Raw genomic sequence first — 458,817 nt, 5'->3', positions numbered from 1 at the left:
GACGTAGGCGGTGGGGTTTGGGGCTGGGGAAAGTCCGAGCGGGTCGAGGGTGAAGTAACGGGCGGTTTCGGGGTCGTAGTGGCGAAAGTAGTTGTAGTGGAGGCCTGTTTCGGGGTCGTAGTACTGGCCAGGGAAGCGTAGGGGCGTGTAGGCGGCGCTGTTGGCGGCCCACGCCGTCGTTCCCCACAGGGTGCTGCGGGTGCGCCAAGCGATGTCGCCGTGTTCGTCGATGAGTTCGCTCGGGGTGCCGACGAGGTCGGTGACGATGGCGAAGAAGCGGGAGTCGATCTCGTCCTGGGGTGCGTCGGCCGCGGTGATGCGCTCTGTTTGGGTGAGGGGGCGCAGGCCCTGGTGGTCCCAGGTGAGGGTGACCGGGTTGGGGAGGTCTGCGGACGTAGTGGTCTGTTCGCAGAGGGTGGTGCCATCCCAGGTGAAGTCGACGCGTTCCACGCCCGTTTCGCCGTCCGCCGTCATGCGAAGCTTCGCCGTGCGGCGGCCCAGCGGGTCATAGGTGTAGCGCCAGCGGGTGCCGTCGGGGGGCACCACTGACGTCAGGCGGTTCTCGGTGTCCCATTCGTAGCGCCAGGTGTCGGGTTTACGGGACAGGCGGGTCTTCTGACGGAGGGTGATGCGGCCGAGGGCGTCGTGTTCGTAGCGGACGTTGCCGGCGCGGGTGATGCTGGTGCCTGTGTAGGCGCGGGGGCCGACTGCCTCCTGGCCGGGATGGTTGGCCGGCCAGCTCGCCTGTGTCTGGTTGCCCGCCTCGTCGTACGCGTATCGCTCTGTCCACCCCGCCGCATGTACCGCCGTCACCCGGCCCGCCGCGTCCAGGTCGAAGCGGCGGGCGCCGGTGAGCTGGTCGTCGATGCCGATCAGGTTGCCGTCGGCTCGGTAGGTGTACGCCCGGTGTTGGACTGTGCGGCCTTCGGCACCCGTCACCGACAGGGCGGTGAGGCGGCCCAGCGCGTCGAAGGTGTGCTCCAGGGCGATCGTTCCACCGATATGGCGGGACAACTCGCGGCCTGCCTCGTCGTAGGTGAAGTCGATGGTGCGGCCTGAGGCCACCATGCCGGTGCGGCGGCCTGCGGCGTCGTACGTCCAGGTGGTGGTCGCCCCCGTGGGGGTTGTGCGGCCGGTGCGGCGGCCCAGTTCGTCGTAGGTGTACGTCAGGGTGCGGCCGTTGACTGTCTCCGAGTGCAGCCGGCCGTAGCGGTCGCGGAGAAGGGTGAGGGTGGTGCCGTCGGAGCCTGTTGCCTGCGCCAGCTGGTCGGTAAAGTCGTAGGCGTAGGTCGTGATCTGGCCTGCCGCATCCTTGCGAGTCACCTGGCCCAGTTCATTGCGCTCGAAGGACACCACCTCGCCAAGAACGTTTCTGCGCGAAGTGAGACGACTTGCAGGGTCGTATGCGTAGGTCAGGATGCGGTCGTCGAAGTCCGTCTCCACCACTAGGCGGCCCGCCGCGTCGTACTCGTACGTCCACGTCAGGCCCTGTGGGTTGGTGACCTTCGTCAGGCGCAGTTCGCTGTCGTGGTCGAACTCGTAGCGGACCCCGTCCGGGCCCGTGCGGGCCGTCAGCAGGTCGAAGTGGGTGTACTCGAAGCGGGAGACGCCGCCGATCGGGTCGGTGTGGCTGGTGCAGTTGCCCTCGCCGTCGTACGTCCAGGACTCGGAGGTGCCGTCTGCGGTCGTACGGCGGGTCAAGTGGCCCTCGATCGACCATTCCAGCAGCGTCGTTGCGCCGGTGGGGTCCGTGATCGCGGTCGGGCGGCCGAGGGCGTTCCGCTCGTAGCGGGTGGTCGCGCCCAGCGGGTTCGTGATCTCCAGCGGGAGGCCTGCGCGGTCGCAGACGATCCTTGTCGTGTTGCCGAGCGGGTCGGTTACGGAGGTGAGGTGGCCGGCCCCCGTGTAGGTGAAGTGGGTTGTCTGACCCGCCGGGTCCGTCACCGAGGTGCGGTTGCCGCGCTCGTCGTAGGCCTGTCGGAATACCGTGCCGTCCGGGTTGACCACCTTGACCGGTAGACCGAGTTCGTTGTACTCCGCCCTCGCCTCGCGGCCGTCAGGGCGGACGACCGAAGTCAGGTTGCCCTCTTCGTCGTAGCGGAGCGTCGTCGTGTGGCCCAGCGGGTCCGTCTGGAACAGCAGGCGGTTGTAGCGGTCGCGTTGGTAGTGCGTGGTCGCACCGAGGGAGTCGGTCTCCGCGATCACCTGCCAGACGTCGTTGACGAGGTAGCGGCGGGAGTGGCCCTCACCCGTCGTCGCTGTTGTGGTCCGGAGACCGGTTCCCGGGTCCGGGTCCCCGTAGGACAGACGCAGGGCCATGTGTCCCGCCGAGCCGCCCTCGGCTATGCAGCGGTCCCGGTCGTCGTACTCGTACGTGTAGCTGCGGTCGTTCGAGTCCGTCCAAGAGGTCATCCGGCCCGCCTCGTCATACGTGAAGCGGAGTGGGAGGCCGGAGGAGTTGTAGACCTCCGTGAGGTTGCCGTCCGTGTAGCCGTAACGCTTCAGCTCCTCGCCGGTTGCGGCCAGGTGGAAGGCCGTGATGTGGCCGGAGTCCGTGGTGACGTGTACAGCCTGCCCGCTGCTCGCGACGACCGTGATCGGCGTACCCTCCGCGTCGTACTCGAAGGTGATCCAGTTGCCGTTGCGGTCGTCTATCTGCTCCAGCACCGCCAGGTCTTCGCCTCGGTCGGCGAAGTGCCAGGTGCGGTGTGTGCCGGGGTCCGTGATCGTGTAGCCGTCGGCCACGCGGTCGAGCGGCCAGCGGGGGCCGTGGCTGGGGAGGGTGGGCAGGCCGGGGGCCGGGTGCGGGTACGCCAGGAGCAGGCCGTCCTCCGTGACGAAGACGACTCCCTCGGCGTCGATCTCCAGGCGCTGGTCAAGGGTGGAGGACCAGGACGGGCCGAACCAGCGCCCCAGGTGGTAGCCGGACTCCACTCGCCGCTTGAGGATCAGGGGCAGTACACCGGGGAGCGCGACGTCCGTCTGCGGCAGGTACATCTTGCCAGTGGCGAGGTTGATCGGGTCGGTGCCCTTGCTTACCGTGCTGTTCTGCTCGTGGGAGGTCGCCGGCGGGTCTTCGTTCACGGTCTGCCGGGCAGAGTTCCCGGTCTCTGCCCCGGCCCCCGCCTGTCCCTCGTGCTTCGCAGCTGCTTTTGCCGCGTCCTCTGCTGCGGCTCTCTCCCCAGCCGCAGCCCGCACCCCGTTGACCTCCGCCCCCACCCCGTCGGTCAGCAGCACCTGAGGAGCGAACCGCCCGCCGAACTCGGCCGGATCCTTGAGGAAGTCGCCCAAGTTCTGCTTCAGCGTCCGTTCCGGATGCGTGGCGCTGGAGACCAGACCGGCCAGCGTCATCGCCTGGTGCTTCAGGGCCTCGGCGGGGTGGGCCAGGTTGTACGGGTTCAGTGGGTTGGCGCTGAGGGCCATGCTCACCAGACCTGTGGTGCCCTTGATGGCGCCGGCGCCGAAGTGGACCGCCTCGGTGTTGAAGGCGTCGAAGCCGTCGGCCGCGTCCACCTTGAGCCGGGTCAGCGGAGGTGGTTCGGCGGGGGCGTGGGCGAGGGCCGTGTCGACGGCCTTGGCGGCGGTGTCGGCAGCGGTGTTGCGCTGCTTGCGGGCCTCGTTCAGGATCTCGTCGGCCCGTTTGCGGTCGGCGGTGCCGGGGTCGTCGAACTTGCCGGGGTCCGGGCCCGGGTCCTTGTCGCCCGAAGCGACAGCGGACTTGTAGGCGTCGGAGCGCTTGTCATACGCGGCCTTCGCCTTCGCGGAGGCTTCCGTGCCCGCCTTGTACAGGTCGATCGCGTCCTTGGCCTGCTTCTGCGCCCAGGTGACCGTCTCCGCGTACGTCTCCAGGGCCGCGGCGGCCTTGGAGCAGGCATCCGCCGCATGCAGCCACTTCACCGGATGCATCGCGAACTTCTTGCGGAACGCCTCGGCCGCCTCGCCCTGCCACTGCGAGGAGTCCAGTTTCCGCATGCCCTGGCCGACGTGGTCGAAGGCCTTGTGGAAGTCCTTCAGGTGTTTGGCGGTGGCCTGGATGTCCGTCGCGTTTCCGTGGACCAGGTCGGTCGGGTCGTCGGTCTCGCCGAGTTGTTTCTCGCCGGGGGTGGCGCCCAGGGCGGATGCGGCCCTGTCGCCGTAGTGCTCGACCTTGTCCGCCCAGTCGTGGGCGCCGGCCTTGTCCAGGCTCGCACCGATGAGGTCGGTGCCCTTGTCGATGCCCTCTCCGACGAACTTCTTGCCGGAGTCGATGACGTGCCCGGCGCCACCGAGGAGGTCGTTGGTCAGGTCACCGAGCCCCATCAGCCCTCACCGCCCTGCTCGGCCGCACGGGCGCGTTCCTCGGGGGACGGGCCCCACATGTCGTCCAGCATGCGGTTGTAGTCGTCGCTGTTTCCGGTCGCTTGGTTGATGTTGTCCATGGTCACGCCCGGCGGCAGGCCCAGTGATCCGGTCATGACGTCGCGTCCGGAGTCCTTGAAGCTCTGCTTGCTCGTCTCCCACGCGTCCGAGAAGGACTCCGCGCTGTAGTCGGGGTGGGTCAGGGCGTCGGCGTCACTCCGCCTCAGCTCGTCCCAGCTCATCTTCGTCACGTCGTCCTCGGACGCGTACGGGTTGCCCACCACCGAGTTGTAGCCGACCTTCAGCGCGCCGCCGACGTACTGGTCCGTCTCGTAGAGCGTGCCCGCCGACAGGCCCACGTCCTCCGCGAAGGTGTTGCCCTCCGTCACCAGGGCGCGCACACCCCATTCCCAACGCTCGCAGAAGGACTTGAACTTCGACGTCAGGCCATCGTGGCCGAGTTGGAGTCCGGACAGTTCCAGGTTCGAGAAGCCACGGCCCACCCCGGCCAGACTGTCCACGCCCAACTCGCGTAGTTCGGCGAGCGTCTGCGTGATGCCCTTCGCTATCTCGTCCAGCCCGGCAGCCCTGATGTCCTTGCCGCCCCCACCCCCGCTCACTGCGGTGCCTCCCCGTTCCTCACGTCTACGGCCGCCGAGTCCGGCACGATCCCCGCCACCGGAGGGAACAGCACCCCTTCGTCCCCGCTGGCCGAGTCCAGAGCCACCCCGCACGGCACCCCGACGGCCGGAACCCCTGCATCCAGCAACCTGGCGCCCAGCACCCGCTGGTACGCCCACTCCCGGTCCCCTTCACCCCGCGCGATCGCGAATCGCGCCAGCGTCGACTCGTTCGAGAAGGCCAGGATCCAGCGGATGCCGCCGTGGTCTGCGGTCAGTGGAACCGAGGACTCGTCGAGGGGGACCAGCACGGCCGTACGGCGGAACTCGCCCAGTACGGAAGCGAACTCACGGCGCCTGCGCGCGACGTCCTCTGCCTGGGAGGGAGCGGGAGCCCCATGAGATACGTCCGCGTCGGCCGGCTCCGCGTACTCTGCCAGCGGCGACCTGCGTATCGGCCCCGACGAGTCGGCGCCACCCCCGTGATCAGCCATGTCCGGGATCATCACATCGGTCCGTTGCCGAACGCAACGCGGTACTCAGCACACGGGAGGGCCTTTGGCTGAATCTGTCCATCGGCAGAGAGGCGCACACGACGACGCCCGGACCCCACACCGGGGCCCGGGCGTCCTCACACCGAGACGACAGAGATGACAGAGACGACAGCGACGATCGAGACGCTCATGTCACGGCATCCCGTGCACATGCGCCCCCACCGACCCCGACCACGCGTTCCCCGAAGCCGCGTCCCAGTTCGTCGACCAGGTCATGGCGCCCCGCAGATCGGGGTACGTCTTCGACGGCTTGAAGGAACCGCAGCCCGTGCCCTTGGCCAGGCAGTCCAGCGCGTTGTTCACCACGGAGGGCGACACGTACCCGCTGCCCGCCGCGCTCGTCGAGGCCGGCAGGCCCAGGCCCACCTGGGACGGGGACAGGCCGCCCTCCAGCTGGATGCAGGCCAGGGCCGTGAGGAAGTCCACCGAGCCCTGCGAGTACACCTTGCCGTCGCAGCCCAGCATGGAACCGCTGTTGTAGTACTGCATGTTGACGACCGTGAGGATGTCCTTCACGTTCAGCGCCGTCTGGAAGTAGGAGTTCGACGTCGACTGCATGTCGATCGTCTGCGGAGCCATCGTGATGATCAGGGACGAGCCCGCCTTCGCCGACAGGGCGCGCAGCGCCTGCGTCATGTACGTCGCGTTCAGGCCGTTCTCCAGGTCGATGTCCACCCCGTCGAAGCCGTACGTCTGCATCAACGAGTACACCGAGTTCGCGAAGTTGGTCGCCGAGGTCGAGTCGCTCACCGACACCGTGCCGTTCTGGCCGCCGATGGAGACGATGACCTTCTTGCCGGCCGCCTGCTTGGCCTTGATGTCCGCCTTGAACTGGTCGACCGTGTACCCGCCGAGGCCGGCCGAGTCCAGGTTGAAGGACACCGCGCCCGGGGTCGAGGTCGCGTCCGCGAAGGCCACCGCGATGATGTCGTACGCGGAGGGGACGTCGGAGAGCTTCTGGACCGTCGCGCCGTTGTTGAAGTTCTGCCAGTAGCCCGTCACGGCGTGCTTGGGGAGACTCCCTCCGCCTCCGCCGCTGCTCCCGGAAGTCGTCGTGCCCGTCACCGCCGTCGACTTCGCCGACTCACCCGCCGAGTTGGTCGCCGTGACCTGGAAGGAGTACGACGTCGACGCCGACAGGCCGGTCACGGTCGACGACGTGCCCGTCACCGCCGTCACCTTCGTGCCGTTGCGGTAGACGTTGTAGCCCGTCGCGCCCGACACCGCGGACCACGACAGCGACACCGAGGAGGACGTCGTACCGGAGACCGAGAGGCCGGTAGGGGCGGCGGGGACCGTCGGCGCCGGGTCGCCGCCACCGCCCCCGTCCGGGCCGTAGACCGAGACGTCGTCCGCGTAGTACGCGGCCTGCCCGTACCAGCCGTGTGTGTACACCGTGACCGATGTTGTCGACGCGCCCGTCGTGAACGTCGTCGACAGCTGCTTCCAGGAGGACGAGTCGGGGGTCCAGGTCGACACGTCCGTCGTGCCCGTGCCCGTCACGCCCAGGTAGGAGTAGCCGCCCTGCACCCATGCGCTCAATGTGTACGTGGAGTTGGGCTTCACCGCCACCGACTGGGTGCACTGGGCGTTGTCCTGCCCGGCCGGGGTCGCCTTCAGGGCCGAGGCGCCGGCGTGGACCGGGGAGGAGACCGTCGTGCCGCTGGACGCCGTGCACGTCCAGTTGGTCAGGCCCGACTCGAAGCCGGCGTTCTTGACGTTGTTGACGTCCGCCGCGGACGCGGGGGTGGCGGCGAGGCCCGCCACCGAGAGGGCTAGGGAGGTGGCGGCGGACCACATCGCGATCCGTCGTCTGCGTCTGGGCATGCCTGGTGCGCGGTCCACTGGGGCCTCCGGTGGGGAGTCTGCGGGGAGAGAGGGGTGAGGGACGGTGGCCACCGCTGGCCTACAAGTTGGTCCAGACCAATTGCGCTGTCAAGAGGTCCAGACCAAAATCACCCCTGGTCCGATGCTCAACCTGTCCGGTTTTGGCGGGACTTGTGCCCAGAGAGTTCCACACGAGCTACACAAACGCTGTTCTCCGGTCATTGGGGCGTGGATACAGTGCTCAGGTAGTCACGCAATGAAGTCGTCCTGGCGCATTGGAGTTACACCGGTGGGCCGAAGGGTGTGAAGAAGCGGGGAGCTGCGCGTGCCAACTGTCATTGCCGTGACCAGTGCCGACATGGCACTGCCGGCGCAGGACGAACGGACCATGCCCGCCGTCGTGCTGCGCGACCTCGACCAGCGCCCGCTCGACCACGCCCTCACCGAACTCCACGCCCTGACCGAGCAGTACGGGTATGTCGTGGTCGTGTGCTCCCAGGCCGTTCCGGAGCCTGTGATACGGCGGCTGTACACCCTGCGGTCGTTGCTGGAGAGCGACCGCATCGCCCTGTTCCGGCCCGAGCTTCCCCCGCTCGGTACGGCCGTGCTGGCCAGGCAGTTGCGGCAGCTGGCCTCCTGTGATCTCAGTCCGGGTGTGCTGGCCTCGGCCGGGCGGCTGCTCACTCATTACATCCACGCCGGTGCCGTGCTCGGATCGGTCGCGCGGCTGGACAGGGTGCCCGTCGGGCTCAAGGCGCACGCCAAGTCGTGGGTGCCGGGCAGCCAGTTCGCCGTCGTCGCCCATCCCGAGCCGCAGCTCGTCAAGGTCGCCCCCGGCGCCACGCTCAAGGGGCCCGAGTTCAGTACGTGGATGCTCGTCGCCAAGGGGCAGTTGCAGACGGACTGGATCGCCGGACTGGCGGAAGCGTGGAGTCCGCACGGGCTGCGCGAGACCCCGCTTCCCGCCGAGTCCCCGCGGTGGTGGGGGACCGGGCGGATGGTCGAGTTCTGCAGCTATCTCGCCGATCTGTCGGTCCTGTACCAACTGGTCACCTCGGTCCGGCAGTCCAGGTGTCACTGGTGCGGCCTCGACGTCATAGGCGACCTTTGCGTGTTCTGCTCCGCCACCCCGCCCGTCCACGAACCCCCGGCTCCCCGCGCCCTGGAGCAACGCACGCCCGCCTGACCCGCACCGACGTCACTCACCCTCCCGCTCGACCGATTCCCCCAATGAGGTTGCACGGTTCATGAACTCCCGTCAGCGCCGCGGCGTGATACTCCTGATCCTGTCGGTCCTGTGCGCCCTCGGCGCGTTCGCCGGCGTGCTCTCCGTCGTCGACGACGTGCAGTCCAAGGTCGGACCCGAGGTCAGCGCCTACCGGGTCAGGTCCGATGTGCAGCCGTACACCGCGCTGAACACGGGCCAGTTCGAGAAGATCAAGATGCCGAAGCGGTGGCTGTCCGGCAACGCCGTCACCGATCTGCGGCAGATCCAGGGCAAGATCGCCGTCACCACGCTGCGCGCCGGGTCCCTGCTGCAGACCGACATGATCGTCGACCAGCCCGCCCTCCAGCCGGGCCAGCAGGAGGTCGCCATCATGATCGACGCGGCCACGGGTGTGGCGGGGAAGATCACGCCGGGGTCGCGCGTCAACGTGTACGCCACCTTCGAGGGAAAGAAGGACGGCGACCCCGACCAGTCGAAGATCATCGTCACCAACGCCCGGGTCCTCGACGTCGGCCACATCACCGCCCTCGATCCCGACAGCAGCAAGAACCAGCAGCAGCCCACCGAGGCCGTCCCCATCACCTTCGCGCTGTCCACCCTCGATGCCCAGCGCATCACCTACGCCGAGTCCTTCGCCCAGCGGGTAAGGCTCGCTCTGGTGGCACCCGGCAGCGAGACCAGCGTCCCGGACAAGGACCGCACCTACGAACTCGCGACGGACAAGTGAGAGGCGGCCCGCATGCCCACCAGGATCCTTCCGGCCGGTGCGGACCCGGACGCCGTCCGCTCCCTCACCACCCTGCTCAGCCAGCTCCCCGACGCCGAACCGCAGCCGCCCGTCGGTGACTCCACCCAGCTGGTCGACACCCTCGCCCGCCTCGCCGCCGAGTCGGTGGACGAGCTGCCCGAGGTGGTCGTCGTACACGAGCGGATCGGCCCGGTTCCGGCTCTGGAGCTGATCCGCGAGGTCGCGCTCCGCTTTCCCGCCGTCGGCGTCATACTCGTCACCACCGACACGAGCCCCGGCCTGTTCGCCGCCGCCATGGACTCCGGCGCCCGCGGCCTGGTCGCGCTCCCGCTGTCGTACGAGGAACTCGCCAGCCGCGTCCAGGCCGTCGCCCAGTGGTCGACGGGGGTACGGCGCCATCTCGGCCACGGTGCCTCCGACGTCCTCGGCGGTGTCGGCGGCGCGGTCGTCACGGTCAGCGGCGCCAAGGGAGGCGTCGGCGCGACCCTGACCGCGATCCAGCTCGCGCTCGCCGCCCAGGCCTCCGGCCGGTCCACCGCCCTGGTCGACCTCGACCTGCAGACCGGCGACATCGCCTCCTACCTGGACGTCCAGTTCCGCCGCTCGGTCGTGGACCTCGCCGCCATCAGCGACATCACCCCGCGCGTCCTCGCCGACGCCGTCTTCCGCCATGACACCGGCCTCGCCCTGCTGCTCGCCCCCGGCGAGGGCGAGCGCGGCGAGGAGGTCACCGACCGGGCCGCCCGCCTGATCGTCGGCGTCCTGCGCTCCCGGTACGAGGTCGTCGTGGTGGACTGCGGCGCCCAGCTCGGCGCGGCGAGCGCGGTGGCCGTGGAGATGGCCGACACCGCGCTGCTGGTGACCACGCCCGACGTGGTCGCCGTACGGGCCGCCAAGCGGACCGTGCGCATGTGGGACCGGCTGCAGATCCGCAAGGCCGAGGAGACGACGGTGGTCGTCAACCGGCATACGCGGAGTACGGAGATCCAGCCGGTGCTGGTCCAGCGGATCACCGGTACGGCGGTGGCGCGTACCGCCGTACCCGCCAACTTCAAGGAGCTGCAGGGGGTCGTCGACGCCGGGCGGCTGCACGAGCTGGACAGCAGGAGCACGGTGAAGCAGGCCCTGTGGAGCCTCGCCGGGGAACTGGGGCTGGCGAAGGCGCCCGAAGGGTCCCATCGCGGGGGCGGCCGCGGGGCGGTCGGCTTCCGGCGGCGGAAGGAGTGAGGCGTGCGCAGACGGCCGGGAGGCGATCGGGGGCAGGTCAGCATCGAGTTCCTCGGGATGACTCCGCTGATCATCCTGACGCTGGTGCTCATGTGGCAGTGCGTGCTCGTGGGGTACGCGTACACGCTCGCGGGGAATGCTGCGGACGAGGGTGTGCGGGCGGGTACGGCGGCGCACCGGGGCGGTGAGCGGCAGGCCGCGTGCGAGGCGGCCGGGCTGAAGCACCTGTCGGGGGCGTGGAAGGGGGGCGCGTCGGTGACCTGCAGTCCGTCCGGCTATGTCACGGCCGATGTCCACGTCAAGGTGCCCGTCCTCTTCCCGGGCTCGATCGACTTCCCCGTCACGGTGCACGGCCACGCCGGTGCCGTGGAGGAGGTGAAGGACTGAGATGTCGTACCGCCGTCGTCGCCGCGATGCGGGCCAGGTCGCCATCGAGTACCTCGGGTTCGTCCCGGTCCTGCTGATCGTCGGGCTGGCCGGCATCCAGATCGGGGCGGTCGCCTACGCCGCCGAGCAGGCCGGTACGGCGGCCCGGGCGGGGGCGCGGGCCGCGTCGCTGGGGCAGTCGGCTCAACAGGCGTGCGCGCAGGCGGTCAGCGGCGGGCTCACGGTGACCTGCGGCGAGAGCGGGGGAGGGGACGACTCGGTCACCGTCACCGCGTCCGTCGACATCCCCCAGATCGTCCCCGGCTGGCACTTCGACCCCGCCGAGAAGTCCGCCACCATGCCCCGCGACCACTGACCGAGGAGAAGCGAACCCATGAGCCTGCGGGCACGCATCAACACTCCGGAGGAGCACGGCAGCCGGGGCGAGGACGGGCATCTGGTCGCCTCCTACCGGGCCAAGCTGCTGGAGGAGATCGACCTCGCGGAGATGAGTTCGCTGGCCGCCGCCGAGCGCAGGGCCCGCCTGGAGCGGGTGCTCGGGCACATCATCAGCCGCGAGGGCCCGGTGCTGTCGACGGTGGAGCGCTCCCAGCTGATCCGCCGCGTGGTGGACGAGGCGCTGGGCCTCGGCATCCTGGAACCGCTCCTCGAAGACGCGTCGATCACCGAGATCATGGTCAACGGCCCGGACGCGATCTTCGTGGAACGCGGCGGCCGGGTGGAGCAGCTGCCGCTGCGCTTCGTCTCCGCCGACCAGTTGATGCAGACCATCGAGCGGATCGTGTCGACGGTCAACCGACGGGTGGACGAGTCGAACCCGATGGTGGACGCCCGCCTCCCCTCCGGCGAGCGCGTCAACGTCATCATCCCGCCGCTGTCGCTGACCGGCCCGATCCTCACCATCCGCCGCTTCCCGCGCTCCTTCACCCTCCAGGAGCTGATCGGCTTCGGCTCGCTCGACGAGCACATGGTGTTCCTGCTGGCCGGACTGGTGCAGGCCAAGTTCAACATCATCGTCTCGGGGGCGACGGGCACCGGGAAGACCACCCTGCTGAACGCGCTCTCGGGTCTGATCCCGGCCCATGAACGCATCATCACCATCGAGGACTCGGCCGAACTCCAGCTCCAGCAGACCCATGTGGTCCGGCTGGAGTCGCGGCCGCCGAACGTCGAGGGCAAGGGCCAGGTCACCATCCGCGACCTGGTCCGCAACTCGCTGCGCATGCGGCCCGACCGGATCGTGGTCGGCGAGGTCCGCGGCGGCGAGTCCCTCGACATGCTCCAGGCCATGTCCACGGGCCACGACGGCTCCCTGGCCACGGTCCACGCCAACAGCGCCGAGGACGCGCTCACCCGGCTGCAGACCCTCGCCTCCATGTCCGACGTCGAGGTGCCCTTCGTGGCCCTGCACGACCAGATCAACAGCGCCGTCGATGTCCTCGTCCAGCTCACCCGGTTCGCCGACGGCGCCCGCCGCATCACCGAGATCGCCCTGCTCGACAGCCACGGCGGCGAGCCGTACCGGCTGGCGACCGCGGCCCGCTTCCACGCCCGGCCCATGACCCACGACGGCCGCGTGTACGGCAGCTTCGAGTACTTCCCGCTGCCACGCCGTACCGCCGACCGCCTCTACATGGCGGGCCAACCCATCCCGCAGGCCTTCGGCGTCGCCCACTCCGCGGATCAGCTCGCCACCCGAGAAGCCAGGTAGGCCCATGGAACTCCCCACCCTCGTCCAGCTCACCACCGGTGTCGCCCTGCTGACCTGCGTCCTGGCCGTCGTCGGCGTGCACACCTACGCGGCCGGCCGGGCCCAACGGGCCGAGCTGGTCCAGCGGTTGTCCCACACGGGCCAGGCCCCGGCCACCGGACGCCGGCGCCGCTTCCGCAACCTGGACCGCCGCCTGCGCCGTACGGCACTGGGCCGCAGACTGGAGCTGAAGCTGGCGGCCACCGGCCTGGACGTCACCCCGGGCGAGTTCTTCGCCTACATGCTCGCCGCGGTCGCCGCCCTCTGGCTGATCGGCCAGGCCACCCTGGCCCCCTTCTTCGGCCCGCTCGCGGGACTGCTGGGCATCTGGGCGGCGCTCCAGTTCCTCAACTGGCAGCGCCAGAAACGCATCGAGCGCTTCATCAACCAACTCCCCGAACTGGCCCGCATCCTGGCCAACGCCACCCAGGCGGGCCTGGCCCTGCGCACCGCGATCGGCATGGCGGCCGAGGAACTGGAGGCCCCGGCCGGGGAGGAACTGGCCAAGGTGTCGGACCAGTTGGCGATCGGCCACTCCCTGGACGACGCGCTCGGCGAACTGGCCGACCGCCTCCCCTCCCGCGAGTTGGTCGTACTCGTCACGACGCTGGTCCTCTCCAACCGGGCGGGAGGCCAGGTGGTGTCGGCACTCCGGAACCTCACCGAGACCCTGGAGGAACGCAAGGAGACCCGACGCGAGATCCGCACCCAGCTCTCCCAGGTGACCATGACGTCGTACGCCGTCCCCGTCCTCGGCATCGGCGCCCTGTTCCTGATGAACGGGGTCAAGGACGGCGCCCTGGAGCGGATGACCGGCTCACCGGTCGGCCAGGCCTGCGTGATCATCGCGTTCGCGATGTACGCCGTCGGCTTCGTCCTCATCCGCCGCATGAGCCGGATTGACGTGTGAGGGGGCTGGCCTGATGGTGGGAATACTGCTCGCACTGCTGATGGGCCTCGGTGTCTGGGGCGTCTTCGCCGGCATCCGGATGTACCGCGCGGAGGCCAAACTCCCCGGTGACCTGGCGCTCGCCCTGGAGGTCGGCGCCACCCGCACCGGCGCGGTCGACTCCGTGATCGACCGCATGGGCATGCGCTACGCCCCCGCGGTGCTGCGCCTGATGGGCCCCCGCCTGGTCGCCAAGTACCGCCGCAGGATCGACCTCGCGGGCAACCCCGGCGGCCTGACCATCGACCGCTACGCGGCCCGCCGCGCGGTGTACGGCGCCCTCGGCGGCGTCGGCTTCCTGGTGTTCCTGCTCCGCGGCCAGTGGTTCGTGGCCCTGCTCCTTCTCCTCTTCGGGGCGTTCTGGACGGAGGTCGGCATCTGGTCGGCGATCCGGGTCCGCAAGGACGTCATCGAGCGGACGCTGCCGGACTTCCTGGACGTGCTGGCGGTGGTGGTGAGCGCCGGGCTGGGCTTCCGACAGGCCCTGGACCGGGTGGCTTCACGGTACGAGGGCCCCTGGGCGGACGAACTCCGCATCACCCTCCGCCAGATGGACCTCGGCATGAGCCGCCGCCAGGCCTTCGCGGAGCTTCGGCGCAGGAACGACTCCGAGCAGGTGGCCATGTTCGTCACGGCTCTGCAGCAGGGGGAGGAACTGGGCGCCCCGATCGTCGACACCCTCGTCTCCCTGGCCAAGGACATGCGCCGCACCGACGCCCAGAACGCCCGCCGCAAGGCCGCGCGCGCGGTACCCAAGGCCACGCTGATGATCACCACGTTCATGGTCCCGGCGACGATGCTCCTGCTCGGCGCGGGCCTGCTGCTGGGCTCGGGCGTGGACTTCGGCTCGCTCACGGGGAAGTGAGCGGCGGTGACGACGATGGGAGCGATGGGGCCGGGGAGGCGGTTGTCCCTTCGGGGGGTGGGGAGGGGGTGGCTCGCGTTTCTGGGGCACCTCCGGCCGAGACGGCCGTCGGTGATGTTCCGGACGTCTCGCATGGAGGCTCCGGCCCCCGAACCCTCCGAGAAGATCCAGATACGGGCCCTGCAGGCGATGTGCCGCCAGGTCTTCGGCTTCCGGCTGGCGATGATCGTCCTGGCGGCCCCCGCGGCCCTCCTCAACGCGGCCCCGGGCCTGGGCGTCCGCCTGGTCGGGGCGGCCGTGGTCGTCACCTTCATGGTGTCGTACGTCCTCTTCCGCGACTGGGAGCGCTTCGGCCCCCTCCTCCTGCGGCACCCCAGCCTGCTCGCGGCCGACACCCTCTTCGGCTCCCTCCTCCTGGTCTCGGCGGGCCCGGACACCACCCTCGCCTACGTCAGCGTCTGCACCCCGCTGCTCGCGGGCCTGGTCTACAGCTGGCGGGGCGCGGCCTGCTTCGCGTCCCTGCAGTCGCTGATCCTGCTCCTGGTCCACGCCACCCTGAAGCCCGGCGGCCAGGCGGGCGTGGCGGAGTCCCTCCTGCTGCCCGGCCTGTGCGTCATCGCCGGCGCGATGGGCTCGACCCTGCGCAACCTGATGCTCCGCTTCGGCGCGGCCACCCAGGCCCTCACGGCGGCCCAGGCCCGCCTGGCGGCGACGGAGGCGGTACACGCGGAACGGGCCCGACTGGCCCGAGAGATGCACGACTCGGTGGCCAAGACCCTGTACGGGGTAGCCCTCGCAGCCGACGGCCTGGCGACGACGGCATCGGCGGAGACCCCCGACCCGGCCCGCATCCGGCAGCAGGCGGAACTGGTGTCCCGGTCGGCGCGGAGGGCGGCGGCGGAGTCGAGGGAACTACTGACGGACCTGCGCCAGGAGGAGGCCTCGGGCGGGTCGAGGGACCTCTGGACCGAACTGATCGCGCGCACGGTCGACTTCACTACTCGCACGGGACTAAGGGTGGTGTGGCGTGAGACGGGCTCGGTCCCTGTGCCATCCGTCCCGCCACCCGTCGCCCGCGACCTCCTCGCCATCGCCACGGAGGCGCTGGAGAACGCCCACCGCCACGCGTCGGCGACCCAGGTGGAACTGACCGCGGGCGTTGAGGGTGACCTGCTCCGCTTGACGGTCTACGACGACGGCCGGGGCCTGCCCCCCGGCACCACCCTCGAACACCTCCGCCACTCCGGCCATTTCGGCCTGCTCGGCATGGTGGAGCGCGCGGCTTCGGCAGGGGCGCGGATCCGCATCGGGCGGGGGGACCACGAGCGGGGCACTCAGGTCGTCGTGGACCTGCCGCTGCGTGCCCTGACGTCCGATCTCCCCATCCAGGAAACCTGAGAGGAGGCACCCGATGCAGCACCGGAACCCACCCGGCCAGGACTTCCCGGCGCCCACCGTCACGGCCCCCCTGCGCCTCGTGGTGGCCGACGACAACCCCGTGATCCGTGCGGGCCTCACCGCCCTCCTCTCCGACCGCGAGGACACCACGGTGGTCGGCGAGGCGGCGGACGGCCGCGAGGCGTACGAGGCGGCGCTGCGGCACCGGCCCGACGTCATCCTCCTCGACGTCCGCATGCCCGGAGTCGACGGAATCTCGGCGTTGCCCCACCTGGTCCGGCTGGCCCCCGTCATGATGCTCACCTACAGCCATGAGACGGAGACCGTGCAGGAGGCCTTGCGGCTGGGAGCAGGGGGATATCTGGTGCACGGGGAGTTCACGGCGGAGCAACTGGTGAGGGCGGTACGGGATGTGCGGGAGGGGCGGCCGCATGTGACTCCAGGGGCGGCGAAGGCGTTACTGGCTCACCTTCAGTCGAGTGCACCTGCACACGCGGAACCTGAACTATTAAGTCTTCTCGGCGGAATTCCACCGCAAAACCTTTCGCAACTGCAATCCGATGTGGGACAGTCGTTTCGGTCGCGGTTCCAACTGAGTGCCAGGGAGGCGGAGATCATGGACCTCATCGCGTCCGGCATGACCAACCAGCAGATCGCCGCGGCCTGCTTCATCAGCGAGAAGACGGTCAAGAACCACATCAACCGCATCTTCGCCAAGCTCCACAGCACGAGCAGGTCGCAGGCGGCCGCGAAGTGGTTGGGGGTGGCGTGAGGTGGATTGGGTCCGGGGTTGGGTCCGGGGGCCCTCTCGTGGGTGCTCTGTCCCCACGTACGTTCTCCGGATCGGAGGCGAACCCGGAGGGGACCACCATGAGCAACTGGTTCAACACCACCGTCGCGTATCTGCAGGCCCGAGTTGCTCGCAGCGACAAGGGACAGACGGCGGTGGAGTACCTCGGCATCATCGCGGTGGTGGTGGCGATCGTGTTGGCGATCACGGGTACGAGCATCGGCCAGTCGATCTACGACGCGATCACGACGAAGATCGCCGAAGTCACCGGCGGCTGATCCGCCCCGGCCGATATCGCGACGCAGGGCAGGCCTTCCCCATCTACATCACGGTGGTGGCAGGCCTGCTCTTTCTTGCGTTGGCCTACCTCGCCGTCGGCCAGGCCGCGGTCAATCGGGGCGGTGCCCAGACCGCGGCTGATGCTGCGGCGCTCGCCGCCGCACAGAACAGGCGCGACCAACTCGCGGCGAAATGGGTGGAGGATGTCCTCGACCCGACCAAGTGGCAGGACGACTTCGACGGCAAGGTGCCGCTCGGGCCATCGTGCTGGCGCGCAGATCAACTCGCAGCACAGAACGACGCCCAAGCACAGTGTGACTCGCCGGAGCCACTCGCGTTCACGGTCACGGCCAGGACTGAGAAGTCCGTCGGCAAGTCCATCGTTCCCGGAACCGAGAACGTCCACTCGACGGCGTCCGCCAGGGCCGTGATCGAACCCCTCTGCACGTTCGAACTCCCTGGGGAAGGCGCGGGGAACGACGCGCTGCCGCGACTCACCTGCAAGGACCGGGACTGGGACCTGAACCCGGACGACCTCGCCGACCTCCCGAGGCCCGAGGATCTTTTCGACGTCCACCTGGCTGACTGACGTAAAGAAGGAAGCAGAGTCATGAGCATTCGGGTCACTGGGAAGGCCACCAGGGGGATGGTCGCGCTGACTGTTGTGGCTGGTCTGGCCCTCGGCGTGGCCGGCTGCGGTGGTGGCGGTGGCGATGACGCCAAGAAGCCGGACCGTACGGCGTCCAACTCCGCGTCCGGTGGAGCGAACCCGAGTACCCAAGAGGGGCAGTCGGACACTCCGTTGGCCGAACTGAAGGGCTCGGACGGCCTGCTCCTTCAGATCACCTCCGCGCAGCGTGATTCCGGTGGATTCGTCACCGTGAACGCTAATTTGAAGAACGACGGCGCCAACAGCGCTGTCATTCCCTCTGCCTTGAGCGGCAACGAAACAGAGATCATCAGGAACGGCAGGTCCCTTGGGGGTGCCACGCTGGTCGACCCCCAGGGAAAGAAGCGGTACTACGTCCTGCGTGACACGGAGGGGCGTCCCTTGACCACGACTGGTTTCTCGACACTCAAGGCCGGTGAGAACCTGGCGGTCTTCATGCAGTTCCCGGCACCTCCGGCGAACGTCTCCGAGGTGGATTTCCAACTGCCGACCTTCTCGGCCGCCACCATCAAAATCTCAGGGTGAGGCCAAAGTGACCACCACACCCCGCCTCACCCTCACCCTCACCACCGCAGCCCTCCTCGCCGCCACCAACCTCACCCTCGCCCACGCCGACGACACCGGCCCCAGCGAGCCCCCGGGTACCGCACCCTCCGCCACCGCCCCCGTAAAGATCGACCCCACCGACCCCGACCTCAAGCTCCCCGAGGGCGCCACCCTCGCTCAGCCCAAGGTGCTGGACATCAAGTCGGTCGTGGAGGACCAGAGCGGGGACGAGCGCCGCGAGGACACGAACGCCGACGTCACCTTCGCTCTGCAGGCCGAAGTCCTCTTCAGCAAGGACAGCGCCAAGCTCGGCGGGGAGGCCAAGGCCCGGATCGCGACGATCGCCGAGGAGATCAAGAAGCAGAACGCGACCCAGGTCCGCGTCTTCGGCTTCACCGACAACCTCGGCTCCTCCGCGCACGGCGACATCCTGTCCAGGCAGCGCGCCAACGCCGTACAGGCGGTGCTGGACCAGGACCTGAACAGCCCGGACATCACCTTCGAGGTACGCGGCTACGGCGAGCAGTACCCGATCGCCGACAACTCGACGGAGGCGGGCCGGAAGAAGAACCGACGGGTCGAGGTCTCGTTCCCGCGCACGGAGAGCTGACCACACTCGGTTACCAGCAATTGCGGGGCCCGTCCTCCCTGCCACCGATGCCGGGGAAGGGCCTCGCTCCTTCCCGTGCCGACGGTCGGGAAGCGGTGCAGGTCCGCTGCCCTGAACGGCGCACTGCCGACGCCGGCCGACGAGTAGCACTCGACGTATACGGAGCGTATACTCATGGCATGTCCGACGTCATGATTCGCGTGCCCGCCGAAGTCCGTGACCAGCTCGCCGCCGTAGCGGAAGCGCGAGGGACCAGTCTTCGTGCCCTCATGCAGGACATAGCTGCTCAGACTCTGACTCCCGAGCAGATCAAGGCACGGGCCGATCGCACTCGTGCCCTGCTCGCCGAGCGGTTCGGGCATTACGTGACGGATGAGGAATCTGCCGAGATGCGACGCAAAATGCGGGAAGCCACCGCTGCTCACCGGGCTGCGCTCGCAGAGGCGGAGTCGTCCCGTTGATCCAGATCGAACACTACGTCCTCGACAGTCCCACACTGCTGGCGACGGGCGGCAACAAGCAGGTCTCCGGCCTCATCCATGCCGCGGCGTCCAGTGAGGACGTGCGCCTGTGGGCACCCCTGTTGAGCCTCTTGGAAGCCGAGCGCGAGCGCGCGGGGATCGTCGCCCACGCGGGTGTGCTGCTGGACGTACTTCGCGTCCTCGATGACGACTATGCGATGGCCGTGACCGTCGCCGAGTTGCTCCGCGACGGTGTGGTCCCCGGTATCGCAGCAGCTGTCCATGTGGCGCGCCCGAACCTGATGCTCCCTGAGGGGGCACTGGTGGCCACTGTCTCACCGGAGGCCTATGACGGGCTCGGAGTCGGGGTCATGGATTTGAATCGCTGACCTTCCTCTCACGCACCTCGTACTCGAACCAGATCCGATGGGTGCCGTCCGCGTCGATCGCCAGGCCGCCGGCCCCTCGGATCCCGGCCAGCGCCCCCGTCCCGCTGCCCGGCACGATCACGAAGAACTCGGACTCGCGGCCGTCTCCCAGGGTCGTGGCCGAGTGGGCGAAGTTGAAGGAACCGGTCGAGCCGTGGAGGGATCCCTCGAAGGACTCCATGGCGACGTAGGTACCGGTGGCCGTGGCTTGGTCATAGGCCGCGGTGAACAGGGTCGCCGACCACCCCGCGACCTCACCCTCGTACTGCTTCCGCATCGTGGCCACCCCGACCGGCACCGCCGTCTCGACCACTGCCCCCGCAACCTCCGCCGGGGTGAACTCCGCAACCGTGAACGTCCCAGATGCTCGCATGCCCGGATGCTATGCCGCCCCACTGACAACGCCGCTCGGCATCCCCGAGGGGAAGGTTGGCCCGTCGCTTGGGGTTCCCGTCATCGGGCATCCTGTTCGCACGCCGTGCGAGGTCAGTCGAGGTTGCTGCCCCAGAGGGACGTGTCGTCGCTCTTGAGGCTGGGAACCCCGCCGTAGGTCCCGCCGTCCGCGGTCACCAGCGGTGCGGACAGCTGGTCCTCCAACACGCCGTCGCGGACTTGGACGATCGTGCTGTCGTGGTCGGTCTTGCCGGGCTTGAACGTCTTGCCGTCGATCGCCGCCTTCAGGTAGTAGAGGGCGTATTTGGCGTAGAGGTCAGCGGGTTGGGAGACCGTGGCGTCGATCTTGCCCTCGGCGATGTCCTTGAGCTCCCTGGGGATGCCGTCGTTGGAGACCACGAACACATGCTTCCTGTCCTTCGGGCCGACCAGCAGACCCTGCTGCTTGAGCACATGCAGGGTGCCGGAGAGCGCGGAGCTGGCCTGCATGTAGACGCCCTTGATATCAGGGTGGGCGGTGAGATCCGTCTGCAGCTTCTGCGCCGCAACCGCCGCGTCCCAGTTCGTCGCCTCCCCGAAGACCTTGATCTTGGGATAGTTCTTCTTCATGCACTCGTTGAACCCATCGGTGCGGTCCCGGCCATTGATCGAGACAAGGTCGCCCTGGAGCATGACGACCTTGCCCACGCCGCCGAGCTTGGTGCCGAGGAACCGGCAGGCTTTCTCTCCGTACGCGAGGTTGTCGGCGCGCACCACCATGTAGACGTCGCCGGTGTCGGGACGGGTGTCCAGGGTGACCACGGGGATCTTCCGCGCGGCCAGCTGCTGGAGGGTGGGCGCGATCACGGCGGTGTTCTGCGGGGCCATCGCTACGCCCTTCACCCCCTGGATGATGAAGGTCTGTGCGTTGGCCCCGAGTTTGGCGACGTCGTTGTGCGAGTAAGTAGTCTTCAGCTCCAGGCCGAGCTGCTTGGCGAATTGCGGGGTGTACTTCCTGTACGCGTTCCAGAAGTCCGTGTCGGAGCGGGGGTAGTCGACGCCCACCACCGGGGCACGGTCCGCGCCGGTACCGGAGCCGCCGCAGGCGCTGAGCGCGGTGACGGCGAGGGCGGTGACGGCGCCGAGGCCGAGATATCGGAGGCATCGGGTCTTCACGGCTGGTTCTCCTTGCGGACGGTTTCGTGCGGGAGGTCAGGCGCGGGGCTGGATCCGTAGTCCACACGTGTGACGATCGCCGCGTTCCGGGAGTGACGCAGATGCGGCAGGACGGCCCGCGACACTCGCACGATGCCGAAGACGTCGACCGCGAAGACCGGGCGGCATTCGTCGTCGGCAACGACGACACGGGCCCCGCGGGCGGCGATCGGCCGCGCCGTGGCCAGTCCGATACCTGATGCGCCACCCGTCACTAGTGCCGTCAGCCCGGCATACTCCGACGCGCCCATGCTGTTGCCTCCGTTTTCCACACTAGGCCGTCGGGACTGGGCCGTCGGGTCGGCGCTGAGCGGTCAACGATGCCGGGTGGAGTTCGGGGCTGATGCCGGGGCGGTCTGGGCTGAGATGTGCATGTCGCTTCCGGGGGTCGGAACAGAGTGGTGTTCGAAGAACACGCGGGGTGACCCGGCAAGAATCAGTCGCCGTCCTGGACTGCTGCTACACCTCGACGGCCGCCCGGGCACCCGGTTTCAGCCCCCACCCCGCCATCGCCCCCGCCTCCGCCTCCAGCACATGCCGGGAACGGAGCCGGGGCAGGCCCAGCCGGCCCGGCTTCATGGTGTGTACGGCGATGACCCGCAGCCGGCGATCGAGATAGGCGACATCGATCGCCATCCGCATCCGGAAGGTGTGCACACCGCTCGCCGGGGACAGCAGCATCACCCCGTCGACCGAGTCCCGCCCCAGCAGCCCCTTCGTCCGGGCGCGATACGAGGCCGCGATCTCCAGGGGGAGCGAGACCGACGTCCCGTCCGCCCGCTGTACGACCAGCTTTCCTCGTCCGTCCCGCCAGCGCCGCCCCATGCCCGGCCCACCTCCGCCCTCACGCAGTCGAGGCGACCGTACCCATCACCGCCCGCAGGCGACCCACCGCGCGTGTGATCGAGTTTGCGCGACCCCGGTCGATGGCTAGGAAAGCCCCATGACTGGACTTGGTGCCGTGTTCCGACCCCAACTTCCTCCCGAGCGACTCCGCGCCGTGGCCAGGCTCGCGGACGTCACAGGGCTCGAAGAACTCTGGCTGTGGGAGGACTGTTTCCGGGAGGGCGGCATCTCCACGGCCGCCGCCGCTCTCGCCTGGACCGAGCGGGTGCGGGTCGGTGTCGGGCTGCTGCCCGTGGCGCTGCGGAACGTCGCCATCACCGCCATGGAGGCCGCCTCGCTGGAGCGCATGTTCCCCGGCCGGGCCGTCCTGACCCTGGGGCACGGGGTGCAGGACTGGATGGGCCAGGTCGGCGCGCGGGCCGCCTCGCCGCTCACCCTGCTCGGCGAGCAACTCGACGCCCTGCGCGCCCTGTTGCGCGGGGAGCGGCTCAGTGTGAGCGGGCGGTACGTCCGGCTGGACGACGTCGGCCTCGACTGGCCGCCGGAGCAGCCGGTGGACGTGCTCGCCGGCGCCACCGGACCCCGTACGCTCCGCCTCGCCGGCGCCAAGGCCGACGGCACCCTGCTCACCGCGGCCACCTCGCCGGACGGCGTACGGGAGGCCCGGCGGATCATCGACGAGGGGCGGCGGGAGGCGGGGCGTGCCGAGCCGCACAAGGTCGTCGTCTATCTGCTGGCCGCCACCGGAGCCGACGCCGCCGCCCGGTTGCGTGCCGAACTCGCCGCCGAGGGGCTGGAGTCGGTCCCGGACCTCGGTGCCGCGGGGGACGCGGGTGCCGTGGCCAAGGCGGTGCAGCGGCTGGCCGAGGCCGGCGCCGACACCGTCGTCCTGCAGCCGACGGGCGACGAGCCCGACCCGGAGGGCTTCGTGCGCTTCGTGGCGGAGGAGGTCCGGCCCCTGGTGTCGTAGAGCGGGGGAGGGGCGTTGTCAGTGGCGGCTGCCACACTCCCACGCATGACCGACGAACACAGCGATGTGAGTCTGCGGGACGTCACGGACGACGACCTCCACGTCTTCCACGACTACGAACAGGACCCGGAAGCCGTCCGGCGGTCGAGGTTCACCCCCCGACCGCGGGACCGCTTCCTCAAGCACTGGCGGGAGCGTGTGCTCGGCGATCCCGACTGCCTCGTGCGGACGGTCACCGTCGACGGCGAGGTGGCCGGGAGCGTCGTCTCCTGGACGGTGGACGGGCAGCGGTACGTCGGCTACTGGCTCGGGCGGCCGTACTGGGCCCGCGGTGTCGGCACCCGCGCCCTCGGCCTCTTCCTGGAGCTGGATCAGGTACGGCCCCTGTACGCCGACCCCTTCTCCGGCAACACCGCCTCCGTCCGCCTGCTGGAGAGACACGGCTTCGAGCGCGCCGGCACGGTCCTGCACGGGGAGGACGAACACATCCTGCTCGTCCTCGACCGTCCCTGACCGTCCCTCCGGGGAACGCCGGTGACGACCCCGTACGGCCCGGTCAGTCCCCGGCGGTGGCCGTGACCGGGCGGTGGTCGCCCGTCGCCCCGTCGATCAGCTCGCGCAGGATGTCCATGTGGCCGGCGTGCCGGGCCGTCTCCTCGATCATGTGGACGAGGGTCCAGCGCAGGGAGACGGTGTGGTCGCGCCAAGGGGGGCGGCCCGGGGCGTCCACGGGCAGCTCGGCGATCGTGCGGTCGGCGGCGGCGCGGGCGCGGCCGTAGAAGGCGACGATCTGTTCGGTCGTCTCGTCGGGGGACACGCTCATGTCCTCGTTCTTGTACGGGTCGAACCACAGAGGTTCCCCCTCCCGCCCGAACGTCTCCACGAACCAGCCGTACTCGACCGAGGCCAGATGCTTGACCAGGCCGAGCAGCGTCGTCCCGGTCGGTGTCATGGGCCGGCGCAGCTGCTCGTCGTCCAGCCCGTCCAGCTTCCAGAGCACGGCGTCCCGGTGCCGGTCCAGGCTGGCGTGCAGGATGTCCTTCTCTCCGGCGGTGTAGCCGGCTGCAGAGGTCGTCATGTGCGCGGAAATTAGCAGGCCCCACCGACAACGCCCTGCGACCATGGCGTTCATGGCAGAGCATCGATCCTTCGACGCGCTCGTGGCCGAGGGCGCCGCCGTGCCCACCGAGGGCTGGGACTTCTCCTGGTTCGAGGGGCGGGCCACCGAGGCGCGGCCGTCCTGGGGGTACGCACGGTCGGCGGGGGAGCGGCTGGCCCGGGCCGAGGCCGCGCTCGACATCCAGACCGGGGGCGGGGAGGTGCTCGACTTCGCCCTGGGCCGGGCGGGGGCGGCCCGGCCGGTGCTGGTCGCGGCCACGGAGGGCTGGCCGCCGAACGTCGCCAAGGCCACCGCCCTGCTGCGGCCGCGCGGTGTGGTGGTCGTCGCCGCACCGGACGACGCGCCGCTGCCGTTCGCCGACGAGGCCTTCGACCTGGTGCTCAGCCGTCACCCGGTGCGCCCGGACTGGGCGGAGATCGCCCGGGTGCTGCGGCCCGGCGGTACGTACTTCGCCCAGCATGTGGGGCCCAGCAGCGTCTTCGAGCTGGTGGAGTACTTCCTCGGGCGTCAGCCGGACGCCGTGCGCGGCGGCCGTGATCCCGAGCGGGAGCGGAAGGACGCGGAGGCGGCGGGCCTGGAGGTGGTGGACCTGCGGGCGGAGCGGCTGCGGATGGAGTTCCATGACATCGCGGCCGTCGTGCACTTCCTGCGCAAGGTCGTCTGGATGGTCCCCGGCTTCACCGTCGAGGCGTACGAGCCCCAACTGCGCTCCCTGCACGAGCGGATCGAGAAGGAGGGGCCTTTCGTGGCGCACAGCTCACGCCATCTCTTCGACGTCCGGAAGTCGACCCCCTGATGAACCGGGCAAAGAGGGTGTTTCGCCCTCTGGTTCATCCGGAGTTTCCTCACGGTTTCCACATCGTTATCGCCCGCGGTTCACATCCGTCCCACCCGTCACGTAAGTTCAGACCAAGGTAATTCGCGCGAGCAAAGCTGTGCGGGTGGCACCGCGCAGCGGAGGGGGCTGCGCGGTGCTGCGATACCAGGCGGAACGCGTACCGGAACCGTCAAGTCACCGTTCGCTGGCCGGGTAGCCCGTCGGGGGGACCCCGGGCAACTCGCCGAACCGTCACCAAGGTGGCCCAAACCCTCTTGATCACTCCATATGCGGCCCGATCCCCTGGGATTCCGCTGTGAATCGGCCATGAAATGCCCCTGAATCCATCGTTCCGCACGCGCCGGGGCGTCGCCGGATGATTTCGGAGAGTAGTTGTATCGCGCCGATGCACACACCATCCCTTACGAAGGGTTATGGTGGAAACCCCCCCTCGGGCCGGTCCGTCTCCCCCCCACGGACCGGCCCGTTTTTTCTTGGGGAACGTGGAAGCAGGGGGCGAGCGTCCCCACCCAAGGGGCGAAGCCGAACCCAGGGGTACCCTCAAACCCCGCCCAACCCCCGGAGGGTCCCGTGAACGTGCGCGACACGCTGCGCAGCCTGCTCGTCAGGCTCTACGCACGCCGGGTGGAAGGCCACCTGGACCACACCCAGGTGCCCAAGCACATCGGCGTCATCATGGACGGCAACCGCCGCTGGGCGAAGGCGGCCGGCTCCACCACGGTCCACGGCCACCGGGTCGGTGCCGAGAAGATCGAGGAGTTCCTCGGCTGGTGCACCGAGACCGATGTCGAGGTCGTCACCCTGTGGCTGCTGTCCACGGACAACTTCGACCGCCCGCAGGATGAGCTGGGCCCCCTGCTCGGCATCATCGAGGACGTCGTCCGCACCCTCGCCGCCGACGGCCGCTGGCGGGTGCACCACGTCGGCACCCTCGATCTGCTGCCGTCCGGGATGCAGCGCACCCTCAAGGAGGCCGAGGAGACCACCGCCCACGTCGACGGGATAGTGGTCAACGTGGCCATCGGCTACGGCGGCCGCCAGGAGATCGCCGACGCCGTGCGCTCCATGCTCCTCGACGCCCGGGACAAGGGCGTGTCGATGGAGGACCTCGCCGAGTCCGTCGACATCGACATGATCGGCCGTCACCTCTACACCGGTGCCCAGCCCGACCCGGACCTGGTGATCCGCACCAGCGGCGAGCAGCGGCTGTCCGGATTCATGCTCTGGCAGACCGCCCATTCCGAGTACTACTTCTGTGAGGTCTTCTGGCCGGCCTTCCGCAAGGTCGACTTCCTGCGTGCGCTGCGCGACTACGCCGCACGCCACCGCCGTTACGGCGGCTGAGCCGCCTCGAACGCCCCGTCCGTGACCATTGCGGCGGGGCGTTCGGTTCACCCCGGTTGGGGCGCAAGTAACAAGGAGTTCACCAGGGCGCTGTTGGCCGCTTTTGCATGGCGGTGCATGTTCGAGGGCATAAGCCAAGCAGGTCGACGCCCGAACCACGGGCGTCGGATCTCAGCGGGCGGCACGGGGCCGTCCGCCCGGGAGGCCCTTTGCACCAGCCCGACCGTGCCGTCACTGCACGGAAGCAGCCGCGGAGGTCCGGTGTCCGGCCCGCCGTTCGCGGGGGCCAGGGACCGGTCGCAATGTTCCCTCCCTCCCGGCCCGGCTTCCACTTCGTCGCTCCCCGACCTCATCCGAGGGGGTACGTCCTTCCGTGGTGACCAGCACAAAGCGCCACAAGCCCGACCGGCGCACGTATGTTCTCGACACCAGCGTCCTGCTGGCCGACCCGAACGCCCTGACCCGCTTCGACGAGCACGAGGTCGTGCTCCCCATCGTCGTGGTCACGGAGCTGGAGGCCAAGCGGCACCATCCCGAACTCGGGTACTTCGCCCGTCAGGCCCTGCGCCTGCTGGACGACTACCGGGTGAAGCACGGTCGCCTCGATGCCCCCATCCCGATCGGGGAACTCGGCGGTACCGTGCGTGTCGAGCTCAACCACTCGGACCCCAGCGTTCTGCCGACCGGCTACCGCCTGGGGGACAACGACTCCCGCATCCTGGCGGTGGCCCGCAATCTGCAGGCCGAGGGGTTCGACGTCACCGTCGTGTCGAAGGACCTGCCGCTCAGGATCAAGGCGTCCTCCGTCGGCCTGCTGGCCGAGGAGTACCGCGCCGAACTCGCCATCACGGAGAACTCCGGCTGGACCGGAATGTCCGAACTGACACTCTCCGGTGAGCAGGTGGACCTCCTCTTCGAGGAAGGGCACGTGTACGTCCCGGAGGTCTCCGGCCTCCCCGTGCACACTGGCCTGACCATCCAGTCCGAGCGCGGCAAGGCGCTCGGCCGGATCTCCGCCGAGGGCAACGTCCGCCTGGTGCGCGGCGACCGGGAGGCGTTCGGCATCAAGGGCCGCAGCGCCGAGCAGCGGATCGCGCTCGACCTGCTGCTCGACCCGGACGTCGGCATCGTCTCGATGGGCGGCCGGGCCGGCACCGGCAAGTCGGCGCTCGCGCTGTGCGCCGGCCTGGAGGCGGTCCTGGAGCGCCGCCAGCACCAGAAGGTGATGGTCTTCCGGCCGCTGTACGCGGTGGGCGGGCAGGAGCTGGGCTATCTGCCGGGCAGCGAGGCGGAGAAGATGAGCCCCTGGGCGCAGGCCGTCTTCGACACGCTCTCCGCGGTCACCAGCCGCGAGGTCATCGAGGAGGTCACCGCGCGCGGGATGCTGGAGGTCCTGCCCCTCACGCACATCCGGGGCCGGTCGCTGCACGACGCGTTCGTGATCGTCGACGAGGCGCAGTCGCTGGAACGGAACGTCCTGCTGACCGTTCTGTCCCGAATCGGCGCGAACTCGCGGGTCGTTCTGACCCATGACGTGGCACAGCGGGACAATCTGCGCGTCGGTCGCTACGACGGTGTGGTCGCCGTCGTGGAGAAGCTGAAGGGGCATCCGCTCTTCGCGCATGTCACGCTGACCCGGTCCGAGAGGTCCCAGATCGCGGCCCTTGTGACCGAAATGCTCGAAGAAGGGCATATCTGAGCAAGCCCAGTTGGCGCCGTCCGGCAAAGGTCCCAGAGCCTAGCCGGGCGGCGCCTTCGCGTGTGGCGGTTTCCTGAAATACCCGGGGGCAAACGGGATGTGAGCTTTCACACGCAACTCGGAATTGCCACGCGCAGTCGGGTTACGGCAGAGTCTCACTCCTGTCAGGCCCCGCATACGACACACCTGTACCCCCAGCGGTACGGCACCACAGAAGCACCACCTTCAACTCCATAGAGTCGTCGTATGCCGCCCGAGCATCACGTGGCGCTCCCCTCGTGGGAGTTGCCCACCGGGCCCGTGCCTCCCGTGACCCCGCAGTTGGGAGGCCAGTGTCAGTGGGCACGATTGCGTCCGCCAGGGTCACCGAAGCGGGCGATGCTGGAAGGAAACCGTGTGAGCCGGATTTCGGTCCGGGGATTCGCAGTGGCCTCGGCCACCGCGGTCACCGCCGTCGGAAGCGTCGTCGGAGTTGCCTCGGGCAGCGTCGCGCAGAACAACAACGACGCTGAGGCGACGGCTGCCGACACCACGCTTCTCGCGGACATACCCGCGGGTCAGCAGGCCCAGGTGCAGACCGCGTCCCTGACGCAGCAGGCCGACGCTCAGGCCATCGCCGCGGACGCGAGCGCCAAGAAGGACGCCGAGGCAGCCGCCCGCAAGGCCGCAGCCGAGACCGCGGTCGCCAAGAAGGCCGCCGCCGAGCAGGCCGCCAAGGAAGCCAAGCAGCGCGCCGAGGCGAAGGCCGCGGCCAGCCGCGACGACGTCCGCGACTCCTCCAGCTTCCCGACGCAGAGCAGCTACTCCGTCGCGCAGATCCAGGCGATGGCGCGTCAGATGGTGGCGAGCGGCCAGTTCCAGTGCTTCAGCAACATCGTGGACCACGAGTCCAGCTGGAACTACCACGCAGTCAACGCCTCCTCCGGTGCCTACGGCCTCTTCCAGGCCCTGCCCGGCTCCAAGATGTCGTCCGCCGGCGCCGACTGGCAGACCAACCCGGCCACCCAGATCAAGTGGGGCCTCAACTACATGAACAGCCGGTACGGCAGCCCTTGTGAGGCGTGGTCGTTCTGGCAGGCCAACCACTGGTACTAGGCCGCCCGGCTTTCACTCAACCTCGCGCAGCCCCTCCCCGTCCTCAGGGGAGGGGCTTTCGCCCTGTACGGTCGTACCCGAACGACTCCAGGGGGGAGTGGTGGCGGACACCCGGGGACGCGGGGGAAGAGGACGGATCATGTCGCGAGTGCCAGGGTGGCTCGGCCGGCTCGGTGCCGGACTCACCGAGATGAGCGAGCGGCTGGACGAGCGCCGCGCCGAGGTGGAGAAGGACACCGCACCCGAACCCGCCCTCGCCGAGCACGGCGCCGCCCCGGTGGTCGTGCCCGCCCCCCGGCCGGCCGTTCCGGCCGGTCCCCGCCCCGACCCCGCCGAGGCCGTGCCCTGGGGCGTACGCGTCGCGGCCGAGGCCGGCTGGCGGCTGCTGGTCCTCGCCGGCACCGTCTGGGTCCTCATGCGGGTCATCAGCGCCGTGCAGCTGGTGGTCTTCGCCTTCGTCATCGCCCTGCTGATCACCGCGCTGCTCCAGCCGACGGTCGCCCGGCTCAGGCGCCGCGGGGTGCCGCGCGGCCTGGCCACCGCGATGACCGCCATCCTCGGCTTCGTCGTCATGGGCCTGATGGGCTGGTTCGTGACCTGGCAGGTCATGGAGAACATCGACACGCTCTCCAACCAGATCCAGAGCGGCATCGACGACCTGCGCAACTGGCTGCTGAAGAGCCCCTTCCACGTCACCGACAAGCAGATCAACCAGATCGCCAAGAACCTCCGCGAGGCGATCGGCGCCAACGCCGACCAGATAACGTCGGCCGGCCTGGAGGGCGTCCAGGTCATCGTCGAGGCCCTGACCGGCATCCTGCTGGTGTTCTTCTCGACGCTGTTCCTGCTCTACGACGGCGAGCGCATCTGGCAGTGGTTCCTCAAGCTGGTGCCCGCCGCCGCCCGCCCGGGCGTGGCCGGCGCCGGCCCGCGCGCCTGGCGCACCCTGACGGCCTACGTTCGCGGCACGGTCCTGGTCGCCCTCATCGACGCCATCTTCATCGGCATCGGCATCTACTTCCTCGATGTGCCGATGGCCGTTCCGCTGGCCGTCTTCATCTTCCTGTTCTCCTTCATCCCGCTCGTGGGCGCGGTCGCCTCCGGCGCGCTCGCGGTGATCGTGGCGCTGGTGACGCAGGGCGTCTTCACGGCGCTCATGACCCTCGTCGTGGTCCTCGCCGTCCAGCAGATCGAGGGCCACGTCCTGCAGCCGTTCATCCTGGGCCGCGCGGTCCGCGTCCACCCGCTCGCCGTGGTCCTCACGGTGGCGGCCGGCGCCATGGTGGCGGGCATCGGCGGCGCGGTGGTGGCCGTACCGCTGGTGGCGGTGACGAACACGGTGGTCGGGTATCTACGGCAGTATTCGCAGGAAGTTCAGCTCGAGCCGGCCCGTCCGGCCCTTGCGGACGAGGTCGTTCAGGCCGACGGGGGGTCCGGGGGCGCGGCCCCCGGGGACGCCCAGGAAAACAGCGAGGGCCTCGCCCACCAGGAGTGAGCGAGGCCCCGGCAGCACGGCCTACTCGGAGAGCACGGCCTCGGCGTCCAGCGTGACGCCGACCGCCTGGATCACAGACGCGATCTTGAACGCCTCCTGGACGACCTGACGGTCGACCCCGGCCTTGCGCAGCACCTGCTCGTGCGAGTCCAGGCACAGCCCGCAGCCGTTGATCGCGGAGACCGCGAACGACCACAGCTCGAAGTCGACCTTCTCGACACCGGGGTTGCCGATGACGTTCATCCGCAGACCCGCGCGCAGGGTGCCGTACTCATGGTCGGACAGCAGGTGCCGGGTGCGGTAGAAGACGTTGTTCATCGCCATGATCGCGGCCGCGGACTTGGCCGCGGTGTACGCCTCCGGCGTGAGGTTCGCCTTCGCCTCCGGCTCCAGCTCGCGCAGCACGATCGGGGAGCGGGAGGCGATGGCGGTCGCCAGCACCGTGCCCCACAGCTGCTGCGCGGGCAGGTCGGAGTTGCCGATGACCGAGCCCAGGTTGAGCTTCAGGTCCTTGGCGTAGTCCGGAACGCGGGACTTCAGCGAGTCGAGCGACATGGGTCACTCACCGGCCAGCAGCGCGACCGGGTCGAGCGTCTCGTCGCCCTTGGACCAGTTGCAGGGGCACAGCTCGTCGGTCTGCAGGGCGTCCAGGACCCGCAGGACCTCCTTGGGGTTACGGCCGACGGAGCCGGCGGTCACCATGGAGAACTGGATCTCGTTGTTCTGGTCGACGATGAAGACGGCACGCTTGGCGAAGCCGTCCTCGCCCTCGATGCCCAGGTCGCGCATCAGCTCGTGCTTGGAGTCGGCCATCATCGGGAACGGCAGGTCGCGCAGGTCGTCGTGGTCCTTGCGCCAGGCGTGGTGGACGAACTCGGAGTCACCGGAGAAGCCGAGGACCTGGGCGTCACGGTCGGCGAACTCGTCGTTCAGCTTGCCGAACGCGGCGATCTCGGTCGGGCACACGAAGGTGAAGTCCTTGGGCCAGGCGAAGACGATCTTCCACTTGCCCTCGTAGGTCTTGTGGTTGATCGTGTCGAACTCCTTGCCCTTCTCCAGCGAGACGCAGGCGGTCAGTTCGAACTCGGGGAACTTGTCACCGACAGTGAGCACTAGCTCTCCTTGCAGCGAAGAAAAGCCCCTTTTGAGGGCGTTTTCTCGTATGGGTTGGACGCCGTCGATGGTGTCACAGGGTGCATTGATTCGGGAAATAGCTACACTCGGATGTGTTGATCGGAGGTGGCTATCAGTGACCATCAGTAACGGCAAGCGGAGACAGCCGAGCCTCGCGCAGCTGCGTGCCTTCGCCGCCGTGGCCGAGCATCTGCACTTCCGGGACGCGGCGGCCGCCATCGGGATGAGCCAGCCCGCCCTGTCCGGCGCGGTCTCGGCACTGGAGGAGACCCTGGGCGTGACCCTCCTGGAGCGTACGACCCGCAAGGTGCTGCTCTCGCCCGCCGGCGAGCGGCTGGCCGTACGGGCGAAGGCGGTGCTGGACGAGGTCGGGGCACTGCTGGAGGAGGCCGAGGCGGTCCGGGCGCCGTTCACCGGAGCGCTGCGACTCGGGGTCATCCCGACCGTCGCGCCGTACCTGCTGCCCACCGTGCTGCGACTCGTCCACGAGCGGTACCCGCAGCTCGACCTCCAGGTGCACGAGGAGCAGACCGCGAACCTCGTCGACGGCCTGAACTCCGGCCGGCTAGACCTGCTGCTGCTCGCCGTCCCGCTCGGTGTGCCCGGCGTCGTGGAACTCCCGCTCTTCGACGAGGACTTCGTGCTCGTCACCCCGCTGGACCACTGGCTCGGCGGCCGCGAGGGCATCCCGCGCGAGGCCCTGAAGGAACTCAACCTGCTGCTCCTGGACGAGGGGCACTGCCTGCGCGACCAGGCCCTGGACATCTGCCGGGAGGCCGGGCGGGCGGACGCGCCGGTCACCACCACGGCCGCCGGGCTCTCCACCCTGGTCCAGCTCGTCGCGGGCGGCCTCGGCTGCACCCTGCTCCCGCGTACCGCCCTCAAGCTGGAGACCACGCGCAGCAACCAGCTCCTCACCGGCTCCTTCGCCGAGCCCGCCCCGAGCCGCCGTATCGCCCTCGCCATGCGCACCGGCGCGGCCCGCGGCGCGGAGTACGAGGAGCTGGCGACCGCCCTGCGCGAGGCCCTGGGCCCGCTGCCCGTACGGGTGTGGGACGGCGACGCCTGAGAACGGGCGTCCCGGCACCGCAAACGATCAACCGGGCTGCTGCCGAACCGGACTTGGGCCCCTCCCGGCGGGAGGGGCCCAAGCGGCGGGTCCGCTACTCGGTGCGCAGGCCCTCCGGGCGCATCAGCCGCCACAGCGGGGGCAGGCTGAGCAGGGTGACCACGAGGACGACCGCCGCGCCGATGCCGCTCATCGTCAGAACGCTCGCCCAGTCGACGCCCACCGTCGCGCCCACCATCTTCAGCAGCACCGCGCCCAGCGTCAGCCCCACGGTCGAGGCGAGCAGCAGGCCGAGCGCGATCGGGATCGCCGTCTGCCACAGCACCGACAGGCTCAGGGTGCGCCGCCGGGTGCCGAAGGCCACCAGCGCCGACAACAGCCTCCTGCGCTCGCGCAGTTGCTCCAGCTGGGACACCAGCAGGCTCGCGCCGATCAGCGCCAGCACACAGGTGGCACCGACGAGCAGGCCGGTCCGGATGGAGGTGAACTTCGTGGACTGCTCGTTGGCCGCCCATACGATCGAGTCCGCCAGCGGGTCGATCCGAGCCGCCGTGTTGCGGACGTATTCGTGCACGTCCGGTACCGACTCGTCGAGCGACAGGTACACCTGACCGCTGACCAGCCCGGTCATCCGGTGCGGCACGGCGGCGGGGGTCATCAGGAAGCCGCTGTACACGTTCTCGTTCGGGCCCTTGATCGCACGGACCTGCTTCAGGCCGCTCGGCACGGGCCAGACGAGGTCCGGGCCCTTGGAGAAGCCGTCGCCGGTGTCGAAGTAGAGCTTGCGGCCCGGCCTGGCAAGCTTCGCCGTGTCGGCGTCCATGCCCCTGTCGCCGCCCCGCGCCACGAAGACGTCCCCGTCGTGGCAGGACGTCAGCCGCGCCACCTCGCGCAGCGCGGCGCAGTCGCCGACGGTCACGCTCGCGGAGGTGCCGGGAGCGCCCTTGCTGTTCCAGCTCCGGTCGCCGACTTGGACAGTGCCGAGCGCGGTGGCCTTGCGTACGCCCTTGGTGGCGGAGAGCTTCTCTGCGGCCGAGATGAACGCGCCGCCCCGCAAATTCTGGACCTGCATCTGCGTCTGCTCGACGTTCTGGCCGGTGACCTTGGTGTAGTCGCTCTCGACGCCCGCGAACAGCATCTGCAGGGCGACAGCGCCGGCCACCGCGACCGCGATGCCGTTCACCATGCGGGCCGCCGAGCCGCTGTTCAACTGCAGCCGCCGTACCGCCAGTTGCCAGGCGACATTGCCCGTGCCGAGCCGGGCGACCACGGCCTCGACGACCCACGGCAGCAGCGCGGTCACGCCGACGAGCAGCAGCAGGACACCGCCGATCACCAGGTACTGGTTGAACTCGCCGTTCGACCGGCCCTGGCCGATCATCGGGGCGAGCATCGCGAGGCCGCCCAGCGGCAGCAGCAGCCGCCACCACAGCCGGCGCCGCGAGGGCTTGGCCGTGCGGACCACGCCCAGCGGCTCGATGACCACCCCGCGCAGTGCGAACAGGGTGACCAGCACCGCTGCCGCCGGGACGGTGACGGCGACCAGCGCGGCCAGCGCGGGCGTGGGGTTGAGATAGCTGGGGAACACGCTGATGCCCAGGATCTCGACCGAACCCGCGAGATGACGGCCCAGCAGGAAGAAGACCGTGCCGAAGACCAGCCCGACCAGGGAACCCGCGAGCGCCTCGCCCGCGGCGATCCGCCGGGTCATCCGGCTGTCAGAGCCGACCAGCCGCAGCGCGGCCAGCCTGCGGTCGCGCCGCTCGCCGCCGAACCGTACGGCCGCGGCGATGAACACGGCGACCGGCATCAGCAGCACCACGAACACGACCAGGATCAGCAGGATGAGCACGGGGTCCGTCTTGTTGGGCGGGCTCGGATGCGGATTCCCGAACGCGGTGATCCGGGCCGTCTGCCAGCCGTCGATGCGCGGTGCCAGGTTCTTCGCACCGGCGTAGTAGGCGAGTTCGTGCGAGCCGATGAGCCCGGGCTCGCCGATGGTCCCGACCACCCGGTACGGCAGCCGGTCGCGCAGCAGCTTCCCGCCGGCGGAGTCGAGCAGCAGCTTCAGCGCCGGGGAGACGACCATGTCGCCCGGTGCCGGGTACTTGGCCAGGCCCGGTGCGAGCGGCGCCCGCGGCCCCTCGGGCTCCACCAGTCGGCCGCGGATGTCGGAGCCGTGGTAGTTCGAGTTGGCGTCCGAGATCACCAGGGTATCGGCGGCCTTCGGCTTGTGCTTCTGGTCGTAGGTGTAGTCGAGGCGGGCCTCGTCGCGGTCGTGCCGTACCGCCAGGGCGTTCGGTATGGCGGTCGTGAGCAGCAGCAGCGCGACGCCGAGACCGACACCGACCGCCGTCAGCAGCACCCGGACCCAGCCCTCACGTCCGCCGGCGAAGGCGAACCGGCCCCCCATGGCCAGATCCCTGGACCACTGGCGAACGTTCATACAGCCCGCTCCATGTCCCGGGACTTCCCGTCGCGCACGACGACCTCGCGGTCGGAGTAGGCGGCCACCCGTGCCTCGTGCGTGACCAGCACCACGGCCGCGTTGGTCGACCGGGCCGCGTCAGTGAGCAGCTCCATCACGCGCTCGCCGTTGAGGGAGTCCAGCGCGCCGGTCGGCTCGTCGGCGAACAGCACCCGGGGCCCGGTGACCAGTGCCCGCGCCACCGCGACACGCTGTCCCTGACCACCGGAGACCTCACCCGGCCGCTTGTCCTTGAGGTTGTCGACCTCGAGGCGCTCCATCCAGCCCAATGCCGCCTTCTCGGCCGCCTTGCGGGAGGTTCCGTTCAGCCGCAGCGGAAGCGCCACGTTCTCCACACAGGTGAGCTCCGGGACGAGCTGCCCGAACTGGAAGACGAAGCCGAACTCGGACCGCCGGAGCGCACTGCGCTGGGCGTCGCTCATCGTCGCGAGTTCCTGCCCGTTGTACGTGATCGAGCCCGAGTCCGGCGGCACGATCCCCGCGAGGCAGTGCAGCAGCGTCGACTTGCCGGACCCGGAGGGGCCCATCACGGCGACGACCTCGCCGGGGTGGATGGAGAACCCGGCGCCGTCGAGCGCGAGCGTCGGGCCGTAGGCCTTGCGCAGGTCCTGGGCTATGAGCAGGGAACCGGGAGGAGGAGTCACTTGGCCACCTCCGCACGGAGCTTGTCGAGGCGCGCGGCGGTCAGCTCCAGCCAGCGCAGGTCCGCCTCCAGGTGGAACAGCGCGTGGTCGCAGATCAGCTGGTCCGCGAGGTCGCCCTTGCGCTTGCGGTCGGTCAGGATCCGCATGCTGCGCAGGTGCTCGGCGCGCTGGGTGTCGAGGATGTCGGCCGCGTTCCGGTGGGTCAGCAGCGCCAGGACGACCTTGGTGTAGAGGGTCGACTGGAGGTACTCCGCCGGCTCCTCCGGGGTCGCGAGCCAGCGCTCGACGTCCGTGACGCCGGCGTCGGTGATGGCGTACCGCTTGCGCTCGGGCCCGCCGCCCGCCTCGATCCCGTCGACCTCCACGAGGCCGTTCTTCAGCAGCCGGGACATCGTCGAGTAGACCTGGCCGTAGTGCAGCGGCCGATCGTGACCGAACTTCTCGTCGAAGGCCCGCTTCAGGTCGTAGCCGTGCCGGGGGCCGGACTCCAGGAGCCCTAGAAGGGTGTGACCGATGGACATGGCAGCACTCTACACACGGTGTATACGCGGTGTGTATACGCGGAGTGTGTAGATCATGGCGGGGGGTGCGCGCGGGGTGCGGAGGTGCAGGTGGGGGCCGATTGTCACTGTTCGGAAACAGGCGGCCGTCCACGACGCGGCAGCGGCCCGGTGTCCTTCGGCAGCCGCCCCGCCTCGGCCAGCGCCTTGCGCAACAGGAACTCGATCTGCGCGTTGGCAGAGCGCAGCTCGTCCCCCGCCCACCGCGCCAGCGCCTCGTACACCGACGGGTCCAGCCGCAGCAGCACCTGCTTGCGCTGCTGCGGCCGGCGCCGCGGAGTCTCTTCCGGAGAGTCCGTCACTGGTAGAGGGTCCCAGTGTTGAGGACGGGCTGCGGCGCACGGTCCCCGCACAGCACCACCATCAGGTTGGACACCATCGCCGCCTTCCGTTCCTCGTCCAGCTCCACGATGTCCCGCTCCGCGATCCGGGCGAGCGCCGCCTCCACCATGCCGACCGCGCCGTCCACGATCTGCCGCCGGGCCGCGACGACCGCACCGGCCTGCTGCCGCTGGAGCATCGCCGAGGCGATCTCGGGAGAGTACGCGAGATGCGTGAAGCGCGACTCGATGATCCGCACTCCGGCCGCCTCCACGCGGGCCTGCAGCTCGACGGCCAGCCGCTCGGTGATCTCCTCGGCGTTGCCGCGCAGCGAGAGGCCGTCCTCCTCGTGGGCGTCGTACGGGTACTCGATGGCTATGTGCCGTACGGCCGTCTCGGTCTGCGTGGCGACGAACTCGGCGTAGTCGTCCACCTCGAACACCGCCTGGGCGGTGTCCTGGACCTTCCAGACCACGACCGCGGCCAGCTCGATCGGGTTGCCGTAGGCGTCGTTGACCTTGAGGACGGCGGTCTCGTGGTTGCGCACCCGGGTGGAGATCCGGGTCCGCGAGGTGAAGGGGTTCACCCAGCGCAGACCGTCCTGCCGGATCGTGCCCCGGTACCGGCCGAAGAGCTGCACGACCCGGGCCTCGCCGGGCGCGACCGTGTTCAGGCCGCGCATCGCGATGATCGCGGCGAGGAAGACCAGGACGCCGCCGGCGATGAGCCCGCCCTTGGCGCCGGACGCGGAGACCGCGGAGGCGGCGGCGAACAGGGCGACGGCGGTGCCGAGCCCGAGCAGGCCGAGGAGCAGCGCGAGCCCGCCCCCGATGCTGTGCGCCGGGAACTCCCGCACGCGTGGCGCGGGCATCTCGGGTACGTCGGCGGTCGCGGATGCGTCATGTGCGGACATGGGTGGATCCCCCGTTCAGGTCATGCCTAGCTTCGGTCTAGCTAAGTGATATCACTTTATGCCCGCAGGCAACCTTGGGCCAGTGATATCCGTCGGTTCCTTTGGGCCGGGTGCTGATTGTCACGTCCGCAAAAGAGCGGATCGGGCGCCCTTTGTCATATAGACGGGTGTTAGCTTTCGGAGCTGACCCCGAGAGGAAGCGGAGCGTACAGAGCCATGGGACGAGCGGAAGAGAGACGAGCGCGGCAGCGCGGCCACCGCGCGGCGCCCAAACGCCGCCGCTCCGCCCCTGCGGCCGGTGCCAAGCCCGCCAAGGGCCGAATACGCCGGCTCTTCACCTGGAAGAAGATGCTCGGCACCTTCCTGGGCCTGTGCCTGCTGGGCATCGGCGGCTTCATCGTGCTGTACCTGGTCGTGGACGTCCCCCAGGGCAACGCCGCCGCCAAGCAGGAGAGCAACGTCTACAAGTACAGCGACGGCTCGGTCCTGGCCCGCGTGGGCGAGGTCAACCGCGAGAGCGTGGACCTGTCCAAGGTGCCCAAGGAAGTCCAGCACACCTTCGTCGCCGCGGAGAACAAGACCTTCTACCACGACTCCGGAATCGACGTGAGGGGCCTCGCCCGAGGCCTGTTCAACACGGTGTCCGGCCGGGGTACCCAGGGCGGCTCGACGATCACCCAGCAGTACGTCAAGAACTACTACCTCAACCAGGACCAGACGGTCACCCGCAAGCTCAGGGAGATGGTCATCTCCCTGAAGGTGGACCGCCGGCTGTCCAAGGACGAGATCCTCGCGGGCTACATCAACACCAGCTACTACGGCCGCAACGCCTACGGTATCCAGGCCGCGGCGCAGGCCTACTACCACAAGGACGCGGCCAAGCTGAGCGTCCAGGAGGGCGCCTACCTCGCCGCGCTGCTCCAGGCGCCGAGCCAGTACGACTGGGCGGTCGCCGGCCCCATGGGCAAGAAGCTGGTCGAGCAGCGGTGGAACTACGTCCTGGACAACATGGTCAAGCAGAACTGGCTCGACGCCGGCGAGCGGCAGACGATGAACTTCAAGAGGGACGCCATCCCCAAGGACCCCAAGGGGACGCCGGGTGAAGAGGGCCAGAAGGGCTACCTGGTCCAGCTCGCCAACCAGCAGCTCGAACAGCAGCTGATGAAGCAGCAGGGGCTGACGCAGGCCCAGGCGGAGAACGCGGTCGTGGACCGCGGCTGGACCATCACCCTGAACATCAGCAAGAAGAAGCAGGCCGCGCTGGAGAAGGCGGTCAAGTCCCAGCTGACCAGCAAGCTGGACAAGAAGAAGCGCAAGGTCGACGGCAACATCCAGGCCGGCGCCGTCTCGGTGGACCCCAAGACGGGCAAGATCGTCGCCCTGTACGGCGGTCAGGACTACTTCAAGCACTACTTCAACAACGCGACGCGCCGCGACTACCAGCCCGCCTCGACGTTCAAGCCGGTCATCCTCGCCGCCGCGCTGGAGGACAACGCCACCACGCAGAGCGGCAAGCCGATCACCGCGAACACCGTCTACGACGGCACCAGCGGCCGCCAGGTCGTCGACCACGGCAGCAAGGTCGGCTTCGGCCCGCCGAACGAGGACAAGGTCAACTACGGCCCCATCACCGTGCAGAAGGCGATGAACCAGTCCGTCAACTCGGTCTTCGCCCAGATGGGCGTCGACGTCGGCATGACCAAGGTGATGGACACGGCCAAGCAGCTCGGCATGGACACCGACGGCATGCAGGCGGTGCCCGCGCAGACGCTGGGCTCTATGGGCGCCAGCCCGCTGGAGATGGCCGGCATCTACGCCACCTTCGACAACCACGGCTACAAGGTGACGCCGGGCATCCTCAAGTCGGCGGAGCAGAAGGGCCGTTCGGTCGACATTCCCAACCCGATCGGCAACCAGGTCATCAGCCGCACGGCCGCCGACACGGTGACCTCCGTGCTGACCGGTGTGGTCGACGACGGTACGGCCAAGAAGAACGTGGCGAACAACCCGCTGCGCAACGGCCAGCAGGTGGCGGGCAAGACCGGTACCTCCGACGAGAACAGGTCCGCCTGGTTCACCGGCTACACGCCCGACCTGGTCACCTCCGTCGGCCTGTTCGGCGAGGACTACAAGACCAAGGCCCACGTGTCCATGATGGGCGCCACCGGTCTGCTGCCGGCCCCCGGCCGCCTCAACGGCGGCACCTACCCCGCGCAGATCTGGGCGGCGTACACCTTCGGCGTCACGGACCAGGCCAAGTTCGACCTGAACACCACCCAGGGTGCGGCCGTCGCGCCGACGGACACGCCGACCTTCAGCCAGACCCCGTCCCAGACGCCGTCGAACACCCCGACCAGTGCGCCGCCGACGTCCACGACCCCGTCCCAGACGCCGACCACCGGCGCCCCGACCACGGGGACCCCGACCACCGGCGCCCCGACCACGGGGACCCCGACCACCGGGGCCCCGACCACCGGGACGCCGACGGGCGACGTCACGGACACCCCGCTCGACAACGGCAACGGGAACTTCGGCCAGTAGGGCCCGCGCACGCGAAGGGCGCCCGGGGACTCCCCGGGCGCCCTTCCGCGTCCTCAGGCCCGGTTCAGCTCGAACCAGACCACCTTGCCGGTGCTCAGCCGGGTCGCACCCCACCGCCGGGCCAGCCGGTTGACCAGGTACAGCCCGCGGCCGCCCTCGTCCGTGGCCCGGGCCTGGCGCAGCCGCGGCAGCTGGGGCACGTCGTCGCCGACCTCGCAGCGCAGCACGTCCGTGCGCAGCAGCCGGAGCGTGACCGGACGGGAGGCGTACCGCACGGCATTGGTGACCACCTCGCTGACCAGCAGCTCCACCGAGTCCGTCAGCTCCTCCAGGTCCCAGCGGGCCAGCGCGCGCCGGGCCAGCCGACGGGCCTGGCCGGGGGCCGTCTCCTCCGGATCCAGCGTCCAGTACGCCACATCGCTCGGCGCGATCCCGTCGAAGCGGGCCGCGAGCAGCGCGATGTCGTCGTCCCGGTCGCCCGGGCCGAGCATGTCCAGCACCTCGTCGCACAGCGCCTCGAGCGGCGGCGGATGGTCCGGGCCGGTCAACTGGGCGGTCGCGGCGAGCCGTTCACGCAGTTGCTCTATGCCGGTCCACACGTCCCGCAGCCGGGACTCCACCAGGCCGTCGGTGTACAGCAGCAGCGTGGCCCCGGCGGGCGCGTCCAGCTCGACCGCCTCGAAGTCCACCCCGCCGACGCCGATCGGCGCGCCCGGCGGCACCCTGAGCACCTCCGCGCGGCCGCCCAGGTGCAGCAGGACGGGCGGCGGATGGCCGGCGTTGGCGATGGTGATGCGGTGCGTGACCGGGTCGTAGACGGCGTACAGGCACGTCGCCATGCGGTCGGTGCCCAGCCGCTGCGCCTGCTCGTCCAGGTGGTGCAGCACCTCCTGCGGCGGCAGGTCGAGACCGGCCAGGGTCTGGGCCGTGGTGCGCAGCTGGCCCATGATCGCCGCCGAGGTCATGGAGTGCCCCATGACGTCACCGACCACCAGCGCGACCCGGCTGCCGGGCAGCGGGATCGCGTCGTACCAGTCGCCGCCCACCCGCGCGGTCTCCGCGGCCGGCAGATAGCGCGAGGCCAGCCGCACCCCGGTCGGGCGGGGCAGGGTCTCGGGCAGCATGGTGCGCTGCAGCTCGTCGGCGATGTAGGCCTCCCGGCCGTACAGCACCGCCTTGTCGATGCCGAGCGCGCTGTGCGTGGCGAGCTGGGCGGCCACCAGCAGGTCGTCCGCCTCGAACGCGAGCCGCTCCGGACGGCGCAGGAACAGCGCCGCGCCGATCACCCGGCGCCGGCCGCGCAGCGGCGCGAGGATCGCGTGCTGCCCGCCCGGTACGACCGCCTCGCCGCCCTCGCCGAGCAGCTCGGGCAGCGCGGCCCGGGCGGCGGGCGCGTCGGCGAACACCGGCCGCACCCCGCGCAGCACCTCGTTCAGCGCGCCGCCGGGACGCACCTCGCACAGCTCGGTCGTCAGCGACGACAGCTCCGAGAGGGCCGACGGCTCCGGCTCCGGCTCCGGGAACGGCGGGAGCAGCAGGCCCTCGGTGTCCCGTTCGTCCGGTATCCGGTCGGTACGGCGCAGCCGCAGCACCACCGGGCCGGTGGGCCGCTCGTCACCGACCGGCAGCGGGTCGCGCAGATAGACCAGGATCGCGTCCGAGAACGTCGGCACGGTGGCGCGGCACAGCCCCATCACGATCTCGTCCAGATCGATGCCACGGGCGATCCGCCGGGTCGCCGCGCCCACGAACCTGAGCCGGTCCCCGTCGCGCCGCATCGGCATCGGCCGCCCCGGCGGCAGTCCCCGCCCGGTACGGCGCTCCTGGCCGCCCGGCGCCTTCTCCTCCTCGGCACCCGGCTGCGGCGGAATGGCTTCCGGCGCGGGACGCGGGCGGTGCGTGTCCGTTTCCGTGGTGGCGGGCTGGGAGTGCTCCGGGCCGTTGACTGGGGGCTCCTTCCCCTTGTTCCCCTTGCCGCAGGGCGCGGTCGTCCCCGGGCCGGAGGGCGGTCCGTCCGCCCGGGCCTGTGCCGGTAAGGCCGAGGTGCCGTTCGGCTTGGGGGTACGCAGGAGCGCCCCGCGGGCCTCCGCGGGGTCGGCGCCCGGCTGGGGGCGCTCGTAGGAGGAGGTGGGGTGCTCCGTCACGCGTGTCGAATCCATCCGTCCGGGGCTGCGCGCCGGGCGCGCAGATGGTCCCGCCGAAATCCCGATACCCGGAATACGTGCCCCAGGAACGGAATTCCCGCGTGGTCAGAGGTTGTTCCTGTGCCGCCGGCGAACCCGCCCGGTCCAGGGCAGGCCCTGGCGGTGTTGCCCTCGTACCCCTTGCTCACGTCCTGCCGCCCCTCGGTGACGTTTGGTCAGGCCCGGCGCACGTTCCGGTAGTTGCGGTAGCGCCCCCTTGCGGAGGACGATCCTACGGTTGTGGACCGGGGGCGCATCAAGGGTCTCATGAGGACACGTGCGCGGGCGTACGGTCCCAGTCCCCGGGGAGTGACGGTACCGCCCAGGAGGGATCCGGGCGCCAGTGCTGCCAGCCGTCCGAGAACGGCGGGCCCCAGGCGCCGATCGCCTCCACCGCGGCCCGCCCGGCCGTCCGCACCCGCCCGGCGGTCGTCTCGTCCATCAGACCGTCCCGCTGGGCCTGTGCGAACTCGTCCTCGTCCCGCCAGTGCCAACTGCGGTCCGGATTCACCGAGATGTCCAGGAAGTAGTCCACTGAGTCCACACCGCCCGCCCAACGGGCCAGCGGCCGCTCCAGGTTGACGTACCAGTTCTTGAAGCGCCAGCCCGGATCCCAGAACAGCCACACCGACCAGGGCTCGCCGGGCCGGGCCAGCTTCAGCACGCCCGTGCCGAACCACCGGTCCCGCTGCACCGCGCGCGGCTTGGTGTAGCGGGTCTCCAGCGGCTCCAGATGGACGGGCGTGCCGTCGGCCAGCACCGGCTTGACGCACTCGGTGCCGGGCGCCATCCACACCGCGAGCAGCTCCTCGTCGTCCCGGACGACGGTGACGGGCCGTGCGATGTGGAAGTGCTCACCGGCGTTCTCCCGGTACCGCCACAGGATCGGGGTCCCGGGGGTCCAGTACGTCGCAGGTCCCGCCGCCACTCGTCTCACCGCTCCGTCGTCCGTCATGCACAGATATTAGGTGCCGCAGGCATACGACGCTGCGGCGGCCGTCACGGTTCGACTCGGCGGCGGCACTTGTTACGGGTGCGTCATCCGCAGGACATCCAGCGCCTCGTCCAGCTGCTCCAGGGTGAGGTCGCCGCGCTCCACGTACCCGCCCTCCAGCACGACCTGACGGATGGTCTTCCGCTCGGCCAGGGACTTCTTGACGACCTTCGCGGCCTCCTCGTAGCCGATGTACTTGTTCAGCGGGGTCACCACGGAGGGCGACGACTCGGCGTACTCGCGGGCCCGTTCCCGGTCGGCGACGATGCCGTCGACCGTGCGGTCGGCCAGCAGCCGCGAGACGTTGGCGAGCAGCCGGATCGACTCCAGCACGTTCTTGCCGATCACCGGGAGCATCACGTTCAGCTCGAAGTTCCCGGAGGCGCCGGCGGTGGCGATCGTGGCGTCGTTGCCGATCACCTGGGCGGCGACCATGAGCACGGCCTCGGGGATCACCGGGTTGACCTTGCCCGGCATGATCGACGAGCCCGGCTGCAGGTCGGGCAGGTGGATCTCGGCGAGCCCGGTGCGCGGCCCGGACGCCATCCAGCGCAGGTCGTTGGCGATCTTCGTCAGCCCGACCGCGACGGTCCGCAGCTGCCCGCTGGTCTCCACGATCCCGTCCCGGGCGCCCTGCGCCTCGAAGTGGTCCCGGGCCTCGGTGAGCGGCAGCCCGGTGGCCCGCGCGACCTCCCTGATCACCGCGGCGGAGAACCCGGGCGGCGTGTTGATCCCGGTCCCGACGGCCGTGCCGCCCAGCGGCAGTTCGGCCAGCCGGGGCAGCGAGGCGCGCAGCCGCTCGACGCCGTACCGCACCTGGGCCGCGTACCCGCCGAACTCCTGGCCCAGCGTCACCGGCGTCGCGTCCATCAGATGCGTGCGCCCGGACTTCACGACGTCCGCGAACTCCTCGGACTTGCGGGTGAGGGAGGCGGCGAGGTGGTCGAGGGCCGGGATCAGGTCGTTCGTCACGGCGCCGGTGGCGGCGATGTGGATGGACGACGGGAACACGTCGTTGGACGACTGCGAGGCGTTGACGTGGTCGTTCGGATGCACGTCCCGGCCGAGCCGCTCGCTCGCCAGCGTGGCGACGACCTCGTTGGTGTTCATGTTGGACGAGGTCCCGGACCCGGTCTGGAACACGTCGATCGGGAACTGGTCGTCCCACTTACCGTCGGCGACCTCCGCGGCCGCCTCCTGGATCGCCTCCGCGACGTCCTTGTCCAGCACCCCCAGCTCGGCGTTCACCTTCGCGGCCGCCGCCTTGATCCGGGCCAGCGCCTCGATGTGCGCCCGCTCGATCCGCTGCCCGGAGACGGGGAAGTTCTCGACGGCACGCTGGGTCTGTGCCCGCCACTTGGCGTGGGCGGGGACCCGGACCTCGCCCATGGAGTCGTGCTCGATGCGGTATTCGCTCATGCCGGTGTCAGCGATCGGGGCGCGGCGGTTGTTCCGGACTGTGGGCCGCACGGGGCGAGGGGTGACCGCGGCCTGCTGCATTGGCACCACCGATGTCACCGGGTCGGGGGACTGCTCCACCGGCTGCCGAGCCGGACATCACGGATAAATGTGACTATCAACCCAAGGTGACAGAGCGATTCCCCGCCGTCACCACGGCTGGCAGGAGGACCAATCGATGCACTTCACTCCGAAGCGCCTGCTCGGCGCCACCGCGGCGGTGTCCATAGGCGCGGCGGCTCTGCTGGGCGCGGGCGCCGGCGCCGCGGGCGCCGCCGGCAGGGCCTACTGCGACCGCGCCGAACGGCCCGTCTGGAGCGGCGACCCCAGCCGCAACATGACCGGCCACGGCTGCAGCGTGCCGTCCAACGGGCGCCGCTGGTACACCGTCGAGATCGACACCCTCGTGGAGTCCCACCACAAGACGGAGTATCTGAACGGACCGGTCGACCGGACCGAGACGCTGCACGACAGAACCATCAGGTGCATGGGCTACACCACCAGCGGCGACACGGTGAACTGGTTCGGCTGCGTACCTCACTGACCCATGGGCCGAGGCCGGTCCGGACCGGCCCGGTGCCGGGCGGCCGCGTCCCCGACGGGATGCGCCGGCCGCCCGGCCGGGTCCGGAGGACGGACCCCGTCCGCCGATCAGGCCAGCCCCGGCCCCCGCACCGGAATGCTCGTGAACGTCGGCTGCGGGGCCGGGTCCTGGAAGAAGTCGTTCGACTTGTTCGTCCCACGGCACCGACCAGCCCGTCCGGCGTTCGAGGACGAGGCCCCTCGGGCCGAACGGGGTCCTTGGGCGGAGCCCCCGGTGGGGCGAAGGGGCAGCGCCCCTGGGGATGGGACGGGTAGGGGCGGCGGGGGCGAAGGCATTCCCCGCCGTCCCGCAGGTGCTACGCCAGCCCAGGCCCCCGTACCGGAATCGTCGTGAACGTCGGTGCCGGGGCGGGGTCTTGGAAGAAGTCGTTGCCCTTGTCGTCCACCACGATGAACGCCGGGAAGTCCTCGACCTCGATCTTCCAGACGGCCTCCATGCCCAGCTCCTCGTACTCGACGACCTCGACCTTCTTGATGCAGTCCTGGGCGAGGCGGGCGGCGGGGCCGCCGATCGAGCCGAGGTAGAAGCCGCCGTGCGTGTCGCAGGCGTCGGTGACCTGCTTGCTGCGGTTGCCCTTGGCGAGCATCACCTTGGAGCCGCCCGCCGCCTGGAACTGCTCCACGTAGGAGTCCATACGGCCGGCCGTGGTCGGGCCGAAGGAACCGGAGGCGTAACCCTCGGGGGTCTTGGCCGGGCCCGCGTAGTACACCGGGTGGTCCTTCAGGTACTGCGGCATCTCCTCGCCCGCGTCCAGGCGCTCCTTGATCTTGGCGTGCGCGATGTCGCGGGCCACGACCAGCGGGCCGGTGAGGGAGAGGCGGGTCTTGACCGGGTACTTGGTCAGCTCGGCGAGGATGTCGTCCATCGGCTGGTTGAGGTCGATGCGGACGACGTCGGACGACTCGTCCAGGTGCTCGTCCGTGGTCTCCGGCAGGAAGCGCGCCGGGTCCTTCTCCAGCTGCTCCAGGAACACGCCCTCGGCGGTGATCTTGGCGACGGCCTGGCGGTCGGCCGAGCAGGAGACGGCGATGGCGACCGGGCAGGACGCGCCGTGGCGCGGGAGGCGGATCACGCGGACGTCGTGGCAGAAGTACTTGCCGCCGAACTGCGCGCCGATGCCGATCTTCTGCGTCAGCTCGAAGACCTTCTGCTCCAGGTCCTGGTCCCGGAAGCCGTGGCCCAGCTCCGAGCCCTCGGCCGGGATCTCGTCCAGGTAGTGCGCGGAGGCGTACTTCGCGGTCTTCAGCGCGTACTCGGCGCTCGTGCCGCCGACGACGATCGCCAGGTGGTACGGCGGGCAGGCGGCCGTACCGAGCGAACGGATCTTCTCCTCCAGGAACTTCATCATGGAGGCCTCGTTCAGGACGGCCTTCGTCTCCTGGTACAGGAAGGACTTGTTGGCCGAGCCGCCGCCCTTCGCCATGAACAGGAACTTGTAGGCGCCGCCGTCGGTCGCGTACAGCTCGATCTGGGCGGGGAGGTTGGAGCCGGTGTTCTTCTCCTCCCACATGGTGAGCGGAGCCATCTGCGAGTAGCGCAGGTTCAGCCTGGTGTAGGCGTCGTAGATGCCGTGCGACAGGTGCTTGTCGTCCGCGCCCTCGGTCAGGACGTTCTGGCCGCGCTTGCCCATGACGATCGCCGTGCCCGTGTCCTGGCACATCGGCAGCACGCCCGCCGCCGCGATGTTCGCGTTCTTCAGCAGGTCGAGCGCGACGAACTTGTCGTTGCTCGAGGCCTCCGGGTCGTCGATGATGCGGCGCAGCTGCGCCAGGTGGGCCGGGCGCAGATAGTGCTGGATGTCGTGGATGGCCTCCTCGGCCAGCTTGCGCAGCGCCTCCGGCTCCACCTTGAGGAAGGTCCGCCCGTCCGGCCCCTCGACGGTGGACACACCCTCCGAGGTCACCAGCCGGTACGGGGTGGTGTCCTCGCCCTGGGGGAGCAGATCGGTGTACGCGAACTCAGGCATCTCAGCCCATTCCTCACTCTGACGGACGGCTGCCCGCCGACGCTGGCGGGCCTCACCAGCCTAGAACCTGCCACCGACACGGAACCTGTGAGGTAAGGCTCAGTTCCGGGACACGCGGGCGGCTCCGGCCCCCTAGTCGCGATCTATCGCGTTTCGGTACGCTGCTGTCGTGGACCTTCAGAAGCACGCCCAGCCCCAGGACAGCGCGCCGCGCGTGTCCGAACTGCGCGCCTCGGACGCCGACCGTGACCGTGTCGCCGACATCCTCCGCGAGGCCCTGGCCGAGGGCCGGCTGACGGCCGACGAGCATGCCGAGCGCGTGGAGGGGGTGCTGCACGCCAAGACGGTCGGCGAGCTGGAGGTCTTCATCCGCGACCTCCCTGCCGCCCACCAGCGGCCCGCGGCCCCCGCCTACACGCCCGTCCCGCCCCGCCCCTCGCCCGGCGCGATCCCGGCCGAGGCCGACGCCAACGTGGTGGCCGTCTTCAGCAGTGCGGTGCGCCGGGGCCGCTGGCGCGCGGGGCGCCGGTTGCACGCGTACTCGGTCTTCGGCTCGGTGGAGATCGACCTGAGCGAGGCGATCTTCGAGTACCAGCAGGTCGTCATCAAGGCCGTCTCGGTCTTCGGCGACGTCCAGATCCGCGTCCCGGAGAACGTCTCGCTGCGCGGCACGGGCGGCGGTGTGCTGGGCAACTTCGAGGTGGACACGCTGGATTCGGTCGAGCCCGACGCGCCCGTGGTCTACGTCGACGGGTGGGCCGTACTCGGCAACGTAGAGGCGCGCCCCAAGCGCGGCCGGCGCGTGGCGGACATCCTCGACCGGGTCCAGGACAAGGTCGACCGGAAGCTGCGCAAACACCTGGACCGTTGACGGTCGCGAATCCGCCGGTGATCCGAGGGCCGCGGTGGCGCGGCGGAGGGGGCCCGGGGGCGTGAACAAGCCGCCGCGCGCCTGCGGTTGGAAACGCAGTGCATAGGCTCGCGCACAGCGGGTAGGCCTTGCTGCATCGTCGCTCACTCGCGAAGCCGTCGTCAGGAGTAGACCGTGCTGCAACCGCCGCATTCGTCCCTGCAGGTCGCTGCCGTTCCGGCCCAGCGGGTGCCAGCGCGCGACAGGGACCAAGACGCACCCTGGCACACCGAGGCGGTGTGCCGGCGGGACGAGGCCGGCCTCTTCTTCGCCCCGTCCAAGGAGCCGACGGCCGCCCGCCTGTCCCGTGAGGAGGCGGCCAAGCGCGTCTGCGCCCGCTGTCCGGTGATGGTCGAGTGCCGCGAACACGCCCTCCTCCAGCCCGAACCGTACGGCGTCTGGGGCGGCCTGACGGCGGCGGAACGCCGGGTGGTCCTGGCGAGGCGCCGGCGGCGCGAGGTGGAACTGAAGAAGGCGGCACGGGCGACGACGAACCGCATAGCGGGCTGAGCAAAGGAAAGGGCGCCCCCTCCGCACAGGGGGCGCCCATCGCCTTTCAGAGGCGCGGAACCGTGGTCACTTGGCCCGGTCGAAGTCGATCGCGCTGTAGGCCCGCAGCTTGCGCAGCCGATGCTCGGAGTCGATCCGCCGCACGGTCCCCGACTTGGACCGCATCACGATCGACTCGGTCAGCGCGGTCTCGGAGCGGTACCGCACGCCACGCAGCAACTCGCCGTCGGTGATGCCGGTCGCGACGAAGAAGACGTTCTCGCCGGAGACCAGGTCGTCGGTGGTGAGCACCCGGTCCAGATCGTGCCCGGCGTCGATCGCCCGCTGCCGTTCCTCGTCGTCCTTGGGCCACAGCTTGCCCTGGATCGTGCCGCCGAGGCACTTCACGGCGCAGGCGGAGATGATGCCCTCGGGGGTGCCGCCGATGCCGAGCAGCAGGTCGACGCCGGTGCCCTCGCGCAGTGCGTAGACCGAGCCGGCGACATCGCCGTCGGAGATCAGCTTGATACGCGCGCCTGCCTCCCGGACCTCCTTGATCAGGCCCTCGTGGCGCGGCCGGTCGAGGATGACGACGGTGACGTCCTCCGGCGCGGACCGCTTGGCTTTGGCGATCCGGCGGATGTTCACGGCCACCGGCGCGTTGATGTCGACGAAGTCCGCGGCCTCGGGGCCGGTGACCAGCTTGTCCATGTAGAACACGGCGGACGGGTCGAACATGGCGCCGCGCTCGGCGGCCGCGAGGACGGCGATGGCGTTGGGCATGCCCTTGGCCGTCAGGGTGGTGCCGTCGATCGGGTCGACCGCGATGTCGACCTCGGGTCCGGTGCCGTCGCCGACCTGCTCTCCGTTGAAGAGCATCGGGGCTTCGTCCTTCTCGCCCTCACCGATGACGACGACGCCGTTCATCGACACGGTGGAGACGAGGGTCCGCATGGCGCGCACCGCGGCGCCGTCGGCGCCGTTCTTGTCGCCGCGCCCTACCCAGCGGCCCGCGGCCATGGCCGCGGCTTCGGTCACCCGGACGAGTTCCAGGGCGAGGTTACGGTCGGGGGCTTCCGAGGGAACGTCCAGCTCGGAAGGCAGATGATGATTCTCGGTCATCGGAGCGCACCTTTCTGATACGACGACGGCCGGATGAGGGTGTACCCCGACTCTATCGTTAGGTAGACAAAATGAGCAGGGGACCCCACGGATGAGCGCTCCGGGCACCTGCGACGATAGGGGGCGTGGCAGGTTCGAACGGCAAGCAGAAGACGGTCCGGGACATGATTCTCTCCCTGGGCCTCATCGGGATCGCGGCGGCGGTCATCTATCTCTTCGTCCCGCACGACGATCACGCTCCCGATCTCAAGCGGGTCGACTACCGGGTCGAGCTGCTCACGGCGCGCCGCGCGGCGAGCTACCCGGTGGCCGCGCCGGAGGGGCTGCCGGGGACCTGGAAGGCGACCTCGGTGCGCTACCAGGGCGAGAACTCCGACCGCTGGCACCTCGGCTTCCAGACCCCCGACGGTCAGTACGCGCAGCTCGAGCAGTCCGCGCAGAAGAAGCGCGCCGACTTCATCGACCAGGCCAGCCAGGGCGCCTCGGCGACCAAGCGGACCGAGAAGATCGGTGACCGCACCTGGACCCGCTACACCGGCGGCCGCTACGACGCCCTGGTCCTCGAGGACACCCCCGGCTCCACGACGGTGGTCGCCGGCACGGCCTCCTTCGACCAGCTGACGAAGATGGCGGCGGCGCTGAAGACGCAGTGAGCGCACCCGCACGGAAGGCGCGGTGAGCGCACCCGTCCGGAACGCGCGGTGAGCGCCCGTACGCGCACACGCAGGAGGCCCCCAGCGACGCTGCTGGGGGCCTCCTGCCGTACTCGCCGTACTCGGGCGGCTCAGACGGTCGTGACGACGTCCTCGAACGCCAGTCGCGGCGAGCGCGGGAACCAGGCGTCCGGGCCGGGGCGGCCGATGTTGACGACCATCAGCGGGGTGTGGTCGTCGTCCAGGAACTCCTTGCGGACGCCCTCGAAGTCGAGGCCGGTCATCGGGCCGGCGGCGAGACCCGCGGCACGGACGCCGATGATGAAGTACGCGGCCTGCAGCGAGGCGTTCAGCGCGGCGGCGCCCTCACGGGCCGGACGCTCGCTGAAGAAGACGTCCTTGGCCTGGGGGAAGTGCGGGAAGAGGGTCGGCAGCTCCTCGTGGAACTCGTTGTCCGCGGAGAGGATCGCGACCAGCGGGGCGGCGGCCGTCTTCGGCTGGTTGCCCTCGGCCATGTGCTTCACCAGGCGCTCGCGGGCCTCGGTGGAGCGGACCAGGGTGATGCGCAGCGGGCTCTGGTTGAAGGCGGTGGGGCCGTACTTGACCAGGTCGTAGATCGCCTGGACCTGCTCCTCGGTAACCGGCTCGTCGGTGAAGGTGTTCGCGGTGCGGGCCTCGCGGAACAGCAGGTCCTGGGCAGCGGGGTCAAGAACGAGAGACATGCGTGACTTCCTAGGGTGCGCGTCCGGTCCGGGGTGCCGGATCGGCTGATGTCCACGACCATACGCATGTGAAGTTCAACCTTCAACAAAAACCGGGGCGCGGTGATCCGCTTCACAGCGCCCGGCTCTTGCCTACTCGCTCTCTTCCTGAGCCTCTTCCCGTGCCTCTTCCTCGGCGAGCGCCGCGTCCAGCCGGGCCCGTGCGCCCTCCAGCCAGCGCCGGCACACCTTGGCCAGCTCCTCGCCGCGCTCCCACAGCGTCAGGGACTCCTCCAGCGTCGTACCGCCCGCCTCCAGGCGCCGCACGACCTCGATCAACTCGTCCCGCGCCTGCTCGTACGAGAGCGCCTCATCCACCTTGCTGGTCATCCGCCCACCCTAGACATCAGAAGACATAGGAAAACATCAGATATCGACACGAACCGTGAACTCGCCCTCGGCGACCCGCGCCCGCAGCGCCTCGCCCTCCGCGACCTCCTCCGGATCGCGCACCACATGCCCGTCGGACTTCTGCAGCACCGCATAGCCGCGCTTGAGGGTGGCGGCGGGGGAGAGGGCCACCACGCGCGCGTGCGTGTGCGTCAGCTCCGAGTCGGCGCGGTCGAGGAGATGGCCGAGGGTCCGCCGGCTCCGCCCGACCAGGGAGACCACATGGTCGGCGCGCTCGTCGATCATCCGGTGCGGATCCTCGATCGAGGGCCGCGCCAGCGCGTGCGCCAGACCCCGCTGCTCACGCTCCACCAGCGCCTGCACGCACCGCCGGGCCCGGTCCCGCAGCATCCGCACCCGCTCGAACTCCTCGCCGACGTCCGGTACGACCTTCTTGGCCGCGTCGGTCGGCGTGGAGGCGCGCAGATCGGCGACATGGTCGAGCAGCGGGTTGTCCGGCTCGTGCCCGATGGCCGAGACGACCGGCGTACGGCACTCCGCGACCGCCCGCACCAGCTGCTCGTCGGAGAACGGCAGCAGGTCCTCCACGCTGCCGCCGCCGCGCGCGACGATGATGACGTCCACGTCCTCGATCCCGTCCAGCTCCTTGACGGCCTGGACGACCTGCGGGACGGCGTGCACGCCCTGCACGGCGACGTTGCGCACCTCGAAGCGGACGGCGGGCCAGCGGTGGCGGGCGTTCTCCAGCACGTCCCGCTCCGCGGCGGAGGCACGGCCGCAGACCAGCCCGATCAGCTGGGGCAGAAACGGCAGCGGCTTCTTGCGCTCCGGCGCGAACAGCCCCTCGGCCGCGAGCGTCTTCTTCAGCTGCTCCAGCCGGGCCAGCAGCTCACCGACGCCGACGGGCCTTATCTCGGCGGCCCGGAGCGAGAGCTGCCCACGCGGCGCGTACCACTCCGGTTTCGCCAGGACGACCACGCGGGCGCCCTCGCCGACGACGTCCGCGACCGCGTCGAACACCTGCCGGTAGCAGGTCACGCTGACGGAGATGTCGTACGAGGGATCCCGCAGGGTCAGAAACACGACCCCGGCACCCGGCCGCCGCGACAACTGCGTGATCTGCCCCTCGACCCACACCGCTCCGAGCCGGTCGATCCAGCCACCGATCAGCCGGGAGACCTCACCGACAGGGAGCGGCGCTTCGGACGACGTGTTCACAGCCATGCGGCGAGCGTATCGGCCGACACCGACATTCCGGCTCGGTGCTGGGCCGCCGAACGCACCCTTACGATGGGTCCCATGACCGCTTCGTCTGGCCGCCGTGTCCTGCTCGCCGCCCCCCGGGGCTACTGCGCCGGTGTGGACCGCGCCGTGATCGCCGTCGAGAAGGCCCTGGAACAGTACGGGGCCCCGATCTATGTCCGGCACGAGATCGTCCACAACAAGTACGTCGTGCAGACCCTGGAGAAGAAGGGCGCCATCTTCGTCGAGCGGACGGAGGAGGTGCCGCCGGGCAACATCGTGATGTTCTCGGCGCACGGCGTCGCCCCGGTCGTGCACGAGGAGGCCAGGCAGGGCCGCCTCGCCACCATCGACGCGACCTGCCCGCTGGTCACCAAGGTCCACAAGGAAGCCGTCCGGTACGCGAACGAGGACTACGACATCCTCCTGATCGGGCACGAGGGCCACGAGGAGGTCATCGGCACCTCCGGCGAGGCCCCCGAGCACATCCAGCTGGTCGACGGCCCCGAGGACGTCGCCAAGGTCACGGTTCGCGACGAGTCGAAGGTGGTCTGGCTGTCCCAGACCACCCTCTCCGTGGACGAGACCATGGAGACCGTCGACGCCCTGAAGACGAAGTTCCCGGGGCTCGTCTCCCCGCCCAGCGACGACATCTGCTACGCCACCCAGAACCGGCAGCTCGCCGTGAAGCAGATGGGCGCCGAGGCCGAGCTGGTCATCGTGGTCGGCTCGCGCAACTCCTCCAACTCCAAGCGGCTGGTCGAGGTCGCCAAGCTCGCCGGCTCCCGGGCCGCCTACCTCGTGGACTTCGCCAGCGAGATCGACGAGGCCTGGCTGGAGGGCGTCACCACGGTCGGCGTCACCTCCGGTGCCTCCGTGCCCGAGGTCCTGGTCGAGGAGGTCCTTCAGTGGCTCGCCGAGCGGGGCTACGGCGATGTCGAGATCGTCAAGGCGGCCGAGGAGTCGATCACCTTCTCGCTGCCCAAGGAACTCCGCCGTGACCTGCGCGAAGAGGCGACCGCCCTGGTCGCCGAGCGCGGTGGATCGGGTACGTCGGACGCGTGACCGTCCGTACGTTCGGGGCGTGACTGTCAGTCGTCCGTCGTAACGTGGAGCCATGCAGATCTTCGGCGTGGACATCGGCGGATCCGGGATCAAGGGCGCTCCCGTGGACCTGGACAAGGGCGACCTGGCCCAGGAGCGGTGCAAGGTGCTCACCCCGCACCCGGCGACGCCCGACGGCGTGGCCGACGGGGTCAAGCAGGTCATCGACCACTTCGGCTGGACGGGCCCGGTCGGCCTGACCTTCCCCGGAGTGGTCACCGGCGGTGCCACGGTCCGTACGGCGGCCAACGTCGACAAGAGCTGGGTCGACACGGACGCGCGCACCCTGTTCAGCGACCGCCTGGGCGGCCTGCCGGTGACCGTGGTCAACGACGCGGACGCGGCGGGCGTCGCCGAGATGCAGTTCGGCGCCGGCCAGGGCCGCCGGGGCACGGTCATCCTGCTCACCTTCGGCACCGGTATCGGCAGCGCCGTCTTCATGGACGGCGCCCTCGTGCCCAACACCGAGCTGGGCCACCTGGAGCTGGGCGGCCACGACGCGGAGAAGCGGGCCTCCAGCAAGGCCAAGGAGGACCACGAGCTGAGCTGGGAGCGCTGGGCCGGCCGCGTCCAGAAGTACCTCGCGCACGTCGAGATGCTCTTCTCGCCCGAGCTGTTCATCATCGGCGGCGGGGTGAGCCGCAAGGCCGACAAGTTCCTGCACCTCATCGACGGCGTCAGAGCCGAGATCGTGCCCGCCCAGCTGCAGAACAACGCGGGGATCGTCGGAGCGGCGATGCGCGCGGCGCACGACCACGCGGGCTAGCGGAGCGGAGCGGTGCTCAGGTGCGGCGCCTGCGGGCCCGCACCCACAGCACCCGGCGTACGAGCACGGTCACTCCCGCGATCAGCGTCCCCCCGTACAGCCAGCCCGCCTGCGTGGCGAGCCCCGTGACCAGCCCCATCAGCCGTCCGAGCAGACCCCCGCTGCCGTCGGCGGCGAAGAAGAGACCCACGGCGAAGGCGATCGGTACGACGACGGGCGCGGTCAGCAGATCACTGCCGCGCACCCAGAGGGCGGTCAGTAAGCACACCGGCAGGAACAGCACGCCGTAGAGCGTCAGCGACGCCCCGAACAGCAGCTGGTCCAGGAAGCCGAGCAGAGACATCGCGACCATGCAGAACAGCCCCCCGCCGAGCCCGGTGAGCCGGGGGCCCGGTACCCCGCCGTGGGGCATCGGCCGGGCGGTCCGTACCGGCCGCGCGCCCCGCTGCGCACCCTGCGCGGGCCTGCGCTCACCCGCCGGCCGCCGCGCCTGCGGCGGCAGTGGCGCGCGAGGTGTGCCGCGTCGCGGTCCGTCGTTCGGGGGTCGGGTCCTGTGATACTCCACTGGACCAACCTAGGTCGGTTAATGTGCCGAATCGCCCCTCAGACACGCCGGTGAGGAGAGCTTGGCCGGGCGTTCGACGCTCCCGCGAGCCCGGCGCCGTCGACGCCGTAGACTGGTGGATCGGCCAGTGTCTCTGGCCCCTGGCAGCCCCTGGCCCACCTCATCTACGGGAAGTCGCAACGTGTCGCTCACGATCGGAATCGTCGGCCTGCCGAATGTCGGCAAGTCGACCCTGTTCAACGCCCTGACCAAGAACGACGTGCTGGCGGCCAACTACCCGTTCGCCACCATCGAGCCGAACGTCGGCGTGGTGGGCGTCCCCGACGCCCGCCTGGCCAAGCTCGCCTCGATCTTCTCTTCCGAGCGCATCCTTCCGGCCACGGTCGACTTCGTCGACATCGCGGGTATCGTGCGCGGCGCTTCCGAGGGCGAGGGCCTGGGCAACAAGTTCCTCGCGAACATCCGCGAGTCCGACGCGATCTGCCAGGTCATCCGGGCCTTCAAGGACGAGAACGTCGTCCACGTCGACGGCAAGGTCTCGCCGAAGGACGACATCGAGACGATCAACACCGAGCTGATCCTCGCCGACCTCCAGACCATCGAGAAGGTCCTCCCGCGCCTCCAGAAGGAGTCGCGCATCAAGAAGGACGTGGCCCCCAAGGTCAAGGCCGTCGAGGAGGCCAAGGAGATCCTGGAGAAGGGCGACACGCTCTTCGCGCACGGCATCGTCCAGGGCACCGAGCGCAACGAACTCCTCCACGACCTGCACCTCCTCACCACCAAGCCGTTCCTCTACGTCTTCAACGTCGACGAGGACGAACTGATCGACGAGGACTTCAAGAACGAGCAGCGCGCCCTGGTCGCCCCCGCCGAGGCGATCTTCCTCAACGCCAAGCTGGAGCAGGACCTCGCCGAGCTGGACGAGGACGAGGCCCTGGAGCTGCTGGAGTCCGTCGGCCAGCACGAGCCCGGCCTGGCCACCCTCGCCCGCGTCGGCTTCGACACCCTCGGCCTGCAGACCTACCTGACGGCCGGCCCCAAGGAGTCCCGCGCCTGGACGATCAAGAAGGGCGCCACGGCCCCCGAGGCGGCCGGCGTGATCCACACCGACTTCCAGAAGGGCTTCATCAAGGCCGAGGTCATCTCCTTCGAGGACCTGGTCGAAACGGGCTCGGTCACCGAGGCCCGCGCCAAGGGCAAGGCCCGCATGGAGGGCAAGGAGTATGTGATGCAGGACGGGGATGTGGTGGAGTTCCGCTTCAACGTGTGAGTGGTTCTTTACCGTGAGCTAAACGGTTCGTCAAACGTGCAGGTCAGATGGGTCCGGGCTCTGTGGGTCCGGGCCCATCTGCGTTCCCGTGCTGACGTGGTGCTGACTCCTACTTGCTCCTCGGCGGGGTGAGCTTGTCGAGATCCAGGCTGATCTCGAACGGTACAGGCCGCTTCAGGGTGCCCCGGAAGATGCCGGCGGGCGCGTAGGCGCCAGTCGGTTCGTCGAGTTCATAGACGTGGACGACAGCGGCGCCGCCCTCTTCCTCGACGCACCAATAGTGCGGGATCTTGGCCTCCGCGTACTTGTGCAGCTTCACTGTGCGGTCACGGTGGGCTGACTCTGGCGAGACGACCTCGACGACGAGCTGGACCTCTTCCGGCGCATACCACGTGCGGTCCGGATCGTAAGGGGCGGTCGTCACGAGCAGATCTGGCTCCGGCCGGTTGCGCTCGTCAAGGCGGATCGTCATCTCCCGCTCGACTTCGAAACCGGCGGGCGCGGTCGCCATGAGCGTGGTGGTGAGGGACGTGACGAGGCGGCCGTGCCAGGACCGCTGGGGCGACATCATGAAGACGAGGGCTCCGTCGATCAGCTCGGTGTGGCGGGGTGCCTCGGGGAGGCGGTCCAGGTCCTCCGCGAACCATCCTTCCGCGCGCGGCGGGCGCATCCAGTCGGGCAGTGCGGTCATGGCTCAACCGTAGCGACTCGACGAGATCCGGGCCACGAGATCGCCAACGGGGTGACCGCCGCCTTTCCTGCTGCCCTGAAGCCGCAGGTGAGTACATGCCGGTCGTCGAGCAGCACTCCGGCGCCACAGGGCGTGCCTTCCTCGTCGTCCACCCTCACGCGCCAAGGACCGTCACTGTGGTGATGCAGCGCCATAGGCACACGGTAGGGCAACGAGCGCCACCTTGGCCCGGGTTGTCGAGCCGGGGCCGGTCCCGGCCGTCAGGCCCGAACGTCCAGTTCGGCCAGCGCCACCGCCTCCCCGCGCACGCTCACCCGCACGTACCGGACCGCGCTCCCGTCCGCCCGGTGCCAGGCCCGCCCGTCCGCCGAGACCTCGACGGCGGACGACGCCGGCCGCTTCTGCCAGGCCGGCCGGACCGTGCCGACGTTCACCTCCCGTCCCAGGTCGACGGTGAGGGCGGCGCGCTCGGCGGCGGGGGACCAGACGGTGGCCGGGCTGCCGTCCACGGCCGCCTCCGGGTACAGCCCCGGCTCGGCCGAGGTCGCCGCCGCCGGCCGGCAGCGGGCCAGGTCGGGGGTGGGGACGAGATCGGGGCGGCGGGTCTTGAGGGTGACCGTGCCGGAGAGCGTGAGGCGGCCCTCGGGGGTGTCCAGGGGGATGGGGTCACCCGAGCGCAGCCGGACCGTGGTGGTCTCCGGCCCGATCCCGACGTCGTACGTCCGCCCGCGCCACCGCAGCCCCGACAGGCGCACGCCGTCCATGAGCTGGGGCGGCAGCGTCGGGTCGAGGTGCAGGGCGTCGGCGCGCAGCCGCAGACCGGTCAGGCCGTGGGTGAAGACCTGCAGGAAGCCGCCCTTGCCGGTGAGGAAGTCCTGGGCGGGGGAGCCGGCGAGCGGGTCGGAGGCTCCGGCCTTCTGGCCGCGCGACTCCGAGAAGAGCGCGAACGGGCCCCGCGCGAAGGGCTGGTAGGCGCGCCGCAGGAAGGTGTACGCGGCACAGCCCGGCTCGCCGATCGCGGCCGCGTCGATCGCATGCACCGAGTCGGTCATGGCCGGGCCGTCCGGGTCGGTGCGCGCGGTGTAGTAGTCGAGCGTGGCGGCCGCGGCGCCGTCCGGCATGGGCCACTCCAGCGGGTAGACGAGCAGCACGGTGTCGGCCTGCTTGATCGGGGAGCCGTCGTAGCCGTCGTACTGGAGGAAGACCTTGCGCCGGGGGTCGTACGGGATGCGCAGCCGTCCGGCGATGCGCCGCCAGTCGGCCGGGGCGGGCCTGCCCAGCACCCCGGCGGCATCGGTCGCGGCGCGCAGCGCGGTCGCGGCGACGGCGTTGGTGTAGGCGGCGTCGGTGACGCCGTTGCTGTACTCGTCGGGACCGGCCACTTCCTCGACGGAGTACGAGCCGTCGGCGTTCGTGGTGACCCGCGAAGCCCAGTACCGGGCAAGCCCGTCGAGCAGCGGCCACCCCCGCTCCCGCAGCCATTGCCGGTCGCCGGTGGACAGGTAGTACTGCCAGGCGGCCAGCGCGATGTCGCCCTGGAGGTGGTTCTGGGTGACGCAGTGCGGCGGCTGCCAGCTCTGGCACTCGCTCCACAGCCGGCCGTGGCTCGCGCTCGTCCACGGGTAGAACAGCCCCTTCACGGCGGTCTTCGCGGCGTTCTCGGCGGCGGCCGCGCGGGTGCGGTACCGGTACTCCAGCACCGGGCGGGCCAGCTCGGGGCGGGTGGCCAGCAGCGACGGGAACATCCACGTCTCCGCGTCCCAGAAGATCATGCCCGCGTAGTTGTCGCTGGTCAGCCCGGCCGGGGCGATGCTGTCCCGGGCGCCCGCACGCAGCGAGGACAGCAGACCGTACTGCGCCGAGCGCACCCAGAGCTGCAGGTCGGGGTGGCCGGGCACCTCGATGTCGGCGTCCCACAGAGCACGCCAGGCGTCCTCGTGCGAGCCGAGCAACGCCGCCCATCCGCGCCCGGCGGCCCGGTGCGCGGCGGCGCGGGCGGCGGAGCGGGGGTCGCGGGAGGTGAGCGCGGTGTCGACGCCGACGTACTTCGTGGCGGTGTAGGTGCGCCCGGAGCGGACGGGAAGTGTGGCGGCCTGACTGGCACTCAACTCCCTTTTCTTGCCTCCATGGTGCCGGGGGCGCCCGCTCGGCGCCTCGAACGTGGACGCGACCGCGCCGTCGGTCCTGGTGCCGTCGGTCCGGAACGCCACGCCGATCGTCCGCGCGTCGACGGGCCCCGCGCCGGTCTGCGTGACACGGCGGGCGCCGCGGCCGTCGATGCGGTCGGTGAGGGTCAGCTCGCCGTCCCAGTGCGGGGTGACGCGCAGCCGTACGGCGCCGGTGTGCGGGTCGTCCCGGGACGTGAGGACGTCGTACGTGAGGTCCGTGCGGCGGCCGTCGGAGCCGGTCCAGGTGAGGCTGGTGCGGAGGTATCCGCAGCGCAGGGAGAGCGTCTGCCGGTATCCGCTGACCCGGCTGCGGGCGCCATAGGTCTCGCCGTCGGCCGTCACGTCGAGCCCGGTCCAGGTGGGGAGCGCGGCGAGCGCCTCGCGGCCGGCGGTGTTCTCGGGACCGCGGGCGTAGAGGCCGGAGACGAAGGTGCCGTCGTAGCGCGGGGTGTACAGCGGCCAGCCGGTCGTCTCGCCGGTGGCCGCGTATCCGGTGCCGGTGGGCGGGACCCGGGTGGCGAGATAGCCGTTGCCGACGTACGGGTGGTGGGCGTCCTTCGCGTCGATCCGGGTGGCGGTCGGAGCCCAGCCCGGTGCTGTGCACCCGTCGCCGGGGGAGCGGGGCGCGGCGTGGGCCGTGGGGAGGGGCAGGAGGAGGGCGGCGGCCAGGAGAGGGGCGATGAGGTGGGGGTTCTTCACGGGTCGACGATGCGGGGAGGAAGGGGGTGAAGAGGGGGAATGCGCGGGGAATTACCACGTACGGGGCGTGAACAGGCCGCCCCCTACACCCGCTTGGTCGCCCATTTCCGGGGCGGCCCGGCACTCGGTGCCGAACTGCTGTGCGGCAGTGAAGCCCTGTGTGGCCAGTCCTGGAACTTGTGCTCGGGGTCAGCACGTTCACACAATGAGGGGAATCGGGGAAGGGTGTGGTGTGCGAATTCGCATTCCTGAAATGCGTGCGCTGAGCAAGCGAAAGGGGAATCACAGATTTCGCAATGGCCTGCCCCGTGAATGGTGCGACCGGTGAAATCGGTGGGGGGCAAGTTCACTTTCTCGGGTATTGTCGTCCGTTGGGCCACCTGGCGGGACGTAGGGATGGAAGTTCTGGGGGAACATCCGTGGGCGAGCGGCTCAGGTTCGAGGTACTCGGGCCCGTGACGGTGACGTCACAAGGCCGAAGTCTGCCGATCGGCGGTGCGCGTCAGCGAACGGTGCTCGCTCTGCTGCTGCTCAATTCGGGCCGGATCGTCCCGGTGGACACTCTCGTGGACGCCGTCTGGAACGACCGTCCGCCGGCCACCGCCCGCACCCAGATCGCGATCGTGATCGCCGCACTGCGCAAGACGTTCAAGAGCCACGGAGCGGCTGAGGACATCATCGTCACCGCCCACCCGGGCTATGTGCTCAGACCCGACGGCCACTCGGTGGACGTGCTCGAGTTCACCCGGCTGGTGAAGACCGCCGAGACCGCCGTGCAGCAGGCGCGGCACGCCGAGGCCGCCGGGTGCTACACCCAGGCCCTCGCGCTGTGGCGCGGCCCCGCCTTCGCCGGGATCTCCAGCTCCCTGGTCGAGGACGAGGCGGCCCGCCTGGAGGGCCACCGCCTCAACGCCTACGACGACGCCACCGCCGTCCAGCTGGAACTGGGCAACCACCACGACCTGGTGCCCGAACTCACCTCCGTGGTGCGCGAACACCCGCTGCGGGAGCGGACCCGGCACCATCTGATGCTCGCCCAGTACCGGTCCGGGCGGCGGGCCGAGGCGATGGCCACCTTCCGGGAGGCGCGCGCCCAGTTCATCGAGGAACTGGGCATGGAACCGGGCCCGGACCTGCAGGGCCTGCATGACGCGATCCTGCGCGACGACCCGTCGCTGGCGCCCGCCCCTGCCGTACCGGCGAGCGACGCGCTGCGTGCCGACACCCTGGTCGTCCCCTCCGAACTGCCGCCCGATGTCCCGGGTTTCACCGGGCGGGAAGTGGAACTCGCCTTATTGGACACGCTGGTGGCAGGCCGCGACCGCCAGCACGGGCCCGCCATCGGGCTGATCACCGGCATCGCGGGGGTCGGCAAGACTGGTCTCGCCGTGCGCTGGTCGCACCGGGCCGCCCAGCACTTCCCGGACGGCCGTCTCTTCGCCGACCTGCGCGGCTACGACGAACACCACGAGCCGACACCGGCCCGCGACGCGATGAGCAGGTTCCTGCGCTCGCTCGGGGTGCCCAGCGACCAGATCCCCACCGAGACCGAGGACCTCGTCGCGCTCTACCGCAGTGTGCTCGCCGAGCGGCAGGTGCTGCTGGTGCTCGACAACGTCCGCTCCTTCGCCCAGATCCAGCCCCTGCTGCCGGGCAGCGGCGGCTGTGCCGTGCTGGTGACCAGCAGGGAGCAGCTGGAGGAGCTGGTCACCTGGCCGCAGGACGCCCGGGTGCACCTCGGGGTGCTGCCCGGGGACGACGCGGTGGAGTTGCTCGGGCGGATCGTCGGCGAGGAGCGCGTCGACTCCGCCCGCGCCGACACCCGGCGCCTGGCCGACCTGTGCGACCGGCTGCCGCTGGCGCTGCGCATCGCCGCCGCCCGGCTCGCCTCCAAACCGCACTGGACCGTACGGCACCTGGTGGCCCGGCTGGGCGACGAGCGGCGCCGACTGGACGAGCTGAGCCAGGGCGCGGCACAGGTGCGGGCCAGCTTCGAGCTGTCGTACCGCTATCTCCCGGACGACGCGGCCCGGCTCTACCGGCGCCTCGGCCTGCTGGACGTGCCGGACTTCGCCGCCTGGGTGGGCGGTGCGCTGCTCGACGTCGACGTGCTGGACGCCGAGCGGCTCATGGAGGACCTGGTCGACGCGCAGTTCCTGGAGGTCGTCGGCGTCGACGCGACCGGCCGGCTGCGCTACCGGCTGCAGAACCTGATGCGGCTGTACGCGCGCGAGCGGGCGCAGGCCGAGGAGCCGGAGCCGGAGCAGCGGGCGGCCCGGGAGCGGGCCTTCCGCACCTGGCTGTCCCTCGCCGAGGAGGCCCACCGGCGGGAGTACGGCGGCCACTTCAGCGTGGTGCACAGCCCCGCGCCCCGCCGCCCCCTCGACCGTATCCACACCGACGAGCTGCTCTCCTCGCCGCTGGAGTGGCTGGAGGCCGAGCGGCTGTCGCTGGTGGCCGCGGTGGCACAGGCGGCCGGGCTGGAGATGGACGACCTCGCCTGGGATCTGACGGTGTCCGCCGCCGTGCTCTTCGAGACCCGGCACTATCTGGAGGACTGGCGGGAGTGTGCCGAGGTCGCGCTGGAGGCGGCCCGGCGCAGCGGCAACCTGCGCGGCCAGGCGGCCATGCTGCACCAGCTCGGCGGGGTCGCCCAGTCCTACCGGCGGCTGGGGGAGGCGCACGCCCGGTACACCGAGGCGATGGAGCTGTTCGAGCAGGCCGGTGAGCCGCACGGGCTGGCGCTCAACCTGCGGAACCTGTCGATCCTGGAGCGGTTCAGCGGTGACCTCGACCTCGCCATGACCCGGCTGGAGCGCGCGGGCCAGATCTTCCGCACCGTCGGCGACATCTCGTCCGAGGCGCACGCGCTGGACAACATGGCCCAGATCGAGCTGGAGCGGGGCAACACCGAGCTGGCGATGAAGCTGGGGGTCGAGGCCGTGCGCGTCATGGAGTCGATCGACCGGGGCAGCAAGCGGGGCGTCGCGCAGACCATCCACCGGCTCGGCCGCGTGCATCTGGCGCGGTCCGACTACCCGAAGGCAGAAGAAGCGTTTCTGCAGGTGATCGAGCTGGTGCAGGCCAAGTCCGACCTGGTCGGTCTCGCCTACGCCCTGCTCGGTCTCGGCGAGGCCCGGCTCGGCGCGGGTGACGTGGACGCCGCCGAGGCCACCCTCACGGAGGCCCTGGACGTCGTCGAACGCATCGACAGCCCCCTCGTCGACGGCCAGATCAACCTCGTCCTCGGCGAGGCCCGCTGTCGCCAGGGGCGGCTCGACTCCGCCCGGGAGCGGGCGAGCGCGGCCCACGCCGTCTTCCTGCGCACCGGTTCGCCCCGCTGGCGCGCGCAGGCCGAGCGGCTGCTGTGCCGGCTGGACGAGGGGCCCGGTCAGGGCGCTTCCGGCTGAGAGCCGTTTCGTGCACGTCCCGTACCGCAAGCACGTGATCCGTACCGCAGCACATCCCGCACCGCAGCACGCGATCCGTACCGCAGCACGTGATGTAGACGCCCAATAATCAGCCGATAAGGGACGTGCCTACTTTCGGCTGGGACAGACGTCAGCCGAAGTGTGGAGTACAAGATGCCGCCCGTTGCCAAGGCGCCTTCCTTCGCGGTGATTTCCGGGGCCCAGGTCCACCGGGTACTCGACGGCCGGTACCAGGAGGTGGTGGGCCTGATCGAAACGGCGTACCGCGTCCACGGCGCCGGTGACACCGTCAATCCGCCGTCCTACTTCCTGCGCTTTCCCGACCGGCCCAGCTCCCGCATCATCGCCCTGCCCGCGTCCCTCGGCGGCGACAACCGCGTCGACGGGCTGAAGTGGATCTCCAGCTTCCCCGAGAACGTGGCCGCCGGACTGCCGCGCGCCTCCGCCGTGCTGATCCTCAACGACCACGACACCGGCTATCCGCTGGCCTGCCTGGAGAGCTCCATCATCAGCGCGGCCCGTACGGCGGCCTCGGCGGCGCTGGCCGCGGACGCGCTGAGCCGGGGGCGGGGCGAGCGGCCCCGGCGGGTCGGATTCGTCGGCACGGGACTCATCGCCCGCTACGTCCACCAGTACCTGGCCGGTACCGGCTGGCGGTTCGACGAGATCGGCGTGCACGACCTCTCGGCCGAGCACGCGGCCGGATTCGCCGGCTACCTGGAGGGGGCGGCGGACGGCAGCCGTGTCACGGTGCACGAGAAGGCCGAGGACCTGGTCCGGAGCAGCGACCTGATCGTCTTCGCCACGATCGCAGGCACCCCGCACATCACCGACCCCGGCTGGTTCGGCCACCACCCGCTGGTGCTGCACGTGTCGCTGCGCGACCTCGCGCCCGAGGTGATCCTCACCGGCGCCAACTTCGTCGACGACATCGAGCACTGCCTGAAGGCCGACACCTCCCCGCACCTGGCCGAACAGCTCACCGGCGGCCGGGACTTCATCGACGGAACCCTGTACGACGTCCTCACCGGCGAGCGTGCCGTACCCGCCGACCGGCCGGTGTTCTTCTCCCCGTTCGGCCTCGGCGTCCTCGACCTCGCGCTCGGCAAGCACGTGTACGACACCCTGCACGCCGCCGGCGAACTCGCCGTCCAGCCCGACTTCTTCCACGAGCTGCGCCGCTACGGCTGAGCGCACTCCTGACCGGACCACCCCGAGGAAGGGGCCCCACCCGTGACCACCCTGCTCGACCCACCGCCCCACGCGGCCGGTGCCCGGCGCCGGCCCGTTTCCGTCCGCGTCGACGAGACCCCGCTGCCCCCGCACGACCCGCTCGCCCTGTACGACACCCTGCGCCAACGCCTCGGTGACGGCGAGGTGTTCCTCCTGGAGAGCCTGGAGGCGCCCGAACAGGAGGGCGGGGACTCCCTCGTCGGCCACGGCCGGCTCGCCGAACTCCAGGTGCACGCCGACCGGGTCACCGTCGACGGCATCGCACCGGTCGTGGACGCGCTGCTCGCCGCCGCCGACGCCCTGGACCTCGCCCCGCTGCCGGGCGGGGCACGGGCGCTCGCCTCCGGCGACCAGGTGTGGGAGCTGCTGCGGGCCGCCGAGCGCGCCTTCGCCGTCGAGACCGGCGTACCCGCGGACACCTACGCCTTCGGGTTCCTCGCCACCGTCGGCTACGGCGCCGCCTGGCACATGGAGCAGCTGCCGCAGCGCACCGCCGACGGCGGACCCGACCTGGTGCTCACCCTGTTCCGGGAGGTCGTCCACTACGACGGCGCCACCGGCACCGTCGCGCTGCGCACCGCGCACAGCGAGGACTTCCCGCCCGCCGATCCCGGCACGGTCGCGGCGGCCGTCGCCCGGCTGCGGCCGGTGCCCGGTGCCGTACCCGAGGCGCCCGTGCCGCACGCGGTGCACGACAGCACCGACGAGGAAACGTTTCTGGGGAACGTCGCACGCTGCCTCGGGCACATCCGGGTCGGGGACATCTACCAGATCCAGATCGGCCACCGCATCGACGTCACCACCGACCTGGCCCCGCTCGACGTCTACCGGCGGCTCAGGCATCGCAACCCGTCCCCGCACATGTACCTCGTGCCGCGCGGCGGGGCCACCCTGATCGGCGCCAGCCCCGAGGTGCTGTTCGCCACCCGCGGCGACCGGATCGTGATGCGGCCCATCGCCGGCACCACCCCGCGCAGCGGCGACCCGGCCGTCGACGGCCCCCGCATCGAGGCCCTGCGGGCCAGCGAGAAGGAGCGCGCCGAGCACGTGATGCTGGTCGACCTCTGCCGCAACGACATCGGCCGGGTGAGCCGGCCGGGCACGCTGGCCGTCGAACGGCTGATGACGGTCGAGACCTACTCGCACGTCTTCCACCTGGTCTCCTCCGTCGAGGGGCGGCTCGCACCCGGCGAGGACACCTGGTCCGCGCTGCGCGCCACCTTCCCGGCCGGCACGGTCACCGGGGCGCCGAAGATCCGCGCCATGGAGATCATCGAGGAGCTGGAGAGCGAGCCGCGGCGGATGTACGCCGGTGCCGTCGGCCTGGTCGACGTGCGCGGCTGGTCCCGGCTCGCGCTGTGCATCCGTACCGTCGCCCACGACGGGACGACGTACTCCACGCAGGCCTGCGCGGGCATCGTCGCCGACTCCGACCCGCACGCGGAGTGGCGCGAGACGCTGCACAAGATGGGCGCCGCCTACTGGGCGCTGACCGGTGAGGAGCTGCTTCCGTGAACGTCCTGCTCGTCGACGCCTACGACAGTTTCACCCACATCATCGACCAGTACCTGCGCACCCTCGGGGCACACACCGAGGTGGTGCGCTCGGGTACGCGCACACCGGAGCAGCTGCTGGCCGGGGCCCCGGACGCGGTGGTCCTCGGGCCGGGGCCCGGGCATCCGGCCGACTCCGGGCACGTGGAGCTGGTGCACGCCTTCGCCGGGCGCGTGCCGCTGCTCGGCATCTGCCTGGGGCACCAGGCCATCGGGCTCGCCTACGGGGCCGAGGTGGCCGTCGCCGAGCGGCTCAAGCACGGCAAGACCAGCCCGGTCACCCACGACGGGGCCGGGGTGTTCGCCGGGCTCGGCACCGAGGTGACCGCCACCCGGTACCACTCGCTCATCGTCGCCGAACCGCTGCCCGAGGAGCTGACGGTGACCGCACGGGCCGTGGACGACGGATATGTCATGGGCCTCAGACACCGGCACCTGCCCGTCGAGGGCGTCCAGTTCCACCCCGAGTCGGTGACCACCCTCGGCGGGCTCCGGCTGCTGGAGAACTTCCTGAGGGGCGCGGCGGCGGTGGAGCGGGTCGCTTGACGAGCGGAATTAACGGCAGCGGGTGCGGAATTACTCGTACCGGTGCCGATTCGCCTTCCAGGGTATCGGAATTCACTGGTCCGTATTCCCGGGGACCGCCTCTGACCTGCGCATATATCGTCGTTATCGTCGGTCGTGCAGGGGCGAAGCTCGGCCGATAATAAAGCGAAGCGGCACCCCCATAGATTTCTTGCTGTCGGAACGAACCGCAGCAACGAAAACCCAACGGGAGACGAAAATGCAGCTCGTCAAGACCGCTCGGAAGAACAAGCTCCAGGCCCTCGTCCTCGCCGTGCTGACCGCGGGCGCCGTCTTCACCGCGGTGGCCGGCGCCGACCACGCCGAGGCGCGGCCCCGGCCGGCCGCGGTCGCCGACGGGGTCATCGAGGCCGGCGTCGTGGTCTCCGGCGACGGGGTCACCGTGAAGCTGGGCACCGGCGGCGTGGACCCCTGGAGCTAGTCAGAGGCGACGGGCCGACCACGGACCGAAGGAGAGATCTGTGAGTACAGGCACCGAGACGGAGCGGACGGAACGCTCCTGGCCCGCACTGCTCGGGTCCGTTCTGAACGGCCGTGACCTGTCCGGCGCGGACACCGCGTGGGTCATGGACCAGGTGATGCGGGGCAGCGCCCCGGACGCCCTGATCGCCGGCTTCCTGGTCGCCCTGCGCGCCAAGGGGGAGACCGTCGGCGAACTGGAAGGGCTCGTACGGGGAATGATGGCGCACGCCGTGCGCATCGACGTGCCGGGGAGGACCGTCGATGTGGTCGGTACCGGGGGAGACGGGGCGAACACCGTCAACATCTCCACCATGGCCGCCATCGTGGCGGCGGGCGCCGGCGTACGGGTCGTCAAGCACGGCAACCGGGCCGCGAGTTCGGCCTCGGGCTCCGCGGACGTACTGGAGCGGCTCGGCGTGAGTCTCAGGATTCCGCCGGGGCAGGTCGCCGCGGTGGCGGAGGAGGCAGGGATCACCTTCTGCTTCGCCCCCGACTTCCATCCGGCGATGCGGCACGCGGCGGGGGCGCGCCGGGCGCTGGGCATCCCGACCGTGTTCAACGCCCTGGGCCCGCTGACCAATCCGGCGGCTCCCGCGGCGCACGCGGTGGGGGTCTCCGACCCGCGGCTGCTGCCGCTGGTCGCCGGGGTGCTGGCGCGGCGGGGGGCCACCGCGCTGGTGTTCCGGGGGGACGACGGACTCGACGAGCTGACGGTGACGACCACGTCGACCGTGTTCTCGGTGGCCGGGGGTCAGTTGCGGCAGGAGACGTTCGATCCGCGGGACGTCGGGATCGCGCTCGCGCCGGTCGAGGCGCTACGGGGTGGCGACGCCGTTTACAACGCGGACGTGGCGCGGCGCTTGCTGGACGGTGCCGCTGGGCCTGTTCGGGATGCGGTGTTGCTGTCGGCGGCGGCTGCGCTTGCCGCTTCCGCTGAGGGTGGCGGTCGTACGGTGACCGAAAGGATCGGGGCCGCGTTGGGTCGGGCTGCTGAGGCTGTGGACTCGGGTGCGGCTCGGGAGACTCTGGAGCGGTGGGTTTCTGCGACGAGGGAGAGGGCGCTGGCACCCGTTGCATGAGTGGGCCCCCGGGGCTGGTGTGACCGCCCCGGGGGCTGCGCCCCCAGACCCCCGCTGTCGGCCCGGAACGGGCCTCGTCCTCAAACGCCGGACGGGCTGGTTTCAGCCGGCCGGGGCTGGGAGGTTTCCGGCCGGGGCTGGGAGGCTGACGGCAGGTGCTGAGAGGGCTCGGCCGTCACGGCGAGGGATTCGGCTCCGGCACCGGCGTCGGTCGGCACTCGGCGGAACCAGCTCAGCGCAGGAGAGGTGATCGCCGTCGTGAGGAGGGCCATCAGGACCAGGATCGTGAACAGTGCGGGGCCGATCACGCCCAGTTGGAGGCCGAGGTTGAGGGCCACCAGCTCCGTCAGGCCGCGGCAGTTCATCAGCGCGCCGATGGACATCGCGTCCCGCCAGGTCTCGCCGGCCAGCCGGGCCGCGGCCGTGCTGCCGCCCCACTTGCCGAGCGCGGCCACCGCCAGCACCGCGGCTGCCCACAGCCACTGGGTGGAGTCGCCGGTGAGCAGGGCGACGTCGGTCTTCAGACCGGTGCTGACGAAGAACAGCGGGAGCAGTACCGGGACGGTGAACGCCCGCAGCCGGGCCGCCGAGAGTTCGACCGCGCGCGAGCCGCGCGGGGTCACCACGCCGAACAGGAAGGCGCCGAACAGCGCGTGGATGCCGATCCGGTCGGTGACGAAGGCCGACAGGCACAGGCCGCTGAACAGCACGACCAGGACGGTGGACTCCACCGCCCGCGAGGCCCGTCCGGCGGCCTTCGTGAGCAGCGGTCGTACGATCCACAGCATCGCCGCGAGGAACACCACGGACCACAGCGCCGTCAGGGCCGCGTCCTGGAGGGAGCCGCTCGCGCCGACCGCCGCCACCACGGCGAGCAGGCACCAGGCGGTCACGTCGTCGACGGCCGCGCAGGCCATCGCCAGCGAACCCAGGCGGGTGGTGTACATGCCGCGGTCGGTGAGGATACGGGCCAGCACCGGGAACGCGGTGATGCTCATCGACACCGCGATGAACAGGACGAACGGCAGCCGGCCCACGCCCTCGGGGGCGAACGTGCCGTACATGCCGAGCGCGAGGAGTGAACCGAGCGCCAGCGGCAGGGCGATGCTGGCCTGAGAGACCGCCACCGCGGAGCGGCTGTGGCCGCGCAGCGCCGAGAGGTCCAGCTCCAGGCCGACCAGGAACATGAAGGCCAGCAGCCCCAGATTGCCCAGCGCGCCGATGTACGGCAGCACGGCTGGCGGGAAGAGCCAGTGCTGGAGCGACGGTGAGAGCCAGCCGAGCAGGGACGGGCCGAGCAGGATGCCCAGCGTGATCTCGCCGATCACCGGGGGCTGGCCCAGCCGGCGGAACAGGCCTGCGCCGGCCCGGCAGGCGGCGATGACCACCGGTACCGCGATCAGCAGGTCCGGCAGCGGGTCAAAGGCGGGTGCCGACACGGGTGTCTCCTTCCAGGGGTACCGACATCTCGGCGAGCGGGCTCGTCGCCACCGACCAGCGGGCGTACCGGCGGCGGCCGTACAGCAGGGGCTCGCCCCCGTCGGCCAGCGTGACGCCGGTGACCCGGCCGAAGACGGCCGTGTGGTCGCCGACCTCGACCGTGTGCGCGATCTCGCAGTCCGCGACGGCCACCGCCGCCCCGGTGAGATGGGGGCCGCCGGCGCCCAGGGGCAGCCGCCACTCGGCGCGCTCGAAGCGGTCGGTGGTGCCGGAGGCGAACAGGTCGGAGACGTCCCGGGCCCGCTCGTCCAGCAGGTTGACGGCGAACCGGCCACTGTCCAGGGCGGCCTGCAGGGTGGGTCCCGCGGTGCGCAGGCAGACCACCAGGGTGGCCGGATCCAGGGCCACGCTCGCCAGCGAGCTGCAGGTCATCCCGCGCGGGACGGAGTCGGCGTCGAGCGCCGTGACGACGGAGACCCCGGACGGGAAGCAGGACATCAGCGGGCGTATGTCGGTGCTATCGGTGTTGTCGCTGTTGTCAGGATTGTGGGACGCCGTGCTCAGGGATGTGCTCATGCAGGAGGACTCCTGTCCGTGAGAGGCCGGCGGTGCCGCGCCGCCGGGGGGAGCGGCGGGCACCGCCGTGCGGTCCTGGGCCTGGCCTTACTTGCCGTGCAGTCGGCGCAGGTAGTCGTAGGTGCTGGGGAGGGTCTGCAGCAGGTGCTCCTGCTGCTGCCGGACCTGCTCGAACAGCGGCTCGGCACCCGCCACGGACTCCGGCTTGTGGGCGAGCGCCGGCAGCGGGGCGTCGGGTTCCAGGCCGAGGCCGGCGAAGATGCAGTAGTAGCTGCCGTTGGTCCAGAAGTTGCGGAACTCCGCCTCGAAATTGCCGTAGTACGTGGACTCGTCGGCGATCGGCGAATTGATCGGCAGGCCCGCCTTGTAGGCCGCGATCTTCTTCTGGATGTTCTCCGGCAGCGTCAGCTTCTTCTGGGCCTGCCAGAACGGGGTGTCGTTGCGCGGGGCGTAGTAGAAGTGCGCCTGGATGAAGTCGCGGGTGTCGTCGAACATCACCTCGATCTCATGGTTGAAACTGTCGACGAGTGCCGGGTTGAAGGTGCGGTCCGGGAAATGCTTCGCGAGCTGGTAGATGGCGGCGGTGATGAAGTAGATGCCGGTCGACTCCAGCGGCTCCAGGAAGCAGGAGGCGAGGCCGATGCTCACCACGTTGTTGACCCAGGCGCGACGGTTGCGGCCGACCCGGAAACGGACGTGGTTGAACTTGGTCTCGGCCGGGTCCAGATTCCACAGTTCGCAGAATTCCCGGGTCGCCTCCTCCTGTGAGGTGAACTTGCTGGAGTAGACGTATCCGGAGCCGAAACGGCCCAGCATCGGGATCTTCCAGGCCCAGCCGGAGGACATCGCGATGGCGGAGGTGTACGGCTCCACACCGTTCGCCTCGTCGTCGTGCGGAACGGCGGTGGCGACCGCGCTGTCGCACATGAGGTGGTCGCTCATGTCCAGGAACGGCTCGCCCAGGGCCTTGTTGATCAGCAGCCCGCGGAAGCCCGAGCAGTCCACGAACAGGTCCGCCTCCAGCACCCGCCCGGACTTGCAGTGCAGCGCGGTGACGTACCCGCGCTCGTCCTGCTCGACGCTCACCATCTCGTCCTGGACGTGCTCGACGCCCTGCTTGTCGGTGGCGAACCGGCGCAGGAAGTCGGCGACCAGCGCGGCGTCGAAGTGCCAGGCGTAGCGGGTGGAGGGGGTGCCGTCGAGCCACTTCGGGGAGAGCTTGGCGTCCATCGCCGGGGGCTCGCGGAAGCACGAGTAGTCGAACGGCAGGTCCGTGCGGCCCTCGTGCTTGTTCTTGAACCAGTAGTGCGACAACGGCGTGTTGTCGTGGTCCGGCAGGATGCCGAACGGGTGGTAGAAGTGGTCCGGCCGGCCGTCCTCCAGCGTGCGGGCCTCGGGCTCACCCTGGCCCGGGGTACGCCAGTTGACGAATCTCACCGCCATCTTGAAACTGGCGTTGCACTCGCGCATCCACTCCTCCTCGGGTATCCCGAGATAGTCGAAGAGCACGCGGTGCAGATTGGGAACGGTGGCCTCGCCCACGCCGATCCGGGGAATGGCGGGGGCCTCCAGCACCTGGATGTCCACGGTGCCCTGCAGAGCCTTGCCCAGATAGGCCGCGGTCATCCAGCCGGCCGTACCGCCGCCGAGAATGACGACCTTACGGATACGGGAGTCGGTATCGGTCATATGCGGGGCTCTCTCTCCTGGTCGGGTGGGTCGGGAGCACATTCGTCCCGGCGCTGTCGAGCGATTCCACGCCAGATTCGGAGGGCCGGCTATGCCGCTTCTATAGATGGCTGGAATCTCTGCTTGAGCAGCCTTGTATGGGTGAGGTATAGGCGGCCCGGCGATTGTCGGTTGGCATAGAAAACCGCCCCGCAACTCCCAGCAGAGGATGGCTGCATCAGATGCCGTACGAAGACGGGAATGCCGTTGTCCCGGGGCCGGGCGGACTCCCCGGCACTCCGCCGTCCGGACTCAAGGGAATCCTTTCCGCGGTGGGGGGAACCCCGCTGATCGAGCTGGAACGGCTCGTCCCGGGATTTCCCGGCAGGCTGTTGGCCAAAGCCGAACGGTTCAACCCCGGCGGCAGTGTCAAGGACCGCTCCGCGCTCGGCATGGTGCTGGGCCGGATCCGCTCCGGGGAGCTCGTGCCCGGCCGCTCCACGGTGATCGAGTCCAGCTCCGGCAACCTCGCCATCGGACTCGCCCAGATCTGCGGGTACTTCGGACTGCGCCTCGTCTGCGTGGTCGACGCCCGCACCACCCAGCAGAACATCGCGATCCTGCGCGCCTACGGCGCCGAGGTCGAAGTGGTCCGCGAGCCGGACCCGGTCACCGGCGAGCTGCTGCCCGCGCGGCTGCGCCGGGTGGCGGAACTGCTGGCCGAAACCCCCGACTCGTACTGGCCCGACCAGTACGCCAACCCCCTCAACCGGCAGGCCCACCTGACCACCATGCGGGAGATCGCCGAGGCGCTCGACGGACGGGTGGACCACCTGGTCCTGGCCGCCGGCACCGGCGGCACCCTGGGCGGCTGCGCCGAGTACATCCGGCAGGCGGGCCTTGCCACCACCGTGCACGCCGTCGACGCCGTCGGCAGCGTGCTGTTCGGGCCGACCGCGAGCTGCAAGCGGCTGGTGCCCGGGCACGGTGCCTCGGTACGGCCCAAGCTGCTGCGCCCCGCGGACGCCGACCACGTCATCCACGTCACCGACCTGGACTGTGTGGTGGGCTGCCGGCGGCTGGTGCGGCGCGAGGCGATCCTCGCCGGCGGCTCCTCCGGGGCGGTCGTGTCCGCGCTGGAGAGCGTCCTGCCACGGGTCGAACCCGGCGCGAACGTCGTCCTGATCCTGCCCGACGGCGGCGACCGCTACCTCGACACGATCTACGACGACGCCTGGGTACGGCGTCACTTCGGCGCGGTCTCCCACCTCTGGGAGGACGACACCTCATTCCCCCAACGTGCCGAGAACCAGAGCGAGTTGGCCGATATAGGGCATCGATAGCCGGCCCGCCCAGCATGGTCGGCATCGACCACGGAACCCCCTTTCATCCCACATACGGAGGCACCCCATGACCACGCAGATCCCCGCCCTGGACGAGACCGAGCAGAGCCAGATCAAGGACATCGTCTGCGACATCCTGGAGCTGGAGCTGGACGAGGTCACCGACACCAGCCTGTTCAAGGAGGAGCACGACGCCGACTCGCTGCGCACCATCGAGATCCTCGCCTCCCTGGAGCGCACCTTCGGCATCACCCTGAAGCAGTCCGAGCTGAGCCGCATGGTCAACCTCGCCGGCGTCTACGCCGTGGTCGCCGAGGCCAAGGCCCAGTGACCGGCGCCCGGCACCGGGTGGTCGTCACCGGCCTCGGGGTGGTGACCAGCATCGGCACCGGAGTGGACGCGTTCGCCGCGGGCCTCAGGGCCGGGCGCAGCGGGGCCAAGCCGATCACCGCGTTCGACACCACCGGCTTCGCCTACTCCAACGCCTGCGAGATCACCGACTTCGACCCCGAGGCCTGGATCACCGAGCAGTCCCCGGACGACCTCGGCCGGGCCGCCCAGTTCGCGGTCGCCGCGAGCCGGATGGCGGTGGCCGACGCCGGCCTCACCGAGGAGCAGGTGCGCGGGGTCCGGTCGCTGGTCTCCGTCGGCACCACCGACGGCGAGTCCCGCGACCTGGACCACCTCACCGGGCTGCAGGTCACCGGCGGCGACGACGTGCTCGACGCCGTGGTGGCCCGCCGGGTGTGGCCCGGCCGCCTGTCCGCCGGGATCGTGCGCGAACTCGGCCTGGAGGACGTGGAGACGGTCACCGTCCCCACCGCCTGCGCCGCCGGCAACTACGCTGTCGGATACGGCTACGACGCGATCAGCTCCGGCGACGTCGAGATGGCGCTGTGCGGGGGCGCGGACGCGCTGTGCCGCAAGACCTTCACCGGCTTCTACCGGCTCGGCACCATCGCACCCGACGTGTGCCGCCCCTTCGACGCCGACCGGCAGGGCATCCTGACCGGCGAGGGCGCCGGCATCCTGCTCATGGAGTCGCTGGAGTCGGCGCTGGCCCGCGGCGCCCGCATCTACGCCGAGGTGCTCGGCTACGGGCTGTCCTGCGACGCCAGCCACCCCGTCGCCCCCGACCGCGACTCGATCGCCCGCTGCATCACGGCCGCACACCGCAACGCCGGGATCGAGGCGGCCGACGTCGACTTCATCTCGGCGCACGGCACCGGCACCAAGGCCAACGACGTCACCGAGGTCGGCGCGATCCGGCAGGTGTTCGGCGACGAGCTGCCGCGCACCGTCTCCATCAAGTCGATGATCGGGCACACCATGGGCGCCGCCAGCGCCCTCGCCTCGGCCGCCTGCGCGCTCGCCCTGCGCGACGGCTTCATCCCGCCCACCGTCAACCACCGCACCACCGACCCCGAGTGCGCGGTCGACTGCGTGCCCAACGAGGCCGTGGCGGCGGACCTGAAGGTCGTGCAGAACAACGGCCTCGCCTTCGGCGGCAACAACGCGGTGCTGGTGCTCGGCCGGTGGGACACGGCACCCGTGCCGACCGTGGCCTGAAACAGACACAGACACCCGAGAACAGAGGGGAGTGGGACGCCATGGCAGCCGAAACGGGCGCGCCGCCGGCGGAGCTGGTGATATCGGGCTGGGCCGTGTCCTCGCCGTACGGACTGGGCAGGGCCGCCTTCGCCGGGGGCCTCGCGTCCGGACGGCGTGCGATCGCCCCGCTGGACGGCGCCGACTGGCCGGTGCCGTACGAGGAGGCCGGGCTGATCCCCGGCTTCGACATCAAGGCGGTACTGGGCCGCAAGGGCACCCGTTCCATGGACCGGGTCACCGGCATCGCGGCCACCACGGTCGGCATGCTCCTGGAGGAGTACGGCACCGGGCTCGCCGCCGACCCGGAGTCGACCGGGCTGGTCCTCGGCACCTCCGGCAGCGTGCAGTCGATCATGGACTTCACCCGGGACGCGCTCACCGGTGACAAGCCCTACCTCGTCGACCCGGCACGCTTCCCCAACACCGTCATGAACTGCCCCACCGGGCAGAGCGCCATCCGGCACACCCTCAAGGGCCCCAACGTCACCGTCTCCGGCGGCGCCGCGACCGCGCTGCTCTCCCTGCAGTACGCCTCCCGGCTGCTGCGCGGCGGGCACGGCAGGGCGCTGCTGGCGGGCGCGGCCGAGGAGTTCTCCGTGCAGCGCGCCCGCCTGGAGCGGGTAGCCGACCACGGGGGTGCCGCACCGCAGCCGCTCGGCGAGGGCGCCGCGCTGTTCCTGCTTCAGGACGCGGCGGACGCCCGGGAGTCCGGCCGCCCGGTCCTCGCCACCGTCCTCGGCTCCCGCTTCCGCGCCTTCCAGGACACCGCGCGGGCCGGTACGGCTCTCGAGCGCTGCGTCGCCGACGTGCTGGCCGCCGCGGGAGCCGCCCCGGACGACGTGGAGCTGATCGCCCCCGGCACCCCGCCCGGACTGCTCGGCAAGCAGGAGGAGTCCGCCCTCGACGGCCTCACCGGCAACCGGCTGCCCGTCCGCTCCCTGGTCGGCGACGCCGGCGCCGCCTCGGCCGCCTTCCAGCTCGCCGCCGTCCTCGCCGAGGCGGAGGCCGACCCGCGCCTGGTGGACCGGCTGACCCTGGTCACCGCCGTCGACCGCGACGGCACGGCGGGCGCGCTGCTGCTACGCCTGGCCTGACGACACTCCCGCAACCAACGGTCCGAACTTCCCCAGGAGAGAGGCAAGTCCATGTCCGACACACCGAGGCCGGTGGCCCTCGTCACCGGCGGATCGCGCGGTATCGGGCGGGCCGTCGTGGAGACGCTGGCCCGGGACGGCTACGACGTGGCGCTGTGTTTCCAGTCCAACGAGCAGGCGGGCGAACTGGCCGCGAAGGCGGCCGCCGCACACGGCGCTCGGACGCTCGCGCGCCGGGTCGACGTGACCGACCGGGCCGCCGTGGCGGCCTTCGTGCAGCAGACCGAGGAGCAGCTCGGCCCGGTGGACGTCCTGGTCACCGCGGCCGGCATCGTCCGGGACGGCCATCTGGCGATGATGGCCGACGAGGACTGGGACGCCGTGCTGCGCACCAACCTCGACGGCACCTACCACTTCGTCAAGGCGCTCGCCTTCCCCATGATGAAGCGCCGCCGGGGCACGGTCATCACGCTCTCCTCGGTCGCCGCCGAGGGCCACGCCACCCAGACCAACTACTCGGCGTCCAAGGCCGGGATCATCGGCCTCACCAAGGCCTTCGCCAAGGAGGCCGGCCGGTCCGGCATCCGCGCCAACGTGGTCGCCCCCGGCTTCATCGGCACCGACATGACCGGCGGGCTCTCCGAGAAGCACGTCAAGGAGATGACCCGCCGCATCCCGCTGGGCCGCTTCGGCGAGCCGCAGGAGGTCGCCGAACTGGTGTCGTTCCTCGCGGGCGAGCGGGCCTCCTACATCACCGGACAGGTCTTCGCCATCGACGGCGGACTGGTCGTCTGACCACGGCCCCACGGAAGGAATCAGCCATGCCACGCGCCGCCCGGCCGCCGCGGTTCTACTTCAACCTGCGCAGCCCCTACAACTTCTTCGCCCTGCGCGCGCTGCGCGCCCACCGCCCCGACCTGCTCGACCGGCTCGAATGGCGGCCCTTCTGGGAGCCCGACGAGACCAGCGGGAAGCTGCTCGCCGAGGCCGGGGCCGAGTTCCCGTACACGCCCATGTCCCGGGCCAAGCAGTTCTACATCCTGCGCGACGTGCGCCGCCTGGCCACCGCCCGCGGCCTGGAGCTGACCTGGCCGGTGGACGCCGAGCCGTGGTGGGAGCCCGCGCACCTGACCTGGTTCGTCGCCGAGCGGCACGGCCTCGGCCAGGCCTGGGTCGAGCGGGCCGGCCGGGCCCGCTGGCTGGAGGGACGCGACCTGTGCGACCCGGCCACCGTCGCCGAACTCGCCGCCGAACTCGGCTTCGAGGCCGCCGACACCGACGACCCCGAGCTGCGCGCCCAAGGCGGCAAGGCGCTGCTGGACGTCGTACGCGACGGCGTGTTCGGGGTGCCGTACTTCATCAACGGCTCGGAGCCGTACTGGGGCCTGGACCGGGTGGCCGACTTCGTCGCCTCCTTCGACCAGCCCGGCGAGGGGAATGACCCCGACGCCGCCGACCTGTCCGTCGTCGCGGGCCGCGCCTCCGACCTGAGCCACGCGGGAGGCTGCGGATGAGCACCGCCGTACGGGCGCTGCCGCTCACCACGATCCAGGAGTCGATGTGGACGGCGTACCGCATCGCCCCGGACAGCGCCGCCTACAACATCGTGATGCCGCTCAGGCTGCGCGGCCGGGTCGACCCCGCCGCCATGGAAGCGGCCGTCGCCTCCGTCGGTGAGCGGCAGGAGCTGCTGCGCTCCGTCTTCACCGAGCAGGACGGCCGCCCGGTCCGGGTCGTCGCCGAACACCCCCTGATCCGGCTGGAGTTCCGCGACCTGCACGGCGCCGACGAGGCCCACCTGTTCCAGGCCGCCGAGGAGGCCGGAGCGCGACCCTTCCGCCTGGAGGCGGGCACCTTCCGCGTAGTCCTCCTGCGCCGCACCGACGACGACTGGGCACTGGTCACCTCCGCCCACCACATCGTCAGCGACTTCACCTCGCGCTGGCTGCTGGTCCGTGACGTCCTGGACGCCTACGCGGCACACGCGACCGGCACCGCACCCGCCTGGCGCCCGCTGACCTCCTCCTACACCGACTACGCGGCCGAGGAACTGCGCTACACCGCCTCCGACGCGGGCCTGCTCGCCGCCGAGGAGTGGCGTACCGCGGTCCGCGGCTCGGCCCCCGCCGAACTACCCCTGGACCGCCCCCGGCCGCGCGTACGGTCCCTGCGCGGCGACACGGTCGTACGACGCCTCGCGCCCGAGTCGGCCGACGGGCTCGGCCCGGCCGCCAACACAGCCGGCGTGACCCCGTTCGCCTACCTTCTCGCCGTGTTCCAGGCCCTCACCCACCGCTGGAGCGGCCAGGACGACTTCCTGCTCGGCGTGCCCGCCTCGGCGCGCTCCGGACGCGGGCAGCGGGACCTGATCGGCTGCTTCCTCAACACCATGCCCGTGCGGGCCGAGTTCGGCCCCGACACCACCTTCCGCTCGGCGGCCACGCAGGCCGGGGAGCGGGTCATGCGCGGCATGTTCGGGGTGCGCTACCCCTGCGGGCTCGCCTTCCCCGACACGGTGCTGTTCCGGGCCGCGCTGTTCCTGGTCCAGATGGACCGCATGGAGCCGCCCGTCCCCAACGTCCCGCCCGGCGCGGCCCTCGGCCCGTTCATCTCCTACGCCGGCCTGGACATCGCCCTCATCGACGTACCGCAACAGGAGGGCCAGCTCGACCTGCTGCTGCGCATCGAGCAGACCCCCGACGGCGTCACCGCCGTCTTCTCCTACGACACCGACGTGCTGGACCGGGCGAGCGTGGAGCGGCTGGCGGACGGCTACGAGCGGCTGCTGGCGGCCGCCGTGCGGGACCCGGACACGCGGATCGCGGACGTGGAACTGGCGGGGGCGGCGGACGTGGACGCGCTGCTGGCGCTGGGCGACTCGGGCACCTACGACGGCTCTTTCGGTTCTTTCGACTCCTTCGACTCCCTCGACTCCTTCGAATCCTTCGAGAACGCCTGGGACCACCGATGATGACGACCACGACCACGATCGCGGTGACCGGCGCCGGAATCGGCGGCCTGGCCGCCGCCGCGGCCCTGCACCGCCGGGGCATCGACGTGCACGTCTACGAGCGCGGTGACACCCTGCGCGAACAGGGCGTCGGCATGCACCTGGGGCCCAACGGCACCCGGCTGCTGCACCGGCTCGGACTGGCCGGCGAACTGGAGCGGGCCGCCGTACGGCCCGAGGCGCTGGAGGTGCGGGCCTTCCACGACGGCTCGCTGGTGACCCGGCAGGAGATGGGCACGGCCTGGGAGCGCGCGTTCGGGGCGCCGTACCTCACCGTGCACCGCGGTGACCTCCACCGGATGCTGGCCTCCCTGCTGCCCGCCGCGCGGGTGCACACCGGGCGCGAGCTGGTGGCGTACGAGGAGACCCGCAAGGGCGTCACCCTGCGCTTCGCCGACGGCACCGCGACCCGGGCCTCCGCACTGGTGGGCGCGGACGGGGTCCACTCGGTGGTGCGGCGCTCGCTCGCCGGGGACGAGCAGCCCCTCTACTCGGGCAACAGCGCGCTGCGCGGCCTGGTGGACGCGGCCGACGTGCCCGGACTCGATCCCACGCAGATGTACATGTTCGCCGGTCCGACGGCACGGGTCCTGGTCTATCCGGTCAGCGGCGGGCGGCAGTTCACCTACGTCGTGGTCGCGCCGGCGCCGGAGGGCCACGCCGAGTCCTGGACCAGCGCGGCGGAGCACGCCGACCTGTCCGTCGCACTCGACGGATGGGCGCCGCAGGTGCGCCGGCTCGTCGGCGCGGCCCGGGACGTGCGGCGCTGGGCACTGTACGACCGCGCGCCGCTGCGGCGCTGGAGCACCGCCCGCACCACGCTGCTCGGCGACGCGGCCCACCCGATGCTGCCGCACCACGGCCAGGGCGCCAACCAGGCCATCGAGGACGGCGTCGCCCTCGCCGTCTGCCTCGCCGAGGCGGCCCCCGGCGGCGACGGCATCACCGCCGCGCTGGCCCGCTACGAGGCGGTACGCCGCCCGCACACCACCCGCGTGCAACTGGGCTCGCGGGACGGCGGCGGCCGGGGCCCCGGCAAGGGCGTACGGGACCAGGCCGCCGACGTGTCCTGGATCCTCTCGCACGACGTCGAGCAGAGCCTGCACGACGAGATGTCCGGCGACAACGCCGCCTGAGCGACACCCCCAGGGCCCCCGATGCCGTCACCGGCGCCGGGGGCCAACGGGCCAGCGGCGGAGGCCGCGCCGTTCGGCCCGGCGCTGGGGCGTGGCGCGTGGAGATCTGTCGGACGGCAGCGTGGGGACTCCCTAGCCGCGCCCGATCACCAGCCCGTACTCCAGGGCGCTCGTCGACGACGGGAGCCCCAGGCTCTTCGGCGTCAGGGCCCTGGAACCCGTCGCCGTCGTGCCCTGCGCGGTGCCCGGGAGGAGCCAGACGCCGCCCTGGGCGGAGTTCTCGCCGGGAGCGCCTGCCGCGAGGTCCGCGTAGCCGTCGGCGTCGTAGTCCTCAAGGCTGACCGACGCGCCGAACCGGTCGCTCGTCTCCGCGGTGCCCGGGACGCCGCTGCTGTTCTGGGTGAAGCCGACGCTCGTCGCCGTACCGCCGGAGGACAGCAGGCCGGTGGCGGTGCCGTGGACGAGGACCACCGTGCCCGCGTTCTGCCGCGAGCCGACCGCCTCGTACGCGTCGCCGATGGCGAGGTCGGCGTAGCCGTCGCCGTCGATGTCGCCCGCGGCGACCGCTGCGCCGAGGCGGTCCTCGGACTCGGCGGTGCCGGCGATGCCCGGAGTGTCCTGCTGGATCTCCTGGGCGCGGGCGCCGAAGCCGTCGGACTTCGAGCCGTACGCCACCTTCACCAACCCGCCCTTGAACACCTCGGCACGCCCCGTGGAGTAGTCCGCGCAGTCCGGAGCGTCGGCCTCGTAGTTCGGGTAGCAGTAGCCGAGCGCCAGGTCGTCCGTGCCGTCCGCGTCGAAGTCGGCGGCGGCGAGGGAGGAGGCGGCGGCCGTGGTGCTCCACAGCTGCACCGGGGCGCCGTCCTGCCAGCGGTAGATCCGGACGAATCTGCTCTCCGTCGCCCTGATCGAGACCGCGAGGTCGTCGTCGCCGTCGCCGTCGAAGTCGCCGGTGGTCAGGGCGCTCACACCGCCGAGGTCCGCCCCGGCGATCTCCCCGCTCAGGGTGTCCGGGGAGTCGGCGGTGAGCGGGCCGGGACGCAACACAGCGCCGCCGTGCTCCTCGCCGCTGCGGCTGAGAACCAGGTCGGTGCGGCCGTCGCCGGTCACGTCCCCGGCGGCGATCACCGCGCCGATCCGGGAGAACTCGCTCGCACCTTGCGCGACCGTGTAGCCACCGCTGGTGAAGCCGGAGGCAGAGCCGCGCAGCACGGTGACGGTGCCGTGTTCGGCGGACTTGTCGGCGGAGAGCGACTCGCTGGAGGCGCCCACGACCAGGTCGGCGTAGCGGTCGCCGTCGACGTCCGCGGCGGTGACCGCGGAGCCGAAGAGATCACCCGCCTCGGGGGTGCCCGGCACTCCGCTCGTGGCCTGGCTGATCCGTACGGAGCCGTACTTGCCCGGTCCGTCCGGGCCACCCCACACGACGTTCACATAGCCGGCCTTGGCCTTGTCGCCGACCGGCCCGGAGGGCACGCCCACCGCCAGGTCCGGGTAGCCGTCGCCGTTGAAGTCTCCCTGCGGCGCGGCGGCGTCGGTGGCCTGCGCGGAGGTGGGCGCGGTAACGCCCAGCAGGGTCGCCGCGCAGATCACCGTCGCAGAGAGGATCTTGTTACGCATCGTTGTCGTTTCTCCTGGTGGTACTCAAGGCAATCGGTGTGAACCGGTGTGGTCAGTGGGCGAAGACATCCGCGAACTTGCGGCCCTCGACCACCGGATAGCCGAAGTCCGTCGCGTTGAAGGAGGTTGCGTACGACGTCGTCAGGCCCGAGGCCGTGCCGCGCAGCACCCACGCCGCCCCGTCGTCGTACCCCCCGGGCACCACGTCCTCGCCGAACGCGCCGATCGCCAGGTCCGCCCTGCCGTTGCCGTTGATGTCGCCCAGCCGCAGCGAGGAGCCGAAGTGGTCGCCGGCCTCGGCGGCGCCCGGTACGCCCGGCGTGGCCTGGTGGAAGGACTGGGCCCCGCTCGTGGTCAGTCCGGCCGAACTGCCCTTGAAGAGATCGATGTTGCCGACGTTTCGGTGGCCGTCCACGTCCTCGTACGGGGCGCCGACCGCGATGTCCGCGTAGCCGTCGCCGGTCGCGTCGCCCACCGCGACGGCGGCGCCGAAGTAGTCGTAGCTCTCGTCGGTTCCCGGCACACCGGGGCTGGCCTGGGTGTACGTCCTGCCCGTGGCGGGCAGTCCGGCGGCCTTGCCGTACCGCACGATGAATGAACCGCCCTTGCCGATCTCCGAGTTGCCGGTGACCAGGTCGTCGTATCCGTCGCCGTTGATGTCGCCCGCCGCGACGGCCTGATCCCAGGCGGTGCCGCCCGCTCCGGTGCCGTCGGCCAGCACCGTGTAGCCGGAGCCGATGTCGCCGGGACCGCCGCGCAGGAGGCCCACGTAACCGTGGGTGGCGCCGGTGCTGTCGGCGCGGCCGCCGTGCACGACGAAGTCGCTGCCGTCGGTGGCGGAGAAGTGCCCGGCGACGATCCCGTCCAGGCGTACGCCCTCGGGCAGGAACCCCACCTCCGGTGCCAGCGCGCCGTCCTGGGTGGGCTTCCCGTCGGCATACCACCAGAAGGTGTTGCCACCGACGACGACCAGGTTGCCGGTGCCGTCGCCGTCGAGGTCGGCGAACGCGGCGCCCGTCCCGAACCCGCCGGCCTCGGCGTTCGGGGCGGTGAGCATGGTTCCGCCGGACGTGAACGGGTTCGCTCCGCCCCAGACGATGGTCACCGAGCCGCTCGCCTTACCCGTGGTCTGCTCGTAGGGTGCGCCGACGATGAGGTCGGCGTAGCCGTCGCCGTTGACGTCACCGCTGGTGACGCTCTTGCCGAACTGGTCATCGGACTCCGAGGTCCCGGGAACGCCCGGGGTGTTCTGGGTGATGTTCACCGACCGGGCGGGGCTGACGCCGGAAGACGAGCCGAAGAGGACGGTGACCGTGCCACCGCTCGCCTTGGGCGTGCCGATGGCCAGATCGCGATACCCGTCACCATTGAAGTCGTCCCACAGCCCGGAGGGCGCCGCAACGGCACTGGGAGCGCCCAGCCCCGCACAGGCCAGGGCGGCAGCCGCCGCAACGGCGAAGGTACGTATGCGCAAGGTCATGCTCCCGTCAGTGAACCGAGGCTTCAGCGCAGTACGACCCGCGTGATGAACAAAGGGTTGTACACGACAAAGCACAAGGTGAACGCGCGGCCGCCGCCACCACCGCTTCCGCTGTGGGCAGGCGTTCTCTCCCTCAGCGGCGGACGGCAGTTCACCTACGCCGCAGCTCGTCGGCGCGGCCCGGGACGTGCGGCGCTGGGCACTGTACGACCGCGCGCCACTGCGACGCTCGGGCACCGCCCGCACCACACTGCTCGGCGACGCGGCCCACCCGATGCTGCCGCACCACGGCCAGGGCGCCAACCAGGCCATCGAGGACGGCGTCGCCCTCGCCGTCTGCCTCGCCGAGGCGGCCGCTCGGCCGCGTCGACACCTGAACTCACCCGGAACGACCACATCGCCCGGGACCCGAATCAGCCAACAGCGTCCCATTGCCGGCGCCGGGGCCCGTCGTCCCGCCCTGTCGCAGCAGCGCGCAAGTGGGCATGCCCCGGCGCGTATAGACACCCAATACCCCCCTGATAGCGCCGAGTTCAACCATGGGCCAAACCTGACCACTCAGAAGGGACGTCCCATGGCCGAACAGGCGAGCGACGACGCCGTGTACCGCGTGGTGCTCAACGACGAGGAGCAGTACTCGATCTGGTGGGCCGACCGTCCGCTGCCGGCCGGCTGGCATGCCGAGGGCACCGAGGGGTCCCGTGAGGAGTGCCTGGCGCGTATCGACGCCGTGTGGACCGACATGCGGCCGCTGAGCCTGCGCCGCCGTATGGCCGAGGCCGAGGCGACGGCGGCCTGAGGCGAAGCACTCCGCGCCGAGCCCCTTTCGATGCCGACCCCGAAGATCCCGATGGAGGAGAGATCGTGAACGAGCCTGCGAAGTCGGGACGCGTCCCCGGCCGTCTGCTGATCCCCGCGCTGTTCACGGCCCAGGCCGGGCGCACCCCGGACGCGCCCGCCGTCCTGCGCGCCGATGGCAGCGCCGTCCGTTACGCCGAGCTGGCCGAGCTGGCCGGGCGCATCGCGGCCCGGCTGCGGGCGGCCGGGGTACGGCCCGGCGACTTCGTTGGCGTCTGCCTGCGGCGCGGCCCGGAGCTGCTCGCCGCGCTGCTCGGGGTGTGGCAGGCGGGCGGCGCGTACGTGCCGCTGGACCCGCAGCACCCGGCGGCCCGTCTGGAGGCCGTGCTGGAGGACACCGCCCATCCGGTCGTGCTCATCGAGCGCGCCACCGAGGATCGGTTGCCCGCCTCCGCCCGGCACCGGATCGCCGTGGAGTCCGTGGGCCGTGAAGGGCCGTACGAGAGCGTGGAGTTCGCTGCCGACAGCGACCGGCCCGCCTATGTGCTGCACACCTCCGGGTCCACCGGGCGTCCCAAGGGCGTCCTCGTGCCGCACGGTGGTATCGCCAACCGGGTGCGCTGGCTGGCCCACCGGCACCGGCTGGGCGCCGGTGACCGCATGTTGCTGAAGACCACGATCGGCTTCGACGCGGCCGGGCTTGAGCTGTTCGCGCCGCTCGTTTCCGGGGGTGCGGTGGTGCTCGCCCCCGAGGGTGCCGAGCGTGACCCGGCGGCGCTGCTGCGGACGGTGGGCGACCGGGGCGTAACGATCCTGCAGGGGGTGCCGTCGCTGTACCGGCGGCTCGTCGAGGAGGCGGGCTGGGAGCGGGCCGGCGGCCTGCGGCTGCTGTTCAGCGCGGGCGAGCCGCTGCACGCCGAACTGTGCCGGGCGATCGCCGAGCGCGCCCCCGGCGCCGAGATCTGGAACACCTACGGACCCACCGAGGCGTCCGTCGACATCACCGAGCACCGCTGGGACCCGGCCCAGGACACCGGCGCGGTGCCGATCGGGCGGCCCATCGGCAACATGCGGGTGGTCGTGCTCGATCAGGCGGGGCGGCCCGTCCCGGTCGGCGTCCCCGGCGAACTGCACGCCGGCGGTGTCGGGCTCGCCCTCGGCTACCTCGGGCGCCCCGGCCAGAGCGCCGAGCGCTTCGTGCCCGACCCGCACCGCCCCGGCGAGCGCCTCTACCGCACCGGCGACCGGGTGCGCTGGCGGGCCGACGGCACCCTGGAGTACCTGGGGCGCCTCGACCACCAGGTCAAGGTCAACGGCGTGCGCATCGAGCCCGGCGAGGTCGAGGCCGCGCTCGCCGCCCACCCCTGGGTGCGGGCCGCCGTCGCCGCCGCCGTACCGGACGGCACCGGCGGCTACCGGCTGGTCGCCTGGGTGCAGTCCCGCGGCGAGGCCCTGCGCCCGCAGGAGCTGCGGGCCTTCCTGCGCGGCTCGCTGCCCGACCCGCTCGTGCCGACCGCCTACGTCCCGGTCACCGAGTTCCCGCTCACCCCCAACGGCAAGATCGACCGGTCCGCGCTGCCCGACCCCGCCGACACGCCCGCCGACACCGCGCACGTACCGGTGCGCAACCCCGCCGAGCGGGCGGTGGCCGAGGAGTGGGCGCGGCTGATCGGCACCCCGGCCGACGAGATCGGCGCGCTGCACGACTTCTTCCAGCTCGGCGGCTCCTCGCTGATGCTCAACAAGCTCGCCGCCGGCCTCTCCCAGGCCGCGGGCCGCACCATCCCGGCGACGGCCCTGCTCACCGCGACCACCGTGGAGCAACAGGCCGTCCTGCTCACGGCCCGGGTCGAGGGCGCCGCACCGGCCGCAGACGAGCCCGTGGGGCCCGTGCCGCGCGACCCGCACGGGCTGCCGCTCTCCCCGGGCCAGCAGGGCATGTGGCTGCTGGACCGGCTCCGCCCGGGCAGCGCCGAATGGAACGCGCCCGTCTTCCTCACCCTGCCCGCCGTCTACGACGACACCACCCTCGGCCGGGCGCTGACCGCGCTCGCCGAGCGGCACGAGATCCTGCGCACCCGCTACGCCCTGCGCGGCGCCGAGCCGGTGCAGATCGCCGACCTGCCCGCCGAGTGGGAGCTGCGCACCGCACACGCCGACACGGCGGACGAGCTGAACGCCTTGGTCGCCGAGGAGTTCACGCTCCCCTTCGACCTCGCGCGCGGTCCGGTACGGCGGGCCCTGGCAGTGCGTGGGCGGGGCACGCTCACCGTCGTCCTGAGCATCCACCACATCGCCTGCGACGGCTGGACCTCCGTCGTCCTGGAACGCGACCTCAGAGCCCTCGCCGAGGCCGCCCACACCGGCACCGACGCCCGGCTGCCCGAGCTGCCCGTGCAGTACGCCGACCACGCCGTGCACCGGCGCCGCCGCCTCACCGCGGACTTCGTCGCCACCGAACTGGAGTACTGGAAGGGACAGTTGGACGGCATCGTGCCGGTCGAGCTGCCCGCCGACCGGCCCCGCCCGGCCACCCGGGACGCGGCAGGCAGAGCCCACGTGTTCACCGTGCCCGCCCCGCTCGCCGAGCGGGCCGCCGCCCTCGGCCGCAGCTGCGGGGCCACCCTGCAGCAGACCCTGCTCACCGCCTTCGCCGCGCTGGTCGCCCGGTACACCGGCAGCTGGGACATCCCGGTCGGGGTGCCCGTGGCCGGCCGGACCGGAACCGAAGTCGCCGACGTGGCGGGCTACTTCCTCAACACGCTGGTGCTGCGCTGCGACGCGGGCGCCGACACGCCGTTCCGGGACGCGCTGGTGCGGGTGCGCGACACCGCCCGGGAGGCCTTCACCCACCAGGAACTGCCCTTCGACCGGCTCGTCGAGGAACTCGACGACACCCGCGACCCGGCCCGCACCCCGCTCTACCAGGTGATGTTCGACGTGCACGAGGAGGGCCGCACCGGCACCGCGGTCGGCGCCGCCGACGCGGACGCCTTCCGCGGCGCCTGGCGCACCGCCCGCACCGACCTCACCCTGGTGCTCCAGCGCCAGGCCGACGGCTCCCTGCTCGGCCTCGCCGAGTACGCCACCGCGCTGTTCGACGCGGCCACCGTCGAGCGCTTCACCGACTGCTGGATCCGGCTGCTGGAGTCCGTCACGGACGACCCGGCGCGGCGCCTGCACGAGGCCGACATCCTGCCGGCGCCGCTGCGCTCCGAACTGCTCGCCAGCGGCCGGGGCAGGCCGGAACCGGGCGCGGACGCCGCCGCCGGCACCACCGTGCACGCGGCGATCACGGCCTCGGCCCGCCGGGCACCGCGGGAAACCGCGCTGGTGTGCGGCGACGAGAGCTGGACGTACGCGCGACTGGAGCGCCGTGCGGGGGAGTTCGCCGCCCGGCTGCGGGGTCTTGGCGCCGGCCCCGACACGGTGGTCGCCGTCATGCTGGGCCGGAGCCCCGACCTGGTCGCCGCGTTCCTGGGCGTCTGGAAGGCGGGCGCCGCCTACGTCCCGCTGGACCCGGCCGCCCCCGACGAGCGCAACCTCCACGTCCTCGCCGACTCCCGCGCGCGGGTGCTCGTCACCGACGGCGGGGGCGCGGAGCGGCTGGCGGGGCGCCACGAGACAGTCGTACTCGCCGTGGACGCGGGACTCGACGACGCTGCCGCCGTGGACGCGGGGCTCACCGACGCCGCCGTGGACGCGGAGCTCGACGCCGCCGCCGTGGCCGTCGTATCGGAGTCGTACGACGACCCCGACCGCCTCGCCTACATCATGTACACCTCGGGCTCCACCGGCCGCCCCAAGGGCGTTGCCGTCGCCCACCGCTCGCTGCTCGCCATGCTGCGCGCCTCCCAGGCCCACCTCGACTTCGGGCAGGGCCCGGACGACGCGTGGCTGGCGCTCGCCCAGGTGACCTTCGACATCTCCTGCACCGAGCTGTTCATGCCGCTGGTCGCCGGGGGCCGGGTCGTCCTGGCCCGGGAACGGGAGCAGCAGGACCACGCGGCCCAGCTGCGGCTCATGGACCTGCACGAGGTCAGCCACCTCCAGGTCGCCCCGCCGCACTGGCAGATGCTGATCGACGCGGGCCTCGGCCACCGCTCCGTCGTGGGCCAGACCGGCGGCGAGCCCTGCCCGCCGGTGCTCGCCCGCGAGCTGTCGCGCCGCCTGATGCGGTTCATCAACGAGTACGGGCTCACCGAGACCACCATCGCCGCGACCCGCTGGGACGCCGACGACACCGCCACCGCGGTCCCCGTCGGCCACCCCTACCCGCACGTCACCGCCCGCGTCCTCGACGCCGACCTCAGGCCCGTGCCGTACGGCGTCACCGGCGAACTCTGCGTCGGCGGCGCCGGACTGGCCCTCGGCTACCACGCCCGGCCCGCACTGACCGCGGCCGCGTTCGTGCCCGACCCGTACGGGACCGCCGGCGCGCGTCTCTACCGCACCGGCGACCGGGCGCGGATGCGGGCCGACGGCACGCTGGAGTTCGCCGGACGCGCCGACGGCCAGGTCAAGATCCGTGGCCGGCGGGTGGAGACCGGCGAGGTGCAGGCGGTGCTCGCCGAGCACCCCGCCGTCGCCCAGGCCTTCGTCACCGTCCACACCGGCGGCTCCGAGGCCGCGCTGATCGGCTACTTCACAGCCGCGCCCGGCACCGAGGGGCCCGCCGAGAGCGAGCTGCTCGACCACTGCGCGCGGCGGCTGCCCGACTACATGCTGCCCGCGCTGCTGGTCCGCCTGGAGCGGCTGCCGCTCACCCGCCACAACAAGGTCGACACCGCCGCGCTGCCCGTGCCGGACCTGGCCGCGGCCCTCGCCGACGAGCCGTACAGCCCGCCCGAGGGCCCGGTGGAGGAGGCGCTCGCCGAGATCTGGGCCGACGAGTTGTACGGCCCCGGTGCCACCCGCCGGGTCGGCGCCCGCCAGGGCTTCTTCCGGATCGGCGGCAACTCCGTGAAGGCGGCCCGGGTCATCGCCCGCATCCAGGAGGAGTTCGACGTGGAGCTGCCCCTGCGGGCCGTGTTCGAGCGGCCCACCGTCCAGGGCCTCGCCACCGCCGTCGAAGAGGCCGTACGCGCCGAGATCGAATCGCTCACCGAGGCCGAACTGGCCCACGCCCACCGGGAGTTCCAGCCGTGACCGCACCCACCGCGCCCACCCAGGAAGAGCTGCGGGCCGAACTGCTGCGCCGCCGGCTCGCCGCCCGCAAGGGCACCACCCGGCCGCAGCCGGCCGCGATCCCGCCCGCCGACCGCACCCGGCCCCTCGCCCTGTCCGCGGGCCAGCGCCAGCTGTGGTTCCTGCACCAGCTCGACCCGGCCAGCCCCGAATACCTGCTGCCCATGGCCTACCGCCTGCGCGGCACCCTCGACCCGAACGCCCTGCGCCGAGCCGTCGACGCCCTCACCGCCCGCCACGAGATCCTGCGGACCCGGTACGTCCTCGACGGCACCGAACCTCGCCAGGTGGTCGACCCGGCGGGGGCGGCGGACTTCGCCGTGATCGAGGCGGGGGAGTGGGCCACCGCGGCCGCCGCCGACGCCGAGAGCGCCGGCGCGGGGCTGGGTGCTGTGGGCTTCGGCGCGGGCGGGTCCGTGGATCGGGCTGCCGCCAGCGTCGAGAGCGGGGGTGCGGAGGCGGGTGCCGTGGCCGCCGGACCCGTCGCGAGCGCCGGTGCCCGGCTGGGTGCTGTGGGCTTCGGCGAGGGCGGGTCCGTGGATCGGGCTGCCGCCAGCGTCGAGAGCGGGGGTGCGGAGGCGGGTGCCGTGGCCGCCGGACCCGTCGCGAGCGCCGGTGCCCGGCTGGGCGCTGCGGGCTTCGCCGAGGGTGGGTCTGCGGAGCGCGGTGCCGCTGCGGTCGCCTCCGCGGAGTCCGAGGCCGTGCGGTCCTTCGACCTGGGGCAGAGCGCCGGCGCGGGGCTGGGGACCGCGGGCCCCGCCGGCGGCGGGTTCGCGGACCGGGATGCCGTGGCCATCGCCTTCACCGAGGCCGAGGCCGCCCGGCCCTTCGACCTTGCCGCCGAACACCCTCTGCGGGTAAGGCTGTTGCGGCTCGCCGATGACGATCACGTACTCGTGGCCGTGGTCCACCACATCGCCTGCGACGCGATGACCCGGCCGCTGCTCCTGGAGGACCTGTCGGCCCTCTACGCGGCCGCCGTGGCGGGACGTGACCCGGTCGCCGAGCTGCCCGCGCCGCCCGTACAGTACGCCGACTACGCGGCCTGGCTGTCCGAGCGGCACAGTGGGGCCGCCGCCGAGCGGGGCCTGGAGTGGTGGCGGGAGCGGCTGGCCGGGACCGGTCCGCTCGGGCTGCCGACCGACCGGCCGCGGCCCGCCGTACGGGACGGGGGCGGTGCCGCCGTCGGGTTTGATGTCGATGCCGGCGTCGCCGACCGGGTGCGGGTCCTGGCCCGGGAGACCGGGGCGACCCCCTTCATGGCCCTGCTCGGCGCCTGGCAGCTGCTGCTCGGCCGGTACGCCGGGAAGACCGACGTGTGCGTCGGCACCGCCGCCAGCGCCCGCACTCGGCCCGAGCTGCGGCGCATGGCCGGATACGTCTACAACACCCTTGCGCTGAGGGCGAGTTGGGGGCCTGAGGTGCCCTTCCGGGACTTCCTCGCCGCCGGGCGCGGTGCCGTGCTGGACGCCTTCGACCACCAGGACACCCCGTTCGACCGGATCGCGGACGCGCTGGATCCCGACCGGGACCTGTCCACCACCCCCGTCTTCCAGGTGATGTTCGACCTGGTCGGCGGGGAGGGCGCCGACGGTCCCGAACTGCCCGGCGTGGTCGCGGCTCCGGTCCCGGCGTCCAGCCGGATCGCCCGCTTCGACCTCACCCTGCACCTCGCCGAGCGCGCCGACGGCTCGCTGCACGGCAGCCTGGAGTACGCCACCGCCCTCTTCGACACCGCCACCGCCGAACGCATCACCGCCCACTACGGCGCGCTGCTCGCCGCGATCGCCGAGGCGCCCGGCACCCCGGTGGCCGACCTGGACTTCCTCTCCGCCGCAGAGCGCGCCCTGCTCCTCGACGGCCCGGCCGAGCCCGTCGGGACCGAAAGCCCCCTGGACCTCGCCGCCCTGCGCCCGGTGATCGAGACCATCGGCGCCCAGATGGCGGCGACCCCGGACGCCGTGGCGATCCGGTACGCGGACACCGCCGTCAGCTACGCCGAACTCGACGCCCGCGCCGACCGGTTCGCCCGCCGCCTGGCCGCGCTCGGTACCGGCCCCGAGGCCACCGTCGGCGTGCTGCTCGACCGGAGCCCCGACCTGGTCGCCGTACTGCTCGGCATCTGGCGGGCCGGAGCGGCGTACGTGCCGATCGACCCGGCCTACCCGGACCACCGCATCGCCTACATGCTCGACCAGACCGCCACCACGGTCGTCGTCACCGAGTCCCGGCACGCCGAACGCTTCCAGGGCGTGCGCCGGATCGTCGTCGACGACCCCGGCGAGCGGGAAGCGATCGAGGCCGCCGACGCCGAACTCCCGCAGAACCACGACCTCGACCGGCTCGCCTACGTCATCTACACCTCCGGCTCCACCGGCAAGCCCAAGGGCGTGCAGATCACCCACCGGGGCCTCGCCAACTACCTCGGCTGGACCGTGCAGGCGTACGCCAGCGCCGGCACCGGGGGAGCCCCGCTGTTCTCGTCGGTCGCCTTCGACCTCGGCGTGCCCGACCTGTACGCGCCGCTGATGACCGGGCAGGCCGTGCACCTGCTGCCGCAGGACCTCGACACCGCCGACCTCGGCGCCCAGCTCGCGGCGGGCGGCCCGTACGCCTTCATCAAGCTCACCCCGGGCCATCTGCACCTGCTCACCCAGCAGTTGACCGACCAGCAGATCGAGGCGCTGGCCGGTCTGGTCATCGCGGCCGGCGACTCCTTCACCACGCGGCTCGCCGAGCGGTGGGCGCAGGCGGCCGGGCCGCACGGCACCCGGCTCGCCGCCGAGTACGGGCCCACCGAGATCACCGTCGGCAACTCGGCGTACTTCCTCGCCCCGCCCGGCGACGGACCCGTGGCCACCGAACTCGTCTCCATCGGGCGCGCCATCCCGCACACCACCATGTACGTCCTCGACGAGCGGCTGCGCCCGCTGCCCGTCGGCGTGCCCGGCGAGGTGTGGATCGGCGGCATCGGGCTCGCCCGCGGCTACGCGGGACGCCCCGGCCTGACCGCCGAACGCTTCCTGCCCGACCCCTACGGCCCGCCCGGCGCCCGCCTCTACCGCACCGGCGACGTGGCCCGGGTGCTGCCCGACGGCAACCTCGACTTCCTCGCCCGCGTCGACCACCAGGTCAAGCTGCGCGGCTACCGCATCGAACTCGGCGAGATCGAGACCGCCCTCACCGCGCACCCCGCCGTCGCCGAGGCCGTCGCCCTGGTCCGCGAGGACACCCCGGGCGACCAGCAGCTCGTCGCCTACCTGGTGCCCGCCGAGGACGCGGACGAGGACACGCTCGCCCCGGCCGCGCTGCGCGACCGGCTCGGCGAGACCCTGCCGCCGTACATGGTGCCCACCGCCTACCTGCGCCTCGATGCGCTGCCGCTGACCGGCAACGGCAAGCTCGACCGGCGCGCCCTGCCGGCCCCGGGACGGGCCGCGACCGCCGTCGGCGAGCACGTCGAGGCCCGCGACGCCGACGAGCGGGCGATGGCCGCCGTCTGGGCCGAGGTGCTCGGCCTCGACACGGTCGGCGTGCACGACAACTTCTTCGACCTCGGCGGGGACTCACTGCGCGCGGTCGCACTGGTCGGGGCGCTGCGGGCGGCCGGCTGGGAGACCAGCGTGCGGGACGTCTTCGAGCACCGCACCGTGGCCCGGCTGCGCGCCGCGGTGCCCCGCAGCACCTCCGCGGGCACCGGCGGCTTCGAACCGGTCGAGCCGTTCGCCATGATCGGCGCCGCCGACCGGGCCGCGCTGCCCGCCGACGTCACCGACGCCTACCCGATCTCCCGCATCCAGGCCGGGATGCTGATCGAGATGCACGGCGGCAGCGGCGAGAACCGCTACCACAACATCACCTCCTTCCGGATCCGCGACGACCTGCCCTTCGACCCGGACGCCTTCCGTCGCGCCACCGACCTGATCACCGAGCGGCACGAGGTGATGCGCACCTCCTTCGCCCTGTCCGGCTACTCCGAGCCCCTCCAGCTGGTGCACGCCGCCGCGAGCATGCCCGTCGTCCACGAGGACCTGCGCCACCTGCCCGAGACACAACGGCAGTCCGCGCTCTGGGAGTTCGCCGACCGCGACCGGGCCGAGCTGTTCGACCTCACCCGGGCGCCGCTGATGCGGATGGCGGTGCACCTGCTGGACGACGAGAGCTGGTGGCTGTCCATCACCGAGTGCCACCCCGTCATCGAGGGCTGGAGCTACCACTCCCAGCTGATGGAGCTCCTGCGCGCCTACAACGACCTGCGTCAGGGCCGCGCACCCGCCCCCGCTCCGCCCCGGCCCGCCGTCCGCTATGCCGACTTCATCGCCGCCGAACTGCGCTCCCTCGCCGACCCCGCCGACCAGGAGTACTGGCGCGGGATCGTCGAGGGGTACGAGAAGTTCACCGTGCCCGCGGGCTGGGCCGGCGACCCCGAGGGCCCCGACGAGCGCTACCGCCTCGACCTGCCGCTCGACGAACTGGAGCCGGGGCTGCGGGCGCTGGCGACGGCCGCCGAGGTGCCGTACAAGAGCGTGCTGCACGCCGCGCACAGCAAGGTGCTGTCGCTGCTCACGCCCGCCCGGGCGTTCCGCGGCGGCATGGTCGCCGACGCCCGGCCCGAACAGGCCGGCGCCGAGACGGTCTCCGGCATGTACCTCAACTCGGTGCCCTTCCCCTACGAGCGGGGCGCCCGCAGCTGGGGCGAACTGGCCCGGCAGGTGTTCGCGCACGAGGTGGCGCTGTGGCCGCACCGGCGGTTCCCGATGCCCGCGATGCGGGTGCCCGGCGGCGAACGGCACCTGATCGACGTGCTCTTCCACTACCTGGACTTCCACCAGGTCGACACCGAGCTGATCGACATCATGGCCAGCCGCGACGACAGCCCCAACGAGTTCCCCGTCGTCGTCGGAACCCCCATCCGCGGCCACCTCTCCCTCGCCTCCCGCACCGGCACCCTGTCCCGCGCCGCCGCCGACCGGCTGCTGAGGCTGTACCAGGCCGTGCTGACCGAGATGGCCCGCGCGGGCGCCGACGGCGACAGCACCGGCGCCTTCCCGGACGCCCACGAACGCGCCCGCCTCAAGGCGCCCGCCCTGCCCCACCCCGACACCCCGGCGGACACCCTGGCCGCCTTCGAGGCCCAGGCCGCCCGCACCCCCTGGGCGACCGCCCTGCACGGCACCGGGTTCACGGTGTCCTACGGCGACCTCGACGCCCGCGCCAACCGCGTCGCCCGCCGGCTGCGCGCCCTCGGCGCCCGCGCGGAGACCCGCGTCGCGGTGCTCCTGGACCGCGGCCCCGACCTGGTCGCCGCGCTGCTCGGGGTGTGGAAGGCGGGCGCCGTCCAGGTGCCGGTCGACCCGTGCGCGCCCGACGCGCGCATCGCCACGGCCCGTATCGAACTCGCCGTCACGCAGGCGTCGTACGCGGACCGGCTGCCCGCCTGTGAGCTGGTGCTGGCGGAGGACGCGGTCCACGACGGCGACGGCTCGCCGCTCGGCCTGCGGCACGACCCGGACCGGCTCGCCTACGTCCTGCACACCTCCGGCTCCACCGGCACCCCCAAGGGCGTCGAGGTGTCCCACCGGGCGCTCGCCCACTACCTCGACTGGGCCGTGCGCGAGTACGCGGCCGCCGGGAACGGGGGAGCACCCTGGTTCACCCCGGTCGGCTTCGACCTCGGGATGCCCGCGCTGTACGCGCCGCTGATGACCGGGCAGCCGGTGCACGTGCTGCCGCAGCTGTACGAGACGGCCGACTTCGGGCCACTGCTGCTGAGCCGGGCGCCGTACTCCTTCGTCGGCCTCACCCCGGGCCATCTGGCCCTGCTGGAACACCAGTTGCCCGACCGTGAGCTGGCCGGTCTGGCCGCGCTCGCGGTGTGTGCGGGCGACGCCTACCCGACGGCCCAGGCCGACCGGGTGGCCGGACGGATCCGGGCCGTGGGCGGGGGCATGGAGCTGGCCGCCGAGTACGGGCCCACCGAGGCCACCGTCGCCGCGACCTTCACCCGGGTACGGCCCCGGTCCGGGCGCACGCTCGTACCGCTCGGCTCGGCGCTGCCCGGCGTCCTGGTCCGCGTCCTCGACCGTGCACTGCGGCCCGTGCCCGACGGCGTCACCGGCGAGGTCTGGCTCGGCGGCGACGGGCTCGCCCGCGGCTACACCGGCCGCCCCGACCTCACCGCCCTCGCCTTCGTGCCCGACCCCTACGGCCTCCCCGGCACCCGCCTCTACCGGACCGGCGACCTGGCCCGCCGGCTCGCCGACGGCAGCCTGGAGTTCGCCGGACGCGCCGACCAGCAGGTCAAGATCCGCGGCCACCGGGTCGAGCCCGGCGAGGCCGAGGCCGCGCTCACCGCCGACCCCGCCGTACGGGACGCGCTGGTCAGCGCGGTACCGGCGGCCGACGGCGGCCGGCGCCTGGCCGCCTGGGTGGTACCGGCGGACGGGCGCGAGGTGGAGGTCGCCGCCCTCCGCGACCGGTTGCGCACGGTCCTGCCCGCGGCGCTGGTACCGGCCACCGTCACGGTCGTCGACACCCTCCCGCTCACCACCCACGGCAAGCGGGACCGCGGCGCCCTGGCCGACCGCGCGGCCACCGCGGCCGCCGTCCACCCCTACGCCCCGCCGCGCACCCCGACCGAGCACCGGCTCGCCGAGGTGTGGGCCGAGGTGCTCGGCCTCGAACAGGTCGGCATCCAGGACGACTTCCGCGACCTGGGCGGGGACTCGCTGCTCGTGCCGCCGCTGCTGGTGGCGGCGCGGCGGGCGGGACTCGCGCTGGATCTGCCCACGGCACTGCGCCACCACACCATCGCCCGGTTGGTCGCCGCGCTGGACGAGCGCGCCAACGACGAGCACGACTCGAACAGGGAAGGCTGACCCTCATGGACGTCCGTACGGACGGGCGCCGCGTGCGCCATCTCGTCTCCATCGACGACCTCACCGACCTGGACCTGCACCACGTCGTGGAGCGCGGCGCGGAGTTCTCCGCCGGGCTCGCGGGCCCGGTCCGGCCGCTGGCGGGGCTGGTCGCGGGCATCTACTTCGCCAAGACCTCCACCCGCACCCGGACCGCCTTCTCCTCGGGCGCGCTGCGGCTCGGCGCCTCCCTCATCGCCTACGGCCCCGGCGACCTGCAGCTCAACACCGGAGAGAGCACCGAGGACACCGGCCGGGTGCTCTCCGGCATGCTCGACGTGCTGGTCGCCCGCACCGCGGGACCGGAGGCCGAGCTGCGCGGCTGGGCGAGCCAGCACCGGATGGCCGTGGTCAACGCGATGAGCGCCGAGGAGCACCCCACCCAGGCACTCACCGACCTGACCACGCTGCTGCGGCACTTCGGCCGCATCGAGGGCCTGCGCGTCCTGTACGTCGGCGAGGGCAACAACACCGCGGCCGCCCTCGCCCTCGCGCTCACCCGCTACCCGGCCGTCGACTTCGAGCTGCGGACCCCGCCCGGCTACGGCCTCACCGCCTCGGTCCTGGACCGGGCCCGGGCCAACGCGGCCCGCACCGGCGCCCGGATCACCGAGCGGCACGACATGGCGGCGCTGGAGGGGTCGTACGACGTCGTCTACACCACCCGCTGGCAGACCACCGGCACCAGCAAACCGGACGCGAACTGGCGGGAGATCTTCGCCCCGTTCCAGGTCACCCAGGACCTGTGGCGGACCAGCCCGCGCGCCGTCTTCATGCACGACCTGCCCGCGCACCGCGGCGAGGAGGTCACCGCCGAGGTCCTGGACGGCCCGATGAGCATCGCCTTCGCCCAGGCCACCAACAAGATGCACAGCGCCATGGCGGTCCTGGAACACGTCCACGCCCCGGCGCCGGTTCCGCTGGCCGTCCGATGAGCGGTACGACACGCCGGGCGGCGGCGGATCCGGCGGAGGTGCCGTGGCTCATGGCGGAGGAGGGCAAGGGCGAGGGGGCGGGTGCCGTGACGGTGGCCGACCCTGCTGTCCAACCCCTGCGCCACAACCGGGACTTCCGTCTCCTGTGGGGCGGGGCCGGGCTCTCGCTGCTGGCCGGGCGGGCCACCGCCGTGGCCTATCCGCTGACCGTGCTGTGGGCGACCGGGTCGCCGGGCGACGCCGGGCTCGTCGGCACCGCCCTGCTGCTGCCGCAGCTGGTGATGCAGCTGCCGGGCGGCGCCCTCGTGGACCGCTGGGACCGGCGGCGGGTCATGGTGGCCGCCGGGCTCGGACAGGCCCTCGTCGCCGGGCTGGTCATGGCGCTGCTGCTCAGCGGGCGGACCTGGCTGTGGGCGCTGCTCGTCGCCGCGTTCGCCGAGGGGACGCTCGGGGTGCTGCACCAGCTCGCCGAGCGGGCCGCCGTACCGAGCGTGGTCCCCGCCGAACAGCTGCCGGCCGCGCTGACCGGCAACGAGGCCCGCACCCGCGGGGCGGCCATCGCCGGACAGCCACTGGGCAGCGGACTGGTCGGACTGGGCGCGTCCCTTCCCTACGCGGCCGCCGCCGTCGCCCAACTCGCCTCGGTGCTCTGCCTGTTCGGTGTCCGGGGGCGGCTCCAGCAGCAGCGGGCCGCGCCGCCGGCACGGATCGGGACCGAGATCCGCGAGGGCCTGGTGTGGATGTGGCGGCAGCCCTTCCTGCGCGCGGTGATGACCGCGGTCGCCGTCACCAACGTCCTGTTCCAGGGCCTCAACCTGGCCGTGATGACCGGCATCCAGGACCACCACGGCACCCAGTTCGAGGTGGGCCTGGTGCTCTCGCTGAGCGGCGCCGGGGGACTGGTCGGCGCCCTCACCGGCAGCTGGTGGCAGCACCGGCTGCGGCTGCGCACCCTCGTCCTCGGCGGACTGCTCGCCTGGACCGCGCTCATGGCCCCCGTCGCCGCCGCCCTGCACATGCCCGTACTGCTCGGCGCGCTGTTCGCGGCCAGCGGCTATGTCGGCGGCGTCTTCAACGTGGCGGGCGGTGTCCTGCTGGTGCGGGCCGCCCCCGACCACCTGCGCGGCCGCGCCAACTCCCTGGCCAACCTGGTCGGTTCGGGCGCCATGGCGGCAGGACCGGTCGCCGCCGGCTTCCTGCTGGAGGCCACCGGCCCGGTCCGCTCGGTGCTCGCGCTCAGCGCGGTCATGGCCCTCACGGCCGTTGGCGCCCTGCTCTCCCCGGGGCTGCGCAAGGCCCCCTACCCCGAGTCCGAAAGCCCGTCTTGACCTGCGGCTTCCCGGTATAGGCCGCCGATAGGGCGGACCCCGAAAGTCGTAGCAAGGAAACGCTTCGGCCCTCGCCGACGGAAACGCTTCGCCCCTCGTCACCGCACTTCGTGATCCGCCCCTCGTAAGGAGAACCCATGTCGCTCAACACCCTGGACCGGAGGGGCGCGCTGCGGGCCGCCCTCGGCGTGGCGGGCGCGGCCGCCGCCGCGACGCTGATCGGCGCGGCGCCGGCCTCGGCCAGTCCCCAGCGCTGCCACCCGTCCCTGCCGGACGTGCCGGGCATGGTCGGCGACCGCTGGGCCAACGAGTTCTGGTACCAGTACGACGAAATGTCGTACTACACCCCCTCGCAGGAGATGAAGGACGCCGTCGCCGCCATCACCACCCCGTTCGGCGGCTTCACCAAGACCTACGACGCCTGGCTGGCCACCCGCAAGAGCGGCCGTTACCCGCGCAGCTTCCTGGAGCTGATCCAGCCCAACAAGGACGCCTTCGAGGTCCTCTCGCGCAACCAGATCGCGGTCTACGACCAGTTCTACGGCCGTGACCCGCGCGGACTCGTCTTCGCCTTCCAGGAGTTCGGCCAGGGCACGCTGTTCGACCCGCGCCGCCCGGTCGGCCAGAAGGTGCACATGATGAACTACACGCCGCCGGAGCCCACGCACGCCTACCACCGCTGGCACCCGTTCCTCGCCGGCTTCGTGCTGCTCGGCATCGAGCCCCGCTGGTGGACCCACGTCAACCGGCTCGCGGGCGCCGCCTGGGAGCTGCAGTCGCTGGCCCAGCCGATCACGGACCACGACGACAACCCGCACCTGCCGAAGCACACGGTCCGCCACATCACCAACAAGTGGCTGCGCCGCGACCGCGACGAGCTGGACGCGGCCTTCGACATCTCCCCGTTCCCGGCCGACCTCGGCAAGTAGCCCTCGTTCCGTACGGCACCACCAGCAGGAGGCAAGCTCACCATGCAGGACACTGACCGCTCCCCCGGAACCTCCCCCCGCGTCGGCGTCTGGCTGGTCGGCGCCCGTGGCTCGGTCGCGACCACCGTGGTCGCCGGCACGGCCGCGATCGCCGCTGACTTGGCCTCCCCGACCGGATGCGTCACCGAGTCCCCCGTCTTCCGTGGCGCATCCCTGCCGGCCCTCGCCGACCTCGTGTTCGGCGGCCACGACATCGTCGACGTGCCGCTGCCGGCGAGGGCCGGCCTCCTGGCCGACGCGGGCGTGCTGCCCGCCCGCGTCGTCGCCGCCGTACGGCCCGCCCTGGAAGCAGCCGACCGGGAGATCCGCGACGGCTCCCCGCGCGAGGGCGAACCCCAGTACACGACCGCCCGCCGGCTCGCCGCCGACATCACGGACTTCCGCACCCGCCACGGCCTGGAGCAGGTGGTGGTCGTGAACGTCTCCTCCACCGAGGCCCTGCCCGACCCCGACCCGGCCTTCCTCGACCTGGCCGACCTCGACAAGGCACTGGCGACCAGCACCACTCTCCTTCCGCCCAGCTCCCTCTACGCGTACGCCGCCTTCCACGCCGGCTGCGCCTACGTCAACTTCACCCCGTCCGCCGGTGCCGCGCTGCCCGCCCTGGAGGAGCTGGCCCGGCTGCGCGGGGTGCCGCACGCGGGGCGGGACGGCAAGACCGGCGAGACGCTGGTCAAGAGCGCCCTCGCCCCGATGTTCGCGCAGCGCGCGCTGCGGGTGCGGTCCTGGTCCGGCACCAACCTGCTCGGCGGCGGCGACGGGGCGACCCTCGCCGACCCGGCGGCCGCGCGCAGCAAGACCGAGTCCAAGCAGCGGGCCCTGGAGGAGACCGTGGGGCACGCGGTCGAGGGCCAGGTGCACATCGACAACGTGCCCGAGATGGGCGAGTGGAAGACGGCCTGGGACCACATCTCCTTCGAGGGCTTCCTCGGCGTCCGCATGTCCCTCCAGTTCACCTGGCAGGGCTGCGACTCGGCCCTCGCCGCGCCCCTGATCCTGGACCTCGTCCGCCTCGCGGCCCTGGCCCACCGCCGCGGCGAGTCCGGCGCCCTGCCCGCCCTCGGCTTCTTCTTCAAGGACCCGGTGGCCTCGACGGAGCACAACCTGACACTCCAGTACGGCGACCTCGTTGCCTGGGCTGGTGCCGGTGAGCGCACGCGGTTGCCCGAGGGGGCGCGGTGAGCGGGGGGCGGGCGTCCGGCTGGGTGCGGGTCGCTGCCGACGGGGTCAGGACGGCCGGCCTGGGCCGGACTGTGGTGACCGCGGTGACGGTGGCCGCCCTCGGGCGGGCCGTCGCGAGCACCGTGACGGTGGCCCGCCCTGCGCGCCCGACCGGCTCCGCCGCCGCATCGCCCCGCACGACGGCCACCTCCGCCTCCTCGCCCCGGGCCCCCAGGTCCCGCGGGCCGCTCGCCGACCTGGCCCGGGCGGCCAGGGAGGCGGCGCGGGCGGCGGGGAGCGCGTTCCGTGCGACCCGCGGCAGTGCGGGTGCGTCTGCCCCCGAACGTAGCGGCGTCGACGCGCCCACCGGAGCTGCAGTCGGAGCCGATGCCAGTGCCGATGCCGGTGCCTCCGCCGCAGCCGGCCCTCGCCGGGGCCGGCCGTACGACACCGGATACCGCCCCCGCTCCGTCGCCCTGCGCCAACGCGCCCGTGACGTCGCCGAGTTGGTGCGGGCACCCGCCGCGCTGACCGTGCCCGGTGACGTGCTCGCCGGGGCGCTGGCCGTGGGGCGTCCCGCCGGTGGGCGGACGCTGCTGCTGGCGGCGTCCTCCGTCAGCCTGTACTGGGCCGGCATGGCGCTCAACGACTGGGCGGACCGGGAGGAGGACGCGGCGGAGCGCCCGGAGCGGCCCGTGCCCTCGGGCAGGATCGGCGCCGGGACCGCGCTCGGCATCGCCGCGGGCCTCACCGCGGCGGGCCTCGGCCTGGGTGCGCTGGCCGGCGGGCGACGGGTCCTGCTGCACCGCACCCTGCCCCTCGCGGCCACGGTCTGGGCGTACGACCTCGGCCTGAAGCGGACCCCGCTCGGCCCCCTCGCCATGGCGGCGGCCCGCTCCCTCGACGTACTCCACGGCACGGGCCCCGCCCCGGCCGCCCCCGCACTGCGCGCCGCGACCACGGTCGGCCTGCACACCTGGGCGGTGACACGTCTCAGCCACTACGAGGTGAACGGCGAGGCGGGGTACGAGCCGCTGGTGTCATTGGCGGTCACGGCGGTGACCGCGCTGGGCACGAGCGGTGTGGCCGCAACCGTCGGCGCCGACCAACTCGCCTTTCTCCGAAACCTGTTGACCCCCGACCTCGCCGTCCCCCTCCTCGCCTCCGCCCTCTACGCCACGACCTGCGCCCGCCCCCAATGGGCCGCCCTCCGCAACTCGACGGACCCCGCACGCATCCGGGCCGCGGTCGGCGCCGGAATCCACGCGCTGCTGCCCCTCCAGGCGGCCCTGGTCGCGCGGGCCGGAGCCCCGAGGCTCGCCGTGGTCCTCGCCGCCGGCCTGCCGCAGGCGGCCCGACTCGCCAGGAAGGTGTCCCCGACATGACCGCCGGAGGCCTTCGCTTCGGTTACGGCACCAACGGCTTCGCCGACCACCGGCTCTCCGACGCCCTCTCCGTCCTCGCCGGGCTCGGCTACGACGGTGTGGCCCTGACCCTCGACCACCAGCACCTCGACCCCTACGCCCCCCGCCTCGCCCCCCGGGTCCGCCGCGTCGGCCGGGACCTGCGCCGCGCCGGACTCGCCGTCGTCGTGGAGACAGGCGCGCGCTATCTGCTCGACCCGCTGCGCAAACACCGCCCCACCCTGCTCAGCACCGAACCCGAAGGACGCGCCGCGCGCCTGGAGCTGCTGCGCCGGGCCATCCGTGTCGGCGCCGAACTCGAGGCGGAGGCCGTGCACTTCTGGAGCGGCACCCCCGACCCCGGCACCACCCGGGAGCAGGCCTGGCAGCGGCTGGAGGAGGGCTGTGCGGAGGCGCTCGCCGAGGCCGAGCGGGCCGGTGTCGACCTGGCCTTCGAGCCGGAGCCCGGCATGCTCGTCGAGGACCTCGCCGGGTACCGCCGCCTGCTGCGCGCCCTGGGCGGCCACGAGCGGTTCCGGCTCACCCTCGACATAGGGCACTGCCGCTGCCTGGAGCCATGGCCGGAGACACGCTGCGTGGAGCTGGCCGCCGACCGACTGGCCCACGTGCAGATCGAGGACATGCGCCGCGGGGTGCACGAGCACCTGCCCTTCGGCGAGGGAGAGATCGACTTCCCGCCGATCCTGGAAGCCCTGCGCGCCGCCCACTACAAGGGCCTGGTCTCGGTGGAACTACCCCGCCACAGCCACGCGGCCGCGCCGACGGCCCGCCAGAGCATCGAGTTCCTGCACCACACGGCAACCACGCGCCCACAGCCCACCAGGGGCACCCCCGCACCCCCCAACGGCGCTCCCGCCCCACAGGGGCCACTCGCACCCCACCACGGCTCTCGCACGCCCCACCCACTCCCCGCACCGACCGACGGCGCTTCCGCCCCTCAGGGGCGACCCGCACGCGACGGCGAAAGCCGCACGCTCCACCCACTCTCCGCACCCGCCGGCGGCGCTCCCGCCCCACAGGGGCCACCCGCACCCGACAACGAAAGCCGCACGGGTGGTGCGGGTGGGAACACAGATCCGGCCGAAGGCCGGATGCCCGCCCACACACCACCCGCACTCGCCCCGAAGGAGGTCGCCCCAATATGACCGCGCCCACCCTCGCCCCCGCCGCCGCCACCGTCCACGACGCCCTGACCCTGCGCACCCTGAAGGAATCCCTCCTCTCCGTCCTGACAGAGCAACAGCGCCAACGCCTCGCCGAAGACACCGCGGCGACAGCCGAACAGGGCCCCCCGGCCCTCAACCCCCGCTTCCCCGCAGCCGGCCGCCACTACGGCCGAGGCCCCCTCCCCGGCTGGGCCGACTGGCACGTGGAGGACGGCATCCGCACCCTCCTCCTCACCAGACTCCCCCTCCAGGGGGCAGAGCTGGCCGAAGAGACCGCCGCCCGCTACTGGGGAGGCGACGCCGCCGAGCGCCGCGGAGTGCTCCGCGCCCTCCCGTTCCTCCCGATCGGCGCGGCAGGCCTCCCCCTCACCGACGACGCCCTCCGCACCAACGACACCCGCCTGATCGCAGCCGCCCTCGGCCCCTACGCCCGTACCCACCTCGACCAGTACCGCTGGCGCCAGGCCGTCCTAAAGTGCCTGTTCACCGGCATCCCCCTGCGCACGGTCGCCGGCCTGCGCGACCGCCGCGACGCCGAACTCGCCCGCATGGCCCTGGGCTTCGCCGCCGAACGCCGCGCGGCGTCCCGCACCGTACCCGCCGACCTGTGGCTCATCGCCACCCCCGATCACTGACCGAACCCGCAACCCACTCCCGAGCGGAAAGCCCCGGCCATGCGCATCTTCGATCCACACATCCACATGACGTCCCGTACGACGGACGACTACAAGGCGATGCACGCCGCGGGCGTCCGCGCCCTGGTCGAGCCCGCGTTCTGGCTCGGCCAGCCGCGCACCTCCCCGGCCAGCTTCACCGACTACTTCGACTCCCTGCTCGGCTGGGAGCCGTACCGCGCCGCCCAGTTCGGCATCCGCCACCACTGCACCATCGGCCTCAACCCCAAGGAGGCGAACGACCCGCGCTGCACCCCCGTCCTCGACGAACTGCCCCGCTACCTCGCCAAGGACGGCGTCGTGGCGGTCGGCGAGATCGGCTACGACACCGTCACCGACGCCGAGGACCACGCCTTCGCCGCGCAGCTCGCCCTCGCCGTGGAGTTCGGGCTGCCCGCCCTGGTCCACACCCCGCACCGCGACAAGGCCGGCGGCACCCAGCGCTCCCTGGACGTGATCCGGGAGTCCGGCATCGACCCGGCGTACGTGGTCCTGGACCACCTCAACGAGGTCACCGTCGACGAGGTGGCCGGCACCGGCTGCTGGATGGGCTTCTCCATCTACCCCGACACCAAGATGACCCCCGAGCGCATGGTCGCCATCCTCCGGCGTCACGGCACCGAGCGCATGCTGGTCAACTCGGCCGCCGACTGGGGCCACAGCGACCCGCTGCTGACCCGGGCCACCGCCGAGGCCATGCTCGCCGCCGGGTTCGACGAGGACGACGTGGACCGCGTGCTGTGGCGCAACCCGGTCGCGTTCTACGGCCAGTCCGGCCGGCTCGACCTCGACGGCTACAACGACACCCAGGCCGCGGGCCTGTTCGCGGGCAACTCCATCGCCCGCGGCGGGAGCTGAGGAGCAGTCATGCGAGTGCGACACCCCGACGGCAGCACCGTCCATCTGGCGTACTGCACCAATGTGCACCCCGCCGAGACCCTCGACGGCATCATCGGCCAGCTCGCCGCCTACGCCGAGCCGGTGCGGGTCGCGGCCGGCGCCGAGCGGATCGGCGTCGGCCTGTGGCTGCCCGCCGAGACCGCGGGCCGGCTCGCCGCCGACCCGGCGGCCGTGGCCCGGCTGCGCCGCGAGCTGACCGCGCGCGGCCTGGAGACGGTCACCCTCAACGGCTTCCCCTACCGCGGCTTCCACGCCCGGGTCGTCAAACGGGCCGTGTACTACCCGGACTGGTCGGAACCGGCCCGCCTGGAGTACACGCTGGACCTCGCGAGGGTGCTGGCCGGGCTGCTGCCGGAGGGGGCCCGCGGGTCCATCTCCACCCTGCCGCTGGCCTGGCGCACCGTGTGGACGTCCGCCCAGCGCGCCATGGCCGCCCGCCAGCTGGACGCGCTCGCCGAGGGGCTGAAGCAGATCGCCGCCGACACCGGCCGTACTGTCCGGGTCGGTATCGAGCCGGAGCCCGGCTGTGTCGTGGAGCGCACCGAGCAGGCCGTCGACGCGCTGGCCGGCACCGACTCCGAGTGGATCGGCGTGTGCCTGGACGCCTGCCACCTCGCGGTCGCCCACGAGGACCCGATGGAGGCGCTGGGCCTGCTGCGCGAGGCGGGGATCCCGGTCGTCAAGCTCCAGGCGGCCACCGCGCTGGAGGTCGCCGACCCGACCGACCCGGCCGTACGGGAGCTGCTCGCGGACTTCGCCGAGCCCCGCTTCCTGCACCAGACCCGGGAGCCGTCCGCCGGCGGCCGGCTGCTGGGCACCGACGACCTCGGCCCCGCGCTCTCCGGCGCGCTGCCCGGCGACCGGCCCTGGCGCATCCACTACCACGTGCCCCTGCACGAGGACCCGCGTCCGCCGCTGGCGAGCACCCGGCCCGTGCTGCGCGAGACCCTGCGGGCCCTGCTCGCGGGGGAGCGGGCGGTCACCGACCACATCGAGATCGAGACGTACACCTGGTCCGTGCTCCCCGGCCACCGCGACGAGACCCTCGCCCACGGCCTGGCCGCCGAACTGACCTGGCTGCGCGACGAGTTGACGGCCCTCGGGCTGCGACGGGAGACGTCATGAGCCGCGGTCGTACGACGACGTCGACGGCCGTGCTGTGCACGGTCGGCCTGACCCCGCGGCTGCTGGAGCACATGCCGCATGTGAGGGCGGTCGGCGAGCAGGGCTTCACCGCCCGCCTGGACACGGTGTTCCCGGCCGTCACCGCCACCGTGCAGGCCACCCTGACCACCGGGCTGCTGCCGCGCGAGCACGGGGCGGTGGCCAACGGCTGGTACCACCGCGACCACGGCGAGGTCATGATGTGGCGCCAGCACAACGCCCTGGTGCGGGGCGAGAAGGTGTGGCAGGCGGCCCGCGACCGCGACCCGGACCACTCCACCGCCTACCTGTGCTGGTGGTGGGCGATGGGCGCCGACGTGGACACGATCCTCACCCCGCGGCCGGTCTACCACTACGACGGCCGCAAGTCCCCCGACTGCTACACCGTGCCCGCCGGACTGCGTGACGAACTCACCGCCGCGCAGGGTGAGTTCCCGCTGTTCCAGTACTGGGGTCCGACGGCGTCGATCGCCTCCACCCGGTGGATCGCCGGCGCCGCCCGCTACGTCGTCGACCGCCGCCGCCCCGACCTGACCTTCGTCTACGTACCGCACCTCGACTACGACCTCCAGCGCTACGGCCCCGACAGCCCGCAGGCGGTCCGCGCGGCGCGGGAGACGGACGCCGCGCTCGCCCCGCTGCTCGCGGATCTGCGCGAGCGGGGCACGACGGTGGTGGCGCTCAGCGAGTACGGCATCACACCGGTGAGCCGGCCCGTCGACATCAACCGGGCACTGCGCCGCGCGGGACTGCTGGAGGTCTCCACCCAGCGCGGCATGGAGTACCTCGACCCGTACACCTCCCGGGCGTTCGCCGTCGCCGACCACCAGGCCGCGCACGTGTACGTCGCCGACCCCGTCGACATCCCGCGGGTGCGGGACGTGCTGAAGGCGGTCGACGGCGTCGACGAGATCTGGGACCGCACCCAGCAGGAGGCCTACGGCATCGACCACCCCAACGCGGGCGAGCTGGTCCTCGTGTCGGAACCGGACGCCTGGTTCACCTACTACTACTGGCTCGACGACGACCGCGCACCCGACTTCGCGCGCGGCGTCGAGATCCACCGCAAGCCGGGCTACGACCCCGCCGAGCTGTTCTTCGACCCGTCGATCCCGGCGGTGAAGGCCAAGGCGGCGTGGACCGTGCTGCGCAAGAAGGCCGGGATGCGCGCACCGCTGACCGTGGTGCCGCTCGATCCCGGCCTGGTCAGGGGCAGCCATGGACGGCTGCCGTCACAGGACCGGGACGGGCCGCTGCTGCTGTGCTCGGACCCGGCCCAGGAACGGGACCGCTACCACGCCACCGAGGTCAAGGAGCTGCTCCTGCGCCTCAACGGACTGGCCTGAGACCGGCCGTGACGAGAGAGAGGAGGACGGATGACCACGCGACCGGCCACGGCCGCCGCGCACATCGACCACGCGGCGGACGTCGGAGAGGTGTACGTACCCGAGACGGCACGCGCGGTGGTGGCGCGGCTGCGGGAGAGCGGGGCGGTCCACGTGTGGTGGTGGCCGCTGGGCGAGGCGACCGATCCGGCGGACTTCGTGCTGCTGGACGAGCAGGAACGGGCTCGCATGCGGCGCTTCCACGCGCCACGGGACGCTGCGGCGTTCACGACGACCCGCGCGGGGGCGCGGCGCGCGGTGGCCGGGCTGCTGGGCGTACCGGCCCACACCGTGCGCTTCGGCCGGCGCATCTGCCCGGGCTGCGGCGACGCGGACCACGGCCCGCCCGCCGTGGTCCGGCCCCCGGTCCCGCTGGCGATCAGCCTCTCCCGTACCGACGGGTGCGGGGTGCTGGCGGTCCGGGCGGGCGACTGGGTGGGCGTGGACGTGGAGGCGTACCGCCCGATGGAGTCGGAGGCCCTGGCCCAGCTGGTCCTGACCCCCGACGAGACCGAGCGGATCCTGTCCCTGCCCGAGGGCCCGTCCCGTACGTCCCTCTTCCACCGCGCCTGGACCCGTAAGGAGGCGGTGGTGAAGGCGGTGGGCCTGGGGCTGCTGGGGATGCCCCTGAACACCCTGGACGTGGCTCCGGGACAGCAGGGCCCGCTGACGGTGACCCACATCCACGAAGGCCGTACGACCACCTGGCACGTGGAGGACCTGGACCTGAACGGTCCCTGGTCGGCCTCCCTGGCCCGCCCCTCGTCCGCCACCCCGCTGGGCCCGGTGCACCTCCACGCCCCGGCCTGACGGCAATTCCCCAGACCCTCGGCGCCGATCCCCCCTCGGCCGCCGAGCGACGCGGTTCCCGGCCCCCGGCCCTCCCCGGCGGAGGCCGGGAACCGCCCCATATCCGGCCACAAGCCCTCCACAGCCAGGGAGCACACATGAGCCGACCCAGCACGTACGGAACCGTGGCGACCCCCGAAGCCGAGTCCCCCGCGGGAGTCCGCGATGAGACCGCGTCCGTCGCACCGGTGGTCCGCACCGGGCCACCGCACACCCCGCCGCCCCGGCCGCTCGCCATGGTCGCCGGGGTCGTCCTGGCCGGGGGCGTGCTCGTGGGCGGCGGGCTGGTGGGCGGGGCGCTGCGGGGGTTTCTCGACCGGATGGCCGGGGTCGTGGCGCTGGTCGCGCTGTCGGTGGCGGTGATGCTGGGGCTGGCGACCGCGCTGCGCGGTCTGCTGCCGCCCCGTGCGCGGACCGCGGCCCAGCACCTGCACCGGGCCTTCGGTGTGCTCGGCGTCGGCTTCCTGCTGCTGCACATCGGCGTGAAGGTGGCCGGCGGCCGGGTCGCCGCGACGGCCGCCGCGCTCGGCTGGGGCAGCGGGGACGCGCTGGTCGGTCTCGGCACCCTGGCCTGCTACCTGTTCCTTCTCGCCGTGGCCACCGGCGTCTGGCGCGGCGTCTTCGCCACCCGGCGCTGGATCCGCCCGTTCCGCATCCTCCACGGCGCGTCGTACGCCGGCTGGGTGACCGCGGTGATCCACGGCCTCACGGCGGGCCGTACCCCTGCGACTTGGGTGGTTGCCGCGTACGCCCTGTGCCTCACGGCGACGGCGGCAGCCCTCGTCCACCGCCGCCTGCACCGCCGTTAGCGAGCCCGGTCGGAGCTCGGCCGAAATTCACCCCTCAACTCCCGCTCCCCTCCGCGACCATAGCCCCGATATAGATCGTCCGGCCACGTTCGTCCCGACCCCCACGACGATGGATGGAGAGGACTGGTCACGCATGAGGACCGAGAGGACCAACACACAGCCGCGCAGCGGCACGGGAGCCCGGAGCCACGCCCTGCGCCTGGAGGAGGTCACCAAGGTCTACGGCCGCGGTGGCCGGGGTGTCCGGGCCCTCGACGGAGTCTCCGTGGACATCGCCCGCGGCTCCTTCACCGCCGTCATGGGGCCCTCGGGCTCCGGCAAGTCCACGTTCCTGCACTGCGCGGCCGGCCTGGACAAGCCGACCTCCGGGCGGGCCTACATCGGCGACACCGAGCTGGGCGGCATGAACGAGACCCAGCTCACCAAGCTCCGCCGCGAACGCATCGGCTTCGTCTTCCAGGCGTTCAACCTCGTACCCGCCCTGTCCGTCCGGCAGAACGTGGAACTTCCGCTGCGCCTGGCCGGCTCCCGGCTGGACGGCCAGTGGCTGGAGGACATCCTGCTGCGCGTCGGCCTCGGCGGCCGCGCGGCCCACCGCCCGTCCGAACTCTCCGGCGGCCAGCAGCAGCGCGTGGCGATCGCCCGCGCCCTGATCACCCGCCCCGACGTCATCTTCGGCGACGAGCCCACCGGCGCCCTCGACACCGTCACCGCCAAGGAGATCCTCTCTCTGCTGCGCAACTGCGTGGACGAGACCGGCCAGACCGTCGTCATGGTCACCCACGACCCGGTCGCCGCCTCCTACGCCGACACCGTCCTGTTCCTCGCCGACGGCCGCATCGCCGACCGTATGCACGCCCCGACCGCCGAGCGCGTCGCCGACCGGATGACGCACCTGGGAGCGTGGGCCTGATGCTGCGCTACGCCTTCCAGACCCTCAAGGCCCGCAAGGGCGGCTTCATCGGCGCGTTCCTCGCGCTGATGTGCGCCGCCGCCCTGGTCACCGCGTGCGGCATCCTCCTGGAGACCGGTCTGCGCGGCACCATCGGCACCGAGCGGTACGCCGCCGCGCCGGTCGTCGTCGGCGGCGACCAGAATGTCCACCAGACCACCGTCAAGCACAAGAAGGGCAAGACCAAGGTCAAGCACAAGGCCAAGCCGCTCGCCGAGCGTGTGTGGCTGCCCGCCGCGACGGTCGACAAGCTGCGTTCCGTGCCCGGCGCACAGTCCGTCGTGCCCGAGGTCACCTTCCCCGCCTACGCGGTGAGCCCCAAGGGACAGGTCGTCCCCGGAGTCGACGGCAAGCCCTCCTACGGGCACGCCTGGACCTCCGCCGCCCTCACCCCGTTCAAGCTCGTCACCGGCCGCGCCCCCAGCGCCGCCGGTGATGTCGTCGTGGACCGCGAACTCGCCGCCCGTACCGGCCTCAAGCCCGGCGCGAAGCTCACCGTGCAGTCCACCGACGCCCCGCGCAGCTACACCGTGACCGGCATCGCGGCCCCCGCCGACGGCGACCTCAAGCAGCAGACCTCGCTGTTCTTCTCCGCCGACGAGGCGAAGCGGCTGTCGGGCCGGGACGGACAGGTGTCCGCGATCGGCGTGCTGCCCAAGCAGGGCGTGTCCACCGGCGAACTCGCCGACCAGGTGCGCAAGGCGCTCTCCGGCACCACCGCCCAGGTGGCCACCGGCGGCGACCGCGGCCCGGTCGAGTTCCTGGACGCGGCCAAGGCCCGGGTGAAGCTGGTCTCCATGGGCGGCGCCATCGGCGGCACCTCGCTGCTCGTGGCGATCCTCGTGGTCGTCGGCACCTTCGCGCTGTCGATCCAGCAGCGCTACCGGGAGCTGGCCCTCCTGCGCGCCATCGCGGCCACCCCGAAGCAGGTGCGGCAGCTGATCGGCCGTGAGGCGCTGATCGTCGGCCTGCTCGCCGGACTCACCGGATCGCTGCTGGGGCTGCCCATCGCGTACTGGCTGCACCGCAAGTTCGTCGACTTCAAGGCGATCCCGGACACGCTGCAGGTGACCTTCAGCGTCTTCCCGTTCTTCGCCGCCGTCGGCGCGGCCCTGCTGGGCGCCTGGGCCGCGGCCCGTATCTCCGCCCGCCGCACCGCCCGGATCCGCCCCGCCGAGGCGCTCGCCGAGTCCGCGGTCGAGCGGCCCGGGTTCGCCTGGGGCCGGACGCTGGCCGGGATCCTCACGCTGGCCGGCGGGATCGTCCTGCTCGTGGTGCTCAGCGTGCTGGACACCGAGCCCGCGTCCACGCCGGTGACGTTCCTGTCGGTCGTGGTGCTCGCGGTCGCGGTCTCGCTGCTCGGCCCGCTCATCGCCCGGGTCGCCGTGGCCCTGCTCGGCCTCCCGCTGCGTGCCTCGCGCGTGGCCGGCCACCTCGCCACCGCCAACGTCCGGGCCAACACCAAGCGGATGGCCTCCGCGATCACCCCGCTGGCGCTGCTGATCGGCATGGCCTGCACGGTGTTCTTCGTGCAGACCACGATGGGCGACGCCGCCACCGCCCAGGCCCGCGAGGGCAACAAGGCGGACTGGGTGGTGGCCTCGGCCGGCCCCGGCGTGCCGGAGGGGGCGACCGCGGCCCTGCGGCAGACGCCGGGCGTCACGGCCGTCACCGAGGTCGTACGGACCTCCGTGCGCATCGGGCTCGACAAGTACCCGGCGCAGGGCCTGTCCACCCAGGGGCTGCGCGAGACCTGGGACCCGGACGTGCGGAAGGGCTCGCTGAACGGCTTCGGAGACGGCGGTGTCGCGATGAGCGAGGTCGCCGCCGACCACCTCGGCAAGAAGGTCGGCGACGACCTGAAGGTGACCCTCGGCGACGGCACCGTCGTCCACCTGAAGGTCGCGGCCGTCTACTCCCGCGGCCTCGGCTTCGGCGACCTCACCATGAGCCACGCGCTGGTCTCCCGGCACGTCGACAACCCGCTCGCCTCCTCCGTCCTGGTCCGCACCAGCGGTGACGGCAAGGCGGGCCGCGAGCAACTGCAGAAGGCCGTCGGCCAGTTCCCCGGCATCGGGGTGCTCGACCGCGCCCAGGTCGAGGACCTGCAGGCCGAGGTGCAGCAGAACAACGCCGAGGTCAACTACGTCGCCATGGGCCTGATCATCGCGTTCACCGCGATCGCCGTGGTCAACACGCTCGCCATGTCGGTCTCCGACCGGCTCCGCGAGTTCGCGCTGCTGCGCCTGGTCGGCACCACCCGCCGCCAGGTGATGGGCATGCTGCGCATCGAGGCCGGCATCGTCGTCCTCGTCGCGGCCGCGCTCGGCACCGGCATCGCCTACGCCGTGCTCACCGCGTTCAGCATCGGCATGACCGGCTCGGCGGCGCCCTCCGTGGCACCGCTGACCTATCTCGCCGTCCTCGGCTTCGGCGCGCTGCTGGCCCTGCTGGCCACCGTGGTGCCGGGCCGGCTGGCGCTGACCGGACGTCCCGCGGACGTCATCGGCGCCCGGCAGTGACCGGTGACCACGCCTGAAGGGCCGGCCCCTCGTGGGGGCCGGCCCTTCAACCGGTCTGCGGTGTCCGTCAGTTGAGGACGGCACCGCCGCCCAGCCGGTCCACCCGGCTGCGCCGGTTGTCCAGGTGGGCGTACACCCGCTCCAGCCAGCGGTCCTCACCGTCGTAGCGCGGGGTGAAGGAGGTACGGCCGTGCACCGCGACCCGGTTGTCGACCACGGCCAGGTCACCGACGCGCAGCCGGTGCGCGGCCATGGTCTCCACGAACGCCTCCCGCAGCTCGGCCATCGCCGCCTTCGCCCGCTCGTCCAGCGGGTGCGTGGCGGCGAAGTCCACCAGGACGTTGGGGTCGTCCGGGTCGCCCTGCAGCACCGGGTGCGCCGAGCGGACCCCGCCCAGGGAACCGAAGGAGGGCGGCGGCTCGGTCAGGAACCGCGGCTCGGCCAGCACCCGCCGCGTCGCCTCGGACAGCAGCGGCAGCGCCCGGCGGATCGAGGAAGTGCACAGCTTGGCGTCCCCGGTCGGGTCCTCGCGCATGCACAACAGGCCCACGTAATCCGGACGGTTGTCGTGGAAGGCGTTTTCGACATGCAGTTCCAGCAGCACGGAACCGGCGTTGCTCTGGGAATCCTCCTTTCCGGGAACCGGCACCACGTTCTGCACCAGGGCACCGCTCTTCTCGTTCCGGAACGCGATGACCTCACCGAGTTGCAGCATCACCGAGACGATGACGGAGGCGGCCGTCGTCGGAACACGCTCCACGGAATTCGGCACACCCGGCGTCGGCGGCAGCGGATCGCCCGCCGTCACCGGCAGGTTGCGCAGCAGCAGCACCCCGTCCGCGCCCGGATCGTGCCGGAACGCGCGCAGGGTGCCGAGGAGTTGCCGGGGCAGCAGCGAGGTCGCCTCGCGGGCCGCGCCCAGCCAGTCGGGGGAGTCGATGAGCGGGTGCGCCGGGCCGGTCAGCCGGCCGGCCACGGTGATGAGGCCGTTTCTCTCCGCCGCGGTGAGTTCGTGCGCGGTCACCGTGCTCTCGGCGGCTGGAGCCAGAATCTCTATCTGCGTCACAGCGTTGTCCTCAGGTCGACGGCATTGCTCGGAAAAGCTTCCGGGCAGCGCCTATCGCGGCCCTATGGAAAAGGGCCGTGAACGCTGTATAGGGCGGCAATAGCGGGCGGGCGGAACCTGGCCCCGCAGAAGTCCGACAAAAGTTCCGGACGGCGTCCGTCCGACGTCTCTGAGAAAACGCGGGAGTGGTGCTGATGCGTCAAGGAGGCGAGGAAAAGGTGTATCCCGAGGTGGACCGGCTCATCGCCCGGGGCGAGGCCCATGTGTGGTGGTGGCGCTCACCCGGCCGGGTCGACCCGGCCGATCTGCGGCTGCTGGCCACGGGGGAGTTCCGGCGTGCGCTCGGCATGCTGTCCGAGCGGGACGCGGCCGAGTTCGTGCACACCCGGGCCGGTGCCCGGCGCGCGCTCGGTCAACTCCTCGGCACCACCGCCGCCGACGTCGACCTGGGCCGCCGGCGCTGCCCGGGCTGCGGCTCGGACGGCCACGGCCCGCCGCAGGTACTTCGCCCCGCCGTACCGCTCGCGATCAGCCTGAGCCGGACGGCCGGCTGGGGCGTCTTCGCGGTCGGCGCGGGCACCGCCATCGGCGTCGACGCGGAGGCGTTGCGGCCGGTGCGGGAGGCACTGCTGTCCGACACCGTGCTCACCGCGGCCGAGCGCGGCCACTTGCGCGACGTCCCGGAGGGTACCGCCCGGCAGTGCGCGTTCCACCGCGTGTGGACCCGCAAGGAGGCCGTCGTCAAGGCGGTCGGCGTGGGCCTGGCCGGCACCGACCTGGGCCGCCTGGAAACACGCCCCGACCGGACCGGCCGGGTCCGCGTCACCCACCACACCGACGACCAGGCCAGCGCCTGGACCGTCCAGGACCTCCACCTCTCCGACCGCCTCGCGGTAGCCCTGGCCCGCCCAGCGGGCCCGGCCTCACGAGGAGCGGTACACCTGCACCCACCCGCCTGAACCCACGCCCGGGGCTTCCGCGCCAACTCCCCACCCGGGGGAGGACACAGCCCGTCCGCCCGCCTCACGGCACCTCCGGCGGGCTGGGGACGCGTGCACCCGCACCCACCCGCCCGAGCCCACGCCCGGGCCCTCCGCGCCAACTCCCCACCCAGGAGAGGACGCACCCCGTCCGACCGCCTCACGATCGCCCCGCCCGCCCGGGGACCGGTGCATCCGCACCCGCCCGCCCGAGCCCACGCCCGGGCCCTCCGCGCCAACTCTCCACCCAGGAGAGGACGCACCCCGTCCGACCGCCTCACGATCGCCCCGCCCGCCCGGGGACCGGTGCACCCGCACCCGCCCGCCTGAGCTACCACCGGGCGTCGTCCCCGCGGCAACTCACCGACCAGAAAAGGAAGCAGCCCACCATGACCGCACAGACCGTCGCCGCCCCCGCCGCGGCGCCTCCGCTCACGTCCCGTGACCTGATCGCCTACTTCGACACCCTCGCCGAGGCCGTCGACCGCATCGACCCCGGACCCTCCGCCCCGGGCGGCTGGGAGGCCCGCGAACGGCTGCGGCTGAGCACCTGGGTCCGCCAGGCCTACGAACACCCGCTGTCGCCCCGGGTGTTCGCGCACCCCGACGCCCGTGTCGCCCGTACCGTGCGCGACGCGACGGCGGCCGCGCTCGGGCTGCGCCTGGAGGTCTGCGGCAACGGCGTCCGCCCCGCCCGCCCCACCGTGGACGTACGCGCGACCGCCGCTGTCGCCGCGGTCTGGGCGGTCACCGCACAGGCCGTCGCCCAGTCCCCGCGCCCGCCGCGCGAACGCGTGGTCTCCGACGCCTGGGCGGTGGCCCAGGAGATCATCGCCCCGGCCGGCCAGGCCTACGCCCGCGCCCGCGGCTCCTGGTGACCACACCGGCACGGCCCAGCATGGTGTCCGTACCGACACGTGCCGCTCGCCGGCCCGCGCACGGGGCCCGCAAGCCCCGTCTGTCCAGGGCTGCGGCGTGCAGGGTGTCCGTACCGGCACGCCCCCCTCACCGCCCCGCGCGCACGGCCGGCAGGCCCGAGCCGTCGAGGGTCGCCGCGAGCAGTCGTACCAGTTCGTGGCAGCGGTACTGCGGGCGGCCCTGGTCGTCCAGGCCCGACAGGTCCAGCAGGGCGGCGTCGACGAGGGCTTCCAGCGCGTTCTCCGTCGCGTCCTCGGTCAGTCCGAGCCACTCTCCCGCGCGCCGGGCGCAGAACGGCTCGCCGCCCAGCTCCGGATCCGCGAGACCGGCCAGGACGTCGTGCACCGCGGGCGGCAACGGATCGACGGAGGAGCGCAGGACCCGGCTCAGGTCCAGGTCGCCGAAGGAGAGTTCGGCGAGCCGTGCGGCGGGGTCGGCGAGCCGGGCCGCGAGCCGGGCCGCGGTCCAGTGCGGACGGGCGGCCAGGCGGGCGCCGGCGATGGACAGCGCGAGCGGCAGCCCGCCGCAGTACGCCACCAGGTCGTCGGCCGCGTCCAGGTCGTCGTCCAGCCGCTGCCGGCCCGCCCGCGCGGTGAGCAGCTCCAGCGACGCCTCGTCGTCCAGCAGCGGCAGGGCCAGCGTGTCCCCGCCGGCCACCCGCGCCAGCCGGCTCCGGCTGGTGATCAGCACGGCCGAGTCACCGGCCGGCAGCAGCGGCGCGAGCTGCCGGTCGCCGCTGACGTTGTCGAGCACCAGCAGCAGCCGCCGCTCGGCCGTACGCGCCCGGTACAGCCGTACCAGCTCGTCCAGATCGCCGGCCGGCAGCGCGTGGTCGCTCTCGCCGAGGGCCCGCAGCAACTGGGCGAGCACCGCACGCGGGGCCCGCGGGGCGCCGTCGAGACCGCACAGCTCCGCGAAGAGCAGCCCGTCGGGGAAGAGCCCGCCGCTCTCGGCCGCGGCCCGCACCGCGAGCGCCGTCTTGCCGAGGCCGGCCATGCCGGTCACCAGGATCCGCCGCGGCGCGCCGGCGCCCTGGCCGAGACGCCCCCGCAGCGCCTCGAGTTCGCGCTCCCGGCCGACGAGTTCGCCGTCCGTGGCGGGCAGCATCGACGGCACGGGCCGCCCGGCCGGCGGCGTACCGCGCCGCGGCCCGAGCCCCAACTCACCGCCCAGCACGGCCTGGTACGTCGAGCCCAGCGCCTCGCCGGGGTCGATGCCGAGCTGTTCGGCCAGTACCTTGCGGCCCTCGTAGTACGTGTGCAGCGCGTCGGCCTGCCGGCCGCACCGGTACAGCGCGGTCATCAGCTGGGCCCGCAGCCGCTCCCGTACCGGGAACTCGGCGACCAGCGCGGTCAGTTCGGCCATCACCTGCTCGTGCCGCCCCAGCTCCAGGTCCGCCTCCAGGCGGGACTCCAGGGCGAGCATCCGCTCCTCCTCGAGCGGTGCCGGCTCGGCGTCCAGCATGTGCTCGGTGACGTTCGCCAGCGCGGTTCCCCGCCACTGCCCGAGCGCCTCGCGCAGCAGGTCGGCGGCCTCCTCGAAGCGCCGTTCCGCCAGCGCCCGCCGCCCGTCCCGCTCCCGTCGGCGGAACTCCACGAGGTCCACGACGGCACCCGGGGCGCGCAGCACGTACCCGGGAGGCCGCCGTACGATCTCGACCTCCTCGCCGAGCTGCTTGCGCAGCCGCGACATGTACGTGTAGATCTGCGCGCTCGCCGTCGCCGGCGGCTCCCACCCCCACAGCAGCGCGCTCAGCCTGCTGTCGGACACCACCCGCTCCTGTGCGAGCAGCATCGTCGCCAGCACCGTGTGCATCTTCGAACCGGAAAGGGCAACCCGCTCACCCCCTCGCCACGCCTCCACTGGCCCAAGGACCCGGAACTCCATGGGACACCACCCCCTTCTGGTGCGGCCAGCCATCTCTACGGTTTCCGAAGCTAGAGAGGGGCGTTATTGGCGGGTTATCGCCGGGGAGCCGGCCGCACGGGGAACGGCGTGGTGAGGGGGCGCAGCGGAGAAATATAGGCCGCCCCGGCACGGTGAGAGCGCCGCCCGTCCTTCACAGAGAGGCCTCACCGTGCCCCGCGACCTCGACCTGCTGCCCCCGGACACCTCCCACCGTCTGCTGTCGCTGCTGGACGACGCCCGCGTCCCCTACCGCCTGATCCCGCACGCACCCGAGGGCCGTACGGACCTCGCGTCCGAGCTGCGCGGACATCCGCTGGACCAGGCGGCCAAGTGCCTGGTGGTGCGGGTGAGCACCGGCCGTCGCAGCCGCCGCTACGTCCTGGCCGTCGTACCCGGCGACCGCCGCCTGGACATGACCCGGGTGCGCGAGTTGTACGGCGGCACGGACGCCGCCTTCGCCGCACGGGAGGTGGCCGAAAGACTGTCAGGCTGCGTGAGCGGCTGCGTCGTGCCGTTCACCTTCCACCCGGACCTGGAACTGGTCGTCGACACCGCCCTGCTGGCCCACGACTGGATCTACTTCAACGCGGCCCGCCTGGACCTGTCGATGGCCCTGCCCGTGCCGGCGTACGTCACCCTGACCCGCCCCCGCACGGCCCCGCTGGCCACCCCGCCCCTGGCGGGAGTCCTCGGAACCGCCGCCGAAGTCCACCAGGTGCCGCGCGCCTAACGGCCCATGGCGGGATACGGCGCCGGATCCGTCACCCAGCCCGCCATCAGCACCAGCCGGGACTCGCGGTCGACCGCGAGGAAGCCAAAGGGGCGGTCGAAGGCCACCCGCACGACCGTGGTCTCGTAGCGGTACTGCGGGACGCCACCGGCGCCGTACGGCATGACCGCCGTCACCGCCGCCGCCCGGAAGCCGAGCGCGCCGAACCGGGCGAGGGCGGACTGCCGGGCGGCCTGGACGGCGAGCGGCACGGCGCTGACGCCGGGGAAGTGGCCCTGTCGGTCGTCCTGGGCCGTGGTGAGCCCGAACAGGGTGTGCAGCGCCAGCAGATCGTGGTCGGCGCGCACCTCGTACGCCACCGTCCGCACGTCCAGCGTGATCGGCTCCGGCGCGAGGGCGGGCTGTTGCTCGACGTGCAGGCCGGGGCCGACATGCCCGAACGGCAGCTGCCCGCCCCCGGTGAGCGCGAGCGTGCGCTGCACGACCCCGACCCCGGCCGTGAGCACCTGACCCGGTGTCATCCGCTCCTCGCCGAGCACCAGATGGACGTCGATGCCGTTGTCGCCGGGCACGGTCAGCGCGGTCACGAAGCCGTCGGGCGTGCTCGTCACGCCGACCCGGTCCGGCCGCACGCTCCGGCGGTGCAGCCCGAGCAGCGAACGGCCCTGCCAGGGACCGGAGTCCGGGCGCAGCATGGTCTCGGTGAACGGCTGCCGCCAGTCCGTGCGCAGGGTGAGCGCACTGGCCAGCACCATCCGCGCCTCCCGCGTCAGCGTCACCGGCATGCGCTCCACCAGCCCGCCGGTCCGCTCGGCCGCCCAGGCGTCCAGCCGCTCCTGCGCGGTGACCAGGTCCTCCCCGAACACCCCGTGCGTTTCGGCCGGCAGCCCGGCCCGCCACTCCTCGCGCAGCTGCAGCGTCCGGTGCGTCCACAGGCCGAGCGCCGTGTCCAGGCCGGTCACCGGCTCCAGCGCGGCCAGCAACTCCCGTGCGGCGGCGGCCGCCTGGTCCGCGGGCACGCCGAGCGCCTGGGCCAGCTCGGCCCGCGCGGCGCCCGTCGCGCCGTCCGCCAGGAAGGCCAGCAGGGGCCAGACCCCGGCCGCCGAGAACGCCGTGCCCTCCGGTGCCGCTGCCGCCGCCCACCGCGCGGTGAGCCCGTTCACCGCACCCACGGTGGCGTTCCCCACCCGGCTGTCCGCCCGGTGTTCCACCCTCATTCCGCCCCCACTCGTGCCCCGCTTACCATGCGCCCAGTCGTACGTCGGTCCAGTCGTCGGCCCCAGGGCCCGTCTGACCATTCCCCCCGCCCGACCCAGGAGCACGGTACCGGTGTCCATACCCCCGCCCCCCGACCCCCACCAGCCGCAAGGCCCGTACCAGCCACCCCAGCAGTACCCGCAGGGGCCGTACGGGCCGCCGCCGTACCCGCAGGCACAGGGCCCGCAGAACCCCTACGGGCCGTACCAGCCCTGGGCGCAGGGCTACAGCCCCTACAACCAGCCGGCGCCCGTCAACGGCCTCGCCATCGCCTCCCTCGTGTTCGGCGTGCTGTGCTGCCTGCCCGGTGTCGGGCTGGTGCTCGGGCTGGTCGCGCTGCGGCAGATCGGCCGGCGGGGCGAGCGCGGCAAGGGGCTGGCGATCAGTGGCTCGGTGCTGTCCGGGCTCGGGCTCGCGGTGTGGGTGCTGATGCTCGCCACGGGCGGCGCGTCCGACTTCTGGGAGGGCGTCAAGGAGGGCGCACGCGACGGCGCGAGCATCTCGCTGGTCAAGGGCGAGTGCTTCGACGCGCCGGGCGGACGACTCAGCGGCGAGACGTACGACGTCGACAAGGTCCCATGCTCCGGCGAGCACGACGGTGAGGTGTTCGCCTCCTTCCGGCTGAAGGACGGGTCGTACCCCGGCGACGACAAGGTCGGCGACACCGCCGACGAGCGCTGCTACGGCCTCCAGGACACCTACGCGATGGACGGCTGGGCCGTGCCCGACGACGTCGACGTGTACTACCTCACGCCCACCGGGGACAGCTGGTCGGCCGGGGACCGGGAGGTCACCTGTGTGTTCGGCAGCGTGACCGAGGGCGGGAACCTCACCGGCTCGCTGCGCAACGACGAGACGGTCCTGGACGCGGACCAGGTCGCCTATCTGAAGGCGGCTCACGTCCTCAACGCGGCCCTCGCCACCGCCCCCGACACGGAGTACGTCGAGGACGACCTGCCCGGGCACAAGGAGTGGGCGGGCCGGGTGTCGGCCGCGCTGGCCGAACAGGCCCGGATGCTGCGCGCGAACGGCTGGTCCGCCGACGCCGTGGGGCGGATCAGCGTGCTTACGTCCGACCTGGACAAGGCGCGGGTGGAGTGGGCGAAGGCCGCGCAGGCGAAGGGCCTGGACGCCTTCTACCAGCACTACGACACCGGGCTCAAACTGCTCGACCCGAAGAAGGCGGTCCCCGCGCGCAAGGCCCTGGGCCTGGAGACCACCCCGCCCCCCGACGACAGCGGCGCCGGTGGTGACAGCGGCTCGGGCGACTCCGGCGGGAGCGGGGGCGCCCTGGCGGTGTGATCGCGCAGGGCATGATCGCGGTGAGGCGTGGACAGGGCTATAACGGAGAGAAAGTGCCTGGGTAAAGCCCTCCCGGGCCCCTTGTCATCACATCGAGTGATTCTCTGGCCTTTGCTTGCATGGCACAACCCACGGTTGCCACGCTGTTGCTGTCTGTACAACCTGATGGGAGCGGCCAGTGACTTTCGGTGAGCAGCCGGCGTACCTGCGCGTCGCGGGTGATCTCCGCAAGAAGATCGTCGACGGTTCACTGCCGCCTCACACGCGGCTCCCCTCCCAGGCCCGCATCCGCGAGGAGTACGGCGTCTCGGACACGGTCGCGCTGGAGGCCCGCAAGGTGCTGATGGCCGAGGGCCTGGTCGAGGGCCGCTCCGGTTCCGGGACGTATGTGCGCGAGCGCCCGGTGCCCCGGGGTGTGGCCCGCTCCGGGTTCCGGCCGCCCTCCGGCGCCACGCCCTTCCGGCAGGAGCAGGCCGACGCCTCGGTGCGCGGCACCTGGGAGTCCAGCAGCGAGCAGGCCGAGGCCGGGGCCGCCATCGCCGAGCGGCTCTCCCTCAAACCCGGCGAGCGGGTCATGCGCACCAGGTACCTGTTCCGGGAGGCGGGGGAGCCGATGATGCTCTCCACCTCCTGGGAACCCCTCGCCGTCACCGGTCGCACGCCCGTGATGCTGCCCGAGGAGGGACCGCTCGGCGGCATGGGCGTCGTCGAGCGCATGCGGGCCATCGACGTCATCGTGGACAACGTCACCGAGGAGGTCGGCGCCCGCCCCGGCCTCGCCGAGGAACTGCACGTGCTCGGCGGCGTCCCCGGGCATGTGGTCCTCGTCATCCAGCGCACCTACTACGCCTCCGGCCGCCCCGTGGAGACCGCCGACGTCGTGATCCCCGCCGACCGCTACCGGGTCGCGTACCACCTGCCCGTGAAGTAGCGCACACCCCGGCACGCCCCCCGGGCGGCCGCTCTCACCCCACAACCCGGCTCCCAACCCCCGGCGGCCCGCTGCAATCCGGCCGTTCTCCCAGGTGATCCTGGGTCCGTCCGAAATGCCCCCGACCCACGACAGAGGCGGGTAAGACGGCGCGTTCGCCATCGTGCGCCCCCTGTGTTCTGGCTGGTTGCGTACCTCTTTGTGAAAAGGCGTATTCGCTCCGTGAAGGTAGGGCGTACGCTCGGGCATATGCGGATTGCGGTTTCCTTAGGCGGGGCACGGTGGGGGCCCGGGAGGGGAAGCGGGTGGGGCGGTGCGAGAAGGAACGGTGGGGGCGATGAGTGAGGGCACGGTCGCCCTGCCCTGGATCGTCATAAGGCAGGACGACAACGGCAATCGCTACCGCGTGGGACGGTACGCGACCCGGGCCGAGGCCCAGAAGATCGCCGACAGCCTCGACGACCACGGCCACAAACAGCTCTACTGGGTCGAACGCATCGGCCAGAACGGGGACGGCACCCACAACTGACCCTCGGAGCGCCCAACTGACCACTGGCGCGCTCCCGTAGGCTCCGCCCCATGACCGAACGGATCGTGGTGGTGGGAGCCGCCCTGCTCGACGCCGGCCGGCTGCTCGCCGCGCGGCGCAGCGCGCCCGCCGAGCTGGCCGGGCGTTGGGAGCTGCCCGGCGGCAAGGTCGAGACCGGCGAGCGGCCCGAGGACGCCCTGGTGCGCGAACTGCGCGAGGAACTCGGGGTCGAGACCGAGGCGGTCGAGCGCGTGCCGGGGGAGTGGCCCCTGCGATCCCCCTACGTCCTGCAGGTGTGGACCGCCCGCCTGTGCCCCGGCTCCGCCGCCCCCCGCCCCCTCCAGGACCACGACGACCTGCGCTGGCTGACTCCGGACGGGCTCTGGGACGTGGCGTGGCTGGACCAGGATGTGGCGGCGGTGCGGGAGATCGAGACTCTTGCCGTGCTCCCCGGCTGGGCATAGCCCGGCGCTCACGTCAGTTGCGCGGAGCGCCTCGTACGCCGTTCGTGCCACCGTGCGCCCTTCCGCACGGTAATGCCCCCCGGATACCGGGTATGTCCCCATTAATCCCATGAAACCGGACATGGGTGGGCTCGTTGGCCTGGGAAGTGATCGGCGTGATCGACACCGAAGGCGACCGCGCCGAGTGGACCTTTCCCGCGGAACCCGGCGCCGTGCGCACCGCCCGCGCCGCGGTCCGGGGCCAGTTGCGCGGCTGGGGCCTCGAATGCCTCGCCGAGCTCGCCGCGCTGCTGGTCAGCGAGCTGGTGACGAACTCCCTGCGGCACGCGACCGGGCCCATCGGCGTACGGCTGGTACGCCCCGCCGGGCTCGGTGACACGCTGCTGGTCGAGGTCTCCGACCCGCTCCCGGACCCGCCGCGCGAGCGTGTCGCCCACCCCGAGGACGAGAGCGGCCGCGGTCTGCAACTGGTCGCCGACTCCTCGCGCCGCTGGGGCACCAGGCCCGGCGGCACCGGAAAGACCGTCTGGTTCGAACTGGCGGTGCCCGGGTGAGCCCGGTGTACAGGCCGCCGTGCGCCGTCCATGCGGCGATGCGCGCCCGGGGTGGGTTGGGGGTGCGTGATTCGAGGGCGTGTTCCCTGGTTAGAAGACTGGAAGTGTTGTCGCAGTCCGGTCCGAAAAACGCCTGGACCGAGCTGTGATCGTGAACACCGTGTCGTGCGGCGCCGTAGTGCTGGATACTGCGGGCAGCCGCCCCCGGTGACCGGTGCCGGGCGCGGTGAGCTGGAGGGGACGGTTCGCGTGAGCGAGATACCAGCGAAGGCCACGGAGTCCGAGGACCCGTCGGGCGGCGCGAGGAACCAGGCCGCACAGACCGCGGCGCCCGGCGACGCCATGTGGCAGAGCAGTCCGCCCGGCTCGATCTACGACTACATCAGGGTCGCGTCCTTCTCCATCGGCCCCGGCGGGGTGGTCGACCAGTGGAGCCTGCGCGCCGAGCAGCTCTTCGGCATCCCCGCCGAACGGGCCGTCGGCATGGACCCGATCGAGGCCTTCATCGACTCCGATCTGCGCGAGCGCGGCCAGCGCAAGATGGCCGAGATCCTCGACGGGCGGGAGTGGACCGGTGTGGTCCCTTTCCGGATGCCGGACCGGCCGGACGGGCTGCGCGGCGAGGAGGGGCTCGCCGAGGTCTATGTGATGCCCACCCGGACCGACGGGGGGGACAAGGCCGCCGTCTGCATAGTGGTGGACGTCCGCACCCTGCGCAGCATCGAGACCGACCTCGCCGCCTCGCAGGCGATTTTCGGTCAATCCCCGTTCGGCTTCCTGCTGATCGACATCGACCTCAGGGTGCGCCGCGCCAACATGCGCTTCGCCTCCATCTTCGGCGGAAGCCCGGACGACCACCGCGGCAAGGGAGTTCACGACTACCTTCCGCGTGGTGAGGCCGAGCGGGTTTCGGCCACCCTGCGCCGGGTGCTGGAGACCGGCGACTCCATCACCGACATGCATGTCACGGGCTTCGTCCCGGGCTCCGAGGAGCGCCGGCACTGGTCCGTCAACCTCTACCGGGTGCACAGCGGCAGCGGCCGGCCCATCGGCATCGCCTGGCTCGGCACCGACATAACGGCCCGCCGCGCCGCCGCCCGCGAGGCGGCCGCCGCCCGGCGCAACCTCGCCCTGCTCAACGAGGCCGGCGCCCGCATAGGGAACTCCCTGGACCTGGAGACCACGGCCCGCGAACTCCTCGACGTCGTCGTCCCCGGGTTCTGCGACCTCGCCACCGTCGACCTCTACCAGGGCCTGCTCGCCGGCGACGAGACCCCACCCGGCCTCGCCGACGGCAGTGCGGAACTGCGCCGTGTCGCCTTCGCCAGCGCCGTCTCCGACGCGCCCTTCGGTGGCTCCGGCGAACCCGTCGCGGTCGGCGCGGTCCACCACTTCCCGTTCAACTCGCCCTGCGCGGACGCCCTGCGCACCGCCCGTCCGCAGCACGTCCCCGCCGAGGACGGCGGTCTCGTGCAGTCCACGCTGGCGGTGCCGATGGTCGCCCACGACACCGTCGTGGGCATCGCGCAGTTCGCCCGTACGAAGGGCAGCGAGCCGTTCGGCGACCGCGACCGGGACCTCGCGGTGGAGCTGGCCGCGCGGGCCGCCGTCTGCATCGACAACGCCCGCCTGTACCGCCGCGAGCACGAGCGCGCGCTGATACTGCAACGGTCCCTGCTCCCGCCCGGCGACCCCGAGGCGTCCGGTCTCGACATCGCCTGCCGCTATCTGCCCGGCAACGCGGCGACGGAGGTCGGCGGCGACTGGTTCGACGTGATCGAACTGCCCGGTCACCGTACGGCGTTGGTGGTCGGCGACGTCATGGGGCGCGGTTTGCGCGCGGCGGTCGCGATGGGCGAACTCCGTACGGCGGTACGGACGCTTGCGTTGCTGGACCTCGAACCGGCCGAGGTCCTCTCGGCGCTGGACGAGATCGCCCGCGGCCTCGGCACGCCCGGCGGGGTCCAGCAGGCCACCCGCGCGGCCCGCCAGCCCCGCGACGCCGACCTCTCCGAGGTCTACCTCGCCACCTGTGTGTACGCGGTCTACGACTCGGTGACCAGACGCTGTACGTTCGCCAACGCCGGCCATCTGCCTCCGGTGCTGGTGGAACCCGGCGAGGCGGCGCTGATGCTCGACGTGCCGCCGGGGATGCCGCTGGGCGTGGGCGGTGAGCCCTTCGAGGAGGTGGAGGTCGAACTCCCGGAGGGCGCGCTGCTCGCCCTCTACACGGACGGCCTGGTCGAGTCCCGCGACCATCCCCTGGACGAGGGGCTCCAGGCCTTCGTAGGGGCACTCACGGACCCCTCCCGTCCGCTGGAGGACGTCTGCGACCACGTCCTCAACACCCTCGACACCCACCACGGCGAGGACGACATCGCCCTGCTGATGGCCCGGGTCCAGGGGCTGCCCGCCGAGTCCGTCGGCGACTGGACGCTGCCGCGCGAGCCGCGCAGTGTGGGGCGGGCCCGGGAGTACGCCCGTGCGCAGCTGCTCAGCTGGGACATGGAGCCGCTGGTCGATACCACGGAACTCCTGGTCAGCGAGCTGGTCACCAACGCGCTGCGGTACGGCGAGGGTGAGATCCGGCTGCGGTTGCTGCTGGACCGGACCCTGGTCTGCGAGGTCTGGGACTCCGGGCTGGTGCAGCCTCGCCGGCGGCGTGCCCGGGACACCGACGAGGGGGGCCGGGGTCTGCAGCTGGTCGGTCTGCTCAGCGCGGCGTGGGGCTCGCGCCGTACGCCGCGCGGCAAGACGGTCTGGTTCGAACTCCCGCTTCCCGGAGGCGAGAACGGCCTGACGGACCCGGCGGAGGCACTGCTCAGCCTCTTCTGACGCCCCGACCTGGGGGCTCCGCCCCCAGACCCCCGCTTCCCACTCACCCCCCCGACTCGGTTGGCTACGAGGGTGCCGTGGCTACGAGGGGGCCGTCGCACAGTTACTGGAGATGGCGGCGGCCCCGAGTCTCCGGGCCGCCGAAGCTTGTCGGGGGGCCGCCGTCCGGGTCCTCCGCCAGGAGGATGCCGCCGAGGACGGCGCCGGCGAGGCCGGTGGCGTGGCCGTCGGCGTACGGGTTGCCGTGGGCGCGTACGTCGCGTTCGGCCAGGTCGCGGGCCTCTCGGGCGGGTACGTCCGGGTCGGTACCCGAGCCGAGTGCCCGTTCCGCCTCCGCCAGCCGGGCCCGTGCCTCCGCGCCCACCGCTCCCCGGTGCACGGCGACGAAGTCCTCCGCCCCGCCGACCGCGCTGCGCGACACGAGCCGCGCGGCCGCCTCCACCACCCCGGACCGCCCCACCTCCAGCCGCTCCACGGCCCGGGCGATGCGCCGCAGCGCGTCCAGCGGGTCGTACGGGCCGGCGGTCAGCTCCGCGCGTACGGCGGCCAGCACCCCGTCGGCGTGGGCGCTCCGCGCGTGCCGCTCACCCGGGGCCAGAAAGGCTCGCCCGCCGTCCCGCCGCGCCTCGGCGATCTTTGCCTCGGCGCCGGTCAGCGCGGCCGGCACCAGCCGGGCCGCCTCCCGCAGTTCGGCCGCGAGCCGCTCGACCCCGCCGACGAGCACACCGGCCTGGGCGACACCGCCCTCGGCCGCACGCAGCCGGCGGGCCGCCCGCAGCCCGTCTCTCGAATCGGCCGCCTGACGGGACTCGTTGAGCTGCGCCGTGGCGAACACCAGCCGGTCCTTGGCCTGTTCGACATACCCGGTGACGGGCGCCCCGGCCGAGGGCGCGTACCGCCGGTGCAGCTCCGCCGCCGTGGCCTGGGCCGCGGCCGTCCGTGCGGCCAGCTCCCGGAACCGCGCCTCGGCGACCTCCAGCGCCGCACCCACCCCCTCCTCCAGCCCCCGCAGCCGGTCCAGCTCCTCCGTCTCGCCGTCCAGCCGCCGTCCCGCCTCGGCGCACCGCCCGACCACCCCCACCAGCGCCTGCCGCCGGGCACTCGCGTCCCCCGGGACCCCCTCCTCGTACCGCCGCCATATCGCGAACGCGGCCGACAGCTCGGTCTCCGCGGCCCGCAGGGCGTGCGTGAACGGCTCGACCGCCTCGCGCCCGAACAGCTCCTCGACGAAGGAGAGTTCCTCCCTGCTGCCGCGCACACAGTCGTCGGCCAGCACCAGCGCGGCGCGCGCCTGCCGCTCGGTCTCGACCGGCGTGGGCACGGGCGGCGCGGCCGACACCACGCCCGGCGTCGTCCGGGTCCGGGCCCGCCGGGTGCGCCGCAGATACCCGTACCCGGCCAGCGCCCCGGCCGCACCGACGGCGACCAGCGGCATGAGGAGGTCGGTGACCGACGTCCCGTCCTGCTCCGGCGCGGCGGCACTCGCGACCGGGCCGGCCGGGACGACGGGAACCGGATCATGCTCACCGGCCGTCATCACCGGCAACACCAACCACCCGGCCCCCACGAGCGCACCCAGCACGGCATGCGCCACCCGCACCCGTATGTGCGCCTTGGCACGCCGGGGCCGGCCCCGGATCAGGGAGGACGTCACATTTTGGAGCGTATGGGCAGGTAGGCGCCTTCGCGAGTGGGGCGGATACGGCTGGGGGACGAGGAAGACAGGGGGCAGAAATGAACGAGGAGACCGAGAAGAGCGAGGAGACCAAGAAGGATGAGGAGACCAGGAAGCCGCCCGGGCGTAGCCGGCGCCTCCTTCGCTGCGCCCTCGTCGGTCTCGCCCTCCTGCTCCTCCCCGTCCTCACCGCGGAAACGGCCCTCCGCCTCAACTACACCGGCGACCCCGCACCGGGCACGCACACCCGCAACCGTGACGCCCTCTGGCTGGGCCACGCCTGGGTCGACGGCCGTAAGACCGACCAGGACGTCAAGGCCCTCGCCCACCGCCTGAAGGACACCGGCATCCGCGACCTGTACGTCCACGCGGGCCCCTTGGAGCACGACGGCACGCTCCCGGCGTCGGCCTACCCCAGGGCACGTTGGCTGATATCGGCCCTGCACAGTGCGGCGCCCCGCATCCGCGTCCAGGCCTGGCTCGGCGACAAGCTGGCCGGCGAGAGCCCCGACGGCCTGCACCTGGAGCGCGCCGCCACCCGCACCGCCGTCGTCGCCTCGGCCCGCCGGATCCTCGCCACCGGCTTCGAGGGCGCCCACTTCGACCTGGAGCCCCTGCACTCCGGCGACCAGGACTATCTCTCCCTCCTGGACGACCTCCGCGCCCTCACCCACGCCCACCACGCCCTGCTCTCGGTCGCCGCCCACCAGATAGACCCGCTCCCCGCGTTCCACTCCTTCTGGGGCGCGACCACCGGCCACCCCAAGTGGTGGTCACAGGCCTACTTCGGGCAGGTGGCCCGCCGTGTGGACCAGATCGCCGTGATGTCGTACGACACGATGCAGCCGCTGGAGAGCCTGTACGGCGGCTATGTGGCCCAGCAGACCAGCCTCGCCCTGGAGGTCACCCCGGACACCACCGACCTCCTGATGGGCCTGCCCTTCTACCACGAGAACCGCTTCGGCCACTGGGCCCACGCGGAGACCGTCCCGGCCGCCGTGCGCGGCGTCCGCCTGGGCCTGTCCCGCACCGACGCCGACCGCACCCGCTTCGGCGTCGCCCTGTACGTGGACTTCGCGGCGACGGAGGGGGACTGGCGGGGGTACGAGGAGGACTGGGTTGTGGGATCGTGAACGTCATGGCGGCGCTGGGCCTGCAGTGGCTGGCCCAGCGCCCCGGCCGCGACGCTACGAAGACCGCCTCCTGATCTTCGACCCCAGCCACACCAGCGGGTCGTACTTGCGGTCGACCGCGCGCTCCTTCAGGGGGATCAGCGCGTTGTCCGTGATCTTGATGTCCTCCGGGCAGACCTCCGTGCAGCACTTGGTGATGTTGCAGTAGCCGAGGCCGTACTCGTCCTGGGCGGTGCGCTTGCGGTCCAGGCCGCTCTCCTCCGCCGCGTCCAGCGGGTGCATGTCCAGCTCCGCGACCCGCATCAGGAAGCGCGGCCCGGCGAACGCCTGCTTGTTCTCCTCGTGGTCGCGCACGACATGGCAGGTGTTCTGGCACAGGAAGCACTCGATGCACTTGCGGAACTCCTGCGAGCGGTCCACGTCCTCCTGGAACATGCGGTACTCGCCGGGGCCCAGTCCCGCGGGGGGCACGAACGCCGGAACCTCCCTGGCCTTCTGGTAGTTGAAGCCGACGTCGGTCACCAGGTCGCGGATCACCGGGAAGGTGCGCAGCGGGGTGACGGTGATCGTCTCGTCCCGGGTGAACACGGACATGCGCGTCATGCACAGCAGCCGCGGGCGCCCGTTGATCTCCGCCGAGCACGAACCGCACTTGCCCGCCTTGCAGTTCCAGCGCACGGCGAGATCGGGCGCCTGGGTCGCCTGGAGCCGGTGGATGATGTCCAGCACCACCTCGCCGTCGTTGACCTCGACCTTGAAGTCCTCCAGGTCACCGCCCTGCACATCGCCCCGCCACACCTTGAAGCGGGCCTCGTAGCTGCTCACTCGTACAGCTCCTCTTCGGCGAGGTACTTGACCAGCTCCTCCTTCTCGAAGAGGGCGAGCAGGTCCGGGCGGATGGATTCGGTGGTCTCGCGGGTGAGCCGGATCTGGCCGCGGGCGGGATCGGTCGCCGCGAGGCCTCCGGTGGGATCGGCGAGCGAGCACAGCAGGTTCACGTTGCGCCAGGCGCGGTCCATCGTCGGATGGTCCTCGCGGGTGTGCCCGCCACGCGACTCCGAGCGCTCCAGGGCCGCCCGGGCCACGCACTCGCTGACCAGCAGCATGTTCCGCAGGTCGAGGGCGAGATGCCAGCCCGGATTGAACTGGCGGTGCCCCTCGACACCGGCCCGCCGGGCCCGCACGCGCAGCTCGGCGAGCTTCTGCAGGGCCTGCTCCATCTCGCCCTCGCGGCGGATGATGCCGACCAGGTCGTTCATGGTCTGCTGGAGTTCCTGATGCAGGGTGTACGGGTTCTCCGGCGGGCCCGCCTCGCCCTCCGTCTCCGCGGCGAAGGGCCGCAGGGCCTCCGCGGACGCCAGGTTGACCTGGTCCTCGGCGACCTCGGGACGCTCGGCCACGCCGGTCGCGTACTCGGCCGCGTGCCAGCCGGCCCGGCGCCCGAACACCAGTAGGTCGGAGAGCGAGTTGCCGCCCAGCCGGTTGGAGCCGTGCATACCGCCGGCGACCTCACCGGCCGCGAACAGCCCCGGCACCCCGCGCGCCGCCGCCGTCTCGGAGTCGACCGCGATGCCGCCCATCACGTAGTGGCAGGTCGGGCCCACCTCCATCGCCTCCGCCGTGATGTCGACGTCCGCCAACTCCTTGAACTGGTGGTACATGGACGGCAGCCGGCGCCGGATGACCTCCGCCGGCATGCGTGTCGACACGTCGAGGAAGACCCCGCCGTGCGGGGAGCCGCGGCCCGCCTTCACCTCGGAGTTGATCGCCCGGGCCACCTCGTCGCGGGGGAGCAGCTCCGGGGGACGCCGGTTGTGGTCCGGGTCCTCGTACCAGCGGTCGCCCTCCTCCTCCGACTCGGCGTACTTCTCCTTGAAGACGTCGGGGATGTAGTCGAACATGAACCGCTTGCCCTCGGAGTTGCGCAGCACCCCGCCGTCGCCGCGCACCGACTCGGTGACGAGGATGCCCTTCACCGACGGTGGCCAGACCATGCCGGTCGGATGGAACTGCACGAACTCCATGTTCAGCAGCGGCGCCCCGGCGAGCAGCGCCAGCGCGTGCCCGTCGCCCGTGTACTCCCACGAGTTGGACGTCACCTTGAACGACTTGCCGATCCCGCCGGTCGCCACGACCACCGCGGGGGCCTCCAGGACGAAGAAGCGGCCGGACTCGCGGTCGTAGGCGAAGACCCCGGAGACCCGCTCGCCGTCCTTGAGGACCCGGGTGACCGTGCACTCCTGGAAGACCTTCAGCCCGGACTCGTAGTCCCCGGTCTCCTTGAAGTCCTCCTGCTGCAAGGCGACGATCTTCTGCTGGAGGGTGCGGATCAGTTCGAGCCCCGTACGGTCGCCGACATGGGCGAGCCGCGGGTACTCGTGGCCGCCGAAGTTGCGCTGCGAGATCTTCCCGTCCTTCGTACGGTCGAACAGCGCGCCCCAGGTCTCCAGCTCCCACACCCGCTCCGGGGCCTCCTGCGCGTGCAGTTCGGCCATCCGCCACTGGTTGAGGAACTTGCCGCCGCGCAGGGTGTCGCGGAAGTGGACCTGCCAGTTGTCGTGCTCGTTGACGTTGGCCATGGCCGCCGCGATGCCGCCCTCGGCCATCACGGTGTGCGCCTTGCCGAACAGCGACTTGCAGATCACCGCCGTACGGGCGCCCCGCTCGCGCGCCTCGATCGCGGCCCGCAGCCCGGCGCCGCCGGCACCGACCACGACGACGTCCCACTCCTGCCGGTCCACCACGGACATCTATCAGTCCTCACTGACTCACTAGAAGAAGCGCGGATCGTCGAAGACACCGGACGCGACGAGATAGACGTAGAAGTCGGCGAACGCCACGCTCAGCAGCGAGGCCCAGGCGAGCTGCATGTGCCGGGCGTTGAGCTTTCCGACGAACTGCCAGGCCTGGTAGCGCACCGGGTGCTTCGAGAAGTGCTTGAGCTTGCCGCCGACGATGTGCCGGCAGGAGTGGCAGGAGAGCGTGTACGCCCAGATCAGCACGATGTTGACCAGGAAGACGAGGGTGCCGAGGCCCATGTGGCCCCAGCGGTAGTGCTGGTCACGGAAGGACAGCACGGTGTCGTAGCTCAGCACGCCGGCGACCAGCAGGGCGGCGTAGAAGAAGTACCGGTGGATGTTCTGCAGGATGAGCGGGAAGCGGGTCTCACCGGTGTACGTGCGGTGCGGTTCGGCCACCGCGCAGGCGGGCGGGGACGCCCAGAAGCTGCGGTAGTACGCCTTGCGGTAGTAGTAGCAGGTCAGCCGGAAGCCGAGCGGGAAGATCAGGATGATGATGGCGGGGGAGATCGCCCACCAGCTCCCGAAGAGGTCGGCGTTCGGCCCCGCGTGCATGGTCGCGCAGTTCTGCGCCAGGCACGGCGAGTAGAACGGGGAGACGTACGGCGCCGCGTAGTAGTCCGCGTTCGCGAAGGCCCGCCAGGTCGAGTAGACGACGAAGGCGAACAGACCGGCCGCGGTGACGGCGGGCGCCAGCCACCAGCGGTCGGTCCGCAGATGCGGTGCGGCGATCGCGGCGCGCGTACGGGACCGTACGCCGCCGCTGTTCTGTTGGGGTTCCGTACCAGTCGCCAAGGGAGGACTCCGGTCGGTTCAGGGTGCGTGCCGGTCGCGGGCGCCCAGGCCCTCGTCGTCCGAGTCCGTCCACAGGCTGATGTCGTACGGCGTGTCGGAGATGGTGACGAGGTCGGGCCGGTTCGGGGCGGCCGGGCTGCTGGCCGCGTCCCGCAGCAGCGCCAGGCTCTCGCGCAGATGGTCGGCGTCCATCCGGACCCGGCGCATCTCCAGGCCACCACTGCCCAGCTGCTTCTCCAGGCGCCCGAGCGACCGGTACAGATCGTCGAGGCTGCGCTGGACGGTTGTCAGTTCGTCGTGCACGGACATGACTTGCCCTCACTTCCACGGGTCCTACGGGCCCTGGGCGGCAACGTTCATGCGCCTTGGAGTGTTGCGCGTCACACCTGTCGCTGTGAAGACATGTGCACCGATTGGCCGAGGCGCACGGGTGCATCTCCGGGTGTGTTGCGCCGCACGGGTGGCTTACTTTGCGTCGTCGCCGTGTCGCCCGCTGTTGCCGGATCCTTTCCTCTTCACTGGGCGCATAGATCTGATCAGCTCCATATACGGCCAAAAGTGATCATAACGCCCGCGGCTTCCCGGAGGTAGCAGAGATGTCCCACGACGGCGTCGGTTCGCGCGCGGTCCTGCGTTCGGCCGCCTTCCTCACCGCGGGCGCACTCGCGGTCTCCCTGCTCGCCGGCTGTGGCTCCGACGAGGAGACCAGCCGTCCGCTGGCCGGGCAGGACATCGACCTCGTCGCCCGGGACAAGGTGGCCGAGGGCGGCACCCTGAAGTGGGCCGTGGACGCCGTACCGGAGACCCTGAACACCTTCCAGGCCGATGCCGACGCGGGCACCACCCGGGTCGCCCAGGCCGTGCTGCCGTCGATGTTCCGCCTCGACGCCGCCGGGCGTCCGGTGGCCAACCCCGCCTACCTGGAGTCCGCCAAGGTCATCGAGACCGAGCCGCGCCAGGTCGTGCTGTACAAGCTGAACCAGCAGGCCGTCTGGAGCGACGGCCGGGAGATCGGCGCCGCCGACTTCGTCGCCCAGTGGCGCGCCCTGTCCGGCCGGGACAGCGCCTACTGGACCGCCCGCAACGCCGGCTACGACCGCATCGAGAAGATCGAGCGCGGCGCGAACGACCTCCAGGTCCGGGTCACCTTCTCCCGCCCCTACGCCGACTGGAAGTCGCTGTTCTCCCCGCTGTACCCGAAGGACGTCATGGGCACCCCGGACGCCTTCAACGACGGCGCCCGCCGCAAGCTGAACGTCACCGCGGGCCCCTTCAAGGTCGAGAAGGTCGACACCGCCACGAAGGACATCGTCCTCACCCGCAACCCGCGCTGGTGGGGCAAGCCGGCCAAGCTGAACGAGATCGTGCTGCACGCCGTGGACCGCGACAAGCGGGCGGCGGCGCTCGCCGACGGAACCGTGGACCTCGCCGACATCGACCCGGCCGAGGCCGAGCGGATCAACCTCGCCTCCCGCCAGGGCGGCACCGGCACCCCGCTGCAGGGCGCCGGCAAGACCTCCGCCAAGAAGCTGCGCTCCTGGGCGCTCGCGCACGGCTTCGACGCCGACGAGGTCAAGGTCGGCAAGAAGAAGCTGCGCCGGGCCATCACCCGGTACCTGGAGCAGCAGGAGAAGCTGCACGCCTTCGACGTCCGCAAGTCGCTGGAGCCCGCCTACACCCAGCTCGCCCTCAACGGCGCCGAGGGCCCCCTCACCGACGAGCGGGTCCGCCGGGCCGTCGCCCGCGCGATCGACCGCGCGGAACTGGCCAAGCTCGTGCTGACCCCGCTCGGCCTGCCCGCCGTCCCGGTCGGCAGCCACCTCGCCCTGTCCGGGCAGGCCGACTACGCCGACAACAGCGGCGCCCTGGGCGGCCCGGACACCAAGGAGGCCGCGGCGCTGCTCGCGGACGCCGGCTGGGTGCTCGGCGGCCCGGTGAAGGAGCAGAAGAAGGCCGAGAAGGCGGCCGGCGCCGAGAGCGCCAAGAAGAAGGAGGAGGAGTCCGACGGCGGCGACGACGGCCAGTACATCGTCGGCGAGGACGACAAGGGCAGGGACGACAAGGGCAAGCACCACGAGTCGGCCGAAGAGAAGGGGGAGAAGGGCGACGAGGGCGGCAAGCATCTGTCGCGGGACGGCAAGCAGTACTCCGGCGGGCAGGGCGGCGCACCCGGCGCCTACGCCCCGAAGGGCACCGCGGCCCCGGCCGGTGCCGTGACCGGGCCGCTGGCCAAGGACGGCAAGGCGCTCGCCCTGCGCTTCGTGCTCCCCTCGGGGCCCGGCTCCGAGACCCTGAACTCCGTCGCCGAACGGATCTCGGCGATGCTCGAGAAAGTCGGCATCCGCACCACGATCACCAAGGTCTCGGACGAGAGCTACTTCAAGGACCACGTCGCCGCCGGCGACTACGACCTCGCCCTGTACTCCTGGCCCTCCTCCGCCTTCCCCGCGACCGACGCCCGGCCGATCTACGCCAAGCCGGTCCCGGCCGCCGACGGCTCGGTGAACGTCGAGCAGAACTTCACCCGGGTCGGCACCGACCAGGTCGACCAGCTCTTCGACCAGGCCGCCTCGACGCTGGACGAGGACGAGGCGCGGGACCTGATCCGCAAGGCGGACTCCCGGATCTGGGCGGCGGCCGGATCCCTTCCGCTCTACCAGCGGCCGCAGCTGGTCGGCGCCCGGAACAACCTGGTCAACGCGGGTGCCTTCGGGTTCCAGACACCGGTCTACGAGGACATGGGCTTCCTGAAGAAGGGGGCCAAGGTCTCGCCCAGCCCGTCCGCAAGCTGAGACCTCCGTGGCCCTGAGGAGGCCGACCCGCTCGGGGCCACGTAACATGGGGTGAGGCCGTGGCATGTCAAGCCCGGCAGGGCCCGCGTCACACGGACGTACGCAGAGGGCCTTCCTCACACTCCGGGAGTACGTCGCAATATGGCCACGCGCCACGACATCCGCAATGTCGCCATCGTCGCCCACGTCGACCACGGCAAGACGACCATCGTCGACGGCATGCTGAAGCAGGCCGGCGCCTTCGCCGCGCACCAGCTCGAAGGCGTCGACGACCGCATGATGGACTCGAACGACCTGGAGCGTGAGAAGGGCATCACGATCCTCGCCAAGAACACGGCGGTCAAGTACCACCCCAAGGACGGTGGGGACCCGATCACGATCAACATCATCGACACCCCCGGCCACGCCGACTTCGGTGGCGAGGTCGAGCGCGGTCTGTCGATGGTCGACGGTGTCGTCCTCCTCGTGGACGCCTCCGAGGGCCCGCTGCCGCAGACCCGCTTCGTGCTGCGCAAGGCGCTCCAGCAGCGCCTGCCCGTCATCCTGTGCATCAACAAGACGGACCGCCCGGACTCCCGCATCGACGAGGTCGTCAACGAGACCTACGACCTCTTCCTCGACCTGGACGCGGACGAGGAGCAGATCGAGTTCCCGATCGTCTACGCCTGCGGCCGTGACGGCATCGCCTCGCTGACCAAGCCGGAGAACGGCACGGTCCCGGCCGACAGCGACAGCCTGGAGCCGTTCTTCTCCACGATCCTGGAGCACATCCCGGCCCCGACCTACGACGAGGAGGCCCCGCTCCAGGCCCACGTCACCAACCTGGACGCCGACAACTTCCTCGGCCGTATCGCGCTGCTCCGCGTCGAGCAGGGCGAGCTGCGCAAGGGCCAGACGGTCGCCTGGATCAAGCGCGACGGGTCCATCAGTAATGTCCGCATCACCGAGCTGATGATGACCGAGGCCCTCACCCGCAAGCCCGCCGAGAAGGCCAGCCCGGGTGACATCTGCGCCGTCGCCGGTATCCCGGAGATCATGATCGGTGAGACCCTCGCCGACACCGAGAACCCGATCCCGCTGCCTCTGATCACGGTCGACGAGCCCGCGATCTCCATGGTCATCGGTACGAACACCTCCCCGCTGGTCGGCCGCGGCGGCACCGGCAAGGGCGCCGACGCGAAGGCGGCCGTCAAGGACCGCAAGGTCACCGCCCGCCAGGTCAAGGACCGCCTGGACCGCGAGCTGATCGGTAACGTCTCGCTCCGCGTGCTCGACACCGAGCGCCCGGACGCCTGGGAGGTCCAGGGCCGTGGTGAGCTGGCGCTCGCCATCCTGGTCGAGCAGATGCGCCGTGAGGGCTTCGAGCTGACCATCGGCAAGCCCCAGGTCGTCACCAAGCAGGTCGACGGCAAGACCTACGAGCCCGTCGAGCGCATGACGATCGACGTGCCCGAGGAGCACATGGGCGCGGTCACCCAGCTGATGGGTGTGCGCAAGGGCCGGATGGACAACATGTCCAACCACGGCTCCGGCTGGGTGCGCATGGAGTTCGTCGTGCCCTCCCGTGGTCTCATCGGGTTCCGGACCGAGTTCCTGACCCAGACCCGGGGCACCGGTATCGGCCACTCCATCCACGAGGGCTTCGAGCCGTGGTTCGGCACCCTGCAGACCCGTAACAACGGCTCGCTGGTCGCCGACCGCGCCGGCGCCGTCACCGCGTTCGCGATGACGAACCTGCAGGAGCGCGGCGTGCTGTTCACCGACCCGGGCACCGAGGTGTACGAGGGCATGATCGTCGGCGAGAACTCCCGCTCCGACGACATGGACGTCAACATCACCAAGGAGAAGAAGCTCACGAACATGCGGTCGTCCTCGGCCGACTCGTTCGAGGCGATCGTGCCGCCGCGGAAGCTGTCCCTGGAGCAGTCGCTGGAGTTCTGCCGCGACGACGAGTGCGTCGAGGTCACCCCGGAGGCGGTTCGCATCCGCAAGGTGAACCTGGACGCCCGCGAGCGCGCCCGCGCCGCGAGCCGCGCGAAGCACGGCTGACGCCTCCTGAGACCCCGTAAGACCCGGTCCTCCGCCTACTGGAGGGCCGGGCTTTCGGCATGCTCACGGGCCCTGGAGAGGGCGAGTGTTCGGATACCGGAGCAGCGCGCTTCACGTTTCGGACATGTAAAACAAAAAAATACGGCGAACTGTCCGATTTGCCGGTCTGTCGCCGTTAGTGTCAAGCGCGCACAGGTGTCGATCTTTGCAATTTTTGCTCAAAATATTGACGGTAGGGAGATCCCTATGTCGTCCGCCCTTGACGCGCGTTGAACACATTGGCGAAAGTTCCCCCAAACCGCAGAACTCTCCGGTATCTGCGCTGCGCTCAACTCTCCAACCCCCCGGGGGAAGAACACACATGACCAGTCCAGCCAAGGCTGAAGGCTCCGGGCCGTCGGTTGCCTTGGAGCCCGAACTCGAGTCGAAGCCCACTCCTGCCAAGGAGGAGAAGAAGCTCGAGGGTCGCTCCCCCGGCCAGTTGATGTGGCAGCGCTTCAAGCGTGACCGTACCGGTGTCATCTGTGCCGTCATAGTGATTTTCTACTTCGTCGTCGCGCTGGCCGCGCCGCTGCTGACCAAGCTCAGCGGGACGGACCCGTACACGCTGTACGGGCAGGACCCCACCTACCAGGACACCCCCGTCCTCGACGACTTCGGTCTCCCGCTCGGTTACTTCGGCGGTCTGTCCGGAACGCACTGGTTCGGTGTCGAGCCGCAGGTGGGCCGCGACATCTTCGCGATGCTGGTGTACGGCATGCGCACCTCGCTGTTCATGGCGCTCGGCGTGACCGTCCTGATGATGGGCACCGGCATCATCCTCGGCCTGGTCGGCGGTTACTTCGGCGGCAAGACCGACTACTGGATCGGCCGGGTCACCGACTTCTTCCTCGCCTTCCCGCAGCAGCTCTTCTTCATCGCCTTCATGCCCGTGGTGACCGCGTTCTTCGTGGACCCGCGGGAGGAGACGCCGACGTACTTCCGCGCCGTGGCGATGCTGATCGTGCTCTGGGTGCTGGGCTGGATGGGTATGGCCCGCCTGGTCCGGTCGACGGTGCTGTCCCTGCGCGAGCGGGAGTTCGTGGAGGCCGCCAAGGTCTCCGGTGCCTCGCCCTGGCGGATCGTCCGCAAGGAGATCCTGCCGAACGTGGTGACGCCGATCCTGGTGCAGTTCACGTACCAACTTCCCAGCACCATCCTCACCATCGCCTTCCTCTCCTTCGCGGGCGTCGGCTTCGTCGAGCCGACCCCGGACTGGGGACGACTGTTCGCTGCCGGTGCCCGTTACACCGAGCAGGACCCGTCGTTCATCTTCTTCCCCGGTTTGGCGCTGGTGATCTTCGTCCTGGCCTTCAATCTCCTCGGAGACTCGGTGCGGGACGCGTTCGACCCCAAGTCCGGGCGGTAGATCGTCCGCTGGAGGGGGATGACTGCCGCCCCCGAGTCGGCCTACCAGCCGCTTCAGGCAGTACTCATGGATAACAACGGACAGGTAGGTGCATTCGCCTCATGAAGTCGTTCAGCTCGCGCAGAGCGCAGGCCATCGTCGTCGCCATCGCGGCCGGCTCCCTCGCGCTCACCGGGTGCTCCGAGAACAAGGGCACCAACACCGGCGAGAACTCCAAGAAGGACCAGAAGGAAGCCCAGGTCCAGTCGAAGGCGGTCACGTACGCCGACGCTGCCGGCTCCACCGGTCCGGCCGAGGAGATCGCCGGTGCCCAGAGCGGCGGCACGATCACGGTCTACCAGGAGGCGGGCCTCTCGCACCTGGACCCGGGCCAGACCTACGTCTCCGACGCCGGTCAGGTCGCCAACCTGCTCTTCCGTCGCCTGACCCAGTTCAAGGAAGACGACAAGGGCAACGTCTCGGTCGTGGGTGACCTCGCGACCGACTCCGGCAAGTCGTCGGACGGCGGCAAGACCTGGACGTTCACCCTCAAGGACGGCGTCAAGGACGCGAAGGGCAACGTCATCACGTCCGCCGACGTCCGCCACACCGTCGAGCGTCTGTACGCGAAGTTCATCTTCGACGGCCCGACCTACCTGCAGACCTGGCTGAGCGGCGCCGACTACCGCAAGGCGCTGCCGGACGGCGGCTTCGGCAAGAAGCACCTGCCCAAGTCGGTCCTGGACACGCCGGACGACAAGACCGTCGTCTTCCACTTCGACCAGCCGCGTCCGGACCTGCCGCAGACCCTGGCCATGGCCGGCTACGCCATCGTCCCGACGAAGGACGACACGAAGGAGAAGTACGACAAGGACCCGGTCGCCACCGGCCCGTACAAGGTCCAGTCGTACAAGAACGGCAAGTCCCTGGTGCTCGTCAAGAACACCAACTGGGACGCGAAGACCGACTCCGTGCGCCACCAGTACGTGGACGGCTTCAACTTCCAGTTCGGCGTCACCGAGTCGACCCAGACCAAGCGTCTGATCGCCGACCAGGGCGACGACAAGAACGCCATCCAGCTCACCGGCGGCGTCGAGGCCACGCAGATCCAGGACGTCATCAAGAACCCGTCCGTCAACAAGCGCACGGTCAAGGGCTACCAGCCCTACGTGATGCAGCTGACGTTCAACATGGACCGCGTGAAGAACCTCAAGGTCCGTCAGGCCATCGCCTACGCGGTGAACTCCAAGTCGCTCATCGCCGGTGAGGGCGGTGTCTACGGCGGCGACGTGGCCCCGAACTTCTTCGCGCCGACGCTGCCGGGCTACGAGGCCAAGTACGACCCGTACGGCCGTCTGAAGACGCCGCAGGGCAACATCGCCAAGGCCAAGGAGCTCCTCAAGGACGTCCCGGCGTCCGAGAAGAAGGTCGTCTTCGCCTACGGCAACAGCGAGAACGGTCAGAAGCGCAAGGTCGCCATCGAGGACGCGCTCACCAAGGTCGGCTTCAACGTCGTCTCCAAGGAGGTCGACGCCGCGAGCTACTACGAGCAGATCGGCAAGCTGGACAACCCGTACGACATGTACATCACGGGTTGGGGCCAGGACTGGCCGTCCGCGTCCACCGTCGTCACCCCGATCTACGACGGTGACCAGGTCGCCGACGGTGCGCCGAACTACTCGCACGTCAAGGACCCGAAGGTCGACGCACTGATCAAGAAGGCGCTGACCCAGCAGCCGACCGAGGCCGCGAAGACCTGGAAGGAAGCCCAGCACTACCTGCTGGAGAAGGTCCTGCCGGCGGCCCCGCTGTGGTACACCAAGCAGTTCCAGCTCTCCGGTTCGAACGTGGGCGGCGCCCGCTACGGGTCGGTGTCGAGCCTCATCGACATCAACCACCTGTTCCTGAAGAAGTCGTAACTCTCTACGGCTGATCGCGGGGACGCGCACCAGGCGGAGCGCGTCCCCGCACCTCCGTGAAACCTCCCACTCGTCTCCGCAGAGAGCAGCCCTCCCGCCATGCTTCAGTTCATCATCCGGCGCACGGTCGGCGCCCTGGTCACCCTGTTCCTCATCGGCGCCGCCACGTTCTTCCTGTTCGTCGCCGCGCCCTCCGATTACGCCTCCCTGGCCTGTGGCAAGGACTGCTCTCCTCAGCGGCTGGAGGACATCCGGCAGGCACTCGGTCTGAACCTGCCGATCACCCAGCAGTTCTGGGACTTCATGTCCGGCATCTTCGCCGGCCGTGACTTCCCGACCGGTCACTGCAGTGCCCCGTGCCTCGGCCAGTCGTTCTACTCGGGCGACATGGTCTGGTCGACCATCCAGGACCGCTTCCCGACCACCCTGACGCTGACCGCCGGCGGTGCGGTCGTCTTCCTCGTGGTCGGTGTCGGAGCCGGCATGATTTCCGCCTACCGGCGGGGATCGCTGATCGACAAGGTCGCCACGGGCACGTCGATGGTGCTCAGCTCGTTCCAGATCTACTTCCTCGGCCCGATCGTCCTGTGGATCTTCGTCTACAGCACGGGCTGGATGGAGAACCCCCAGTACGTGCCCATCACCCAGGACCCGTGGGGCTGGTTCACCGGCATGCTGCTGCCCACGCTCGTCATGGCCAGCATCTTCACCGCCCAGTACACCCGTATGGCGCGCTCCTCGATGATCGAGCAGCTCGCCGAGGAGCACGTGCGCACCGCCCGCGCGAAGGGCATGTCCCGCAAGTACGTCTTCTTCCGCTACGCCTGGCGCGGCTCGCTGATCCCGATCGTCACCGTCCTCGGCATGGACATCAGCGGCATGCTCGGTGGCGCCGTCGTCACGGAGCTGACCTTCTCCCTCCAGGGCATCGGCCGCCTGGCGGTGGACGGCGCGGTCCACAAGGACCTCCCCCTGACCATGGGCGTCATGTTGTTCGGTGCCTTCTTCATCCTGATCTTCAACATCCTCACCGACATCGCGTACGCCTGGATCGACCCGCGCGTCCGGCTCTCCTAGGAAGAACGAACCACCGTGACCACACTGACCAAGACCGAGGACGCTCCGGCCCCGACCGGCCCGGAGAGCTTCCTCTCGGTGCGCGATCTGAAGGTGCAGTTCTCCACCGAGGACGGCATCGTCAAGGCGGTCGACGGCCTCTCCTTCGACGTCGAGCGCGGCAAGACCCTGGGTATCGTCGGCGAGTCCGGCTCCGGAAAGTCCGTCACCAACCTGACGATCCTGGGCCTGCACAACCCCCGCACCTCCACCGTCGACGGCGAGATCGTCCTCGACGGCAAGGAGCTGGTCACCGCCAACGAGAAGGAGCTGGAGCAGCTCCGCGGCAACAAGATGGCGATGATCTTCCAGGACCCGCTGACCGCCCTGTCGCCGTTCTACACGGTGGGCCGTCAGCTGTCCGAGCCGTTCATGAAGCACCGCGGCGCCTCCAAGAAGGAGGCGAAGGACCGGGCCATCCAGATGCTGGAGAAGGTCGGCATCCCGCAGCCCAAGGTGCGCTTCGACGACTACCCGCACCAGTTCTCCGGCGGTATGCGCCAGCGCGCGATGATCGCCATGGCGCTGATGTGCGACCCCGACCTGCTGATCGCCGACGAGCCGACCACCGCGCTCGACGTGACCGTGCAGGCGCAGATCCTGGACCTGCTCAAGGACCTGCAACAGGAGTTCGGCTCCGCGATCATCTTCATCACCCACGACCTGGGCGTCATCTCCCACATGGCCGACGACCTGCTGGTGATGTACGCGGGCCGGGCCGTGGAGCGCGGCAGCGTCCGCGAGGTGCTGCACGAGCCGAAGCACCCCTACACCTGGGGCCTGCTCAGCTCGATGCCGCGCCTGGACGGCGACCTGCACGAGAAGCTGACGCCGATCCCCGGCAGCCCGCCCTCGCTGCTCAACCCGCCCACGGGCTGCCGCTTCCACCCGCGCTGTGCCTTCAAGGACGAGGTGCAGGGCAGCCTCTGCTCGGACACGCGTCCGCTGCTGGGCGAGGGACGTGCTTCCGCGTGCCACCTGACGGCCGAGCAGAAGCAGACCATCTTCATCGACAAGATCCAGCCCCGGCTGCGCTAGGGAGAACCGAGACATGAGCGACAACCTCACCCTCCCCGAACAGCAGGGCACCGCCGCGACCTCGTCGGAGACGCTCCTCGAGGTCAAGGGCCTGACCAAGCACTTCCCGATCTTCGGCGGCTTTCCGATCAAACGGAAGGTCGGCGCGGTGCAGGCCGTCGACGGCATCGACCTGACCGTCGGCTACGGCGAGAGCGTCGGCCTGGTCGGCGAGTCCGGCTGCGGCAAGTCGACCACGGGCCGGCTCATCACCCGTCTGCTGGAGCCGACCGGCGGCAGCATCACCTACGCCGGGCAGGACATCACCCACGCCACGCGCCGCCAGCTGGCGCCCGTGCGGTCCGAGATCCAGATGATCTTCCAGGACCCGTACTCCTCGCTGAACCCGCGCCAGACCGTCGGCACGATCATCAAGTCGCCGATGGAGGTCAACGGGATCGAGCCGGAGGGCGGCCGGGAGAAGAAGGTCCGGGAGCTGCTGGAGCTCGTCGGCCTGAACCCGGAGCACTACAACCGCTTCCCGCACGAGTTCTCCGGCGGTCAGCGCCAGCGCATCGGCGTCGCCCGTGCCTTGGCGCTGAACCCGAAGCTGATCGTGGCGGACGAGCCGGTCTCCGCGCTCGACGTGTCCATCCAGGCGCAGGTGGTGAACCTGCTCCAGGAGGTCCAGAAGGAACTGGGCATCGCGTTCCTGTTCATCGCCCACGACCTCGCCATCGTGCGGCACTTCTCGCAGCGCGTCGCGGTGATGTACCTCGGCAAGGTGGTCGAGGTCGGCGACCGGGAGGCGATCTACAACCGGCCCCGCCACCCGTACACGCACGCCCTGCTGTCGGCCGTCCCCGAGGTCGGGGTCGAGGACGAGGACCGCGAGCGGATCCGGCTCTCCGGTGACGTCCCCTCGCCGATCTCCCCGCCGTCCGGCTGCCGCTTCCGCACCCGCTGCTGGAAGGCCCAGGACAAGTGCGCGAGCGAGGAGCCGCCGCTGGTCCAGATCTCCGGCAACCGGGACGGTCACCTGACGGCCTGCCACTTCCCGGAGGAGCCGACCACTCAGCGCGACGAGGACGTCGTCCTCGACCCGGCGCTGAGGGTGCTGGAGGAGCACGCGTCCGACGACTGATCCGCGGCCGTGGCCACGGTGATGATCTCGGGACTGGAGGCGGGGGCCATCGGCCCCCGCCTCCAGTCTCCGTAGCGCTCGGCGACGGCCAGTCCGGCCCCGCCGAGGAAGCCGTCCAGCGCGTCGGCGTCCAGGAACCGCAGGGTGCCCCGGCACACCTGCGGCCGCTCCCAGCGCGCCCCGGCGTAGGTCTCGGTGAAGCTCAGCCGGTCCCCGACGGGGTCCGGGTCGGCGTCGTACCACACGCGTACGGCCTCGCCGTCCCCGTCGGTGAACTCGTACACCCGGTCCGGGGTCCAGCGCTCCCAGGCCCGCGCGGCCGGATTCCGGGTCTCGAAGACGAACCGGCCGCCGTCGGCCAGCGCCCGGAACGCCCCGCGCAGCGTGGCGCGCACCTGCTCGTCCCCGAGGAGTTCCTGGAAGGCGTGACCGGTCATCACGACCAGGTCGAACGCCCCCTCCCAGAGGTGCGTCGTGACGTCCCCGAGCATCCACTCGATGCCCGGCTCCGCCTGCCGCGCCTGCACCAGCATGGCGGCCGCCGGATCGATGCCGGTGAGCCGTCCCCGGTGCCCGGCCGCCCGGGCGGCACGCAGCAGCCGGCCGGTTCCGCAGCCGATGTCGAGGACTCTCTCGGCCGCCATGACGAGTTCCAGGTAGAAGTCGTCACCGGGGCCCCATGGGTTCAGTTTCTCGTACAGCGCGGCGAGTTCGACGTCGCTGAAGACACGATCGACCATGCCGGGAGTCTGCCCGCTCGTCCGGTTGATCGGTAAGCGATTTCGCGATTTTCTCGCGCTCTCCGTACTCCGCCTGACGGGTGCTCACCCAAAGGGCAGGGAACGTGTGCGCAATGCACCTTTTGATGTGATATTTGCTGATAGGCGATCATGAGGAGGTGCTCCATGCGCGGAGCCAGGCACGCCGGCTGGGCCGCCGGCGCGGTGGCGGTGGCGCTCGCCGCGGCGGCCTGCGGGGGCGGCGGCGGGAGCAGCGGCGGCGGGAACGCCGCCGGGGTGCTCAGCTCCTCCTGGGGCGACCCGCAGAACCCGCTGGAGCCGGCCAACACCAACGAGGTGCAGGGCGGCAAGGTCCTCGACATGGTCTTCCGGGGTCTCAAGCGGTACGACCCGAAGACCGGCCAGGCCAAGGACATGCTCGCCGAGAGCATCGACACCAAGGACTCGCAGAACTTCACCGTCAAGGTGAAGGGCGGCTGGACCTTCTCCAACGGCGAGAAGGTGACCGCCAAGTCCTTCGTGGACGCCTGGAACTACGGCGCGAGCCTGAAGAACAACCAGAAGAACGCCTACTTCTTCGGTTACATCGAGGGCTACGACAAGGTCCACCCCGACAGCGGATCGCAGAGCGCCGACACCCTGTCCGGTCTGAAGGTCGTGGACGACCACACCTTCACCGTCAAGCTCAACCAGAAGTTCTCCAGCTTCCCGGACACCCTCGGCTACGCGGCCTTCGACCCGCTGCCGCAGACCTTCTTCACCGACCACGCGGCCTGGCTCGGCAAGCCGGTCGGCAACGGGCCGTACGCCATCGAGTCCTACACGAAGGGCTCGCAGATGTCCCTGAAGAAGTGGGACGGCTACCCGGGTGCCGACAAGGCCCAGAACGGCGGTGTGACCCTGAAGGTCTACACCGACAACAACACCGCCTACACCGACCTGATGGCCGGCAACCTCGACCTCGTCGACGACGTTCCCGCCGCGCAGCTGAAGAACGTCAAGAGCGACCTGGGCGGCCGGTACATCAACACCCCCGCCGGCATCATCCAGACCCTCGCCTTCCCGTTCTACGACCCGGCCTGGAACAAGGCGGGCTCGGAGAAGGTCCGCACCGGCCTGTCCATGGCGATCGACCGCAAGCAGATCACCGACACGATCTTCCAGAAGACCCGCACCCCCGCCACCGACTGGACCTCCCCGGTCCTCGGCACGGCCGGCGGCTTCCAGGACGGCCTGTGCGGCAAGGCCTGCGACTACGACCCCACCGGGGCCAAGAAGCTGATCCAGGAGGGCGGCGGGCTCCCCGGCGGCCAGGTCAAGATCACGTACAACGCGGACACGGGCTCCCACAAGGAGTGGATCGACGCCGTGTGCAACTCCATCAACAACGCGCTCGGCAACGAGAAGGCCTGCGTGGGCAACCCCGTCGGCACCTTCGCCGACTTCCGCAACCAGATCGGGCAGCACAAGATGAGCGGCCCGTTCCGGGCGGGCTGGCAGATGGACTACCCGCTCATCCAGAACTTCCTCCAGCCGCTCTACTACACCAACGCCTCCTCCAACGACGGCAAGTGGTCCAACAAGGACTTCGACAAGATCGTCGACCAGGCCAACGCCGAGACGGACACCGCCAAGGCCGTCTCCACCTTCCAGAAGGCCGAGGCGGTCGTCCGGGACAACATGGCCGCCATCCCGCTCTGGTACCAGAACGGCAGCGCGGGCTACTCCCAGCGGCTGTCCAACGTGGCCCTCAACCCGTTCAGCGTCCCCGTCTACAACGAGATCAAGGTCGGCTGAGCCGCCATGGGGCGCTATGTCGTCCGGCGACTGCTCCAGATGATCCCGGTGTTCATCGGGTCCACCCTGCTGATCTTCCTCATGGTGAACGTGATGGGCGACCCCATCGCGGGCCTGTGCGGCGAGCGGGCGTGCGACCCGGCGACCGCCGCCCAGCTCAAGAAGGAGTTCGGCCTCGACAAACCGGTCTTCCCGCAGCAGTACCTCACCTACATGGGGCACCTCTTCACCGGCGACTTCGGTACGGCGTTCAACGGGCAGCCCGTCACCGAGCTGATGGCGTCGGCGTTCCCGCCGACCATCCGGCTGACGATCGTCGCGATCCTCTTCGAGATCGTCATCGGCATCACCCTGGGCGTGTTCTCGGGTCTGAGCCGCGGCCGGCCCCTCGACACCGGCGTGCTCCTCGGCACCCTGGTCGTCATCTCCGTACCGACCTTCGTCACCGGCCTGCTGCTCCAGTTGCTCCTGGGCGTCCAGTGGCACTGGATCCAGCCGTCGGTCTCCCCGGACGCCACCTTCGGCGAGCTGATCGTGCCCGGCCTCGTCCTCGCCGCCGTCTCCCTCGCCTACGTCACCCGGCTGACCCGCACCTCCGTCGCGGAGAACAAGCGGTCCGACTACGTCCGTACGGCCGTCGCCAAGGGCCTGCCCAGGCGCCGCGTCGTCACCCGGCACCTGCTGCGCAACTCGCTCATCCCCGTCGTCACCTTCATCGGCGCGGACATCGGCGCGCTGATGGGCGGCGCGATCCTCACCGAGCGGATCTTCAACATCCACGGCGTCGGCTACCAGCTCTACCAGGGCATCCTGCGCCAGAACACCCAGACCGTCGTCGGCTTCGTGACGATCCTCGTCCTCGTCTTCCTGATCGCCAACCTGCTCGTCGACCTGCTCTACGCCGTACTCGACCCGAGGATCCGCTATGCCTGAGCGGCCGTACGACCCCGAGCGCGCGATCGCGCCCACCGGCGCGGGCGGCGCGATGGACCTGGCGGCGAGCGAGGCGGAGACCCTCGAGAAGACGCCAGGGGGGCCGGAAGGGACGGGCCCGGCGGGCAAGCCGCGCAGCCTCTGGTCCGACGCCTGGCGCGACCTGCGCCGCAACCCGGTCTTCCTCGTCTCCGCCCTGGTCATCCTCTTCCTGGTCTTCATCTCCCTGTGGCCCTCGGTGATCGCCTCCGGCAGCCCCCTCAAGTGCGACCTCTCCAAGGCCCAGGAGGGCTCCCAGCCGGGCGCTCCCTTCGGGTACGACGGCCAGGGCTGCAACGTCTACACACGGACCGTCTACGGGGCCCGTACGTCCGTCACGGTCGGCGTCTGCGCCACGCTCGGGGTGGCGATCCTGGGCTCCGCGCTCGGCTCCCTCGCGGGGTTCTTCGGCGGCACGTCGGACTCGTTCCTCTCCCGCGTCACCGACATCTTCTTCGCCATCCCGGTCGTCCTCGGCGGCCTCGTCCTGCTCTCCGTGGTGACCAGCAACACGGTCTGGCCGGTCATCGGGTTCATGGTGCTGCTCGGCTGGCCGCAGATCGCCCGTATCGCGCGCGGCTCGGTCATCACCGCCAAGCAGAACGACTACGTCCAGGCCGCCCGCGCCCTCGGCGCCTCCAACTCCCGCATCCTGGTCCGGCACATCGCCCCGAACGCCGTGGCCCCCGTGATCGTCGTCGCGACCATCGCCCTCGGCACCTTCATCACGCTGGAGGCGACCCTGTCGTACCTCGGCGTCGGGCTGAAACCGCCCAACGTGTCCTGGGGCATCGACATCTCCGCCGCCTCCCCCTACATCCGCAACGCCCCCCACGCCCTGCTCTGGCCCTCAGGAGCCCTGGCCCTCACGGTCCTGGCCTTCATCATGCTCGGCGACGCGGTCCGCGACGCCCTGGACCCGAAGCTGAGGTGAGTCGGCGTGCCGGTCGAAGTGGGTGATGTGCGCGTGGGTTTCGAGCGGTTGCTCGAAGTCCGTGACCTGCATGTGGAGTTCCGGACCCGGGACGGGGTCGCCAAGGCCGTCAACGGGGTCAGTTACGGCGTGGACGCGGGGGAGACGCTCGCCGTGCTCGGTGAGTCCGGCTCCGGCAAGTCGGTCACCGCGCAGGCCGTCATGGGCATCCTCGACATGCCGCCCGGGAGGATCACCGGGGGCGAGATCCTCTTCCAGGGCAAGGACGTGCTGAAGCTGAAGGAGGAGGAGCGGCGGAGGATCCGGGGCGCCGGAATGGCGATGATCTTCCAGGACGCGCTGTCTGCGCTCAACCCCGTGCTGTCCGTGGGCGACCAGCTCGGCGAGATGTTCGTCGTGCACCGGGGGATGTCGAAGAAGGACGCGCGGGCCAAGGCGATCGAGTTGATGGAGCGGGTGCGCATCCCGGGCGCGGCCCAGAGGGTCCGGGACTACCCGCACCAGTTCTCCGGCGGTATGCGCCAGCGCATCATGATCGCCATGGCGCTGGCGCTGGAGCCCGCGCTCATCATCGCCGACGAGCCCACCACCGCCCTGGATGTCACCGTCCAGGCCCAGGTCATGGACCTGCTCGCGGAGTTGCAGCGCGAGTACCACATGGGCCTGATCCTGATCACCCATGATCTGGGGGTCGTGGCGGACGTGGCCGACCGGATCGCCGTGATGTACGCGGGGAAGATCGTCGAGTCGGCGCCCGTGCGCGACATCTACAAGGCTCCCGCCCACCCCTACACCCGCGGCCTGCTGGACTCCATCCCGCGCCTGGACCAGAAGGGGCAGGAGCTGTACGCGATCAAGGGCCTGCCGCCGAACCTCATGAACATCCCGCCCGGCTGCGCCTTCCACCCCCGCTGCCCGATGGCCCAGGACGTGTGCCGCACCGACGTGCCCCCGCTCTACGAGGTCTCCGAGGACCGCGGCAGCGCCTGCCACTTCTGGCGGGAGTGCCTGCATGGCTGAGCCCATCCTGGAGGTCAGCGGCCTCGTCAAGTACTACCCGCTGATGCGGGGGATCCTGTTCAAGAAGCAGGTCGGCGCGGTGAAGGCGGTAGACGGCGTCGACTTCACCCTCGCCAAGGGCGAGACCCTGGGCATCGTCGGCGAGTCCGGCTGCGGCAAGTCCACGGTGGCGAAGATGCTGTGCAGCCTGGAGCGGCCGACGGCGGGCTCGATCAGGTTCAAGGGCGAGGACATCACGCGGTTGTCGGGCCGGGCCCTGAGAGCGGTGCGCCGCAACATCCAGATGGTCTTCCAGGACCCGTACACCTCCCTCAACCCCCGGATGACGGTCGGGGACATCATCGGGGAGCCGTACGAGATCCACCCCGAAGCCGCCCCCAAGGGCGACCGCCGCCGCAGGGTGCAGGAGCTGCTGGACGTGGTCGGCCTCAACCCCGAGTACATCAACCGCTACCCGCACCAGTTCTCCGGCGGCCAGCGCCAACGCATCGGCATCGCAAGGGGGTTGGCCCTGCGCCCCGAGGTGATCGTCGCCGACGAGCCGGTCTCCGCCCTGGACGTCTCGGTCCAGGCGCAGGTGATCAACCTGCTGGACCGCCTCCAGTCGGAGTTCGACCTCTCCTACGTCTTCATCGCGCACGACCTGTCGATCGTCCGGCACATCTCGGACCGGGTCGGGGTCATGTACCTGGGCCGCATCGTGGAGATCGGCAGGGACGCCGAGATCTACGACCACCCCACCCACCCTTACACCCAGGCGCTTCTGTCCGCGGTCCCCGTCCCCGACCCCGAGGCCCGCGAACGCCGAGAGCGGATCATCCTCACCGGCGACGTCCCGTCCCCGACGAACATCCCCTCGGGCTGCCGCTTCCGCACCCGCTGCTGGAAGGCCCAGGAGCGCTGCACGCGGGAGGTCCCGGCGCTGGCGGTCCCCGAGAAGTTCCGCGGCGCGACCGGCCCCGCGACCCACGACTCGGCCTGCCACTTCGCAGAGGAGAAGCAGGTGGTCCCGCCGGAGGCGCCGGAGCCGCCAGAGGCGACCGGAGGGCAAGGGCACGGCAACGGGCCGGGGTGACATGGCGCATCCCCGGCCCGTTTACGGCACCCGCACGGCCGTACGCTGATCAGCCTCGCGCGTCCGTATATCGGTACCGCTTCCGTGAAGTTGCCTGCGTGTAAACGCGGTTCACGGGTGTTTGCACGGTTATGCCAGTGAACGCTTGAGGAAGTCCACCTGGAGCAGGAGCAGGTTTTCCGCGACCTGCTCCTGGGGGGTCATGTGCGTGACGCCGGACAGCGGGAGCACCTCGTGGGGGCGGCCCGCGGCGAGGAGGGCCGAGGAGAGGCGCAGGGTGTGGGCGGCCACCACGTTGTCGTCGGCGAGGCCGTGGATGATCATCAGGGGGCGGTGCGGTTCGGCGGGCGAGGAGAGGCCTTCGTCGGTGACCAGGGAGTTGTGTGCGTAGGTCTGCGGGTCCTCGACCGGGTTGCCGAGATAGCGCTCGGTGTAGTGGGTGTCGTAGAGGCGCCAGTCCGTGACCGGGGCGCCCGCGATACCCGCGTGGATGACGTCCGGGCGGCGCAGGACGGCGAGGGCGGCCAGGTAGCCGCCGTAGGACCAGCCGCGGACGGCCACCCGGGAGAGGTCGAGGGGGTAGCGCTCGGCCAGGTCCTGGAGGGCCTCGATCTGGTCGTCCAGGGTGAGCGTGAAGTCGCGATGGACCGCCTTCTCCCAGGCCGGCGAGCGGCCCGGTGTGCCCCGGCCGTCGGCGACGATCACCGCGAAGCCCTGGTCGGCGAACCACTGCGAGGTCAGATGCGCGTTGTGGGCGGCCACCACGCGCGGGCCGTGCGGGCCGGCGTAGGGGTCCAGGAGGACGGGGAGGGGAGTGTCACCGGGGTAGTCCGTAGGCATAAGCACGGCGCACGGAATTCTGCGTGCGCCCCCCTGGGTGAGGGTCACCCGAGGCGACAAACCGGGAACTTCGGCATAGGACCGGACAGTCGCCGTTCGTTTTCCGTCACGCAGCACCTGGACACGGGTGCCCGGGCTGTCGAGCGTCGCGGACACCAGCACCGTCACGCTGCCGGCGCGCACCGCCGAGTGCACACCGGGCTCCTGCGACACGCGCTCCACGCCGAGTTCGTTGACCCGGTAGACGTGCACCTCGCCGGTCTCCGGGGACTCCGCCTCCTCGCCCGCCGACGCCGAGACCAGCACGTCATCGGCCGTCACGTCGAGTACCGCACGGATGTGCAACTGCGGCCCGGTCAACGGCCGTTCGCCCACCGTCAGCACTCGGGCGCCCCCCTCGTCCGCGATACGGACAAGCTGCCCGGACGGGCTCCAGCAGGGCACTCCGGCGAAAAGTTCCAGCCATGTTGGATCTTCGTCGGCGTGCACCATCCGGGTCGAACCCGTGTCCGGATCCGCCGCCAGGAACACCTGGCCGCGCTGGTCCCGCGTCTGTACCAGCAGCAGCGGCGCACCCGCCTCTGACCAGTGCACACGCGCCAGATACGGATAGCGCGCCCGGTCCCACACGACCTCGGTGCGCTCTCCGTCGAGGTCGATCACGAACAGGCGTACGTCCGCGTTCTCCGTCCCGGCCGCAGGGTACGCGACGTGTTGTGGCTCACGCTCCGGGTGGGCCGGGTCGGCGATCCACCACCGTCGCACCGGCGTGTCGTCCACGCGCGCCACCAGCAGCCGGTCCGATTCCGGCGCCCACCAGAATCCGCGCGAACGCCCCATCTCCTCGGCCGCGATGAACTCGGCGAGTCCGTAGGTGACCTGATCGGCCTCCGGTTCGGCCAGCGCCCGGTCGTCCGCGCCCTCGGCGCCCGTCACCCGCAGCGCGCCCTGGGCGACGTACGCGATGTGCCGCCCGTCCGGCGACGGACGCGGGTCGATCACCGGTGCGGGGACCCGGAGTTCGCGTGCCGTGCCGGCCCGCAGTTCGGCCGTGAAAAGCCGCCCTGACAAGGCGAAAGACGCCAACTCCAGCGCCGCGTCGGTGGCATAGCCGACGATGCCGGCCCCGCCCTCCCGACTGCGCTCCCGGCGAGCCCGCTCCTCGGGCGAGAGCTGCTCCGAGGCGCCCTGCAGCAGGGCGTGCGGATCGGCCGCCAGACGCTCGCCGCCGTCCGTCGGATCGAGGATCCACAGGGAGTTGGCCCGGTCCGTGCCGGAGCTTGAACGCAGGAACGCCACACGCGAGCCGTCGGGTGCCACGGTGAACGCACGCGGCGCGCCGAGCGTGAACCGCTGCGTGCGGGCGTGCCGACGGGGGAAGGAGTCAGCCTCGGTCGTCATACCCCGACCATATTGGCCATGCGCCCCCTTGTGCGGCCGTGCGCCGAGCGATGCGCGAGCACGGATAGTTATGATCACTACCGCTGAGTGGGTATGAACCTGCTGGCGTGTGCATGGATTTGCTCTACTGATCTACAACCGAGTGACAACCCCCATAGTCCGAACCCCCCGCGTCCCCGGGATCTTTGGAGGTGAGCCGCCGTGGCACTCTCGATTTCGGCGGTGGTGCTGCTGGCGATCATCGTCTTCCTGCTGATCAAGAAGTCAGGGCTGAAGGGCGGCCATGCGGTCGTCTGCATCCTGCTCGGCTTCTATCTCGCCTCCTCCACCGTCGCACCGACGATCAGTGAGCTGACGACGAACGTCGCCAGCATGATCGGCAGCATCAAGTTCTGACGGGCGCCCCGGCGCGGACCTCGTAGGGTGGGTCCCATGACGGAACTGCCCGCTCGGCGTCTGCTGCTGGTGCACGCGCACCCGGACGACGAGTCGATCAACAACGGCGCGACCATGGCCAGGTACGCGGCCGAGGGTGCCCACGTGACCCTGGTCACCTGCACCCTGGGCGAGCGTGGCGAGGTCATCCCGCCCGAGCTGCGGCATCTGACCGGCGCCGCGCTGGGCGCGCACCGGCGCGCCGAGCTGAGCGCCGCCCTGCGCGAGCTGGGCGTCCAGGACGGGCGGCTGCTCGGCGGCGCTGGCCGTTACGGCGACTCCGGCATGATGGGCATTCCCGACAACGAGGACCCCGCCTGCTTCTGGCAGGCCGACCTGGACGACGCCGCCCGCTCGCTCGCCGAGGTGATCCTGGAGATCCGCCCGCAGGTCGTCGTCGCGTACGACGACAACGGCGGGTACGGCCACCCGGACCACATCCAGGCCCACCGCGTGGCCATGCGCGCCGTCGAACTGGCGGCCGAAGACGGGCACCGGGTCGAGAAGGTCTACTGGAACCGCGTCCCGCGCTCCGTCGCCGAGGCCGCCTTCGCCCGCCTCCAGGACGAGCTGCCGGGCCTCCCGTTCGCGAAGAGCGCCACCGTGGCCGACGTACCCGGCGTGGTCGACGACGAGCGGATCACCACCACGATCGACGGCAGCGCGTACGCCGCCGCCAAGGCCGCCGCGATGCGTGCCCACGCCACCCAGATCGACGTGGCCGAGCCGTACTTCGCGCTCTCCAACGAACTGGCCCAGCCGCTGTTCACCACCGAGTACTACGAGTTGGTGCACGGCCGGGGCCGGCCCGGGGAGACCGACCTGTTCGCCGGCATCGCCACCGTGGAGGCGTCATGAGCACCGCCGGACGCGGCTCGATGCTGGCCCAGCCGATGCGGCGCCCCTCGGCCGGACGGATCACCGCCTACGTCGGCCTGTTCCTGCTCGGCGCGATCGTCGGGCTCGCCGGAACCCTGGTCCAGGCCGCCTGGTTCCCGGGCGGGCTGCTGCTCGCCCTCGCGGGTGCCGCCGGGCTGTTCCTCGGCGGGGCGTACGCGCTCGGCGGCCGGGCCGGGGCGGTCGCGCCGGTGGCCGGCTGGATCGTCGCCGTCGTCCTGCTCACCGCCACCCGCCCCGAAGGCGACTTCCTCTTCGGCGCGGGACTCGGCTCCTACCTCTTCCTGCTCGGTGGCATGGCCCTCGCTGTGATCTGCGCCACCCTCGCCCCCGGACGGCAACCCCACGACGGTCCTGTCCGACTTGGCAAGTGACGTACCACTTCGCCGTGCGGCGCACGTGCGAGTCCGGTGTGGGTTTCCTCAGCGGTCATGGGATACGCGCCAGACGTGCCCAGTATGGTGGTGCGCGCCGCCGAGCTGCCCGCTGAGGTCGTAACGGGCGGCGGAGCCAACCGGGAGAACCTGCCTTGAGTCGTGAAACTGACACTCCGTCCTCCGGGCCCAACGGGACCGGCGCAGCCGCATACCCCTCGGGGACGCCGCCGTACGGGACCCCCATGGCTGCCGACGCCGGTGCGGACAGGGGCCGTTCGGCCACCCAGCCCGAGGAACGCAAGACCGAGACCACGCTGACGACGCGGATCCGGATCAACATCCCCGGATCCCGGCCCATCCCGCCCGTCGTCGTGCGCAAGCCCGTCGGGGACGGCGAGGGCGCCGGGGACGACTCCGGCGCCGACCCGCGGCCGGCCCCCGCCGCCGCGATGTCCACCGGCACCGTCGAACCCGCCGCCGAACCCGCGCCGCAGGCCGAGGAGAAGACCAGCGACTGGTTCGCGCCCCGCAAGTCCGGCGCGCCCAAGGGCGGTCAGGGCGGCGGCGGCACGAACGGAGCCGGGACGCCCGGCGGTTCCGCGGCCACGCCGAGCGCCCAGCCGGGCGGTCCGGGTGGTTCTGGTGCCACCGGTGCCCGTCCCGGCGGCGGCCGCCCCGGTGGTGTGGTCGGCGCCATGAGCGTGCCCGGCGGCTCCTCCCGCCCCGGCGGTACGAACGGCTCGGGTCTGCCCAGCGCCACCGGCGGCCCCGTGGCCCCGGGGCACGGCGGCGGCACCGGCTCCTTCGACGTGACCGAGGCGCTGGCCGCGGGCCCGCGCGGCGGCTCCCGCCCCGGCGCGACCGGCGGCGGCGAACCGAGCCGCGACGACCTGCCGTACTTCGCGGAGAGCGGCGGCCAGAGCGGCTTCGGCGGCAGCGGCACCCCGGGCGCGAGCGGAACCGGCGGCCCCGGCGGACCCAGCGGCTTCAACGGGCCGAACGGCCAGGGCGGCCGCGGCCCGCAGGGCCCGGCGGGCCCCACCAGCGGCCCGGTCACCGGCGACGGACCGTTCGTCCCGCCGGCCACTCCGCGCAGCTCGCTCAGCGACTTCGACCGGGATCTGGGCGAGTCCTTCGACAGTCCGGGCGGCTACGGCGACACGGGCAGCCACCCGCTGCCCGGCGGCCCGCTCGCCCCCGGTGCCCTCGCCGGACCCGGCATGACACCCGGTACCGGCCCCGGTGGCGGCCTCAGCGACGACACCGCGATCCTCACCCCGCAGAAGCCGGCCCCCGAACCGGGCACGCCCGGCTACCGCGCCCCGGACAACGTCTCCGGGCACACCGTCACCAGCGGCATCCCGATCGTCCCGTCCGCCGGGAACGCCCCGTTCGGCTCCGGTGCGCACCCCGACGGCCCGGTCCCGCACCAGGCGCCCAAGCTGCCCGACCCGGCCCCGCAGCCCAAGGCGGCGGCCAAGCCGAAGAAGAAGGGCCGCAGCAAGCTCGTGCTGCTCGGCGTCGGCGTGTTCGTCCTCGCGGGCGGTGTCTACGGCGCCGGCCTGCTGATGAACCACACCGACGTGCCCAAGGGCACCACCGTGCTCGGCGTCGACATCGGCGGCGGCACCCGCGACGACGCCGTCAAGAAGCTCGACGAGGCCTTCGGCAGCCGGGTGAACAAGCCGCTGAAGCTGTCCGTGGGCGGGAAGACGGTGTCCCTGACGCCGGACAACGCGGGGCTGCAGTTCGACTTCCAGAGCACGGTCGGCGCGGCCGCGAAGAGCGACTACAACCCGGTCTCCGTGATCGGCTCCCTCTTCGGTCAGAAGCGGGTGGTCGAACCGGTCATGCCGGTCGACGAGGAGAAGCTCCAGGCCGCGCTCCAGCAGGCCGGCGGCGGCTCCGGCTCCGGCTCGGTCACCGAGGGCGGCATCACGTTCAAGGCCGGCAAGGCCGTGGCCGTCTACGGCAAGGCGGGCAAGGCCATCGACGCGGCCCGGTCGACCCAGGCGGTCGAACAGGCGTACCGCACGCTGGTGGAGACGGGCACGGCGATCCCGGTGACCGTGCCCTCGACCACCCAGCAGCCGACGGTCTCGAACGCCGAGGTCGACCGGGAGATGAAGGAGTTCGCGAAGCCCGCGATGTCCGGCCTCGTCCATGTCCAGACCGACGCGGCGCACAGCATCCCGCTCGGCCCCGTGTCACTGCCGAAGATCCTCGGCTTCAAGGCCGTCGACGGCAAGCTCGTGGAGACGTACGACCTCGAGGCGCTCAAGAAGGCGTACGGCGCCACGTTCGACGGCGTACAGATCCAGACCGCGACCGGGAAGCGTGGCGTTCTGCCGCAGGACGTCGTCGCCGCGCTGCGCAAGGCCCTGCTCGGCAAGACGGCGGCGGCGCGCATCGGAGTCATCGAGACCAACCCGAGCTAGCGCCACCTGGAAAGGGGCGCCCGGTGTCCGCCGGGCGCCCCTTTCCGTCTGTCACCCCGCGCGCATGACATCTGTCATCCGGCACTCAGGACCCCCGACACTGCCGCGTCCACGGCCCCCACGGCCAGCATGGTGGGCATGACAACGACAGCGGCACCGGCCACCACCACCCCGGTGGTCGGGTTCGACCAGGTGACCAAGACGTACGGGAGCGTGCGGGCCGTCGACGGGCTCTCGCTCCGGCTGTACCCGGGCGAGACCGTCGCCCTCCTCGGCCCGAACGGGGCCGGCAAGTCCACCACCCTCGACCTGCTGCTCGGCCTCAAGCAGGCCGACGGCGGCACGGTGAGCGTGTTCGGCACCAGCCCGCGCGAGGCGATCGTCGCCGGGCGGGTCGGGGCCATGCTGCAGAGCGGCGGGCTGATGGACGAGGTCACCGTCGCCGAGCTGGTCAAGCTGGCCTGCTCGCTGCACCCGAAGCCGTACAAGGCCGACGACGTCCTCGCCCGCGCGAGCCTCACGCCGATCGCCGACCGCAAGGTCAACAAGCTCTCCGGCGGCCAGGCCCAGCGCGTCCGCTTCGCGCTCGCCACCGCGGGCGACAGCGACCTGATCGTCCTGGACGAGCCGACCACCGGCATGGACGTCTCCGCCCGCCAGGCCTTCTGGGCCACCATGCGCGAGCAGGCCGACCAGGGCCGTACGGTCCTCTTCGCCACCCACTACCTCGAAGAGGCCGACGCCATCGCCGACCGCGTGCTGGTGCTGCACCGCGGCCGCCTGCTCGCCGACGGCACCGCCGCCGAGATCAAGGCCAAGGCGGGCGCCCGCCGGGTCTCCTTCGACCTGGAGGGCGAGATCGACGAGGCGGGCCTGCGCGGACTGCCCTTCCTCACCTCCATCGACGTTTCGGGCCAGACCGTCCGCATCCAGTCGTCCGACGCCGACGCGACCGTCCACGCCCTCTACGGCCTCGGCGTCTACCCCCGCAACCTCGAAGTCGCCGGCCTCGGTCTGGAGCAGGCCTTCGTCGCCATCACGGAGGCCGAGGAGGCCAAGCAGTCATGAGCAGCCTGATCAAGCTCGAACTCGCCCGCGCCCTGCGCAACCGCAAGTTCCTGTTCTTCTCGGTGATCTACCCCTCGGCGCTGTTCCTGCTGATCGCGGGCAACGCCGACTCCAGGACGAAGATCGACGGCACCGGACTCACCCTGCCGACCTACATGATGGTCTCCATGGCCTCCTTCGGCGCGCTGACCGCCGTCCTGATGGGCAACAGCGAGCGCATCGCCAAGGAGCGCGAGAGCGGCTGGGTACGGCAGCTCAGGCTGACCACTCTCCCGGGGCGCGGCTACGTCCTCGCCAAGACCGCCAGCGCGGCCGTCGTCAGCCTCCCGTCGATCGTCATCGTCTTCGTCGTCGCCGCGGCCGTGAAGGACGTACGCCTGGACGCCTGGCAGTGGCTCGCCCTCACCGGCGCCATCTGGGCCGGCAGTCTGGTCTTCGCCGCGCTCGGCGTCGCCATCGGCTACCTCGCCAGCGGGGACGCGGTCCGCCCGATTACGATGATCACCTACTTCGGTATGTCGATGCTGGGCGGCCTGTGGATGCCGACCACGACCTTCCCGCAGTGGCTCCAGGACATCGCCAAGTGGCTGCCCACGCACGCGTACGCTGCTCTGGGGCGGGCGATCGAGCAGAGCCAGGCCCCGCAAGCCCAGGACATCGCCATCCTCGTCGTCTCCTTCGTCCTCTTCGCGGGCGGCGCGGCCTGGCTGTACCGGAAGGACACGCTGAAGGCGTGAGCACGATGACGGAAGACCGGACGGCGGGGGACCCGAATCACGCGCCCGTGGGCTGGCCGCCCCGCAACCGGCGCGAGCTGCTGGTCAAGGTGTTGTGGATCGGCGTCTGGCTGGTCTTCCTCAGCTCGCCGGTCGACGACCTGATCAACGGCGGACACACCACCGGCGCCACCGTGGCCGGCTCGCTCGGCCTCGCGGCCTTCGTCGGGGTCTATCTGACGCTGGTCTTCCGTAACATCGGCCGGCCGTTCTCCCCGCGCCTCGTCCTCACCCTGGGCGCGATCCTCGGCGTTCTCGCCCCCGTGCTGGCCTACACCCTCGGCAGCGCCTGGCTCGGACTCTTCGTCTACCTCTCGGTGGCCTGCGGGGCGACCCTGCCGGTGCGGGCGGCCTACTGGGCGATCCCGGCGTCGGGCGCCGTGATGTACCTCATCGGCCTGCACTCCAACGAGAAGGAGGCACGCGGCCTGCTCCTTCTGGTGGTGCTCATCGGGTTCGCGATGACCGGGGTCGGCCAACTGGTGCGGACCACCATCGAGTTGCGCAAGGCCCGGGCCACCGTCGCCCAGCTCGCCGCCAACGAGGAGCGGCTGCGCCTCGCCCGCGACCTGCACGACCTGCTGGGCCACTCGCTCTCCCTGATCACGCTGAAGAGCGAGCTGGCCGGCCGGATGCTGCCCGACCACCCGGCCAAGGCCGCCCAGCAGGTCGCCGACATCGAACAGGTCAGCCGCCAGGCCCTGGTCGACGTCCGCGAGGCCGTCACCGGCTACCGCCGCCCCCGCCTCGCCGCCGAACTCGCCGGCACCCAGGTGGCGCTGGCCGCCGCCGGGGTGGTGGCCGAGGTGCCCGAGGAACCCGACCTCACCGGCATCCCCGAGGAGGCCGAGTCCGCCCTCGCCTGGGCGCTGCGCGAGGCGGTCACCAACGTGGTCCGGCACAGCGGCGCCGACCGGTGCGTCGTACAGGTCCTGCGCCGCCAGACCCTGGACGGCCCGGTCCTCGAACTCTGCGTCGAGGACAACGGATCCGGCGGCCCGGGCAACGGCCCCGGCAACGGTCTGACCGGCCTGACCGAGCGTCTGGAGAAGGCCGGCGGCACACTGGAGGCGGGCCGGGTCAAGCACGGGTTCCGGCTGGTCGCCCGGGTGCCTGCGCCCGCCTCGGCGGACGTAGGATCCGGGGCATGACGAGCACGATCAAGGTCCTGCTGGCCGAGGACCAGTCGATGGTCCGTGAGGCACTGGCCGCACTTCTCGGCCTGGAGGACGACATCGAGGTCGTCGCCCAGGTCGCGCGCGGGGACGAGGTGCTGGCGGCCGTCGGCGCACACGGCGTCGACGTGGCGCTGCTCGACATCGAGATGCCCGGCTGCACCGGCATCGAGGCCGCGGCCCGGGTGCACCGGGAGTACCCCGCGGTCAAGCTCGTCGTCCTCACCACCTTCGGCCGCCCCGGCTATCTGCGCAGCGCCATGGAGGCGGGCGCCGACGCGTTCCTCGTCAAGGACGCGCCGGCCGCCCAACTCGCCGACGCGGTCCGCAAGGTGCTGTCCGGGGAACGGGTCATCGACCCCACCCTGGCCGCGGCCGCGCTGGCCGAGGGCGCCAACCCCCTCACCGACCGGGAACGCGAGGTGCTGCGCGCCGCGGCCGACGGCTCCACCAACGCGGAGCTGGCCAAGGCCCTCCACCTCTCCCAGGGCACGGTCCGCAACTACCTCTCCACGGCCATCCAGAAGCTCGCGGTACGCAACCGGGCGGAGGCGGTGCGGATCGCCCGGGAGAAGGGCTGGCTCTAGGGCCTGTCCGGCGGACCCTGGGGCTCAGTTGAGCATCGCCCGGGCCGTGTGGGCCTGCTGCCGGGCCCGCCGGGCGACCGACTCGTCGACGACCTCGATCAGGTGGGCGTACGCGTCCAGCTCCTCGGCCCCCGCCACGAACTCGCCCCGCTGCACCAGCAGCTGACCCCGCTCGTAGCGCAACCGAGCCGGATGCGAGGGCAGCAGCAGGCCCAACTCCACGGCCCGCAGGGCGACATCCGACCGCTCGGGCCGGACCGAGGCCCACGCCCGGACGTTGTTCAGGATCCGCTGCACGACCTCCAGAGGCGTCGCGGGCACCAGCATCGAAGGCTGCAGCGGCGCCCCCGTGGCCCCCGCCACCAGCAGCTCCGCATCCGCCCCGGTCAGCACCTTCCCCCCGTCGAACGGATCGGCCAGCACCTGCTCCTCGGCCGCCCCGAACCCGACCACGAAGTGGCCGGGCAGCGCGACCCCGTACACCGGGGCGCCCGCCCTTCTCGCCACCTCCAGCCACACCACCGACAGCAGGATCGGCAGCCCGCGCCGGCGCCGCAGCACCTCGTGCAGCAGCGAGGACTCCAGCCGCTGGTAGTCGGACGGGGTCCCGTGGAACTCGTAGCGCTCACCCAGCAGCCGGGCCAGCGCCTGCGCCCACGCCCGCGGCCCGCCCGGACGGTACGGCAGCAGCCCGGCCAGCCGGTCCAGCTCCAGCTGGGCCGCGTCCATACCGGCCTCGTCCAGCGCCCCGTCCGCCTCGGCACCCATCAGCAGGCACAGCGCCGACAGGTCCGGCCGCTCCGACCGCGCCTCCTCCCCGAACCGCCGCCGCACCTCGGCGGACCGCTCCGGCGGGGGCGGATACGGAGGCGGAAAGTGAGGATGCCGCATGCCTGGCTCATGCCCGTCCACGGCGATCCCTACGACCGTCCGGCGCGGGTGTTCCCGGGCGCCGGGTCCTGGTGCTCGTCGCCGCTCTCCTCCGGTGCCCGGTAGTGGTGGTACGCGTGGTGCGGGGCGAAGCCGAGGTCGGCGTACAGGGCGCGGGCGGCCGCGTTGTCGTCCTCCACCTGGAGCCAGGCCGCCGAGGCGCCCTCGTCCAGGGCGCGGCGGGCCAGCGCGGCCATCACCTCGGTGGCCAGACCCTGCCGGCGCCGGGCGGGATCGACCTCGACGGCGGCGAAACCGGCCCAGCGTCCGTCCACCACGCACCGCCCGATCGCCGCCGGCGGCTCCCCGGGCGCACCGGGTACCGTCGCGAACCACACCGACGGGCCTCCCCCACTCTCGGCTTCGCTCGAGCGGGGGGACCCCCACCCGAGCACCCGCAGAGCCACCTCGGTCATCCCCTTGCGCTGGTACCGCGCGAGCCACGCCTCGTCCGCCTCGCGGGACAGCACCACCCCGGCGCCCTCGGCCCGGTCCGCGACCGGCGCCAGCGCCCCGATCCACAGCTCGGCGGTCACCTCCCGCACCCAGCCGCGCCGCTCCAGCTCCGCGCCGAGCAGCTCCTGCGTGCCCTCGGCGCCGGTCGCCGTCTGGACGTACGCGGGCAGGCCGCGCTCGCCGTACCAGCGTCGTACAGCCTCCAGGGCCGCGTCGAGGCCGAGCCCCGGATCACCGAGCGGCAGCACACTGTTGGCCCGCCGCGTGAACCCGCCGGCCGCGCGCAGCTCCCACTCGCCGAGCCGCTCGCTCTCCACCGGCCGCCACGCGCGCGCGGCGATGCGCGCCAGCTCCGGGTAGCTCGCGACCGGACCCCGGCGCCGGGCCGGTGCGGCCGGCACCACCTTGCCCGCGACCAGCACGGACTCCGGGATCCGGACACTCCGCCCGTCCCGCCGTGTGATCATGAGCACGCCGTTGTCCCATGATGTGAGAACACCCACCGTGTCGGTGAACTTCTCCTCCGTCACCCCAGGTTCGCTCAAGCGCCGCACGGAGACCCGTTTGCCCACGTCAGCAGCGGTGATACGGACCTCGAGGCGTCCTTTCGCCGAGAATTCCACTGGTCAGTTCACCCCTCCTGTATGGATCATGCCCCGGAACGGAGATACTAGGGGCGGGCATCGACGACGCCGCGCTCCCGCGCGCCCAGGCGGCGGAGCCTATGGAGGCCCGCCAGCGCCCTATCGAGGAGGAACGACAGCGTGACCTACGTCATTGCGCAGCCTTGTGTCGACGTGAAGGACAAGGCGTGCATCGAGGAGTGCCCGGTCGACTGCATCTACGAGGGCTCCAGGTCCTTGTACATCCACCCGGACGAATGCGTCGACTGTGGTGCCTGTGAGCCGGTCTGCCCGGTTGAGGCGATTTTCTACGAGGACGACACTCCGGAGGAGTGGAAGGACTACTACAAGGCGAACGTCGAGTTCTTCGACGAGCTGGGCTCTCCTGGCGGTGCCAGCAAGCTGGGGCTGATCGAGCGGGACCACCCCTTCATCGCCGCGCTGCCGCCGCAGGCCTAGTGACCGTTTGAGCGGCCCAGCGGCCCGTAGCCGCGCCGCCTCGGTCCCGTGCGGCCCGATCGCCTTGATCGCCGCCGTACGGGACCGAGGCGTTTGCCGTACCGACGAAAGCGAGCAAGACCCGTGTCCGCAGTCTCCGACCGCCTTCCGACCTTTCCCTGGGACAAGCTGGAGCCGTACAAGAAGACGGCCTCGGCGCACCCGGACGGCATCGTCGACCTGTCCGTCGGCACCCCGGTCGACCCGGTCCCCGAACTGATCCAGAAGGCCCTTGTCGAGGCGGCCGACTCGCCGGGCTACCCGACGGTCTGGGGCACCCCCGCGCTGCGCGACGCGATCACCGGCTGGCTGGAGCGCCGCCTGGGCGCCCGCGAGGTCACCCACCGCCACGTCCTGCCGGTCGTCGGCTCCAAGGAGCTGGTCGCCTGGCTGCCGACCCAGCTGGGCCTCGGCCCCGGCGACAAGGTGGCCTACCCGCGCCTGGCGTACCCGACCTACGAGGTCGGCGCCCGCCTGGCCCGCGCCGAGTACGAGGTCTACGACGACCCGAGGGACCTCGACCCCACGAACCTGAAGCTCCTCTGGCTGAACTCGCCCTCCAACCCCACCGGCAAGGTCCTCTCCAAGGACGAGCTGACCGGCGTCGTCGCCTGGGCCCGCGAGCACGGCGTCCTGCTCGTCTCCGACGAGTGCTACCTGGAGCTGGGCTGGGAGGCCGACCCCGTCTCGGTCCTGCACCCCGACGTCAACGGCGGCTCCTACGACGGCATCCTCGCCGTCCACTCCCTCTCCAAGCGCTCCAACCTGGCCGGCTACCGCGCCGCCTTCGTGGCCGGCGACCCGGCGGTCCTGGGGCCCCTCCTGGAGATCCGCAAGCACGGCGGCATGATGACCTCGGCGCCGACGCAGGCGGCGGTGGTGGCGGCCCTGGGCGACGACGAGCACGTCCGCGTCCAGCGCGAGCGCTACGCGGCCCGCCGCACCCTCCTGCGCGAAGCGCTCCTGCACCACGGCTTCCGCATCGAACACAGCGAGGCCAGCCTCTACCTGTGGGCGACGCGCGACGAGTCCTGCTGGGAAACGGTGGCCCACCTGGCCGACCTCGGCATCCTGGTGGCACCGGGCGACTTCTACGGCGAGGCGGGCGAGAAGTTCGTACGCGTGGCCCTCACGGCAACGGACGAGAGGGTCCGAGCAGCGGTAGCCCGCCTGACGGCGTAGCCACCGCCGTAGGCACGCGAAAGCCGACGGGGCCCAGGAACTCCTGGACCCCGTCGGCCGTCAAAGCCAGCCGCTCAGCCGCCCAGCGGCAGACCCTTCGTCGGCAGAGACGACGTGGGCAGCCCACCCTGGGTGAGAGACTCCGTCGGCAGCCCACCCTTCGTCACGCTGGACGCGGTGTCCCCGAGGGCACCCCCCGCGGTCCCGGCCGCGTCCCCCGCGGCCTTCTGCACCTCGGGCGTCGTCTTCTTCACGGCACCGCCGCCGGTCTTGCCCGCGGTGTGCGCCGCGTGCGTGACCGCCTTGCTGCCCGTGTCACCCGCGAGACCGGTGACGTGCTGGGTCGCACCGTCGACGGTGTTGCCGGCGCTCGCCGCGTCCAGGGCGGTCAGACCACCGAGGTTCGGGGCGGCAGCCGGCAGGTTCGTGGCCGCGCCGGCAGAGCCGGCCGCACCGACCCCGGCGGCCGCTCCCGCTGCGACGAGCAGCGCGGCACGAGCGATCCGGCGGGTCAGAGGGAGGGACATGATGCTCCATTTCGACGGGTGGAGAACGGTGAATGTGTCCGAGTCGGACGCCGTGACTACCGCTCGAAGCCGACGAAGGTTGCGGACGCCAAAGGTAAAGAATGGATAACGCATCGCATTATCGGTTGTGGATAAAAACGGGCAAAGAGCGCCGCCGTGCAACCCCGCAGAATCCTTACAGCCCTTGATTTCCAAGGGATCCGGAAATCAGGCCGCTGCTCACAGGAAATCGCGCCCATCCCGAAGCCGCACAACCCGGCCGAGTGAGCCCCCGCACTACTGTCCGGTCACGATCCGGACCGCCCCCGCGGCCTTCTCCGCCCCCGCGGCCCCCTGCGTGCCGGTCGTGCGCCAGTCGCCGCCGTTGCTCCCCGCGGTCCACTCCCGCCCCGCGTACGCCACCCGCTGGATGTGCAGCTGCGAGGAGTTGGCCACGGCCCAGTGCGCCAGCTGCCAGCCCCGCTCCCGCTCGTCGCGCCCGGTGGCGTCCGTCCTGCGGCCCTCGGGCACCGGCACGGTCACGGTCCGCCCGTGCGCCGTCGCGGTCACACTCGGGGACGGCGACGGCGACGGAACCTCCGTACCGCCCACCACCGCCCCGGTCTCCTGCAGCGCGTCCCGCCCGAAGTCCCGCACCAGCGCGGCCCGTACCGCGTCCGGCCCGGTCGCCTCGGCGGTGGTCTCCGGACGTCCGTCGCAGGTCAGCGTGGCCGCAGCCTGCCCGGTCAGCGCGGCCGCCAGCAGCGTGGCGTCCGGCTCGTGCTTGGCGTACGCCTCCGGATAGCCGCTGCGCTGCACCCGCTGCGCGGCCACCGTCAGCGGCAGGTCGGTGTAGTTCGGCACCCTGGCCAGGTGCGCGTAGAAGATGCCCGCCGCGTACGCCGGGTCCATGACCTGCTGCTCGGTGCCCCAGCCCTGCGAGGGCCGCTGCTGGAACAGGCCCAGGGAATCCCGGTCGCCGTGCTGGATGTTGCGCAGCCCCGACTCCTGGATGGCGGTCGCCAGCGCGATGGTCACCGCCCGCTCGGGCATGCCCCGCCCGGTGCCGACGGCGGCGATCGTCGCCGCGTTCACCGCCTGCTCGGGCGTGAACTCGTAGGACGCCCCGTCGCCCGTTGCGGAGACCACCTTGCAGCCTCTCGCACCCCCGCCTCCGGTGACGTACTGCACCACGAGATAGGCGGCGACGCCGCACAGGACCAACAGGGCCGCACCGATACGGAGGAGGCGGCCGCGGCGCTTGGGACGAGTGGGGGACGGCTCTGGCACGCGTACAAGGTACTGGAGCCCTCCCCGGCCCTCACCCCGGGTCCACCGAGCGCAGCGCTCACAGGACCGCGCGTGAGGGCGCGCTAGGGTCGAGGCCATGGCCGACACCTCGCTTGACCTCACGCTGGATGCCGCCGCGCTCACCGCGCAACTCGTGGACTTCCCCTCCGAGAGCGGTACCGAGAAGCCCCTCGCGGACGCCATCGAGACCGTCCTGCGCGCGCTGCCGCACCTCACCGTGGACCGGTACGGCAACAACGTGATCGCCCGGACGAACCTGGGCCGCGCGGAGCGGGTCATCCTGGCCGGCCACATCGACACCGTGCCCATCGCGGACAACGTGCCGTCCCGGCTGGACGAGGACGGCGTCCTCTGGGGCTGCGGCACCTGCGACATGAAGTCCGGCGTGGCGGTGCAGCTGCGCATCGCGGCCACGGTCCCCGCGCCCAACCGCGATCTGACCTTCGTGTTCTACGACAACGAGGAGGTCGCCGCCGAACGCAACGGCCTCAAGCACGTCGCCGAGGCCCACCCGGAGTGGCTGCGGGGCGACTTCGCGGTGCTGCTGGAGCCCTCCGACGGCCAGGTCGAGGGCGGCTGCCAGGGCACGCTGCGGGTCCTGCTGAAGACCACCGGCGAGCGCGCCCACTCGGCGCGCAGCTGGATGGGCTCCAACGCCATCCACGCGGCGGCCCCCATCCTGGCCAAGCTGGCCTCCTACCAGCCCCGCTACCCGCTCATCGACGGCCTGGAGTACCGCGAGGGCCTGAACGCGGTCCGCATCACCGGCGGTGTCGCGGGCAACGTCATCCCGGACGAGTGCGTGGTGAGCGTCAACTTCCGGTACGCCCCCGACCGCACCGAGGAGGAGGCGATCGCGCACGTCCGCGAGGTGTTCGCGGACTGCGGTGTGGAGGAGTTCGTGGTCGACGACCACAGCCCCGGCGCGCTGCCCGGCCTCTCCCACCCGGCCGCCGCGGCCTTCATCGAGGCGGTGGGCGGCACCCCGCAGCCCAAGTACGGCTGGACGGACGTGTCCCGTTTCTCCGCGCTCGGTGTTCCGGCCGTCAACTACGGTCCCGGCAACCCGCACTTGGCGCACAAGCGCGACGAGCGGGTCGAGGTGGCCAAGATCCTGGCGGGCGAGGAGCGGCTGCGCAGCTGGCTCACGGCGTAAAGGTTCCCGTACGCCGCTTCATGGCGGACACGCATACGTCCCCCCTCCGTAACCCGCGTAGATCTACTCTGAGATCGAACTACCGGCAACCGGAGGGAGCGCACATGGCTACCGGAAACCCCGAGGGGAAGAAGCAGCCGCCGGACGAGCAACGGCTCGGCCCGGTCCTCCGACGGCGCAGCCAGGTCACGGCCAGTACGACCGACCAGCGGCTGCTGGACGCGGGCGGGCCCTCCGACTGGGTCCACACCGACCCCTGGCGGGTCCTGCGGATCCAGTCGGAATTCATCGAGGGCTTCGGCACGCTGGCCGAACTTCCCCCCGCCATCAGCGTGTTCGGCTCCGCGCGTACGCCGGTGGACTCGTCCGACTACGACGCGGGGGTGCGGCTGGGCCGAGGGCTGGTCGAGGCCGGCTGGGCCGTCATCACGGGCGGCGGGCCCGGCGCGATGGAGGCGGCCAACAAGGGTGCGCTGGAGGCGGGCGGTATCTCGGTGGGCCTCGGCATCGAGCTGCCCTTCGAGCAGGGGCTGAACCAGTACGTCGACATCGGCCTCAACTTCCGGTACTTCTTCGTCCGCAAGATGATGTTCGTCAAGTACGCGCAGGGATTCGTCGTCCTCCCGGGCGGCCTCGGCACCCTCGACGAACTCTTCGAGGCCCTCACCCTCGTCCAGACCCAGAAGGTCACCCGCTTCCCGATCGTCCTCTTCGGCAGCGAGTACTGGGGCGGCCTGGTGGCCTGGCTGCAGAACACGCTGGTGGCCCAGGGCAAGGCCTCCGAGAAGGACCTGCTCCTGTTCCACGTGACGGACGAGGTGGAGGAGGCGGTAGCCCTGGTCTCCAAGGAGGCAGCCCGCTAGCCCCACCCCCGGGGGCTCCGCCCCCGGGGTCAGGCCAAGCCGCGCCTGGCGACCGCGGGGGCCCGATGGCCGGCGATCGACGCCACCATCTCGAGTACCTGGCGTGTCTCGGCCACCTCGTGGACCCGGTACACCTGCGCACCCAGCCACGCCGACACCGCCGTGGTCGCCAACGTCCCGATCAGCCGTTCCTTCACCGGGCGGTCCAAGGTCTCGCCCACGAAGTCCTTGTTGGACAGAGACACCAGTACCGGCCACCCCGTGGCGACCATCTCGTCCAACCGCCGCGTCGCCTCAAGGCTGTGCCGCGTGTTCTTCCCGAAGTCGTGCCCCGGATCGATCATCACCGACTCCCGAGGCACCCCCAGCGAAACGGCCCGCTCGGCCAGCCCCACGGTCACCTGAAGGATGTCGTCCATGACGTCGTCGTAGGTCACCCGGTGGGGACGGGTACGCGGCTGCACACCCCCCGCATGCGTGCACACCAGTCCGACCCCGTACCGCGCGGCAACCTCCGCGAGCCCCGGATCGACCCCGCCCCACGCGTCGTTCAGCAGATCCGCCCCCGCCTCGCACACCGCCTCGCCGACCTCGGCCCGCCAGGTGTCCACACTGATGATCACGTCCGGGAAGCGCCGCCGTACCTCCGCGACGAACCCGACCGTCCGCCGCGCCTCCTCCTCGGCCGTGACCTCCTCGCCCGGCCCGGCCTTCACCCCGCCGATGTCGATGATCGCGGCTCCCTCGGCCACCGCGTGCTCCACGCGCGCGAGCGCCGGCTCGTCGCGGAACGTGGCCCCCTGGTCGTAGAAGGAGTCCGGGGTCCGGTTCACGATCGCCATGATCACCGGCTCGTGAGGCCCGAATTCCCGCCTGCCCAGCCTGAGCATCCGCTGTGACCTCTCCTAGAACGTCCCGCAGTACGGCCGCCTGCGACCCTAACTGTCAGACTCGCATGGCACGATCGGAGCCTGACAGATTCAGCATCCGGCCCAGCGTCGGGCGCAAGGAGCGTGGGGACCTCAGCGATGGTTATGTTCTTGTTCCTGGTCGTCGCCCTCGCCGTCGTGGTGGGCGCGGTGACACTCGCCGTGGTGGGCGGCGGTGAGAGCGCACCGCTCCCGGAGGTCGCCCCGGAGCGGCTGCAGGACCCGCTGCCCCCGGACCGCCCGGTCCGCAGGGCGGACGTGGAGAGCCTGCGCCTGCCGATCGCCCCGCGCGGCTACCGCATGGCCGACGTCGACGACGCCCTCGGCCGCCTCGCCGCCGAGCTGGCCGAGCGGGACGCCCGTATCGCCGACCTGGAGTCCGCGCTGGCCGGCGCCAGAGCGGCCGCCGCGCACGCCCGGCTGGACAAGCCCGGCCACGAGGAGCAGCGATGAGCGACGGGGCCGCCCTCGCCGGGCCCGACGGCGCGCTGCGCTGCCCGTGGGCCCTGTCCACCGAGGATTACGTGTCGTACCACGACGAGGAGTGGGGCCGCCCGGTCCACGGCGACGACGCCCTCTTCGAGCGAATCAGCCTGGAGGCCTTCCAGTCGGGCCTGTCCTGGATCACGATCCTGCGCCGCCGCCCGGGCTTCCGCACGGCCTTCGCCGAGTTCCGGATCGAGAAGGTCGCCGCCTTCACGGACGAGGACCGCGAGCGGCTGCTGGCCGACCCGGGCATCATCCGCAACCGCGCCAAGATCGACGCGACGCTCGCCAACGCGCGCGTGCTCGCCGACTGGGCGGAGGGCGAACTGGACGAGTTCATCTGGTCCCACGCCCCCGACCCGGCCGCCCGCCCGGCCCCGAAGACCCTCGCCGACGTCCCCGCGGTCACCCCGGAGTCCACGGCCCTGTCGAAGGCGCTGAAGAAACGCGGCCTCAGATTCGTCGGCCCGACGACGGCGTACGCACTGATGCAGGCGTGCGGGCTGGTCAACGACCACCTGGAGAACTGTGTGAGCCGGACCAGCCCAGCCGCCCGCTAGCCGCTCAACGGCCCAGGTACTTCGGCTTCTCCTTGTTCACGAAGGCCTGCACCGCGATCGTGTGGTCCTCGGACCGCCCCGCCCTCGTCTGCAGCTCGTCCTCCTTCTCCAGCGTCTCGGCGAGGGAGTGCGTCATGCCGTAGGCCACCGCCTCCTTGATCGCCGCGTAGGCCACGGTCGGGCCCTCGGCGAGGGCTCGCGCGACCTTCTCGCCCTCGGCACGCAGCTCGGCGGCCGGCACCAGGCGGTTGGCGATGCCCAGCTCCAGCGCGTCCTGGGCGCTGATGCTGCGCGGGAAGAGCAGCAGGTCGGCGGCGCGGCCCGGGCCGACCACCCGGGGCAGCGTCCAGGAGATGCCGGAGTCCGCGGTCAGCGCGACACCCGCGAAGGAGGTGTTGAACGCCGCCGTCTCGGCCACCACCCGGTAGTCGGCGGCGAGCGCGAAGCCGAAGCCAGCCCCGGCCGCGACCCCGTTCACCGCGGCGACCACCGGCTTCGGCGCCTCGGTCAGCGCCTTCACGATCGGGTTGTAGTGCTCCTTGACCGTGCTCATCGTCTGCCCGGACCCGGTCTCCCGGTCCGCCACCAGCAGCCCGATGTGCTCCTTGAGGTCCTGGCCCACACAGAACGCGCGGTCGCCGGCGGCGGTCAGCAGGATCGCCCGTACGGCGGTGTCCCCGGCCGCGGATTCCGCCGCCTCCCGGAGGGCGACCTTGGTCGCGATGTTCAGCGCGTTCATCGCCTCGGGGCGGTTCAGCGTGATCGTCGCGAGTCCGTCGCTCACCTCGTAGAGCACGGTGTCGGCCATGGCGCATCCCCTCCGGTGTCCTCGCTGGTGACGTACCGCTCAGTACGTCGTGTCCGAAGGACAGCATGGCGGAGATCGCCGTCCGAGGGCCGGACCCGACGTGTGACCTGCGTCAAAGAAAACCGGAGCGGAGTCGCTCCGAGGGCGTCCGCGGGGCGGCGCAGTATCGCAGCCACATCCCCGAATTGAGTGGTTTTGCTCGCGCGCGTTGCCCAAGCGATGCCGACTGATGTTGGTCATCGGGTCCTGAGATGCGGGATAATGGCTTGGAAGCAATGTGTTCGATGCCGGTGTCGCGTGTCCGTTCCGGATTGCGCGTGCCCTCCCGGGGCCGTCGGCAGACGATGAGCTGGTTTCAGGAAGGGGAACGAGCATGGCGGCCATGAAGCCGCGGACGGGTGATGGCCCGCTCGAGGTGACCAAGGAGGGGCGGGGCATCGTCATGCGCGTTCCGCTCGAAGGCGGCGGTCGACTCGTCGTCGAGCTGACCCCTGACGAGGCCGAGGCCCTCGGCGACGCGCTCAAGAAGGTCGTCGTCTGACGCGCCCGCGATCCAGTCCTTCCGGCTGCCCCGGCATCGTATGCGGTGCCGGGGCAGCCGCGTTCCCGAGCCCCCGCGTCCCGCCCGTCACCGCTTGACGGCGCACAGCAGACCGTCGCCCACCGGCAGCAGCGACGTCACCAGCTCCTGGCTCTCCCGCACCGTGCGCAGCAGTTCACGCAGCCGCAGCACCTCCGTGGGCTGCGGTCCCGAGTCGACCGTACGGCCGTTGGCGAATATGCCCTCGAAGACGACCAGGCCACCCGGACGCAGCAGGCGCAACGATTCAGCGAGATAGTCCGAGTACTCCAGCCGGTCCCCGTCGCAGAACACGAGGTCGTAGCCGGCGTCCGCGAGCCGGGGCAGCACGTCCAGGGCCCGGCCGGGGATGAACCGGGCCCGGTTGCTGGCGAAGCCGCATGCGCGGAAGGCCTGCCGGGCGAACTGCTGGTGCTCCGGCTCCGGGTCGACCGTGGTGAGCACCCCGTCGGGGCGCATGCCGTGCAGCAGATGGATTCCGGACACCCCGCAGCCGGTGCCGATCTCCGCGACCGCCTTCGCGTCCACGGAGGCGGCGAGCATGCGCAGCGCGGCGCCCGTGCCGGGCGACACCGAGCGCAGCCCTGCCTCCCGGGCGCGGTCCCGGGCCCAGTGCAGCGCTTCGTCCTCGGCGACAAAGGCGTCGGCGAACGCCCAGCTCGTCTGCCGGTTGCCGGTAATGACCCTCTCCTGTCCCCGTGGTTGCCTCGGCGTGACTGTATCCGTTGGCACCGGGAACCCGCAGATGGGACTGGGCGTTTAAAGGGTTGAGCCGGTGGCCCGGGACGCGACGGGGGGTAGAAGGTGGATCAGGACGCCGAGCACATGCTGACGCAGCCGTATGAGCCGTATCAGCGCGTATCAAATTCTCGTAAAACCGCTTATCCGGAGCTAACGGGCGAGGTGGCTATGGTAGGGGCTCCACTGGACACCACCAGAGCCGACAGGGGAGGTGCGGCCGCGCCCGGGGACCGGGGAGGAGTGCTGCGGCGCTTCCTCGGATCGGCGGGCAGGCCGAAATCCGTGACCGACACCGCTGCTGACAGCCACTCCGCCCGCTTCGCCGCGGGCGAGACCCAGACCGCGACCTTCTCCACCGACGCGGACGGGCAGGCCTGGACTCCGCCCACGTGGGAGGAGATCGTCAGCACGCACAGCGGCCGGGTCTACCGACTGGCGTACCGCCTCACCGGCAACCAGCACGACGCCGAGGACCTCACCCAGGAGGTCTTCGTCCGCGTCTTCCGCTCGCTGTCGACGTACTCGCCGGGCACGTTCGAGGGCTGGCTGCACCGCATCACCACCAACCTCTTCCTGGACATGGTCCGGCGCAAGCAGCGCATCCGCTTCGACGCCCTCGGCGAGGACGCGGCCGAGCGCCTGCCCAGCCGTGAGCCCACCCCGCAGCAGGTCTTCAACGACGCCCACTTCGACGCGGACGTCCAGCAGGCCCTGGACACCCTCGCGCCCGAGTTCCGCGCCGCCGTCGTCCTGTGCGACATCGAAGGACTGTCGTACGAGGAGATCGCCGCGACCCTCGGCGTGAAGCTCGGCACGGTCCGCTCCCGTATCCACCGCGGCCGCTCCCAGCTCCGCAAGGCCCTGGCCCACCGTGCGCCCGAGGCGCGCAAGGCCGAGCGGCGCTCCTTTGTGGCCCGTGTCCCCGCTCTGGGGGGAGGGGGCGCGACCGCGTGAGTGGATCCCGACCGAAACCTGCTCCGGCGCACTTCGCCGAGCAGCACCTGGGAGACCGACTCTCCGCCCTGGTGGACGGAGAGCTCGGTCATGAGTCGCGTGAGCGCGTCCTCGCCCACCTGGCCACCTGCGCCCGGTGCAAGGCGGAGGCGGACGCCCAGCGACGCCTGAAGAGCGTCTTCGCGGAGGCGGCCCCGCCGTCGCCCTCCGAGAGCTTCCTGGCCCGCCTCCAGGGCCTCCCCGGGGGAGGTGACCCCGACGGCGACGGCACCTCAGCGCCCGGGGGCGGCCTCTTCGGGCGAGACCCCGGGGCCGGCGTCTTCGGCACGAGCCGCGGCGAGCGCTTCGAGTTCGGCTACGTCCCCGCCTCTTCCGCCCACTCCGCCGCTCCCGAGGAGCGCGGTTTCCGCATCCATCCCGTCGGCCGTCCGGACGCCGACCGGTCCGCCTCGCGCGGACTGCGGTTCGCGGCGGCCGCCGCCGGCGCGGTGTCGCTGGCCGCGCTCGCCCTCGGCGGCGTGACCACCGCCATCCCCGGTGACCTGGCCGCGGACGCCCGCAGCGGCTCCGGCAGCGGCAACGTGGCCCCGACGCGTTCGGCGGGCACGGGCGCGGCGACGCCCGACTCCCAGCGCCGTCGCGCGGTGGGACCGCTGCTCGCCCAGGGCAGCAGCCTGCTCGGCCAGACCTCGGTCGCGCCGACCTCCATGTCCGCGCCGCTGGTGCCCGGAGCGCCGGCCCCGGCCACGGGTCAGGTCCAGGACGCCGTGCACGAGCTGACCGCCCCGGTGGTGGCGGGCGCGGCCGCGGTCTCCCCGCTGATACGCCCGCTGAGCGAGATCACCCCGTTCTCGCTGACCCCCGGGTCCGCGTCGCCCCAGGTGACCGGCCCCGGCCTGCTGTCCGCCCCCGTCCCCGACACCACCTCCGCCTCACCCTCCCCTCAAGCGCCCTGACCTGCCTCTTCGCCCGGGCCGTCGAACCTGGTTGAATCCTGTGAACCGTGCCCGCGGCGTTGACCCGGGCACGGAGTCGACGTTCCGCGGCCACCGCCGACGCGCGCGGCCGCGGCCAGCCGTGGGGAGAGCATGAACGAGGGGAACCCGACGTCCGTCCCGCCGGGGGAGCAGGCGGAACACGGGGAGCAGACGTCGACGGGGGAAGCACCGGCGAGACCCACCGACGGCGACTTCGAACTGGCAAAGCCGAAGCCTGCGGCGGCTGTTTCGGGCGGCGCCGGGGCGGGCGGGGCGGTGAGCGTGGGGGCTGAGTCCGGCGCGGTTGAGCCTGTTGCGACTCAGCCTGTCCTGGCTGAGCCTGTTGCGGCTGAGTCCGGCGCGGCTGAGCCGACCGGGGCGGGCTCCGCCGTCGTACCGCCTGCCGAGCGCCCCAAGCCCCTGCACGACCCCGACCCTTACAGCACCCCGCCCTACGGCGAGCCGGGCCCCTGGGCACCCGCACCACCGGTCCAGCACCCGGCCGCGACAGCGGCGCAGGGCACGGCCGGACCGGCACCGGGGCCCGCACAAGGTCCGGCCGCTTCGCAGACACCGGCTGCTCCGCAAGTCCCCGCCGCATCGCAAGCACCGGTACTTCCACATGCACCGGCCGAGCTGCATACACCGCCCGCTCTGCAGACACCGGCCACCCTGCAGGTTCCCGCCGCTCCACAGGCACCGGGATCTCCGCAAGTACCGGCCGCCCCGCAGGCACCGGCCGCCGCACAAGCGCAAGCTGCTTTGCAGGTACCCCAGCCTTCACAGTTGCCGGCGCAGGCAGCCCCGGCCGCGCCGGGGCACATGGCTCCGGCTTCGCCCGCCCCCGCGGACCCGGGTGCGCCCCCGTCGGTGGATGCCTCGGTATCCGCGCCGGGCGCGCCGTCGGTGTATGCGCCGGGGGAGCTGCCCGATTCGGCCGCGGCGGCCGCGCCGGAGCCGGCCGCCGGCCCCTGGCAGCGCTACGACCCCTGGGCCGCGTCCGCCGCCGGGCTGCAGCCCCTCGTGTCCGGGCCGCTGCAGCAGACCGGTGCGGCGGTGCCCACCGAGCAGCAGCGGCGTAAGCGGGGCAGGCGGCTGCTCCTCGTGTGGACCCTGCTGGTCGCCGTCGTCTCCAGTGGCATCGGCGGGCTCGCCGGCGCCTATGTCGAGCGCGAGGGCGTGGGCGACGTACATCTGCCGCAGGCCGGAAAGGTGCCCGCCGGACGGGCGCCGGACAGTGTCGCCGGGATCGCCGCCCGGGCGTTGCCCAGCGTCGTCACCCTGCACGTCCGCGGGGCGGACGAGGCGGGCACCGGCACCGGCTTCGTGCTCGACGCCCGCGGCCACATCCTCACCAACAACCATGTCGTCGAGCCCGCCGCGTCCGGCGGCGAGATATCCGTGACGTTCAGCAGCGGCGCCACCGCCAAGGGGAAGGTCGTGGGCCGCGACAGCGGATACGACCTGGCCGTCGTCCAGGTCACCGGCGTCCACGGGCTCACCCCCATGCCCCTCGGCAACTCCGACGACGTCCGGGTCGGCGACCCGGTCGTCGCCATCGGCGCCCCCTTCGACCTGGCCAACACCGTCACCTCCGGCATCATCAGCGCCAAGGAACGGCCCATCACGGCCGGCGGCGAGAAGGGCGACGGCAGTGATGTGTCGTACGTCGACGCGCTGCAGACCGACGCCCCCATCAACCCGGGCAACTCCGGTGGCCCCCTCCTCGACTCCCGGGCCCGGGTCATCGGCATCAACTCCGCCATCCGCTCCGCCGCCGACGGCACGGACTCCGGGACCGGACAGGCCGGCTCCATCGGCCTCGGCTTCGCCATCCCCGTCAACCAGGCCCGTCGGGTCGCCGAGGAACTGATCAACAACGGCCACGCCACCCACCCCGTCATCGGCGTCACCCTCGACATGGGCTACACCGGTGACGGCGCGCGGATCGACACCAAGGCCCGGGACGGCGGCCCCGCCGTCACCAAGGGCGGCCCCGGCGACCGGGCAGGCCTGCGCGCGGGCGACGTCATCACCGAGGTCGACGGACAGCGCGTCCACTCGGGCGAGGAACTGATCGTGAAGATCCGTGCCCATCGGCCGGGCGACCGGCTGCGTCTGACGGTCGAACACGGCGGCACCCGGGAGGTCTCACTCGTGCTGGGCGCTTCGGACCAGAACTGACAGAAGTCTCACCTCGGGACGGTACCGGTCTGCCAGGTGCGGCGGGTACCGTTGAGCGACCGAGAACATCGCAATGGGAGCGTCAGGTGTTCAATGACATAGGACCACTCGAGCTGGTGACGATCATCGTGCTCGCTGTGCTCGTCTTCGGTCCCGACAAGCTCCCGAAGGTCATCCAGGACGTGATGCGCACGGTCCGGAAGATCCGCGAGTTCTCGGAGAGCGCGAAGCAGGACATCCGCAACGAGCTGGGTCCGGAGTTCAAGGACTTCGAGTTCGAGGACCTCAACCCCAAGACGTTCATCCGCAAGCAGCTGGACAACGACGAGCTGGGGCTGAAGGAGATCCGCAACGGCTTCGACCTGAAGAAGGAGATGGCCGAGGTCACGGACGCCGTCCACAGCCGCGACACCGAAGCTTCGTCTTCGTCTTCTTCCTCGTCTTCCTCCTCCTCGTCCGGCGGGCGTATCGACATGACCAAGAAGCCCGAGGACACCGGCAAGGACGACCGTCCGCCGTTCGACGCGGACGCCACCTGACCGGACCCGACACGCGCATCCGGCGGCGGACGTGACGCGTTTCATAGCGCGCACCCGCCGCACACGGCGCGAACAGGGCTTCTGCACGACCCACGCGCCGGGCGCTTTCCCTGCTGCTCTCAGCGGTGTGGATATGCTGCCGAGTTGTTGTGCGGACCGGACGAGTACGCCCGAAGGGGGGCGGGCCGCCCCGGTCCGACGAGAGCGAGGAGGCGTCCGGGCACATGGAGACGACGAGTCGGGTGGGCGCGCAGGCGCCGGCCGCGGAGGGCGGACAGCAGCTCCCCTCCGCCCGGCGTACGGTCGACGGCTACCTGCTGGCGCCCTTCCCGTGGTACGGCCTCGACGAGGCGTTCACCGGGCAGCGCTGGCTGATGCAGGTCGGCACGGCGGCCGACGGTGCCGTCGAACACGGGTCGATCGGTCACGGTGACGAGCCCTCCGTACGCAACGAGCACGTTGCCGCGTCCGCGGACGAGCCCAGGGAGAAGTTCGCGGTCGTGGTGACCGTGGCGGCGAACCCGTCCCGGCGGAGCGCCGACGGTACGGGTCTGCTGGAGGCGACGTCGGTGTCGTCGGCGGCGTGGCTGGCGGGGGTGGGGCTGCTGTCGTTCACGTGGCCGGGGCAGATGGACCACAGCCTCCGTGACGACTGGCTGGAGCAGCAGACGGAGACGGCGTGGGCCCTGGCCGATGACCTTGAGGGCCCCGAGTGGTCCACGCTCTCTCTTCCGGTGGACGGGGTGCCCATGCCCTTCCACTACCGGGAGTCGGAGTTCGGGTGGGTGCTGGCCGGTTCCACCGCGGAAGGTGTGCATGTGGGGGCGTACGGGCGGGGGATGAGCGCGTACGGGCTCGGCTTCGCCATGATCAAGGACATCTCGACGTACGCCTGAGGGCCGCACCGCCCCGCGCTCTTACGACGCGGGGCGGTGACCAGCTTGTGGCGCGGTCCCTCAGCGCTTGAGCAATTCCTTCAAGATGGTCACGACCACCGCCATCTGGGCGAGAAGCCAGGCGACCTGCCCGGAGAGGCCGCGTAGTCGGTGGATCGACAGCAGCAAGGCGAAACGACTGGGCCAGTACTGCCGTTCCTCGCTCAATGTCGATGTATCCAGCCAGAGACTGGTGAGCGTCAGGATGAGGAGCGTGAGCACGGAATACAGGACCAGCATCCTGGGGGCCACGTCGGTGTATCGGTTGAGCAGAGCGCCCAGAAGGGCCGGCACGGCGTAGGCGAAGGCGAGGCTCCATGCGCGGGCTGTACTGCGACGGCCGGGTAGCAGACGCCACACGGCGCCGAGGACGAAGCCGAGGCCGGCCCATGCCGTCTGATAGGCGATGAACCCCGCGACGACGCTCGGAATCGCAGTGGGTTCAGTGCTGAGTTGCTCCCCGTTATATAGGTCCGTCATCTCCAGATAGAGAAGGGCGACACTGGCCGGAACTCCGAAGCAGAACGCGAGGCGTGCGGCCCGCACCGCATTGGACCACCAGTGGGCCTCTGGCCCCCAAGCCAGGGCGACGTCCAGAATGGAAATCTGGTCGGGTGGATTTTTCTTGAGGCATCGCGAAACCAGCCACTGGCGTAGCCCGCGCAGCTGATCCTCCAATTGCTCGGAGGTGACGCCGCTGGCACGCCCCTGGTCCAGCAGTTGCATTTGATGGTTGAGGTTGCGGTATTGATGGGCTTTTTCCAGCAATTCACTCCGCTTATTGATCCCTGACGTGTGCATGTAAAATAGATCTCCCATCTGGCCCAGTACCGACCACCGTCGCCCCGCGGCAAGGACCGCGAAGAGTGAGATGATGTTCAGCGCGAACCAGATGCCGTACTGCGCGTTGTTGCTGGCGAATTTTGCACCCCTCATCCCTACGCTCAAGGCAAATAGCGCGGCGATCAGCAGAAGATCGGGTTTGTCCGGCCCCAAGGGAATGTTCTCCATTTTACGGGCGGCCTGAGTCCGTTGGATCGTGAAGCGAAAGTGCAGCATGGCGAGGAGTGCAGTACCCGCCAGAAACCAGCTGTAGGTGTAGATCCAGGTGAGGTCAGTGAAGGAGAAATTCGCCAGATAGTGATTGACGTATTTTTCGTGATTTGCGGCAAGGTTTGCGTCGCTGAGCCAAGCGGCCCGTTTCCATTGATTTTCGAGTGTCCAGCGGAGACACCAGAGAAGGCCACCTGCGACCATCCCCAGCAGGGCTGAGACGGCTGTGACGCAGAGAACCGGCGCTTTGTCCCACTTGCTGATCCAGCGAGCGGGGACCAGTCCTCCTTCGCGCGCGAAGCGCCATGCCCATGCGGCCATCGCGGCCAGCCACAACCACACCGTCGCCAGGCCCATGAGTACGTACCCGACCTTGCCGGACAGTGGCGTCGCCTTCGTCTCCAGGCCCTGCGGCAGGCCGAGGAGCTTGTGGCCGAGGATGACCAGCATGCCGATCGCCGCCACGACCGAAGCGAACCCGATGACGGCGTATGCCTGACGGCGCCGGTGGCCTTTCGAGCCGTCGGACTCGTCGGTCCCGGCGTTCGGGGCTGTGGGTGACGCGCCGCCGTACCAAGGGCGGGCGACGAGGGTCAGGGTCAGGCCGGCCGCGATACAGATGAGCGTTCGTTCTCGCAGTTTGACGAGTGGTGGGTCATGGAGGAACAGAAGCAGTGTCAGGGCGACCGCCCCGCTCAGCAGGGCCCACTGCAGAACCGATGGTGCGAGGCCTTCGCCGCGCCCTCCTCGGAAGCCGCCGACTCGCCACCTGGATCCCGGTGTCCCGAACGCAGGAGACGCATACGGACGTTGAGCGCGGAGCGCGGCCAGTGCGAGCACACCGGAGGCGAACGCCCACCACGTGGCAATGCCTGCTGGTTTCCAAAGTGACTCATCCCAGCTCAGGGCCAAGGACCTCTGCCATGGCAGATCGACTTCGATGCACCGGTACTCGTGGGGCTGCCCCGGCCGGACGGGGTGCGCCACCGGGCAGAGGTGCTCGAGCGGCTGAGTGGCCCACACCGCCTTGGTCTTGTCGGCAAACCATGGCTGCCCATAATGTTTGAATTTGAGGCCACCTAGTTCAGCCATGACATTCCAGCGCGCTTTTTGCAGCGTCGACGGCCGGAGGATGACCTCCCATGTATCTTTCTTTTTCTTGTCCCTTGTGATCTTCCAGGGGCCGAGCCCTAAATCCCCGTGCCCCTTGATCCAGGTGTAGGAACTGTACGCCACCGTAACCTTGTCCCCGTCGGCGGTGGCGACTGGATCGTCGTTGCGCCATTCAGTGGAGTGAAGGGAATTATCTGATCCGCGCAACAGACAGTGCATCGCTGTCCGGTATTCGGGGGATTCCGCGCTGAATGTCAGCTGGCTTGCCATGCTCCATTCCCGCACAGGCACCTCGACGGTCATGTCCGAAGAGACCTGGATGTAATGCCTGCCATGCTGGCGGAAGTGGATCGTCGCGTTCACCGTGCTGGAGTCGAGCTGGTCCTCTCGGCAGGCGTCATGACCACTCTGCCGCGCCTCCGCAGGAGCACACCCCCACCACATCACCGCCAGGACCACCAGCGACAAAAGCCGCCACCACCTGATCTCCCTCAATGCTCCAGCACCTCCTCCCCGGAGAATTTAGACACACGTTCCACGGGTCACACTCAGGCGCACTGGAGGGGTCCGAACAACCCACCCCTTCGCCCCAGTCTCCGGAATTGCAGGAAAACAGTCAGTGGCTGATAATGGAATCCGATGACCGTCAACCGTTTGACGGAGGGATTATGGCCGACATAAACGTTTCCGCTCCGAGAACGTCGCTTCCCCGCTTCGAGGAAGCCGAGGCGCTGGGTCCCCAGGACGCGGAGTTCGTCCGGGACCTCGTGGCGGTGCTGGCCAGACACGGGAACCTGAACCGCTTCGGCCTGTGCCTGTTGCACGATCATTTCCCGCTCGCCCCCGACGAGGTGCTCGTGGAGACGAACGACTCCAGAACGCGCACGCTCCACGCTCAGGTGGAGAAGGCGGACGCCACACGGCACACCAAGGCCTCGCAATGGCGGTTCTTGCCGCATGCCCAGGGCGGACAGGGTGCGGAACCCGACGACGGCACCTACCAGGTGCTCCAGCTGTGCACCACGCTGGACCTGTGTCCGGGGCGCGAGCACGAGGGCGACGACTGACCGCAATCAGAGAAGGGCATACGGCGAGGGGCGCCGTCGGTGAAAGACGGCGCCCCCTGGCACAGAGACTGTAGAAGCCTCAGCAGCCTCAGAACTTGTTCCTCGGCGTGATCCCCAGCGACAGCCCGGACAGCCCCCGCTGCCGCCCGCCCAGCTTGCCCGCGATACTCCGCAGCGCCGACCCCGCCGGAGACTCCGGGTCCGTCAGGACCACCGGCTTGCCCTCGTCGCCGCCCTCGCGGAGGCGGACGTCGATGGGGATGTTGCCGAGGACCGGAACCGTCGCGCCCGTCGTGCGGGTCAAGCCGTCGGCGACCATCTGGCCGCCGCCCGTGCCGAAGACGTCGACCATCTCGCCGCAGTGCGGGCAGGGCAGGCCGGACATGTTCTCGACCACGCCGACGATCTTCTGGTGGGTCTGGACGGCGATGGCGCCGGCCCGCTCGGCCACCTCGGCGGCGGCCTGCTGCGGCGTCGTCACGACCAGGATCTCGGCGTTCGGGACGAGCTGCGCGACCGAGATGGCGATGTCACCCGTGCCGGGCGGCAGGTCGAGGAGGAGGACGTCCAGGTCGCCCCAGTACACGTCCGCCAGGAACTGCTGCAAAGCCCTGTGCAGCATCGGGCCGCGCCACACGACGGGGGCGTTGCCCGGGGTGAACATGCCGATGGAGATGACCTTCACGCCGTTCGCGGACGGCGGCATGATCATGTTCTCGACCTGGGTCGGACGGCCGTCCACGCCCAGCATGCGCGGCACCGAGTGGCCGTAGATGTCGGCGTCGACGACGCCCACCTTGAGGCCGTCGGCCGCCATCGCCGCCGCCAGGTTCACCGTCACCGAGGACTTGCCGACGCCGCCCTTGCCGGAGGCGACCGCGTACACCCGGGTCAGGTTGCCGGGCTTGGCGAAGGGGACCTCGCGCTCGGCCTGGCCGCCGCGCAGGGCCGCCGCCAGCTCCTTGCGCTGCTCGTCGCTCATCACGTCCAGCGTGACGTCGACCCGGGTGACGCCCTCGAGCCGGGAGACCGCCTCGGTGACGCGCTGGGTGATCGTCTCGCGCATGGGGCAGCCGGAGACCGTCAGGTACACGGTGACCGCGACCGCGCCGTCCTCCCCGATCTCCACCGATTTGACCATCCCCAGTTCGGTGATGGGTCGGTTGATCTCGGGGTCGTTCACCGTCGCCAGTGCCTCGCGCACCGCGTCTTCCGTAGCCATAAAGACGATGGTACGGCGCGCCGAGGGGCCTGCGGGTAGCCCCTCAGCGGTCGTCTGCGTCACGTCCCGGCGACCGTTCTGCCCGTTCCGCCGGGAATACGACATGGCCGTCGTGGCGCCGTCGCTCCTCCAGCTCCTTGACCACGTCCTGCAGCTCGGAGCGGATCCAGTCGCGGGTGGCGACCTCGCCCAGGCCCAGGCGCAGCGCGGCGAGCTCCCGGGTCAGGTACTCGGTGTCCGCGATGGACCGCTCGTTCTGCTTGCGGTCCTGTTCGAGGTTGACCCGGTCGCGGTCGTCCTGCCTGTTCTGCGCGAGCAGGATCAGGGGGGCCGCGTAGGAGGCCTGCAGGGACAGCATCAGGGTCAGGAAGATGAACGGGTAGTTGTCGAAACGCAGGACGGCCGGCGCGAAGATGTTCCACACCACCCACAGGATGATGACGACCGTCATCCAGACGATGAAGCGTCCCGTGCCCAGGAAGCGGGCGATCTTCTCCGACAGCCGGCCGAAGGCCTCCGGGTCCCACTCGGGCAGGAACCGGCGCCGGGGCGGGCGCGGCTGGTCCAGGCGGGGCGTGCGGGGCCGGGTGGCGGCCGTGGCGCCCACCGGGGTGCGCTCACGGGTGCTCTCGCGCTCAGGAGCCATGAGTACTCGCCCCCTCGCTCGCCGCTCCGTTCGCCGCCCCGTTCTCCTCGTTCAGATGGAACTCCGTCTCCCGCCAGTCCTCGGGCAGCATGTGGTCGAGTACGTCGTCCACGGTCACCGCCCCGAGCAGCGACCCGGACTCGTCCACGACGGGCGCGGCGACCATGTCGTACGTGGCGAAGAACCCGGCGACGACGGGTAGCGGGGCGTCGGGATCCAGGGGCTGCAGGTCGTCGTCGACGAGCGAGCTGACCAGGGTGTACGGGGGGTCCCGCAGCAGGCGCTGGAAGTGGACGGTGCCCAGGTACTTGCCGGTCGGGGTCTCGTCGGGCGGCCGGCAGACGTAGACCTGGGCGGCGAGGGCGGGGGAGAGGTCGGGGTTGCGGACCCGGGCGAGCGCGTCGGCGACGGTGGCGTCCGGCCGCAGCACGATCGGCTCGGTGGTCATCAGACCCCCCGCGGTGTGCTCCTCGTACGACATCAGGCGCCGCATCTCGGCCGCGTCGGCGGGCTCCATCAGGCTCAGCAGCCGCTCCTTGTCCTCCTCCGGGAGTTCCGAGAGCAGGTCGGCCGCGTCGTCGGGGTCCATGGCCTCCAGGACGTCGGCCGCGCGCTCCTCCTTCAGCTTGCCGAGGATCTCGATCTGGTCGTCCTCGGGCAGCTCCTCCAGGACGTCGGCGAGGCGGTCGTCGTCCAGGGCGGCGGCGACCTCGGCGCGTCGCTTGGCGGAGAGGTGGTGCAGGACGTTGGCGAGGTCGGCGGGGCGCAGCTGCTCGAAGGTGGCCAGCAGGCTCTCGGCGCCCTGCCCGTGCTCCTCCAGGGAGAAGCCGGTGACAGCGGACCACTCCACGGTCAGCGTCTCGCCCTTGGCCCGCCGGAAGGCGCCGCCCTTCTTCCCCTTGCGGACAAAGACGCGGTCGACCTCCCAGTCCCGGCGGGCGGGCAGCTGCTGCAGGGACACGTCGAGGACGGTGACCTCCTCGCCGGTCTCCACCAGCTTCACCCGCCGGTCCAGCAGCTCCCCGAAGACCAGCCGCTCGGTGGGCCGCTGCTCGAAGCGGCGCACGTTGAGCACGCCGGTGGTGATGACCTGCCCGGACTCGATGCCGGTCACCCGGGTCATGGGCAGGAAGATACGGCGCCGGGTGGACAGTTCGACCACCAGCCCGAGGACGCGCGGGGGGCGTCGCCCGACGCGCAGCATGACGACCAGTTCGCGTACGCGACCCACCTGGTCGCCGGTCGGATCGAAGACGGGGACCCCGGCGAGGTGCGAGACGAAGATCCGGGGGGCGCCGGCTGCCATGGCTGTGCTTCCTTTGATCGCATTGCGTGGGAATTGCTGTTTTCTGCCCGCTCGCGTGCGCTTCAGGCTAGCCCGTACCGATCGGATACGCCCTGGTGGGCGGTCCGGACGGACTGGCTCCGCCGGGCGGGCGGGCCCCCGGTACGCTGCGGTACGCCGCTCAGGACTCGTCAGAAAGGCAGCGTCACCTGTGACTGCGATTCCCCAGGGCCGTACCCGCCGGACCGCGCTGGTGAGCGCGGCATGCGCACTGGCCGTGACGGGGGCGATGGTGCTGACGGGGTGCAGCAGCGACGACCCGGACGCGGGGACCAACGGGGTCGGCAAACTCGCCCCCGACCGCATCCAGGCGAAGACGCGGGCCGCGGCGGTCGCGGCGCCCGCGCTACGACTGTCCGGGACCGTGGTCACCAGCGGCCGTACGTACAAGCTGGACATGCGGCTGAAGGCCGACGGCGGCACCGGCTCGGTCACGTCCGAGGGGGCGACGTTCGGGCTGCTGCGGGTCGGCGAGCAGCTGTATCTGAAGGCCGACGCGGACTTCTGGAGCCACGGCGGGGACACCGGGGCGGCCGGCAAGCTCGACGGCAAGTACGTCAAGGTGCCGCAGGGCGATCCCGCGTACAAGAAGTTCAGCGGTTTCACGGACAAGGCTGTCCTCCTCGACGGTCTGCTGACCCTGCACGGCAAGCTGGCGACGGACGGCCACCACGACCAGTCCGGCACCCGCACCATCCGCATCACCGGCGACGCCGGCTCCGGCGGCACCCTCGACGTCTCCCTCCAGGGCCAGCCGTATCCCCTGCGCCTGGTCCGGGCCGGCAGCGCAGGAACGCTCCGCTTCTCGGACTGGGGCAAGGACTTCACCGTGACCGAGCCCGCGAAGTCGGAGACGGTGGACTACGGCAAGCAGCTGCCGACGTCGTAGGTCACCCGAACCCGCCGCGGCGGTGATCGGCCACGATGTACGTGTCCGGCGGGGCCGAACCCTGCTCGGCCCCGGCCGTTACTTCTTCCGGCGCTTGGCCAGCAGCTTCGGCAGCCCCGCCGGGATCGGCTGACGCGTCGTCGCCGGGGACGGCAGGGGACGTGACGCCAGGCTGTCGGAAGGCAACGTCGCCACGGACCCCGTCGGCACCAGGCGGAGCACCCGGCACTCGCGCGCCCAGCGCCCCGGCATCTCCTCGCCGTCGGGGGCGTTCAGCCGCTTGCCCTTCAGCTCGGCCACCGTCGCCTCCCACTCCGGTGAGCCGGCGGCCAGCTCGGACACGGTCGCCGGCCAGCTCACCAGCCGGCCCCCCTTGTCCTTGCTGCGCACGGTCACCTCGGCCGAGCCGCCGTCGGTGAGACCGGGCAGCGGCTGCTCTCCGGGCCCGTCGCCGACCAGGCACACCGCACCCTCGTGCCACACGTGCCACAGCGCACGCGCGGCCGGGGCGTCGGCACCCTTGACCCAGATGAGGCCGGACTTCTTGCTGGCCTCCTCGATGAGGGCCAGGTCGAGCAGCTCGCTTGTCATGCGCCCAGCCTATCCAGCCCGCTCACAGCCAGCCGTTGCGCTTCAGCGTGCGGTGGATGCCGAGACACAGCGCGACCGTGATCCCCATGATCACCGGGTAGCCGTACTTCCAGTGCAGCTCGGGCATGTACTTGAAGTTCATGCCGTACACCCCGCACACCATCGTCGGTACGGCGATGATCGCGGCCCATGCGGTGATCTTCCGCATGTCCTCGTTCTGCGCGACGGACGCCTGCGCGAGGTTGGCCTGGAGGATGGAGTTGAGGAGTTCGTCGAACCCCAGCACCTGCTCCTGGACCCGGGCGAGGTGGTCGGCGACGTCCCGGAAGTACTTCTGGATGTCCGGGTCGACCAGCCGCATCGGCCGCTCGCTCAGCAGCTGCATCGGCCGCAGCAGCGGAGCCACCGCCCGCTTGAACTCCAGGACCTCACGCTTGAGTTGGTAGATCCGCGCCGAGTCCACACCACGCGAGACCCCGCCCCGGCGGCCGGGCGAGAAGACCTCGGTCTCCACCTCGTCGATGTCGTCCTGCACCGCGTCGGCGACCGCGATGTACCCGTCCACGACGTGGTCCGCGATGGCGTGCAGCACGGCGGAGGGGCCCTTGGCCAGCAGTTCCGGGTCGTCCTGCAGGCGGTGCCGCAGCGCCCTGAGCGAACCCTGCCCGCCGTGCCGGACGGTGATGAAGAAGTCCCGGCCGGTGAAGCACATGACCTCGCCGGTCTCGACCACTTCACTGTTGGCGGTGAGCTGGTCGTGCTCGACGTAGTGGATGGTCTTGAAGACGGTGAAGAGCGAGTCGTCGTACCGCTCCAGCTTGGGCCGCTGGTGCGCCTGGACCGCGTCCTCGACGGCCAGCGGGTGAAGCCCGAACTCGCTTGCGATACCGGCGAATTCCGCCTCGGTCGGCTCGTGCAGGCCGATCCACACGAACCCGCCGTCGCGGCGCACCAGCCGCATCGCCTCCTGCGGGGTCAGCGGCTTGGCGCTCTGGACACGGGCGCCGTCGCGGTAGACCGCGCAGTCGACGACGGCCGACGGGGTGCCGGGGGCGCGCGTGGTGTCGTACGACGCGCTCGTGCTCGTCTGCTTGCGCAGCGAGACACGGGACGACGGACGGACCACGGCGCGCAGGTCGCGGATCATCGACATGGGCAGGCTCCTTCGCAGGCGGGCAGCGAAAGCGCACGGCAAGGGGTGGAACTACCCGGAATGGGGACGTCCTGACTACACATGTTTGGCACGTCCACAAAGCGGGGAGCACCGCACCGTTGCGGTGGCGACTTCGCTACTGATGCAGAACTGATTCAGGTCAGACAGATCAGGCAAAGCGAAACGAAGTGCTCTTCCGAACGAAGACGCGAACAGGAAGGCGGCAGCCAGCCGGGAACTACATCAGCAGCCGGAAGAGCGAGTGGTACTACCAGGTCGACTTCGATCCATGACAGCCCCACCTCCTCCGGCCGGTCCCTCGTAAGGGAGTCTCATCGGCGTCGGGACTTGATAGCGACGCTTCTGCGTGCTGCCCCGAACCACCGGCTCAGCGTAGCAGCAGCCCTTGGTGTCAAGTCGCCGCTTTGCCCGCTACTGACGAGTTCTATGCTCACCGCATGGTTGATGTTCTTCCTCTGGTCGAGGCCCGGTTGACGACCGCGCTGGGCGAACCGGACGCGCGCGCCGCGGTCACCTTCCTCGGTACGGACCGCATCGAGGTGCTCCGTTTCCAGGAGGGGGACGTGGTCCGTTACGCCTCGCTGGGCATGTCCGCGCACCCCATGACGGACCCCACGGCGATGCTCGCCGACCCCGTCAAGGGCCCCCGCGCCGAGCTGGTCCTCTCGGTCCGCGCGGGCCTCGCGGAGACCGACAAGGTGCTCCGTCCGCTCGCCGTACTCGCCGCGTCCCCGCAGGTGGAGGGTCTGGTCGTGACCCCCGGCGCCTCCCTGGACGTGGGCGATCCGCTGTGGCCCGGCGCCCCCTTCACCTCGGTCCTGGTGGGCGAACCCGGCGGGCTCGTCGAGGATCTGGAGCTGGACGATCCGATGGATCCCGTACGGTTCCTGCCGCTGCTGCCGATGACCCCGAACGAGGCCGCCTGGAAGCGGGTGCACGGTGCCCAGGCCCTTCAGGAGCGCTGGCTCGCGAACGGCACGGACCTGAGGGACCCCGCCCGCAGGTCCGTCCCACTCGACTGATCCGGCAGTGACCGATCTCACCAACACAAGGCGGGATTCGGCCAGTTGGCAAAGGCGGTGACACCGTCCTCGGTGACGTGCGCCGTCTCCAGCTCTTGGGCCTCGTGAGGGATGTGGATGTCGGTCCACTCCAGGCCATGCCGAGGCCGAGCGCGGACTGGTGGAGCAGGATCGCGGAACGAGCAGATAGTTGATGTATGCGCACAGTTAGTTAGGCGAGCTAATTAATGTAAGATACATCCGGTTTTCCCTGGTGGGGTGGGGACATGCGTTCCCCCCGGACGGGTGATCGTCCTTGACGTGGGCCGGTCCGGGTAGGACCGTGGAGCCCTATGAGGGGCGAACCCAGTTGCCCGAAGTGTGGTGGCCGGGTCAGGGCTCCCGGACTCTTCGCCGATTCCTGGCAGTGTGATGTGCACGGGACGGTGTATCCGCTGCAGCCCGTGATCCCGCCCAGCGTCGAGGCCCTCGGTGTCGTGGTGCACCGCGCGCAGGTCCCGGTGTGGATGCCGTGGCCGCTGCCGGTCGGGTGGCTGTTCACGGGCGTGGCCTACGCGGGGGACGACCGCGGCGGTGGCCGTGCCACCGCGGTGGCGTGCTCCGGCCCCGGACCGCTCGGCGGCATGGGTGAACTGATCCTCGTCGCCGAGGAACTCGGCGTCGGCCTGGGCGCGCGGTACGCGGGCATCGACGGTCCCGACCCCGGGGCGTTCATGAACGTCGAGAAGCCCCCCCAGGCCAAGGTCCTGGCCGGCGGCCGCCCGACCCCGCTCTGGCACGTCTATCGCGCCCCCGACGACCGTGCCGTCTTCGCCGGTGAGGCGCTTGGGATGTGGCTGTGGGCGGTGCTGTGGCCCGAGAAGTCAGGGCTGCTCATGTACGACGAGCTGGTGCTGACGGATCTGCGGGATGCGGGGGCGGAGCTGGATCTGGTGCCCTGCGGAGCGTTGTCGCCGCGCTTGCTTCAGCCGTAGCGCCTACTGGCGTGGGGGTGCTGTTGGTGGCGGGTGCGGGTTGTCGTGGGCTGGTCGCGCAGTTCCCCGCGCCCCGGGGTAGGTTTCAGTAGGGGGCGCTTCATGGGTTCGGGTGTGACAGTCGGGCCCTGAAACACCGCTATCCTTAGGTGTCCCCTTCCGTCTCGTCACCGCCTGGAGTCTGTGTCGTGCGTATCGATCTGCACTGCCACTCCACGGCCTCTGACGGTACGGACACCCCGGCTGAGCTGGTGCGTAATGCCGCTGCCGCTGGGCTGGACGTTGTCGCGCTGACCGACCATGACACCACTCGTGGGTACGCCGAGGCGATCTCCGCGGTGCCCGAGGGGCTCACCCTGGTCACCGGGGCCGAGCTGTCCTGCCGTATCGACGGCATCTCCATGCACATGCTGGCCTACCTCTTCGACCCCGAGGAGCCCGCTCTGCTCGCCGAGCGGGAGCTGGTCCGGGACGACCGGGTGCCGCGGGCCCAGGGCATGGTCGCCAAGCTGAACGCGCTGGGTGTGCCGGTCACCTGGGAGCAGGTCGAGCGGATCGCCGCCGGCGGTTCCGTGGGGCGTCCGCATGTCGCGACCGCGCTCGTCGAGCTGGGCGTGGTGCCCACGGTGAGCGACGCGTTCACCGAGGAGTGGCTGGCCGACGGCGGGCGGGCCTTCGTGGAGAAGCACGAGACCGACCCCTTCGAGGCGATCCGGCTGATCAAGGGCGCGGGCGGCGTGGCCGTCTTCGCGCACCCGGCCGCCGCCAAGCGCGGCCGCACGGTGCCGGAGTCCGCGATCGCCGAGCTGGCCGCGGCCGGTCTGGACGGCATCGAGGTCGACCACATGGACCATGATGTCGACGCCCGGGAACGGCTGCGGGGCCTCGCGAAGGAGCTGGGGCTGCTGGTCACCGGGTCCTCGGACTACCACGGCAGCCGCAAGACCGTGTCGCTCGGCGAGTACACGACGGACCCCGAGGTGTACGGGGAGATCATCCGGCGGGCCACCGGCGCGTTTCCCGTCCCGGGCACCGGCGGGATCTGACGCTCAGATCACCCGCCCAGCCCGTTTCTCTTCTCTCCGCAAGGCCTGTACTTCCCCATGTTCGACGTCGCCGTCTTCGGCTCCCTGTTCCTGACCCTTTTTGTCATCATGGATCCCCCCGGGATCACCCCGATCTTCCTCGCGCTGACCGCGGGGCGCCCCGCCAAGGTGCAGAAGCGGATGGCCTTCCAGGCCGTCTGTGTGGCGGGCGGGGTCATCGCCACGTTCGGTCTCCTGGGCCACCAGATCCTGAACTATCTGCACGTCTCCGTCCCCGCGCTGATGATCGCGGGCGGTCTGCTGCTTCTGCTGATCGCGCTCGACCTGCTCACCGGCAAGACCGATGAGCCCAAGCAGACCAAGGACGTGAACGTCGCCCTCGTGCCACTGGGCATGCCGCTGCTGGCGGGGCCCGGTGCCATCGTGTCCGTGATCCTGGCCGTGCAGAAGGCCGACAGTGTGGCCACGCAGGTCTCGGTGTGGTCCGCGATCCTCGCGATCCATGTCGTGCTGTGGCTGGTGATGCGTTACTCGCTGCTGATCATCCGGGTCATCAAGGACGGCGGCGTGGTCCTCGTGACGCGGCTCGCGGGCATGATGCTCTCCGCGATCGCGGTGCAGCAGATCATCAACGGTGTCACTCAGGTGATCCGGGGGAGCTGAGACGTGGGCTCGGCTCCCCCGGAAAGCTTGAGTGGCGGTCCGCGTTACGAGGCCGGGGTCTCGGCCGGGCGGATCCACAGGCGCTGTCCGACGGCGGCGGCCTGCTGAACGATCCGGTTGACGGAGGCGGCGTCCACGACGGTGCTGTCCACGGTGGTGCCGTTGACCTCGTCGAGTCGCATGATTTCGAAGCGCATGGCTTCTCCCTTCGTCTGGTCATCCTCCTGAGGAGAACTACTGGTGTGTCGTGCTGTCGTAGGTAGTCAACGGGCTGCGTGTTACAAACATTCCCTACGCTAAAGAAATTTTTCGAACGTCTAACTACTGACCGGTAAGCGCTGTCCGCGGGACTGGCCGGGATCAGTTGTGTTCGCAGCGTGACCGCCGGGACAATGGAAGCGATGAACGACGACCTGGCGGCCCTCGCCGCCCGCATCGACCACACCAACGAGCTGCTGCAGCGCATGCTCGCCGAGGTGGCGAAGACGCCCTCGACCCACGCGATCTTCGTCGACGCGGGCTATCTGTATGCAGCGGCGGGCCGACTGGTCGCCGGGACCGAGGACCGCCGGGCCTTCGACCTCGACGCCGAGGGCCTGATCGACGCGCTCATCGACAAGGCCCGCACGATCTTCGCCGACAGCCGGCTGCTGCGCGTCTACTGGTACGACGGCGCCCGGCGCCGCATCCACACCGCCGAGCAGCAGTCCATCGCCGAACTGCCCGACGTCAAGGTCCGCCTCGGCAACCTCAACGCCAACAACCAGCAGAAGGGCGTCGATTCGCTGATCCGGTCGGACCTGGAGTCCCTGGCCCGCCACCGCGCGATCAGCGACGCGGCCCTCCTCGGCGGCGACGAGGACCTGGTCTCGGCGGTGGAAGCGGCCCAGGGCTACGGCGCCCGCGTCCACCTGTGGGGCATCGAGGCACCCGAGGGCCGCAACCAGGCCGAGCCGCTGCTCTGGGAGGTCGACAGCCAGCGCACCCTCGACCTGGAGTTCTTCAAGCCGTACGTCTCCCGCCGCACGGCCGCCGCCTACGAGGCCGTCACCGGCACCCGGCCCACCCGTGAGGACGTCCGCTTCGTCGGCGCCCAGATCGCCGCGAAGTGGCTGTCCGCGCGCGGCCGCGAGGCCCTGGTCGAGCTGCTCCCCGGCCACCCCTACCTGCCCGGCTCCGTCGACCAGGACCTGCTGGTCGAGGCCGAGGGCCTGCTCCAGTACTCCCTACGCGGCCAGGCGGACCTGCGCCGCGCCCTCAGGGACGGCTTCTGGGAGCATCTGCAGGCGCTGTACTAGTTCCTCGTACTGGTTCCTCGTACTGGTTTCGCGTACTAGTTCCGCGTGGGGGTGTCGTCCCAGAAGTCGGCGATCGCGCGGGCCGTGGCGAGCGGGCGGTCCGTGTTGGGTGAGTGCTCGGCCCCGTCGATGACGGACCGCCGCGCCCCCAGTCGCACCGCCATCTCGTCGAGCAGCGGCAGCGGCCAGGTGTCGTCCAGTGAGCCCGACAGCACGTGGAACGGCATTGGTACGGCGGCCAGTTCGGCGACACGGTCCGGCTCGGTGCACAACTCACGTCCCGTGGCGAGCAGTTGGGCGGGCTTGTTGCCCAGCCAGCGGCGCCGCAGGTCGTCCCGGCCGACCAGGCCGCCGTCCAGCTTGCCCGTGGCGGTCTCCTCGGGCGGCTCCATCGCCTGCATCGCGTCCCACACCTCGGCCATCGTCATCACGCCGAGCGCGTCCCGCAGCAGCTTCACGCGCTGCTGCTGGGAGACCGAGATCTGCGCCGGGCCCGAGGCCATCAGGGTGAGGGAGCGGAAGGGGGAGCGGTCGATCAGCACGGCCGCACGTGAGATCTGCCCGCCGAGCGAGTGCCCCAGCAGATGCACCGGTGTCCCGATCGCCGCCGCCTGCGCCAGCACGTCCCGCGCCAACTCCTCCTGCGCGTAGGCGGATTCGTCGTGCTCGGGCCCGTCCGACTCGTACTGCCCGCGGCCGTCCACGGCCACGGTCCGGTATCCGCGCTCGGCCAGCGGCACATGCAGCGGATTGAAATCCTCCTTGCTCCCGGTGAACCCCGGCAGCAGCAGCGCGACGCCCTTCGGCTCGACCCCGTCGGCCACGGGCGCGTCGACGACGGCGAATTCACCGCGCGCGGTGCGCAGGGAGTACGCGCGGGCACCGGGGGGCGGGACGAAGGTGGCTGGCCTGCTCATAGGGAGAGGCTATCGGGCGGGGTGCGGGCGGGGCGGGGGAGGGAGGCGGGCGCGGGGGGAGTTGGAGGAGAAGGCCGACGGCCCGGTCCCACAGAGGTGGGCCGGGCCGTCGGGTGAGGCGGTTGTGCTTGTCTTGCCGGTGGGCCGTCAGGCCTCGGTGGCCTCCGCGGCCGCCGTCGCCTTCCGCGTCCGGCGCGGCCTCGGTGCCGCCTCCGTGGCCTCGGTCGCGGGCTCCGCGACCTTGCGGGTACGGCGGCGCGGCTTGACCTCCGGCTCCTCGGTGGCCTGCGCCGGAATCTCCGGAACAGCCGCCGCGGCAACGGCCTTACGGGTCCGCCGTACCTTGGGCGCGGCGGCGGCCTCGACTCCGTCGACGACAGGCTCGACGGCGGCGGCCGCCTTGCGGGTGCGGCGCGGCTTGGCCTCCGCTTCCGCTGCTTCCGGGGCGGCAGCCGTCGCCTTGCGGGTGCGGCGGGGCTTGGCCTCGGTGGCCTCGGCGGTGTCCACGGCAGCCTCGGCGGCAGCGGCCGTCTTGCGAGTCCGGCGCGGCTTGGCCTCGACCTCGGCCTCCACCGCTTCCGGAGCGGCGGCGGCGGTCTTGCGGGTGCGGCGGGGCTTGGCCTCGGTGGCCTCGGCGGTGTCCACGGCAGCCTCGGCGGCAGCGGCCGTCTTGCGAGTCCGGCGCGGCTTGGCCTCGACCTCGGCCTCCACCGCTTCCGGAGCGGCGGCGGCCGTCTTGCGGGTGCGGCGGGGCTTGGCCTCGGTGGCCTCGGCGGTGTCCATGGCAGCCTCGGCGGGCGCAGCGGCCTTGCGGGTGCGGCGGGGCTTGGCCTCGGTGGTCTCCGCCGTGTCCACGGCAGCCTCAGCGGCGGGGGCAGCGGTCTTGCGAGTCCGGCGCGGCTTGGTCGCCGGGGCGGCCTCGTCCGTGCCCTCGGCCGTTGCGACTGCCGTTTCGGCGGCCGGCTCGGCCGTCTTGCGGGTCCGGCGGCGCGGCTTGGCCTCGGTGGCCTCGGCGGTGTCCACAGCAGCCTCGGCTGCGGGCGCAGCGGTCTTGCGGGTGCGGCGGGGCTTGGCCTCGGCCACCTCGGCGACAGCCTCGGGCGCGGCCTCCGTCACCGGAGCCTCGGCCACCGGAGCCTCGGCCACCGGAGCCTCGGCCACCGGAGCCTCGGCCACCGGAGCCTCGGTCACCTGGACCTCGGCTGCCTCCGCCGACCTGCGGGTGCGGCGTCGGCGCGGCTTCTCCGGGGTCTCCAGTGCGGCCGGACCCTCCGCCGTGTTCACGGCGGCCTCGGGGGTCGCGGTCGCGGCAGTGGCCGCCACCGCTTCCGACGGGGCTCCGCCGCGCGTGCGGCGACGGCGGCGCGGGGTGCGGGTCGCCGAGGGCTCCTCCGCGGCGCCGGTCTCGGCGGCGGGCGCCGAGGCGGTCGTAGCGGGGGAGGCGTCCAGCGGGGCACCGCTGCGGGTGCGGCGGCGACTGCGCGGCGTGCGCGCCGGGCGCTCACGCTCGGCCGTGGCGGACTCGGCACGGCCATCGCGGCCGCCCCGGCCACCGCGACCGCGCGCACCGCGGCCACCGGTCTCGCCCAGGTCCTCCAACTCCTCCGCGTCGAGCCCGGCGCGGGTGCGCTCCGAGCGCGGCAGAGTGCCCTTGGTGCCCTCGGGGATGCTGAGGTCCGAGAATAGGTGCGGGGAGCTGGAGTACGTCTCCACCGGGTCGTTGAAGTCCAGCTCCAGCGCCTTGTTGATCAGCTGCCAGCGCGGAATGTCGTCCCAGTCGACGAACGTGATGGCCGTGCCCTTCGCGCCCGCGCGGCCCGTACGGCCGACGCGGTGCAGGTACGTCTTCTCGTCCTCGGGGGACTGGTAGTTGATGACGTGGGTCACGCCCTCGACGTCGATGCCGCGCGCGGCGACGTCGGTGCAGACGAGGACGTCGACCTTGCCGTTGCGGAAGGCGCGCAGAGCCTGCTCACGGGCGCCCTGGCCGAGGTCGCCGTGGACCGCGCCGGAGGCGAAGCCGCGGCGCTGCAGCTGCTCGGCGATGTCGGCGGCCGTGCGCTTCGTACGGCAGAAGATCATCACCAGTCCGCGGCCCTCGGCCTGCAGGATGCGGGCGACCATCTCCGGCTTGTCCATGTTGTGCGCGCGGTAGACGAACTGCTTGATGTTCGCGACCGTCGTGCCCTCGTCGTCCGGCGCCGTGGCACGGATGTGCGTGGGCCGGGACATGTAGCGGCGCGCGAGGCCGATGACCGCGCCCGGCATGGTCGCGGAGAACAGCATGGTCTGCCGCTTGGCCGGAAGCAGGTTGATGATCTTCTCGACGTCGGGCAGGAAGCCCAGGTCGAGCATCTCGTCGGCCTCGTCGAGGACCAGGCTCTTGATGTGGCTCAGGTTCAGCTTCTTCTGCCCGGCCAGGTCCAGCAGCCGGCCCGGGGTGCCGACGACCACGTCGACGCCCTTCTTCAGGGCCTCGACCTGGGGCTCGTACGCCCGGCCGCCGTAGATCGCCGTCACGCGCACGTTACGGACCTTGCCGGCCGTCAGCAGGTCGTTGGTGACCTGGGTGCACAGCTCGCGCGTGGGGACGACGACGAGCGCCTGCGGGGCGTCGGTGAGGGCCTCGGGCCGCGCGCGGCCCGCCTCGACGTCGGCGGGGACGGTCACGCGCTCGAGGAGCGGAAGGCCGAAGCCCAGCGTCTTGCCGGTGCCGGTCTTGGCCTGGCCGATGACGTCCGTGCCGGAAAGGGCGACGGGAAGCGTCATCTCCTGGATGGGGAAGGGAGTGATGATGCCGACGGCCTCCAGGGCCTCGGCGGTCTCGGGCAGGATTCCGAGTTCACGAAACGTCGTAGTCAGGGTTTTGCCTCTTCTGTGTGCGCGGTGCGAGGCGAGCGCGGGGGTCATGACTGACCGTGCCGGGGACGTCGGCTGCCGTACGGACGAACCACTCGGGCAAGCCGTATGACACGGGACCACTGCCGACGCTCTAGCGCTCGTACCGCTGAGGGGGTCCCCTCCGGTCGTCGTACGTAATGAGCCGTACGGCCAGGGAGGGCTGTCGGGTCGGAGCCGATCGGGCCACCGACCGGGCATCCTCATGCGTGCGCCCTGTCAAGGCACGTCGAACACCGTCGACGCACTCCGCAGGCGCATTACCACCATACCCCGGATTGGCGCACACGCGATGGCCGATTTGGTCACGTAGTCGTGGTCACAGTGGTTGGCCAGGGGCTTCCGAGGTGCGGCAAGCGGGCTATTGTGCGCCTCATGACTAGCTCTGACAAGCCTGAGAACGAGTCCGCCGCACCCGCCGAACACACCGGCGTCGCCGCCCAGGACTGGGCGCAGGCGTCCGCCGAACCGCAGTACCGTGCCGCGGTCGTGGACCTGCTCGGCGCGCTCGCGTACGGGGAGCTTGCGGCGTTCGAGCGGCTCGCGGAGGACGCCAAGCTGGCGCCGACGCTCGCGGACAAGGCGGAGCTGGCGAAGATGGCCTCGGCCGAGTTCCACCACTTCGAGAGGCTGCGGGACCGGCTGACCGAGATCGGCGAGGAGCCGACTGCGGCGATGGAGCCCTTCGTGGCGGCCCTGGACGGCTTCCACAAGCAGACGGCGCCCTCGGACTGGCTGGAGGGCCTGGTCAAGGCGTACGTCGGCGACTCGATCGCGAGCGACTTCTACCGGGAGGTCGCGGCCCGCCTCGACTCCGACACGCGCGAGCTGGTCCTCGCCGTCCTCGACGACACCGGGCACGCCGGGTTCGCGGTGGAGAAGGTGCGCGCGGCGATCGACGCCGACCCGCGCGTGGGCGGCCGGCTGGCGCTGTGGGCGCGGCGGCTGATGGGGGAGGCGCTGTCGCAGTCGCAGCGGGTTGTCGCTGACCGGGACGCGCTGTCGACGATGCTCGTGGGTGGTGTTGCCGACGGGTTCGATCTCGCGGAGGTCGGCAGGATGTTCTCGCGGATCACTGAGGCGCACACCAAGCGGATGGCGGCGCTGGGCTTGGCCGCGTAGCGCTCTGTGGGGGTGGGTTCGGCGCGGGTGCGTGGTGGCTTGTCGCGCAGTTCCCCGCGCCCCCTGGGGGGCGGCTACGCCGGCCCCCTATCTCGGCTACGCCGTCGCTGATCGTCGGCGGAGGCGGCCTGCCGGGCGGAGGAGCAGGGAGAGGGAGGCTGCGGAGACGATCGCGGCGCCCAGGAGGTTCAGCAGGACGCTGCCGGAGCCGAGGGCGCTGTGGGTGACGAAGTCGCCGAAAAGGGCTCCGGCGATGCCCGTCGAGAACACCAGGGGCCGGGCGGGCAGGCGGTGTGACAGCCGGTGTGTCGCCGCCCAGGCGAGGATCAGACCGAGCACAGCGGATCCGATGGCTTCCAGGATCATCTCGGGGTCCCTCCCACGGCCGGCCTGTGCTTCGCGGTCGTAGCCCGTCATACCCGTGACCTGCGGATTGCAATCCTCCCCTGTGGTCGACTTGTGCTCCATCTGTGCGCACGCCGCACACGCGGAAGGGCCCGGCGGCACAGTGCCGCCGGGCCCTTCCGCAACTCGGGCCTAGAGGGTGCCGAAGCCCACCTTGCGGACGGTCGGCTCGCCGATCTCCACGTACGCCAGGCGGTCCGCGGGGACCAGGATCTTGCGGCCCTTCTCGTCCTGAAGGCTCAGCAGCTGCGTCTTTCCGGCCAGCGCCTCCGACACCAGGCGCTCGACGTCCTCGACGCTCTGACCGCTCTCCAGAACGATCTCGCGGGGCGCGTGCTGCACGCCGATCTTGACCTCCACGGCTATGTCCCTCCGACGGTCAGTGATGTGCGCGATCTTCCGCGCCGTACGCAGCACACATTAGCCCGGTGAAGGCCGCGTACACGCTGCGGGCCGGAACGCCAACAGCGAACACCGGGCGGGAACAAACGTGCGTCAGTGGTGCTCGGTGCCGTGCAGCGGGAAGCCGGCGATGCCTCGCCAGGCCAGCGAGGTCAGCAGCTGCACCGCCTGGTCGCGCGGCACGCTGCGGTCGCTGTGCAGCCACGAACGCGCGACCACCTGGGCGAGACCGCCGAGGCCGGAGGCGAGCAGCATCGACTCCGCGCGCGAGAGGCCCGTGTCCTCGGCGATGACTTCGCAGATCGCCTCGGCGCAGTCCTTGGTGACCTTGTCGACCCGCTCGCGCACCGCCGGCTCGTTCGTCAGGTCCGATTCGAAGACCAGGCGGAAGGCGCCGCCGTCGTCCTCGACGTACGCGAAGTAGGCGTCCATGGTCGCGCGCACGCGCTGCTTGTTGTCGGTCGTCGAGGCGAGCGCGCCGCGCACGGCCTGGATCAGCGACTCGCAGTGCTGGTCCAGCAGGGCGAGGTAGAGGTCGAGCTTGCCGGGGAAGTGCTGGTAGAGCACCGGCTTGCTGACGCCCGCCCGCTCGGCGATGTCGTCCATCGCGGCCGCGTGATAGCCCTGCGCGACGAAGACCTCCTGGGCGGCGCCCAGCAACTGGTTCCGTCGGGCTCGGCGTGGCAGACGGGTGCCACGTGGGCGTGCTGCCTCAGTTTGCTCGATGGCTGTCACGCCGCCTCCCAGAGTCGTCCACATGCGGTGTCAGCCGCGCGGCCATCGTACTTTTCGGTAACCGTGGTGTGCGCGGTGCGAGCGCAGAATTTCACGTACCGGACGGCGACGAAAGCCACGAAGCACGGCTTACGGGGCCGGAAGGGCGCCGAGTGGTCCCGCGCGGTCAGCGGTAGTCCTCTTCGTCGAGCGTCACCACACGCGCCTGTTCGATGAGATCGGCCTCGTTCCCGCGGTCCGGATCCACTCCCGTGAGCGGGTCGTCGTGGTCCGGCGCGACGTCGGCGTGCTGTTCGACGGCGTCACCCTCAGTGGCCTCGACGTCGATCAACGGGGTTTCGTCGGCCTCCAGGTCCTCGATCACGTCGGGCTCGATGGGGTCATAGGCCATGGTGGGCTCCCTTCCTACGAACGTCCCTGATGCAGCAGGGGCCACATACGGGTGCCCTCGATACGAGCCTAGGAGACACCTGATCCGGACGCCATGCCATGGACGCCCGTTCGCCGCGCGGTTCGACAGGGCCAACCTGTGACGGCGAACACATGAGCCACAGCGTGATCGTCTCGTAACATTGCCGCATGTCTTCGACCGAATCGCCGTCCGCGCCGGCCGCCAGTGTCCTCCCGAGGGTGGCGCCCGTCCGGGTCGGTGAGGGCGAGCGGCTGAGGTCGGTGGGGCTGCCGGGGGTCACCCTCTCGGTCCGTTCGCGGCACCCCGCGCGCGAGGGACTGCCGCCCGCGCTGTACGTCCACGGGCTCGGCGGTTCCTCGCAGAACTGGTCCGCGCTGATGAGGGAGCTGGACGGCGTTGTCGACAGTGAGGCGGTCGACCTGCCCGGCTTCGGCGACTCCCCGCCACCGGACGACGGCAACTACTCCGTCACGGGGCACGCGCGCGCGATCATCCGTTATCTGGACGCCGCCGAGCGCGGCCCGGTCCACCTCTTCGGCAACTCCCTCGGCGGAGCGGTCGCCACGCGCGTGTCCGCCGTACGCCCCGACCTCGTCCGCACCCTGACGCTGGTCTCGCCCGCCCTGCCGGAGCTGCGTGTGCAGCGCACCGCGGTGCCCACGGCACTGCTGGGCGTGCCCGGGGTGGCCGTGCTCTTCACCCGGCTCACCAAGGAGTGGACGGCCGAGCAGCGCGTGCGCGGCGTACTGGGCCTGTGCTACGGCGACCCCGGGCGCGTGTCGCCGGAGGCGTTCCAGCAGGCCGTGGAGGAGCTGGAGCGGCGGCTGCAACTGCCGTACTTCTGGGACGCGATGGCACGCTCCGCGCGCGGGGTGGTCAATGCCTACACGCTCGGCGGCCAGCACGGACTGTGGCGCCAGGCCGAGCGCGTGCTCGCCCCGACCCTCCTGATCTACGGCGGCCGCGACCAGCTGGTCGGCTTCCGCATGGCCGGCAAGGCCGCCCGCTCCTTCCCCGACTCCCGCCTCCTGTCCCTGCCGGAGGCGGGTCACGTGGCGATGATGGAGTACCCGGAGGTGGTGAGCGGAGCGTTCCGGGAACTCCTCGCGGAGATGGGGGAGTTCGGGGGTGTGGGTGAGTCCGGGGGTGCCGGCCCGTCCAGGGGCGTGGGTGAGTCCGCGAGTGCGAGTGCCGGGCCGTCCGGGGGCGCGGATGTCGCGGCGCCCGGCGCCGGATCCGCTACGGCTGCCGGGGGCGACGTCGCCGCCACGAGCGCGGGGAGCTGAGGGCCGACGTGGGACGCCACAGCCGCCGCGGACCGGCCCCCAAGGACGACCCCGCCGACATAGCCGCACGGCGCGGGGGACGGGGCTCGGCCGCCGGTACCCCGCGCGAGGCCCGACAGCCCACCCTGCCCGGCCAGCGGCAGGCACCCGAGGGCGCTCCCGCTTCCCCGGGGTACGGCGCACCGCGCACCGCCCAGGGCACGCCCGGCTTCCCGCCGGGAGGCGTACCGCGCTTCCCTGAGGGCACGCCGGCGCATGGGGTACCGCGCTTTCCGGATGGCACGCCTGCTCACGGTGTGCCTCGGCTTCCTGACGGCACTCCCGCCCACGGCGTGCCTCGGCTTCCCGATGGCACTCCGGCCCGTGGGGTGCCGCGCCTGCCTGATGGCACGCCCGCCCATGGTGTGCCTCGGCTCGCCGACGGTACGCCCGCTCAGGGTTTTCCTCGCTTCCCGGGTGGGCCGGGGGTGCAGGGCGGTCGGCGTGCGCCTGAGGGCACTCCGGCGCACGGAGCTCCGCGGCTTCCCGATGGCACTCCGGCGCATGGGGTACCGCGCTTTCCGGATGGCACGCCTGCTCACGGGGTGCCTCGGATCCCGGACGGTACGCCTGCTCACGGAGTGCCTCGGATCCCGGACGGTACGCCTGCTCAGGGTTTTCCTCGCTTCCCGGGTGGGCCGGGGGTGCAGGGCGGTCGGCGCGCGTCCGAGGGCACTCCGGCGCACGGGGCTCCGCGGCTCCCCGATGGCACCCCTGCCCACGGCGTGCCGCGACTCGGTGGTGGTGCGCAGGCCCGAGCCGGGCATCCCGAGCAGCGTGAAGTCGGCGGTGGCTGGGGGGAGTTCGCGGGGGCGGCCGGTGCCGGCGCCGGCACCGGGGGTGCTCCCGGGGTGCAGCAGGGCGTGGGCGGGCCCGGTGTCACCTTTCCGCGGCAGCGACAGCGGCAGCGGCAGGACGGTGGGCCCCGGCAGGACTACCTGGAGGCCTTCGAGGAGGGCGGCGACGTCTTCGCGCCCCGGTCCGGCCGTACCGAGCCCGCTGAGGCCCAGGAGTCGTACGACACCGGTGCCGAGCCGGCGGCCGCCGAGGGCGGTGCGGCGCCGACCGGTGTGCCCGCGCAGCGCGGCGGCGGCAAGGGGCGGGCCTTCACGGGCATCGCTGCCGCGGCCGTGACCACCGTGCTCGCGGTCGTCGTCGCCGGGCAGGTCACCGACCACCGCGACGACGCCGACGTACGGTCGCAGTCCGCCACCGACCAGGCGCGCGGCACCCAAGTCCCCGGGCAGAGCGCCCCGTCCGCCGCGCCGAGCGTGGCGACGCTGACGTACGAGCAGAAGATGGACCGGAAGTACCCGCTCAGCGCCACGCTGAAGGGCTCCGGAAAGTTCGACGCCGTCCCGGGCTTCGACAAGGCGCCCGGCAAGGGGCAGAAGTACACCTACCGCGTCGACGTCGAGCAGGGACTCGGCCTGGACGGCGAGCTGTTCGCCGCGGCCGTGCAGAAGACGCTCAACGACAACCGCAGCTGGGCCCACGGCGGCGCCCGTACCTTCGAGCGCGTCTACTCCGGCAAGCCCGACTTCGTGATCACGCTCGCCAGCCCCGGCACCACCGCCAAGTGGTGCGCCAAGTCGGGCCTGGACACCACGGAGGACAACGTCTCCTGCGACTCGGCGTCCACCGAGCGCGTGATGATCAACGCCTATCGATGGGCCCAGGGCAGCAAGACGTACGGGGACAAGATCCACGCGTACCGGCAGATGCTCATCAATCACGAGGTCGGCCACCGGCTCGGCCACGGCCATGTGACGTGTCAGAAGGACGGCGAGCTGGCCCCGGTCATGCAGCAGCAGACGAAGTTCCTCGACCACGACGGAATCCACTGTCTGCCCAACCCCTGGCCCTATCCCGGGAGTTGACAGGCGCCACTTATGTCACATTGACATGAGCAGCAAGGTCGTTCATATTTTTACTCATGTGGTCTAGTCATGCCGTCTCAGACAGCGCCGCCATCGAGCTGGCGCTGATCGGCGTGACCGCGCTCTGCGTGGCCGACATCCACTGTCGCTGACGCCGCCTCCCTGGCGTTCGCGTCGCGACTCTCCTCCTTTTCCGTCCGTGACCGTGACCGTGTCACGGATTTTTCGACGACCCGACGCCGGGGCCGACGTCTGTCCGCAGCCGTCTCACTCCTCGTCCACATGTCTCACTCTTCGAGAAATCCTCGATCAGCTCCCCGAGAGGTCGTCATTCCGATGCGTCAACCGTCCGTCATAGCGCGCCGCGTGGCAGCGGCATCCGTCAGCCTGGTCGTGGCAGCGGGCGCCGCCGCCTGCGGCCCGAAGGACAACGATGCCAAGGGCTCCGGTGGCGACTCCGCGCCTCACAAGGGCGGCACGCTGAGCGTTCTGAACTCCGAACCGCAGCAGGACTTCGACCCCGCCCGCCTCTACACCTCAGGCGGCGGCAACGTCCCCTCGCTCGTGTTCCGCACGCTCACCACGCGCAACCGGGAGGACGGCGCGGCCGGTGCCAAGGTCGTCCCGGACCTGGCCACCGACACCGGGCGCCCCAGCAAGGACGCGACCGTGTGGACGTACACCTTGAAGAAGGGCCTCAAGTACGAGGACGGCACCCCGATCACCTCGGCCGACATCAAGTACGGCATCGAGCGCTCCTTCGCCCCCGAACTCTCCGGCGGCGCCCCCTATCTGCGCGACTGGCTGGTCGGCGCGGCCGACTACCAGGGTCCGTACAAGGACAAGAAGGGCCTCTCGGCGATCGAGACGCCGGACGCGCGGACCATCGTCTTCCACCTGAACAAGCCCGAGGGCGAGTTCCCGTACCTCGCCACGCAGACGCAGTTCACCCCGGTCCCGAAGAGCAAGGACACGGGCACCAAGTACGAGGAGCACCCGATCTCGTCGGGCCCCTACAAGGTCGTCAAGAACGAGAACGACGGCGAGCACCTCGTCCTGGAGCGCAACACGTACTGGTCCACGGCCGTCGACGCCGAGCGCAAGGCCTACCCGGACTCGATCGACGTCCGCTCCGGGCTCGACTCCTCCGTGATCAACCAGCGGCTGTCCGCGTCTCAGGGAGCGGACGCGGCCGCGGTCACCACGGACACCAACCTCGGCCCGGCCGAACTCGCCAAGGTGACCGGCGACAAGGAGCTGGCCGCGCGCGTGGGCACCGGCCACTTCGGCTACACGAACTACATCGCGTTCAACCCGACGGTGAAGCCGTTCGACAACGTCAAGGTGCGGCAGGCGATCTCGTACGCCATCGACCGGTCGTCCGTGATCAACGCTGCCGGTGGTTCCGCGCTCGCCGAGCCCGCGACCACCTACCTGCCCAACCAGAAGTCCTTCGGCTACGAGCCGTACGACCTCTTCCCGGCGGGCAAGACCGGCAACCCGGAGAAGGCCAAGGAGCTGCTGAAGGAGGCCGGTTACAAGAGCGGCCTCACCCTCACGCTCACGCACTCCAACGACAAGAACTTCGAGACCAGCCCGGAGATCGCCACCGCCATCCAGGACGCTCTCAAGAAGGCCGGTATCACGCTCAAGCTCCAGGGCCTGGAGGACAACGACTACCGGGACAAGATCCACAGCGTGAAGACCGAGCCCGGCTTCTTCCTCGCCCACTGGGGCGCCGACTGGCCCTCCGGCGGTCCCTTCCTCGCCCCGATCTTCGACGGCCGGCAGATCGTCAAGGATGGAGCGAACTTCAACACGGGCCTGCTCAACGACAAGTCGGTCAATGACGAGATTGACGCGATCAACAAGTTGACCGACCTTGACGCGGCCGCCAAGCGGTGGGGTGCACTGGACAAGAAGATCGGCGAGCAGGCCCTGACCGTGCCGCTGTTCCACCCCGTCTACAAGCGTCTGTACGGCAAGGACGTCAAGAACATCGTGATCAGTGACTGGACCGGTGTTCTGGACATCTCCCAGGTCGCGGTCAAGTAGCACCGTGAGCGAAGTACTTGTCGCCTCTCAGGCCCCCGGGACGGACACGCCCGTCCCGGGGGCCTCGGGGGCTCGTCAGTTCTGGCGGCGGCTGCGGGTGCAGCGCGCCGCCCTCGTCGCGGCGGTCGTCGTCGCGCTGCTCGTCCTGGTCGCGCTCGCCGCGCCGCTGCTCACCGCCCTGGAGGGCCAGGACCCGACCACGTACCACCCCTCCCTGATCGACTCCGCGCGCGGGGGCGTGCCCATCGGCTCCTTCGGCGGCATCGGCGCCGACCACTGGCTGGGCGTCGAACCGCAGACCGGGCGCGACCTGTTCGCGCGGCTCGTCTACGGGGCGCGGGTGTCGCTGGGGGTCGCGCTGGCGGCGACCGTGGTGCAGGTCGCGATCGGGGTCGTAGTCGGTGTGGCCTCCGCGCTCGGCAGTCGATGGGTTGATCAACTGTTGAGCCGCACCACGGACATCATCGTCGCCATGCCGCTGATGATCATGTCGCTGGCACTGCTGGCGATCGTGCCGTCGAGCTTTCCCCGGCCCGTCCTCGTCACCCTCGTCATCGGCCTCATCGCCTGGGGCAACATCGCGAAGATCGTGCGCGCCCAGACCCTCACCCTCAAGGGCCTCGACTATGTCTCCGCCGCCCGGCTGAGCGGCTGGAACACCTGGCGGATCGCCCGCCGCGAACTGCTCCCGGGACTCGCCGCGCCCGTCATCACCTACGCCGCGCTGCTCGTCCCCATGAACATCTCGGTCGAGGCAGCCCTCTCCTTCCTCGGCGTGGGCGTGAAGCCGCCCACGCCGTCCTGGGGGCAGATGCTCACCAGCGCCGACGTCTGGTACCAGGCCGCCCCGCAGTACCTGCTGCTGCCGGCCGGCGCCCTGTTCGTCACCGTCCTGGCCCTGACCGTCCTCGGCGACGGCGTGCGCACCGCACTCGATCCGCGCGCGGCCTCCCGCCTGCGCGTCGGCACCGTCCGCAAGAGCGAGAGCGGGACCGGGAAGGAGGAGACCGCATGAGCGGCTTCGGTGGATTCGTCCTGCGCCGCGCCGTCGGCATGGTGGTCACCCTGCTCGCCATCTCGGTGATCGTCTACGTCGTCTTCTACGCCACCCCCGGCAACGTCGCCCAGATCACCTGCGGCCCGCGCTGCTCGCCGGAACAGGTGCACCAGGTGGCCGAGCAGCTCAAGCTCGGTGACCCGCTCTACCTGCGCTACTGGCACTTCCTGGAGGGCCTCTTCGTCGGCCAGGACTACTCCACGGGCACCTCCGTGGCGCACTGCTCCGCACCCTGCCTGGGGCTGTCGTACCAGAGCGACCAGCAGGTCATGGACATCATCCTGACCAAGCTGCCGGTCAGCCTGTCGCTCGTCCTCGGCGCGATGGTGCTGTGGCTCCTCCTCGGCGTCGGCACCGGCGTGCTCTCCGCCTGGCGGCGCGGCCGGATCTCCGAGCGCCTGCTGACCGCCCTCACCCTCGCGGGCACCGCCACGCCCGTCTTCGTCATCGGCCTCGTGCTGATGATCGTCGTCTGCGGCGAACTCCAGCTGCTGCCCTTCCCGCAGTACGTGAACTTCGGCGACGACCCCGAGCAGTGGGCGTGGAACCTGCTGCTGCCCTGGCTCTCGCTCGCCCTGATCGAGGCGGCCGCGTTCGCCCGGCTCACCCGCGCCTCGATGCTGGAGACCCTCGCCGAGGACCACATCCGCACGTTCCGGGCGTACGGCGTGGGCGAGCGCTCGATCGTCGGCCGGCACGCCCTGCGCGGCGCGCTCGCGCCCGTCATCGCGCTGAACGCCAACAACGTCGGCTCGGCCGTCGGCGGCGCCGTGCTCACCGAGACCCTGTTCGGCCTGCCCGGCATCGGCCAGGAGTTGGTGCACGCGGTGAAGGTCGTCGACCTGCCGGTGGTCGTCGGCATGGTTCTGGTCGTCGGCTTCTTCGTCGTCATCGCCAACGCCGTCGCGGACGTCCTGTACGCGGTGGCCGACCGACGGGTGGTACTCGCATGAGCCTGGTGGAAGTCACCGACCTGACGGTCGAGTTCGGCTCGCTGCGGGCCGTGGACGGGCTCTCCTTCCGACTGGAGGAGGGCGCCGCCCTCGCACTCGTCGGCGAGTCCGGCTCCGGCAAGTCCACGGTCGCCGGCGCCCTGCTGGGCCTGCACCGGGACACCGGAGCACGGGTCGGCGGCTCGGTGCGGGTCGCCGGCACCGACGTCCAGCAGGCCTCGGACGAGGAACTGCGGCGGCTGCGCGGAGCCCGGGCCGCCATGGTCTTCCAGGACCCGCTGTCCTCGCTCGACCCGTACTACGCGATCGGCGACCAGATCGCCGAGGTGTACCGCGTACACACGCGCGGCTCGCGCCGCGCCGCACGCGCGCGTGCCGTCGAAGTGCTGGAGAGGGTTGGAATTCCGGACGCGCAGCGCCGGTCCCGCTCCCGCCCGCACGAGTTCAGCGGCGGCATGCGCCAGCGCGCCCTCATCGCCATGGCGCTCGCCTGCGAGCCGGACCTGCTGATCGCCGACGAGCCCACGACGGCCCTCGACGTCACCGTCCAGGCCCAGATCCTCGACCTGCTGCACACGCTGCGCGAGGAGACCGGCATGGGCCTGCTGCTCGTCACCCACGACGTGGGCGTCGCCGCCGAGAGCGTCGACGAGGTGCTGGTCATGCGGCACGGCAGGGCCGTCGAACACGGCCCGGTCGGCACGGTCCTCGGGGCGCCCGCGCAGGCGTACACCCGCGAACTCCTCGACGCCGTCCCGCGCGTGGACGCGCCGCGCCCGGCCTCCGAGGCGTCCGACGAGGTCGTGCTGGAGGCGACCGGGCTGCGGCGCGAGTTCGGGCGCGGCAAGCGGGCGTTGGCGGCCGTGGACGACGTCTCGCTGACCGTCCGCCGGGGCGAGACCCTGGGCGTCGTGGGGGAGAGCGGCAGCGGCAAGACGACGCTGGGCCGCATGCTGGTCGGGCTGCTCGAGCCGACCGCCGGTGAGATCCACTACGCGGGGCGCCCGCACACCGGCGTGAACCCGGCCGTCCAGATGGTCTTCCAGGACCCCGTCTCTTCCCTCAACCCCCGCCGCAGCGTGGGCGAGTCCATCGCCGACCCGCTCCGCGCGCGGGGGGAACGCGACGAACAGCGCATCCGAGGGCGGGTGGTCGAACTGCTGGAGCGCGTGGGACTCGAAGCGGTGCACTATGACCGCTACCCGCACGAGTTCAGCGGTGGACAGCGCCAGCGCGTGGGCATCGCCCGGGCGCTCGCCGCCGACCCGCGCGTCATCGTCTGCGACGAGCCCGTCTCGGCGCTCGACGTCACGACGCAGGCCCAGGTGGTCGACCTGCTCGGCGCGCTGCAGCGGGAACTCGGCCTGGCGCTGGTGTTCATCGCGCACGACCTCGCCGTCGTCCGCCAGGTCAGCGACCGGGTCGCGGTGATGTGCCGCGGACAGGTCGTCGAGTCCGGACCCGTCGACGAGGTGTACGACGCCCCGCGCGAGCCGTACACCAAGCAGCTCCTGGCCGCCGTACCCGCGCTCGACCCGGAGGTGGCGGCCGAACGGCGTGCGGCCCGGCGGGAGCTGGCCGTGGCGTAACGTTTCGTAGACGAGCGATCACCCTCTGATCTCTTAGCGCGACGGAACGCGACCCGCACGCGAAAGTTACGACCGTTCACCCCTTTTGGTGGCGCGATGGACAACCGTCCGTCGCGCCACCGCCATGTCCGCATACGTTCGTCCCGCTGCGAGCCGCCAGGACCAAGGCGGCTCCCACTCACGGGAGATCGGGGGTGCACACGTGCGCATCGGACTGCTTACGGAGGGTGGCTATCCGTATGTGAGCGGTGACGCCGGGCTCTGGTGCGACCGGCTCGTGCGCGGGCTCGCACAGCACGAGTTCGACCTCTACGCGCTCAGCCGCAGCCGACAGCAGGAGGACGCGGGCTGGGTCCCGCTCCCCGAGCAGGTCAGCCGGGTGCGTACGGCCCCGCTGTGGACGGCCGAGGACGACGGGATCGCCCATGGACGGCGCGCACGCCGGCGCTTCACCGAGTACTACGGGGAACTGGTCGGGGCGTTGTGCGCCGGATCCGACACCGCTTCCGGTGATACGTCCGCTCATCTGGCGGACCGTTTCGGCAATGCGCTGTACGGCCTCGCCGAACTCGCCCGAGACGAGGGCGGACTGGTCGGCGCGCTCCGGTCCGACACCGCCGTACGCACCCTGGAGCGCGCCTGCCGCGCCCCCGGCGCACTGCGCACGGCGCGCGAGGCGCGCGTACCCGACCTGCTCACCGTCACCGCGCACCTCGAACGCGCCCTGCGCCCCCTCTCCCTCGACTGGTACGGCGACGACGGCCTCGGCGCGGCCGACCTCTGCCACGCCACCGCCGGTGGCCCGGCCGCCCTGCCCGGACTGCTCGCCCGGCACTTCGCCGACGTACCACTGCTGGTCACCGAGTACGGCGTGCAACTGCGCTCGCACTACCTGGCCCTCGGCCCCGACGCCGCCGCCCCCGCCGTGCGCGCCCTGCTCGCCGCCTTCCACGGCCGGCTGGCCATCGAGGTCTACCGGCGGGCCGCGATCCTCACACCCGGCAACGCGCACGCCCGCCGCTGGCAGGAACGGTGCGGCGCCGACCGCACCAGGATCCGCACCGTCCACCCGGGCATGGAGGCCTCCCACTTCGCGGAGGTCGGCGAGTCCCCCGGCCGCGCCGACCCGGACACGCTCGTCTGGGTCGGGCGCGTGGAACCCGCCAAGGACCTGGTCTCCCTGCTGCACGCCTTCGCCGAGGTCCGCAGGGAGGAGCCGAAGGCCCGCCTGCGGATCGTCGGCGCTCCCACAGGCCCCGAAGGCCCGACCTACCTGCGCCACTGCCGGGCCCTCGCCGCCCAGCTCTTCCCGGACGAGGCGGAGGGCGTGCACGCGGTCGGCGACAACCCGGTCTCCTTCGAGGAGATCGGCGGCCCCGACGCCCCGACGCTGCCCGACGCGTACGCCGCCGGCGCCGTCGTCGTCCTCTCCAGCGTCGTCGAGGGCTTCCCGATCACCCTGGCCGAGGCCATGTTCTGCGGACGCGCCACCGTGTCCACCGACGTCGGCGCGGTGGTGGAGGTCATCGGCGGCACCGGTCTCGTCGTGCCCCCGCGCAATCCGCGCGCGCTCGCCGAGGCGTGCGTGGCGCTGCTGCACGACCCCGAGCGCCGTGAGCGACTCGGCGCCGCCGCACGCGCCCGCGCGCTCGAACTGTTCACCGTCGAGCAGAACATCGCGGCATTTCACAGCATTTACCTGGAGATCGTCTCGCGCTGCCCGGTGCGCCGCGTCGTCCTCGACGAGGCGGGCGCCCCCCTGCCCTTCGCCGCCCCGGCCGAGGCCCACGTCCCCGTCCGCTGGACCGGCCCCACGGCCCGCGTACTGGCCCGGGGTGTTCCGGGCTGGGCGGCGGGCGGCCCGGTCCGCGCGACCCCTCTGGCGGCTCCGGAGGGGGCACGGTGAACGGCTCCGGAGGGGTGGACGACACCTGGGACGACAGGGACGTCATGCGCCGGACGGGCCACGAGGACCGTCCCGCGATGCCGAGCAGCGCCGATGCCTGGGACGAGCGGTCGGGGGAGTGGCTGGCCGGTACGGGGACGCACGGCGGCGAGACTCGCCCGGCGAAGCCCTCGGCGGCGGAGACCTCGCCCGGTGCGGGCCGCCCGTCGATGACCTCGGCGCCCTGGGCCTCGGCGCGGGCCGGAGCGGATCCCGCGCCCGACAGGAGCCGTAGACCCACCGCCCGGCGCGGTGCCGCCGACCCCGTCAAAGCCCTGTTGCACCGTCACCGGGAGCTGTGCGAGCGGGCCGTGGACCCACTGGAGATCGCCGCCGGGCTGGAGGCGCACGGGGTCACCGACCGCACCGCCGCCCGCTTCCGCCACCGCGACGTCTTCTCGCTCGCCGAGGAGCTGTACGCGCGCGTGCCCCGCGACGGCACACCACACCCCCAGCCCGACCCCCTGTGCGTACCCCGGGTCCGTGCCGACTGGGTCCTGCTCACCCTCCTGCCCGGAGCGCTCGGCGCGGCCGTCGTGACCGGGCTGCGCCTCACCGAGGGCCGGCCCCGCCTGCTGGTGGCCCTCGGTGGCCTGCTCGCCATCGGCCTCGCCGTCCGCGCGGCCCTGCGCCGCGGCCCCCTCGCCGCCGAGCCCGGCGCACCCCCGTGGCGGACGGCATCCGGCACGCGCGCGTGCACCCTCTGGCTGCTCGGGTACGCCCTGCTCGGCGACGGACTCCTGCAGGCGGTCGTGGCAGGCGGCCCCGACGCCCTGCCCACCGGTACCGCGGACGGCCCCTGGCCCCTCGCCACCGCCCCCGCCCTGGCGCTCACCCTGGCCGCCGCTCCGGCCGCCTGGTGCGCCCACCTTCTCACCGCCGGTGCCCGCCGCAGGCTCGCCGGCAGCCGGGGCCTGGAGGACTTCACGGCCGCCGCCCGGCCCCTGCTGCTCGGCGCGTTCGCCCTGTTCCTGGGCGCCCTCACCGCCCTGCTCGCCCTGTGCGGAGCTGTCCTGCACGAAAGCGCGGCCTACCCGCAGGCCCTCACCCTGGGCGCCCTCCTCCTGCTCGCCCGCCTCCTCACCGTGCACCACCACCGGCACGCCCCCGCCCTGACCCTGGGCGCGGCGGCGGCAATCGAGGCGGCGGCCCCCGCCCTGCTCCTGGCCGGCCGACTGCCCGGCTGCGCCTTCCTGGCGACCCCCGTCCAGAACCTGGTGGACGCCTGGGGCCCGGCCGCCGTCCCGGCGCTCGCCTGCGGCACCGCGGCCCTCACCCTGCTGGTCCACGCCCTGCGCACCCTCACCCAGGCCTCGGCGCACGCGCCCACGGGAGCACCCGAGTGAACCTTCCGCCACCGGCCCGAACCGAGCCCGCCGCCACCCGCCCCGAGCGCGTGGCAGCACCTGGCCCCGGCCGAGGCCGCGGGCGCCCGGCCCACCGCCGGAGGCAACCGCACCACCCCTTCGAAGGAGAAGACCAGATGACCACCTCCCGACACGGAGCGCCCGGAGCGTCCGGAGCCTTGGGAGCCGCCGGAGCGCACACCCCGGGAGGCGCGCGATGAGGGTCCTGCTGATCGGAGCCAACGGATACATCGGCCGCTTCGTCGCCGACCGACTGCTCGCCGACCCGGCCGTCCAGCTCACCGCGCTCGGCCGCGGCGACGACGCCGACGTCCGCTTCGACCTCGCCACCGGCAGCCCCGGAGCGCTCACCCGCTTCCTGGACGCGGTCCACCCCGGAGTCGTCGTCAACTGCGCCGGCGCCACCCGCGGCGGCGCCCGCGAACTCACCCGGCACAACACCGTCGCCGTCGCCACCGTCTGCGAAGCCCTGCGCCGCAGCGGCTGCGGCGCCCGCCTGGTGCAGGTCGGGTGCGGCTCCGAGTACGGCCCCAGCCAGCCCGGCTCCTCCACGGCCGAGGACGCCGTGCCCCGCCCCGGCGGCCCGTACGGCGTCAGCAAGCTCGCCGCCACCGAACTGGTCCTCGGCTCCGGTCTCGACGCCGTCGTCCTCCGCGTCTTCTCACCCGCCGGACCCGGCACCCCGGCCGGCTCCCCGCTCGGCCGGCTCGCCGAGGCCATGCGCCGCGCGATGCAGTCCGGCGACGGCGAGCTCAAACTCGGCGGCCTGGGCGTCCAGCGCGACTTCGTCGACGTCCGTGACGTCGCCCGCGCCGTGCACGCCGCCTCGCTCTCCGCCGCGCAGGGCGTCATCAACATCGGCTCGGGCCGCGCCGTCCGACTCCGCGACGCCGCCGCCGTCCTCGCCCGGGTCGCCGGATACGGCGGTGCCCTGCACGAACTCGACGCTCCTCCCGGGCCGTTGCGCAGCGCCATCGGCCACCCCCGCGCCGACGCCGACCACGCGTCCCCGGTCGCATACCCGTACCCGGACGGCTGCGGCAGCTGGCAGCAGGCCGATGTGCGCACCGCCCGCGATCGGCTGGGCTGGCGTCCCCGGATCAACCTCGAAGAGTCCCTGGCCGACATCTGGATGGAGGCGGCATGCCGCATCTGACCAGCACCACAGCGGGCACCACCAGCACCGGCGTCCGTACCGCCCTCGGCATCCCCGGCTATGCGCATCCGCTGGTCGCCCCGGCCCAGTGGGCCGAACTCGCCCGCCCCGGCACCCCTCTGGACTGGGTCGTACTCAATGTCGCCGCGGGGCCCGGCACCCGTCCCGACCCGCACTGCCTGGAAGCGGCGGGGCGGCTGCGCAACGCGGGCGTCCGCGTCCTCGGCCACCTGGACCTCACCCACGGCACGCGCTCCCTCGCCGACCTGCTCGCGGACGCGCACCGCCACCTCGACTGGTACCGCGTCGACGGCTTCCTGCTGGACCGATGTCCCACGGAGCGCGCCGCGCTCCCCGACGTCCGCCGCGCGGTCACCACGCTCCGGACGATCAGTGACACCGCCCACATCGTCCTCGGCCACGGCAGCCACCCGTACCCGGGGTACGCGGAGAACGCCGACCAGCTGGTGACCTTCTCCGGCCCCTGGTCCGACTACCGCTTCTCGCAGGTCGCCGAGTGGACCGCCGACTACCCGCCCGACCGCTTCTGCCACTTTGTGCACGGTGTGCCCCTCGGTCATCTGGAGGAGGCGCTGCGCATCGCGCGGTGGCAGGGCGCGGCGACGATCTACTTCACGGACCGCACCGACCGCGGTGGCCGCACCGACCCGTGGGAGACCATGCCCGGCTACTGGGACGAAATCGTCTCGCGGGTCGGAACGGGTGTCTCGGAATGAAGAAGGCCGTGGCAGTGTTACGGGGAGAACAACCGTAGTGATTGACCGACCAACGGAGTCCCCGTGTCGCTGCCACCCCTGGTCGAGCCAGCTGCTGAGCTCACCGTAGACGAGGTCCGCCGGTACTCCCGCCACCTGATCATCCCCGACGTCGGGATGGACGGGCAGAAGCGGCTGAAGAACGCCAAGGTGCTCTGTGTGGGCGCCGGCGGCCTGGGCTCGCCGGCGCTGATGTACCTGGCCGCCGCCGGTGTGGGCACCCTCGGCATCGTGGAGTTCGACGAGGTCGACGAGTCGAACCTGCAGCGCCAGATCATCCACAGCCAGGCCGACATCGGCCGCTCCAAGGCCGAGTCCGCGCGGGACAGCGTCAAGGGCATCAACCCGTACGTGAACGTGATCCTTCACGAAGAGCGGCTCGAGGCCGAGAACGTGATGGACATCTTCAGCCAGTACGACCTGATCGTCGACGGCACGGACAACTTCGCGACCCGCTACCTGGTCAATGACGCCTGCGTGCTGCTGAACAAGCCGTACGTGTGGGGCTCGATCTACCGCTTCGACGGCCAGGCCTCGGTCTTCTGGTCCGAGTACGGCCCCTGCTACCGCTGCCTCTACCCGGAGCCCCCGCCGCCGGGCATGGTCCCCTCCTGCGCCGAGGGCGGCGTGCTGGGCGTGCTGTGCGCGTCCATCGGCTCCATCCAGGTCACCGAGGCGATCAAGGTCCTCACCGGCACCGGTGAGCCGCTGGTCGGCCGCCTGATGATCTACGACGCCCTGGAGATGCAGTACCGCCAGGTCAAGGTCCGCAAGGACCCCGACTGCGCGGTCTGCGGCGAGAACCCGACCGTCACCGAGCTCATCGACTACGAGGCCTTCTGCGGCGTCGTCTCCGAGGAGGCCCAGCAGGCGGCCGCCGGTTCGACGATCACTCCCAAGCAGCTCAAGGAGTGGATCGACGACGGCGAGAACATCGAGATCATCGACGTCCGCGAGCCGAACGAGTACGAGATCGTCTCCATCCCGGGCGCCAAGCTGATCCCGAAGAACGAGTTCCTCCTGGGCACCGCCCTCGAGGGCCTCCCGCAGGACAAGAAGATCGTCCTGCACTGCAAGACGGGTGTCCGCAGTGCGGAAGTCCTCGCCGTCCTGAAGTCCGCAGGCTTCGCCGACGCTGTTCACGTCGGAGGCGGCGTGATCGGCTGGGTCAACCAGATCGAGCCGCAGAAGCCGGTCTACTAGGCGTACGCCTTCCACGGCCCGGGAGGGGCTCGGCACCAGGCGTGCCGGGCCCCTTTCCGCTGCCCGCTCTACGAGCAGACCTTGCCGTCCCTCGGTACGGTCCCCTGCAGCAGGTAGGCGTTCACGGTCGAGTCGACGCAGTCGCTCCCGTTGCCGTACGCCCCGTGTCCCTCGCCCTTCCAGGTCAGCTCCACGCCGACGCCCTTGCCCAGCTCGTCGGCCATCCTGCGGGCACCCTCGTACGGCGTCGCCGGGTCCCCGGTGTTGCCCACCAGCAGGATCGGTGCCGCACCCGGCGCGCCGACCTCGGGGGTGTCGTACTGGCCCGGCACCGGCCAGTCGTGGCACCAGCCGGCCGTGTCCCAGCCCAGGAAGTCCCCGAAGACCGGCGAGATCCGCTCGAACTCGGGCAGCAGCTTCTTCGTCTGCGCGAGCGTGGGCCGCTGCCTGTCGTCCAGGCACGATATGACCCGTTGGGCGTGGCCCCGCGTGCCGTAGTGCCCCGAGGCGTCCCGCTCGTTGTAGTCGTCGGCGAGCGCCAGCAGCTTCGAACCGTCGCCCTGCTCCGCCGACTTGAGCGCGCTGGTCAGCCGGGGCCACCCGGCCTCGCTGTACAGCGGCACGATGATGCCGGTGACCGCGAGCGTCTGGGTCAGCTTCCGCCCGGAAGACGTGGGCAGCGGCTTCGCGTCGATCCGCCGGAGCAGGTCCACGATCTTCCGGGAACCCTGCTTCGGGTCCTGGCCGGTGGACTTCAGGTAGTCGTCGAGGGCCCGTTGGAAGCCGCGGGCCTGGTTCTCGGCGTGGCCCACCGCGTCCGCCGTCGGGTCGACCACCGCGTCGAGGATCAGCCGGCCGACCTGCTTCGGGAACAAGTGGGCGTAGACGCCACCCAGTTCGGTGCCGTAGGAGATGCCGAAGTAGTGCATCGTCCGGTCGCCGAGCACGTGCCGCATCAGGTCCATGTCGCGCGCGGTGTCGGTCGTCGACACGTGCGCCATCAGGGGGCCGGCCGCTTTCTGGCAGCCCTTGCCGAAGTCGGTTGCGTCCTGCAGGTACGCCTTCTCCTCGGCCGGAGTGTCCGGGGTGACGTCCACTCCCTCGGCGGTCTCGATGTCCCGGTCACTGCGGCAGCGGATGCCCTCGCTGGCGCCGACCCCGCGAGGGTCCCAGCTCACCAGGTCGTAGCGCTCGCGCAGCTTGGGGATGGTGGCCCCGTAGTACGGCATGGTCGAGACGCCCGAGCCGCCGGGGCCGCCGAAGTTGAACAGCAGCGAGCCGATCCGGTCGCTTCCGGTCGCCTGTGCGCGGATGAGGGCGAGGCCGATCGTCCTGCCGCTCGGCTTCGACCAGTCCAACGGCACCTTGAGCGTGGCGCACCGCCAGTCGTCGCTCGGCGCGCCGGAGTCCCCGGTGGCCTTGCAGCGCTGCCAGTCGAGGTGCTGCGAGGTGAGCGAGGCAGGGAGGTCCGCCCTGGACGATGACGCCGGTGCGGGAGCCCGGCCGGTCTCCTCGGCCGAGCTGGTCCCCTTGCCCTCGTCATGGCCCCCGTCCGACGAGCCACCGCATCCGGCCACCAGCAGCGCGGCGGCCGCGGCGGCCGTCCACCGCAGGAATCGCGACATGTGTACCCCCCTCGCAGGCCCTCCGCGTCGTGCCGCGGTGGGCGTTCAGGCCATGGTAGGCGGATCGGGATCAGCCTGCGGAAGCCTGTGGATAACCATCTGACCTGCGACTTTCCAGAGATTCTCGGATGTTTGTCCAGGGATTCCCGGATGCTAGGAGCAGACCGTGCCGGCCTTCGGCACCTTCCCGTCCAGCAGGTAGTCGTTCACCGCGCTCTGCACACACTTGTTCTTGCTGTCGTACGCCCCGTGCCCCTGGCCCTTGTACGTCAGCTCCACGGCGACGCCCTTGCCGAGCGCGTCCACCATCCTCTTCGCGCCCGCGTAGGGGGTGGCGGGGTCGCCGGTGTTGCCGACGACGAGGATGGGCGCCGATCCGGGCGCGCTGACGTCGGGGTGGTCGGCGGCACCGGGCACGGCCCAGTCGGTGCAGCTGACCATGCCCCAGGCCAGGTAGTCGCCGAACACCGGGGAGGCGGCACGGAACTCGGGCAGCTTCTGCTGGACGTAGTCCGCGGTGTACCGCGGCTTCTCGTCGGAGCAGTTGATGGCGATGTTGGCCGCGGTGATGTTGCTGTACTCGCCGTTCTCGCTGCGCCCGTTCATCGAGTCGGACAGCAGCATCAGGATCTTGCCGTCGCCCTCGTACGCCTGCTGGAGCCCCTCGGTGAGGTACTCCCAGAAGTCCTTGGAGTACAGGGACTGCGCGATGCCGTTGGTCGCGGCCGTCTGGGTCAGCTGTCGCGGGAAGATGCCGGGGATCGGCTTCTTCTCCAGGTCCGCCAGCAGTTTGGCGATGCGGTCCTTGACGTCCTGCGGGGTGTCCCCGATCGGGCACTCCTCCTTCTTGGAGGTGCAGTCCTCGGCGAAGTTGTCGAGCGCGAGCTGGAAGCCCTTGGCCTGTCCGAGCGCGCTCTGTTCGGGGTTCTGGGTGGGGTCGACGACCGCGTCGAAGACCGCCCGGCCGACGTTCTTCGGGAACAGGTGGGCGTAGACGCCGCCGAGTTCGGTGCCGTAGGAGATGCCGAAGTAGTGCAGCTTGTCGTCGCCGAGGACCTGGCGCATCAGGTCCATGTCGCGGGCCGCGTCGGTGGTGCGCACCTGCGGCAGGATCTTCTTGGAGTGCTTCTCGCAGGCCGAGTTGAACTGTTTGGTGCGGTCCAGCAGCTGGGTGCGTTCGGCGCTGTCGTCGGGGGTCGCGTCCTGCTGGAAGTACGCGTCGAGCTGGGCGTCGCTCTCGCACTTCACGGGCGCGCTGCGGCCGACCCCGCGCGGGTCGAAGCTCACCAGGTCGTAGCGGGTGTTCAGGGTGGTGTAGTCCGCGCCGAAGGCGGGCAGCGTGGCGACGCCGCTGCCGCCGGGGCCGCCGAAGTTGAAGATGAGCGAGCCGATCCGCCGGCTCGGATCGCCGGTGGCCTTGGCGCGGATCAGGGCGATGCCGATGGTGTCGCCCTTGGGCTTGCTCCAGTCCAGGGGCGCCTTCATGGTGGCGCACTGCCACTTGGCGCCGTTGGGCAGCGGGGACGGGGAGGTGCCGCCGCCCTCCGCCTCGGACGGGACCGGGCAGTCCTGCCAGTCCAGCTTCTGTGCCGTGAGGTCCCCGTCCTTGGCGCCTTCGCTGCATCCGGCCAGCAGGGCGGCCAGCAGCACGGCGCTGGTGGTCAGAGCGGCGGCACGCAGCCGGGAGGGGTTCGCCATGTACCCATCCTGCGGGCGCGCACGCCGCCGCGCGCGGGGCGCGGGCCGTACGAGGTACGCCCCCTGGCCTGCGGAGGAGGCCTGTTCCGCGCAGGCGCCCTACAGGGCGCCCTTGCGCGTGAGCTGGTTGAAAGCGAGCCAGCCGGGCAGCACCGGCAGCCACAGCGTCAGCAGCCGGAACAGCAGGACGGCCGGTGCGGCGACCTCCTTGGGAAGGCCGACGGCGATCAGGCCGAGCGTCAGGCTCGCCTCGACCGCGCCGACGCCGCCCGGGGTGGGCGCCGCGGAGCCGAGCGCGTTTCCGGCGAGGAAGACCACGGCGACACTGGCGATGCTCAGCGAGGTCGAGGTGTCGCCGAACGCCCTGATGGAGGCGTCCAGGCACATGACGAAGCAGAAGGTCAGCAGCAGCATGCCGCCGATGCCGGTGATCAGCTTCTGCGGCCGCTGGAGCACGTCGAGCATGCGCGGCACGACACCGGCGAACAGCGACCTCACACGCGTGACGACGAATTTCCGCAGGAACGGCACCGAGGTCACCACGAGCACCAGCACCGCCACGGTCAGCAGACCCGCGATGACCGTCCGGGACGGCGACAGCGACGGCGTCTTCTCGGTGCCGGTCAGGTAGCCGAAGGACAGCAGCATCAGGATGTGGCAGCCGAGCCCGAACAGCTGCGACGCGCCGACGCTCGCCACCGCGAGCCCCGGGCGCACGCCCTGGCGCTGCAGAAAGCGCGTGTTCAGGGCGACACCGCCGACCGCGGCCGGCGCGACGATCTTCACGAAGGACCCGGCGACCTGGGCCGCCGCCGTCCGCAGGAACGGCACCCGCTCCGGCACGAACCCCAGCAGGGCCATCGCGGCGGCCACGTAACTGAGCGCGGAGAACAGCACCGCGGCGATCACCCAGCCCCACTGGGCGTTGGCGATCAGCGGTCCGAACTCGATGTGGGTGAGCTGGGTCAGCAGGAAGTACGCGCCGATGGCACCGGCGATGAAGCTGATCAGCGTGCGCGGCCGCACCCGCTCCAGACGGGCCGGCTCCACGGGGGCCTGCGGCCGGATCAGCAGCACCTCGTGGCGGATCTGCGTGAGCAGATCCTCCTCGCGGGCCTCGTCGAGGGCTTCGTCCAGGGCCCGCTTCTCGGCCCGCTGCTCGGCCCGGACCGTCTTCTTGTCGGGTTTTTCGAGCACCGGCCCGGCCGTCTCGGAGGCCTCCGCCAGACGGGCCTGCTTGGCCTGCCGGGACGCCTCCAGCACCGCTTCGCGTTCACGCTGGGCCCGCTCCCGGGCCAGTTTTCGCAGGGTCGCGCGCGTGGAGCGCGTCAGCGCGATGGGCTGCAGCATCGGCAGGCAGTCGGCGACCGCGTCCGGGCCGAGCACCCCGACGGCGGAGGCCACGGCCCGCTCGGCACCCACCCGCAGACCCAGTGTGGTGACCAGCTGGGCGACGTCCATGCGCAGCAGCAGCTCGCCGGCCGCGATCTCGCCGCCGCGCAGCTCGGAGAGGATCACCCTGCCGGAACGATCCACCAGAATCGCGTCACCGGCCAGCCTGCGGTGCGCGATGCGCCGGGACTGCAGCGCCTGCACCTGGTGCCAGGTGTGGCGCAGCAGCTCGTCGGTGATCTCCTCGTCCGGCAGCGAGTCCAGCGTGCGCCCGCCGGTGTGCTCGTAGACGAGCATCACCGCGTCCGGACCGAGTTCGGAGGTGGCGATCAGCTTGGGCGCGTTGGCGCCCGCCGCGATCGCCGCGTACGCGAGCAGCGCCTCCTGCTCCAGCGCCTGGCGCAGCGACTGGAGGCTGGAGCGGGTGGCGAAGCCGCGCAGGGTCAGGTTGCGCCAGGCGCGGTAGAAGAAGCCCTGGGCCTGCTGCTCCCGGTCGACGACCGTGACGTCCAGCGGCGGGCCGTCCTCCAGGGTGACGAAGTAGCGCCGTCCGCGGTCGCCGTTCTCCGACTCCACGGACTCCTCGCGGGCCGCGCTGACGGGGTGGAAGCCGACGTGCCTGAGGCCCGCCATCAGGGTCCGGCCGGTGGGGCGGACATTGGGCGAGCCGACCGCGTACAGCGTGCCGTAGGCGACGGTCCAGCCGATCAGCACCGTCAGGATGATCGAGAACGGGGTCGTGTAGCCGGTGACCAGCATCGAGAACGCGTCGAGCAGCAGCACGATCCACAGCACCGCGCGCCATCGGGGTCTGCGGGACATGCCGACGGCGGTCATATAGGCGATGACGGGCGCGAGATAGCCGTGCACCGGGTCGGTCAGGGCGTGGATGTCGCCCGGTGACGGCTGGGTGAGCGCCTCCTGGATGGAGTCCGGGGCGGCTCGGGCGACCCACAGGTCGGTGGCGAGGGTCACACCGTGCGCGAGGACGGCCGCGAGGACGCCGTCGGCGATCCGCAGTCCGTCCCGTTTGATCAGCCGTTCGATCGCGAAGGCGACCGGCACCAGGAGGATGGCGATGCTGGACGCGAGTCCCGCGATCTTGATCAGCAGGTCCGGGGCCTGCCCGGTGCCCTTGTTGATGTCCTGTTCGAGGCCCGAGGTGGTGCCGTGCGCGAACGCGGCGATCGCGAGCAGCACGACGATGGCGAGCACGCCCACCAGGAACCGCATGAGGTCGGAGGGACGGTGCACGCGCGCGGGGAGGAGTGGTTCGTCGCCCTCGACCTCCTCCGGGTGAGGATCGTCGGCACAGGCGTCCGGGCGCTCGTCGGCGGGTGGGTTCCCGGGGGCGTCCGCCCCATCGGCGCCGCCGCTGCCGCCGACGTCGCTGGTGTCGTCCGCGCGTGTACGCGTGCCGGCCTCGTGCGTACCGTCGTCCGCGCGCGCGTCCTTGCGTGTGGCACCGGTGTCGTCCCGGTCCGTAGCACCGCGGTCGGCGTCCGTCGCACCGGTGTCGGTCTGACCGGAGCGGGCGGTGTCGGGACGCGCGGAAGCGTCAGGGATGCCCTCCGCGCCTTCGGGGTGCACGCCCTGCTGCTTCATGGTCTCTTCTTGGTCTCGTATCACCAGTCACCGCCCGCACGATGGTGGCATGCCCCACCGGCACACGCGGGCATCAGGGTGCGGATGGGCGGGCGGACAGTCTGCCGGAAGCGCCGCCCGAGGGCGAGGGGCCCTGGCCCGGACTTCCGCGCCGCGTTGTCGGTGGGGTGCGGCAGGATGGGGCGAATGAGCGAGCAGAGCCCTGCCGAGGACACCCGAGAGGGGTACGCGGACGCGTTGCCGGAGTACGCCGAGCGGGTCCTGGAGGCCGCCGAGCGGATTCCGCCGGGCCGGGTCATGACGTACGGCGATGTCGCCGAGTGGCTCGAAGAGGGCGGACCCCGCCAGGTGGGCCGGGTGATGGCCCTCTACGGCGGCGCCGTCCCCTGGTGGCGCGTGGTGCGCGCGGACGGGGTGCTGCTGCCCGGCCACGAGCTGCGTGCCCTCGATCACTACCGCGCGGAGGGCACGCCGCTGAAGCAGGCGGGCAGGAGCACCGAGGGCCATCTGCCGCGGCTCGACATGAGACGGGCCCGATGGGACGGCGGCACGGTCGCGGAGGGTCACACCTGACAGCTTCCGCCATCGGATGCCGTCGAGGGGAACCCGTGGCCCGTACGAGGGACAGGGGGGACGTCCGTGGCATGACGTACGTTCGTGTGGTGAGGGACCCACGTGACGCGAGGGCCACGAGTGCCGCGAGGGAAGAAGCGGAAGCCCTGCTTCCGTCCGGGGCGGCGGCGTAGCGTCGGCTGCACGTGTCCCCCTCACCCCGCGGCCACCGCCTCGCACGCGTGACCGCCCGCCCACCAGCACAACCACCAGGACCGGCGAACCACGTGAGCTCCTCTTCCTCCACCAGGCGCCTGCCGCACCCCCCGGTGCGGCAGGGGAACCGTGGCGCTTACCGACTGGTCCGTACCCCACCCGTCGCAGTCGATCCCCCTCTTCTGGACGCCGCACAGCGCGCCGTGGTTGACCACCGGACCGGACCGCTGCTCGTTCTCGCAGGTCCGGGCACCGGCAAGACCACCACCCTGGTGGAGTCCGTGGCCGCGCGAATCGCCCGTGGCGGGGACCCGGAACGGATCCTGGTGCTGACGTTCAGCCGCAAGGCCGCCGTCGACCTGCGTGACCGCATGGCCCTGCGCATCGGCGCGGCCCGCGCTCCCCGGGCGACCACCTTCCACTCGTACTGCTACGCCCTGGTCCGCGCCCACCAGGACAGCGGCCTGTTCGCGGAGCCGCTGCGCCTGCTCTCCGGCCCCGAGCAGGACGTCACCGTCCGCGAGCTGCTCGCCGGGCAGCCCGAGCTGGAGCGGCTCGGGCTCGACCACGTGCGCTGGCCGGACGAACTGCGCGCCTGCCTGACCACGCGCGGCTTCGCCGACGAGGTCCGCGCCGTCCTCGCCCGCAGCCGTGAGCTGGGCCTCGGCCCCGGTGCGCTGGACGCCTTCGCCCGCCGCATCGGCCGCCCCGACTGGCGCGCGGCCGCCGCCTTCCTCGCCGAGTACCTGGACGTCCTCGACCTGCAGGGCGTCATCGACTACGCCGAACTGGTCCACCGCGCGGTGCTGCTCGCCCACCGCCCCGAGGCCGCGGCACAGCTCGCCGCCCGGTACGACGCCGTGTACGTCGACGAGTACCAGGACACCGACCCCGCCCAGGTACGGCTCCTGCAGGCCCTGGCCGGCGGCGGACGGACCCTGGTCGCCCTCGGCGACCCCGACCAGTCGATCTACACGTTCCGGGGCGCCGACGTGAACGGCATCCTGGACTTCCCGGCGGCCTTCCCGCGCGCGGGCGGCCGCCCGGCCCCCGTCGAGGTGCTGCGCACCTCCCGCCGCTCCGGCGCCGCTCTGCTGGCCGCGACCCGGCTGATCACCCAGCGCATGCCGCTGCCCCGGCTGCCCGCCGAGAAGGTGCGCGCCCACCGCGAGCCGGCAGCCGTGCGGGACGGCGGCCGCGTCGAGGTCTACACGTACCCGACCGCAGGTACGGAGCTGGACAACATCGCCGACATCCTGCGCCGCGCGCACCTGGAGGACGGCGTCCCCTGGAGCGACATGGCCGTCCTCGTACGCGCCGGCTCCCGCACCATCCCGACCCTCCGCCGCGCCCTCACCGCCGCCGGCGTCCCCCTGGACATCGACGGCGACGACCTGCCCCTGCGCCACGAGCCGGCGGTCGCCCCCCTGCTGGCGGCACTCAGGGCGGTGGCCACGGCGGAGGCGGCCCGGAGTCCCCAGGAGGGGGTGTCCGGCGAAGCGGCGGGGGCATCGACTGCCGGGGCCGGGGCCCAGGTGCGTGCCGAGGCCGGCACGGACGGCACTGCCGGAGCCGGGGCTCAGGCGTCCGCCAAGGCCGATACGGAGGGGGCTGCGGAAGCCAACGGGCTGGCGTCTGCCAAGGCCGATACGGAGGGGTCTGTCCAACTCGACGGGCTGACGTCTGCGGGGGCGGACACGGAGGGCTCTGCCCTCGCCGGCACCCGTGCGTCTGCCGAGGTCGGCACGGACGGCAGTGCCGGAGCCGGGGCCCAGGCGTCTGCCGAGGCCGACGAGGGGTCTGTTGAAGTCGACGGGGTGGCGCCTGCGCGAGCCGACACAGAGGGCTCTGCCCACGCCGACCCCAGTGAGCCCGCCGAGGCCGCCACGCACGGCACCGCCGAAACCGGCACCCATGCGCCCGCCGCCGAGCCGGCCGCCGTCGATCCGCCCGCCACCGAGCCCCCGCCAACATCCACTGGCTCGACGCCGAAACCGCCCTCACCCTCCTCGCCTCCCCGCTCGCCGGCATGGACACCGCCGACCTGCGGCGCCTCGGGCGTGCCCTGCGTGAGGAGGAGCGGGCCGCTGGGACCCCGTTGCCGCCGCCCTCGGACGAGCTGCTCGCGCGGGCGCTCGCCGAACCCGAGCGCCTGGTGGCGCACGACCCGGCGTACGCGCGGGGGGCGCAGCGCCTGGGCGCGCTGCTCCGTAAGGCCCGCGAGCGCCTCGCGGGTGGCGGCACGGCCGAGGAGGCGCTGTGGGACCTGTGGGAGGGCACGCCCTGGCCCGCGCGCCTGGAGCGGGCCGCGCGGCGCGGCGGCGCGGCCGGCCGTAACGCGGACCGTGACCTGGATGCCGTGTGCGCGCTGTTCGCCACGGCCGCGCGCGCGGAGGAGCGCACCGGAGGCCGCGGCGCCCTGAACTTCCTGGAGGAGATCGACGCCGAGGACATCGCCGCCGACACCCTCACCCGCCGCGCCGTGCGCCCCGACGCCGTCCGCCTGATGACCGCGCACCGCGCCAAGGGCCTGGAATGGCGGCTGGTCGTCGTCGCCGGCGTCCAGGAGGGTCTGTGGCCCGATCTGCGCCGCCGTGGCTCCCTCCTGGAGGCCGACCGCATCGGCCGCGACGGACTCGCCGAACCGCTCACCCCGGGCGCGCTGCTCGCCGAGGAGCGCCGCCTGTTCTACGTGGCCGCCACGCGCGCGCGTGACCGTCTCGTCGTCACCGCCGTGAAGGCACCGGCCGACGACGGCGACCAGCCCTCCCGTTTCCTGACCGAGCTGGGTGTCGAACCCCGGGACGTCACCGGCCGCCCGCGCCGCCCGCTGTCCGTGGCCGCGCTCGTCGCCGAGCTGCGCGCCACCACCGTCGACCCGCGCGCCTCGGCCGCCCTGCGGGAGGCCGCCGCCCGGCGTCTGGCGAGGCTCGCCGCACTCGCCGATGAGGACGGCCGCCCCTTGGTGCCGTCCGCGCACCCCTACCGCTGGTGGGGCATGTTCGAGCCGACCGAGAGCAAGGTGCCGCTGCGCCACCGCGACCAGCCCGTCGTGCTCTCCGGCAGCGCCCTCGACCAGCTCGCCAACACGTGCGCCCTGCAGTGGTTCCTGGGCCGCGAGGTGAAGGCCGACGCGCCCGCCACCGCCGCCCAGGGCTTCGGCAACGTCGTCCACGTCCTCGCCGACGAGGTCGCCTCCGGCCGCACCCCCGCCGACCTCGACGTGCTCATGGAACGCCTGGATTCCGTGTGGAACGCTCTCGCCTTCGACGCGCCCTGGAAGTCCGCGCAGGAGAAGGACAACGCGCGCGCGGCGCTCGAACGCTTCCTGAACTGGCACGTACTGGACCGCACCGGCCGCACCCCGGTGACGAGCGAGCAGGACTTCGACGTCACCCTCGAAGCGGGCGACTACCAGGTCCGCATCCGCGGCCAGATGGACCGCGTCGAGGCGGACGGCGAGGGCCGCGCCTACGTCGTGGACTTCAAGACCGGCAAGCAGGCCCCCAGCGGCGCCGAGGTGTCCCGCCATCCCCAGCTCGCCGTCTACCAGCTCGCCGTCCGTGAAGGCGCCGTGGACACCGCCTTCGACGGCGTACGACCCGAGCCCGGCGGCGCCGAACTGGTGCACCTCAGGCAGGGCGCGGCCAAGCGGGACGGCGGCGAGACCCTGCCCAAGGTGCAGGCCCAGGAGCCGCTGGCGGGGGAGTGGGTCGGCGACCTGCTGGCCACCGCCGCCGGAAAGGTCCTGGACGAGCGGTTCGCACCGACGGCCGGACAGCACTGCACGCACTGTGCGTTCCGCGCCTCCTGCAGCGCACGGCCCGAGGGACGGCACGTGGTCGAGTGACCCGCGCCAGGAGCGAGGGTGACGTACGGCACCCAAGGCGCTGACCTGCGTCTCTTCCTCCCCAGGCAGCTGATCCGTCCGCGGTTGTCAGTGCCCGCCGCTAGCCTCTGACGACATGCCCGCCCGTATCACCGACCCCGAGCAGCTCAAGGAGCTCCTCGGCATCCCGTTCACCCCGGAGCAGACGGCCTGCATCACCGCGCCGCCCGCACCGCAGGTGATCGTGGCCGGAGCCGGTTCGGGCAAGACCACCGTGATGGCGGCCCGAGTGGTCTGGCTGGTCGGCACCGGCCAGGTCGCCCCCGAACAGGTCCTCGGCCTGACCTTCACCAACAAAGCCGCGGGCGAACTCGCCGAACGCGTCCGCAAGGCACTGATCAAGGCCGGCGTCACCGACCCCGACGTCATCGACCCGGACAATCCGCCCGGCGAGCCGGTGATCTCGACGTACCACGCCTTCGCCGGCCGCCTGCTGACCGACCACGGCCTGCGCATCGGCCTCGAGCCGACCTCCCGGCTGCTGGCCGACGCCACCCGCTACCAGCTCGCCGCGCGCGTGCTGCGCGAGGCCCCCGGGCCCTACCCGGCGCTGACCCGCTCCTTCGCCGACCTCGTCAGCGACCTGCTCACCCTCGACTCCGAACTCGCCGAACACCTCGTGGACCCCGGACGACTGCGCGCCTGGGACGCCGGCCTGCTGCACGCCCTGGAGAGCGCCAAGCTCACCAACGCCGACCTGCGCAAGATCCCCGAGACCGCCGCCGCCCGCCGCGAACTCGCCGACCTCGTCGTGCGCTACCGGGCCGCCAAGCGCGAACGCGACCTGCTCGACTTCGGCGACCAGATCGCCCTGTCCGCCCGCCTCGCCGGCATCCCCGAGGTGGGCCGGCTGCTGCGCGAGGAGTTCCGCGTGGTGCTCCTGGACGAGTACCAGGACACCTCCGTGGCCCAGCGTGTCCTGCTGTCGGGCTTGTTCGGCGGCGGCACGGGCCACCCGGTGACCGCCGTCGGCGACCCCTGCCAGGCCATCTACGGCTGGCGCGGCGCCTCCGTCGCCAACCTGGACGACTTCCCCGAGCACTTCGCCCACGCCGACGGCAGCTCCGCCACCCGGCAGGCGCTCAGCGAGAACCGCCGCAGCGGCGGCCGCCTCCTCGACCTCGCCAACGGCCTCGCCGAACCGCTGCGCGCCATGCACGCGGGCGTGGAGGCCCTCCGCCCGGCCCCCGGCGCCGAACACGACGGCACGGTCCGCTGCGCCCTGCTGCCCACCCACGCGGAGGAGATCGACTGGATCGCCGACTCCATCGCCCACCTCGTGCGCACCGACAAGGCCCCCGGCGAGATCGCCGTACTGTGCCGCACGGCCACCGACTTCGCCGAGATCCAGGGCGCCCTCGTCGCCCGCGACATCCCCGTGGAGGTCGTCGGCCTCTCCGGGCTGCTGCACCTGCCCGAGATCGCCGACCTCGTCGCCGTCTGCGAAGTCCTCCAGGACCCCGGGGCCAACGCCTCCCTGGTCCGCCTGCTGACCGGCCCGCGCTGGCGCATCGGCCCCCGCGACCTCGCCCTCCTCGGCCGCCGCGCGCGGCTGCTGGTCGCCCACACGCGCGCGGGCGACACCGACGACCCCGACCGCAGGCTCGCCGAGGCTGTCGAAGGCGTCGACCCGTCGGAGGTGATATCGCTCGCGGACGCCCTGGACACCTTCCTGGAGGCACCTCTCGACGAGGGCGACGGGGACGACGACGGGCTGCCGTTCTCCCCGGACGCGCGCGTGCGCTTCGCCCGCCTGGCCGCCGAACTGCGCGATCTGCGCCGCTCCCTGTCCGACCCGCTGATGGACGTCCTGCACCGCGTTCTCGCGGTCACCGGCCTGGAGGTGGAGCTGTCGGCGTCCCCGCACGCGCTCGCCGCCCGCCGCCGCGAGACCCTGTCCAACTTCCTCGACGTCGCGGCCTCGTTCGCGGCCGGCGACGGCGAGGCCACACTGCTGGCCTTCCTCGGCTTCCTGCGCACTGCCGCCCAGTACGAGAAGGGCCTCGACAACGCCCTGCCCGGCGGCGAGAACACCGTCAAGGTGCTCACCGCGCACAAGTCGAAGGGCCTGGAGTGGGACGTCGTCGCCGTACCCGGACTCGTCAACGGCACTTTTCCCAGCGCCCAGGGCCGCGAGAAGTGGACCGCGCAGGCCAAGGTGCTGCCGCACGCCCTGCGCGGCGACACCGACACCCTGCCCGACATCGACTCCTGGGACTCCCGGGGCATGAAGGCCTTCCACGAGGCCGTGAAGGAGCACCAGCACACCGAGGAACTCCGCCTCGGCTACGTCACCTTCACCCGCCCCCGCTCCCTCCTCCTCGGCTCCGGCCACTGGTGGGGGCCCAGCCAGAAGAAGCCACGGGGACCCTCCGACTTCCTCCAGGCCCTCCACGACCACTGCGCCGCCGGGTACGGCGAGATCGAGGCATGGGCCGACGAGCCCGGCGAGGAGGAGGAGAACCCGGCCCTGCACACGGCCACCGCCGACCAGGCGTGGCCCCTGCCCCTGGACGACGCGGCCCTGGCCCGCCGCCGCGCGGCCGCCGAGACCGTCCTCACCCACCTGGACACCCTGGCCGCCCGCCAGGACGGCCACCCGCCCGCCACCCACGACCCCGCCGCCTTCGACGACCCGGAGTGGCCCGCACCGCCGGACGAAGAAGACCCCGACTGGCCCGCCCCGACGGACGACGAGGACCCCTACGGCGAAGAGTTCCCGTACGACCAGGACCCCTTCGCCGACGAGGCACCGTACGACGACGGCGCCGCCTCCCCGAAGGAGCCCGTCGACTGGGACTCCTGGACCGCCGAGCGGCCGACCGTCCCCCACCAGGCGCCCGCCCCGGCCGAGCCCGCTCGCTCCGGCGCACACACCCACCCCACCGAGCCCGAACGCCTCGCGCCCCTCACACCCGAGGAAGCCCGCACTCTCGACTCCTGGGACCGCGACCTCGACGCGCTCACCGGCGAGCTGCTGCGCGCCCGGCAGAGCGTCACGGACGTCCCCCTTCCGGCCACACTGACCGCGTCCCAGCTGCTGCGTCTCGCCGAGGACCCGGACGGGCTCGCACAGGAACTCGCACGCCCCATGCCGCGCCCCCCGCAACCCGCCGCGCGCCGGGGCACCCGCTTCCACGCCTGGGTCGAAGCACGCTTCGAGGAACTGACACTGCCCATGCTGGAGCCGGACGAGCTGCCCGGCAGCGAGGCCGAGATCGCCGACGAACGCGACCTCGAAGCCCTCAAGGACGCCTTCGAACGCACCGAGTACGCCCACCGCACCCCGTACCGGATCGAGGCCCCCTTCCAGCTCACCCTCGCCGGCCGCGTCGTACGCGGCCGCATCGACGCCGTCTACCGCAACGGCGACGGCGACGACGCGACCTACGAGATCGTCGACTGGAAGACCAGCCGCACCCGCACCGCCGACCCGCTCCAGCTCGCCGTGTACCGGCTGGCCTGGGCCGAGCAGCAGGGCGTGCCGCCCGAGTCGGTCACGGCCGTCTTCCTGTACGTGCGCAGCGGCGAGGTCGTACGCCCCGAGGACCTGCCCGACCGGGCAGCCCTGGAACGGCTGCTCACCGGTGATCCCACGGGGGACACACCAGGGGCACGTAAAGGATCCCCAGTGTGACGAACCGCCCGCCGAGGATGTCGGTGCGGGCCGATAGGCTCGTGAGCATGAGCCAGACCCCGGACAGCGCCGTCCGTACGTACATCGAGCAGCACCGCGCCGCCTTCCTCGACGACCTCGCCGCATGGCTGCGCATCCCCTCCGTGTCGGCCCAGCCCGACCACGCGCCCGACGTACGCGACAGCGCCGACTGGCTCGCCGCCCAGCTCAAGGAGACCGGCTTCCCGACCACCGAGGTCTGGCCGACCCCCGGCGCCCCCGCCGTCTTCGCCGAGTGGCCCTCGGGCGACCCCCAGGCGCCCACCGTCCTCGTCTACGGCCACCACGACGTACAGCCCGCCGCCCGCGAGGACGGCTGGGACAGCGACCCCTTCGAGCCCGTCATCCGGGACAACCGCCTCTACGCGCGCGGGGCGGCCGACGACAAGGGCCAGGTGTTCTTCCACACGCTCGGCGTCCGCGCCCACCTCGCCGCCACCGGCCGCACCGCCCCCGCGGTCAACCTGAAGCTGCTGATCGAGGGTGAGGAGGAGTCCGGCTCCGAGCACTTCCGGGCCCTCGTCGAGGAACGCGCCGACCGGCTCGCCGCCGACGCCGTGATCGTCTCCGACACCGGCATGTGGTCCGAGGACACCCCGACCGTCTGCACCGGCATGCGCGGCCTCGCCGAGTGCGAGATCCGGCTGTACGGCCCCGACCAGGACATCCACTCCGGCTCCTTCGGCGGCGCCGTCCCCAACCCGGCCACCGCCGCCGCCCGCCTGGTGGCCGCCCTGCACGACGAGCACGCGCACGTGGCCGTCCCCGGCTTCTACGACGGCATAGCGGAGCTGACCGACCGCGAACGCGAGCTGTTCGCCGAGCTGCCGTTCGACGAGGAGCAGTGGCTGCGCACCGCCAAGTCGTACGCCACCCACGGCGAGGCCGGGCACACCACCCTGGAGCGCATCTGGGCCCGCCCGACCGTCGAGGTCAACGGCATCGGCGGTGGCTACCAGGGCCCCGGCAGCAAGACGATCATCCCCTCCTCGGCCATGGTGAAGCTGTCCTTCCGCCTGGTCGCCGGCCAGGACCCCGACCACATCGAGAAGGCCGTCCGCGCCTGGGCGGCACAGCAGGTACCCGCCGGGATCAGGCTCGAGATCAGCTTCGGCCCCGCCACGCGCCCCTGCCTGACCCCGCTCGACCACCCCGCGCTGCAGTCCGTGGTCCGCGCCATGGGCCGCGCCTTCCAGAGCCCGGTCCGCTACACCCGCGAGGGCGGCTCCGGACCCGCCGCCGACCTCCAGGAGGTTCTCGGCGCCCCCGTCCTCTTCCTGGGCATCTCCGTCCCCTCCGACGGCTGGCACGCCCCGAACGAGAAGGTCGAACTCGACCTCCTCCTCAAAGGCGTCGAAACCAGCGCCTACCTGTGGGGTGACCTCGCCGAGAACTGGCGTCACGCCCCCTGACCGGCAGGCGCCGAACGGGACCGCATCGCGCGCGGGGCACACTGGAAGGACCGCCCGCACGCCCGCCCGAGCCCGGCCCGGTGCCGTCCCGCCCTACGACCCGCCCGAACCGCCCGCCGAAACGAACCGTTCCATTGGGGGAGTTGGAAGCACCCGTGACCACCTGGACCGACCACACCGCCGAACGACCCATCTCGCTCACCGCCCCGAGCGGCATCGACCGCGCCGCCCACCACCGGCTCGACGAGGCCTGGCTCGCAGCGGCATGGAGCCACCCCGCCACCCGCTGCTTCGTGGTCTCCGGCGGCCAGGTACTCATCGACGAGACGCCCGACGGCCGGACCGAACTCGTCATGACCCCCTCCTTCGAGGCACCCCTCACCGAGGCCCACCGCTACTTCCTCGGCATCGACGAGGACGGCGTCAGCTACTTCGCCCTCCAGAAGGACGCACTGCCCGGCCGCATCGACCAGTCCGCCCGCCCGGCGGGCCTGCGCGAAGCCGGACTGCTGCTGTCACCGCGGGACGCGGGCCTCATGGTGCACGCGGTCGGCCTGGAGAACTGGCAGCGCACCCACCGCTTCTGCTCCCGCTGCGGCGAGCGCACGGTCATCGCCGCCGCCGGCCACATCCGCCGCTGCCAGGCCTGCGGCGCCGAGCACTACCCGCGCACCGACCCCGCCGTGATCATGGCCGTCACCGACGAGGACGACCGGATCCTGCTCGGCCGCCAGGTCCACTGGCCCGAGGGCCGCTTCTCCACACTCGCCGGCTTCGTCGAACCCGGCGAGTCCATCGAGCAGTCGGTACGCCGCGAGGTCTTCGAGGAGGCCGGCATCACCGTCGGCCCCGTCGAGTACGTGGCCAGCCAGCCCTGGCCCTTCCCGTCCAGCCTCATGCTGGGCTTCATGGCCCGCGCCACCACCACCGACATCGACGTCGACGGCGACGAGATCCACGAGGCCCGCTGGTTCTCCCGCGAGGAACTGCACGCCGCCTTCGAGGCCGGCGAGGTACTGCCCCCGTACGGCATCTCCATCGCCGCCCGCCTGATCGAGATGTGGTACGGCAAGCCGCTGCCGACGAGGAGCTTCATCTGAGGCCACGGGCACGCCCGTGTGGGACAAGACACAAAAAGGCGGCTCCTGAGGCACCAACAGCCTCAGGAGCCGCCTTTCCCACAAGCCGGGACCGGCCTGTTAGTTACGCGGCGAGCTTCTGCTTCACCTGCGCCAGCGACGGGTTCGTCAGCGTGGAGCCGTCACCGAAGAGCACGGTCGGGACCGTCTGGTTTCCGCCATTCGCCTTCTCCACGAAAGCGGCGGACTCCGGGTCCTGCTCGATGTTGATCTCGGTGTAGGCGATGCCCTCGCGGTCCAGCTGCTTCTTCAGCCGCTGGCAGTAGCCACACCAAGTCGTGCTGTACATCGTCACAGTGCCCTGCATGTCTCTCGCGCTCCTCAGGCAGCTCGGGGAAGGTTGTCCAAGCACACAACGTAAGGGACCGGCACGGCATTCCCGCCTGGGGTATCCGGCCCCCGGCTGTGACACCTGCCGCATTAGTACGACTGCGACGGCCCGCCTGTGGACAACCGGCACAGCAGTCCCGGACGACCTGGCAGCATGGCCATGTGACACCAGCAACGCACTCCACCCTCTTCCCGCAGGGGCCCGGCGGTTCCCCGTACTCGGCCCCGCCGAGTGGGCCCGACGCGGTGCTCGAAGGGCTCGACCCCGAGCAGCGCGAGGTGGCCACCGCCCTGCACGGCCCGGTGTGCGTCCTGGCCGGAGCGGGCACGGGCAAGACCCGGGCGATCACCCACCGCATCGCCTACGGGGTGCGCGCCGGGATCCTCCAGCCGTCCAGCGTGCTCGCCGTCACCTTCACCAACCGCGCCGCAGGCGAGATGCGCGGCCGCCTGCGCCAGCTCGGCGCCCACGGCGTCCAGGCCCGCACCTTCCACTCCGCCGCTCTGCGCCAGCTCCAGTACTTCTGGCCGAAAGCGATCGGTGGCTCCATGCCCCGACTCGTCGACCGCAAGATCCAACTCGTCGCCGACGCGGCCGCCGCCTGCAAGCTCCGCCTCGACCGCGGCGAGCTGCGGGACGCCACCGCCGAGATCGAATGGTCCAAGGTCACCCAGACCGTCCCCGCCGACTACCCGTACGCGGCAGCAAAGGCAGGCCGCGACACCCCACGCGACCCCGCCGAGATCGCCCACCTCTACGCGGCCTACGAAGACCTCAAACGCGACCGCGCCGTCATCGACTTCGAAGACGTCCTGCTGCTCACCGTCGCCGTCCTCCAGGACCGACACGACATCGCCGAACAGGTCCGCACTCAGTACCAGCACTTCGTCGTCGACGAATACCAGGACGTCAGCCCCCTCCAGCAGCGACTCCTGGAACTCTGGCTCGGCAACCGCGACAGCCTGTGCGTCGTCGGCGACGCCAGCCAGACGATCTACTCGTTCACCGGAGCAACACCCGACCACCTCCTCGACTTCCGCGCCCGCCACCCCGGCGCCACCGTCGTCAAACTGGTCCGCGACTACCGCTCCACCCCCCAGGTCGTCCACCTCGCCAACGGACTGCTCGCCCAGGCCAGCGGCCGCGCCGCAGACCACCGGCTGGAACTTGTCTCCCAGCGCCCCGCGGGCCCCGACCCCGTCTACACCGAGTACACCGACGAACCCGCCGAGGCCGAAGGCGCCGCCCGCCGCATCCGCGAACTGATCGACGCCGGCGTCCCGGCCGCCGAGATCGCCATCCTCTTCCGCACCAACTCCCAGTCCGAGACCTACGAACAAGCCCTCGCCGACGCCGGAGTCCCCTACCAGCTCCGCGGCGCCGAACGCTTCTTCGACCGCCCCGAAGTACGCAAGGCAGGCGTCGCCCTGCGCGGCGCAGCCCGCTTCGGCGGCAACGACTCCCTGCTCGACGACGCCGTGGACCTGCCCTCCCAGGTGCGCGCCGTGCTCTCCGGAGACGGCTGGACCAGCGAACCCCCCGCCGGCTCCGGCGCCGCCAGAGAACGCTGGGAGTCACTCGCCGCCCTCGTCAACCTCGCCCACGACTTCGCCGCCGCCCACCCGAAGGCCACCCTCGGCGACTTCGTGACAGAACTCGACGAGCGGGCCAACGCCCAGCACGCCCCCACCGTCCAGGGCGTCACCCTGGCCTCCCTGCACGCGGCCAAGGGCCTGGAGTGGGACGTCGTCTTCCTGGTCGGCATCGCCGAGGGCATGGTGCCGATCACCTACGCGAAGACGGACGAACAGATCGAAGAAGAGCGCCGCCTCCTCTACGTCGGCGTGACCCGCGCCAGAGAACGGCTCCACCTCTCCTGGTCCCTGTCCCGCTCACCCGGCGGCCGCCCCAACCGCAGGCCCAGCCACTTCCTCGACGGCCTGCGCCCCGGCTCGACCGCCACCGTCGGCCGCACCGGCGCGGGAGCCGCCGGAGGCATCGAGCGCGGCACCCTCACAGAGATCCCGGCCATACCCCGGCGCGCCCAACGCACCCCGGCCCGCTGCCGCGTCTGCGGCCGCACCCTCACCGACGCCGGCGAGATGAAACTGATGCGCTGCGAAGACTGCCCCTCCGACATGGACGAAGGCATCTACGAGCGGCTGCGCACATGGCGAGCGGTCCAGGCCCGAAGCAGCGGCCAACCGGACTTCTGCGTCTTCACGGACCGGACCCTGATGGCCATCGCCGAGGCACGGCCCGACAGTCCGGCCGAACTCTCCCGCATCCCTGGCGTCCTCAGCCGCAAGCTGCAGCGCTACGGAACCGAAGTTCTGGCCATCTGTGCAGGTCAAGAGGGCGGGGAAGGTGACGAGGACGACTGATGCGAACTCGTCGAAAAAATAGTTTGCGCATGCCCCAGCAATCCCCATAGGTTCTAGGCACGGAAACAGCGGCCTTCTCGGAGGCGCTGATTCCGTGTTGTACTTGCATATCCGAACGGACTGGCTCACCCCAGTCCCCAAGACGCCGAGAGGAGGCGAGTCCAGTGATCAGCATCAACACCAGCTCCATCAGCACGGCCAAACTGACCGATCGCTCGACCGTCTCCACGTGCATGCTCGGCGCCTCGAACCAGGGCACCGGTCTGTCCGGCATTCGTGCCGCCCGTCCGGCGTCCTCCCTGTCTCTCGCGGGTCTTCCCATCCGTGAGCGCAATGAGCGACCGACCAAGGCACTGGAAGCGGTAGTGGCACGGGCACATGCCTATGCCTTTGCGGCAGCCGGTGCCGGATTCCGGAAGCAGACGACGCAGCACCACCTGATGTGGGCCTTCCGTGGGCCAGAACCCTGGAGTGATCCAGCCTGATCGCCGATCAGGCCGGCGCCTTCAGGGCCGCGGAACCCCATCCGGGATCCGCGGCCCTTCTGTTTGCCCCGAACGGGGACAACAGGGCGAAGGGGCCTCGGGACAAGGAAAGAACCCGGTACCAAGCCGACACCCGGTCAACCGGCCGGAACGACCAGACGAGGAAGACCAACCGTGCAACTCGAAGCGCACGCCCCGTCCGTACCGCCTTCACAAACGCTCCCCCCGCCCGGCCTCACGGAGGACTCCACCTTGACCCCCCTCACCGCGCTCACCGCGCTCGACGACGCCATCGAGAACCTCGGCGTACCCGTCCCCTGCCGCTCCTACGACCCCGAGGTCTTCTTCGCTGAGTCGCCGGCGGACGTCGAGTACGCCAAGTCCCTCTGCCGCACCTGCCCGCTGATCGAGGCCTGCCTCGCCGGCGCCAAGGAGCGGCGTGAGCCCTGGGGCGTCTGGGGTGGCGAGCTGTTCGTCCAGGGCGTCGTCGTCGCCCGCAAGCGGCCCCGTGGCCGCCCGCGCAAGAACCCGGTCACGGCATGAACACCGCAGGAACGATCGACCGCCCCCTCACGCACGACCCCAAGAAGCAGGCCCCGATGAAGCCGTCCACCAGCGAGCCCACCGGCTTCGCGACCCCAGACTTCACCATGAACGGCGCGACCGGCTCGCGTCAGAACAGGACCCGAGAGATGCAACTCATCCCAGAAGCCCTGGCCCGTGCGCATATGCACGAGCGCCTGCATGAGGCCGAGCAGGAACGCCGGGCCATGCGCCTGGCGACCGCCCGGCGGATGCAGCGCCGGGCGGAACGCGCCTCGCTGCGCGCCCGCCGTGCGCTCGCCATGGCCGTCATGCAGTAACCCAGCACACCCGAAGCGGTGGCCTCCCGGCACAGGGAGGCGAAGCCTTCCCCGCGGGGGCCGGTCCGACCGAACGGACCGGCCCCCGCGGTGCGTTGTGCACGGCGATCCGCCGGTCGGGGAGTTATCGTCGGCGAGTGACGAGTCCTCCCGGAGGAAGTGATCAGGGCGGCTCCACCACGGAGCCCCGCCCCCTCGTGTGCGCCCGCTGCGGCACCCCCGCCGGCGGCTCCCAGCCGGCCACCTGGACCTGCTCCGTGGAGCACGGCATCCGCCAGTACTTCTGCGACGTCTGCGCCCGGGAGAACCTACGGGCGATCGAGGGGCGGCTGGACTCGGCCTGGTGGTGAGAACGCTTCTCCGGGGCCCTCCCCCTCCCCCTCCCCCCACCCCGCCCCGCCCCTCACCAACATCGCGGCAGCCCGGCAGCCCGGAGGACCCGTACCCCCACACCCCAGATCAGGCCTCCGCCGCCGGTTCCTCCTCGGTCCATTCATCCTCGAGTGCGAACCCGGGCAGCCACTCCTCCAGTTCCTCGCGCAGCCGTACCGTGGCTCCCAGTTGGCACAGCACGCCGATGGTGCTCAGTGTCACCCGGTGTATCAGCAGATAGGCCGGCGGCAGGTTGAGCTGTTTGCCCAGCTGGTAGGCGGGGGAGCGGGGGTCGGCGATGCGGGCGGCCTGGCTGCGCATCCACGAGCGGGTGAAGGTGAACGCCTCGACCCGGGCCGGCTCGATGATCGGCAGCAGGTAGTCGAGGACCGCGTCGGGGTCCAGCTCTATGGAGTCCTTGACGAACCCCTCCGTACACAGCAGCTCGTAGACGGTCTCCGCCTCGCTGTCCAGGGTCATCCGCAGTGAGATGCCGATCGGTGCCGGCAGGCCGCCCGGGAGCCGGTCGACCGTGCCGAAGTCCAGGACGCCCAGGCGCCAGTCGTCGTCGCCGTCCGGGCCGCCGGGCAGCAGACGGAAGTTGCCGGGGTGCGGATCGGCGTGCAGCAGGCCGGTGCGGGCCGGTCCGGAGAACAGGAAGCGGGCCAGGAGCTGGCCGGCGCGGTCGCGCTGCTCCTCGGTGCCGTCCGTGATGATCTCCGACAGTGGGATCCCGTCGATCCACTCCGTGACCAGGATCTGCTCGCACTGGTGCACCACGGCCGGGACCACCACGTCCGGGTCGTCCGCGAACTCCTGCGCGTGGGCGTCCTGGGCCTGGGCCTCCAGCGCGTAGTCCAGCTCCTCGGATACGCGGTCCCGCATCTCCGCGATCAGCGGCTTGATGTCCATGCCGGGAATGAGCGGCCCCAACAGCCGGGCGAAACGGCTCAGTTGGCTCAGGTCGGACAGCAGGGCCTCGCCCGCGCCCGGGTACTGCACCTTGACCGCCACCTCACGGCCGTCGTGCCACACCGCCCGGTGCACCTGCCCGATGGAGGCTGCGGCCGCCGGTTTGTCCTCGAACTCCAGGAACAGGTCCCGCCAGTCCGCTCCCAGCCGCTCCTCGAGCACCGCGTGCACCGTGCGGGTCGGCATCGGCGGAGCCGCGTCCTGGAGTTTGGTCAGTGCCGCGCGGTAGGGGCCGGCGACCTCCTCCGGCAGGGCCGACTCGAAGACGGACAGGGCCTGCCCGAATTTCATGGCCCCGCCCTTCAACTCCCCGAGAACTTTGAACAGCTGCTCCGCAGTGCGCTGTTGCAGCTCCCGGCCGACGATCTCCGCGGACTCGCCCACGATCCGCTTGCCCAGCCCCCAGGTCGCCCGGCCTGCGAAGCCGAGCGGGAGCGCGGCGAGCTTGGCGGTACGGGTGACCGCCTTCCGGGGAAGATCAGACATGCGCCCTCCAAGTCCCAGTCGGCCGCGCCGTGCCTGCCTTGCTTCGTCGCACCGTCGACGGCCGTTGCACCGCCATTGTCTCGCGCGGCTCCCCGTCGGTTGAGGAGTGCTCCCCCTTTCCTCTCTCCGCCGCCCCGCACCCGCACGCCGGGTGTGGCCGCACCGGTCGGGAACGCCAGTTCAGACGGGGCAGGGACGTCTCCCAGCGGGCGCCCGCGCTGGACGGCGATGTCCCGTCGAGGAAGGCGAGGGCGTGTGCGGCGGCCAGTCCCGCGACCGTCGTGGCGAGCGCCAGGTCGCAGGCGCCCACGCGGCGGGCCTTTCCGGAGCGCCACTGGGCGACGAGGCGGGGCCAGGCGGGGTCCCGGTCCGTGCGGTCCTGGTGCAGGCAGCCGGCGCAGCTCGTCTCGCCGGGCAGGACGAGCGGTCCGACGACTCCGGTGCCTTCCACGACGCCCGCGTAGAGATGGGGCGTTCCGGAGGCCATGAGCGGTTCGGCGGCGAACGGGTCCGGTGTGTGCACGGCGACGTCGTCCCTGGGGGTGAGGATCACCAGGGAGAGTCCGGGATCCTTCGTGCCGCAGCGGGCGGAGCGGGTGTGGCGCGGTGGGCGGTCGGGGGCGGCGCGGCGGACTGCTGCCCGTGCCGCCGTGTCCCGGCGCTCTCGGAGGGACTCGGCGGGCAGCCCGCCCGGGGCCACGTCCCACGGTTCCACGCGCCCCACGTCGCGCACGTCGACCTCGCCGACGCCTGCCCCGGACAGTACCGAGGCCAGTACGGCGCCGACCCGCCCCGCGCCCCGTACCTGCACCCGCAGGGAGCGGCGGGCCGCGAGCCGGCCGAGGGCGCCGCCGGGTTCGGGGGTGCTCAGGGAGAGCGAGGCGAGGTCGGGGCGCAGCCGCTCCAGGACGTCCGTCTTCTCGCGCAGGGTGTCAGCGGCCGGTCCGCCGCCGCGCGTGTCGTCGAGCAGGCCGGCCCGGGTCAGCCGGTCGAGGAGTGCGTCGACGTGGCCTTCGTGCAGGTCCATGCGCCGGCCCTCCTCGCGCAGCAGGGGGAGGGCGCGGGTGCCGTTGAGCAGTTCCAGGAAGCTGCCGGTGGCCGTGTCCACCGGTCCCAGTGTCATCGCGTGCGCCGGAGTCATGCCGAACTGCACGGTGTTGAGGTCGCGCCAGCCGCGCCGCAGCGCGGGTTTCACCATCGGATGCATGACAGGTCCCCCGTATCGCGTGAATTGCCCTGAAACATTCCTTGAGCGAGTGGATGTCGATGGACATCCGTGTTGTCGGTGGAGCTGGTCGTGCTCTGTCGACGTCTGCCAGCATGCCGGGACGTGCTGACGGGTGGCGGGCGTTGTCCACAGGCGGGGGATGATCGTCGTACGAATCGGCCGCACCAGTTGGACATATCGGTCGTACAAATCAAACGCATGGTGGGGCATCGGCATCGAACCGTCCCGGAGCCGGGACTTGGGCGCTGTGCAGCGGGTAACGTCGGGGCGTGCCCGCCGACCCCCTGCACCGCGCCGGAAAGTCACAGCGCAGCACGACGAGCCAGCCGCCGAGCGGCTCGGGGGCGAGCGCGATCGAGGTCCGCAGGAGTACCCGGCGCCGCCGCACGGTCTCCGCGTACCGCGAGGGCGATCGCACCGTCGTGCTGATCCCCGCCCGGATGTCCGAGGCGGAGGAGCAGCGCTGGGTGACCGTCATGCTCGACAAACTGGCCGCCCAGGAGAGCAAACGGGTGCTGGGCGACGCGGAGCTGACCGAGCGCGCCGAGCGGCTGTCGGCCCAGTACTTCGACGGCCGGGCGCGCCCCGCCTCCGTGCGCTGGGTCACCAACCAGAACACCCGGTGGGGTTCGTGCACCCCGGCCGAGGGCAGCATCCGGCTCTCGCACCGGCTGCAGGGGATGCCGGAGTACGTCGTCGACTACGTGCTCTGCCATGAGCTGGCGCATCTGCTGGTGCCCGGTCACGGGCCGGACTTCTGGCGGCTGCTGGAGTCCTACCCGCGCACCGAGCGGGCCCGCGGTTACCTCGAAGGGGTGGTGGCGGCCGAGCGGCTGCCGCATGTGCCCGGCGCGCGCGGGGAGTGAGCCGGGCGCCGTACGTCCCCCGCCGGGCGCGGTTGTGTACCGGGTCTGTACCGACTGCGTCCGTTGTCGGGGTTTGCCGTTAGCCTGGCGCGACGCACTCACATTCGGGATGGGGGACGGTCGTAACGCATGGCCAGGGAATTCCAACGCGGCCACAAGGCCAAGGTCGGTGACCTCACGGCGGGCACGGATCTGTACGTAGGCGTGCAGATCTCCGCCCCCGGACTGACCTTCGACATCAGCTGCTTCGGTCTGGACGCCGACGAGCGTCTCTCGGACGACCAGTACTTCGTCTTCTTCAACCAGCCGAAGTCCCCGGAGGAGTCCATCCAGCTGCTGGGTGCCCAGTCGGGTGACACGGAGTCGTTCCGGGTCACCCTGGACCGGATCCCCTCCCACATCCGCAAGCTGTCCTTCACGGCGACCATCGACGGTGCCGGGCAGATGTCGCAGATCGATCCCGGATACGTGCGCATCGTGGCGGGCGGCGAGGAGGTCGCGCGGTACTCCTTCAACGGCTCGGAGTTCTCCACCGAGCGGGCCGTGATGCTCGGTGACTTCTACTTCAAGGACGTGTGGCGGTTCGCCGCGGTCGGGCAGGGCTTCGACGGCGGCCTGGAGGCGCTGCTGAAGAACTTCGGCGGCGAGGTGCTGGAGGAGGAGGCGCCCGCCGCCCCGCAGCAGCCGCAGTCCGGCGCTGCCCCCGGTTTCGCCCCGCCCGCACAGGCCGGCCTGCCTCCCGCGTTCGGCGCCCCGGCCGCGCAGGCACCCGCGCCCGCGCCTGCGCCCGCTCCGCAGGGATTCGCGCCGCCGGCTGCACCTGCGCCCCCGGCCCCGGCGCCCGCGCCGAACGTGCACGCGGCGCCGACGATCGTCGCCCCCCTGACCCCGCCCCCCGGCGGCACGGTCCATCCGCCGGCCCCGGCGCCCGCGCCCTACGGCCAGCCGCCGCAGCAGCCGTCGTACGGCGGCCAGCCCGGCGCGCCGATGCCTCCGGGCTACGGCCAGCAGCCCTCCTACGGTGGCCAGCCGGGCGCGCCCATGCCCCCGGGCTACGGCCAGCAGCCGCCCTACGGCGGCCAGGTCCCCGGCCAGCAGGCAGCCCCCTACGGAGTGCCGCAGGGCGCTCCCCAGGGCGGTGCCGGTGTGTCGGCCGCGCTCCAGGCGTTCAAGGAGACGCCCACCGGGCAGCGCTGGACGCAGCAGAACTCGAAGCTCGTCCGGGTCGACCTCGGCATCGGCGGGCAGCCCGTGCTGGCCCGGCAGGGCAGCATGGTGCTCTACCAGGGCAAGGTCGACTTCGGCTACAAGGGCGCCGGGTTCGCCGGGCGGCTCGTCGGCAACGCGACCGGCCAGGAGATGCAGCTGATGCGCTGCACCGGCCAGGGCCAGGTGTTCCTCGCCGAGAACTCCACCTACCTGCACCCCGTCGAACTGCAGGGCGACGCGATCTGCGTCTCCTCGGAGAACGTCCTCGCCTTCGACGAGAGCCTCCAGTACGAGGTCCGCCGGATCGAAGGTCACGGCATCCCCGGCGGCGCGCTGTTCACCATGCAGTTCCAGGGCACCGGCACGATCGTCGTCAAGACGCACGGCACGCCCGTCGTGCTGCCCGTGACGCCCACGACCTTCGCCGACTGCAACGCGGTGGTCGCCTGGTCGGCCGCCTCCCAGGTGATCGTCTCCAGCCAGGTCCGGATGCGCCGCAACGCCTACCCGGGCGACACCGGCGAGAGCGTCAACCTGCAGTTCCGGGGCGCGCCCGGCAACTTCATCGTCGTCCAGCCGTACGAGGTCTGAGGGAGCCCGTCATGAACCAGCCGCTCGCGGGCTACGCCCCCGCACCCGTCACCGCCCGTATGGAGAACCACGGCGACCACATGCTGAAGGTCGCCCTGCAGACCGGGAACGACCTCCTCGCGCGCGTGGGGTCGATGGTCGCCTACGAAGGCTTCATCCAGTACGAGCCCAATCCGCCGGCCGTGCGCCAGATCGCCCGCGACTGGATCACCGGCGAGGGCGCGCCGCTGATGAAGTGCTCCGGCGACGGACTGCTCTACCTCGCCGACTACGGCGCGAACGTCGTCGTGATCAACCTCAACGGCGACGGCATCTCCGTCAACGCCACCAACCTGCTCGCCTTCGACGCCCACCTCAGCTGGGGCGTGGAGCGCGTCAAGGGGCTCGCCAAGTTCGCCGGGCAGGGCCTGTGGAACACCAAGATCTCCGGGCAGGGCTGGGTCGCGCTGACCTCCCGGGGCAAGCCGATCGTCGTCGACTGCGGCGGCGGCGAGGACGAGACGTACGTCGACCCCGACGCGCTCGTCGCCTGGTCGCCGAACCTGAAGGTGAAGGGCAAGCGCAGCTTCAAGGCGCAGTCACTGATCGGCCGGGGCAGCGGTGAGGCCTACCAGATGGCCTTCTCCGGGCAGGGCATCGTCGTCGTCCAGCCCAGCGAGGACAGCACCGACCGTCTCCGGTTCCGGGGCTGAGGGGGAGTCAGAAGCACCATGCAGAGTCCGCTTTTCGCGTACAACGACTCCCAGACGCAGGAGCGTTGGAGCCTGCAGAACAAGCAGATGCTCCGCGTCACCCTGGAGGGCCACGACGACCTCCTCGCCCGTAAAGGCACCATGGTCGCCTACCAGGGACTGGTCGAGTTCGACGCCGAGTACCGCAGCAACAACCAGGCACGCGCGCGTGCGTACACCGGCGAGGGTCTGGACCTGATGCGCTGCCACGGGCAGGGCACGGTCTACCTCGCCAACCTCGCCCAGCATGTGCACGTCCTGGACGTCGAGCAGGACGGCCTGACGGTCGACAGCAGCTACGTCCTCGCCATGGACTCCTCGCTGCACCACGAGGTCATCGCCGTCGACAGCCTCTACGGCATCTCCGGGTCCGGGAAGTACCAGCTGAACATCACCGGGCGCGGCAAGGTGGCCCTGATGACCTCGGGTGCGCCGCTGCTGATGCAGGTCACGCCCGACAAGTACGTCAACTGCGACGCCGACGCGATCGTCGCCTGGTCCACCGGGCTGCGCGTGCAGATGCAGGCCCAGACGCACTCCTCGGGAGTCTGGCGACGGCGGGGCAACACCGGTGAGGGCTGGGAGCTGAGCTTCATGGGCTCCGGGTTCGCGCTCGTGCAGCCCAGCGAGCTGCTGCCGCCGCAGAACGCCCAGATCGGCCAGGGCCTCGCCGCGCAGTTCGGCATGGGGCAGCAGGGGGCGCGCGGTCAGAACCAGGGCAACGTCTGGAGCTGACCGTCCGGAAGGCAAACGTAAGGGGCGACCGCCGAGGCGGTCGCCCCTTACCCGTTCACAGCCTGGCGCGCGTCGCGTCCAGCAGACGTACGACCGACTCGTCCGCCACGTCCGGCACCTCGTCGTAGGCGAACCAGCGCACGTCCAGCGACTCGTCGCTGATCACGTGCTCGGCGTCGCTCGGGGCCAGCGCCGCGTACTGCACGTCGAAGTGCCAGTGGCACGGCGCAGGGATCGGATGCCGGTCCAGGCGCACCGGACCGCCGGGCAGCAGCGTCAGCCCCGGAATGCCGGACTCCTCGGTCGCCTCGCGCAGGGACGCCGCGGCCAGCGAGGCGTCGCCCGGCTCGCAGTGGCCGCCCATCTGCAGCCACATCCGCAGCTTCCGGTGCAGCGTGAGCAGCACCCGGCCGTGCTCGGGGTCGATCACCAGCGCGCTCGCCGTGACGTGGCCCGCGTGGCAGGCCTTCCACATGCCGTCCGGGTGTGCCGCCAGATGGTCCAGGTAGGCCTGGCGCAGGTCTTGCTGGCCCTCGTACCCCTTCAGCACGAGGACCGCGTCGTCGTACAGGCTCACTCGGCGTCGTCGCCCTTGGGCTCGTCGTCCTTGTCGTCCTTCGTCAGGTTCGGCTTCTCGCCGGAGCCGCTCGCCGCCTCGCCGAGCATCTTGTCCAGCTCGGAGAAGTCCAGCTGCTCGCGGTGCACGAAGCCGTCCGGGTCGTCCAGGTCGGAGGCCGTCGGCAGCATGTCCGGGTGGGCCCACAGGGCGTCCCGGCCGTCGACCCCGCGCGCGTCCGTGAGCGAGGCCCACAGACGGGAGGCGTCGCGCAGCCGGCGCGGGCGCAGCTCCAGGCCGATCAGCGTGGCGAACGTCTGCTCCGCGGGGCCGCCGGTGGCCCGGCGCCGGCGCAGGGTCTCGCGCAGGGCGTCGGCGGACGCCAGACGCGGCTTCGCGGCCGCGTGGACCACCGCGTCCACCCAGCCCTCGACGAGCGCCAGAGCCGTCTCCAGACGGGCCAGGGCCGCCTTCTGCTCGGGCGTGTCCTCCGGCTGGAACATGCCCTGCTGGAGGGCGTCCTGCAGCTGCTCGGGGTTCTGCGGGTCGAACTGGCCGACCACGTCCTCCAGCTTGGCCGTGTCGACCTTGATCCCGCGCGCGTACCCGTCGACCGCGCCGAACAGGTGCGAGCGCAGCCACGGCACATGCGAGAAGAGGCGCTGGTGGGCGGCCTCGCGCAGGGCCAGGTAGAGCCGGACCTCCTCCTGCGGCACGCCGAGGTCCTTGCCGAAGGCCGCCACGTTGGCCGGGAGCAGCGCGGCCCGGCCGGCCGGGCCCAGCGGCAGGCCGATGTCGGTCGAGCCGACGACCTCGCCCGCGAGCACGCCGACGGCCTGCCCGATCTGCGTGCCGAACATGGCGCCGCCCATCGAGCGCATCATGCCGATCAGCGGGCCCGCCATGGCCTGCATCTCCTCCGGCAGGACGTCGCCCATGGCCGCGCCGACCCGCTCGGCGACCGGGTCGACCAGCTCCTGCCAGGCGGGCAGGGTCGCCTCGACCCACTCCGCGCGGGACCAGGCCACCGCCGAGGCGGCGCCCGACGGCAGGGACGTCACGTCGTCCAGCCACAGGTCGGCCAGGCGGACGGCCTCCTCGACCGCGGTGCGCTCGGCGGTGCCGACGCTCGCGTCCTTGACGCCGTCCGGGGTGCCTTGGGAGACCGTCTGGCGGGCGATCTGCTTGGCCATGTCCCAGTTCACCGGGCCGCCCTCGTAGGAGAGCATCTGGCCCAGCTGCTGGAACGCGGCGCCCAGGTCGGTGGGGTTCAGGGAACCGAACATCGCTGCGAGCGGATTGTCGGCGCCGGAGCCGCCAAAGCCCCCGGCTCCGGGCAGGCCGCCGAAACCGAACGGGTTGGCCGGTCCCTGCCCACCACCGCTCTGCTGGTCCTTCTTCTTGCCCTCGTCGCCGTCTTCCGGCTCCTCCGGCGGAAGGCCGAATCCGAATGGGGTGTCACTCACGGGGTTCCTCGGCTGGTAAGGCCGCCGGTCTGTCTCCGGCGGCGCGGCTGCCCGACTTCACCACCCAGCGTAGACACCCGGACCCGATCGGGCCTCGGTGCTTCGTCCAGAGAACGCCTGCGGCAGGATGGATGCACCTGGTACGGACGCGTCGGTCGCGCTCGTACTGAAGACAACCGCTGGAGACGCCCGGTGAGTTCCCCAGATCCGCAGGTTCGCGCAGCGCGAAACCCCTCAACCCCGCCCTCCGTGCGCGGACCCGTCGTCGCGGTCACCGGCGCCGCCGGCGGGGTGGGCGCCCTGCTCACCGAGCGGCTCGCCGCGTCCGAGGAGATCAAGCAGGTCATCGCCATCGACGAGCGGCGCGGGGAGTGCGCGGCCGCGCAGTGGCACATCCTCGACGTGCGCGACCCGGCGATCGCGGACAAGCTGCGCGGCGCGGATGTCGTGGTCCATCTGGCGCTCGACCTCGACCTCGGGAGCGACACGGCCGCCCGCACCGCTTACAACGTCCGGGGGACACAGACCGTGCTGACCGCGGCCGCGGCGGCCGGGGTGCACCGGGTGGTGCTGTGCACGTCCGCGATGGTGTACGGGGCGCTGCCGGACAACGAACTGCCGCTGTCCGAGGACGCCGAGCTGCGGGCCACGGCCGAAGCCACCGGGGTCGGGGATCTGCTGGAGATCGAGCGGCTCGCGCGGCGCGCTCCGCGGGCGCATCCGGGGCTGAACGTGACCGTGGTACGGCCTGCTGTGCTGGTGGGGGGTACGGACACCGCGCTGACGAGGTACTTCGAGTCGCCTCGGCTGCTGGTCGTCGCCGGGTCGCGGCCCGCGTGGCAGTTCTGCCATGTCGAGGATCTGTGCAGTGCTCTGGAGTACGCGGTTCTGGAGAAGGTCGACGGGGAGCTGGCGGTCGGCTGTGACGGGTGGCTGGAGCAGGAGGAGGTGGAGGAGCTGAGCGGGATCCGGCGGATGGAGCTGCCGTCGGCGGTCGCGCTCGGCGCGGCGGCTCGGTTGCACCGGATCGGGCTCACTCCGTCTCCGGCGGGGGATCTGGCGTACACGATGTATCCCTGGGTGGTCAGTGGGAGCCGGCTGCATGACGCAGGGTGGCGGGCGCGGTGGACCAATGAGGAGGTGCTCGCGGAGTTGCTGGAGGAGGTTTCCGGGCGGCATACGGTTGCCGGGCGTCGGCTGGGGCGTAAGGACGCGACGGCTGCGGGTGCGGCGGGGGCGACGGTTGCCCTGCTGGGCGCTGCCGCTGTGGTTCGGCGGGCTCGGAAGGCTCGGCGGCGCTGAGGCAAGGGGCTCCCGCCCCTTGGACCCCGCCAGGGGGCTCCCGCCCCCTGGACCCCCGGCCTATGCCCACCCACCACCCGACACGGTCGGCCGAGAAGTGGCCCCACCACCCGACTCGGTCGCCGAGAAGGGGCCGCCCGCGCTCGTAGAAGGATCCAAAGCATCCCGCGCGTGTGCCTGGTGAAACTCGTATTCCTCGTTGTCGGGGGCATGCGGCACGATGGACGTATGGCAGTTACGAACGATCACCGCGGTGAGCAGGCGGCTCAGGATCCCATCAAGCTGATCGGCATCCGGGAGACCGCGCTGTCCGTGGACGAGGTGTTCCGGGCCGTGGGGGACGACGCCGCCGGTGGTATCGCGCTGTTCGTGGGGACCGTGCGGAACCACGACGGGGGTGCCGACGTCGACCAGCTCGGGTACTCCTGCCATCCCAGTGCCGAGGCCGAGATGCGGCGGATCGCCGAGAAGGTCGTCGCCGAGTACCCGGTGCGCGCGCTGGCCGCCGTCCACCGGGTGGGTGACCTCGAGGTCGGAGACCTCGCCGTCGTCGTGGGTGTGTCGTGCCCGCACCGGGGCGAGGCCTTCGAGGCGTGTCGCAAGCTGATCGACGACCTCAAGCACGAAGTGCCCATCTGGAAGCACCAGAAGTTCTCCGACGGGACCGAGGAGTGGGTCGGCGCCTGCTGACATCAGCCACACCTGAGTGCACGCACACCCGTGTTCACGTTCGGCCCACCACCCCCTCCGGTTGCGTAACCGCCCCCCTGGCGTGAGCGTTGTCAGTGCGGATGGTTAATCTGCTGATCAGTCAGTTGCGGACGCTCATGGGGTTGGGAGGTCGGCATGGCGGCGCTTGCCTGGTTGCTGATTCCGCTGGTGGCTGCGGTCGGTGCCGGACTGTGGGGCAGCTGGGCCAACCGGACCCGCAAGGCTCGCAGCGACGGGCCCGAACTGGACGGGTACGCGCGCTTCCGCGAGGCCATGGAGAAGCCCCGCTCGGGTGCGCGCGGCGCCTGACGGGGGTGCCCTGACGGTGCGCTGACAGGGGCGTCCCGTACTGTCGTGACATGCCACGCCGCACCGCGACGATGCTCGCCTCCACCCTGATGCTGATCGCGCTCCTGTGCGCGGGAGTGCTCATCCCCGTGCCGTACTCGGAGATGTCCCCGGGGCCGACCGTGAACACGCTCGGGGAGCACGACGGCGAGCCGGTGCTGCAGATCGACGGACACAAGACCTATCCGACGGACGGGCATCTGAACATGACCACCGTCCGGGTCACCAGCGCCGACTTCCGGATGAACCTGGTGGAGGCGGTCTACGGCTGGCTGGCGCGCGACGCCAAGATCGTGCCGCACGACACGCTCTACCCGGACGGCAAGACGGAGGAGCAGTCCACCCAGGAGAACGCCGAGGAGTTCAGCCAGTCCCAGGAGAGCGCCAAGGTCGCCGCCCTGAAGGAACTGGGCGTCCCGGTGAAGTCCTGGGTGATCGTCTCCACCGTCGTCAAGGGCACCCCGGCCGAGGGCAGGCTGCACGCCGGTGACGTGATCAAGGCCGTGGACGGCACGGCGGTGAAGCAGCCGTCCGATGTCGCCAAGCTCGTCACCAAGCACAAGCCGGGTCAGGACGTCGTCTTCACCGTCGTCCCCGCCAAGGATCAGGCCGCCGCCGAGAAGGAGCACAAGACGGCGACCAGGACGCAGGACGTGACGATCACGACGGCGGCCTCCTCCGACAGCGGCCCCAAGCGGGCCATCGTCGGGATCTCCGCCGGGACCGACCACACCTTCCCGTTCACCATCGACATCAAGCTCGCCGACGTCGGCGGGCCCAGCGCCGGACTGATGTTCGCACTCGGCATCTACGACAAGCTCACCCCGGGCAGCCTCACCGGCGCCAAGTTCGTCGCGGGCACCGGCACCATCGACGACAACGGCACGGTCGGGCCGATCGGCGGCATCGACATGAAGACCGTCGGCGCGCGCAGCAAGGGCGCCCAGTACTTCCTGACACCCGCCGACAACTGCGCGGCCGCCGCCAAGGACACCCCGAGCGGGCTCACCCTGGTCAAGGTCAAGACCATCGGCGACGCGCTCGACGCCCTGAAGGACATCCGCAGCGGCGACACCGCCGACCTGCCGAAGTGCACCGCCAAGGGCTGACGAGCGGACCCCGGTACACGGCTGGGGGCGCCCCTTGTCACAGGGGCGCCCCCAGCGCCGTACCAGCCCTACGGAAAGCGGACCTACGGAAAGCGGACCTACGGAAAGCGGACCCACGGAAAGCGGACCCACGAGAAGTGGACCTGCGAGAACTACGAGAAGCGGACGTCAGTCCTCGAACGTGGCCGACAGGGCCTCCGCCAGGCCCGGCACCAGGTCCGGGCCGGTCAGAACCTCCGTCGACGAGTCCTTCTCGCGCAGCCGCAGCGCCGACTCACGGCTGCCGTCGCGCAGCACCGCGACCGTCATGCGGACCTCCTGGCGCTCGGGGTGGTCCGCCACCCACTTGGCCAGCTTGCCCTCGCTCAGGCCCTGCGGGACCTGCGCCTCGGCCGACGGAGGCAGCATCAGGCGCTCCACCGTCAGCGCGCAGCCGACCACCGCGTCCGGCCAGGCGATGGTGCCGAGGAACTCGTCGAGCGGCTTGTCCGCCGGGATCTCGTCCTGCTCGATCGGGGTGAGACCGGTGGTCTCGGGCGCGTCCTCCAGGCCGAGCTGGGCGGCGAGCGAGGGTTCCTGAACCCGCAGCCGTGCGGTGTCTACGAGGGCGAAGAGGCGAGCGGGCTGGTCCCAGCCGAGGCCGGAGGCGTACTCGTCGATCTCGAGTACGGCCCGGGTGAGCGGGCTCGCTGCCATGGGAGTGTTGGACATGGTCACAATCCTGCCTCGTTACCGGCCGGAATCGGGAACCGAGTAAACCGTGAGTAAGTTGCATAGGTGTGGGCCCGCGATCACGGGGGGCCACGGAGGGCCCGCGAACACGAGGGCCTGACGGATCGACAGCGAACTTCGAGGTGCGCACCTTGGCTTTCCAGATGCCGGACCGCGGCGGAGGCCCGACGGGGCCGCGGATCAGAGCGGGCCGCCCGTCCCGGCGCGTCCGGACCCTGCTCATGACACTGGGCGTCCTGTCCGTCCTCGGCATGGCGTTCACCATGTTCGCGGGCTTCTGGACGGACTGGCTGTGGTACCGGTCGGTGCACTACTCGTCCGTGTTCACCACCACCCTGTCGGCCAAGATCGGGCTGTTCTTCGTCTTCGGTCTGCTGATGGCTCTCGCCGTGGGCTTCAACATCTGGCTCGCGCACCGGCTGCGGCCCCCGCTGAGCGCCATGTCCATGGAACAGCAGAACCTGGACCGCTACCGGATGGGCATCGCGCCGTACAAGACGTGGATGCTGCTCGCCGTCACCTCCCTCGTCGGTCTGATCGCGGGCGCTTCGGCCTCCAGCCAGTGGCGCACCTGGCTGATGTGGGTCAACGGCGTGCCCTTCCACCAGAAGGACCCGCAGTTCCACCTCGACGTCTCCTTCTACGCCTTCGATCTGCCCTGGTACCGGTTCCTGCTCGGCTTCGGCTTCGCCACCGCGATCCTCTGCCTGATCGCTGCCGCGCTCACCCACTACCTGTACGGCGGCCTGCGCGTCACCAGCCCCGGCGCGCGCGCCACCGCCGCCGCGACCGGGCATCTGTCGGTGCTCCTCGGCATCTTCGTGGCGCTGAAGGCGGTCGCCTACTGGCTCGACCGGTACGGCCTCGCCGTCAAGTCCAGCGACTTCAAGGCGACCGGCAACTGGACCGGTCTGCGCTACGTCGACGCCAACGCCTATCTGCCGGCCAAGACGATCCTGTTCTGCATCGCCGTCATCTGCGCGCTGCTGTTCTTCGCCACCCTGTGGCGGCGCACCTGGCAGCTGCCCGTCATCGGCTTCGGCCTGATGGTGCTCTCCGCGATCCTGATCGGCGGCCTGTACCCGGCCATCGTGCAGAAGTTCCAGGTCCAGCCCAACGAGCAGGCCAAGGAAGCCCCGTACGTCCAGAAGAACCTCAAGGCGACCCGTGAGGCGTACGGCATCGACGACGCCAAGGTCACCGAGTACGCGGGCAGGTCCACCACCGCGGACAAGACCAAGCTGCGCGACCAGGTCGACGACACGGCCAGCATCCGCATCATGGACCCGAACGTCGTCTCGCCGACGTTCCAGCAGCTCCAGCAGATCAAGGCCTACTACGGGTTCCCGACCAACCTCGACGTCGACCGGTACTCCACCAAGGACGGCAAGGACCAGGACACCGTCCTCGGTCTGCGCGAGCTGAACCTGGACGGCATCCCGAAGAACAACTGGATCAACGACCACTTCCGCTACACGCACGGCTACGGCGTGGTCGCCGCCAAGGGCACCGAGGCCGACAACGAGGGCCGGCCGGTCTTCATCGAGAAGAACCTCCCGTCCCAGGGCGACCTCGGCACGTACAAGCAGCAGATCTACTACGGCGAGAAGACCACCGCGTACTCGATCGTCGGAGGCCCCCAGAAGGAGGTCGACTACTCCGACAACGAGCGCGAGAAGACCACCAGCTACACCGGCAAGAGCGGGGTCAACCTCGACAACCCGATCAACCGGGCCGCGTACGCGGTGGCGTTCAACGAGCCGCAGATCCTCTACTCCGGCGCGATCGGCAAGGGCTCGCGGATCCTGTACAACCGCACGCCCAAGGACCGCGTCGAAGCCGTCGCCCCCTGGCTGACCATCGACGGCGACGCCTACCCGGCCGTGGTGAACCACCGGATCCAGTGGATCGTGGACGCGTACACGACCACGAACGGATACCCGTACGCCTCCCGTACGACCCTCGGTGACACGACGGCCGACTCGCTGACCGCGACCAACAACTCCCGTGCGGTGGTGGCCCAGCAGAACCAGGTCAACTACATCCGCAACTCGGTGAAGGCGACCGTCGATGCTTACACCGGCGACGTCAAGCTGTACCAGTGGGACACCGCGGACCCGGTGCTGAAGACCTGGATGAAGGCCTTCCCCGGCACGGTGAAGCCCCGCGCGGACATCTCCGCCGACCTGATGGCCCATCTGCGCTACCCGCAGGACCTGTTCAAGGTCCAGCGCGAGCTGCTCACCCGCTACCACGTGACCGACGCGCAGACCTTCCTCAGCGGAAGCGAGGTGTGGGAGGTCCCGGACGACCCGACCAACGACTCGGGCAGCGCGGTGCCGCCGTACTACCTGAGCATGAAGATGCCGGACCAGAGCGCGCAGGCGTTCTCGCTGACGACGACGTTCACGCCCAACGGGCGGGACAACCTCAGCGCCTTCATGGCCGTCGACTCCGACCCGCGCACGAGTGACTACGGCAAGATCAGAATCCTGAAGCTGCCGACGAACACGACCGTCGACGGACCCAAGCAGGTCCAGAGTCAGTTCAACTCCGAGTCGGACATCGCCGAGACCATCAGCCTGCTCAGCCGCGGGCATTCGAAGGTCGAGTACGGCAATCTGCTGACCGTGCCGCTCGACGGTGGACTGCTGTATGCGGAGCCCGTCTACGTCCGCGGTGGTTCGCTCAAGTACCCGTTGCTGAGGAAGGTCCTGGTCACCTACGAGGGCAAGACCGCCTTCAAGGACACCCTGGACGAGGCCCTCAACGAGGTGTTCGGGGTGAAGAGTTCGACCACGCCACCAGAGACCACCAACCCGCCCAACTCCAGCAATCCCACGGTCAGACAGGCACTGGAAGACGCCCAGAAGGCCTTCGACGCCGGGCAGCAGGCCCTGAAGGAGGGGCCGGACTGGGACGCGTACGCCAAGGCGCAGAAGGACCTTCAGGACGCGCTGAAGCGGGCCGAGGACGCGCAGTCCAAGGCCGACAGGACAGCAGGCAAGACAGCGGACAAGACAGCCGGCAAGACAGCTGACAAGACGGCCAGCGAGAAAAAGAGTTGATCAAGGCCACCCCACGTCGTGGTACGGTTACAGGGCAACGGCGCGGGGTGGAGCAGCTCGGTAGCTCGCTGGGCTCATAACCCAGAGGTCGCAGGTTCAAATCCTGTCCCCGCTACTGAAGTCGAAGGCCCGGATCCTGAGGGATCCGGGCCTTCGTGGTGTGCGAACTCATGTGCAGGCGGGTGAGACGGCCGCGCCGCCGTGGGGAGTTGGGCGACCTGTGTTTGACTTATCTCTCTGTGGGCATGTCGACAAAACGCTGAAGTGACCTCACGGGCTGCGGTATACCGGGTGTACCCAGGTTGCAGGTGGTGCGACGATGGACGTTATGGGGGACAAGGCAACTCTGTTCGAGACAGGGCGATTTGTGCAGCCTCCGAGTGAGGAGCCGACGCGGGACGAGATGGGCGACATGGGGGAAGCCGCCGAGGAGGTGCGCCTCCGGGTCGCCGCGGAGACCGGCGACACCGAGGCGATGAGCGTCCTCGGAGCCATGCTGCTGCGCCGCGGCGACCTCGACGGAGCCGAGCCCCAGCTGCGTGCCGCCACCGCGGCCGGGGACCGGGCCGCCGCCAACAATCTGGGCGTCCTCCTGCACCAGCGCGGCTACCCCGAGGAGGCCGCCGGCTGGTGGCGGATCGCCGCCGTCGCCGGCTCGGCCGCCGCCGCGCACGCGCTCGGCCGGCACCACCGCGAGCGCGGGGACGAGCCCGCCGCCGAGTACTGGCTGCGCCAGTCCGCCGAGCAGGGGCATGTGCTGGGCGCGTACGCGCTCGCCGACCTCCTGGAGCACCGCGGGGACGCCGGTTCCGGGCAGTGGATGCGTGCCGCCGCTGAGCGCGGGCACCGCGAGGCCGCCTACCGGCTCGCACGCGCGCTCGACCGCAAGGCCGCACACGAGGACGGGAACGCCCCTGACAACGCTGTCGAGGAGATCGAACAGTGGTACCGGCAGGCCGCCGCGCGCGGCCACCGGCGGGCCGCGCTGCACCTCGGGGCGATCCTGGAGAAGCGCGGGGAGCTGAAGGAGGCCGGGCGCTGGTACCTGACCTCCGCCAAGGACGGGGAAGCGCGCGCCGCCTGCGCCCTCGGTTTCCTGCTGCGGGACGCCGGGGACACCGAGAGCGCGGCCGTGTGGTGGCTCAGGGCCGCGCAGGACGGCGACGGCAACGCGGCCAACGCGCTGGGCGCGCTGCACGCCGAGCGCGGGGAGACACAGACCGCCGAGCGCTGGTACCGGGCCGCGCTGGACGCCGGGGACGACAACGGGGCGTACAACCTCGGGCTGCTCTGCGCCGAGCAGGGGCGGACCGCGCAGGCCGAGCAGTGGTACCGACGGGCCGCCTACGCCGGGCACCGGGAGGCGGCGAACGCGCTGGCCATCCTGCTGCTCCAGGGTGGCGACACGAGCGGCGCGGAGCCGTGGTTCTCCAAGGCGGCCGAGGCCGGGAGCGTGGACGCCGCGTTCAATCTGGGGATCCTGCACGCAGGGCGGGGCGAGGGGCCGGCCGCGCTGCGCTGGTACGAGCGGGCGGCCGCCGCCGGGCACACCGAGGCCGCGCTGCAGGTCGGGATCGCCCGGCTGCGCGAGGGGGGCGAGCAGGAGGCCGAGCGGCATCTGCGGTGCGCGGCCGGCGGCGGCAGCTCCGAGGCGGCGTACCGGCTGGCCACCGTGCTGGACGCGCGCCGGCCTCCGGAGCCCGCGCACGAGCTGGGCGAGGTCGTGCACGAGAAGACCGAGTGCGAGGAGTGGTACGAGCGGGCGGCCTCCCAGGGGCACCGGCGGGCGCAGGTGCGGGTGGGCATGCTCGCGGCGGCCCGGGGTGACGTGGTCGAGGCGGCGCGGTGGTACCGGGCGGCGGCGGAGGCCGGGTCGCGCAACGGGGCGTTCAACCTGGGGCTGCTGCTGGCCCGGGAGGGGAGCGAGCCGGAGGCGGCGGTGTGGTGGACGCGGGCCGCTGACGCGGGGCACGGGCGGGCGGCGCTTCGGCTGGCCCTCGTCTACGCGCGTCGCGGCGAACTGGCCGAGGGGCAGAAGTGGGCCGACCGGGCGGTGGCGCTCGGGCCCGCGGAGGTTGCGGAGCGGGCGGGGCGGTTGCGGGACGCGCTGCGGGAGGAGCTCTCGGCGTGACCGCGGCCACCCTCCCACCAATCGATTTGCTTCCGCGGGCTTCCCTCACGTAATGTCGTGTTCACCGACGCGGGGTGGAGCAGCTCGGTAGCTCGCTGGGCTCATAACCCAGAGGTCGCAGGTTCAAATCCTGTCCCCGCTACTGAAGGCCTGGGGCCGGAATCCAGAGATGGGTTCCGGCCCTAGGTGTGTTCGCGGGCACAAAGTGTCCGCGGGCAAAAAAAGGGGGGCTCGCGCCCCCCTGTGTCACGCGCCCGCGCAGTTCGGGCACAGCCCCCGGTACGTCACCTCGACGTCCGACACCGTGAAGCCGAAGCGCTCCGTGTCGGGGAGGTCGGCGAGCGGGTTGCCCGTGGGGTGCACGTCACGGATCGAGCCGCACTGGGCGCAGACCAGGTGGTGGTGCGGCCGGTGCGCGTTCGGGTCGTACCGCTTGGCGCGCTTGTCGGTGGTCACCTCGAGCACCTCGCCGAGGGAGACCAGCTCGCCCAGCGTGTTGTAGACGGTCGCCCGGGAGATCTCCGGCAGCTTCGCCACGGCCCGTGCATGGACCTCGTCAGCCGTCAGATGGACGTGCTCGCCGTCGAGAACCTCGGCCACGACGCGACGCTGCGCGGTCATCCGCCATCCGCGTCCGCGCAGCCGTTCCAGAAGGTCGCTCATGGAATCCAGCGTAACAGCATCGAGACCAGGTTCTGAACGGGTGTGACTTTGGAACTTTGTTGGACTTAGACAAAGTCTAAGTGTGCTCGAGGCCGGCTTCGAGTGTTCACACGGGTACCTGCTGCCGTGCCGGTGCCCAGCAGCGGATGATGTCGCGGACCGAGACGATGCCGGCGGGCTCGCCGCGGTCGAGGACGACCAGATGCCGGAAGCCGCCGTGCGCCATGGCGCGGGCCGCCTCCTCCAGGGTCCAGGCAGGGGCGGCGAAGACGACGTCGGTGGTGGTGTGGGCGTGGGTGCGCTCCGTGTCCGGATTCTGGCCGAGGCCCACGGAGTTGAGGATGTCGCGTTCGGTGATGATGCCGATGCCGCCGGCGTCGGGGTCGAGGACCACGGCGGCGCCGACCCGGCGGGCGGACATCAGGGAGGCTGCCTGGCGGAGGGTGTGGTTGGGGCCGAGGGTGAGGACCACGGTGCTCATGGCGTCACGGACGAGCATGGGATGGACCACCTCCTATGGGAGTCCCCGGACCGCGGCACCCGGCCGTTAGTTCAGGGATTCACAAGTTCACAAGTGAGGGTGGCTTCAGGGTGACAGGTAAAGGGCGGGTCAACAAGAGGGCGCGCGTGGCCAGTTGAGGGCGTGCGCGGGCTTCTCTCCTTGCTCAGGAGCGCCGCTGATGCGCTCGGACCATCTCGGGTTGCGGTTCCGGTCGCGGCGCCGGTGCGGCCTCCCGCTCCCACTCCTTGGTGGTCCGTACGTAGCCCTGGATCACCGAGGCCATCGCCAGAAGGAGAAGTGGTCCGGCCACCCATGGATGTTCGGCCATCTGCATCGGCAGATAGCGGTACGACACCAGGAGCACGGCGAAGACCGTTGCGCCGTGCGCGACCAGCAGGGTTCCCGACCGGTCCCAGCCGCGCGCGAGCGAGCGCAGAGCCGCCTCGATCGTGAGCGTGAACACCACGCCGGCGATGAGATCCGCGCCGTAGTGGTAGCCGAAGCCCAGCGTCGCACCGAGCGTGCTGATCAGCCAGAACGCGCCGAAGAACCGCAGGGTTCGCGGGCCCTTGCGGGAATGGATGAAGATCGCGGTGGCCCACGCCGTGTGCAGGCTGGGCATGCAGTTGCGGGGGGTGAACTCGTCGAACGGCATCGGGTGCGGGGTGCTGATCGGCGGTGTCGTGTCCGGCCACAGGTTGGCAGCCGCCCAGTGCACGCCACCCGTGCCGAAGGCGCCCGGGCCGTAGGCGAAGACCGGTCCGACCACCGGGAAGATCATGTAGATGGCCGGCCCGACGAGGCCGATCACCAGAAAGCTGCGGACCAGATGATGGCTCGGGAAGCGGCGCTCGACCGCCACGTTGCGCAGCTGGTACAGCGTGACGACGACCGCGGCCACCGCCAGCTGGATGTAGACCCAGTCGAGAACGTGGGCACCGATCGGGCCGGTGGCCTCGACCATCCGGCCCACCAGCCACGACGGGTTGCCCAGCGCCTGATCGGCGGTCGCCACGTACTGGTCGAGCACCGTCGGACGGGTCTTCGACGTGATGAGGAGCCAGGCGTCGCCGGTCTTGCGGCCGGTCACCAGCAGCAGGCCCAGTCCGACGCCCTTCAACAGCAGGACACGTTCCCGGCCGGTGCGGCGCGTGACGGCGATGACCGCACAGCCCAGAAGCACCCACAAGGCGCCGTTGCCGAACATCATCTTGGCGTCGAAGGCCCATCGCACCAGAAAGAAGGCGACGTCGATGGCGATCGCGACACCTGCCGCGATCAAGCGTTGCCGCCAGGTGAGCACCACCATCATCAACGCCATGCTGGCGTACAGCAGCGGCCCCGACTTGGGGGCGAACACCACCTCTCGCGCCTGGTTGGTGATCGGCCCGGGCAGGCCGTAGTGACGTGCGGCGATCTCCAGCGCGATGAGGAATCCGAGGACCGTCACACCTGCCGCGGCCCACAGTGCCGCCCGTGGTTTGTTTGTTGTAGTTATCAATTATTTTGGCCGATTTATCTATTTAGTTGATACGCCAGGTCAGGCCACGAACGCCGTCAGTAGCGCTGGTTGAGATAGCCCAGCAACTCGTCGTGCAGCAGGCCGTTGGACGCGGCCGCGTTGCCGCTGTGCGGGCCCGGGCGGCCGTCCAGGCCGGTGAAGGTGCCGCCGGCCTCGGTGACGACGATCGCGTTGGCGGCCATGTCCCACAGGGACAGCTCCGGTTCGGCGCAGAGGTCGACCGAGCCCTCGGCGACCATCATGTACGGCCAGAAGTCGCCGTACGCGCGCGTGCGCCACACCTCGCGGGTGAGGTCGAGGAAGCCGTTCAGGCGGCCCTGTTCCTCCCAGCCGGAGAGCGAGGAGTACGCGAAGGAGGCGTCCGCGAGCTTGCCGACCCGGGAGACGTGGATGCGGCTCGCGGCGGACAGGCTGCGGCCGGTGAAGGCGCCGTGGCCCTTCGCGGCCCACCAGCGGCGGCCGAGGGCGGGGGCGGAGACGACGCCGACGACGGGCTGGTAGCCGCCCTCGCCCGCTTCCATCAGGGAGATGAGGGTGGCCCAGACGGGGACGCCGCGGACGTAGTTCTTGGTGCCGTCGATCGGGTCGATCACCCAGCGGCGGGGGCCGGTGCCCTCGATGCCGTACTCCTCGCCGAGGACCGCGTCCCTCGGGCGGGCGCGCTGGAGGTGGCCGCGGATCAGTTCTTCCGCCGACTTGTCCGCTTCGCTCACCGGGGTCATGTCCGGCTTCGTCTCCACCTTCAGGTCGAGGGCCTTGAAGCGGGCCATGGTGGCGGCGTCGGCCGCGTCCGCGAGGACGTGGGCGAGGCGGAGGTCGTCGAGGTAGTCCGGCATGTGACGAACGGTATCTGGCGAGGGGGTAACGGGCTATAGGGGGCCTGGGGGACAGGGGGTGTCGGTGCCCGGCGTCGGGTGCCGGGTGCGTCGTGACCGAAGGGCGCCCTTCCGCACCACCGCGAACCCTTGACAGTGCATGTATGCGCGTCAAATCTGGGCGCAGAGTTGCTCGCCCCAGGGAGGCGATGATGCCTGCAGCCCGGGAATCGCTACTGGACGCCGCCTATACGGCGCTCGGGCGTCGGCCGTGGTCCGCGGTGCGGATGGTCGACGTGGCCGCGGCGGCCGGGGTGTCCCGGCAGACGCTGTACAACGAGTTCGGGAGCAAGGAAGGGCTGGCCAGGGCGCTGGTGCGGCGGGAGGCCGACGGGTATCTCGCCGGAGTGGAGCGGGCCCTCGCCGCGCACACCGACCCGCGCGACCGGCTGACCGCCACCGCCGAGTGGATGGCGTCGGCGGCCCGGGACAACGCGCTGGTACGGGCCATGCTGACCGGCTGCTGGAGCGAGCGTCTGCCCACGCCGACCCTGTCCGCCGTGCCGTCCTCCTCCGCCGTACCCGCGCAGCGCCGGGCGGACGGACCGCTGCCCTCGCCCCGCGACTTCGTGCAGATCGTGCGGGACCGGGCGGTGACGGTGCTGACCGGTCCCGCCGCGGCCACGGCGGACACCGCCGAGCTGGTCCGGTCCTGCGAACTGGCCGTACGGGTCGCCCTGTCGTGCGTCGCGGCCCCACCGGGCGAGGGCTCAGTTGCCGAGCTGGTGCGCAGCGCCCTGGTCCGGCAGCGCGTCGACAGGCTCTAGTGCGACGAGCCCGACAGCTGCAGGCCGATCACGCCGACGATCACCAGGGTGATCGAGACGATCTTCAGGGTGGATACCAGGTCGCCGAGGAAGACCATGCCGTAGATCGCGGTGCCCGCGGCGCCGATCCCGGTCCACACGGCGTACGCGGGGCCGACGTCGAGCTTCTTCAGGGAGAGGGTCAGCAGACCGAAGCTGCCCAGCGCGAAGGTGGCGAACGCGACCGTCGGCCACAGCCGGGTGAACCCGTGGGAGAGCTTGAGGCACACGGCGAAGCCGGTCTCCAGAATCCCGGCCACGATGACCAGCAGCCACGCCATGTGCTGTCCTCCCGTAGGTCCGGCCGTCCGGCTCGGTGCGATTATGCACTTACCGTCCCGGCACCCCGGCAAACAACGCGGTGCTCAGTCGCCTTCCCGGCGCTCCCGCGTGGACAGCAGCCGGCGCAGTGAGAACAGCCGCGCCGGGTCCGCGTGACCCTCCTCGACCCACGCGTCCAGCGCGCAGTCCGGCTCGTCGTGGCTGCACGCGCGCGGGCAGCCCTCGGTGCCCGGTACCAGGTCCGGGAAGGCGTTGATCACCCGGGACGGGTCGATGTGCGCGAGACCGAAGGAGCGCACACCGGGGGTGTCGATGACCCAGCCGTTGGCAGTGGGCAGGGGCAGTGCCAGCGCCGAGGTGGTGGTGTGGCGGCCGCGGCCGGTCACCGCGTTGACGTGGCCTGTCAGACGGCGGCGGTCCTTCGGCACCAGCGCGTTGACCAGCGTCGTCTTGCCGACGCCCGAGTGGCCCACGAAGGCGGTGATCTTGCCGTCCAGGTACTCGCGCACCCGGTCCGCCGCGTCGCCGTTCTCCAGCTCCTCGCGGCTGGTGACGACGTAGGGGATGTCGAGGTGGCCGTACAGCTCCAGCAGCTTGTCCGGCGGGGCCAGGTCCGACTTGGTCATCACCAGCAGCGGCTCCAGACCGCCGTCGTAGGCCGCGACGAGACAGCGGTCGATCAGGCGGGGACGGGGTTCCGGGTCCGCCAGGGCCGTGACGATGGCCAGCTGGTCCGCGTTGGCGACGACCACCCGCTCGTAGGGGTCGTCGTCATCGGCCGTGCGACGCAGCAGCGAGCTGCGCTCCTCGATGCGCACGATGCGCGCGAGCGTGTCCTTCTGGCCGGACAGGTCGCCGACCAGGGCCACCCGGTCGCCCACCACGGCCGCCTTGCGGCCCAGTTCGCGGGCCTTCATCGCCATGATCGGACGGTCCTCGACCAGGCAGGTCAGGCGGCCCCGGTCGACGGTGAGGACCATGCCCTCGGCCGCGTCCTCGTGCTTGGGCCGGATGTTCGTACGCGGCCGGTTGCCCTTGCGGTTGGGGCGGCTGCGGATGTCGTCCTCGTCGGTGTGCTTGCCGTAGCGGCGCATGGTCCCAGTCCGCCCGTCAGTTCCCCAGCATCCCGGTCCACAGGTCGGGGAAGTCGGGCAGGGTCTTCGCCGTCGTCGCGACGTTCTCGATCTGCACGCCCTCGACCGCCAGGCCGATGATCGCACCGGCCGTTGCCATGCGGTGGTCCTCGTACGTGTGGAAGGTCCCGCCGTGCAGCGGGCGCGGGCGGATGTGCAGGCCGTCGGCCGTCTCGGTCACGTCACCGCCGAGTTCGTTGATCTCCTTGGTGAGCGCGGCCAGCCGGTCCGTCTCGTGCAGCCGCAGATGGGCCACGCCCCGGAGGGTGGAGGGGGAGTCCGCGAGGGCGGCCACCGCCGCGATGCCCGGCGTCAGCTCGCCGACCTCGCCCAGGTCCACGTCGATGCCGTGGACGGCGCCCGATCCGGTGAACTCCAGCCCGTACTCGGTCAGTTCGCAGGAACCGCCCATCTCGGTGAAGATCTCCCGCAGCCGGTCACCCGGCTGGGTGGTGCGGGCCGGCCAGTCCGGGATCAGCACCTTGCCACCGGTGACCAGGGCCGCCGCCAGGAACGGCTGGGCGTTCGACAGGTCCGGCTCGATCGTCAGGTCCCGGCCGAGCAGCGCGCCCGGCGTCACCCGCCACACGTTCGGCTCGCCGCCCGACTCCGGGGTGTCCACCTGGGCGCCGACCGCGCGCAGCATGTCCACGGTCATCCGGATGTGCGGCAGGGAGGGCAGGGTCGCGCCGGTGTGGCGGACCTCGACACCCTGGTTGAAGCGCGGGCCGGACAGCAGCAGCGCCGAGACGAACTGGGAGGACGAGGAGGCGTCGACCGACACCGGGCCGCCGTCCAGCGCTCCGCCGCCGTGCACGGTCAGCGGCAGCGTGCCCCGGCCGTCGTCGTCGATCCGGGCACCGAGCACGCGCAGCGCGTCGATGACGCCGTTCAGCGGACGCTCGTACGACCGCGGGTCCCCGTCGAACCGGATCGGGCCGTCGGCCAGCGCGGCCACCGGCGGCAGGAAGCGCATCACCGTGCCGGCGTTGCCGACGTCGACCGTGGCCGGACCGCGCAGGCCCGTGGGCAGCACCCGCCAGGCCTCACCGGAGCCGTCCGGACCCACCCCCTCCTCGATCTCCACGCCCATGGCCCGCAGGGCACCGGCCATCAGCAGCGTGTCGCGGGAGCGCAGCGGGCGGCGCAGCCAGCCGGGCTCGGAGGCGAGGGCGGCCAGCACGAGGGCGCGGTTGGTGACCGACTTGGACCCCGGCACGTGGACCGTCGCGTCGACGGCTCCGCTCGCGTGCGGGGCGGGCCAGAGGGCGGGGTGTGCGGTGTTCGGGGCCATGAGGCCCACTTTATAAGGAGGGCCCGGCATCAACCTTCCAGCAGCCAGCCGCCCCCACCGATGAGCGAGCACAGCGACACCGCGTGGAACAGGAACAGCCACAGGCCCGCCGGGACATGCGTGAGCCGCGACAGCTGGTCCGCGTCCGAGTCGCCCGCGCCACCCCGCGCCCGCTTCGACTGCAGCTCGAACGGCGGTCGTACGCCCCCGAACAGGAGGAACCACACCACCGCGTACGCGAAAGCGGCCTGGACCTGTGGCCCCGCCAGCCACGACACCAGCAGGAAGGCGCCCCCGGCGAGGACCACGGTCAGGACGCCGTACGCGTTGCGGATCATCACCAGCATCACCACGAGCAGCGCGGTCGCCACCCACAGCAGCAGCGTGATGCGGCCCGCGGCCAGCAGGGCGGCGCCGCCCAGGCCCAGCAGCGAGGGGGCCGTGTAGCCCGCCGCCGCGGTGAGGATCATGCCGAGGCCGTACGGCTTGCCGCGGCTGACCGTGAGACCGCTGGTGTCGGAGTGCAGGCGTATGCCCGTGAGCTGCCGGCCCGTGAGCAGGGCCACCAGACCGTGGCCGCCCTCGTGCGCGATGGTGATGGCGTTGCGCGAGAGCCGCCACACGGAGTGCGGGACGACGACGGCGAGGGCGGCGACCAGGGTGGCGAGCACCACCCACAGGTCGGGGTCGGGCTGGGTGCCGGTGAGCCGGTCCCAGAGGTCGGGCAGCGCGGTGGCGGCGAGGCTGTCCATTCTGGTGGTGGCTCCCTGTCGTCGTGCGAAGTCTGGCAGTGTGGCACGTATGTGCGGACGGTATGCATCCAGTCGTAGGCCCGAGGATCTCGCAGGAGTCTTTGAGATCGAGAAGTGGGAGCCCGAGGAGACCCTGGAGCCGGACTACAACGTGGCTCCGACCAAGGAGGTCTACGCCGTCCTGGACCGTCCTCTGAAAGACGCGGAGAGCCCGCGTCCGGTTCGGCAGCTGCGCAAGCTGAAGTGGGGACTGGTGCCTTCCTGGGCCAAGACGCCCGAGGGCGGCGCCCGGATGATCAACGCGCGCGCGGAGACCGTGCACGAGAAGCCCTCGTACCGGCGCGCCTTCGCCGCCCGGCGCTGCATCCTGCCCGCCGACGGCTACTACGAGTGGGTCACCGGCAAGGACGAGCGCGAGCTGGAGGTCGAGGGGAAGAAGAAGCGGCCGCGCAAGCAGCCGTACTTCGTGCTGCCCGCCGACGGCTCGGTGTTCGCGATGGCCGGACTGTACGAGTTCTGGCGGGACCCGACCCTGCCCGACGACCACCCGCAGGCCTGGTGGGTCACCTGCTCGGTGATCACCACGGACGCGGAGCGGACCCCGCTGGCCGTCGCCCCCGCCGAGGGCCCGCACTCCCTCGCCGAGATCCACCCCCGGATGCCGCTGATGCTCACCCCGGACCGCTGGGACGCCTGGCTGGACCCCTCCCGCACCGACCCGGACGACCTGCGCGAACTGCTCGCCCCGCCCCCGCCCGGCCTGATGCGCGCCTACCCGGTCGCCACGGCCGTCAGCAACGTCCGCAACAACGGCCCGGAGCTGCTGAAGGAGCTTGAGGCGCCGGAAGTGGGCACACTCTTCTAGCCTTCTAGCGTGATCGAGATTGTCGAGACCGACGCCGGGACCGCCCGCATCACCTGGCACCGGGCGAAGCAGGCGCGGCTGGTGCTGGCCGTGAGTCATGGGGCCGGGGGCGGCATCGAGGCGCGGGACCTGCGGGCCCTCGCCCAGGTGCTCCCGGGACACGGCGTGACCGTGGCCCTCGTCGAGCAGCCCTGGCGGGTCGCGGGCAAGAAGGTGGCGCCCGCGCCGAAGACCCTGGACACCGGCTGGCGTGGCATCTGGCCCGCGCTGGCCGGGATGGAGCTGCCGGTGATCTCCGGCGGCCGCAGCGCCGGCGCCCGGGTCGCCTGCCGCACCGCCACGGAGCTGGGCGCCCACGCCGTGCTCGCGCTGAGCTTCCCGCTGCACCCGCCGGGCAAGCCGGAGCGCTCCCGCGCCGACGAGCTGCTGGGTGCCGGGGTGCCCACGCTCGTCGTACAGGGCGGAAACGATCCCTTCGGCAAGCCGGACGAGTTCCCCGAGGGGTCCTACGAGCTGGTCGAGGTGGCGCATGGCGATCACGGGTTCGCCGTGCCGAAGCGCGCGGAGATCACACAGGAGCAGGCGCTGGAGACCGTCACCGGCGCCGTCGTGGAGTGGGTCGCGTCACTCGGGTGAGGGCCGGGAATGTTGTGCGGCGGACCACTGTTGTGGCGGACAGATGTGCTGAAGCACCGGCACCGACGTCGTAGAGAGGAAGTCCGCCGCATGGGTTCGACCATCTGCCCGAGCCGCGACAGCCGCGCTGACCTGGAGTGGACGGTGCTGCACGCGGCCAAGGCCGCTCCTATTCGAGCGGCGGCAGGCACGGGTCGTGTTCTATCCTCCGAAACGAGTGGGATCGGTTTCGGTCCTGCCCGGGATCTTGAGGAGGTGGGTCCGGTCACTGGGACCGACGCAGGGACCGACAACGGCCAGGCGGAGCTGCCCGAGGGCCGGGGCGACAGCGCGGAGTCGTCCGCCGAGCGCAGTGCGCGCTTCGAGCGGGACGCGCTCGAATTCCTCGACCAGATGTACTCGGCCGCGCTGCGCATGACGCGCAACCCGGCCGACGCCGAGGACCTGGTGCAGGAGACGTACGCCAAGGCGTACGCGTCCTTCCACCAGTTCCGCGAGGGCACCAACCTCAAGGCGTGGCTGTACCGGATCCTCACCAACACCTTCATCAACTCGTACCGCAAGAAGCAGCGCGAGCCCCAGCGCAGTGCGGCCGAGGAGATCGAGGACTGGCAGCTGGCGCGTGCCGAGTCGCACATGTCGACGGGTCTGCGCTCCGCCGAGTCGCAGGCGCTCGACCACCTGCCCGACTCGGACGTGAAGGAAGCCTTGCAGGCGATCCCCGAGGAGTTCCGCATCGCCGTCTATCTCGCGGATGTCGAGGGCTTTGCGTACAAGGAGATCGCGGACATCATGGGGACACCCATCGGTACGGTGATGTCCCGGCTGCACCGGGGCCGCCGTCAGCTGCGCGGCATGCTCGAGGACTACGCCCGTGAGCGCGGGCTGGTCCCGGCCGGCGCCGGAGAGTCGAACGAAGCGAAAGGTTCGGGCTCATGAGCTGCGGAGATCCGCACGAGACGGACTGCGGTGAGGTCCTCGACCACCTGTACGAGTTCCTCGACAGCGAGATGCCGGACGTCGATCGCGACAAGTTCCAGCACCACTTCGAGGAGTGCTCGCCGTGCCTGGAGAAGTACGGCCTGGAGCAGGCCGTGAAGAAGCTGGTCAAGCGGTGCTGCGGCCATGACGACGTGCCCGCCGACCTGCGCGCCAAGGTCATGGGGCGCATCGACCTGATCCGCTCCGGCCAAGCCGTCCCCGAACACGATGTGACCGCCACGCCTCAGGAGAGCTGAGTACCGGAGCCGCGTACCGGCCATCACCCGAATGTGCTAATCCTCGGGTCATAAGCTCCCGGATCCCCCGATTCCCGCCCTAGGCTCCGAGCCCGGACAGGCGTGGTCGGGGAGGGGCGCGATGGAGGCGGTTCCAGCGAGGGCACGGCGCTATGTGGCCTGCGTCGCCCTGCTGGCCGTGGTCTGCGTCCTGCCCCTGCCGGCCACCCACACGCCCTGGTGGTCCCTCGCCCCGCTCGTCGCGCTGTACACGGCCTGCGAGCACGCCGTACGGCACCGCCTGGGCGGCACCTTCTACCCCGTGCTGCTCGCCGGGGCGTTCCTGTTGCCCCCGTCCGCCGCCGCGCTCGTGCCGGTGCCGGCCGCCCTGCTCGCCCGCGTCGAGGAGCGGCCGGTGTGGCTGCGCCGTGTGTGGCGGGCCGCGCAGCCCTCGCTCGCCGTGTGGGGCGCGGCCCAGGTGCACGGGGCGCTCGACGGCCGGGACGCCGTCGTGGGCTGCGACTTCCCCTATGCCCTCGTGCCCGCCGGGGCCGCTGTCCTCGCCTTCTGCCTGGTGCTCACCGCGCTGGACGGCGGCATGCTCGCGGCGGGCGTGGGGGCACCGCCCACGCCGTTGAGGCAGTGGGGGAGGGTGCCCCTGCGCCGGGCCTGGCGCGGGCTGCTGTCCCGCTCCCTCGCGCCGGTCGCCGTGCACGGACTCGCCGGGCTGATGATGGCCGTGCTGTGGCGCAGCCGGTACGGGCCGGTCGCCGCGCTGCTGGTGCTGCTGCCGATGTGCGTCTCCTGCTGGGTCTTCGCCCAGTACCACCGGGAACGGGCCGCCCACCAGGCCACCATCCGCGCCCTGGTGCAGGCCGTCGACATCAAGGACGGCTACACGCGCGGCCACAGCGAGCGGGTCGGCCAGGCCTCCGTGATGATCGCCCGCGAACTCGGCATGGACGACGAACGCGTCGAGGTGCTGCGCTTCGCGGGCATCCTGCACGACGTCGGCAAGCTCGGCGTGCCCACCCGGCTGCTGCGCAAGGACGGCCCGCTGACCCCCGAGGAACGGCGGATCATCGAGCTGCATCCCGAGTACGGCCACGAGATGGTCCGCGGGATCTCCTTCCTCGGCGAGGCCCGCTCGGCGATCCTGCACCACCACGAACGGCTCGACGGCAGCGGCTACCCGTACGGTCTGGTGGGCGGTCAGATCCCCGAGTGCGCCCGAGTGGTGGCCGTGGCCGACGCCTTCGACGCGATGACCTCCACCCGCTCCTACAGCAGGGCCCGCCCGGTCGAGGTGGCGGTCGCCGAGCTGGAGCGGTGCGCCGGGACCCAGTTCGACCCGCGCATGGTCACGGCGCTCGCCCGGGCCCTCGGCCGCCACGGCTGGCACCCGGCCGTCACGGCCGACGAGACGGCGCAGCCGATCCCGGCCCAGCAGCCGGTCACCGGCAGCCCCAGCGGGGCACCCCGATGACCGCCCTCCGGCTCATCCACGCCTCCGCCGCCCTCACGGCCGCCGCCTCCCTCGCCGTCACCCTGTGGACCGGCATAGCCGACCGGGGCGTCGGACTCGCCTTCGGGGTGCTCATAGCCGTCGGCGAACTGACCCGCTGGAGCGGAGCCCAGGTGCGGCAGGCCGCGCCGCTGGGCACCGCCGGATCGCTGTCGTACGCCCTGCTGGGCGCCGACGCGGGGCACCCGACCCACCACGACGCGCCGCAGGTCGTCACCATCGTCCTCGCCGCCTCCCTGCTCGGCGGCGTCCCGCACATCTGGTGCGGACGCACCCCGACCCTCGACCACCTCGCCCGCCGCGTCCTGAGCGTCGGCTTCGCCGCCGTCTGCTTCCAACCCCTCTACAACAAGGGCGCGTTCGAGTCCTGGAACGGCGCCGCCTACGCACTCCTGCTGGTCGCCCTCCTGGTCCTCACCGCCCTGTGCGACGCCGTCCTCGCCGCCGCCCTCGCCCACTCCCGCACCTGCTGGCCCTTCGGCCCGCTCCTGCGCGACGAACTGCGCGGGCTGCTCGGCATCGGGTCCGCCGTCTGCTCGACCGGCGCGGTGATGGCGCTCGCGGTCGCCGTGGTCGGCCTGTGGGCGCTGCCGGTGTTCTGCCTGCCGCTGCTGCTCGCCCAGCTGTCCGTGCGCCGCTACGCCGCCGTGCGCGCCACCTACCGGCAGACCATCGCCTCCCTCGCCCGGGCCACCGAGATCGCCGGATACACCCCTACGGGGCACGCCCGCCGGGTCGCCGCGCTCAGCCTGGCCGTCGGCCGGGACCTCGGCCTTTCGGGGACCGGGCTGACCGTCCTGGAGTACGCGGCCCTCATGCACGACATCGGCCAGCTCAGCCTGGTCGACCCCGTCCCGGCCGGCGCCACCGCGGCCCTGCCCCGTGAGGAGCAGCGGCGCATCGCCCTGCTCGGCGGGGCCGTCGTACGGCAGACCGGCGTGGACGCGGCCGTCGCCGTGGTCGTGGAGCGGCAGGCCGACCCCTGCCGGGAGCAGCCGCTGGCCGCGCGGATCGTCAGGGCCGTCAACGCCTACGAGGAGAAGGCCCGGGACGCCGGGCCCGACGGGCCGCTCCGGGCCCTGGAGGAGCTGCGCCTGGCCACTGCCGGGGACTACGCTCCCGAGGTCGTGGAGTCGCTGGCCCGGGTTCTCTCCAGGGACTGTCTGACGCTGCCCGCGGTGGGGTAACCCATGGGTAATGAGCGCCCTTCCCGGCGTACGTGGTTGGATGCGAGGGAGAGGGTGTCCGGGGGCACAAGCCAGCCCACGTGGAACTGGAACTGGCAGGCGGGAATCGTGAGGATCTTCGGCAAGGGACGGCACCGGCCCTCCGCCTCCTGGCGGCAGGCCACCGACCGCGCGTTCACGCTCATCGGCGACGGCCGGTACGAGGACGCGGGCGAGCTGCTGACGCGCGCCGCCGACCTGGAACCGTGGCTCGCGGAGTCCTGGTTCAACCTCGCCCTGCTGCACAAGTTCCGGCACGACTGGGAGCAGGCCCGCGCCGCCGGACTGCGCGCCGTGGCCCTCCTGGACCGGGAGACCGGCGCCCCCGACTGGTGGAACGTGGGCATCGCCGCGACCGCCCTGCAGGACTGGCCGCTGGCCCGCCGCGCCTGGCAGGCGTACGGGCTGCGGGTCCCCGGCGCCGCCGCCGCCTCCGGCGAGCCGCTCGGCATGGAGCTGGGCAGCGCGGCCGTACGGCTCTCCCCGGAGGGCGAGGCCGAGGTGGTGTGGGGCCGCAGGCTGGACCCGGCCCGTATCGAGGTGCTGTCCATCCCGCTTCCCTCGTCCGGGCGGCGCTGGGGCGAGGTCGTCCTGCACGACGGCGTCCCGCACGGCGAGCGCACGACGTCCGCCGGGCACTCCTACCCGGTCTTCGACGAGATCGAGCTGTGGGCGCCCTCGCCCGTCCCCACCTGGGTGGTCCTGCTGGAGGCGGCCACCGAGGCCGACCGGGACGCGCTGGAGCAGCTGGCCGCGGACGCGGGGTTCGCGGCGGAGGACTGGTCGTCCTCGGTGCGACTGCTGTGCCGGATGTGCTCGGAGTCCCGTATGCCTTCCGATGAGGGTGACGGCGTGCATCTGGATCCGCATGACCACAGTGAGCCCGGGCATCCGGGGCCGCTGGGGCATCGCACGGACGGGCAGCTGTGGGTTCCCGAGCGGGAGTGTGGCGTCGCGGCGCCGGCTTCGCTCGTGCGGGGGCTGCTGGACGGGTGGGTGGCGGACAGTCCCGATTCGCGGGACTGGAGGGACTTGGAAGAGGTCTGCTGAGGGATCGCCGTACCCTGTATCAGCAACTTCACCCCTTGTTTTCCTGAGGAAGGCGTACGTCGGTCATGGCGCAGCAGGACACCGATCAGCAGCACGCGGGCGTGCTCCCCGTCGACGACGAGGGCTATGTCGTCGACACGGAGGACTGCGAGGAGCGCGAGAACGCCTGGCGCGAGCGCGGCACCTCGCGGCCGATCACGGTCGTCGGCAACCCGGTCCTGCACAAGGAGTGCAAGGACGTCACCGAGTTCGGTGCCGAGCTGGACCAGCTGGTCGCGGACATGTTCGCCAGCCAGCGCACCGCGGAGGGCGTGGGCCTCGCGGCCAACCAGATCGGTGTCGACCTGAAGGTCTTCGTCTACGACTGCATGGACGACGAGGGCGTCCGCCACGTCGGCGTGGTGTGCAACCCGAAGCTGGTCGACCTGCCCGCCGACAGGCGCCGGCTCGACGACAGCAACGAGGGCTGCCTGTCCGTGCCGACCGCGTACGCGCCGCTCGCGCGTCCCGACTACGCCGAGGTCACCGGCCAGGACGAGAAGGGCAACCCGATCAAGGTCCGCGGCACCGGCTACTTCGCTCGCTGTTTGCAGCACGAGACCGACCACCTGTACGGGTACCTGTACATCGACCGTCTCTCCAAGCGTGACCGCAAGGACGCGCTCCGGCAGATGGCCGAGAACGAGCCACGCTACCCCGTGGTCGCCAACGACTGAGACGTGCGGTCCGACCGTCCGGACACCGTACGAGAGCAGCAACGACGCACGCTACGGCGCCCGTTCGGGATCCTTCCCGAGCGGGCGTCGTTCGTTTGTTCGTCGCAAGATTCCCGGCATCTTGGGGTGGTGATGGGAGCAAATCCGTTCCCATAATGGTCAGTTGTGGTGCTGAATGGAAGGGCGGGGATACGCAACGGCGCACGCCCGGCACGGCACGGAGGGGTGTGCGCTCCTGGCGGCTGAGAGGGGACTGTTCGTGCACGCTTTCTCACACGGCACCACATCGTCGACAGCGGTCGCGGTACCGCCGTCTGTCGCCCTCCCGGTGATCGAGGACTCGTTTCCCCGGCAACTCCACCCGTATTGGCCAAAGCTTCAGGAGAAGACGCGGCAGTGGTTGCTGGAAAAGCGGCTGATGCCGGCGGACAAGGTACGGGAATATGCCGATGGCCTTTGCTACACCGACCTCATGGCCGGGTACTACACTGGTGCCCCGGACGAGGTCCTGCAGGCCATTGCCGACTACAGTGCCTGGTTCTTCGTCTGGGACGACCGGCACGACCGTGACCGGGTGCACGGCCGGGTGGGCGACTGGCGCCGGCTGAGGCACCGCCTGCACGCGGCCCTCGACGCACCCCGGCACCATCTGCACCATCCGGACCCCCTGGTGGCGGGGTTCGCGGACAGCGTGCTGCGGCTGTACTCGTTCCTGCCGCGCACCTGGAACCGGCGGTTCGCCCGGCACTTCCGCGAGGTGATCGAGGCCTACGACCGCGAGTTCCGCAACCGGACCGCGGGGTACGTTCCGAAGGTCGAGGAATACCTCGCCCTGCGGCGGCTCACCTTCGCGCACTGGATATGGACGGATCTGCTGGAGCCGAGCGCCGGGTGTGAACTCCCGGACGCGGTGAGGAAACATCCGGCCTATCGCCGTGCGGCATTACTGAGCCAGGAATTCGCCGCCTGGTACAACGACCTCTGCTCGCTGCCGAAGGAAATCGCGGGCGACGAGGTGCACAATCTCGGAATCAGTCTCATCACCCATGAGGGACTGACGCTCGAAGAAGCGGTGGAGGAAGTCAGGCGGCGCGTCGAGGAATGCATCGCCGAATTCCTCGACGCCGAGCGGGACGCCCTGCGGTTCGCCGGCGAACTCGCCGACGGAACGCCCCGCGGAAGGGAACTGAGCGCAGCCGTCCGCACCAGTGTCGGCTATATGCGGAACTGGTTCAGCTCCGTCTACTGGTTCCACCACGAGTCCGGCCGGTACATGGTCGACAGCTGGGACGACCGGTCCACGCCCCCGTACGTCAACAACGAAGCGGCAGGTGACGAATGACCGTCGAGTCTGTGAAACCCGAGACGTCCGAGAGCGCCGAGCTGCGCGAACCGCCCCTCGCCGGTGGCGCCGTCCCGGTCCTCGGCCACGGCCTGAAACTGGTCCGCGACCCGCTCGCCTTCATGTCCGGCCTGGGCGCGCACGGCGATGTCGTACGTCTGAAGCTCGGCCCCAAGACGGTGTACGCCGTCACCACGCCTGCGCTCACCGGCGCACTCGCGCTCAGCCCCGACTACAAGATCGACGGCCCGCTGTGGGAGTCCCTCGAAGGCCTGCTCGGCAAGGAGGGCGTGGCCACCGCCAACGGCCCCCGGCACCGCCGCCAGCGGCGCACCATCCAGCCCGCCTTCCGGCTCGACGCGATCCCCGCGTACGGCACGGTCATGGAGGAGGAGGCGCACGCGCTGACCGAGCGCTGGCAGCCCGGCGAGACCGTCGACTGCACCTCCGAGTCGTTCCGGGTCGCCGTGCGCATCGCCGCCCGCTGCCTGCTGCGCGGCGACTACATGGACGAGCGCGCGGAGCGGCTGAGCATCGACCTCGCCACCGTCTTCCGCGGTATGTACCGCAGGATGGTGGTCCCGCTCGGACCGCTGTACCGGCTGCCGTTCCCCGCCAACCGCGAATTCAACCGGGCACTGGCCGATTTGCATCTGTTGGTCGATGAGATCGTCGCCGAGCGGAGGGCATCTGGTCAAAAGCCGGACGATTTGCTGACGGCATTGCTGGAGGCGAAGGACGACAATGGCGACCCCATCGGGGAACAGGAGATCCACGACCAGGTGGTCGCGATACTCACCCCCGGCAGCGAAACAGTCGCGTCCACGATCATGTGGCTGCTCCAGGTGCTCGCGGAACATCCGGAACACGCCGAGAAGGTGCGCGCCGAGGTCGAATCCGTGACCGGCGGCCGGCCCGTCGCATTCGCGGACGTCCGCGCGCTCAGGCACACCAACAATGTCGTAGTCGAGGCCATGCGGCTGCGGCCCGCCGTATGGATATTGACGCGGCGCGCGGTGACCGACACCGTGCTCGGCGGCTATCGCATTCCGGCCGGGGCGGACATCGTGTACAGCCCTTACGCCATCCAGCGCGACGCCCGCTCCTACGGCCACCACCTCGACTTCGACCCCGACCGCTGGCTGCCGGAGCGGGTCAAGGAGGTGCCCAAGTACGCGATGAGCCCGTTCAGCGTCGGCAACCGCAAGTGCCCCAGCGACCACTTCTCCATGTCCCAGCTGAGCCTGATCACCGCGGCGATCTCGGCGAAGTACCGCTTCGAGCAGGTCAGCGGGTCGAACGACACCACCCGTGTGGGCATCACACTCCGGCCGCACCGGCTGCTGCTGAAGCCCGTGCCGTGGTGAGCGAAGTGCGGTGAGCGACGAGTGGTGAACGACGCCCGCCGACGACCGGCGCGCGCTCAGGCGGCCTCCGGGCCCCGGAACGCGCGCCGGTAGGCGTTCGGGGTCGTCCCCACCGCGCGGACGAACTGGTGGCGCAGCGCGGCCGCCGTACCGAAACCGGTGCGCGAGGCGATCGCGTCCACGGTCTCGTCCGTGCCCTCCAGCAACTGCTGTGCCAGCAGCACCCGTTGGCGCAGGATCCAGCGGTAGGGAGTGGTCCCGGTCTCCTGCTGGAAGCGCCGGGCGAAGGTGCGCGGCGCCAGGTGGGCGCGGGCGGCGAGCTGCTCGACGGTCACCTCCCGGTCGAGGTGCTCCTCCATCCACACCAGGACCTCGCCGACGGTGTCGCACGGGGCCTTGGGCAGCGGCCGCTCGATGTACTGCGCCTGCCCGCCGTCCCGGTGCGGCGGTACGACCATCCGCCGGGCGATCTTGTTGGCGACCTCAGGTCCCTGTTCCTTGCGCACGATGTGCAGACAGGCGTCGATCCCGGCGGCCGTACCGGCGGAGGTGATGACCGGGTCCTCGTCGACGTAGAGCACGTCCGGCTCGATGATCGCCCGGGGGTTGCGCACCGCCAGCTCCTTGGCCTGCCGCCAGTGCACACTGCACCGCCGCCCGTCGAGCAGCCCGGCCGCGCCGAGCACGAAGACGCCGGAGCACACACTCAGCACCCGGGTGCCCCGCTGCACGGCCCGTACCAGGGCGTCGAGCAGCGCGGGCGGATACTCCCGGGTGACGTAGTCGCTCCCGGCCGGCACCGCGATCAGGTCGGCGTCCTCCAGCCGCTCCAGACCGTACGGCGTCGACACGGTGAGCCCGCCGACATGGGTGCTCAGCGCCTCGCCCTCCGCCGAGACCACGGCGAAGTCGTACACCGGCAGCCCCTCGTCGCTGCGGTCGATGCCGAACACCTCGCACACCACGCCCAGTTCGAAGGGGTGCACGCCGTCCAGCAGTACGGCGGCCACGTTCTTCAGCATGCTGCCAGTGTGCCTCGGAAATGGCAGTAAATCGAGGGTGTACGGCAGTCCTGCCACTCCCGGTAAGGAGCATCCGGCGCGACAGTGGTGACATGAACGGAAACCAGATAGAAGGCCTGATCGGAATGCTCGCCACGCTCGGAATCCTGGTCCTCCTGGTCCTCCCCTCCGTGCTCGGCATCGTGCGCGACAGGCGCATCGACCGCCAGCTCAGGGAGGCCCAGGAGACCCGCGGAGACAGGAGGGATCAGAAGTCCTCGTCCAGGTCGACCGTGCCCTCCACGGCGACCTGGTACGCCGACGGGCGGCGCTCGAAGAAGTTCGTCAGCTCCTGAACGCCCTGCAGCTCCATGAAGGAGAAGGGGTTCTCCGAGCCGTACACCGGAGCGAAGCCGAGGCGGGTGAGGCGCTGGTCGGCGACGCACTCCAGGTACTGCCGCATCGACTCGGTGTTCATGCCCGGCAGGCCGTCGCCGCACAGGTCGCGCCCGAACTGCAGCTCCGCCTCGACGGCCTCCCGGAGCATGTCCGTGACCTGCTGCTGGAGCTGGTCGTCGAAGAGCTCCGGCTCCTCCTTGCGGACAGTGTCGACCACTTCGAAGGCGAAGGACATGTGCATCGTCTCGTCGCGGAACACCCAGTTGGTGCCGGTGGCGAGACCGTGCAGCAGACCCCGGCTGCGGAACCAGTAGACGTACGCGAAGGCGCCGTAGAAGAACAGGCCCTCGATGCACGCGGCGAAGCAGATCAGGTTGAGCAGGAAGCGGCGGCGGTCGGCCTTGGACTCCAGCCGGTCCAGCTTCTCCACCGAGTCCATCCACTTGAAGCAGAACTCGGCCTTCTCGCGGATGGAGGGGATGTTCTCCACGGCCGCGAAGGCGGCGGCGCGGTCCTCCGGGTCGGGGAGGTAGGTGTCCAGGAGCGTCAGATAGAACTGGACGTGCACGGCCTCCTCGAAGAGCTGACGGCTCAGGTACAGCCGCGCCTCCGGGGAGTTGATGTGCTTGTACAGCGTCAGCACCAGGTTGTTCGCGACGATCGAGTCACCCGTCGCGAAGAAGGCCACCAGGCGGCCGATCAGGTGCTGCTCGGCCGGGGTCAGCTTCGCGAGGTCGGCGACGTCCGAGTGGAGGTCGACCTCCTCGACGGTCCAGGTGTTCTTGATGGCGTCCCGGTAGCGCTCGTAGAAGTCCGGGTAGCGCATGGGGCGCAGAGTCAGCTCGAAGCCGGGGTCGAGCAGGTTCTGGTTGCTGGGCATTACTGGCAGGCCTCGCAGGACTCGGGGTTCTCAAGGGAGCAGGCGACGGCGTCGGGGTCGGCCACCTGCTGGACGGGGATGGTGGGCTGCGCCTGTGCCGCGCGGGCGATGCGGGTCGCCGGGCGGGAGCGCAGGTAGTACGTCGTCTTCAGGCCCTGCTTCCAGGCGTACGCGTACATCGAGGAGAGCTTGCCGATGGTCGGCGTCTCCAGGAACAGGTTCAGGGACTGCGACTGGTCCAGGAACGGGGTGCGGGCCGCGGCCATGTCGATCAGGCCGCGCTGCGGGATCTCCCACGCCGTGCGGTACAGCGCCCGGACGTCGGCCGGGATCCACGCGAAGTCCTGCACCGAACCGTTGGACTCGCGCAGCGCCTCACGGGTGCGCGCGTCCCAGACACCGAGGTCCTTGAGGTCCTGCACCAGGTACGAGTTGACCTGCAGGAACTCACCGGACAGCGTCTCGCGCTTGAACAGGTTGGAGACCTGCGGCTCGATGCACTCGTACACGCCCGCGATGGAGGCGATGGTGGCGGTCGGCGCGATCGCGAGGAGGAGCGAGTTGCGCATGCCGACCGCGGCGATCCGCTCGCGCAGGGCCGCCCAGCGCTCCGGCCAGGTCAGCTCGGCGTCGTAGTGGTCGGGGTGCAGAACGCCCTTGGCCGTACGGGTCTTCTCCCAGGCCGGCAGCGGGCCGTTGCGCTCGGCCAGGTCGGCGGAGGCCTCGTACGCGGCGAGCATGATCCGCTCGGCGACACGGGTGGACAGGGCCTTGGCCTCGGCGGAGTCGAAGGGCAGGCGCAGCTTGAAGAAGACGTCCTGCAGACCCATCGCGCCCAGGCCCACCGGACGCCACTTGGCGTTGGAGCGGCCCGCCTGCTCGGTCGGGTAGAAGTTGATGTCGACCACACGGTCGAGGAAGGTGACGGCCGTGCGGACCGTCTCGTCCAGGCGCTCCCAGTCGATGTCCCCGTCGCGCACGAAGGCACCGAGGTTGACCGAACCCAGGTTGCAGACCGCCGTCTCGCCGTCGTCGGTGACCTCCAGGATCTCCGTGCAGAGGTTGGAGGAGTGGACGGTGTGGCCCGGCTCGGCCGTCTGGTTGGCGGTGCGGTTGGCGGCGTCCTTGAAGGTCATCCAGCCGTTGCCGGTCTGCGCGAGGGTGCGCATCATGCGGCCGTACAGGTCGCGGGCCGGGATGGTCTTCTTCGCGAGCCCGTCCGCCTCCGCCTTGCGGTAGGCCGCGTCGAACTCCGCGCCCCAGAGGTCGACCAGTTCCGGCACGTCCGCCGGGGAGAACAGCGACCACTGCTCGTCGGCGTTGACCCGGCGCATGAACTCGTCCGGGATCCAGTGGGCGAGGTTGAGGTTGTGCGTACGGCGGGCGTCCTCACCGGTGTTGTCCCGCAGCTCCAGGAACTCCTCGATGTCGGAGTGCCAGGTCTCCAGGTACACCGCGGCCGCGCCCTTGCGCCGGCCGCCCTGGTTCACGGCCGCCACCGAGGCGTCCAGGGTCTTCAGGAACGGGACGATGCCGTTGGAGTGCCCGTTGGTGCCGCGGATCAGCGAACCGCGGCTGCGGATCCGGGAGTACGACAGACCGATGCCGCCGGCGTGCTTGGAGAGGCGGGCGACCTGGTGGTAGCGGTCGTAGATGGAGTCCAGCTCGTCCAGTGGCGAGTCGAGGAGGTAGCAGGACGACATCTGGGGGTGCCGCGTGCCGGAGTTGAAGAGCGTGGGGGAGGAGGGCAGGTAGTCGAGACGGCTCATGAGCCCGTAGAGCGCCGCTACTTCGTCGACGGACCGGGTGGTGTCGTCCTCGGCCAGACCGCTCGCGACCCGCAGCATGAAGTGCTGGGGCGTCTCGAGCACCCGACGGGTGATCGGGTGCCGGAGCAGATAGCGGCTGTGCAGGGTGCGCAGGCCGAAGTAGCCGAAGCGGTCGTCGCCGGCCGCGTCGATCAGCGTGTCGAGACGCTCGGCGTGCAGTCGTACGAACTCCGCCGTGCGGTCGGCGACCAGGCCCTCGCGGTGGCCCACGGCGACGGACCCGGTGAAGGACGTCACGCCCTGCGAGGCGGCCTCGGCGCGGATCGAGATGGTCAGCAGCCGGGCGGCCAGCCGGGAGTAGGCGGGGTCCTCGGAGATGAGGCCCGCGGCCGCCTCCGTGGCCAGCTCGCGCAACTCCGCCTCGTCGGCCCGGGCGGAGCGGCCCCGCAGCGCGGCCGCGGCGACCCGGCCGGGGTCGGCGTCGGGGAGGTCGGCGGTCAGCTCGGTCAGGGTCCGCAGCAACGCGGCACCGGGACCGTCGGTCTCCACCGGGGCTGCGGTCGCCTGGACGGCTGAAGCCGGGTCGGCTGGCGCGATGGTCACGTGGGGCTCTCCCTCGCTCGGCACGGGGCCTGGCGGAGGGCAGGGGGCAGCACGAGCGCGCACGGCGTCGCGTCCACCGGCCCACTCCACGAGGCCCGGACGTCTGAAGGCACCCGGACCGGACGGCCGGGCGCGCGCTGCCGACAGGTCCTCGGACTGAACAGGCGTGCGGATGCACGCAAGTACACCGTTGCGGGACAGTTCCGGATTCGCACCGGATTCCCCTGCGGCGACAGCGAGGACGAGCATACATCTAGTGCCGGGTCGTGGTGTCACCCCCAGATGTTGTGTCTGTTGCGTGTTGCGGTGGCTTCAGACGGTCAACTCGTGGGTGAGGAGAGTGAGGTCGGCCAGGCGGGAGAGGGGATTCCGGTCCCGCTCGGGTGTGCGGACCGGGGCAGCCGGGTTGCGGGGGCAGCCGTGAGTGATTCCATGGAAGTAGGTGCCGACACCGGCGGGGGTCCTCCGTCCCGAGCCAGCTCTGGGGAGGAGAGCGCACCATGCCGAAGGTCGTCCGTCATCCGCCGGGCAAGGAGCGACCGCCCAACGCACCCATGGCGACACTTCCGTTGAGGGGACTCGGGCGACGGGTCAGACGGGTGTACCTGAGGCGCTGGCACGCCCTGACTGTCCGGTGGGAGGCCCGCCAGGACACCACCCGGCCCAAGAAGTGGCGCAGATGGTTCTCCTACACCAACGCCGTCAGGGTCGTGTGGGCCCTCGCCGCGCTCGCGCTCCTCGCCTGGTTCGTGGAGGGCGTGTACCTCTCGCTCTCGCCGCACAGGAACGAGAAGAACTGGGTCGAGAAATGGATAGCGAGCCCGGGGTTCGACGGCATCTCCCGCGTCCTCGGTCCCGTCCTCGCCGCCTCGCTCGCCGCCGCGTTCTTCCTGTTCGCCTGGTACAGCTGGACCAAGCGCCGCTATCTCGCGAAGGCGCGCCGGCGTCCGCAGGACCTGGTCGTCACCGCCGGGCCGGACATCGCCGAGATCGTCGGCCGGGAGGAGGTCGCCCAGGTCATCGCCCAGCGGCTGCGCGAGCGCGACACCCGCCGCCCGTATCTGCTCGTCGGCGGGATGGGCGTGGGCAAGACCGCCGTCCTGGTGCGGCTCACCGAGATGCTGGCCGCGCAGGGTGCCGTCCCCGTCCCGATCCGGCTGCGCGACGCCACCGGCCCCGACCTGGACTTCGAGCGCATGGCCCAGAAGCGATTCGCCGAGGAGGCGCCCCAGGGCGTCCTGGCGCGCGCCAAGACCGAGCGGGTCTGGCAGCAGCTGCTCGCCGACGACAAGGTGGTCGTCATCGCCGACGGCCTGGAGGAGGCCGTACTCGACGAGGGCCTGCGGGAGGACCGGGACAACATCATCCGCAGGGCCATCGAGCGCGCCCACGGGGAGCGGCTGCCCCTCGTCATCGCCTCCCGGCCGCACAGCCCGCTGGAGAGCACCCCCGCCGCCATCGTGGAGCTGGAACCGCTCAGCGAGGAGGAGGCGCTGCACTTCGTCGAGGCACGCGTGCCGGAGACGGACGAGCGCCGCGTCGACTGGATCGTGGAGACGGCGGAGGTGACCGAGTCCCCCATCTACCTGCAGATCGCCCGGGAGCTGCACCACCACGGCGACCTGGAGCGGGACCGCCGCGACGACCCGCGGCGCCTGGACTCCCGCAGCAGGGACCGCGGCCAACTGCGACTGTGGCTGCTGGAGACCTGGGAGAACTCCCTGCTGGAGGGCCGGCTGCGCGCGGACGTGGCGCTGGAGCCGAGGGAGCGGCGGGACGCCCTGGAGGTGGTCTCCGCCCTGGCCTGTGTGGGACTCCTCCAGGACACGCTGGAGGTCGGCTTCAGGGAGCTGCTGGACAGGGACGTCCACCCCGGCCGGGTCCGGCGGGTGCGGGCCATCGCCGAGCACCTGTGGGAGCAGCGGGACTACGACCGCTACGGCAAGCGCGGCAACGTCTTCTCCGAGTGGCACCGGGAACGGATCTGGAGCCTCCTGTGCGCCGGTATGAGCGATGAGGTGAGCAGAAGGCTGCGGGAGGGGAACCTGGGCCAGTGCCGTGCCGTCCTCGCCCGCTTCGCGAGCCATGCCGACAAACTGAGGCTGGTGGAGGGCTTCGAGCAGAAGGTCCGCTTCCCGCACAGCACCCTCCAGGCCTACTTCGGCTACCGCATGCTCTACCGCCTGGGGGAGCGCGGCGCCGGAGAGCTGGTCGAGCGGGCGCTGCAACCTCCGGGTCCCAGCAGGGAGTTGCTCATCGCCCTGGTGCTGCTGTCCCGCCGGCGGGCGGCGGACCGGTCCGCGAAGGGCGGCAGCGTGACCGCCGAGCTGAAGAAGTGGGAGGAGGAGTTCCGGCGGCAGGCTCCCGTGCGGGGGCGGCCGCTGGCCCACCGGCTGCTGACCGCCGCCGACCGCCGCCCGGCCGACCCGAAGGCGCTCGACCTGTACACGGCGGCCCTGGAGGTCGAGAGCGTGGAGGACGACCCGAGACTGCTCCGCACCATCGTCCGTACGGTGCACCACCGGTGGCGGGGCTTCAAGGGCGACCGGCGCACCCTGGAGGAGGCGAAACTGGGGCTGCTCAAGCAGCTCGGCACGGCGCTGCGGGCCACCTCCCGCAGGATCGACACCACGCCGCTCTACGAGGAACTCTTCGAGATGGGCAAGGAGGAGCCCGCGTACTCCATCCGCCTGGCGGCCGCCCAGGAGTTCGGCAACGGCGGCAATGACGCGTTCGCCGTGGTCCGCCAATGGATCAGCAAGCACACCGACCCCGTGCGGGAGTACAACGACAAGGTCCACGACCTGAAGGCCCGCAAGAGGCAGCTGTGCGAGGAGTGGGCGGCGGAGATCCAGCAGGTGAGAACCGCCCGCGTCGCGTCACGGACCCGGGACCGGCTCGTCGAGCAGCTGACCCGCCGCCGGGAGGCGTTCAACCGGCAGTACCAGCAGAAACGTGTCGTTCTGCTGCGGGAGTTCGTGATGCGGGCCTGGATGATCCCCATGCTGCTGGGCTCCGTCGAGGAGAACCACCGCGACGAGGCCCGGGATCGTCTCACCAAGTGGCTGCGCCACCTCGACCCGCGGCAGACCGGCGGCACCCCCGATCTGCCCCTCGCGCTGGAGACCGCCCTGGCCCAGGGCTTCAAGTACGCGGCCAACCGGCGCAAACGCCACCCGCACACCTATCCGGGCGCCCGCGCCGACCTGATCCGGCAGGCGGAGACCGTACTGCGGCAGAGCCGCTGCTGGTACGCGCAGCTCAACCTGCTCCAGGCGCTGTGCCTGTGGGAACTGCCGGACAGCGGCACGCGCCGGGGGCAGGACGGCCGGCTCGGCGCCGAGCCGGAGAACGACGGGCAGGCGCCGTCCGAGCCGTCCGGAGCGGTCCGCGGGCTGACCGCCGTACAGACCGTGGAACGCTGGCTGTCGATGGCGGGTACGGCCCACCACGCACCCGCCCGGGCCGGTCCCGACGGCGCCTCGGCCCGGGTGCGGCTGCATCCGTTCGTCGCCGAGGCCGGAGATCTGGTGGCCCTCGCCCTGGAGACCAGGCGGCCCGAGCGCTTCGTCTGGATCGACGAGAAGGGCGTTGCCGACAACATCGGCTCCCGCACCACCGCCGCGCAGGGCCACCGCAAGCACCACCTGTGGATCCCGCCCTCGGTCGGCTGGCGCACCCTGGACGGGCGGGCCCAGCGTCTCGTCGCCGACGTGCTGGTGATGCTGAACCTCATCGAACGCGACGGGATCCCCGACGAGGTCGAGGAGCGCCTGGCCCGTGTCGAGCAGCCCGGCATGCCCCTGCCGCCCTGCATCTGCCGGGACCGGGGGGCACTGCGGCCCGCCATGAAGGCCGGTACCGCACGGTCGCCCGCGCCGGGCACCACCTGCCTGCCCGACTGCAAGTTCCAGCTGTGCCCCTACCCTCCGCGCGGCTCGGTGCCCCGGGGCGAGATCCGTGAGCCGTTCTGCCGCCAGCAGCAGGCCCTGCTGCCCGGACGCTTCCGGCGCCGGTTCCCCCGAGGCGTGGCGACCCTGCACCGCAAGACGCCCGGCTGGGTCGGCATGCGCGTGGGCGACCTGGACACCTTCTGGGACGAGATGGCCGGGCGCACGCGCGACTAGGGGGTGTCTTCTGGATCATGCCGACCCGAGAAGACACCCCCTGGAAGGCCGCCCGTGCGCCCGGCCGGGGTTTCGTCAGTGTGCCGACCCCGCCGTGGCCGGCGGCAGCTCCACCTCCACGCCCGGGTCGCCCGCGTCCGCCGTGTAGTCCTCCGGGCGGGTCTCGTCGAGGCCCTCGGGTGCCTTCACGGCCTTCAGGACGAAGGTCAGGACCACCGTGACGACGACGTTCAGGACGAAGGCCGTGAGGCCGATGTAGCCGATCTCGCCGATGCCGGGGATCTCCTTGGCGCTGCCGCCGAAGTGCTTCTGCGTCGGCGAGGCCACCCCGTACGCGGCGAACGTGCCGTACACCATGCCGACCGCCCAGCCGGCGAGCAGCGCCCAGCGGTGGAACCAGCGGGTGAACAGGCCGCCGACCAGGGCCGGGAAGGTCTGCAGGATCCAGATGCCGCCCAGCAGCTGGAAGTTGATGGCGACCGTCTTGTCCATCGTCAGGACGAAGACCAGCGCGCCCACCTTCACCAGCAGCGACACGAGCTTGGAGACGCGGGTCTCCTGCTCGGCCGTGGCGTCGGGGTTGATGAAGTCCTTGTAGATGTTGCGGGTGAAGAGGTTCGCCGCCGCGATGGACATGATGGCCGCGGGCACGAGGGCGCCGATGCCGATCGCCGCGAAGGCCACGCCCGCGAACCAGTCCGGGAACATGTCCTCGAACAGCTGCGGAATCGCCAGCTGCCCGTTGGTGACCTTCACCCCGGCCGCGATCGCCATGAAGCCGAGCAGCGCGAGCAGGCCCAGCATCAGCGAGTACAGCGGCAGGATCGTGGTGTTGCGCCGGATCACCTCACGGCTCCTGGAGGAGAGCGTTGCGGTGATCGAGTGCGGGTACATGAACAGCGCGAGCGCCGAGCCGAGCGCCAGCGTGGCGTACGTCCACTGGCCCGCCGGGGCCGGTACGAGACCGCCCGCACCTGCTGCCGTGTACTTCTCGCTTGCCTTGGCGAAGATGTCGTCGAACCCGCCCAGCTTGATCGGGATGTAGATGATCGCCACCGCGATGACGATGTAGATCAGCGTGTCCTTCACGAACGCGATCAGCGCGGGGGCGCGCAGACCCGACGAGTAGGTGTACGCGGCCAGCACGCCGAAGGCGATGAGCAGCGGCAGGTCCTTCACGAACCAGTTGGTGTTCTCGCCGCCGCCGACGCCCATCACGTCCAGCACCGCCTGGATGCCGACGAGCTGGAGCGCGATGTACGGCATCGTCGCGAGGATGCCGGTGAGCGCCACGGCCAGCGACAGGCCCTTGGAGCCGAAGCGGCCGCGCACGAAGTCCGAGGTCGTCACATAGCCGTGCTTGTGCGAGACCGACCACAGGCGGGGCAGGAACGTGAAGATCAGCGGGTAGACCAGGATCGTGTACGGCACGGCGAAGAAGCCGGCCGCGCCCGCCGCGTAGATCGCCGCCGGTACGGCGACGAAGGTGTACGCCGTGTACAGGTCGCCGCCGAGCAGGAACCAGGTGATCCAGGTGCCGAACGACCGTCCGCCCAGGCCCCATTCGTCCAGCGACTGCTCGTTGTCGGCCCGGCGCCAGCGCGCGGCCAGGAAGCCCATGACCGTGACGGCCAGGAAGAAGAAGATGAAGACGCCGAGTGCGACGCCGTTGACGCCGTCCTTCACTGTGCCGCCCCCTTGCCCTGCGTGGCCCTGCGGGCGCTCTGGTCACGCTGCCACAGCTTGTACGCGAGCATCGTGAGCGCGGTGGAGATCAGCACCCACAGCATCTGGTACCAGTAGAAGAACGGGATCCCGATGAACGCGGGGTCCGTCTTGGCGTACGAGCCCACCCACAGCATCGCCACGAAGGGCACGACCAGACACAGGCCGATGATCACACGGACCGGTGTCACGACCGGCGGTCTCACTTCAGGCGTTTCGGACATGACACGGCTCCGTCCCCTCGCTGATCACCTGTGTAATGCGCAGGCAATCTAGGTGACGGTGTCGTGGCAGCGGAAGACCTCGTCCGTATATCGGTATGTCGATTTGGGGGTTGAGGTGTGAAGACCTCAACTCCCGTCAGTCCTGCGGGCGCTTGAGCCTCGCGACGAACTTGTACCGGTCGCCCCGGTAGACGGAGCGCACCCACTCCACCGGCTTGCCCTCGCGGTCCAGGGAGTGGCGGGAGAGCATCAGCATCGGCAGGCCCACGTCGGTGCCGAGCAGGCCCGCCTCGCGCGGGGTGGCCAGGGAGGTCTCGATGGTCTCCTCGGCCTCGGCGAGATGGACGTCGTAGACCTCGGCGAGCGCGGTGTAGAGGGACGTGTACTTCACCAGCGAGCGTCTGAGGGCCGGGAACCGCTTGGCCGACAGATGGGTGGTCTCGATCGCCATCGGCTCGCCGTTGGCCATGCGCAGCCGCTCGATGCGCAGCACGCGTCCGCCGGCCGTTATGTCGAGCAGCTCGGCGAGCCGGTCGTCGGCCGTGATGTACCCGATGTCCAGCAGCTGCGAGGTGGGCTCCAGGCCCTGGGCGCGCATGTCCTCCGTGTACGAGGTGAGTTGCAGCGCCTGCGAGACCTTCGGCTTGGCGACGAAGGTGCCCTTGCCCTGGATGCGTTCGAGGCGGCCCTCGACGACCAGCTCCTGCAGGGCCTGGCGGACGGTGGTGCGGGAGGTGTCGAACTCGGCCGCCAGCGTGCGCTCGGGCGGGACCGGCGTGCCGGGCGCCTGCGTCTCCGTCATGTCGAGCAGGTGCTTCTTCAAGCGGTAGTACTTGGGCACACGCGCGGTACGGACCGTCCCGGCCTCGTTCTCCGCACTGCCGACGTCGGTGCTCATGCTCTGCCTTCCCGGCTCCTGATGCCGAAATCGACCGACATCCCATCGGCCACGGCTCACATCGTGGCACGGCTACGGGTGTCAGGGCTCCACCCGCACGGTCCGTGATCTCCTCTATATACCGGCGCACCCGCTGTTGGTCTAGTCCAACGAGCGCTAGATCCCCTGCCAGTCCGGCTTGTTCACGTAGGTGTGCCGGAAGTAGTCGGCCAGCTTGAGCTTGGACGCGGCGCCCTCGTCCACGACCACCGTGGCGTGCGGGTGCAGCTGGAGCGCGGAGGCCGGGCAGACGGCCGCGACCGGGCCCTCGACGGTCGCGGCGACCGCGTCCGCCTTGCCCTCGCCGGTCGCGAGCAGCACCAGGTGCCGGGCCTCCAGGATGGTGCCGATGCCCTGGGTGATCACGTGGTGCGGCACCTGCTCGATGTCGCCGTCGAAGAAGCGCGCGTTGTCGATCCGGGTCTGCTCGGTCAGCGTCTTGATCCGGGTGCGCGAGGCGAGCGAGGAGCACGGCTCGTTGAACCCGATGTGCCCGTCCGTCCCGATCCCCAGCAGCTGCAGGTCCACGCCGCCGGCCTCGGCGAGCGCCCTGTCGTAGGTCCGGCACGCCGCCTGGACGTCCTCGGCCGTGCCGTCCGGCCCCATGAACGCGTCCATACCTATGCCGAGCGGCTCCAGCACCTCCCGGCGCAGCACCGAGCGGTAGGACTCGGGGTGCTCGGCGGGCAGCCCCACGTACTCGTCGAGCTGGGCTATGCGGGCCCGCGCGGTGTCCACGGCGCCGGAGCGCACCTTGGCCGTCAGCGCCTGGTAGATGGGCAGCGGAGTCGAGCCGGTGGCCACACCGAGCAGGGCGTCGGGCTTGCGCCGCAGCAGCTGGGCCATGGCCTCGGCGATCAGCTCGCCGCCCGCCGCCGCGTCCGGAACGATGACAACTTCCACGCTGGGCCTGCCGTTCTGAAGAGAGCCTGGAGATCTGGGGAGAGGTCAGAGCAAAAGTCTCTATGTGGTGTAGACCAATCTAACAGAATCGGACTCCCGGGCCCAGGTAGGACGTCTGCTGCATCAGCGCCCCCGGGTCACGTCAGTGAGCCCCCTGTCACGTCCACCCAGCTCCCCGTCACCCACCGCCCGCCGTCCGACACGAGGAACGCCACCACGTCCGCCACGTCGGCCGGCGCACCCACCCGGCCGAGCGCCGATATGGCCGCGGCCTGTGCCCAGCCGTCCGGTGTCCCGTGCAGGAACCCGGCCGTGTTGTCCGTGTCGATGATGCCCGGTGCCACCGAGTTCACCGTGATGCCGCGGGCGCCCAGCACCTTCGACAGGTCGCGGGTGAAGACGTCCAGCGCGCCCTTCGTCATCGCGTAGGCCACCTTGTCCGGCATGGCCGCGGTCCGGGCCAGCCCCGACGAGATGTTGATGACCCGCCCCCCGTCCCGCAGGCGCGACAGGCCCTGTCTGACGAGGAAGAACGGCGCCTTCACATTGACCGCGAAGACCCGCTCGTACTCCTCCTCGGTGATCTCGCCGATCGGCGACGCCGTACCGATCCCGGCGTTGTTCACCAGGATGTCCAGCCCGTCCGCCTGTCGGTCGAACTCCTCCCACAGCCGCTCGGCGTCCCCCGGCATGCCCAGCTCCACCCCGATCGCGAACGCCGAACCGCCCGCCGCCTCGATCGCGGCCACCGTCTCCTTGGCGGCCGCCTCATTACTGCCGTAGTGCACCGCCACCCGCGCCCCGTCGCGCCCCAGCCGCTCGGCGATGCCCCGCCCGATGCCCCGGCTCGCCCCCGTGACCAGCGCCGTCTTCCCCGTGAGCACACCCATGTCCGCCACCCCTCCGTATTTGTCTAGCGGTCGCTACAGAAAAACCGTACAACACTCCGCCGACATTTCTCTAGGGGGCGCTATAAAATGCACTCCATGGTGACCAGCGAGGACACGAACGCGCAGGCCAGGACCGCCCGGACGCGCGGGCGCCCGCGCTCCTTCGACCGCGCCACCGCGCTGGAGAAGGCGCTCATGGCCTTCTGGGAGCACGGCTACGAGGCCACCTCCGTCTCCGATCTCACCCGGATCATGGGCATCGGCGCCCCGAGTCTCTACGCGGCCTTCGGTGACAAGCGCACCCTGTTCGAGGAGGTCGTGCGGGTCTACGCCGACACCCACGGCGCCTTCGGGGACCGCGCCCTCGCCGAGGAACCCACCGCCCGCGCCGCCGTCGAACGGACGCTGCGGGAGGCCGCCGCCGAGTACACCGACCCCGCCCACCCCTACGGCTGCCTGGTCGTCCACGCGGCCACCAACTGCACCAGCCCCGAGGTCGAGCAGCTGCTGCGGGAGCGGCGCAACGCGGGCATCGCCACCGTCGAGTCCCGGATCCGGGCCGACGTGGCCGCGGGGCGGCTGCCGGCCGGCACCGACGCCGTGGCGCTCGCGCGGCACACCGGAGCGATGATCCAGGGCATGTCCCAGCAGGCCCGGGACGGGGCGAGCCGGGCGGAGCTGGAGGCGCTGGCGGAAATTGCCATGGCCATCTGGCCCCGCGGCTGACCCGGGCGGGCTAGGCTGCGTGGCATCGCGTGCCAGCAGACCTCAACGCATACCCCCGCACGCATGGACACGCCATTGTGGTCTAGTCCAGAATGCGTAGGGGAGAATCGTAGGGAAAACTGAACAGCTTCCGTCTTCCCCGCACAGGAGGACGGACGAGGAACCGGAGCTCTCTGCCCTGACTGCCCCGGCTCCTCGACCTTCGGCCGAATGGGACCGCACACCCCGCGGCCGATGATGCTCCGGGCTGCGGTGCCGGGTGGGTTGAGGGTCCCTCCCAGGCGCCGCGGCCCGCGGGTGTTTTTTCGGCCATCGCGAGGCCCCAGGTACGCTCACAACGTGCCCTCCATGAACGAACTCGTACGCCAGCACACGGCCCTCGGTGACTCCGACCTCGAGTGGCTCCACCTGCTGGTCTCGGAGTGGCAGCTGCTCTCCGACCTCTCCTTCGCCGACCTGGTCCTGTGGGTCCCCACCCGCGACGGCACCCGGTACGTCTCGGTCGCCCAGATGCGCCCCAACACCGGCCCGACCTCCTACCAGGACGACATGGTCGGCCATCTGGTCCCGCGCGGCCGGCGGCCCATGCTGGACGTGGCGCTGGACGAGGGCCGGATCGTGCGCGAGGGCGACCCGGAATGGCGCGAAGAGGTCCCCGTCCGGGTCGAGTCGATCCCCGTACGGCGCGAGGGCCGCGTCCTCGGCGTCATCGCCCGCAACACCAACCTGCTGACCGTCCGCACCCCGAGCCGCCTCGAGCTGACCTACCTCCAGAGCGCCTCGGACCTCGCGCAGATGATCGCGGCGGGCTCCTTCCCCTTCCCCGGCCAGCAGGTCGACATGGACGCCTCCCCGCGTGTCGGCGACGGCCTGATCCGGCTGGACGCGGACGGCATCGTCCAGTACGCCTCCCCGAACGCCCTCTCCGCCTTCCACCGTATGGGCCTCGCCGCCGACCTGGTCGGACAGCATCTGGGGCAGACCACGGCCGAACTCGCCCCGACCCGGGGCCCGGTGGACGAGGCGCTCGCCAAGGTGGCGAGCGGCTGGGCACCGCGCGAGTTCGAGATCGAGGCGAACGACGGGGTGATCCAGTTCCGGGCCATTCCGCTCAAGCCCAAGGGCACCCGCATCGGCTCCCTGGTGCTGCTCCGGGACGTCACCGAACTCCGGCGCCGCGAGCGTGAGTTGATCACCAAGGACGCGACCATCCGGGAGATCCACCACCGGGTGAAGAACAACCTGCAGACCGTCGCGGCACTGCTGCGGCTGCAGGCCCGGCGCATCGATTCCGAGCGCGGCCGGGAGGCCCTGGAGGAGGCCGTACGACGGGTCGGCTCGATCGCGATCGTGCACGAGACGCTCTCCCAGAACCTGGACGAGCGGGTGGAGTTCGACGACATCGCCGACCGGGTCCTCGCGATGGTCGCCGAGATCTCGCCGGGCAAGGTGACCGGCCGGCGCAGCGGACGCTTCGGGATCCTCGACGCCGAGGTCGCCACCCCGCTGTCGATGGTTCTCACCGAGATCCTGCAGAACGCCCTGGAGCACGGCTTCCGCGAGGGTGACACCGGCACGGTCGAGGTCTCCGCGGTCCGCGGCGGCACCACCAAGGAGGCCCGCCTCCTCGTCACCGTCCAGGACGACGGCGTCGGCCTGCCCGAGGGCTTCGACCCGCAGACGGCGGGCAACCTGGGTCTGCAGATCGTACGGACGCTGGTGGAGGGCGAGTTGGGCGGCACCTTCGACATGGTCCCGGCGCCGGAGCGGGGGACCCAGGTGATACTCGACATCCCGGTGCGGGCGCAGAAGTAGGAAGCGCCCGGGGCGCCGGACGGAAGGCGCCCCGAACAGCATTGAGCCCCGGGCCACTTGGTGGTCCGGGGCTTAAGCTCGTTGCTGCTCTGCTTGTCGCTAAGCGCATCGGGGGTACTGCGCGCTGCGGCTCGGGGGCGGGAGATGCGTACTCGCTGTACGCGCCGCCAAGCTCAGGCTGTCAGCAGGGGTGGGACTGTCAGGCGGAGGCCTGACGGGCCCGGTTGCGGGCGGCGCGGCGCTTCATGGCGCGGCGCTCGTCCTCGCTGAGACCACCCCAGACGCCGGAGTCCTGGCCGGACTCGAGCGCCCACTGCAGGCACTGCTCCATGACGGGGCAGCGACGGCAGACGGCCTTGGCTTCCTCGATCTGCAGCAGCGCAGGACCGGTGTTGCCGATGGGGAAGAAGAGCTCGGGGTCTTCCTCGCGGCAAACGGCGTTGTGACGCCAGTCCATGGCTGCTACCTCTCCTTGGTATTACGTGCAAGTTGCTTGTGAATGTGAACGCTTTCACGAATCCCTCAACAAGTGAAGGGCCGACCGCCGAGTCTTCCCCGGCGTGGTCCTTGGTTTGAAGAGGGGTTCCGGCGATCAGTGGAGGCCGGTGTTGCGGGCCGTCCCGATCGCCACGTAGAGACTCGCAAACCTCAGCGGCGGATACAACCCCTTCCGGAAAGTTTTTTTTGATTCCTCGGTGTCGACTGGGTCACAGCCGTACTTCCATGGGGTGGATCCTGGCCTAAACGTTCGAGTGAAAGGACTTTGGCCCGTTCCGCTCACACAATCACACGCAGTGCGCGGCGTACGCCTGTGAACGTCACGCTCGTACGCAGTCCGAGGTGGTCGCCGTCCATCTGAAGGGGGAGGGGGGCCTTCGAATGCAAGGTGAACTGGTCCAGGTCGTGCAGCGACACCGCATGCCTGCCATGGGGTCCCCGCTCGGGGGACGAAGTGAGCAACTGGGTGCCATATCGGGCAACCGCGGCCGTCGACAGACGGCTGAGACCGAGCACGTCGATGCCCGTATCGAACGACGCCTTAGGTGACGTGTACATCGGGCGATTGCCGAGATACGTCCAAGGGGACGTGTTCGAGACTATGGCGACAACAAGATCCTTGACCGCGTCGGCGTCGGGCCGCTCCAGGGTGATCGCGCCGTGCCGGCGGTGCTGCTCGCCGAGGAACTGCCGGACCACCTGCCGCACGTACAGCCCGTGGGTCGACTTCTTGCCGCGCTCGCGCTGCTGCTCCACCCGGCCGACCACGCCCGCGTCGAAACCCAGTCCGGCGTTGAAGGTGAACCAGCGGTCCGGCACCGCCTCGTCGTCGGTGCCGGGCGTGCCCGAGGTCAGGCCGAGCCCGACCACCCGCTCGGTTCCGTCGCGCAGCGCGTCCAGCAGGGCGCCGGTGGCCTCGACGGGGTCGTTGGGCAGGCCCAGGGCGCGGGCGAAGACGTTGGTGGAGCCGCCGGGGACCACGGCCAGGCCCGGCAGACGGTCCAGGTCGGGGCCGGCGTGCAGGAGGCCGTTGACGACCTCGTTGACGGTGCCGTCGCCGCCGAGGGCCACGACCAGGTCGATGTCGTCGCTCTCCGCGGCCTGCCGGCCCAGGTCGCGCGCATGGCCGCGGTACTCGGTGGTGACCGCCTCCAGCTTCATCTCGCTGGCGAGCGCATGGATCAGGACGTCACGCCTGCGTGCGCTTGTGGTGGTTGCCGCCGGATTGACCACGAGAAGTGCACGCATGGATGGCAGCGTACCTACTGGGGGGTACCCGGCCCAGACCGAGGTAGGGATCCGGTAAGAGACCGGGGCGTGAGCCTGGACACTTCACGCTGGCCGCGGCCAGTCGCCGCCGGGGGGGCGGGCCGACTTTCAGGTGCGGGTCCGTTGTGGCTGGTCGCGCCCACGCGGCGGAGCCGCATATCGATACGGCCCCGCGCCCCTGGGAGTTGCAGTGCCGGCGCCAGTGAGCGACCGCGGCCCCGCCCGCGAGTAGTCCTCGGAGCGCGACGGCTACCCTGCTGGGGTGAGCAGTGAGCAGAAATCCGCCCCCGAAACGGCCGAAGCCGCCGAGCCGCGTCCGCGTCGGCTGACGTACGCGGCGGTGCTGGCCGCGCTGGAGGGCGCAGCCCTGGTGATCGGCGGCGTCTGGATCCTCGTCCTCGGACTCACGGGCGACCCCGACGACCGGCAGCAGGCCGTGACCGGCGGGATCACCCTGGTGGTGCTCGCGCTGCTGCCGCTGCTCGCCGCGCGCGGTCTGCTGCTCAGGCGCAGCTGGAGCCGTGGCCCCGCCGTGATCACGCAGATCATGGCGCTTCCGGTGGCCTACAACCTGCTCAAGGCCGACAGCATGGCCATCCCGGGCGGTATCGCCCTGGCCGTCGTGGCCGTCGCCGCGCTGGTGCTGCTGGTGAACCCGGCGACGACCCAGGCCCTCGGGATCAAGGGACCGGGCCGGGCCGAATAGGGCTCACTCCTCGACCAGCAGCTTCTCGCGCAGCTGGGCGAGGGTCCGGGCGAGCAGCCGGGAGACGTGCATCTGGGAGATGCCGACCTCCTGCGCGATCTGCGACTGGGTCATGTTCCCGAAGAAGCGCAGCAGCAGGATCCGCTTCTCGCGCGGCGGCAGGTCCTCCAGCAGCGGCTTGAGGGACTCGCGGTACTCCACGCCCTCCAGCGCCTCGTCCTCGGCGCCGAGGGTGTCGGCGACCGCCGGGGACTCGTCGTCGGTGTCGGGGACGTCCAGGGACAGCGTGGAGTACGCGTTGGCGGACTCCAGGCCCTCCAGGACCTCCTCCTCGGAGATGGCGAGCTTCTCGGCCAGCTCGTGGACCGTGGGGGAGCGCCCGTGCTGCTGGGACAGCTCGGCCGTCGCCGTCGTCAGCGCGAGACGCAGCTCCTGCAGCCTGCGCGGCACGCGGACCGCCCAGCCCTTGTCGCGGAAGTGCCGCTTGATCTCGCCGACGACGGTCGGGGTGGCGTACGTGGAGAACTCCACGCCGCGCTCCGGGTCGAAGCGGTCGACCGACTTGATCAGGCCGATCGTGGCGACCTGGGTGAGGTCGTCGAGCGGCTCGCCGCGGTTGCGGAAGCGGCGGGCCAGGTGCTCCACGAGCGGCAGGTGCATACGGACCAGCTGGTTGCGCAGCTCCGCGTACTCCGGGCTGCCCTGATTCAGCTTGCGCAGCTCGACGAACATCGCACGCGCCCCGCTGCGGTCCTGGGGGTCGTGCCGGGTGGCCTGCACGGCCTCCGCGCCCAGCGCGGCGTCCTCGGCGTATCGCTCGTGCTCGCTCATCGTCCCGCCCGTAGCCCTTCCCCGAGCCCTCGCCTCCGCGTGGGCGGCGGATCCGATCCCGCCTCCCTGCGAAGACGCGCTCTGCATGGCACCGTCGCTGCCGGCCTCAGCGGAGTCCTCCTCCGGGTGCGGCCTGGCCTGCTCGGGGATGCCGTCGATGCCGTCCGCCATGCGTCGGGAACCGTCCGTGGGGCCTGCGTCCCCCGTCGGCAGCTCCCGTGTGCCGCGCTCTTCGTCCCGCACCGGCCCGTCCCCGTTCCTCACGCCGGCCCGGGGCCCGCGCCGCGCTGTTTGTAGAGGCTGATCGACACGGTTTTGTCCTCGTCGACGGCGGACGAGACCTTGCCCGCGAGGGCCGAGAGCACCGTCCAGGCGAAGGTGTCCCGCGAGGGGGCGTGGCCGTCGGTGGTCGGCGCCGACACCGTGACCTCCAGCGAGTCGTCGACGAGCCGGAAGACGCAGCTGAGCACGGAGCCGGGCACGGCCTGCTGCAGCAGGATCGCGCAGGCCTCGTCCACGGCGATGCGCAGGTCCTCGATCTCGTCCAGGGTGAAGTCCAAGCGGGCGGCGAGACCGGCCGTGGCCGTCCGCAGCACCGACAGGTAGGCACCCGCAGCCGGCAGCCGGACTTCCACGAAGTCCTGGGTCGCGGGCTCGCCTGCGATCTGGGACACCCTCACCTCCATGGTGGTACAAGCTTTACGGGGCCGAGGGTCGCCCCCCGGGGTAACGGATACGTGGTTCCGCGGTGACGCTATCGCGCTCCGAACGGTCCTGTCCCCGGGACCCCAACCCCCTGGCGTCACTCACAGTAAAGCTGTGGATACGCTCCGTGTCTAGAGGGTTTGCGGGCCCAAATGGGAAGAGCGCGCGCCGGGTTGACGTACCCCGGTGTCAGACGCTCGAACCGTCGACCGCCGCGGCCGTATGCCGTGTCAGTGAAGTGTCACACGAGAACGTGGTCGACGAAGCACCACCGCCAGTCCTCACCGGGTTCGAAAGTCCGCATCACCGGGTGACCTGACGTCTCGTGGTGCTCCGTCGCGTGTCTGCCGGGTGAGGAGTCGCAGCAGCCGACGTGGCCACAGGACAGGCAGAGCCGCAGCTGCACCGGATGCGTCCCGCGCGCGAGACACTCCGGGCAGGTCTCGCTCAGCGCCTCCGGCTCCGGGTGCGGCAGCGCGTCGGCGTGCGTGCACTGTTTCATGATTGCCAGATTACGACGGGTGTGCGGGTGGCCGCGCGGAAAAACGAGGGTGGGCGAGGACCATGGACGTATTGCCCCTGCTGTTGCTGGTGGCGGGCAGTGCCGCGGTGGCGGGGGCCGCCCGGCGCACCCCGGTGCCGGCGCCGCTGCTGCTGGTCGCGGTCGGCCTGGCGGTGTCCTACGTCCCCGGGGTGCCGGACTACACCCTCGACCCCAAGATCGTCCTGCCGCTGCTGCTGCCCCCGCTGCTGTACACCTCGGCGACCGACAGTTCCTACCTCGACCTGCGGGCCCAGTTCAGGCCCGTGGCGCTGCTGTCGGTCGGCTACGTTCTCTTCGCGACCGTCGCCGTCGGCTGGGCCGCCTATGTGCTCATCCCCGGGATGCCGCTGACCGCCGCCCTGGTGCTGGGTGCGGTGGTGGCGCCGCCGGACGCGGTGGCCGCCACGGCGGTCGCGCGCCGGGTCGGCCTGCCGTCCCGGATCACGACGATCCTGCAGGGCGAGTCGCTGCTGAACGACGCCACCGCGATCACCGCCTACAAGGTGGCCGTCGCCGCGGTCGTCGGTGAGGGCGCCACCTGGGCGGGCGGGATCCGCGAGTTCCTGCTCGCGGCGGTCGGCGGCGTCGGCGTCGGCCTCGTCCTCATGGCACCCCTGCACTGGCTGCGCACGCACCTGACGGAACCCCTGCTGCAGAACACCCTCTCCCTGCTGATCCCGTTCGTCGCCTACGGCGTCGCCGAGCAGGTGCACGCCTCCGGGGTCCTCGCGGTCGTGGTCGTCGCCCTCTACCTCGGCCACCGCGCGTGGGAGGTCGACTTCGCCACCAGGCTGCAGGAGGAGGCGGTGTGGAAGATGGTCGCCTTCATCCTGGAGTCGGCGGTCTTCGCCCTGATCGGCCTGCAGCTGCCGGTCGTCCTCAAGGGGCTCGGGGGCTACGAGGGCGCCAAGGCGACCTGGTACGCCGTCGTCCTCTTCCTCGTCGTCGTCCTCGCCCGGTTCGTCTGGGTGTATCCGGCGACCTTCCTGCCCCGCGTGCTGTCGGCGCGCATCAGGGAACGCGAGGAGGACCCCACCTGGCGGGGCGCGATGGTCACCTCGTGGGCCGGTATGCGTGGTGTGGTCTCCCTGGCCATCGCCTTCTCCATCCCGACCGTGCACGACGGCCACCCCTTCCCGCAGCGCAACCTGATCCTGTTCCTGACCTTCACCACCGTCATCGGCACCCTGGTCGTGCAGGGCCTGTCCCTGCCCCCGCTGATCGGCCTGCTGAAGTTCCCCGGCCGCGACCGGCAGGCCGAGACGCTCGCCGAGGCCAACGCCCAGGCGCAGGCCTCCCGGGCCGCCGAGAGCCGCCTGGACGAACTCCTCTCCGACGAGCGCAACGCCCTGCCCCCGCCGCTCGCCGACCGCCTGCGCACGGTCCTGGAGCGCCGCCGCAACGCCGTCTGGGAACGGCTCGGCCAGGTCAACCCGGTCACCGGCGAGTCCGTGGACGACACCTACCGCCGCCTGTCCCGCGAGATGATCGGCGCCGAACGCGAGGTCTTCGTCCGGCTCCGCGACCACCGCTACATCGACGACGAGATGCTCCGCGCCCTGCTGCGCAGACTCGACCTGGAGGAGGCGGCGGCCTACCGGGAGGCCGGTTAGGCCTCCGGGAAGGGCCGCCCGGTGACGACCGCCGCGATCGACGTCCCGCGCGCGAAGGCGCCCTCCTCGGCCAGGGCGGCAAGGGCGTACAGCAACTTGGCGACATAGAGACGTTCGACGGGCAGGCCGTGCCGGTGCTCGAAGCGCTCGGCGAAGGTGTCGAGCTCGGGGGTCGTGCGTGCGTAGCCGCCGAAGTGGAAACGGTCGTCGAGGGACCAGGTGCCGGTGCGGGCGCCGAAGGCGTGCTCCTGGAGGGCCTGTATGTCGGCCGCCAGGAAGCCGCCCTTGAGTACCGGTACGCCGAGCGCGCGCTGTCCGGGGGCCAGCCCGGCGGCGAGTCCGGCGAGGGTGCCGCCGGTGCCGCAGGCCACCGCGACGACGTCGGCGCGGCCGCGCAGTTCCTCGCCGAGGGCCCGGCAGCCGCGTACGGCCGCGGCGTTGCTGCCGCCCTCCGGGACGACGTACGCCCCCTCGGCGCCGGCCGCGCGCAGGATCGCGGCCAGGGTCTCCGGCTCGCTCTTGTGCCGGTACGTCGATCTGTCGACGAAGTGCAGCCGCATGCCGTCGGCCGCGCAGCGGGACAGGGACGGGTTGAGCGGGCGGTCGGCCAGCTCCTGGCCGCGGACCACGCCGACCGTGGGCAGACCCAGGAGGCGGCCCGCGGCGGCGGTGGCCCGCAGATGGTTGGAGTAGGCCCCGCCGAAGGTGACCACCTGCCGCCCCGCCGCCGCCTCGAGGTTCGGCGCCAGCTTGCGCCACTTGTTGCCGATCAGCTCCGGGTGGATCAGGTCGTCCCGCTTGAGCAGCAGACGCAGGCCGTGCCGCACGAACCGGCCGTCCCGGATCTCCACCAGGGGAGAGGGAAGGCGCGGGGTGAGCGGGCCGGTGCTGGTCACTGCCTCATTGTCGCCCGGCCCCGGCCCGGTCCGGCAACAACTCCTACGCCTTCAGGCGCTCCTCGACCCGCTCCCGCAGCCACGCCATGGAGAAGCCGCGCGGGTCCACCTTGCCCGGCTGCCACTCCAGGTGGCCGACGACCGAGTGCTCCGTCCAGCCGTGGTGGCGGCACACCGCCGCGGCGGCGCGCACGATCGCGTCCAGCTGCGCCTCGGGCCAGGGATCCGCGTCGTCGCCCAGGTTCTCGCACTCGAAGCCGTAGAAGTGCCGGTTGCCGTCGGTGTTCGCCTCGTTCTCCGGCGGCAGCCGCTTCTCGGCGATCACCGCGCGCAGGACGTCGTCGTCGCCGAGTCCGGCGTGGTTGGCGCGGCCGTAGCCGACCAGGTGGACCGTGCCGTCCTTGGTGATCACCCCATGGCACAGTGGGCCCGGCAGCTCCGCGTGGCCGGTGCGGCAGAGCTCCACGGTGTGCGCGCTGCCCCGGGTCGCCGTGTGGTGGATCATCACGCCGTGGACGGGGCCCCAGGGGCCCTTGTGGTTGCGGTTGTGGGTCTGCCAGTCGCCGACCTCCACGACCTCGACGCCCTCCGCTCGAAGCGCGTCCAGGAACCCGTTCGCGGACATGGGTGGGGCCATGACCGCCTCCTTCGTGCCGTGCCCGTGGCCGCAGGTCGCGGCCCTGTCGTACCGGTGCTTCTACCGAAACCGGACCGCCCGGATCACATCGTTCGCACGCTGTGCGAGCCGATCCGGACAGGCCGCGCCAGGCGGGCACCGGACGCGGGGCACTGGACAGGGTCCCTCTTTCTGCCCAGTAGTCCGATGATCCATTCCCGCTCTTTCGGGTAATGGCGCGAGCGCTTTCCGTAATGGAAGGCTCGCTCGCGAGACCGGTGTGCGATTCGGCGCCGGACATACATGAGAGGGCATTTTCTTATGTCGGTAGGCGAAGAGATCCGCACGTCGCAGGAGAAGCCGCAGCAGTCTCTCGGCACGGCGGCGGCGCGGAACCTGGCCACCACGACCAAGTCCGCCCCGCAGATGCAGGAGATCACCTCCCGCTGGCTGCTGCGGACGCTGCCCTGGGTGGATGTACAGGGCGGCACGTACCGCGTGAACCGGCGACTGACGTTCGCTGTCGGCGACGGCCGAATCACCTTCGTGAAGACCGGGGACCAGGTGGAGGTGATCCCCGCCGAACTGGGCGAGCTCCCGGCGCTGCGCTCGTACGAGGACGAGGAGGTGCTGACCGAGCTGGCCCGGCGCTGCCGCCAGCGGGACTTCGCGCCCGGCGAGGTCATCGCCTCCTTCGGCAACCAGACCGACGAGGTGTACCTGCTGGCCCACGGCAGGGTCGAGAAGATCGGCACGGGCCCGTACGGCGACGACGCGGTCCTCGGCGTGCTCGCCGACGGTGCCTACTTCGGCGAGGCATCCCTGCTGGACCCGGACGCCATCTGGGAGTACACGGCCCGCGCGGACACCGCCTGCACGGTGCTGATCCTCGGCCGCCAGGACTTCGAGCAGGTCGCGGAGCGCTCCGACTCGCTGCGCGCCCACGTCCAGCAGCTGCGCGCGCTCCCGGAGCAGGCGACCAACAAGTACGGCGAGAAGGAGGTCGCGCTGGCGGCCGGCCACAGCGGCGAGCCGGACATCCCGCACACCTTCGTCGACTACGACGCCCGGCCGCGCGAGTACGAGCTGAGCATCGCCCAGACCGTGCTGCGCATCCACACGCGCGTGGCCGACCTGTACAACCAGCCGATGAACCAGACCGAGCACCAGCTGCGGCTCACGGTCGAGGCGCTGAAGGAGCGCCAGGAGCACGAGCTGGTCAACAACCGCGAGTTCGGGCTGCTGAACAACTGCGAGTACGACCAGCGGCTCCAGCCGCACGACGGCGTGCCCAGCCCGGACGACATGGACGAGCTGCTCAGCCGTCGGCGGGGCACCAAGCTCTTCCTCGCCCACCCGCGCGCGATCGCCGCGTTCGGGCGCGAGCTGAACAAGCGCGGACTGGTCCCGGAGACCGTCGAGATCGGCGGCAACCGCATCCCCACCTGGCGCGGGGTGCCGATCTACCCCTGCAACAAGATCCCCGTCACCCCGGAGCGCACGACCTCGATCATCGCCATGCGTACCGGCGAGGACGAGCAGGGCGTCATCGGCCTGCGGCAGTCCGGCATCCCGGACGAGATCGAGCCGAGCCTGTCCGTGCGGTTCATGGGCATCAACGAACAGGCCGTCATCAACTACCTGGTGACGGCGTACTACTCGGCCGCCGTTCTGGTGCCCGACGCGCTCGGTGTGCTGGAGAACGTCGAGATCGGCCGGTGGAGGTGACGTTTCCGCACTTCGCGGCCGTGTTCCCGCCCTTCGGGGCGGGTAGTCCCTCGGGGTATGCGTCCAGCCGGAGCGGAAGCACCACCGTCCGCGGACTGTGCGAGGGGGACTCGTGGCCGAGTTCATGACGGAGACCAAACAGCGCTCACCCGCGACGGGTGAGCGGTGGGGGCCGGCCGGTGACGCCGGGGCCGGTCCCTTCGACGGGCAGGAGGCGGCAGTACTGCTGGAGCGGACCCGGGCCGTCGTCGACCCGGAGCTGCGTGCGGCGGTCGAGTCGCTGCCCGGCTCGATGCGCCGGATCGCGCTCTACCACTTCGGGTGGGAGCACGCGGACGGCACTCCGGCGACGGGCAACGCGGGCAAGGCCATAAGGCCCGCGCTGGTCCTGGCCGCGGCCGCCGCGCTCGGCGGCCCGCGGGCGCGGAAGGCGGCCGTCCGGGCGGCCGTGGCGGTCGAACTGGTCCACAACTTCACGCTGCTGCACGACGACGTGATGGACCGGGACACCTCCCGCAGGCACCGGCCCACGGCCTGGACCGTCTTCGGTGACGCGGACGCCATCCTTGCCGGGGACGCACTGCAGGCGCTGGCCCTGCGGCTGCTCGCCGAGGATCCGCACCCGGCCTCCGGCCCGGCCGCGGTCCGGCTCGCCGACTGTGTCATGGAGCTGTGCGCCGGACAGCACACCGACACGGCGATGGAGCGGCGCGCGCCGGACGAGGTCACGCTGGACGAGGTGCTGGCCATGGCCGAGGCGAAGACCGGCGCGCTGCTGGGCTGCGCCTGTGCGCTCGGCGCGCTGTACGCGGGCGCCGGTGCGCAGGAGGTGGCGGCGCTGGACGGGTTCGGGCGCCAGGCGGGGCTCGCCTTCCAGCTGATCGACGACGTGATCGGCATATGGGGGGATCCGCGGCGCACCGGCAAGCCGGCCGGAGCGGATCTCGCGGTCCGCAAGAAGTCCCTGCCGGTGGTGGCCGCGCTGGCGTCCGGCACCCCGGCGGCAGCGGAACTCGCCGCGCTGTACGGGAAGCCGTACGTGAAGGGCGAGCCCGGGGACGGCGCGGAGATCGCGCGGACGGCCCTGGCCGTGGAGCAGGCCGGCGGCCGGGACTGGGCGCAGGCCGAGGCGGCCGACCGGATGGCTCGGGCCATGCAGGAGCTGGCCCGCGCCGTGCCCGCACCGGAGGCGGCGGGCGGTCTGCTGGCCCTGGCCGAGTTCGTGACCCGGCGCAGCAGTTGAGGCCGCCGTGACCGCGGCCGCGTGAAGACCCCGGAGCCACCGGGACCGTGCGGTTCCTGACCCCGCACGACGACCGGTGGCTCCGGCCGGCGGGCCCCGCACATCCCCACGGTGTGCGGGGCCCGCCGATTGTTCCGGTGAGCTGCGGGCCGAGTCGTCCGCTGGGCTACCCCTCGGGCACGATCGTCGTCACGATCCGCTCCACCAGCCCCTCCGGCACGCTCACCCCCTCCAGGACTCCGTCCAGGACACCGGGCAGGGTCAGGTGCTCCAGGATGAGGCCGAGCATCGCGAGGTAGAGCACGGTGACCGTCTCGTCGCCGCCGGGCAGGCCGGCCTCCCGGTGGAACCCGATGCCCTGCTCCAGGTCCCCGCGCACCGACTTGGTGAAGGAGGCCCGCAGTTCGGGGCGCCGGGTGGCCTCCAGGCGCATCTCCAGCAGGGCCAGGTAGCCGGGCCGGTCGCGGGTCGCGCGGTCCATGATGTCCTGCATGAAGGCCCTGACCAGGGAGCGGTCGCGGGGCCGGCCCAGCAGCGTCTCCGTCACCTCCGGATCCGGTGCGAGCCGGACGTGCAGCCGGGCGTCGATCTGGCGGAGCAGGTCGTCGCGGCTGGCGAAGTAGTTGGATGCGGTGCCGGTGGGCACGCCCGCCTCGCCGTCCACCGCGCGGAACGTCAGCCCGCGCGCGCCCTCCCGCGCCAGCACCGCGATGCCGGCGTCCACCAGCGCCGCCCGCCGTTCCGGATTGCCCGCCATGCGGAATCCCTCCTCCTACTTGTCCTCGCTGCCAACAGCATCCCGGAAAAAGCTTGCCACCACTACAGCCGGAGTACTACAACTGAAGCACTACAAGCGGAGTGGTCAACCGGCCGCCCGCAGCCTACGGAAAGAGACCGGCTTGCGAAAGCTCACGTACTTCATCGCCTGCTCGCTCGACGGCTTCATCGGCGACGAACACGGTGACGGCACCGCGATGCTCCGCTTCCTGGACGAGGAGTACTTCGACTTCCTCAAGGCGGAGTTCGCGGAGACCCTGCCCACCCACGTCCGCCGGCAGCTCGGCCTGGACCACCTGGAGAACCGGCGGTTCGACACCGTCATCCAGGGCCGGGCCAGCTACGAGGTGGCGCTGAAGGAGGGCATCACCAGCCCCTTCGCCCACCTGCGCGAGTACGTCGCCTCGCGCACCCTGGGCACCTCGCCCGACCCGCACGTCGAGATCGTCGACGGCGACCTGACCGGCCGGGTCCGCGAACTCAAGGCGGAGGAGGGCGGGTTGGACATCTTCCTCTGCGGAGGCTCCCAGGTCGCCGGAGCCCTGCTCGACGAGATCGACGAACTCGTCATCAAGACCTACCCGATCGTCTACGGCACCGGCATGCCGATGTTCGGCACCGGCCTCGACATCAAGGAGTTCACCCTGGACGCGGTGCGCACCTTCGGCAACGGCGCGCTCGTGCGGACGTACCGCAGGAAGCGCTGAACCCGCGCCCGCCCTACCCTGGGGGCATGGACAGCGAAGAACACGTCTGTCCCGTCTGCGGACAGCCTGTCGACACGGTCGTCCGGCGCCACAAGACGCTGGGCATCTGGGTGCCGGTGTGGGGCGCCGGCCCCTGCCACAACCCGAAGTGCGCGGCCTACGCCGGCCTCGCCGCCGGGCAGGAGCACCCCGCCCCGCAGGACTCCGCCACGAAGAACTCCTGAGCCCGTGTCGAGAATCCCGGCCCGGTTCCGACGTCCCCGGTGAGAGCCGCCCGCGGGGGGCGGCCCCGAGCCGAAGGAGCGGACCCGTGAAGTACCTGGTGATGGTGCAGGGCACGCAGGCGGAGTACGACACGATGGCCGGCAAGCCCTCCGCGCACGCCCCGGCCTGGACCGAGGCGCAGCTCAAGGCCATGTACCTGTACATGGGTGCGATCAGCGACGACCTCGCCGAGTCCGGCGAACTCGTCGACGCCGAGGGCCTGGCCGAGCCCGCCCGGACCCGGCTGGTCACGCGCGGCAAGGACGGCGAGACCGTGATCACCGACGGCCCGTACGGCGAGACCGAGGCGCTGATGGCCGGCTACTGGGTGGTGGACTGCGCGAGCCTGGACCGGGTCACCGGGATCGCCGAACGCGTCACCCACTGCCCCGGCCCCGAGGGCCTGACCGAGTACCCCGTGGTGATCCGGCCCATCATGGAGGGCGCCGAGGACATCGGCGCCGTATGACCGGCCCGGACGAGGCCGTAGCGTGGCCGCATGCCGAAACTCGATCACATCGTCCACATCACCGAGCGCTCCCTGTGGGAGGCGGCCCGCGCACGCGGCACCTACGAGGTGTCCACCCGCGGCCGCACCCTCCAGGAGGAGGGGTTCATCCACTTCTCCACCCGCGAGCAACTCCCGCGCATCGCGGCCTTCCTGTACGGCGACTACGAAGGCCCCGACGAGCTGGTGGTCCTGGTCGTGGACCCGGCCCTGCTCGGCGTATCGCTGAAGTACGAGGCCATGCCGCCGAACGGCGAGGAGTTCCCGCACGTGTACGGGCCGGTGCCCGTCGACGCCGTGGTGGACGTGGAGACCTGGGGGTGAGCGAACAGGGGGGTGCGCGCCGCCGCCGGTTATGGCGCTGGGCCGTCTGCGCCTGGGCCGTGGCGGTGGTCGCCGGGGGCGGCCTCGCCCTGTGGCTCCAGGACTCGGTCCGGCCGCAGGAGCCGTACGGCAGTACGCCTCGCCCGCTCGACACGTCGGGCGTGGACGACGTCGGGTGCCCGCCGAGCCCGGAGCCCGAGCCGATCCAGGGGGCGGGGCGGACTGCCGTCGCCTGCCTGTACGTGACTACGCGCCGCTGACCGCCGCCGGCAGCCCGCCCGTCTCGGGGTCCCGGCCGGTCAGGCAGTACGTGCCGCCGACCGGGTCGCGCATCACCGCCCAGTGCCGGCCCTGGTGGACGCGGACGGCACCCAGTCGCTCGTGCCGGGCCCGGGTCGCCGCGATGTCCGCGCAGGCGAGGTCCAGGTGGGCGGAGGCCGGGCGCTCGTCGTCGAGGCGCTGGAGCAGGATCCGGACGGGCAGGCCCGCGGGCGGCCTGAGCACCCGGAACTCCGGCAGGGAACCCGCCAGCAGGTCCCAGCCGGTCAGCGCGGCCCAGAACGCGGTCTCGGTGTCGTACACCGAGGGCGGGATGTCCAGGCACACCTGGTCCAGGCGGCTGCCGTCGACCACCGGTGGCCGTACCGCCTCACCGTGCCACGGGACGGCGCAGAACAGCTGCCCGCCGGGCGAGCGCAGGACCGCCCAGTCGCCGTGGTCCGCCACGAGCCCCGCGCCGAGGTCCAGGGCCGCCCGGACCAGGGCCGCCGGGTCCTCGACGCAGAGGTCGAGGTGCGCGCCGCCCGCACCCTCGGCGACGCCCTGGAGTTTCACGCACGCGTCCGTCCCGTCCGGCAGCAGCGTCATGAACTCGCCCCGCTCACCGCGCGGTTCGGACGGCCGGGTGCCGGTGACGGCCGTCCAGAAGGCGCGGGCGCCGGCGAGCCGGGCGGCGGGGCGGTCGACGAAGGCGTAGGTCCAGCGGATGGTGATCACGGTGGGGATCGTAGGCCGCCGCGCGCGGTGAGGCCCCGGGAATTTCAGTCCGCGGGCCGCTCCAGGAACCGCAGCATGTTCCCGGCCGGGTCCCGGAAGGCGCAGTCGCGGACCCCGTACGGCTGGTCCGTCGGCTCCTGGAGCACATCGCCGCCGGCCTCCCGGACCCGCTCGTACAGCGCGTCGCAGTCGGCGGTGGTGAAGATGACCCCGCGCAGCAGACCCTTGGCGAGCAGTTCGGCGATCGCCTGCTTGTCGGCCGGGGAGATGTCCGGGCTCGCGCCCGGCGGCTCCAGCACGATCTCCACGTCCGGCTGGAGCGGCGAGCCCACGGTGACCCAGCGCATCCCCTCGAAGCCCACGTCGTTGCGGACCTCCATGCCGAGCACGTCACAGTAGAAGTGGAGGGCCTTGTCGTGGTCGTCCACGGCGATGAAGCACTGCTTGAGTTTCAGGTCCATGGCTTCACGCTAGGCGAGGCCCGGCCGGAGTGCTTCAGTACGGGCGGCGGCGCGGGCGGGTGAAGGAGCGGGCCACACAGGACGGGATCACCGCGCTCTCCTCGTGCGGGCGGGCCCGGTAGGCGCTCGGCGTCTCGCCGACCAGCTCGGTGAACCGGGAGCTGAAGGAGCCGAGCGAGGTACAGCCGACGGCGAAGCACACCTCGGTCACGGTGAGGTCGCCGCGGCGCAGCAGCGCCTTGGCCCGCTCGACCCGGCGGGTCATCAGATAGCTGTACGGCGTCTCCCCGTACGCCTTGCGGAAGCTGCGCTGGAAGTGGCCGGGCGACATATGGGCGCCACGGGCCAGCTCGGTCATGTCGAGCGGCTCGGCGTACTCGCGGTCCATGCGGTCGCGCACCCGCCGCAGCCGTACCAGGTCCTCCAGAGTCACCTCCCCAGCTTGGCACAGAACACCGTCGGCCCAATCGGCACTCATTCACACAGGAACGCACAACAGAGACCCACGAGTTCGACCCGCCCTTCGCCCCCGGTTCGCCTCGCATTGGCCTGTGCTTGCTTTCCTCTGGGGATGGACCACATCACGTTCCTCGTGGCGGTCGTCATCGTCACGGCGCTGGCCTTCGACTTCACCAACGGATTCCACGACACGGCGAACGCGATGGCGACGTCCATCGCGACCGGGGCGCTGAAACCACGGACGGCGGTCCTGGTGAGCGGCGTCCTGAACATCGTCGGCGCCTTCCTGTCCACCGAGGTCGCCAAGACGATCTCGGGCGGGATCGTGGACGACACGCTCGTCACCCCGGCGATGATCTTCGCCGGTCTGGTGGGGGCGATCCTGTGGAACCTGCTGACCTGGCTCGCCGGGCTGCCGTCCAGCTCCTCGCACGCCCTGTTCGGCGGGCTCGTCGGGGCCGTCTGGGTCGGTGCCGGGTCCGACGGCGTGCACTTCGACAAGGTGGTCGAGAAGGTGCTGATCCCGGCCGTGCTCTCGCCGGTGGTCGCGGGTGTCGCGGCGCTGATCGCCACCTACCTCGCCTACCGGCTCACCGAGCGGGCCCGCAAGGAGTCGGTGACCAAGGGCTTCCGGATCGGCCAGATCGCCTCGGCCTCGCTGGTCTCGCTGGCGCACGGCACCAACGACGCGCAGAAGACCATGGGCGTCATCACGCTCACCCTCATCTCCGCGGGCGCCCTCGGCCACGAGGCGGGCCCGCCGGTCTGGGTGATCGGTTCCGCGGGCCTCGCCATCGGCCTCGGCACCTACCTGGGCGGCTGGCGGATCATCCGCACCATGGGCAAGGGCCTCACCGAGATCCAGTCCCCGCAGGGCTTCGCGGCCGAGACGGCGTCCACGACCGTGATCCTCACCTCCGCCCACCTCGGCTTCGCCCTGTCCACCACCCAGGTCGCCTCGGGCTCCATCCTCGGCGCGGGTCTGGGCCGCCGTCTGGCGGAGGTCCGCTGGGGTGTCGCGGGCCGCATGGTGGCCGCCTGGCTGATCACCCTGCCCGCGGCCGCCCTGGTCGGAGGGCTCGCCGCGAGCGTGGTCAAGCACGGCGGCAACGCCGGTACGGCGGTGATCGCGCTGGTCGCCGTCGCCCTCGCGACGGTCATCGTCCTCGCCTCGCGCCGCAACCCCGTGCACGCGAACAACGTCAACGACCACCACGAGGTCACCATCCGCACCACCGCGCCGACCGACGTCGACACGGCCGCCTGAGCCACGGAGAGCTGACATGCATCTGGACTGGACCGCCCTCGGCCAGGTCACCGCGGTGAGCATCGGAGTCACCGTCGCCGTGGTCGCCGTCTTCGCCCTCGGCGTGCTGGGCCTCGCCCGCGTCGAGGGTTCCCGTGAACACCCGGGCGCCGGGCGTGCGTTGGGTATCACCCAGGCGGGACTGTGCTTCCTCGCCTGCGTGGCGGTGGTGGCGTACGGGCTCTATCTGATCGTGCCGCAGTTCCACTGACCGAGACGAAGGGGGACGAGATGACACCTCTGACACCTCTGATGCCTCTGATGACGGAGGGCCTGCGGGTCGACTACACCGACCCCGACGACCCCGTGCTGATCCGGCCCGACGGCAGCCCGGTGGACACCTGGCGCGAGAACTACCCGTACGACCTGCGGATGGAGCGCAAGGAGTACGAGTGGCACAAGCGGCTCCAGCAGATCGAGCTGCTGAAGCTGCAGAGCTGGATCAAGGAGACCGGGCGCCGGCTGGTCATCGTCTTCGAGGGGCGGGACGCGGCGGGCAAGGGCGGCACCATCAAGCGGTTCACCGAGCATCTCAATCCGCGCGGCGCGCGGGTGGTGGCGCTGGAGAAGCCGACCGAGCGCGAACGGGGGCAGTGGTACTTCCAGCGCTACGTCGAACACCTGCCGACTGCCGGAGAGATCGTGCTCTTCGACCGCTCCTGGTACAACAGGGCCGGTGTCGAGCGGGTGATGGACTTCTGCTCGGACGACGAGTACCGGCGCTTCATGCGTCAGGCACCCCTGTTCGAACGGATGCTCGTCGACGACGGCGTCGACCTGCTCAAGTTCTGGTTCTCGGTGTCCCAGGGCGAGCAGCGCACCCGCTTCACGATCCGCCAGGTCGACCCCGTACGGCAGTGGAAGCTCAGCCCGATGGACCTGGCCTCGCTGGACCGCTGGGACGACTACACCGCCGCGAAGGTCGCCATGTTCCGCGAGACGGACACCGACCACGCCCCGTGGACCGTGGTCAAGAGCAACGACAAGAAACGCGCCCGAGTCGAGGCCATGCGCAGCGTCCTGGCCCGCTTCACCTACGCCGACAAGGACGAGGAGGTCGTCGGCACGCCCGACCCGCGCGTGGTGGGGGCGGCGGCGGGGCTGCTGGAGGCGGGGGAGGACGATCGGGAGCACCCCTAGGGGCGGGCCGAGTCCGAGGGGGCCGCCCGGCCGACGGGCCGGCTCTGACCAGTCACTCCCGAGCCGGGAAAATAGCTGGTCATGCGGACTTTTTCGGGCTCGGGAGCGGAGTAGAGTGAAGCCACCGGGAGTTTTTCGCATGCCGGTTTCCCTGCGGTGTCGTTCCCGGTGATGAAGACGCAGAGGGTGTCAGAGAACCATGACTCTCATCGCTGTGGCTGTGCTGCTTGTCGTGATCGCCGTCGGAGTCGTTCTCATCCACCGGCTCAACGCTCAGCACAACGAACGTATCGCTGCCTTCCACTACAGCGATGCCCTACCGGGGATCGGTCGCCGGCTCCGGAGGCACCGCCGACGGGCTGCGGGCGGGACCGCCGACACGCCCAATGGCGACAGCGACCGCGGATGACATCGACTTGGGCCCGACCGGGGGCGGCAGAAGAAGGCACGTCATGGCGATATTGCGAGACCGGAAGACGTACCGCGAGAGGATCATGCAGGCTCTGTACCAAGCCGCCGAGGGCAATCGCCTCCTGGGCGTCGATGGGGCGAAGCTCCGCAACGACCTCGGTATCCCTGAGCAGGACATGGCCGCTGCCTGTATGTACCTGGCGGGCGAAGGCTGGGTCGTCGTGGACTGGGCGAGGGGCAACACGCCCGCGATGATCACGCTGACGCACCAGGGGATCCGACAGATGGAGACAGAAGAGGAAGGACGTGGCTGAGTCGCCGCGTCGGCTTCTCGGACCGAAGTGAACCTTCGCAAGGATTGCTCATGCCGGATTAATCCCTTTGGCGTAATGTGGGAACCGGGTCGGCGCACGCTCACGTGCAATGACCCGGAAGGGCGGCTCCGGCGGGTATACGCCGGAGCCGTTGCCTGTCTCCGCAACCGCCTGGGGCGAAGCGCTCGCACGAGCGTCGTGCGGAGTACGGTGAGGTGGCAGGGTCACTTCGTGCGGCGGTCGCACGCCCTGTGATCGCACTGCTCTCTGCCGACGGGCGGACACCATGGCCGACTCAGACACCCCCGACCTCCCCAGGCTCCTGCCGGACGCCGTCCACCGGTCGGTGAAACCCGGGACGGCCCTGCTGAGACTGGAGACGACACACGCACGCGAGGGAATCCTGGACGGCGCATGGTGGCCGCGGTCCCAGGACATCGGTGCCGAACTCCCCTCGCTGATCTCCGCGTTGACCGAGCACCTCGGACCTGTCACCCGGGTCGGTCTGGACGGCAGTGCCTGGGGCGAACTGCCGACCCGGGTGATGGTCGAGGGCCGAGTCGTGCACATCGACTCCTTCCCGGTCGGCGACGACACCGTCCTCGTCACCCGGGGCGACCGGGACCATTTCTCCCTGATGCTGGTCCCTCCAGACACGTCGCCCGACGCGGCACGCGCCGCGATGGCCAGGGCCGTACGGGCCGGCAACGTCACCGAGGCCAAACAGATCCTCATCGATACGGGCAGCGACACGCCCCCCACGCCGGCTTGACACCGCAGATCGACTCCCCGTCGGTCTGGACGCTAGATGCGGGCGAACTTCTCCGTCTGCTGGGAGAATTCCTGGACCATGGCGGCGCTGACCGTGGGCTTGGTACTGCGGATCGTGTCCAGGTAGTCGTCGGTGGTGGGGGCGGTCCGGGTTCCGGTGTCGAAGGTGCGCTCGAACTGGGCCTGGGAGACGGTGCGCGCCGCGTGGGCGATGTCGGCGGGGGTGAACCCCTCGCTGGCGGACGCAAGAACCGTGCTGTCGGCCCGCGCGCCCGCTCGGGCCAGGTAGCTCTCCCACAGCGCGGTCCTGGCGGTGTGGTCGGGAGGGCCGATCGGCAGCACGTAGTCGAAGCGGCCGTGTCTCAGGAACGCGGAGTCGAGCGTGGTCACGTTGTTCGTGGCACAGACGAGCAGCCTTCCGTCCTGGCTTCGGAACCGGACGATCGCCTTGAGCAGTTCGTTGACGACGCCGACAGCGGTCGCGTCCGCACCGCCGCGTTCGCCGGCGATCTCCTCGACCTCGTCGATGAAGACGAGGACGTGGTCGAGTTGTGCGATCTCGTCGAAGCGCCGGTTCAGCCCGGTCGCCAGGCCGTACTCGGCGGCCAGACGTGCGGGGAACAGTTCGAGGAAGGGCCATCCCAGGCGGCTGGCGATCGCGTGCGCGAACGTGCTCTTGCCGGTCCCGGGCGGGCCGAACAGCATCACCGCCCGCGGCAGTTCCACTCCGTGCTGGGCGGCCAGTTCGGGATGGGCCAGCGGCAGGACCAGGCGCCGCTCGATGAGCTGCTTCTCCCGTTGCATGCCCGCGACCTTCTGCCACAGTCCCCCTGGCGGCAGCTCCGCTCCGAGCGAGGACAGCGTGCCGGCCGACTGCGGGGTCACCGGCCCGCGCTTTTCGAAGAAGACCAGCCCGGGGCGGGCGCCGAAGTCGCAGTTGCGCAGGGCGGTGGCGCCGGTCTCGCCCTCGGGCAGGACGGCGTGCACCGCTCGGACGCCGACGGCGAAGAGCCGTTGCTCAAGGGCGGTGATCAGGGCACTGCCCAGCCCGCGCTGCCGCCAGCCGGGCGCCATGCAGATGCGCAGGATCCATGCCCGTTCGCCCTCCACCCTGCTCACCGCCGCGCCGATCAGCGCGTCGTCGGCCGTGGCCACCACAGCCGGGTGGCGGTCCTGGAGGGCCGTCACGGCGTCCGAGAGCGGGAAGAGCGGCGGTTCCTCGGTCGTGCCGCTCTCCATGTCGACACGGATCAGCGCTTCGAGATCGTCCTGGGTGTAGTCCCTGACCCGCCAACCCGTCATGATCAGCTCCGCGTGTTCGGCCGTACTCCCATCATCAGCCGATGCCCGGAGGACGCGCGCGACAGGCGTCGGCCACGAGTCCGCCCTGGTGGCACGGACCGGCCGTAGTCGGGTCACGCCGCGGTGCCGGGCGCGTTGCCGGCCGGGCTGAGGGACTTGTCGGTGCGGCCGGTGCCGGCCAGTGGCGCTGCCGCGGCGGCCGCGGTTTCCCGGGCGAGGAAGGAGCCGAGCTCGCCTATCGTGCTCATGAGGGGGGCTGGGAAGACGACGGTGGTGTTCTGGTCGACACCGATCTCCACCAGGCTCTGGAGATTGCGCAGTTGAAGCGCCAGGGGGTGGGCCATCATGGTGTCCGAGGCGTCGCCGAGCGCGGCTGCTGCCAGCGACTCGCCCTCTGCGTTGATGATCTTCGCTCGCTTCTCCCGCTCGGCCTCGGCCTGGCGGGCCATGGCGCGCTTCATGGTGTCGGGCAGCTGGATGTCCTTCAGCTCGACCAGCGTGACCTGCACCCCCCAGTCGACGGTGGCGACGTCGAGGATCTGGCGGATGTCCAGGTTGATACGGTCCGTCTCCGACAGCGTCTCGTCGAGCGTGTGCCGGCCGACGACCTTCCGCAGGGTTGTCTGGGCGATCTGGTTGATCGCCGCGTTGACGTTCTCGACGGCGATGACCGACTTCACGGCGTCGACGACCCGGAAGTAGGCGACCGCCGACACGTCCACGCTCACGTTGTCCCGGGTGATGATGCCCTGGGACTGGATCGGCATGGTGACGACCCGCAGCGACACCCGGTGCAGGACGTCGACGAACGGGATGATGAACCGCAGCCCCGGGGAGCGTGTTCCGACGAGTCGGCCGAAGCGGAACAGCACTCCCTTCTCGTACTGCTTGACGACCCTCACGGAAAAGACGAGGGCCAGGACGGCCAGGAGGCCGATCACGACGATGAGAATGATCAGGGCCTGCATGTGCTGCTCCTCGGGACGAGGACCACGTGGGACATCGCCTCGTCACCCGTGGTGAGTGGTGCGGTCGCGGCGGCGGCGTGGTGGGAAGCGGCACGGGCCGCCAGGCAGGGCGCGACTGTACCGGTGCACGGCGATCCCTTCCGCGTGCTCGATGGTGAGCCGGTGGATCACGAATGCCGCCGCTGCGATGAGGACCAGGAAGGCGCCGGTCGTCAGGAAGGTGTTCATGGCGGCTGTCTCACATGCCGATGATCAGGCGACTGACGCGACCGGTCTGTGCCGGAACGGCCTCAGAGGAGGGGCCGCCCTCGTACTTCCCTGCCTCGTCCGGTTCGAGTGGCCGGTCGGCAGCGGAGACGGCGCGCCGGGTCTCGTCCGCGGCGATGAGAGCGCTTGCGGTCAGCGGCGGACCGTCGTAGTCGGACGCGGCCGCCATCAGGCGGGCCGCCGACTCCGCCCCGGTCTCGGGCGGGATGACCAGCAGATCCCAGCGGCCGGTGCCGTAGGAGAGCAGCAGCAGCTTGTGCGGGTCGATCTCCGGGGTGAACCAGCCGACCTTGACGACATGACCGCCCACGGGGATCTCGTGCGGGATGACCGGCCAGTACTTCGGGTTGACGGCGATGCGGGTGATGCGGCCCCACAAGGGGTCCAGTACATCGGTCAGTGCGGGCAGCTCGCTCAGCAGGTCCCGGGAGCGGGGCCACCAGGCACCGTCCAGGAGGCCGCGCGACGTGCCCTCGGTCTTCAGCGCGAGACGCGCGGCCGGGGCTGCGACGGGCTCGTGGTGTGGCAGGGGTTGGTGCAAGGTCGCCGACATGATGCGGACCCGTCTCCGGGCCGCCTTTGCGGCGACCCGGGTTTCATCTCTCACCGAGAACGACCCGGCGTGGAAGCCGGTGTGCGAAATGCCCTCGGTGTTCTCCACGGTACTCCGCACACGCCGGGGCGGTTCGTGTTCCGTTCAGCCCGTCGCTCCGCATCGGTCCGCCGGGCGTCGGCGAGGAGTATCCTGGTGATTACCGAGAGCATCTCGTACACCGGCTTCCACGCCGGGTCGTTCTCGGCGATTCAAAACAACCGGGCCGGCCGTGACCGGCCCGGGGTTGGGTCCGCATCATGACCGCGACCATTCTGTTGACGCCCACGGTCGAGGAGCGGACCCCTTCTTCGTTGCCGCCCCGACTCGTGCTGGCACCCGCCGACACCGCTCCGGCCCTGATCGACGGTGCCTGGTGGCCCCGCTCCCGCGACCTGAAGGCGCAGCTTCCGGCGCTCATCGAGGTGCTCGACCCGCTGTGGGGGCGGATCACCCGGGTAACGGTGAACCCCCTGTTCTGGCCGGTCATCCCGCGAAAGGTGCCCGTCCACGGGCACGTGGTGCACGTCGGCTGGTTCGAGGCCGAGCAAGACCCGCACGAGCTGCTGCTGCTCTCCTACACCGTCGGCCGCTGGGACCTGCTGGTGATCCCACCGGAGACAGCGCCGGCCACCGCGGCCCGGCTCATGGCCACGGCCACCGACCCGTCGCGGAGCCTCACGGCGACCGGCCTGATCCATGAGGCCGAACGCTTCCGGACCGCGGCAGAGGCAGCGGCCGACTCGGACTCGTACCGGGAGGCGGTCTGGGACTCCGAAGGCGGACATGACGCCCGCCACCCGGCCTCACGTACTCCTGCTGAAGCGGTCATCTGCCACGTGCCTACCCCGGCGGAAGGAGTGTGAGGGGCATGGACACCTTCGCGACGGTGAGCGTGCTCCTCGCTGTGATCGTCTTGGGCGTGATCGTGATTCAGTTGTTCACCGCGAGCCACGATGACCGCATGGCGACCTTGCCCTCCGGACGTCCCCGGCGGTGGCGGCTATGGCCGTGGCGCCGTACGGAGAAGTGAACCCGCCCGAGGAGCTCACTCCAGGAGGGCGAGGTGGTCGGCGGCGCCCCCGCGCCATTCGATCAGGAAGAGGGTCGCGTCGTCGCTGGTGCGGCCGCCCCGTTGCTGCTTCAGTGCGTGGGAGAGTGCGCGCACCACCGCGCGTACTCCCTTCTCTGTGTGTTCGATGCGGTTGACCCAGTGGATGAGTTGCTCCTCGCCGAACTGCTCTTCACCGGCTTCGTGTTCCTCGATCAGGCCGTCGGTGAAGCACAGCACCCGGTCGCCGCGTTGCAGCATCTGCTCGCTGATCTGGGGCTCTTCACCGCCGAAACCGACCGGCAGGGTGGTCGGGCCTGTCAGTTGCCGGACGACCTGGTGGTTGCGGATCAGCAGCGGTGCGGGGTGGCCCGCGTTGACCCACTGCAGGTGGCCCGTTGCGATGTTCAGACGCATCATCTGCGCGGTGACGAAGTGGTCGGGCCCGAACTGGTCGGCGATGGCCCGGTCCATGAACGCATAGATCTCGGAGAGGCCGATGTCGGCACGTCTGGCGTGCCGGTAGGCCCCGATGGCGACGGTCGCCATCGTGGCGGCGTCCAGGCCGTGGCCCATCGCATCGACGATGGCCAGGTGCAGGATGTCCTCGTTGAGGGCGTAGTCGAAGCTGTCGCCTGCGACGCTGTAGGCGGGCTCCAGGATTCCGGCCACCGCTGCCTGTGGGACGGACATCGCCAGCGGCGGGAGCAGGGACCACTGGATCTCCGCGGCCACGCTCATCGGTTCGCGGCGCCGGGCGAGGAAGAACTGGTCGGTGTAGCTGTGCTTGGTGACCAGCATGTCGGCGACCAGACCGGCGAGCCTGCGCAGTAGCCGCCGGTCGTCGTCATTGACGGTGTCCAGGGTGAGGCCCATCACTCCCACCTGGTCGCTGCCGTCCAGCAGCGGTAGGTACATCCGGACGGCGTCGGACTGCGGCACCTCGACAGTGGTCGCCTGCAGGAAGGCGGTGCCGGCGGGAGAGTCACCGATCGGCTCGGGCTCGCCGACCATCAGCCGCCGACCCGGCAGCGGTACCAGCACCAGCTGGCCGTAGTCCTGCAGCAGGATCGAGACGTCGCGGCCACCGACCCTGGCCACCTCTTCCGCGATCAGCGGGGCGATCAGCTGCGGCGGCATCTCGTGTGCCCGGTCCAGCAGCACCCCCAGCAGCCGCTCACCGAATCCTTCCGAACGGTCCGTCATGCCGGTGTCCGGCCGCCGCTCACCTTGTGCCATGGCCGCACCCTTGCACCGGTGTCCTCAAAAAAGTCTCGGTCACCGTGTCCCTGCTCACCTCGTGCAGCGGATCCAGCGCCCGCTCCGACACGCGCGTGGCCGTACGGCGGTCATGGCCGATCCGCTCGGCCCTCTCACGTGATCCGTGCACACGGGCTCCCGATACGACCGTGATCAACCTTTCCAGAGTGACGCGGCCGGCCAACCCGAAATGGTCATTACGTCAAATGTGGCATGTCGCACGTGATCAGGACAGATGGCTTTCAACCCCGTTGCGCACCAGATCCGCCACGGAGCGGCACCGCACTTCGGGGGGTCCGGTAGAGAGACTGGCGCGCGGCCAGGTCCCGGTCGCTGTTGTAGGCGCTTCCGGCGAGGCGGTCCCGGTCGGTGACGGCGGCATCGTGTGCGGCGGACAGTTCGGTCACGTCGGCAGCTCCGGAGGGTGGGCGGCGGGTGACGCTCTCGGTGTCGGACGCGGCACATCGCCGGCACGGGGCCTTCGAGATCAACTGCAAGGGCGGCATTCTGGTCTGTCGGCGTTGATCCGTGGCCGGGGGAGAAAACACCACACCCGGTCCCTCGGACGCGCCGTGTTCGGCGGACCGGGGGACCGGGTGCGGGCAGGCGGGATACTCAGGCCTTCTTGGTCTCCCAGAAGATCTTGTCGATCTGGGCGATGTAGTCCAGCGCCTTCTGGCCGGTGGCCGGGTCGGTGGACGCCTTGGCGGCCGAGAGGGCCTTCAGGGTGTCGTTCACCAGCTGGTGCAGCTCCGGGTACTTCTCGAAGTGCGGGGGCTTGAAGTAGTCGCTCCAGAGCACGGAGACGTGGTGCTTGGCCAGCTCCGCGCGCTGCTCCTTGATGACGGTGGCACGCGCCTGGAAGTGCGGGTCGTCGTTGGCGGCCATCTTGTCCTGGACGGCCTTCACGGACTCCGCCTCGATGCGGGCCTGGGCCGGGTCGTACACACCGCAGGGCAGGTCGCAGTGCGCGCTGACCTTGACCTTGGGGGCAAACAGGCGGGAAAGCATGGAGCATTCCTTCCTCGTGATCGTCTTCTCAGGTGCGACATTACTCCCTGAGGGACGGGTTTTCGTGAGTGCCCCCTAGGGCTTAGGACAAAAGTCCAGGGTCAGACTGGGACTGGTGGAGGAACGGACCGGGGAGGTGCCGGGGATGCCGGAGCTGTCGCAGGAGACCGAGCGGGGGAGGGCCGGGGCGCCCTTCGGGGTGGCCGAGGTGACGGGCCCGTCCATGGTTCCCACGCTGCGTCACGGAGACCGGCTGCTGCTGCAGTACGGGGCCGGGATCAGGCCGGGGGACGTCGTGGTCCTGCGCCATCCCTTCCAGCAGGACCTGCTGGTCGTCAAGCGTGCCGTGGAGCGGCGCGACGGCGGCTGGTGGGTGCTCGGGGACAATCCGTATGCGGGTGGGGACAGCACGGATTACGGGGTCGTACCCGAGGAGCTGATTCTGGGGAAGGCGTGGTTCCGGTACCGGCCGCGCAAGAGCGGTCAGCGTTCGCCGCTGGCGCTCGCCCGCTGGGTGTTCTCGGCCGCCAGGCCGCTGCTGCCCGACCGGTCGGCCTCCAGGCGCTTGCGGGCCCGGTAGGCGGCCACGTTGGCGCGGGTCGCGCAGCGGTCCGAGCAGTAGCGCCGGGAGCGGTTCGTGGACGTGTCGAGGTAGGCGTTGCGGCAGGGGGCGGCCTCGCACAGGCCGAGGCGGTCGACGCCGTACTCCGTGAGGTGGAAGGCCAGGCCCATCGCCGCGATCGCCGCGTAGCCCGCCGTGGCGTTGGACGGGTGGTCGGCCAGGTGCATGTGCCACAGGGGGCGGCCGTCCTCGTCCCGGTGGTCGTGCCCGGAGATCTGGGGGCTGACCGGGAACTCCAGGAGGAGTGAGTTCAGCAGGTCCACGGCCAGGGTCTCGTCGCCCTGGTCCGCCGCCTCGAACACCGCGCGCAGCCTGCCCCGTACCGAGCGGAAGCGCGTGACATCGGCGTCGGTGGCACGGCGGGCCGCCGACGAGTTCACGCCGAAGAGGTCGCGGATGGCCTCGACCGAGGTCAGCGAGTCCTTGCCCCGGACCGGTTCCTCGCTGTTGACGAGGCGTACGGCGTAATCCGAGTAATAGGCCAGTTCCACTTGTAGTCCTTACGGAGGCGCTCTATGGTCATGTCTGCGGTCGGGTAACAGCCGGTCGTGCTTCCAGGGTATTACGCATGCATGAGGGGACGGGGAATCCATGACCACCAGTACCGGAACCGACTGGGCCGCCTGGCAGGAGAGCTGGGACCGGCAGCAGGAGTGGTACATGCCGGACCGCGAGGAGCGGTTCCGGATCATGCTCGACATGGTCGAGGCGCTCGTCGGCAGCGCCCCGCGCGTGCTCGACCTCGCCTGCGGCACCGGGAGCATCACCGCCCGGCTGCTGGCGCGGTTCCCCGAGGCCACCAGCACCGGGGTCGACCTCGACCCGGCGCTGCTCGCCATCGCGCGGGGCACCTTCGAGGGCGACGACCGCGTCTCCTTCGTCACCGCCGACCTCAAGGACCCCGACTGGCCGACGGCACTGCCGTACGACTCCTACGACGCGGTCCTGACCGCCACGGCCCTGCACTGGCTGCACAGCGAACCCCTCGCGGCCCTCTACGGTCAGGTCGCGGGGCTGGTCCGCGACGGCGGCGTCTTCATGAACGCGGACCACATGATCGACGAGAGCACGCCCCGGATCAACGCGGCGGAGCGCGCCCAGCGGCACGCCCGCATGGATCAGGCCAAGCAGGGCGGCGCCCTGGACTGGGCCGAGTGGTGGCAGGTGGCCGCGCAGGACCCGGTCCTCGCCGAGCCCACCGCCCGCCGCTTCGAGATCTACGGCGAGCATGCCGACGGGGACATGCCGTCCGCGGAGTGGCACGCGCGTGTGCTGCGCGAGAAGGGCTTCGGCGAGGCACGGCCCGTGTGGTGCTCGCCGTCGGACACGCTGCTCCTCGCGGTCAAGTAGGCGCACTCCAGCAGGCGCACTCAAGGAGAAGGGCGGTACGGGGAGCCCGTACCGCCCTTTTCGCAGTGGTGTGTCAGAGCACCTTGGACAGGAACGACTGCGTCCGCTCGTGCTGAGGGTTCGTCAGTACGTCCCGGGGATGGCCGGATTCGACCACCACGCCGCCGTCCATGAACACCAGGCTGTCGCCCACCTCGCGGGCGAAGCCCATCTCGTGGGTGACGACGACCATCGTCATGCCCGACTCGGCGAGGTCGCGCATGACGTCCAGGACGTCACCGACCAGCTCCGGGTCGAGGGCCGAGGTCGGCTCGTCGAACAGCATCAGCTTCGGGTCCATGGCGAGGGCCCGGGCGATGGCGACGCGCTGCTGCTGGCCGCCGGAGAGCTGCGAGGGGTAGTTCCCGGCCTTGTCGGCCAGGCCCACGCGCTCCAGGAGCTGCATGGCGCGCTCCTTGGCCTGGGCCTTGCCGGTGCCCTTGACCTGGACCGGCGCCTCGATGACGTTCTCCACGGCCGTCATGTGCGGGAACAGGTTGAAGCGCTGGAAGACCATGCCGATGTCCCGGCGCTTGAGCGCGACCTCGCTGTCCTTCAGCTCGTACAGCTTGTCGCCCTTCTGGCGGTAGCCGACCAGCTCGCCGTCCACGTACAGACGGCCGGCGTTGATCTTCTCGAGGTGGTTGATGCACCGCAGGAAGGTCGACTTGCCGGAGCCGGAGGGGCCGATGAGGCAGAACACCTCGCCCGGCTTCACCTCCAGGTCGATGCCCTTGAGGACCTCGACGGGACCGAAGGACTTGTGCACGCCCTCGGCCTTGACCATCGGGACGGACGAGTGCCGCGGGGTCGAGTCCGTCTTGCTCAGCTTGTCGGTCATGCTGCCGCGACCTTCCTGCTCGAGAAGGTCGTCAGGTGCGCCCTGACCTTCTGCCACGGAGTGGGCGGCAGGCTGCGGCTGGAGCCGCGGGCGTAGTACCGCTCGATGTAGTACTGGCCGACGCTGAGGATGGACGTCATGATCAGGTACCAGGCCGCGGCGAGGAAGTACATCTCCACCGGGGCGCCGGAGTTCTGGCCGATGTCCTGGGCGTAGCGGAACAGCTCCGGATACTGGACGGCCGCCACGAGCGAGGTCGTCTTCAGCATGTTGATGACCTCGTTGCCCGTGGGCGGCACGATCACGCGCATCGCCTGCGGGATGACGATCCGGCGCAGCGTCCTGCCGTGGCTCATGCCCAGCGCGTGGGCGGCCTCGGTCTGGCCCTCGTCGACGGCGAGCAGGCCGGCGCGGCAGATCTCGGCCATGTACGCGGCCTCGTTCAGGCCGAGTCCGAGCAGCGCCGTCAGCAGCGGCGTCATGAAGTCCGACCAGTAGTTCTTGTAGATCGGACCGAGGTTGATGTACTCGAAGACCAGGCCCAGGTTGAACCACAGGAACAGCTGGACCAGGACCGGGGTGCCGCGGAAGAACCAGATGTAGAACCACGCGATCGACGAGGTCACCGGGTTCTTCGACAGGCGCATCACGGCGAGGCCGATGCCGCCGACGATGCCGATCAGCATCGACAGGACCGTCAGCAGGAGGGTCTTGCCGACGCCGGTCATGATCCGGTCGTCGAAGAAGTAGTCCGGAACCGCGTGCCAGTTGATCTTGCCCTGGCCGAACGCGTAGATGATCGCGACGAGGAGCGCGATCGCGATGACGGCGGTGACGTACCGCCCGTAGTGCCGGACCGGGATGGCCTTGATGGCCTCCGCGCCGGCCGGGGGCGTGTCCGCCGGGTCCGCCGTCTTCTCGATGTCAGTCACGGGTGTTGCCTCTCAGTGGCCGCTCGGGTGCCGCGGGTCACTTGCCGCCGTTGATCACGGACTCCTTGACGGCGCCGTCCTGGGCGCCCCACTTCTCGAGGATCTTCTCGTACTCGCCGCTCTTGATGACCGCGTTCAGCGCGGCCTGGAGCGCGTCCCGCAGCTGGGTGTCGCTCTTGGCGACGGCGATGCCGTACGGGGCCGCCTCGACCTGGTCGCCGACGATCTCGAAGTCCTTGCCGCCGCCCGAGGTCTTCACCGCGTACGCGGCGACCGGGAAGTCGGAGGAGGCCGCGTCCACGCCGCCCGAGCGCAGACGGGTCTGGGACTGCTGGTCGTCGTCGAAGGCCTCGATGGTGAGCTTCTTGCCGCTCGGACACTTCTTGGCCTCCTGCTTGGCCAGGTCCTCCGAGACGGTGCCGCGCTCGACGGCGATCTTCTTGCCGCACAGGTCCGCCCAGGACGTGATGCCCTTGGTGTCGCCCTTGCGCGTGTAGATCGAGACACCGGCGGTCAGGTAGTCGACGAAGTCGACGCCCTCGCCGACCTTCTTGCCGGTGTCCGGGTCGACACCCTCCTGACGGTTCTTGTTGTCCGTCATGGCCGACATCGCGATGTCGTAGCGGCCGGAGCGCAGACCGGTGAGCAGGGCGTCGAAGGTGCCGTTCTCGAACGTGAGCTTCACACCGAGCTGCTTGCCCATGGCCGCCGCGAGGTCGGGGTCGAGGCCGACGACGTTGCCGGAGGAGTCCTTGAACTCCACCGGGGCGTAGGCGATGTCCGAACCGACCTTGATCTCACCCTTGTCGCGGATCTCCTTGGGGAGCTTGTCGGCCAGCGGGGCGTTGCTGGTGGACGCGCTGCCGGAGCCGTTGTTCTTGTCCTTGGTCTGGTCACCGCAGCCGGTGAGCAGCAGGGCGCCTGCGACCGCGATCGCACCGACCGCAGCTAGCCGGGAGTGCGCGGCGGTCGTACGACGGGTGGAGCTTGCGGTCATCGTGGTTCCTCCGGCGGATGGGAAGAGGTGCCGATGGGTCGACGGAAACACACACCATCGGGTGTCGCGACCTCGTGGGTTTACGGCATCTTGCCATTCGGACTACGCCATTCAGGGGCGTGACTATGTCAAAATCGCATAACGGGTGACCCCCGAACCGTGTCAGGTCCCGTCAGTACGGGACTTCAGGGCCGCAGATCTGCGGAAATCCATCACTCCGGCCGGAAAATCTTCGGGCCATCTCACGATGTGGTCCATCGTTGCGCGGTGTCCGGCCAAGTCCGGGTTACCCCCGAGTCACATCCGTGTCGTGCTCGTGTCAGCCGCGTGTCATGCACGTGTGGCGTTCTGGTCCGGAGATGTGACCTTGCACCTAATGGACTCGTCGTGAGCGCCGTCCGTCCGGTAAGAAGGTTCTTTACACCCCTCATCCGGGGCTCAGGGCGCGTGTGCGGCGCGCCCGTCGCGTCTGTGCTCGTACGTATCAGCAATCGGGCCTTACGCGGTGCCCGCCCACCCCTCACCAGGAGTGGTCGACCCTCAAACCATGCATACCTAAGGGGTAAAACAAAGTGGCAGCGGAGATCGTCAATCCTCGCAGCGACAGCAGTACGGATCAGGAAGGGGCCGAGCCCCTCGATTCCTTCGATCCGGCGTTCGCGCTGCACCGCGGCGGCAAGATGGCCGTGCAGGCCACCGTGCCGGTCCGCGACAAGGACGACCTTTCCCTCGCGTACACGCCCGGCGTCGCGCGCGTGTGCACCGCGATCGCGGAGCAGCCTGACCTGGTCAACGACTACACCTGGAAGTCCTCCGTGGTGGCTGTCGTGACCGACGGCACGGCCGTGCTCGGACTCGGGGACATCGGTCCCCAGGCCTCCCTCCCCGTGATGGAGGGCAAGGCGATCCTGTTCAAGCAGTTCGGTGGCGTCGACGCGGTGCCGATCGCGCTCGACTGCACGGGCGTGGACGAGATCGTGGAGACCGTGGTCCGGCTCGCTCCCTCCTTCGGCGGAGTGAACCTGGAGGACATCTCGGCACCCCGGTGCTTCGAGATCGAGAAGCAGCTCCAGGAGCGGCTCGACATCCCGGTCTTCCACGACGACCAGCACGGCACGGCCGTCGTGACCCTCGCGGCGCTGCGGAACGCGGCGCGGCTGAGCAGGCGCGAGATCGGGCAGCTGCGGGCCGTCATCTCGGGTGCCGGCGCGGCCGGTGTCGCCATCGCCAAGATGCTGGTCGAGGCCGGCATCGGGGACGTGGCGGTGGCGGACCGCAAGGGCGTCGTGTCGGCGGACCGGGAGGACCTGACCTCGGTCAAGCGGGAGCTCGCGGGCTTCACCAACAAGGCCGGCATCACCGGCTCGCTGGAGGACGCCCTCGCGGGCGCCGACGTCTTCATCGGCGTCTCCGGCGGTACGGTCCCGGAGGAGGCCGTGGCCTCCATGGCGGAGGGCGCCTTCGTGTTCGCGATGGCCAACCCGAACCCGGAGGTGCACCCCGACGTGGCGCACAAGTACGCGGCGGTCGTCGCCACCGGGCGCTCGGACTTCCCGAACCAGATCAACAACGTGCTGGCCTTCCCCGGGATCTTCGCGGGCGCGCTGCAGGTGCGGGCGACTCGGATCACCGAGGGCATGAAGATCGCTGCCGCGGAGGCGCTGGCCGCTGTGGTCGGGGACGACCTTGCCGCCGACTATGTGATCCCGTCGCCGTTCGATGAGCGGGTTGCTCCCGCGGTGACCGCGGCGGTGGCTGCCGCTGCTCGTGCCGAGGGCGTTGCCCGTCGGTGACGTTGCACTGAATGGCCCCGTCCGTTTGGGCGGGGCCATTTTTTTGCCCACACGCCCGCCCGATCGGGTGTCTACAAGGGCGCCCTTGAGGCTTGTTCGTGTCGGGCTGCGCTGTACGGGTGCCGTCACGCAAGAGGGCATGTGTCACAGCGCCCCGCGGTTCCGTCCGCTGCACGGCGCACCTATCGTCGAGCCATGTTCGCTGCCTACGCCGCCCGAATCGACCGCGACCAGCCGCTCTCCGGCCTTGAGTTGGGGGAGCGCCCGGCCCCCGAGGCCCGGTCCGGCTGGAGCACGATCACTGTGCGGGCCGCCTCCCTCAACCACCACGACCTCTGGTCCCTGCGGGGCGTCGGACTTCCGGAGGAGCGGCTGCCGATGATCCTCGGCTGCGACGCCGCCGGGATCGACGAGGACGGCAACGAGGTCGTCCTGCACTCCGTCATCGGCCAGACCGGCCACGGCGTCGGCCCCAAGGAGCCGCGCTCCATCCTCACCGAGCGCTACCAGGGCACCTTCGCCGAGCAGGTCGCCGTGCCGACCTGGAACGTCCTGCCCAAGCCCAAGGAGCTGTCCTTCGCGGAGGCCGCCTGTCTGCCGACGGCCTGGCTGACGGCGTACCGGATGCTGTTCACCAACGCCGGGGTACGACCCGGTGACTCGGTCCTCGTGCAGGGCGCGGGCGGCGGTGTCGCCACGGCCGCGATCGTGCTGGGCAAGGCGGCCGGCCTGCGGGTCTTCGCCACCAGCCGGGACGAGGCGAAGCGGAAGCGGGCCCTGGAGCTGGGGGCGGTCGAGGCGGTGGAGCCGGGGGCCCGGCTGCCGCAGCGGGTGGACGCCGTCATCGAGACCGTCGGCGCCGCCACCTGGTCCCACTCCGTGAAGTCCCTGCGGCCAGGCGGCACGATCGTCATCTCCGGTGCCACCAGCGGCGACCGCCCCTCGCACGCCGAGCTGACCCGGATCTTCTTCCTGGAGCTGAAGGTCGTCGGCTCCACCATGGGCACCAAGGAGGAGCTGGAGGACCTGCTCTCCTTCTGCGCCGCCACCGGCGTACGGCCCGTCATCGACGAGGTGCTGCCCCTGGACCGGGCCCGCGAGGGCTTCGAACGACTGGAATCCGGCGATCAGTTCGGAAAGATCGTCCTGACGAACGGCTGAGGCTTCTCCGTCCGGCAGCGTGTCCCGGGTGTCCGGGGCACGCTGCCGGGGCGGCCGGTCCTCGGTGGGTCAGACCTTCGGGCCGCGCAGCAGCGCCCCGATGCGGGCCGCCGCCGTCGACAGGTGGTGGCGGGCGTCGCGGAGCTGGTCGGCCGTGACGCCGTGGTCGCGGGCCGCGTCGCGGATGTCGTCGCGGAAGCGGTCGAGGAGGCGGTCCAGGTCGCGGGCCGGGTCGCCGGTGCCGTCCTCGTGGGCCCAGGACGGCTCGTACTCGGCCGGGAAGTCCTCCGGGGCGGCGGAGATGTCCGGTCCCGGCGCGGGGGCCGACTTGCGGGCGCCCTGGCCCGGCTCCCCGGCGGTGCGGCCGAAGCCCCAGTCCTTGCCGAACTCCTTCCCGTAGTCCTTCCCGAACTCGCCGAACTCCTTGGCCAGTTCGGTCAGGCCCTCCCGGACGCCGGTCGGCCAGTCGCCGCGCGTGAAGTGGTCCTGCACGCGATCCTGGACGTGGCGGGCGATGCGCTGCATCTCCTCCTGGGCCTGGGCCCGCGCCCGCGCCTGGGCCTCCTGGGCCTGGTGGCGGGCCCGCTGGGCCTCCTCGCGGGCCCGGCGGCTCTCGTCCTTGGCGCGGCGGGCCTGTTCCTTCCACTCCTGCTTGACCCGGCGCATCTCCTCCTTGGCGGCCCGCCAGGCCTCCTTGTCGGTGAGGTCGCCGTACTCCGCGAAGGGGCCCGCCTCGCCGCCGCCCGCCTTGGTGCCCCGGCGAGCTTCGGAGGCGGCCGCGCGCATCTCGCGCCGCAGGTCGCCCGCCGCGCCGCGCACGTCCGCCCTTATCTCGGCGGCGAGTTCCGCGACGGACTCGCGGATCTCCAGCTCCAGGTCGGCCAGTTCGCCGCTGCGGTCGGCCAGCTCGGCGCGGCCGGCGTCCGTGATGGCGTACACCTTGCGGCCGCCCTCGGTGGTGTGCGTGACCAGGCCCTCGGCCTCCAGCTTGGCCAGGCGCGGGTAGACCGTGCCCGCCGAGGGCGCGTACAGGCCCTGGAAGCGCTCTTCGAGGAGCCTGATCACCTCGTAGCCGTGGCGCGGGGCCTCGTCGAGCAGCTTGAGCAGGTAGAGGCGGAGGCGGCCGTGGGCGAAGACGGGGGGCATGTCAGAGCACCTTCTTGTCGGTCGTGCCGTCGGCCGGGGCGTCGGGGGCGGTGGCGTCCTGGCCGGAGACGGAATTGTCCCCCGAGGCGGTCTTGGGTTCGGCCGCCGGGTCGGTGGGTGTTCCGGTGGCCGTCTGGCCGGTGGGTGTCCCGCTGACTCCGTGGCCGGTGGGCACCTTGGTCTCCCACGATGTGTCGTGCTCGTCCTCCCCCGGCGGGCGGCGCAGCAGGGCGATGGAGCCGGAGACCGTGGTGGCGCGGAGCTTGCCGTTGCCCGCGCCGAGGCGGCCGGTGATCTTGTGAGCGCCCCACTGGCCGTGCACCCGCAGGCCGTCGAAGGCGTTGGAGATCGTGCCGCTCGCGGTGTTCGCCTCCACGTCCGCGTCCGCCGGGTGCGGCAGGCGGATGGCGATCTCGCCGGAGACGCTGGTCAGCCGGACGTCGGTGGGGCCGTCCGGGTCCAGGTCGATGATCATCGAGCCGCTGACGGAGTCCGCGCGGACGGAGGGGCCGGAGCCCTCGACCACGGTCAGGTCGCCCGAGACCGAGTTGAACCGCAGGTCTCCCGTGACGGCCTGGGCCTCCAGGTTCCCCGACACGGTGTCGGCGCGGACCGTGCCGGAGAGACCCACGAGAGTCGTGTCGCCGTTGACGCCCTTGATCACCGAGGGGCCGCTGAGGCCGGAGACGACCGCGCCGGCGCCGACCACGCCCACTTCCACGCGCGTGCCGGCGGGGACCGCGAGGGAGACGACGGCGCTGCGCCGCCAGCCCTTGCGGTCGAGCCACTTGAGGAAGCCCTTCCAAGGCAGGTCCTCGTAGGCCACCGTGAGGGTGCCGCCCTCCTGGGTGACGGTCAAGGGTGAGCCCTCGATGGCCGAGACCTCCAGGCGGGCGGAACCTTCGTCCGTGCCCACGACGTTCACCGTTCCGTTGACGATGCGCACGTGCAGGTCGCTCACCGGGGTGTCGAAGGTGAGCTTCTGCGGCTCGGCGACGGACCACTCGGACATGGGGAGCCTCCTCGGCGGGACACGGTCGCGCTGGTGCGACACGCCATATCGCGTCTTCTGCTAAACACGATATATCGCGGTCGAGGAAAGTCAAGACGCCCTTTCGTGAGACCCGTTCCTGTCCATGTCGGGCGATTGATGTGCAAATTGCCTAGCGTGTTGCCATGCCGACGGACCCGTTCCCTCGCGGCTCCCGGGCCGCCTCCGCACCCGGTGCCCTGCTGCTGTGCCGGGCGGATCCGGAGTCCGTCGCCCCCCTCGCGCCGCTGCTGGGCGAACGGATGGTGCTCACGCGCGCGGGGGAGCGGTGGAGCGTGCTCGTGCCCGAGGGCGGGCCCTGGGAAGCGGCGGCCGGGGGCGGTGAGCCGGTCGACAGGGTGGTCGCGGGCTGGGCCGTCGCGCTCGCCGTCGGTTCGGCCTGGCCCGTGCTCGCGCTGTGGTGGGACGCCGACCGTGCCGGGTTCACCCTCGCCTCCGGTTTCCGCCGGCCCGTCGGCTATGTGTGGCTCGCCAACGGCACGCCCGCGGGGGAGGACGAGGCCATGCGCACCTTCGCCGCGCGGCTCGGGCTGGATCCCGTCCTCGACATGCAGTCCCTGGAGCGGCTGACGGCGGCGGACTCCGAGGCGGATGCGCGGGCTCGGCTGCGGGGGCTGATCGCGGTGCTCACGCGCGCGGGGGTGGAGTTGCCGGACGGGCTGACACCGGGGGTGTCCGCCGAGCGGCTGTCGTCTGCCGTGGCCGGGGTTGCGGGTGGGGTGCGGCCGGCCGAGGGGGCGGGGTGGCGGGAGGCGGTGCGGGCGGAGTTCGAACCGGGGGAGGGCGGGCGGCTCGGGGCGTGGCTGCCGGGGTCGGGGGATCCGCGGGCTCGGTGGCTGGGGCTGGCGCAGGTCGCGACGGGCGTGCCGGCCATGGCGTGGGGGGTGTGGCGGCGCCGCGGGGGGTGGGTGGCGGCGGGGGTGCTGCTCCTGGCGCATGGGGCGCTGGGGCTGGCGTACGAAGGGGTGCGCGGGCGTGGGTGGGGCATGCGCGGGGGTACGGCTTGATGCTGGGCGGGGGTTGTTCGGTGCGCGGTGCTGGTGCGTGCTGCTCGACGGAGCTTGCGTGGCCCCCGGTACTGCCGCCGGCCGGGGGTGAGTCTCGCTCGCCCGCGCCGGCGGGGTGCCGCTGCGCCCACCCGTGCCGCCCCAGCGGCACGACTGCCCGCAGCTGCGCAGGCATGGCGGTACGGCTGCCCGCAGCTACGCAGATGTGGCGGCACGACTGCCGCAGCTACGCAGATGTGCCCGTACGCGACGCGTTCCCCGTTGCATAGGCTGTCCCTGGACGACGTACACGCAGGAAAGGCAGCCCATGTACTTCACCGACCGCGGGATCGAGGAGTTGGAGAAGCGGCGCGGCGAGGAAGAGGTCACGTTCGAGTGGCTTGCCGAGCAGCTGCGCACGTTCGTGGATCTGAATCCGGACTTCGAGGTGCCCATCGAGCGACTTGCGACCTGGCTCGCCCGGCTCGACGACGAGGACGACGAGTAGACGACGAGTAGCAGGGGTCACTCCCGTCACGGTAGGGGCGATCATCGGCCTTATCGTTCGATGACCCTCCCCCTCCGCTTTTTCCGGAGTTAGCCTTCTCCTCCCATTCAGCGAACGGGGGCGTCATGGGTGGAGGAGTCGAACGTATACGGCTCGACGACGGAACCGTCGTCTGGGCCAGGATCGGCGCGGCCGACGAGGCGGCGCTGGACGAGGGCGGGTACTGGGACACCGGGCTCGGGGACCGGGTCGTCGACATGGCGGGTGGGCTCGCCGGCACGGTCGGGGGCGTCGTGCGCTCCCTGCGCGCCGGTCTGGACACACCCGCCCCGGTCGAGGTGTCCGTCAGCTTCGGAATCGAACTGACGGCGCAGTCCGGCAAGATCGTGAGCGCCATCGCGGAGGGCGGCGGCAAGTCCTCCCTGACGGTGTCCCTGACCTGGACCGAACCGGCCGCGACGGCGGACGGCACGGATCCCGGGGCGCCCGCCGGCGCCGTCGTACCGCCCAGGTCCCCGGCCTCCGGCGCCGTATGAGCGCCTTCGACGAGTTGGTGCGCCCCTCGCTCGCACGCATCGGCGCACCGGGTGACGGGTATGCAACGGACCGTGACCTGTACTGGGGGTCGGGGTTCTTCATCGCCCCGGGCTGGCTGTTGACCTGCGCCCACGTCGTGGGGAAGGGGGGAGCCGCGGTGTGCCGAGGGGAGAGCGCCATGCGCGTGACCTGGCAGGAGCGCACCGCCGCCGGCGCCTGGGTGGAGCGGACGGGCACCGGGACGGCCGTGCTCCTCGCGCCCACACCCGAGACCTCGCAGTCGTTCCGCGACCCCTGGCCGTTTCCCGACCTGGCGCTCGTCAACGTCGCCGGTGCGGACGACGTGCGCTGCCTCTGGCTGAGCGACCGGGAGCCCGGCGCCCGCGCCCCGATCGAGCTGTACGGCTGGTCCGTGCAGACCGGCGAGCTGGGCATCCGGCACGGCACCGGCGAGCTGGCGGGCTCCGACGCGCGGGCGCTGCTGCTCGGCGGCAGCCTGCCGATCGGCGGGCTGTCCGGCGGGCCCGTCCTGGACCGGCGGCACGGGTCCGTCATCGGCGTGATCAAGGGGCGCCGCCGGGAGGAGGGGGTCGCCGTCCCGGTCGCCGCGCTGCACGAGCTGCTGGACCTGCGCGGGGGCCCCGCCGTGCTGCACGAGGTCCTGCGCGCGCACGACCTGCACCACCTCCGCCTCCTCGACGACCCGTCGCCGTACGCCAACTGGACCACGCTCCAGGCCACCCTGCCCGCTCTCGCGCCCCCCGCCTCCGGGATCAGCGCCGATCTCCGCGCCCGGCTCTACGGCCATCTCGCCGAGCTGCCGCCGCCCGCCGGAGCGGGCGAGATCGTCCACCTCGTGGAGGAGGTCAAGGAGCAGGTGCGCGGCGAGCGGCTGCGCTCGCTGGTGCTGCAGAACGTGCGGACGTGGCGTGAGGGCGCCGGGCTGCTGTACGGGCTGCGCACGCTGGAACCCGGCGGCGGGGGAACACTGGTCGACCTGGACGCCGTCCTGCTGTACGCGGCCAAGGTGGTCCGCAAGGTCGTACGGGAGCGGCCCGGCGAGGTGGATCCCGCGCGGCTGGGCGCGTTCGCCGGCTGGCTCGGCGGGCAGGCCGACGGCCACCGGAACTGGGCGGTGGGCGAGGCCGTCCGGGGGCTGCTGGAGGGGGTCGACGTCCAGGAGGGCGACGACGGCCGCCCCGCCACGCCCGAGGCCCCGCCCGTCGTCGTACGGCCGCCCGCCACCCGGACCGACGTCCTCGTCAAGGTGGGCCCGCCCATGTACGACGGACGCTACCCGTGGAGCGTGCAGCTGATCTACGACGGCCTGGACGTCACCCCGGTCGACGCCGACGACCGGGGTGTCCGCGTCGAGGAGCTGGCCGCGGTGCTGCGCGAACCGCTGGCCCGGGCGCTCAGCCAGGGCGACCACGGCGAGCATCTGGCCGCGCTGGAGGTGTTCCTGCCCCGCAAGCTGTTCGATCTGCCGGTGGACGAGTGGCAGTTGCTGCCCGGTTCGGCGGCGATGGAGACGTACGAGGACGACGGCGACGACGGGGACGGCGAGGACGACGACGGGGACTTCTTCGATGAGCGGTCCATGCCGCTCGGGATGCGCCGGACCGTCGTCATCCGGGACGCGCGGCGCAACAACCGTCCGCCCACCCCGGAGTGGCGCAGACGCTGGCGCGGCGCGGTCCAGGGGCCGCTCGCGCACGAGCCGCTGCACGGCCGGGCCCCGGCCGACGGCCACCCCGTCGCGGCCCGCTCCGCGGGCAAGTACCCGTACTACGGCGCCCTGTCGTTGATGGACGACCCGTGCGTTCCGGTCTACTGCGGTCCCGTCGGCAGCGGAGAGGGGCAGGCGGCGATGAGGGACGCGCTGATGGCCGGCCACTCGGTGGTGCTCTGGCGCCGGGACCGGCACGACCACGACGAGTGCAAGGACTTCCACCGGCAGGCCGCCCATGTACTGGGGATGGCCCGGCACGCCGAAGGCCTGCACGGCCCGGTGCGTGACCTGCGCATCCGTCTGTACGACCCGGAATCGGCCCGGGCCCAAGGCCTGCGCGGGAAGCTGGCCGTCCTCTTCGACCCGCCGGACCGGCCACCGTACGGCACCGAGACGATGCGGCCGCCGCCGCTGGCCGCCCCTGGCGGCTGACCCGTCCGGCGTCCGCGCCGGACACCCCGTCAAGCCGCTTGACTCGCAAGGCTGTTCGGCGGGCCGGAAGTGTACGCCGGACACCCCGAACCTCGGCAGACACGGTCGCCTGACGGTAGCCTCGTACGTCGAACGGCCGGGCCCGCTGCATGATCACCAAAGCCGGGAGGAGCCCAAGGTGAACGACTGGCGGATCTACCGCGGAGTGGGTCAGCCGCACGACGGCATGCTGCGGTTGCCGGCACCGCCGCCCTGGCGCGACTTCGCGGCCTCCCGGGAGGGCGTGGAGGCCGGCCCGGAGGACCCGAGCAGTGCCCGCCGGCTCGGCGTCCGCCGCCGTCTGGTCGAGAACTACGCGCCCCGGCCCGCCGAGGTGGACGCGGTCAACGCGGCCCTGTACCTGCGCCGGCCCCTGCTGGTGACCGGCAACCCGGGCACGGGCAAATCGACCCTGGCGTACGCGATCGCCCATGAACTCGGCCTCGGCAGGGTGCTGCGCTGGCCCATAGTCAGCCGCACCACCCTCCAGGACGGCCTGTACCGGTACGACGCGATAGGCCGCCTCCAGGACGTCCAGCTGGAGCGCGCCCGCGGCGCCGAGGGTGCCGCGGCCGCCCCCGGCATCGGGTCGTACATCCGGCTCGGCCCGCTCGGCACCGCGCTGCTGCCCGCCGAGCAGCCCCGCGTGCTGCTCATCGACGAACTCGACAAGAGCGATCTCGACCTGCCCAACGACCTGCTCAACACCCTGGAGGAGGGCGAGTTCTCGATCCCCGAGCTGGAGCGGCTCGCCGACCGCGAACCCGATGTCGAGGTGCTCACCCACGACGGCGACCGGGTCGCCGTGCACGGCGGACGGATCGCCTGCACCGCCTTCCCGGTGATCGTCCTGACCTCCAACGGCGAACGGGACTTCCCCGCCCCGCTGCTGCGGCGCTGCATCCAGCTGGAGCTGGACCCGCCCGGCGAGGAGCAGCTCACCGCCATGGTCGAGGCACACCTCGGCACGGACGGTGTCGACTCCGGCGCGGATCTCGTCCGCCGGTTCCTGGAGCGCGAGCCCGGCGAGGTGCTCGCCGCCGACCAGCTCCTCAACGCCCTGTTCCTCACCCGGCACGACCCGCGCGCGCAGAGCCTCACCCGGGAGCGGATCGCCGAGATGCTCATGCAGCCGCTCGACCGTACGAGGTGAGGGGCGGATGCCCGGGATGCGCCTGGACGAGCTGATCGGCAAGCTGCGCCAGGGCGGGCTCGACCTCACCGCGGAGGACGTGGCGGACGCGGTCTGGCTGGCCCGGCGGCTCGGCGCGGCCGCGCCCCGCGACGCGCCCGGACGGCCCGACACGGCACTGTCCGGCCAGGTCGACGGCGATCCGGAGGCGTTACCCTCCAACTCCTCCGAGACGCCGATCGCCCATCCGCCCCGGCCCCCGGCGGACGCCCCCGCCGCCCCGGTCCCGCTGCTCACCCCCGGCCTCACGCCGCGCCTGCGGGCCGACTCCGGCGAGCCCGCCGCGTTTCCCGTCCGCGCCCCCGCCGCCGGTGCCCTGCCGGGACTGCTGGGCCTGGAGAAGGCGCTGCGCGCCCTCGGCCGCTACCGGGTCGCCTCCGTCCGCTCCGAGGACGAGCCGATCGACGAGGAGGCCACCGCCGACCGCGCCGCCGCCAGCGGCATCCTGCTCCCCGTCACCCGGCCCGGCCGCCGCCGGCGCTGCGACGTCCAGCTGCTCATGGACACCGGGCCCGCCATGGCCGTCTGGGGGCAACTGGTCGAGGAACTGCGCCAGGCCTGCCAGCAGTCCGGCGCGTTCGCCTCCGTGCGCGTCCACCACCTGTACGCCGACGACTCGGGCGCACCCCTCATCGGTACGACCGCCGGTCCCGGCCGGCACACCCGGCTGCGCCCCGCCGACGAACTGCACGACCCCACCGGCCGCCGGCTCACCTTCGTCATCAGCGACTGTGTGGGCCCCCTGTGGCAGAACGGCAGCGCACAGCGCCTGCTGCACCAGTGGCCGCGCACCGCCCCGCTGGCCGTCGTCCAGCCGCTGCCGCCGCGCCTGTGGGGCCGTACCGCCCTGCCCGCCGAGCCCGGCCTGCTGCTGCGCCCCGCCGAGGTGGGCGGCCGCCTCGGCTTCCTGCCCGACGACGAGCCCTGGGAGGAACCGGCGCCGGGCGCGCGGCCCGTTCCGGTGCTGCAGCCCACCCCGGAGGCGTTCGAGGCCTTCGCCCGTCTGCTCGGCGGCGCCGGCCCCACCCGCGAACGCGCCTGGGCGGCCCTCACCGACCCGGCTACGACCCCGGCGGCCGCCCCCGCCGGTGCGGCCCCGCGCAGCGACGACGACCTGCTGCGCGCCTTCCGCGCCGGAGCCTCGCCCGGCGCCCTGCGCCTGGCCGTCTACCTCGCCGCGGCCCCCCTCACGCTGCCCGTGATGCAACTGGTCCAGCGGGCGATGCTGCCCGACACCGGCCCCATGGAACTGGCCGAGGTGCTGCTCGGCGGGCTGCTCCGGCAGCTCCCCGGCACCGAGGACCAGCCCTGCTTCGCCTACTCGGGCCGGGTGCAGGACCTGCTCCTGTCCTCCCTCGACCAGGACACGGCCGGCCTCGTGCTCAAGCACTGCTCGGCCTATGTGGAACGGCACTTCGGCAGAGGCACCCGCAACTTCGCCGCCCTCGCCGCGGCCCGTCTTGCCGACCACGGCCCGGCCGGCGGAGCCGCGCCCCTGCCCGAGGACAGCGGCTCGGCGGAGGGCGGCGGCAGCGTCGAGGCCGAGCTGTTCGCCCGCATCCCGGCCCGGGTCCTGCGCTTCTACCTGCCGGACCTGGTCACGCCCGACCCGCTGACCGAGGCCGAGCGCCTGCTCGACCAGTGGCACCATCTGGCCGACCCGGAGGTGCTGCGCCGCGCCCGCGAACAGGCCCTCGCGGCCGCCGTCCCCGGCCCGGCCCCCGGCACCGACCCGCGGTCCCGCCTGGTCCTCGGCCGCATCCTGCGCGCCGAGGCGGGCACGGCGGCGGCGCGTACGGCGGGGAGGCGCGCCGAGCTGCTGCGCGAGGCCGCGGCCGCCCTCGCCGCGGCCCACGCGTCGGCCCCCGCCGACAGCCGCGAACGGGCCGACGCCGCGCTGGAACTCGCCTCCTGCCGCCGCGAGTTGTGGCAGCTGACGGCGGAGAGCGACCATCTCACGGCAGCCCTGGATGTCTTGGACCCCGAGCTGGCGCCCTGGCCCGGGCTGACGGAGCGTGCGCGGGCCTGGTTCCGCGAGTGGCAACGAGGGGACGGGGACACCGGGGCCGGGCTCGGCGATGCCGGGGGGAGGGAGCCGGGGGGCGGCTCCGCCTCATCGGCGGGCGGGAAGGGGGCCGGCAGCGGCTCCGCCGGCGCTGCGGTGCCGGGGTCTGGGTTGGACGGCTTGGGTGAGGCTGGGGCGCCGGGGTCCGGGGCGGACGGCTTCGGTGAGGCTGCGGTGCCGGGATCTGGGCTGGGTGGTTCTGGGGGTGGCTCGGGCGGGTCCGTGGGGCCGGGGTCCGAGTTGGATGGCTTCGACGAGGCCGTCGGGCCGGGGGCCGGGCGGGAGGGCTCCGGTGGTGGCTCGGGGGGATTGACGGCGCCGGGATCTGGGTTGGACGGCTTGGGTGCGACTGGGGCGCCGGGGTCCGGGGCGGACGGCTTCGGTGAGGCTGCGGTGCCGGGATCTGGGCTGGGTGGTTCTGGGGGTGGCTCGGGCGGGTCCGTGGGGTCGGGGTCCGGGGTGGACCGCTTCGGTGAGGCTGATGCGCCCCGGTCCGGGCCGGGAGGCGCCGGAGCCGGCCCCGGTGACCCCGCCGCGTCCGGGCCTCCGCAGGGCGACGCAGGGGACGGTCGGGGTCACAGCCAGGCGGGCGATGCGCCAGGTACCCGGCGGGCCGTCGGGCGGGGTGACGTGCACTGGCCCGTCGCCGCACACCGGTCGCGGCTGCTGCTGCGCGGGCGGATCCTGCTCGATCTGCGGCACCCCGGTGCGGCCATCGAGGAACTGCGGGAAGCCTGCGGGATCCTGGACGTCGAGGAAGCCGCCGATGCCGTACGCGGGCCCGCGTTGCTGGATCTGGCGCGGGCGCTGCGGGAGTCGGGGGCCGAGGACGGCGAGACGCGGCGGGCGCTGCTGCGGGCCCAGCGGGCCGCCGGGGACGACCCCGAGCTGCTGCTGCCCTGCCTGGCGGCGCTGGCCGCGTTCCACGACGCTGCGGGGGAGGCCGGGGAGGCCGACGAGACGTACGAGCGGGCCGTGCTGCTCGCGCCCGCCGACGGCGCCCTGCGCTGCCAACTCCTCACCGCCTGGGGCGAGTCGCTGCTGCGGCGGGCCTCGACCCGGGACGGCGCGGGCATCGTGGACCGGGCCGAGTACGTGCTGCGCGAGGCGCTGAAGTCGCTGCCCGCCCGGTCCGCCCAGCGCGGACGGCTCCAGGGCCTGGTCGGCAGCGCACTGGCCCAGCGGTTCCGCCATCTCGGCTTCCTGCCCGACCTGTTCGAGAGCCGGCACCTGCTCGGCCAGGCCGTGCGCGCCGCGGCCGACGCAGCCGTACGGGCCGAGGTGTGGCTGCAGTTGGGGCGGGTGCGCCTCGAGGGCTGGCATCACGCCGGTGCGCCGGTGCTGATGGACGCCCTGCAGGCGTACGAGAGCGCCGAGCGGGAGGCGCAGGCCGCCCACGGCAGCGACCCGGGCTCGGTGACGGCCGCACGGGCGCGGCACGGCAGCGGGGCGGTGCTCGCGCTGATGGGACGGCCGGGGGCGGCCCGCAGCGCCTACACGGCGGCCCGGGAGCAGTGGCAGCGGCTGGTGGGGGCGCTGCGGGAGGTCGACTGGGCGGACGTGGAACTGACCCGGCGGGTGGAGTCGGAGCCGGCGACGGGGGAGGGACGGACACGTGCGGAACGGGAACTGCGGGACCGGGAAGAAGGGGACTGGGAGCGGGTGGCTCCGCCCTGGTGGCCGTGGACCGGAGAATGGAGCAACTGGTCGGAATTCGACCGGAGTTGATCTGCCCTTGGTTTCCCCCTGCGGGCTGTCGGGAAGAACTGGGCAGCCACGGCGACGGAGCGGGCCGGACGCCGGCAGGGAGGAGCCGAGTGTGGCGGAGCAGCGGAGAGGGGTGGCCACCCCCGGTCGGGACGCCGGACGTGCCGCGCGCCTACCCGACCTCACCCACGTCGACCTGCGGACCCTGCGCGTCCTGGACGATCCCGCCCTCACCGCCGAAGTCGAGCGCGTCCTGCGGAACGCCGCCGAGTGCCAGGAGGTCTGGCACAGCGGCGAGGGCGAGGGCGAGCTGCAACCCTCCGTCGTACGAACATTTTCGGCCGGACTCGCGGAGGCCGGCCGGCTCCCGGACGAGCGGGGATGACACCGGCACCGGTACCGGCCGAGGTCTTCCCGGCGCTGGCGGGCACCCGCCCCACGCCCCGGGGTACGGAGGCACTGCGTGCCGCGGTCCACGCGCGTCGCATGCTGCTCCTCAAGTCCCTCCTCGTCCGCAGCGACCGGCAGCACCACCTGCTCGGCCCCGCCGCGCGCCGGCACTTCGAGCAGGCCTGGGCGCTGCTGGTGGCCGCGGAACGGACCGACCCGGCCGCGGTGCGCGACGTCCTCGACTACCCGACGACCGGGGCCTGGCTCGCCGTAGCGCTCGCCGCGCCCCGGGGTGTCGCGTTCGAGCGGCAGTCGGCGCACCTGGGCGGTGTGGCCGTCGCCGCCGCCGTCCGCGCGGGTCACGCGGTGGACGGGACCCTCGTGGTGCCCACGGGCCTCCTGGTGCTGCCCGGCCTCGGCGTGCTGCACTGCCCGTCCGGCCGCGTCCGGCTGAGCAGCGGACCGGGCTGGTCGAGGATCGCCGACGACACCGGGCACGGCGATGTGGTCCTGGCGCGTCCGGCCGTCCGGCCCGGGCCCGGCGCGTCCCGGCGGGCGGGCGGCGGGAGGGGCTGGTTCGCGCTGCGGACGCTGCCCGGCGGCACGGTCCGCCTCGACGACCTCGATCCGTACCGGCTGCCCTCGCCCGACACCGGCCGCGGAGCGCTCCGTGCCGCCGACCGCTCCGACGCCCCCTGGGGGACGTGGGCCCGGCGCTGGCGGCAGGCCTTCGAACTGCTGACCGCGGTCGACGGGCAGCGCGCCGCCGAGACCGCGGCCGTGCTGCGTGCCGTCGTACCACTGGCCGCTCCCGGTGCGGGCGCCACCCCGGTGGGGGCCACGCTCAGGGCCGCACCGGGCGCCGCACTGATCCAGCTGCCCGGCACGGCGCGGGAACTCGCCGAGTCGCTGGTGCACGAGACCCACCACACCAAGCTGGCGGCCCTGGACGAACTCGTCCCGTTGTGCCGGCCGGGCGGCGGTGCCGTGCACCGGGTCGGGTGGCGCCCCGACCCCCGCCCGGCCTCGGCCGTGCTGCAGGGCGCCTACGCGCATCTGGCGCTCACCGACCTGTGGTGGAGGGTGCGGACCGGCGCCGCGGCCGCCCCGGCGTGGCGACGACGGGCCGGAGAGAGGTTCGAGGCGTATCGCGCCGAGGTGGGGCAGGCCTTGTCCCTCCTGCTGGAATCCGATGAACTGACCACTGCGGGAAGGGAGTTCGTCCAGGGCATGGAGCGCCACCACGCCGGACTCGGCGTGACGGCCCAAAACGTTCTGTGACGCTCCGCAGGGGAGTAATTTCTGTGCGTTAGCGTGTGCCGTGAAAGTGCGGTGGCACGGGAGATCAGGGAGCGTGCGATGGCGGAACTGCGGCGGTCGGGCGGGGACGGTGCCTCGGCATCCGAACGCATCCTGGTGGTCTTCCCCGGCTACCACCGCGCCTGGGCGGCGTGGATCGCCCAGTGCCTGGAGAGCCACGGACACCAGGCCACGCTGCAACGCTGGGACCCGCCACGCGAGATTCCCCTGGAGGACTCCCTGGCCGACCTGCTGCTGGCCTCGGGCCCGGTGCTGCTCGTCCTCGACGACTGGTTCTTCGAACTCGGGCCGCGCCCGGCGGGTGAGTGGAACGACGCCCTGCGCGGGTTCGTCGCGGCGAACTCCGACCGGTTCGCCGCCGTCAACCTCACCAACCGGTCGCTGCTGCCGGCCACCGCGGTCCTGGAACCGGCCAGCCTGTGGGGTCTGAGCGAGGAGGCCGCCGAAGAACGCCTGATGCGCCGGCTGGGCCTGGAGCGCCGGCGTGTCCCGAGGCCGACGGCGGGCCGGGCCCGCTACCCCGAGACCCGCTGCGAGATCTGGGGTGAGGTCCCGCGCCGCAACCCGCGCTTCACCGGCCGCGACGACCTGCTCACCACCCTCCACCAGCGGCTGGCCGACGCCGACCGCGGCGCCGCCGTCTGCACCCTGCTCGGCATGTCCGGCATCGGCAAGACCCAGCTGGCCGCCGAGTACGCCCACCGCTTCAGCCCCGACTACGACGTGGTGTGGTGGGTCAACTCCGACGACCGCAACATCCAGCGCGACCGGCTCGGCGAACTCGCCGTGGAACTGGGCCTCAGGGTCGGCAACGAGCCCGGCGAGCGCATCCGCGCCGTCCGGGAGGCCCTGCGCCGCGGCGAACCCTACGGCCGCTGGCTGCTGATCTTCGACGGCTGGGACGACACCGAGGGCATCACCACGCTGCTGCCGCAGGGCGCGGGCCACGTCCTCGTCACCTCCCGCAACCGCGGCTGGAGCGAGCACACCGAGATCCTGGAGATCCCCGCCTTCCTGCGCGCCGAGTCCACCGCCTACCTGCTGCGCCGCGCCCCGCACATCAGCTCGGCCGAGGCCGACGAGGTCGCCGCCGAGTTCGGTGACGTACCGCTGCCCCTCGTCCAGGCCGCCTCCTGGCTCGGCGAGTCCCGTATGGAGGTGCCCGAGTACCTGCGCATGGTGCGGGAGCGCCGGCTGTCCACCGTGGACGAGCCCGCCACCGGGGAGGGCTTCCCGCAGTCGTCCATGACGTCCTGGTCGATACTGCTCAACCGGCTGCGCGGCGCCCAGCCACAGGCGATCGACGTCCTCGGCCTGTGCACCTCGTTCGCCCCGGGGCGCATCCCGCTCGGCCTCATCCGGGCCTACCCGCACGCCGACCTGCCCGAGGAACTGCGGTGGATGGCCACCGACCTGCCCGCCTGGACCCGGGCCCTGGACACGCTGGTCAACTACTCGGTGCTCACCCGTGAGACCCGCGGCCCGGTCGGCGTCGAGATGGGCCCGCACCAGGAGTCGGTCCACATGCACCGGCTGGTCCACGACATCGTCTCCAAGCTGACCAGTGAGGACAGCCGGGTCGTGCACCGCCAGGCGGTCCGCACCCTGCTGGCCCAGGCCGACCCCGGCAACCCCCTGGACAGCCGCAACTGGCCCCGGTACGCGGAGCTGCTGCCCCACCTGGAGCCCTCGGGCGCGCTGAGCAGCGCCCAGCCGCGCGTCCAGGAGACCGTCCTGAACTGTCTGCGCTACTGCTACCGCAGCGGCGAGTACAAGGGCGGCCTGGACCTGGCCCGCCGCATCCGCGACCACTGGTCCCGGATCATGGACCCGCTGGCCCAGCCCATGCTCGACCTCACCACGCAGGAGAGCAACATCCTGCGGGCGAGCGGCAGGTTCCGCGACGCCTACGAACTCGACCGCTCCGTCCACCAGCGGCTGGGCACCGCCGAGCCGCGCAGCGAGCTGGCCGAACTGTCCACCAAGGGCGCCATGGCCGCCAGCCTGCGCCACCTGGGCCGCTACGACGAGGCACACGAACTCCAGCTGGAGGTCCTCGACGGCTACGGCAGACTGCTCGGACCGGACGAGGGCCTCGCCCTGATCGCCCGGCACAACCTGGGCGTCGGCCTGCGGCTGCTCGGCCGGTACCAGGACGGGTACGAACTCGATCTGGACACGCTCGCCAAGCGGGAGAACGTGCTGCGGGCCCGGCACATCAGCACACTCAACTCCGGTGGCGCCGTCGCGCACGACCTGCGGCTGCTCGGCAAGTACCGGGATGCGCTGGCCCGTCAGGAACCCGTGGTCCGGCTCCATCTGCAGGTGCTCGGCGCCCGGCATCCGCAGACCCTGTCGGCCCGCGGACAGCTGGTCATGTGCCGCCGCCGCGAGGGGGGCCACACACAGGACGTGGGGCCCGAGATGGCCAGCCTCCTCGACCAGCTGGCGCAGGTGCACGGCCGCGAGCACTACCGCACCCTGGCCTTCATCACCAACTACGGCAACTTCCTGCGGGAACACGGCGACCTCTCCCAGGCCCGGGAGCTGATCGACGAGGCCGAGGCCGGTTACCGGGCCCTGCTCGGCCCGGCCCACCCGGTCGCCACCGGCATGCTCTCCAACACCGGTCTCGTCATGCAGGCCGCCGGTGAACGCGCCGAGGCCATGTCGATGTTCGAGGCGTCCTTCGCGGGCCTCACCGCCACCCTCGGCGCCGACCACCCCTGGGTCCTCGGCTGCGCCCTCAACGCGGCCAGCGCCCGCAACCTGAACGGCCGGATCGCCGACGCCGTCGAGCTGAGCCGGGACACCCTGCGCCGGGCCCGGCACACGCTGGGGCACGAGCATCCGCTCACGCTCTCCTGCCAGGTGGCGCTCGCCGCCGACCTGCGGGCCGCCCGTGAACACGAGGAGGCCGGAAAGCTGGAGGACGACGGCCTCCTCGGCCTCACCCGCACCCTGGGCGCCCAGCACCCCCACACCATCTCCGCCCGCCAACGCACCCGCCCGTACTGGGACTTCGAGCCGTACCTGGGCTGAGCCGACGGCGCGACACAGGTACGGCAGCTGCAACCCCGACAGGTAGGCAAAGGGCCCGGCACCGAGTCGGAACTCGGCACCGGGCCCTTACATCTGGCGAACCGCCGGAGGCTTACGCCTCGAACACCTCGCGCACCAGCTGCTCCTGCTCAGCCTGGTGGCGCTTGGCGGAGCCCACCGCCGGGGACGAGCCGTGCGGGCGCGAGATGCGCCGCAGCCGCTCGCCGGCCGGGATGTCCGCGCCGACCGCCAGGTCGAGGTGGTCGATCAGGTTGAGCGCGATGAACGGCCAGGCACCCTGGTTCGCCGGCTCCTCCTGGGCCCACAGGTACTTCTCGACGTTCGGGTACTTGTTGACCTCCGCCTGGAGCTCGGCACCCGGCAGCGGGTACAGGCGCTCGACGCGGATGATCGCCGTGTCGGTGACGCCGCGCTTGGTGCGCTCGGCCTCCAGGTCGTAGTACAGCTTGCCGGCCACGAAGACGACCTTGCGGACCGCGGCCGGGTCCACTGCCGAGTCGCCGATGACGGGGCGGAACTGACCCGACGTGAACTCCTCCGTCTTCGACGCGGCGGCCTTGAGGCGCAGCATCGACTTCGGGGTGAAGACCACCAGCGGCTTGTGGTGCGGGTTGTGCACCTGCCACCGCAGGAGGTGGAAGTAGTTCGACGGGAGGGTCGGCATGGCGACCGTCATGTTGTTCTGGGCGCAGAGCTGGAGGAAGCGCTCGACGCGGGCCGAGGAGTGGTCCGGGCCCTGGCCCTCGTAGCCGTGGGGGAGGAGGAGCGTCACGCCGCTCGTCTGGCCCCACTTCTGCTCGGCCGCCGAGATGTACTCGTCGACCACCGTCTGCGCGCCGTTGACGAAGTCGCCGAACTGCGCCTCCCACATCACGAGCGCGTCGGGGCGGGCCAGCGAGTAGCCGTACTCGAAGCCCATGACCGCGTACTCGGACAGGAGGGAGTTGTAGACGTTGTAGCGCGCCTGGTCCTCGGCGAGGTACTGGAGCGGGGTGTACTCCTCGCCCGTCTCGCGGTCGATGAGGACCGCGTGACGCTGGCCGAAGGTGCCCCGCTGGGAGTCCTGGCCGGACAGGCGGACCGGGGTGCCCTCCAGCAGGAGGGAGCCGACCGCGAGGGTCTCGCCCATGCCCCAGTCGATCGTGCCGTCCTCGACCATCGTCGCCCGGCGCTGCAGCTGCGGCAGCAGACGCGGGTGCACGTGGAAGGAGTCGGGGATGTTGACCTGCGACTCGGCGATCCGCTTCACGACCTCCGCGGAGATCGCGGTCGGGACCGCGATCGGGAAGCCGTCCTGCGGCGCGTGGGCATCCCCGGCGGCCGGCTGGGACGTGGCCTCGCGAACCTCCGTGAAGACCTTCTCCAGCTGGCCCTGGTAGTCCTGCAGCGCCTGCTCGGCCTCTTCCACGGTGATGTCGCCGCGACCGATCAGGGACTCGGTGTACAGCTTGCGCACCGAGCGCTTCTTGTCGATCAGGTCGTACATCAGCGGCTGGGTGAAGGCCGGGTTGTCCGACTCGTTGTGACCGCGGCGGCGGTAGCAGATGAGGTCGATCACCACGTCCTTGTTGAACGCCTGGCGGAACTCGAACGCCAGGCGGGCAACGCGGACGACGGCCTCGGGGTCGTCGCCGTTCACGTGGAAGATCGGGGCCTCGATCATGCGGGCCACGTCCGTCGCGTACATGGAGGAACGCGAGGACTCGGGGGCCGCGGTGAAGCCGACCTGGTTGTTGATGACGATGTGGACCGTGCCGCCGGTGCGGTAGCCGCGCAGCTGCGACATGTTCAGGGTCTCGGCCACCACGCCCTGGCCCGCGAAGGCCGCGTCACCGTGCAGGGCGACCGGCAGGACCGTGAAGTCCGTACCGCCCTTGTTGATGATGTCCTGCTTGGCGCGGGAGATGCCCTCGATGACCGGGTCGACCGTCTCCAGGTGGGACGGGTTGGCGGCCAGGGAGACCGTGATCTGCTCGCCGTCCAGGCCCGTGAAGGTGCCCTCGGCGCCCAGGTGGTACTTCACGTCACCGGAGCCGTGCATCGACTTCGGGTCGAGGTTGCCCTCGAACTCGCGGAAGATCTGCGCGTACGACTTGCCGACGATGTTGGCGAGGACGTTCAGCCGGCCGCGGTGGGCCATGCCGATGACGACCTCGTCCAGGCGCGACTCGGCGGCGCTGTCGATGACCGCGTCCAGCAGCGGGATGACGGACTCGCCGCCCTCCAGGGAGAAGCGCTTCTGGCCGACGTACTTCGTCTGCAGGAAGGTCTCGAAGGCCTCGGCGGCGTTCAGCCGGCGCAGGATGCGCAGCTGCTCCTCACGCTCCGGCTTGGTGTGCGGGCGCTCGACGCGGTCCTGGATCCACTTGCGCTGCTTGGGGTCCTGGATGTGCATGAACTCGATGCCGATGGTGCGGCAGTACGAGTCGCGCAGCACGCCGAGGATGTCGCGCAGCTTCATCAGGGACTTGCCGGAGAAGCCGCCGACGGCGAACTCGCGCTCCAGGTCCCACAGGGTCAGGCCGTGCTCGGTGATGTCCAGGTCGGGGTGCTTGCGCTGGCGGTACTCCAGCGGGTCGGTGTCGGCCATGACGTGGCCGCGGACCCGGTAGGAGTGGATCAGCTCGAAGACCCGGGCGGCCTTGGTGACGTCGTCGTCGTGCGAGGCGTCGATGTCCTTGAGCCAGCGGACCGGCTCGTAGGGGATGCGCAGCGCCTCGAAGATGTCGTCGTAGAAGCCGCTCTCGCCGAGCAGCAGGTTCGCGACCTGGCGCAGGAACTCGCCGGAGGCGGCGCCCTGGATCACCCGGTGGTCGTAGGTCGACGTGAGCGTCATGACCTTCGAGATGCCGAGCTTGTTCAGGGTGTCCTGGCTGGTGCCCTGGAACTCCGCGGGGTAGTCCATGGAGCCGACGCCCATGATCACGGACTGGCCGGGCATCAGACGCGGGACCGAGTGGACGGTGCCGAGGCCGCCGGGGTTGGTCAGGGAGACCGTGACGCCGGTGAAGTCGTCCATCGTCAGCTTGTTGTCGCGAGCGCGACGGACGATGTCCTCGTAGGCCTGCCAGAACTCGAAGAAGTTCAGGGTCTCGGCCTTCTTGATCGCCGCGACGACCAGCTGGCGGTCGCCGTTGGGCTTGACCAGGTCGATGGCGAGGCCGAGGTTGACGTGGGCCGGCTTGACGAGGGTCGGCTTGCCGTCCTTCTCGCCGAACGACCAGTTCATCGACGGCATGGCCTTGATGGCCTGGACCATCGCGAAGCCGATCAGGTGCGTGAAGGAGATCTTCCCGCCCCGGGCGCGCTTCAGGTGGTTGTTGATGACGATCCGGTTGTCGAACAGCAGCTTCACCGGGACCGCGCGGACCGAGGTGGCCGTCGGCAGCTCCAGCGAGGCGTTCATGTTCTTCGCGACGGCCGCGGACGGACCGCGCAGCGTCACGTACTCCGGACCCTCGGGGGCCTCCGTGGCCGGGGCGGCCTTCGCCTTCGGCTGGGCCGGCGCCTGTGCGGGCGTCGCCGGCTTGGCCGGGGCGGGGGCCGCGGGCTGCGCCGCGGGGGCGGGGGCCGGAGCCGGGGCCGCAGCGGCGGCGGGCTTCGGAGCCGCGGGGGCGGGCGCCGGAGCGGCCGGGGCCGCGGGCGCGCTCGGGGCGGCAGGAGCCGTGGTGGTCCCTGCGGCCCCCGCGGCCGCAGTACCCGCCGCAGCCGCGGCGGCAGGAGCGCCCGGCTTGTAGTCGGCGAAGAAGTCCCACCAGGCACGGTCTACCGAATTCGGGTCCTGGAGGTACTGCTGATAGATCTCGTCGACGAGCCACTCGTTGGGACCGAACGCAGCAGCGGGGTTCTTCCCGGCTTGGTCGTCGGTCGAGATGCTCGAGTTACTGGGGGACTGTGGCGACACGGCGGCAACCGCCCTCTTCCGCTTCACAAGGTGATGGACAGCGGGAATAAAGGCTACGCCTCCATGGCCGGGAAGGTCAGGTCGAGCAAGGTCATCGTCGCGTAAGTCACATCAGAAATCTTGTTTCAGGGCTTGATATGGCGGGAAACAAGCGTGGTTCCGCATGTGGGCGAGGGTGTGCGGGATCACCGAGCGGGGCCCGGCGCGACTGAGTCGGATGCGCTGCGCGGGCCTGTCCCTGATCACACGTGTCCGACTGCGCGGACGCTCGTGGATCTTGTGGCTCCGCTTCGGACTTTACGTCAACTTGGGACGGAAGTCAGTCCCGGAAGAGTGACGATGATCCTGCAGCCCCGGTCGGATTCGGCCACACCGATTCGGCCGCCGTGCAGATCGACCGCCCACCGGGCGATCGCGAGGCCGAGCCCGGTGCCGCCGTCGCTGCCCGGACCGTGCGGCCGCATCACCGCACCGCGGTTGAACCGCTCGAACACCCGGTGCCAATCCGACCTGGGGATTCCGGGCCCCTCGTCCAGCACCTCCAGCTCCAGCGACTCCGGCTGCGGCCCGCGCCGCGCCTTCACGGTGACCCGCCCGTGCGCCGGGCTGTGCTTGACCGCGTTGTCGATCAGGTTGGCGACGACCTGGTGGATGCGCTCGGGGTCCGCGTGCGCGGTCAGCTCCGGCGGGGAGACGTCCAGGTGCAGGTGTACGTCCGTGCGCGTGTGGCTTCCGGAGCCGGAGGCGATGCCCGCGCGCGCGGAGGCGACCATGTTGGCCTCCTTCAGCACGCCCGAGAGGTATGGCCACACCTCGAAGCGGCGCAGCTTCAGCGGTACGACGCCGTTGTCGAGCCGGGAGAGGTCCAGCAGGGTCTCGACGAGCCGGCCGAGCCGCTCGGTCTGCTTCAGGGCCGTCCGCATGGTCTCCTGGTCGGCCTCGGTGACCCCGTCGACGATGTTCTCCAGCACCGCGCGCAGGCCCGCGATCGGGGTGCGCAGCTCGTGCGAGACGTTCGCCACCAGCTCCTTGCGCTGGCGGTCCTGGGCCTCCAGCTCGTCGGCCATGACGTTGATCGTCTGGGCCAGGTCGCCCAGCTCGTCCCGGCGGTTCTCGCGGACCCGGCGGGTGTAGTCGCCCTGCGAGATCGAGCGGGCCACCAGGTTCATCTCGTCCAGCGGCGAGGTGAGCGAATGGGCCACGAACTGCGTTATCAGCAGTGTGGCGATCATCGAGAAGACCGTGATGAAGCGCAGCTCCGTCTTGGTGTGCACCGCGATCATCGACAGACCGGTGGTGATCAGCACCGAGATGACGACCAGCGCGCCCAGCTTGGTCTTGATCGAGAACGGGCGTACGCCACCCCAGGGCTCCTCCCCGGGGCTCCTCCGTGCGGCCTCCCGCCCCTCGCTCATGGCGTCGGTGTCTCCAGCGCGTAGCCCACACCGTGCACGGTACGGATCCGCTCGGCGCCGATCTTCCGCCGCAGCGCCTTGATGTGGCTGTCCACGGTCCGTGTGCCCGAGGCGTCCGCCCAGTCCCACACCTCGGCCAGCAGCTGCTCCCGGGAGAGCACCGCGCGCGGGGTGTTCGCCAGGCACACCAGCAGGTCGAACTCGGTGGGCGTGAGGTGGACGTCCTCGGACTTCACCCGCACCCGGCGCTGCGCGTGGTCGATCTCCAGCTCGCCGAGGCGAAGGATGCCCGAGCGGGGCGTGGACGCGGCGATGGCCGCCCGCTCCACGCGCCGCAGCAGGACGTGCACCCGCGCGGCCAGCTCCCGCATGGAGAACGGCTTGGTCATGTAGTCGTCGGCGCCGACGCCGAGCCCGACCAGCATGTCCGTCTCGTCGTCCCGCGCGGTGAGCATCAGCACCGGCACCGGGCGCTGGGCCTGCACGCGCCGGCAGACCTCCAGGCCGTCGAAGCCGGGCAGCATGATGTCGAGGATCAGCAGGTCGGGCTGCCAGGCCTCGGCCGTGTCGACCGCCGCGGGGCCATCGGACGCGGTCTGCACGAGGAATCCCTCGGCGCGGAGCCGGGCCGCGATGGCATCGACGATCGTCGGGTCGTCCTCGACGACCAGCACCCGGCGCTGAGCGCCCTGGGTTGTCGTGGCCGCGCCGCTCTGGGAGGTGTGTGTCTGCTCCATCGCCCGCCCCTGTTGCTTTCCGGAACCCGTGGGGTGATCCCATGACTGCTATTGACGCTTGAATGATCGGCGTCAGGGCAGCACCCTACGGGGACTCACCGCGCCGTCGCTATCCAGGTCGGACGGCGAGGTGCACGGCGTCCGGAACGCCCCGGGCAACGGGGACCTCTTCGGTACGCACCTGACGGAACCCGGCATTCCACATGGTTCCTTCAAATTCCGGAGAGGGTTCTGCCGACCATACCGCGAGCACCCCGCCCGGCCTCAATACCCTTGCGCAGGCAGCGAGTCCGGCCGGTGAGTAGAGGCCGTCGTTGTCCTCGGTGACGGTCCAGCCGGGGCCGTTGTCGATGTCGAGACACAGGGCGTCGAACGTGTCTGATGTCTCATTGACGTAAGTGACGAGATCCGCCTCGACGATCTCGGTACGGGGATCGGCGAGGGCACCCGCGGAGACGGCCGACAGCGGACCCTCGCTCCGGTGCCAGTCGATGACGGCGGGCTCCCGTTCGACGACGGTGATCCGCCCCCACCTGTGGTGACCCGCCGCGGCGTGTGCGAGCGAGAATCCCACCCCCAGTCCGCCGATCAGCACGTCCGGTGCCGGGCGGCCGTCCAGGGCGTCGTACGCGGCGTCGATCAGCAGCCGCTCCGAGCGGCCGTCGGAGGTGTCCATCAGGAAGCAGCCGTTGGCGATGATCTGCAGCAGCGCGCCGTGTCTGCGCAGCACCACCTCGCCGTACGGGCCTTCGCGACGGTCCAGGACCACGGGTGTGTCGTAGGCGGCAGTCATACGTCCATCCTGCTCGAACAAGGCGTTGCGTTCATGGGAATTGACCGCGAACCGACGGGTAACGGGGGCTCTTGGTCGGGCCCGGCTGCCCCCGGCTGCCGCCGCACGCCGCCGCCGCGCGCCTCGCGCGCGCCGTCGGCCGTGCCTACGCTCGGAACGGACGCCCTCACCGGTCCGGCGCGGGCCGCGCACGGACATGGCGGCCTCGTCACACTGACCGGCGCGGCGGGCGCGGGCAAGACCCGCACCGCCGAGGAGGCCACCTCCCACGCCCCCGGCTTCCGCACCCTGTGGACCTGGTGCCCCCTGGAAACCGCCACCCGCCCCTTCCGCCCCTGGTCCCGCCTTCTCCGAGAACTGACCGCGGAGGACGCCGCGTGCGGCCGGGTGGTGGGGAGCGGGCTCCGGGTGAAGGGCGCGGTGCGGAGGTGTGGGCGCCGCGCCGAACTCTTCGTACGGTTCCTGCAGACCAACACCGCACCCGAGGGCCTGTTCACCGAGGACGTCTTCCTCGACCTGACGCTGCCCCAGTGGCGGCTGCAGACCTCGGGCCGGGACGCCCTCGTCGCGCTCCGCCGCCACAGCCACCCCGCCCTCGGCACCGTCCCGCGCCAGTGAGATGTCCGTCTACTGCACCGGCGACTGGTCCCCGGACATCCAGGCCGCGCACGCGAGGGAGGTGACCCTGCCTCGGCCCTGAGGGCGGCCGGGGGCGGACGCGTACGAAGCTTCTGAGGTTGCTGTGAATCCGCTCTCGCGTGGCGTCGGTCATAGACAGCGGCCTCGGGAACACGAAGTGTGGGGCGCGACGGAAGGAGCGCCTCAGCGTGGAACGGACCGTGACCGGCCCTCAGACGGCCGCGTCCCCGCTACCTGACGTCTCCGGCCTGCTCGACGGGGTCCCACGACAGCGCGAGCTGCCCGCCCGGGCTCCCGCCCCGACGCCGGCCCCGGCCGCGGCCCGTCCCTCGTTCCGCCCCTGGCACCTCCTGCCGACCCCCGCCGGCACCCCGTTCACCTTCGCCTACGCGGCCCTCCTCGCCCTCACCTCGCTGGTGGCGGCCTGGGCCGACCCCGCCCTGATGCACACGCTGTACCAGGACTCAAGCACCGACGTCGCCCACCTGGTGCGCACGCCGGTGCTGGTGCTGCTGGCGAGCGCGCTGTGGATCGCGGGCGGCATCGTGTCGCCGTACGCGGCCGCGTTCGTGCTGGTGCTCACCGCGCTGGAGCGGCGGATAGGCGGAGCCCGGGCGGCCTGCGTGTTCCTGGCGGGCCACGTCCTGGCCACGCTCGCGACAGAGGTCCCGGTGGGCCTCGCGGTCCTGTTCGGCCACCTCCCGGACACCTCCCTGCACCGCCTCGACTACGGCATCAGCTTCGGCGTCGCCGCCAGCATCGGCGCCCTGTCCGGCCTGCTCACCCCCTGGGTCCGCTGGCCCCTCCTCACCCTGGTCGCGAGCCAGCTCGTCAACGACCTGATCGCCTTCCAGGACCCGCTGACCAACTGGGGCCACCTGATCGCCCTCACACTCGGCATCGCGGGCTGGCCACTGGTCCGCCGCTGGCGCCTTCCGGCGGTTTCCCCGGTTTCCGTGTAGACGTTCGCCCGATGGCGTAGCGACCGGCTCCGAGGCCGGGGCGCTTTCTGACCGCAACACCCCACCCCCTCAGGCGCGACTGACACCCTCTCACCTGCAGAAACAGTCGCGTCAGCAAGCGATCGCTCACAGCGAACAACAACCCGGGAACAACAGCGGAGCGCCGTGCATTGAGTCGGCATAGCTCAAGTTGACTGCCTAAGGGGAGATCATGGCTGCTGAGTCCACGGCATTCACGCTCGTGTTGCCCGTGCTGCCGCTCGACGACGAGGTCGTGCTGCCCGGGATGGTGGTTCCGCTGGACCTGAGCGACGCCGAGGTGCGGGCCGCGGTGGAGGCCGCGCAGGCCGCCGCCCGGTCGGAGCCCGGGAAGCCCAAGGTTCTGCTGGTGCCGCGCATCGACGGCACGTACGCCAAGACCGGTGTGCTGGGCACCGTCGAGCAGGTCGGCCGGCTGGCCGACGGCGACCCGGGGGCCCTGATCCGCGGCCGCGGCCGGGTGCGGATCGGCGCGGGTACGACGGGTCCGGGCGCGGCGCTGTGGGTCGAGGGTGCGCGGGTCGACGAGACCGTGCCGGATCCGCTGCCCGGGCATGCCGCCGAACTGGTCAAGGAGTACAAGGCCCTTGCCACCAGCTGGCTGAAGAAGCGCGGCGCCTGGCAGGTCGTCGACCGCGTCCAGGCCATCGACGACGTCTCCGCGCTCGCCGACAACTCCGGTTACTCGCCCTTCCTCACCACCGAGCAGAAGGTCGAGCTGCTGGAGACCGCCGACCCGGTGGCCCGCCTCAGGCTCGCCGCGCAACAGCTGCGCGACCACCTCGCCGAGCAGGACGTGGCCGAGACCATCGCCAAGGACGTCCAGGAGGGCGTCGACAAGCAGCAGCGCGAGTTCCTGCTGAGGCGTCAGCTCGAGGCCGTCCGCAAGGAACTGCGCGAGCTGAACGGCGAACAGGACGGCGAGGAGTCCGACGACTACCGCGCCCGCGTGGAGGCCGCCGACCTGCCGGAGAAGGTCCGCGAGGCCGCTCTCAAGGAGGTCGACAAGCTGGAGCGGGCCTCCGACCAGTCGCCCGAGGGCTCGTGGATCCGCACCTGGCTGGACACCGTCCTGGAGATGCCGTGGAACGAGCGGACCGAGGACGCGTACGACATCCAGGGCGCCAAGGCGATCCTGGACGCCGAGCACGCGGGCCTGGAGGACGTCAAGGAGCGCATCACCGAGTACCTGGCGGTGCGTAAGCGGCGCGGTGAGCGCGGACTGGGTGTCATCGGCGGGCGGCGCGGCGGTGCCGTGCTGGCGCTGGTTGGGCCTCCTGGGGTCGGAAAGACCAGTTTGGGCGAAAGTGTCGCTCACGCCATGGGCCGTAAGTTCGTCCGTGTCGCCCTCGGTGGCGTCCGCGACGAGGCGGAGGTCCGCGGTCACCGGCGTACGTACGTCGGCGCGCTGCCCGGCCGTGTCGTGCGTGCCATCAAGGAGGCGGGGTCGATGAACCCCGTGGTCCTGCTGGACGAGATCGACAAGGTCGGCTCGGACTTCCGCGGCGACCCGGCGGCGGCGCTGCTGGAGGTGCTGGACCCGGCGCAGAACCACACCTTCCGGGACCACTACCTGGAGGTCGAACTGGACCTGTCCGACGTGGTCTTCCTCGCCACCGCCAACGTCCTGGAGGCCATCCCGGAGGCGCTCGCCGACCGTATGGAGATCGTCCGCCTGGACGGCTACACCGAGGACGAGAAGGTCGTCATCGCCCGTGACCACCTGCTCCCGCGCCAGCTGGAGCGGGCCGGCCTGGCCGAGGACGAGGTCACGATCGACGAGGGCGCGCTGCGCAAGCTCGCCGGTGAGTACACCCGCGAGGCGGGCGTGCGCACCCTGGAGCGGTCCATCGCACGGCTGCTGCGCAAGGTCGCGGCCCAGCACGAACTCGGCGAGCGGAAGCTGCCGTTCACCGTCCGGGACGAGGACCTGCGCGCCCTGATCGGGCGCCCGCACCACGTGCCCGAGTCCGCCCAGGACCCGGCCGAGCGCCGTACGTCCGTGCCCGGCGTGGCGACCGGCCTCGCGGTCACCGGAGCCGGCGGCGACGTCCTCTTCGTCGAGGCGTCCCTGGCCGACCCGGAGACGGGCGCGGCAGGGCTGACCCTGACCGGCCAGCTGGGCGACGTGATGAAGGAGTCGGCGCAGATCGCGCTGAGCTTCCTGCGCAGCCGCGGTGCCGAACTGGAGCTGCCGGTGGCCGATCTGAAGGACCGGGGCGTGCACATCCACTTCCCGGCGGGCGCGGTCCCGAAGGACGGCCCGAGCGCGGGCATCACGATGACCACCGCCCTCGCCTCCCTCCTCTCCGGCCGTCTGGTCCGCACGGACGTGGCGATGACCGGCGAGGTCTCGCTGACCGGCCGGGTGCTGCCCATCGGCGGGGTGAAGCAGAAGCTGCTCGCCGCCCACCGCGCCGGGGTGACCACCGTGATCATCCCCAAGCGCAACGAACCCGACCTGGACGACGTCCCGGCCGAGGTGCTGGACAAGCTCGACGTCCACGCCGTGACCGACGTCCGCCAGGTCCTGGAACTGGCGCTCGCGCCCGCCACGAGCGGCGCGGAGCCGGAGGTTCCGGTAGCGGCGTGACGGACGCTGCCGGATGAGGGAAGGCCCGGGTCCCGTGAGGGAGGCCCGGGCCTTCGCCATGCCATGAGCGGGCACACAGGTGGACAAGCGGGCAGATGGATCAACTGGATAGAATTCAGGCGTGAGTGGGCAGGTGGTGCAACCCTCCGGCCCGATCGGGACGGAGATCGCCGGCTACCGGGTGGAGCGCGAGCTGGGCCGCGGCGGCATGGCCGTCGTCTACTGCGCCACGGACCTGCGTCTCGGCCGCACGGTCGCCCTCAAACTCCTCGCGCCCGAGTACACCCGCAACGACTCCTTCCGCCGCCGCTTCCACCAGGAGTCGCGGATCGCCGCCGCCATCGACCACCCCCACATCGTGCCCGTCTTCGAGGCCGGCGAGACCGACGGGATCCTGTACATCGCGATGTGCTACGTCCACGGGCTGGACCTGCGCGCCGTGCTCGACCGCGACGGCCCGCTGCCCGTACCGGCCGCGCTGTGCATCGCCGCCCAGCTGGCGTCCGCGCTCGACGCCGCCCACGAGCACGATCTGGTGCACCGGGACGTCAAACCCGGCAACGTCCTGGTCGCCGAGGGCATCGACAGCGACCACCCGGAGCACGTCTACCTCACCGACTTCGGGCTGGCGAAGAAGTCCCTGTCGCTGACCGGGTTCACCACCGCGGGCGAGTTCGTCGGCACCCTCGACTACGTGGCGCCGGAGCGGGTCGCGGGCCGCCCCGTGGACGGCAGGTCCGACCTCTACAGCCTGGCCTGTGTCGTCTACGAGACCCTGGCGGGCGCCCCGCCCTTCCGGCGGGACGACGACCTGGAGCTGCTGTGGGCGCACCAGTACGACCCACCGCCCCTGCTGAGCGAGGAACGGCCCGGGATCCCGTCGGCCGCCGACGACATCCTGCAGAAGGCGCTGGCCAAGGCCCCGGACGACCGTTACGGCACCTGCCTGGAGTTCGTCTCGGCCCTGCGCGCCGCCCTGGCCGACTCCCGCCCGCAGCGCCGTACGCCCACGCTGGTGGACGCCCGTGCGGCCGGCACCCTCCCCGCCGCCGAGCCGGTGCCCGCCCCGCCCGCCTGGGCCGGCCCGGTCCTCAAGGGACCGGAGTCATAGGCGCCCGCCTAAATACCGGGCGTTTCCCTTCTCGTCAAGTCCCGAGTCCTCGGAACGTGACCCCGTTCTGGCATTCCGGCCTACTTGAAGCACGGCCCCACCGGAGAAACCGGAAACCGAAAAAGGGCCCTGAATCAAGTAGGAGAAAGTCATGAAGCGCACCAACGAGAACCGCGAGATCGTCCGTCCCAAGCGTGGGTTCCGTCTCTCGACGATCGTCGCCTCGGCCGTGGTCGTCGCCGGCGGAATCGTTCTCCCGGCCGCTGCGGCCTCGGCGAGCCCGATGCCGGCCTCGGCGACCGTGTCGATGGCGACCACGCACCACGACAAGAAGGACGAGCACCACAAGAAGGACCACCACAAGAAGGACCACAAGAAGAAGGACCACGGCAACGCCACCGGCGGTAAGGGCGGCAACGCCACGAGCAACGGCAAGGGTGATGCGACCGGCGGTAATGGCGGTAACGCCACGAGCAATGGCAAGGGTGATGCGACCGGTGGTGGCGGCGGTAACGCCACGAGCAATGGTGCCGGCGATGCGACCGGCGGTAATGGCGGTAACGCCACGAGCAATGGCAAGGGAGATGCGACCGGTGGTGGCGGCGGTAACGCCACGAGCAATGGTGCCGGCGACGCGACCGGCGGTAATGGCGGTAACGCCACGAGCAATGGCAAGGGAGATGCGACCGGTGGTGGCGGCGGTAACGCCACGAGCAATGGTGCCGGCGACGCGACCGGCGGTAACGGTGGCAACGCCACGAGCAACGGTGGCGGCGACGCGACCGGTGGTGGCGGCGGTAACGCCACGAGCAACGGTGGCGGGGACGCGACCGGCGGTAACGGTGGTGACGCCACTTCCAACTGAAGCCCACCTCACTGACAGCAGACAGTGAGCGACGGCGGACCCGGGTGGCGCGGTCGGCGACCGCGCCACCCGACCCCCGGCCACGAATCCCCCCGCAACCCCGACCCCCCTCACGAAACGGCACCCCTCATGACCCGCAACGTCCGCAAGAGCAGCCTGGCCGTGGCCGCCGCCTCCCTCCTCTTCCCCCTCGGCGCAGTCCTGATCCCCGCAGGCGCAGCCTTCGCCGCCCCCGCGTCGCACAGCGTGACGGCTTCCGAGTCGCACGACGACCACGGCAGCAAGGACCACAAGAAGCGCGACGGCCACCACAAGGACGACCACCACAAGAAGCACGGTGATCACGGGGACGGACACCACGGCGACCACGACACCTGCAGCGCCGGCAACGCCACGGGCGGCAACGGCGGCAACGGCACCGGCGGCGACGCCACGGTCTGCACGGCTCCGGGCGGTACGGGCACCGGCGGCTCCGGCGGCCGGGGCAGGGGCTCCTGCGGCGGCAAGGGGACGAACGGCCGCAACGGCACCGGCACCAACGGCAGCGACGGCCCGCCGTGCCCCGAGCACAAGCCGGACCCCTCGGGCGGGGACACCGGCGGCAGCACCACCACCCCGGAGTCGCCCACCCCGGAGCCCTCTCCGGCCGACCCCCCGGCCGATTCCGGACCCGCTGCGCCGAACCCCGGTCATGACAGCGGCGGCGGCACCGCCCCCGACGCGCCCGCCCCGCCGGACGTGGTCGTCAACTGAGCACAGCGAGACCCGGACAACTGAGCAGAGCGAGACCCGGACTGCCCCGCCCCTCCCGGCGGGGCAGCCCCATGTCAGAACCCGGTCAGTGACTGCTCCGCCCACACGGTCTTGCCGACCCGGTCGTGGCGGGTGCCCCAGCGCTTGGCGAGCTGGGCGACGAGCAGCAGGCCCCGGCCGCCCTCGTCGAAGATCCGGGCGCGCCGCATGTGCGGGGTGGTGCCGCTGGAGTCGTAGACCTCGCAGATCAGGGTGGAGTCCTGGTGGATGAGCCGGAGCTGGATGGGCGGGCGGCCGTAGCGGATGGCGTTGGTGACCAGTTCGCTGACCATCAGCTCGGTGGTGAAGGCGGCCTCGTCCAGCCCCCAGACGCTCAGCTGCTCGGTGGTGTGCTTGCGGGCCCGGGCCACCACGCTGGGGTCGCTGTCCAGCTCCCAGGCGGCGACCCGGTCGGCGTGCAGGGCCCGGGTGCGGGCGATGAGCAGGGCGATGTCGTCTTCGGGGCGGTGGCTCAGCAGCTCGGTCAGCACCCGGTCGCACACCGCGTCCAGGGTCGGCGAGGGGCGGCCGAGCGCGCTGAACAGCTTGTCCAGCGCCTCGTCGATGTCGTGGTCGCGGGCCTCGAGCAGCCCGTCGGTGTAGAGGGCGAGCAGGCTCCCTTCGGGCAGCTCGGTCTCGAAGGCCTCGAAGGGAAGCCCGCCGAGCCCCAGTGGCGGACCGGCGGGCACGTCGAGGAAGCGGACGGTGCCGTCCGGGGTCACCACGGCGGGCGGCGGATGGCCGGCCCGGGCGAGCGTGCACCGGCGCGAGACCGGGTCGTAGACCGCGTACAGACAGGTGGTGCCGATGCCCCCGGCGGTCTCGGCGGCCGGGTCGGCGCTGCCCTCGTCGGCGGCCAGCCGCAGGACCAGGTCGTCGAGGTGGGTGAGCAGCTCGTCGGCGGGCAGGTCGACGTCGGCCAGGGTGCGTACCGCGGTCCGCAGCCGGCCCATGGTGGCGGAGGCGCGGATGCCGTGGCCGACGACATCGCCGACGACCAGGGCGACCCGCGCCCCGGACAGCGGGATCACGTCGAACCAGTCGCCGCCCACACCGGCCCGGGTGGCGGCGGGCAGATACCGGGTGGCGATGTCCAGGGCCGCCTGGTCGGGCAGCGTGTGCGGGAGCAGGCTGCGCTGCAGGGACATGGTGGTGGTGCGCGCGCGGGAGTAACGGCGGGCGCTGTGCAGGCCGGTGGCCGCCTGAGCGGTGAGTTCCTCGGCGAGCCGCAGATCCTCCGGACCGAACGGGTCGGGGCGCCGGTGGCGGCCGAAGAGGGCCACCCCGAGCGTGGAGCCCTCGGCGAGCACCGGCACCAGCAGCAGTGCGTGCGTCCCGTACGCGCGCAGCCACGCGGCCGCCGGGTCCACGGCCGCCCACGCCGCGACCACCGGGTCCGAGGCGTCGTACAGGACGGAGTTGCCGGAGGCCAGGCAGTCCGCCGGGGGTGAACCCGGCTCGTAGGCGATCGCCTCGCCCACCCGGGCCCCGGACGCGCGTCCCTCGTCCTCCGGGAGGGCTCGCAGCGCGGCGCGGCGCAGGACCACCGGACCCGTGTCGGCGGCGCCGGCCGGGGTCCGCGGGGAGTCGAGCAGGTCCACGGCCATGAAGTCCGCGAGCCGGGGGACCGTGGCCTCGGCCAGGTCCTGCGCGGCGCGCGCGAGGTCGGGAACCGCACCCGCGTGGGCGCCGGTCTCGCCCTCGGTGCCCTGCCGGGCGGCGGTGTCCGGGGCGCGTCGGTGTGCGGCGAGGCAGACGGCGCGCACCCTGCCGGTCCCGTCCTTGAGCGGGGTCAGGACGGTGGGCCGGCCGAGGTCCGGGACCAGGTCGGTCTGCACCTCTCGGGCCTCGCCGGTCTCCAGTACCTGGCGCATCGTCCGGTCGGCCTCCTCGCTCGCCGGACCGGGCGCGATGTGCGGCAGGCGCAGCCCGCGCATCGCCGCCTCGGGCAGGGACAGGGCGCGTTCCAGGCGGCGGTTGGCGCGCATCAGGCGCTGCGCGGTGTCGAAGATCGCCAGCGGGAAGGGGGACTGGATGAACGTCCACTCCTCCAGCGGTTCGCCCCGGGGCGGCTGCGGCCGGTCCGCCACGGCGGTCACCACGAGCCAGTCGGTGGCCCCGGTGCCCGAGGTCCGGCGGTGGGCGAGGAGCCCCTGCTCCAGCCGCCGGCCGTCCCGGTGCCGCAGCGGCACGGTGCCGTTCCAGCGGTCCCGCCCGGCCAGGGTCCGCCGGGCCGCTCCGGCCTCGGCCGCGAGCAGCGCGGACGCGGGCCGTCCGACGACCTGAGAGGCCTCGTGGCCGAGCAGCCGCTGGGCGCCTTCGCTCCAGCCGGTCAGGATGCCCTGCTCATCGATGGTGGCCGTGGCCGTGTACGTCGACTGTCGCTCCATCGCCGCTCATCTCGCCCTTGCTCGGCAGGCTCCTCTCCTGACCAGCATGATCCCGGCCGGCGCGGAGCACCAACGCAGCGCACGGCGGCCGCCCCCGGGGAGACGGCCGCCGGATACGCACAGTGGGGGTCAGCCGTTGGCGAGTGCCACCACCCGGTCCAGGGCCCCATTGAACTTGTCGTGGTCCCCGACGGTCGGGCCGGAGGACGTGTACTGCCACATCGTGTAGTAGGACCAGCCCGCCGGCAGCGTCCCCGGGTCCGAGGCGTAGCGGGCGATCCACAGCGGGTTGTTCGTGGCGAAGCCGCCGTAGTTGCCGGTGCACTGGGTCCACCAGCTGGTGGCCGTGTAGATCACGGCGTCCCGGCCCGTCCGTGCCTTGTAGGTGTTCAGGAAGTCGGCGATCCAGCTGACCATCGCACTGGCGGACTTGCCGTAGCAGGCGGCGCCGTACGGGTTCCACTCGATGTCGAGCGCGCCGGGCAGGGTCTTGCCGTCGCGGGACCAGCCGCCGCCGTGGTCGACGAAGTAGTTCGCCTGGGTGGCGCCGCTCGTGGTGTCCGGGGTCGCGAAGTGGTACGCGCCGCGGATCATGCCGACGTTGTACGAGCCGTTGTACTGCTGCGCGAAGTAGGGGTTCGTGTAGTACGTGCCCTCCGTGGCCTTCGTGTAGGCCCAGCGCACGCCGCTGTTCCACAGGGTGCTCCAGGCGACGTTGCCCTGGTAGCCGGAGACGTCGACGCCCTCGGTCTGGGTGGCGTCACCGGTGGAGGGGGTGCCGTTCTGCCCGTCGTGGGCGAGGACTCCCATGCCCATGTACGCCGATCCGCGGCTGGGCGTGCTCGCGGCCTGGGCGGTGGTGAGGGGGAGGGCCAGGGAGAGGGCCGAGAGCAGGGCGGTGACGAGGACGGCGAGGGGACGCGGGCGGGGGGAACCGGGTCTGTGCACGGGCATGACGTGCCTCCGGGGAGTGAGGTGGGGGGACCGTGAAGTGACCGCTGATCGAAGTGACCGCTGATCCACTGGCGTGGGCATGCCATTGATTGCCTGCTGAAGAAGCTACGCACGTAGATGAGGCGTGGGAAGGGGGTCCGGAGGCTGCCGTTGGTCTACGCCTGCGAAATACTTACGGAGCTGCGGCAATGACGGCGTTTGACAGAAACTTTCAGGACAGCGAAACCGATCAGGGGTGCTGACGTGCATGAGGACGAAAACGGCGACGGACATCGGGTCACCGGCCAGGTGACACCGAGTGGTGCAGACCAGGAATTCCTGGCGCTGGAGCGCGAGTTGACCGTGCTGCTCAGGCGGGCCCGGGCCAACCAGGGCGAGATGGCCCGCGAGGTCCACCCCGACCTGGAGTCCTCCGCCTACGGCCTGCTCATCCGCCTCGACGAACTCGGCGGCCAGCGCGCCACCGAACTCGCCGCCTACATCGGCGTCGGCAAAGCCACCATGTCCCGCCAGCTGCGCGCCCTGGAGGAGCTGGGCCTGATCGCCCGCGAGCCCGACCCCGCCGACGGCCGCGCCTGGCTGGTGACCCTGACCGACGAGGGCCGCGGCCGCGTCGGCAAGGTCCGCGAGGCCCGTCGCGCCCGCTACGTCAGCCAGCTCGCCCACTGGGACCGCCGCGAGGTGGCCGAACTGGCCCGGCTGCTGCACCAGTTGAACACGGTCATGAAGAAGTAGCCGGCGCGGCCTACAGCTCGACGTACACCGCCGTCGCGTCGTCGTGTGTCTTGCTGCGGCCGAGGAACGCCCGCTCCTCCCGGTCCGCCGACTCCAGTTCCCGTACCCGGTCGACCAGGGAGCGGGTGCCCTCCTTGGCGACGAGGTCGAACAGGGCCGTCCAGTCGCCCTCGTGGAACTTCTCCGTCCAGCGGGTCGCGCCGTCCGTCAGCGCGGCCAGGGCCCGGACCTCGTGGCGGGGGAGGGTGCCGCTGACCGCGCGGGAGGCGACCGAGGGGTCGGCGGCGGCCGTGAAGAAGCCGCCCTCCTTGTTGCGCAGGTTGGCGTCGATCAGGGCGTCGGTGGCGAGGGCCGAGCGGGGCAGCCGGGCGAGCCGGTCGTCCAGGACCGGGGTGACCGTGCCGTCGGGGGACTGCACGAGCAGTACCGAGTCGGACAGCACCAGGTACTCCAGGGTCTCGGCGGACCAGCGGGTCAGGACCACCGTCGCCTGGGGTGTTCGCGGGTGAGAAAGCTCACAGGTGTGCGCGTGGGCCTCCGCGGTCCGGTGAATCGCCCACGAGAGAATCTCCGGGAGCGTCAGATCTGGGTCGGAAACGGTCAGTTCGGTCAGCGCGCCGCCGAGCCGCGCCGTGAACCAGGCGACGGAATGCAGACACCCCGTCCCGTCCCGCGGCGGCGTCACTCCGTCCAGCAAGATCACACAACCCCCCTGACCGGACGCGGGTAGTCCGACTCCCGCGAAGTCCTCGTTGGGGCGGGTCGCGTCGCCGGGTTCGGAAACCAGATCAGTGCGCATTCGGCCAGTCTGCACGACCCCTTCACAGACTTCGCCAAAGGCTGGCAAGCGCCGCCGAATTGGCACGGCACCGCAGGCCTGGCGCCTGTTTTGGGAGCAAATGACATACTCCGGGAAGGCGTGCTGGCGAATACTGCCAAAGCCTGCCGCGCGCGTCCAACCGGCCCGCCGCACAAGGGTCCCGCACACGCCACAGGAACTTGCCCGCCAACTCCCCTCCGATGTTCACTCCTTCGGGTGGCGGGTCAGGTGATGCGCGACCACTGCCCACCGGCGCTGGGAGGGTCGGGAACCGTACGAATCGGGTGTACGCACCACTTGGCATCGAGACCACGGGGCGCCATCCGGGCCCTTGGGTAGACGAGTTCAGGATTGCGAGCACCGGTGCAGAAGAAGCGGCCTCGGCGCACAGGCAGGCAGACGGCCCCCGAGGGGGTCGCCGAGCAGACCCCCGTGGGCACCGGCCGCCCCACTCATGTGCGCACCCGGCTGATCATCGCCGTGGCCGTGGTGGCCGCGGCCATCGCCGCGGCGGGGGCGCCCGCGCTGCTCACCGCCTCCCAGGACCTCAGCGACTCCCAGGACCTGGTGACGCTGGCCGCCCGCACCCAGGACGCGCTCGCGCTCGCCCACTCGCTCGCCGACGAACGCGACGAGGTCACCTCCTACATCGCCGCCGGCCGCCCCAAGGCCAAGGCGCCCTCCGAGCAGCGCAGCGCCCGCGTCGACCGCCAGGTCGAGGACCTGCGCGCCGACACCGACACCCCGGTCTCGCTGCGCACCGACCTCGACGCCATCGCGGCCGTCCGGCGCGCCGCCCTCACCGGCAAGACGAACGCGCTGCAGACCCACCAGGCGTACTCGGCCACCATCAGCGAACTGCACCGGCTCGCCGACGACCTGGCCGATCAGCTGCCCCCGCGGGCCGGCTCCGGCGCCTACTCCCTCGCCGAACTGGACTCCGCCGTCCAGCAGTCCGCGGCCGCCCGCGGCCTGCTGCTGGCCGCGCTGAACATCCCGTCCACCACCCAGACGCTGATCAGCCCCACCACCGGCCTGCCCACCACGACCACCACCACGACCGAGGCGGACCGCAAGCAGCGCGACGCGCTCACCGCCGCCGCCCAGCAGGCCCGGCTGCGGGCCGACGCGGCCCTCGCCGACTTCCGGGAGACGGCCCCCAAGGCGGCGGTGGCCTCGTACGACTCCACGGTCACCGGCCCCGAGGTCAACTCGGCGGAGAAGTACCTGGCCGCCCTCACCGACCAGCCGACGCTCACCGGCAGCGAGCCGGCCACCAGCACCAAGAAGCTGGACGCGGCCCTGTCCGCCCGCGTCGACCTGATGCGCGGTGCCGAGTCCGCCCTCTACGACCACCGCACCAAGGACCTCGCGGTGCTCCGGGACGACGACGTCACCGCCCTGGAGATCCGCGTCGCCGTCCTCGGCGCCCTGATGCTGGTCACCGTCGGCATCGCCACCGCCATGGCCCGCACCCTGACCCGCCCGCTGTCCGTCCTGCGCCGCGGCTCCGCCCGCCTGGCCGAGGCCGCGGACCCGGTCACCCAGGAACCGATCACCTTCACCGGCCGCAACGACGAGTTCGCCCAGGTCGTCCGCTCGGTCAACGCCCTGCACGCACACGCGGTCGCCCTGCACGAGCAGACCGCCGCCGCGCACGAGCGGGTCACCACCCTGGAGACCGACCGCAAGCACCTGGTGGGCCAGCGGCAGAAGATGGCCGACGCCCGCGAGGAACTGCGCGCCGAACTCGCCGACTCCGCCGCCCAGCTGGAGCGGCTGCGCGGCAGCATCGGCGGTACGTTCGTCAACCTCGCCCTGCGCACCCTGGGCCTGGTCGAGCGTCAGCTGGCGGTCATCGAGGGCCTGGAGGAGCGCGAGCAGGACCCCGAGCGGCTCGCCACCCTCTTCAAGCTCGACCACTTCGCCACGGTCATGCGCCGCCACAGCGAGAACCTCCTGGTCCTCGCCGGCACCGAGCACGTCCAGCAGCACCACGGCCCGGTCCCGCTGGTCGACGTGGTCCGCGCGGCGGTCAGCGAGATCGAACGCTACGAGCGCGTCCGCATCGCCGCGCTTCCCCCGCATGCGCACGTGGCGGGCTTCGCGGCCGACGACCTCTCCCACCTCCTCGCCGAACTCATGGAGAACGCCACCTCGTTCTCCCCGCCGGAGATGCCGGTCGAGGTCTCCGGATGGCTGCTCGAATCCGGCGAGGTCATGCTCTCGGTCCAGGACGAGGGCATCGGCCTGGCGGCCGACCGCCTCGACCGCCTGAACTCCCGCCTGACCGACTTCGACCCCGCCTCGCCGTACGACCAGGAGGGCGAGACCGGTCTCGGCCTCGGCCTGTACGTCGTGGCCCGCCTCGCCCACCGGCACGGCGTCCGCGTCCAGCTGCGCGAGCAGAAGCAGGGCGGAGTGGCGGCGGTCGTCGTCCTCCCCCAGCCCCTCCTCACCGAGGCCCCCACGGCAGCGGCCCCACCCTCGGACACCACACAGACCATCTCCTTCCCCGGCGCCACCGCCGAGGCCAACTCCAACGTCCTCCCGGCCCGCCCGAAGACCAAGGCCACGGACCCGCTGGTGGCACTGGCGGAGAAGGCGGTACGCGAGGCGGAGGAACCGGAGCCTGCGGCCGGCGAGACGTACGCGGGTGTGGCTGGCCCGGAGTCTGCGGCTGGGGAGGCGTACGCGGGTGTGGCTGGCCCGGAGTCTGCGGCCGGCGAGGCGTACGCGGGTGCGGCTGGGCCGGAGTCTGCGGCTGGGGAGGCGTACGCGGGTGCGGCTGGGCCGGAGTCTGCGGCCGGCGAGACGTACGCGGGTGCGGCTGGCCCGGAGTCTGCGGCTGGGGAGGCGTACGCGGGTGTGACCGACCCGGAGCCTGCGCCCGTCGGGACGCTCGCGGGTGCGGCCGACCCGGAGCCTGGGACCGTGGAGACTCACGGGCGGGCGGACGCGGTCGAGCCGAGCGCGGCCGGGTCGGCGACCCGGCCGAAGGCGCCGGCGGAGACCTTCGCCGAGACGACGATGGAGCTGCTGCTCCCGGACCTGACGGCGGACCCGACGACGGACCCCGCGGCGGAGTTCAGGACGGATCCCGCGGTCGCCGACGGCGAGGACGCCCCACCGGGGCCACCCGCACCCGACGACGAAAGCCGCGCGGGTGGTGCGGGTGGGAACGACGACGCCGATGGCGAAGCCGAGGCGCTCACCAGCAAGGGCCTCCCCAAGCGCACACCCCGGATCACCGCACCCGCCCACACCCCACGTCAGCGGACCAGCACTGTGGACGCCGAAGCCCTCCGCAGGAGACTCGGCGGCTTCCGCCAGGGAGCACAGGCCGGCTACAGGGACGTAGAGGCAGAGATCGCAGAACGTACCGAAGAGACCACGGGGGGCACAGTCGAGGAGGCAAGCAGTTGACCGCGCCCAGTACCTTCGGACTGAGCAGTGAGGCCCGCAACCTGCACTGGCTGCTGACCAACCTGGTCGAGGAAGTCCCCGGCATCCAGTCCGTCGCCGTGGTCTCCTCGGACGGCCTGCTGCTCCTCTCGTCCGACCCCGGCCACACCGAGCAGTCCCGCCAGAAGGTCAAGACGAAGGGCCCCAAGGGCTCCTCCGCCGACCTCGCCACCATCGTCTCCGGCATCGGCAGCCTCACCGTCGGCGCCGCCAGGCTCATGGAGTTCGGCGGGGTCAAGCACACGATGATCGCGATGGACGAGGGCAGCCTGTTCGTGATGTCGATCAGCGACGGCTCGCTGCTCGGCGTGCACGGCTCCGCCGAGTGCGACATGAGCGTGGTGGCGTACCACATGGCCCTCTTCGTCGGCCGCGCCGGCCACGTCCTGACCCCCGAACTCCGCAGCGAGCTACGGAAATCCCTGGAGGCCGAGTCGACCGGGAGCGCCCAGTGAGCGGCACAGCGAAGAAGCAGCAACTCCCCGTCCGCGGCGGCGACCGCAAACCCGCCCGCGTCCGTCCCTACTCGCTCACCGGCGGCCGTACCCGCTTCGGCCACGTCCTCCTGGTGGAGACCTTCGTGGCCGCCCTGGAGGCCCCCGAGGAGCGCAGGGAGCTGACCAGTGCGCCGCTCTCCGCCCGGGTCATGCCGGAGATGCGGGCCATAGTCGAACTGTGCCGCCGTATGCGCACGGTGGCCGAGATCGCCGCGCTGCTGAGGATGCCGCTCGGCGTGGTCCGCGTCCTGCTGAGCGACCTCGCGGACCAGGGAAAGATCCGTGTGTACGGCACCGGAACCGGTCACGGCACCGGCCGTCCGGACCGCGTCCTGCTGGAAAGGGTGCTGAGTGGACTCCGCCGTCTCTGACGTCACCGGCGTCACCCCCCTCGTCGCCGGGTTCGCCGAGCCCGACGAGGATCTGAAGGCCTGGCAGAAGGACCGGGACCGGCCCCCCATCGCCACGAAGATCGTGGTCGCGGGCGGCTTCGGCGTCGGCAAGACCACGCTGGTCACGACCGTCTCGGAGATCACGCCGCTGCAGACCGAGGCGCTGATGACCGAGGCGAGCGTGGGCACCGACGACCTCTCCGCCACGCCCGGCAAGCTGACCACCACGGTGGCCATGGACTACGGCCGCCTCACGCTCGACGACGACCTGGTGCTCTACCTGTTCGGCACGCCGGGCCAGCAGCGGTTCTGGTTCATGTGGGACGACCTGGTGCGCGGCGCGATCGGCGCCGTCGTGCTGGCCGACACCCGCCGCCTGAAGGACTGCTTCCCCGCACTGGACTACTTCGAGAGCTGCGGACTGCCGTACGTCGTCGCGGTCAACCACTTCGACGACAGCGAGCTGTTCGAGCCGGAGGACGTGCGCGAGGCCCTGACGATCCCCGCGCACATCCCTGTCATGATCATGGACGCGCGGCGCCGGATCTCGGTGATCGAGACCCTCCTGGCCCTGGTGGGCCACGCGCTGGACGAAACCCCCGAGTAGTCCCCAGCCCCCGTAGGAGACACACCCGCATGCGGAAGATACTCGTCGTCGGAGCCGGCCAGTCCGGACTCCAGCTCGCCCTCGGCCTGCAGTCGCACGGCTACGAGGTCACCCTGATGTCGAACCGGACCGCGGACGAGATCCGCTCCGGCCGGGTCATGTCGACGCAGTGCATGTTCGACACGGCACTGCAGCACGAGCGCGATCTCCAGCTGAACTTCTGGGAGTCCCAGGCCCCGAAGATCGAAGGACTCGGCGTCTCGGTCGCGGCCCCCGGCTCGCACGACCCCGGTCCGACCCAGCGGGCGATCGACTGGGTGGGCCGGCTCGACGGGTACGCCCAGTCGGTCGACCAGCGGGTGAAGATGGCCGGCTGGATGGAGACCTTCGCCCAGCGCGGCGGCCAGCTGGTCATCCACGGCGCGGCGGTCGGCGACCTCGACTACTTCTCCCGCACCTACGACCTCGTCCTGGTCGCGGCGGGCAAGGGCGAGCTGGTCTCGATGTTCGCCCGCGACCCGGAGCGCTCCCCGTACACCGAGCCCCAGCGCGCGCTGGCCGTCGCGTACGTCCACGGCCTCGGCCCCCGCCCCGAGCACCCGGAGTACGACGCGGTCCGCTGCAACCTGGTCCCCGGCGTCGGCGAACTCTTCATCATGCCGACGCTCACCACCTCCGGCCGCGCCGACATCCTGTTCTGGGAGGGCATACCCGGCGGCCCGCTCGACGTCTTCAACGGCGTCAAGGACCCGGCGGAGCACCTCTCCCTGACCCTGGAACTCATGGAGAAGTTCACTCCCTGGGAGTACGCGCGGGCCACGAAGGTCGAACTGACCGACGCCGGTGGCACGTTGGCCGGCCGCTACGCCCCGACGGTCCGCAACCCCATCGGCCGTCTTCCCTCCGGCGGTCTGGTCCTCGGCGTGGCCGACGTGGTCGTCGCCAACGACCCGATCACCGGTCAGGGCTCCAACTCCGCGTCCAAGTGCGCGGCCGCGTACCTCGCCTCGATCCTGGAGCGGGAGGACAAGCCGTTCGACGAGGAGTGGATGCGCAGTACTTTTGACCGGTACTGGGCGACCGCCTCGCATGTCACCAAGTGGACCAACGCCATGCTGGCCCCGCCGCCGGAGCACATCCTGAACCTCATCGGCGCGGCCGGCCAGCTGCCACCGGTGGCGAATCGATTCGCCAACGCGTTCAACGACCCGGCCGACTTCGAGGACTTCTTCTACGAGCCGGAGAAGACCGAGGCTTACCTGGCCTCGGTCGCCGGAGCCTGACAGGGCTCTGACCAGCGATCCGACCGTTGTTACTGCTCGTTGTCGGTCGTTGTCGGCTGCCCTGGGACGGCCCGGAGACGGCCCCGGTTGTGCTGCCGGGGCCGTCTCCGCATGTTCGCCGCTCGCTGCCGCGTGAACTACGGCTCACCCCACTCGGGGACGCACATCATGCCGACTGGGTCCCAGTAGGTCGCGATTCAGCCTTCGAAGACGAACAGCGGTTTGGCGCCGTGCGCGGGTGCTTCGGCGAACGCGATGGCCTCAGTGAAGCGTTCGAGCGGGAAAGGCCGGCCTTGGGGGATGCTCAGCACTGCGTCAGCGACGAGACTGCGCACCTCGGACAGCGCGCGCAGCGCATCCTCGGGTGAAGCAGTGCCGAACCAGCGGTTCAGCCAGAAGCCACGGACTGCTTTGGCCTCGTAGATGACCGAGCGTGCCTGCAGCGGGATCGTCAGCGCTGCCGGGTCGGTCTGCCGATGGGTGGAGAGCGCGCCGTAGACCACGACCTCTCCTCCCGGAGCCAGTGCCTGGGACACCTGGGCACCCACGTCGCCCGCGACACAGTCGGTGGCCTTGCGCACGCCGGCCGGTCCTGCAATGTCGGCCACACGCTGCACCAGGTCCTCGTCCTCGGTGCAAATGACCTCGTCACCACCGAGCGCTTTGATCTCCTCCACGGCAGCGCGCCGCCGCACGACATTGATCGTGCGAATACCCAGATGCCTGGCCAGCTGAATGACGAGCCGGCCGACGGTGGAGCCAGCGGCCGTCTGCAACAACCATTCACCCGGCTGTACGTCGAGTTCGCGAGTCACCAGGAGCAGCGCGGTCAACGGGTTGACGGCGAGTTGACAGGCGCTGGAGTCGCTCAGACGGTCGGGGACCGGCAGGAGCCTTCGTACATCGGCGACAAGGTATTCCTGCCAAGTACCGGCCACCTTCGGCCCGGGTACCGCCGGGACGGCAACGGCCACCACGCGCTCGCCGATCTCCAGTCCCTCGGTATCCGGGCCCAGGGCCTCAATACGGCCCACGCATTCCATGTGACCCCCGACAGTGGGAAACTCGGGGGAGAAACCGTAGCGGCCACGCAGCACATGCAGATCACTGGCGTGAATCGGAGTCGCCTTCACGCGGATCAACGCCTGACCGGCCTCCGGAGTGGGAACAGGCCGGGATTCCAGCCGCAGGACATCGGCCGGCTCGCCAACCATTCCGGCTACGAGCGCGCGCATGAATTGTGGCATGAGTGACCTCGTCTCTCAGCGCCCGGCGAACCCGGCGGGCGTTCTGGACCTGCAATCCAGCCTCCGACGCCGAAGAACGCCGGAGAAGACTCAGGCTTACTTGGGTTCCGTGGCCTGATCGGGTCGTACGGCGCCAAGTACTGGATAGGACGCCAGGGGGGAGAGCTTCACCTTCTCGCCAGGTCTTGGCGCCTGTACGACCTTTCCGTCCCCTACGTACATCGCCACGTGCGTCGCCTCGGGGAAGTAGACGACCAGGTCTCCGGGGCGCAGGTCGGTCAGTGGGATCCGCTTCAGTCGGGCCCACTGCTCCTGGCTGGTGCGGGGGATGGGGGTGCCAGCGTGGCCCCAGGCCTGGGAGGTGAGGCCCGAGCAGTCGTACGACTTCGGGCCCGTCGCTCCCCACTGGTACGGCTTGCCGATCTGGTCCATGGCGTAGCGGACCGCCCGCTCGCCCCCGGCCGAGGATGGGGCCGCGGCCTTGCCGAGGGCGCCCGAGGTGACGAGCTTGTCCTGGGCCGCGGTGACTCCCTGCTGTTCCAACCGGGCGATCGCGCTGAGCTGTTCCGGGGTGAGGGAGGCGAGGAGCCGTTCGACGTCGGCGAGCTTGGCCGTCACGTCGTCGCGCTGCTTCTTCTGCCGCGCGGCGAGGGTCTGCCGGGTGTCCAGGGCCTTGCGGGCCGCCCTGGCCAGTGCGTCCTTCCTCCTCTCGGTCCCGGTCAGCCGGTCCACCGTCTCGGCGCGCTCGCGAGCCAGCTGTCCGATGACATGGCCCTCGTCCAGCGCGTGCTGCGGGTCGGGCGCGAGCAGCAGGCGGAGGTAGGGGGAGAGGTCGCTGCGGTTCTGGTACTGCTCCCGGGCCAGGCGGCCGGCGTCGATCCGGCTGCCCTGCAGGGCGAGCCGCGCGCGGGCGAGTTCGCCGTCGAGGCGGTCCACCTCGGCCTGCTGTTTCGTGAGCTGCTCCGCCGTGGCGTTGTAGGTCTCGGTGGCCTGTTCGGTCTGCCGGTACAGCCGCTGAAGGTCCGTCAGCAGCTCGGAGACGGGCCGCTGAGGGTCGGGCGCGGCCACCGCGGGTACGGGCGCGAGGACGGCCTGGGCCGCCACCGCGGCCGTACAGGCCAGGCGCAGAAGCACTCCTGACACGTCATCACCTCCGATGCGGTACGGGCGGGCCTTCCGCCTGGTGCCGCACGGCGATAATCAGACATGTAGGGAGATGTGTGTGCCCTGCCTACGCGGTTCGGCGCAACCCTGTCACCCGGTCGCGTCATCCGGCTTGCCGGACGGGCCGTCGTCCGGCTTGGACCAGGGCCACCTGACCTTGCCGCCCAGCCTGCCCTCGGGGTCGTACTGGTACTTCCACCCCCGCACCACGCCGATCTTGCTGTGCCCCCTCGGCACGCGGCGGTAGACCAGCACGGTGGGCGGGCCGCCGGCCGCGTCCGGGACGGGGATGCGGTACGTCTTCGGAGGGTGGCCGGTCATGCCCAGCAGGACGGGGAGCACGCGCCCGTCCATGGGGCCGCCCTCGAAGGGGGTGTCCTGACTCTTCACGGTGTCAGTCTCGGCCATCCTCGGCGAGCGCGCCGACGAGGGCCGCCGTCTGCGGGTCGCGTCCCGCGGTCACCGTGAGGACCGCCACGAACTGCTCGACCAGCCAGGCCCGCAGCTCCTCGACCGGGGGTTGCTTGTCCTCGTCCAGCCAGATCAGGGAGGCCGCCTCCACCGCGGTGATCCACATCCGGACGGTCATGCGCAGCCGCGGGCCCGGGGCGGTGACGCCGAGGTGGCTGAAGATGTGCTCGGCCGCCGCCCGGCGCACCCCGTCCACTATGGCGGTCGTCCGGGACGTCTCCACCACGCTGCCGCCCTGGAGCAGCGCGCTGAAGCCGGTGTCGTGCTCGTCCACGAAGGCCAGATAGCGGTCGAGGGCCCGGGACAGGCGGGGGAGCAGGGGGCCGTGCAGGGGTTCGTCGAAGCACAGCCGCAGTTCCTCGGCGGCGGATCGCAGCGCGGCCTCGTACAGCTGCTGTTTCCCGCCGGGGAAGTACCGGTACACCAGGGGCCGTGAGACTCCGGCCGCCTCGGCCACGTCGTCCAGCGAGACGTCCTCGGGGGCGCGGTGCGCGAAGAGGGAGAGCGCGGCGTCGAGGAGCTGACTTCGTCGCTCCTCGACGCTCAACCTGCGGTAGGCCGGGACGGTGGGGGTCATGGGGCTCAGGGTAGTCGTCCCGGGTGCGGGTGCGTGGGGGCTGATCGCGCCCACGCGGCGGAGCCGCATATCGATACAGCCCCGCGCCCCTCGAGTCAGGACACTTCACCTACGCCAGCAAGCCCGACGACCTCCACAGCCGCCGCCCCACCCCCCGCAGCACCCCGATGTCGTCCAGGAAGTCCGTCAACCGCTTCGCCCCCGTCTGCATGACCTCCCGCCGATGCCCGCTGGCCTTCACCTGCGCCATCGCCTCCCGCTTGTCCAGTCCCACGTTCGAGTAGACCTCGGGATTGATGAACGCGACCGAGAACACCCGCGCGAACTCGCCCGAGGTGACCCGGGTGAACTCCTGGGACCACTTCGGGGCCGTCAGCATCTGGCGGCGCAGTTCCTCGCGGGCGTAGCGGACGTGCCGGGCCTCCTCGACCACGTGGATGCGGGTGACACCCCGGATCAGCGGCTGCACCCGCTCGTCCGGGAACGTCAGCCGCTGCATCCAGTCCAGCACCTCCTCGCCGAGCAGCGTGGCCGTGAAGGAGCCGGGGGTCGTGGAGATGGTCTTGAACACGCGGCCGAGGTTCTGGTGCGCCCGGCTCACCGGGTACCAGGGGGCGTCACCCCGCGCGATCAGCCGCGCGAACATCTTCGAGTGCCGGCACTCGTCCTCGATCTCGGTGAGGGCGTACCGGACGTGTGCGCTCGTCGCCGCCTTGTCGTAGATGTGCCGGACGAGCAGCTGCATGAGGATGAGCTCGAACCATATGCCGAGCGAGGCCAGCGCCGCGGCCTCGTGCTGGGAGAGCAGGATCCGCTGCTCCTCGCCCATCCGCTGCCACAAAGGCGTGTCGTAGAGCGAGACCAGCTCCGGCGGCCAGAACCACTTTCCCTCTTCGAAGGGCGCGTCCCAGTCCAGCTCCTTGTCCGGGTCGAAGGAGTGCTTGGCGGAAGAGACGAGCAGCCGTTCGGCCACCTGTTCCCGGTCCTTCAGCAGGCCGAGTGCGTCGCGCAGCCCGTCGAGCGCGTCCGCTTCCGTCAGGGTCGTCATGGCTCTTTCACCTCGTTACCCGGGGTACGTCGTCGGCTCTTATGAGACTGCCTGTCAGCAAGGTCGTCAATCCCCCGCGCGTGACTTGTTGACTCGGCGTCTACGTGTGAGCCTGCGGGGTATGCCGACCCATGACCTGTACACGAACGACCCCGGCGACTCCCCCTGGCAGGTGCCCGCCAGTGGCGCGGCCCGGTTCAGCTGGGAGTACGACGAGGGCCGGGACCGCCTGCTCGCCCTGTACCAGAAGGGCAAGGACAAGCAGTGGGACGGGCAGACGCGCATCGACTGGGAGCTGGAGGTCGACCCGCACGACCCGCTCGGCACCCCCGAGGAGTCGATGTCGCTGTACGGCACCCCGTACTGGGCCAAGCTCACCGACAAGGACAAGGGTGAGCTGCGGCGGCACTACGCGTCCTGGCAGTTCAGCCAGTTCCTGCACGGCGAGCAGGGCGCGATGATCTGCGCGGCGCGGATCGTGGAGTCGGTGCCCGACATGGACGCCAAGTTCTACTCGGCGACCCAGACGATGGACGAGGCCCGGCACGCCGAGATCTACGCCCGCTTCCTGCACGAGAAGATCGGGATGGTCTACCCGATCAACGACAACCTCCAGTCGCTGCTCGGCGACACCCTCCGCGACAGCCGCTGGGACATGCCCTACCTCGGGATGCAGGTCCTCATCGAGGGGCTCGCCCTCGCCGCCTTCGGCATGATCCGGGACACCACCAACAAGCCCCTGCCCAAGCAGATACTGGCCTACATCATGCAGGACGAGGCCCGGCACGTGGCCTTCGGGCGGATGGCCCTGCGCGACTACTACAAGCAGCTCACGGACGCCGAACTGCGCGAGCGCGAGGAGTTCGTCATCGAGGGCTGCTATCTGATGCGCGACCGGCTGCGCGGCATCGAGGTGCTGGAGAACTTCGGCATCCCCAGGGCCGAGGCCGAGCGGATCAGCGCGGACTCCGAGTTCCTGCAGCTCTTCCGCCGGCTGCTGTTCAGCCGCATCGTGCCCTGCGTCAAGGACATCGGCCTGTGGGGCAAGCGGCTCCAGCAGGCCTATGTCGACATGGGGGTGTTCGAGATGGGCGACTCCAACCTGGACCTGCTGATGGCCCAGGACGAGGAGATCGCCGAGCGGCTGGACGCGGAACGTTTCGCCGCGGAGGAGCGGGAGCGGGTGGCCGAGGTCCAGAAGGCGATCGAGTCGGGGGCGGGCGGGGTCTGAACCGCTCGCCCGGGTGCAGTAGCGTTCTGGCGTGTCCATGCCTCCGCCGCCGCAGCAGCCGCAGTACCCGCACCAGCCCCAGCAGCCGCAGTACCCGTACGGGCAGCAGCCGCCGCAGGCTCCACCGCCTCCGGGGCCGTACGGCTCCCCGTACCCCCAGCAGCAGCCGTACCCTCCGCAGCCCTACCCCCAGCAGCCGTACCCCCAGCAGCCGTACCCCGGCTGGGGCGCGCCGCCCATGGGTCCGCCGCCGAAGAAGCGCGGGGTCGGTCTGGCGCTGGGGATCGTGGGCGGGGTCGTCGGTCTGTCCGTGCTCGGTTCCGTCGGCGGGTTCGGGGCGCTGCTCGGGACCGACTTCCCCACGGCCGAGAACAAGCTCACCCTGCCCCACGAGCTGGTGGACGGGAAGTACACACTCGCCCAGGACCTCTCCGACACCGAGGGGCAGAAGGTCGAGGACGAGGCCGACGGCGCCTGGGACGCCAAGGACGTCCACGCCCTGGTCGGCCGCTACAGCCCGGGCGGCGACGACTCCAAGGGCATGCTGCTGGTGTCGAGCATGTACGGCCGGTTCAAGAACGAGGACGACGTCCGGAGCAACATGCTCAAGGGGGCCACTGACGCCGAGGGCGTGACGGTGGTCGAACCCGAGAAGGACGTCACCCCGGCCGGCTCGGACGTCACCATCAGCTGCGAGGTGCTCACCCAGAAGCAGTCCACGCTGACCCTCACCTACCCGGTCTGCGCCTGGGCGGACGGCAACACGGCGGCCGTGATCGGCGAGGTCGACCTGGCGCTCAAGGACACCGCCGACGTGGACCTCAAGGCCGCCGCCCGCAACACGGTCAAGGTCCGCGACGAGATGATCAAGCCGATCGGCTGACCGCCACCGCCTCCTGCGCCGGGAACGACGTCCGCAGCGTGAAGGCGTACGGCGTCGGGCCGTGCTCCCTCAGATGCAGCAGCCGCTCCTCCGCCTCGGCGACGGTCGGGCGGTGGCCGGCGGGAACCCACCACAGGGCGGCCATCGCCTCGGAGACACGCTCGAACCATTCGCGGCGCCGGGCCAGCAACTCGCGGTGCTGTCCCTGGTACATGAACGCGGTCAGCGTGTCGGTGTTCCGCCACACCGACATGTTGATGATCAGCCACTCGTTGCCGAAGACGGCGATGTCGGTCGCGTTGCCGTCGTCGCTCTGCAGCCGCCAGACGAACCCGTCCGAGGCGTCCGCCACGGCGTTGACCGGGTCGAGCGCGTCGACGAAGTCCTTCAACTCGGGGGAGTCCAACGGGAACTTGAGGCGGGCGATGTTGACCTGGGCGAGTTCGTGGGCGACCGGCGCATGCGTCATGACCGAACGGTAGGTCGGCGGCCCCGGCCGCGGCACCCCCCGTCTCACAACCCGAGAACCGCCCGCATCACCTCCCGTGCGATCGGTGCCGCGTCCCCGCCGCCGCTGATCTCGCCCCGGTCCGCCGAGGCGTCCTCGACCACCACCGCGACCGCGACCTTCGGTTCCAGGTCGGCGTCGGCCTGCGCCCAGGAGACGAACCAGGCGTACGGCACACCGGAGTTGCCGATGCCGTGCTGGGCGGTACCGGTCTTGCCGCCGACGACGGCGCCGGGAATCGCCGCGTTGGTGCCGGTGCCGTCCGTGACGACATCGGTCATCAGCTCCCTCAGCCGCACGGCCGTGGACGGGCGCATCACCTGACGGTCGGGCCGCATCCCGCCGCCCGCGAGCGTCTCGCCGCCCTGACGGGTGGTCCGCTCCACCAGGTACGGCGTCCGCAGCCGGCCGCCGTTGGCGACGGCCGCCGCGACCATCGCCATCTGCAGCGGCGTGGCCCGGGTGTTGTACTGCCCGATCGAGGACAGGGCGAGCTGCGCCCGGTCCACATGGGTGTCGAAGGTGCTGGGGGAGACCTCGAAGGGGACGCGCAGCCGGGTGTCGTTGAAGCCGAACGCCTGGGCCGTGGCCGACATGTCCGCCACCCCGACATCCACGCCCAGCTTGGCGAACACCGTGTTGCACGACCACTCGAAGGCCTCCCGCAGCGAGGCGTCCGCGCAGCCGTCGCCCTCGTTGGTCAGCCGGGTCCTGGTCCCGGGCAGCCGGTAGGGGTCGGGGGAGTCGGTGGACGCGTCCAGGTCCGTGACCACGCCCGCGTCCAGCGCCGCCGCCGCGGTGACCACCTTGAACGTCGACCCCGGCGGATAGGTCTGCCGTACCGCCCGGTTGAGCATCGGCTTCTCCGGGTCGTGGTTGAGCCGCGCCCACGCCGCGGCCGTCGCCTCGCTGTTGCCGGACAGGGCGGCGGGGTCGTACGACGGGGTCGACACCAGCGCCAGGATGCGGCCCGTGGCCGGCTCGATCGCGGCCACCGCGCCCCGGCGCCCGTGCAGCCCCTGGTACGCCGCCTGCTGCGCGACCCCGTCCAGGGTGGTGACGACGTCCCCGCCCGGGGTGGACCCCCGCGTCACGTCGTTCCACAGCGGGAACGGCGACAGCATCGGGTCCGTGCCGGAGAGCACCCCGTCCTCCGCGTGCTCCAGGAACGTGCTGCCGTACATCTGCGAGGCGAAGCCGGTGACCGGCGCGTACAACGGGCCGTCCCGGTAGGTGCGTTCGTAGCGCAGCTGCTCGCCGGTGTCATTGGAGCCGGTGACCGGCTCGCCGCCGACCAGGATGTCGCCGCGCGGCTGCTGGTAACGGGCGATCGTGGGGCGGCGGTTGGCCGGGTTGGCGTCGTAGGAACCCGCCTGGACCACCTGCACCCGGGCGGCGTTGACGAGCAGGGCCGCCAGCAGCAGGGCGCAGAACGCCCAGGCGTGCCGGATGTACCGGGCCATCGGCCGGCCGTTGCCGTACTCGGTCACGGGGCCTCCCGCCCGTCGTACTGGCTGCGGGCCGAGTCGCTCACCCGGATCAGCAGGGCCACGATCGCCCAGTTGGTGACGACCGAGGAGCCGCCCTGGGCGAGGAACGGCATCGCCATGCCGGTCAGCGGGATCAGACCGGTGACCCCGCCCGCGATCACGAACACCTGGAGCGCGACGATCGAGGCGAGGCCGACCGCGAGGAGTCGGCCGAAGGGCTCGCGCAGGGCGAGGCCGGCCCGGTAGCCGCGCTCCACGAGCAGGGCGTAGAGCAGGAAGATCGCCGCGAGGCCCGCGAGGCCCAGCTCCTCGCCCGCCGTCGCCAGGATGAAGTCCGACTTGGTGGCGAAGCCGATGAGGATGGAGTGGCCGAACCCGAGCCCGGTGCCGAGGACCCCGCCGGCCGCGAAGGCGAACAGGGACTGCGCGAGCTGGTTGGGGCCCTGCCCGGCCTCGATGGTGGCGAAGGGGTGCAGCCAGTCCTCGATCCGGCCGTTCACGTGCGGCTCGAAGTGGCCGACGGCGAAGGCGCCGAGCACGGCGAGCACCAGACCGACCGCGATCCAGCCGGTGCGGCCGGTGGCGATGTACAGCAGGACGACGAACAGGCCGAAGAAGAGCAGCGAGGTGCCGAGGTCGCGCTCCAGCACCAGGACGCCGACGCTCAGCAGCCAGATGGTGACGATCGGCCCGAGCACCCGCCCGGTCGGGAACTGCATCACCCACAGCCGGCGGCCCGTGTAGGCGAGCGCGTTGCGGTTGTCGGCCAGGTAGGCGGCGAAGAACACCGCGAGCAGCACCTTCGCGAACTCGCCCGGCTGGATGGAGAATCCGGCGATCCGGATCCAGATACGGGCGCCGTTGACCGCCGGGAAGAGGATCGGCAGCAACAGGAGCGCCAGGGCCGCGACCACGCACACATACGAGTAGCGCTGGAGCACCCGGTGGTCGCGCAGCATCAGTACGACGACGATGAACAGGCCCACCCCGAGCGTGGACCACACCAGTTGGGTGGGGGCGGCCCCGTCACCCGGCGTCTCCAGGTCGAGCCGGTAGATCAGCACCAGGCCGAGACCGTTGAGCAGCACGCCGATGGGCAGCGGGAGGGGGTCCGCGTACGGCGCCCGGATCCGGACCGCGAGATGCGCGCACAGGGCGAGCACCCCGAGTCCGGCGCCGTAACCGACGGCGCCCGGCGGGACGGTACCGGTCCGCGCCAGGCCCACGGCGCAGTAGCCGTACACGGACAGCAGGACGGCCAGCACGATCAGGGCCAGTTCGATGCCACGGCGTCGGGGGAGGCGTACGGCGGGGGCGGGTGTCCGCGGCGCCGCCATGGCTGTTCCGGCCTTGGTCATGTCCGGAACCTACCCAAACGGGGCGCGCCGTGTGCCGTTTGCCCGAGTTGTCACCACCAGCGTGGCGTGGACCCGGTGGTGCCGCACGACCAGCCGCAAGCGACCCGCACTCGGCGAATCACCCGCAGCCCCGAGCTCTCACCCGCCCGCCCGCCGGAGGTCCAGCGTCGCCACGGCCCCACCGCCCACCGCATTGGCGAAGTACAACCGCGCGCCCAACACCTCCGCCTGGCCCAGCGCGATGGTCAGCCCCAGCCCATGCCCCTTGGCCCCACCCTCCGTACGAAAGCGCTGCGGCCCGTGCGCCACCAGATACCCCGGATACCCGCCCCCGTGATCCCGCACGGTCACCACCGGCCCGTCCACGGTCAGCACCACCGGCGCCCGCCCGTGTTTGTGCGCGTTGGCCACCAGATTCCCCAGCACCCGCTCCAGCCGCCGCCGGTCGGTCTCCACCCGAGCGTCCCGCACGATCCGCACCTCGGTGTCCGTCCCCGAGGCCCGCACCACCCGCCCGGCCAGTGCGCCCAGCTCCTCGGTGTCCACCTCCAGCTTCTCCCGCCCGGTGTCCAGCCGGGAGATCTCCAGCAGGTCCTCGGTGAGCGTGCGCAGGGCCGCCACCCGGTCCCGGACCAGCTCGGTCGGCCGGCCGGGCGGCAGCAGCTCGGCCGCCGCGTGCAGCCCGGTCAGCGGGGTGCGCAGCTCATGGGCCACGTCCGCGGTGAACCGCTGCTCGCTCAGCAGCTTGCTCTGCAGCGAGGAGGCCATGGAGTCCAGCGCGGCCGCCACCGCGGCCACCTCGTCCTGGGGGCGCGTCGGGTCCTTGGTCCGGGGGTCGTTCACACGGGCGTCCAGATCGCCCGCGGTGATCCGCCGGGCCACCTGCGCGGTGCCGTGCAGCCGCCGCGTCACCCGGGTCACCGCGAACGCGCCGACCAGCAGCGTCGCCCCGATCGCCAGCGCCGACGACCACAGGATGGACCGGTCGAGCCCGGCGATCGTGCGGGCCTGCTGCGAGTAGTCGACCTCCACCGCGAGCGCCCGGTGGCCGCCTGCCGGGCCCGCCGCCCACATGGTCGGCCGGCCCTGGTGCGAGGAGACCATCGTGCCGCGCTTCCCGGTCAGGGCGAGCGACCGCAGCCGTACCGGTAGCCCCTCGGGATCAACCCCGGCACCCGGCAGCAGCGTGTCCCCGGCCTCGTACGCCTGGGTGGCGTCCTGCAGCCGGCTCAGCGCGAGGTCACGGGCCTGGCCGACGGTCTGGTTGGTCACCGACACATGCACCAGGACACCGAGCAGCGCGGCCAGCGCGCAGCACATCACGGTGATGAACGCGGCCGCCTTCGCCGCGAGGGTCCCGGCCCACCGGGGCAGCGTGGGCCTCATCCGGCGCTCGCCGCGGGGGTGGTGCTGGGGGACGGGGAGGGCGCGTGGCTGTGCCGGCCCTTGCCGGTGCGCAGGAACTCGTCCCGGGAGAACACCATGGCCCGCTGGTCCGGGTCCCAGGCCCAGGTGGTGCGGTACTCGTACCCGGAGATCCCGGCCGGGGAGCGGACGATCACCGCCCGGCCGGCCAGTTCGACGCCGATGATCGCGTCGTTGTCGGCCAGCACCTGCACCAGTTTGTGCTTCTCCACCGTGTAGACCCGCACCGCCGTCTGGTTGGTCGGGTACAGCCGGAAGCCGAGCGTCATGTCGGCCCGGCCGTCCCCGGTGAGATCCCGGTAGTACGCCTTGAGCAGCGGGCACCGCGCCCGGTCCCCGCCCGCGCCGCACTCTTTCATCCGCTCGACGGTCGCGTGGTACGCCCCCTTCGACCCGTAGTCGTCCGGATGCGCGGCTATCTCGGCCCGTACGACGTCCACCGGATCGACCTTGCGGATGTCGTCGCCCGGGATCTTGACGCCCTTGACGGTCTCGGTGCTCCCCTCGTCGTAGGGGTAGGCCGGGCTGGACGCCGGCCGGAGGTCCGGCCAGAGCTTCGCCGGGCTCACCGCGGTCGGGGTCGCCCCGGCGCCCTCCAGGCCGCCCCGGTCGCCACAGGCCGCCGCCGTCGCCGACAGCAGGGCGACGACGGCCGCGGTGAGGGCGGTGCGCGCGATGCGACGGGCTGACACGGGGCTCCTGAGGATTCGGGGGCGACAGTGGCCCCGTACACCTTATTCGTAGGGAAGTCCTTTTTGCGCACCCGGGGCGGTGCTGGGGGAGAGGCTACTCGGCCAGTTCCTCCAGCAGCCGGGCGGTGGCCAGTCCCGTGCGCAGGTACTCCACGAACAGGTCGTTGTGCAGCGCCCACGGGGAGCGCCGGGCGCGGATCAGCTCGATCGCCTCCTCGGCGCTGCGGCCCCGCCGGACCAGGGTGTGCGCGACGACCAGGCCCGAGCGGTTGTAGCCGTGGTAGCAGCGCACCAGCACCGAGCGGCCGGCGTCCAGCGCCTCGTGCGCCGCCCGCGCGAGCCGGATCACGCCCGCGAGCTGCGTGCCGTCCAGCGGGCCGTCCGGAATCGGCCACACATGATGCTCGGTCCCGGGGCCGGGGCCGTAGCCCGGCAACCTCAGGAGCGACTGCACCACGTCGAACTGATCTCGCACGACGGCGGACTGCAGGCGCCCCGAACCGCCCCGGAACTGGTGCCCGCCCATCCACAGGCCGGGCTCTATCTCGCTCCAGGGGCTCTCCGGAGCCGGTACGTCGGGCTGCGTTCCGCGGGTACGCAACGGCGCCTCCCCAACTCCCCCTCGCAGGGCCGCTCTCCACGGTAGCCGGGTTCTTGCGTGGGAGCACCCCGCCTGTTCCCATGGTCGAGGGGTGATGGCGCATGAGCGGACTGCGCGTGGTGCCGACCTGGCGACACGGCCACGAACGGCTGTACGTCTGCGGCCCGGACGGACGGAACGTCGCCTGGTACGACCGGGACACGGGCCGGGTGAACCTGATCGCCGAGGACCGTGAGGCGGACGTGCTGGACGCCCTGAAGCCGTTCCTGACCGGCCCGGTGACCGTGGGCCCGCCCCCGGTGCCCACCCCCGCGGAACTGGCCCGGCTGACCCTGCACCCGGACGACGACCTCGCGCCCAACCGCCCCGGCGAGGCCCTGCTCGTCGCCCTCGACCGGGACCCCGGCCCCGCCCACCGGCTCCGCCCGGACCCGCGCCGGCGTGCCCTGACCGCGGAGCAGACCGTCGGCGAGGCCCTGGACCAGTGGGAAGGGGCGGGCTGGCACACCCTGCACTCCGTCCCGCTCCCGGGCGGCGACCGCATCCACCACCTGCTCATAGGCCCCGGCGGCCTCTACGTCGTACACGCCCTGTACGCCCGCAGGCAGCGGGTCCAGGTGGCCGACCCGATGGTCACCCTGGGCCGCCACGACCCCGAGCCCCTGCTCCGCCGCCTCCGCACCACCACCGACCGAGCCTCCTACGCCCTGACAGCGGAGGTCCACCCCGTCCTGGCCCTGCTCGACCCCACCGAGATACGCATCACGACCCCACCCCGAGCCATCCGCATCCTCCACCACACGGACCTGCCGACCTTGGCCCACCTGGGCGGGGTGTTGAAGCCGGCGGATGTGGAGGCACTGCACGCGATGGCGAGGGACCGGGGGACGTGGGGGAGGGTGTAAATCCTGCCTCCGCTTGAGGACAAGGCCCGTCCAGGGCCGACAGCGGGGGCCTGGGGGCGGCAGCCCCCAGCAGGGGTCACAGGGCGACGGAGTCCCCTGGCCGGGACGGGTAGGGGCGGCGGGGGCGAGAAAACCTCAGGGCAGCGAGGCCGACCGCCCGGAATCCAGCAGGGGTGCCAGCAAATCCCCATGATCCCGCACCCGAGGCGCGATGTCCCCGGCCAGAAACTCCAACTGCCCCGGCGCCCGACACCCCGCAACCTCCTCCCACGTCACCGGCGCCGACACCAACGGAACCCGCCGAGCCCGCAGCGTGTACGGCGCGGCCGTGGTCTTGCGCCCGGCGTTCTGACTCCAGTCCACGAACACCTTCCCCGGCCGCAGACTCCGCGTCATCCGATGCACCACCAGCCCCGGCATGGCCCGCTCCGCCTCGACGGCCAGAGCCTTCGCGTACTCACTCGCCCGCTCGGACGACCCCCCGCGCACCCCCGCCAGCAGATGCAGCCCCTTCGACCCGGCCGTCTTGGCGTATGCCTCGATCCCGTCCACCGCCAGCCGCTCCCGCAGCCACAGCGCGACCTCACAGCAGTGCACGATCGTCGCGGGCGCCCCGGGATCCAGGTCGAAGACCAGCCGGTCGGCCTCCTCCGGCGCCTGGACCAGCCACTGGTGCGTGTGGAACTCGGTCACCAGGTTCGCCGCCCACACCAGACTCGCCAGGTCCTGTACGACCACCATCCGGGCCGGCCCCTCCGACCGCGGGACCTCGGCCGTCGTGACCCACTCGGGCGTACCCGGCGGCACGTTCTTGGTGAAGAACACCTGCCCGTCCGGCCCGTCCGGATAGCGCAGGAAGGACACCGCACGGTCGCGCAGATGCGGCAGCAGCACCTCGGCGCTGGTCGCGTAGTAGTGCACCAGCTCCCCTTTGGTGAAGCCGGTCTCCGGATAGAGCACCTTCTCCAGGTTGCTGAGCGCGACCCGTCGCCCCTCCACGTCGGTGATAGGCGTCATAGGATGACGATTCCAGGCATACAGCCACGTAACACCGCAAACCGGAAACCGGAAACCGAAAGGAAGGGTGCTGCACGTGCGATCCATATGGAACGGCGCCATCTCCTTCGGTCTCGTCAGCATCCCGATCAAGCTGGTGAACGCCACCGAGAGCCACTCGGTCTCCTTCCGCCAGATCCACACCGAGGACAGCGGCCGCATCCGTTACCGCAAGGTGTGCGAGCTGGAGGACCGCGAGGTCAGCCAGGCCGAGATCGGCAAGGGGTACGAGGACGCGGACGGCACAATCATCCCGATCAGCGACGACGACCTCTCCCACCTTCCGATCCCGACCGCCCGCACGATCGAGATCGTCGCCTTCGTGCCGGCCGACCGGATCGACCCGCTCCAGATGGACGCGGCCTACTACCTCGCCGCCAGCGGAGCCCCCGCCGCCAAGCCGTACACCCTCCTGCGCGAGGCCCTCAAGCGCAGCAACAAGGTCGCCATCGCCAAGTACGCGCTGCGCGGCCGCGAACGCCTGGGCATGCTGCGCGTGGTCGGCGACGCCATCGCCATGCACGGCCTGCTCTGGCCGGACGAGGTGCGCGCCCCCGAGGGCGTGGCCCCGGACGTGGACGTCACCGTCCGGGACAAGGAACTGGACCTCGCGGACGCCCTGATGGACACCCTCGGCGAGGTCGAGCTGGAGGACCTGCACGACGAGTACCGCGAGGCGCTGGAGGAGGTCATCGCGGCGAAGGCGGCCGGCGAGACCCCGCCCGAGGCCCCCGAGCCCGCCGCCGGCGGCAAGGTGCTGGACCTGATGGCAGCCCTGGAGAAGAGCGTGCGCGAGGCCCGTGAGTCCCGCGGCGAGCAACCGGCCCCGACCGAGGAGGCCGAGGTCAGGCCACTCGCCCGCGGCCGGGCCACCCCCAAGGAGACGGGCGGCAAGAAGTCGACGGCGACGGCGGCGAAGAAGACGGCGGCGAAGAAGACCACGGCCGCGAAGACAACCGCCAAGACGGCCGCGAAGAAGACGACGGCGGCGAAGACGACCGCCAAGTCGACCGCCAAGTCGACCGCAGCCAAGACAACCGCCAAGACGACCGAGAAGAAGACCCCGGCGAAAAAGACCCCGGCGAAGAAGACGGCGACCCGCAAGCGCTCGGCCTGACCGCACCGTCCGACGCCCACGAAGGTCACCGGTCGAGAGGCGGGCGCGGCCGACGGCTGAAGATGACCCCCTGATTCCCTCCCGCGAGGTGGGACGACTCGGGCACGATGAGGGGGTGACATACATGGTGACCGTGGCCATGGCCCCTCCCAAGGGCGCTCCGGAACTCGACGCGCTCCAGCGGGAGGGCGTCATCTTCCTGTTGCGGAAGGGGTTCGACTCGCTCGAAGCGATCGAGGGGCCCGACGGCATGGAGATAGACCTGATGGACGACGTCATCGCCGCCCATCCCGGAGGGGTCCTGCTGAAGCTCTTCGTGGACGCACCGGCGCTGGAGTTCGCGGAGGACGCCGCCCGTGAGGTCGTAGCGGAACTCCTGGAACGCACCGAACCGCTCGCCGACTGGCAGATCACCCGGTGCGCGGTGGAGCTGAACTCCGAACTCCTCCAGGAGAGCCTGGACGCGGCCGACGGCCCCGACGCCCCGCCCGCCGACCCGGCGGAACGCGCCCGGCGCCACCGGGCCGCCGAGCCGGCCCCGGCCCCGGGCCGTCTCGACCCGGCCGAGGTCGAGGCCATGCGCTCCAGGCTCCGCGCCCTGGCCCCCCTGCTCGCGGCCTTCCCGCTCGACCGCTTCGGCTACTCCGACGACCCCGGGCAGCGGACCGTGGGCCGGGAGGCGGCGGAGATCGCGGCCGGCGCCCTCGTGTTCGGCATCGACCTCCTGGTGGACGAACTCTTCACCGACCTCGCCGGCCTGGAGGACGACGGGCCGACCGTGGCCGAGAGCGACGCCACCTTCATGCTCCTGGACGACCTGCCCCCGCAGTTCGCCGACGAGTACACCGTCCTGTTCGCCCGCCGCCTCACCGTCACGGCGGTGACCCTGACCGCCCGCCTCACCCAACCGCACCCCACCCGTCCGACCTGCGTGGCGGAGGAACTCCTGCTGAGATTCCTGCTCACCCAGGCCGAGGTGACGGCCGACCTCTACGACCTCCTGACCGAGGAGGTCAGCGCGGCCCTGGAGACGTTCGCGGACGGCATCGACGGCGACCTCACCGAGGACGACCTGGACATCGACCCCACCGCGGTGGCCGACTGGTTCACGCCCTTCGACGCCGAGGGATTCGTCCACCCGTACGCCGCGAACGACGACGAGGAGTCACTGCAGGGCCCCGGCGCGCGGTAGGCGTCCGTCAGGCCGTCACACCGGCGGCTCTGGTGGCGGCGATGCTGCCCAGGAGGCGCAGTGCGGTCTCGGAGGGTGAACCCGGCTCGGCGGTGTAGGCGATCAGCCGCTGCCCCGAGCCACCGGGCACGCAGAGGTTCTCGAAGCTGAGTTCCAGCGCGCCGACGGCCGGATGGCGCAGGTGCTTGACGCCTGACGTACAGGTGCGCACCGGGTGCCGGGCCCACAGCGCGGCGAACTCGGTGCTGTGCAGGGACAGCTGACCGACCAGCTCGGCCAGCCGGCGGTCGTCCGGGTGACGCCCGGCCACCAGGCGCAGCGAGGCGACGGCCAGCTGGGCCTCCTCGCCCCAGTCGCCGTACAGCTCCCGGTACCGCTCGTCCAGGAAGAGCATCCGGATCAGGTTGGGGCGGGCGGCGGGCGTACCGGGGCTGTCGGCCGCCAGGTGACCGGCGAGCAGAGCGTGCCCCAGGTGGTTCCAGGCGAGGACGTCACCCCGCCGGTCCAGGACGAGTGCGGGTACGTCGGTCATGGCCGCCACCAGCTGCTTTGCCGACGCACTCGCGTGCTCCACCCGCGGCGGAGCGGGCCGCCGGGAGGCGGCGGTGGGACGGCGGGCGAGATCCATGAGATGGGCGGTCTCGTCGTCGCCGAGCCGCAGCGTCCGCGCGATCGCCTCCAGCACGGCGTCCGACACGCCTGCCGCGCGGCCCTGTTCGAGCCGGGTGTAGTGGGTGATGCTGACGCCCGCGAGCGTGGCCAGCTCCTCGCGGCGCAGTCCGGTGACGCGGCGGCGGGCCGGCTGCGCTGTGATGCCGACGTCCTCGGGACGCAGCGCGGCCCGCCGGGACTTGAGAAAGTCCCCCAGCTCGGACGATACCCCCGCGTCCATCAACGCCTCCCGGATCCGGACCACTTGCCGTCCATGATGCCCTTCGCTCTCCGCGTCCGCGACGGGCGAGGGTGGTCATGGAATGACCACCCAGGCGCCGCCTACCCGGGACAGGGTTCTGGCTGGGCGGCGACGGGCGGCAGAGCCTTTCCTCGGCAACCGTGCACGGAACCGTGCATGAACCCTCATGAGAGGAAAGGAAGCGACGTCATGCCCCTCACCGATGCGGAGGCAGCGGACACCTCCGTCGGCGCCGGAACATCTCCGGCCGGACTCACACCCCGGCTGCGCCTGGTCCTGGTCCTCCTCCTCGCGGCCCAGTTCATGCTGGCGGTGGACTTCTCCATCCTGAACGTGGCGCTGCCGGTGATCGGCGAGGGCCTGGGCTTCCCGCTGGCCCATCTGCAGTGGATCGCCACGGCGTTCGCCCTCTGCGCGGCCGGCTTCACGCTGCTCTTCGGCCGGGTGGCGGACCTGTTCGGCCGGCGCCGCCTGTTCCTGGGTGGCCTGGCGGTCCTCGCCGCCGCGTCCCTGCTCGGCGGTCTGGCGCAGAACCCGGAGTCACTGATCACGGCGCGGATCTTCCAGGGCCTGGCCACAGCGGCCGTGACCCCCGCAGCCCTCTCCCTCCTCACCACCTCGTTCCCCGAGGGCCCCCTGCGGGAGAAGGCGCTCGGCCTCAACGGAGCGCTGATGTCGGCCGGGTTCACCACGGGAGCGATCCTGGGCGGCCTCCTGACGGACCTCCTCTCCTGGCGCTGGGCGTTCTTCGTCAACGTGCCCGTGGCCCTGGCCGTCCTCCTCACCGCTCCGACGGTCATCAAGGAGTCACCCCGCTCCGCCGACCGCCCCAAGCTGGACCTGCCCGGCGCCGTCACCGTCACCCTCGGCCTCCTGGCCACGGTCTTCGGCCTCACCCAGGCAGGCGACCACGGCTGGACCGCACAGCCCACCCTGCTCCCGCTGACGGCGGGCGCGGCCCTGCTGCTCCTCTTCCACGGCATCGAACGCAGGGTGTCCGCACCCCTGATCCCCCTCACCGTGCTGGGCAGGCGCTCGGTGGCCTGGGGCAACATCGCCGGCCTGATCGCCTTCCTGACCGAGACGTCCCTGGTCTTCCTGCTGACCCTCTACCTCCAGGAGGTGCTGGGCTTCTCCCCGCTCACCGCGGGCCTCTCCTTCGGCGTCCTGGGCCTCGGCACGGTGATCGGCGGATCGGCCGCACCGAAGGCCATCGCCCGCCTCGGCAGCAGGCCGACCCTGATCACCGGCGGACTGCTCCAGGCACTCAGCACGGCAGCCCTGCTGGGCCTCGGCCCCGACCGCTCCTGGCTCTGGCTCCTCCTGCTCGCCACCTTCGCCGGAGGCGTCGGCAACATGCTGGTCATCGTTGCCTTCATGGTCACGGCGACCTCGGGCCTGCCCGACCACGAACAGGGCCTGGCCACCGGCCTCGCCACCATGACCCAGCAGATCGGCATCACCATGGGCACCCCGATCATGAGCGCGATCGCCACGGCGGCCATGCCGGCCACGGACGCCGCGGGCATCCTGGACGGCCTGAAGGTCGCGGTGGCGGCGAACGCCGCTGTCGTCCTCCTCGGGGTGCTGACCAGCGTGTTGTTCCTACGTCGGATCAGGTCCGCCGCAGCACCCGGTTCGCGCCGGCCGCGGCCGTCGTAGCGAGCAGCCACCCCGCGCTGACCAGTACCACCACGATCCACTGCATGCCGCCGTGCGGGCTGAACGCCCGCTCCTGCCCGAAGTCGACGACGGGCAGCAGGAGGTCGAGGGTGTAGATGGCCGGCTGGAAGTCCGGCGGCTTCCCCTCACCGGTGGGCGCGGGTGGCCAGGTGGCGAAGACCGCGGTCCCGATCGCGAAGAACGCGGCCAGCAACCCAACCGCGCGCAGCGGCCGGTAGCCGTAGCCGACGGTGACGTCCTGGAGGATGCTCCACGCGCGGGCCGGCCACGCAAGGGTGCGACGCACGCGGCGCTGTTTGGCCAGCAGGACGGTCCGGGCATCGGCGTCCCGGCCGTGCTGCTGGTAGTTGACCGCCAGCTGCTCGTAGGGCTGCGGCGCGAAGCCCGTGGGCTCCCGGTCGAGCCAGGGCAGCCGCCGCTCGGCGGGCAGCACGGGATGGACGCTGTCGTAGAGAAAACCTTCCAGCAGCAGCGCTTGGGGCCACGTGCCCGGGTCGTCCCGCAACACACCGACCCGGGTGTGACTCAGGTCGACGACGCCCACCGGGGCTTCGCGCGGGCTCAGCTCCAGCTCCGCGGCCGTGGACCGTCGGCACACCAGGGCATGCTTCCCGCTCGGTACATCGAACAGCGCGCCTTCGAAGCAGAGCCTGGCGCGTACGGTGATGTTGCTGAGCGATATTCGACCGTGTGCGGTCAAACCATCACAACAGTTGAACTCCGCACCCACTTCGATGCCGTTCGCCCGCAACGCCGTCCCCGCGGGGCCGGTCAGCTCCGCGCCCTCGAAGAGGACCGAGCCGCCGACCCGGGCATCGCGGATGTCCACGAGGCCCTGCGAGACGAACCCCTCACGGCAGCTGAAGTTGCCACCGACGTGCAGGCGCTGCGCCTTGAGCGCCGTGCCGGCCGGTTGGTGCAGCCGGGCCCTCTTCAGCACGACACTGCCGCGCACCGTGGTGTCCCTGAGATCCACGCATCCCCGCACGACGAGCCCCCGACCGGCCTGGATGTCCCCGCCGACCGTGGCACAGAGCAACTGCAGCGCCGGCTGGCCCCGCTTCTCGCCCGTGCCGGTCAGGGTGCTGTCCTCCAGGTGCAGCGAACCGCCGATCGAGGCGCCGTAGAGGTTGATGCCTCCGTCGCTCACGAAACCCCGGTCCAGGTGCAGACCGCCGCCCACACTCAGTTCGGGGGCCTGAAGACAGGTCCGCTCCCCACGGATCCGCGCGCCGCGGAAATCGAGTGCGTCCTGCACGCGGGAGCTGTTGAGGTAGACCGGCCCGGTGCATTCCATTTCGGCCGCCGAGAAGTCCTCCTCGACGGCGAGCGACTGCGCGTCGACCGCGGCTTGGCCGTCCGGGACGACCACCCTGGACCGGTCGAGCGAAAGACGGGTGCCCACGCTCAGCGACCGCAGAGCCAGCGTGCCGTCGATCACGCACCCCGCGATCACGCACTCCTGACCGACCCGCGCCCCCACCGCGGTCAGCCCCGGCAGGGCACAGTCCCTCAGCTCCAGCGCGCCGAAACGCCCACCGTCGAAACGGGGCGCCCCGTCCAGGCGGCAGGACCACAGGCGTATCGCGCACTGGACCTCTGCCTCGGCGAGATCGAGCGTTCCGACGATGTGCGCCCCGCGCAGCCGGAGCCGGGCAAGACACCCCCGCACCGGGGGAGGCGCGGCGACGAGCAGCCACCGCAGCACCTCCGCACGGACCTCCGGCACGTCGTCGCACCACTCGCCCCGCCGGTACGCCTCCCAGATCCGGCGCTCATGCGGTTCCCACGCGTCCGGCGGTCTGTCATCCGACACCGCGACCCTCCCCCTCAGTCCAGCCGCAGCGAAGCAGCGCATGACTACCCGAAGAGGATCGAGATCACGCCCGGGAGTGGTCCTGGGCCGAAGTGGTACCGGGCCGAAGTGGTACCGGGCCTAAGTGGTCCTAGGCCGCGTTACGCCACACCTTCACGTCCAGATCGGCGTACGTCGTCCCGGACGAGCCCCGGTACGTCACCAGCCCCACGTGCCCCGTCCCGCTGATGACGCACATCTGCTGGCCGACGGTGAGGTCCTTGATCCAGATGTAGCTCTTGTAGCCGGTCGCCGCCTTGCACACGTCCAGGCTCCCCTGCCGGCCCACGGGCAGCAGCGCGAGCGAGCTTCCGGAGGTGGTGCCGGGGGCGAGCAGCGCGCCCGAGGAGTAGACGGCGTAGGTCAGATCCTCGTCGGAGGTACCGGTGTCCGCCTTGGACCGCACCGGGGTGTCCGCCAGGTACAGGTCGTGGCTCTTGGTCATCCGGATCCCGGCGTACGTCACCGGGACGGGGGCCTTGGGAGCCGCGGGCTTGCTCGCCGCGGTGCTCGGCGGAGCCGAGGACGCGGTCCGCGTGGGCGTCGGGGGCCCCGAAGGGCTGGGCGGCACAGCGGACTTGGAGGCCTTCGCCTGCTTCGAGGCCTTGGCGGAAGGGGAGCCGGACGCCGATGCCGACGGCGACGGGTCGACGGACGCGGCCGAGTGCGACGCGGTCTCTTCCTGTGCCTGCGCACCGCCCTTGTCGCCGTCCCCCGGAATGAACAGCAAGGTGACGGCCGCCCCGCAGGCGACGAGTACGACGGCGGCGGCGGACAACAGCCAGAACCGTCCCTTACGGGCCTTGCCGCCCGCGGCCACCGGTGCGGTGGGTGCGGTCTGTGTGTCGGCAGGGAGGTGCGGCTGGGGCCCGCCGACCGGCGCGTACGCACCACCAGGCGCGGCCCCCGGACCCATGACGAAGGGTCCGGGCAGCGCGGTGTGGGACGGCGGGGTGGGGGCGTACGCCGCCGGCGGGGTGAGGGAGTGTGCCGTCGGAGGGGTGGGGGAGTAAGCCGCCGGCGGCCCGAACGCGCCGGGACCGGTGGTCGGGAAAGCGCCAGGAGGGCCCGGCGTATGGGGAGCACCGGAACCGTCGGCTGCCCCGAAAGCGCCCGAAGGGTGGGCGGCTTGACCCGTACCCGTACCCGTGCCCGGATCCGCCACCCGCCCCCGGGCCTGATCGGCGCCCGCGGCCCGAGCCTCGATTCCGGCGGCCAACTCGCCCGGCAGCCACGCCCCGGACGCGTACCGCGCCTCGTCACCGCGATACGCCTGGATCTCCTGGACGGCGCGGATGACCTCCTCGACGGTGGGCCGCTCGGCGGCGGGCTTGCGCAGACACCGGGCCACCAGCTCCTGTATCTCGGCGGGCACGCGGCTGAGATCGGGCTCCGCGTGCACCACCCGGTACAGCACCGCGTGCGGATCCCCGTCCCCGAACCCGGCGCCGCCCGTCGCCGCGAACACGGCGATCTGCCCGAGCGCGAACACGTCGGCCGAGGGTGCGGCCTCCCCGCCCAGCACCTGCTCCGGCGCCATGTACGCGACGGTGCCCAGGGCCGTACCGCTCTGGGTCAGTGACGTGGAGTCGGCCGCGCGCGCCACACCGAAGTCGATCACGCGCGGGCCGTCGGCGGCGAGCAGCACGTTCGCCGGCTTGAGGTCCCGGTGCACGATGCCTTCGCGGTGCACGGCCTGCAGCGCCTCGGCGACACCGGCGATCAGCCGCAGCACGGTGTCGACGGGCAGCGGCCCGTGATCGCGTACGGCGTCGGAGAGGGAGGGCCCCGGCACATAGGCGGTCGCGCACCACGGCACGGCCCCCTCCGTGTCGCTGTCCACCACCGGTGCGGTGTAGATCCCGTGGACCCGGCTCGCCGCGGCCACCTCCGCCCGGAACCGCTTCCGGAACTCGGCGTTCTCGGCCAGCTCAGGCCGGATCACCTTGACCGCGACGGCCCGTCCGCCCGGGGTGTGCGACAGATAGACCCGCCCCATGCCACCGGCCCCGAGCCGCGCCACCAGCCGGTACCCGCCCACGGTCCGCGGATCACCTTCCCCCAGCGGCTCAAAACTCCCCGCATCGGGCCCACCGTTGCTCAACACGCCCACCCCGCCCCGAGATCTGCTCCGTCGCACCCATTGCATCACGGGTCCCTTGCGCCCCGTCCGGGCACTGCGGCGGACGCTTCTGACGACGCCGGGAGCGGGCGGCGGCCGGCGTGGGCGCGGGTGCGGTGGCGGGGCAGGGACCCGCCGCCGCGCGGAAGGGCGACTACTACCGGGCCAAGGTCCTGCAGGAAGACATCCTCAAGGCCGGGCCGATCCCCTACTCGATCGTCCGCGCCACCCAGTTCATGGAGTTCATGGACGCGGTCCTGTCCTGGACCACCGAGGGCGACACCGTCCGCCTGTCCACCACCCCGCTCCAGCTGATCGCCGCCCAGGTCGTCTCCGACACCGTCGCCGACGTCGCCGGGCCCGATGTCCTCCCGCTCGACGAACTCGGCCGGATCACCCTTGATGCCCATCCCGACGGCCGCACGGTCGTCACCGACGACACCGCCGGCATGTTCGCCGCCGTTCAGGGCGATGCTCTGATCACCAAGGGCGACGTCCGTTCCGGAGGGGGCCGAGGCGATGACCGCTGCATGCCACCCCTAAGGGTTGGCTCGTAACTGCCGCTCGTCACCGGGTCGTGGCGTGCAGTTCCCGCAGGTACCAGTTGAACCGTGTGCCGTCCTTGCCGTGCGTCTGCTTGCCGGGGGTGAACCCTGCCCGCCGCGCGACTGCGGCAGATGCGGGATTCTCTGGCTCCACCTGGATCACCGCCTCCTCTGCGCCCTCGTTCGCCGCGTACTGGGACGCCAAGAGGACCGCGCGGGTGGCCAGACCACGTCCCCTCCAGGACGGATAGAGGCCGTACGCGACGTTCACCTGACCGGGAGCCAGCCCCTCTCCCGCGAACCGCAGGTCGACCGTCCCCGCGAGCACTTCGCCGGTGCCCGCCCGTATACCGAAAGCACGGAGCGGCCCGGCAGTCTGCCACTGTTCCTGGCAGTGCCGGATGTACGCCTCGACGCCCTCACGTGTCCCGGGTCCGCCGGTGAGCCAGCGAACGAGCAGCTCATCCTCCCCCGTGAGGTGTGCCTCCACATCGTCCAGGCACAGCGGGGACAGAGCGATGACCCCGTCGGACAGCTTCACTTCATGCATTCGGCGATTCTTACTGTGCGGCCTGGCGTTTCTGGTCGGTCCCTTTTTCCTGCTCCGCACGTGCCGAATCGCTTACTTCGCGCAATAGCTTCGTGTCATCTCTGCGCAGCACGAAGAATTTGGCGAGGAGGATCAGGCTTGGACCTGAGAGGACGGCAGACAGCCAAGGGGCTTCTGCGGCGACCAACACCGCAGCTACCAGCAGTGCGATGGTTACGACAAGTGCCGCGATGAAGTTGGTGAGGTACTTCGCCTGTGTGCGCTTTGCCTGCAGCTCAGCTGCCTTCAGCCGAGCATGCTCGGCTTCGGCCTCAAGCTGAGCCATGCGAGCCTGGTGCTCGCGCTTCAGCTGGGGCTCCAGCGCCTGGAGGGCGATCTGCAGATGCTCAGGTGGCAACTGCGCCCACTTCATGGCGATGTCGAAACCAGCGTCTACTTCCCGCTGGGCCTCTCCCCCTGATGTCATAGGCCGACCCCTCCAGTCCCACTGGGCAGGGGTGAGGATCCCCCGCCTGGCGCGCCAAGCGCACGAAAGAGGTCACGAAGGCCGGCTGTCACATGGGTGCTCGCGCTGAAAGCATCTGCCTTGTGTCGGCTCAGCAGGGCAAACGCGGGTGTGCTGGAGGCAGGACGCGCTTGTCTGTCCGTCTGTGCGGCCTCGCTCAAGGCTGCAACAGCCCTGTTGACGTCACGCTCGCTCAGGCGCTGATCGCCAGAGGCAATGATCATCGCAGCTGTAGAGGCACGGGCACTGGCCGGCGCGTCCGGGCAGGCCAAGTAGAGCAGTTCACGCAGCTCATCAGCTGACGTTCTGTTCTCCACCATGACTCCAGGGTAGGGCGATCGGTTGAGGCAGGCGAGGCTATGAGGAAGTTCCACAGAGGGGACACCGGCTTCCCGGTACGGGCAAGGCGGTCTCGGCAAAGTTGCGGATGTACATCTCAGCCTGCCGCATAGCGCTCTCAGCCGAGTACATCTCCAGTCCCTTCGCCCTCAGCATCCTGACCACCAACTGCTCCCAGTGGTCCTCCGCTGCGTGCCAGTCGCCGGCGTGCCACTGGTGAGTGAACTGTTCCGCGAACTTTGCTTCGTCGCCGCCCTCAGCATGCAGGTCGTAGAGGGACCGCATCCTTACGGCCTCGGTGGCTGTTGTGGAGGCAGTGCGGCACGTTGCAGTTCAGCGAGGATGACGTCGACGTCGTGTTGACGGTGAGCGTCGATTTGTTGGGTGACGAGATAGCCGACGAACCCACCGATGAAGGCGGGGACGGCAGCCCATCCGGTGACAGAGAGCAGCCAGGCACTCCACTTGGTCTCGGCATCGCCGGGGGAGTCAATGCCGACCAGAAGGTTGTAGGCGCTTACCCAGCCGTCCAACACACCGTTCACTACGAACAGGACCGCGAGGACAAGTGCCCCGGGTAACGCTCGCAGGAGCAGCCAGCGCCGTACCCGCGACAGCGCATCACGCGACCGCCACCAACGACGGGCCCGGCGGGTCCACGTAGGTCTGGGCGGTGGTGTCCTCGGCGGTGCTGCACTGGGAGAAGGGGCCGATGTCACGGGCCGGAATCTAGCGAAGCTTGGGGTGCCCTGTATTGCTTTCAGGTCATCTGCACGGAAGGGAGATGCACCTGATCCCACGAATCAGAGTCGATCGCCTCCCCAAAGCCCTCAGCTTGGGAAACTGAGGGGCTTTGGGGCTTGCTCAGGGCTTGACCTGCGGCGGAGGGACGCAGACGCCTGGCGGACGGATCGCGCCTCTCCAAGACCAGGCTTGCGGAGCCCTCTTCGAGTCCGTTGTTCTCTGCCGGTTCCATCGGTCACCGCACTTACGCGAGTGGTCATCGACGGAGCAGCGCGAGGTTCAGGGGCCATACCCAAGCGACGCGTAGTCAGAGACCATCAGGCGCCGAGGGCGCACGCCTTCCAACTGTGTTGGTGGGGTGCTGGGCAGTGTGCCAGGGCGTTCACCTGGCTTCATGGGCGACTAGCCGCCGGTGCCGGGACGGCTTCGGGGCGCTAGGCAGCCTTGGGCCGTGCCGCACGCGTGCCCGGGGCGGGCTCCTGTGCATCCTCGGACCAGAAGATCTCGTCTTCTCCGAAGTCCGGGGCCTGGAAGGGCGTTGTCGTCGGAGGCGGTGATACTGCGGTGGAACGGCGGGGTTGCCCTTCCAGGGCGGAGAACAGCGACGTCGGGTCGATGAGAGGTCTGCCTTTCGTTACAGGTCCCTGATGGGACCTGGCGTGCCCTGAGCGGGCACAGCGGTCCTACAGCTTGGTCATCTTGGAGTACGGGCTCAAGATCCGCATTTGCGCCGAGCCGAAATCCACGAGCGCCGCGATTCCGTCCTCGATGCCGACTACCCGGCCGAGGCCGTACACGTCATGCGTGACCTGGTCGCCCATGGCGAAGTGCTTGGGAGCCGCTGTGACCGGGGCCTTGAAGGGGCTGGTAGGCAAATGACGCTTCGGCGCCGCAGGTTTGGTCATGGCTCAGTATGACCCTACGTGTCTCCCACTCGCTGTGGCCGTCGGCACAGATCCAGACTGGAACAACCGCATCACGCCACTGACCTGGTGTTTCGAGACCCGGTGAGGCCCGAGAATCTGGCACGGTCGTGGCACGAACCTCGGCCGACACCTACCCGTGCCGACCGGATGCCATCAGCGTCACTCGGCCGATGATCCGCACCTACCTGCGCATACAGAAAGACCCCGCATTCAGCGAATTTGCTGATAGCGGGGTCTTCAGGCACTTCATGCGAAGTGCCCCCGGCAGGATTCGAACCTGCGCACACGGCTCCGGAGGCCGTTGCTCTATCCCCTGAGCTACGGGGGCGTGTCGGGCGCTTGACTTCTTGCTTGCGGCGACGGGTAGAACCCTAGCAGGTCTTCCGGGGTGATCAGGAACGGGTTTGTGGGGGGCGCTCGCGGGTGGGTCCCTCGCAGGTGTTGGAAGTGGGGAAAACCCGGACGCGGTGGCCGGTCCGGACCTACTCTCGACTTGTGCCAGGCGCGTCGGGTCGGGTGCTTGTTGTGGACGACAACAAGGTCATCCGGCAGCTGATCAGGGTCAACCTCGAGCTGGAGGGGCTTGAGGTCGTGACCGCGGCCGATGGTGCCGAGTGTCTGGATGTGGTGCATCAGGTACGGCCCGATGTCGTGACGCTCGACGTCGTCATGCCCCGGCTGGACGGGCTCCGGACCGCCGCTCGGCTTCGGGCCGATCCGCGCACGCATGATCTTCCCCTCGCCATCATCAGCGCCTGTACGCAGTACGAGGTCGAGACCGGCCTCGATGTAGGCGTCGACGCCTTCCTCGCCAAGCCCTTCGAACCCGCGGAACTCGTTCGGCTCGTCAAGCACCTGATCGAGCGCCGGCCCGGGGGCAGGAGGGGAGGGCGAGGTGAAGGTGATGGGGAGAGTGAGGGTGAGATTGACGGGGATGGTGAGGGTGGTGGGGGGATCGGCGGGGGGATTGGTGGGATTCCCGACGGGGTCGCGGGTGGCGTGGTCGGCGGTGTGACCGGTCAGGCCGTCGGCGGTGTGACCGGTGGGGTCGTCGGCGGTGTGACCGGTGGCGTCGCCGGTGGCGTGGGCGATGGGTCTCCTTCGGCTGACAGCTCCCGCAAACCCCACCGAGTCCAGTAACGCCTACCCCACCCGTCACAAACCAGCTCGCATACCCACCCCCCACCTCCCCTACGCTTGTCCCGTGACCCCCGTCGAGCTCTCCCGCACCGTGCTGCACGCAGTGCGTCGTGCCGTCGAGCAGGGGGAGCTGAGTGTGGCCGTGCCGGAGCGGGTCGTGGTGACCGAGCCCGGGGCCGGGGGGTGCGGGGATTACGCCACCAACGTTGCGCTCCAGCTCGCCCGGTCGGCCGGGCTGCCGCCCCTGCGGGTCGCTGAGATTCTGCTGCCGTATCTCGTCGGTGCCGAGGGGATACGGGATGTTGTCGTCACCGGACCCGGGTTTCTCAACATCAGCCTCGAGGAGCAGGCCGACGTCGCCGAAGGGGTCGTACGGGACATCCTTGAGTGTGGTGGCAGGTACGGGTACGGCAGCGGGCTCGCCGGGGAGGTCGTCGTCCTTCGGGTTCCGTATGAGGCGCGCGCCGAGGTTGTCGCCGACGCGGTCGTGCGGATCGTCGGGACGCAGGGCGGGCGGTGTGAGGTCGAGCACGGGGAGCCCGTGAATCTGCGGCCGGTTCCGGCGCCGGAGGATCCCGCGCCGCTCGGGGCCGATGCCGCGCAGTGGGCGCTGCTGCATCCCGCGCCGCACGACCGGCCCCGGATCACCGCCGACCATCTCGTGCAGCGGGAGAGCAATCCGCTGTTCCGGGTGCGGTACGCGCATGCCCGGGTCCGGGCCGTCAGCCGTAACGCCGGTCGCCTCGGGTTCAGTGCCGAACCCGGTCCCGTGCCGGCCCGTGAGATCCTCACCGCCCTCTCCGACTACCCGCGTATCCTCACCGCGGCCGCCACCCATCGCGGCCCGGACCGGCTTGCCCGGCATCTCGTCACCGTCGCCGATGCCGTCCTGCCCTTTCTGCCCACCGTGCTTCCGCGCGGCGAGGAGAAACCCTCGGCCGCCCACCGTGCCCGGCTCGCCCTCGCCGAAGCCGCCGGGACGGTGCTGGCCGGCGGCCTGTCCCTGCTCGGCATCGACGCACCCGAACACCTCTGAGGGCCTCAGAGCGACACGCATGAGCCCCGGAGCGAGACAGAGAGTCTGAGAGCCAACGTCATGAGCCGTTCCGCCCACCCTGCCGGGCCCCGCCACGCCGACGTCCTGTCCGACGGGCACTACTCCGCCCCGCCCGCCGACCTGAACGCCCTCGACCCCAAGGTGTGGGCCCAGACCGTCGGCCGGGACGAGGAAGGTGTCCTCACCGTCGCCGGGATTCCCGCGACCCGGCTCGCCGAGGAGTTCGGCACCCCCGCCTACATCCTCGACGAGGCCGACTTCCGGGCCCGGGCGCGCGCCTGGCGCACCGCCTTCGGCGCCGACGCCGACGTGTTCTACGCCGGGAAGGCCTTCCTGTCCCGGGCCGTCGTGCGGTGGCTGCACGAGGAGGGGCTCAATCTGGATGTGTGCTCGGGTGGGGAGCTGGCCACCGCCCTCTCCGGCGGCATGCCCGCCGAGCGCATCGCCTTCCACGGCAACAACAAGTCCGTCCAGGAGATCGAGCGGGCCATAGAGGCCGGCGTCGGGCGGATCGTGCTCGACTCGTTCCAGGAGATCGTGCGGGTCGCGCACATCGCGCAGTCGCTCGGCAAGCGGCAGAAGGTGCAGATCCGGATCACCGTCGGGGTCGAGGCCCACACCCATGAGTTCATCGCCACCGCTCACGAGGACCAGAAGTTCGGGATTCCGCTCGCGGGCGGGCAGGCCGCCGAGGCCGTGCGGCGGGCCCTGCAGCTGGACGGGCTCGAGCTGATCGGCATTCACAGCCACATCGGGTCGCAGATCTTCGACATGTCCGGGTTCGAGGTCGCCGCCCACCGTGTCGTCGGGCTGCTGAGGGACATCCGGGACGAGCACGGGGTCGAGCTGCCCGAGATCGACCTCGGGGGTGGGCTCGGTATCGCCTACACCAGTGACGACGATCCGCGGGAGCCGCACGAGATCGCCAAGGCGCTCACCGAGATCGTCACGCGGGAGTGCGAGGCCGCAAAGTTGCGGACCCCGCGGATCTCCGTCGAGCCCGGGCGCGCCATCGTCGGTCCCACCGCGTTCACGCTGTACGAGGTCGGCACCGTCAAGCCGCTCGACGGGCTGCGTACGTACGTCTCCGTCGACGGCGGCATGTCCGACAACATCCGCACCGCGCTGTACGACGCCGAGTACAGCGTCGCCCTCGTCTCGCGCACCAGTGACGCCGAGCCCATGCTCGCGCGCGTCGTCGGCAAGCACTGCGAGAGCGGGGACATCGTGGTCAAGGACGCGTTCCTGCCCGCCGACCTGGCACCGGGCGACCTGCTCGCGGTACCCGCCACCGGCGCCTACTGCCGGTCCATGGCCAGCAACTACAACCACGTGCTCCGGCCGCCCGTCATCGCCGTGAAGGACGGCAAGGCGAAGGTCATCGTCCGGCGCGAGACGGAGGATGACCTCCTGCGTCTCGACGTCGGGTGAGGAACAACAGAAACAGGGAGAGCGGGCCGGAGATTCTTCGGTCTATGCGTCCCAGCGACATGAAATAGATGTCTCACGATCCGGACGAAGGGTAGAAACTGCCGTCCGGTGAGTGAGACTGGTCCAACCGTAGACGGTATGAGGAAACGAGGTCGGATGATGCGTACGCGTCCGCTGAAGGTGGCGCTGCTGGGCTGTGGAGTGGTCGGCTCAGAGGTGGCGCGCATCATGACGACGCACGCCGACGACCTCGCCGCCAGGATCGGGGCCCCGGTGGAACTGGCGGGCGTCGCCGTCCGCCGCCCCTCCAAGGTGCGGGCGGGCATCGACCCGAGCCTGGTCACCACGGATGCGACCGCCCTGGTCAAACGTGGCGACATTGATGTCGTCGTGGAGGTCATCGGCGGGATCGAGCCCGCCCGGTCCCTCATCACCACCGCCTTCGAGCACGGCGCGTCCGTCGTCTCCGCCAACAAGGCCCTGCTCGCCCAGGACGGGGCGGCCCTGCACGCCGCCGCCGAGGAGCACGGCAAGGACCTCTACTACGAGGCCGCCGTCGCCGGTGCCATCCCGCTGATCCGGCCGCTGCGCGAGTCCCTCGCCGGAGACAAGATCAACCGGGTGATGGGCATCGTCAACGGGACGACCAACTTCATCCTCGACAAGATGGACTCCACGGGCGCGGGCTACCAGGAGGCCCTCGACGAGGCCACCGCCCTGGGATACGCGGAGGCCGACCCGACCGCCGACGTCGAGGGGTTCGACGCCGCCGCCAAGGCCGCCATCCTCGCCGGCATCGCCTTCCACACCCGGGTGCGCCTGGACGACGTCTACCGCGAGGGCATGACCGAGGTCACCGCGGCCGACTTCCGCTCCGCCAAGGAGATGGGCTGCACCATCAAGCTGCTCGCCATCTGCGAGCGCTCCAAGGACGGGGCGTCCGTCACCGCGCGCGTGCACCCCGCCATGATTCCGCTGAGCCACCCGCTAGCCTCCGTGCGCGGCGCGTACAACGCCGTCTTCGTGGAGTCCGACGCGGCCGGACAGCTCATGTTCTACGGCCCCGGCGCCGGCGGTTCCCCGACCGCCTCCGCCGTGCTCGGCGACCTGGTCGCCGTCTGCCGCAACCGGCTCAACGGCGCAACGGGGCCCGGTGAGTCGGCGTACGCGGCCCTGCCCGTCTCGCCCATGGGCGAGGTCGTCACCCGCTACCACATCAGCCTCGACGTCGCGGACAAACCGGGTGTACTCGCCCAGGTCGCGACCGTCTTCGCCGAGCACGGGGTGTCGATCGATACCGTTCGGCAGCAGGGCAAGGACGGCGAGGCCTCCCTCGTCGTCGTCACCCACCGCGCGTCCGACGCCTCCCTCACCGGGACCGTCGAGGCGCTGCGCAAGCTCGACACCGTGCGGGGTGTCGCCAGCATCATGCGGGTTGAAGGAGAGTAACCAGCAATGACTCACCAGTGGCGCGGAATCATCGAGGAGTACCGGGACAGGCTGCCGGTCTCCGACACCACGCCGGTCGTGACGCTCCGCGAGGGCGGCACGCCCCTCGTGCCCGCGCAGGTGCTCTCCGAGCGCACGGGCTGTGAGGTCCACCTCAAGGTGGAGGGGGCCAACCCCACCGGCTCCTTCAAGGACCGCGGCATGACCATGGCCATCTCCAAGGCCAAGGAGGAGGGGGCCAAGGCGGTCATCTGCGCCTCCACCGGAAACACCTCCGCCTCCGCCGCCGCCTACGCCGTGCGCGCGGGCATGGTCTCCGCCGTGCTCGTGCCGCGGGGCAAGATCGCGCTCGGCAAGATGGGCCAGGCCCTGGTGCACGGCGCGAAGATCCTCCAGGTCGACGGCAACTTCGACGACTGCCTCACGCTCGCCCGCGCGCTGAGCGAGAACTACCCGGTGGCGCTGGTCAATTCGGTCAACCCGGTGCGGATCGAGGGCCAGAAGACGGCCGCCTTCGAGATCGTGGACATGCTCGGCGACGCCCCCGACATCCATGTCCTCCCGGTCGGCAACGCGGGCAACATCACCGCCTACTGGAGGGGCTACAAGGAGTACGCCGCCGACGGCATCGCCGCCAAGACCCCGCGCATGTGGGGCTTCCAGGCCTCCGGCAGTGCCCCGATCGTGCGCGGCGAGGTCGTCAAGGACCCCTCGACCATCGCCACCGCGATCCGCATCGGCAACCCCGCCTCCTGGCAGTACGCCCTCGCCGCCCGGGACGAGTCCGGCGGTGCCATCGATGAGGTGACGGACCGTGAAATCCTGCGCGCCTACCGGCTGTTGGCCGCGCAGGAGGGTGTCTTCGTGGAGCCCGCCTCCGCCGCCTCCGTGGCCGGTCTGCTCAAGGCCGCCGAGCAGGGCAAGGTCGACCCGGGGCAGCGCATCGTGTGCACCGTCACCGGCAACGGTCTGAAGGACCCCGACTGGGCCGTCGCCGGCGCCCCGCAGCCGGTCACCGTCCCGGTCGACGCGACCACCGCGGCCGAGCGCCTCGGCCTGGCCTGAGCACCGGCCTGAGCAGGGGCAAACCGCGTCAGGGTGCACAGGGGGCTTACGACACGCATCGTGCGCCTCCTGTGCGCCCTATGTCGCGGCAGAACCTTCCTTCGATAGGCTGTACTGAACCCGCCTACCGCATATGCCCTTGCATGTGGGCACGGGGGCCGCGCCGTCTCCGCGTCCCGACGGGTCTTCGTACGTCATCGAATGTCCATCGAATCCCTCGGGTGACATTCGACTCCATCGGATGTCACTTCGACAGTCACGCAGCTCAAGGAGAGTCAACGAGCGATGGCTGGTCCAGCGTTCCGCGCCGCCGCCGTCCGGGTGCGCGTTCCCGCCACCAGTGCCAACCTCGGTCCGGGCTTCGACGCCCTGGGCCTCGCGCTGGGGCTGTACGACGACGTCGTCGTCCGGGTGGCCGACTCCGGGCTGCACATCGACATCGCGGGTGAGGGCAGCGAGACCCTGCCCCGGGACGAGAGTCACCTGCTCGTCCGTTCCCTGCGCACCGCCTTCGATCTGCTGGGCGGACAGCCCCGTGGCCTGGAAATCGTCTGCGCCAACCGCATTCCGCACGGCCGTGGCCTGGGCTCCTCCTCCGCCGCCATCTGTGCCGGCATCGTCGCCGCCCGCGCGGTGACCATAGGCGGCGAGGCCCGGCTCGACGACGCCGCGCTGCTGGAGCTGGCCACCGAGATCGAGGGCCACCCGGACAACGTGGCGGCCTGTCTGCTCGGCGGCTTCACCCTGTCCTGGATGGAGGCCGGCGCCGCCCGGGCGATCAGGATGGAGCCGAACGATTCCATCGTTCCGGTGGTTTTCGTGCCCGGAAAGCCGGTGCTGACCGAGACCGCGCGCGGCCTGCTCCCGCGCACCGTGCCGCACGTCGACGCCGCCACCAACGCGGGCCGTGCCGCCCTGCTCGTCGAGGCCCTCACCCGGCGCCCCGAGCTGCTGCTGCCCGCCACCGAGGACCGCCTCCACCAGGAGTACCGCGCCCCGGCCATGCCGGAGAGCGCCGCGCTGGTGGAGCGGCTGCGGGCCGACGGGATCCCGGCCGTCATCTCGGGCGCCGGGCCCACCGTCATGGCCCTCGCCGACGCCGGCACCGCCGACAAGGTGGAAGCCCTGGCCGGCGCCGACTGGGCCGCCAACCGGCTGAGCCTGGATGCCCAGGGAGCGAGCGTGCTGCCGCTTGCGACCTGACACATGCTTGCCGGATTTGGAGAGGGGGAATGTTTGTTGGATCCGGTAGTGTTAACCTCAAGTCTGCACCCGACCCCACCATGGCGAGGTGCCTCGTGTCCCCGTCCGGGACAGACCTTCCTCCGGGAGCCTCCCAAGCCACTCCGTGTTCCATGTGCCGTACCTGGGCAGTACGTCGTATGCGGACACTGAGCGAGCTGCCGGGCACGCTCCGGAATCGGTGCTACCACGCCACGTGACACTGGGTGCCACGGTTCGCGGAAGCGCCATCACCTGCAAATCTCTCTTCCGCCGCGTTGGCGGACCACCGCCCCGGCACGGTTCACAGAGACAGGACCGTAGCCGGACAGCACAACCGGTCGCCGAGCCAGACAGGCCGACGTCCGCTCCAGGGAAGGACCCTTCGTGAGCGACACCACCGATCTGATGGGCGCACGTGTCGAGGAGACCGCTGCCGCGCCCGCCACGGACGCCTCCGCGCCTGCCACCGGTGCCGGCTCCCGGCGGCGCCGTGGTACCGGCCTCGAGGGCATGGTGCTGGCCGAGCTGCAGCAGGTCGCCTCGGGCCTCGGGATCAGGGGCACCGCGCGGATGCGCAAGAGCCAGCTGATCGAGGTCATCAAGGAGGCCCAGGCCGGTGGGGGCGCCGCCCCCAAGGCCGAGGCCGCCACCGAGACCAAGCCCAAGCGCCGGGCCACCTCGAAGGCCCGTACGGGCGAGGACGCCGCCGAGAAGAAGCCGGCGAAGGCCGCGGAGGCCCCCGCCGAGAAGGCCGTGGCCCAGCAGCAGATCGAGATTCCCGGCCAGCCGGCCTCCGACGACGCCCCGACCGAGCGCCGTCGCCGTCGCGCCACCGCCGAGGCGGGCGCCCCGGCCGCGAGCAGCGCCGAGACCGTCGTCGCCGAGGTGAAGACCGAGGTGAAGGCCGAGCCCAAGGCCGAGACGCCCGCGCAGCAGCAGGGTGAGGCCAAGGGCGACGCCGGTGACGGCGAGGGCCGTGGCCGTCGCGACCGCCGTGAGCGCGGCCGCGAGCGTGACCGTGACCGTGACCGCCGGGGCAAGGGCGACGACCAGCAGGGCCAGGGCGGCCAGCGTCAGCAGCAGGGTCAGCAGCAGGGCGGCGCCGGTCGCCAGGACCGCGGCCAGCAGCAGCAGGACGACGACGACTTCGAGGGCGGCCGCCGTGGCCGTCGCGGCCGCTACCGCGACCGCCGTGGCCGCCGTGGCCGTGACGAGTTCGCCGGCAACGAGCCGCAGCTCGCCGAGGACGACGTCCTGATCCCCGTCGCGGGCATCCTGGACATCCTCGACAACTACGCCTTCATCCGGACCTCCGGCTACCTGCCGGGCCCGAACGACGTGTACGTCTCCCTCGCCCAGGTCCGCAAGAACGGCCTGCGCAAGGGTGACCACGTCACCGGTGCGGTCCGTCAGCCGAAGGAGGGCGAGCGCCGCGAGAAGTTCAACGCGCTGGTCCGCCTCGACTCCGTCAACGGCATGGCGCCCGAACACGGCCGTGGCCGCCCGGAGTTCAACAAGCTGACCCCGCTGTACCCGCAGGACCGGCTCCGTCTGGAGACCGACCCGGGCGTGCTGACCACCCGCATCATCGACCTGGTGTCGCCGATCGGTAAGGGTCAGCGCGGTCTGATCGTGGCCCCGCCGAAGACCGGCAAGACCATGATCATGCAGGCGATCGCCAACGCGATCACGCACAACAACCCCGAGTGCCACCTGATGGTCGTCCTCGTCGACGAGCGTCCGGAAGAGGTCACCGACATGCAGCGGTCGGTCAAGGGCGAGGTCATCTCCTCGACCTTCGACCGCCCGGCCGAGGACCACACCACGGTCGCCGAGCTGGCGATCGAGCGCGCCAAGCGTCTGGTGGAGCTGGGCCACGACGTCGTCGTGCTGCTCGACTCGATCACGCGTCTGGGCCGTGCGTACAACCTGGCCGCCCCGGCCTCCGGCCGCATCCTGTCCGGTGGTGTCGACTCGACCGCCCTGTACCCGCCGAAGCGCTTCTTCGGTGCGGCCCGCAACATCGAGGACGGCGGCTCGCTGACCATCCTCGCCACCGCTCTGGTGGACACCGGGTCCCGCATGGACGAGGTGATCTTCGAGGAGTTCAAGGGCACCGGCAACATGGAGCTGAAGCTCGACCGGAAGCTCGCCGACAAGCGCATCTTCCCGGCGGTGGACGTGGACGCGTCCGGTACCCGTAAGGAAGAGATCCTGCTCGGCAACGAGGAGCTGGCCGTCGTCTGGAAGCTGCGCCGGGTGCTGCACGCGCTCGACCAGCAGCAGGCGATCGAGCTGCTGCTCGACAAGATGAAGCAGACGAAGTCGAACGTCGAGTTCCTGATGCAGATTCAGAAGACGACGCCGACGCCCGGCAACGGCGACTAGTCGGTAGGTACTGGGTAAGAAGAGAGGCCGCCCCCCGTCATTCAGGTGACGGGGGGCGGCCTTTTGGCGCTGAGAGGTATCGGGAGCGCACCACGCGCCTCTCCCGTCTCACCTCTCCCTGGGAGCACTCCCTTGCCCACGCCCCTGCCCGGGCGGCACAGACGTCGTATACGCCTTGCCCTGCCCCTCGCCGCCGCCGGTGTCGCCGCCGCCGTGACCGCCGCGCTGCTCACGACGTCCGCCGGTGCGACCACCCCGCTGCCGAAGCCGACCAACGCGCCCGTCGTCAGCCAGCCCTCCCAGGCCGCCCTGAAGCAGCGCATCGCGAGCGCCTCCGGCCTCGACACGTCGACGCAGAGCAGCAGCCCGTCCGCCGTGTCGCCGAAGATCATCGGTGGTACCGAGACCACCATCTCCTCGGCGCCCTGGATGGCCCAGCTCTGGTACGTCGACGACAAGAGCACCACCGACACGAGCGACGACACCGTCTTCTTCTGCGGGGGCTCGGTCGTCTCGCCGACGAAGATCCTCACCGCCGCACACTGCGTCTGGGACGAGGAGCACAACAAGGCCTTCGACTGGAAGGACCACGGCTGGGTCGTCACCGGCACCGACCAGCTGTCCCCGGGCACCGACCTGCACGGCGGCCAGGCCACCGCTGTGCAGCGCCAGTGGAAGAACCCGTCGTACAACCCGGCAACGATCGACAACGACATCGCCGTGCTCACCCTGGACGTCCCGGTCAAGGCGACGCCGATCCGGATGGTGACCTCGGGCGACACCGGCTCCTACGCCGCCGCGACGCCGGCGAAGGTCTACGGCTGGGGCCGCACCAGCTCCACCAGCGACAACATCTCCGACACCCTGAAGACGGCCACGCTGCCGATCCAGTCCGACAGCGTCTGCTCCGGCTACTACGGCACCCAGTTCGTCAAGGGCCACATGGTGTGCGCGGGCAGCCCCGCCAGCGGCGGCGACACCGGTACGACCACCACCTGCAACGGTGACTCCGGCGGGCCGCTCGTGGTGAACGGCCGGATCGCCGGCGTGGTCTCCTGGGGCAGGCCGGACTGCGTGAAGAAGGGCTCGTACCCCGTCTTCAGCAAGGTCTCCACGTACGTCGGCGCCGCCTACCCGCAGATCGACGACACCAACCTGAGCCCCCTCAACAGCAAGCCCGACAACAAGGCCGACCTCTTCGTCCGGGCCTCCTCCACCAACACCGGCTACGAGAAGGACTCCAGCGGCACCTCGTTCGGCGCCCGGGTCTCCTGGGGCGACTTCAGCGGCGTCAACCTGGTCCGGCAGACCGACCTGAACCGGGACGGCTACCAGGACCTGGTCTACCGGGTCAGCTCCACCGGTGACGTGTACTGGGACCACGTCGTGCTCAACAGCGACCGTACCCAGGGCACCTGGACCACCACGAAGATCTTCACCGGCTGGAAGACCCGCACCCGGATCATCACGCCCGGCGACCTCACCGGCGACTACCTGCCCGACGTGCTGTCCGTCGACTCGGCCGGCACGCTGTGGCTCTACCCGGGCAAGGGCGACGGCACCTTCGGCGCGCGCGTGCAGGTCGGCACCGGCTGGGGCCAGTACAACATGGTGCTCGGCCACGGCGACTTCACCGGCGACGGCAAGGCCGACCTGCTCGCCCGGCAGAGCAGCACCGGCGACCTGTACCTGTACAAGGGCACCGGGAAGTCCGGCTCCGGCGCCTTCTCCGCCCGGATCAAGGTGCGCAGCGCCTGGACCGGCTACAACGCCTTCGACGCGGTGGGCGATGTGAACGGTGACGGCAAGGCCGACTTCCTGGCCCGCACCTCCGGCGGCACGCTCTACCTGTACAAGGGCACCGGCAAGGCGACCAGCGAGATCTTTGCCACACGTGTCTCGGTCGGTACCGGTTTCCAGCAGTATGACCTCTGGGGCTGAAAGCCCAGGTGAGTCAAGCTCACCGAGGTGACACCATCACGCAGAGTGCCCATCGCCGTACGCGATGGGCACTTTGCATTGTGCAACCCTTGCCCGAGTTCCTCCGTCTGACCAGACAGAGCGACGATGGTGTGATGGACGAGACCTAGGAGTGACGTGTCCGCCGAGAGCACGCCGGAGCCCGGTATACCGGGGCTGGGCGAGACCGGATCCCGCCGTGGGGGCAGCCGCCGCAAGCCCCGCAGCAGCAGCCGCAAGGCCCTGCTCGCCGTGGCCTGGACGGCAGCCGGTGTGGTCGTGCTGGGGGGTACCGGCGCCGGGTACGTCTACTTCAAGCTCAACGGCAACCTCAAGAGCGTCGACATCAACCAGGCCCTCGGTGCGGACCGGCCCACGAAGATCGACAACGGCTCCGAGAACATCCTGGTCCTCGGCTCGGACTCGCGCTCCGGCTCGAACAAGAAGCTGGGCGGCGGCACCGACGACGGCAGCGCCCGCTCCGACACGGCGATGATCGTCCACGTCTACGAGGGTCACAAGAAGGCCGGCGTGGTCTCCATCCCGCGCGACACCCTCATCGACCGCCCCGCGTGCACCGACACGGACGGCACCGCGCATCCGGCCGCGGCCGGCGTGATGTTCAACGAGGCGTACTCCACCGGCGGCGCGGCCTGCACCGTCAAGACCGTCGAGTCGCTCACCGGCATCCGCATGGACCACTATCTGGAGGTCGACTTCGCCGGCTTCCAGAAGCTCATCGACGACCTCGGCGGGGTCCCGGTCACCACGACCAAGAACATCGACGACCCGCAGAGCCACCTGAAGCTCAAGGCCGGCACCCACACCCTCGACGGCGAGCAGGCCCTCGGCCTGGTCCGCACCCGGCACGGCGTCGGCGACGGCTCCGACCTGGGCCGCATCCAGCTCCAGCAGGCCTTCGTCAAGGCGCTGCTCGACCAGGTCAAGCACGTCGGCGTGTTGAGCAACCCCAAGAAGCTGTACGACCTCGCCGACACCGCGACCAAGGCCGTCACCACCGACTCCGACCTCGGCTCGGTCAACGCCCTCGCGGACTTCGCGAACGGCCTCAAGGGCATCAGCTCGTCCCACATGAAGATGGTCACGATGCCGGTCCAGTACGACCCGGCGAACCTCAACCGAGTCCTGATGGAGAAGTCCAAGGCCCAGCTGGTCTGGAACGCCCTGAAGAACGACCAGCCGATCCCGAAGGCGGCCACACAGGGAACGGCAACCGGTGAAGCCAAGGGCGTGGTGACTCCCTAGGCACCCCACCCACCCGAGGGAATAGAACAACCGCACCCCCGGTTTGGGAGGATGGCGCCAGTCCTGGCAGACTGGTACGTCGGCTCCGGTTCACGCTTTCGCACCCCGCGGCAGCGACCCGGCGCCCTCCCGGAATCTAGGAGACACCTTGAAGCGCGACATCCACCCCGAGTACGTCGAGACGCAGGTCAGCTGCACCTGTGGCGCGTCGTTCACCACCCGTAGCACGATCCAGTCCGGCACCATCCGGGCCGAGGTCTGCTCCGAGTGCCACCCGTTCTACACGGGTAAGCAGAAGATCCTCGACACCGGTGGCCGTGTGGCCCGCTTCGAGGCCCGCTTCGGCAAGGCTGCCGCAGGCTCCAAGAAGTAGCGAGCCCCATTTCGCCGGTCCACGGTCGCGCCCCCACCGGGGTGTGCCCGGGACCGGCGTTTTTGGTCGCCGCCACCCCTCCCCCCGCAGTACAGGAGCCGAAAGATGTTCGAGGCCGTCGAGGAACTCGTCGCCGAGCACGCCGATCTGGAGAAGAAGCTCGCCGATCCGTCGGTCCACGCCGACCAGGCGAACGCGCGCAAGCTGAACAAGCGCTACGCCGAGCTGACCCCGATCGTCGCCACGTACCGCTCCTGGAAGCAGACCGGCGACGACATGGAGACCGCGCGCGAGCTTGCCGCCGACGACCCTGACTTCGCCGCAGAGGTCAAGGAGCTGGACAAGCAGCGCGAGGAGCTGACCGAGAAGCTGCGCTTCCTGCTCATCCCGCGTGACCCGAGTGACGACAAGGACGTCATTCTGGAGATCAAGGCGGGTGCGGGTGGTGACGAGTCCGCACTCTTCGCGGGTGACCTGCTGCGCATGTACCTGCGCTACGCCGAGCGCGTCGGCTGGAAGACCGAGGTCATCGACGCCACCGAGTCCGAGCTGGGCGGCTACAAGGACGTCCAGGTCGCCGTGAAGGCCCGTGGGCAGCTCGAACCCGGCCAGGGCGTGTGGGCCCGGCTGAAGTACGAGGGCGGTGTGCACCGCGTGCAGCGCGTGCCGGCCACCGAGTCCCAGGGTCGTATCCACACCTCCGCGGCCGGTGTGCTGGTCACGCCGGAGGCCGAGGAGGTCGACGTCGAGATCAACCCGAACGACCTTCGGATCGACGTGTACCGGTCCTCCGGGCCCGGCGGGCAGTCCGTCAACACCACCGACTCCGCGGTGCGCATCACGCACCTCCCGACCGGGGTCGTCGCCTCCTGCCAGAACGAGAAGAGCCAGCTGCAGAACAAGGAGCAGGCCCTGCGTATCCTGCGCTCCAGGCTGCTCGCCGCGGCGCAGGAGGAGGCCGAGCGGGAGGCCGCCGACGCCCGCCGCAGCCAGGTCCGCACCGTCGACCGCTCCGAGAAGATCCGCACCTACAACTTCCCGGAGAATCGCATCTCCGACCACCGGGTCGGCTTCAAGGCGTACAACCTGGACCAGGTCCTGGACGGCGACCTCGACGCGATGATCCAGGCCTGCGTCGACGCCGACTCGGCGGCGAAGCTCGCGGCCGCGTAAGGGACGTACGAGTACCACACGGAGGACGAGCGTGAACCTGCTGCTCGCGGAGGTGGCCCAGGCCACCCAGCGGCTGGCCGACGCCGGCGTGCCCTCGCCGCGCAACGACGCGGAGGAGCTCGCCGCGTTCGTGCACGGCGTGAAGCGGGGCGCGCTGCACTCCGTGAAGGACTCCGACTTCGACGCGCGCTACTGGGAGGTCATCGCCCGGCGTGAGCAGCGCGAGCCGCTGCAGCACATCACCGGGCGGGCCTACTTCCGGTACCTGGAACTCCAGGTCGGCCCGGGTGTCTTCGTGCCCCGGCCGGAGACCGAGTCCGTGGTCGGCTGGGCCATAGACGCCGTGCGCGCCATGGATGTCGTCGAGCCCTGCATCGTCGACCTGTGCACCGGCTCGGGCGCCATCGCGCTCGCCCTCGCCCAGGAGGTCCCGCGCTCGCGCGTGCACGCCGTGGAGCTGTCCGAGGACGCCCTGGTGTGGACCCGTAAGAACGTGGCGGGATCCAGGGTCGACCTGCGCCAGGGCGACGCCCTGGACGCCTTCCGCGACCTCGACGGCCAGGTCGACCTGGTCATCTCCAACCCGCCGTACATCCCGCTCACCGAGTGGGAGTACGTCGCCCCGGAGGCCCGCGACTACGACCCGGAGCTGGCGCTGTTCTCCGGCGAGGACGGCCTGGACCTCATCCGCGGCATAGAACGCACCGCGCACCGGCTGCTGCGCCCCGGCGGGGTCGTCGTCATCGAGCACGCCGACACCCAGGGCGGCCAGGTGCCGTGGATCTTCACCGAGGAGCGGGGCTGGGCCGACGCGGCCGACCACCCGGACCTCAACAACCGCCCCCGGTTCGCGACCGCCCGCAAGGCGCTGCCGTGAGCACCCCGACGACTTCCAGCCCGCAGTACGTGTACGAGGAGGCCCGCTAGACATGGCACGGCGATACGACACCAACGACGCGACCGACCGCGTGACGGGTCTGCGTGAAGCCGCGTCCGCGGTCCGCCGGGGCGAGCTGGTGGTGCTGCCGACCGACACGGTGTACGGCATCGGCGCCGACGCGTTCTCCTCGGAGGCCGTCGCCGACCTGCTCGCCGCCAAGGGCCGGGGCCGCAACATGCCCACCCCTGTCCTCATCGGCTCCCCGAACACCCTGCACGGCCTGGTCACGGACTTCTCCGAGCTGGCCTGGGAACTGGTCGACGCGTTCTGGCCGGGCGCCCTCACGCTGGTCGCCCGGCACCAGCCGTCCCTGCAGTGGGACCTCGGCGACACCCGCGGCACGGTCGCCGTCCGCATGCCGCTGCACCCGGTCGCCATCGAGCTGCTCACCGAGGTCGGCCCCATGGCCGTGTCCTCGGCGAACCTCACCGGCCACCCGGCGCCGGAGGACTGCGACGCCGCCCAGAACATGCTCGGCGACTCCGTCTCCGTCTACCTCGACGGCGGCCCCACCCCCGGCAACGTGCCGTCGTCCATCGTGGACGTCACCGGCCCGGTGCCGGTGCTGCTGCGCGAGGGCGCGATCTCCCCGGACGAGCTGCGGAAGGTCGTACCCGACCTCGAGGTGGCGAATTGACGGCCCCTGACGCGGGGCGTGGCATAGGCAACGGGGAACGTGACGCGGAGATCACGACGACGTTCGTGGGGCTTCCGCGTGACAGCTTCCGCATCCTCCACGTCAGCACCGGCAACGTGTGCCGCTCGCCCATCACCGAGCGGCTGACCCGCCATTTCGTGGCGGAGCGGCTCGGCGTACTCGGCGGCGGGCTGATCGTGGAGAGCGCGGGCACCTGGGGCCACGAGGGCGCGCCCATGGAGGCCAACGCGGAGACCGTGCTGGCCGAGTTCGGCGCGGACGCCTCCGGCTTCGTCGGCCGGGAGCTGCTGGACGAGCACGTGATCATGGCCGACCTGGTGCTGACGGCCACGCGCGACCACCGGGCGCAGGTGATCTCGATGGGGCACTCGGCGGGGCTGCGGACGTTCACGCTCAAGGAGTTCACCCGTCTGGTCCGCGCGATAGATCCGGCCACGCTGCCACCGCTGGAGGACGGCGTGGTCGCGCGGGCGCGGGCGCTGGTCCGTGCGGCCGCCGCTCTACGCGGGTGGCTGCTGGCGCCCAACGCCGAGGCGGACGAGGTGTACGACCCGTACGGGGCGCCGCTGCCGTTCTTCCGGTCGATCGGGGACGAGATACACGAGGCGCTGGATCCGGTGGTCACGGCGTTGACCGGCGTAACGGCGCGGATGTAGGCGACAGCCGGCGTTCCGGCGGCGCGCGCCTCACCCTGCGGCGACCTACATTGGACCTACGTCATCGTCGACCGCCCGGGAGCCCGCCATGTCGGTCACCCATACGCTCGAGGCCGATGTCCTGCGGCGGCAGGACCCGGAGCTGGCCGAGATTCTGCAGGGGGAGCTGGAGCGGCAGTCGACGACGCTGCAGCTGATCGCCGCCGAGAACTTCACCTCGCCGGCCGTGCTCGCAGCCCTCGGCTCGTCGCTCGCCAACAAGTACGCCGAGGGCTACCCCGGCGCCCGGCACCACGGCGGCTGCGAACTGGTCGACGTCGCCGAGCGCCTCGCGGTCGAGCGGGCCAAGGCGCTCTTCGGTGCCGAGCATGCCAACGTGCAGGCCCACTCGGGCTCCTCGGCCGTCCTGGCCGCCTACGCCGCCCTGCTGCGCCCCGGCGACACCGTCCTCGCCCTCGGGCTGGCTTACGGCGGCCATCTCACCCACGGCTCGCCCGCGAACTTCTCCGGCCGCTGGTTCGACTTCGTCGGGTACGGCGTCGACGCCGAGACCGGGCTCATCGACCACGACCAGGTGCGCCACCTGGCCCGCAACCACCGGCCGAAGGCCATCGTGTGCGGCTCGATCGCCTACCCCCGCCACCTCGACTACGCCTTCTTCCGGGAGGTCGCCGACGAGGTGGGCGCCTATCTGATCGCCGACGCCGCGCATCCCATCGGCCTGGTCGCCGGGGGAGCGGCGCCCAGCCCGGTGCCGTACGCGGACGTGGTGTGCGCCACCACCCACAAGGTGCTGCGCGGCCCGCGCGGCGGAATGATCCTGTGCGGCGGTGAGCTGGCCGAGCGCGTCGACCGGGCGGTCTTCCCCTTCACCCAGGGCGGCGCGCAGATGCACACCATCGCCGCCAAGGCCGTCGCCTTCGGCGAGGCGGCAACACCGGCGTTCGGCGCGTACGCCCATCAGGTGGTCGCCAATGCGAGGGTTCTCGCGGCTCAGCTGGTCAGCGAGGGGCTCGCGGTCACCACCGGCGGCACGGACACCCACCTGATCACCACCGACCCGGCCCCGCTCGGCGTGGACGGGCGCACCGCGCGCGGCCGGCTGGCGGCCGCCGGGTTCGTCCTGGACTGCTGTGTGCTGCCGCACGGCGACGGCCGCGGGCTGCGCCTGGGGACGGCCGCGGTGACCACGCAGGGCATGGGGGAGCCGGAGATGGTCAAGATCGCCGCGCTGCTGGCGTCGGTCCTGCGGGGCGAGACGGAACCGGCCGCGGCGCGGGAGGAAGTGCGCGAGCTGGCCGGTAGATTTCCGCCGTACCCCGGCTGAGCGGGGGTGGGCGCACATCCGTACACCCCGGTGTGCACCGCCGTGCACAGCCAGGCGTGCAACCATCGTCGCTACCCGGCAGTCCTCATCCATATGCGTCGCTCGCTAGGGTGGTGGGCTGTGATGGCCAGCGAGACCTGTGGGGAAGCCCGTGCGTGAATACCTGCTGACGCTCTGCATCACGGCCGCGGTGACGTATCTGCTGACAGGGCCGGTACGGAAGTTCGCGATCGTGGCCGGAGCCATGCCGGAGATCCGGGCACGTGACGTGCACCGGGAACCCACTCCGCGCCTCGGCGGGATCGCCATGTTCTTCGGCCTGTGCGCGGGCCTGCTGGTCGCGGACCACCTCACGAACCTCAACGAGGTCTTCGCCAAGTCCAACGAACCGCGGGCGCTGCTCTCCGGGGCGGCGCTGATCTGGCTGATCGGTGTCCTGGACGACAAGTTCGAGATCGACGCGCTGATCAAGCTGGGCGGCCAGATGATCGCCGCCGGCGTCATGGTCATGCAGGGTCTGACGATCCTGTGGCTGCCCATCCCCGGCGTCGGCAACGTGGCGCTGACCCAGTGGCAGGGCACGTTGCTCACGGTCGCCCTGGTCGTCATCACGATCAACGCGGTGAACTTCGTGGACGGCCTGGACGGCCTGGCCGCGGGCATGGTGTGCATCGCGGCGGCGGCGTTCTTCCTGTACTCGTACCGGATCTGGTACTCGTACGGCATCGAGGCCGCCGCTCCGGCGACGCTGTTCGCGGCGATCCTGATGGGCATGTGCCTGGGCTTCCTGCCGCACAACATGCACCCGGCGCGGATCTTCATGGGCGACTCGGGCTCGATGCTGATCGGGCTGGTGCTGGCCGCGGGTGCGATCTCCATCACGGGGCAGGTCGACCCGGACGCGCTGGCCCTTTTCACGGGCTCGGAGAAGGCGGCGGTGCACCAGACGGTGCCGGTCTACATCCCGCTGCTGCTCCCGCTGACGATCATCGCCGTACCGGCGGCCGACCTGGTCCTGGCCATCGTGCGGCGCACCTGGCGCGGTCAGTCGCCGTTCGCGGCCGACCGGGGGCATCTGCACCACCGGCTGCTGGAGATCGGCCACTCGCACAGCCGGGCCGTGCTGATCATGTACTTCTGGTCGGCGCTGATCGCCTTCGGCGCGCTGGCGTACTCGGTGAACTCGGCGTCGATGTGGATCGTGCTGGGCGTGGTCTTCCTCAGCGCGATCGGCCTGGTCCTGCTCCTGCTGCCCCGCTTCACCCCGCGTGCCCCCAGGTGGGCGGAGCGCTTCGTGCCGCCGCGGTACCGCAGGCGGCGGGCGGTCCCGGCACTCGACGCCGGACTGCCGACGGGCGCCGCGGTACGCGAGTGCCACGGCTCCACGGCGCTCCGGGACCAGGCCCTGGTACCGGACCGGGGGCCCGAGGCCGACGTGCGCTAGCCCGGCACCGTTGTCATTCAAGATCGTGGAGACCCTGATCGAGGTGCTCTCACGCCGACGGCAAGGTAAGAATCTGACTAGAGCATTGCCAAGTCGTGGGGGAGCAAAGGGTCCCAATACCAGACAACACACCCCGGTTTTTGCACAGACGCGCGCTGTCACTCTCATGTGTGACAGCGGGCACACCTACCAGGTAAAGACCTCATCAAATAGTTTGTGATACGGTTCACGAGAACCCCGGATAGAGCCGAAGGACCGAAGTGCGTCGGTCCAATGGCGTGAGGTCTCGATCACTCAGCCCGGGACTACGCTCGTCCATGACGACACCCTGCCCCCCTGTGAAAGCGGAGTTGCCGCCATGCCGTCCAATGACGCCCGGATCCTGGCCCAGGCCGCCGTACCCACGGCTGTCGTCGGCGCGCTTGCCGCCGTCGTCAGCGGAGTGGTCGCGGGCGGCAAGGGAGCGATCGGGGCTGTCGTCGCGACGGCGGTCGTGTGCCTCTTCATGGGGTCCGGTCTCTACGTACTGCAGCGCATCGCCAAATCGCTTCCGCAGTTGTTCCAGGGTATGGGCCTGATGCTCTACACGGCCCAGTTGCTGTTGCTCGTCGTCTTCGTGGCCGCGTTCAAGGACACGACGCTGTTCAATCCCCGCGTCTTCGCCATCGTTCTCGTGGTCACCACCCTGGCGTGGATCATCGCGCAGACCCGTGCCCACATGAAGGCCAAGATCCTCTACGTCGAACCTGACGACTCGTCGAAGGGCGACAAGCCCGAGAAGACGGGGCACTCACGGTGAGAGGTAGGGCCGGGATAAAGGCACGCGAGAGATGCTGCTATCGTCCGGTGCCAACTGCGGCATCGCGGGCGCGGGCATCTGAGCTGACGCCTGCTCAATCGCGAGGCGAGATGCCCCACAGCCGCCCCCACATCCGTTACACCAGTCCCGTGCCGAACCGCGGCCCCGCGTCGCGCCGACACAACGAGGTTGCCGTACCTATGCGCCACGATGAAGGAGCCCGCGGTGAGTGCTGACCCGACTCAGGTGCTCGCCTTCGAGTCCGACTGTCACATCTTCTCCGGATGTGGATTCCCGGCTCCTGGCCTGCACTCCTTTGTCTTCAAGCCGCTCTTCACTGTCGGCGGGTTCGAGTTCAACAAGCCGATGCTCCTCGCCCTGCTGGGCACGGTCGCGATCGTCGCTTTCTTCTGGGCCGCGTTCGCCAAGCCCAGGCTCGTGCCGGGCAAGCTCCAGATGATCGGTGAGGCCGGGTACGACTTCGTCCGCCGCGGCATCGTCTACGAGACGCTGGGCAAGCGCGAGGGCGAGAAGTACGTACCCCTCATGGTGTCGCTGTTCTTCTTCATCTGGATCATGAACCTGTGGTCCGTGATCCCGGTGGCACAGTTCCCGGTGACGTCCATGATCGCGTTCCCCGCGGGTCTGGCGGCCATCGTCTACATCCTGTGGATGTTCCTGACCTTCAAGAAGCACGGCTTCGTCGGCGGTCTGAAGAACATCACCGGCTACGACAAGTCGCTCGGCGCCGTACTGCCGGTGATCGTCATCATCGACTTCTTCTCGAACGTCCTGATCCGGCCCTTCACCCACGCGGTGCGACTCTTCGCGAACATGTTCGCCGGCCACCTGCTGCTGCTGACCTTCACCATCGGCAGCTGGTACCTGCTGAACGGCGTCGGCATCATCTACGCTGGCGCCTCGTTCGTGATGACCATCCTGCTCACGGCGTTCGAGCTCTTCATCCAGGCCGTTCAGGCGTACGTCTTCGTACTCCTCGCCTGCAACTACGTTCAGGGCGCTCTCGCCGAGCACCACTGAGCCTCCTCGCCCTCCCTGTCCAACCTGACTGACCGGTGGCCAACCCCCACCGGTACGCGTAAAGAAGAGAAGGAAGAACCGGCATGTCCGCTCTCCAGACCCTCGCCGCTGACGGCCTCTCCGGCAACCTCGGTTCGGTCGGCTACGGCCTCGCTGCGATCGGCCCCGGCATCGGCGTCGGCATCATCTTCGGTAACGGCACCCAGGCCCTCGCCCGCCAGCCCGAGGCTGCCGGTCTGATCCGCGCCAACCAGATCATGGGTTTCGCCTTCTGTGAGGCCCTGGCGCTGATCGGTATCGTCATGGGCTTCCTCTTCCGTAGCTGAAGCGCGCTTCGACGCAACTCCCTTAGACGGAAGGCACTGATGTGAACGCCCTGGTAACGCTGGCGGCGACAGAGGAGCAGAATCCTCTGATCCCCGAGATCCCAGAGCTTGTCATCGGCCTGATTGCTTTCGCCATCGTCTTCATCTTCCTCGCCAAGAGGCTCCTCCCGAACATCAACAAGGTTCTGGAAGAGCGCCGCGAGGCCATCGAGGGCGGTATCGAGAAGGCCGAGGCCGCGCAGACCGAGGCCCAGAGCGTCCTCGAGCAGTACAAGGCCCAGCTCGCCGAGGCCCGGCACGAGGCCGCCCGCCTGCGCCAGGAGGCGCAGGAGCAGGGTGCCGCCCTCATCGCCGAGATGCGGTCCGAGGGCCAGCGGCAGCGCGAGGAGATCGTCGCCGCCGGTCACACCCAGATCGAGGCCGACCGCAAGGCCGCCGCGGGCGCCCTGCGTCAGGACGTCGGCAAGCTCGCCACCGAACTGGCCGGCAAGCTCGTCGGTGAGTCCCTCGAGGACCACGCCCGGCAGAGCCGTGTGATCGACCGCTTCCTCGACGAGCTCGAGGAGAAGGCCGAGGCCACGCGATGAACGGAGCGAGCCGCGAGGCCCTGGCAGCCGCACGTGAGCGTCTCGACGCGCTGACGGACTCCACGTCCGTGGACGCCGTCCAGCTCGCGGACGAGCTGGCGGCCGTCACCGCGCTGCTCGACCGCGAGCCCAGCCTGCGTCGGGTCTTCACCGACCCGGCGCAGCCCGGTGAGGCCAAGGCCGAGCTGGTCCGGCGCCTGATCGGTGGCCAGGTCGGCGAGACCACGGTCGACGTGGTGTCCGGCATGGTCCGTTCCCGCTGGTCGCAGTCGCGCGACCTGGTGGACTCGCTGGAGGAGCTGGCGAACATCGCCGACCTCACGGCGGCGGAGAAGGCGGACACGCTCGACGACGTCGAGGACGAGCTGTTCCGGTTCGGCCGGATCGTCTCCTCGAACACCGAGCTGCGTGCCGCGCTCACCGACCGCTCCGCGAGCGCCTCGGCCAAGATCGAGCTGCTGCACCGGCTCCTCGGCGGCCGGGCCAAGCCCGCCACCGAGCGCCTGGTGACGCGCCTCGTGACCGCGTCGCGGGGACGTAGCCTGGAAGCGGGACTGGAGTCCCTGTCCAAGCTCGCCGCCGCGCGCCGGGACCGCATGGTCGCCGTCGTCACCTCGGCGGTGCCGCTGAGTGACGGGCAGAAGCAGCGCCTCGGCGCCGCCCTGACCAAGCTCTACGGCCGTCGGATGCACCTCAACCTCGACGTCGACCCCGAGGTCGTCGGCGGGATCCGGGTGCACGTCGGTGACGAGGTCATCAACGGTTCCCTCGCGGACCGGCTGGAGGACGCGGCCCGCCGCATGGCGAGCTAGCAGCACCTCGGCATTCGAGAAAAGCAGTACGTACTTACGGCCCTGGTTGGGCCGTGAAGAGGATTCCTGGGGGTCGCCCCCAGACCCCCACAGAAACTTCGGGCCCAACAAGGAGAGCAGGGAACCCAGATGGCGGAGCTCACGATCCGGCCGGAGGAGATCCGGGACGCGCTGGAGAACTTTGTCCAGTCGTACAAGCCGGACGCGGCCTCGCGCGAGGAGGTCGGTACGGTCACCCTTGCCGGCGACGGCATCGCGAAGGTCGAGGGCCTGCCCTCGGCCATGGCCAACGAACTGCTGAAGTTCGAGGACGGCACCCTCGGCCTCGCCCTCAACCTCGAGGAGCGCGAGATCGGTGCCATCGTCCTCGGTGAGTTCAGCGGCATCGAGGAGGGTCAGCCGGTCACGCGTACCGGTGAGGTCCTCTCCGTCGCGGTCGGCGAGGGCTACCTCGGCCGTGTCGTCGACCCGCTCGGCAACCCGATCGACGGCCTCGGCGAGATCGAGACGTCCGGCCGCCGCGCCCTCGAGCTGCAGGCCCCCACGGTCATGCAGCGCAAGTCGGTGCACGAGCCGATGGAGACGGGCTACAAGGCCGTCGACGCGATGACCCCGATCGGCCGTGGTCAGCGTCAGCTGATCATCGGTGACCGCCAGACCGGCAAGACCGCCCTGGCCGTCGACACGATCATCAACCAGCGCGACAACTGGCGCTCGGGCGACCCGAAGAAGCAGGTCCGCTGCATCTACGTCGCCATCGGCCAGAAGGGCTCCACCATCGCCGGCGTGCGCCGCGCGCTGGAGGAGAACGGCGCCCTGGAGTACACGACCATCGTCGCCGCCCCGGCGTCCGACCCGGCCGGCTTCAAGTACCTGGCGCCGTACACCGGTTCGGCCATCGGTCAGCAGTGGATGTACGACGGCAAGCACGTCCTGATCATCTTCGACGACCTGTCGAAGCAGGCCGACGCCTACCGCGCCGTGTCCCTGCTGCTGCGCCGCCCGCCGGGCCGTGAGGCCTACCCGGGTGACGTCTTCTACCTGCACTCCCGTCTGCTGGAGCGCTGCGCCAAGCTCTCCGACGACATGGGTGCCGGTTCGATGACCGGTCTGCCGATCGTCGAGACCAAGGCCAACGACGTCTCGGCGTTCATCCCGACCAACGTCATCTCCATCACCGACGGCCAGTGCTTCCTGGAGTCGGACCTGTTCAACGCCGGTCAGCGTCCCGCGCTGAACGTCGGTATCTCCGTCTCCCGAGTCGGTGGTTCCGCCCAGCACAAGGCGATGCGCCAGGTCTCCGGCCGCCTCCGTGTGGACCTCGCCCAGTTCCGTGAGCTGGAGGCGTTCGCCGCCTTCGGTTCCGACCTGGACGCGGCCTCCAAGGCCCAGCTGGAGCGCGGTCAGCGCATGGTCGAGCTGCTGAAGCAGGACCAGTACCAGCCGATGTCCACCGAGGACCAGGTCGTCTCCGTCTGGGCCGGCACCAACGGCCGTATGGACGAGGTCCCGGTCGCCGACATCCGCCGTTTCGAGCGGGAGCTGCTGGACTACCTGCACCGCAAGGAGTCGGGCCTGCTCACCTCGATCCGCGAGGGCGCCAAGATGTCGGACGACACGATCCAGGCGATCGACGACGCCGTCGCGGAGTTCAAGAAGCAGTTCGAGACCTCGGACGGCAAGCTGCTCGGCGAGGACGTTCCTGCCGCTGCCGCCAAGTGACGTAAGGAAGGGACCTGACTCATGGGAGCCCAGCTCCGGGTCTACAAGCGTCGCATCCGATCCGTCAGCGCGACCAAGAAGATCACGAAGGCGATGGAGATGATCGCCGCCTCGCGCGTCGTCAAGGCGCAGCGCAAGGTGGTGGCCTCCACGCCGTACGCGACCGAGCTGACGCGCGCGGTCACGGCGGTCGGTACGGGTTCGAACACCAAGCACCCGCTCACCACGGAGGCGGAGAACCCGACCCGTGCCGCGGTCCTGCTCCTCACGAGCGACCGCGGTCTGGCCGGCGCCTTCAACTCCAACGCCATCAAGGCGGCGGAGCAGCTGACCGAGCGCCTGGAGCGCGAGGGCAAGCAGGTGGACACGTACATCGTCGGCCGCCGTGGTGTCGCCCACTACAACTTCCGTGAGCGCAAGATCTCGGAGTCGTGGTCGGGCTTTACGGACGAGCCGTCGTACGCGGACGCCAAGAAGGTGGCGGAGCCTCTGATCGAGGCGATCGAGAAGGACACGGCGGAGGGTGGTGTGGACGAGCTCCACATCGTCTACACCGAGTTCGTCTCGATGATGACGCAGACAGCGCTGGACGCCCGGCTGCTGCCGCTGCGTCTGGAAGAGGTCGCCGAGGAGGCCAAGCCCTCGGGCGAGATCCTCCCGCTGTACGACTTCGAGCCCTCGGCGGAGGACGTCCTCGACGCCCTGCTGCCGCGCTACGTGGAGAGCCGTATCTACAACGCGCTGCTCCAGTCGGCCGCTTCGAAGCACGCCGCCACGCGGCGCGCGATGAAGTCGGCCACCGACAACGCGGGCGAGCTGATCAACACGCTCTCCCGTCTTGCCAACGCGGCCCGCCAGGCCGAAATCACCCAGGAAATCAGCGAGATCGTCGGTGGCGCGAGCGCCCTGGCCGACGCGACCGCGGGGAGTGACCGATAATGACCACCACTGTTGAGACCGCGACGGCTACGGGCCGCGTCGCCCGGGTCATCGGCCCGGTCGTCGACGTGGAGTTCCCCGTCGACGCGATGCCGGAGATCTACAACGCTCTGCACGTCGAGGTCTCCGACCCGGCGAACGAGGGCGCGAAGAAGACGCTGACCCTGGAGGTCGCCCAGCACCTGGGTGACGGCCTGGTCCGCACCATCTCCATGCAGCCCACCGACGGTCTGGTCCGCCAGGCCCAGGTGACGGACACCGGCTCCGCCATCTCCGTCCCGGTCGGCGACTTCACCAAGGGCAAGGTGTTCAACACCCTCGGTGAGGTGCTGAACGTCGACGAGCAGTACGACGGCGAGCGCTGGCCGATCCACCGCAAGGCCCCGAACTTCGACGAGCTCGAGTCGAAGACCGAGATGTTCGAGACCGGCGTCAAGGTCATCGACCTTCTCACCCCGTACGTCAAGGGTGGAAAGATCGGTCTGTTCGGTGGTGCCGGTGTCGGCAAGACGGTGCTCATCCAGGAGATGATCTACCGCGTCGCCAACAACCACGACGGTGTCTCCGTGTTCGCCGGTGTCGGTGAGCGCACCCGTGAGGGCAACGACCTCATCGAGGAGATGTCCGACAGCGGTGTTATCGACAAGACCGCTCTTGTCTTCGGTCAGATGGACGAGCCCCCGGGCACCCGTCTGCGCGTCGCGCTGGCCGGCCTCACCATGGCCGAGTACTTCCGTGACGTCCAGAAGCAGGACGTGCTGTTCTTCATCGACAACATCTTCCGCTTCACGCAGGCCGGCTCCGAGGTCTCCACGCTGCTCGGCCGTATGCCCTCCGCGGTGGGTTACCAGCCGAACCTGGCCGACGAGATGGGTCTCCTCCAGGAGCGCATCACCTCGACCCGTGGTCACTCGATCACCTCGATGCAGGCGATCTACGTCCCCGCGGACGACCTGACCGACCCGGCCCCGGCCACCACCTTCGCCCACCTCGACGCGACGACGGTTCTGTCCCGTCCGATCTCCGAGAAGGGCATCTACCCGGCCGTGGACCCGCTGGACTCCACGTCCCGGATCCTGGACCCGCGCTACATCGCGGCGGACCACTACAACGCGGCCATGCGCGTGAAGTCGGTCCTCCAGAAGTACAAGGACCTCCAGGACATCATCGCGATCCTCGGTATCGACGAGCTGGGCGAGGAGGACAAGCTCGTCGTCCACCGTGCCCGTCGCGTGGAGCGCTTCCTGTCCCAGAACACCCACGTCGCCAAGCAGTTCACCGGCGTCGACGGGTCGGACGTGCCGCTGGACGAGTCGATCGCCGCGTTCAACGCGATCATCGACGGTGAGTACGACCACTTCCCGGAGCAGGCGTTCTTCATGTGCGGTGGCATTGAGGACCTCAAGGCCAACGCCAAGGAGCTGGGCGTCTCCTGAGCCTCGCGCTCGTGTGAGGGGGCGGGCGCGTCCCGCCCCCTCTCTCACGCCCACTAGACTTGTAACCAACACCCGGCAGAACCGCCGGGTGGTGACCCGAGGAGCCACCCTTGGCTGCTGAGCTGCACGTCGAGCTGGTCGCCGCCGACCGCCAGGTCTGGTCCGGCGAGGCCACCCTGGTCGTCGCGCGCACCACGTCCGGCGACATCGGCGTCATGCCCGGTCACCAGCCGCTGCTCGGTGTGCTGGAGTCGGGCCCGGTGACCATCCGTACGAGTGACGGTGGAACGGTCGTCGCCGCGGTGCACGGCGGTTTCATCTCGTTCGCGGACGACAAGCTGTCGCTGCTGGCCGAGATCGCCGAGCTGTCGGACGAGATCGATGTCCAGCGCACGGAGCGCGAGCTCGAGCGCGCGAAGGCGGAGGACGACGCCGAGGCCGAGCGTCGTGCGGATGTCCGCCTGCGGGCGGCGACCGCGGCGCGCTGATCCAGCGCGCGGTATGACGTCACTCAGCCGCGGCCGGCCCGGAGCAATCCGGTGCCGGTCGCGGCTGAGGCAGATGTGGGTGTTTTTTCCTTTTCATTACCCAGTTTCATCGCCTAGGAGACGAGGAGGTCGGTGCCGATGGTCCTCGCTCTGACTGTGTGCGGAATCGTGATCGCCCTCGTGGTGGTGGGACTGTTCCTGTTCGGACTGCGCCGCAGACTGATCCAGCGCTCCGGCGGCACCTTCGACTGTTCGCTGCGCTGGGACCTCCCCGAGAAACCGGACACCAGCGGCAAGGGCTGGAGCTACGGCGTCGCCCGCTACAACGGCGACCGCATCGAGTGGTACCGCGTCTTCTCCTACGCCCCCCGCCCGCGCCGCACCCTGGAGCGGGCCGCGATCGAGGTGGCCGGCCGCCGGCTGCCCGAGGGCGAGGAGGAGCTGGCGCTGCTCTCCGACGCGGTGGTCCTCGCCTGTACCCACCGGGGCACGCGCCTCGAACTCGCGATGAGCGAAGACGCGCTGACCGGTTTCCTCGCGTGGCTGGAAGCAGCCCCGCCCGGACAGCGAGTGAACGTGGCGTAGCCACGTTCACTCGCTGGGTGGGGGTCCCCCCGGACGAAGTCTGGGGGAGCGTCAACGTCGCTTAGCGCTCTTACAGGTTGTTGCTGATGGCGCTCACCAGCTCGCCGTTGCTGGTGTCGCCGCTGAACTCCCAGAAGAACGCGCCGCCGAGGCCCTGCGTCTTGGCCCACGCCATCTTCGTGGCGATGGTGGCCGGGGTGTCGTACGACCACCAGTTGCTGCCGCAGTGCGCGTACGCCGTGCCCGCGACGGTGCCGGTCGCCGGGCAGGACGTCTTGAGCACCTTGTAGTCCTCGATGCCCTGCTCGTACGTGCCCGCCGCCGGACCCGTGGCGGTGCCGCCCGGGGCGTCCTGCGTCACGCCGGTCCAGCCGCGGCCGTAGAAGCCGATGCCGATGAGCAGCTTGCTCGCGGGGACGCCGATCGCCTTGTACTTGGCCATCGCGTCGGCGGTGGTGAAGCCCGCCTTCGGGATGCCGCTGTACGAGGTGAGCGGGGAGTGCGGGGCCGTCGGGCCCTGGGCGTCCCAGGCGCCGAAGAAGTCGTACGTCATCACGTTGTACCAGTCGACGTACTGGGCGGCGCCCGCGTAGTCCGCGGCCTCGATCTTGCCGCCGGAGGAACCGTCGGCCGTGACGGCGGACGTCACCAGGTTGTTCGAGCCGAACTTGGCGCGCAGCGCGGACATCAGGTTCTTGTAGGCCGCGGCCCCGCTGGTGTCACAGCTCAGCCCGCAGGCGTTCGGGTACTCCCAGTCGATGTCGATGCCGTCGAAGACGTCGGCCCAGCGCGGGTCCTCGACCAGGTCATAGCAGGACTGCGCGAACGCGGCCGGGTTCTTCGCGGCCTCGCCGAAGCCGCCGGACCAGGTCCAGCCGCCGAAGGACCACAGCACCTTGATGTTCGGGTACTTGGCCTTCAGCTCGCGCAGCTGGTTGAAGTTGCCGCGCAGCGGCTGGTCCCAGGTGTCGGCGACGCCGCTGACCGACTGGTCGGCGGTGAACGCCTTGTCGTAGTCGGCGTAGGAGTCGCCGATCGCGCACTTGCCGCCGGTGACGTTGCCGAAGGCGTAGTTGATGTGCGTGATCTTCGACGCGGAGCCGGACGTCACCAGGTTCTTGACGTTGTAGTTGCGGCCGTAGATGCCCCACTCGGTGAAGTAGCCGAGCTTGACCTTGTTGCCGGTGGGCGGGGGAGTGGTGCCGCCGCCGGTGGTGTGGACCGCGACCGCGCCGCTGACCGGTCCGGTCTGGTCGGCGGTGTCGCGGGCCTGCACGGTGTACGAGTAGTCGGTGCCGGCGGTGAGGCTGGTGTCCGTGTACGACGTCGTCGTCACCGTGCCGACGACCTTGCCGTCGCGCAGCACGTCGTAGTTCTTGACGCCCTTGTCGTCGGTGGCCGCGCTCCAGCCGAGCTTCACCGAGGTGTCGGTGATCGAGGAGGCGGTCGGGGTGCCGGGCGCGGAGGGGGCCGCGTCGCCGGGGACCGTGGTGCCGTCACAACTGTCGCCGTTGAGCTTGCAGTTGGACGGGGAGCCGGACCCGGCGCCGTTGAAGCCGAAGGAGACCGAGGCGCCGGGGGCCAGGGTGCCGTTGTACGACTTGTTCTTGGCGGTCCAGTGGGTGCCGGAGTTCGTGACGTCCGCGTCCCACGCGGAGGTGACGGACGTACCGGAGGGGAAGTCCCACTCGACCGTCCAGGAGCTGATGCTGCTGCTGCCGGTGTTCTTGATGGTCCACTGACCGCCGAAGCCGGTTCCCCAGTCAGTGGTCTTGGTGTAGGTGGCGGTGGCGTTCGCCGCGGCCTGGGCGGGGCTCGCGAGACCGACCAGGCCGGCCAGGGGGAGCAACAGGGTCGCGAACCCTGCCGCGGCTCTGTGTCTGAAGCGCATGCTGCGCCTCCCTCTTGTATGGGGCTCTCGATAGGGGTGTCAGGGGCATGACTGAGCCTTCACGCCCACGGTGCCGCGAGAATAGAAAGGTCTGGACCATAGGTCAATAGGTCTGGACCACTTGCCCCTGGAGCGGCTAGATCCCCAACTCCTGCGCCAGTACGGCCGCTTGGACCCGGCTGCGCAGCTCCAGCTTCGCCAGCAGACGGCTGACGTGCGTCTTCACCGTGCCCTCCGCCATCTCCAGCCGGCCCGCGATCTCGGCGTTGGACAGCCCCTCGCCGATGCACGACAGCACCTCGCGCTCACGCCGGGTGAGACCGTCCAGCACGGCCGGGTCGGCCGTCGTCTCGCGCACCGGCTTCGCCGCGAACTCGGCGATCAGCCGCCGGGTCACCGCTGGCGCGACGATCCCCTCCCCGCGCGCCACCGTCCGCACGGCCTCCAGCAGATCCCTCGCCTCGGTGTTCTTCAGCAGGAACCCGGCCGCCCCCGCCCGCAGCGCCCCGAACACGTACTCGTCGAGGTCGAAGGTGGTCAGCACCAGGACGTCCGCCATCCGCTCCGCGACGATCCGCCGGGTCGCCGACACCCCGTCCAGACGGGGCATCTGAACGTCCATCAGCACCAGGTCCGGCCGCAGCTCCCGGGCCAGCTCGACCGCGCGCTCGCCGTCCGCCGCCTCGCCGACGACGTCGATGTCGGGCGCGCTGCGGAGGATCAGGACGAGTCCGGCGCGTACGGCGGACTGGTCCTCCGCGACGAGGACACGGATGGCAGGGGTCATGCGGGGTCTCCTTCGGTGAGCGGAAGTACGGCCCGTACGGCCCAGCGGCCGCCCTCGGGCCCGGCCTCGAAGCTGCCGCCGAGCAGCGCGGCCCGCTCCCGCATCCCGGCGAGACCGGAGCCCGAGCCGGAGACGCGGGAAGCGTCGCCGGGCCGGTACGGGCTGGTCACCCACACCCGCAGGGTGCCGTTCTCCTGGTGCAGAGCGACATGGACACGGCCCTTCGCCGCATGCTTCAGGGCGTTGGTCAGCGACTCCTGCACGATCCGGTAGGCGGCCAGCTCGACCGGCACGGGCACGCTGTCGTGGCCGGCGTCCAGGGTGACCTCCAGACCGTTGGCGCGGGCGCCGTCCACCAGGGCACCGAGGCCGTCGAGCGTGGGGGAGGCGGCGGGCTCCCGGTCACCGGAGCCGGCCCGCAGGATCCCGATCAGCCGCCGCATCTCGGCCAGCCCTTCGACGCTGTTCTCCCGGATGACCGCCAGGGCGTCCTTCGAGGTCTTCGGGTCGTCCAGGGAGAGCGCCGCCGTGGAGTGGATGGCGATCGCCGACAGATGGCCCGCGACCATGTCGTGCAACTCCCGGGCGAACCGGGCCCGTTCGGCGGTGACCGCCTGGGTGCGGTCCATCTCGGCCAGCAGTGCGGTCTGTTCGGCGCGCAGCCGGGCGGCCTCGGCCGCGTCGCGGTGGTTGCGGACCACCCAGCCCGTGGAGGCGGGCGCGAACGCGACCACGCCGACGCCCACACCGATGAGCAGCCCCTGCGGATCGCGCCAGAGAGCGGCGGGCACGACTCCGCCGAGCACCGTCAGCATCCCGGTGACCCAGGGGATGCGCCGGGCGGCGGCGAGGCTGCCGTACAGCACGGCCGCGTACATCAGATCGGTGTACAGCACGATGGTGACGATGTTGCCGAGGGTCACCGTGTCCAGGGTCAGGGCGGCGGTGCCGATCAGCAGACCGGTCCGGGGCCGGATGCGGCGCAGCGGCTCGCAGGCGGCGGTCACCGCGAGCGGCATCAGCGGGGCCCACGGCGCCTGCCACAGCACCAGGTTGTCCGAGGCCATGCGGGGGTGGATCCCCAGCACCCACAGCAGCACCCCGCCGAGCAGCCCGCCCACGGCGATGCGCAGGTCGTCGCGGTGCGGACGGGGGAGCGCGAGGGACATGACCCCATCCAACACGGCCCGCGACCGCCGCGCGTGCTCCCCGGGGACGGTCCCGGACTGCAACTTTCGCTTACGGCGGGTTCGCCCCCGCCGACGATGAACCGCGCGTCCGCCGACGCGAGCCTGGAAGGGTGAGCGAAGGGAGCGAAACGTGATCGTCGGGTTGATCGTCGCCTGTGAGGTGGCCTTCTGGGTGCTGCTGGCCGCCGGGCTGGCCTTCCGCTACCTGTGGCGCATGCCCCGTACGGGCCTCGCGCTGCTGCTGTGCGAGCCGCTGCTGGAGGTGGTGCTGTTCGCGGTCACCGCGATCGACCTCAGGAACGGCGCGGAACCCGACTGGCGGCACGGCCTCGCCGCCGTCTACATCGGCTTCACCGTCGGCCTCGGCCACTCCACGATCAAGTGGGCGGACGCCCGCGTCGCCCACCGCTTCGCCGGCGGCCCGCCGCCCGTCAAGCCCCCGAAGTACGGCACGGCCCGCGCCGTCCACGAGTGGAAGGTCGCGGGCCGCTGGATCCTGGCCGCGCTCGTCGCCGTCGCGCTGCTGCAGGGCGCGGCCTGGTACGTCGGCGGCGCCGGGGACACCGGTTCGCTGCGGGCGTGGCAGCTGCGGATGCTGTGGGTGATCGGCATCAACGTGGTGATCGCCGCGAGCTACACCCTCTTCCCCAAGCGGGAGGGATCGGCCCGGGTCCGCCGCTGAGGGCGGGTCGCAGCGGTCCCGGATGCGCTACATCCGAAAGGATTGACCGGAACACGTCGTCAATTCTCGGCACACGCCGTCAATTCTCGGAAAGGACAGCGCATCGATGGGCCTGACCCGGCGTCTCCTCACGCTGCTCTTCGCCCCCCTGCTCGCCCTGCTGCTGGCACCCGCACTGGGGACCGGTTCGGCATCCGCCGTGCCGCTGGCAAAGACGCTCTCGATCGCCCAGGCCCGCAGCCTGCCGCTCGGGACCGTGGTCACCGTGCAGGGTTCGGTGACGACCCCCTCCGGAGCCTTCGAATCCAGCTTCGGCGACAAGGGATTCGGCCTCCAGGACAAGACCGCCGGCCTCTACGTCAGCCTGCAGAGCGACGTGCACGCGTACCCGTGCCAGCACGCACGCGTCACCGGCACGCTGCGCGACAGCTCCGGACTGCTGACCCTGGTGCCGGCCGATCCCTCCGCCGTCGAACTCCGCCACACGGGCCAGACGGCGAAACCGGAACGGGTCAGCACCGCAGGGGTCGGAGAGACCACCGAGGGACGGCTCGTCAAGGTCGTCGGCCGGATCACCCAGGCCCCGACGAGCGACCTGCCCTACGGGTACAAGCTGTCCGTCGACGACGGTACGGGCAGCGTGCTGATCTTCGTCAACGTGCAGACGGGGATCGACATCTCCACCCTGAAGCCGGGGCAGACGGTGCGGGTGATCGGCTTCAGCAGCCAGTTCGGCACGCACTACGAAATCGATCCCCGGTGGCCGAACGACATCAAGGTCGTCGCGGCCTAGGCCGGGCCGGCTTCACCCCCGCTCGCCACCGGGCACCCACAACACATCCCCGGTCGCCTTGTTCGCGGTCCGCGCGAGGATGAACAGCAGGTCCGAGAGCCGGTTGAGGTAGGTCGCGGTGAGCGGGTTCATGTGCTCGCCGTGCACCTCCAGGGCCGCCCAGGTGGAGCGCTCGGCCCGGCGCACGACCGTGCACGCCTGGTGCAGCAGGGCCGCACCGGGCGTGCCGCCGGGCAGGATGAAGGAGCGCAGCTTCTCCAGCCGCTCGTTGAAGCGGTCGCAGTCCGCCTCCAGCCGGTCGACGTAGAACTGCTCGACCCGCAGCGGCGGGAACTCCGGCTTCTCCACCACCGGCGTCGACAGGTCCGCGCCCACGTCGAACAGGTCGTTCTGGACCCGGGTGAGGACGGTGACGACCTCCTCGTCCAGCCCGCCCAGCGCGATCGCGGTGCCGATCACCGCGTTGGCCTCGTTGGCGTCGGCGTATGCCGAGATCCTGAGGTCGGTCTTGGCGACCCGGCTCATGTCACCGAGGGCGGTGGTGCCCTTGTCGCCGGTCCTGGTGTAGATGCGCGTCAGATTGACCATAAGACCAGCCTAGTTAGGCTCCGGCCGTCCGGAACACGCGTGTGCCCACTGTCACGGCGAGCCCCGCGAAACCGACGGCGACGAGTACGCCGTACAGCATGTGCGCGCTCGTGTACTGGCCGACGTACGCGTCGCGCACCGCGTCCACCAGATAGCGGAACGGGACGAAGTGCGAGAGCACGTCCAGCCAGGTGGGGGCGAGGGTCATCGGGAGCATCAGGCCGGACAGCAGCATCGACGGCATCGACACCGCGTTGATCAGCGGGCCGAACTCCTGCGGGGTGCGGACCTTCATGCCCAGCGCGTACGACAGCGAGGCCAGCGAGAGGGTGAGCAGGGCGACGAACGCGAAGCCGATGAGGATGCCCGGCAGGGGTGCGCGCAGGCCCATCACCACCGCGGCGAGTACCAGCAGCACCGCCTGGAAGACGAAGACCGTGGCGTCCCGCAGTACCCGGCCCAGGAGCAGGGCGAGCCGGCTGACGGGCGTCACGCGCATCCGGTCCACCACCCCCTGGGCGTTCTCCATGATGATCGTAAAACCCGCGAACAGCGCCCCGAACAGCCCGAGTTGGAGCAGCAGTCCGGGCACGAGCACCTGCCAGGAGCTGCCCTGCCCGCCGAGCGGCAGGTCGGTGAGGAGCGGGCCGAAGAAGAGGAGATAGAGGAGCGGGGTCAGCACGCCGAAGAGCAGCGCGAAGCGGGAGCGCAGGGACTGGCGGAGGTAGCGGCCGTAGACGAGGGCGGTGTCGTGAAGAAGCATCTCTCTGATTCCGTGAGCGGTTCTACAAGGCCTGTACGGCGACGGGTGCGGCGTCGGCCGGGGCAGGCCCGCGGCCGGTGATGGCGAGGAAGGTGTCCTGGAGGGTGGCGTCGATCGAGCCGCCGTGCGCCAGCTTGAGCGCGCTCGGCGTGCCCTCGGCCGCGACGACACCCCGGTCGACGACGACCAGCCGGTCGGCGAGGGCGTCGGCCTCGTCCAGGTAGTGGGTGGTCAGGAACACCGTGGTCCCGTGCTCGTCGCGCAGCCGGCGCACCAGGTCCCACAGGTCGGCCCGGCTGCCGGGGTCGAGCCCGGTCGTCGGTTCGTCCAGGAACAGCACCTTGGGCCGGTGGGTGAGCGCCATGGCGATGTCGAGCCGCCGGCGCTGCCCACCGGAGAGCGCGGCCGTCTTCCGGTCGAGCAGCTCGGTGAGGTCCAGCTCCCGGGCGAGTTCCGCAGCGCGTGCGACCGCCTCGGCCTTCGACAGTCGGTACATCCGCCCCTGGGTGACCAGCTCCTCCCGGACGGTGATCTGCGGATCCACCCCGCCGGACTGGGCGACGTACCCGGAGACCCGGCGCACCCCGCCCGGGTCGGTCGCCAGGTCGTGCCCGGTGACCGTGGCCGCGCCGCCGGTGGGCTTCAGCAGGGTGGTGAGCATCCGCAGGGTGGTCGTCTTGCCCGCGCCGTTGGGGCCGAGGAAACCGAGGATCTCGCCCTCGCGGACGGTGAGGTCGATGCACCGTACGGCCTCCACGGGGCCGGACTTCGTCTGGAAGGTGCGGGCCAGTCCGGCCGCGCTGATGACTGCTGCCATGGCCACAGAAAAACAGAGTCCCTGAAATTTTGCAATGACACCAAGTTTTCAATGGGTCCAGCAAAGTTAGGATGCGGACATGGCTGAGGGACTCAGGGAGCGGAAGAAACGGCAGACCAGGCAGTACATCTCGGATGTCGCCACGGGGCTGTTCATGGAGCGCGGATTCGACGCGGTCACGGTCGCGGAGATCGCCGAAGCGGCCAACGTCTCCGTCAACACCGTCTACAACTACTTCCCGGCCAAGGAGGACCTCTTCTTCGACCGCTCCGCCGGCATGGCCGACCGGCTCGCCCGCTGGGTCCGCGGCCGGGACGCGGGGGAGTCCGCCGCGCGCGCCGTCCTGCGCGAGCTGCGCGGGGAGGTCGAGGCCGTCTCGCCCCGGGTGGGCCTGATGGAGGGGTACGACCGCTTCATGCGCGTCATCCACGAGGCGCCGCCGCTGCGCTCCCGCCTGTGGAGCCTGCAGCAGGAGTTCCACGACAACGTGGAGGCGGTGCTGCGCGAGGAGGCCGGCGCCGCCACCGACGACCCGATGCCGGATCTGATGGCTGGTCAGATCTGCTGGATCCATCAGGCGGTCTTCGTCGCCATCGGCCGGGAGATGCTCAGTGGGCGCAAACCGGCCGAAGTGTCACGAGAGGTACTCATTCTCCTCGACGACATCGAGGACCTGTTGAGCGAAAAGGTCCTCAACTACGCCGTCCGGGGCGCGTCCTGACCTCTGCCGGTGTGATGTCCGTCAGATGAGACGTGACGCGCATTACTTACCCGTCACACAGCGGCTCCGGAGCGCTATGGTCCGCCGAAGAGGCAAGCGTTGGACAGCGTTCAAAGGAGTCGGAGTGGCACGGAAGCTCGCCGTCATCGGGGCCGGTCTCATGGGGTCCGGCATTGCCCAGGTCGCCGCGCAGGCGGGCTGGGACGTCGTTCTGCGCGACGTCACCGACGAGGCACTGAGGCGTGGCACCGACGGCATCAAGGCTTCGTACGACAAGTTCGTGAGCAAGGGGAAGATGGAGGCGCACGACGCCGACACCGCCCTGGCCCGTATCACCGCGACCACCGACCTGGACGCCGCCGCCGACGCCGACATCGTCGTGGAGGCCGTCTTCGAGAAGCTGGAGGTCAAGCACGAGATCTTCCGCGCGCTCGACAAGATCGTGCGCCCGGACGCCGTGCTCGCCTCCAACACCTCCGCCATCCCGATCACCAAGATCGCGGCGGCCACCGAGCACCCGGAGCGGGTCGTCGGTGTGCACTTCTTCTCGCCGGTGCCGATGATGCAGCTCGTCGAGCTGGTCCGCGGCTACAAGACCAGCGACGAAACCCTCGCCACCGCGCGGGAGTTCGCCGAGTCCGTCGGCAAGACCTGCATCGTCGTCAACCGGGACGTCGCCGGGTTCGTGACCACCCGGCTCATCTCCGCCCTCGTCGTCGAGGCGACCAAGCTCTACGAGTCGGGCGTCGCGACCGCCGAGGACATCGACCTCGCCTGCAAGCTGGGCTTCGGCCACGCCATGGGCCCGCTGGCCACCGCCGACCTGACCGGCGTGGACATCCTGCTGCACGCCACCAGCAACATCTACACCGAGTCCCAGGACGAGAAGTTCGCCCCGCCGGAGCTGATGCGCCGGATGGTGGACGCCGGTGACATCGGACGCAAGAGCGGGCAGGGCTTCTACAAGTACTGACCCGTACACGACCGGACGCACGCCCCGGGAGCATCACTCCCGGGGGTGAATTCGGTATCGGTTCGCTTACAAGCAGCAACCGCTCTGCCACTCAGGCAGTCAGACGTTGCACAGCAACAGCACGAGCACCGTCACGGAGTACGCCACACCGCACTCAACGGGGAGCGCATATGCACATCAGGGGCGACCACGCCGAGCTGGTCGTCGGGGGCCGCCTCGACGTCCGCAGCGCGGCGGACGCCCGTACGGCTCTGCACTCGGCCGTCGACACCGGAGTCGGCGACCTGGTGCTCGACCTGTCCGAACTGGACTCCTGGGACGCCACCGGACTCGGGGTGATCATGGGTGCCCACCGGCGGGCCGGCCGCTGCGGGCGCCGTCTGGTGCTGCGCGGTGTCCCGCCGCAGATGCAACGCCTGCTGGTGGCCACCCGGCTGCACCGCATCCTCGCCATCGAGGGCGGCATCGGCGTGGAGTCGCTGCCCCGCGTGTAACGCCCTTATCGGGTGTGAACCGGGCGACGGGGGAGACCCGGACGCAGTTGCCGAACCGTACGTCGAGGGCAATCCTCATCGGACTGTGATGTCTCGGACCGCACGGCACCCCGCCCTGTCGTAGATACTGTGCGAAGGTTTAGGGTTCGGTCGCCCGCTGCCTCGCAACCCTCGATCGAGCGGGCCCGGACCAGAAGCGACAGCGCAGTGTGCAGCAGGCCGGGAGGGGCCGGTATTTGCCAGGGCACACAACGCTTTTGGGGGGCTTGAACCTATGGACCCGATCACTCCGGGACCCGAGGAGCACGGCCAGGCTCCGAGCCGCCGCCCGCCCCGGGAATCCCTCACCTCCGATTTCGGCCAGAGCACGCCCGGGCTCGCCCGTACGGCGCAGCTCGTCTCCGGCGACTTCCTGCTGACCGTCAACCCGGTCGACGGCAGCGAGATAGAGCCCTGCCCGCCCCACGAACGGCCGGGCCGGCCGCGCAAGCGGACCGCCGCCGAGCGCGCCGAGACCGAGCGTGCCGCCCGGCCGCCGGTGCCACCGGGCCCGGCGCAGCCCACGCTCGCCCTCCTCGAACGGCAGGACGAACGCGAGCGCCTGGTCCGTCTCCTGGCCCGCGGCCGCTCCGTGCGCCTCACCGGCCCCGGAGGCTCCGGCCGCACCGCCCTGCTCGACCTGGTCGGCGAGGACTGCCTGGACCTCGCACCGGACGGCGTGGTCCGCCTCACCGGCTTCCACCGCACCGCCACCGACCTCCTCCAGGACCTCTTCCACGCCGTCTACGACGCCCCCCTGCACCGGCCCGACCGGGAGCAGTTGCTCGCCCTGGTGCGGGAGATCGGCGCGGTCGTCGTCGTGGACGACCTGGAGTTCGGCGGCGCCGCGCTCGACGAGCTGCTGGACGCCACCCCGGAGTGCGCCTTCCTGCTCGGCGCCACCCCGGACATCCCCGCGCCCTCCGCCGACTCCGAGGTCGAGGAGGTCTTCCTCACCGGCCTGGACCGCGCGGCCGGCGTGGAGATCCTGGAGCGCGCCGTCAGCCGGGTCCTCACCGAGGAGGAGTCCAACTGGGCCGGCGACCTGTGGTTCGAGTCCGAGGGACTGCCGCTGCGGTTCGTCCAGGCCGGTGCCCTGCTCCGGCAGCGCGACCAGCTGCGCGCCAGCACCGGCGCGGTGGACGAGTACGGCGTCTTCGAGGACGTACGCATTCCCGTCGAGGCACCCCTGGACACGGCGGAGGCGGAGGACGTCCCGCTGCCGTCCCTCGGCGAGGCCGCCGCTCCCGCGCCGCTGCTCGCCTCCCGGCTCAGCGCCTCCGCCCGCGCCACCCTCCGCTTCGCCGTCGCCCTCGGCGGCGAGGTGCCGCACCAGGCGCACCTGCCCGCGCTGGTCGGCGACACCCACGCGGACGCCGCCCTCGGTGAACTCGCGGGCTGCGGACTGGTCTCCCCGGTCGGCTGCCGCTACCGCCTCGCGGCGGGCGTGCCGGCCCAGCTGGAGGCCGCCGGCTACGCCGACGACGCCCCGGCGCAGGCTCTCGCCGCCGCCGAGCACTACACCTGGTGGGCCGGGCACCCCTCGGTCACGCCCGAGCGGGTGTCCGCCGAGGCCGACGCGGTCCTCGCCGCGCTCGCGGTCGTGGTGCCCGCCACCCTGCCTCCGGTCGAGGGCGAGGAGAGCGTCGCGGTACGGCTTGCCCGTACGGCCGCGCCCGCCTTCGCCGTCGGGCTGCACTGGAGCGCCTGGGAGCGGGCGCTGCGGTCCGGTGCCGAGGCCTCCCGGCTCTCCGGTGAGGTCTCCGAACAGGCCTTCTTCCACCATGAGTTGGGCATCCTCGCGCTCTGTGGCGGGCAGCTCGACCGGGCCCGCGCCGAGCTGGAGGCCTCGGGCGGTCTGCGCGGGGCGCTCGCCGACAAGCGGGGCACCGTCGCCGGGCGCCGGGCCCTGGCCCTGGTCGCCGACCTCGCGGGCGATGTGCCCGGGCCGATGGCGGGTGAGGAGATGCCGGACGCCCGGCACGAGGAGTCGGCGTCGCCGCCCGGCGGGGTACCGGCGCCCTACCCGCTGCCGTACATCCCCGCCGACGACACCCTGGTCACCCACCGGCCCCCGGCCCTCAAGTCCGTGGGCGGCATCCGCCGTCTGGCCCGCCGCAACATGGTCGCGGCCGGCTCCGGCGCCCTGCTCGCCGCCGTCCTCGGCACGGTCGTCACGCTCGGCATGACGTCCCACGAGAACGCGGACAAGAACCCGGCCGGCCAGGTCGGCGTCAACCCGTCCGCGAGCCAGGGCCTGGACGATGGCAGCCTGGGCGCGGACCCGAAGAAGGACGACAGCTCGCCCGGCCACACCGGCACGCCTTCCGGCAGCCCGACGGACCCGGGTCCGGACGGCACCCCGGACGCCCCGACCCCCTCGGCGACGGGGCCTTCGGCGAGCCCGACCAGTACGCGGGGGACGGGCGGCGGGGGTACGACTCCCTCCCCGTCCAAGTCGCAGACGACGAAGCCCGGCTCACCGAGGCCGACGAGGACGACGCCGTCGGCCACACCGACCAGCTCCTCGCCGACCCCCACCCCCACGCCCACCCCGACTCCGACCCAGACGGAAACGACCCCGTCGACCACCAACTCGGCCAGCGGCCCGCCGTCATCGAGCAGCCCGGCCGACAGCTCCGCCCCGGTGATGTAGGGGGCGAGCAGAATTTCTCCGCCGCGACGGTACTCGACCACGTACGGGTTGAGCGCCGTCGCGGTGGGAATGGGGTTGCCGGTCGCTGTAAGGGGCTGTGGGCCTGCCGTGGCGGAGGGCCCCGCTCAGAACAGCCGCAGCTTGTCGTCCTCGATGCCGCGCATGGCGTCGTAGTCGAGGACCTGGCAGTTGATGCCGCGGTCCGTGGCGAGGACCCGGGCCTGGGGCTTGATCTCCTGGGCCGCGAAGACGCCGCGGACCGGGGCGAGATGCGGGTCGCGGTTCAACAGCTCGAGGTAGCGGGTGAGTTGCTCCACGCCGTCGATCTCGCCGCGGCGCTTGATCTCCACCGCGACCGTCTGCCCGTCCGCGTCCCGGCACAGGATGTCCACCGGGCCGATCGCGGTCATGTACTCGCGGCGGATCAGGGAGTAGCCCTCGCCCAGCGTCTCGATGCGGTCGGCGAGCAGCTCCTGCAGGTGCGCTTCCACGCCGTCCTTGATCAGACCGGGGTCCACGCCGAGTTCGTGCGAGGAGTCGTGGAGGATCTCCTCCATGGTGATGATCAGTTTCTCGCCCGCTTTGTTGACGACCGTCCACACGCCCTCGTCCTCGCCCGTGCCCTCCTTGAGCGTGCAGGGCGGCGACATCCAGTTGAGGGGCTTGTAGGCCCGGTCGTCCGCGTGGATGGAGACGCTGCCGTCCGCCTTGACCAGGATCAGGCGGGGCGCCGAGGGCAGGTGGGCGGTGAGCCGGCCGGCGTAGTCGACCGAGCATCGGGCAATGACGAGACGCATGGTCGGCAACGCTACTCGACACACACGGGTGCACGCGATTCGCCCTCCTCGCCGCCCGCCCCGACCGTCAACCGGGACCCCGTGGGTCACCCCATTCATCCTGGAAACTCTTGTTCATCCCTGGCCGATTGTGCGCCTAAAGGGGCCGTTCCATATACGCATTCTGCTGGTGTGGTCACCGACCGTTGCCTACCGTAGTAAACGGGAGGTCGCGACTTGTGTACTGAGCGTGTTCGAAATCGCGAACTTCCCTTTCTGTCAGGCAACCCCTGCTCGTCGGGGGTGCGAGAGGAGAACCCATGTCGCTCGACGTCTCACCGGCCCTACTCGAACAGGCCGAGCGAGGCGAGGTCGACGAAGCAGCATTCGTCGACTGCGTCCGGACCTCCCTGCCCTATGCGTGGGAGATGATCAGCTCCCTGGTGGCCCAGCTGAAGGTGGACGGCGGACCCTTCGCCGACAACCAGACGCCCCCGCCGGACGAGCAGGCGCGCGGTCAGCTGTTGCGTGCGCTCGCGAGTGACGCCATACGCGGCGCGCTGCAGCGGCACTTCGGTGTGCGGCTGGCCTTCCAGAACTGCCATCGGGTGGCGGTGTTTCCGCTCGACGCCTCGGCGGACGAGAGGTTGGCCCGCTTCACCTCGGTGCGCAGCCAGTTGCTGAACCAGTCGCCGGAGCTTCGGGACTGCTGACGCGTGGCTTCCGTGCTCCCGACGCAGTGAGCTTCTCGCTTGCCGCTCCACCCGGGGGAGGTGCGTTCGTGCTGGGGCGGCAAGCGCCCGACGGCAGAAGGGAGTCGGCAGCCGGTCAGCGCAGCTGGGGCAGTACCTCGGCGCCCAGGCGCCGCAGGTTCTCCTCCGTCGCCGCGAGGTCGCCCGACCCCTCGACGAGCAGGGCGAACCGGGAGATTCCGGTGCGCTCCGAGGTGGCCGCGAGCCGGTCGGCGGCCAGTCGCGGGGTGCCCACCGGGTGCAGCCCGCAGAGCAGTTCGGTGTACGCGAGCGGATCCCGCATCGCACGCATCCGGCCATCGACCGTCACATGGGCTTCGAGGCCCTGTTTCAGCCACCCCGGCATCGCCTTCAGCAGCGTCTCCGCCGCGTCCGTGCGCCGGTCCGCGATCTGGCAGACGCCGGCCGAGACATGCGCCGCACTCGCGATCTCCTCGGCCGGCCGTCCCGCGGCCCGCGCGAACTGCCGCCACAGGGCGACCATCTCGGCCTTTTCCTCGTCCCCGACGTGCATGCCGAGCAGCATCGGCAGCCCGCGCTCGGCGGCCAGCCGCACGCTGGCCGGCGAGGTGCAGGCGACGACGACCTCGGGCCCGGGGAGGTCCGTCAGCTCGTCCGACGGGCGGGGCACGACGGGCACCTCCCGGAAGGAGAACCGTTTACCCGAGGCCGACACCGACGGTTCGCGCAGCCAGCGCACCAGCAGATCGAGTGATTCCGGGAACCCGTGCTCGTATGCGTCGAGGCCCGTGCCGAACACCTCCAGGTCCACCCACGGCCCGCCGCGCCCCACGCCCAGCGTGAACCGTCCGCCGCTTGTCATATGCAGCAGCGCGGCCTGTTCGCCGAGGGCGACCGGGTGCGCGGTGGGCAGTACGCTGACCGCCGTGCCGACCCGGATGCGCCGGGTGCGGCCGAGCAGTAACGCGGCGAGGGTGACCGCGGACGGACAGGTGCCGTACGGCACGAAGTGGTGCTCGGCCAGCCACACCGTGTCCAGACCGGCTTCCTCGGAGACCTCCGCCGAGCGGACCGCCCGGTGCAGGGCCTCCCCCGGGCCCTGGCCCGGGAACTGGGCCGCCAGCACAAAACTTCCTACGTGCATCGCTCTTCCTGCTTCCTTGGCTCCGACCGGAGCTCCCCCACCCGGCATAACCGTCTGACACGTGCCGAGGACACGGCCTGGCGGAGGGATTTGCCGATTGTCTGCAGAATGGGCCGCCCTGGAGGGGGACTTGTACGGGTTGGTGCGCTACGCGTACCCCGCTGGGGGCCGCGTAGGCTGGATGCAGCCCGTGCTTCCTGTATAGCCCCGAGAGGTGTCCCGTGTCCCCGCGTCGCAACCGACCGAAGGCAGCCGACTCGTCCGGCCGGAGTGCCGAGGACGACCGGACCGGCCGGTACGGTGGCTGGCAGTCGACGGAGAGCTGGCAGGGCGAGGAGTGGAGCGTGCGCCATGTCGCCGGGGCGAGCGCGGAGGGCAAGACCTACCGCTGCCCGGGTTGCGACCAGATGATCCCCTCCGGTGTTCCGCACGTGGTGGCCTGGCCGGAGCACTCGGGCGTCGACGACCGCCGCCACTGGCACAAGGCGTGCTGGAACGCGAAGGACCGCCGCACCACCCGGGTGCAGCGGTCCCGTAACGCGCCGAAGTTCTGAGCTACACGTCCCGGCTCTGCAGCAGCGCGTAGGCGCCGGCGTACGCCGCGGCCGTCACGCCGAGGATGATCCACAGGGGGTCCCAGCCCGTCGGGCCGGACGAGCTGAGGGTGTTGTCGTAGAAGACGCCCATCTGGCTCGGGATCGAGTACTCCAGCAGCGCCTTCTGCACCTTCTCCAGGGACGACGCGTTCATGAACAGCGCGATCACCAGCGGGGCGAGCACCGCGCCGATCATGATCGTGATGGCGCCCGCGGAGTGCCGGATGATCGAGCCGACGAGCAGCGACAGCAGTCCGAGCAGAGCGATGTAGAGGCTGATGCCGACCGTGGCCTTCAGCCACTCCCCGCCGGACGGGGTGCTCGCGCCGTGGCCCTTCAGCATGGACGCGTGCACCATCGCCACGAACGACACGGTGGCCAGCGTCACCACGAAGGCGATGGCGAAGAACACGATCGACTTGGCGGCCAGCACCCGGCCCCGGCTGGGGCACGCGGTCATCGTCGTACGGATCATGCCCGTGCCGTACTCGGAGGCCGTGGTCAGCACGCCGAGCGTGATGATGCACATCATGCCGATCAGCAGACCGAAGAAGCCGAGGGTCAGCGGGCTCTGACCGGACAGGTCGCCGGAGCCGCTGACCGCGAAACCGGCCAGCAGGCCGATGCCGACCACGAGCAGGATGAAGACACCGAGCGTCCACATCGTCGAACGCACCGACCTGATCTTCGTCCACTCGGACGCCAGGGCGTGCCCGAGGTGGGTGCGCACGACCGGGATCGGCGAGTTGTAGCCGGGGTACGGACCGCCGGGCGCCGCCTGCCACTCGGGCGCGGCTGCCGGTGCCTGCGGCATCGGGGGCTGGTGGGTGCTCATCGGGCGTCCTCGGACTTGGTCAGGTCGGCGGCGGGGGCCGCGGGAGCGGGCTGGGACGGTTCTGCGGCCGGGACCGGGGGAGCGGCCACCGGAGGCTGACCCTGCGGGGCCGCGTACGGGTTGGGCGCACCCGCGCCCGGAGCGCCGTACGCACCGGCGGGCGCACCGCCGTACGGACCCGAGGGCGGCGTCGGCATCGCGAACGGCTGCCCGCCCTGCTGGGGCGGCGGTGGGGCGTACCAGCCCGGCTGGCCCTGGCCGGGCACCGGCATGGGCGGCTGGGCACCGGGCGGCAGCTGCTGCTGCAGGCCCGCCTTCTGGTCGATGGTCGAGCGGTAGTCGACGGCGCCCTGCGTCATCCGCATGTACGCCTCCTCCAGCGAGGCCTGGTGCGGCGACAGCTCCCACAGCCGTACGCCCGCCTCGTACGCGAGGTCGCTGATGCGGGGCAGCGGCAGCCCGGTCACGCGCAGCGCGCCGTCCTGCTCCGGGAGCACATGGCCGCCCGCCTCCGTGAGCGCGGAGGACAGCTTCTCGCGCAGCTGGGGCTCGGTGTCCGGGGTGCGCACCCGCGCGAAGTCGGCGGAGTTGGCCGAGATGAAGTCCGTCACGCTCATGTCGGCGAGCAGCTGGCCGCGCCCGATCACGATGAGGTGGTCGGCGGTCAGCGCCATCTCGCTCATCAGGTGCGAGGAGACGAAGACCGTACGGCCCTCGGCCGCCAGCGCCTTCATCAGGTTGCGCACCCAGAGGATGCCCTCGGGGTCGAGGCCGTTGACCGGCTCGTCGAAGAGCAGCACCTGGGGGTCGCCGAGCAGCGCGGCGGCGATGCCGAGGCGCTGGCCCATGCCGAGCGAGAAGCCCTTGGAGCGCTTCCTCGCCACCTCCTGGAGGCCGACGACCCCGAGCACCTCGTCCACCCGCCGGGCCGGGATGCCCGACAGCTGGGCGAGGCTCAGCAGGTGGTTGCGGGCGGCCCGGCCGCCGTGCACCGCCTTGGCGTCGAGCAGCGCGCCCACCTGGCGGGGGGCGTTGGGCAGCTTGCGGTACGGATAGCCGCCGATGGTCACCGTGCCGGACGTCGGGTTGTCCAGCCCCAGGATCATCCGCATGGTCGTCGACTTGCCCGAGCCGTTGGGCCCGAGGAAGCCGGTCACGGCACCCGGTCGCACCTGGAAGGAAAGGTTGTACACGGCGGTCTTGTCGCCGTAGCGCTTGGTAAGGCCTACAGCCTCGATCATGCTCCGCACCCATCGAAAGGTTCAGGACAGCAGGGCACACGCCCCCGTAAGGGTTAGGAGGATATCCGGGCGCTGACGGTTCCGGCCAAGAGAAAGTAAAGCTACGCGTCCCGCTTCCTGAGCACCGCGTAACCGCCGACGAGGGCCGCGATCACCCACAGCACCATGATCCCGAGGCCGCCCCAGGGCCCGTAGGGGGTGTCGTCGTCGATACGCGGGACCACCTGCATGATCCGGCTGCCGGCCTGGTCCGGCAGATACCGGCCGATCTTCTTGGTCGCGTCGACATTGCCGAGGATGTTCGAGATCAGGAAGAAGAACGGCATCAGGATGCCGAGCGAGAGCATCGGCGAGCGCAGCATCGCGGCGACACCCATGGAGAACATCGCGATGAGCGCCATGTACAGCCCGCCGCCGATCACCGCGCGCAGCACACCGGGGTCGCCGATCCGGGTCCCGAGGGAGCCGAGCATCGCCTGCCCGAGGAAGAAGGCGGCGAAGCTGGTGACCATGCCGACGGCCAGGGCGAGCGCGGTGGCCACGGCGATCTTGCTGAACAGGAAGGTGGCGCGCTGCGGTACGGCGGCCAGCGAGACGCGGATCATGCCGGTGCTGTACTCGTTGGAGACGACGAGCACCCCGAACACGATCATCGCGAGCTGGCCGAGGGTCATGCCCGCGAAGCTGATCACCGTCGGGTCGAAGGAGAGCCGCTCCCGCACGGGCATGTTGTCGTACTGGCTCCTCGACAGCGCGGAGATGAGCACCCCGAGGGCGAGCGTGACCACCACGGCGAGTGACAGTGTCCACACCGTGGAGGCGACGGACCGGATCTTGGTCCATTCCGACCGGATGACCTGAACGGCTGTCATGGGCCTCAGGCCCCCTTCCAGCCGGCGCCCCAGTCCTGCGGGACGGGAGCGGGCGCGGCGTGCGCGTGGTACTCCACCGACTCCGCCGTCAGCTGCATGAACGCCTCCTCCAGCGAGGCCTGCTGCGGGCTCAGTTCGTGCAGCACGATCCCGTACCGCGTGGCCAGCTCCCCGATCCGCTCGGCCTTGCCGCCCGCCACCTCCAGTGCGCCACCGCCCGCCTCGACGACCGTGACGCCGTCCTCGTGCAGCACGTCCAGCAGCCGCTCACGTTGCGGAGAGCGGATCCGTACGTAACTGCGCGCGTTCTCCCGGATGAAGTCCGCCATGGAGGTGTCGGCGAGCAGCCGCCCCTGCCCGATGACCACCAGATGATCGGCGGTCAGCGCCATCTCGCTCATCAGATGACTCGACACGAACACGGTCCGCCCCTGCGCGGCCAGCGACTTCATCAGGTTCCGGATCCAGTGGATGCCCTCGGGGTCGAGCCCGTTGACGGGCTCGTCGAACATCAGGATCCGCGGATCACCGAGCAGCGCGGCCGCGATCCCGAGGCGCTGGCCCATGCCGTACGAGAACCCCTTGGCCTTCTTCCGGGCCACGGCCGTCAGCCCCACGGTGTCCAGCACCTCGGCCACCCGGCGCGTGGGAATGCCGTTGCTCTGCGCGAGGCACAGCAGGTGGTTGTAGGCGCTCCGGCCGCCGTGCACCGCCTTGGCGTCGAGCAGCGCGCCGATGTACGTCATCGGGTCCCTGAGCTGGTCGTAGTGCTTGCCGTCGATCCGCACGTCACCTGCGGTGGGGTGGTCGAGCCCGAGGATCATCCGCATGGTGGTGGACTTCCCGGCCCCGTTGGGTCCGAGGAACCCGGTCACGATGCCAGGGCTGACCGCGAAGGTGAGGTGGTCCACCGCGACCTTCTCGCCGTACCGCTTGGTCAGCCCCGCCAGCTCGATCATGCGGCCACGCTAAGACGGGTGTTGGGCGGCTGCCACCCGGGAGGGCAAACGGATTCCGGTACCTGGGCCTCCCAGGTACCTTGATCAGCAGGGGCGGTGCTGGGGGCACCGGACAACAGAACAAGGGCGGGGGCGACAGTGGTTGAGGACGGCAGACCGCGCGACGGGTGGAGCGCGGTGCGGGCGGGACTGGCGATCGTGGCGGCCGGGGCGGCGGCCGGGCTCGCGGTGGAGTTCCATCTGCTGGGATGGACGTCCATCCCCGGCAACTCCTGCGGCGGCAGATACTCACCCTGCCCGGACGGCACCACACCCACCCTCATCCTGGCGTTCGCGCTGACCTTCGCCGGCTACATCGCCCTGCTGGTCACCATCGGCAGGCCCGCCCCGACCGGGTGGCCGTGCTCGGGAACGGTCGGCTGTGGACGCTCGACACGGCCGACGGACACCGCGTCGGCGAGGACGACGACACCACGGTGCGCACCGGCCGCTACGGCACCGGCGGCCAGCTGCTGCGGGCAGGTGACACCTGGGTGGTCGTCAACGGGGACGGCACCGACGACCCGCCCCTCCTGGGACTGCGCTAGGACACACGGAAGGGGCGGCGGGACCGAGTCCCACCGCCCCTCACGGTGTCGTACGACTACCGGTGCTTACCGGGACTGCTGCGCCGGAACGCCCCGGGAGATCGGCTCGTCCTCGACGGGGGAGCCGGCCGCGGCCACCGCGGCGCCGGTCAGCGTGGCGAGCATCTCGCGGACGTTCGTCAGCTGGGCGTTGATGCTGTCGCGGCGGTTGGTGAGAGCGGCCAGCTCGCGCTCGGATTCCGAGCGGATCCGGTCGGCCTTGGCGTTCGCGTCTGCCACGATGTCCTCGGCCTGGCGCTGGGCCGTCTCCACCGTCTGGCGGGCGCGGCGCTCGGCGTCCGTGCGCAGCTTCTCCGCCTCCAGACGCAGCTGCTCGGCGCGGTGCTCGATCTCGGCGAGACGCTTCTCGGCCTTCTGCTGACGCGAGGCCAGGTCGCGCTCGGACTGCTCCCGGCGCTTGGCCAGGTTCGTCTCGAAGTCGGCGGCGGCCTGCGCGGCCTTGGCGCGGGTCTCCTCGAAGAGGGCGTCCGCCTCCTCGCGCTTGGACTGCGCGTCCTTCTGCGCCTCGGAACGCAGCTGGGCGGCGTCGCTCTTGGCCTTCTCGACGATCCGGACGCCCTCGTCCTCGGCCTTGGCCTTGCGCTCCGCGGCGAACGACTCGGCGTCGTTGCGGACCTGCTGGGCCGCCGACTCCGCCAGCTCGCGGTGCTGCTCGGCGGCGCGCCGGGCCTCCTCCCGCAGATCCTTGGCCTCTTCCTCGGCGAGGCGCAGGATCTTCTCGACCCGCGCGCCGAGACCGGCGTACGACGGCTCTGCGTCGGTTACCTGGGCCTGGGCGTTCTGCGTCTCGAGGTGCAGCTCTTCGATGCGCTTTTCCAGAGCGGTGATGCGGGCGAGAGCGCTGTCACGGTCGGAGACGAGCTTGGAGATACGTTCGTCCACCTGAGCGCGGTCGTACCCACGCCGCACAAGCTCGAAGCCGTAGGGGGAAGTGTCGCTCATGGGGTTCCTGTCGAAAGAGACCGGTGAGGTGATAGGGGGAATCCTAGGGGCCGAAGCGGTGTGTCATCGAGCGGATACGTGTTTGATCTGGAGAATGACACCTCTTTTGAGTGGCTGACCACGGGACGGCTTGCCAAAGACCGGGGCAAAGCCCCCAGAACACACCGGAAACCGTCCCGCCCGCTAGCTGTCCGGCGACTTGCCACCCGATCGGGGGGCGCCCACGGTGGCGCCCGCCTTGACTCCGCCGTCCTTGCCGGACGACGGCGCCTCAAAGGATTCCAACGCCTCCAGGACGTCCTGGACACGGGAGATCTCGGCGTTGATGTCCTCGCGCCGGCGCACCAGGATCTCCAGTTCGCGCTTTCCTTCCTCGACCGTGCGCCGGGCCTCCCGGATGGCCTCGGCCTTCAGCTCCTCGGCCTCCTTGACCAGGCTGGCCTTCTTCAGCTCGGCCTCCTTGAGCAGGCCCTCCGCCTTCTTGACGGCGGCGATCCGGACCTTGCCCGCCTCGGAGTTCGCCTCCGACACCAGCTCCTTGGCCTTCGCCTGCGCCTTGGCCAGCTGCTCCTCGGCCGCCTTGATGAGCGCGTCGCAGCGGTCGCCGGTGGACTTCATCGTCTCGGCGGCCTCGCGGCGGGCCCGCTCGTGCAGCTCCTCGATCTCGGTGGTGATGCGGTCGCGCAGCTCCTCCGCGCGCTCCCTTATGGCGGTCGCGTCCCGGCGGGCGCCGACCAGCAGCTCGTCTGCGTCGGTACGGGCCTTCTCGACCCGCGAGTTGCCCTCGACGGTCGCCTCGGAGACCAGCCGATCGGCCTCGCTGCGGGCCGCGCCCACCATCGCGTCGGCCTGCGACTCCGCGTCCGCGGTGGCCTTCAGCGCCTGCTGCTGGGCCTCGGTGAGCAGCTTGTCCGCCTCGGCCGCGGTCTCCGTGATGAGCGTGTCGACCTGCTCGGCCGCCTCCGAACGCCGCTTGTTCGCTTCCTTGCGGGCCTCGTCGAGGGTCCGCTCGGCCTCCTCGCGCGCGGAGTTGACGAGCCGCTCGGACTCCGCCTCCGCGTCCGCCCGCAGCCGCTCGGCCTCGCTGCGCAGCCGCTCCGCGTGCTGCTGGGCCGAGCCCACCGTCTCGGCGGCCTCGGCGCGCAGCCGCTCCGCGTCGCCGGTGGCGTCCGAGAGGAGCTGCTCGGCGTTCGCGAGGGCCTCGGCCCGGACCCGGTCCGCCTCGCTGAGCGTCTCCGTGCGCACCCGCTCGGCCTCGGCGGCCGTCTCCGTCTGGAGGCGCTCGGCCTCGGCGAGGGCCTCCGTGCGGACCCGCTCGGCCTCCGTGGCCGTCTCGATCTGCAGCCGCTCGGCCTCGCTGCGCGCCTCGGTGATGAGCGTGTCGGCCTGGGTCGCCGCGTCCGAGCGGATGCGGTTGGCGTCCTCGCGGGCGTCCGCCCGGGTGCGGGCCGCCGCCTGGTCGGCCTCGGCGATCGCGTCCGACGCCTCCGTACGCACCCGCTGGGCGTGCGCGGACGCGTCCGAGCGCAGCCGCTCGGACTCCGCGATCGCGTCGCCGACCGTACGCTCGGCGAGCGCCTTGGCGGCCTCCGACTCCTCGTTCGCCTCCCGCCGGACCCGCGAGGCGTCCTCGCTCGCCCGCTCCCGCTCGGCGTAGGCGTCGGCGCGGACCCGGTCCGCCTCCTCCTCGGCCTCCCTGCGGGTACGGTCCGCCGCGTGCTCGGCGGCCGAGCGCAGCCCGGTGATCTCCTCCTGCGCCTGCTCGTGCAGCCCGGCGACGGAGTCCCGCACCTGCTGCGCGTGCTGCTCGGCGGCGGACACCATCTCGGTGGCGCGCCGGTCGGCCTCCTCGACCAGCCGGACCGCCTCGGTCTGCGCGTCCTCCACCCGCTTGCGCGCCGAGGCCAGCAGCTCCTCGCTCTGCTCGCGGGCCCGCTCGCGCTCCTGGTCGGCCTCGGACCGCGCGGCACCGAGCAGTTCCTCGGCCTCGCGGCGGCGCCGGGCGGCCTCCTCCTGCGCGGCGGCGAGCGTCTCGGACGCCTCCGCGCCGAGCCGCTCGGCGGCGGCCTGCGCCTCCGCCCGGACCCGGTCGGCGGTGTCCTGGGCCTCCGCCTTCAGCCGCTCGGCCTCGGCCGCCGCCTCCGAACGCAGGCGTACGGCGATGGCCTCGCCCTCGGCGCGCGAGGCGGACGCGTCGGACGCGGCCTCGTTGCGCAGCCGGTCGGCCTCGGCCTCGGCCTGCTGCTGGAGCGTACGGATCCGCTCGGCGGACTCGGCGCGCAGCCGCTCGCTCTCCTCGGCGGCCTCCCGGCGGATCCGGGCAGCCTCCTCGCGGGCGTCGGTGAGCGCCTGCTCGGCCGCCGCCAGCCGCTCCTGGGTTTCCGTCTGCAGCCGGGTCAGTTCCTCGGCGGCCTCGGTACGACGGGCCTCGACCGCCCGCTCGGTCTCCTCGCGCAGCTCGCGCGCGGCCTGCTCGGCGTCCGACCTGGCCGCGTCGGCCTGCTCACCGGCCTCCGCGCGGAGCCGTTCGGCCTCCTTGCGGGTGCGCTCCAGGGTCTCCTCGGCCTGCCGGCGCAGCGTCGTGGCCCGCTCGATCGCCTCGGTGCGGACCTTCTCGCTGTCCCCGGTCGCCTTCTGCCGCAGCTCGTCGGCGTCCGCCTTGGCCTTGGCCAGCAGCTCCTCGGCGGACTTGGCCGCCTCCTCGATCTGCACCACGGCCTCGCGGCGGGCCTCGGCGCGGATGGACTCGCCCTCGGCGACCGCGTCGGCGCGCAGCTGCTCGGCCTCGCCGCGCAGCCGGCGGGCCTCCTCCTGCAGCTCGACCGTCTTGGCGCGGTACTCCTTGGTGTCGTCCTTCGCCGCGCCCTTGAGCTGCTCGGCGATGTCGTGCGCCTCGGCGCGCAGCCGGTCCGCCTCGGCCTCGGCCTCCGTGCGGATCCGCTCGGCCTCCTCGGCGGCGGCCTTGGTGGTGTTCTTGGCCTCGTCCGACGCCTTGTTGAGGACGTCCTCGGCGGTCTTGGCGGCCTTGGATAGCTGGGTCGCGCTCTCCTCGGCGGTGATCGTACGGGCCTTCTCGGAGGCCTCCGCGACGATCTTCTCGGCCTCGGCACGGGCGTCGGCGATCACCTGCTCGGCGTCGGACCTGGTGGTCTCGGCCTCCTTGGTGGCCTCCTCGACCAGCCGGGCGACCTGCTCCTTGGCCGTGCGCGTGCGGGTCTCGTTGGCGGCCTCGGCGCTCGACAGGGTCTTGGCGGCGGCCTGCTCGGCCTCCGTGACCAGCTTCTCGGCCTCGGACTGCGCCTTGCGCAGCGCCTCCTCGGCCTGCGCCATGCGCTCCTCGGCGGCCCGGCTCAGCTCGGCGGACTGCCGGCGGGCGGCGTCCGACTCGCTGGCGGTGGAGGTGCGCAGCTGCTCGGCGTGGTCGGTGGCCTCCTGGGCCTGCGTGGAGGCGGCGTTCAGCAGCCGCTCGGCGTCCGTGCGGGCGCGGCGCAGGATCTGCTCGGCCTCCGTACGCGCCGTCTCGGCGTCGTTCTGCAGCCGCTGCCGGGCCTCGTTGATCAGCCGCTCGGCCTCCGCGCGGGCGGCGGCCATCGCCTGGTCGGCCTCGGCGCGGGACTCGTCGAGGAGCCGGCGGGCCTGCGACTCGGTCCGGGCGCGCAGCTGCTCGGCCCAGGCCACGTTCTCGTTGACGTGCGACTCGACGGTCTGCCGGCGCTCGGCCAGCTCCTGGTCCAGCTGCTGCCGGCGGGTGACCGCCTCCTGGTGCAGCTCGGCCTGGAGCCGGGCGGCCTGCTCGGCGTGCTCCTGCAGGATGCGCTGGGTCTGCGCGCGGGCCTCAGCGGCCATCCGCTCGGCGTCCTGGCGCAGCTGGTCGGCCTGGATCTGGGCATTGCGCAGCAACTGTTCGGCCTGATAGCCGATGTCACCGCCGTCGTAGGCGGGCCGGGTCATCAGAGTGCGGCGCGCCTCGTGCAGCTTGGCGCGCAGCACCTCGACCTGGTAGCCGAGGTCCTCGGCGTGCTGGATCGCCTTTTCCCGCTCGGTCTTCAGCCGCTTCATCTCGGCCTCGAACCGAGAGAGGTGGTCGACGTCAGCCGCCGGCTCTCGCTCCTGGCTCTCGTAGCCCCGCACTGCGCGGTCCCATCCGTCCCCTGGTCAGCTTCTCCAACGAGCTCCGTCCATCCGCCGGACGGGGCCCCCGGGGAATGGTGTCAGATCAACGGCGGAGCACGGGCTGCTGCCCCGACGCTCGTCCCCCGAAACCCGGACCCCGGCATGCGGTCGCCCCGGTTATGAGGACGACCGCCCCCAACCCTACCGGCCCTTATGTACGAGGGTCAGTGCTCAGGTGACTCAACAGGGGCCGAAGTGACCAGTTCTGTCAGGACACCGTGGCAGTCCTTGGGGTGCAGGAAGGTGATCCGCGACCCCATGGAGCCGCGTCGTGGCTCGTCGTACAGAACGCGTACGCCCTTGCCGCGGATGTCCTCGGCGTCCCCGTCCACATCCGCCGTACCGAAGGCGATGTGGTGGACGCCCTCCCCGTTCTTCGCCAGCCACTTGCCGACCGCGGAGTCCTCCCGGGTCGGCTCCAGCAGCTGGAGGTAGGAGGCGCCGCCGTCGGACGTCTCGTTGATCTTGAGCATGGCCTCCCGCACGCCCTGCTCCTCGTTGACCTCGGTGTGGAACACCTCGAAGCCGTAGGTGGCCTTGTAGAACTCGACGGTCGCGTCGAGGTCGTGACAGGCGATCCCGATGTGGTCGATTCGCGTCAGCATGGGTTCAGTGCAGCGCCACGGAGGTGGTTACGCAACGTGCGCGCGATCACACCGACGGCCCGATGACGGCACGGAGTGCCACTCAGTACATTCGAAGTAAACCCTCGTTCACTCCTCGGCTCCTTGCAGCTGGAAGGGGATCGCAGCTCATGTCTTCTGGAACGACCAGCTCGGTGATCGTCGCGGGCGCCCGCACGCCCATGGGGCGACTGCTGGGCTCGCTGAAGTCCTTCTCCGGAGCCGACCTCGGCGGCTTCGCGATCAAGGCCGCCCTCGACCGTGCGGGGATCGGCGGCGACCAGGTGCAGTACGTGATCATGGGCCAGGTGCTGCAGGCCGGGGCGGGGCAGATCCCGGCCCGCCAGGCCGCGGTCAAGGCCGGCATCCCGATGAGCGTCCCGGCGCTCACCATCAACAAGGTCTGTCTGTCCGGCCTGGACGCGATCGCGCTGGCCGACCAGCTGATCCGCGCCGGCGAGTTCGACATCGTGGTCGCCGGCGGCCAGGAGTCCATGACCAACGCCCCCCACCTGCTGCCGAAGTCCCGCGAGGGCTTCAAGTACGGGGCGATCGAGATGCTCGACGCGATGGCCTACGACGGCCTGACCGACTCCTTCGAGGGCATCGCCATGGGCGAGTCGACGGAGAAGCACAACACGCGCCTCGGCATCCAGCGCCCCGAGCAGGACGAGATCGCCGCCCTGTCCCACCAGCGGGCCGCCGCCGCGCAGAAGAACGGCGTCTTCGAGGCCGAGATCACCCCGGTCGAGATCCCGCAGCGCAAGGGCGAGCCGGTCGTCTTCAGCAAGGACGAGGGCATCCGCGGCGACACGACCGTGGAGTCCCTGGGCAAGCTGCGCCCGGCCTTCACCAAGGACGGCACGATCACCGCCGGCACCTCCTCGCAGATCTCGGACGGTGCGGCGGCCGTGATCGTGATGAGCAAGGCCAAGGCCGAGGAGCTGGGCCTGGAGTGGCTCGCCGAGATCGGCGCGCACGGCAACGTGGCAGGGCCGGACAACTCGCTGCAGTCGCAGCCGTCCAACGCCATCCAGCACGCCCTGAAGAAGGAGGGCCTGGAGGTCTCCGACCTCGATCTCATCGAGATCAACGAGGCCTTCGCCGCGGTCGCCGTGCAGTCAATGAAGGACCTCGGCGTATCCACGGAAAAGGTGAACGTCAACGGTGGCGCCATCGCCCTGGGGCACCCGATCGGCATGTCCGGTGCCCGCCTCGTGCTCCACTTGGCGCTGGAGCTCAAGCGCCGGGGCGGCGGCGTCGGCGCGGCCGCGCTGTGCGGTGGCGGCGGCCAGGGCGACGCACTGATCGTGCGCGTGCCGAAGGCCTGAGTTTCCTGTACGTCGGTGAACTGAACGGAGCTGTTTGATGCAGGACGTCTCCTCTCTGGTGGCCCAGGCCAGGGAAGGCCGGCCGCGGGCCGTGGCCCGGCTCATCTCCCTGGTGGAGGGGGCGTCCCCGCAGCTCAGGGAGGTCATGGCGGCGCTGGCCCCGCTGACCGGCAACGCCTACGTGGTCGGTCTGACGGGCTCGCCCGGCGTCGGCAAGTCCACCTCCACCTCCGCCCTGGTCACGGCGTACCGCAAGCAGGGCAAGCGGGTCGGTGTCCTGGCCGTCGACCCGTCGTCGCCGTTCTCCGGCGGCGCCCTGCTCGGCGACCGGGTCCGTATGTCGGACCACGCCTCCGATCCCGGCGTCTACATCCGCTCCATGGCCACCCGCGGCCACCTCGGCGGCCTCGCCTGGGCCGCGCCCCAGGCGATCCGGGTCCTGGACGCGGCGGGCTGCGACGTGATCCTGGTCGAGACGGTCGGCGTCGGCCAGTCGGAGGTGGAGATCGCCTCCCAGGCCGACACCTCCGTCGTCCTGCTGGCCCCCGGCATGGGCGACGGCATCCAGGCCGCGAAGGCCGGAATCCTGGAGATCGGCGACGTGTACGTCGTCAACAAGGCGGACCGGGACGGCGCCGACGCCACCGCCCGCGAACTGAACCACATGCTGGGCCTGGGCGAGGCCCGCGGCCCCGGCGACTGGCGCCCGCCCATCGTCAAGACGGTCGCGGCCCGCGCCGAGGGCATCGACGAGGTGGTCGAGGCCCTGGAGAAGCACCGCGCCTGGATGGAGGAGCACGGCGTCCTCGCCGAACGCCGCAAGTCCCGCGCGGCCCGCGAGGTGGAGACGATCGCGGTCACCGCCCTGCGCCAACGCATCGGCGACCTCCACGGCGACCGCCGCCTGAGCACCCTCGCGGAGCGCATCGTCGCCGGCGAGCTGGACCCGTACCGCGCGGCGGACGAACTCGTGACGGGCCTGACGGAGGGCTGAGGGTCGTCAACTCGGCGCCGCTGCTGCTAGCTTGACCGGCATGTTCCTCTCCTTGGCATAGAGCGCGCACCGGATCGCGGGGCCCGGCACAGGGCCACCGCGTCCCTCGGTGTCCCCTCTTCCGCCTCGCTCAGAGGAACCTCAGCGTGTCCACACACCCTTCGCGGCTCCAAGGGCCTGTCCAATGTGACGACAGGCCCTCGTACGCCGCCGTCCTGCGCGTCCCGCACGCGCGCCGCACCTTCGCCGCCGCCCTGGCGGCCCGCCTGTGCTACGGCACGGTCTCCCTGGCCGTCCTGCTCTCCGTCACCCGGGCCACCGGGTCCTACGCCGTCTCCGGGGCCGTGATGTCCCTGTTCGGCGGCGCGGCGGTCTTCCTGATGCCCCTGCGGGCGTCCCTCGTCGACCGGCACGGCCCGCGCCGCGCCCTGCTCCCGATGGCCGCCCTCTACGGCAGCTTCCTGTGCGCTCTGGCAGCCCTCACCTGGCGGCCCGGGGCGCCGGCGGCCCTCATCGCCGCGGCCGCCGCCCTGGCGGGCGCCTGCGCACCCCCGCTGGGCCCCACCATGCGCGCCCTGTGGGCGGAACTGGTCGCCGACCGGAGCCTGTTGCGGCGCGCCTACAGCCTGGACGGCGTCGCCGAGGAACTGCTGTACGTCTCCGGTCCGGCGCTGGTCGGCGTGCTGGTGGGATGGGCACCACCGGCGTCGGGCATCCTGCTCAGCGCCTTCCTGAATGTCGCGGGCACCTGCGCCTTCGTCACGTCCCCGGCGATGCCCGGACCGCGTCCCCAGCCCCGCGGGAAGAGCCCCGGCGGCGTCCGCGGCCTGCTGCCCCCGGTCGCGGTGGCGACGGGCGTCGGACTGGCCCTCAGCGGTGTCGAGCTGCTGGTGCTGGCCTTCGCCGCCGAGCGCTCGTACGACACCGCCCTGGTGCCCTGGGTCCTGGGCGCGCTCTCGGCGGGCAGCGCGGTGGGCGGGCTGGTCAACGGGGCGGTGGAGTGGCGTTCGGCCGCCCGGGTACGGCTGTGCTGGTTCGCGGTGGGCCTCGGTCTGGTGATCGCCGCAGCGGGCCTGGCACCGGGCCTGTGGACCCTGACGGTGGCCATGGCCTGCGCGGGCGCGTTCATCGCCCCGGCCCTGACGACCGCGTATCTGCTGGCCGACGAGACCGCGACGGAGGGCACTCGGACGCGGGCGGGGGCGTGGGTGAACACGGGGGTGAATGCGGGAAGTTCGGGGGGTGTGCTGGTGACAGGTTTGCTGATCGGCCGACTCCCGCTGACGCTGTGCTTCGCCCTGGCCGGCGGGACCGCTCTGGTCGCCGCCCTGGCTGCGGGCAGTCGCGCCGCTGGGGCGGCACGGGTGGGCGCAGCGGCGCCTCGTTAGCGCCGAGCCGCGCGACCCCCCGCCCAGCTACAGCACCCTCAGGGACGCCCCCGCTGCCCCCTCAGGTGCTCGGCGATCGGCTTCAGCCCCTTGTCCAGCTCTATCAGCGCCTCCGGCGACAGCAGATCGATGAAGTGCTTCCGCACCGACGCCACATGGTGCGGCGCGACCTTCTTCATCGTCTCCATGCCGTGCTCCGTCAGCACGGCGTACAACCCCCGCCGGTCGGACTCGCAGTTCTCGCGCCGCACCAGGTTCGCGTTCTCCATCCGCGTGATCTGGTGCGAGAGCCGGCTCTTGGACTGCAGCGTCGCGGAGGCCAGGTCGCTCATCCGCATCCGCACGTCGTCGGACTCGGACAGGTTCACGAGGATCTCGTAGTCGTTCATTGTCAGGCCGAACGGCTGCAGATCCTTCTCGAGCTGGTACGTCAACAGCCTGTTGACCTCCAGGTGGGTGCGCCAGGCGCACTGCTCCGCATCGGTCAGCCAGCGCGTGGCCGTCTCGGTCTCCATGAATGAAGTCTACCTAAGAAGTTGAAAGACGAACTACTTCGGATGGTGTGACGGTGCGCACGCGTTCGACCGTCACACTCCGCAGACTACCGCTCACAGCCCGAAGCGACGCTGGAGGTCTCCCAGCTGTCCGGGAAGGCGCGGTACGCCCGACGATTGCGGACCGTGTCCGGACGGTGCCGCTCCGCCACCACCGGGCACCCCCGGTTCGGGCGGAACGACCCCCGTGGCCTGCTCGGCCATCAGGGTCTCGCTCGACTGCAGCAGGACCGTCCCGGCTCCCACGAACTCGAACTGGTGCTCCTCGCCGGAGGCTCCGCCCAGGCCCGTCATCGCACGTAGACCGCCCATCACGCCCGTCAGGTACCCGTGGTCGTAGTGATGACACGGTGACGGGCAGTCGGCCCACCCGACGAGCGCCTGGGGGTCGACCCGGATCGGAGGTTCCATGAACACCACCGGACCGTTAGATGCGGCCACAAACTTTCCGGTTCCGATAAGGGTCAGAAAACCCGGCACGATCGACTGTTTGAGCGCGAGACTTGGCTGAAAAGCGAGCAGGTTGCCCGCGCGAATGGTCAAGTTCCCGTCGTCCAGGTCGTAGGAGTTGACGTCGAAAGCCCGGTCGGCCAGCAGCATCTTGCCCGAGCCCTGCGCCACGACCCAGTCGCTCGCGTGCAGTGGCGAATGGAAAGACGTACGGACAAGTCGGTCGAGTCGGCCGTGCCCGATGCCGTTGAACTCGATCGCCCCGTAGTAGGCGATCATCTTTCCCTTCTGCAGGAACCACTGCCCGCTCTTGAGCTCGACGCAGAACGTGTACTTGTTGACGTTGTCGTCGACGGGCAGCGTCATCGGGTCGTGCACCACCGGGCCGCCGGCGGGACCGTACGCGCTCACAGCTTCTCCTCCGAGGCCTGGACGTACACCGTGCCGCTGCCGCTCAGCTCCAGCTGGAACGCCTCGCCGGAGCCGCGGCCCACCATGTCGCGCCAGCCGAGCGCGGTGGACAGCTTGTTGCGCACGTCGCCGTGGTGGGCGACGTACGCCTGCGGGTCCACATGGACCGGGCGCTGGGGTGTGATCGGGATCTCGAAGACGCCGCCGTGCGCCATCACGGCCACCGAGCCCTGCCCCTGGAGGGTGGTGGTGAACAGGCCCTGCCCAGTGACCTGGCCCCGGACCAGGCCCATGACCCCGCCCTGCGAGCCCATGAACATCGTGCCCTGACGCAGTGTGCCGTCGAAGGCGAGCAGGCGGTCGGCCTCGACGTACAGGGTGTCGCCGGTGAGGTTGATGACGTGCACATGGTGGCCGCCGTGCCCGAAGAAGACGGTGCCGCTGCCCTCGACGGTCATCAGCGGGGTCGCCTCGCCGGCCACCCGCCGCCCGAGCATGGACATCAGCCCGCCCTGGCCGCCCTGGAGGTTGGGTGTGAAGGACACGTCCCCCTTGTAGGCGAGCATCGCCCCGCGCTGGCTGAACAGCCGCTGCCCGGGCAGCACGGTCGCCTCGACCATCTTGGAGTTGATCTCCCGGAAGCTCATCTCACAGGTCCCCCGCGATCGTGTTCCGCTCGCTCGGCTGCACATAGACCAGCCCGTCGCCCTCGAAGCGGATCTGGAAGGCCTCGCCGCCGCCCTCCCCGAAGAACGTGCGGAACGTCACACCGGACTGGAAGGACTGTCGTACGTTCCCCTGGTGGGCGATGTACGCGCCCGGGTCGACGATCAGCGGGTACTGCGGGCTGACCCGGAGCACCACGGCCGGACCGTCGGAGACGATCGCCGCCTGCCCGTGTCCCTCGACGGTCGTCGTGAACAGACCGTTGCCCTGCGAGGCACCGCGCAGCCCGGTGAACGTCGTGCCCGTTCTGAGCCCGGCGTCGGTCGCGAGCAGGTTGCTCGACTCGACGTAGAGCTTGTCCCCCTGGAGGCCGACCAGGTTGATCTCCGAGGCCCGGTCCGCGAACCAGCACGTCCCGTGGCCCCTCACCTCCATCACCGTCATCTGTTCGCCGGTGAGCCGCCGGGTCACCATCCCGCGCAGTCCCTCACCGCCACCGCTCAGCTTCTTGAAGGCCATCTGCCCGTCGTACGCGACCATCGAGCCGTTCTTCGCCTTCACGGCGTCCCCGGTCATGTCGACGGCGAGCACCTTGCTCCCTTGGAGTCGGAACATCGCCACGCTGCGAAAGTAGCGGCGACGCGGGTGGGCCGAACAGGGCCCGTGGGTGGAGCGCGACCCTGAGCGCACCCCTAGGGGCACGGTTTGCCACAATGGGCGAACGCTTGTGCTTCCGTTCACAAACTGCGACGTCTCTCCCACCGAAGGTGACCCGTGGATCTCAAGACAGCCTCCGCCATCCGCCGCCTCCGCCTGATCTCCGTGCCGGAGGGCATCTCCTGGATCATTCTCGCGACCTGCACGATCATCAAGTACACGGTCGCCTCGGGCTTCGACGTCGCTCCGGTGCTGGGCCCGATCCACGGCGTGCTGTTCATCCTCTACGTGATCTTCTGGGCGGACGCCTGGAACCGCACCAAGTGGGCCAAGGGCAAGGCCGCCCTCTACTTCGCGTACTCGATCATCCCGGGCGGCGGCTTCATCATCGAGCGCGCGCTGCGCCGTGAGGCCGAGGACGCCGTCATCGCGGCCCGCGCCCGCAAGGAAGAAGGAGCCGTCGCATGATCGTCGCCTTCTCTGTGACGCCCCTCGGCGTCGGTGAGGACGTGGGGGAGTACGTCGCCGACGCCGTCCGCGTGGTCCGCGAGTCGGGCCTGCCCAACCGGACCGACGCCATGTTCACCTCCATCGAGGGCGAGTGGGACGAGGTCATGGACGTCGTCAAGCGCGCCGTCGCCGCCGTCGAGGCGCGCGCACCGCGCGTGTCGCTCGTCCTCAAGGCCGACATCCGGCCCGGCGTGACCGACGGACTCACCTCCAAGGTGGAGACGGTCGAGCGGCACCTGGCGCCGTAGCGCCGGCCGCATCACCGTGAACCTCGGCCCTGTGTGGGGGCCGGGGTTTTCCCAACCGCTTTCTTTGAGCGGTCGCTCAAAGATGGGTACTTTCCCTCCCAGACGTTTTGAGCAGTCGCTCAAACACCACTCTGACGTGGGGGAACACCATGGGTCTCTACATAGAGACGCATATCCGCACCGACCTGGACGATCTCTGGGCACGCACCCAGGACCCCGCCCAGCACCAGCGCTGGGACCTGCGGTTCATCGAGATCGACCACCTCCCGAGCGCGGAGGGCGAACCGCAGCGCTTCCGGTACGCCGCGCGCGTGCTGCCGTTCCTCAAGGTGTCCGGTACCGGGGTCACCGCGGGCGAGAAAGAGCGCCCCGACGGCACCCGCACCTCCGTCCTGCGCTTCGTCTCCCCGCACCCTCTCTCTCTGCTCGCGGAGGGCAGCGGCTACTGGCGCTACGTGCCCGACGCACAGGGCGTCCGCTTCCTCACCGGCTACGACTACCGCCCCCGCTGGGGCGCCTTCGGCGCGCTCGCCGACCGGCTGCTGTTCCGGCCGCTGACGGGCTGGGCGACCGCCTGGTCCTTCGACCGGCTGCGGCTGTGGCTGGAGCGGGGCATCACCCCCGAGCGGGCCCTGGCCAACTGGCTGGCCGAGCTGGCGGTGCGCGCGCTGGTGCTCACGGCGTGCCTGACCGGTCTGGGGCGGGAGTCCGGCATCCGCGGCTTCGGCCCGTTCGCGGCCACCATGGCCTTCCTCTGTCCGCTGCTGCTGATGGTCGCGCTCTCGCTCGCCCTCCTCAAGGCGCCGCTCGCCTGCACCCCGGCCGCCCGCCGCTGCCTGCGCACCCCGGTCACCCACGCGCGCGCACCCCGCCTCCTGGCCGCCCTGGAGAAGCACGGGTGATCGCGAACGTGCCGCACGCCGGCACCTTCGGCCGTGAGACGGTGACCTCTGTGCGCACCTTCGACCCGCCCGGCCGCTCCCGCCCCTTCGACCCCCGGACGGTGATCGACCCGGTGCGGGAGGAGGCGCGCGCATGAGCCCGGAGACGGCCAAGGCCCAGGAGACGAAGACGAGACTCCTGGAGGGCGCGCTGCGCACGCTCACCGAGCAGGGCATCGCCAGGGCCTCGGCCCGTACGGTGGCCTCGGCGGCCGGCGTCAACCAGGCGCTGGTCTTCTACCACTTCGGCTCGGTCGACGAACTGCTCGCCGCCGCCTGCCGCTACGGCGCGGAGCGGTCCGTGGCGCGGCATCGCGGCCGGCTCGCCTCCGTCACCTCCCTCTCCGAGCTGCTCGCCGTCGGGCGGGAGATCCACGAGGAGGAACGGGCGGGTGGTCATGTCGCCCTCCTCGGGCAGCTGCTGGCGGGCGCCCAGACCCATGCCGCCCTGGGGCCGGCGGCGGCCGCCGGGCTCGATCTGTGGATCGAGGAGATCGAGCGGGTGCTGCGGCGTGTGCTGGTGGCTACGCCCTTAGGCGGGTTCGCTGATCCGGTGGGGCTGGCTCGTGCTGTTGCTGTGTCCTTCGTCGGCATCGAGCTGTATGAGGGTGTGGACGAGGGTGGTGCCCATGCCGCCCTTGATGCTTTGGAGCAGCTCGGTGCGTTGGTTGCTGCGCTGGAGGATTTGGGGCCGGTTGCTCAGCGGGCGGTGCGGCATCGGCTGCGCCGGGCTCGCGGGCGGGCGCCATAGGGGTGCGGGTCGTGTGCCGGTGCGGGTGCGTTGTGGCTGGTCGCGCCCACGCGGCGGAGCCGCATATCGATACAGCCCCGCGCCCCTGGGTTGGCTGCCCCTGCCCGGCATCACCCAGTACCCGGCACCAGGGTCAGCCGCCTGCCGTCAGCGCCATCCCCAGCGGTGTTCGCTCGTACAGGACCTGGTGGCCGTACCGGCGTGCGGTCAGCAGGCCCGCGTCGCGCAGGACCGTGAGGTGGGCCGATACCGACGAGGGGGCGAGGCGTAGCCGGTGGGCCAGGGTGGTGGTGGTCGCGGGGTCGTCGAGTGCGGTCAGGACGGCGGCGCGGTTGGGGCCGAGCAGGCGTATGAGTGCCTGGGGGGTTCGGTCGGCGGGCTCGGCCCACAGGCCGGCGATGCCCCGGGCGGGGTAGACGACCGTGGGCTGCCACGGGGGGTCGAAGCCCGTGATCACGTCGGGCCAGGAGAACACGCTCGGCATCAGGACCAGGCCCTGGCCGCCGAGGTCGCGCGCGTACTCGCCGTGCAGCGGGAGCGTCAGCGTCCGGCCGTCCCAGGACAGCCGTGCGTCGAGTTCCGGCAGCAGGGTGCCGAGTCCCACCTCGGCCAGCCGCCGTGAGTGGAAGGCCACGTCCGCCTCCAGCAGCGCCCGCAGCCGGGGCCACTCCGGCTCGACCAGCACCCGCCAGGCCTCCTCCAGCGCGTCCGCCAGTTCCCGCACCATCCGTGCCGGATCCGCGAGCCACGCCCGGCCCCGCGCCGACTCCAGCGCGCCCGGGGTGCAGGCGAGCGAGCGGGCGGTGTCGTCCCGGGCCGCGTCCGGGTCGGCCCCTCGTACGGCCGCGATCTCCTCCTCGAAGCCGGCCGCGGGACCGATCGGCGGCGGCCCGAGCCAGTCGGGCGAGTGCCCCCGCCGCGGCATCAGCAGCCACAGCGGTGTCAGGTCCAGCCCCGCCGCCGCCGTACGGATCCGGCGCAGCCAGGGCACGTGATAGCCCTGCCGGTCGGGCCGCTTCAGCGTCCGCACCGCCTCCTGTGTCTCCCACAGCGGTGAGACGGCGAACCGGCAGCGCAGAAAGTCGTCCTCACCGAAGTGGAGCTGCGAGGGCATGGCAGTCCTTTCGGAGGTGCGGAACATTCGGCCTGGGCCGAAACTCTACGGTGCTCGCCGCCGGCCCGGGCACGCTGCGCGGCATGTCCGCATCCTCCGAGGCCACGGCGCCCGCGCACGCCGGTTACGGCCGCGTCCTCGCCGTGCCCGAGTTCCGAGCCGTCTTCGCCGCGCACATCCTGTCCATGCTCGGCGTGATCATCAGCGAGATCGCGCTCTCCGTGCTCGTCTACGACCTCACCCGCTCACCCCTCATGAGCGCCCTGACCTTCGCGCTCGGCTTCCTGCCCTACGCCGTCGGCGGCACCCTGCTCGCCTCGGTCGCCGACCGCCTCCCGGCCCGGCGCGTGCTGGTGACGTGTGACCTGGTGTGCGCGGGGTGCGTGGCGCTGATGGTGGCCCCGGGGGCGGACATCGGTGTGCTGCTCGCGCTGCGCTGCGGCCTCGCCCTCGTCGCTCCGGTGTTCGCCGGCACCCGCATGGCGACGCTCGCGGACGTCCTCGGCGACGGCGAGCCGTTCGTGCTGGGCCGCTCCCTGCTGCGGATCGTCGCGCAGAGCGCGCTGCTCGTCGGATACGGCCTCGGCGGTCTGCTCCTCACGGTCGTCAGCCCGCGCCACGCCCTGCTGATCACCGTCGGCACCTTCCTCGCCTCGGCCGCCCTGCTGCGCCTCGGCACCCGCCGCCGCCCCGCCCGCGCCCGGCAGACGCGGGATCCACTGCCCGGCGCCCGCCACCTCCTCGCCGACCGGCGCATCCGCGTGCTGCTCCTCCTCTTCTGGGTGCCGGCGATGTTCTCCGTCGTCCCCGAGGCGCTGGCCGCCCCCTACGCCGACACGCTCGGCGCCGGGTCCACCGGCCTGGGCCTGCTGATGTGCGCGCTGCCCGTCGGCACGGTGGCCGGCGAGCTGTACGCCGGGGCGCGGCTGGGCCCCGCGGCCCGGGAGCGGATCGCGCTGCCGCTGGTCTGCCTGACCCTGCTGCCGTACCTCGGTTACGGGCTGCGCCCCGGCCTCGGGCTCTCCCTGCTGTTCCTGCTGCTGTCCGGGGCGGGATCGGCGTACACCCTGGGCCTGGACCAGTGGTTCGTGCGGGCCGTGCCCGAGGAGCTGCGCGGGCGGGCCATGACCCTGCTCAGCGCGGGGCTGATGACGATCCAGGGCGTCGGCATGGCGCTGGCGGGGGTCGCGGCCCAGGTCATGGGGGTGCGGGCGACCGTCGTGGGGGCCGGTGCGCTGGGCGTGCTGTGCTGCGGCGGGCTCGCCCTGGCCTGCCGGGCGACCGAAAGCCGAGACAGGGCTGAACGGGATATGACCGGCGGGTAGGGTCTGATGACGTGCCGAAGCCTCTCAGCCTCCCCTTCGACCCCATCGCCCGTGCCGACGAGCACTGGAAGCAGCGCTGGGGAAACGTGCCCTCGATGGCCGCGATCACCTCGATCATGCGGGCGCAGCAGATCCTGCTGGCCGAGGTCGACGCGGTGGTCAAGCCGTACGGCCTGACCTTCGCGCGCTACGAGGCGCTGGTGCTGCTCACCTTCTCCAAGGCCGGTGAGCTGCCGATGTCCAAGATCGGCGAGCGGCTGATGGTGCACCCCACGTCCGTGACGAACACCGTGGACCGGCTGGTGAAGTCGGGGCTCGTCGCCAAGCGGCCCAACCCCAACGACGGGCGCGGCACGCTCGCCGTCATCACCGACAAGGGCCGCGAGGTGGTCGACGCGGCCACCCGCGACCTGATGGCGATGGACTTCGGCCTCGGGGTGTACGACGCCGAGGAATGCGCGGAGATCTTCGCGATGCTGCGCCCGCTGCGGATCTCGGCACACGATTTCGACGAGGAGTGACCCGGGGCAAGATCTCCCGGAACGGACGGTTACGCTCGACCGCATGAAGAAGAGCGTGCTGACCCGCTACCGCGTCCTGGCCTACGTCACCGGTGTGCTGCTGGTCCTGCTGTGCCTGAGCATGATCGCCAAGTACGGGATGGACGTCGACGGCGCCGCCGACTTCACCCGGGTCGTCGCCATCGCGCACGGCTGGCTGTACGTCGTGTACCTGGTCTTCGCCTTCGACCTGGGCTCCAAGGCGAAGTGGCCGGTCGGCAAGCAACTGTGGGTGCTGCTGGCGGGGACGATCCCGACGGCCGCCTTCTTCGTCGAGCGGAAGATCAGCCGCGAGCTGGAGGCCAAGGTCGCAGAGCCGGCCCCGGCCGTCGCCAAGGTCTGACCTCCATCGGCCATCACCGCCGTACGAGTGCCGTACAGGTGCCGTACGGCGGTTGCCCATCGACATTTACTAGGACGTCCTAGTAAATTCGATGGTATGGACGCTCACGCCATCGAGGAGGGCCGCCGACGCTGGCAGGCCCGATACGACGCCGCGCGCAAGCGCGACGCAGACTTCACCACGCTCTCCGGTGATCCCGTGGAGCCGGTGTACGGGCCCCGACCGGGCGACACGTACGAGGGATTCGAGCGGATCGGCTGGCCCGGGGAGTACCCCTTCACGCGCGGGCTCCATCCGACCGGCTACCGCGGGCGTACCTGGACGATCCGCCAGTTCGCCGGGTTCGGCAACGCCGAGCAGACCAACGAGCGCTACAAGATGATCCTCGCCGCCGGTGGCGGGGGTCTGTCCGTGGCCTTCGACATGCCGACCCTGATGGGGCGCGACTCCGACGAACCGCGCTCGCTGGGCGAGGTCGGGCACTGCGGGGTGGCGATCGACTCGGCCGCCGACATGGAGGTCCTGTTCAAGGACATCCCGCTCGGTGACGTCACGACGTCGATGACGATCAGCGGGCCCGCCGTACCCGTCTTCTGCATGTACCTGGTCGCCGCCGAGCGGCAGGGTGTGGACCCCGGGGTGCTCAACGGGACCCTGCAGACCGACATCTTCAAGGAGTACATCGCGCAGAAGGAGTGGCTCTTCCAGCCGGAGCCCCATCTGCGCCTCATCGGCGACCTCATGGAGTACTGCGCCGCCGGCATCCCCGCCTACAAGCCGCTGTCCGTCTCCGGGTACCACATCCGCGAGGCCGGGGCCACGGCCGCACAGGAGCTGGCGTACACGCTCGCGGACGGGTTCGGGTACGTGGAGCTGGGGCTCTCCCGCGGGCTCGACGTGGACGTCTTCGCACCGGGGCTGTCCTTCTTCTTCGACGCCCACGTCGACTTCTTCGAGGAGATCGCCAAGTTCCGTGCGGCCCGGCGCATCTGGGCCCGCTGGATGCGGGACGTGTACGGGGCGAAGAGCGAGAAGGCGCAGTGGCTGCGGTTCCACACGCAGACCGCCGGTGTCTCGCTGACCGCGCAGCAGCCGTACAACAACGTGGTGCGTACGGCCGTGGAGGCGCTGTCCGCCGTGCTCGGCGGGACCAACTCGCTGCACACCAACGCCCTGGACGAGACGCTGGCGCTGCCGAGCGAGCAGGCCGCGGAGATCGCGCTGCGTACGCAGCAGGTGCTGATGGAGGAGACCGGGGTCGCCAACGTGGCGGATCCGCTGGGTGGTTCGTGGTACGTCGAGCAGCTGACGGACCGGATCGAGGCGGACGCGGAGAAGATCTTCGAGCAGATCAGGGAGCGGGGGCTCAGGGCTCACCCGGACGGGCGGCACCCGATCGGGCCGATCACCTCCGGGATCCTGCGCGGGATCGAGGACGGCTGGTTCACCGGGGAGATCGCGGAGTCCGCGTTCCGGTATCAGCGGGCGTTGGAGAAGGGTGAGAAGCGGGTGGTGGGCGTCAACGTCCACACCGGGTCGGTGACCGGGGATCTGGAGATCCTGCGGGTCAGCCATGAGGTGGAGCGGGAGCAGGTCCGGGCGCTGGGTGCGCGGAAGGCTGCGCGGGACGAGGCGGCGGTTTCTGCGGCGCTGGACGGGATGCTTGCCGCGGCTCGGTCCGGGGCGAACATGATCGAGCCGATGCTGGACGCGGTGCGTGCCGAGGCGACGCTCGGGGAGATCTGTGGGGTGCTGCGGGAGGAGTGGGGGGTGTACACGGAGCCTGCCGGTTTCTAGGCGCCGTTGCTTGGTCCGGGCGTACCGGGGGGCTCCCGCCCCCTGGACCCCCGGCCTATGCCCACCCTCCCCCGCGCTCGGCTTCGCTCGCGCGGGGGGACCCCCATCCCGACTCGGTGGGTCGAGAGGTGGGCGTGGTGTTTCGGCCTACTGCTGAGACGCGAGGCCCGTCAGTAGTACCCGGGTGAAGCTCCGCACCCATTCCTCGTCCGCCGGTTTGCCGCTCACCAGGGTGCGGTGGACCACCGCACCCGCGACCATGTCGAAGATCAGGTCACCCGTGCGGGCGGATTCCGCGGCGTCGGGTTCCGGGGGGAGTTCGCCGCGGCACTGGGCGCGGGCGCGGCCCTCCAGGACCAGGCGCATCTGGCGGTCCACGATGGAGGCGCGGATGCGTTCGCGCAGGGCGTCGTCGCGGGTCGACTCCGCGACCACCGCCATCAGGCCGCTGCGGGCCTCCGGGCGGTCCAGGATGGCCGCGAACTGCAGGACCACGCCCTCGATGTCGGCGGCCAGGCTGCCGCGGTCGGGCATCTCCAGTTCGTCGAAGAGCTCGGCGACCGCGTCGACCACCAGTTCGTGCTTGCCGGCCCAGCGGCGGTACAGCGTCGTCTTCGCAACCCCGGCCCGTGTCGCCACGTCTCCCAGCGTGAGCTTGGACCAGCCGAGCTCCACCAGTGCCGCACGGGTGGCCGCCAGGATCGCGGCGTCAGCGGCGGCGCTGCGCGGGCGTCCGGTACGGCTGGCGGGGGTGCGGCTCTGCATCCCACGACCATAACCGGCCGTTTCTGTGAGGTCGTGAGGGAGATCACCGAGGCGTGGTGTCGCGGGGGCCCCGCATGCCATTACGCTACGACTCGTAGCGAAAGCTCGTGAGGGACGTACACGGGCGACGATCACCGGCGTGGGGTGGGGACCCCGACGCCCACCACATCGCTTTTTCATTCATGCGCGGGAACGGGGGAGGATAGACGCATGCAGCCACGGAACATGTCCACGAGCGGCGTCGTCGACCTCGCCGCGGTAAAGGCGGCCCAGGAGGCCAAGACCAAGGCGGAGCAGGCGCGCGCCGAAGCCGCCCGGCAGGGCGGGGCGGGGGCCGTCTCTCCGGCCGATCTCGTCATCGATGTCGACGAAGCCGGTTTTGAGCGCGATGTCCTGCAGCGCTCCGCCGAAGTC

408 protein-coding genes, 3 tRNA genes, 6 pseudogenes and 1 riboswitch (2 of these 418 only partly in view) are annotated in these 458,817 nt (G+C 71.1%); of the genes and pseudogenes, 258 read left to right on the top strand and 159 right to left on the bottom strand.

Going from position 1 to position 458,817, the window contains the following annotated elements; all coding sequences use genetic code 11:
• The 4 genes from CRP49_RS07385 to CRP49_RS07370 form a co-directional block, all read right to left on the bottom strand.
• On the bottom strand, window positions 1-4,299 hold the 5' portion of the coding sequence (locus CRP49_RS07385; RefSeq protein ID WP_097252678.1) for a putative T7SS-secreted protein. The gene continues 450 nt to the left of window position 1, outside the view; the window shows 4,299 of its 4,749 coding nt (coding positions 1-4,299); it begins with the start codon at window positions 4,297-4,299; its stop codon lies off the left edge, out of view.
• Window positions 4,299-4,958 (bottom strand): hypothetical protein, encoded by a 660-nt coding sequence (locus CRP49_RS07380; RefSeq protein WP_097252677.1) that lies wholly within the window; start codon window positions 4,956-4,958, stop codon window positions 4,299-4,301. The genes CRP49_RS07385 and CRP49_RS07380 overlap by 1 nt, the downstream gene beginning before the upstream one ends.
• Window positions 4,955-5,452: a hypothetical protein gene (locus CRP49_RS07375; RefSeq protein WP_097257239.1), complete on the bottom strand. Its 498-nt coding sequence runs from the start codon at window positions 5,450-5,452 to the stop codon at window positions 4,955-4,957. Before CRP49_RS07375 ends, CRP49_RS07380 begins: the two co-directional genes overlap by 4 nt.
• A 192-nt stretch (window positions 5,453-5,644) precedes the next feature.
• Entirely contained in the window at window positions 5,645-7,339 is a 1,695-nt protein-coding gene (locus CRP49_RS07370) for a chitinase (protein ID WP_097252676.1), read from the bottom strand.
• Window positions 7,340-7,697: 358 nt separating this feature from the next.
• On the opposite strand from CRP49_RS07370, the gene CRP49_RS07360 reads away from it, so the two are divergent.
• The 16 genes from CRP49_RS07360 to CRP49_RS07285 all read left to right on the top strand — a co-directional run bounded on the left by CRP49_RS07360 (window position 7,698) and on the right by CRP49_RS07285 (window position 19,636).
• Window positions 7,698-8,525, top strand: coding sequence for a hypothetical protein (locus CRP49_RS07360; protein ID WP_373560387.1), 828 nt, complete (start codon window positions 7,698-7,700; stop codon window positions 8,523-8,525).
• A gap of 61 nt (window positions 8,526-8,586) precedes the next feature.
• Window positions 8,587-9,294 (top strand): Flp pilus assembly protein CpaB, encoded by a 708-nt coding sequence (gene cpaB, locus CRP49_RS07355; RefSeq protein ID WP_097252674.1) that lies wholly within the window; start codon window positions 8,587-8,589, stop codon window positions 9,292-9,294.
• 12 nt (window positions 9,295-9,306) lie between these two features.
• Window positions 9,307-10,542, top strand: coding sequence for a P-loop NTPase (locus CRP49_RS07350; protein WP_097252673.1), 1,236 nt, complete (start codon window positions 9,307-9,309; stop codon window positions 10,540-10,542).
• A gap of 3 nt (window positions 10,543-10,545) precedes the next feature.
• Window positions 10,546-10,929 (top strand): TadE/TadG family type IV pilus assembly protein, encoded by a 384-nt coding sequence (locus tag CRP49_RS07345; protein ID WP_097252672.1) that lies wholly within the window; start codon window positions 10,546-10,548, stop codon window positions 10,927-10,929.
• A 1-nt stretch (window position 10,930) separates the two neighbouring features.
• Window positions 10,931-11,284, top strand: a complete 354-nt coding sequence (locus CRP49_RS07340) for a TadE/TadG family type IV pilus assembly protein (protein ID WP_097252671.1) — start codon at window positions 10,931-10,933, stop codon at window positions 11,282-11,284.
• An 18-nt stretch (window positions 11,285-11,302) separates the two neighbouring features.
• Entirely contained in the window at window positions 11,303-12,640 is a 1,338-nt protein-coding gene (locus tag CRP49_RS07335) for a CpaF family protein (protein ID WP_097252670.1), read from the top strand.
• A gap of 4 nt (window positions 12,641-12,644) precedes the next feature.
• On the top strand, window positions 12,645-13,589 hold the full coding sequence (locus CRP49_RS07330; RefSeq protein WP_097252669.1) for a type II secretion system F family protein: 945 nt from the start codon (window positions 12,645-12,647) through the stop codon (window positions 13,587-13,589).
• A 16-nt stretch (window positions 13,590-13,605) separates the two neighbouring features.
• The gene (locus CRP49_RS07325) at window positions 13,606-14,493 is read left to right on the top strand and encodes a DUF5936 domain-containing protein (protein ID WP_094215723.1); all 888 of its coding nucleotides are present in this window, start codon (window positions 13,606-13,608) and stop codon (window positions 14,491-14,493) included.
• A gap of 132 nt (window positions 14,494-14,625) precedes the next feature.
• Window positions 14,626-15,891: a sensor histidine kinase gene (locus tag CRP49_RS07320; RefSeq protein WP_257033323.1), complete on the top strand. Its 1,266-nt coding sequence runs from the start codon at window positions 14,626-14,628 to the stop codon at window positions 15,889-15,891.
• Between the two features lie 13 nt (window positions 15,892-15,904).
• Window positions 15,905-16,663, top strand: a complete 759-nt coding sequence (locus tag CRP49_RS07315; protein ID WP_097252667.1) for a response regulator transcription factor — start codon at window positions 15,905-15,907, stop codon at window positions 16,661-16,663.
• 98 nt (window positions 16,664-16,761) lie between these two features.
• Window positions 16,762-16,959, top strand: a complete 198-nt coding sequence (locus tag CRP49_RS07310; RefSeq protein ID WP_097252666.1) for a Flp family type IVb pilin — start codon at window positions 16,762-16,764, stop codon at window positions 16,957-16,959.
• Window positions 16,959-17,549 (top strand): pilus assembly protein TadG-related protein, encoded by a 591-nt coding sequence (locus CRP49_RS07305; RefSeq protein ID WP_097257237.1) that lies wholly within the window; start codon window positions 16,959-16,961, stop codon window positions 17,547-17,549. Before CRP49_RS07310 ends, CRP49_RS07305 begins: the two co-directional genes overlap by 1 nt.
• Window positions 17,550-17,570: 21 nt before the next feature.
• Window positions 17,571-18,155, top strand: coding sequence for a hypothetical protein (locus CRP49_RS07300; protein ID WP_097252665.1), 585 nt, complete (start codon window positions 17,571-17,573; stop codon window positions 18,153-18,155).
• Window positions 18,156-18,162: 7 nt separating this feature from the next.
• Window positions 18,163-18,786 carry an OmpA family protein gene (locus CRP49_RS07295; protein WP_097252664.1) on the top strand — a complete coding sequence of 208 codons (624 nt, stop codon included), beginning with the start codon at window positions 18,163-18,165 and terminating at the stop codon, window positions 18,784-18,786.
• 179 nt (window positions 18,787-18,965) lie between these two features.
• On the top strand, window positions 18,966-19,247 hold the full coding sequence (locus CRP49_RS07290; RefSeq protein WP_097252663.1) for an Arc family DNA-binding protein: 282 nt from the start codon (window positions 18,966-18,968) through the stop codon (window positions 19,245-19,247).
• Window positions 19,244-19,636 carry a hypothetical protein gene (locus tag CRP49_RS07285; RefSeq protein WP_097252662.1) on the top strand — a complete coding sequence of 131 codons (393 nt, stop codon included), beginning with the start codon at window positions 19,244-19,246 and terminating at the stop codon, window positions 19,634-19,636. Before CRP49_RS07290 ends, CRP49_RS07285 begins: the two co-directional genes overlap by 4 nt.
• Here the strand turns inward: CRP49_RS07285 and CRP49_RS07280 are convergent.
• The 4 genes and pseudogenes from CRP49_RS07280 to CRP49_RS07265 form a co-directional block, all read right to left on the bottom strand.
• A complete protein-coding gene (locus tag CRP49_RS07280; RefSeq protein ID WP_097252661.1) occupies window positions 19,617-20,048 on the bottom strand; it encodes a DUF3224 domain-containing protein in 432 nt (143 codons plus the stop codon). The genes CRP49_RS07285 and CRP49_RS07280 overlap by 20 nt on opposite strands.
• A 113-nt stretch (window positions 20,049-20,161) precedes the next feature.
• Complete coding sequence (locus tag CRP49_RS07275) at window positions 20,162-21,223, bottom strand: sugar ABC transporter substrate-binding protein (RefSeq protein ID WP_097252660.1); 1,062 nt, start codon at window positions 21,221-21,223, stop codon at window positions 20,162-20,164.
• 71 nt (window positions 21,224-21,294) lie between these two features.
• Window positions 21,295-21,513, bottom strand: a pseudogene (locus CRP49_RS48815) (SDR family NAD(P)-dependent oxidoreductase); the annotation flags it as partial.
• A 208-nt stretch (window positions 21,514-21,721) separates the two neighbouring features.
• Complete coding sequence (locus tag CRP49_RS07265) at window positions 21,722-22,087, bottom strand: DUF192 domain-containing protein (protein WP_097252659.1); 366 nt, start codon at window positions 22,085-22,087, stop codon at window positions 21,722-21,724.
• A gap of 118 nt (window positions 22,088-22,205) precedes the next feature.
• On the opposite strand from CRP49_RS07265, the gene CRP49_RS07260 reads away from it, so the two are divergent.
• Both CRP49_RS07260 and CRP49_RS07255 read left to right on the top strand, forming a co-directional pair.
• Window positions 22,206-23,078, top strand: coding sequence for an LLM class flavin-dependent oxidoreductase (locus CRP49_RS07260; protein ID WP_097252658.1), 873 nt, complete (start codon window positions 22,206-22,208; stop codon window positions 23,076-23,078).
• 45 nt (window positions 23,079-23,123) lie between these two features.
• A complete protein-coding gene (locus CRP49_RS07255) occupies window positions 23,124-23,591 on the top strand; it encodes a GNAT family N-acetyltransferase (protein WP_097252657.1) in 468 nt (155 codons plus the stop codon).
• Between the two features lie 43 nt (window positions 23,592-23,634).
• Here the strand turns inward: CRP49_RS07255 and CRP49_RS07250 are convergent, their stop codons facing one another.
• The gene (locus tag CRP49_RS07250) at window positions 23,635-24,156 is read right to left on the bottom strand and encodes a DinB family protein (protein ID WP_097252656.1); all 522 of its coding nucleotides are present in this window, start codon (window positions 24,154-24,156) and stop codon (window positions 23,635-23,637) included.
• 52 nt (window positions 24,157-24,208) lie between these two features.
• Here CRP49_RS07250 and CRP49_RS07245 point away from each other — a divergent pair, with 52 nt between their 5' ends.
• From CRP49_RS07245 to CRP49_RS07220, 5 genes are all read left to right on the top strand, one after another.
• Entirely contained in the window at window positions 24,209-24,994 is a 786-nt protein-coding gene (locus CRP49_RS07245; protein ID WP_097257236.1) for a class I SAM-dependent methyltransferase, read from the top strand.
• Window positions 24,995-25,606: 612 nt separating this feature from the next.
• Window positions 25,607-26,380 (top strand): isoprenyl transferase, encoded by a 774-nt coding sequence (locus tag CRP49_RS07240; RefSeq protein ID WP_094215215.1) that lies wholly within the window; start codon window positions 25,607-25,609, stop codon window positions 26,378-26,380.
• A 373-nt stretch (window positions 26,381-26,753) separates the two neighbouring features.
• Window positions 26,754-28,079 carry a PhoH family protein gene (locus tag CRP49_RS07230; protein ID WP_094215213.1) on the top strand — a complete coding sequence of 442 codons (1,326 nt, stop codon included), beginning with the start codon at window positions 26,754-26,756 and terminating at the stop codon, window positions 28,077-28,079.
• 378 nt (window positions 28,080-28,457) lie between these two features.
• On the top strand, window positions 28,458-29,174 hold the full coding sequence (locus CRP49_RS07225) for a transglycosylase SLT domain-containing protein (RefSeq protein WP_097252655.1): 717 nt from the start codon (window positions 28,458-28,460) through the stop codon (window positions 29,172-29,174).
• 139 nt (window positions 29,175-29,313) lie between these two features.
• The gene (locus tag CRP49_RS07220) at window positions 29,314-30,669 is read left to right on the top strand and encodes an AI-2E family transporter (RefSeq protein ID WP_097252654.1); all 1,356 of its coding nucleotides are present in this window, start codon (window positions 29,314-29,316) and stop codon (window positions 30,667-30,669) included.
• Window positions 30,670-30,690: 21 nt separating this feature from the next.
• On the opposite strand, the gene CRP49_RS07215 is transcribed toward CRP49_RS07220, so the two are convergent.
• Window positions 30,691-31,224, bottom strand: a complete 534-nt coding sequence (locus CRP49_RS07215; protein WP_097252653.1) for an alkyl hydroperoxide reductase — start codon at window positions 31,222-31,224, stop codon at window positions 30,691-30,693.
• A gap of 3 nt (window positions 31,225-31,227) precedes the next feature.
• Window positions 31,228-31,782 (bottom strand): peroxiredoxin, encoded by a 555-nt coding sequence (locus CRP49_RS07210; RefSeq protein WP_097252652.1) that lies wholly within the window; start codon window positions 31,780-31,782, stop codon window positions 31,228-31,230.
• A 136-nt stretch (window positions 31,783-31,918) separates the two neighbouring features.
• On the opposite strand from CRP49_RS07210, the gene CRP49_RS07205 reads away from it, so the two are divergent.
• Window positions 31,919-32,872, top strand: a complete 954-nt coding sequence (locus CRP49_RS07205; RefSeq protein ID WP_097252651.1) for a LysR substrate-binding domain-containing protein — start codon at window positions 31,919-31,921, stop codon at window positions 32,870-32,872.
• A 94-nt stretch (window positions 32,873-32,966) separates the two neighbouring features.
• Here the strand turns inward: CRP49_RS07205 and CRP49_RS07200 are convergent, their stop codons facing one another.
• The 5 genes from CRP49_RS07200 to CRP49_RS07180 form a co-directional block, all read right to left on the bottom strand.
• On the bottom strand, window positions 32,967-35,318 hold the full coding sequence (locus tag CRP49_RS07200; protein ID WP_097252650.1) for an ABC transporter permease: 2,352 nt from the start codon (window positions 35,316-35,318) through the stop codon (window positions 32,967-32,969).
• Window positions 35,315-36,004, bottom strand: coding sequence for an ABC transporter ATP-binding protein (locus CRP49_RS07195; RefSeq protein ID WP_097252649.1), 690 nt, complete (start codon window positions 36,002-36,004; stop codon window positions 35,315-35,317). Before CRP49_RS07195 ends, CRP49_RS07200 begins: the two co-directional genes overlap by 4 nt.
• Window positions 36,001-36,525 (bottom strand): PadR family transcriptional regulator, encoded by a 525-nt coding sequence (locus tag CRP49_RS07190; RefSeq protein WP_097252648.1) that lies wholly within the window; start codon window positions 36,523-36,525, stop codon window positions 36,001-36,003. Before CRP49_RS07190 ends, CRP49_RS07195 begins: the two co-directional genes overlap by 4 nt.
• A gap of 104 nt (window positions 36,526-36,629) precedes the next feature.
• Entirely contained in the window at window positions 36,630-36,866 is a 237-nt protein-coding gene (locus tag CRP49_RS07185; RefSeq protein ID WP_097252647.1) for a hypothetical protein, read from the bottom strand.
• On the bottom strand, window positions 36,863-37,798 hold the full coding sequence (locus CRP49_RS07180; RefSeq protein ID WP_097252646.1) for an SPFH domain-containing protein: 936 nt from the start codon (window positions 37,796-37,798) through the stop codon (window positions 36,863-36,865). The genes CRP49_RS07185 and CRP49_RS07180 overlap by 4 nt, the downstream gene beginning before the upstream one ends.
• 216 nt (window positions 37,799-38,014) lie before the next feature.
• Between CRP49_RS07180 and CRP49_RS07175 the strand changes: the two genes are divergently transcribed.
• A complete protein-coding gene (locus CRP49_RS07175) occupies window positions 38,015-40,339 on the top strand; it encodes a transglycosylase domain-containing protein (protein ID WP_097252645.1) in 2,325 nt (774 codons plus the stop codon).
• Between the two features lie 53 nt (window positions 40,340-40,392).
• Here CRP49_RS07175 and CRP49_RS07170 read toward each other — a convergent pair whose 3' ends face one another.
• The 3 genes from CRP49_RS07170 to CRP49_RS07160 form a co-directional block, all read right to left on the bottom strand.
• Window positions 40,393-42,483, bottom strand: coding sequence for an ATP-binding SpoIIE family protein phosphatase (locus tag CRP49_RS07170; RefSeq protein WP_097252644.1), 2,091 nt, complete (start codon window positions 42,481-42,483; stop codon window positions 40,393-40,395).
• A gap of 304 nt (window positions 42,484-42,787) precedes the next feature.
• On the bottom strand, window positions 42,788-43,477 hold the full coding sequence (locus CRP49_RS07165; RefSeq protein WP_179851536.1) for a DUF402 domain-containing protein: 690 nt from the start codon (window positions 43,475-43,477) through the stop codon (window positions 42,788-42,790).
• Between the two features lie 72 nt (window positions 43,478-43,549).
• Window positions 43,550-44,935: an aspartate ammonia-lyase gene (locus CRP49_RS07160; protein WP_097257235.1), complete on the bottom strand. Its 1,386-nt coding sequence runs from the start codon at window positions 44,933-44,935 to the stop codon at window positions 43,550-43,552.
• A gap of 217 nt (window positions 44,936-45,152) precedes the next feature.
• Here CRP49_RS07160 and CRP49_RS07155 point away from each other — a divergent pair, with 217 nt between their 5' ends.
• Complete coding sequence (locus CRP49_RS07155) at window positions 45,153-45,518, top strand: hypothetical protein (protein ID WP_097252642.1); 366 nt, start codon at window positions 45,153-45,155, stop codon at window positions 45,516-45,518.
• Window positions 45,519-45,873: 355 nt separating this feature from the next.
• Here CRP49_RS07155 and CRP49_RS07150 read toward each other — a convergent pair whose 3' ends face one another.
• The gene (locus tag CRP49_RS07150; protein ID WP_097252641.1) at window positions 45,874-47,544 is read right to left on the bottom strand and encodes a fumarate hydratase; all 1,671 of its coding nucleotides are present in this window, start codon (window positions 47,542-47,544) and stop codon (window positions 45,874-45,876) included.
• 169 nt (window positions 47,545-47,713) lie between these two features.
• On the opposite strand from CRP49_RS07150, the gene CRP49_RS07145 reads away from it, so the two are divergent.
• Together CRP49_RS07145 and CRP49_RS07140 are read left to right on the top strand one after the other, a co-directional pair.
• Window positions 47,714-48,415 (top strand): DUF1707 domain-containing protein, encoded by a 702-nt coding sequence (locus CRP49_RS07145; RefSeq protein ID WP_097252640.1) that lies wholly within the window; start codon window positions 47,714-47,716, stop codon window positions 48,413-48,415.
• Window positions 48,416-48,589: 174 nt separating this feature from the next.
• Window positions 48,590-48,964 (top strand): WhiB family transcriptional regulator, encoded by a 375-nt coding sequence (locus CRP49_RS07140; RefSeq protein WP_094215194.1) that lies wholly within the window; start codon window positions 48,590-48,592, stop codon window positions 48,962-48,964.
• 66 nt (window positions 48,965-49,030) lie between these two features.
• On the opposite strand, the gene glpX is transcribed toward CRP49_RS07140, so the two are convergent.
• A complete protein-coding gene (gene glpX, locus CRP49_RS07135; protein ID WP_097252639.1) occupies window positions 49,031-50,065 on the bottom strand; it encodes a class II fructose-bisphosphatase in 1,035 nt (344 codons plus the stop codon).
• Window positions 50,066-50,190: 125 nt separating this feature from the next.
• Between glpX and CRP49_RS07130 the strand changes: the two genes are divergently transcribed.
• Window positions 50,191-50,718, top strand: coding sequence for a DUF4245 domain-containing protein (locus CRP49_RS07130; RefSeq protein WP_097252638.1), 528 nt, complete (start codon window positions 50,191-50,193; stop codon window positions 50,716-50,718).
• 131 nt (window positions 50,719-50,849) lie between these two features.
• Here the strand turns inward: CRP49_RS07130 and CRP49_RS07125 are convergent, their stop codons facing one another.
• The 3 genes from CRP49_RS07125 to xseA all read right to left on the bottom strand — a co-directional run bounded on the left by CRP49_RS07125 (window position 50,850) and on the right by xseA (window position 53,054).
• Window positions 50,850-51,440 (bottom strand): malonic semialdehyde reductase, encoded by a 591-nt coding sequence (locus CRP49_RS07125; protein ID WP_097252637.1) that lies wholly within the window; start codon window positions 51,438-51,440, stop codon window positions 50,850-50,852.
• A gap of 132 nt (window positions 51,441-51,572) precedes the next feature.
• Window positions 51,573-51,809, bottom strand: a complete 237-nt coding sequence (locus CRP49_RS07120; RefSeq protein WP_097252636.1) for an exodeoxyribonuclease VII small subunit — start codon at window positions 51,807-51,809, stop codon at window positions 51,573-51,575.
• Window positions 51,810-51,845: 36 nt separating this feature from the next.
• A complete protein-coding gene (xseA, locus tag CRP49_RS07115) occupies window positions 51,846-53,054 on the bottom strand; it encodes an exodeoxyribonuclease VII large subunit (RefSeq protein ID WP_097252635.1) in 1,209 nt (402 codons plus the stop codon).
• Between the two features lie 66 nt (window positions 53,055-53,120).
• On the opposite strand from xseA, the gene CRP49_RS07110 reads away from it, so the two are divergent.
• The gene (locus CRP49_RS07110; protein WP_097252634.1) at window positions 53,121-54,137 is read left to right on the top strand and encodes a 4-hydroxy-3-methylbut-2-enyl diphosphate reductase; all 1,017 of its coding nucleotides are present in this window, start codon (window positions 53,121-53,123) and stop codon (window positions 54,135-54,137) included.
• A gap of 52 nt (window positions 54,138-54,189) precedes the next feature.
• Window positions 54,190-54,942: a polyphosphate--glucose phosphotransferase gene (gene ppgK / locus CRP49_RS07105; protein WP_097252633.1), complete on the top strand. Its 753-nt coding sequence runs from the start codon at window positions 54,190-54,192 to the stop codon at window positions 54,940-54,942.
• A gap of 16 nt (window positions 54,943-54,958) precedes the next feature.
• Here the strand turns inward: ppgK and CRP49_RS07100 are convergent, their stop codons facing one another.
• The gene (locus CRP49_RS07100; RefSeq protein ID WP_179851535.1) at window positions 54,959-55,507 is read right to left on the bottom strand and encodes a DUF6542 domain-containing protein; all 549 of its coding nucleotides are present in this window, start codon (window positions 55,505-55,507) and stop codon (window positions 54,959-54,961) included.
• Between the two features lie 181 nt (window positions 55,508-55,688).
• Here CRP49_RS07100 and ychF point away from each other — a divergent pair, with 181 nt between their 5' ends.
• Window positions 55,689-56,777 carry a redox-regulated ATPase YchF gene (gene ychF / locus CRP49_RS07095; RefSeq protein ID WP_097252631.1) on the top strand — a complete coding sequence of 363 codons (1,089 nt, stop codon included), beginning with the start codon at window positions 55,689-55,691 and terminating at the stop codon, window positions 56,775-56,777.
• 109 nt (window positions 56,778-56,886) lie between these two features.
• On the opposite strand, the gene CRP49_RS07090 is transcribed toward ychF, so the two are convergent.
• Both CRP49_RS07090 and CRP49_RS07085 read right to left on the bottom strand, forming a co-directional pair.
• Window positions 56,887-57,468, bottom strand: coding sequence for a Uma2 family endonuclease (locus CRP49_RS07090; protein WP_097252630.1), 582 nt, complete (start codon window positions 57,466-57,468; stop codon window positions 56,887-56,889).
• Between the two features lie 260 nt (window positions 57,469-57,728).
• The gene (locus CRP49_RS07085; protein WP_097252629.1) at window positions 57,729-60,335 is read right to left on the bottom strand and encodes a glycosyl hydrolase family 65 protein; all 2,607 of its coding nucleotides are present in this window, start codon (window positions 60,333-60,335) and stop codon (window positions 57,729-57,731) included.
• Between the two features lie 419 nt (window positions 60,336-60,754).
• Between CRP49_RS07085 and CRP49_RS07080 the strand changes: the two genes are divergently transcribed.
• The 6 genes from CRP49_RS07080 to trpD all read left to right on the top strand — a co-directional run bounded on the left by CRP49_RS07080 (window position 60,755) and on the right by trpD (window position 68,678).
• Complete coding sequence (locus CRP49_RS07080; RefSeq protein ID WP_097252628.1) at window positions 60,755-63,745, top strand: BTAD domain-containing putative transcriptional regulator; 2,991 nt, start codon at window positions 60,755-60,757, stop codon at window positions 63,743-63,745.
• Window positions 63,746-63,919: 174 nt separating this feature from the next.
• Complete coding sequence (gene sbnB / locus CRP49_RS07075; RefSeq protein ID WP_097252627.1) at window positions 63,920-64,957, top strand: 2,3-diaminopropionate biosynthesis protein SbnB; 1,038 nt, start codon at window positions 63,920-63,922, stop codon at window positions 64,955-64,957.
• A 42-nt stretch (window positions 64,958-64,999) separates the two neighbouring features.
• Complete coding sequence (locus tag CRP49_RS07070) at window positions 65,000-66,514, top strand: anthranilate synthase component I family protein (protein WP_097252626.1); 1,515 nt, start codon at window positions 65,000-65,002, stop codon at window positions 66,512-66,514.
• The gene (locus tag CRP49_RS07065; protein ID WP_094215175.1) at window positions 66,511-67,098 is read left to right on the top strand and encodes an aminodeoxychorismate/anthranilate synthase component II; all 588 of its coding nucleotides are present in this window, start codon (window positions 66,511-66,513) and stop codon (window positions 67,096-67,098) included. The genes CRP49_RS07070 and CRP49_RS07065 overlap by 4 nt, the downstream gene beginning before the upstream one ends.
• Before the next feature lie 238 nt (window positions 67,099-67,336).
• Window positions 67,337-67,558, top strand: a complete 222-nt coding sequence (locus CRP49_RS07060) for a hypothetical protein (protein ID WP_097252625.1) — start codon at window positions 67,337-67,339, stop codon at window positions 67,556-67,558.
• Window positions 67,559-67,598: 40 nt separating this feature from the next.
• Window positions 67,599-68,678, top strand: a complete 1,080-nt coding sequence (trpD, locus tag CRP49_RS07055) for an anthranilate phosphoribosyltransferase (protein WP_097252624.1) — start codon at window positions 67,599-67,601, stop codon at window positions 68,676-68,678.
• 80 nt (window positions 68,679-68,758) lie between these two features.
• Here the strand turns inward: trpD and CRP49_RS07050 are convergent, their stop codons facing one another.
• The 3 genes from CRP49_RS07050 to CRP49_RS07040 all read right to left on the bottom strand — a co-directional run bounded on the left by CRP49_RS07050 (window position 68,759) and on the right by CRP49_RS07040 (window position 72,383).
• Window positions 68,759-70,117: a cation:proton antiporter gene (locus CRP49_RS07050; RefSeq protein ID WP_097252623.1), complete on the bottom strand. Its 1,359-nt coding sequence runs from the start codon at window positions 70,115-70,117 to the stop codon at window positions 68,759-68,761.
• Complete coding sequence (locus tag CRP49_RS07045; protein WP_179851534.1) at window positions 70,098-70,694, bottom strand: flavin reductase family protein; 597 nt, start codon at window positions 70,692-70,694, stop codon at window positions 70,098-70,100. Before CRP49_RS07045 ends, CRP49_RS07050 begins: the two co-directional genes overlap by 20 nt.
• Window positions 70,695-70,781: 87 nt before the next feature.
• A complete protein-coding gene (locus tag CRP49_RS07040; RefSeq protein ID WP_097252622.1) occupies window positions 70,782-72,383 on the bottom strand; it encodes a tryptophan halogenase family protein in 1,602 nt (533 codons plus the stop codon).
• A 311-nt stretch (window positions 72,384-72,694) separates the two neighbouring features.
• Here CRP49_RS07040 and sbnA point away from each other — a divergent pair, with 311 nt between their 5' ends.
• The 8 genes from sbnA (at window position 72,695) to CRP49_RS07000 (ending at window position 80,556) form a co-directional block, all read left to right on the top strand.
• The gene (sbnA, locus tag CRP49_RS07035) at window positions 72,695-73,705 is read left to right on the top strand and encodes a 2,3-diaminopropionate biosynthesis protein SbnA (protein WP_257033322.1); all 1,011 of its coding nucleotides are present in this window, start codon (window positions 72,695-72,697) and stop codon (window positions 73,703-73,705) included.
• A 67-nt stretch (window positions 73,706-73,772) separates the two neighbouring features.
• Window positions 73,773-74,036: an acyl carrier protein gene (locus tag CRP49_RS07030; RefSeq protein ID WP_097252620.1), complete on the top strand. Its 264-nt coding sequence runs from the start codon at window positions 73,773-73,775 to the stop codon at window positions 74,034-74,036.
• Complete coding sequence (locus CRP49_RS07025; RefSeq protein ID WP_097252619.1) at window positions 74,033-75,274, top strand: beta-ketoacyl synthase; 1,242 nt, start codon at window positions 74,033-74,035, stop codon at window positions 75,272-75,274. The genes CRP49_RS07030 and CRP49_RS07025 overlap by 4 nt, the downstream gene beginning before the upstream one ends.
• A gap of 41 nt (window positions 75,275-75,315) precedes the next feature.
• A complete protein-coding gene (locus tag CRP49_RS07020) occupies window positions 75,316-76,410 on the top strand; it encodes a beta-ketoacyl synthase N-terminal-like domain-containing protein (protein WP_179851533.1) in 1,095 nt (364 codons plus the stop codon).
• 51 nt (window positions 76,411-76,461) lie between these two features.
• Entirely contained in the window at window positions 76,462-77,205 is a 744-nt protein-coding gene (gene fabG, locus CRP49_RS07015) for a 3-oxoacyl-ACP reductase FabG (protein WP_097252618.1), read from the top strand.
• 26 nt (window positions 77,206-77,231) lie between these two features.
• Window positions 77,232-77,924, top strand: a complete 693-nt coding sequence (locus CRP49_RS07010) for a 2-hydroxychromene-2-carboxylate isomerase (protein ID WP_097252617.1) — start codon at window positions 77,232-77,234, stop codon at window positions 77,922-77,924.
• Window positions 77,921-79,381: a condensation domain-containing protein gene (locus CRP49_RS07005; RefSeq protein WP_097252616.1), complete on the top strand. Its 1,461-nt coding sequence runs from the start codon at window positions 77,921-77,923 to the stop codon at window positions 79,379-79,381. The genes CRP49_RS07010 and CRP49_RS07005 overlap by 4 nt, the downstream gene beginning before the upstream one ends.
• Window positions 79,381-80,556, top strand: a complete 1,176-nt coding sequence (locus tag CRP49_RS07000) for an FAD-dependent monooxygenase (RefSeq protein WP_097252615.1) — start codon at window positions 79,381-79,383, stop codon at window positions 80,554-80,556. Before CRP49_RS07005 ends, CRP49_RS07000 begins: the two co-directional genes overlap by 1 nt.
• 132 nt (window positions 80,557-80,688) lie before the next feature.
• Here the strand turns inward: CRP49_RS07000 and CRP49_RS06995 are convergent, their stop codons facing one another.
• Together CRP49_RS06995 and CRP49_RS06990 are read right to left on the bottom strand one after the other, a co-directional pair.
• Window positions 80,689-82,176 carry an FG-GAP-like repeat-containing protein gene (locus tag CRP49_RS06995; protein WP_097252614.1) on the bottom strand — a complete coding sequence of 496 codons (1,488 nt, stop codon included), beginning with the start codon at window positions 82,174-82,176 and terminating at the stop codon, window positions 80,689-80,691.
• 52 nt (window positions 82,177-82,228) lie between these two features.
• On the bottom strand, window positions 82,229-83,656 hold the full coding sequence (locus CRP49_RS06990; RefSeq protein ID WP_097252613.1) for an FG-GAP-like repeat-containing protein: 1,428 nt from the start codon (window positions 83,654-83,656) through the stop codon (window positions 82,229-82,231).
• Window positions 83,657-83,843: 187 nt separating this feature from the next.
• On the opposite strand from CRP49_RS06990, the pseudogene CRP49_RS45840 reads away from it, so the two are divergent.
• The 18 genes and pseudogenes from CRP49_RS45840 to CRP49_RS06900 all read left to right on the top strand — a co-directional run.
• Window positions 83,844-83,996: pseudogene (locus tag CRP49_RS45840) on the top strand (FAD-dependent monooxygenase); the annotation flags it as partial.
• 234 nt (window positions 83,997-84,230) lie between these two features.
• Window positions 84,231-84,455, top strand: coding sequence for an MbtH family NRPS accessory protein (locus CRP49_RS06980; RefSeq protein WP_097252611.1), 225 nt, complete (start codon window positions 84,231-84,233; stop codon window positions 84,453-84,455).
• 65 nt (window positions 84,456-84,520) lie between these two features.
• Window positions 84,521-89,602 (top strand): non-ribosomal peptide synthetase, encoded by a 5,082-nt coding sequence (locus CRP49_RS06975; protein WP_097252610.1) that lies wholly within the window; start codon window positions 84,521-84,523, stop codon window positions 89,600-89,602.
• Window positions 89,599-96,519 (top strand): non-ribosomal peptide synthetase, encoded by a 6,921-nt coding sequence (locus CRP49_RS06970; RefSeq protein ID WP_179851532.1) that lies wholly within the window; start codon window positions 89,599-89,601, stop codon window positions 96,517-96,519. Before CRP49_RS06975 ends, CRP49_RS06970 begins: the two co-directional genes overlap by 4 nt.
• Window positions 96,520-96,524: 5 nt before the next feature.
• Window positions 96,525-97,493, top strand: coding sequence for an ornithine carbamoyltransferase (locus CRP49_RS06965; RefSeq protein ID WP_097252608.1), 969 nt, complete (start codon window positions 96,525-96,527; stop codon window positions 97,491-97,493).
• A complete protein-coding gene (locus CRP49_RS06960) occupies window positions 97,490-98,821 on the top strand; it encodes an MFS transporter (RefSeq protein WP_097252607.1) in 1,332 nt (443 codons plus the stop codon). Before CRP49_RS06965 ends, CRP49_RS06960 begins: the two co-directional genes overlap by 4 nt.
• Before the next feature lie 137 nt (window positions 98,822-98,958).
• The gene (locus CRP49_RS06955; RefSeq protein WP_097252606.1) at window positions 98,959-99,750 is read left to right on the top strand and encodes a Tat pathway signal sequence domain protein; all 792 of its coding nucleotides are present in this window, start codon (window positions 98,959-98,961) and stop codon (window positions 99,748-99,750) included.
• A gap of 42 nt (window positions 99,751-99,792) precedes the next feature.
• Window positions 99,793-100,992 carry an inositol-3-phosphate synthase gene (locus CRP49_RS06950; protein WP_097252605.1) on the top strand — a complete coding sequence of 400 codons (1,200 nt, stop codon included), beginning with the start codon at window positions 99,793-99,795 and terminating at the stop codon, window positions 100,990-100,992.
• On the top strand, window positions 100,989-102,356 hold the full coding sequence (locus CRP49_RS06945) for an SCO3242 family prenyltransferase (RefSeq protein WP_257033321.1): 1,368 nt from the start codon (window positions 100,989-100,991) through the stop codon (window positions 102,354-102,356). The genes CRP49_RS06950 and CRP49_RS06945 overlap by 4 nt, the downstream gene beginning before the upstream one ends.
• Window positions 102,353-103,264 (top strand): annotated as a pseudogene (locus CRP49_RS06940) (sugar phosphate isomerase/epimerase family protein); the annotation flags it as partial. The gene CRP49_RS06945 and the pseudogene CRP49_RS06940, both read left to right, overlap by 4 nt.
• Window positions 103,265-103,536: 272 nt before the next feature.
• Window positions 103,537-104,196 carry an EboA domain-containing protein gene (locus CRP49_RS06935; protein ID WP_097252603.1) on the top strand — a complete coding sequence of 220 codons (660 nt, stop codon included), beginning with the start codon at window positions 103,537-103,539 and terminating at the stop codon, window positions 104,194-104,196.
• Between the two features lie 39 nt (window positions 104,197-104,235).
• Window positions 104,236-105,093, top strand: a complete 858-nt coding sequence (locus CRP49_RS06930) for a TatD family hydrolase (protein WP_097252602.1) — start codon at window positions 104,236-104,238, stop codon at window positions 105,091-105,093.
• A gap of 9 nt (window positions 105,094-105,102) precedes the next feature.
• Window positions 105,103-106,260: a metabolite traffic protein EboE gene (gene eboE, locus CRP49_RS06925; RefSeq protein WP_097252601.1), complete on the top strand. Its 1,158-nt coding sequence runs from the start codon at window positions 105,103-105,105 to the stop codon at window positions 106,258-106,260.
• Window positions 106,257-107,645 (top strand): alkaline phosphatase family protein, encoded by a 1,389-nt coding sequence (locus CRP49_RS06920; RefSeq protein WP_179851531.1) that lies wholly within the window; start codon window positions 106,257-106,259, stop codon window positions 107,643-107,645. The genes eboE and CRP49_RS06920 overlap by 4 nt, the downstream gene beginning before the upstream one ends.
• A 30-nt stretch (window positions 107,646-107,675) precedes the next feature.
• Complete coding sequence (locus tag CRP49_RS06915; RefSeq protein WP_101374449.1) at window positions 107,676-108,494, top strand: 4'-phosphopantetheinyl transferase superfamily protein; 819 nt, start codon at window positions 107,676-107,678, stop codon at window positions 108,492-108,494.
• Between the two features lie 137 nt (window positions 108,495-108,631).
• Window positions 108,632-109,342: a ferric reductase-like transmembrane domain-containing protein gene (locus tag CRP49_RS06910; RefSeq protein WP_097252599.1), complete on the top strand. Its 711-nt coding sequence runs from the start codon at window positions 108,632-108,634 to the stop codon at window positions 109,340-109,342.
• A gap of 133 nt (window positions 109,343-109,475) precedes the next feature.
• Window positions 109,476-110,255: an ABC transporter ATP-binding protein gene (locus CRP49_RS06905; RefSeq protein WP_094215148.1), complete on the top strand. Its 780-nt coding sequence runs from the start codon at window positions 109,476-109,478 to the stop codon at window positions 110,253-110,255.
• Window positions 110,255-112,816 (top strand): FtsX-like permease family protein, encoded by a 2,562-nt coding sequence (locus CRP49_RS06900; protein ID WP_257033320.1) that lies wholly within the window; start codon window positions 110,255-110,257, stop codon window positions 112,814-112,816. Before CRP49_RS06905 ends, CRP49_RS06900 begins: the two co-directional genes overlap by 1 nt.
• A gap of 67 nt (window positions 112,817-112,883) precedes the next feature.
• Here the strand turns inward: CRP49_RS06900 and CRP49_RS06895 are convergent, their stop codons facing one another.
• Entirely contained in the window at window positions 112,884-113,882 is a 999-nt protein-coding gene (locus tag CRP49_RS06895) for a TauD/TfdA family dioxygenase (RefSeq protein WP_179851530.1), read from the bottom strand.
• A 194-nt stretch (window positions 113,883-114,076) separates the two neighbouring features.
• Between CRP49_RS06895 and CRP49_RS06890 the strand changes: the two genes are divergently transcribed.
• Together CRP49_RS06890 and CRP49_RS06885 are read left to right on the top strand one after the other, a co-directional pair.
• Entirely contained in the window at window positions 114,077-114,841 is a 765-nt protein-coding gene (locus CRP49_RS06890) for a 4'-phosphopantetheinyl transferase superfamily protein (protein ID WP_097257231.1), read from the top strand.
• 410 nt (window positions 114,842-115,251) lie between these two features.
• The gene (locus tag CRP49_RS06885) at window positions 115,252-115,740 is read left to right on the top strand and encodes a hypothetical protein (RefSeq protein ID WP_179851529.1); all 489 of its coding nucleotides are present in this window, start codon (window positions 115,252-115,254) and stop codon (window positions 115,738-115,740) included.
• A 127-nt stretch (window positions 115,741-115,867) separates the two neighbouring features.
• On the opposite strand, the gene CRP49_RS06880 is transcribed toward CRP49_RS06885, so the two are convergent.
• Window positions 115,868-117,595, bottom strand: coding sequence for an AfsR/SARP family transcriptional regulator (locus CRP49_RS06880; RefSeq protein ID WP_257033319.1), 1,728 nt, complete (start codon window positions 117,593-117,595; stop codon window positions 115,868-115,870).
• 262 nt (window positions 117,596-117,857) lie between these two features.
• Between CRP49_RS06880 and CRP49_RS06875 the strand changes: the two genes are divergently transcribed.
• Window positions 117,858-118,418, top strand: a complete 561-nt coding sequence (locus CRP49_RS06875) for a YbaK/EbsC family protein (protein WP_373560332.1) — start codon at window positions 117,858-117,860, stop codon at window positions 118,416-118,418.
• Here the strand turns inward: CRP49_RS06875 and CRP49_RS06870 are convergent.
• Window positions 118,415-119,635, bottom strand: coding sequence for a serpin family protein (locus CRP49_RS06870; RefSeq protein WP_097252595.1), 1,221 nt, complete (start codon window positions 119,633-119,635; stop codon window positions 118,415-118,417). The two genes, CRP49_RS06875 and CRP49_RS06870, sit on opposite strands and share 4 nt — an antisense overlap.
• A gap of 112 nt (window positions 119,636-119,747) precedes the next feature.
• Here CRP49_RS06870 and CRP49_RS06865 point away from each other — a divergent pair, with 112 nt between their 5' ends.
• The 6 genes from CRP49_RS06865 (at window position 119,748) to CRP49_RS06840 (ending at window position 126,290) form a co-directional block, all read left to right on the top strand.
• Window positions 119,748-120,977, top strand: a complete 1,230-nt coding sequence (locus tag CRP49_RS06865) for a DUF4190 domain-containing protein (protein ID WP_097252594.1) — start codon at window positions 119,748-119,750, stop codon at window positions 120,975-120,977.
• A 178-nt stretch (window positions 120,978-121,155) separates the two neighbouring features.
• Window positions 121,156-121,908, top strand: coding sequence for a GntR family transcriptional regulator (locus CRP49_RS06860; RefSeq protein WP_094215141.1), 753 nt, complete (start codon window positions 121,156-121,158; stop codon window positions 121,906-121,908).
• Between the two features lie 337 nt (window positions 121,909-122,245).
• The gene (locus tag CRP49_RS06855; RefSeq protein ID WP_094215140.1) at window positions 122,246-122,437 is read left to right on the top strand and encodes an SPOR domain-containing protein; all 192 of its coding nucleotides are present in this window, start codon (window positions 122,246-122,248) and stop codon (window positions 122,435-122,437) included.
• A 50-nt stretch (window positions 122,438-122,487) separates the two neighbouring features.
• Window positions 122,488-122,901 (top strand): (deoxy)nucleoside triphosphate pyrophosphohydrolase, encoded by a 414-nt coding sequence (locus tag CRP49_RS06850; RefSeq protein ID WP_097252593.1) that lies wholly within the window; start codon window positions 122,488-122,490, stop codon window positions 122,899-122,901.
• A gap of 125 nt (window positions 122,902-123,026) precedes the next feature.
• Window positions 123,027-123,455 carry an ATP-binding protein gene (locus CRP49_RS06845; RefSeq protein WP_097252592.1) on the top strand — a complete coding sequence of 143 codons (429 nt, stop codon included), beginning with the start codon at window positions 123,027-123,029 and terminating at the stop codon, window positions 123,453-123,455.
• Between the two features lie 249 nt (window positions 123,456-123,704).
• The gene (locus tag CRP49_RS06840; protein ID WP_097252591.1) at window positions 123,705-126,290 is read left to right on the top strand and encodes a SpoIIE family protein phosphatase; all 2,586 of its coding nucleotides are present in this window, start codon (window positions 123,705-123,707) and stop codon (window positions 126,288-126,290) included.
• A gap of 103 nt (window positions 126,291-126,393) precedes the next feature.
• On the opposite strand, the gene CRP49_RS06835 is transcribed toward CRP49_RS06840, so the two are convergent.
• The gene (locus CRP49_RS06835) at window positions 126,394-127,944 is read right to left on the bottom strand and encodes a hypothetical protein (RefSeq protein WP_097252590.1); all 1,551 of its coding nucleotides are present in this window, start codon (window positions 127,942-127,944) and stop codon (window positions 126,394-126,396) included.
• Window positions 127,945-128,024: 80 nt separating this feature from the next.
• On the opposite strand from CRP49_RS06835, the gene CRP49_RS06830 reads away from it, so the two are divergent.
• Entirely contained in the window at window positions 128,025-129,098 is a 1,074-nt protein-coding gene (locus tag CRP49_RS06830; protein ID WP_257033318.1) for a hypothetical protein, read from the top strand.
• Window positions 129,099-129,152: 54 nt separating this feature from the next.
• Here CRP49_RS06830 and CRP49_RS06825 read toward each other — a convergent pair whose 3' ends face one another.
• From CRP49_RS06825 to CRP49_RS06810, 4 genes are read right to left on the bottom strand one after another with little or no spacing between them, the layout of a single operon-like run.
• Window positions 129,153-129,923: a succinate dehydrogenase/fumarate reductase iron-sulfur subunit gene (locus tag CRP49_RS06825; protein WP_097252589.1), complete on the bottom strand. Its 771-nt coding sequence runs from the start codon at window positions 129,921-129,923 to the stop codon at window positions 129,153-129,155.
• Window positions 129,920-131,848: a fumarate reductase/succinate dehydrogenase flavoprotein subunit gene (locus tag CRP49_RS06820; protein ID WP_097252588.1), complete on the bottom strand. Its 1,929-nt coding sequence runs from the start codon at window positions 131,846-131,848 to the stop codon at window positions 129,920-129,922. Before CRP49_RS06820 ends, CRP49_RS06825 begins: the two co-directional genes overlap by 4 nt.
• Before the next feature lie 21 nt (window positions 131,849-131,869).
• Entirely contained in the window at window positions 131,870-132,691 is an 822-nt protein-coding gene (locus tag CRP49_RS06815) for a hypothetical protein (protein WP_097252587.1), read from the bottom strand.
• An 18-nt stretch (window positions 132,692-132,709) separates the two neighbouring features.
• The gene (locus CRP49_RS06810; protein WP_094215132.1) at window positions 132,710-133,000 is read right to left on the bottom strand and encodes a hypothetical protein; all 291 of its coding nucleotides are present in this window, start codon (window positions 132,998-133,000) and stop codon (window positions 132,710-132,712) included.
• A gap of 287 nt (window positions 133,001-133,287) precedes the next feature.
• Between CRP49_RS06810 and CRP49_RS06805 the strand changes: the two genes are divergently transcribed.
• The 7 genes from CRP49_RS06805 to CRP49_RS06775 all read left to right on the top strand — a co-directional run bounded on the left by CRP49_RS06805 (window position 133,288) and on the right by CRP49_RS06775 (window position 144,115).
• Window positions 133,288-135,483 carry an ABC transporter family substrate-binding protein gene (locus tag CRP49_RS06805; RefSeq protein WP_097252586.1) on the top strand — a complete coding sequence of 732 codons (2,196 nt, stop codon included), beginning with the start codon at window positions 133,288-133,290 and terminating at the stop codon, window positions 135,481-135,483.
• Window positions 135,484-135,624: 141 nt separating this feature from the next.
• On the top strand, window positions 135,625-137,532 hold the full coding sequence (gene typA, locus CRP49_RS06800) for a translational GTPase TypA (protein WP_097252585.1): 1,908 nt from the start codon (window positions 135,625-135,627) through the stop codon (window positions 137,530-137,532).
• A gap of 361 nt (window positions 137,533-137,893) precedes the next feature.
• Window positions 137,894-138,940 (top strand): ABC transporter permease, encoded by a 1,047-nt coding sequence (locus tag CRP49_RS06795; RefSeq protein ID WP_097252584.1) that lies wholly within the window; start codon window positions 137,894-137,896, stop codon window positions 138,938-138,940.
• A 101-nt stretch (window positions 138,941-139,041) separates the two neighbouring features.
• Window positions 139,042-140,838, top strand: coding sequence for an ABC transporter substrate-binding protein (locus tag CRP49_RS06790; protein ID WP_097252583.1), 1,797 nt, complete (start codon window positions 139,042-139,044; stop codon window positions 140,836-140,838).
• 99 nt (window positions 140,839-140,937) lie between these two features.
• The gene (locus CRP49_RS06785) at window positions 140,938-141,915 is read left to right on the top strand and encodes an ABC transporter permease (protein ID WP_097252582.1); all 978 of its coding nucleotides are present in this window, start codon (window positions 140,938-140,940) and stop codon (window positions 141,913-141,915) included.
• Between the two features lie 15 nt (window positions 141,916-141,930).
• Entirely contained in the window at window positions 141,931-142,992 is a 1,062-nt protein-coding gene (locus CRP49_RS06780) for an ABC transporter ATP-binding protein (protein ID WP_097252581.1), read from the top strand.
• Between the two features lie 13 nt (window positions 142,993-143,005).
• Entirely contained in the window at window positions 143,006-144,115 is a 1,110-nt protein-coding gene (locus CRP49_RS06775; protein WP_097252580.1) for an ABC transporter ATP-binding protein, read from the top strand.
• Here the strand turns inward: CRP49_RS06775 and CRP49_RS06770 are convergent.
• The gene (locus tag CRP49_RS06770) at window positions 144,046-144,855 is read right to left on the bottom strand and encodes a trans-aconitate 2-methyltransferase (RefSeq protein ID WP_097252579.1); all 810 of its coding nucleotides are present in this window, start codon (window positions 144,853-144,855) and stop codon (window positions 144,046-144,048) included. The two genes, CRP49_RS06775 and CRP49_RS06770, sit on opposite strands and share 70 nt — an antisense overlap.
• A 165-nt stretch (window positions 144,856-145,020) precedes the next feature.
• On the opposite strand from CRP49_RS06770, the gene CRP49_RS06765 reads away from it, so the two are divergent.
• The 5 genes from CRP49_RS06765 to CRP49_RS06745 are packed head-to-tail and all read left to right on the top strand — an operon-like array spanning window position 145,021 to window position 150,653.
• Window positions 145,021-146,652, top strand: a complete 1,632-nt coding sequence (locus tag CRP49_RS06765; protein ID WP_097252578.1) for an ABC transporter substrate-binding protein — start codon at window positions 145,021-145,023, stop codon at window positions 146,650-146,652.
• Window positions 146,653-146,658: 6 nt separating this feature from the next.
• Window positions 146,659-147,585: an ABC transporter permease gene (locus CRP49_RS06760; RefSeq protein ID WP_097252577.1), complete on the top strand. Its 927-nt coding sequence runs from the start codon at window positions 146,659-146,661 to the stop codon at window positions 147,583-147,585.
• Window positions 147,578-148,558 carry an ABC transporter permease gene (locus CRP49_RS06755; protein ID WP_097252576.1) on the top strand — a complete coding sequence of 327 codons (981 nt, stop codon included), beginning with the start codon at window positions 147,578-147,580 and terminating at the stop codon, window positions 148,556-148,558. Before CRP49_RS06760 ends, CRP49_RS06755 begins: the two co-directional genes overlap by 8 nt.
• 48 nt (window positions 148,559-148,606) lie before the next feature.
• Complete coding sequence (locus tag CRP49_RS06750) at window positions 148,607-149,578, top strand: ABC transporter ATP-binding protein (RefSeq protein WP_097257228.1); 972 nt, start codon at window positions 148,607-148,609, stop codon at window positions 149,576-149,578.
• Window positions 149,571-150,653: an ABC transporter ATP-binding protein gene (locus tag CRP49_RS06745; RefSeq protein WP_097252575.1), complete on the top strand. Its 1,083-nt coding sequence runs from the start codon at window positions 149,571-149,573 to the stop codon at window positions 150,651-150,653. Before CRP49_RS06750 ends, CRP49_RS06745 begins: the two co-directional genes overlap by 8 nt.
• 129 nt (window positions 150,654-150,782) lie before the next feature.
• Here CRP49_RS06745 and CRP49_RS06740 read toward each other — a convergent pair whose 3' ends face one another.
• Window positions 150,783-152,894, bottom strand: a complete 2,112-nt coding sequence (locus tag CRP49_RS06740; protein WP_097252574.1) for a S9 family peptidase — start codon at window positions 152,892-152,894, stop codon at window positions 150,783-150,785.
• A gap of 201 nt (window positions 152,895-153,095) precedes the next feature.
• Here CRP49_RS06740 and CRP49_RS06735 point away from each other — a divergent pair, with 201 nt between their 5' ends.
• The 8 genes from CRP49_RS06735 to CRP49_RS06695 all read left to right on the top strand — a co-directional run bounded on the left by CRP49_RS06735 (window position 153,096) and on the right by CRP49_RS06695 (window position 160,647).
• Window positions 153,096-153,290 (top strand): hypothetical protein, encoded by a 195-nt coding sequence (locus CRP49_RS06735; RefSeq protein ID WP_030649813.1) that lies wholly within the window; start codon window positions 153,096-153,098, stop codon window positions 153,288-153,290.
• 36 nt (window positions 153,291-153,326) lie between these two features.
• On the top strand, window positions 153,327-154,187 hold the full coding sequence (gene mshB, locus CRP49_RS06730) for an N-acetyl-1-D-myo-inositol-2-amino-2-deoxy-alpha-D-glucopyranoside deacetylase (RefSeq protein ID WP_097252573.1): 861 nt from the start codon (window positions 153,327-153,329) through the stop codon (window positions 154,185-154,187).
• A complete protein-coding gene (locus tag CRP49_RS06725; RefSeq protein WP_097252572.1) occupies window positions 154,184-154,600 on the top strand; it encodes a DUF6113 family protein in 417 nt (138 codons plus the stop codon). The genes mshB and CRP49_RS06725 overlap by 4 nt, the downstream gene beginning before the upstream one ends.
• A 155-nt stretch (window positions 154,601-154,755) precedes the next feature.
• Entirely contained in the window at window positions 154,756-157,041 is a 2,286-nt protein-coding gene (locus tag CRP49_RS06715) for a hypothetical protein (protein ID WP_179851528.1), read from the top strand.
• Between the two features lie 138 nt (window positions 157,042-157,179).
• The gene (locus CRP49_RS06710) at window positions 157,180-158,109 is read left to right on the top strand and encodes an ABC transporter ATP-binding protein (protein ID WP_179851527.1); all 930 of its coding nucleotides are present in this window, start codon (window positions 157,180-157,182) and stop codon (window positions 158,107-158,109) included.
• Complete coding sequence (locus tag CRP49_RS06705; protein ID WP_097252568.1) at window positions 158,106-158,846, top strand: ABC transporter permease; 741 nt, start codon at window positions 158,106-158,108, stop codon at window positions 158,844-158,846. Before CRP49_RS06710 ends, CRP49_RS06705 begins: the two co-directional genes overlap by 4 nt.
• On the top strand, window positions 158,843-160,036 hold the full coding sequence (locus CRP49_RS06700) for a sensor histidine kinase (RefSeq protein WP_373560331.1): 1,194 nt from the start codon (window positions 158,843-158,845) through the stop codon (window positions 160,034-160,036). Before CRP49_RS06705 ends, CRP49_RS06700 begins: the two co-directional genes overlap by 4 nt.
• Window positions 160,033-160,647, top strand: a complete 615-nt coding sequence (locus tag CRP49_RS06695) for a response regulator transcription factor (protein WP_097252567.1) — start codon at window positions 160,033-160,035, stop codon at window positions 160,645-160,647. Before CRP49_RS06700 ends, CRP49_RS06695 begins: the two co-directional genes overlap by 4 nt.
• Window positions 160,648-160,671: 24 nt before the next feature.
• Here the strand turns inward: CRP49_RS06695 and CRP49_RS06690 are convergent, their stop codons facing one another.
• Together CRP49_RS06690 and CRP49_RS06685 are read right to left on the bottom strand one after the other, a co-directional pair.
• Window positions 160,672-161,538 carry a transglutaminase-like domain-containing protein gene (locus CRP49_RS06690; RefSeq protein ID WP_097252566.1) on the bottom strand — a complete coding sequence of 289 codons (867 nt, stop codon included), beginning with the start codon at window positions 161,536-161,538 and terminating at the stop codon, window positions 160,672-160,674.
• A gap of 29 nt (window positions 161,539-161,567) precedes the next feature.
• A complete protein-coding gene (locus CRP49_RS06685; RefSeq protein ID WP_097252565.1) occupies window positions 161,568-162,656 on the bottom strand; it encodes a GNAT family N-acetyltransferase in 1,089 nt (362 codons plus the stop codon).
• A 141-nt stretch (window positions 162,657-162,797) separates the two neighbouring features.
• Here CRP49_RS06685 and fdxA point away from each other — a divergent pair, with 141 nt between their 5' ends.
• Entirely contained in the window at window positions 162,798-163,115 is a 318-nt protein-coding gene (gene fdxA / locus CRP49_RS06680; protein WP_010047804.1) for a ferredoxin, read from the top strand.
• A gap of 123 nt (window positions 163,116-163,238) precedes the next feature.
• Complete coding sequence (locus tag CRP49_RS06675) at window positions 163,239-164,336, top strand: bifunctional succinyldiaminopimelate transaminase/glutamate-prephenate aminotransferase (RefSeq protein WP_097252564.1); 1,098 nt, start codon at window positions 163,239-163,241, stop codon at window positions 164,334-164,336.
• A gap of 74 nt (window positions 164,337-164,410) precedes the next feature.
• Here CRP49_RS06675 and CRP49_RS06670 read toward each other — a convergent pair whose 3' ends face one another.
• Window positions 164,411-164,863: an ATP-binding protein gene (locus CRP49_RS06670; protein WP_097252563.1), complete on the bottom strand. Its 453-nt coding sequence runs from the start codon at window positions 164,861-164,863 to the stop codon at window positions 164,411-164,413.
• A gap of 276 nt (window positions 164,864-165,139) precedes the next feature.
• Complete coding sequence (locus tag CRP49_RS06665) at window positions 165,140-166,132, bottom strand: heavy metal transporter (protein WP_179851526.1); 993 nt, start codon at window positions 166,130-166,132, stop codon at window positions 165,140-165,142.
• 97 nt (window positions 166,133-166,229) lie between these two features.
• Here CRP49_RS06665 and dapE point away from each other — a divergent pair, with 97 nt between their 5' ends.
• Both dapE and CRP49_RS06655 read left to right on the top strand, forming a co-directional pair.
• A complete protein-coding gene (gene dapE / locus CRP49_RS06660) occupies window positions 166,230-167,309 on the top strand; it encodes a succinyl-diaminopimelate desuccinylase (protein ID WP_097252561.1) in 1,080 nt (359 codons plus the stop codon).
• Between the two features lie 104 nt (window positions 167,310-167,413).
• Window positions 167,414-168,172 (top strand): TIGR00730 family Rossman fold protein, encoded by a 759-nt coding sequence (locus CRP49_RS06655; protein ID WP_097252560.1) that lies wholly within the window; start codon window positions 167,414-167,416, stop codon window positions 168,170-168,172.
• A 29-nt stretch (window positions 168,173-168,201) separates the two neighbouring features.
• Here CRP49_RS06655 and folP read toward each other — a convergent pair whose 3' ends face one another.
• Entirely contained in the window at window positions 168,202-169,062 is an 861-nt protein-coding gene (folP, locus tag CRP49_RS06650) for a dihydropteroate synthase (protein WP_097252559.1), read from the bottom strand.
• 138 nt (window positions 169,063-169,200) lie between these two features.
• Between folP and CRP49_RS48810 the strand changes: the two genes are divergently transcribed.
• Window positions 169,201-169,554 carry a DivIVA domain-containing protein gene (locus CRP49_RS48810; protein WP_097252558.1) on the top strand — a complete coding sequence of 118 codons (354 nt, stop codon included), beginning with the start codon at window positions 169,201-169,203 and terminating at the stop codon, window positions 169,552-169,554.
• The gene (locus tag CRP49_RS06640) at window positions 169,551-170,147 is read left to right on the top strand and encodes a DNA-3-methyladenine glycosylase I (protein ID WP_097252557.1); all 597 of its coding nucleotides are present in this window, start codon (window positions 169,551-169,553) and stop codon (window positions 170,145-170,147) included. Before CRP49_RS48810 ends, CRP49_RS06640 begins: the two co-directional genes overlap by 4 nt.
• A gap of 4 nt (window positions 170,148-170,151) precedes the next feature.
• On the opposite strand, the gene CRP49_RS06635 is transcribed toward CRP49_RS06640, so the two are convergent.
• On the bottom strand, window positions 170,152-170,955 hold the full coding sequence (locus CRP49_RS06635; RefSeq protein ID WP_097252556.1) for an enoyl-CoA hydratase/isomerase family protein: 804 nt from the start codon (window positions 170,953-170,955) through the stop codon (window positions 170,152-170,154).
• Window positions 170,956-171,328: 373 nt separating this feature from the next.
• On the opposite strand from CRP49_RS06635, the gene CRP49_RS06630 reads away from it, so the two are divergent.
• Window positions 171,329-171,496 carry a DUF3117 domain-containing protein gene (locus CRP49_RS06630; protein WP_018544333.1) on the top strand — a complete coding sequence of 56 codons (168 nt, stop codon included), beginning with the start codon at window positions 171,329-171,331 and terminating at the stop codon, window positions 171,494-171,496.
• Between the two features lie 87 nt (window positions 171,497-171,583).
• Here CRP49_RS06630 and CRP49_RS06625 read toward each other — a convergent pair whose 3' ends face one another.
• The gene (locus CRP49_RS06625) at window positions 171,584-172,267 is read right to left on the bottom strand and encodes an O-methyltransferase (protein ID WP_097252555.1); all 684 of its coding nucleotides are present in this window, start codon (window positions 172,265-172,267) and stop codon (window positions 171,584-171,586) included.
• A 249-nt stretch (window positions 172,268-172,516) separates the two neighbouring features.
• Here CRP49_RS06625 and sigE point away from each other — a divergent pair, with 249 nt between their 5' ends.
• The 5 genes from sigE to CRP49_RS06600 all read left to right on the top strand — a co-directional run bounded on the left by sigE (window position 172,517) and on the right by CRP49_RS06600 (window position 177,826).
• Window positions 172,517-173,230 (top strand): RNA polymerase sigma factor SigE, encoded by a 714-nt coding sequence (gene sigE, locus CRP49_RS06620; protein WP_094215098.1) that lies wholly within the window; start codon window positions 172,517-172,519, stop codon window positions 173,228-173,230.
• Complete coding sequence (locus CRP49_RS06615; RefSeq protein ID WP_097252554.1) at window positions 173,227-174,186, top strand: zf-HC2 domain-containing protein; 960 nt, start codon at window positions 173,227-173,229, stop codon at window positions 174,184-174,186. The genes sigE and CRP49_RS06615 overlap by 4 nt, the downstream gene beginning before the upstream one ends.
• A gap of 132 nt (window positions 174,187-174,318) precedes the next feature.
• Complete coding sequence (locus CRP49_RS06610) at window positions 174,319-176,391, top strand: S1C family serine protease (RefSeq protein WP_097252553.1); 2,073 nt, start codon at window positions 174,319-174,321, stop codon at window positions 176,389-176,391.
• A gap of 86 nt (window positions 176,392-176,477) precedes the next feature.
• Window positions 176,478-176,930 (top strand): sec-independent translocase, encoded by a 453-nt coding sequence (locus tag CRP49_RS06605; RefSeq protein WP_097252552.1) that lies wholly within the window; start codon window positions 176,478-176,480, stop codon window positions 176,928-176,930.
• A gap of 224 nt (window positions 176,931-177,154) precedes the next feature.
• Window positions 177,155-177,826, top strand: coding sequence for a hypothetical protein (locus CRP49_RS06600; RefSeq protein WP_179851525.1), 672 nt, complete (start codon window positions 177,155-177,157; stop codon window positions 177,824-177,826).
• Window positions 177,827-177,886: 60 nt separating this feature from the next.
• On the opposite strand, the gene CRP49_RS06595 is transcribed toward CRP49_RS06600, so the two are convergent.
• Window positions 177,887-180,526, bottom strand: coding sequence for a DUF6185 family protein (locus CRP49_RS06595; protein ID WP_097252550.1), 2,640 nt, complete (start codon window positions 180,524-180,526; stop codon window positions 177,887-177,889).
• 173 nt (window positions 180,527-180,699) lie between these two features.
• Between CRP49_RS06595 and CRP49_RS06590 the strand changes: the two genes are divergently transcribed.
• On the top strand, window positions 180,700-181,098 hold the full coding sequence (locus CRP49_RS06590) for a hypothetical protein (RefSeq protein WP_097252549.1): 399 nt from the start codon (window positions 180,700-180,702) through the stop codon (window positions 181,096-181,098).
• A gap of 88 nt (window positions 181,099-181,186) precedes the next feature.
• On the opposite strand, the gene CRP49_RS06585 is transcribed toward CRP49_RS06590, so the two are convergent.
• The 3 genes from CRP49_RS06585 to CRP49_RS06575 are packed head-to-tail and all read right to left on the bottom strand — an operon-like array spanning window position 181,187 to window position 184,272.
• Window positions 181,187-182,320, bottom strand: coding sequence for an Mrp/NBP35 family ATP-binding protein (locus CRP49_RS06585; protein WP_097252548.1), 1,134 nt, complete (start codon window positions 182,318-182,320; stop codon window positions 181,187-181,189).
• Between the two features lie 43 nt (window positions 182,321-182,363).
• Entirely contained in the window at window positions 182,364-182,966 is a 603-nt protein-coding gene (locus CRP49_RS06580; protein WP_094215090.1) for a DUF1003 domain-containing protein, read from the bottom strand.
• Window positions 182,956-184,272 carry a magnesium transporter MgtE N-terminal domain-containing protein gene (locus CRP49_RS06575; protein ID WP_097252547.1) on the bottom strand — a complete coding sequence of 439 codons (1,317 nt, stop codon included), beginning with the start codon at window positions 184,270-184,272 and terminating at the stop codon, window positions 182,956-182,958. The genes CRP49_RS06580 and CRP49_RS06575 overlap by 11 nt, the downstream gene beginning before the upstream one ends.
• A 190-nt stretch (window positions 184,273-184,462) precedes the next feature.
• Here CRP49_RS06575 and CRP49_RS06570 point away from each other — a divergent pair, with 190 nt between their 5' ends.
• Complete coding sequence (locus tag CRP49_RS06570) at window positions 184,463-185,200, top strand: hypothetical protein (protein ID WP_179851524.1); 738 nt, start codon at window positions 184,463-184,465, stop codon at window positions 185,198-185,200.
• 78 nt (window positions 185,201-185,278) lie between these two features.
• Here CRP49_RS06570 and CRP49_RS06565 read toward each other — a convergent pair whose 3' ends face one another.
• Window positions 185,279-185,791 carry a hypothetical protein gene (locus CRP49_RS06565; protein WP_094215088.1) on the bottom strand — a complete coding sequence of 171 codons (513 nt, stop codon included), beginning with the start codon at window positions 185,789-185,791 and terminating at the stop codon, window positions 185,279-185,281.
• Window positions 185,792-185,813: 22 nt separating this feature from the next.
• The gene (locus tag CRP49_RS06560) at window positions 185,814-186,944 is read right to left on the bottom strand and encodes a magnesium and cobalt transport protein CorA (protein WP_097252546.1); all 1,131 of its coding nucleotides are present in this window, start codon (window positions 186,942-186,944) and stop codon (window positions 185,814-185,816) included.
• Between the two features lie 458 nt (window positions 186,945-187,402).
• Here CRP49_RS06560 and CRP49_RS06555 point away from each other — a divergent pair, with 458 nt between their 5' ends.
• From CRP49_RS06555 to CRP49_RS06540, 4 genes are all read left to right on the top strand, one after another.
• Window positions 187,403-187,987, top strand: a complete 585-nt coding sequence (locus CRP49_RS06555; RefSeq protein WP_097252545.1) for a suppressor of fused domain protein — start codon at window positions 187,403-187,405, stop codon at window positions 187,985-187,987.
• 332 nt (window positions 187,988-188,319) lie between these two features.
• Window positions 188,320-188,961, top strand: coding sequence for a DUF6758 family protein (locus CRP49_RS06550; RefSeq protein ID WP_094215085.1), 642 nt, complete (start codon window positions 188,320-188,322; stop codon window positions 188,959-188,961).
• A gap of 188 nt (window positions 188,962-189,149) precedes the next feature.
• Complete coding sequence (locus CRP49_RS06545) at window positions 189,150-190,007, top strand: PHP domain-containing protein (RefSeq protein WP_097252544.1); 858 nt, start codon at window positions 189,150-189,152, stop codon at window positions 190,005-190,007.
• Between the two features lie 57 nt (window positions 190,008-190,064).
• Window positions 190,065-190,670: a MarC family protein gene (locus tag CRP49_RS06540; RefSeq protein WP_097252543.1), complete on the top strand. Its 606-nt coding sequence runs from the start codon at window positions 190,065-190,067 to the stop codon at window positions 190,668-190,670.
• A 44-nt stretch (window positions 190,671-190,714) separates the two neighbouring features.
• Here the strand turns inward: CRP49_RS06540 and CRP49_RS46750 are convergent, their stop codons facing one another.
• On the bottom strand, window positions 190,715-190,867 hold the full coding sequence (locus CRP49_RS46750) for a hypothetical protein (protein ID WP_094215082.1): 153 nt from the start codon (window positions 190,865-190,867) through the stop codon (window positions 190,715-190,717).
• A 204-nt stretch (window positions 190,868-191,071) separates the two neighbouring features.
• On the opposite strand from CRP49_RS46750, the gene CRP49_RS06530 reads away from it, so the two are divergent.
• A complete protein-coding gene (locus CRP49_RS06530) occupies window positions 191,072-191,968 on the top strand; it encodes an NYN domain-containing protein (protein ID WP_167444088.1) in 897 nt (298 codons plus the stop codon).
• A gap of 35 nt (window positions 191,969-192,003) precedes the next feature.
• On the opposite strand, the gene CRP49_RS06525 is transcribed toward CRP49_RS06530, so the two are convergent.
• Entirely contained in the window at window positions 192,004-192,885 is an 882-nt protein-coding gene (locus tag CRP49_RS06525; protein WP_097252542.1) for an alpha/beta fold hydrolase, read from the bottom strand.
• Window positions 192,886-193,032: 147 nt separating this feature from the next.
• On the bottom strand, window positions 193,033-195,654 hold the full coding sequence (locus CRP49_RS06520) for a DEAD/DEAH box helicase (RefSeq protein WP_097252541.1): 2,622 nt from the start codon (window positions 195,652-195,654) through the stop codon (window positions 193,033-193,035).
• Window positions 195,655-196,158: 504 nt separating this feature from the next.
• On the opposite strand from CRP49_RS06520, the gene CRP49_RS06510 reads away from it, so the two are divergent.
• Window positions 196,159-196,905: a ferritin-like fold-containing protein gene (locus tag CRP49_RS06510; RefSeq protein WP_179851523.1), complete on the top strand. Its 747-nt coding sequence runs from the start codon at window positions 196,159-196,161 to the stop codon at window positions 196,903-196,905.
• 96 nt (window positions 196,906-197,001) lie between these two features.
• On the opposite strand, the gene CRP49_RS06505 is transcribed toward CRP49_RS06510, so the two are convergent.
• From CRP49_RS06505 to CRP49_RS06490, 4 genes are all read right to left on the bottom strand, one after another.
• On the bottom strand, window positions 197,002-197,271 hold the full coding sequence (locus CRP49_RS06505) for a hypothetical protein (RefSeq protein WP_097257224.1): 270 nt from the start codon (window positions 197,269-197,271) through the stop codon (window positions 197,002-197,004).
• A gap of 171 nt (window positions 197,272-197,442) precedes the next feature.
• A complete protein-coding gene (locus CRP49_RS06500; RefSeq protein ID WP_097252538.1) occupies window positions 197,443-197,670 on the bottom strand; it encodes a DUF3107 domain-containing protein in 228 nt (75 codons plus the stop codon).
• A 135-nt stretch (window positions 197,671-197,805) separates the two neighbouring features.
• On the bottom strand, window positions 197,806-198,447 hold the full coding sequence (locus CRP49_RS06495; protein WP_094219492.1) for a TetR/AcrR family transcriptional regulator: 642 nt from the start codon (window positions 198,445-198,447) through the stop codon (window positions 197,806-197,808).
• A 166-nt stretch (window positions 198,448-198,613) separates the two neighbouring features.
• The gene (locus tag CRP49_RS06490; protein WP_097252537.1) at window positions 198,614-198,838 is read right to left on the bottom strand and encodes a hypothetical protein; all 225 of its coding nucleotides are present in this window, start codon (window positions 198,836-198,838) and stop codon (window positions 198,614-198,616) included.
• Between the two features lie 188 nt (window positions 198,839-199,026).
• Here CRP49_RS06490 and CRP49_RS06485 point away from each other — a divergent pair, with 188 nt between their 5' ends.
• The 12 genes from CRP49_RS06485 (at window position 199,027) to moeZ (ending at window position 214,165) form a co-directional block, all read left to right on the top strand.
• Window positions 199,027-200,145 carry an alpha/beta fold hydrolase gene (locus tag CRP49_RS06485; protein ID WP_097252536.1) on the top strand — a complete coding sequence of 373 codons (1,119 nt, stop codon included), beginning with the start codon at window positions 199,027-199,029 and terminating at the stop codon, window positions 200,143-200,145.
• 332 nt (window positions 200,146-200,477) lie between these two features.
• Window positions 200,478-202,064, top strand: a complete 1,587-nt coding sequence (locus CRP49_RS06480; RefSeq protein WP_373560330.1) for a DUF3152 domain-containing protein — start codon at window positions 200,478-200,480, stop codon at window positions 202,062-202,064.
• Between the two features lie 56 nt (window positions 202,065-202,120).
• Entirely contained in the window at window positions 202,121-202,216 is a 96-nt protein-coding gene (locus CRP49_RS49075) for an Ms4533A family Cys-rich leader peptide (protein WP_317933593.1), read from the top strand.
• Between the two features lie 184 nt (window positions 202,217-202,400).
• Window positions 202,401-204,119, top strand: a complete 1,719-nt coding sequence (locus tag CRP49_RS06475; protein ID WP_097252534.1) for an ABC transporter substrate-binding protein — start codon at window positions 202,401-202,403, stop codon at window positions 204,117-204,119.
• Window positions 204,120-204,123: 4 nt separating this feature from the next.
• Window positions 204,124-205,134, top strand: coding sequence for an ABC transporter permease (locus tag CRP49_RS06470; protein WP_097252533.1), 1,011 nt, complete (start codon window positions 204,124-204,126; stop codon window positions 205,132-205,134).
• Window positions 205,131-206,129, top strand: coding sequence for an ABC transporter permease (locus CRP49_RS06465; RefSeq protein ID WP_097252532.1), 999 nt, complete (start codon window positions 205,131-205,133; stop codon window positions 206,127-206,129). Before CRP49_RS06470 ends, CRP49_RS06465 begins: the two co-directional genes overlap by 4 nt.
• Window positions 206,126-207,718 carry an ABC transporter ATP-binding protein gene (locus CRP49_RS06460; protein WP_097252531.1) on the top strand — a complete coding sequence of 531 codons (1,593 nt, stop codon included), beginning with the start codon at window positions 206,126-206,128 and terminating at the stop codon, window positions 207,716-207,718. Before CRP49_RS06465 ends, CRP49_RS06460 begins: the two co-directional genes overlap by 4 nt.
• A gap of 241 nt (window positions 207,719-207,959) precedes the next feature.
• Entirely contained in the window at window positions 207,960-209,624 is a 1,665-nt protein-coding gene (locus tag CRP49_RS06455) for a glycosyltransferase (RefSeq protein WP_257033649.1), read from the top strand.
• 44 nt (window positions 209,625-209,668) lie between these two features.
• Window positions 209,669-211,009, top strand: a complete 1,341-nt coding sequence (locus tag CRP49_RS06450) for a hypothetical protein (RefSeq protein ID WP_179851875.1) — start codon at window positions 209,669-209,671, stop codon at window positions 211,007-211,009.
• Between the two features lie 217 nt (window positions 211,010-211,226).
• The gene (locus CRP49_RS06445) at window positions 211,227-212,186 is read left to right on the top strand and encodes an NAD(P)-dependent oxidoreductase (protein ID WP_094219483.1); all 960 of its coding nucleotides are present in this window, start codon (window positions 211,227-211,229) and stop codon (window positions 212,184-212,186) included.
• Window positions 212,174-212,923, top strand: a complete 750-nt coding sequence (locus CRP49_RS06440; RefSeq protein WP_097252529.1) for a spherulation-specific family 4 protein — start codon at window positions 212,174-212,176, stop codon at window positions 212,921-212,923. The genes CRP49_RS06445 and CRP49_RS06440 overlap by 13 nt, the downstream gene beginning before the upstream one ends.
• A gap of 63 nt (window positions 212,924-212,986) precedes the next feature.
• A complete protein-coding gene (gene moeZ, locus CRP49_RS06435) occupies window positions 212,987-214,165 on the top strand; it encodes an adenylyltransferase/sulfurtransferase MoeZ (protein ID WP_094219481.1) in 1,179 nt (392 codons plus the stop codon).
• A 68-nt stretch (window positions 214,166-214,233) separates the two neighbouring features.
• Here moeZ and CRP49_RS06430 read toward each other — a convergent pair whose 3' ends face one another.
• The 3 genes from CRP49_RS06430 to CRP49_RS06420 form a co-directional block, all read right to left on the bottom strand.
• The gene (locus CRP49_RS06430; protein WP_097252528.1) at window positions 214,234-215,790 is read right to left on the bottom strand and encodes an alpha/beta hydrolase; all 1,557 of its coding nucleotides are present in this window, start codon (window positions 215,788-215,790) and stop codon (window positions 214,234-214,236) included.
• Window positions 215,791-215,943: 153 nt separating this feature from the next.
• Window positions 215,944-217,488, bottom strand: a complete 1,545-nt coding sequence (locus CRP49_RS06425; RefSeq protein WP_097252527.1) for an alpha/beta hydrolase — start codon at window positions 217,486-217,488, stop codon at window positions 215,944-215,946.
• A gap of 99 nt (window positions 217,489-217,587) precedes the next feature.
• On the bottom strand, window positions 217,588-220,485 hold the full coding sequence (locus tag CRP49_RS06420; protein ID WP_097252526.1) for a lysylphosphatidylglycerol synthase transmembrane domain-containing protein: 2,898 nt from the start codon (window positions 220,483-220,485) through the stop codon (window positions 217,588-217,590).
• Window positions 220,486-220,671: 186 nt separating this feature from the next.
• Between CRP49_RS06420 and CRP49_RS06415 the strand changes: the two genes are divergently transcribed.
• From CRP49_RS06415 to nudC, 5 genes and pseudogenes are all read left to right on the top strand, one after another.
• Window positions 220,672-221,058: an MGMT family protein gene (locus CRP49_RS06415; protein WP_097252525.1), complete on the top strand. Its 387-nt coding sequence runs from the start codon at window positions 220,672-220,674 to the stop codon at window positions 221,056-221,058.
• Window positions 221,059-221,456: 398 nt separating this feature from the next.
• Window positions 221,457-225,103 (top strand): annotated as a pseudogene (locus CRP49_RS06410) (UvrD-helicase domain-containing protein).
• A gap of 115 nt (window positions 225,104-225,218) precedes the next feature.
• Entirely contained in the window at window positions 225,219-228,779 is a 3,561-nt protein-coding gene (locus CRP49_RS06405; protein ID WP_097252524.1) for an ATP-dependent DNA helicase, read from the top strand.
• Between the two features lie 47 nt (window positions 228,780-228,826).
• Window positions 228,827-230,230 carry a dipeptidase gene (locus CRP49_RS06400; protein WP_097252523.1) on the top strand — a complete coding sequence of 468 codons (1,404 nt, stop codon included), beginning with the start codon at window positions 228,827-228,829 and terminating at the stop codon, window positions 230,228-230,230.
• A gap of 155 nt (window positions 230,231-230,385) precedes the next feature.
• On the top strand, window positions 230,386-231,330 hold the full coding sequence (gene nudC, locus CRP49_RS06395) for an NAD(+) diphosphatase (protein WP_094219471.1): 945 nt from the start codon (window positions 230,386-230,388) through the stop codon (window positions 231,328-231,330).
• A gap of 103 nt (window positions 231,331-231,433) precedes the next feature.
• Here the strand turns inward: nudC and CRP49_RS06390 are convergent, their stop codons facing one another.
• On the bottom strand, window positions 231,434-231,676 hold the full coding sequence (locus CRP49_RS06390) for a mycoredoxin (protein ID WP_094219470.1): 243 nt from the start codon (window positions 231,674-231,676) through the stop codon (window positions 231,434-231,436).
• A 185-nt stretch (window positions 231,677-231,861) separates the two neighbouring features.
• Here CRP49_RS06390 and CRP49_RS06385 point away from each other — a divergent pair, with 185 nt between their 5' ends.
• The 5 genes from CRP49_RS06385 (at window position 231,862) to CRP49_RS46410 (ending at window position 235,782) form a co-directional block, all read left to right on the top strand.
• On the top strand, window positions 231,862-234,084 hold the full coding sequence (locus CRP49_RS06385) for an ATP-dependent DNA helicase UvrD2 (protein ID WP_373560329.1): 2,223 nt from the start codon (window positions 231,862-231,864) through the stop codon (window positions 234,082-234,084).
• 164 nt (window positions 234,085-234,248) lie between these two features.
• A complete protein-coding gene (locus CRP49_RS06380; protein WP_094219468.1) occupies window positions 234,249-234,569 on the top strand; it encodes a hypothetical protein in 321 nt (106 codons plus the stop codon).
• Window positions 234,570-234,743: 174 nt separating this feature from the next.
• A complete protein-coding gene (locus tag CRP49_RS06375) occupies window positions 234,744-235,112 on the top strand; it encodes a WhiB family transcriptional regulator (protein WP_097252521.1) in 369 nt (122 codons plus the stop codon).
• A complete protein-coding gene (locus CRP49_RS06370) occupies window positions 235,109-235,432 on the top strand; it encodes a hypothetical protein (protein WP_097252520.1) in 324 nt (107 codons plus the stop codon). The genes CRP49_RS06375 and CRP49_RS06370 overlap by 4 nt, the downstream gene beginning before the upstream one ends.
• 137 nt (window positions 235,433-235,569) lie before the next feature.
• Window positions 235,570-235,782, top strand: a complete 213-nt coding sequence (locus tag CRP49_RS46410; RefSeq protein WP_143669966.1) for a hypothetical protein — start codon at window positions 235,570-235,572, stop codon at window positions 235,780-235,782.
• 109 nt (window positions 235,783-235,891) lie between these two features.
• Here CRP49_RS46410 and CRP49_RS06365 read toward each other — a convergent pair whose 3' ends face one another.
• Window positions 235,892-237,262, bottom strand: coding sequence for an AarF/ABC1/UbiB kinase family protein (locus CRP49_RS06365; RefSeq protein ID WP_097252519.1), 1,371 nt, complete (start codon window positions 237,260-237,262; stop codon window positions 235,892-235,894).
• The gene (locus CRP49_RS06360; RefSeq protein WP_097252518.1) at window positions 237,255-238,469 is read right to left on the bottom strand and encodes a TOMM precursor leader peptide-binding protein; all 1,215 of its coding nucleotides are present in this window, start codon (window positions 238,467-238,469) and stop codon (window positions 237,255-237,257) included. The genes CRP49_RS06365 and CRP49_RS06360 overlap by 8 nt, the downstream gene beginning before the upstream one ends.
• A gap of 290 nt (window positions 238,470-238,759) precedes the next feature.
• Here CRP49_RS06360 and CRP49_RS06355 point away from each other — a divergent pair, with 290 nt between their 5' ends.
• The 4 genes from CRP49_RS06355 (at window position 238,760) to CRP49_RS06340 (ending at window position 242,622) form a co-directional block, all read left to right on the top strand.
• On the top strand, window positions 238,760-239,356 hold the full coding sequence (locus CRP49_RS06355) for a M48 family metallopeptidase (protein ID WP_094216230.1): 597 nt from the start codon (window positions 238,760-238,762) through the stop codon (window positions 239,354-239,356).
• 129 nt (window positions 239,357-239,485) lie between these two features.
• The gene (locus tag CRP49_RS06350; protein WP_097252517.1) at window positions 239,486-241,156 is read left to right on the top strand and encodes a TerD family protein; all 1,671 of its coding nucleotides are present in this window, start codon (window positions 239,486-239,488) and stop codon (window positions 241,154-241,156) included.
• A gap of 11 nt (window positions 241,157-241,167) precedes the next feature.
• On the top strand, window positions 241,168-241,848 hold the full coding sequence (locus CRP49_RS06345) for an AIM24 family protein (protein WP_097252516.1): 681 nt from the start codon (window positions 241,168-241,170) through the stop codon (window positions 241,846-241,848).
• Window positions 241,849-241,866: 18 nt separating this feature from the next.
• A complete protein-coding gene (locus CRP49_RS06340; RefSeq protein ID WP_094216227.1) occupies window positions 241,867-242,622 on the top strand; it encodes an AIM24 family protein in 756 nt (251 codons plus the stop codon).
• A gap of 55 nt (window positions 242,623-242,677) precedes the next feature.
• Here CRP49_RS06340 and CRP49_RS06335 read toward each other — a convergent pair whose 3' ends face one another.
• Complete coding sequence (locus tag CRP49_RS06335; protein ID WP_097252515.1) at window positions 242,678-243,199, bottom strand: NUDIX hydrolase; 522 nt, start codon at window positions 243,197-243,199, stop codon at window positions 242,678-242,680.
• A complete protein-coding gene (locus tag CRP49_RS06330; protein ID WP_097252514.1) occupies window positions 243,196-244,644 on the bottom strand; it encodes a zinc-dependent metalloprotease in 1,449 nt (482 codons plus the stop codon). Before CRP49_RS06330 ends, CRP49_RS06335 begins: the two co-directional genes overlap by 4 nt.
• 192 nt (window positions 244,645-244,836) lie before the next feature.
• Between CRP49_RS06330 and CRP49_RS06325 the strand changes: the two genes are divergently transcribed.
• The 4 genes from CRP49_RS06325 (at window position 244,837) to CRP49_RS06315 (ending at window position 248,114) form a co-directional block, all read left to right on the top strand.
• Window positions 244,837-245,946: an SDR family oxidoreductase gene (locus CRP49_RS06325; protein ID WP_097252513.1), complete on the top strand. Its 1,110-nt coding sequence runs from the start codon at window positions 244,837-244,839 to the stop codon at window positions 245,944-245,946.
• A 228-nt stretch (window positions 245,947-246,174) separates the two neighbouring features.
• Window positions 246,175-246,636, top strand: a complete 462-nt coding sequence (locus CRP49_RS06320) for a molybdenum cofactor biosynthesis protein MoaE (protein ID WP_097252512.1) — start codon at window positions 246,175-246,177, stop codon at window positions 246,634-246,636.
• A gap of 156 nt (window positions 246,637-246,792) precedes the next feature.
• Window positions 246,793-246,966, top strand: a complete 174-nt coding sequence (locus tag CRP49_RS46745) for a hypothetical protein (RefSeq protein WP_167444129.1) — start codon at window positions 246,793-246,795, stop codon at window positions 246,964-246,966.
• A 50-nt stretch (window positions 246,967-247,016) separates the two neighbouring features.
• Window positions 247,017-248,114, top strand: a complete 1,098-nt coding sequence (locus CRP49_RS06315) for a PDZ domain-containing protein (protein WP_179851522.1) — start codon at window positions 247,017-247,019, stop codon at window positions 248,112-248,114.
• A 168-nt stretch (window positions 248,115-248,282) separates the two neighbouring features.
• Here CRP49_RS06315 and CRP49_RS06310 read toward each other — a convergent pair whose 3' ends face one another.
• Window positions 248,283-248,825, bottom strand: a complete 543-nt coding sequence (locus tag CRP49_RS06310) for a PPA1309 family protein (RefSeq protein ID WP_094216222.1) — start codon at window positions 248,823-248,825, stop codon at window positions 248,283-248,285.
• Between the two features lie 242 nt (window positions 248,826-249,067).
• On the opposite strand from CRP49_RS06310, the gene CRP49_RS06305 reads away from it, so the two are divergent.
• From CRP49_RS06305 to CRP49_RS06290, 4 genes are all read left to right on the top strand, one after another.
• Window positions 249,068-251,914, top strand: coding sequence for a UPF0182 family protein (locus tag CRP49_RS06305; RefSeq protein ID WP_097252511.1), 2,847 nt, complete (start codon window positions 249,068-249,070; stop codon window positions 251,912-251,914).
• A 41-nt stretch (window positions 251,915-251,955) separates the two neighbouring features.
• Window positions 251,956-252,029: transfer RNA gene (locus tag CRP49_RS06300), tRNA-Met, on the top strand.
• Window positions 252,030-252,233: 204 nt separating this feature from the next.
• Window positions 252,234-254,045, top strand: coding sequence for a tetratricopeptide repeat protein (locus CRP49_RS06295; protein WP_179851520.1), 1,812 nt, complete (start codon window positions 252,234-252,236; stop codon window positions 254,043-254,045).
• Between the two features lie 68 nt (window positions 254,046-254,113).
• A tRNA-Met gene (locus CRP49_RS06290) sits at window positions 254,114-254,187 on the top strand.
• Window positions 254,188-254,291: 104 nt separating this feature from the next.
• Here the strand turns inward: CRP49_RS06290 and CRP49_RS06285 are convergent.
• The 4 genes from CRP49_RS06285 to hisN form a co-directional block, all read right to left on the bottom strand.
• On the bottom strand, window positions 254,292-254,708 hold the full coding sequence (locus tag CRP49_RS06285) for a Fur family transcriptional regulator (RefSeq protein ID WP_097252509.1): 417 nt from the start codon (window positions 254,706-254,708) through the stop codon (window positions 254,292-254,294).
• A gap of 106 nt (window positions 254,709-254,814) precedes the next feature.
• Entirely contained in the window at window positions 254,815-255,207 is a 393-nt protein-coding gene (locus CRP49_RS06280) for a cyclic nucleotide-binding/CBS domain-containing protein (RefSeq protein ID WP_097252508.1), read from the bottom strand.
• 166 nt (window positions 255,208-255,373) lie between these two features.
• Window positions 255,374-256,708, bottom strand: a complete 1,335-nt coding sequence (locus tag CRP49_RS06275; RefSeq protein WP_373560386.1) for a phosphatase PAP2 family protein — start codon at window positions 256,706-256,708, stop codon at window positions 255,374-255,376.
• A 59-nt stretch (window positions 256,709-256,767) separates the two neighbouring features.
• Entirely contained in the window at window positions 256,768-257,568 is an 801-nt protein-coding gene (gene hisN, locus CRP49_RS06270; RefSeq protein WP_097252506.1) for a histidinol-phosphatase, read from the bottom strand.
• Between the two features lie 191 nt (window positions 257,569-257,759).
• On the opposite strand from hisN, the gene CRP49_RS06265 reads away from it, so the two are divergent.
• Window positions 257,760-258,374, top strand: a complete 615-nt coding sequence (locus CRP49_RS06265; RefSeq protein ID WP_097252505.1) for a TetR/AcrR family transcriptional regulator — start codon at window positions 257,760-257,762, stop codon at window positions 258,372-258,374.
• Here the strand turns inward: CRP49_RS06265 and CRP49_RS06260 are convergent.
• The 4 genes from CRP49_RS06260 to CRP49_RS06245 form a co-directional block, all read right to left on the bottom strand.
• Entirely contained in the window at window positions 258,371-258,694 is a 324-nt protein-coding gene (locus CRP49_RS06260) for a multidrug efflux SMR transporter (protein WP_097252504.1), read from the bottom strand. The genes CRP49_RS06265 and CRP49_RS06260 overlap by 4 nt on opposite strands.
• Before the next feature lie 84 nt (window positions 258,695-258,778).
• Window positions 258,779-259,789 (bottom strand): ribosome small subunit-dependent GTPase A, encoded by a 1,011-nt coding sequence (gene rsgA, locus CRP49_RS06255; protein WP_097252503.1) that lies wholly within the window; start codon window positions 259,787-259,789, stop codon window positions 258,779-258,781.
• Window positions 259,790-259,805: 16 nt separating this feature from the next.
• Entirely contained in the window at window positions 259,806-261,122 is a 1,317-nt protein-coding gene (gene aroA, locus CRP49_RS06250; RefSeq protein WP_097257221.1) for a 3-phosphoshikimate 1-carboxyvinyltransferase, read from the bottom strand.
• 29 nt (window positions 261,123-261,151) lie between these two features.
• Window positions 261,152-261,874: a M50 family metallopeptidase gene (locus CRP49_RS06245; protein ID WP_097252502.1), complete on the bottom strand. Its 723-nt coding sequence runs from the start codon at window positions 261,872-261,874 to the stop codon at window positions 261,152-261,154.
• Between the two features lie 49 nt (window positions 261,875-261,923).
• On the opposite strand from CRP49_RS06245, the gene CRP49_RS06240 reads away from it, so the two are divergent.
• From CRP49_RS06240 to CRP49_RS06195, 10 genes are all read left to right on the top strand, one after another.
• Window positions 261,924-262,739 (top strand): SOS response-associated peptidase, encoded by an 816-nt coding sequence (locus CRP49_RS06240; RefSeq protein WP_097252501.1) that lies wholly within the window; start codon window positions 261,924-261,926, stop codon window positions 262,737-262,739.
• Between the two features lie 9 nt (window positions 262,740-262,748).
• Window positions 262,749-263,375: an alpha/beta family hydrolase gene (locus CRP49_RS06235; RefSeq protein ID WP_097252500.1), complete on the top strand. Its 627-nt coding sequence runs from the start codon at window positions 262,749-262,751 to the stop codon at window positions 263,373-263,375.
• 255 nt (window positions 263,376-263,630) lie between these two features.
• A complete protein-coding gene (gene sigR / locus CRP49_RS06230; RefSeq protein WP_208643066.1) occupies window positions 263,631-264,314 on the top strand; it encodes a sigma-70 family RNA polymerase sigma factor in 684 nt (227 codons plus the stop codon).
• Entirely contained in the window at window positions 264,311-264,613 is a 303-nt protein-coding gene (gene rsrA, locus CRP49_RS06225) for a mycothiol system anti-sigma-R factor (RefSeq protein ID WP_097252499.1), read from the top strand. Before sigR ends, rsrA begins: the two co-directional genes overlap by 4 nt.
• 121 nt (window positions 264,614-264,734) lie before the next feature.
• Entirely contained in the window at window positions 264,735-266,078 is a 1,344-nt protein-coding gene (locus CRP49_RS06220) for an HD-GYP domain-containing protein (protein WP_097252498.1), read from the top strand.
• Entirely contained in the window at window positions 266,075-267,304 is a 1,230-nt protein-coding gene (locus CRP49_RS06215; protein WP_097252497.1) for an HD-GYP domain-containing protein, read from the top strand. The genes CRP49_RS06220 and CRP49_RS06215 overlap by 4 nt, the downstream gene beginning before the upstream one ends.
• 108 nt (window positions 267,305-267,412) lie before the next feature.
• Window positions 267,413-268,393, top strand: coding sequence for a hypothetical protein (locus CRP49_RS06210; protein WP_094216204.1), 981 nt, complete (start codon window positions 267,413-267,415; stop codon window positions 268,391-268,393).
• 65 nt (window positions 268,394-268,458) lie between these two features.
• The gene (gene def, locus CRP49_RS06205; protein ID WP_097252496.1) at window positions 268,459-269,109 is read left to right on the top strand and encodes a peptide deformylase; all 651 of its coding nucleotides are present in this window, start codon (window positions 268,459-268,461) and stop codon (window positions 269,107-269,109) included.
• 259 nt (window positions 269,110-269,368) lie between these two features.
• The gene (gene cyc1, locus CRP49_RS06200) at window positions 269,369-270,451 is read left to right on the top strand and encodes an epi-isozizaene synthase (RefSeq protein WP_097252495.1); all 1,083 of its coding nucleotides are present in this window, start codon (window positions 269,369-269,371) and stop codon (window positions 270,449-270,451) included.
• Entirely contained in the window at window positions 270,448-271,818 is a 1,371-nt protein-coding gene (locus tag CRP49_RS06195) for a cytochrome P450 (RefSeq protein WP_097252494.1), read from the top strand. Before cyc1 ends, CRP49_RS06195 begins: the two co-directional genes overlap by 4 nt.
• A 56-nt stretch (window positions 271,819-271,874) precedes the next feature.
• Here CRP49_RS06195 and CRP49_RS06190 read toward each other — a convergent pair whose 3' ends face one another.
• The 3 genes from CRP49_RS06190 to CRP49_RS06180 form a co-directional block, all read right to left on the bottom strand.
• Window positions 271,875-272,840 (bottom strand): helix-turn-helix domain-containing protein, encoded by a 966-nt coding sequence (locus CRP49_RS06190; RefSeq protein ID WP_097252493.1) that lies wholly within the window; start codon window positions 272,838-272,840, stop codon window positions 271,875-271,877.
• 247 nt (window positions 272,841-273,087) lie between these two features.
• Complete coding sequence (locus tag CRP49_RS06185; RefSeq protein ID WP_097252492.1) at window positions 273,088-274,098, bottom strand: ribonucleotide-diphosphate reductase subunit beta; 1,011 nt, start codon at window positions 274,096-274,098, stop codon at window positions 273,088-273,090.
• On the bottom strand, window positions 274,098-276,470 hold the full coding sequence (locus tag CRP49_RS06180; protein ID WP_097252491.1) for a ribonucleoside-diphosphate reductase subunit alpha: 2,373 nt from the start codon (window positions 276,468-276,470) through the stop codon (window positions 274,098-274,100). Before CRP49_RS06180 ends, CRP49_RS06185 begins: the two co-directional genes overlap by 1 nt.
• Window positions 276,471-276,594: 124 nt before the next feature.
• Window positions 276,595-276,732: riboswitch (cobalamin riboswitch) on the bottom strand.
• A 238-nt stretch (window positions 276,733-276,970) separates the two neighbouring features.
• On the opposite strand from CRP49_RS06180, the gene CRP49_RS06175 reads away from it, so the two are divergent.
• Window positions 276,971-280,597: an NACHT domain-containing protein gene (locus CRP49_RS06175; RefSeq protein ID WP_097252490.1), complete on the top strand. Its 3,627-nt coding sequence runs from the start codon at window positions 276,971-276,973 to the stop codon at window positions 280,595-280,597.
• Between the two features lie 75 nt (window positions 280,598-280,672).
• Here the strand turns inward: CRP49_RS06175 and mctP are convergent, their stop codons facing one another.
• From mctP to CRP49_RS06150, 5 genes are all read right to left on the bottom strand, one after another.
• On the bottom strand, window positions 280,673-282,283 hold the full coding sequence (gene mctP / locus CRP49_RS06170) for a monocarboxylate uptake permease MctP (protein ID WP_097252489.1): 1,611 nt from the start codon (window positions 282,281-282,283) through the stop codon (window positions 280,673-280,675).
• Window positions 282,280-282,546, bottom strand: coding sequence for a DUF3311 domain-containing protein (locus tag CRP49_RS06165; RefSeq protein WP_097252488.1), 267 nt, complete (start codon window positions 282,544-282,546; stop codon window positions 282,280-282,282). Before CRP49_RS06165 ends, mctP begins: the two co-directional genes overlap by 4 nt.
• A gap of 136 nt (window positions 282,547-282,682) precedes the next feature.
• Window positions 282,683-283,444 carry a GntR family transcriptional regulator gene (locus CRP49_RS06160; protein ID WP_094216194.1) on the bottom strand — a complete coding sequence of 254 codons (762 nt, stop codon included), beginning with the start codon at window positions 283,442-283,444 and terminating at the stop codon, window positions 282,683-282,685.
• 156 nt (window positions 283,445-283,600) lie between these two features.
• The gene (gene nagB, locus CRP49_RS06155) at window positions 283,601-284,386 is read right to left on the bottom strand and encodes a glucosamine-6-phosphate deaminase (RefSeq protein WP_094216193.1); all 786 of its coding nucleotides are present in this window, start codon (window positions 284,384-284,386) and stop codon (window positions 283,601-283,603) included.
• A 137-nt stretch (window positions 284,387-284,523) separates the two neighbouring features.
• Complete coding sequence (locus CRP49_RS06150) at window positions 284,524-285,276, bottom strand: SDR family oxidoreductase (protein WP_097252487.1); 753 nt, start codon at window positions 285,274-285,276, stop codon at window positions 284,524-284,526.
• Between the two features lie 96 nt (window positions 285,277-285,372).
• On the opposite strand from CRP49_RS06150, the gene CRP49_RS06145 reads away from it, so the two are divergent.
• Complete coding sequence (locus CRP49_RS06145; RefSeq protein WP_094216252.1) at window positions 285,373-286,002, top strand: TetR/AcrR family transcriptional regulator; 630 nt, start codon at window positions 285,373-285,375, stop codon at window positions 286,000-286,002.
• A gap of 348 nt (window positions 286,003-286,350) precedes the next feature.
• Window positions 286,351-287,817: a sensor histidine kinase gene (locus tag CRP49_RS06140; RefSeq protein WP_097252486.1), complete on the top strand. Its 1,467-nt coding sequence runs from the start codon at window positions 286,351-286,353 to the stop codon at window positions 287,815-287,817.
• Between the two features lie 199 nt (window positions 287,818-288,016).
• On the opposite strand, the gene CRP49_RS06135 is transcribed toward CRP49_RS06140, so the two are convergent.
• Both CRP49_RS06135 and CRP49_RS06130 read right to left on the bottom strand, forming a co-directional pair.
• The gene (locus tag CRP49_RS06135; protein ID WP_016639615.1) at window positions 288,017-288,274 is read right to left on the bottom strand and encodes a WhiB family transcriptional regulator; all 258 of its coding nucleotides are present in this window, start codon (window positions 288,272-288,274) and stop codon (window positions 288,017-288,019) included.
• 320 nt (window positions 288,275-288,594) lie between these two features.
• Window positions 288,595-289,563 carry a diacylglycerol kinase family protein gene (locus tag CRP49_RS06130; RefSeq protein ID WP_097252485.1) on the bottom strand — a complete coding sequence of 323 codons (969 nt, stop codon included), beginning with the start codon at window positions 289,561-289,563 and terminating at the stop codon, window positions 288,595-288,597.
• A gap of 283 nt (window positions 289,564-289,846) precedes the next feature.
• Here CRP49_RS06130 and CRP49_RS06125 point away from each other — a divergent pair, with 283 nt between their 5' ends.
• Entirely contained in the window at window positions 289,847-290,290 is a 444-nt protein-coding gene (locus CRP49_RS06125) for a hypothetical protein (RefSeq protein WP_097252484.1), read from the top strand.
• A gap of 3 nt (window positions 290,291-290,293) precedes the next feature.
• Here the strand turns inward: CRP49_RS06125 and CRP49_RS06120 are convergent, their stop codons facing one another.
• The 3 genes from CRP49_RS06120 to CRP49_RS06110 all read right to left on the bottom strand — a co-directional run bounded on the left by CRP49_RS06120 (window position 290,294) and on the right by CRP49_RS06110 (window position 292,328).
• Window positions 290,294-291,385 carry an RNA polymerase sigma factor SigF gene (locus CRP49_RS06120; RefSeq protein WP_097252483.1) on the bottom strand — a complete coding sequence of 364 codons (1,092 nt, stop codon included), beginning with the start codon at window positions 291,383-291,385 and terminating at the stop codon, window positions 290,294-290,296.
• Window positions 291,382-291,795 carry an anti-sigma regulatory factor gene (locus CRP49_RS06115; protein ID WP_004925829.1) on the bottom strand — a complete coding sequence of 138 codons (414 nt, stop codon included), beginning with the start codon at window positions 291,793-291,795 and terminating at the stop codon, window positions 291,382-291,384. The genes CRP49_RS06120 and CRP49_RS06115 overlap by 4 nt, the downstream gene beginning before the upstream one ends.
• A gap of 272 nt (window positions 291,796-292,067) precedes the next feature.
• Window positions 292,068-292,328 (bottom strand): UBP-type zinc finger domain-containing protein, encoded by a 261-nt coding sequence (locus CRP49_RS06110; RefSeq protein ID WP_094216187.1) that lies wholly within the window; start codon window positions 292,326-292,328, stop codon window positions 292,068-292,070.
• A gap of 62 nt (window positions 292,329-292,390) precedes the next feature.
• On the opposite strand from CRP49_RS06110, the gene CRP49_RS06105 reads away from it, so the two are divergent.
• Window positions 292,391-293,983, top strand: a complete 1,593-nt coding sequence (locus CRP49_RS06105) for a Na+/H+ antiporter (RefSeq protein ID WP_097252482.1) — start codon at window positions 292,391-292,393, stop codon at window positions 293,981-293,983.
• On the opposite strand, the gene CRP49_RS06100 is transcribed toward CRP49_RS06105, so the two are convergent.
• Both CRP49_RS06100 and CRP49_RS06095 read right to left on the bottom strand, forming a co-directional pair.
• Window positions 293,980-294,879, bottom strand: a complete 900-nt coding sequence (locus tag CRP49_RS06100) for a 1-aminocyclopropane-1-carboxylate deaminase/D-cysteine desulfhydrase (RefSeq protein WP_097252481.1) — start codon at window positions 294,877-294,879, stop codon at window positions 293,980-293,982. The two genes, CRP49_RS06105 and CRP49_RS06100, sit on opposite strands and share 4 nt — an antisense overlap.
• 43 nt (window positions 294,880-294,922) lie before the next feature.
• Window positions 294,923-295,516, bottom strand: coding sequence for an N-acetylmuramoyl-L-alanine amidase (locus tag CRP49_RS06095; RefSeq protein WP_097252480.1), 594 nt, complete (start codon window positions 295,514-295,516; stop codon window positions 294,923-294,925).
• A 300-nt stretch (window positions 295,517-295,816) separates the two neighbouring features.
• Here CRP49_RS06095 and CRP49_RS06090 point away from each other — a divergent pair, with 300 nt between their 5' ends.
• Complete coding sequence (locus tag CRP49_RS06090) at window positions 295,817-297,223, top strand: family 2B encapsulin nanocompartment shell protein (RefSeq protein ID WP_094216183.1); 1,407 nt, start codon at window positions 295,817-295,819, stop codon at window positions 297,221-297,223.
• A 124-nt stretch (window positions 297,224-297,347) separates the two neighbouring features.
• On the top strand, window positions 297,348-298,466 hold the full coding sequence (locus CRP49_RS06085) for a family 2 encapsulin nanocompartment cargo protein polyprenyl transferase (protein WP_097257220.1): 1,119 nt from the start codon (window positions 297,348-297,350) through the stop codon (window positions 298,464-298,466).
• A gap of 166 nt (window positions 298,467-298,632) precedes the next feature.
• Here the strand turns inward: CRP49_RS06085 and CRP49_RS06080 are convergent, their stop codons facing one another.
• Complete coding sequence (locus tag CRP49_RS06080) at window positions 298,633-299,223, bottom strand: TetR/AcrR family transcriptional regulator (RefSeq protein ID WP_097252479.1); 591 nt, start codon at window positions 299,221-299,223, stop codon at window positions 298,633-298,635.
• Between the two features lie 142 nt (window positions 299,224-299,365).
• On the opposite strand from CRP49_RS06080, the gene CRP49_RS06075 reads away from it, so the two are divergent.
• The 5 genes from CRP49_RS06075 (at window position 299,366) to CRP49_RS06055 (ending at window position 301,306) form a co-directional block, all read left to right on the top strand.
• A complete protein-coding gene (locus CRP49_RS06075) occupies window positions 299,366-299,950 on the top strand; it encodes a dihydrofolate reductase family protein (protein ID WP_097252478.1) in 585 nt (194 codons plus the stop codon).
• A 26-nt stretch (window positions 299,951-299,976) separates the two neighbouring features.
• On the top strand, window positions 299,977-300,174 hold the full coding sequence (locus tag CRP49_RS06070; protein WP_097252477.1) for a hypothetical protein: 198 nt from the start codon (window positions 299,977-299,979) through the stop codon (window positions 300,172-300,174).
• Between the two features lie 86 nt (window positions 300,175-300,260).
• Window positions 300,261-300,683: a YciI family protein gene (locus CRP49_RS06065; protein ID WP_097252476.1), complete on the top strand. Its 423-nt coding sequence runs from the start codon at window positions 300,261-300,263 to the stop codon at window positions 300,681-300,683.
• Window positions 300,684-300,713: 30 nt separating this feature from the next.
• Window positions 300,714-301,046 (top strand): DUF952 domain-containing protein, encoded by a 333-nt coding sequence (locus CRP49_RS06060; protein ID WP_097252475.1) that lies wholly within the window; start codon window positions 300,714-300,716, stop codon window positions 301,044-301,046.
• The gene (locus CRP49_RS06055) at window positions 301,043-301,306 is read left to right on the top strand and encodes a hypothetical protein (protein WP_097252474.1); all 264 of its coding nucleotides are present in this window, start codon (window positions 301,043-301,045) and stop codon (window positions 301,304-301,306) included. Before CRP49_RS06060 ends, CRP49_RS06055 begins: the two co-directional genes overlap by 4 nt.
• Here the strand turns inward: CRP49_RS06055 and CRP49_RS06050 are convergent.
• Genes CRP49_RS06050 through CRP49_RS06040 form a run of 3 tightly spaced genes read right to left on the bottom strand, consistent with a single transcriptional unit; the run spans window position 301,293 to window position 302,936 of the window.
• Window positions 301,293-302,039 carry a VOC family protein gene (locus CRP49_RS06050; RefSeq protein ID WP_097257219.1) on the bottom strand — a complete coding sequence of 249 codons (747 nt, stop codon included), beginning with the start codon at window positions 302,037-302,039 and terminating at the stop codon, window positions 301,293-301,295. The two genes, CRP49_RS06055 and CRP49_RS06050, sit on opposite strands and share 14 nt — an antisense overlap.
• Before the next feature lie 47 nt (window positions 302,040-302,086).
• The gene (locus CRP49_RS06045) at window positions 302,087-302,503 is read right to left on the bottom strand and encodes a VOC family protein (protein WP_094216175.1); all 417 of its coding nucleotides are present in this window, start codon (window positions 302,501-302,503) and stop codon (window positions 302,087-302,089) included.
• Window positions 302,504-302,537: 34 nt separating this feature from the next.
• The gene (locus CRP49_RS06040) at window positions 302,538-302,936 is read right to left on the bottom strand and encodes a helix-turn-helix transcriptional regulator (RefSeq protein WP_094216174.1); all 399 of its coding nucleotides are present in this window, start codon (window positions 302,934-302,936) and stop codon (window positions 302,538-302,540) included.
• Between the two features lie 138 nt (window positions 302,937-303,074).
• Here CRP49_RS06040 and CRP49_RS06035 point away from each other — a divergent pair, with 138 nt between their 5' ends.
• The 5 genes from CRP49_RS06035 to CRP49_RS06010 all read left to right on the top strand — a co-directional run bounded on the left by CRP49_RS06035 (window position 303,075) and on the right by CRP49_RS06010 (window position 306,905).
• Window positions 303,075-304,229, top strand: coding sequence for an inorganic phosphate transporter (locus CRP49_RS06035; protein ID WP_097252473.1), 1,155 nt, complete (start codon window positions 303,075-303,077; stop codon window positions 304,227-304,229).
• A 16-nt stretch (window positions 304,230-304,245) separates the two neighbouring features.
• The gene (locus tag CRP49_RS06030) at window positions 304,246-304,479 is read left to right on the top strand and encodes a hypothetical protein (protein ID WP_094216172.1); all 234 of its coding nucleotides are present in this window, start codon (window positions 304,246-304,248) and stop codon (window positions 304,477-304,479) included.
• Window positions 304,480-304,529: 50 nt separating this feature from the next.
• On the top strand, window positions 304,530-305,408 hold the full coding sequence (ppk2, locus tag CRP49_RS06025) for a polyphosphate kinase 2 (protein ID WP_373560328.1): 879 nt from the start codon (window positions 304,530-304,532) through the stop codon (window positions 305,406-305,408).
• Between the two features lie 452 nt (window positions 305,409-305,860).
• Window positions 305,861-306,133, top strand: a complete 273-nt coding sequence (locus tag CRP49_RS06015) for a hypothetical protein (protein WP_094216170.1) — start codon at window positions 305,861-305,863, stop codon at window positions 306,131-306,133.
• Window positions 306,134-306,419: 286 nt separating this feature from the next.
• On the top strand, window positions 306,420-306,905 hold the full coding sequence (locus CRP49_RS06010) for a DUF5994 family protein (protein ID WP_097252471.1): 486 nt from the start codon (window positions 306,420-306,422) through the stop codon (window positions 306,903-306,905).
• Between the two features lie 32 nt (window positions 306,906-306,937).
• On the opposite strand, the gene CRP49_RS06005 is transcribed toward CRP49_RS06010, so the two are convergent.
• The 4 genes from CRP49_RS06005 to CRP49_RS05990 form a co-directional block, all read right to left on the bottom strand.
• Window positions 306,938-308,206, bottom strand: coding sequence for an ATP-binding protein (locus CRP49_RS06005; RefSeq protein ID WP_097252470.1), 1,269 nt, complete (start codon window positions 308,204-308,206; stop codon window positions 306,938-306,940).
• Between the two features lie 113 nt (window positions 308,207-308,319).
• Window positions 308,320-309,174, bottom strand: coding sequence for a slipin family protein (locus CRP49_RS06000; protein WP_094216168.1), 855 nt, complete (start codon window positions 309,172-309,174; stop codon window positions 308,320-308,322).
• A gap of 42 nt (window positions 309,175-309,216) precedes the next feature.
• The gene (locus CRP49_RS05995) at window positions 309,217-309,402 is read right to left on the bottom strand and encodes a hypothetical protein (RefSeq protein WP_097252469.1); all 186 of its coding nucleotides are present in this window, start codon (window positions 309,400-309,402) and stop codon (window positions 309,217-309,219) included.
• A 10-nt stretch (window positions 309,403-309,412) separates the two neighbouring features.
• A complete protein-coding gene (locus tag CRP49_RS05990) occupies window positions 309,413-310,102 on the bottom strand; it encodes a DUF5994 family protein (RefSeq protein ID WP_097252468.1) in 690 nt (229 codons plus the stop codon).
• Window positions 310,103-310,293: 191 nt separating this feature from the next.
• Between CRP49_RS05990 and CRP49_RS05985 the strand changes: the two genes are divergently transcribed.
• Together CRP49_RS05985 and CRP49_RS46740 are read left to right on the top strand one after the other, a co-directional pair.
• Complete coding sequence (locus CRP49_RS05985; RefSeq protein ID WP_097252467.1) at window positions 310,294-310,899, top strand: DUF5994 family protein; 606 nt, start codon at window positions 310,294-310,296, stop codon at window positions 310,897-310,899.
• A gap of 5 nt (window positions 310,900-310,904) precedes the next feature.
• Complete coding sequence (locus CRP49_RS46740; protein WP_179851517.1) at window positions 310,905-311,066, top strand: hypothetical protein; 162 nt, start codon at window positions 310,905-310,907, stop codon at window positions 311,064-311,066.
• A 15-nt stretch (window positions 311,067-311,081) separates the two neighbouring features.
• Here the strand turns inward: CRP49_RS46740 and CRP49_RS05980 are convergent, their stop codons facing one another.
• A complete protein-coding gene (locus CRP49_RS05980) occupies window positions 311,082-312,323 on the bottom strand; it encodes a PP2C family protein-serine/threonine phosphatase (RefSeq protein ID WP_097252466.1) in 1,242 nt (413 codons plus the stop codon).
• A gap of 636 nt (window positions 312,324-312,959) precedes the next feature.
• Window positions 312,960-313,355 carry a superoxide dismutase, Ni gene (gene sodN / locus CRP49_RS05970; RefSeq protein WP_019075224.1) on the bottom strand — a complete coding sequence of 132 codons (396 nt, stop codon included), beginning with the start codon at window positions 313,353-313,355 and terminating at the stop codon, window positions 312,960-312,962.
• 145 nt (window positions 313,356-313,500) lie between these two features.
• On the opposite strand from sodN, the gene sodX reads away from it, so the two are divergent.
• Window positions 313,501-313,935: a nickel-type superoxide dismutase maturation protease gene (gene sodX, locus CRP49_RS05965; protein ID WP_097257217.1), complete on the top strand. Its 435-nt coding sequence runs from the start codon at window positions 313,501-313,503 to the stop codon at window positions 313,933-313,935.
• On the opposite strand, the gene CRP49_RS05960 is transcribed toward sodX, so the two are convergent.
• On the bottom strand, window positions 313,839-314,468 hold the full coding sequence (locus CRP49_RS05960) for an ABATE domain-containing protein (RefSeq protein WP_097252465.1): 630 nt from the start codon (window positions 314,466-314,468) through the stop codon (window positions 313,839-313,841). The two genes, sodX and CRP49_RS05960, sit on opposite strands and share 97 nt — an antisense overlap.
• 100 nt (window positions 314,469-314,568) lie before the next feature.
• Here CRP49_RS05960 and CRP49_RS05955 point away from each other — a divergent pair, with 100 nt between their 5' ends.
• On the top strand, window positions 314,569-315,327 hold the full coding sequence (locus CRP49_RS05955) for a trans-aconitate 2-methyltransferase (RefSeq protein ID WP_097252464.1): 759 nt from the start codon (window positions 314,569-314,571) through the stop codon (window positions 315,325-315,327).
• Window positions 315,328-315,400: 73 nt separating this feature from the next.
• Here CRP49_RS05955 and CRP49_RS05950 read toward each other — a convergent pair whose 3' ends face one another.
• From CRP49_RS05950 to CRP49_RS05940, 3 genes are read right to left on the bottom strand one after another with little or no spacing between them, the layout of a single operon-like run.
• Entirely contained in the window at window positions 315,401-316,153 is a 753-nt protein-coding gene (locus tag CRP49_RS05950) for an amino acid ABC transporter ATP-binding protein (RefSeq protein WP_097257216.1), read from the bottom strand.
• Between the two features lie 50 nt (window positions 316,154-316,203).
• On the bottom strand, window positions 316,204-317,139 hold the full coding sequence (locus CRP49_RS05945) for an amino acid ABC transporter permease (protein ID WP_097252463.1): 936 nt from the start codon (window positions 317,137-317,139) through the stop codon (window positions 316,204-316,206).
• Between the two features lie 37 nt (window positions 317,140-317,176).
• Entirely contained in the window at window positions 317,177-318,136 is a 960-nt protein-coding gene (locus CRP49_RS05940; RefSeq protein WP_097252462.1) for an ABC transporter substrate-binding protein, read from the bottom strand.
• 572 nt (window positions 318,137-318,708) lie between these two features.
• Between CRP49_RS05940 and CRP49_RS05935 the strand changes: the two genes are divergently transcribed.
• Both CRP49_RS05935 and CRP49_RS05930 read left to right on the top strand, forming a co-directional pair.
• The gene (locus CRP49_RS05935; RefSeq protein WP_097252461.1) at window positions 318,709-319,929 is read left to right on the top strand and encodes an NADP-dependent malic enzyme; all 1,221 of its coding nucleotides are present in this window, start codon (window positions 318,709-318,711) and stop codon (window positions 319,927-319,929) included.
• 195 nt (window positions 319,930-320,124) lie between these two features.
• Window positions 320,125-321,090 carry a zinc-binding dehydrogenase gene (locus tag CRP49_RS05930; RefSeq protein WP_097252460.1) on the top strand — a complete coding sequence of 322 codons (966 nt, stop codon included), beginning with the start codon at window positions 320,125-320,127 and terminating at the stop codon, window positions 321,088-321,090.
• A 69-nt stretch (window positions 321,091-321,159) separates the two neighbouring features.
• On the opposite strand, the gene CRP49_RS05925 is transcribed toward CRP49_RS05930, so the two are convergent.
• Together CRP49_RS05925 and CRP49_RS05920 are read right to left on the bottom strand one after the other, a co-directional pair.
• The gene (locus tag CRP49_RS05925) at window positions 321,160-322,236 is read right to left on the bottom strand and encodes a PadR family transcriptional regulator (protein ID WP_097252459.1); all 1,077 of its coding nucleotides are present in this window, start codon (window positions 322,234-322,236) and stop codon (window positions 321,160-321,162) included.
• Between the two features lies 1 nt (window position 322,237).
• Window positions 322,238-323,248, bottom strand: a complete 1,011-nt coding sequence (locus tag CRP49_RS05920) for a DUF4097 family beta strand repeat-containing protein (protein WP_097252458.1) — start codon at window positions 323,246-323,248, stop codon at window positions 322,238-322,240.
• Between the two features lie 164 nt (window positions 323,249-323,412).
• Here CRP49_RS05920 and CRP49_RS05915 point away from each other — a divergent pair, with 164 nt between their 5' ends.
• The 9 genes from CRP49_RS05915 to fxsT all read left to right on the top strand — a co-directional run bounded on the left by CRP49_RS05915 (window position 323,413) and on the right by fxsT (window position 337,237).
• Window positions 323,413-324,294 carry a hypothetical protein gene (locus CRP49_RS05915; RefSeq protein WP_097252457.1) on the top strand — a complete coding sequence of 294 codons (882 nt, stop codon included), beginning with the start codon at window positions 323,413-323,415 and terminating at the stop codon, window positions 324,292-324,294.
• Between the two features lie 307 nt (window positions 324,295-324,601).
• Complete coding sequence (locus CRP49_RS05910) at window positions 324,602-324,781, top strand: DUF6104 family protein (protein WP_097252456.1); 180 nt, start codon at window positions 324,602-324,604, stop codon at window positions 324,779-324,781.
• A 125-nt stretch (window positions 324,782-324,906) separates the two neighbouring features.
• Window positions 324,907-325,317, top strand: a complete 411-nt coding sequence (locus tag CRP49_RS05905) for a CU044_2847 family protein (RefSeq protein WP_257033316.1) — start codon at window positions 324,907-324,909, stop codon at window positions 325,315-325,317.
• Window positions 325,314-327,482, top strand: coding sequence for a trypsin-like peptidase domain-containing protein (locus CRP49_RS05900; RefSeq protein ID WP_097252455.1), 2,169 nt, complete (start codon window positions 325,314-325,316; stop codon window positions 327,480-327,482). Before CRP49_RS05905 ends, CRP49_RS05900 begins: the two co-directional genes overlap by 4 nt.
• A 178-nt stretch (window positions 327,483-327,660) precedes the next feature.
• On the top strand, window positions 327,661-328,674 hold the full coding sequence (locus CRP49_RS05895) for a MoxR family ATPase (protein WP_097252454.1): 1,014 nt from the start codon (window positions 327,661-327,663) through the stop codon (window positions 328,672-328,674).
• A 7-nt stretch (window positions 328,675-328,681) separates the two neighbouring features.
• Window positions 328,682-332,506: an SAV_2336 N-terminal domain-related protein gene (locus tag CRP49_RS47715; protein WP_257033315.1), complete on the top strand. Its 3,825-nt coding sequence runs from the start codon at window positions 328,682-328,684 to the stop codon at window positions 332,504-332,506.
• Window positions 332,507-332,597: 91 nt separating this feature from the next.
• Window positions 332,598-332,870 carry a hypothetical protein gene (locus CRP49_RS05880; protein ID WP_143690585.1) on the top strand — a complete coding sequence of 91 codons (273 nt, stop codon included), beginning with the start codon at window positions 332,598-332,600 and terminating at the stop codon, window positions 332,868-332,870.
• The gene (locus tag CRP49_RS05875; protein WP_097252453.1) at window positions 332,867-334,156 is read left to right on the top strand and encodes an HEXXH motif-containing putative peptide modification protein; all 1,290 of its coding nucleotides are present in this window, start codon (window positions 332,867-332,869) and stop codon (window positions 334,154-334,156) included. The genes CRP49_RS05880 and CRP49_RS05875 overlap by 4 nt, the downstream gene beginning before the upstream one ends.
• Window positions 334,157-334,234: 78 nt before the next feature.
• Entirely contained in the window at window positions 334,235-337,237 is a 3,003-nt protein-coding gene (gene fxsT, locus CRP49_RS05870) for an FxSxx-COOH system tetratricopeptide repeat protein (RefSeq protein WP_097252452.1), read from the top strand.
• Between the two features lie 112 nt (window positions 337,238-337,349).
• On the opposite strand, the gene CRP49_RS05865 is transcribed toward fxsT, so the two are convergent.
• The 4 genes from CRP49_RS05865 to CRP49_RS05850 all read right to left on the bottom strand — a co-directional run bounded on the left by CRP49_RS05865 (window position 337,350) and on the right by CRP49_RS05850 (window position 344,107).
• On the bottom strand, window positions 337,350-341,162 hold the full coding sequence (locus tag CRP49_RS05865) for a multifunctional oxoglutarate decarboxylase/oxoglutarate dehydrogenase thiamine pyrophosphate-binding subunit/dihydrolipoyllysine-residue succinyltransferase subunit (protein ID WP_097257214.1): 3,813 nt from the start codon (window positions 341,160-341,162) through the stop codon (window positions 337,350-337,352).
• Window positions 341,163-341,464: 302 nt separating this feature from the next.
• Window positions 341,465-342,577 carry a HAMP domain-containing sensor histidine kinase gene (locus CRP49_RS05860; protein ID WP_097252451.1) on the bottom strand — a complete coding sequence of 371 codons (1,113 nt, stop codon included), beginning with the start codon at window positions 342,575-342,577 and terminating at the stop codon, window positions 341,465-341,467.
• On the bottom strand, window positions 342,574-343,314 hold the full coding sequence (locus CRP49_RS05855; RefSeq protein WP_094216149.1) for a response regulator transcription factor: 741 nt from the start codon (window positions 343,312-343,314) through the stop codon (window positions 342,574-342,576). Before CRP49_RS05855 ends, CRP49_RS05860 begins: the two co-directional genes overlap by 4 nt.
• Before the next feature lie 109 nt (window positions 343,315-343,423).
• Window positions 343,424-344,107, bottom strand: coding sequence for a spermidine synthase (locus CRP49_RS05850; RefSeq protein WP_097252450.1), 684 nt, complete (start codon window positions 344,105-344,107; stop codon window positions 343,424-343,426).
• Between the two features lie 141 nt (window positions 344,108-344,248).
• Between CRP49_RS05850 and CRP49_RS47455 the strand changes: the two genes are divergently transcribed.
• The 6 genes from CRP49_RS47455 (at window position 344,249) to CRP49_RS05820 (ending at window position 351,069) form a co-directional block, all read left to right on the top strand.
• Window positions 344,249-344,725: an ATP-binding protein gene (locus tag CRP49_RS47455; RefSeq protein WP_218892955.1), complete on the top strand. Its 477-nt coding sequence runs from the start codon at window positions 344,249-344,251 to the stop codon at window positions 344,723-344,725.
• Window positions 344,726-344,934: 209 nt separating this feature from the next.
• Complete coding sequence (locus CRP49_RS05840) at window positions 344,935-345,708, top strand: rhomboid-like protein (protein WP_097252449.1); 774 nt, start codon at window positions 344,935-344,937, stop codon at window positions 345,706-345,708.
• 211 nt (window positions 345,709-345,919) lie between these two features.
• Entirely contained in the window at window positions 345,920-348,340 is a 2,421-nt protein-coding gene (lon, locus tag CRP49_RS05835) for an endopeptidase La (protein WP_097252448.1), read from the top strand.
• 121 nt (window positions 348,341-348,461) lie between these two features.
• Window positions 348,462-349,451, top strand: a complete 990-nt coding sequence (locus CRP49_RS05830) for a serine/threonine-protein kinase (protein WP_257033314.1) — start codon at window positions 348,462-348,464, stop codon at window positions 349,449-349,451.
• Between the two features lie 151 nt (window positions 349,452-349,602).
• Window positions 349,603-350,316: a hypothetical protein gene (locus CRP49_RS05825; RefSeq protein ID WP_097252447.1), complete on the top strand. Its 714-nt coding sequence runs from the start codon at window positions 349,603-349,605 to the stop codon at window positions 350,314-350,316.
• Window positions 350,317-350,445: 129 nt separating this feature from the next.
• A complete protein-coding gene (locus tag CRP49_RS05820; RefSeq protein ID WP_097252446.1) occupies window positions 350,446-351,069 on the top strand; it encodes a hypothetical protein in 624 nt (207 codons plus the stop codon).
• A 74-nt stretch (window positions 351,070-351,143) separates the two neighbouring features.
• Here the strand turns inward: CRP49_RS05820 and CRP49_RS05815 are convergent, their stop codons facing one another.
• Window positions 351,144-353,498, bottom strand: coding sequence for a SpoIIE family protein phosphatase (locus CRP49_RS05815; protein ID WP_097252445.1), 2,355 nt, complete (start codon window positions 353,496-353,498; stop codon window positions 351,144-351,146).
• A 129-nt stretch (window positions 353,499-353,627) separates the two neighbouring features.
• Window positions 353,628-354,452 carry a lysozyme gene (locus CRP49_RS05810; protein ID WP_097252444.1) on the bottom strand — a complete coding sequence of 275 codons (825 nt, stop codon included), beginning with the start codon at window positions 354,450-354,452 and terminating at the stop codon, window positions 353,628-353,630.
• 243 nt (window positions 354,453-354,695) lie between these two features.
• Here CRP49_RS05810 and CRP49_RS05805 point away from each other — a divergent pair, with 243 nt between their 5' ends.
• A complete protein-coding gene (locus CRP49_RS05805) occupies window positions 354,696-355,187 on the top strand; it encodes a MarR family winged helix-turn-helix transcriptional regulator (protein ID WP_097252443.1) in 492 nt (163 codons plus the stop codon).
• Window positions 355,188-355,197: 10 nt separating this feature from the next.
• Here CRP49_RS05805 and CRP49_RS05800 read toward each other — a convergent pair whose 3' ends face one another.
• A complete protein-coding gene (locus tag CRP49_RS05800) occupies window positions 355,198-355,986 on the bottom strand; it encodes a protein phosphatase 2C domain-containing protein (protein ID WP_097252442.1) in 789 nt (262 codons plus the stop codon).
• A 384-nt stretch (window positions 355,987-356,370) separates the two neighbouring features.
• Here CRP49_RS05800 and CRP49_RS05795 point away from each other — a divergent pair, with 384 nt between their 5' ends.
• From CRP49_RS05795 to CRP49_RS05775, 5 genes are read left to right on the top strand one after another with little or no spacing between them, the layout of a single operon-like run.
• Complete coding sequence (locus CRP49_RS05795) at window positions 356,371-359,433, top strand: nitrate- and nitrite sensing domain-containing protein (protein WP_179851516.1); 3,063 nt, start codon at window positions 356,371-356,373, stop codon at window positions 359,431-359,433.
• Window positions 359,430-359,927, top strand: a complete 498-nt coding sequence (locus CRP49_RS05790) for a roadblock/LC7 domain-containing protein (protein ID WP_097252441.1) — start codon at window positions 359,430-359,432, stop codon at window positions 359,925-359,927. Before CRP49_RS05795 ends, CRP49_RS05790 begins: the two co-directional genes overlap by 4 nt.
• Complete coding sequence (locus tag CRP49_RS05785; RefSeq protein WP_094216137.1) at window positions 359,924-360,340, top strand: DUF742 domain-containing protein; 417 nt, start codon at window positions 359,924-359,926, stop codon at window positions 360,338-360,340. Before CRP49_RS05790 ends, CRP49_RS05785 begins: the two co-directional genes overlap by 4 nt.
• Entirely contained in the window at window positions 360,321-360,968 is a 648-nt protein-coding gene (locus tag CRP49_RS05780; RefSeq protein ID WP_097252440.1) for an ATP/GTP-binding protein, read from the top strand. The genes CRP49_RS05785 and CRP49_RS05780 overlap by 20 nt, the downstream gene beginning before the upstream one ends.
• A 29-nt stretch (window positions 360,969-360,997) precedes the next feature.
• A complete protein-coding gene (locus CRP49_RS05775; RefSeq protein ID WP_097252439.1) occupies window positions 360,998-362,251 on the top strand; it encodes a styrene monooxygenase/indole monooxygenase family protein in 1,254 nt (417 codons plus the stop codon).
• 197 nt (window positions 362,252-362,448) lie between these two features.
• Here the strand turns inward: CRP49_RS05775 and CRP49_RS05770 are convergent, their stop codons facing one another.
• The 5 genes from CRP49_RS05770 to CRP49_RS05750 form a co-directional block, all read right to left on the bottom strand.
• A complete protein-coding gene (locus CRP49_RS05770; protein ID WP_097257211.1) occupies window positions 362,449-363,486 on the bottom strand; it encodes a zinc-dependent alcohol dehydrogenase family protein in 1,038 nt (345 codons plus the stop codon).
• A gap of 108 nt (window positions 363,487-363,594) precedes the next feature.
• Complete coding sequence (locus tag CRP49_RS05765; protein ID WP_097252438.1) at window positions 363,595-364,641, bottom strand: NlpC/P60 family protein; 1,047 nt, start codon at window positions 364,639-364,641, stop codon at window positions 363,595-363,597.
• Between the two features lie 111 nt (window positions 364,642-364,752).
• The gene (locus CRP49_RS05760) at window positions 364,753-365,052 is read right to left on the bottom strand and encodes a hypothetical protein (RefSeq protein ID WP_094216132.1); all 300 of its coding nucleotides are present in this window, start codon (window positions 365,050-365,052) and stop codon (window positions 364,753-364,755) included.
• Window positions 365,053-365,056: 4 nt separating this feature from the next.
• Window positions 365,057-365,710, bottom strand: a complete 654-nt coding sequence (locus CRP49_RS05755; RefSeq protein ID WP_097252437.1) for a TetR/AcrR family transcriptional regulator — start codon at window positions 365,708-365,710, stop codon at window positions 365,057-365,059.
• Between the two features lie 109 nt (window positions 365,711-365,819).
• On the bottom strand, window positions 365,820-366,758 hold the full coding sequence (locus tag CRP49_RS05750) for a diiron oxygenase (RefSeq protein ID WP_097252436.1): 939 nt from the start codon (window positions 366,756-366,758) through the stop codon (window positions 365,820-365,822).
• Window positions 366,759-366,879: 121 nt separating this feature from the next.
• Here CRP49_RS05750 and CRP49_RS05745 point away from each other — a divergent pair, with 121 nt between their 5' ends.
• Window positions 366,880-367,989, top strand: coding sequence for a ferritin-like domain-containing protein (locus tag CRP49_RS05745; RefSeq protein WP_097252435.1), 1,110 nt, complete (start codon window positions 366,880-366,882; stop codon window positions 367,987-367,989).
• Window positions 367,990-368,026: 37 nt separating this feature from the next.
• Entirely contained in the window at window positions 368,027-368,872 is an 846-nt protein-coding gene (locus CRP49_RS05740) for a hypothetical protein (RefSeq protein WP_306459771.1), read from the top strand.
• Here the strand turns inward: CRP49_RS05740 and CRP49_RS05735 are convergent.
• The 6 genes from CRP49_RS05735 to CRP49_RS05710 form a co-directional block, all read right to left on the bottom strand.
• Window positions 368,856-369,341, bottom strand: a complete 486-nt coding sequence (locus tag CRP49_RS05735) for a DUF3291 domain-containing protein (protein WP_097257210.1) — start codon at window positions 369,339-369,341, stop codon at window positions 368,856-368,858. The genes CRP49_RS05740 and CRP49_RS05735 overlap by 17 nt on opposite strands.
• Window positions 369,342-369,385: 44 nt before the next feature.
• Window positions 369,386-370,843, bottom strand: a complete 1,458-nt coding sequence (locus CRP49_RS05730; RefSeq protein WP_179851874.1) for a penicillin-binding transpeptidase domain-containing protein — start codon at window positions 370,841-370,843, stop codon at window positions 369,386-369,388.
• Window positions 370,844-370,866: 23 nt separating this feature from the next.
• The gene (locus CRP49_RS05725; RefSeq protein WP_097252432.1) at window positions 370,867-372,228 is read right to left on the bottom strand and encodes an FtsW/RodA/SpoVE family cell cycle protein; all 1,362 of its coding nucleotides are present in this window, start codon (window positions 372,226-372,228) and stop codon (window positions 370,867-370,869) included.
• A 138-nt stretch (window positions 372,229-372,366) separates the two neighbouring features.
• Entirely contained in the window at window positions 372,367-373,614 is a 1,248-nt protein-coding gene (locus tag CRP49_RS05720) for a HAMP domain-containing sensor histidine kinase (protein WP_097252431.1), read from the bottom strand.
• The gene (locus tag CRP49_RS05715) at window positions 373,611-374,345 is read right to left on the bottom strand and encodes a hypothetical protein (RefSeq protein WP_179851514.1); all 735 of its coding nucleotides are present in this window, start codon (window positions 374,343-374,345) and stop codon (window positions 373,611-373,613) included. The genes CRP49_RS05720 and CRP49_RS05715 overlap by 4 nt, the downstream gene beginning before the upstream one ends.
• 94 nt (window positions 374,346-374,439) lie before the next feature.
• Complete coding sequence (locus CRP49_RS05710; RefSeq protein WP_167444124.1) at window positions 374,440-374,946, bottom strand: dual specificity protein phosphatase family protein; 507 nt, start codon at window positions 374,944-374,946, stop codon at window positions 374,440-374,442.
• A gap of 101 nt (window positions 374,947-375,047) precedes the next feature.
• On the opposite strand from CRP49_RS05710, the gene CRP49_RS05705 reads away from it, so the two are divergent.
• Window positions 375,048-375,851: a nuclease-related domain-containing protein gene (locus tag CRP49_RS05705; protein WP_097252429.1), complete on the top strand. Its 804-nt coding sequence runs from the start codon at window positions 375,048-375,050 to the stop codon at window positions 375,849-375,851.
• Window positions 375,852-375,986: 135 nt separating this feature from the next.
• On the opposite strand, the gene ligD is transcribed toward CRP49_RS05705, so the two are convergent.
• The gene (gene ligD, locus CRP49_RS05700) at window positions 375,987-376,868 is read right to left on the bottom strand and encodes a non-homologous end-joining DNA ligase (protein ID WP_097252428.1); all 882 of its coding nucleotides are present in this window, start codon (window positions 376,866-376,868) and stop codon (window positions 375,987-375,989) included.
• 76 nt (window positions 376,869-376,944) lie between these two features.
• On the opposite strand from ligD, the gene CRP49_RS05695 reads away from it, so the two are divergent.
• On the top strand, window positions 376,945-378,024 hold the full coding sequence (locus CRP49_RS05695) for a Ku protein (RefSeq protein WP_179851513.1): 1,080 nt from the start codon (window positions 376,945-376,947) through the stop codon (window positions 378,022-378,024).
• Window positions 378,025-378,148: 124 nt separating this feature from the next.
• Complete coding sequence (locus CRP49_RS05690) at window positions 378,149-379,216, top strand: hypothetical protein (protein ID WP_257033648.1); 1,068 nt, start codon at window positions 378,149-378,151, stop codon at window positions 379,214-379,216.
• A 7-nt stretch (window positions 379,217-379,223) separates the two neighbouring features.
• Here the strand turns inward: CRP49_RS05690 and CRP49_RS05685 are convergent, their stop codons facing one another.
• The gene (locus tag CRP49_RS05685; RefSeq protein WP_097257209.1) at window positions 379,224-380,108 is read right to left on the bottom strand and encodes a helix-turn-helix transcriptional regulator; all 885 of its coding nucleotides are present in this window, start codon (window positions 380,106-380,108) and stop codon (window positions 379,224-379,226) included.
• Between the two features lie 210 nt (window positions 380,109-380,318).
• Here CRP49_RS05685 and CRP49_RS05680 point away from each other — a divergent pair, with 210 nt between their 5' ends.
• Complete coding sequence (locus CRP49_RS05680) at window positions 380,319-381,791, top strand: MFS transporter (RefSeq protein WP_097252425.1); 1,473 nt, start codon at window positions 380,319-380,321, stop codon at window positions 381,789-381,791.
• On the opposite strand, the gene CRP49_RS05675 is transcribed toward CRP49_RS05680, so the two are convergent.
• Both CRP49_RS05675 and CRP49_RS05670 read right to left on the bottom strand, forming a co-directional pair.
• Complete coding sequence (locus CRP49_RS05675; RefSeq protein WP_097252424.1) at window positions 381,745-383,628, bottom strand: hypothetical protein; 1,884 nt, start codon at window positions 383,626-383,628, stop codon at window positions 381,745-381,747. The genes CRP49_RS05680 and CRP49_RS05675 overlap by 47 nt on opposite strands.
• 130 nt (window positions 383,629-383,758) lie before the next feature.
• Window positions 383,759-385,708, bottom strand: coding sequence for a serine/threonine-protein kinase (locus CRP49_RS05670; protein ID WP_257033313.1), 1,950 nt, complete (start codon window positions 385,706-385,708; stop codon window positions 383,759-383,761).
• 233 nt (window positions 385,709-385,941) lie between these two features.
• Here CRP49_RS05670 and CRP49_RS05665 point away from each other — a divergent pair.
• Window positions 385,942-386,346: pseudogene (locus CRP49_RS05665) on the top strand (LysR family transcriptional regulator); the annotation flags it as partial.
• Window positions 386,347-386,356: 10 nt separating this feature from the next.
• Here the strand turns inward: CRP49_RS05665 and CRP49_RS05660 are convergent.
• The 6 genes from CRP49_RS05660 to CRP49_RS05630 all read right to left on the bottom strand — a co-directional run bounded on the left by CRP49_RS05660 (window position 386,357) and on the right by CRP49_RS05630 (window position 389,726).
• The gene (locus CRP49_RS05660) at window positions 386,357-386,884 is read right to left on the bottom strand and encodes a GNAT family N-acetyltransferase (RefSeq protein WP_097252422.1); all 528 of its coding nucleotides are present in this window, start codon (window positions 386,882-386,884) and stop codon (window positions 386,357-386,359) included.
• A 10-nt stretch (window positions 386,885-386,894) separates the two neighbouring features.
• Entirely contained in the window at window positions 386,895-387,350 is a 456-nt protein-coding gene (locus tag CRP49_RS05655) for a hypothetical protein (protein ID WP_097252421.1), read from the bottom strand.
• Window positions 387,351-387,746: 396 nt separating this feature from the next.
• Entirely contained in the window at window positions 387,747-388,013 is a 267-nt protein-coding gene (locus tag CRP49_RS49070) for a DUF6313 family protein (RefSeq protein WP_097252420.1), read from the bottom strand.
• Between the two features lie 2 nt (window positions 388,014-388,015).
• On the bottom strand, window positions 388,016-388,447 hold the full coding sequence (locus CRP49_RS47710; protein WP_220378268.1) for a DUF6313 family protein: 432 nt from the start codon (window positions 388,445-388,447) through the stop codon (window positions 388,016-388,018).
• Between the two features lie 708 nt (window positions 388,448-389,155).
• The gene (locus CRP49_RS05635) at window positions 389,156-389,377 is read right to left on the bottom strand and encodes a hypothetical protein (protein WP_094216111.1); all 222 of its coding nucleotides are present in this window, start codon (window positions 389,375-389,377) and stop codon (window positions 389,156-389,158) included.
• Window positions 389,378-389,654: 277 nt separating this feature from the next.
• Window positions 389,655-389,726: transfer RNA gene (locus tag CRP49_RS05630), tRNA-Arg, on the bottom strand.
• A gap of 119 nt (window positions 389,727-389,845) precedes the next feature.
• On the opposite strand from CRP49_RS05630, the pseudogene CRP49_RS05625 reads away from it, so the two are divergent.
• From CRP49_RS05625 to CRP49_RS05500, 26 genes and pseudogenes are all read left to right on the top strand, one after another.
• Window positions 389,846-390,361, top strand: a pseudogene (locus CRP49_RS05625) (response regulator); the annotation flags it as partial.
• A 241-nt stretch (window positions 390,362-390,602) separates the two neighbouring features.
• Window positions 390,603-391,574: an ArgS-related anticodon-binding protein NrtL gene (gene nrtL, locus CRP49_RS05620; RefSeq protein ID WP_097252418.1), complete on the top strand. Its 972-nt coding sequence runs from the start codon at window positions 390,603-390,605 to the stop codon at window positions 391,572-391,574.
• Window positions 391,575-391,634: 60 nt separating this feature from the next.
• Window positions 391,635-393,026, top strand: a complete 1,392-nt coding sequence (gene lysA / locus CRP49_RS05615) for a diaminopimelate decarboxylase (protein ID WP_097252417.1) — start codon at window positions 391,635-391,637, stop codon at window positions 393,024-393,026.
• Window positions 393,027-393,182: 156 nt separating this feature from the next.
• Window positions 393,183-394,475 (top strand): homoserine dehydrogenase, encoded by a 1,293-nt coding sequence (locus CRP49_RS05610; protein ID WP_179851512.1) that lies wholly within the window; start codon window positions 393,183-393,185, stop codon window positions 394,473-394,475.
• 6 nt (window positions 394,476-394,481) lie between these two features.
• On the top strand, window positions 394,482-395,540 hold the full coding sequence (gene thrC, locus CRP49_RS05605; RefSeq protein WP_097252416.1) for a threonine synthase: 1,059 nt from the start codon (window positions 394,482-394,484) through the stop codon (window positions 395,538-395,540).
• 285 nt (window positions 395,541-395,825) lie between these two features.
• Window positions 395,826-396,743: a homoserine kinase gene (gene thrB / locus CRP49_RS05600; protein ID WP_097252415.1), complete on the top strand. Its 918-nt coding sequence runs from the start codon at window positions 395,826-395,828 to the stop codon at window positions 396,741-396,743.
• Window positions 396,744-397,148: 405 nt separating this feature from the next.
• Window positions 397,149-399,152, top strand: coding sequence for a transcription termination factor Rho (gene rho / locus CRP49_RS05595; protein WP_097252414.1), 2,004 nt, complete (start codon window positions 397,149-397,151; stop codon window positions 399,150-399,152).
• A 168-nt stretch (window positions 399,153-399,320) separates the two neighbouring features.
• Window positions 399,321-401,093 (top strand): trypsin-like serine protease, encoded by a 1,773-nt coding sequence (locus tag CRP49_RS05590; RefSeq protein ID WP_097257206.1) that lies wholly within the window; start codon window positions 399,321-399,323, stop codon window positions 401,091-401,093.
• Window positions 401,094-401,249: 156 nt separating this feature from the next.
• Window positions 401,250-402,377, top strand: a complete 1,128-nt coding sequence (locus CRP49_RS05585) for an LCP family protein (RefSeq protein ID WP_097252413.1) — start codon at window positions 401,250-401,252, stop codon at window positions 402,375-402,377.
• Between the two features lie 148 nt (window positions 402,378-402,525).
• A complete protein-coding gene (gene rpmE / locus CRP49_RS05580) occupies window positions 402,526-402,750 on the top strand; it encodes a 50S ribosomal protein L31 (protein WP_030672379.1) in 225 nt (74 codons plus the stop codon).
• A gap of 105 nt (window positions 402,751-402,855) precedes the next feature.
• Window positions 402,856-403,923, top strand: coding sequence for a peptide chain release factor 1 (gene prfA / locus CRP49_RS05575; RefSeq protein WP_097252412.1), 1,068 nt, complete (start codon window positions 402,856-402,858; stop codon window positions 403,921-403,923).
• A gap of 31 nt (window positions 403,924-403,954) precedes the next feature.
• A complete protein-coding gene (prmC, locus tag CRP49_RS05570) occupies window positions 403,955-404,800 on the top strand; it encodes a peptide chain release factor N(5)-glutamine methyltransferase (protein WP_097252411.1) in 846 nt (281 codons plus the stop codon).
• Between the two features lie 52 nt (window positions 404,801-404,852).
• Window positions 404,853-405,500 carry an L-threonylcarbamoyladenylate synthase gene (locus tag CRP49_RS05565; RefSeq protein ID WP_097252410.1) on the top strand — a complete coding sequence of 216 codons (648 nt, stop codon included), beginning with the start codon at window positions 404,853-404,855 and terminating at the stop codon, window positions 405,498-405,500.
• The gene (locus tag CRP49_RS05560) at window positions 405,497-406,177 is read left to right on the top strand and encodes a protein-tyrosine-phosphatase (RefSeq protein ID WP_097252409.1); all 681 of its coding nucleotides are present in this window, start codon (window positions 405,497-405,499) and stop codon (window positions 406,175-406,177) included. Before CRP49_RS05565 ends, CRP49_RS05560 begins: the two co-directional genes overlap by 4 nt.
• Window positions 406,178-406,265: 88 nt before the next feature.
• Window positions 406,266-407,504 carry a serine hydroxymethyltransferase gene (gene glyA / locus CRP49_RS05555; protein ID WP_097252408.1) on the top strand — a complete coding sequence of 413 codons (1,239 nt, stop codon included), beginning with the start codon at window positions 406,266-406,268 and terminating at the stop codon, window positions 407,502-407,504.
• Between the two features lie 151 nt (window positions 407,505-407,655).
• The gene (locus CRP49_RS05550) at window positions 407,656-408,948 is read left to right on the top strand and encodes an MraY family glycosyltransferase (protein ID WP_097252407.1); all 1,293 of its coding nucleotides are present in this window, start codon (window positions 407,656-407,658) and stop codon (window positions 408,946-408,948) included.
• A gap of 358 nt (window positions 408,949-409,306) precedes the next feature.
• Window positions 409,307-409,747, top strand: a complete 441-nt coding sequence (locus CRP49_RS05545) for a hypothetical protein (protein WP_097252406.1) — start codon at window positions 409,307-409,309, stop codon at window positions 409,745-409,747.
• 210 nt (window positions 409,748-409,957) lie between these two features.
• A complete protein-coding gene (gene atpB / locus CRP49_RS05540; protein WP_097252405.1) occupies window positions 409,958-410,788 on the top strand; it encodes a F0F1 ATP synthase subunit A in 831 nt (276 codons plus the stop codon).
• A gap of 83 nt (window positions 410,789-410,871) precedes the next feature.
• Window positions 410,872-411,114, top strand: a complete 243-nt coding sequence (gene atpE, locus CRP49_RS05535; protein ID WP_097252404.1) for an ATP synthase F0 subunit C — start codon at window positions 410,872-410,874, stop codon at window positions 411,112-411,114.
• A gap of 41 nt (window positions 411,115-411,155) precedes the next feature.
• Window positions 411,156-411,701, top strand: coding sequence for a F0F1 ATP synthase subunit B (locus CRP49_RS05530; RefSeq protein WP_097252403.1), 546 nt, complete (start codon window positions 411,156-411,158; stop codon window positions 411,699-411,701).
• On the top strand, window positions 411,698-412,513 hold the full coding sequence (locus tag CRP49_RS05525; protein WP_097252402.1) for a F0F1 ATP synthase subunit delta: 816 nt from the start codon (window positions 411,698-411,700) through the stop codon (window positions 412,511-412,513). Before CRP49_RS05530 ends, CRP49_RS05525 begins: the two co-directional genes overlap by 4 nt.
• A gap of 129 nt (window positions 412,514-412,642) precedes the next feature.
• A complete protein-coding gene (gene atpA, locus CRP49_RS05520; protein WP_097252401.1) occupies window positions 412,643-414,235 on the top strand; it encodes a F0F1 ATP synthase subunit alpha in 1,593 nt (530 codons plus the stop codon).
• Between the two features lie 21 nt (window positions 414,236-414,256).
• Window positions 414,257-415,174, top strand: coding sequence for a F0F1 ATP synthase subunit gamma (locus CRP49_RS05515; protein WP_097252400.1), 918 nt, complete (start codon window positions 414,257-414,259; stop codon window positions 415,172-415,174).
• Entirely contained in the window at window positions 415,174-416,610 is a 1,437-nt protein-coding gene (gene atpD, locus CRP49_RS05510; RefSeq protein ID WP_097252399.1) for a F0F1 ATP synthase subunit beta, read from the top strand. The genes CRP49_RS05515 and atpD overlap by 1 nt, the downstream gene beginning before the upstream one ends.
• A 110-nt stretch (window positions 416,611-416,720) precedes the next feature.
• The gene (locus CRP49_RS05505) at window positions 416,721-417,098 is read left to right on the top strand and encodes a F0F1 ATP synthase subunit epsilon (protein ID WP_097252398.1); all 378 of its coding nucleotides are present in this window, start codon (window positions 416,721-416,723) and stop codon (window positions 417,096-417,098) included.
• A gap of 138 nt (window positions 417,099-417,236) precedes the next feature.
• The gene (locus tag CRP49_RS05500) at window positions 417,237-417,683 is read left to right on the top strand and encodes a DUF2550 domain-containing protein (protein ID WP_097252397.1); all 447 of its coding nucleotides are present in this window, start codon (window positions 417,237-417,239) and stop codon (window positions 417,681-417,683) included.
• Between the two features lie 70 nt (window positions 417,684-417,753).
• Here CRP49_RS05500 and CRP49_RS05495 read toward each other — a convergent pair whose 3' ends face one another.
• The 3 genes from CRP49_RS05495 to CRP49_RS05485 all read right to left on the bottom strand — a co-directional run bounded on the left by CRP49_RS05495 (window position 417,754) and on the right by CRP49_RS05485 (window position 421,530).
• Complete coding sequence (locus CRP49_RS05495; RefSeq protein ID WP_097252396.1) at window positions 417,754-419,574, bottom strand: glycoside hydrolase family 18 chitinase; 1,821 nt, start codon at window positions 419,572-419,574, stop codon at window positions 417,754-417,756.
• A gap of 136 nt (window positions 419,575-419,710) precedes the next feature.
• Entirely contained in the window at window positions 419,711-420,361 is a 651-nt protein-coding gene (locus CRP49_RS05490) for a response regulator transcription factor (RefSeq protein ID WP_097252395.1), read from the bottom strand.
• The gene (locus CRP49_RS05485) at window positions 420,358-421,530 is read right to left on the bottom strand and encodes a sensor histidine kinase (protein WP_097252394.1); all 1,173 of its coding nucleotides are present in this window, start codon (window positions 421,528-421,530) and stop codon (window positions 420,358-420,360) included. The genes CRP49_RS05490 and CRP49_RS05485 overlap by 4 nt, the downstream gene beginning before the upstream one ends.
• A gap of 151 nt (window positions 421,531-421,681) precedes the next feature.
• Between CRP49_RS05485 and CRP49_RS05480 the strand changes: the two genes are divergently transcribed.
• Together CRP49_RS05480 and CRP49_RS05475 are read left to right on the top strand one after the other, a co-directional pair.
• On the top strand, window positions 421,682-422,233 hold the full coding sequence (locus CRP49_RS05480; protein WP_097252393.1) for a hypothetical protein: 552 nt from the start codon (window positions 421,682-421,684) through the stop codon (window positions 422,231-422,233).
• A gap of 106 nt (window positions 422,234-422,339) precedes the next feature.
• The gene (locus CRP49_RS05475) at window positions 422,340-423,026 is read left to right on the top strand and encodes a hypothetical protein (protein ID WP_097252392.1); all 687 of its coding nucleotides are present in this window, start codon (window positions 422,340-422,342) and stop codon (window positions 423,024-423,026) included.
• 12 nt (window positions 423,027-423,038) lie between these two features.
• Here CRP49_RS05475 and CRP49_RS05470 read toward each other — a convergent pair whose 3' ends face one another.
• Genes CRP49_RS05470 through CRP49_RS05460 form a run of 3 tightly spaced genes read right to left on the bottom strand, consistent with a single transcriptional unit; the run spans window position 423,039 to window position 425,194 of the window.
• Entirely contained in the window at window positions 423,039-423,614 is a 576-nt protein-coding gene (locus CRP49_RS05470; protein ID WP_097252391.1) for a cob(I)yrinic acid a,c-diamide adenosyltransferase, read from the bottom strand.
• A 13-nt stretch (window positions 423,615-423,627) separates the two neighbouring features.
• On the bottom strand, window positions 423,628-424,377 hold the full coding sequence (locus CRP49_RS05465) for an ABC transporter permease (RefSeq protein WP_097252390.1): 750 nt from the start codon (window positions 424,375-424,377) through the stop codon (window positions 423,628-423,630).
• 22 nt (window positions 424,378-424,399) lie between these two features.
• Window positions 424,400-425,194: an ABC transporter ATP-binding protein gene (locus tag CRP49_RS05460; RefSeq protein ID WP_097252389.1), complete on the bottom strand. Its 795-nt coding sequence runs from the start codon at window positions 425,192-425,194 to the stop codon at window positions 424,400-424,402.
• 79 nt (window positions 425,195-425,273) lie between these two features.
• Here CRP49_RS05460 and CRP49_RS05455 point away from each other — a divergent pair, with 79 nt between their 5' ends.
• The 4 genes from CRP49_RS05455 (at window position 425,274) to CRP49_RS05440 (ending at window position 430,077) form a co-directional block, all read left to right on the top strand.
• Window positions 425,274-425,915, top strand: coding sequence for a TetR/AcrR family transcriptional regulator (locus CRP49_RS05455; RefSeq protein ID WP_097252388.1), 642 nt, complete (start codon window positions 425,274-425,276; stop codon window positions 425,913-425,915).
• A gap of 124 nt (window positions 425,916-426,039) precedes the next feature.
• Entirely contained in the window at window positions 426,040-426,888 is an 849-nt protein-coding gene (locus CRP49_RS05450; protein WP_094216074.1) for a 3-hydroxyacyl-CoA dehydrogenase family protein, read from the top strand.
• 170 nt (window positions 426,889-427,058) lie between these two features.
• Complete coding sequence (locus CRP49_RS05445; RefSeq protein WP_014675024.1) at window positions 427,059-427,382, top strand: STAS domain-containing protein; 324 nt, start codon at window positions 427,059-427,061, stop codon at window positions 427,380-427,382.
• Window positions 427,383-427,656: 274 nt separating this feature from the next.
• A complete protein-coding gene (locus CRP49_RS05440) occupies window positions 427,657-430,077 on the top strand; it encodes an ATP-binding protein (RefSeq protein WP_097252387.1) in 2,421 nt (806 codons plus the stop codon).
• Window positions 430,078-430,202: 125 nt separating this feature from the next.
• Here CRP49_RS05440 and nucS read toward each other — a convergent pair whose 3' ends face one another.
• Window positions 430,203-430,874 carry an endonuclease NucS gene (gene nucS, locus CRP49_RS05435; RefSeq protein WP_097252386.1) on the bottom strand — a complete coding sequence of 224 codons (672 nt, stop codon included), beginning with the start codon at window positions 430,872-430,874 and terminating at the stop codon, window positions 430,203-430,205.
• A 299-nt stretch (window positions 430,875-431,173) separates the two neighbouring features.
• On the opposite strand from nucS, the gene CRP49_RS05430 reads away from it, so the two are divergent.
• A complete protein-coding gene (locus CRP49_RS05430) occupies window positions 431,174-431,566 on the top strand; it encodes an SCO5389 family protein (RefSeq protein WP_097252385.1) in 393 nt (130 codons plus the stop codon).
• A 115-nt stretch (window positions 431,567-431,681) separates the two neighbouring features.
• Here the strand turns inward: CRP49_RS05430 and CRP49_RS05425 are convergent, their stop codons facing one another.
• Entirely contained in the window at window positions 431,682-432,710 is a 1,029-nt protein-coding gene (locus CRP49_RS05425; RefSeq protein WP_097252384.1) for an LLM class flavin-dependent oxidoreductase, read from the bottom strand.
• 221 nt (window positions 432,711-432,931) lie between these two features.
• On the opposite strand from CRP49_RS05425, the gene CRP49_RS05420 reads away from it, so the two are divergent.
• Window positions 432,932-433,264, top strand: coding sequence for an ATP/GTP-binding protein (locus CRP49_RS05420; RefSeq protein ID WP_094216068.1), 333 nt, complete (start codon window positions 432,932-432,934; stop codon window positions 433,262-433,264).
• A gap of 1 nt (window position 433,265) precedes the next feature.
• Here the strand turns inward: CRP49_RS05420 and CRP49_RS05415 are convergent, their stop codons facing one another.
• From CRP49_RS05415 to CRP49_RS05400, 4 genes are all read right to left on the bottom strand, one after another.
• Window positions 433,266-434,141 (bottom strand): ABC transporter permease, encoded by an 876-nt coding sequence (locus CRP49_RS05415; protein WP_097252383.1) that lies wholly within the window; start codon window positions 434,139-434,141, stop codon window positions 433,266-433,268.
• A complete protein-coding gene (locus CRP49_RS05410) occupies window positions 434,138-435,382 on the bottom strand; it encodes an ABC transporter ATP-binding protein (RefSeq protein ID WP_097252382.1) in 1,245 nt (414 codons plus the stop codon). The genes CRP49_RS05415 and CRP49_RS05410 overlap by 4 nt, the downstream gene beginning before the upstream one ends.
• Before the next feature lie 101 nt (window positions 435,383-435,483).
• Window positions 435,484-436,254 (bottom strand): ABC transporter permease, encoded by a 771-nt coding sequence (locus CRP49_RS05405; protein WP_097252381.1) that lies wholly within the window; start codon window positions 436,252-436,254, stop codon window positions 435,484-435,486.
• A 5-nt stretch (window positions 436,255-436,259) separates the two neighbouring features.
• Window positions 436,260-437,213 (bottom strand): ABC transporter ATP-binding protein, encoded by a 954-nt coding sequence (locus tag CRP49_RS05400; protein WP_097252380.1) that lies wholly within the window; start codon window positions 437,211-437,213, stop codon window positions 436,260-436,262.
• Window positions 437,214-437,614: 401 nt separating this feature from the next.
• Here CRP49_RS05400 and CRP49_RS05390 point away from each other — a divergent pair, with 401 nt between their 5' ends.
• A complete protein-coding gene (locus tag CRP49_RS05390; protein ID WP_143669964.1) occupies window positions 437,615-437,800 on the top strand; it encodes a hypothetical protein in 186 nt (61 codons plus the stop codon).
• A gap of 66 nt (window positions 437,801-437,866) precedes the next feature.
• On the opposite strand, the gene CRP49_RS05385 is transcribed toward CRP49_RS05390, so the two are convergent.
• The 3 genes from CRP49_RS05385 to mce all read right to left on the bottom strand — a co-directional run bounded on the left by CRP49_RS05385 (window position 437,867) and on the right by mce (window position 443,580).
• Window positions 437,867-438,802, bottom strand: coding sequence for a cellulose-binding protein (locus CRP49_RS05385; protein WP_094216062.1), 936 nt, complete (start codon window positions 438,800-438,802; stop codon window positions 437,867-437,869).
• Between the two features lie 183 nt (window positions 438,803-438,985).
• Window positions 438,986-442,933, bottom strand: coding sequence for a polarized growth protein Scy (scy, locus tag CRP49_RS05380; RefSeq protein ID WP_097252378.1), 3,948 nt, complete (start codon window positions 442,931-442,933; stop codon window positions 438,986-438,988).
• A 206-nt stretch (window positions 442,934-443,139) separates the two neighbouring features.
• Entirely contained in the window at window positions 443,140-443,580 is a 441-nt protein-coding gene (gene mce, locus CRP49_RS05375; RefSeq protein WP_094216060.1) for a methylmalonyl-CoA epimerase, read from the bottom strand.
• 149 nt (window positions 443,581-443,729) lie between these two features.
• On the opposite strand from mce, the gene CRP49_RS05370 reads away from it, so the two are divergent.
• From CRP49_RS05370 to CRP49_RS05360, 3 genes are all read left to right on the top strand, one after another.
• Window positions 443,730-444,929 carry an acetyl-CoA C-acetyltransferase gene (locus CRP49_RS05370; protein ID WP_097252377.1) on the top strand — a complete coding sequence of 400 codons (1,200 nt, stop codon included), beginning with the start codon at window positions 443,730-443,732 and terminating at the stop codon, window positions 444,927-444,929.
• Between the two features lie 37 nt (window positions 444,930-444,966).
• The gene (gene meaB / locus CRP49_RS05365; protein ID WP_097252376.1) at window positions 444,967-445,923 is read left to right on the top strand and encodes a methylmalonyl Co-A mutase-associated GTPase MeaB; all 957 of its coding nucleotides are present in this window, start codon (window positions 444,967-444,969) and stop codon (window positions 445,921-445,923) included.
• A gap of 146 nt (window positions 445,924-446,069) precedes the next feature.
• A complete protein-coding gene (locus CRP49_RS05360) occupies window positions 446,070-447,311 on the top strand; it encodes an MFS transporter (protein WP_097252375.1) in 1,242 nt (413 codons plus the stop codon).
• Window positions 447,312-447,349: 38 nt separating this feature from the next.
• On the opposite strand, the gene CRP49_RS05355 is transcribed toward CRP49_RS05360, so the two are convergent.
• The 4 genes from CRP49_RS05355 to CRP49_RS05340 all read right to left on the bottom strand — a co-directional run bounded on the left by CRP49_RS05355 (window position 447,350) and on the right by CRP49_RS05340 (window position 450,007).
• Window positions 447,350-447,826 carry a MarR family winged helix-turn-helix transcriptional regulator gene (locus tag CRP49_RS05355; RefSeq protein ID WP_094216056.1) on the bottom strand — a complete coding sequence of 159 codons (477 nt, stop codon included), beginning with the start codon at window positions 447,824-447,826 and terminating at the stop codon, window positions 447,350-447,352.
• 93 nt (window positions 447,827-447,919) lie between these two features.
• Entirely contained in the window at window positions 447,920-448,681 is a 762-nt protein-coding gene (locus tag CRP49_RS05350) for an AIM24 family protein (protein WP_097257205.1), read from the bottom strand.
• Window positions 448,682-448,722: 41 nt separating this feature from the next.
• Window positions 448,723-449,373, bottom strand: a complete 651-nt coding sequence (locus tag CRP49_RS05345) for an AIM24 family protein (RefSeq protein WP_097252374.1) — start codon at window positions 449,371-449,373, stop codon at window positions 448,723-448,725.
• Between the two features lies 1 nt (window position 449,374).
• The gene (locus CRP49_RS05340) at window positions 449,375-450,007 is read right to left on the bottom strand and encodes an AIM24 family protein (RefSeq protein WP_094216054.1); all 633 of its coding nucleotides are present in this window, start codon (window positions 450,005-450,007) and stop codon (window positions 449,375-449,377) included.
• Window positions 450,008-450,166: 159 nt separating this feature from the next.
• On the opposite strand from CRP49_RS05340, the gene CRP49_RS05335 reads away from it, so the two are divergent.
• From CRP49_RS05335 to CRP49_RS05320, 5 genes are all read left to right on the top strand, one after another.
• Window positions 450,167-450,517: a DUF3817 domain-containing protein gene (locus tag CRP49_RS05335; protein WP_094216053.1), complete on the top strand. Its 351-nt coding sequence runs from the start codon at window positions 450,167-450,169 to the stop codon at window positions 450,515-450,517.
• On the top strand, window positions 450,514-450,807 hold the full coding sequence (locus tag CRP49_RS05330; protein ID WP_097252373.1) for an MTH1187 family thiamine-binding protein: 294 nt from the start codon (window positions 450,514-450,516) through the stop codon (window positions 450,805-450,807). Before CRP49_RS05335 ends, CRP49_RS05330 begins: the two co-directional genes overlap by 4 nt.
• Before the next feature lie 149 nt (window positions 450,808-450,956).
• Complete coding sequence (locus CRP49_RS05325) at window positions 450,957-451,709, top strand: hypothetical protein (RefSeq protein WP_097252372.1); 753 nt, start codon at window positions 450,957-450,959, stop codon at window positions 451,707-451,709.
• Entirely contained in the window at window positions 451,706-451,846 is a 141-nt protein-coding gene (locus CRP49_RS46735) for a hypothetical protein (protein ID WP_179851510.1), read from the top strand. Before CRP49_RS05325 ends, CRP49_RS46735 begins: the two co-directional genes overlap by 4 nt.
• Window positions 451,843-452,499 (top strand): TetR/AcrR family transcriptional regulator, encoded by a 657-nt coding sequence (locus CRP49_RS05320; RefSeq protein ID WP_097252371.1) that lies wholly within the window; start codon window positions 451,843-451,845, stop codon window positions 452,497-452,499. Before CRP49_RS46735 ends, CRP49_RS05320 begins: the two co-directional genes overlap by 4 nt.
• 133 nt (window positions 452,500-452,632) lie before the next feature.
• Here the strand turns inward: CRP49_RS05320 and CRP49_RS05315 are convergent, their stop codons facing one another.
• On the bottom strand, window positions 452,633-453,613 hold the full coding sequence (locus tag CRP49_RS05315; RefSeq protein ID WP_097252370.1) for a DUF5937 family protein: 981 nt from the start codon (window positions 453,611-453,613) through the stop codon (window positions 452,633-452,635).
• A gap of 83 nt (window positions 453,614-453,696) precedes the next feature.
• On the opposite strand from CRP49_RS05315, the gene CRP49_RS05310 reads away from it, so the two are divergent.
• The 4 genes from CRP49_RS05310 to CRP49_RS05295 all read left to right on the top strand — a co-directional run bounded on the left by CRP49_RS05310 (window position 453,697) and on the right by CRP49_RS05295 (window position 457,638).
• Complete coding sequence (locus CRP49_RS05310; RefSeq protein WP_097257204.1) at window positions 453,697-454,938, top strand: MFS transporter; 1,242 nt, start codon at window positions 453,697-453,699, stop codon at window positions 454,936-454,938.
• A gap of 11 nt (window positions 454,939-454,949) precedes the next feature.
• Window positions 454,950-455,459: a MarR family winged helix-turn-helix transcriptional regulator gene (locus tag CRP49_RS05305; RefSeq protein ID WP_094216048.1), complete on the top strand. Its 510-nt coding sequence runs from the start codon at window positions 454,950-454,952 to the stop codon at window positions 455,457-455,459.
• Window positions 455,460-455,502: 43 nt separating this feature from the next.
• Complete coding sequence (locus CRP49_RS05300) at window positions 455,503-455,841, top strand: DUF3817 domain-containing protein (RefSeq protein ID WP_097252369.1); 339 nt, start codon at window positions 455,503-455,505, stop codon at window positions 455,839-455,841.
• 96 nt (window positions 455,842-455,937) lie between these two features.
• The gene (locus tag CRP49_RS05295; RefSeq protein ID WP_097252368.1) at window positions 455,938-457,638 is read left to right on the top strand and encodes a methylmalonyl-CoA mutase; all 1,701 of its coding nucleotides are present in this window, start codon (window positions 455,938-455,940) and stop codon (window positions 457,636-457,638) included.
• Between the two features lie 147 nt (window positions 457,639-457,785).
• Here the strand turns inward: CRP49_RS05295 and CRP49_RS05290 are convergent, their stop codons facing one another.
• Window positions 457,786-458,403 (bottom strand): TetR/AcrR family transcriptional regulator, encoded by a 618-nt coding sequence (locus CRP49_RS05290; RefSeq protein WP_097252367.1) that lies wholly within the window; start codon window positions 458,401-458,403, stop codon window positions 457,786-457,788.
• Window positions 458,404-458,613: 210 nt separating this feature from the next.
• Here CRP49_RS05290 and CRP49_RS05285 point away from each other — a divergent pair, with 210 nt between their 5' ends.
• On the top strand, window positions 458,614-458,817 hold the 5' portion of the coding sequence (locus CRP49_RS05285; protein WP_097252366.1) for a tetratricopeptide repeat protein. 768 nt of this gene lie beyond the right edge of the window; the window shows 204 of its 972 coding nt (coding positions 1-204); its start codon is at window positions 458,614-458,616; its stop codon lies off the right edge, out of view.

The sequence above is a fragment of the Streptomyces sp. Ag109_G2-15 genome (assembly GCF_900215565.1).
Lineage (GTDB): Bacteria > Actinomycetota > Actinomycetes > Streptomycetales > Streptomycetaceae > Streptomyces > Streptomyces diastatochromogenes.
This window is presented reverse-complemented; position numbering and strand designations above follow the sequence as displayed.

Coding starts and splice junctions, on each gene's coding strand:
- CRP49_RS07375 (WP_097257239.1), bottom strand. CDS start 5,452: ATGGCTGATCACGGGGGTGGCGCCGACTCGTCGGGGCCGATACGCAGG.
- CRP49_RS07370 (WP_097252676.1), bottom strand. CDS start 7,339: ATGCCCAGACGCAGACGACGGATCGCGATGTGGTCCGCCGCCACCTCC.
- CRP49_RS07360 (WP_373560387.1), top strand. CDS start 7,698: ATGGCACTGCCGGCGCAGGACGAACGGACCATGCCCGCCGTCGTGCTG.
- cpaB (WP_097252674.1), top strand. CDS start 8,587: ATGAACTCCCGTCAGCGCCGCGGCGTGATACTCCTGATCCTGTCGGTC.
- CRP49_RS07350 (WP_097252673.1), top strand. CDS start 9,307: ATGCCCACCAGGATCCTTCCGGCCGGTGCGGACCCGGACGCCGTCCGC.
- CRP49_RS07340 (WP_097252671.1), top strand. CDS start 10,931: ATGTCGTACCGCCGTCGTCGCCGCGATGCGGGCCAGGTCGCCATCGAG.
- CRP49_RS07335 (WP_097252670.1), top strand. CDS start 11,303: ATGAGCCTGCGGGCACGCATCAACACTCCGGAGGAGCACGGCAGCCGG.
- CRP49_RS07330 (WP_097252669.1), top strand. CDS start 12,645: ATGGAACTCCCCACCCTCGTCCAGCTCACCACCGGTGTCGCCCTGCTG.
- CRP49_RS07320 (WP_257033323.1), top strand. CDS start 14,626: ATGGAGGCTCCGGCCCCCGAACCCTCCGAGAAGATCCAGATACGGGCC.
- CRP49_RS07315 (WP_097252667.1), top strand. CDS start 15,905: ATGCAGCACCGGAACCCACCCGGCCAGGACTTCCCGGCGCCCACCGTC.
- CRP49_RS07310 (WP_097252666.1), top strand. CDS start 16,762: ATGAGCAACTGGTTCAACACCACCGTCGCGTATCTGCAGGCCCGAGTT.
- CRP49_RS07300 (WP_097252665.1), top strand. CDS start 17,571: ATGAGCATTCGGGTCACTGGGAAGGCCACCAGGGGGATGGTCGCGCTG.
- CRP49_RS07290 (WP_097252663.1), top strand. CDS start 18,966: ATGTCCGACGTCATGATTCGCGTGCCCGCCGAAGTCCGTGACCAGCTC.
- CRP49_RS07280 (WP_097252661.1), bottom strand. CDS start 20,048: ATGCGAGCATCTGGGACGTTCACGGTTGCGGAGTTCACCCCGGCGGAG.
- CRP49_RS07265 (WP_097252659.1), bottom strand. CDS start 22,087: ATGGGGCGGCGCTGGCGGGACGGACGAGGAAAGCTGGTCGTACAGCGG.
- CRP49_RS07260 (WP_097252658.1), top strand. CDS start 22,206: ATGACTGGACTTGGTGCCGTGTTCCGACCCCAACTTCCTCCCGAGCGA.
- CRP49_RS07255 (WP_097252657.1), top strand. CDS start 23,124: ATGACCGACGAACACAGCGATGTGAGTCTGCGGGACGTCACGGACGAC.
- CRP49_RS07250 (WP_097252656.1), bottom strand. CDS start 24,156: ATGACGACCTCTGCAGCCGGCTACACCGCCGGAGAGAAGGACATCCTG.
- CRP49_RS07245 (WP_097257236.1), top strand. CDS start 24,209: ATGGCAGAGCATCGATCCTTCGACGCGCTCGTGGCCGAGGGCGCCGCC.
- CRP49_RS07225 (WP_097252655.1), top strand. CDS start 28,458: ATGCTGGAAGGAAACCGTGTGAGCCGGATTTCGGTCCGGGGATTCGCA.
- CRP49_RS07220 (WP_097252654.1), top strand. CDS start 29,314: ATGTCGCGAGTGCCAGGGTGGCTCGGCCGGCTCGGTGCCGGACTCACC.
- CRP49_RS07215 (WP_097252653.1), bottom strand. CDS start 31,224: ATGTCGCTCGACTCGCTGAAGTCCCGCGTTCCGGACTACGCCAAGGAC.
- CRP49_RS07200 (WP_097252650.1), bottom strand. CDS start 35,318: ATGAACGTTCGCCAGTGGTCCAGGGATCTGGCCATGGGGGGCCGGTTC.
- CRP49_RS07190 (WP_097252648.1), bottom strand. CDS start 36,525: ATGTCCATCGGTCACACCCTTCTAGGGCTCCTGGAGTCCGGCCCCCGG.
- CRP49_RS07180 (WP_097252646.1), bottom strand. CDS start 37,798: ATGTCCGCACATGACGCATCCGCGACCGCCGACGTACCCGAGATGCCC.
- CRP49_RS07175 (WP_097252645.1), top strand. CDS start 38,015: ATGGGACGAGCGGAAGAGAGACGAGCGCGGCAGCGCGGCCACCGCGCG.
- CRP49_RS07165 (WP_179851536.1), bottom strand. CDS start 43,477: ATGACGGACGACGGAGCGGTGAGACGAGTGGCGGCGGGACCTGCGACG.
- CRP49_RS07160 (WP_097257235.1), bottom strand. CDS start 44,935: ATGAGCGAATACCGCATCGAGCACGACTCCATGGGCGAGGTCCGGGTC.
- CRP49_RS07155 (WP_097252642.1), top strand. CDS start 45,153: ATGCACTTCACTCCGAAGCGCCTGCTCGGCGCCACCGCGGCGGTGTCC.
- CRP49_RS07150 (WP_097252641.1), bottom strand. CDS start 47,544: ATGCCTGAGTTCGCGTACACCGATCTGCTCCCCCAGGGCGAGGACACC.
- glpX (WP_097252639.1), bottom strand. CDS start 50,065: ATGACCGAGAATCATCATCTGCCTTCCGAGCTGGACGTTCCCTCGGAA.
- CRP49_RS07125 (WP_097252637.1), bottom strand. CDS start 51,440: ATGTCTCTCGTTCTTGACCCCGCTGCCCAGGACCTGCTGTTCCGCGAG.
- CRP49_RS07120 (WP_097252636.1), bottom strand. CDS start 51,809: ATGACCAGCAAGGTGGATGAGGCGCTCTCGTACGAGCAGGCGCGGGAC.
- xseA (WP_097252635.1), bottom strand. CDS start 53,054: ATGGCTGTGAACACGTCGTCCGAAGCGCCGCTCCCTGTCGGTGAGGTC.
- CRP49_RS07110 (WP_097252634.1), top strand. CDS start 53,121: ATGGGTCCCATGACCGCTTCGTCTGGCCGCCGTGTCCTGCTCGCCGCC.
- ppgK (WP_097252633.1), top strand. CDS start 54,190: ATGCAGATCTTCGGCGTGGACATCGGCGGATCCGGGATCAAGGGCGCT.
- CRP49_RS07090 (WP_097252630.1), bottom strand. CDS start 57,468: ATGACCGCACTGCCCGACTGGATGCGCCCGCCGCGCGCGGAAGGATGG.
- sbnB (WP_097252627.1), top strand. CDS start 63,920: ATGCCGCCCGTTGCCAAGGCGCCTTCCTTCGCGGTGATTTCCGGGGCC.
- CRP49_RS07060 (WP_097252625.1), top strand. CDS start 67,337: ATGCAGCTCGTCAAGACCGCTCGGAAGAACAAGCTCCAGGCCCTCGTC.
- CRP49_RS07045 (WP_179851534.1), bottom strand. CDS start 70,694: ATGAGCACATCCCTGAGCACGGCGTCCCACAATCCTGACAACAGCGAC.
- CRP49_RS07040 (WP_097252622.1), bottom strand. CDS start 72,383: ATGACCGATACCGACTCCCGTATCCGTAAGGTCGTCATTCTCGGCGGC.
- CRP49_RS07030 (WP_097252620.1), top strand. CDS start 73,773: ATGACCACGCAGATCCCCGCCCTGGACGAGACCGAGCAGAGCCAGATC.
- CRP49_RS07020 (WP_179851533.1), top strand. CDS start 75,316: ATGGCAGCCGAAACGGGCGCGCCGCCGGCGGAGCTGGTGATATCGGGC.
- fabG (WP_097252618.1), top strand. CDS start 76,462: ATGTCCGACACACCGAGGCCGGTGGCCCTCGTCACCGGCGGATCGCGC.
- CRP49_RS07010 (WP_097252617.1), top strand. CDS start 77,232: ATGCCACGCGCCGCCCGGCCGCCGCGGTTCTACTTCAACCTGCGCAGC.
- CRP49_RS07005 (WP_097252616.1), top strand. CDS start 77,921: ATGAGCACCGCCGTACGGGCGCTGCCGCTCACCACGATCCAGGAGTCG.
- CRP49_RS07000 (WP_097252615.1), top strand. CDS start 79,381: ATGACGACCACGACCACGATCGCGGTGACCGGCGCCGGAATCGGCGGC.
- CRP49_RS06995 (WP_097252614.1), bottom strand. CDS start 82,176: ATGCGTAACAAGATCCTCTCTGCGACGGTGATCTGCGCGGCGACCCTG.
- CRP49_RS06990 (WP_097252613.1), bottom strand. CDS start 83,656: ATGACCTTGCGCATACGTACCTTCGCCGTTGCGGCGGCTGCCGCCCTG.
- CRP49_RS06980 (WP_097252611.1), top strand. CDS start 84,231: ATGGCCGAACAGGCGAGCGACGACGCCGTGTACCGCGTGGTGCTCAAC.
- CRP49_RS06965 (WP_097252608.1), top strand. CDS start 96,525: ATGGACGTCCGTACGGACGGGCGCCGCGTGCGCCATCTCGTCTCCATC.
- CRP49_RS06960 (WP_097252607.1), top strand. CDS start 97,490: ATGAGCGGTACGACACGCCGGGCGGCGGCGGATCCGGCGGAGGTGCCG.
- CRP49_RS06955 (WP_097252606.1), top strand. CDS start 98,959: ATGTCGCTCAACACCCTGGACCGGAGGGGCGCGCTGCGGGCCGCCCTC.
- CRP49_RS06950 (WP_097252605.1), top strand. CDS start 99,793: ATGCAGGACACTGACCGCTCCCCCGGAACCTCCCCCCGCGTCGGCGTC.
- CRP49_RS06935 (WP_097252603.1), top strand. CDS start 103,537: ATGACCGCGCCCACCCTCGCCCCCGCCGCCGCCACCGTCCACGACGCC.
- CRP49_RS06930 (WP_097252602.1), top strand. CDS start 104,236: ATGCGCATCTTCGATCCACACATCCACATGACGTCCCGTACGACGGAC.
- eboE (WP_097252601.1), top strand. CDS start 105,103: ATGCGAGTGCGACACCCCGACGGCAGCACCGTCCATCTGGCGTACTGC.
- CRP49_RS06920 (WP_179851531.1), top strand. CDS start 106,257: ATGAGCCGCGGTCGTACGACGACGTCGACGGCCGTGCTGTGCACGGTC.
- CRP49_RS06915 (WP_101374449.1), top strand. CDS start 107,676: ATGACCACGCGACCGGCCACGGCCGCCGCGCACATCGACCACGCGGCG.
- CRP49_RS06910 (WP_097252599.1), top strand. CDS start 108,632: ATGAGCCGACCCAGCACGTACGGAACCGTGGCGACCCCCGAAGCCGAG.
- CRP49_RS06905 (WP_094215148.1), top strand. CDS start 109,476: ATGAGGACCGAGAGGACCAACACACAGCCGCGCAGCGGCACGGGAGCC.
- CRP49_RS06900 (WP_257033320.1), top strand. CDS start 110,255: ATGCTGCGCTACGCCTTCCAGACCCTCAAGGCCCGCAAGGGCGGCTTC.
- CRP49_RS06890 (WP_097257231.1), top strand. CDS start 114,077: ATGCGTCAAGGAGGCGAGGAAAAGGTGTATCCCGAGGTGGACCGGCTC.
- CRP49_RS06885 (WP_179851529.1), top strand. CDS start 115,252: ATGACCGCACAGACCGTCGCCGCCCCCGCCGCGGCGCCTCCGCTCACG.
- CRP49_RS06880 (WP_257033319.1), bottom strand. CDS start 117,595: ATGCACACGGTGCTGGCGACGATGCTGCTCGCACAGGAGCGGGTGGTG.
- CRP49_RS06870 (WP_097252595.1), bottom strand. CDS start 119,635: ATGAGGGTGGAACACCGGGCGGACAGCCGGGTGGGGAACGCCACCGTG.
- CRP49_RS06855 (WP_094215140.1), top strand. CDS start 122,246: ATGAGTGAGGGCACGGTCGCCCTGCCCTGGATCGTCATAAGGCAGGAC.
- CRP49_RS06850 (WP_097252593.1), top strand. CDS start 122,488: ATGACCGAACGGATCGTGGTGGTGGGAGCCGCCCTGCTCGACGCCGGC.
- CRP49_RS06830 (WP_257033318.1), top strand. CDS start 128,025: ATGAACGAGGAGACCGAGAAGAGCGAGGAGACCAAGAAGGATGAGGAG.
- CRP49_RS06820 (WP_097252588.1), bottom strand. CDS start 131,848: ATGTCCGTGGTGGACCGGCAGGAGTGGGACGTCGTCGTGGTCGGTGCC.
- CRP49_RS06810 (WP_094215132.1), bottom strand. CDS start 133,000: ATGTCCGTGCACGACGAACTGACAACCGTCCAGCGCAGCCTCGACGAT.
- CRP49_RS06805 (WP_097252586.1), top strand. CDS start 133,288: ATGTCCCACGACGGCGTCGGTTCGCGCGCGGTCCTGCGTTCGGCCGCC.
- typA (WP_097252585.1), top strand. CDS start 135,625: ATGGCCACGCGCCACGACATCCGCAATGTCGCCATCGTCGCCCACGTC.
- CRP49_RS06795 (WP_097252584.1), top strand. CDS start 137,894: ATGACCAGTCCAGCCAAGGCTGAAGGCTCCGGGCCGTCGGTTGCCTTG.
- CRP49_RS06790 (WP_097252583.1), top strand. CDS start 139,042: ATGAAGTCGTTCAGCTCGCGCAGAGCGCAGGCCATCGTCGTCGCCATC.
- CRP49_RS06785 (WP_097252582.1), top strand. CDS start 140,938: ATGCTTCAGTTCATCATCCGGCGCACGGTCGGCGCCCTGGTCACCCTG.
- CRP49_RS06775 (WP_097252580.1), top strand. CDS start 143,006: ATGAGCGACAACCTCACCCTCCCCGAACAGCAGGGCACCGCCGCGACC.
- CRP49_RS06770 (WP_097252579.1), bottom strand. CDS start 144,855: ATGGTCGATCGTGTCTTCAGCGACGTCGAACTCGCCGCGCTGTACGAG.
- CRP49_RS06765 (WP_097252578.1), top strand. CDS start 145,021: ATGCGCGGAGCCAGGCACGCCGGCTGGGCCGCCGGCGCGGTGGCGGTG.
- CRP49_RS06760 (WP_097252577.1), top strand. CDS start 146,659: ATGGGGCGCTATGTCGTCCGGCGACTGCTCCAGATGATCCCGGTGTTC.
- CRP49_RS06755 (WP_097252576.1), top strand. CDS start 147,578: ATGCCTGAGCGGCCGTACGACCCCGAGCGCGCGATCGCGCCCACCGGC.
- CRP49_RS06745 (WP_097252575.1), top strand. CDS start 149,571: ATGGCTGAGCCCATCCTGGAGGTCAGCGGCCTCGTCAAGTACTACCCG.
- CRP49_RS06740 (WP_097252574.1), bottom strand. CDS start 152,894: ATGACGACCGAGGCTGACTCCTTCCCCCGTCGGCACGCCCGCACGCAG.
- mshB (WP_097252573.1), top strand. CDS start 153,327: ATGACGGAACTGCCCGCTCGGCGTCTGCTGCTGGTGCACGCGCACCCG.
- CRP49_RS06725 (WP_097252572.1), top strand. CDS start 154,184: ATGAGCACCGCCGGACGCGGCTCGATGCTGGCCCAGCCGATGCGGCGC.
- CRP49_RS06710 (WP_179851527.1), top strand. CDS start 157,180: ATGACAACGACAGCGGCACCGGCCACCACCACCCCGGTGGTCGGGTTC.
- CRP49_RS06705 (WP_097252568.1), top strand. CDS start 158,106: ATGAGCAGCCTGATCAAGCTCGAACTCGCCCGCGCCCTGCGCAACCGC.
- CRP49_RS06695 (WP_097252567.1), top strand. CDS start 160,033: ATGACGAGCACGATCAAGGTCCTGCTGGCCGAGGACCAGTCGATGGTC.
- CRP49_RS06690 (WP_097252566.1), bottom strand. CDS start 161,538: ATGCGGCATCCTCACTTTCCGCCTCCGTATCCGCCCCCGCCGGAGCGG.
- CRP49_RS06670 (WP_097252563.1), bottom strand. CDS start 164,863: ATGTCCCTCCCTCTGACCCGCCGGATCGCTCGTGCCGCGCTGCTCGTC.
- dapE (WP_097252561.1), top strand. CDS start 166,230: ATGGCCGACACCTCGCTTGACCTCACGCTGGATGCCGCCGCGCTCACC.
- CRP49_RS06655 (WP_097252560.1), top strand. CDS start 167,414: ATGGCTACCGGAAACCCCGAGGGGAAGAAGCAGCCGCCGGACGAGCAA.
- folP (WP_097252559.1), bottom strand. CDS start 169,062: ATGCTCAGGCTGGGCAGGCGGGAATTCGGGCCTCACGAGCCGGTGATC.
- CRP49_RS48810 (WP_097252558.1), top strand. CDS start 169,201: ATGGTTATGTTCTTGTTCCTGGTCGTCGCCCTCGCCGTCGTGGTGGGC.
- CRP49_RS06640 (WP_097252557.1), top strand. CDS start 169,551: ATGAGCGACGGGGCCGCCCTCGCCGGGCCCGACGGCGCGCTGCGCTGC.
- CRP49_RS06635 (WP_097252556.1), bottom strand. CDS start 170,955: ATGGCCGACACCGTGCTCTACGAGGTGAGCGACGGACTCGCGACGATC.
- CRP49_RS06630 (WP_018544333.1), top strand. CDS start 171,329: ATGGCGGCCATGAAGCCGCGGACGGGTGATGGCCCGCTCGAGGTGACC.
- CRP49_RS06610 (WP_097252553.1), top strand. CDS start 174,319: ATGAACGAGGGGAACCCGACGTCCGTCCCGCCGGGGGAGCAGGCGGAA.
- CRP49_RS06600 (WP_179851525.1), top strand. CDS start 177,155: ATGGAGACGACGAGTCGGGTGGGCGCGCAGGCGCCGGCCGCGGAGGGC.
- CRP49_RS06590 (WP_097252549.1), top strand. CDS start 180,700: ATGGCCGACATAAACGTTTCCGCTCCGAGAACGTCGCTTCCCCGCTTC.
- CRP49_RS06585 (WP_097252548.1), bottom strand. CDS start 182,320: ATGGCTACGGAAGACGCGGTGCGCGAGGCACTGGCGACGGTGAACGAC.
- CRP49_RS06580 (WP_094215090.1), bottom strand. CDS start 182,966: ATGGCTCCTGAGCGCGAGAGCACCCGTGAGCGCACCCCGGTGGGCGCC.
- CRP49_RS06575 (WP_097252547.1), bottom strand. CDS start 184,272: ATGGCAGCCGGCGCCCCCCGGATCTTCGTCTCGCACCTCGCCGGGGTC.
- CRP49_RS06565 (WP_094215088.1), bottom strand. CDS start 185,791: ATGACAAGCGAGCTGCTCGACCTGGCCCTCATCGAGGAGGCCAGCAAG.
- CRP49_RS06560 (WP_097252546.1), bottom strand. CDS start 186,944: ATGTCGATGATCCGCGACCTGCGCGCCGTGGTCCGTCCGTCGTCCCGT.
- CRP49_RS06555 (WP_097252545.1), top strand. CDS start 187,403: ATGGTTGATGTTCTTCCTCTGGTCGAGGCCCGGTTGACGACCGCGCTG.
- CRP49_RS06550 (WP_094215085.1), top strand. CDS start 188,320: ATGAGGGGCGAACCCAGTTGCCCGAAGTGTGGTGGCCGGGTCAGGGCT.
- CRP49_RS06540 (WP_097252543.1), top strand. CDS start 190,065: ATGTTCGACGTCGCCGTCTTCGGCTCCCTGTTCCTGACCCTTTTTGTC.
- CRP49_RS46750 (WP_094215082.1), bottom strand. CDS start 190,867: ATGCGCTTCGAAATCATGCGACTCGACGAGGTCAACGGCACCACCGTG.
- CRP49_RS06530 (WP_167444088.1), top strand. CDS start 191,072: ATGAACGACGACCTGGCGGCCCTCGCCGCCCGCATCGACCACACCAAC.
- CRP49_RS06525 (WP_097252542.1), bottom strand. CDS start 192,885: ATGAGCAGGCCAGCCACCTTCGTCCCGCCCCCCGGTGCCCGCGCGTAC.
- CRP49_RS06520 (WP_097252541.1), bottom strand. CDS start 195,654: ATGACGCTTCCCGTCGCCCTTTCCGGCACGGACGTCATCGGCCAGGCC.
- CRP49_RS06510 (WP_179851523.1), top strand. CDS start 196,159: ATGACTAGCTCTGACAAGCCTGAGAACGAGTCCGCCGCACCCGCCGAA.
- CRP49_RS06505 (WP_097257224.1), bottom strand. CDS start 197,271: ATGATCCTGGAAGCCATCGGATCCGCTGTGCTCGGTCTGATCCTCGCC.
- CRP49_RS06490 (WP_097252537.1), bottom strand. CDS start 198,838: ATGGCCTATGACCCCATCGAGCCCGACGTGATCGAGGACCTGGAGGCC.
- CRP49_RS06485 (WP_097252536.1), top strand. CDS start 199,027: ATGTCTTCGACCGAATCGCCGTCCGCGCCGGCCGCCAGTGTCCTCCCG.
- CRP49_RS49075 (WP_317933593.1), top strand. CDS start 202,121: ATGTGGTCTAGTCATGCCGTCTCAGACAGCGCCGCCATCGAGCTGGCG.
- CRP49_RS06475 (WP_097252534.1), top strand. CDS start 202,401: ATGCGTCAACCGTCCGTCATAGCGCGCCGCGTGGCAGCGGCATCCGTC.
- CRP49_RS06465 (WP_097252532.1), top strand. CDS start 205,131: ATGAGCGGCTTCGGTGGATTCGTCCTGCGCCGCGCCGTCGGCATGGTG.
- CRP49_RS06460 (WP_097252531.1), top strand. CDS start 206,126: ATGAGCCTGGTGGAAGTCACCGACCTGACGGTCGAGTTCGGCTCGCTG.
- CRP49_RS06450 (WP_179851875.1), top strand. CDS start 209,669: ATGCGCCGGACGGGCCACGAGGACCGTCCCGCGATGCCGAGCAGCGCC.
- CRP49_RS06445 (WP_094219483.1), top strand. CDS start 211,227: ATGAGGGTCCTGCTGATCGGAGCCAACGGATACATCGGCCGCTTCGTC.
- CRP49_RS06440 (WP_097252529.1), top strand. CDS start 212,174: ATGCCGCATCTGACCAGCACCACAGCGGGCACCACCAGCACCGGCGTC.
- CRP49_RS06430 (WP_097252528.1), bottom strand. CDS start 215,790: ATGTCGCGATTCCTGCGGTGGACGGCCGCCGCGGCCGCCGCGCTGCTG.
- CRP49_RS06425 (WP_097252527.1), bottom strand. CDS start 217,488: ATGGCGAACCCCTCCCGGCTGCGTGCCGCCGCTCTGACCACCAGCGCC.
- CRP49_RS06420 (WP_097252526.1), bottom strand. CDS start 220,485: ATGAAGCAGCAGGGCGTGCACCCCGAAGGCGCGGAGGGCATCCCTGAC.
- CRP49_RS06415 (WP_097252525.1), top strand. CDS start 220,672: ATGAGCGAGCAGAGCCCTGCCGAGGACACCCGAGAGGGGTACGCGGAC.
- CRP49_RS06405 (WP_097252524.1), top strand. CDS start 225,219: ATGCCCGCCCGTATCACCGACCCCGAGCAGCTCAAGGAGCTCCTCGGC.
- CRP49_RS06400 (WP_097252523.1), top strand. CDS start 228,827: ATGAGCCAGACCCCGGACAGCGCCGTCCGTACGTACATCGAGCAGCAC.
- CRP49_RS06390 (WP_094219470.1), bottom strand. CDS start 231,676: ATGCAGGGCACTGTGACGATGTACAGCACGACTTGGTGTGGCTACTGC.
- CRP49_RS06370 (WP_097252520.1), top strand. CDS start 235,109: ATGAACACCGCAGGAACGATCGACCGCCCCCTCACGCACGACCCCAAG.
- CRP49_RS06365 (WP_097252519.1), bottom strand. CDS start 237,262: ATGTCTGATCTTCCCCGGAAGGCGGTCACCCGTACCGCCAAGCTCGCC.
- CRP49_RS06360 (WP_097252518.1), bottom strand. CDS start 238,469: ATGCATCCGATGGTGAAACCCGCGCTGCGGCGCGGCTGGCGCGACCTC.
- CRP49_RS06350 (WP_097252517.1), top strand. CDS start 239,486: ATGGCCAGGGAATTCCAACGCGGCCACAAGGCCAAGGTCGGTGACCTC.
- CRP49_RS06345 (WP_097252516.1), top strand. CDS start 241,168: ATGAACCAGCCGCTCGCGGGCTACGCCCCCGCACCCGTCACCGCCCGT.
- CRP49_RS06340 (WP_094216227.1), top strand. CDS start 241,867: ATGCAGAGTCCGCTTTTCGCGTACAACGACTCCCAGACGCAGGAGCGT.
- CRP49_RS06320 (WP_097252512.1), top strand. CDS start 246,175: ATGGCAGTTACGAACGATCACCGCGGTGAGCAGGCGGCTCAGGATCCC.
- CRP49_RS46745 (WP_167444129.1), top strand. CDS start 246,793: ATGGCGGCGCTTGCCTGGTTGCTGATTCCGCTGGTGGCTGCGGTCGGT.
- CRP49_RS06315 (WP_179851522.1), top strand. CDS start 247,017: ATGCCACGCCGCACCGCGACGATGCTCGCCTCCACCCTGATGCTGATC.
- CRP49_RS06310 (WP_094216222.1), bottom strand. CDS start 248,825: ATGTCCAACACTCCCATGGCAGCGAGCCCGCTCACCCGGGCCGTACTC.
- CRP49_RS06305 (WP_097252511.1), top strand. CDS start 249,068: ATGACACTGGGCGTCCTGTCCGTCCTCGGCATGGCGTTCACCATGTTC.
- CRP49_RS06295 (WP_179851520.1), top strand. CDS start 252,234: ATGGACGTTATGGGGGACAAGGCAACTCTGTTCGAGACAGGGCGATTT.
- CRP49_RS06285 (WP_097252509.1), bottom strand. CDS start 254,708: ATGAGCGACCTTCTGGAACGGCTGCGCGGACGCGGATGGCGGATGACC.
- CRP49_RS06280 (WP_097252508.1), bottom strand. CDS start 255,207: ATGCTCGTCCGTGACGCCATGAGCACCGTGGTCCTCACCCTCGGCCCC.
- hisN (WP_097252506.1), bottom strand. CDS start 257,568: ATGCCGGACTACCTCGACGACCTCCGCCTCGCCCACGTCCTCGCGGAC.
- CRP49_RS06265 (WP_097252505.1), top strand. CDS start 257,760: ATGCCTGCAGCCCGGGAATCGCTACTGGACGCCGCCTATACGGCGCTC.
- CRP49_RS06260 (WP_097252504.1), bottom strand. CDS start 258,694: ATGGCGTGGCTGCTGGTCATCGTGGCCGGGATTCTGGAGACCGGCTTC.
- rsgA (WP_097252503.1), bottom strand. CDS start 259,789: ATGCGCCGCTACGGCAAGCACACCGACGAGGACGACATCCGCAGCCGC.
- aroA (WP_097257221.1), bottom strand. CDS start 261,122: ATGGCCCCGAACACCGCACACCCCGCCCTCTGGCCCGCCCCGCACGCG.
- CRP49_RS06245 (WP_097252502.1), bottom strand. CDS start 261,874: ATGGACAGCCTCGCCGCCACCGCGCTGCCCGACCTCTGGGACCGGCTC.
- CRP49_RS06240 (WP_097252501.1), top strand. CDS start 261,924: ATGTGCGGACGGTATGCATCCAGTCGTAGGCCCGAGGATCTCGCAGGA.
- rsrA (WP_097252499.1), top strand. CDS start 264,311: ATGAGCTGCGGAGATCCGCACGAGACGGACTGCGGTGAGGTCCTCGAC.
- CRP49_RS06220 (WP_097252498.1), top strand. CDS start 264,735: ATGGAGGCGGTTCCAGCGAGGGCACGGCGCTATGTGGCCTGCGTCGCC.
- CRP49_RS06215 (WP_097252497.1), top strand. CDS start 266,075: ATGACCGCCCTCCGGCTCATCCACGCCTCCGCCGCCCTCACGGCCGCC.
- def (WP_097252496.1), top strand. CDS start 268,459: ATGGCGCAGCAGGACACCGATCAGCAGCACGCGGGCGTGCTCCCCGTC.
- CRP49_RS06195 (WP_097252494.1), top strand. CDS start 270,448: ATGACCGTCGAGTCTGTGAAACCCGAGACGTCCGAGAGCGCCGAGCTG.
- CRP49_RS06190 (WP_097252493.1), bottom strand. CDS start 272,840: ATGCTGAAGAACGTGGCCGCCGTACTGCTGGACGGCGTGCACCCCTTC.
- CRP49_RS06185 (WP_097252492.1), bottom strand. CDS start 274,098: ATGCCCAGCAACCAGAACCTGCTCGACCCCGGCTTCGAGCTGACTCTG.
- CRP49_RS06175 (WP_097252490.1), top strand. CDS start 276,971: ATGCCGAAGGTCGTCCGTCATCCGCCGGGCAAGGAGCGACCGCCCAAC.
- CRP49_RS06165 (WP_097252488.1), bottom strand. CDS start 282,546: ATGTCCGAAACGCCTGAAGTGAGACCGCCGGTCGTGACACCGGTCCGT.
- CRP49_RS06160 (WP_094216194.1), bottom strand. CDS start 283,444: ATGAGCACCGACGTCGGCAGTGCGGAGAACGAGGCCGGGACGGTCCGT.
- CRP49_RS06150 (WP_097252487.1), bottom strand. CDS start 285,276: ATGGGTGTGCTCACGGGGAAGACGGCGCTGGTCACGGGGGCGAGCCGG.
- CRP49_RS06145 (WP_094216252.1), top strand. CDS start 285,373: ATGGTGACCAGCGAGGACACGAACGCGCAGGCCAGGACCGCCCGGACG.
- CRP49_RS06140 (WP_097252486.1), top strand. CDS start 286,351: ATGAACGAACTCGTACGCCAGCACACGGCCCTCGGTGACTCCGACCTC.
- CRP49_RS06135 (WP_016639615.1), bottom strand. CDS start 288,274: ATGGACTGGCGTCACAACGCCGTTTGCCGCGAGGAAGACCCCGAGCTC.
- CRP49_RS06130 (WP_097252485.1), bottom strand. CDS start 289,563: ATGCGTGCACTTCTCGTGGTCAATCCGGCGGCAACCACCACAAGCGCA.
- CRP49_RS06110 (WP_094216187.1), bottom strand. CDS start 292,328: ATGAAACAGTGCACGCACGCCGACGCGCTGCCGCACCCGGAGCCGGAG.
- CRP49_RS06105 (WP_097252482.1), top strand. CDS start 292,391: ATGGACGTATTGCCCCTGCTGTTGCTGGTGGCGGGCAGTGCCGCGGTG.
- CRP49_RS06095 (WP_097252480.1), bottom strand. CDS start 295,516: ATGGCCCCACCCATGTCCGCGAACGGGTTCCTGGACGCGCTTCGAGCG.
- CRP49_RS06090 (WP_094216183.1), top strand. CDS start 295,817: ATGTCGGTAGGCGAAGAGATCCGCACGTCGCAGGAGAAGCCGCAGCAG.
- CRP49_RS06085 (WP_097257220.1), top strand. CDS start 297,348: ATGACGGAGACCAAACAGCGCTCACCCGCGACGGGTGAGCGGTGGGGG.
- CRP49_RS06080 (WP_097252479.1), bottom strand. CDS start 299,223: ATGGCGGGCAATCCGGAACGGCGGGCGGCGCTGGTGGACGCCGGCATC.
- CRP49_RS06070 (WP_097252477.1), top strand. CDS start 299,977: ATGGACAGCGAAGAACACGTCTGTCCCGTCTGCGGACAGCCTGTCGAC.
- CRP49_RS06060 (WP_097252475.1), top strand. CDS start 300,714: ATGCCGAAACTCGATCACATCGTCCACATCACCGAGCGCTCCCTGTGG.
- CRP49_RS06045 (WP_094216175.1), bottom strand. CDS start 302,503: ATGGACCTGAAACTCAAGCAGTGCTTCATCGCCGTGGACGACCACGAC.
- CRP49_RS06035 (WP_097252473.1), top strand. CDS start 303,075: ATGGACCACATCACGTTCCTCGTGGCGGTCGTCATCGTCACGGCGCTG.
- CRP49_RS06030 (WP_094216172.1), top strand. CDS start 304,246: ATGCATCTGGACTGGACCGCCCTCGGCCAGGTCACCGCGGTGAGCATC.
- ppk2 (WP_373560328.1), top strand. CDS start 304,530: ATGACGGAGGGCCTGCGGGTCGACTACACCGACCCCGACGACCCCGTG.
- CRP49_RS06015 (WP_094216170.1), top strand. CDS start 305,861: ATGGCGATATTGCGAGACCGGAAGACGTACCGCGAGAGGATCATGCAG.
- CRP49_RS06010 (WP_097252471.1), top strand. CDS start 306,420: ATGGCCGACTCAGACACCCCCGACCTCCCCAGGCTCCTGCCGGACGCC.
- CRP49_RS06005 (WP_097252470.1), bottom strand. CDS start 308,206: ATGACGGGTTGGCGGGTCAGGGACTACACCCAGGACGATCTCGAAGCG.
- CRP49_RS06000 (WP_094216168.1), bottom strand. CDS start 309,174: ATGCAGGCCCTGATCATTCTCATCGTCGTGATCGGCCTCCTGGCCGTC.
- CRP49_RS05995 (WP_097252469.1), bottom strand. CDS start 309,402: ATGAACACCTTCCTGACGACCGGCGCCTTCCTGGTCCTCATCGCAGCG.
- CRP49_RS05985 (WP_097252467.1), top strand. CDS start 310,294: ATGACCGCGACCATTCTGTTGACGCCCACGGTCGAGGAGCGGACCCCT.
- CRP49_RS46740 (WP_179851517.1), top strand. CDS start 310,905: ATGGACACCTTCGCGACGGTGAGCGTGCTCCTCGCTGTGATCGTCTTG.
- CRP49_RS05980 (WP_097252466.1), bottom strand. CDS start 312,323: ATGGCACAAGGTGAGCGGCGGCCGGACACCGGCATGACGGACCGTTCG.
- sodN (WP_019075224.1), bottom strand. CDS start 313,355: ATGCTTTCCCGCCTGTTTGCCCCCAAGGTCAAGGTCAGCGCGCACTGC.
- sodX (WP_097257217.1), top strand. CDS start 313,501: ATGCCGGAGCTGTCGCAGGAGACCGAGCGGGGGAGGGCCGGGGCGCCC.
- CRP49_RS05955 (WP_097252464.1), top strand. CDS start 314,569: ATGACCACCAGTACCGGAACCGACTGGGCCGCCTGGCAGGAGAGCTGG.
- CRP49_RS05950 (WP_097257216.1), bottom strand. CDS start 316,153: ATGGTCAAGGCCGAGGGCGTGCACAAGTCCTTCGGTCCCGTCGAGGTC.
- CRP49_RS05940 (WP_097252462.1), bottom strand. CDS start 318,136: ATGACCGCAAGCTCCACCCGTCGTACGACCGCCGCGCACTCCCGGCTA.
- CRP49_RS05930 (WP_097252460.1), top strand. CDS start 320,125: ATGTTCGCTGCCTACGCCGCCCGAATCGACCGCGACCAGCCGCTCTCC.
- CRP49_RS05925 (WP_097252459.1), bottom strand. CDS start 322,236: ATGCCCCCCGTCTTCGCCCACGGCCGCCTCCGCCTCTACCTGCTCAAG.
- CRP49_RS05920 (WP_097252458.1), bottom strand. CDS start 323,248: ATGTCCGAGTGGTCCGTCGCCGAGCCGCAGAAGCTCACCTTCGACACC.
- CRP49_RS05915 (WP_097252457.1), top strand. CDS start 323,413: ATGCCGACGGACCCGTTCCCTCGCGGCTCCCGGGCCGCCTCCGCACCC.
- CRP49_RS05910 (WP_097252456.1), top strand. CDS start 324,602: ATGTACTTCACCGACCGCGGGATCGAGGAGTTGGAGAAGCGGCGCGGC.
- CRP49_RS05905 (WP_257033316.1), top strand. CDS start 324,907: ATGGGTGGAGGAGTCGAACGTATACGGCTCGACGACGGAACCGTCGTC.
- CRP49_RS05900 (WP_097252455.1), top strand. CDS start 325,314: ATGAGCGCCTTCGACGAGTTGGTGCGCCCCTCGCTCGCACGCATCGGC.
- CRP49_RS47715 (WP_257033315.1), top strand. CDS start 328,682: ATGCCCGGGATGCGCCTGGACGAGCTGATCGGCAAGCTGCGCCAGGGC.
- CRP49_RS05875 (WP_097252453.1), top strand. CDS start 332,867: ATGACACCGGCACCGGTACCGGCCGAGGTCTTCCCGGCGCTGGCGGGC.
- fxsT (WP_097252452.1), top strand. CDS start 334,235: ATGGCGGAACTGCGGCGGTCGGGCGGGGACGGTGCCTCGGCATCCGAA.
- CRP49_RS05860 (WP_097252451.1), bottom strand. CDS start 342,577: ATGAGCGAGGGGCGGGAGGCCGCACGGAGGAGCCCCGGGGAGGAGCCC.
- CRP49_RS05855 (WP_094216149.1), bottom strand. CDS start 343,314: ATGGAGCAGACACACACCTCCCAGAGCGGCGCGGCCACGACAACCCAG.
- CRP49_RS05850 (WP_097252450.1), bottom strand. CDS start 344,107: ATGACTGCCGCCTACGACACACCCGTGGTCCTGGACCGTCGCGAAGGC.
- lon (WP_097252448.1), top strand. CDS start 345,920: ATGGCTGCTGAGTCCACGGCATTCACGCTCGTGTTGCCCGTGCTGCCG.
- CRP49_RS05825 (WP_097252447.1), top strand. CDS start 349,603: ATGAAGCGCACCAACGAGAACCGCGAGATCGTCCGTCCCAAGCGTGGG.
- CRP49_RS05820 (WP_097252446.1), top strand. CDS start 350,446: ATGACCCGCAACGTCCGCAAGAGCAGCCTGGCCGTGGCCGCCGCCTCC.
- CRP49_RS05815 (WP_097252445.1), bottom strand. CDS start 353,498: ATGGAGCGACAGTCGACGTACACGGCCACGGCCACCATCGATGAGCAG.
- CRP49_RS05810 (WP_097252444.1), bottom strand. CDS start 354,452: ATGCCCGTGCACAGACCCGGTTCCCCCCGCCCGCGTCCCCTCGCCGTC.
- CRP49_RS05800 (WP_097252442.1), bottom strand. CDS start 355,986: ATGCGCACTGATCTGGTTTCCGAACCCGGCGACGCGACCCGCCCCAAC.
- CRP49_RS05775 (WP_097252439.1), top strand. CDS start 360,998: ATGCGGAAGATACTCGTCGTCGGAGCCGGCCAGTCCGGACTCCAGCTC.
- CRP49_RS05770 (WP_097257211.1), bottom strand. CDS start 363,486: ATGCGCGCGCTCGTAGCCGGAATGGTTGGCGAGCCGGCCGATGTCCTG.
- CRP49_RS05755 (WP_097252437.1), bottom strand. CDS start 365,710: ATGACCCCCACCGTCCCGGCCTACCGCAGGTTGAGCGTCGAGGAGCGA.
- CRP49_RS05750 (WP_097252436.1), bottom strand. CDS start 366,758: ATGACGACCCTGACGGAAGCGGACGCGCTCGACGGGCTGCGCGACGCA.
- CRP49_RS05745 (WP_097252435.1), top strand. CDS start 366,880: ATGCCGACCCATGACCTGTACACGAACGACCCCGGCGACTCCCCCTGG.
- CRP49_RS05740 (WP_306459771.1), top strand. CDS start 368,027: ATGCCTCCGCCGCCGCAGCAGCCGCAGTACCCGCACCAGCCCCAGCAG.
- CRP49_RS05735 (WP_097257210.1), bottom strand. CDS start 369,341: ATGACGCATGCGCCGGTCGCCCACGAACTCGCCCAGGTCAACATCGCC.
- CRP49_RS05730 (WP_179851874.1), bottom strand. CDS start 370,843: ATGGCCCGGTACATCCGGCACGCCTGGGCGTTCTGCGCCCTGCTGCTG.
- CRP49_RS05725 (WP_097252432.1), bottom strand. CDS start 372,228: ATGACCAAGGCCGGAACAGCCATGGCGGCGCCGCGGACACCCGCCCCC.
- CRP49_RS05720 (WP_097252431.1), bottom strand. CDS start 373,614: ATGAGGCCCACGCTGCCCCGGTGGGCCGGGACCCTCGCGGCGAAGGCG.
- CRP49_RS05705 (WP_097252429.1), top strand. CDS start 375,048: ATGAGCGGACTGCGCGTGGTGCCGACCTGGCGACACGGCCACGAACGG.
- ligD (WP_097252428.1), bottom strand. CDS start 376,868: ATGACGCCTATCACCGACGTGGAGGGGCGACGGGTCGCGCTCAGCAAC.
- CRP49_RS05690 (WP_257033648.1), top strand. CDS start 378,149: ATGGTGACCGTGGCCATGGCCCCTCCCAAGGGCGCTCCGGAACTCGAC.
- CRP49_RS05685 (WP_097257209.1), bottom strand. CDS start 380,108: ATGGACGCGGGGGTATCGTCCGAGCTGGGGGACTTTCTCAAGTCCCGG.
- CRP49_RS05680 (WP_097252425.1), top strand. CDS start 380,319: ATGCCCCTCACCGATGCGGAGGCAGCGGACACCTCCGTCGGCGCCGGA.
- CRP49_RS05660 (WP_097252422.1), bottom strand. CDS start 386,884: ATGCATGAAGTGAAGCTGTCCGACGGGGTCATCGCTCTGTCCCCGCTG.
- CRP49_RS05655 (WP_097252421.1), bottom strand. CDS start 387,350: ATGACATCAGGGGGAGAGGCCCAGCGGGAAGTAGACGCTGGTTTCGAC.
- CRP49_RS49070 (WP_097252420.1), bottom strand. CDS start 388,013: ATGCGGTCCCTCTACGACCTGCATGCTGAGGGCGGCGACGAAGCAAAG.
- CRP49_RS05635 (WP_094216111.1), bottom strand. CDS start 389,377: ATGACCAAACCTGCGGCGCCGAAGCGTCATTTGCCTACCAGCCCCTTC.
- lysA (WP_097252417.1), top strand. CDS start 391,635: ATGAGCCGTTCCGCCCACCCTGCCGGGCCCCGCCACGCCGACGTCCTG.
- CRP49_RS05610 (WP_179851512.1), top strand. CDS start 393,183: ATGATGCGTACGCGTCCGCTGAAGGTGGCGCTGCTGGGCTGTGGAGTG.
- thrC (WP_097252416.1), top strand. CDS start 394,482: ATGACTCACCAGTGGCGCGGAATCATCGAGGAGTACCGGGACAGGCTG.
- thrB (WP_097252415.1), top strand. CDS start 395,826: ATGGCTGGTCCAGCGTTCCGCGCCGCCGCCGTCCGGGTGCGCGTTCCC.
- prfA (WP_097252412.1), top strand. CDS start 402,856: ATGTTCGAGGCCGTCGAGGAACTCGTCGCCGAGCACGCCGATCTGGAG.
- CRP49_RS05565 (WP_097252410.1), top strand. CDS start 404,853: ATGGCACGGCGATACGACACCAACGACGCGACCGACCGCGTGACGGGT.
- glyA (WP_097252408.1), top strand. CDS start 406,266: ATGTCGGTCACCCATACGCTCGAGGCCGATGTCCTGCGGCGGCAGGAC.
- CRP49_RS05545 (WP_097252406.1), top strand. CDS start 409,307: ATGCCGTCCAATGACGCCCGGATCCTGGCCCAGGCCGCCGTACCCACG.
- atpB (WP_097252405.1), top strand. CDS start 409,958: ATGAAGGAGCCCGCGGTGAGTGCTGACCCGACTCAGGTGCTCGCCTTC.
- atpE (WP_097252404.1), top strand. CDS start 410,872: ATGTCCGCTCTCCAGACCCTCGCCGCTGACGGCCTCTCCGGCAACCTC.
- CRP49_RS05525 (WP_097252402.1), top strand. CDS start 411,698: ATGAACGGAGCGAGCCGCGAGGCCCTGGCAGCCGCACGTGAGCGTCTC.
- atpA (WP_097252401.1), top strand. CDS start 412,643: ATGGCGGAGCTCACGATCCGGCCGGAGGAGATCCGGGACGCGCTGGAG.
- CRP49_RS05515 (WP_097252400.1), top strand. CDS start 414,257: ATGGGAGCCCAGCTCCGGGTCTACAAGCGTCGCATCCGATCCGTCAGC.
- atpD (WP_097252399.1), top strand. CDS start 415,174: ATGACCACCACTGTTGAGACCGCGACGGCTACGGGCCGCGTCGCCCGG.
- CRP49_RS05500 (WP_097252397.1), top strand. CDS start 417,237: ATGGTCCTCGCTCTGACTGTGTGCGGAATCGTGATCGCCCTCGTGGTG.
- CRP49_RS05495 (WP_097252396.1), bottom strand. CDS start 419,574: ATGCGCTTCAGACACAGAGCCGCGGCAGGGTTCGCGACCCTGTTGCTC.
- CRP49_RS05490 (WP_097252395.1), bottom strand. CDS start 420,361: ATGACCCCTGCCATCCGTGTCCTCGTCGCGGAGGACCAGTCCGCCGTA.
- CRP49_RS05485 (WP_097252394.1), bottom strand. CDS start 421,530: ATGTCCCTCGCGCTCCCCCGTCCGCACCGCGACGACCTGCGCATCGCC.
- CRP49_RS05475 (WP_097252392.1), top strand. CDS start 422,340: ATGGGCCTGACCCGGCGTCTCCTCACGCTGCTCTTCGCCCCCCTGCTC.
- CRP49_RS05470 (WP_097252391.1), bottom strand. CDS start 423,614: ATGGTCAATCTGACGCGCATCTACACCAGGACCGGCGACAAGGGCACC.
- CRP49_RS05465 (WP_097252390.1), bottom strand. CDS start 424,377: ATGCTTCTTCACGACACCGCCCTCGTCTACGGCCGCTACCTCCGCCAG.
- CRP49_RS05460 (WP_097252389.1), bottom strand. CDS start 425,194: ATGGCAGCAGTCATCAGCGCGGCCGGACTGGCCCGCACCTTCCAGACG.
- CRP49_RS05455 (WP_097252388.1), top strand. CDS start 425,274: ATGGCTGAGGGACTCAGGGAGCGGAAGAAACGGCAGACCAGGCAGTAC.
- CRP49_RS05445 (WP_014675024.1), top strand. CDS start 427,059: ATGCACATCAGGGGCGACCACGCCGAGCTGGTCGTCGGGGGCCGCCTC.
- CRP49_RS05440 (WP_097252387.1), top strand. CDS start 427,657: ATGGACCCGATCACTCCGGGACCCGAGGAGCACGGCCAGGCTCCGAGC.
- nucS (WP_097252386.1), bottom strand. CDS start 430,874: ATGCGTCTCGTCATTGCCCGATGCTCGGTCGACTACGCCGGCCGGCTC.
- CRP49_RS05430 (WP_097252385.1), top strand. CDS start 431,174: ATGTCGCTCGACGTCTCACCGGCCCTACTCGAACAGGCCGAGCGAGGC.
- CRP49_RS05425 (WP_097252384.1), bottom strand. CDS start 432,710: ATGCACGTAGGAAGTTTTGTGCTGGCGGCCCAGTTCCCGGGCCAGGGC.
- CRP49_RS05415 (WP_097252383.1), bottom strand. CDS start 434,141: ATGAGCACCCACCAGCCCCCGATGCCGCAGGCACCGGCAGCCGCGCCC.
- CRP49_RS05410 (WP_097252382.1), bottom strand. CDS start 435,382: ATGATCGAGGCTGTAGGCCTTACCAAGCGCTACGGCGACAAGACCGCC.
- CRP49_RS05405 (WP_097252381.1), bottom strand. CDS start 436,254: ATGACAGCCGTTCAGGTCATCCGGTCGGAATGGACCAAGATCCGGTCC.
- CRP49_RS05400 (WP_097252380.1), bottom strand. CDS start 437,213: ATGATCGAGCTGGCGGGGCTGACCAAGCGGTACGGCGAGAAGGTCGCG.
- CRP49_RS05385 (WP_094216062.1), bottom strand. CDS start 438,802: ATGAGCGACACTTCCCCCTACGGCTTCGAGCTTGTGCGGCGTGGGTAC.
- mce (WP_094216060.1), bottom strand. CDS start 443,580: ATGCTGACGCGAATCGACCACATCGGGATCGCCTGTCACGACCTCGAC.
- CRP49_RS05370 (WP_097252377.1), top strand. CDS start 443,730: ATGTCTTCTGGAACGACCAGCTCGGTGATCGTCGCGGGCGCCCGCACG.
- meaB (WP_097252376.1), top strand. CDS start 444,967: ATGCAGGACGTCTCCTCTCTGGTGGCCCAGGCCAGGGAAGGCCGGCCG.
- CRP49_RS05355 (WP_094216056.1), bottom strand. CDS start 447,826: ATGGAGACCGAGACGGCCACGCGCTGGCTGACCGATGCGGAGCAGTGC.
- CRP49_RS05350 (WP_097257205.1), bottom strand. CDS start 448,681: ATGACGCTGCCCGTCGACGACAACGTCAACAAGTACACGTTCTGCGTC.
- CRP49_RS05345 (WP_097252374.1), bottom strand. CDS start 449,373: ATGAGCTTCCGGGAGATCAACTCCAAGATGGTCGAGGCGACCGTGCTG.
- CRP49_RS05340 (WP_094216054.1), bottom strand. CDS start 450,007: ATGTTCCGACTCCAAGGGAGCAAGGTGCTCGCCGTCGACATGACCGGG.
- CRP49_RS05330 (WP_097252373.1), top strand. CDS start 450,514: ATGATCGTCGCCTTCTCTGTGACGCCCCTCGGCGTCGGTGAGGACGTG.
- CRP49_RS05325 (WP_097252372.1), top strand. CDS start 450,957: ATGGGTCTCTACATAGAGACGCATATCCGCACCGACCTGGACGATCTC.
- CRP49_RS05320 (WP_097252371.1), top strand. CDS start 451,843: ATGAGCCCGGAGACGGCCAAGGCCCAGGAGACGAAGACGAGACTCCTG.
- CRP49_RS05315 (WP_097252370.1), bottom strand. CDS start 453,613: ATGCCCTCGCAGCTCCACTTCGGTGAGGACGACTTTCTGCGCTGCCGG.
- CRP49_RS05310 (WP_097257204.1), top strand. CDS start 453,697: ATGTCCGCATCCTCCGAGGCCACGGCGCCCGCGCACGCCGGTTACGGC.
- CRP49_RS05300 (WP_097252369.1), top strand. CDS start 455,503: ATGAAGAAGAGCGTGCTGACCCGCTACCGCGTCCTGGCCTACGTCACC.
- CRP49_RS05295 (WP_097252368.1), top strand. CDS start 455,938: ATGGACGCTCACGCCATCGAGGAGGGCCGCCGACGCTGGCAGGCCCGA.
- CRP49_RS05290 (WP_097252367.1), bottom strand. CDS start 458,403: ATGCAGAGCCGCACCCCCGCCAGCCGTACCGGACGCCCGCGCAGCGCC.